We start from the raw sequence: 457,767 nt of genomic DNA, 5'->3' as shown, positions 1-457,767 counted from the left end.
GTCGAGCAGCAGCAGGTCCGGCTCGCGGACCAGGGCCCGGGCCAGCGACGCCCGCTGGGCCTCGCCGCCGGACAGGGTCAGCGGCCAGGCGTCGGCCCGTGCGGTCAGCCCGACCTCGGCGAGCGCGGCGTCGGCGACCCCGGCGGGGGTGTCGCCGCCCAGGTCGCGGTGCAGGCCGAGCGCGACGTTGTCGCGGACCGTGCGCCACGGCAGCAGCCGCGGCTCCTGGAAGGCCACCGCGACCGAGCCGGGGACCTCGACGGTGCCCGACACCCCGGCGTCGGAGGTGTCGTCGAGGCCGGCGAGCAGCCGCAGCAGCGTCGACTTGCCCGAGCCGGACCGGCCGAGGAGGGCGACGAACTCGCCGTCGCCGATGGTGAGGTCCAGCCGGTCGAGGACCCGGCGGCCGTCGAACTCGCGGACCAGGTCGTGCACGCGGGCGCTCATCGGTCGGCCCCCGCCGGTCCGGCCGGGCGCCAGGCCAGGACACGGCGTTCCAGCCGGCGCACCAGGGCGTCGGTGGCCAGGCCGAGAAGCGCGTACACCGCCAGGCCCACGACGATCACGTCGGTGCGCAGGAACTCGCGGGCGTTCATGATCATGTAGCCGAGTCCGGCGTCGGCCGACGTCGTCTCCGCGACGATGATCGACAGCCAGGCGATCCCCAGTGCCAGGCGCAGGCCGGTGAGCGTGGAGGGCATCGCGCCGGGCAGCACCACGTGGCGCAGCTGCTCGGCGCGGGTGAACCCGGACACCGACGTCGCCTCGATCAGCTTCGGGTCCACCCCGCGGACCCCGGAGTGCACGTTGAGGTACATCGGGAACAGCACGCCGAGCGCGACGAGCAGCACCTTCGGCAGCTCTCCGATGCCGAACCACAGGATGAACAGCGGCACCAGGCCGAGGTGCGGCAGCGTGCGCAGCATCTGCACCGGCGGGTCCACGAGCAGCCCGCCCCAGCGCGAGAGCCCCGAGACCACGCCGAGCCCGACCCCGACGACCAGGCCGAGGACAAGCCCGGTCGTGACCCGGGCGAGCGAGACCAGCAGCCCCTCGGGCAGCTCCCCGCTGCGGGTGAGGTCGACGGCGGCGGTCACCACCCGCAGGGGCGAGGCGAGCTCGTCCTCGGCGAGCAGTCCGGTCGACGACGCGAGCTGCCACGCGACGATCAGGGCGACCGGGGAGATCCAGCGGCGCAGGTCGGGGTGGCGCCGGGTCCGGCGGGCGACGGGTGCGACGACGGGCGACGACGGCGTGGCGGGTGGTGCACCGGCGTCGGCCGGTGCGGGGGTCCAGGTCGTGGACACGATGGCTCCCGGGATTCACGGTGATGACAGGGGTGGGCAGGGGTGGGCGCACGACGGGGCGGCCCGCGGCACGGGCGGCACGGCGCGGCGGGATCGCCGCGGTCAGCGACAGGTGCAGCCGGCGAGGCGGAGCAGGTCCACGTGGCGGCGGCGGGTGAGGTCCCGGCCCGGACCGACGGCGACCGTGCGTGACGGGGTGCGCCGGCCGGTGTTCATGCCACCAGGTGACCACGGCGTCCGGACCTTCACAAAACGGTGTCCGGACCGCGGGACGGGTGACAGGAGGTGTGCGGACCGCCGGCTCCCGTGCGTCCCGCTGGGTGGGATCTCAGGCCCGGGTCGCCCATTCCCGCGCCAGCAGCTCCTGCGAGGCGACCCGGTCGGCGCGCCGGTGGGTGATGGTGGTCAGGAGCAGCTCGTCGGCGCCGGTGACGGCGCGCAGCCGCTCCAGACCGTCGGCGACGGTGGCCGGCCCGCCGACGAGGCGGGTCGCGACCCGGTCGGTCACCAGCGCCGGGTCGGCCGGGAGCGCCTCGGCGTCCTCGGGGCGGGGGTAGGGGATGGCGCCCACCCCGGTGCGGATGCTGTGCACCCACGGGGCGAATCCCGCCGCGATCCGGGCGGCGTGCGCGTCGTCGGTGCCCACGACGACGTCCGCGGACACCATCACGTGCGGTCGGTCCAGCCGGTCCGACGGCCGGAACGCCTCCCGGTAGGCGGCCACGGCGTCGAGCACCGTCACCGGGCTGACGTGGTAGTTCGCCGCGAACGGCAGCCCACGGCGCCCGGCGAGCACGGCGCTCTCACCGCCGCTGGAGCCGAGCACCCAGGTCTGCAGGCCGGCCCCCTCGCCGGGGACGGCCCGGACCTGCACCCCGCCCGGGGCCCAGGTGCCGGCGATCAGCCCCTCGACGGCGTCGAGGAACTCCTCGTACGGCGGCGCCTGCGCCCCGGGCTGGCGCAGCGCGACCGTCGTGGCGCGGAACCGGGGCGAGGTCGCGAGCGCGGCGAGCGACACCGGGGCGGGGATCAGCACGCCGTCGACGACGCGGTCGCCGCGTCCGTCCGGTTCGCGGGCCGGCGGGCGCGGCCCGCCGGAGCGGCCGAGTCCGAGGTCGATCCGGCCGGGGTGCAGCCCGTCGAGGGTCCCGAAGTCCTCCACCACCGACAGCGGGGTCCGGTGGCCGGTCTGCACCGCCCCCGATCCGACCCGGATCGTGGTGGTCGCGGCGGCGACGGCGCCCATCAGGACGGCGGGCGAGGCCCCCGCGACGCCCGGGTTGAGGTGGTGCTCGGCGAGCCAGAACCGGGCGTAGCCGGCCCGTTCGGCGGAGCGGGCCAGGTCGAGGGTGTCGCGCAGGGCGTCGGCGACGGTCGAACCGGCCGGCACCGGGGAGAGGTCGAGTACGGACAGCGGTACGGGCACGGGGGCAGACCTCCGGACGTGCCCGGGGCGGTCGCGACGACCGGGCCGGGGCGAGGGGTGTGCGCCCCCGGCGAGCCCGACGCGGGACGTGGGCGGGCCGGGGCGCGGGCTCGGGCGGTGAGCTCCGGGCGGGTCCGGCCCGGAGCGACGCCGTCGCCCGCCGATCCTCACCCCGCGCGCGACGGGGGCGCAACCCCGGTGCTGCTTGCTACCGTCGACGTCGTGCCGGCCGCCCCGCCGCGCCGCCCGTCCGCGGGACAGCGCGACGGCCCGGTCCGGCCGCGACGCCCCCGGCGCACCTGCGCTCCGCCGGCGCCCGGTCCCACCCGGCACGTCCGGTGACGACGCGTGCGGCACGGCCGCGCGTGAGGCGGTGCTTCCCATGAGGTTCCAGGTTCTCGACATCGTTCCGCACGCCCCGCACCCGGTGACCGGCGAGATCGTCGACACCCACGAGCGGCTGCGCCGGGTGGTGGACACCGCGGTGCTCGCCGAGCGGCTGGGGTTCGACTCCTACGCCGTCGGCGAGCGGCACGCCGGCGAGTTCGTCTCGTCCTCGCCCACCGTGCTGCTGGGCGCGATCGCCCAGGCGACGTCCCGGATCCTGCTCTCGACCGGGGTGACGGTGCTGTCGCTGCTCGACCCGGTCCGCGTCGCGGAGGACTACGCGACGGTCGACCAGCTCTCCGGTGGCCGGCTGGAGATCGTGATCGGCAAGGGCAACGAGGACCGGCACTTCCCGATGTTCGGGCTCGAGCTGGGCCGCCAGTACGAGTACCTGACCGAGAACTACGAGCTGCTGCGCCGCCTGCTGCGCGAGGACGGGGTGGACTGGTCCGGCACCCACCACGCCGACCAGGCCGGGATCACGACGTTCCCACGGCCTTTCGCGGGCCCGTTCCGGATCTGGCACGGCTCGGCGACCTCGACCGCCGCCGTCGACCTCGCCGCCCGCTGGGGCGACCCGATCTTCTCGGCGAACGCGCTGCAGCCGCGGGAGAACTACAAGGTCCTCATCGACCGCTACCGCGACAAGCTCGCCGAGCACGGTCACGACCCGGCGCGGGGCTACGTCGGCTCCGGCTCGGGCGGGCTGTTCCTCGCCGACACCGACGCCGAGGCGATCGCCGAGTACCGCCCCGTCTACGAGGGGTTCGCCGCGAAGCTGCGGGCCGCGCACGCCGGGGACGACCGTCCCGGGAAGGCCACCTCGTTCGCGACCGTCGAGGAGGCGGTGGCGCACGGCCCCGCGCTGGTCGGGAGCCCGGAGCGGGTCGCGGCGAAGATCCTCGACTACCACGGGGCCTACGGCCACGACGTCCAGTCGGTGTCGGTCAACCCGGTCCTGCCCTATGAGCGGCAGCACGAGGTGCTGACCCGGTTCGCCACCGAGGTGGTGCCGCTGGTGCGGCGCGAGGTGTCGACGACCCTGTGGGGCCCCGCCGACGCCGGCCGCGCGGCCGGGTTCACCGCCGCGGCCTGACCCCCGCCCCTTCCACCGGCCGGTGCCCGGCGCGACGGGCGGGGGAGCGGGACGGCGGTGCCGGGTCAGCCGGCGTCGGGCAGCGCCACCGGGGTCCAGTCGTTGGTGAACTCCAGGCCGCTGCGCTCGAACAGCTGGGTGACCGGGCACCGCCGCGCGGTCTCCGACACCAGCCGCTCGAACTGCTCGGGCGTCGCGTCGGTCTCGACGGTGGCCCGGACCTGCACCCGGTCGAAGTTGGCGGTGCCCTCGGCGCCACCGACGAGCACCGCGGTGTCGAGGTCACCGCGCACCTCGAAGGTCCAGTGGCCCAGGCGGATCCCCAGGTCCTTCGCGACCAGGCTCGCCGTCACCTGGTTGCACGAGGTCAGGGAGCCGAGTGCGTAGAACAGCGGGCTCGGCGCGGAGTCGGCGCCGCCGAAGGCCGGGTAGGCGTCGGCGGTGAAGACGTGCCCGGCGTCGCCCTCGGGGCGCAGGGTCTGGAAGACCCCGGTCCCCTCGGAGTGCACGACGAACGGAACGACGGTCTGCTTCGGACGGACTGCGGTCATGGGTGTCCTCCCGGACGAGGTCGGTGCGGCGGGAACGGGTGCGCGCAGCCGGCCGGCGCCACCGCCGGGGCGGGCCGGGATCGGGTCGACCGGTGCGTCGTGACCGGCCCGCGGGGCGACACCGCGCGGGCCGAGGGGACCGGGTCAGCGACAGAGCGCGGAGCGGGTACGACCCATGTCCACGTGCAGGCGCGCGACGAGGCGCGCGGTTCCGGTCACGGGAGCGATCGTGTCCGATCCGCTCCACGGGCGGCAAGCCACGCCCGCCCCCCCCGTCCTGTCGGTGGACGAAGGGCGGCCGCGGTCCGGACAACGTGGGTCTCCGTCCCGTCGGTCGGGAGACCGGGACGGTCCGGCCGGTGTTACGGGGCCGGTGCGTGGTGTTCCTGACAGTGAGCGTTTGCCAACCTGATCAGACGTTGGTGATCATGAGCGTCTGAACAGCGGCGACGAGGTCGGTGGCGTGGCTGGGGCTGGAGCAGATCTTCCGCAGGATCCGCCAGTTCTTGAGCTCGGCGTTGACCCGTTCACCGGGCCCGCGTTGGCGGGCGTGAGTGGTGTTGACTTCCTTCTGTGCTGCAGACAGGGGCCGGTAGCGGCCGGTGTCGCGGTCCAGGCGTCGCCTGCGCTGCGGGACGACGACGTGTTTGCCGGCGCCTTGGTAGGCGGTGTCGGCGATCGCCTGAACGCCGGCGTCGGCGAGGGCGTCGATGATCCCGTGCTGGCGGGCCGCGGCGATGTCGTGACGGGCACCGGGCAGCGCCGGTGAGATCCACACCAGCCGGCCGGCCGGGTCGGCGATGACCTGCACGTTCACGCCGTGGCACTTGTGCTTGCCGGAGTAGAAGCCGGCGTTGTAGTCCGATCCCATCCCGACCCGGTCGATACGCAGCAGGCTCCCGTCGAGGATCACGAACGCCTTCCCGCGGGCGACCTCGATCGCCTGCTCGAGGCTCGGGGCCAGGTCGGCGAGCAGCGCGATCGCCTCGCGGATGTAGCGGAACGCGGTCGAGGTACCGACGCAGAACCCGCCCGCGAGGTCGGCGTAGGTCTCGTTCTTGCGCAGATGCGCCACCACGAGCAGGGCCTGGCGGCCGGCGGAGAGCTTGCGCCAGCGGGTGCCGAGCTGGTTGCGGTGGCCGCGCAGGGCGTCGGCGAGCTGTTGGATGACGCGGCTGGACACGTTCATCGCGGACGGGTAGGACTGCACGTGAAGCTCCTGGTCAGGCGTGTTGATCTAGTCAATCGCCCGTCTACCAGGAGCTTCACCAATTCACGGACACGCCACGCCGCAGAGCCGCTGACCAGCACAGATCAAGTTGGCAAAGGCTCAGTGGGTCCGTCCTTGTCCGCGGCACAGCCGTCCGGTATCTGTTCTACGGTGCCGCGGGGGACGACGGCAGGACGGGCGACGTCCGGCCACCGTCCCCGGTGCACGGTCGGCTGCCGCTGACCGTGCACGCCCCGTCCGGCCCGCCGGCCCCTGCTCCCGCGGGCCCCGGTGGAGGGCGAGCTGCACCCGAACCGTGACCGGCGAGCCCTCAGACGACGGAGCCCTCGTCCGCACCCGTGCCGACGGCCGCGCCTGCGGCCGACCCCGGCACGTCGTCCGCGCGCGGACGACCCGGCCCACCCCGGCGCCGGTCCGCGCCCCGTGCCCGCCGAGAGGTCCACCGTGTCCGCGTCCACCGACACCCCGTCCGGGGCGGCTCGTGCCGCACCCCCGTCCCCGCGCCGCCTGGCGCTCGACCCCCGTACCGCGCTGTCCTGGCCGGTGTCGTCCTCGGTGTGGTCGTCGGTGTGCTGGTCGGTCTGCTCATGGGCACCGTCGGCTGGGTCCGCCGGGTCCTGGAGCCGTGGCTGACGTTCCTGCGGGCACTGCCGCCGCTGGCATACTTCTTCCTGCTGGTACGACCGGGGTGTTGTTGTAGTTGCTGGCGTCCTTGACCATCCCGCCGATGCCGGGGATGCCGTTGAACAGCTCGGCCGCGACGACCGAGGAGTAGGCGATGCCGACGGCCAGCCGGATGCCGGTGAAGGTCTCCGGCAGCGCCGACGGGACGATGACGTCCCGCACCACCCGGCCGCGGGTCGCGCCGAGCGCGCGGGCCGCCTCGACCAGCCCGACCGGGGCGGCGGCGACGGCCGCCGTGGTGGCGACGGCCGCCGGTGGGAAGGCGGCGAGCGCGAGCAGGGTGATCTTCGGCGCCTCGTCGATGCCCAGCCAGATGAAGCTCGTCGGCATCTTCGCGATCGGCATCTCCGGCCTGGTGATCGACGCGCTGCTGCGCGCCGTCGAGCGCCGCACCGTTCCGTGGAGGGGACGAGCATGACCATCCGCACCCGGCTGACCGCACTGCTCGTGGGCCTGCTGGCCGTCGGCGTCCTCGCCGGCTGCGCCGTCGGCCCTGCCGGGCAGGACTCCGGCAAGCCGACCATCCGCATCGCCTACCAGAGCTTCCCCAGCGGCGACCTGGTCGCCAAGCACAACCGCTGGCTGGAGGACGCCCTGCCCGACTGGAACGTGCAGTGGACCAAGTTCGACTCCGGCGCGGACATCAACACCGCGTTCGTCGCCGGTGAGCTGGACTTCGGTGCGATCGGGTCCAGCCCGGTCGCCCGCGGGCTCTCCGCGCCGCTGAACATCCCGTACCAGGTCGCGTTCGTGCTCGACGTCGCCGGCGACAACGAGGCGCTCGTCGCGCGCGACGCCACCGGGATCACCGACGTGGCGGGGCTGCGCGGCAAGCGGGTCGCCACCGCGTTCGCGTCCACCTCGCACTTCAGCCTGCTCGCCGCCCTGGACCGGGCCGGCCTGAAGCCCACCGACGTGCAGCTGATCGACCTGCAGCCGCAGGCCGCGCTGGCTGCCTGGGAGCGCGGCGACGTCGACGCCGTCTACACCTGGCTGCCGACCCTCGACGAGCTCCGCAAGACCGGGAAGACCCTGGTCACCAGCCGCGAGCTGGCCACGGCCGGCAAGCCGACCCTCGACCTGGGGGTGGTCTCCACCTCGTTCGCCGAGCAGCATCCCGGAGCTGCGCTCCCGGGTGGGCGAGCTGCTGGAGTCGGTCCGCCTGCCACGGGAGTTCGCGACCCGCCGGCCTGGTGAGCTGTCGGGCGGGCAGCGCCAGCGGGTCGCGCTGGCCCGGGCCCTGTCGTTGTCGCCGCGGCTGCTGATCGCCGACGAGCCGTCCAGCGCGCTGGACGTGTCGGTCCAGGCCGAGGTGCTGGAGGTGTTCGCGTCGCTGCAGCGTGAGCTGGGGTTCGCCTGCCTGTTCGTCAGTCACGACCTCGCGGTCGTCGACCGGGTCTCCGACCGCGTCGCAGTCCTGCGGGCGGGGGAGGTGGTCGAGCTCGGCACGCCGGCCCAGGTGTTCGGGACCCCGCGGCACGACTACACCCGCCGCCTCGTCGACACCGTGCCCCGCGTCCCCGCCCGGATCTGACACCCCGCCCCGCACGAGCGGACCGGTCGTCCGGCAGGGTCCGTACGACCGGTCCGCTCGTGCAGTGGGGAGCAGGACCGTGGGTCCGGGTCCGGGTCCGGGTCCGGGCCGGGAACCGGGGTCAGGCGGGAGCGGCGCCCCGGCGCCGGGCGTGGACGGCCGCGGGATGGTCGGCACGGACCCGTGCCTGGCCCGCACCCTGCAGGTGCTCGCGCAGGGTCGCGCCCTCCGGGGCATCGGCGAGGACCCCACGCCTACGCAGCTCGGGCACCACGTGCTCCACGACGTCGGCGAAGGTGCCGGGGGTGACCGCGTAGGCGAGGTTGAAGCCGTCGACGTCGGCGACCTCGGCCCAGCGTTCCAGCTCGTCGGCGACCGTCTGGGGCCCGCCCACGACGACGGCGCCCATCCCGCCGATCCCGATGTGCTCGGCGATCGCCCGCGGCGTCCACTCCCGTGTCGGATCGGCCGTGGTGAACAGCTCGACCGCGCTGCGGATGGCCTCGGTCTCGGCGAACCGCAGTGGCTCGTCGGGGTCCATCGTGGACAGGTCCAGGCCGGACCAGCCGCCGTAGAGGGTGAGGGCACCTTCCAGGCTCACGTACTGCGCGAGGTCGGCGTAGCGCTCGCGGGCCTGCTCGTCGGTGGCGCCGGTGACCACGGTGACCATCGTGAAGACCTTCACCGCACGGGGGTCGCGGCCCTGCTCGGCGGTCTGCCTGCGCAGCTCGGCGACCCGCGGGGCCAGTGTCTCCGGGGTCGGGGAGATGACGAAGACGCCCTCGGCGTGCCGGGCGGCGAACGTCGTGCCGCGCGCGGAGGCGCCTGCCTGGAAGATCGTCGGTGTGCGCTGCGGGGAGGGCTCGGTCAGGCCGATGCCCGGCACGTCGAAGAACTCGCCGTGGTGGGCGATCGGACGGACCTTCGCCGGGTCGGTGTAGACGCCCTTGTCCCGGTCGAGCAGCACCGCGTCGTCGTCCCAGGACGCCTCCCACAGCTGGTAGCAGACCTCCATGAACTCGTCGGCGACGTCGTAGCGCCGGTCGTGCGGCACCTGCTTCTCCAGGCCCAGGTTGCGGGCCGCGGACTCCAGGTAGGAGGTGACGACGTTCCACGCGACCCGGCCCCGGGTGTAGTGGTCCAGGGTGGAGAAGCGCCGGGCGAGCGCGTAGGGTTTCTCGTAGGTCAGCGACACGGTGATCCCGAAGCCGAGCCGCTCGGTGACCGCGGCCATCGCCGACACGGCCAGGGTCGGGTCGCCGACGGGGACCTGCACGCCGTCGCGGATCGCCGGTTCGGGGCCGTCGCGGTAGACGTCGTAGAGGCCGACGACGTCGGCGATGAACAGGCTGGTGAACCCGCCGCGCTCCAGCAGCTGCGCCAGGTCGGTCCAGTAGCTCAGGTCGTGGAAGGTGTGCGAGCGGTCCTGCGGGTGGCGCCACAGGCCGGGTGACTGGTGCCCGGCGCACGTCATGTCGAAGGCGTTCTGCGGTTCCCCCATGATCGGGGAGGCATCAGCTATAAGGGGTAGCGATGCCAGAGGTACGGAAGCGCTACGACCGGGAGTTCCGTGACGGAGCGGTCCGGGTCGTGGAGGAGACGGGCAAGCCGATCGCCCAGGTCGCCCGTGACCTGGGGGTCAACGAGGGCACGCTGGGCAACTGGGTGGCCCGTGCACGAGAGGCCCGCGAGGACACCGAGGGCCTGTCTCGCGGCGGCGTCGAGGAGCTCAAGCGGCTGCGCGCGGAGAACGCCGAGCTGCGGATGGAGCGTGATGTCCTCAAGCGATCCGTGGTCCTGTGGGTCAAGGAGGCGACGAAGTGAGCGTGGCCCGTTTCATCGCCGACCAGAGGACCTTCCACCGGGTGCCGCACACGCTGGCCTGCGCCCTGTTGGGGGTGTCGATCTCCTGGCTGTACAAGTGGCTCGACCGCGCCGCGCGTTCCGACGGTGGTGCCACCGCGACCGAGAAGCGCCGCTGCGCGTTGGACGCCGCCGTGGCCGTGGCGTTCGACGACGCCCAGCGGCTACACGGCTCACCCCGTCTGCACGCCGACCTGTGTGAGGCCGGATGGTGGGTGTCGGAGAAGACCGTGGCGGACTCGATGCGCCGCCAGGGCCTGGTCGCCCGCCGGATCAAGCGGCACAACGGGCTGACCCGCCAGGACCGCACGGCGCCGAAGTTCCCGGACCTGCTTCGTCGGGGTTTCACTGCGGCCGAGCCGAACCGCAGATGGGTCGGGGACATGACCGAGATCCCCACCGCGGCCGGGAAGTTGTATCTGGCCACGGTGATCGACCTGTACTCGCGGCGGCTGCTCGGCGCGGCCACGGGGCTGCACCCGAACGCCGAGCTGGCGTGTGCGGCGATCCGGATGGCGGTGGCGGCCCGCGGCGGGGCGGACCGAATCGCCGGGGTGATCTTCCACACCGACCGCGGGTCGACCTACACCGCGGGCGCGTTCACCGCTCTGTGTCGGCGGCTCGACATCCGTCAGTCGATGGGCCGGGTCGGGTCGTGTTTCGACAATGCCGCGGCGGAGGCGTTCTTCTCCAGCCTGGAGTGGGAAGTGCTGTCCCGCAACGACTTCGACACCATCAGTAGGGCGCGGGCGGCGGTCATCGACTGGTGTTACGGCTTCTACAACCACCGGCGGCGACACAGTGCCGCCGCCGGGCTCTCACCGATCAACTACGAGAACGCCGCCCTCACCCGAGACGCGGCATAAGAACCCTCCACGATCTCGGGGGAACCGCATTCAGATGGATGCGGCGTGGTGCCGGGTCGATCGCGCGGCTCATCGCTTGCCGGCGCTCCAGGCGTAGGTGTGATGTCCAGGCAGGTTGGTCAGGCGACTGATCGGCGGTAGGCCGTTGGTTGCGCTGTGGGGCCGGTGGTGATTGTAGAAGTGCAGCCAGCCGGGGAGCGCGTCTCGCCGAGCCGTTTCGCAGGGGTGGAAGCGGGCGTATGCCCACCCGTCGGCGAGGGTGCGGTGGAAACGTTCGATCTTGCCGTTGGTCTGAGGCCGGTAGGGCCGGGTTCGCTTGTGGGTGATGCCCAGTTCGCTGCAGGTGTCACGCCAGGCGTGTGAGCGGTAGCAGCTGCCGTTGTCGGACAGGACCCGTTCGACGGTCACGCCGCGGGCGTTCAACCAGTCCACGGCCCGGCGTAGCACACCGGTGGCGGTGTCGGCTTTCTCGTCGCTGTGGATCTCGGCGTAGGCGACGCGGGAGTGGTCGTCGATGACGGTGTGGACGAACGCTCTGCCGGTGCGCGGCTTGTAGTCGGTTCCCCTGGGCAGTCCGGGAGTGGACCGTGCGGTTCCCCCGAGATCGTGGAGGGTTCTTATGCCGCGTCTCGGGTGAGGGCGGCGTTCTCGTAGTTGATCGGTGAGAGCCCGGCGGCGGCACTGTGTCGCCGCCGGTGGTTGTAGAAGCCGTAACACCAGTCGATGACCGCCGCCCGCGCCCTACTGATGGTGTCGAAGTCGTTGCGGGACAGCACTTCCCACTCCAGGCTGGAGAAGAACGCCTCCGCCGCGGCATTGTCGAAACACGACCCGACCCGGCCCATCGACTGACGGATGTCGAGCCGCCGACACAGAGCGGTGAACGCGCCCGCGGTGTAGGTCGACCCGCGGTCGGTGTGGAAGATCACCCCGGCGATTCGGTCCGCCCCGCCGCGGGCCGCCACCGCCATCCGGATCGCCGCACACGCCAGCTCGGCGTTCGGGTGCAGCCCCGTGGCCGCGCCGAGCAGCCGCCGCGAGTACAGGTCGATCACCGTGGCCAGATACAACTTCCCGGCCGCGGTGGGGATCTCGGTCATGTCCCCGACCCATCTGCGGTTCGGCTCGGCCGCAGTGAAACCCCGACGAAGCAGGTCCGGGAACTTCGGCGCCGTGCGGTCCTGGCGGGTCAGCCCGTTGTGCCGCTTGATCCGGCGGGCGACCAGGCCCTGGCGGCGCATCGAGTCCGCCACGGTCTTCTCCGACACCCACCATCCGGCCTCACACAGGTCGGCGTGCAGACGGGGTGAGCCGTGTAGCCGCTGGGCGTCGTCGAACGCCACGGCCACGGCGGCGTCCAACGCGCAGCGGCGCTTCTCGGTCGCGGTGGCACCACCGTCGGAACGCGCGGCGCGGTCGAGCCACTTGTACAGCCAGGAGATCGACACCCCCAACAGGGCGCAGGCCAGCGTGTGCGGCACCCGGTGGAAGGTCCTCTGGTCGGCGATGAAACGGGCCACGCTCACTTCGTCGCCTCCTTGACCCACAGGACCACGGATCGCTTGAGGACATCACGCTCCATCCGCAGCTCGGCGTTCTCCGCGCGCAGCCGCTTGAGCTCCTCGACGCCGCCGCGAGACAGGCCCTCGGTGTCCTCGCGGGCCTCTCGTGCACGGGCCACCCAGTTGCCCAGCGTGCCCTCGTTGACCCCCAGGTCACGGGCGACCTGGGCGATCGGCTTGCCCGTCTCCTCCACGACCCGGACCGCTCCGTCACGGAACTCCCGGTCGTAGCGCTTCCGTACCTCTGGCATCGCTACCCCTTATAGCTGATGCCTCCCCGATCATGGGGGAACCGCACCGCTTGTTCAGGGCGCCTTGTCGGCGTCCGACGAAGCGGTGTCCGCCTCCGTCGGGGATGTTGCCGAACTTGGTGACGTCGACGTGGATCAACGAGCCGGGGTGTGGGTGTTCGTAGCGGCGTAGGGGCTCGCCGGTGACCCGGTCGATGTGGGAGAGCCGGTTGATCCGGCAGCGGCGCAGGACCGCGTGCACGGTCGAGGCGGCGAGAGCGAGTCGGCCGCCGATCTGTACTGGTCCGAGTCGGTGGTGCCACCGCAGTCGCACGATCTGCTTCACCAGCCTCGGCGGGGTCTTGGCCGGCATCGACCGTGGTCGGGAGCTGCGGTCGACCATCCCGGGCGGGCCCTCGGCGCGGTAGCGGTCAGCCCACTTTCGGGCGGTGCGAGGGGCGACCATGAACATTCTGGCCGCGGTGGAGCAGGTCCAGTCCTGGTCGACGATCAGACGGGCCAGCCGTAGCCGGGCACGCGGAGTCAGCGCAGCGTTAGCGTGGGTCACAAGGGCCTCCGGTTGGTGAAGCGGTTCCTAGACAGCTCCACTTCACAACCGGGGGTCCTCGCCTGTCTCAGCGACAGGCCGTCATCAGCTCAACCTGGAACAACGTCCATGGACATCACACGTAGGGCAGGTCGGTCCCGTTGAGCACGTGGTCCCCGACCGACTGCAGCTTGTAGATCAGCGGGTTGTGCACCGAGATGACCCGCGCATTGCGCCAGTGCCGGTCCAGCCGCAGCTTCTCCGAGGTAACGGAGGCACCGCCGACCTCGAACAGCTGGGTGGTCGCGTCGAGCACCGCGGGGATGATCGTGGCCTGGGCCTGGGCCTGGGCCTGGGCCTGGGCCTGGGCGTGGGCGACGTCGAGCTCGACCCGGTCGAGCAGCTCCGGGTCCTCCCCACCCGCGGCGAGCAGCGTGTCGAGCTGCTCGGCGATGGCCAGCACCAGGGCACGCGAGGACCAGGCGGCCGCGGACAGCCGCCCGATGACCTGCTGGACGAGCGGGTCGTGGCGGGGCAGGTCGGCCGGGGCGTGGGTGAAGGTGCGGGTGCGCTCGCGGACCCAGGCGCTGACGTCGTCGGTGGCGCGCCGGGCGATCCCGGCGAGCACGGCGAGCTGGACGAGCTGCAGGTAGGAGGTGCCCCAGCCGCGGCCCTCGGTGCCGTACCCGGGGCCGAGGACCCGCTCGCGGGGGACGACGACGCCGTGGAACTCGGTGGTGCCGCTGGCGGTGAGGCGCTGCCCGAAGCCGTCCCAGTCGTCGTGCTGCACGACGCCCTGGGCGTCGCCGTCGACGAGCACGGACACGCGCTGCCCGTCGAGGTCGGCGGCGACCAGGATCTGGTCGGCGTAGAGGCTGCCGGTCGAGTAGTACTTGGTGCCGTCGAGGCGGTAGCCGTCGCCGTCGGGGTTCAGGGCGGTGCGGTACCGGTCGATCGCGCCGACGCCGGGCTCGGTGATGGCGTTGCCGACGAGCCGCCCCTCGGCGACGGCCGCCAGCCGGGCGTCGCGGTCCGGGCCCGGGGCGGCCAGCAGCAGGTCGTCGACGTACCACCAGTGCACGCGCAGCGCCTGCGGCAGGTTCGACTCGGCGGCGGCGAGGTCGACGAGCAGCCGGAACTGCTGCCGCACGGTGGCGCCGTAGCCGCCGAGCTCCACGGGCAGCCGCAGGGCACCGAAGCGCTCCGCGCGCAGCGCGGCCACCTCGTCGTGGGCCAGGGTGCGGTGCTGTTCACGGGCGACCGCGCCCTCGGCGATGCGGGCGAACACCGGCGCGAAGACGGCGTCGAGCTGCTCGTCGGTCCAGGCGGCCCGGCCGTCGGTGCCGGTGGGGGCGGGGGAGGTCGTGGTCATGGGGGTCCTTCCGGTGGGGCCGGTGGCGCGCCGCGCACGGTGGCGCGGTGGTGGCGGGGTCGGGGCACGGACGATCGCCGCCGTGCGGGGCCGGTCGCACGGGCGGGTCCGCTCCGCCCTGCGGCAGGCGGCCGGTGGTGGCCGTCGGAGGCTGTCCCGGTGCGACGGGTGCGTGGGGCGGGCGCGGAGCGGATCCGGGTCGGTGGGTGCGCGGCCTCAGCGGCGGCGGAGCGGGCGACGACACAGCGCCGACGCCACGCGCGCGAGGTCGACATGGCCCCGCGTGGTCAACAGCACCGATCCGGTCACGGGGTTCACGGTAGCCGCGACCGGCTCCGCTTCCCAAGGCGTCGGCGACCCGGATCACCGGCGTCCTGCCTGGTGGGAGGCCCGGCCCCGGGCGTCCGGACAGGTGTCCCGTGGGTTGGATAGTCCACTGTGGAGCATGGTGTGACCGTCGTCCCCACCGACTTGCGCCGGCCTGTTCCGCCCTGTTGCGTCTGCCGGATGGGAGTCACGCTGCACTGGTTCCTGCCCACGATGGGCGACGGCCGCCATCTCGTCGGGGGAGGCCACGGGAACGCGACCGGGTCCGCCGGCGCCCTCCGCCCCGCCTCGATCGGCTACCTCACCCAGGTCGCCCGTGCCGCGGAGCAGGCCGGGTTCGACGGTGCCCTCACCCCGACCGGCGCCTGGTGCGAGGACGCGTGGCTCACCACCGCGATGCTCGTGGCCCACACCGAGCGCCTGAGGTTCCTCGTCGCGTTCCGGCCCGGGTCGATCTCCCCGACGCTCGCCGCCCAGCAGGCAGCCACCTTCCAGCGGCACTCCGGCGGCCGGCTGCTGCTCAACGTCGTCACCGGCGGTGAGTCGCGCGAGCAGCGCGCCTACGGCGACTTCCTCGACAAGGACTCCCGCTACGCCCGCACCGGGGAGTTCCTCTCGGTCGTCACCCGGCTGTGGCGCGGCGAGACCGTCGACCTGGACGGCGAGCACGTGCGGGTCGAGCAGGCGTCGCTGTCGCGGCTGCCCGACCCGGTCCCGCCGGTCTACTTCGGCGGCTCCTCACCGGCCGCGGCCCAGGTCGCCGCCGAGCACGCCGACGTCTACCTGACCTGGGGCGAACCGGTCGAGGCGGTCCACGAGAAGATCGAGCGGATCCGCAAGCTCGCCGCAGACCGCGTGCGCACCGTGCGCTTCGGGATCCGGTTGCACGTGATCACCCGCGACACCGCCGACGAGGCGTGGGCGCAGGCGCACCGGCTCCTCGACGCGCTCGACCCCGAGACCATCGCGGGTGTGCAGGCGGGTCTGGCCGCGAGCGAGTCGGAGGGCCAGCGCCGGATGCGCGCGCTGCACGGCGGGGTCAAGACCTCGGTCGAGGAGCTGACGATCGCCCCGAACCTGTGGGCCGGTGTCGGCCTGGTCCGGGGTGGTGCGGGGACCGCGCTCGTCGGCAGCCACACCGAGGTCGCGGATCGGATCGCCGAGTACCACGAGGCCGGCATCGACGAGTTCGTCCTCTCCGGCTACCCCCACCTGGAGGAGGCGTGGTGGATGGGCGAAGGGGTCATGCCGGTGCTGCGCGAGCGCGGCCTGTGGACCCCGCCCGACGGCGTCGCCGAGGTCGACGACGCCGCCCGCTCCGTGCCGTTCGCCGCCGACTACCGCACGTGAACCACGCCGCGCTCGCCGTGGCGCGGCAGGACGACCGGACCCGCCCCACCGATCGGTGGGGCGGGTCCGGCCGGGTCAGGATCCGGAGGGGGCGCGCAGGTCCTCGACCGCGGAGGCCACGTCCACCCGGTTGCGCAGCACGCCGTAGTCGGAGTAGCGGTCGGCCACCCCCTGCAGCTCGGCGACGAGCTCCGGGGACAGCGGCTGGGTGTCGCGCAGCGCCCGCTGCGCCATCAGATCGGAGACGGCGGCGGGCCGTTTGGTCAGCTCCGCGTAGATCGCGGCGTTCTCCCGGGCGTTCTCCCGGGCCCACTGCAGCGCACGGCCGTAGCGCTCGGTGAAGTCGGTCAGGGCCGCGCGGGTGCCCGCGTCCTCCAGCGCCGCGGTGTTGGCGTCGAGGAAGGTCAGCCCGGTACCGAGGCCCTTCGCGTCGCGCAGGACCCGGGCGCCGGACTCCTGCTGGGCGACGGCGGTGTAGGGGTCCCAGGTCGACCAGGCGTCGATCGCCCCGGAGTTCATCGCGGCGGCGGCGTCGACCGGCTGCAGGAACGAGATGGTGACCTCGTCCGGTCGCACCCCGGCCTCCTCCAGCGCGCGCAGCAGCAGGTAGTGCCCGATGCTGCCCTGGGTGGTCGGCGAGACCGTCTTCCCGCGCAGGTCGGCGACCGACCGGATCGGCGAGTCCTTCGGCACGAGCAGCGCCAGCCCGCCCTGGCTGGGGGATCGGGTCGCCTCGACGATCTTGATGCGGTCGGTGGAGGACAGCGCGGTCAGGGTGGGTGCGTCGCCGGCGACGCCGACGTCGATCGCCTCGCTGCGCAGCGCCTCCAGCAGCGGCGCGGCCGCCGGGAACTGTGCCCACTCGACCCGGTACGGCGCGCCGTCGAGCGCGCCGGAGGCGTTGAGCAGGGCCTGCTGGATGCCGGCCTGGTCACCGACCCGCAGGGTGACCTGCGACAGGTCGACCGGGCCGTCGTCGGCGGCGCCGGAGCAGCCGGTCAGCAGCAGCGCCAGCGCTGCGAGCAGGGCGGGCAGGGCGAGCAGCGGACGGCGGGTCACGGGGTGGTCTCCGGGTCGGTGAGCGGGGTGAGCGAGGGCAGGTTCACGACGATCCCCTCCTGCGTGCTGCGGGAGATGACCACGACGGCCGGCACCTCGGGATCGGGGTTCTCCTCGCGGTGCGGGACCCACGGCGGTACGAAAACGTAGTCGCCGGGCTCGGTCTGCAGGACGACCTCACCGGTGCCGTCGTGGAAGACGAACCGGGGCCGGCCGGAGACGACGTAGATGGAGGTCTCGGCCTCACCGTGGTGGTGGTCGCCGGAGTTCGTGGCGGGGGCGACGTGGGTCTCGCCGGTCCAGAGCTTCGAGGAGCCGACGGTCCGCCCGCTCACCGCCTCGCGGCGGGACATCCCACTGGTATGGGCGGTGTCGGCGGACAGCTCCGAGCCGCGGACCAGGTGCACCCTGGCGTGGTCGGGCGGGGTGGGGGCGAGGTCGGGGTGGAACGGGTCGGTCCCCTGCGGGTGCGTGGTCACCGGGTATCGCCCTCCAGGGCGGTCAGGGTGCGGGTGGTCAGGAAGTCCGCGACGGTGCGCTCCAGGTCCGCCCACAGCGGGGCGGCCGGACCGGTGTCGCGGACCGAGGCGATCGAGCCCTCGGTGGCGCGCACGACGTCGGCGACGGTGATCTCCGCGGCCGGGCGGGCCAGCCGGTAGCCGCCCTCGCAGCCGCGACGACTGGTCACCAGACCGGCCCGGCGCAGCGCGAGCATCACGTTGACCAGGGAGTTCAGCGGGACACCTCGGGCGCGGGCCATCGCGTCGCAGGTGACGGTCGCACCGTCGGCGGCGACGAGCTCGGCGAGTGCGCGCATCGCGTGGTCGAGCCGCGCGGAGACGTTCAGTGGCGCGGCGCGGCGCGACCGGGCGGGCCCCGCCGCGGCGGTCGGCGCCTCCTCGGCGAAGCGGGCACCCTTGGCGAGGCGTTCGAGGAACTGCACGAGCCGCGCGGCGACGATCCGGTGGAACTGGTCGTTCAGCACGTCGTGCACCCCGTCGACGACGACGGCCACGTCGTCGCCCGGACGGGTCAGCGACCGGATCCCGGCGACCGGGGCGACCGGGTCGGCGTCGCCGTGCAGCCACAGCACCGCCGCGTCGGGCAGCGGGTCGGAGGGCGGCGGGGGCGGGACCTGCGCGAGCGCGCCCCAAGCGAAGTCGGGGTCGGACTCGAGGAGCCCGCGGTGCACCGGGCAGGCGGTCCGGGCGTCGAGCTCCCGGGCCCGGTCCGCGGGCGGCTCGCCCGGGGCGCCCGTGGGCAGCCCGGCCAGCACGAGCCCGTCCGGGCGGACGGCCCCGGCCAGCTCCCAGGCGCGCAGCGCGCCGGTGTCGGACCCGAGCAGCACCCGGGCCCCGGTCGCGCCGGCCAGTGCGGCGGTGACCTCGTCGGCCCCGGCACCGGGAGCGGGCACGGCGAGGGTCCACCCGTCGACGGCGAGCCGCCGCCCGAGGCGGGCGTAGAGGCCGGGGTGCTCGCCCCGGCCGGTCAGGACGGCGACGGTGCCGCGCGAGGTCCCCTCAGGGGTCCACACCGTGCCGGTGGTGGCGGGTGCGCTCACGCGGGGACCCCCACCCCGGCGGCCGCGCCGCGTCGGGCGAGCTCGGCGCGCACGGCGGGCAGCAGCTCGCGGCCGTAGCGGCGGGCGTCGTCGATCGGGTCGTAGCCGCGGATGAGCAGCGTGCTGACGCCGATGTCGACGTAGTCGGCGAGCGCCGCGGCGACGGTGTCCGGGGTGCCGACCAGGGCGGTGGAGTTCCCGGCCGCGCCGGAGGCCGCCGCGGTGGCCGTCCACAGGCAGCGGTCGTGCAGCTCCCCGGCCTCGGCGGCGGCGAGCAGGCGCTGCGACCCGACGTTGGCCGGGGCCCCCGGCTCGCGCATCCGGGTGCCGGTGAACGAGCCGTGCCCGCCGCGGGCGGCGACGATCCGGTCGCGGACGTCGTGGGCGCGGGCCCAGGCCTGCTCCTCGGTGTCGCCGAGGATCGGGCGGAACGACACGCTGATCCGGGGCGCCTCGGAGCGGCCCGCGGCGCGGGCGGCCTCGTGCACCCGGGCGATCTGCTCGGCGGTCCCGGCCAGCGGCTCGCCCCACAGCGCGAAGACGTCGGCGTGCCGCCCGCCCACCCGGTACGCGGCCTCGGAGGACCCGCCGAAGTACACCGGGATCGGGCCGTGCGGGCGGATCTCCTGGGCGACTCCGGCGACCCGGTAGTGCTCGCCGGCGTGGTCGAAGGGCTCGCGCTCGGTCCAGGCCCGGCGCACGACCGCGAGGTACTCGTCGGTGCGGGCGTAGCGCTCGTCCTTGCCGAGCCAGTCGCCGTCGCGACGCTGGTCGGTGTCGCTGCCCCCGGAGATGACGTGCATCGCGACCCGGCCACCGCCGCTGAAGTGGTCGAGCGTCGCGTACTGCCGCGCGGCCAGGGTGGGGGCGGTGAAGCCGGGCCGGTGCGCCACGAGGAAGCCGAGCCGGTCGGTGTGCGCGGCCGCGTACGCGGCGACCTGCAGCCCGTCCGGGGTGGACGACGAGTGGCCGATGAGGACCTTGTCGAAGCCGGCCTCCTCGTGGACGGCGGCGAACCGGCGCACGAGCGCCGGGTCGAGGACCGGGCCGGTGGCCGGCAGGATCTCCGAGACCTCCTGGGTCCCGATCATGCCGATGAACTCGATGCTCATGTGCGCTCCTGGGGTCGGTGCACGCCGAGGCGTCCGAGCAGGTCGGCACGCAGGCGCTGGAAGTCGGGGTCGGTGACGTCGCGGGGGCGGGGGAGGTCCACCGGTGCGTCGTGCGCGATCCGGCCGCCGTCCATCACCAGGACGCGGTCGGCGAGCACGAGCGCCTCCTCGACGTCGTGGGTCACGAGCAGCACCGCGCACCGGTGGCGCTGCCACAGCTCGTCGACGAGCCCGCGGGCGGTGATCCGGGTGAGCGCGTCGAGCGCGGAGAACGGCTCGTCGAGCAGCAGCAGGTCCGGGTCACGGACGAGGGCGCGGGCCAGCGCCGCGCGCTGGGCCTCGCCGCCGGAGAGGACCTTGGGCCACACGTCGGTGCGGTGGGCGAGGCCGACCTCGGTCAGAGCGGCCTCGGCGCGGGCGCGGTCGGGGCGCCCGGGCAGGCCGAGCACGACGTTGCGCCACACCTTCTTCCACGGCAGCAGGCGCGGCGCCTGGAATCCGACGGCCCGTCGGCGGGCGACGGTGACCTCGCCGCTGACGTCGTTGTCGAGGTCGGCCAGGATCCGCAGCAGGGTGGACTTGCCGCAGCCCGAGGCCCCGAGCAGCGCCACGAACTGTCCGGGCTCGATGTCCAGGTCGAGGTCGGTCAGGACGGCCCGGTCACCGAAGTGCCGGCTCAGGCCACGGACCGACACGGGTCGTGCGGTGGTGCTCACCGTCCGCTGAACGCCGGTCGCCACGACAGCAGCCCCCTCTCCAGGGTGCGCACGACGAGGTCGCCGACCAGGCCGAGCACCGCGTAGAGCGCGAGGCAGACGACGATCACGTCGGTCTGGAAGAACTCCCGGGCGGTGTTCATCTCGTAGCCGATCCCGGAGGTGGCGTTGATCGTCTCGCCGAAGACTAGGGCGAGCCACGCGGTGCCCAGCGCGTAGCGCAGACCCACCAGGAACTGGGGCATCGCCGAGGGCAGGATCACGTGGCGGACCTGACCGAACCAGCCGAGCCCCAGGGTGCGGGCGGCCTCGACGAGGGTCGCGTCGACGTTGCGGATCCCGCCGAACAGGTTCATGTAGAGCGGGAAGGTCACGGCGAGCGCGATGAGCGCGATCTTGGGTTCCTCGCCGATGCCGAACCAGATGATCAGCAGCGGGATGAGCCCGATGACGGGCACCGTGCGCAGCATCTGCACGGGCGCGTCGATCACGTCCTCGCCGCGGCGGAACAGCCCGGACAGGGTGGCGAGCAGCACGGCGGCGACGAGGCCGATCGCGATGCCGGACAGCACTCGCACGCTCGACACGGCCACCGCGCTCTGCAGCGCGCCGTCGGCCCACATCTCGGCGGCGGTGACCGCGACGGTCACGGGCGAGGCGAGGACGTCGCGGGGAAGGACCCCGGTGCTCGACAGCACCTGCCACAGCACGATGAGCACGACCGGGGAGGCGGTCTTGACCACCCAGCGGGGCACCCGGTCCGGGCCTCGGGTGTGGCGGGTGCGGAGGGTCTCGACCTCGGGTGGGGAGCTGGTGCGTTCCCGTTCGGAGGTGGTCGTCATGGGGGCTCCTGGGACTCGGAGGGCATGCCCGACCGGCCCGGTGGCCGGTGCGGCTCGGGCGGTGCGGATGCCGGATGCGGATGCCGGACGTGGAGGTCCGGTGCGGAGGTCGGTGCCGGACGGACGTGGCGGTGTGGTGCGGGTGGGCCGTCGCCGGGCGGGTCGGGTGCACGTGGTGCGCCGGCGGTGCCGGCACGCCGTGGCTCGACGCGTCGGGCGGCACGGCGGGCCGGTGCCCTCGCGTCGACCGGTGGGATCAGTGCTGCCGGGCGGTCCGGTGCGTCGGTGGGTCCGGTGCGGCGGCGCTGTGGGGAACCGGCCCCACCGCCCCGGAACGAGGTGGACTCCGGCGGGATCCGTCCCGGTGGGCCGGGCGCCGGGACGGCACCGCGGTCGTGGTTCGCCGGTGGTGCGGTCGCGGTCACCGTCGGGTGCCGCGGTCGGCCGGGCGGTGCGGTCGGCGGTGCGGCGCGGCGGGACCGGTGTCAGGACCGACAGAGCGCCGACGCGACGCGCGCGAGGTCGATGTGCGCGCGCGTGGTCAGCGGAACCGGAACGGACATACGGTGACGGTAACCGCCCCGCGTCTGAAACCCAACCTCTGGAGTTGGGATTGGGGTCACGGCGTTTCGGCTGGTGGGAACGGTTCTGATCGCCCGTCCGGACACCCGGGCAGCACACGTCACGAGCGGGGCCGTCCGTACGGGGTGCGTACGGACGGCCCGCTCGGGTACCGGCGGGTCAGACGGTGAGGGCGAGCCCCCGGGCCCGCAGCACCCGTCGCTCCAGGGGGCGGAAGACCAGCAGCTCCACCCCGATGCCGACGATGAGGATCAGCAGGATCGCGGCGAACACCTGGACGATGTCGTTCACGTCGGCGCCGTTCTTCAGGTAGGCGCCGAGCCCGACCCCCAGCGCCGGGCCGGCGGCGATGATCTCCGCGGCCATCAGCGAGCGCCAGGAGAACGCCCAGCCCTGCTTGCAGCCCGCGAGGTAGCCGGGCAGCGCCGCGGGGAGCAGCACGTAGCGGGCCATCTGGTAGCCCGTCGCGCCCAGCACCTGGCCGGCCCGCGGCAGGATCGGCGGCACCTGGTCGATCCCCGCCACCAGGCCGTTCGCGATCGAGGGGACCGAGCCGAGCAGCACGACGAAGAAGATCGTGGTGTTGGTCAGCCCGAACCACAGCACCGCGGCCGGCACCCAGGCCACCGACGGCAGCGACTGCAGGCCGGTGAGCAGCGGGCCGATCGCGGACCGGATCACCGGCACCTTGGCGACCAGGACGCCGAGCGGGGTGGCGATCACCAGGGCGAGCAGGAAGCCGAGCGCGGCCCGGCTGATCGAGGTCCACAGGATCGACCAGATCTCGCCGCTGGCGACCGTCGCGCCGAACGCCTCGGCCACCGCGCCCGGTGCGGGCAGCTTGTACTCCGGTGTGACCGCCGACGCCCAGACGATCTGCCAGACCAGGACGATCAGGGCGAGCGCGACGAGCGGTGGCAGCCAGGTCCGCAGGAACCGCTGCCACCACGGGGTGGTGCGCTCGACCGGGGTGTCGAGGGCGTCGAGCCCGGCGACCGCGGCGGCGGAGTCCCGGTCGTTGTCGACCACCGTCATCGAGGAGTCCTCACGCGGCATGGCTGGTGATCACCTGCCGCAGTCGTCCGGTGATGTCGTCGTGCAGCTCGGCCTGGGCCTCGGCGTCGTGTCCGTCGGTGGGCACCGACCATTCGCGGACCACGGTGCCGGGGCGCGAGGACAGCAGCACGACCCGCTCGGCCAGCCGGACCGCCTCGCGCACGTCGTGGGTGACGAACACGATCGTCGTGCCGGTGGCCCGCCAGACCCGCAGGAGCTCGCCCTGCAGCACGTCACGCGTGATCGCGTCGAGCGCGGCGAACGGCTCGTCCATCAGCAGCAGCCCGCCGGTGCCGGGCTCGTCGCCGAGTCCGGTCGCGGCGGCGAGCGCCCGGGCCAGCGACACGCGCTGGCGCATGCCACCGGACAGCTCGTGCGGCCGCTTCCCGCCCACGCCCTCCAGGCGGACCAGGGTGAGCAGCTCCTCGGCCCGCTCACGCCGGGCCACCCGGCCGTGCCCGGCGAGCTTGAGCGGCAGCTCGACGTTGCGCAGCGCGGTCAGCCACGGCATGAGCGCGGCCTCCTGGAACATGAACGACGGTCGGGCGGACCCCACCGCGACCTCGCCCGCGGTCGGCTCGTCGAGCCCGGCGAGCAGGTTGAGCAGCGTCGACTTGCCGCAGCCGGAGGCGCCGAGCACGCAGACGAACTCGCCGTCGCCGACCCGCAGGTCGATCCCGTTGAGCGCGGTCACCGCCCCGGGGCCGGTGCCGAAGGTCTTGGCGACCCCCGACAGCTCCACGGCCGTGTCGCGGGCCGGGGGGCGCCGGGTGGTGAGATCGACGGTCATCGGTGGTTCCCCTCGTCGGTCGGGATGGTCAGTTCGCGGCGGCGAGACCGGCCGGGTCCACGGCGGCCTCCCCGGAGCCGGTGCGGACCGCGTCGATCGCGGTCGGGGCGAGGAAACCGGTCAGGTTCGCCTCGCTCTGCGCGATGCCGGCGGTGACGGAGTCCTTCGCCAGCTGCGGGAAGGTCGAGGCGAGCGGGTCGGTGTCGAAGGACAGCTCGGTGAAGGCGCGGTCGAGGATGTTCGCGGCCAGGGGCTTGCCGGTGATCTCGCCGATCGCGGCGTTGGAGACGGTCTTGGCCTGCGCCGGGTCGCTGCGGATGAAGGAGATGGCGGCCTGCTCGCCGCGCAGGATCGCCTCGACGGTCTGCGGGTGCTGCTGCAGGAACTCGGTCCGGGCGATGACGACGGTGGTCGGGAAATTGCCGTCCGGCCACAGGGACTTCTCGTCGACCAGCACCTTCGCGCCGGCGTCGACCAGGCGCGAGCTCCACGGCTCGGGCAGCCACCCGCCGGCGAGCTTGCCCTGCTTGAACAGGTCGAGGGTCTGCGGGTTGTCGATGTTCTGGACGGTCACCGCGTCCGGGCCGTCCCCGATCGGGAGGTTGTTCTCCTTGAGCCAGGTCTTGAAGGCGATGTCCTGGGTGTTGCCCAGCTGCGGCGTCGCGATGATCTTGCCCTTGAGCTGCTCGGGCGAGGTGATGTCCGGGCTGGTCACCAGCTGGGCCCCGGCCGAGGTGGAGCCGGCGACCAGGCGCACGGCCTCGCCGTTCGACTTGGTGAAGGCGTTGATCGCCGGGCCGGAGCCGATGAACGCGACGTCGATCGAGCCGCCGAGCAGGGCGTTGACCTGGTCCGGGCCGGCGTTGAAGGTCTGGGTGGTGAGCTTCGTGCTGCCCAGCTCCTTGGCGAACAGGCCCTGCTTCACCCCGACCAGCGCGGGGGCGTGGGTGATGTTCGGGAAGTAGCCGACGCGGACCTCGGCGGCGGGGGAGGTGGCACCTGCGGCGGTGGTGCTCTCGGCGGCGCGGGAGCAGCCGGCCATGAGTCCGAGCGCGGTCAGCAGCGCGAGCAGGACGGCGGCGGTGCGCACCCGGGAGCCGGGGCGCAGGACGTGCGGGGACATCGCGGGACGGGGTCCTTCCGTGGTGGGCGGTGGGCGGTCGGGACGACCGCGGCGCGCCGGGTCCGGCCGGCCGGGACGGCGTGCCGGGATGCAGGACGGGTGGCGGGCCGGACTGGTGCCGGCGGGCGGTCCCGATTCCGGCGGATGCGTCGGACGCCGGACGTGTGGCGTTACCGTCCGTGGGAGAGCGGGGACCGGTACGGCTCGGTCAGCGACAGAGCTCGCTGTAGGCGGGGGCGCGCCGGCTCGGCCAGAACGGCTCGAGGCCGGTCGGACGCACCGGCACCGCACGCCGTGCGGCTCGGGCCGGCTGGTGGGGGGAGGGCTCGGTCGCACCCTCTGCGAACCGGTGGGGGCGCGAGGGCGTCCGTCGGCTCGTCGTCACCCGACCAGGGTGCGTCGTGGTCACCTCCCCGGACAACCTGGTGTCCACCCCCCAGGAAAGCGACCGGCTTGTCCGGACAGGTCGGGCCGGTTCGGCGTCCCGATTCCGCCGGTCGGGAGCTTCGGTGCGGCGGGCATCACTGGGCCGGCTCCGCGGGTTGACACCATCGGGCACGGGCTCCCTACAGTCGGGGTGCACACCATCCGGAGCGGCCGAGAGACCCGGCTCGACGACGCCGCAGCAACCCCCCGCAGCAGCGGGTGCGGGTGCTCCAGCCGGGTTCGATGGAGGAGATCATGCGGTCGATCGCGGAGCAGGTTCGCGGCGCGCACCACCCTCGGTACCGGCGCCACGTCGACCTGATGCGGGTGGCCGGCGCGACCTGTCGGGCCTGACACCGCCCCGTCCCGCGCTGCGCGTCGCCCGTCGGCGCCCCGCCGGCGGTGGCGTCCGCCCCCATGACGTCCCACCCGTTCCGTCGCACCCCCGTGCGACGAGGAAGCGATGCCCTCATGTCCACAACGGACACCTCAGGCCGGCCGCTGCACCTGGCCGTCGCGCTCGACGGCGCCGGCTGGCACCCCGCCGCCTGGCGCGAGCCCGGCGCCCGGCCCGGCGAGCTGTTCACCGCGCGCTACTGGGCCGGCCTCGCCCGCACCGCCGAGCGCGGGCTGCTCGACCTGCTCACGATCGAGGACGGGTTCGGCCTGCAGTCCGGGGACCACCTCCACGGGGAACCGCGACGTACCGACCGGGTCCAGGGACGCCTCGACGCCTCGCTGGTCGCCGCCTTCCTCGCCCCGCTGACGTCGCGGATTGGGCTTGTCCCGACCGTCACCACCACCCACACCGAGCCGTTCCACGTCGCGTCGGCGCTGGCCACCCTCGACCACGACAGCCACGGCCGTGCCGGCTGGCGGGTGCAGACCTCGGTCCGCGCCGACGAGGCCGCCCACTTCGGCCGCCGCACCGTCCCCGGGCTGCGTCGCGCCGATCTCGACACCGCGGCCGGCCGCGCGCTGGTCGCCGAGCTGTTCGGGGAGGCCGCCGACGTCGTCGAGGTCGTGCGCCGGCTGTGGGACTCCTGGGAGGACGACGCCGAGATCCGCGACGCGCTCACCGGGCGCTTCGTCGACCGCGACAAGCTGCACCGGGTCGACTTCGCCGGGGAGCACTTCGGCGTCGCCGGCCCCTCGATCGTGCCGCGCCCGCCGCAGGGCCAGCCGCTGGTCCTGTCACTGGCCCACGGCTACGAGCCGGCGTTGCTCGCCGCCCGGGTCGGCGACGTCGTGGCCACCACCCCGCACGACGCCGACGACGCCGCCCGCATCGTCGTCCAGGTCCGCTCCGCCGAGGCCGCGGCGGGCCGCACCGCACCGCCGCTGCGCATCCTCGGCGACGTGGTCGTGGTGCTCGCCGACACCCAGCGCGCCGCCCGCGAGCGGCTCGCCCGGCTCGACGCACTCGACCCGCTCTCCTCCGACGCCGCGATCCTCGCCACCACCCCCGCCGGGCTCGCCGACACCCTGCTGTCCTGGCGCCGCGCCGGGCTCGACGGCTACCGGCTGCGCCCGGCCGTCCTGCCGACCGACCTCGACGCCGTCGTCGACGGCCTGGTCCCCGAGCTGCAGTCCCGCGGCGCGTTCCGCACCGCCTACGGCGAGACCATCCTGCGCGAGCGCTTCGGGGTGCCCAGACCCGCCAGCCGCTACGCCGCCGGGGCCGGGTCCGCCGTCGTCCCGACCTTCTCCGGAGCGACCGCATGAGCAACAGGAAGCAGATCGTGCTCGGCGCCTACTTCCCGGGCGTCAACCACGACACCGTCTGGAGCGACCCGGCCTCGGGCAGCCACATCGCCTGGGAGTCGTTCGAGCACTGGGCGCGCACCGCCGAGCGTGGGCGCCTCGACCTGCTCTTCCTCGCCGAGGGCCTGCGGCTGCGCACCCGCGGCGGGGAGATCTTCGACCAGGACGTCGTCGGACGCCCGGACACCTTCACCGTGCTCGCCGCGCTGGCCGCGGTCACCGAGCACATCGGTCTGGCCGGGACGATCAACTCCACCTTCAACGAGCCCTACGAGCTGGCCCGCAAGTTCGCGACGCTGGACATCCTCTCCGGCGGGCGCGCGGCGTGGAACGTCGTCACCAGCTCCGACGCCCCCACCGGCGAGAACTTCCGCCGCGGCGCCTACCTCGGCCACCACCAGCGCTACGAGCGCGCCGGGGAGACCCTCGCCGCGGTCCGGGCGCTCTGGGACTCCTGGGGTTCCGACGCCGTCGTCGCCGACCCCGCGTCGGGCACCTTCCTGCGCGACGGCCACGTCGGCGACTTCGCGGTCTCGGGCAACCAGTTCGACATCGCCGGGCGCTTCACCACCCCGCGCAGCCCGCAGGGCCACCCCGTCGTGCTGCAGGCCGGGGAGTCCCCGGCCGGTCGCGACTTCGCCGCCGCGTCCGCCGACGCGATCTTCTCCCGGTACCAGAAGTTCGACGAGGCCCGCGCCTTCTACGACGACGTCAAGGCCCGGGTCCGCAAGGCCGGCCGCGACCCCGACGAGGTGCGGATCCTGCCCAGCGCCGGCGTCGTGCTCGGCGACACAGACACCGAGGCCCGCGAGCGTCACGAGCACATCCACGACCAGCAGGTCGACCCGTGGACCTCGATCGTGCTGGCCGAGATGGTCTGGAACCGCGACCTGTCCGGCCACGACCCGGACGGACCGCTGCCCGACGTCGAGCCCACCCCCGAGGCCCCGAAGTGGATCGAGGGCCGGGCCCCGCTGACCCAGGACGCGCACGCCACGGTCGCCGCCTGGCGCGAGCTCGCCGACGCCCACGGGTACTCGCTGCGCGAGACGGTCAAGCACGTGTTCGACCGCGCCGTGTTCGTCGGGACCCCCGAGCACGTGGCCGACGAGATCGACCGCTACGTCCAGAACGACGCCTCCGACGGGTTCATCCTCGGCTCCCACGTCAGCCCGTCCGGCCTCGACGAGATCGTCGACCGGGTGGTGCCGATCCTGCAGGAGCGCGGGGTGTTCCGGACCGACTACACCCCGGGTGCGACGCTGCGGGAGAACCTCGGTCTCGCGCACCCGTCGCGGTTCGGCGAGCGCCACACCCCGGCCGTGACGGCGTGAGCCGCCGGTTCGGGTCCCGGCGGGGCGTGACCGCCGGCCGCTGCGCGGTGCTGCTCGTCACCACCACGCTGGTCCTCACGGCCTGCGGCTCGGGCGCCGGCGACGCCGGCGACGATGCCGGGCCGCCCCGTCCCGGCGGCACCCTGGTGTTCGCGGTGTCCTCGGACCAGGGTTGCGCCGACCCGCAGCAGGTGCAGAGCAACGACTCGATCTACTCGCTGCGCCAGATCGTCGACTCGCTCACCGACCAGGACCCGTCCACCGGGGGGATCGTGCCGTGGCTGGCGACCCGCTGGTCGTCGAACGCCGACGCCACCGCCTGGACCTTCACCCTGCGCCAGGGCGCCACCTTCTCCGACGGCGCCCCGGTCGACGCGGCCGCGGTCAGGGCCAACTTCGACCGGGTCGGCTCGCTCGGCGCCCGCGGCAGCCTGCCCAAGGGCTACCTGGCCGGGTACGTCGGCACCGACGTCGCGAGCCCGACCGAGTTCACCGTCCGGTTCTCCCGGCCCAACGTGCAGTTCCTGCAGGGCACCTCCACCCACAGCCTCGGCCTGCTCTCCCCGGCCAGCGCCGCCCGCTCCGACGACGAGCGCTGCGCGGGCGTCGCCGGCTCCGGGCCGTTCACCCTCGAGCGCTACGCCACGAACGACGTCACCGTGCTCGCCAAGCGGGCCGGCTACGACTGGGGCTCGCAGCTGTTCACCCACCCCGGCGAGGCCTGGCTCGACCGGGCCGAGTTCCGCGTCGTCCCCGAGTCCGGGGTGCGGGCGGGCAGCGTGCAGTCCGGCGAGGTCGACGCGATCGCCAGCGTCGGCCAGCAGGACGAGGGCCCGCTCACCGCCGCGGGCGTGCAGCTCCCGGCCCGGCCGAACCCCGGCCTGCCGTTCGGGATCACCTTCAACCAGGGCACGCCGCTCGGTGCCGACGCCGCCGTCCGGGAGGCGGTGAGCCGGGGCATCGACCGCAACGAGGTCGTCGCCGCGGTGTACCCGAGCCAGACCCGCGCGGCGACGAGCCCGCTGTCGTCGACGACGCCGTCCTACGCCGACCAGTCCGCGCTCGTCGGCTACGACCCGGCCGCCGCGACCGCTGCACTCGACCGCGCCGGCTGGGTGCCCGGTCCGGACGGCATCCGTGCCAAGGGCGGGCAGCGGCTGACCGTGCCGCTGACCTTCGCGCAGAACATCGGCACGACCAAGCCCGCGCTGGAGCTGATCCAGCAGCAGCTGCGCCGGATCGGGATCGACCTGCAGCTGCGCGAGGTCCAGATCGCCGAGACCCAGGCCGTCCTCGACGGCGGTGACTTCGTCGCCGCGTGGGGCAACCTGACCCGGGCCGACCCGGACATCCTGCGGTCGACCTACGGCACCGACGGAGTCAACCGGTACCGGCTGCCCGACGGGCCGCTGCAGGCGCCGTTGCTGGCCCAGGCCGCGACGGTGGACCCCGCGCGGCGCGCGGCACTCGTCGGGCAGGCGCAGGCGCTGCTCGCGCAGCGGTTCGACACCGCGCCCGTCGTCGAGCTCACCACCGTGCTCGGCGTCGGCCCGGACGCGCACGGGGTCGCGTTCGACGCGTCCTCGCGCATCCAGCTCCACGGCGCCTGGAAGTCCGACGCGCGATGACCCTTCCCTACCTGCTGCGCCGCCTCGGGCTCGCCGCCGTCGTGCTGTGGGCGGCGTGGACGGTCAGCTTCGTCGTGCTGTATCTGCTGCCGGGTGACCCGGTCGCGACCATGGCGTCGGCGTCGGACGGCGAGCCGGTCTCCCCGGCCGAGCTCGCCGCCCTGCGTGCCCGCTACGGCCTGGACCAGCCGCTGCCGGTGCAGTACGTGACCAAGCTGTGGGCCGCGCTGCACGGTGACCTCGGGACCTCCTTCGTCAGCGGGCAGGACGTGCGGACCGCCGTCGCCGAGGCGCTCCCGCCGACCCTGCAGATCGCCGCGGCCGGGCTGGTCGTGGCGGTCGTCGCGGGCACCGCGGTCGCCGTCGCAGCGACCTGGGTCCGGTCGCCGTGGCTGCGGCAGGTGCTGGCGTCGCTGCCGTCGCTGGCGGTGTCGCTGCCGGTGTTCTGGGTCGGGCTGATGCTGGTGCAGCTGTTCTCGTTCTCCCTCGGCTGGCTGCCGTCGGTCGGCGACCGCGGTCCGGAGTCGCTGGTGCTGCCCGCGGTCACCCTCGGGCTCCCGACCGGCGCGCTCGTCGCCCAGGTGCTGGCCAAGAGCCTCACCCAGGCACTGGACTCGCCCTACGTCACCACCGCCCGCGCCAAGGGCGTCGGCGAGGCCGCGGTGCACCTGCGCCACGCGCTGGGCAACGCCGCGATCCCCGCCCTCACCGTCCTCGGCTACGTCGTCGGCAACGTGCTCGCCGGGTCCGTCGTCGTCGAGACAGTGTTCACCCGACCCGGCCTGGGCCGGCTCACCGTCGCCTCGGTCGGGGCGCAGGACATCCCCGTGGTGCAGGGCATCGTGTTGTTCGCGGCACTCGCGTTCGTCGTGGTCAACCTGCTCGTCGACCTGGCCTACCCGCTGCTCGACCCGCGGGTCGCCGTCGCCTCCGGGAACTCCCGATGACCCTGCTCGACCGCGACCTGGCCACCCCGGCCCCCGCGCCCGGCACGGAGCCGGTTCCGGCCCCGCGCCGCCCGGCGGCCCGGCTCGGCCGCCTCCTGCGGGCCCGGCCCGGGCTCGTGCTCGCCGCGGCGATCGTGCTGCTGGTGCTGACCGCGGCCTTCGTGCCGTCGCTGCTCGCCCCCGGCGACCCCGCCGTCGGCGACACCGCACGCCGGCTGTCCCCGCCCGGACCGGGCCACTGGTTCGGCACCGACCACCTCGGCCGCGACGTGTGGACCCGCGTCGTGCACGGCGCCTCGCTGTCGCTGCAGGCCACGGTGATCGCGGTCGCCGTCGCGCTCGTCGCGGGCGGGCTGATCGGGCTGGTCGCCGGGTTCGCCGGTGGCTGGGTCGACGAGGTCCTCATGCGCGGCGTCGACGTGCTGCTCGCCATCCCGGCGATCCTGCTGTCGCTCGCGCTCATCACCGCGCTCGGCTTCGGCACGGTGAAGGTGGCGATCGCGGTCGGCGTGGCGAGCGTCGGGAGCTTCGCCCGGGTGATGCGTGCCGAGACCCTGCGGGTGCGCCGCGCCCTCTACGTCGAGGCCGCCCGCGCCGTCGGCACCCGCTGGTACGTCTCGCTGTGGCGTCACGTCCTGCCCAACGCGGCCGGACCGGTCGCCGTGCTCGCGGTGCTGGAGTTCGGGCTGGCGATCCTCGCGGTGTCCGCGCTGAGCTTCCTCGGCTACGGCGCCCCGCCACCGGCCTCGGAGTGGGGCTCGCTGGTCGCCGACGGCCGGAACTACCTGGCCGTCGCCTGGTGGGTGTGCGCGATGCCGGGCCTCGTCATCGCCGCGACCGTGCTGTCGGTCAACCGGATCGCCCGGGCCCTGGACGGCGAGTGGAGGCGGGCGGCATGAGCGCCCTGCTGGAGGTGACGGGCCTGGAGGTCGCCTACGCCGCCGGTGGCGGGACGGTGCACGCCGTGCGCGGCGTCGACCTGACCGTCGCGCCCGGGGAGGTCGTCGCCGTCGTCGGGGAGTCCGGGTCGGGCAAGACCACCCTGGCGTCCGCGGTGCTCGGGCTGCTGCCCGCCGCAGGGTCGGTCACCGCGGGCACGGTCGCACTCGACGGCGCCGTCCTCACCGGGCTGTCCGAGCGCGCCTACCGGTCGGTGCGCGGAGCCCGGATCGGGTTCATCCCGCAGGACCCGGGTGTCGCGCTGAACCCCGTGCAGAAGGTCGGTGTGCAGGTCGCCGAGGGCCTGCGCGCCCACGGGCTCGCCGACCGCCGCACGGCCGCGGCCCGCGCCGTCGAGCTGCTGGCCGCGGCCGGTCTCGACGATCCGGGGACCCGCGCCCGGCAGTTCCCCCACCAGCTGTCCGGCGGGATGCGCCAGCGGGTGCTCATCGCGATCGCCCTCGCCGCCGGACCCTCGCTGGTCGTCGCCGACGAGCCGACCAGCGCGTTGGACGCGACCGTCGCCCGCCGGATCCTCGACCACCTCGACGCGCTGCGCCGCGAGCGGGGCACCGCGCTGCTGCTGATCACCCACGACCTCGCCGTCGCCACCGACCGGGCCGACCGGATCGTCGTGATGCGGCATGGTCGGGTCGTCGAGCAGGGCACCCCGGCCGAGCTGCTCGCCGGGGCGCAGGACCCCTACACCCGGGAGCTGCTCGCCGCGGCCCCCGGTCTCGCGATCACCGCCCCGCCGGTGCTGCCGCCCGTCGACACGGCGGGGACCCCGGTCGCGGAGGTCCGCGACCTGGTCAAGGAGTTCCCGCTGCCGCGGGCGCGCGGGTCCTGGACGCGGCGCACCCACCGCGCCGTGGACGGGGTGTCGTTCACGATCGCCCGCGGCGAGACCGTCGCGCTGGTCGGGGAGTCCGGCTCGGGCAAGTCGACGACGGCGCGGTTGCTGCTACGCCTGGAGGACCCCACCTCCGGGCAGGTGCTCCTCGACGGCGAGGACGTCACCCGTGTCCGCGGCGAGGCGTGGCGTCAGCTGCGCCGCCGCGCCCAGCTGATCTACCAGAACCCCTACGCCTCGCTGGACCCCCGGTTCGCCGTCCGCGAGATCGTCACCGAGCCGCTGCGGGCGTTCTCCGTCGGGTCGGCCGCCGAGCAGGCCGACCGGGCCGCGGAGCTCGTCGACCGGGTCGCGCTGCCGGCCGGGGTGCTCGATCGGCGGCCCGAGGAGCTGTCCGGGGGACAGCGCCAGCGGGTCGCGATCGCCCGCGCGCTCGCGCTCTCGCCGGACCTCGTCGTCGCCGACGAGCCGGTGTCCGCGCTGGACGTCTCGGTGCAGGCCCAGGTGCTCGAGCTGCTCGCCGAGCTGCAGCAGCGCGACGGCCTGTCCTACCTGTTCATCTCGCACGACCTCGCCGTGGTGCGGCGGGTCGCGCACCGTACCGGCGTCCTGCGCGACGGACGGCTCCGCGAGCTGCGGCCCACCGCGGAGCTGTTCGACGACCCGCAGGACGAGTACACCGCAGAGCTGCTCGCCGCGATCGCCGGTAGGAAAGCCGCGGCGTCGTGAGCTGGTACATCGAAACCGTCCTGTCCCGGCGGCGTCACATCGACTACGTGCGGATCTCCTCGACGCTGTGTCGTCGCGGCCGATCGACCCGACCGATCGACCCCGACAGCCACGTCACCAGGAGACATCCCATGAGCGTTCCGACCCTGCCCACCACCGATCCGGGTACCCAGCTGCTCGACGGGCTCGACGCCCTCGTGCGGCGCCACCGCGCGCTGCGTGGCGGCGGCGACCCCGTCAACGACGCCCTGCACGCCGAGCTGATCACCGCCGAGGTGGCCCAGCAGCTCGCGGCGGCCCGCACGGCGCTGCGTCGCCGACCGCGCGTCGCCTGATCCCCGCCCGCCGGGACGCGGCACGCCCGTCGCGTCCCGGCGGACCCGGGGACGACGCCGAGATGCAGCTCAAGGGGCGCGGAGTGACCCCGTGCGCCCGCTGGGCTGCATCTCGGCGGGCGGGGGAGCGCGCCACGGCGCCACCGGGCGGCCGGCGTACGGCCACCGCCCGGGCGCGGTACTGCTCAGGACCTCGCGATCCGGCCGAGGACGGCCACGGTGCGGGCCCGCTCGGCGGCGTCGCCCAGCGGGCTGACCAGCAGGTCGGTGGCGCCGGCGTCGGCGTAGCGGGCGATCCCGGCCGCGATCGTGTCCTCGTCCCCGGCGACGACGAGCCCGCCCGGGGAGCTCAGCCCCTCCCGTTCCAGCACCCCGGCGTAGGACGGCAGCCGGGCGTAGTCCGCGTAGTCGACCGCGGCCGCTGCCCGCACCCGGTCCGGCGCGGCCGTCGCCGACACCGGCACCCCGACGACCACCCGCGGCGACGGCCGTCCGGCGGCCGCCGCGTCGAGCAGCGGCCGGACGTGCTCGGAGATCGTCCGCGGCCCGGTGAGGAAGGTCATGGTGCCCGTGGTCCGCTCACCCGCCAGCCGCAGCATCCGCGGGCCCAGCGCACCGAGCAGCAGCGGGACCTCGGGCGTGGCGCCGGGCACCGCCGTGTCCGCCGGGTCCGACCCGGGACCGGACGAGCCGGGGACCCGTTCGCCGCGCAGCAGCGGGGCGAGCACGTCGAGGTGGTCGGTCAGCGCGGCCACCGGCCGCGTGAACGGCATGCCGTACACCTCCAGCAGCCCCGGGTGGCTCACCCCGAGACCGAGGGTGAGCCGCCCACCGGACGCCGCCTGCACGGTCAGCGCCTGCGCGGCCAGCACCCTCGGGTGCCGCGGCTGCACCACGACGACCGACGCGCCCAGCTCGACGTCGGGGACCTCGCGGGCGACGCCGGCGTACAGGGTGAGCGTGTCGGCCCCGTACCCCTGGGGCAGCCACACCGTGCGCAGCCCGGCGGAGGCCACCGCCCGCGCCCGCGCCACGATCTCCTCGACCAGGTTCGCGGGTGGGGGATCGTCGAGCCCGGCCGCGAGGTTGACACCGATACCGATCATGGGCACCACCGTCCGCCGGCGGCCGGGCCCGGACCAGGAGCGAACCGATGGGGGTACCCGTGGTGACAGGATCGGCGCCGGCGCGTGTGCGGCCCACGACGACGACCGACCGCCGCCGGGAGCTCGGCGCCTGCCTGCGCTCCTACCGTGAGCGCGTCGCGCCGGCCGCGGTCGGTCTGCCCGACCGCGGCCGGCGTCGCACGCCGGGGCTGCGCCGCGAGGAGGTCGCGGCACTCGCGGGGGTCGGCCTCACCTGGTACACGTGGCTCGAACAGGGCCGGGTGACCGCCTCGGACGAGGTGCTCGCCGCCGTCGGCGGGGTGCTCGGCATCGACGCCCCCGGGGTCGCACACCTGGTCCGGCTGTCCCGCGACGGCGCGGCCCCGGCGGCGACGGCGCCCGAGGAGCTGCTGCCGGTGCTCGCGAGCTGGCCCGGTGACCCGGCGGCGCTGCTGGACGCCCAGCTGGGCGTCGTCGCGGTGAACGACGCCTGGGAGGCCGCGATCGGCCGCCCGGCCGACGGGGACCCGGGACGCCGGCACGTGCTGTGGCAGCTGTCCGCCGACCCCGCGGCCCGTGCCCGGATCGGCCCCGACCCCGACGAGCTGCTCACCGCACTGCACCGCAGGTTCCGGATGGCCTCCGACCTCGACCCGGCCGCCCCGGGCACCCGAGGGGTCCGCGACGTCCTGCACGCCGAGGCCCCGGAGCGGGCCCCGCTGTGGGAGTGCCGCGGGGTCGGCGCGTTCGGGCGGCCCCGGGTACGCCTGGGCGGTGTCGAGCGCACGGCCTACCTGCTGGGCGAGGCCGGCGCACCGGGGGCGGCGGTGCTGGTGCTGCTGCCGTCCTGACCCCCGCGGCCCCGGTGGCGGTCCGCCGACGACCGCACGGGCGGTGCGGCGGGCCTACTTCACCTCGTTCAGCCGCCCGGTCGCGACGTCGAACACGAAGCCGCGGACGGCGTCGGTGTGCGGGATGAACGGGTTGGTCCGGATCCGGGCGAGCGACTGGCGGACGTCCTCGTCGAGGTCGTCGAACGCTTCGGCGGCCCACTGCGGCTTGATGCCGGTCTCGTCGCGGATCGAGGCCTTGAACGCGTCGTCGGTGAAGGTCAGCATCCCGCAGTCGGTGTGGTGGATGAGGATGATCTCCTCGGTCCCCAGCAGCCGCTGGCTGATCGTCAGGGAGCGGATCTCGTCGTCGGTGACGACGCCGCCCGCATTGCGGATGACGTGGGCGTCGCCATCGGCCAGGCCGAGGATGCGGTAGACGTCGAGCCGGGCGTCCATGCAGGCGACGACGGCGATCTTGCGTGCCGGCGGCAGCGGGAGCGGGCCGGAGAAGCTCTCGGCGTAGCGGGCGTTGTTCTCGAGCAGTTCGTCGGTGACGGACACGGGGTCCTCCGGAGTGGTGGTCGGTGACGCGGGCGTCGTACCCGCGCGCGATGCACGGGGCGGCCACGCGGCGACCCGGGGGTCGCTACGCGGCCCACCGACACAGCTCGTCGAACGCGACGATGCGCCGACCGGGCCAGAACGGCTCGAGCAGGGTGCGCATCACCGCATGATTCGATCGCGATACCCGGTCCGGAGCAAGGAGCCGTCCACCGGATGGACCCACGGCGCGATGTGTCCGGACACATCCCCGACCCACGGGGCGTCAGGGCGCCGGGAGGGCGGGGTACCCGATCGGACTCCGGTCGCCCTCCCAGCCCCAACGGCGCACCGGGACCGAGCTGACGTCGTAGGCGTCGACGGCGAGGTCGGTGTCGACCCGGACGACCGCACCCCAGTCGACCTGGCCCGGGACGTCGGCGGAGTCGATCCGGGTCGCGACGACCTGCTCGGTGGTGGTGCGGCGCATCGCCGCGAAGCTGCCCCCGGCGACGTCGGCGAAGGACACGTCCACGGCGAACCCCAGCGACGACGGACCCAGGACCAGGTAGCGCGGGGTCTGCACCAGACCGGCCCGGACGGCGGGCAGGTCGCGCAGACAGGGCGCCGCCCAGAGGATCGACCAGTCCACGTAGACCGGCCCGTCGGCTTCGCGCAGCATCGGCACCACCGGCGCCGAGGTGACCACCCGTGGGGCGGCGGCGGCCACCCAGCCGCCCGGCCCGACGGTGGTGTCGACGGCGTGCACCCGCACCCGGTCGACGTCCGCCGGGAACGCGGAGACGGGCACCCGCACGGTGCGCCAGCCCGACCGGTCCAGCGGCAGGGCCTCCTGCACCCGCTCGGTGGGGTAGGTGCCGCGGGCGCCGGTCGCGGTGTCGTCCAACGACACCCGGCCGTCCGGGCCCGGCGAACCGGCGCGGGCGTACTCCAGCTCCAGGGTGTTGCCCTGCCCGGTCCGCCCGGCGACGTCGACCGACAGCACCCGGTCCGGTGGCCCCGGTGTGACGGCGAACCAGCGGCTCCGGAGCTCACCGGTGGCGCCCGGGCCGCCGTCGATGCTGCCCCAGGCGAGCCCGCCGCGCGGCAGGGCGTCCAGCCAGCCACGGCCCTCGGTGAACCCGGTGAGTGTGTCGGCGCCGCCCGCGGCGGGTAGCGCGCCCCCGTCGACCCCGACCGTGACGTGGTCGAGGATCCCGCAGGTGTCGCGGCCGGTCAGCTCGCTCCACAGCTGTCCGCCGACGCTGTAGCCCCCGCCCTGGCGCACCGGGGCGACGACGAACGACGCCACCACCACCGACACCCCGGTGAGCAGGGCCACCACGACCACCCCGGCGGGCAGCGCCGCCGCGGCCCGGGCCACGCAGTCCCGCCCGGTCCGGTGCCGTCCGTGATCCGCCCGTCGACCTGCCAGCAGACCTGCTCGCCGGCCCGCCCGGTGGACCGCGGCGGCCGACACGACCAGCACCGCCAGTGCCACCAGCGCCCACACCAGCGGCGAGTCCAGCGGCGTGAACGGGCCGTCGGCGCGCGGCACACCCCAGCCGGACCACAGGAACCACTCGTTGCGCCCGCTGAAGGCCAGCGCGGCGAGTACGGCCGCCGCCACGGTCCCGGCGGCGGCCGCGCCGCGCACGGTCGGGTCGCCGGGCCGCCGGGCCGCGGTCACCACCAGCACCACCCCGGCCGCGGCGGCGAGCGCCCCGACCCCGGCGAGCGTCCCGAAGTAGTGGGTCCACTTCGACGGCGCCGGGGTGAGCAGCACGAACCCGAGTGCGAGCCCGACCAGGGGCACCGGTGTCCACCGCAGACCGGGACCCCACCGGTGCGCGCCGCGGGCGACCAGCGGCATCGCCGCGAACAGCAGGGCGAGGGCGAGCAGCACCGGCACCCGGCGGCCGAGGCCGCCCTGCTCGGTGCCGAATCCGAGCAGGTAGTCCCATCGGCGCAGCTCCTGGAACCACGGTGTGGCCGGACCGTAGAACTGGTGCATCTGTGTGGCCCGCGCGATTGTGTACAGACTCTGCCCGGTGAACACCGGCGTGAGCCCCGCCGCGGCGATCCCGGCCGCGGCGACGGTCGCCGCGACCCCGACGGCGAGCCCCCCGCCGCCGTGGCGGGTGACCCGCCGCCACAGCGCGGGCAGCAGCAGCACCAGCGGACCGGCGACGGTCACCGCCGACGGCGTCACCGCCAGCGCCAGCCCCGCGGTCAGCGCCGCGACCGCGGTCCACGTCCCGCCGCGGAGCCCTGGCCGGGCGGCGGCGCGCAGCGCACAGCAGAGCGCCGCGGTCGTCGCGAGCGCCGCGAACGGCTCCGGGCGGACCCCGAGGTTCAGCGGCAGCCACCATGCCAGCAGCGCGACGCCGAGCGTGCCCCGCACCCAGGCCCGTCGGTGGTGGCGGGCCAGCACCGCGGGCAGCGCGACCCGCGACAGCAGCAGCCACACCGCGATCCCGGCGAGCACCGACGGCACACGCAGCACCAACGGCCCCACACCGGTCTCGGCGAGCGCCCGGACCAGCCGGATCACCAGCGTGTACGGCGCCTCCGAGGCGTTGCCCCAGCGGTAGACGTTGCCGAAGTCGCCGTTCGCCGTGCTGGTCGCGTTGCGCGCGATGGCCTCGGTGAAGCCGTCGTCGGTCGACAGCGGCCCGAGCACCGTCCACCCCGCCAGCGTGGCGACGACGAGCACGTCCGTGGCGGCCCGCCCGATCCCGGCCGGGGTGCCCACCGCGGCCAGCCGGGCCCGTCGGACCCGGGCCGTCCCGCGGCGGCGCCGGAACCGGTCACCGGCCAGACGTGCCAGCAGCACGGCGGCGACGGCGGCGGCGAGCCACTGCAGCCCGAGCAGCGCCGTCTTGGCCGGCGACGACGCGGCGGCGAACCAGTCCGCGGTCCGCGCGGTGACCCGCAGCCCGTCGGCGTCGGCGGGGGAGAGCTGGGTGCCGAACGCGGCCACGGCGCGCACGACGTCGCCGGGGAAGGCGCGCGGGGCGCCGTCGCCGAGGGTGACCCGGGACCCGGCCTCGTCGGTGTCGAGGACCAGCCCGCAGGCGTCGCCGGACGGGACGGGCGCGCGCAGCAGCTCGCGGCCGCCGACCTGGACCCGCAGCTCCCCGCCCGCCGCGGTGAGCACGGCGAACCCGATCCCCGGGGCACCGGGCCGCTCCGAGCCCACGACGGTCGTCGATACCCCGGTGCCGGCGGAGCGGGCCTGCGCGGCGCGCAGCACCCGGCAGGGCACCTCGACGCGCACCGCCTCCGGCGCGGCGGGCTGGAACGCCGCCGTCGTGGACGTGGGCCGCTCGCCCGCCCGCGGCCAGGACACGGTCGTCGTGCGGGTGTCGACGGGGGCGAACGGCACCAGCACCGCGAACAACCCCGCCAGCAGTCCGGCGACCAGGGTCGCGACGACCAGGCGGCGGGAGACGGGCGACGGGGCGGAGCGGTCTGAGGGGTGCATCGACTTCCGGATCGACTCGGCGGGGGGGGGGGGGGAGCGCGGCGCGGGACCGGGCCGTCCGTCCGACGGCGGCGACCGGCACCGCGTGCAGGCGGTCACGCCGTCGGGGATCGAGCCCTGTTCCCGTTCCGTCTGCACCGTGCCGGTCCGCTCGGCCGCGCGCACGCGCAGGGTGCGCTCACCGGGTCCCGGTTCGATCTCGATGCGCCACATCCGTCGTCACAGCGGGGTGTTCGTACGACGGCGGGCCCGGGGTTCGCACCCCGGGCCCGCCGTGTCGTGCGGCGGTCGTCAGCTCTTGGGCATGAGGACCTTGTCGATCACGAAGACGGTGGCGTTCGCGGTCGGGATGTTGCCGCAGAGGATGTTCGCGGTGTTGCCCTGGCCGTCGGTGACGGTGGGGGCCTCGGCGGTGCCGCCGATGGTGAGGTCACCGCCGGCCAGCTCGGTCAGGGTCTTCTTCCCCACGATGCCCGCGGCGTCCAGACGCTCGGGGGTCACGTGATAGGAGAGCAGCCCCTGCAGGGCGGTGGTGTCGGCCAGCAGGGCGTTGAACTGCTGCTCACCGAGCTGCTTCTGCACCGCTGCGAAGGCGTCGTTCGCCGGGGCGAAGACGGTGATGCCCTCCTGCTGGTTCAGGGTGTCGGCCAGGCCGGGGACCTTGCCGACGGCGGTGACCAGGGTGGTCAGCAGCGGGTTGGTGCTCGCGGCGGTGGCGACGGGCTGCGGGCCCATCGAGTCGAGCGAGCCGGGCTCGTCGCCCTGCGGCAGCTGGCTGCAGGCCGGGCCGAAGACGTCGGCGTTGGTGGTGACGCCGTCGGCGGCGGCGGTGGTCGCCGGTGCAGAGGAGGTGGCCGGGGCCGCGGCGGGAGGGGCGGCGGTGTCGCTGCCGCCGCCACAGGCGGTGAGGCCGAGCGACAGGGTGGCGAGCAGACCGACGGTGGCGAGTGTGCGAGAAGCGCGCATGGCTGGATTCCCTTTCGAGGAAACTGTCTGTCCTTCATGGACTGTCGATTGATTGTTCGGGTCGCGGGTCCGGGCGGTTCGGGTGTTCCGGAAGATTTCCGGCTTGGACTCAACCGGTCAGCGCAACACCCGGGTAGTTGATCATGATAGGGGTGTGGGATGGCGCGACTGGGACGACCTGGGATGTCCGATGCCGACCGCGCGGATCTGTGGGTCCGGTGGGGGCGTGGGGAGTCGATCAGTGACATCGCTCGGGCGATCGGACGCCCGCCGGGGTCGGTGTTCACGGTGCTCAAGTCCACCGGTGGCTACGTGCCGCCATCACGTCGTCGCCGACCGGGGACGCTGACCGCGGCCGAGCGGGAGGAGATCTCTCGTGGTCTGGCCCAGTATCGTTCGATCCGGGCCATCGCGGCTGGGCTCGGTCGTCCGGCCTCGACGGTGAGCCGGGAGGTCGCCCGCAACAAGGGTCGGCGTGCCTACCGTGCTGTGGACGCCGAGGACCGCGCCTGGCGCCGGGCCCAGCGCCCCAAGACGTGTCTGCTCGCCCGTCGTCCGCTGCTGTGTGGGTTCGTCGCTGCCAGACTTGGTGAGGACTGGTCGCCCGAGCAGATCGCCGGGCACCTGGCCAAGCACTACGCTCCGGGATCGGGGATGCGGGTGTCACACGAGACGATCTACAAGTCGCTGTTCGTGCAGACCCGCGGTGTGCTGGCCAAAGACCTGCAGAAACACCTGCGGTCGGGCCGTCCGATCCGGCGTAACGTGCACAACACCACCGGTGGGCAGTGGCGCTCGCAGATCCCCGGCGCGGTCTCCATCCACGACCGGCCCGCCGAGGTGACTGATCGGGCGGTGCCCGGGCACTGGGAAGGTGATCTGCTGCTCGGGCGTGGCACCACCCAGATCGCGACCGTGGTCGAGCGCGCGACCCGGTTCACCGTGCTGGTCGCGCTCGGAGGGCGCGACATGCACACCGTCGCCCACCAACTGTCCCGGCAGATGGCCCGACTGCCCGAACACGTCCGCAAGTCGCTGACCTGGGACCGCGGGATGGAACTGGCCCGCCACACCATCGTCACCGCCCGGACCGGGTTGGACGTCTACTTCGCCGACCCGGCCAGCCCCTGGCAGCGTGGCACGAACGAGAACACCAACCGGCTACTACGCCAGTACTTCCCGAAGGGCACCCGGCTCGACCACATCACCCAGGCCCAACTCGACCGCGTCGCGGAACGCCTCAACACCCGACCGCGCAAAACGCTTGATTTCGACACCCCGGCTGATAGATTCGGAGCACTGTTGCGCTGACCGGTTGAGTCCAAGAGCGCCTTCTTCTCCGCGGCGGGGGCCTGTCTCGTGATCGGTGTTTCGGCGTCGTTGCTCAGTAGGTCTCGGCTCCCGGCCAGCGGTCACCGAACGTGATGGCGAACGCGTTGATCACGGGCTTCCAACGCATCGTCCACCTCGTGCGGCCCGTCCCGGTCGGGTCCAGGCTGCGAGTCACAAGATACAAGCATTTCATCGTAGCCTGCTCAGTGGGGAAATGACCACGCGCCCGCACCGCGCGCCGGTAGCGGGCGTTAAGCGATTCGATCGCATTCGTAGAGCAGATCACCCTTCGAATCTCGACGTCGTAGTCCAAGAACGGCACGAACTCTTCCCACGCGTTGCGCCATAGCCGGATCATCGCCGCGTACTTACGGCCCCATTTCTCGTCGAGCTCATCCATAGCGATAAGTGCTGCATTCGGGTTGGGCGCGGCATAGATTGGTTTGATGTCGCGCTTCACCGCGTCCCAGTCCTGTCGACCCACCAGCCGGAAAGTGTTTCGGATCAGGTGCACGACGCAGGTTTGTCGACGACGGGCTCAGACTGACCCCCTAGCGTCGGCTTGGGATTGACCCCCTCTGCACGACGCTGAGGGGGTGTTGTCGGTGGAGGACTGGGCCGAGATCCGTCGTCTGCATCGGGCCGAGGGTGTCCCGATCAAGGAGATCGCCCGCCGGCTGGGGGTGGCCCGCAACACGGTGCGCTCCGCGTTGCGGGCGCCGGGCCCGCCGAAGCGGGAACGGGGCCCGCGGGGATCGCTGGCGGATGCGGTCGAGCCGCAGGTGCGGGCATTGCTGGCGCAGTTCCCACGCATGCCGGCCACGGTGATCGCAGAGCGGATCGGGTGGGAGCACTCGCTGACCGTGCTCAAGGACCGGATCCGCCAGATCCGCCCCGAGTATGTCGGGATCGACCCGGTCGACCGGGTCGCCTACGCACCGGGCGAGATCACCCAGTGCGACCTGTGGTTCCCCGAGACCACGATCCCCGTCGGCCCAGGCCAGGAACGGGTCCTACCGGTGCTGGTGATGACGCTGGGCTACTCGCGGTTCTTGTCCGCGACGATGATCCCCTCGCGCCAGGCCGGGGACATCCTGTCCGGGATGTGGCAGCTGATCAGCGACGTCGGGCGGGTGACCCGCACGCTGGTCTGGGACCGGGAGTCTGCGATCGGCGGGACCGGGCGGGTCTCGGCACCGGCCGCTGCGTTCGCCGGCACTCTGGCCACCCGGATCCGGCTTGCCCCACCGCGGGATCCGGAGTTCAAGGGGCTGGTCGAACGCAACAACGGCTACTTCGAGACCTCGTTCCTGCCCGGACGTCGCTTCGCCTCCCCAGCCGACTTCAACCACCAGATCGACGACTGGCTGGCCCGGGCCAACACCCGCACCGTCCGAGCGATCGGCGGCCGCCCGGTGGACGTGCTCGCCCACGACTACGCGGCGATGACTCCGCTGCCGCCGCTGGACCCGCCGATCGGGCTGGCCCAGCGGATCCGGCTGGCACGGGACTACTACGTCCGCGTCGATGCCAACGACTACTCCGTGGATCCGCAGATGATCGGCCGGTTCGTCGATGTCGCCGCCTCACCGCGCGAGGTCGTCGTCTACTGCGCCGGCCAGGTCGTCGCCCGTCACGACCGCAGCTGGGCCCGCCACGCGGTGATCACCGACCCGGCGCACCAGCACACCGCCGCGGCGATGCGCCGCGCCCTGGCCCACGACCGCAACACCCGACAGGCCGCAGCACGCCGTCACCTCGACGGCCACCCGGTGACCCTGCGCGCACTGCCCGACTACGACGCCCTGTTCGGTGTCGACTTCGTCTCCACTGCCGAGGAAGCGAGCAGCTCATGACAACCACACCACCGAAGATCACCACCGACCCCGCTGGGAGCTCGGGGCCGGCCGGTCCGGTGCTGGCCGCGGTCCCCGACGGACTGCCGGCGATGATCGCCTACCTGACCCGGGTCCTGAAGACCCCGACCATCGCGGCCAGCTGGGAACAGCTTGCCGCCCAGGCCCGTGAGGAGAACTGGTCGCACGAGGAGTATCTGGGCGCGCTGCTGCAGCGCCAGGTCGCCGACCGCGAGTCCAAGGGCACGGTCATGCGGATCCGCACCGCGCACTTCCCCCAGGTCAAGACCTTGGAGGACTTCAACCTCGACCATCTGCCCTCGCTGCGCCGCGACATCCTGGCCCACCTGGCCACGAGCACGTTCGTCGCCAAGTGCGAGAACGTGATCCTGCTCGGCCCGCCCGGGATCGGGAAGACCCACCTCGCGATCGGGCTCGGCGTCAAAGCCGCCCACGCCGGCTACTCGGTCCTGTTCGACACCGCCAGCAACTGGATCACCAGACTCGCCGCCGCGCACCAGAGCGGCCGGCTCGAGGCCGAGCTGAAGAAGATCCGCCGCTACAAACTGATCATCATCGACGAGGTCGGCTACATCCCGTTCGACCAGGACGCAGCGAACCTGTTCTTCCAGCTCATCGCTTCCCGCTATGAACAAGGCAGCGTCATGGTCACCAGCAATCTGCCCTTCGGCCGCTGGGGCGAGACCTTCTCCGACGACGTCGTCGCCGCAGCCATGATCGACCGCCTCGTCCACCACGCCGAAGTCCTGACCCTGTCCGGGGACTCCTACCGCACCCGCGCCCGACGCGAGCTCCTGGCCAAACACAACCGCGCCAGCAACGACTGACCATCACCACACCACGCCGGGGGTCAGTTCCAATCTGAACCGTCCCGGGCCTGTCTCGTGATCGGTGTTTCGGCGTCGTTGCTCAGTAGGTCTCGGCTCCCGGCCAGCGGTCACCGAACGTGATGGCGAACGCGTTGATCACGGGCTTCCAACGCATCGTCCACCTCGTGCGGCCCGTCCCGGTCGGGTCCAGGCTGCGAGTCACAAGATACAAGCATTTCATCGCAGCCTGCTCAGTGGGGAAATGACCACGCGCCCGCACCGCGCGCCGGTAGCGGGCGTTAAGCGATTCGATCGCATTCGTAGAGCAGATCACCCTTCGAATCTCGACGTCGTAGTCCAAGAACGGCACGAACTCTTCCCACGCGTTGCGCCATAGCCGGATCATCGCCGCGTACTTACGGCCCCATTTCTCGTCGAGCTCATCCATAGCGATAAGTGCTGCATTCGGGTTGGGCGCGGCATAGATTGGTTTGATGTCGCGCTTCACCGCGTCCCAGTCCTGTCGACCCACCAGCCGGAAAGTGTTTCGGATCAGGTGCACGACGCAGGTTTGGACAATGGTTTGCGGCCACACGTTGGCCACGACCTCCGGGAGTCCTTTGAGGCCGTCGCAGACCAGGAACAGCACGTCACGCACGCCGCGGTTCTTCAGGTCGACCAGCACGCTCATCCAGAACTTCGCGCCCTCACTGCCGACGCCCATCCACAGCCCCAGCACGTCCTTGCAGCCGTCCACGGTGACGCCGATGGCTGCGTAGACCGGCCGGTTGGCGACCTGCCCGTCCCGGACCTTGACGTGGACAGCGTCGATGAACACCGCGGCGTACACCGAATCCAACGGCCGACCAACCCAGTCATTCATCTCGGCGACGACCTTGTCGGTGATCCGCGAGACCGTCTCCTTCGATACTGACGCCCCATAGATGTCAGCGAAATGTGCGGAAACCTCCCCGGTCGTCATCCCTTTCGCATACAGCGACAGTACGACCTCGTCGACATCTGTGAGGCGCCGCTGACGCTTCTTCACGATCTGCGGCTCGAAAGTGCTGGCCCTGTCTCTCGGAACGTCGATCTCCACGTCACCCGCGGCATCCGAGAGAACCGTCTTCGAGCGGGACCCGTTCCGCACGTTGGTGGATTCCCGGCCGGGGTCGGCCCGGTTCTTGTCGTGCCCGAGGTGCTCGGTCATCTCCTCGTTCAGCGCCGTTTCCAGAACATTCTTGGTAAAGAGCTTCAACAGGCCGTCCGGGCCGGTCAACGCCAGCCCGCGCGCCTTCGCCTCGGCCACCATCGCCGCCGCAGCGGCCCGCTCCGCCGACGCCTGCCGAGCAGGCTTCGGGTCACCCTCGCTTGGATCCACAAGGTCCGATGTCATCACTGTCCGTGCCCATCTCGCCGGACCTCAGCCCGGCGTGTCGGGCCGAAAACACCGATCTTGAAACAGTCCCGCATACAGCGACAGTGAGCCTTTCCCAGTAGGTGCTGGTTGATCATGTGGTTCGGTCGTGCTCGACGTGGAGGAGAACGAGCGCGGCGGCGGTGATCGCGCCGATCCGCCAGGGGCAGAAGCTGACCCGGCGTAGCGCCTTGAAGGTGGTCTTGAGCAGGGAGTTCCCGCGTTCGGCCAGGGCTCGGGTGGCGGAGTGCAGCGTGTTGACGGTGCGTTTGTCCACCGACAGTCCGCCGCCGGTGGGGGTCTTGAACGGGCAGGTCAGGCGGGTGTTCTCACCGTCGTAGCCGAGGTCGGCGAGCACGACGTGGGTGTCGTCGGTCCAGTCCTCGATCGCGTCGAGCAGGCCGGGGTGGCCGCGGGCGCAGGTGGTGTCGTGCTCGCGGCCCGGGCGCACCGGGGATGTCCACAACGGCCACCCGTCAGGCGCGGTGAGGACCTGAACGTTCCCGCCGTGGACGTGGTGCTTACCCGACCACCACAGATCCACTCCCGGGGTCGGTCCGGGAGTGCGGGAGCGGTCAGTGTGGATCACGGTGCCGTCGAGGTGAACGTGGGTGTGCCCGGCGGTGCGGGCCGCGAGCAGCGCGCCGGGCAGTCCAGGCGCGGCGGCGGCCAGAACGTCGATGCCTTCGTGCAGGTAGCGGTAGGTACTCGACAGGCTCAGCTGGTTGTCGGCGGCGAGCTGGGCGACCCGGGTCGCGTCGAGGAACCAGCGCAGCACCAGCACCGCGTGGCGGTCACAGTCCAGCGCCCGACGCCCGCGCCGGGTCCCGCGCCGGAGGCGTTCCTCGGCCAACAGCCGCGACAACATGGACGCGGTGGGCTCCCCGATCGGGAGCACGGCGGTGTAGGTGACAGGATCGGGCACGCGGGACCTCGGTGGTGAGTCGATCTTTGAGCGGACCGACCTCTTCTACCGGGGTCCCGCACCCTCGTTGAGCACCTCCACGCCCCCGGCGTGTCGCCGCCAGCCGCTCCCCACTACTGGGAAAGGCTCAATGTGATGACCAGCGGGTTGTAGAAGCCCCAGGCGAGCCGGGTGTCGGTCGTCATGTCGCCCTGGAAGACGTTGAACTGCGGGTTCAGGTCCGAGCGGAACGGCAGGGTGACCTGGCCGCCGTCCTTGACGTTCTCGTAGGGCTGGGCGTTGTACGACGGCGTCGTCGACAGCGACTCGGCCGTCTGCGCGGGCCCGCCGGAGCCACCTCCGCCACAGCCCGCCAGCACCAGGGCCAGCGCCGCGACGGCGGCGGTCATCGCCCCGCGTCGGATGGGTCTGCGCATGTCTCTCCTTCGTTCGGTTCCCCGGTCGGGGCAGAGGTGGGTCAGCGGAAGTGGCAGGCGTTGCGGTGGTCGGAGTCGGCGTCGCTCGCGCCGTCCTTGACCAGGAGCTCGGGGGTCTCACCGGCACAGCGCGAGCGCTCCTGCTCGGACAACGTCCGGGCCAGCGGGCAGCGGCCCAGGAACGCGCAGCCCGGCGCGTCGTCGGTCGGGCTGGGCAGGTCCCCGGAGAGCACAACCCGCTGCCGGGTCCGTTCGACCTGCGGGTCCGGCACCGGGATCGCCGACAGCAGCGCCTGGGTGTAGGGATGCTGCGGGTTGCCGAACACGTCGGCGACCGCGCCGGACTCCACGATCCGGCCCAGGTACATGACCGCGACCCGGTCCGCGACGTGCCGCACCACCGACAGGTCGTGCGCGACGAACAGGTAGCTCAGCCCCAGCTCACGCTGCAACGCGGTGAGCAGGTTCAGCACCCCGGCCTGCACCGAGACGTCGAGGGCGGACACCGGCTCGTCGAGCACCAGCAGCGACGGCCTCGTCGCCAGCGCGCGGGCGATCCCGATGCGTTGGCGCTGCCCGCCGGAGAACGCCGCCGGGAACCGGTCCACGTGCTCCGGATCCAGCCCGACCAGCGCCATCAGCTCGTCGACCCGGGTGGCGACCCGGTCCCGGTCGGTCCAGCCGGCAGCCCGCAGCGGCTCGGTGAGGATGTCGCCGACCGTCATGCGCGGGTCGAGCGCGCCCATCGGGTCCTGGAACACGATCTGGATCTCGCGACGCAGCGCGGCGATGTCGCTGCGGCCGCGCAGCGTCGCGACGTCGGTTCCGGCGATCTCGATCGTCCCGCTCTCCGGCGGGAGCAGGTTCATGATCTCCAGCAGCGTCGTGGTCTTGCCGCAGCCGGACTCGCCGACCAGGCCCAGGGTCTCACCGCGGCGGATGTCGAGGTTCACGTCGGCGACGGCGTGCACCGTGCCGACCCGGCGTCGCATGAGGGACCCCTTCATCAGGGGGAACGTCCTGCGCAGGTGGCTCACCGACAGCACCGCGGGGCGGTCCTCGCGGTCGCCGGCGCGGTCGTCGTCGAGGAGGAGGTCCGGAACGGCGAACACGAGCTCGCCGTCGATCGCACCGTCGACGATCTCGCCGGTCCGCACGCAGGCGGCGGCGTGGCCGTCGCGACCAGGGACGGGCCGAAGCGGCGGCTCGGCGGTGCGGCAGGCGTCGACGGCGACCGGGCAGCGCGGCGCGAACGGGCAGCCCGTCGGCAGGTCGGTCGGTGCGGGTGGGCTGCCCGGCACCGGGACCAGCGGGCGTCGCTCGACGCTGTCGACGCGGGGGACCGCACCGAGCAGGCCGATCGTGTACGGCATCCGCGGCGCGGCGAACAGCTCGTCCACCGGGGCGGTCTCGACCGGGCGCCCCGCGTACATGACGAGCACGTCGTCGGCGACCCCGGCGACCACGCCCAGGTCGTGGGTGATCATGACGACGGCGGCGCCGGTCTCGTCGCGCGCCACCTTCAGCACGTCGAGGATCTGCGCCTGCACGGTGACGTCCAGGGCGGTCGTCGGCTCGTCGGCGATGATCACGTCCGGGTCGTTCGCGATCGCCATCGCGATCATGACGCGCTGGCGCATGCCGCCGGAGAACTCGTGCGGGAAGGCGCGGACGCGTCGCCGGGGGTCGGGGATGCCGACCAGGTCGAGCAGCTCGACCGCGCGCTCGCGGGCCTTCGCCCGGCCGATGTCGCGGTGGATCTGCATCGCCTCGACGAGCTGGTCACCGACGGTGAAGATCGGGGTCAGCGAGGACAGCGTGTCCTGGAAGATCATCCCGATGTCGTCGCCGCGGATCCCGGACATCGCCTCGTCGGACAACCCGACCAGCTCGCGGCCGGACAGAGTGATCGAGCCCGTCACCGACGCCGTCTCGGGCAGCAGCCCCATCACCGCCAGCGAGGTCACCGACTTGCCGGATCCGGACTCGCCGACGATGCCGAGCGTGCGCCCGGGCAGCAGGTCGAAGTCGACCCCGCGGACGGCCGCCACCCGGCCCGCCTCGGAGGGGAACGCGACGATCAGGTCGCGTACGGACAGCACGGGGGCGTTCATGCGCTGCCTCCGGCCCGGGACGTCGGGTCGAGGGCGTCGCGCAGGCCGTCGCCGACGAACGCGAGCGACGCGGTCAGCAGCACCAGCAGCACCGACGGCACGATGAAGATCCACGGTGCGGTCGCCATCGAGGAGCCGCCGTCGGCGAGCATCGTGCCCAGCGAGACGTCGGGGATCTGCACGCCGAACCCGATGAATGACAGCGCGGTCTCGCTCTGCACGGTGCTCGCCACGTTCAGGGTGAAGGTGACGATGAGCAGCGAGCCGATGTTCGGGATGAGGTGGCGGAAGACGATCCCCGGCCCGGACACCCCCATGAAGCGGGCGGCCGAGACGTACTCGCGCTCGCGCAGCGTCGTCGCGACGGTCCAGACCACGCGGGCGGTGGTCATCCAGCCCAGCAGGGTCAGGGCGACGATCAGGATCCGGTAGTCGCCCGACCCCCACTGCGAGGCCAGCGCCAGGATCAGGAACGACGGCACCACCATCAGGAAGTGGACGACCGTGAGCAGGACGCGCTCGCCGCGCCGGGCCCAGGTCCGGCCGCCGCCCAGGTAGGCCGCGCCCGCCCCGACCACCGCGGCGATCAGGGTGGTCAGCAGCGAGACCGTGACGGCGATGGTCAGCGAGCGCTGCAGGCCGTGCACGGCCTGGGCGTAGACGTCGTTGCCGCCGGCCGTGGTGCCCAGCGGGTGGTCCAGCGACGGCGCCGCGGTCAGCGCCGCGAAGTCGACGTCGGTGTGGTCGTAGGGGGAGAGGAACCCGCCTACCAGGGAGAACAGCACCAGCAGACCGAAGACGACCAGGCCTGCCATCGCGGGCCGGTTGCGCCGGTAGCGACGCCAGACCAGCGCGGCGCGCGCACCCCGGCGACGACGGGGTGCGCCCGGCCCCGGAGCGCCGTCGGCACCGTCGGAGACGGTGGGGGCGAGCTCGGGCATGTTCAGACTCATGTCAGCCCACCCGCACCCTCGGGTCGAGGGCGACGACCGCGATGTCGGCGAGCATGGCGCCGACCGCCGTCGTCACCGCGCCGAACGCCGCCGTGGCGACGACGCCGTGGATGTCGTTGGTCGAGATGGTGCGGATGAAGTAGTCGCCCATGCCCTGCCAGGCGAAGGTCTTCTCGGTGATCACCGCACCGGTGAACAGCGCCGGGATCGCGAACGCCACCTGGGTGGCGACCGGGATCATCGAGCTGCGCAGCCCGTGGCGGCGGATGGCCTGTCTGCGGGTCAGCCCCTTGGCCCGTGCGGTCCGGACGTAGTCGGAGTTGACCACGTCGAGCAGCATCGAGCGCTGCAGCAGGTGGTAGCCCGCGTAGGAGATGATCAGCAGCGAGATCGTCGGCAGTACGAGGTGCTGGGCCCGGTCGAGGAGCAGCGGCCAGAACCCGGTGACCCCGGGCGACTCGGACCCCGCGACGTAGAACAGTGTCCCGCCGACACCCTGGTTGATCGCGATGGCGACGAACACGACCGCCAGCGCCGCGACGGCCGAAGGGATGTTCAGGGTGAACACCGAGGTCAGCTGGGCGGCGCGGTCACCGAGCCGGTACTGGCGCTGGGCCGAGTAGACCCCGAGCGCCACCCCGATCACGATCGACAGCAACAGCGAGAAGAACACCAGCTGCCCGGACACCACGACGCGGAACGCCACCTGCGCGTTCACCGGGTCGCCGATCGGGCTGGTGCCCCAGTCCCAGCGGGTCACGATCCCGGTGACCCATATCCACCAGCGCTCCAGGACCGGGACGTTCGAGTCCAGGTTGTACTGGCCCAGCGAACGGGCGATCTCCGCGTCCGTGCGCGGCGGCCGCAGCTGCAGGTAGTTGACCCGGGGGTCGAGGAAGGAGTTCGCGAGGAAGTAGACCAGGTTGGTCGCGACGACGATCATCGCGAGCCACCCGGCGCCCCTGCGCAGGAGGTACCGGAGCACGCTGCTCTTCTCTGTTCGTCCGCGGTGTGGTGGTGGTGACCGGCACGCACGGGTGGTGGGACGACCGCCGGTGAGCGGGTGTCACTGTTTCGGATGGCAACGAGGCTGGCACGCGAGTACCAGAAATCGATAGGCCAGCATCACAGCGTTTACCCATTCGTGACGATGACAGCCGGCCGTCACCGCGATGTCGCCCACTCGACGCGTGTGACCTGCTGGCAGGCTGGGCGCCATGACCGCCCTCGCCGTCGTCGCCGGCCTGATGATGCTCGTCGGCCTGGCCGGGATCGTGCTGCCCGTGCTGCCCGGGCCGTTGCTGATCGTCGGCGGGGTGGCGGTCTGGGCCGTCCCGCGCGGTGACGCGGTCGGCTGGTGGGTGCTCGGCATCGCGGTGCTCGTCACGGTCGCCGGTCAGGTCGCGAAGTACCTGCTCCCCGGCCGCCGGCTCAAGGCCGCCGGGGTCCCGACCCGCACCCTGTTCGCGGGGCTCGTGCTGGGGGTCGTCGGCTTCTTCGTCGTGCCCGTCGTCGGGCTGTTCCTCGGGTTCGTGCTCGGGGTGTGGCTGGCCGAGCTGGCGCGCCTGCCCGACGCCGCCACTGCCTGGCGATCGGCACGCGAGGCGCTCACCGCCGTCGGCTGGAGCATCCTGATCGAGCTCGCCGCGGGCCTGGTCACGGTCGCGGTGTGGATCGGCGGCCTCGTCGTAGGGTGACGCCCGTGAGTACGGACACGGTGACGATCAAGGTGGCGGTCCTCGGCGCGAAGGGCCGGATGGGCAGCGAGGTGTGCCGGGCGGTCGAGGCCGCCGAGGACACCGAGCTGGTCGCCGCGCTGGACGCGGGCGACGACCTGTCCGCCCTCGACGGCGCCGACGTCGCCGTCGACTTCACACACCCCGGCGCCGCAATCGCCAACATCCGCGAGTGCCTGGCACGCGGGGTCGCCCCGGTCGTCGGGACCAGCGGCTTCGACGCCGCCAAGTTCGACGAGGTCCGCGCGATCCTCGACGAGCACGGCTCGGGCAGCGTGCTCGTCGCCCCGAACTTCGGGGTCGGCGCAGTGCTGATGATGCACTTCGCGGCGCAGGCCGCCCGCTTCTTCGACTCCGCCGAGGTCATCGAGCTGCACCACGCCGGCAAGGTCGACGCCCCGTCCGGCACCGCCGCGCGGACCGCGTCGGTGATCGGCGCGGCACGGCGCGAGGCCGGTCTCGGCGAGGTTCCCGACGCCACCACCGACGACCCGCACGGCGCCCGTGGCGCGGTCGTCGAGGGCATCCACGTGCACGCGGTCCGGATGCCCGGGCTGATCGCGCACCAGGAGGTCGTCCTCGGCACCGACGGTGAGGTGTTCACCCTCCGCCACGACTCGATGAACCGGACCAGCTTCATGCCGGGCGTGCTGCTCGCGGTGCGTGCCGTGCGCGAGCGCCCGGGGCTGACGATCGGGCTGGAGCCGCTGCTCGGGCTCGGCTGAGTCCTCAGTCGACCAGGTGCAGGTCCAGCGTCCCGGCGTGGCGGACCTCGCGCAGCGTCGAGGAGCCGGTGTCCAGCGTGCGTACCGCGCCGTCGGGCGCCCAGCCGGCGCGGCCGTAGAAGTTCCGTGAGGCGGTGTCGGCCTCGGGCACCCAGGTGCGCCCGGTGTCCGAGCCGGACTCCCGCAGCGCTGCCGCCACGGCGGCGAGCAGCCGCCCGCCGTGCCCGCGCCTGCCCCAGCGCGGCTCCACCAGGAGCGTGCTGACCTCGGCGATCGCCAGGCCGTCGGCCCCGGCGTAGCGGGCGGCGGCGGCGAACCCGACGGTCTCGTCCCCCTCGACGGCGACGAACAGGTGGTAGCCGTCGCCGGCGTGCACGGCGTCGCTCCAGTGCGAGCGCGCGGCGTCCGAGGTGAGCCCGGCGAACGCCTCTTCGGGCAGCAGCCCGGCGTAGGCGGTGCGCCAGGTGCGGTCCTGGATCGCCATGATCGCGCCCACGTCGTCGTCGGTGGCGGGGCGGACGGTCGCGGTGGCCATGGGGCATGCCTACCGTGCGACCCCGCGGGCCACGTCACCGCCCGGGTCCACAGCGGGTCCACAGGCGGTGCGATCCGGGGCCCATGTCCGGTTCCTACCGTCGTTCTCGTTCCGCACGACAGTCCCGAACGACGACGCACCGGAGGACCCGCCATGCCGCGCTACCAGGGCCGTGCCCTGCCCCGCCCCGACGACGAGGTCGTCGACCAGGGTCTCGGGTTCGACCTCGGCACCCTGCTCAGCAGGCGCCGCATGCTGGCAGTGCTCGGCGTCGGCGCCGTCACCGCCGGGCTCGCGGCCTGCGGCACCGCGGCCCCGTCGGCGACGACCGCGACGACCGCGACCTCGACCGGCGAGATCCCGGACGAGACGGCGGGCCCGTACCCCGGCGACGGCTCCAACGGCGCGAACGTGCTCACCGAGTCCGGGGTGGTGCGCAGCGACATCCGGTCGAGCTTCGGCAGCGGCTCGGCGACCGCGGCCGGGGTGCCGATGACCCTGGAGCTCACGATCACCGACATGGCCGCCGCCGGCATGGCCGGTGCCGCGGTCTACGTCTGGCACTGCGACCGGGAAGGCCGGTACTCCCTGTACTCCGAGGGGCTGGGGGCCGAGAACTACCTGCGGGGGGTCCAGGTCGCCGGCAGCGACGGGACGGTGCGCTTCACCAGCATCGTCCCGGCCTGCTACGACGGCCGCTGGCCGCACGTCCACTTCGAGGTGTACCCCGCGCAGGCCGACATCAACGACGCCGGCAACGCGGTCGCCACCTCCCAGGTGGCCCTCCCGCAGGACGTGTGCGCCGCCGTCTACGCCACCGCCGGTCACGAGCAGTCGGTCACGAACCTGGCGAAGGTCTCGCTCGCCTCCGACAACGTCTTCGGCGACGACGGCGGCGCCCTGCAGCTCGCCACGGTCACCGGCGACCCGACCACGGGCTACACGGTCGCGCTGACCGCAGCCGTCGACGTCACCACCCAGCCGGACGCGGGAGCCGCCCCCGGCGGTGGCGGGCCGGGTGCCGGTGGCCCCCCGCCCGGCAGCTGACCGGCCGGAGGTCACCGGACGTGTTGCCGGATCCTGTCGGTGCCCCGTGGCAGCATCCCGGCCGTGCGCACGATCTCCGCCGACGTCGCCCGTCGGACCTTCCTTGCGGCCCAGGGCTTCACCGATCCACGGCCGTCCGGGCCGGTCACCCGCCGCCACCTCGGCCGGGTGCTGGACCGGGTGAAGCTGCTCCAGCTCGACTCGGTCAACATCGCGGTGCGCGCGCACTACATGCCGCTGTTCAGCAGGCTCGGTGCCTACCCCATCGCCCTCCTCGACGACGCGGCCTGGTCACCGAGCGCGCGGCGACCGCGCCTGCTGGCGGAGACCTGGGCGCACGAGGCGAGTCTGGTCCCGGTCCAGGACATGCCGCTGCTCTCCCACGAGGCGCTGCCGCGGCGCTGGTGGAAGCACTACGGCCCGCTGCTGGAGAAGCACCCGTCCCTGGCGGGGGACATCCTCGACGTGGTGGCGGAGTCCGGGCCGCTGGGCGCCGGTGCGATCGAGAAGGCGCTCGCCCCGCACGGGCGGGCCGGTGAGGTGCGCCCGCGCCCGCCGGGGGCAACCTGGTGGGAGCGGTCGGAGGTCAAGCGGGTCTGCGAGTACCTGTTCGCCGTCGGCGAGCTGGCGGTCGGCACGCGTGTGCACTTCGAGCGCCGCTACGACCTCCCCTCGCGGGTGCTGCCGCCGGAGATCCTCGCGCTGCCCGCCCCCGACCCGGCCGACGCGGCGCGCGAGCTCGTCGCGCGGTCCGCCTCCGCGCTGGGGGTCGGTACCGAGACCGACCTGCGCGACTACTACCGGCTCGGCCCGGAACGCACCCGCACCGCGATCGCCGAGCTGGTCGACGCGGGTGCCCTGGAGCCGGTGAGCGTGCGCGGCTGGGACCGGCCCGCCTACCGCGACCCGGCCGCCCGGGTGCCGCGCACGGTGACCGGGCGGGCGCTGCTGTGTCCGTTCGACCCGCTGGTCTGGGAGCGGGGCCGGACCGAGCGGATCTTCGGGTTCCGCTACCGCATCGAGATCTACGTGCCGGAGCCGAAGCGGGAGTACGGCTACTACGTCTTCCCGTTCCTGCTGGACGGCGAGCTCGTCGGCCGGGTCGACCTCAAGGCCGACCGGGCGGCCGGCGTGCTGCGGGTGCCCGGGGCGTTCGCCGAGCCCGGGGCGACCGCCCCGCGCCCGCGGATCGCCGCCGAGCTGGCCGGCGAGCTCGCGACGATGGCGGGCTGGCTCGCGCTCGACGGCGTCGCCGTGGGGGAGCGGGGCAACCTGGCCGCGGAGCTGCGTGCCGAGGTCGCCGCCCGCTGACGGCTCAGGCGGGGTCGAGACGGAACACGGCGATCGCATCCAGGTGCTCGGCGACCTGCTCCTCGGTGGCGTCGGCCGACACCGGGAACGCCGCCAGGGCCCACGGCACGTCGAGCGCCCGCAGGTAGCCGACGACGGCCGCCGCGGCCTCGGGGCGGTCGGGCTCCACCCCCCGGTGCGGCTCGTCGCCCGCGGCGGAGCGGATCGCGCACTCCGGCGTCGCCCGCAGGTTGCGCACCCAGTCCCGCCCACCGGTGGGGGAGACCAGGTAGGTGGCACCGTCGTGCCCGACGACGCCGATCGGGGTGTCGCGCGGCTCCCCGCTGCGCCGCCCGCGGGTGCGCAGCACACGCAGTGCGTAGCCGCCGTCCGGGACGGGGGCCGGAGGCATCTGCAGTACCCGGGCGGTCATGGAGGCGTTCGTCGCGGCGATCTCGGTGCGGTCCACGGCGCCGATCCTACGCCGGTATCTCGCTCGCCGATCATCTCGACGAGCGAGATACCGAGTGTGGGTCAGACCGCCACGGAGACGCGGGTCACCAGGACGTCACCGCTGCCGGTGCGCCCGGACAGCCGCACCGCCGGCGCTGTCGGCGGGGTGTCGTGACGGACGTCGAGCTCGGAGCGGGCACGGCCCGACCCGGTCGACAGGTCCAGCTCGGCGGCGACACCGGAGTGCACCCCGACCCGGACCGACCCCGACCCGGTGCCGAGGCGGACGTCACCGGACACCGCATCGGCGACGACCACGTCCCCCGACCCCGAGCGCACCTCCAGGTCCGCCGTGAGCTCGCCGACGCGGATGTCGCCGCTGCCGGTCCGGATGCGCGACGCGCCGCCGAGCGATCCGGCCTCGACCCCGCCGGAGCCGGCACGCAGGTGGGCCCGGCCCGAGCACGTGCCCAGGTCGATCGACCCCGCACCGGTGGTGACGTCGGCGTCGCCGTGCACCTCGGCGAGCCGGGCCGCACCGGACCCGGTCCGCACCGCGGCCCAGGACGCGCGGCCGGTCAGCTCGACCGAGGCCGCGCCGGTCCGTACCGCGGGCCGCGACCCGGCGGGCGCGGAGATGGTCACCACCAGCGGCACCGCGCCGAGGGCGGCGCCGTCCGGACCGCGCACCACCAGGCGTCGCGTCGCCGCCGACCACTCGACGGTGACGGCGTCGACGGCGTCGGCCGAGGGATCGCCGGTGGCCTCCCAGGGGGCACCGACGATCGGGTCGAACCCGCGCCCGGACCAGCCCGCCCCGGCCTGGGGGACGCCGGCGCGGCCGGTCATCGAGCTGCCGATCCAGTCCAGCAGCCCGCCGAGGCCGCCGGACCAGGGCGCGGCGCTGCGGTCGGCGGTGATCTCCGCGCGCACCTCGTCGGCGCCCTCGACCAGGTCGATCCGGATCCGGCCTGCGCCGGTCGTCACCTCGATCTCGGCGGCACCGGCGCAGTCGAACCGCTCGCTGCGGGAGGGCGTGTCGGTGCCGGCGTCCCCGGTGCCCGCACCGCCGGGGTCCGCACCGGCGGTCGGCGGGTGGCCGGCGTCGCCGCTGCGTGCTCCGCCGGCGCCGGTGCCTTCGGTGTGGGCGCCGCCGTCGTGCGTGGCGTCAGCGCCGGCGTCGTCCGGCTCGACGGGGCCGGTCTGCTCGTCGCTCATCCCTGCACCCATCCCCGCAGGCTGCGCCCGTTGCGGTGCGGTCTGCCGGTGCGCCCCTCCGCGCCGGCCAGCGCCCCCTGCACGGCCTGGGACACCCAGGTGTTGAGCGAGACGCCCTGCGACTGGGCGGCCCGCTCGGCCTGGGCCTTGATCTGCTCGACGATGCGCAGGGTGACCCGACTGATGTCACCGGCGTCGCCGGAGAACGGCGAGCCGCCGGCCGCCGGGCCTGCGGAGGAGGTCTGACGACCGGAGGCGGCGGTGCCGTCGAACGGGAAGCCGTCGAACGGGGACGTCCCCTCGCCCGCCGGGGTGGGGTCCGGGGTGGGTGCGTGTCCGGGCTCCGGGTCGCCGCCGGACACCGACACGCGCACCTCCCGGCCGTGCAGGCGGACCTCGACAGAACGGTCGCCGAGCGCGGCGGTCGCCTCCGAGGCCAGGTCCGACAGTGCGTTCATGATCGCGAGCCGGGCTGCGGGCTCGAGCGCGGAGCCGAGCAGTGCCGCGGTGCGGCGGGTCTGCTCGTCGCCCGCGGCCGCTGCGGCGGCGAGGTCGTCGCGCAGCTGCGCGACGTACGGCGTGAGGTCCATGACACCACTATGGCGTCACTGATGACATCACGCCACCGGTTCGTGGCGTCGGCCGCGACGTCGCAGCGTACCGGGGGTGCCGTGGCCGCCACCGTGGGTGCGGGCGCGGGGCCCGGCGGGTGCCGGGCACGCCGGTCGTTACCCTCGCGGCATGCCGGAGACCGCGCCGAAGACCGTCCCGCTGACCGTGCAGCTCGTCGCGAAGACCGAGTTCACCCCGCCCGCGGACGTCCCGTGGTCCACCGACGCCGACGGCGGCCAGGCGCTGGCCGAGTTCGCCGGCCGCGCCTGCTACCAGTCGTGGGGCAAGCCGAACCCGCGCACCGCGACCAACGCCGGCTACATCGCCCACATCCTCGAGGTCGGGCACCTCTCGGTCCTCGAGCACGGCTCGGTCAGCTTCTACCTGACCGGCATCTCGCGCTCGCTGACCCACGAGCTGATCCGGCACCGGCACTTCTCCTACTCCCAGCTCTCTCAGCGCTACGTCCCCGAGCGGGACGCCGCGATGGTCGAGCCGGACGTCATCGCCCAGGACCCGGAGCTGCACGAGCTGTTCCTGCAGGCCTCGGCCGACGCGCTCGCCTCCTACGAGAAGCTCCTCGAGGGGCTCGAGGCGCGCTTCGCCGACGTGCCGAACGGGACGCTCCGGCGCAAGCAGGCCCGTCAGGCCGCGCGGTCGGTGCTGCCGAACGCGACCGAGACCAAGATCGTCGTGACCGGGAACTACCGGGCGTGGCGGCACTTCATCGCGATGCGCGCCTCCGAGGCCGCCGACGTCGAGATCCGCAAGCTCGCCGTCGAGTGCCTGCGCCAGCTGCAGGCCGAGGTGCCGAACGTGTTCGCGGACTTCCAGATCCAGACCCTCGCCGACGGGACCGAGATCGCCTCCAGCCCGCTGGTCGCGGAAGGCTGAGCGAGGCTTGCCGAGCGAGCATCGGTGCCGAGCGATAGCTCAGGCGAGGACGGCGTGCACCCGTCGTCGCAGGTCCGGCAGGTCCCGCACGACGAACCCGCGTCCCTCCTTCTCCAGCAGCCCCTCGGCGACCAGCCGGGACAGCTCCCGGCTGGTCGTGACCCGGGTGAGTCCCACGAGCAGCCCCAGCTCGTCGACGGCGGGGCGGATCGACAGCCGGGCCACCTCGTCGAGCGCGATCTCGCCGTAGGCCTCCACGAGGTGGCCGAGCAGCAGGATGATCCGCTCGCGGGCGGGCAGTCCCTCGATGAGCACGTGCAGCTGCATGACCCGTTGCTTGTAGGCGATCCGACGGGTGATCTCGAGCAGGAGCTCCGGCTCGTCACGGGCGGCGGTCAGCAGCGCGTCGCGGGTCACCGAGACGATCTCAGACGGCAGGGTGCAGACCGAGGCGAGGTGGCGGGGCCGTCCGTCGACGCAGGCCGCCTCGCCGAGGGTGGCGCCGGGCTCGGCGTAGGCCAGCGAGCGTTCCGAGCCGTCGGGACGGTGCAGGTAGATCCGCACCCGCCCGGAGACGACGAGGTGGAACCGCGACGACAGCTGACCCTGGGTGTAGACGTGCTCCCCACGGGCGTAGTGGCGGGGGCTGCCCAGCTCCGCGATCCGGGCGGTCACCGAGGTCCACGGTGCGGTCAGGAACGGTGAGACCGGGTGGTCGTCGGGATCGGGTGCGGGCAGCGCCCGCACGGTGCCGTCCGGCCTCCGCGCCGCGCTGCTCATGGTCCCGCCTCCCGGCCGTCGCCGATGGTTCGTCCGGACGGTAGCGGGCCGGGGCGCCCGCGGGTAGGCGGACGGCCCGGACGCCGAGGGGTGCGTCCGGGCCTTCGGGTCCGGGGGTGCCGACCGGCGGCCGCCGGCACCGGGTGGGTGCGGGGCGGCCCGCCCGGACGGGCCGCCCCGGTGGCCGGTCAGGCGGCCGCGAGCTGTGCGTCCTGCTCGGCGAGGGAGTCCGCGTCGGTCTGCGGCAGGGCCAGCGTGCAGAGCAGGCTGAGCAGCGAGACCGCCGAGAGCAGCAGGCCGATGCCGAGGCTGCCCAGCGTCGACGCGGCGAGTGCCGCGGCGAACAGCGGGACCACGCCGCCGCCGAACACGCCGGCGAGGTTGTAGGCGATCCCGGCGCCGGTGTAGCGGAATCGGGTCGGGAACAGCTCCGGCAGCTGGGCGCCGATCGGCCCGTAGGCGATGCCGACGACGCCGAGCACCAGCGACAGGCCCAGCCCGAACGACCACACCGTCCCGATGTCGATGATCGGGAACGCGACCAGCCCGGCGGCGACCGAGGCGATGTTGCCGCCGAGGACCATCTTCCGTCGCCCGACCCGGTCGGACAGGATCGCCGAGGCGATCGTCGTCAGGGCGAAGACGATGCCGCCGACGATGCCCATGGCCAGCACCGACGGGCGCGGCAGCTGCAGCTGCTGGGTGCCGTAGCTGGTCAGGTAGGTGACGCCGATGTAGAAGAAGGCGAACACCGCGGTGGTCGAGCCCGCCCCGAGGAGCACCGCGGCCGGCCGGGTGGTGAACACCTCGGTGATCGGGAGCTTCGTCGACACCGGGCCGCTGTTGCGGAAGCCCGCCGTCTCCTCCAGCGCGAGCCGCACGTAGAGCCCGACCGCGACGAGCAGCACCGATCCGATGAACGGGATGCGCCAGCCCCAGGTCAGGAACGCCTCGTTGCTCATGGTCAGTGCGGTGACCAGGAAGGTCGCCGACGCCAGCGCGAAGGCCACCGACGGGCCGAGCTGCGGGAACAGCGCGTACTTCCCGCGGGCCTTGGTCGGCGCGTTCTCCGCGGTGAGCAGGGTCGCCCCGGCCCACTCGCCGCCGACGGCGAGGCCCTGCAGGATGCGCAGCACCACGAGCAGGATCGGCGCCAGGACGCCGATCGTGCCGGTGGTGGGCAGCAGGCCGATCGCGAGCGTCGAGAAGCCCATCAGCAGCAGCGTGGTGACCAGCGTGCCCTTGCGGCCGAGGCGGTCCCCGAAGTGACCGAACAGCACCGACCCGAACGGCCGCGCGACGAAGGCGACACCGAACGTGGCCAGCGCGAGTGCGGTACCGGCCGCCGCCCCGAGCTCGGGGAAGAAGACCTTGTTGAACACCAGGGCCGCGGCGGTCCCGTAGATGAAGAAGTCGTAGAACTCGATGACCGTGCCGGTCATGCTCGCGAGCGCGATCCGGCGCATCGACCGCGGTGGCTGCGTGGTGGCAGCGTTCGTCACGTGTGTTCTCCCCGTCGAGAAGCGATGAGTGGGACGGATCGGAGTATCGACACACGGACGGGTGAGATCTGTATCACCGGCTACACGAGGCGTGCGTTCCGTCAGGTTTCTGTCGACCGTTGGTCGCGGTGCGGTCGCGCACGTCCGGTACTACGTTGGGGACGGTGAGCCTCGCCACCGCCGAACGTGCCGCCCTCTGCGCCGAGTTCGAACGCTCCGGACCCGACCGACCGACGCTCTGCGAGGGCTGGAACGCCCGCGACCTGCTCACCCACCTGCTGGTCCGGGAGCGGCAGCCGTGGAGCGCCGGGGGGATCGTGCTGCCCGCCCTGTCGGCGATGACCGACAAGGCGATGGACGGCTACGCGTCCGCGGCCTGGCCGAACATGATCGACGACCTGCGCAAGGGCCCGCCCGCGTGGTCGCCGTTCAAGGTCGGCAAGATCGACGAGATCGCCAACGGTGCCGAGTTCTTCGTCCACCACGAGGACCTGCGCCGCGGGGAGCCCGGCTGGGAGCCCCGCCCGTCCGACCCGGGGCGCGACGGGCAGCTGTGGAACCTGCTGCACACCCAGGCCAGGCTGCTGTTCCGGCGCAGCCCGGTGGGCGTGGTCCTGGCCCGCCCGGAGGGCGCGACCCAGGTCGTCGCGACCGGGTTCGGCGTGGTCACGGTGACCGGCGAGCCCGCGGAGCTGGTGCTGCACGCCTTCGGCCGGGACGCGGCGCGGGTCGAGGTGACCGGTCTGCCTGCCGACGTGGAGGCCTACCGCGGCGCACCGACCGGGATCTGACCGGGATCCGTCGGTACCGGGCGGTACCGTCACCAGTCATGAGCACCGGTCCCGATCCCGCCCCCGGCGGGCAGCAGCACCCGCCGCGCCGACCGTTCGGCGAGGTGCTGACCGCGATGGTCACGCCGTTCGACGCCGACGGCGAGCTGGACCTGGCCAAGGCCGAGGAGCTGGCGACCCACCTGGTGGACCTCGGCAACGACGGGCTCGTCGTCAACGGCACCACCGGCGAGGGCCCGACCACGTCGGACACCGAGAAGTCCGAGCTGATCCGCGCGGTCGTGTCCGCGGTGGGGGACCGGGCGACGATCGTCGCCGGGGCCGGCACGTACGACACCGCGCACTCGATCCAGCTGGCCCGCAGCGCGGAGCGCGCCGGTGCGCACGGGCTGCTCGTGGTCACGCCGTACTACTCCCGGCCGCCGCAGGAGGGCCTGCTCGCGCACTTCACCGCGGTCGCCGACGCGGGCGACCTGCCGGTGATGCTCTACGACATCCCGCCGCGCAGCGTCATCGGCATCGACGTCGACACCTTCCAGCGCCTGGCGCAGAACCCCCGCATCGTCGCGGTGAAGGACGCCCGCAACGACCTGCGCGTCGGCACCGAGGTGCTGGCCACCACCACGCTCGCCTACTACTCCGGCGACGACCCGGTGAACCTGCCGTGGCTCTCGGTCGGGGCGGTCGGCTTCGTCAGCGTGATCGGCCACGTCGTCGCCGACCGGCTGCGCGCCATGATCGACGCCTACCACGCCGGTGAGCACCAGCGGGCCCGCGCGCTGCACTACGCGATGCTCCCGGTGATCCGCGGGATGGGCCGGGTCGGTGGCGCGGTGTTCGCCAAGACCGCGTTGCGCCTGCGGGGCATCGACGTCGGCGACACCCGGCTGCCGCTGCCGCCCGCCACCGAGGACCAGATCGCCGCGATCGCGGGGGACCTCGCCGTCGCCGGGGTGGCGCTGGATCCGCAGGCCCGTCCGAACGTCCCGGTCTACCAGCCCGGCCACGGCGCCCTGGGTGGGCGTACCGCCGCAGACGTCGGCGCCGAGGTCGCGTACCACCGCACCTGAGCGGGTGCCCGCCGGGAAGCGGACCCCAGAACACGAACCAGAGAACACGAACCCATGTGAGGCACGAACCCCTGTGAGTCCCCAGCGCAACGACCGACGCAACCGGCCCGGCCGGTCGCTCTCCGCGCCGCCGGAGCACATCGAGCGTCCGGAGCTCCCGGACGGCCCGCCACCCGCCCTCGCGCAGGGTGGCCTGCGCGTCTACGCGCTCGGCGGCATCGGTGAGGTCGGTCGCAACATGACCGTCTTCGAGTACGAGGGCCGGCTGCTCATCGTCGACTGCGGCGTGCTGTTCCCCTCCGACTCCGAGCCGGGCATCGACCTGATCCTGCCCGACTTCCGCACCATCGAGGACCGCCTCGACGACATCGACGCGCTCGTGCTCACCCACGGCCACGAGGACCACATCGGTGCCGTGCCGTGGCTGCTGCGGATGCGCCCGGACATCCCCGTCGTCGGGTCCCGGTTCACGCTCGCCCTGGTCGCGGCGAAGTGCAAGGAGCACCGCCTGACCCCGCACCTGCAGGAGATCCGCGAGGGCGACCGCGTCTCCCACGGCGGGTGGGACTGCGAGTACTTCGCGGTCAACCACTCGATCCCCGACGCCGTCGCCGTCGCCGTCCGCACGCCCGCCGGGCTGCTGCTGCACACCGGTGACATCAAGCTCGACCAGCTCCCGCTCGACGGGCGGCTCACCGACCTGGGCGGGTTCTCCCGGCTGGGCGAGGAGGGCGTCGACCTGTTCCTGGTCGACTCCACCAACGCCGAGGTGCCGGGCTTCGTCACCCCCGAGGCCGACATCGGGCCGGTCATCTCCGACCTGGTCCGCCGGGCGCCGTCGCGCATCATCCTGGCCTGCTTCGCCAGCCACGTGCACCGTGTCCAGCAGGTGCTCGACGCCGCGCAGGCCCACGGCCGCAAGGTGTGCCTGACCGGGCGGTCCATGGTCCGCAACATGGGCCTGGCCGACGACCACTCGCTGCTGAACATCCCGCCGGGGCTGCTCGTCGACATCGACGAGGCGATGCGCCTGCCCGACGAGAAGCTGGTGCTCGTCTCCACCGGATCGCAGGGTGAGCCGCTCGCCGCGCTGTCCCGGATGGCGCGCGGGGACCACCGCAGCATCACGATCCGCCCGGACGACACGATCATCCTGGCCAGCTCGCTGATCCCCGGCAACGAGACCGCCGTCTTCGGCGTGATCAACGGGCTGACCCGGCTCGGCGCCACCGTCGTGCACCAGGGCAACGCCAAGGTGCACGTCTCCGGGCACGCCCCGGCCGGCGAGCTGTTGTTCCTCTACAACGCGGTGCGCCCGTCGAACGTCATGCCGGTGCACGGGGAGTGGCGCCACCTGCGGGCCAACGCCGCGCTCGCGCGTCGCACGGGGGTGCCGGAGGAGTCGGTGGTCATCGCGGAGAACGGCGTGGTCGTCGACCTCGTCGACGGCCGCGCGGCGATCACCGGCCGGGTCGAGGTCGGGCAGGTCTACGTCGACGGGCTGTCGGTCGGCGATGTGGGAGAGACCACGCTCGGTGACCGCATCGCGCTCGGCGAGGGCGGTTTCATCGCGATCAACGTGGCGATCGACCACAAGACCGGCCGCGCGCTGTCGCGCCCGACGCTGTCCGGGCGCGGGTTCTCCGACGACCCGAAGGCGCTCGACGCCGCCCAGGCGCTGGTCGAGGACGAGCTGTCCCGGCTGGAGAACGAGGGCGTCACCGACCCGCACCGGATCGCCCAGGGCGTGCGGCGCGTGGTCGGCCGCTGGGTGTCCGACACCTACCGTCGCCGCCCCATGATCGTCCCCACGGTCATCGCGGTGTGAGCGTGTGGAGGGGTCGTCGACCCCTCCACTGCCGCGTCGGTCCCCGGTTCGATCACCGAACCGGGCTACCGTGTGTGACATGGCAGGACGCACGGGCACGGGCAGGACCACCACGACTGCGGCCGCGGGCCGCGGCTCGGGGCGGTCGGGCTCGCGTGCGTCCGCCGCCCGCAGGCGTCCGTCGGCAGGCCGGAGGCCGCCGGCCCGGCGCCAGGGCCCCGACCTGGTCGACCGCGGGATCGACGCGGTCGGCCGGGGGGTGGCCAAGACCGTCCGCGCCTCCGGGCGCGCGGTCGGGCGCACCCGCGAGATCGACCCCGCGCACCGCCGCGACGGCATCGGGTTCGGCATGCTCGTGCTCGCCGTCATCGCCGCCGCCGGGCTGTGGTGGCAGGCCGGTGGCTCGGTCGGCTACTGGTTCACCTTCCTCGTGCAGGCGGTGATGGGACAGGCCGGTGTCGCGCTGCCGGCGATCCTGCTGGGCATCGGCATCGTGCTGGTCACCACCGAGGGGCACCCGGAGGCCCGGCCGCGGATCGTGACCGGCAGCCTGCTGCTCGCCCTCGGCGTGCTCGGGCTGGTGCACCTGGCGGCCGGAGCGCCCGCCGAGCCCGATGCCTGGCGCGGTGCGGGCGGCGCGCTCGGCTACGTCGCGGGGACCCCGCTGAAGGCCGGGCTCAGCCTGTGGACGGCCGTCCCCGTCCTCGTCCTGCTGACCCTGTACTCGGTGCTGCTGGTCACCGGGATCCCGGTGCGGGAGCTGCCGGACCGTGTCCGCAGGCTCACCGGGCAGCTGCCGCCCGAGCAGGCCGGCGAGGGCGAGTCCGGCGCGGACCGCCCGCGCACGGTGGCCGACGCCGTCGCCGAGCGGGAGGGCCGTGCCGAGGACGCCGACCAGACCCCGAAGCGGCGTCGCCCGGCGCGGCGCAGGCAGGGCGCCGCGGAGGCCGACGCGTTCCGGGTGGAGGAGGGCGAGCACGCCCCGGCCCCGGTGGACCCGTCGCTGCCCGGTGCCCCGGAGGAGGACGTCCCCGCGGCCGCCGCGCCGCCGGCGAAGAAGCCGCGCAAGCCCGTCGTCGAGACGCCGCAGGTGGCCGACGAGCCGATCGAGGGCGAGCAGCTCTCGATGGCGATCCGCCAGCCGCAGTCCGACACCGAGTACATCCTGCCGCCGGCTGACACCCTGGAGTCCGGTCCGCCGCCGAAGTCCCGCAGCTCCGCCAACGACGCGATGATCGAGGCAATCACCGGGGTCCTCGACCAGTTCAACGTCGACGCCCAGGTCACCGGCTTCACCCGCGGCCCGACGGTCACCCGCTACGAGATCGAGCTCGGCCCGGCGGTGAAGGTCGAGAAGATCACCCAGCTGCAGCGCAACCTCGCCTACGCCGTCGCCAACGACAACGTGCGGCTCCTCGCGCCGATCCCGGGCAAGTCCGCCGTCGGCATCGAGGTGCCCAACACCGACCGCGAGATGGTCCGCCTCGGCGACGTCCTGCGCTCGGGCAACGCCCGCGCCGAGCAGCACCCGATGGGCATCGGCCTGGGCAAGGACATCGAGGGCCACTACCTCGTCGCGAACCTGGCGAAGATGCCGCACCTGCTGGTCGCGGGCTCCACCGGCTCCGGCAAGTCCAGCTTCGTCAACTCGATGCTGGTGTCGCTGCTGACCCGGGCCACGCCGGACGAGGTCCGGATGATCCTCATCGACCCGAAGATGGTCGAGCTGACGCCCTACGAGGGCATCCCGCACCTGATCACTCCCATCATCACCCAGCCGAAGAAGGCCGCCGCGGCGCTGGCCTGGCTGGTGGAGGAGATGGAGCAGCGCTACCAGGACATGCAGGCCAACCGGGTCCGGCACGTCGACGACTTCAACCGCAAGGTCCGCACCGGGGAGATCACCGCCCCGCCCGGATCGGAGCGGGTGTACCGGCCCTACCCGTACATCATGTGCATCGTCGACGAGCTCGCCGACCTCATGATGACCGCCCCGCGCGACGTCGAGGACGCGATCGTCCGGATCACCCAGAAGGCGCGTGCCGCCGGGATCCACCTGATCCTGGCGACCCAGCGGCCGTCGGTGGACGTCGTCACCGGTCTGATCAAGACCAACGTCCCGTCCCGGCTGGCGTTCGCGACGTCGTCGCTGACCGACAGCCGGGTCATCCTCGACCAGCCGGGTGCGGAGAAGCTGATCGGCATGGGCGACGCGCTCTACCTGCCGATGGGTGCCGGCAAGCCGGTCCGCATGCAGGGCGCCTTCGTCGACGACGACGAGATCTCCAAGGTCGTCGCGTTCACCAAGGAGCAGGCAGAGCCCAGCTACACCGAGGGCGTCACCGCGCAGAAGGCCGGCGAGAAGAAGGAGATCGACGCCGACATCGGCGACGACCTCGACCTGCTGCTGCAGGCCACTGAGCTGATCGTCACCTCGCAGTTCGGGTCGACGTCGATGCTGCAGCGCAAGCTGCGGGTCGGGTTCGCGAAGGCGGGCCGGCTGATGGACCTGCTGGAGACCCGCAACATCGTCGGGCCCTCGGAGGGCTCGAAGGCCCGCGACGTGCTGGTCAAGCCGGACGAGCTGGAGGGCGCACTCCTCCTGATCCGGGGCGGCGGGACCGCCGACGGCGGCGAGATCGCCGACGACGACGAGTGACCCCCCCGCCGGGTGACGGTCTCGGGCGGTGATGATCCCGACACCGCCGGTGATCGACATTTCGGGCTCACGGCTTAACGGGACGGTCACGTTCGTGCCACAGTGGCCTCGGGTCGCCGACCGGTGATCGCACGTCGTGCTGCCCGTCGACGCCGGGCAGGGGAGGTACTGGCTGGTGTTCTGGAGGAAGAAGGACCGTCGTCGCCCGGCGCGGGGCACCACCGACCGGCACGCCCTCGTCCCGATTCCGCTGACCGGCGGGGTGCTGTCCGGCCAGGTCCGCGACCAGCAGGGCGGTGCGCTGGCCGGCACCGAGGTGTCCGTGCTGGACCCCGCGGACCGGCGTGCCGTGTACGTCGAGACCGACCCGTTCGGCCGGTTCGCCGCGTCGCTGATGCCCGGCCGGTACCGGGTGCGGGTCGAGGCGGGCGGCTACCAGCAGGTCACCGACGTCGTCGAGGTGTCGTGGGGCGAGCACGCCGACATGGGCCACATCGTCCTCGGTGAGGACCCGGCGCTGCGCCCGCCGCGACCCGGTGTCTTCGTCATCGACGGCGACCACAGCTCGGTCCGCTTCGTCGCCCGGCACATCGGGATGTCCAAGGTGTACGGCCGGTTCAACCGGTTCCAGGGGCAGATCCGGATCGCCGAGCCGTTCGAGGAGTCCTCGGTGGACGTCGTGATCGACGCGGCCAGCGTCGACACCAACGTCGCCGCCCGCGACACCCACCTGCGCTCCGCCGACTTCCTCGACGTCGAGCGCTTCCCCGAGCTGCGCTTCTCCAGCGTGCGCTTCGCCGCGCACGGCGGGAACCGGTGGACGGTGGACGGTGACCTGACCCTGCACGGCCTGACCAGCGACGTCTCGCTGGACACCACCTTCCTGGGCTCGGCGGAGTGGAACGGCGACCGGGTCGGCGCGATCGCCACCACCCAGCTGCACCGGGAGCACTACACGCTCAACTGGCAGCAGACCATCGCCAAGGGCCTGCCGGTGGTCGGGTCGACGATCCGGATCCAGCTCGACGTGCAGGCGGTCCGGCAGTCCTGACCCCCGCACGGCGCGCTCAGTACTCGGGGAGCGTGAGGCCGTCGCCGCGGTCGCGGCCCAGTGCTCGACGAGCCCGGGAGCGGCGGCGTCCGGGGCGGTGAGGTCCCGGACCCGCGCGGCGTTGGTCAGCGCCAGCTCCTGGTTGGCCTCCACCCAGCCGCGCATCCGCCGCTCGTGGGCGGCGGCCGCCGGTCCGGGATCGCCGCTGGAGCGCGCGAGCTCCCCGGCCAGCACGTAGGCGCCGACCACGGCGAGCGTGGTGCCCTGACCGGACAGCAGTGTGGGGGACCAGGCGGCGTCGCCGAGGAGCGCGACCGGACCGCGCGACCAGGTCGGCAGCCGGACCTGGGTGATCGGGGTGAGGTACAGGTCCTCGGCGCGGTCCATCCCCGCGAGCAGCTCCGGCAGCCACCAGCCCCCGCCGGCGAAGTGCCGCGTCACCAGCGCGCGCTGCGCCCCGAGGTCGCGGTGGTGGTAGGTGGCGTCCGGGTCGGAGAAGCCGAGCATCACCCGGACCTCGGTGTCGTCGTGCGCGGTGTAGAGCCCGGCCATCGCGTCCGGACGCTGGAGGAACACCTGCCAGCGGCGCAGCCCGAAGGTGTTGGGCAGGGTGAACACGGCGACGTGCTGGCCGAGGGGGACCAGCCGGCCGTCGTCGTCGGGGCCGAGAGCCAGGCGCCGGACGCCGGAGTGCTGGCCGTCGGCGCCCACCACGAGGTCGTAGTGCTCCTCGGTGCCGGAGGCGAAGCGCACCCGGGCGCCGGCCGGGTCCGGTTCGAGCGCGACGACCCGGTCGCCCCACCGGTGCTCGACGCCGTCGAGCGCACCGGTGAGCAGCGCGGCGAGGTCGTCGCGGAGGATCTCGACGTCGTCGCTCGCGACCGGCCCCCCGGTGAGAGTCACCGCGGTGCTGCGGAAGACCTCGGTGCCGTCCTCGTCGACCAGGGACATGCCGTCCATCGCGGTGCGGGCGGCCCGCAGCGCGGCTCCGAGCCCCATCCGGTCCACGACGGTCAGCGCGGGCCCCCGGACGTCGACGGCCTGCCCGCCGGGCCGCGGCCCCGGCGCCGACTCGACGACGACCGGGCGGAAACCGCGCCGGCGCAGCCACCACGCGAGCGTCGTCCCGGCGATACCGGCCCCGCTGATCAGGATGTCGGTCATACGTCCTCCTCGGTACGGTGTACGCGTCGAGGCTGCCGCCGCTAGCTGCGATGACGTGTGTCGTGTAGTGGCACAGGTGGTACAGGGAGGTCGCCGGTGGACGGTTCGCCCACGGACCGGGTCGCGGCCGCGGTGCGTGCCCGTGTCGAGTCGGGGGATCTGCGGCCCGGGGACCGCGCGCCGTCGGTGCGCGCGCTGGTGGCCGAGCACGGTGTCGCGATGTCCACCGCGGCCCGGGCGCTGACCCGGCTGCGCGAGGAGGGGCTGCTGCGGACGACGGCGCGGGTCGGGTCGGTGGTGGCGGAGCCGACTGGGCCTGCGGGCACCGCTGCGGCGCCGGACACGGCCCGGCTGGTGCGGACCGCGATCGGCATCGCCGACGACGAGGGCCTCGCCGCGCTGTCCATGCGGCGTCTCGCCGGGTCGTTCGGCGTGCCGACGATGTCGCTGTACCGGCTGGTGCGCAGCCGGGACGAGCTGCTGCTGGCGATGCTCGAGACGGTCTTCGCCGAGCTGGTGCTGCCCCGGCCGACGGGCCGTGGCGGGCCCGGCTGGAGGGCGCGGCGCACGCCCAGTGGCGGGTGCACCGGCGGCACCCGTGGCTGGCGCGGGTGCTGTCGCTGTCCCGGCCGCAGGCGCTGCCGTCGCTGCTGCGCTTCGCCGAGTTCGAGCTGGCCGCGTTGGAGGAGGTCGTCGCGGACCCGGTGGAGCGGTTCGACCTGCACCTGGCGCTGACCGGATTCGTGCGGGGGATGGCGCTGACCCTGGCCGCGGAGCAGGAGGCGCAGGCCGACACCGGCGTCGACGCCGACACCTGGTCCGAGCACGACCCGGGGCTGCGGGCCGCGCTGCGCCGTCACGGCGGGCCCGCGCTGCGCCGGGTCGGCGACTACCCGTACGACCTGCAGCGGGTGTTCGACACCGGGATCGCCCGGTTCCTCGACGGGATCAGCTGAACCCCTGCTGCCGCCACGCCTCGTAGACGGCGACGGCGGCGGCGTTGGCCAGGTTCAGCGATCGGTTCGACGGCCGCATCGGCAGCGCCACCGTGCCCGTCACCCAGTCCGCCGCCGCGACCTCGGGCGGCAGCCCGGTCGACTCGCGGCCGAACAGCAGCACGTCCCCGCCGGAGTAGGCGACGTCGGTGTAGCGGACCGGCGCGCCGGGCACGAACGCGAACACCCGTGCCCCGGCGGCCCGCACCCAGCCGGCGAACGCGGCCGTGTCGTCGTGCACGACGACCTCGGCGAGATCGGCGTAGTCGAGCCCGGCCCGGCGCACCGAGCGTTCGTCGAGGGAGAAGCCGAGCGGCCGGACCAGGTGCAGCTCGGCGCCGGTGTTCGCGGCGAGCCGGATCGCGTTGCCGGTGTTCGGCGGGATCTCCGGGGTGTGCAGGGCGAGGCGGACCACGCGCTACTCGTACCAGGTGCCCGCGCTCCAGTGGTTCCCGTCCGGGTCGGCGATCTCGAACAGACGGCTGCCGTACTCGGCGTCGAAGGGCGCGTGCACGACGGTGGCGCCGGCCGCCACGGCACGGGCGAACAGGGCGTCCGGGTCGTCGCACACGAGATGGACGGCGGCGCCGCCGGGCGGGCGGCACCCGTCGTGGGTGGGGCCGAGCATCACGCCGCCGGGGGCGCCGGTCGACCCGGGGCGTACCAGCTCGGCGTGGACGATCGCGCCGTCGTCGCCGGTGTGGACGGCGCGCTCGGTGAAGTCCAGTGCCGAGGTCAGGAAGGTGACCAGGGCGCGCGGGTCGGGGCTGGACAGGCTGGGCCAGAGGCCGGGCAGATCGCTCATGGGTGCGAGGGTGCCGGGGCGGGGTGCCGCGGTCGTGGACGAATCGGAGCCGCCGGTCGGACCCGTTCGGCGCGCCAGGTCAGCGCGGTCGTCCCCGCGAGATCGCGGAAGTCGCGGGCCAGGTGCTGCTGGTCGGCCTACCCGCAGGTCGCAGCCAGCTCGGCGAGCGGAGGGGCGAGCGGGCGGCGCAGGAGCGTGCACGCCCGCTCGAACCGGACGACCCGGGCGGCGGTCTTCGTCCCGAGCCCGGTCTCCCGTCGTACCCGCTCGCCGAGGTGCCGCTCGGACCAGCCGACCTCGCCGGCGACGTCGGCGACCCGCGCGGTCCCGCCGGTGCGGACCAGCACCTCCCAGGCACGGACGACCTCCGGTGGCGGGTCGACCGGGCGGCCCCGGGCGTCGGCGAGACGGCAGAGCGCGGCGTCGAGCAGGGCGCAGCGCGCGGCCCAGTCCGGCGCCGCGCGCAGCCGGTCCAGCAGGCCGTCGAGCCCGGGCAGCAGCAGCGCGAGGTCCACGACGTCGCCGGCCAGCTCGCCGGCGGGTAGCCCGAGCAGCGCGCGGGCGCCCCGCCAGGTCATCTCCAGCTGCATCCCGGCCTGCGCGGCCCCGCCGCTGCCGAGGACCGCGGGCGCGGCGTGCAGGCCGGCGGCCGAGGCGGTGAAGCGCCCGGGGCCGCGTCGCGGATCCGGGGCGGCGATCAGGTCCAGAGCGCCGTCCAGCAGGAGCACGACCGTCAGGTGCGCGCTCGACACACCCTGGTGGGTCCCCACCGGGGCCGCCGGGGAGGACCAGCACCAGATCCCCGACACCAGCGGGCGCAGCCGTGCGGAGGGACGCCAGCGCCGGGCCCCGTCGGACATGGCGGCCAGGGTAGCCCCGCCCGGGCGCTCGGGTGGGTGGTGGTCGTGGCGGGCCGCCGCGGGCCGAGGTCAGAGGGTGAGCAGCATCCGCACGTTGCCCAGGGTGTTCGGCTTGACGTGGGCGAGGTCGAGGAACTCGGCGACGCCGGCGTCGTAGCTGCGCAGCATGGCCGCGAACACCTCGGCCGACACCGGGGTCCCGTCGATCTCGGCGAAACCGTGCCGGGCGAAGAACTGCTTCTCGAAGGTGAGCACGAACAGCCGCTCCAGGCCCAGCTCGCGCGCGCCGTCGATCAGCGCGGAGACGATCCGGTGCCCCACCCCGCGGCCCACCACCGACGGCGACACCGCCACCGTGCGGATCTCGCCCAGGTCCTCCCACAGCACGTGCAGCGCGCCGCAGCCGACGACCACGCCGTCGACCTCGGCGACCAGGAACTCCGGGACCGCCTCGTAGAGGGTGACGGTCTCCTTGGCCAGCAGGACGGTACCCGCGTACTCGTCGACGAGCTCACGGATCCGGCGGACGTCGCGGGTGCGGGCGCGGCGGACGATCACGTCGGGGACCGGGGCGGACACGGGGTCGGGCACGGCAGGAGAGCCTAGACCGGGGTCGCCGACGGCGCCGTCTACCCTGGTGTTCGTGGCTTCCCCCGAGACTGCGCCCCGGCGCGCCGCCCTGCTGACCCTGGGCTGCGCGCGCAACGAGGTCGACTCCGAGGAGCTCGCCGGCCGTCTGGCCGGGTCCGGCTGGGAACTGGTCGACGCCGAGGACGGCAGCCCCGACGTCATCGTCGTCAACACCTGCGGGTTCGTGGAGCAGGCGAAGAAGGACTCGATCGACACGGTGCTGGCCGCCGCGGACGTGGCGCGTCCCGCCGGGGCGAAGGTCGTCGCGGTCGGGTGCCTGGCCGAGCGCTACGGCGCCGAGCTCGCCGCCGACCTCCCCGAGGCCGACGCGGTGCTCGGCTTCGACGCCTACCCCGAGCTCGCTGAGCGGCTCGGCGACGTCCTGGGCGGGCACGCCCCGGCCCCGCACGTCCCCACCGACCGTCGCAAGCTCCTCCCCATCTCGCCGGCGGAGCGCCCGGCCGCGACCGCGGACGTCTCGGTCCCCGGCCACGACTGGGTGCCCGACATCGCGCGCACCCGCCTGTCCGGCGGGCCGGTGGCCTCGCTCAAGCTGGCCTCGGGCTGCGACCGCCGCTGCGCGTTCTGCGCGATCCCGAGCTTCCGCGGCAGCTTCGTGTCCCGCCCGCCGGCCGACGTGCTCGGCGAGGCCGCCTGGCTCGCCCGGCAGGACGTGCGCGAGCTCGTGCTGGTCAGCGAGAACTCCACCAGCTACGGCAAGGACCTCCCCGGCGGCACCCGCGCGCTGGTCGACCTGCTCCCGCAGCTCGCCGCGATCGAGGGCGTCGAGCGGATCCGGGTCGCCTACCTGCAGCCCGCCGAGCTCCGGCCCGACCTGCTGCGTGTCATCGCGACCACGCCGGGCGTCGCGCCGTACTTCGACCTGTCGTTCCAGCACGCGTCGGCGCGGGTGCTGCGCCGGATGCGCCGGTTCGGGTCGCGCACCGACTTCCTCGACCTCTGCGAGCGCATCCGCGCGCTGGCGCCGGAGGCCGGGATCCGCTCCAACGTCATCGTCGGGTTCCCCGGCGAGACCGAGGAGGACCTCGCCGAGCTGGAGGCGTTCCTGACCGGTGCCCGGCTCGACGCCGTCGGGGTGTTCGGCTACTCCGACGAGGACGGCACCGAGGCCGAGGGCTACGACGGCCACGTCGATCCGGCCGAGGTCAGGGCCCGCGTCGCGCGGATCTCGGCGCTGGTCGACGAGCTGATGGAGCAGCGCGCCGAGGAGCGCATCGGCACCGAGGTCGTCGTGCTGGTCGAGTCCGCCGAGGGCGACGAGGACGACTGCACCGGCCGTGCCGCCCACCAGGGCCCCGACGCCGACGGCGAGTGCACCGTCGTCGCGGCGGCGCAGGACGGCCCCGGGCCGGACTCGCTGCGTCCCGGTGACCTCGTCCGCTGCCGCGTCGTGGACACCGAGGGCGTCGACCTGCTGGTGGAGGCCCTGGAGCTGATCGACCCGAACGCACCGGCCGCCGCCGTCCCGGCGGCCTCCGCGGCCGGATGAGCTCGCACCCGGCCGGGGGCGCCGCCGGAGTCGGCGACCCGCCCCTGCTGAACATCGCGAACGCGCTGACGGTCCTGCGGCTGCTGCTCGTCCCGGTGTTCGTCGTCGCGCTGTTCGTCGGCGGCGGCGAGGACGTGGTGTGGCGCCTGGTCGCGTTCGCGGTGTTCGTCGTCGCGGCGGCCACCGACCGGCTCGACGGCCAGCTGGCCCGCAGCCGGGGGCTCGTCACCTGGTTCGGCGCGCTGGTCGACCCGATCGCCGACAAGGCCTTGATGGGCGCGGCCCTGATCGGGCTGTCGATCCTCGATGTGCTGCCCTGGTGGGTGACGATCGTGATCGTCGTCCGCGAGCTGGGCATCACCGTGCTGCGCTTCGTCGTGATCCGCCGGCACGGCGTCATTCCGGCCAGCCGTGGCGGCAAGGCCAAGACCGTCGCCCAGACGGTCGCGATCGGGCTGTTCCTGCTGCCGCTGCCGGAGCTGCTGGGCCCCGGCACCGCGGCCGCGGCCGCGACCGCCGTGCTCGTGCTCCAGTGGGCGGTGATGGCCGTCGCGCTGGTGCTCACCGTGGTGACCGGGGCCGACTACGTCCGCAAGGCCGTCCGGCCCCGGGCCGCCTGACCTGCGGGGACGATCCGGGGCCCGTACGGCGTTGAGGTGTTCGCCGTGGGCGTACAGCGTCACGGCGCGGAGGAACCGGAGAAGTCGGTACGGTGAGACATCACCGGATGTCCGGGGAGCAGTCGAGGAGGGCACATGCTGCTGCGGGAAGCGATCGGCAGTGGGCTGCGTGAGGTGCGCACGGCGCGCCGGCGCACGCTGCGCGACATCTCGCGGGCCGCGCGGGTGAGCCTCGGGTACCTCTCCGAGGTCGAGCGCGGGCGCAAGGAGCCCTCCAGCGAGCTGCTCGCGGCGATCTGCGAGGCACTCGGGGTCTCCGTGCCGGACCTGCTGACCACCGTCGCCGCCGAGATGGCGACGGCGACCTCCGCCGCGGCCGCGAGCCGCCGCGACGACGTGCTCGTCCCGATCGGGCAGCGTCACGCCGAGCTGCGCCTGGCCGGCCGGCCGGGTTCCGTGGTCGCCGCACCGGCGTCCTCGGGCGGCCCGGTGGCCTCGGCGGCCTGATCGCACCGCCGACCCCGGCCGACCGCTCCTGCGCGGTAGGGTGCGGGCAGACCGGCAGCAATGCCAGGATGGACAGGGCCGGAGGCCCGGTTCCGACCACGGTGGGAACGCGGGGTCGGTCCGGGGTCCGCACGCCCGCCGTGGTGGCGGGCACGGTCGCGAGCGAACGCAGGCGGAGGACGCGCAGAGATGGCCAACGGATTCACCAAGTTCTTCAGCTATCTGTCGGCCCTGTTCTCGTCGAAGGTCGACGAGCACGCCGACCCGAAGGTGCAGATCCAGCAGGCCATCGAGGACGCCCAGCGCCAGCACCAGCAGCTGTCGCAGCAGGCCGCCGCGGTGATCGGCAACCAGCGTCAGCTGGAGATGAAGCTGAACCGGCAGCTGGGTGAGATCGAGAAACTGCAGTCGTCGGCGCGGCAGGCACTCGTGCTGGCCGACCAGGCCCGCTCCCAGGGCGACGAGCAGAAGGCCCAGCAGTACGAGCAGTCGGCGCAGACCTTCGCGACCCAGCTGGTGACCGCGGAGCAGGGCGTCGAGGACCTCAAGACGCTGCACGACCAGTCGATCGGTGCCGCCGCCCAGGCCAAGCAGGCCGTCGAGCGGAACTCGATGATGCTGCAGCAGAAGATCGCCGAGCGCACCAAGCTGCTCAGCCAGCTCGAGCAGGCCAAGATGCAGGAGCAGGCCGCGAAGTCGCTGCAGCAGATGAGCGAGCTGTCCGCGCCGCGCAACGCGCCCTCGCTCGACGAGGTCCGCGACAAGATCGAGAAGCGGTACGCCACCGCGCTCGGGTCCGCGGAGCTGGCCCAGAACTCGGTGCAGGGCCGGATGCTGGAGGTCCAGCAGTCGACCACCGACATGGCCGGCATGTCGCGGCTGGAGCAGATCCGGGCGTCGATGTCCGGGGCGCCGATCGCCGGTGGCCAGCAGGCTCAGCAGGTCGGCCAGGGCGAGGCGACCCAGCAGCTGCCGTCCTCGCCGGCACCGGCCCAGCAGCAGAACACCCAGAACCAGCAGCAGCCCGGCACCGCTTGAGCGGCTCAGCCGTTCCACACCGTCCGCCGCGGTCCCGATCCCGGGGCCGCGGCGGACGTGTGTCCGGGCCCGTCCGGGCCGGCGACCCGGCTCCGGGCGCCTCGCCGGCTCCGGCCGTCGGTCGCGACGTGGCCGACGCGGTCAGGGCGTGCGGGCCGCGCCGGGCGGCGGCCGCCCGGGGGCGCCGCGACGCGGGCCGGTGCCGCGGCGCACCGGGCGCGGTGACGGCCCGGCCTGGCAGCGCTGGCACCAGTAGGTGACCCGGGCCCGGTGGTCGTCGCCCTGGTCGGCGGTCCGGATGCGGGTGCCGCAGCGGCGGCACGGCCGCCCGGCCCGCTCGAACACCCAGTGCGCCTCGCCCGCGGCCAGCGAGCCGGTCGTGGTCTGCTCCGGGCGGTCCTTGTTCGACGACAGCAGCCGCCGCGACAGGTCGATCACCCCGGGGAGGTCGGGCACGTCGCGGACCGGTACCCAGGGGGTGAGCCCGAGCAGGAAGCAGATGTCGTTGCGGTAGAGGTTGCCGAGGCCGGCCATGACCCGCTGTTCGAGCAGTACCAGCCCGAGCGGGTGGTCGGCGCGGGCGGTCATCCGGCGCAGCGCCTCGGCGTCGTGGGCGGGGCCCCAGGCCGGGTCGAGCAGGTCGGGCCCGAGGTGCCCGACGAGGGTGTGCTCGTCGTCGGTGGGGAGCAGCTCCAGGTCGTGCAGGGCGAACCCGACGGCGACCCGGTCGGCGGTCGCCAGCACCGCGCGCGCCTCGTGGGCGCCCCGGCGCCAGCGCATCCCGGGCCGGTACAGGTGCCAGGAGCCGTCCATCCGGAAGTGGCTGTGCAGGCTGCGGCCGTCGTCGAAACGGGTGAACAGGTGCTTTCCGACGGAGACGACGCCAGTGACGGTCAGCCCGGCCAGGTCGTGCTCGACCAGCCGCGGGTGGCGCAGCTCGCCGCGCAGCAGCTCGTGCCCGGCCAGCGCGGCGTGCAGCCGCTTGCCGGCCAGGTACACGGTGTCTCCCTCGGGCACGACCGCGACGCTACCCGGGCGGGCCGGACCGTCCCGGGCCCTGTCGACGGCCCTGCCGACGGGTCGGTCGACGGCTCAGTCGACGACGAGCGTCCGCAGCTGCGGCCACACCTGCGACCACGGACGCGTCATGCCCTCGCCCAGCCAGATGCGGTTGCCGTCGCCGAGGTCGGTGACCGGTCGCAGCGCCATCCCGGTGGGGGCGAGCAGGCCGGGGTCCCTGCCGAGGAGGATCACGACGTCGTGGTCGTCCGGGGGCGGGTCGAAGTAGCCGTAGCTGCGGTTGCCGCTGTACCCCGGCGGCAGACCGAGCGCGGGGTCGGCGGTGTCGACGTAGGCCGCGTAGATGTACGAGCCGCCCATCACGACCACGCGGTCCTGCTGGTCGAGGGACAGCCCGTCGCGCACGCGGGCGACCTCCCCGACGATCCGCTCCGGCACGGCCGGGTCGGCCACCCCGGCGCTCGCGGACAGCATCGCCGCGGCGATGGCGACCGACAGCACACCCGCCGGCCATACCCCCCAGGACCACCGTCGTCGCCCGGTCTCGCGCCGCTGCTGGAACCACACCGCCCCGAGCGCGGCGACGGCGCCGTGCAGACCGCACAGGTAGTAGGCGCGTCCCACGGTCACGGCGAACACGATCCACAGCACGAGGAAGGTGACCGCGACGAAGCGGTACGGCCGCAGTCGCGGCGTCGTGAACGCCGCGACCGCCCCGACCACGACGAGCACGGTGCCGAGCAGCCCGGCCAGCAGCAGCATCGCCACCGCGCTGGGGCCCGGCCCGCCGAACAGGACCGACTCCTGCGCGACGACCGACGTCATCCGCAGCTGCGGCCAGCCGTGCACGGCCTGCCACACCAGCGTCGGCGACGCGATCAGCGCCCCGGCCAGCGCGGCCCACCAGAACGCCGGCCGGCGCAGCATCGCCCGCGGCCCGGCCACTCCGATCGCGACCACCAGCACCGCGCCGAGCAGGATCACCTGGAACTTCGTCAGCGCGGCCAGCCCGAGCAGCGGCCCGACGGCGAGGAGCAGCCGGTCGTCGCGGATCCGGGTCCAGCGGACCAGCAGCCACAGCAGTAGCGCCCACTGCAGCGGTTCGAGCGAGTACGGCGTCAGGAAGTGCCCGAACAGCGTCACCCACAGCCCGGTGGCCTGCGCGAGCGCGGTGAGCACCTGGGCACGGCGGTCCCCGCCCAGCTCCCGGGCGATCAGCGCCGCGACGACGACCGCGCCGGCCGTCGCCAGCGACGGCACGATCCGCAGTACCCCGTTCACCCCGGGGGCGAGGGCGTCGGCGAGCCCGGCCAGCGCCGGCGCGACCGGGGGCTGGTCGGCCGAGCCCCAGTCGAGGTGGTGCCGTCCGATCGCCAGCATCAGCGCCTCGTCGAACCAGTACCCGCGCCCCAGCGTCCCCATGACGAGGTGGACGACGGCCACCACCCCGGCGACGATCCCGACGGGCAGCCGCGCGAGCGGTGGAGCGGCCGTGGGCGCGGTGCCGGAGCCCCGGACCGTGGTCGACGACGTCATCTGTCCCTCCGAGCGACGGCGAGGGCGCCGGTGGTGCCCGGGCCCGGCCTCAGCACACCCCGCAGGGTCCTCCCGGCGCAGCGGGCATCGGGCGGTCGGCGATCGACTTCGGTCTACCGCCGGATCACCCCGGGTCAGCCGCGCGGGGCACCGCGGGCGATCCGCAGGGCCCACAGCACCAGCGGGACCTGCAGCGGCAACCGTCCCCAGCCGATCACCCGGTACAGCGGCGCCCTGCGGTTCCACCGCAGGGCCATCGACACGTTCGCCGGGAACACCGCCGCGAACAGTGCGGCCGCGGCGTAACCACCCGTGCGCCGGGTCCGGGGATGCGCGATGGCCGCGGCGACGGCGCCCTCCGCCGCTCCGGAGGCGTAGGTCCAGAACCGGGGTTCCCCGGGCAGGCTGCGCGGGACGATCGAGTCGAACGGCTCGGGCCGCACCACGTGCAGGAGGGCGGCGGTGCCGAGCAGCCCCGCGAGCCCGACGGCGAGGCGTCGGTCGCGGGACGGGATGGTGGGGGAGCGACGGATCATGACCGGGATGGTGCCACCCGGCCGGGCGGTCAGCCGATCGGCGCCGGGAGCCGGTCGACCTCGTAGGTCAGGCCGATCGTGTCGCCGGTGGCCGGGTCGTGCAGCTCCACCCGCCAGGCGTCGGCGAACTGGTCGACCCCCGCCTTCATCGCGACGGTCCCCGACAGCAGGACGGTGCCGGGCACCAGCCAGCCGCGCTCGCGCAGCACGTCGACCCAGTAGGCGGGCGGCAGCAGGGCCGCCAGCGTCGCGTCCTGCACGAGAGCCTCGGTGCCGTCGTGGTCGCCGCCGTGACGGACCCACGCGCGCAGGGTGATGTCGTCGAGCCGGTCGGCGACCTCCGACAGCCGCCAGGCCTTGCGCCCCAGGACGTCGAGACCGGCGTTCTTGCTCCAGGCCACACCGTGCGCCTCCAGCGCGCGGTCGGTGTGGTCGCACGCGACGGTCAGCAGCGGGTCGGTGACGTCGTCGCCGACGACCAGCGCCCACTCCGCCTCGCCGGAGGTCCGGTCGTGCTGGGCGGGGACCCGGTCGGTCTGCGCCGCCAGGTACGGCGCGACCGGGTAGAGCGCGGGCACCGTGTCCGGGGCGGGCACGCCCAGCTCGGCCAGCTCGGCGACGTGCGCGGCGACCTCCTCCTGGGCGCGGCCGGCGTAGCCGGCGTTGAAGACCCGGTGGACCTCCACCGAGCGGGTGTCGCCGTCGGGCAGGGTCAGCTCGAGCGTCACGGGGGACCTCCGTCAGATGTGTACGTCGCGTAACCGATGCGCACGAGGGTTGCGCACACACTTTGTATACAGCAAGTATGAGGCCCGTCCACCCACCGCCCGACCCCGGGAGCCCGCGATGACCTCGCCCTCCGCCTCCTCGTCACCACCGGTCGACCGCCGTGACCTGCGCAAGGCCTTCGTCGCGAGCCTCACCGGCACCTCGCTCGAGTGGTACGACTTCGCCGTCTACTCCGCGGCGGCCGCGCTGGTGTTCCCCGTGCTGTTCTTCCCGGCTGCGGACCCGGTGACCGGTCTGCTGCTCGCGTTCTCCACCTACGCCGTCGGCTACGTCTCGCGCCCGCTCGGCGGTGTCGTGTTCGGCAGGCTCGGCGACGTCATCGGCCGCAAGCAGGTCCTGGTCATCACGCTCGTGTTGATCGGCGTCGCGACGTTTCTCATCGGGCTGCTGCCGACCTACGGCACGATCGGCGTCGCGGCACCGATCCTGCTGGTGCTGCTGCGCTTCGCCCAGGGCGTCGGCGTCGGCGGGGAGTGGGGCGGCGCGGTCCTGCTCTCCAGCGAGTTCGGCGAGCCGCGCCGGCGCGGGTTCTGGGCCTCGGCCGCCCAGGTCGGGCCGCCCGCGGGGAACCTGCTGTCCAACGGCGTCCTGGCCCTGCTCACCCTGCTGCTGACCGACCAGCAGTTCCTGGACTGGGGCTGGCGGCTGGCGTTCCTGCTGTCGGCCGTGCTGGTGGCGTTCGGGCTGTGGATCCGGCTCAAGCTGGAGGACACCCCGGTCTTCCGCGCGATCGCCGAGTCCGGTGACCGGCCGTCGGCGCCGGTGCGCGAGGTGTTCACCGCCGAACGCCGCCCGCTGCTCGCCGGGATCCTCAGCCGGATCGGTCCGGACGTCAGCTACGCCTTGTTCACCGTCTTCGTGCTGACCTTCGCCACCACCCACCTCGGGTTCTCCCGGTCGGAGGTGCTCGGCGCGATCCTGATCGGCTCGGCGCTGCAGCTGCCCGCGATCCCGTTGGCCGGGGCGCTCACCGACCGGTTCAACCGGCGCCTGGTCTATGGCGTCGCCGCGGTCGGGGGAGCGGTGTGGCCGTTCGTCTTCTTCCCGATGATCGCGGGCGGCTCGTTCGCGCTGCTCGTCGTCGGCATCGTCGTCGGGCTCGGCCTGCACTCGTTCATGTACGGGCCGCAGGCCGCGTTCGTCACCGAGCAGTTCTCACCGCGGCTGCGCTACACCGGCAGCTCGCTGGCCTACACCATCGCCGGCGTGGTCGGGGGCGCCGTCGCGCCGCTGGCGTTCACCGCGCTGTCCGGCGGGTCGGGGAACTGGGTGCCGGTCGCGTCCTACCTGGCCATCGCCTGCGCGCTGACCGTCGTCGGGCTGGTCATCGGTCGCGACCCGGACCACGACGAGGACGAGGCCTACCTCGCCCTCACGCCCTGAGCAGCACGCGCAGGGTGAGCTGCAGGTGCTCGTCGATCGCCTCCGCCGCCGCGTCCGGGTCGTCGCCGGCCAGCGTCGCGACGATCCGGTCGTGCTCGGCGCAGACCGCCTGTCGCCGGTCCTCGGTCCGGAACAGCGCGGTCACGCCCACCCGGCGCTGGCGCACCCGCAGCCCGGCGTAGGTCCGCGAGAGCAGCGCGTTCCCGGTGGCGTCGACGAGCGCCTGGTGGAAGACCATGTCGAGCTCGATGAACTCGGCCGGGTCCCCGCCGGCGCCGGCGAGCTCGCGCTGCCGGTCCAGGGCAGCGTTCATCGCCTCGAACGGGACACCGTCGGCGCCCATCGCCGTGCGCGCCGCGTGCTTCTCCAGGACCCCGCGCAGCTCCATCAGCTCGGAGATCTGCCGGCCGGTCAGCGGCGGCACGTAGGCGCCGCGGCCGGGCAGCATCTCGACCAGGCCGTCGGCCACGAGCAGGAGCAACGCCTCACGGACCGGGGTGCGCGACACCCCGATCCGGCCGGCGAGCTCGTTCTCGTTGAGGAACGTGCCCTGCACCCGCGGGTCCACCAGGACGGTCTCGCGCAGGTAGTGCAACGCGCGGTCGCGACCGGACTCCCGTGACGTCGGCATACGACACGTATACACCGAACCACCCCAGGAGACGCCATGCGGATCGCCCTCGTCCAGATCGCCGCCACCACCGACCCGGCGGAGAACCTCACCCTGGTCGCCGACGGCGTCGCCGGCGCGGCCGCCCGGGGCGCGCGGCTGGTCGTGTTCCCCGAGGCCACCCAGTGCCGCTTCGGCGTGCCGCTCGGCCCGGTCGCCGAGCCCCTCGACGGCCCCTGGGCGTCCCGGGTCCGCGGGATCGCCGCCGGTGCGGGGGTCACCGTGGTCGCCGGGATGTTCACCCCCGCCGACGACGGCCGCGTCCGCAACACCCTGCTCGTCACGGGCCCGGGCGTCGAGGAGCACTACGACAAGATCCACCTGTTCGACGCGTTCGGGTTCGCCGAGTCCGACACGGTCGCCCCGGGGGACCGGCCGGTCACGGTCACCGTCGACGGCGTCACCGTCGGCCTCGCGACCTGCTACGACCTGCGGTTCGCCGGCCTGTTCCAGACCCTCGGCGACGCCGGGGCGCAGCTCGTCGTCGTGCCCGCGTCCTGGGGCGCGGGGCCGGGCAAGCGGGAGCAGTGGGAGCTGCTGGTACGTGCCAGGGCCCTCGACTCGACGGCCTGCGTTGCGGCCTGCGACCAGGCGGACCCGGAGGCGGCGGGGCGCCCGGTCCCCGGTGGTGGCGCCCCGACCGGGATCGGGGCGAGCACGGTCGCCGGCCCGACCGGCTCGGTCGTCGCGGCGCTGGACGCCGCACCGGGGACCCTGGTCGTGGACCTGGACCTCGACGCGGTCACCGCGGCCCGCCGGGCGATCCCGGTCCTGGCCAACCGGCGGTACTGACCCGGGGTGCGCGGTGTCGCCGGTCAGGCCCGCAGCCGCAGCCCCTTCGGCGTCACCCGGAACCCGGCCTCGGTGAGCACCTCCGACAGCGCCGAGGCCAGCGAGTCCTGTCCGTCGGCGCGCTCGACGGCGAGCGACCCCAGCCAGCCCTCGTGCACCGCCCCGGCGAGCGACTCGGCCCCGGCGCGCAGCTCGTCACGGTCCTCGGTGAACGACAGCAGGGACTTCCCGCCGCGTTCGACGTAGAGCGCTGGCGCCCCGTCGACGAGGGTGACCAGGGCGCCTGCCTTGCGACCGGGGCGGTGCCGGGTCTCGCCGGTCGTGTCCGGCCACGGCAGGGCGGCGCCGTAGGGCTGCGCGGGGTCGGTGGCGGCGAGCACCACCCGGGACAGCTCGCGCCACGCCTCCCGCGGCGCCTGCGGGCGGCGACCGGCGCCCCCGTCGAACTCGGCGTGGCGACCCGCGCCGCCGAGCCCGCCGCGCAGGTCGTCGGGCACCCCGGCGTACGGGTCGTCGGACATCGGGAGTCCGGCCGCGTCGCCGGAGAGGGCGTCGGGCAGGGGCTCGCCGTCCCCGGCCCGGTCCACGGACCCGGCCCTGCCGGCGGACCCGGTGCGGTCGGTGGGGTCGGTGACGACCGCGCCCGGCCCGGCGCCGAGGCGGCGCGGACCGGTCGGCGGGGCGGGGGACGGGCCGCTCTCGATCCCGGCGAGTGCCCGGACCCGGTCGATCGCACCCGGCACCGCGAACTGCGCCGCGCCCAGCCCCTCGACGATGTAGCCGCGTCGGCACCGGCCGGACTCCTCCATCGCCCGGAGCACCTTGTAGACCGCGGCGAACCCACCCGTGACCCGCTCGGTGCCCAGCGCGCCCCGGGTCAGCACGCCGTGACGCTCCAGGAACGCCTCCGCGGCGGCGTGCGCACGGCGGGTCGGGTCGGGCTCGCGCGGCACCGCCACCGACCAGCGCCCGCCGACCGACGGCGGCCCGGTCCGGCTGGGCATCGACGGCCGCCCCGCACGCAGCTGTGCGTAGCGTCCGCGGGCCGGTCGCCGCGCCGTGCGATGCGCCCCGCCCTGCCGCCCGGAGGCGCCCCGTCGCGAGCCGCCCCCGGACAGCCGGGCCCGCAGCGGGCCGAGCGTGTCGTTGGTGAGCGCACCCGCCCAGACCAGGTCCCAGACGGCGGCGACGACGTCGTCGTCGGAGGGAGCCGGCTCGCCCTGCTCGGTCAGCAGGACCCCGGCCCGGGTCGCGAGCTCGCGGAAGAACAGCGCACCGCCCCCGGAATCGGGCGCCGCCCCCGGGTCGGTCAGCGCGGCCGGGTCGGTCAGCCCGAGCGCGGCCAGCACCGCGGTGTGCAGCGGGGTGCCCGCGGTGTCGAGGTCCGGGGCGGGCAGCAGCAGGTCCGCCACGTCGGCCGGGGCCAGCGCGAGCCAGCCGTCCTGCCCGGACAGCGCGCCGCACCCGACCCAGGTCACCTCACCGGCGGCGGTCAGCTCGTCGAGCAGCGCGGGGGTGTAGCCCGGCAGCCGGGCGGGCAGCACCAGCGACTCGACCGCGCTCGCCGGCAGCGGCGCCCCGGCGAGCTGCTCGACCACACCGAGCACGTCCTCCGCCCCCGGTGCACGGCGCACCCGGCCGCGCCGCTCGGAACCCGACCGCACCTGCACGCCCTGCCACTGCGGCAGGAACCGCCCCAGCGCCCGCTGCTCGACGGGCTCGACCTCGTGCCGCAGCTTCGCCAGCGACGCGCGCCGCAGCCGGCGCAGCACCTCGGCGTCGCAGTACTCCAGCTCACCGCCGGATCCGGCGGGCACCGAGGCCTGCGGGCGCAGCTCGCCCTTCATCAGCCGCCCGGTGCCGGTGAGCCGTTCCAGCACCCCGGCGACCACGGCCACTCCCAGCCCGAAGCGACGGGCGAGCTCGGCGGCGGTGAACGGTCCGTGTGTGCGTGCCCAGCGCAGCACGAGGTCCCCGAGCGGGTCGGGCACCGGCTCGGTGAAGGCCTCCGGCACCCCGACCGGCAGCGCCGTGCCCAGCGCGTCCCGGATGCGCCCGGCGTCCTCGATCGCGATGAAGCGTTCCTCACCGGCGATCCGCACCCGCAGCGCCCGGCGGTCGCGCTCCAGCTGCGCCAGCCACGCCGGGTCGACGCCTCGGGCCCGCGCGTCGGCCTCGGACAGGTCACCGACGAAGCGGAGCAGGTCCGCGGCACCCTCCATGTCACGGGCGTGCCGCTCCGGGGCGGTGCGCTGCAGCTGCCCCTCGATCTCGGCCAGCATCTCCGGGTCGAGCAGCTCCCGGATCGCCTCGGAGCCGAGCAGCTCCGCCAGCAGCGTCGAGTCCAGCGACAGGGCGGCCGCGCGGCGCTCGGCCAGCGGTGCGTCGGCCTCGTAGAGGAACATCCCGACGTAGCCGAACAGCAGGCTGCGCGCGAACGGCGACGGCTGCGCGGACTCGACCTCGACGACCTTGACCCGGCGCGCGGCGACGTCGCCCATCAGCTCGCGGAGCCCCGGCAGGTCGTAGACGTCCTGCACACACTCCCGCATCGCCTCCAGGGTGATCGGGAACTGCTCGAACTTGCCCGCCACGCCCAGCAGCTGTGCCGAGCGCTGGCGCTGCTGCCACAGCGGGCTGCGGCGGCGCGGGTCGCGACGGGGCAGCAGCAGCGCCCGCGCGGCGCACTCCCGGAACCGGGAGGCGTAGAGCGCCGAGTTCCCCAGCTCCGCGACGACGATCTGCTCGATCTCGCCCGGTTCCAGCAGCACGTCCTCCGCACTCGGGACGACCTCGGTGCCGTTGTCGTCGACCGCGTCCGGCAGGCGCAGCACGATCCCGTCGTCCGCGCCCGACGCGCTCACCTCGACCCCGCGTCGCTCCCGCATCCGGGCCGCGATCGCCAGTGCCCACGGCCCGTTGACCTGAGCACCGAACGGCGAGTGCACGACGAGGCGCCAGTCGCCCAGCTCGTCGCGGAACCGCTCCACCAGGATCGTGCGGTCGCTCGGCACGTGCCGGGTCGCCTCACGCTGCTCGCGCAGGTAGGACAGCAGGTTGTCGCAGGCCCACGCGTCGAGCCCGGCCGCGGTGGCGCGCTCGCGGGCCTCGGTGTCGGCCAGCCCGGACATCTCGCGCACGAACGCGCCGACCGCCCGGCCCAGCTCCAGCGGCCGACCGATCGACTCGCCCTTCCAGAACGGCATCCGGGCGGGCACCCCCGGCGCCGGAGTGACGATCACGCGGTCGTGGGTGATGTCCTCGACCCGCCACGACGAGGTCCCCAGCAGGAACGTGTCCCCGACTCGGGACTCGTAGACCATCTCCTCGTCGAGCTCACCGACCCGCGACCCGGCGCCGTCCGCGCCGCCCGGGGTCATCACGGTGAACAGGCCGCGGTCGGGGATGGTGCCGCCGGAGGTGACGGCCAGGCGTTGCGCACCCGGGCGCCCGCGCAGCTCGTCGGTGACCCGGTCCCAGGTGATGCGGGCGCGCAGCTCGCCGAACTCCTCGGACGGGTAGCGCCCGGCCAGCATGTCGAGCACCGAGTGCAGCGCGGAGTCCGGCAGCGCCGCGAACGGGGCCGCCCGGCGGACCGTCGCGGCCAGGTCGGACAGCCGCCACGACTCCATCGCGACCATCGCGACGATCTGCTGGGCCAGGACGTCGAGCGGGTTCCGGGGATAGCGGGTGGACTCGATCGACCCGGTCGTCATCCGTTCGGCGACGACGGCGCAGGACACGAGGTCCCCGCGGTACTTCGGGAACACGACACCCTCGGACACCGCGCCCACCTGGTGCCCGGCGCGCCCGACCCGCTGCAGCCCGGACGCGACCGACGGCGGTGCCTCGACCTGCACGACCAGGTCGACCGCGCCCATGTCGATGCCCAGCTCCAGGCTGGACGTCGCGACGACGCACGGCAGCACGCCGGACTTCAGCTCCTCCTCGACCAGGGTCCGCTGGTCACGCGACATCGAGCCGTGGTGGGCCTTGGCGACCGTCGGTGCGACCCCGCCGCCCACCCCGGACTGCCCGACCGCCTCGGCCGGGAACGCGCCCGGCGCGGTGTCGAGGTGGGCGGCTTCCTCCAGTGCGGCGGCCTCCTGCTCGGCGGCGAGCTCGTTGAGCCGGGAGGTCAGCCGCTCGGCGAGCCGGCGGGAGTTGGAGAACACGATCGTCGACCGGTGCTCGCGCACCAGGCCGAGCAGCCGCTCCTCGACGGCGGGCCAGATCGAGGGCCTGCGTGCGGTGCCCGCGGCGGACCCGACGACCTCCTCGTCGGTGCTGCCCGGCGCGGGCCGCTCGTCGAGCGCGGCCAGGTCGGGCACCGGGACCTGGACCTCGACCCGGATCGTCTTGGGGATCGCGGGCTGCACGACCTCGACCGGGCGCGTACCGGACAGGAACGTCGAGACCTCGTCGACCGGGCGCACGGTCGCCGAGAGCCCGATCCTCTGTGGGGTGGCCTCGGTGATCTCCTCGAGCCGTTCCAGCGACACCGCCAGGTGCGCCCCCCGCTTCGTGCCGGCGACGGCGTGCACCTCGTCGAGGATCACGGTCGTCACCCCGCGCAGCGACTCCCGCGCGGCCGAGGTGAGCAGGAGGAACAGCGACTCCGGAGTGGTCACCAGCACGTCCGGCGGGGTGCGCTGGAACTGGCGCCGCTCGTCGGCCGGGGTGTCGCCGGTGCGCATCCCGACGGTGATGTCCGGAACCGGCTCGTCGAGCCGCTGCGCGGCCTGGCGGATGCCGGTCAGCGGCGAGCGGAGGTTGCGCTGCACGTCGACGGCGAGGGCCTTGAGCGGGGAGACGTAGAGGACCCGGCAGCGGTGCTTGCGTTCGGCGGGCGGTGGCGTCACCGCGAGCCGGTCGAGCGCCCAGAGGAACGCGGCCAGGGTCTTGCCGGACCCGGTCGGCGCGACGACGAGGGCGTTGCGCCCGGCCTGTGCCGCGGACCAGGCGCCCTCCTGGGCCGCGGTGGGCGCGGCGAAGGCCCCCTCGAACCACTGGCGGGTGGCGGGGGAGAAGCCCTCGAGTGCGGTCACGCCGACCATCATGCGGGTGGGGTCCGACAGTCACCCGCCGAGCACCCGCCGAGCACCCGCCGAGTTCCCGTCGAACCGGGCGTGACCTGCGAGGTCAGCGGGCGGCGTCGGCCCTGGTACGGGGCCAGACCTCCGCGGCGTCCTCGGCCGGGAACTCCGCGACGACCGCCGCGACCGTCCAGACCATCGACGCCAGGAAGTCCACGCCCAGCGCGTCGACGTAGTGCGAGGTCTCGCGGGCGTCGGCCGGCTCGACGAGCGGGGCGATGGTGTAGCGCGCCCGGGCCGCGTAGCGCGGACCCAGGTTCTGCCCGATCCAGGCCAGCGCCCGCTCGGCGCGGTCGTCGTGGTCGACCAGCGCGGCGCGGGCGGCGTCGTACCAGTCGGCCAGCACCAGGAAGGCCAGCGACCAGCCGGGCGGCGTGGCGTCCGGCGGCACGTCCCGGTCGACCGCGGTCAGCCGGCGCACGGCGAACCGGGCCGGATCGGGCCCCGGCGCGGCGAGCGTCTCGCGGACCGCCCCGGCCAGCACGTCGGACACCATGCGGTAGGCGTTCCGCAGCTCCGCGTCGTTCGCGCCCGCCGACCGGCGTGCGTTCGGGGTCGTCCCCGCCATGTCCACCGTCCTCCGCTCGTGTGGCCGGGCCGGAGCGTAACGCCCTGGCGCACGGCGGCCGTCGCACGGCAGCATCCGTCCGTGACCGCCGCACCCGACGCTGTCTCCCCGGCCCAGGACCCCGCGCAGCCCCGGCTGCTGACGGTTCTCGCGATGGTGCAGGTGCTCGGCGGGACGGCCGTCGCGACCTCGATCGCCGCGAGCTCGCTGGTCGCCTCCCGGCTGTCCGGCTCACCCGCGGTCGGCGGCGGTGGTGGGCGGCTCGGCCCAGCTCACGGAGTCGCTGGCGGTGGCCGACCGGCCGCGGGTGCAGGGCTCGGTGGACGTGGCGATGAACCTGGCCGGTGCCGCCGCCGGAATCGTGGCCGGGGTGCTCGTGACGGTGTCGTCCGACGCGCTGCTCGGCGCGGTGGCAGTCGTGGTGACGGTGCCGTTCCTGCTGGTGGCGGTGCGTTCGGCCGGTGCGGGACGCCCGGCGGCCGGCTGAGCGGGACCCTCAGCGACGGCGCTGGTGGAGCCACCAGCGCACCAGCACGACCAGCGCGGACAGCAGCGCGAGCAGGGACACGATCTGCCACGCCAGTGGCGAGCCGATGCCGGTCGTCGCGAGGACCTCGTCGGCGACGTCGACCGGGACGGTGGCGAGCAGTTCGGACATATCACCCAGGCTACCTGCTCCGGGGCGTCATCGGGCGGACACCGCACGGAACGGGTGACCCGTCTACCCTCGCGGACGTGCGACTGAGCCACTTCCGGGAACTGATGGAGGGCGAGTTCGGGCCGGTGCGGGCGGCGTCGCTGTCCCGCGACCACGTCTTCTCCGAGCTCGGCGGCCGGACCGTCGAGCAGGCGATCGAGGCCGGCGTCGACCTGCGCCGGATCTGGCGCGCGGTGTGCGCGGCCTACGAGGTCCCACCCGCACGGCGGTAGCGGTGTGCCGGGCGGTCGTGCCGACCGCTCGGCTCCCGTGGGCGCCCGGTCGGCGTGTCGCGGTGTCGGATCGAACGCGTGTTCGTCTACGGTTCGGGCAGGGCTTGCGTTACCGGTCCTGCGGCGTGGTGTCGGACGAGTTGTCCACAGGCGCCGATCCGGGCCCGAAACTGTCAGGGGTACCCCATACCGTTGTGGTGTGCCTCCCCGAAAGACACCAGCAGGACCCGACCGTCGACCACCAGCGAGGAGTCAAGAGATGTCTGCTCCGGACCGCGGCAAGACGCTCGAACTCGCCCTCGCCCAGATCGAGAAGAACCACGGCAAGGGATCGGTGATGCGCCTGGGCGACCAGGCCCGCGTCCCGATCAGTGCCATCTCCACGGGCTCCATCGCGCTCGACGTCGCGCTCGGCGTCGGGGGCATCCCGCGCGGCCGGGTCGTCGAGATCTACGGCCCGGAGTCCAGCGGTAAGACCACGGTCGCGCTGCACTGCGTGGCGAGCGCGCAGGCCGCGGGCGGTGTCGCCGCGTTCATCGACGCCGAGCACGCGCTCGACCCGGAGTACGCCAAGGCGCTCGGTGTCGACACGGACGACCTGCTGGTCTCCCAGCCGGACACCGGTGAGCAGGCGCTGGAGATCGCGGACATGCTGATCCGCTCCGGCGCGCTCGACATCATCGTCATCGACTCGGTGGCCGCGCTCGTGCCGCGTGCCGAGATCGAGGGCGAGATGGGTGACAGCCACGTCGGTCTGCAGGCCAGGCTGATGAGCCAGGCGCTGCGAAAGATCACCGGCGCCCTCAGCAACTCCGGCACCACGGCGATCTTCATCAACCAGCTGCGCGAGAAGATCGGCGTGATGTTCGGGTCCCCGGAGACCACGACCGGTGGTAAGGCGCTGAAGTTCTACGCGTCGGTCCGCATGGACATCCGCCGCATCGAGACGCTGAAGGACGGCACCGACATGGTCGGCAGCCGGACCCGGGTCAAGGTCGTGAAGAACAAGGTGGCCCCGCCGTTCAAGCAGGCGGAGTTCGACGTGCTCTACGGCGTCGGCATCTCCAAGGAGGGTTCGCTGATCGACGTGGGCGTCGAGCAGGGGATCATCCGCAAGTCCGGCGCCTGGTACACCTACGAGGGCGACCAGATGGGGCAGGGCAAGGAGAACGCCCGCAAGTTCCTCAAGGAGAACCCGGACGTCGCCGCCGAGGTCGAGAAGCGCATCAAGGAGAAGCTGGGGATCGGCGCGGTCGTCGACGCCGAGGAGAACAGCCCGGTCGAGCCCCTCCCGGCCCCGGTCGACTTCTGAGCGTGACCGGCGACCACGACGGGTCCGGAGGCACGTCCGGACAGGACGGTGCGGAGCCGACCGGGCCCCGCACCGTCCCGCTCGACGACCTGTTCGGCGTGACCCCGTCGGGCGCCGACGCACCGGATCCGCCCGCGATCCGGACCGCCGACCCGACCGGCGCCGAACCGGGGGAGCCCGCTGCAGAGCCCCCGGCCGTCCCCGGGTGGGACGCGAGTCCGCACCAGGTCTCGTTCGCGACGCTCAGCGGCGCCGACGGGGCCACCGCGGCGATCACCGACCCGCCGGCGACGGCCCGGCCGACGGATCCGGCGGCCGACGCTGCGACGGACGGGGTGGCGGAGCCCGCCCCGGTCCGCAGGCTGACCTTCGACGACCCCGCCCCCTGCCCCGCTGCGGGCAGCGGCACGGACGGTGGTGGCGACGGATCCGGCGCGCCCCGCGTGGTCTCGTTCGAGGAGCTGTCGGGGCGGGGCACACAGCGCGGCGGAGCCCGCCGCGACCGTGGGACCCCCCGCCGGCGCCCGGCCACCGCAGCGGCCCTGACCGGTGCGGGTACCGCGGCGGCCACGACCACTCCGGGCGCCGGGGCCGATCTGTCCCGGAGCACCGGACCTGCCGGGCCGGGCACCGAAGCGACGGGCACCGGGGAGACGGGCGCCACCTCCCGTGGCCGTCGTCGTGGCGAGCGTCGCGGCCGGGGGAGCCGCCGGAGCGAGGAGCGCACCCCGCGCGTCGAGACACCGCAGGAGCAGGAGAGCCGCGCTCGCGACATCTGCCTGCGCCTGCTCACCGACCGCGCCCGCACGGTCAAGGAGCTCGGCGACGCGCTGCGCCGCAAGGAGATCCCCGACGAGGTCGCGCACCGCGTCCTCGAGCGGTTCGACGAGGTCGGCCTCGTCGACGACCAGGCCTTCGCCGAACAGTGGGTCCGGTCCCGGCACCGTCACCGCGGCCTCGGTAGGCGGGCGATCGCGATGGAGCTCCACCGCAAGGGCGTCGACCGCGAGATCGCCGACGAGGCACTCACCGGCATCGACGACGCCTCCGAACGCGACCGGGCCCGTGAGCTCGTCGTGCGGCGGTTGCGGAGCCTGCCCATCGGGAGCCGCGAGGAGCGGCAGTCCAGTGCCCGCAAGCTGGTCGGCATGCTCGCGCGCAAGGGCTACGGCCCCGGGGTCGCCTACGGGGTGGTCAAGGAGGAGATCACCGCCGCCGGTGCGGACGCCGACGAGCTGGGCGAGGCCCCGCCCGAGGACTGACCGTCCCGGCGGGATCCGCCGACCGGTCACGACCGCAGGTACCGGGCGAACCAGTCGCGCATCGTCGGCGTGACGTAGTGGGTCGGCGGCACCTGCTCGGCAGGAACAGCGGGAATCCCTGCGGGACGTGCCCGTGCCGGTCGTGGAAGTAGGTCCCGCTGACCCAGGCCGGGTTGATGTCCAGCTCCCTGCCGCGGACCACTCCCGCGTCGGCGAGCAGCCTGCCCAGCGTGCACACCGACAGTGCCGGCCCGGCGACGTAGACCTCGGTGCCGTCGGCGGTCACGCCGAACCCGGAACGATGGACGAACGCGTTCTGCCCGATCGTGCTGCCCCACTCCGCGGTGCCGCCCGTGGCGCACGTCGGGTTCACCGCGCCGTCGTCGACGAGCGGGAGCAGGTTCTGCCGCCGCACCGCCGGATCCGGGGCGGTGGCGTCCCGCCCGCCGGTCGCCCCCTCCACTGTCGTACCCGGGGCCACGGCCCTCGGCGGGACCAGCGTCTCCAGCACCATGCGCCGTCGTCCTCCTGCGTCGTGGCAGCATGATCCGCCGCCGCGGTGGAGCCTTCCGGTCGTTGCGCGGAGCAACCACAGAGAACGCTGAGCGATCACTGAGAGTCGACGACCGAGCCACGGCGCGAAGAACCGGCCCTGCGTGCCGATCGGTGGTGTGCAGCGGGTGATTGCGTGCATAAGATGCCCGCCGAGCCGCAGTTCGTGATCTACGAACGGCGCGAGGTGTCGATCCCGGGAGGGTGTTCGTGAGGATCCGAGGACGAGTGGCCGGGGCCGCGCTGGCGGTGACGGCGCTGTTCGCAGTGGCGGGCTGCGGCGGGGGAGACGGGGGCGGCGGGACCGCCGCCCAGCCGAGCGGGCAGGCGCAGGGCGGCACGCTGACGGTGTTCGCCGCGGCGTCGCTGACCGGCACCTTCGGTGACCTGGAGAAGAAGTTCGAGGCCGCCAACCCCGGCACCGACGTGGTGTTCAACTTCGCCGGGTCCTCGGCCCTGGCCCAGCAGATCAACCAGGGCGCCCCGGCCGACGTGTTTGCCTCGGCCGACCAGAACAACATGACCAAGGTGACCGACGCGGGCAACGCCCAGGGGCAGCCCGAGGTCTTCGCCACCAACACCCTGCAGATCGCGGTCGCGCCGCAGAACCCGAAGCGGATCGCGTCGCTGCAGGACCTGACGAAGCCGGACCTGCGGACGGTGGTCTGCGCCCCGCAGGTGCCGTGCGGCTCGGCGACGGAGAAGGTCGAGCAGGCCGCCGGCGTGGACATCAGGCCGGTCTCGGAGGAGCAGGACGTCAAGTCGGTGCTGCAGAAGGTCACCACCGGCAACGCCGACGCCGGGCTCGTCTACCGGACCGACGTCACCGCGTCCGGCGGGCAGGCGCAGGGCGTCGACATCCCGCAGGCGTCGCAGGCGGTCAACCAGTACCCGAGCGTCGTCCTGAAGAACACGAGGAATGCCGAGCTGGCGCAGAAGTGGGTGCAGTTCGTGAACGGCGACGAGGGTCGTCAGGTCCTCGGGGCGGCCGGCTTCGGCGCCCCGTGACCCCGGGTCAGGGCGCGGGGACCGACACCCGTCCCACGAGCCCGGGGTAGGAGTCCGCCAGCGCCTGGGAGAACAGGTCGACGTCGTGCCCGCCTCCGGGCACGATCACCAGCCGGTTCTCCACACCGGCCCGGGTCGCCACCGCCGACAGGGTGCGTGCGGCGGCGGCCGGGTCGGTGTCGATGTCACCCGCCTCGAACCAGCCGGCGATCCCGGGGGCGCGGTTCGCGGCCAGCAGCGTCGCCGGGTCGTGCGAGGCGAACGCGGCCTGCGACCCGCCGAACAGCTCGGCGACGGTGTCCGGGACCCCGCCGTTGGAGTCCCCGACCCGCGGGCCGAGCAGCCCGGCGTAGTCGCCGAACGTGGCGAAGACCGTGGGGTGGCGCAGCGCCAGCATCACCGCGCAGCTGCCGCCCTCGGACAACCCCGCCACCGCCCACGCCGGTCCCGGTGGCCGGGTCCCGAACAGCCAGCTCACCACCCGTGGCACGTCGCGGGTCAGGTAGGTCTCGACCTTCGCGGTCGGGGTGTCGACGCACTCGGAGTCCGCGGTGTAGGTGCCGTTGACGTCGGGCATCACCAGGATCGGCGCGACCCCGTGGTGCTGGGCGGCCCAGGCATCGGCGACGTCGGCGGCGCCCCCGGAGTCCACCCAGTCCACCGGACGTCCGGGGGTCCCGTGCAGCAGCACGATCACCGGCAGCTGTGGCCGGGGTCGCCGGTACCAGGCGGGCGGCACCCACACGACCGCGGGCCGGGCCGCGAAGTGCGACGCCGTCCCCGGGATCGGGACCTCCACGACCTGACCGGTCGCCGGGACCTTCCGGCTCAGCAGCAGCTGCGCGACCCCGATCCCCTCGGCCGGTCCGGTCCCGGCCACGTCACCGACGGTCCGGAGGTAGGGGCCGGGCGGTAACCGACCGCCCTCAGCGCGGCGCGCCGTGCCAGCGCCACCGGACGGGGGCGGGCACACTGCGCCACGACGCCCGGCCGGTGTGGTGGAGCAGCGCCCCGGCCGGGTCGTCGCCCGCGTCGACGCCGGGCCACAGCCGGGCGAGCACGTCCCGGCACGGCTCCGGGGGCAGCGTCCACCCCGGGGCGGTCGTGCGGGTGATGTCGTGGGTGTGCACCAGGACCTCGACGACGCCCATCGCCGCGAACCCGGCCGCGTCCGCGTCGCCGAACGGGTGCCAGCCGCGCACCCCCGGCGGTGCGGTCCGGACGGCCGCGGCGAGCATCGCCCCGCCCGTCGCGACGACCTGCAGCAGCCCGGCGGTGCCGACGCCCTCGGGCACCACGACCTCGAACGGCGGGTAGTCGTCGGGGAGGGCGAGCGCCACCTGTGCCGCGTAGCCGAACAGGTCGTCCGCGACGTGCACCGCGGTGTCCCGGCACGACCACCCCAGCGGCCCGGCCGGGGCGGACCAGCCGTCGTCGGGAACCGGCTCCAGGGCCCGGACCAGGACCGCCACCGCGTCCTCGACGTCCTCCGCGCGCATCGGTGCAGCGTGCCCTGCGGGCGGCCGCACGGGCCAGCGCATTAGGATCCCGCGGTGGCCCACGAGGACGAACGTATCGCACTGCTGCTCGACTATGAGAACCTCGCGATCGGCGCCCGCGACGGGCTCGGGGTCGTGCCGTTCGACTTCGGCCCGGTGGCCGACGCGCTCGCCGAGCGCGGGCGGGTCGTGGTCCGCCGTGCCTACGCCGACTGGTCCTCCTTCGACGAGGACCGCCGCCTGATGGCCCGCGCCCAGGTCGAGCTCATCGAGATCCCGCAGCGGATCGGCGGCTCCCGCAAGAACGCGGCGGACATCAAGCTCGCCGTCGACGCGATAGAGCTCGCCTACGAGCGGGGGTTCATCACCACCTTCGCCATCGGCACCGGCGACTCCGACTTCACCCCGCTCATGCACAAGCTGCGTGAGCTGGACAAGCGCGTCATCGGGATCGGCGTGCAGTCCTCGACCTCGGCGCTGCTGCCGCCCGCCTGCGACGAGTTCCTGTTCTACGACCGGCTCCCCGGTGTCGAGCCGACCCAGGCGCCCGCGCCGCCGCGTCGTCGCCGGGGAGCCCCCGCCCCGTACCGGCTCCGGCCGCGGGACCGGTCCCGACGCCCGCCCCGGTCGCGACCCCGGAACCGGAACCGGTCCCGGTCGTCCCGCCGGACCCGTTCGACGTCACCTTCTCCGACGGCAGCGACGACACCGCCACCACCGGGGCCGAGGAGCGCGACCTCGCGGGCCTCGTCGTCAGCACCCTCGGCGGGCTGACCCGCCAGGCCGACGGTCCGGTCCTGGCGTCCCGGCTCAAGCGCGCGATCCTGCGCAAGGACCCGACCTTCGACGAGTCCGACCACGGGTTCCGCGGCTTCGGCGAGCTGCTGCGCCACCTGCAGGACCGCGGCGCGGTCACGCTGACCACCGGTGCGGCGCAGGGCGACCCCGAGGTGGCGCTGCCCGACGACCCGGACGCCGACCACGACGCGTTCGCGCTGCTCGTCGACGTGGTGCGGGAGATCGCCGCGGCCGGGGACCCGCCGCAGCTGTCCGGGCTGAAGAACCAGCTCCGGAGGCGGGTGCCGGACTTCTCCGAGAAGCGCTACGGCTTCGGCAGCTTCCTGTCCTTCGCCAAGGCGGCCCGCGCCCGGGACCTCATCGAGATGGAGTGGAGCGACGACACCGGCGACTACGTGCTGCGCCCGACGTCCTGACCACACACGACGGTGCCCCCGCCGACGAGGTCGGCGGGGGCACCGTCGTGGTACGGCGGGGACTCAGCGGCCGGTGGCCTTGCGGGTCCCGCGCTGGAACAGCTTGCCCGCGCGCGCGGTGACCGCACCGGTCACGCCGAACGCGGTGGCGACCGCCCCGGCGGCGACGCGGCTGGTGAACCGGATCGGGTTCAGCGGCTTGTAGACGCGCAGGGCGAAGTCGTCGAGCTTCGCGGCGGCACGCTCGCCGTTCTCGTACAGCATGCGGGCCAGGCGGGCCCCCGAGTCGTCGAGGTCCTCCTCGACGCGGGCGCTCACCCGAGCGGCCCGGTCCGCGGTGCGCACCGCGGACCGGGCGCCCTGGTCGGCGACGGCCTTGACGGTCCCGGCGGACCGCTCCGCGGACGCCCGGGCCTCGCCGGCGACCTGCTTGCCGGTCCGCTCGGCGGTGCCGGCGAGCTTCCCACCGGTGGCCTTGGCCGCCCGGGCCGCGGCCTTGCCGGCGTTCTTCGGGGTCTTGCCGTTCGTGGTGACCTTGCGCGCCTCGGCGGCCACCGTGTCGGCGCCCTCCTTGACGGCGTCGGCGGCCTTCGAGACGCCGTCACCGGTCTCGCCGGCGACCTTCTTGGCGGTCGTCCGGGTGTCGGAGCCGATCGAGTCGGCGGCCTTCCCGATCGAGTCGGCGGCCTTCGACGTGGTGTCCTTGACCGCGGTGGCGGTGGCGCCCGCGGCGGCCTTCGTGGCGGTGCCGGCGTCGGCGTCGGGCTCGATGGAGCGGCGCTCGCGCACCGAGCCGTCGGTACCGTGGACGACGAGGTTGCCGCCGCCGTCGTTGGCGATGATCTCCACCGCCCGGGTGATGGCCTCGGCCTGGGTGCTCGTACGGGCACTCGGGCGTCGGGCGTCTTCCTTCTCGACGGTCCAGCCGTCGTCGACCGGCTTGACGTGGCGGTCGGCCATGGCGGGTTCCTCCCCTGTACGGGACTGACTGGGCGAACCGGGGTATCCGGAACGGTCTTCTCCCGTTGGGCATGCCCGACGATCGCTGAGCGTAAACGCAGGTCAGCGATGCGTGGCGAGCGTCTCGTTCCGTCGCGTGACCGCGATCACGGCAGCCAGGGCGCCGAGGACGAGGGGCGTGACGACGAGTACCCCGCCGTGCAGGACGAAGGCCTGGGTGAGCGCCGCACCGATCATCAGCAGGACGAGCCCGGCGGCGGCCGGGGCGGCGAGGCGCGGGATGCACAGCCCGATCCCGCCGGCCAGCTCGAGGAAGGCGACGACGTAGCGCAGCCACTGGCCGAGGCCGATCCCGTCGAAGATCGCGACGGCGAACGGGTCGCCCCAGAACTTCGGCAGGGCAGAGGCCAGGACGAAGAACAGTCCGAGCAGGATCTGGAGCACCCACAGTGCGCGGTGCGCGGCGACCGGTATGCGGCGTGTGGGGGAGGGGGTGGTCATGGTGCCTCCGCGAGCACGGCCCCGGTGATTCCGGGGCGCTCACCGCTTATGACCGGCGGGCCCCGGCGATCTCATCGGTCGCGCGGGCGGGGACTACACCACCGGGCATCGGGCCCGCGGCGCGTGGCCGCGGTACCCGATGACCCGATGGTGCCCGGCATCGACAGGGGCTCCCGGTTCTGCAGATGCCGGTCACGGGGTTCAACGCCCGACCTGCCGTCGGGTTGTGGGTGCAGTGGCTCTTGTCTTGCCCGCCACCGTGAGCGGCGCCGCGCCCGCGACGGGCGGGAGCAGCTCACGGTGGGCGTCCGATGAGGAGCAGTGCGTCACGACCGCCGGTAGAAGACCGGCGACGGACGGAGTGACGCAGGCCATACTGGTCGCATGCGTGATGAGCGGTGGCGGGTCGAGGTCGGTACGGAGAACGCGGCGTGGCTGGCGACGGAGTGCCGCACCGCGTTGCTGGCCCGGGAGTACCGGCCGGTCGACGTCGGCGACGGCGTCGTCGAGTTCGACCGGCTCGCGCTCGGCGCGATCCGCGAGCTCGGCGAGGAGGAGGACGGCTACATCTCCGACGACGCCGAGGGCGTGCGGATCTGGATCGGCGACGACGCCTTCGAGCTGATCCGCATGGACTGACCGGACGGACACCCGGGCACACACCCGGACACATGCGAGGGGCCCGGCCGGTGCGGCCGGGCCCCTCGGGCCGCGTACGACGTCAGGCGATCTGCCGGTCACCCGGGTCGATCGGGCGGGGCAGGACGGAGCGGCCGGTGAGCCACTCGTCCACACCCGCCGCCGCGGAGCGGCCCTCGGCGATGGCCCACACGATCAGCGACTGGCCGCGGCCGATGTCACCGGCGACGAACACGCCGTCGACCGAGGACATGTAGCGCTCGTCGCGGGCGACGTTGCCGCGCTCGTCGAGGTCGACCTGGAGGTCGTTCAGCAGGGCGCCCTTCTCCGGGCCGACGAAGCCCATCGCGAGCAGCACCAGCTGCGCCGGGAGCTCCCGCTCGGTGCCCTCGATGGGCTCGAAGCCGGACTCCCCGCGCTTCACCTCGACGATCCGGATGCCGGCGAGCGTGCCGTCGGCGTCCTTCACGAACTCGGTCGTGTTGACCGAGAACAGCCGCTCGCCGCCCTCCTCGTGGGCCGAGGAGACGCGGTAGACCATGGGGTAGGTCGGCCACGGCATGTTCTCGGTGCGGTGCTCCGGCGGGGTCGGCATGATCTCCAGCTGGGTCACCGAGCGCGCACCCTGACGGTGCGAGGTACCCAGGCAGTCGGCGCCGGTGTCACCGCCGCCGATGATCACGACGTCCTTGCCCTCGGCGGAGATGGGCGGTGCGTCGAGGTCGCCCTGTTGCACGTGGTTGGCCCACGGCAGGAACTCCATCGCCTGGTAGACGCCCTCGGCGTCGCGGCCCTCGGCGGGCAGGTCGCGCCACGCCGTCGCGCCGCCGGCGAGGACGACCGCGTCGAAGTCGGCGCGCAGCTGCTCGACGGTGATGTCGGTGCCGACGTCGACCGAGGCCCGGAAGTGGGTGCCCTCGGCGACCATCTGCTCCAGGCGCCGGTCCAGGCGCGCCTTCTCCATCTTGAACTCGGGGATGCCGTAGCGCAGCAGCCCGCCGATGCGGTCGGCCCGCTCGAACACGACGACGTCGTGCCCGACCCGGGTCAGCTGCTGGGCGGCGGCCAGCCCGGCCGGCCCGGACCCGACGACGGCGACCTTCTTCCCGGTGTTCACCTCCGGGACCATCGGGGGCACCCAGCCCTCGTCCCACGCCTTGTCGATGATCTCGATCTCGACCTGCTTGATCGTGACCGCGTCGTCGTTGATGGCGAGCACGCACGCCGCCTCGCACGGGGCGGGGCACAGCGTCCCGGTGAACTCCGGGAAGTTGTTCGTGGCGTGCAGCCGCTCGATCGCCTCGCGCCAGTCCCGGCGGTAGACCAGGTCGTTCCACTCGGGGATGAGGTTCCCCAGCGGACAGCCCTGGTGACAGAACGGGATGCCGCAGTTCATGCAGCGCCCGGCCTGCTTCTCGAGGGTCTGCTTCGGGAAGTCCTCGTAGACCTCGCGCCAGTCCATCAGCCGCAGGTCCACCGGCCGCCGGGTCGGCGTCTGCCGGGGAGTGGTCATGAAGCCCTTGGGGTCACCCATGAGCAGCCTCCATGATCGCCTGGTTGACATCGCGGCCCTCGCGCTCGGCGTTCTCCGTCGCGAGCAGCACGCGCTTGTAGTCCTTGGGCATGACCTTGCCGAACTGCTCGACCGCGTTGTCCCAGTCGGTGAGCAGCGCGTGCGCCACCGCGGAGCCGGTCTCGGCGTGGTGCCGCTCGACGAGGTCGTGCACGATCGACCGGTCCTCGTCCGCGAGCGGGTCGAGGTCGACCATCTCCGGGTTGACCCGGTTGCGGTCGACGTCGAGCAGGTAGGCGACGCCACCGGACATGCCGGCGGCGAAGTTCCGCCCGGTCCGCCCGAGGACGACGACCCGGCCACCGGTCATGTACTCGCAGCCGTGGTCACCGACGCCCTCGACGACGGCCACCGCACCCGAGTTCCGGACGCAGAACCGCTCGCCGACGACACCGCGGATGAACATCTCGCCCGAGGTCGCGCCGTAGCCGATCACGTTGCCGGCGGTGACGTTCTCCTCGGCGGGGAACGGCGACGACGGGTCCGGCCGCAGGGTCAGCCGGCCACCGGACAGCCCCTTGCCGAAGTAGTCGTTCGTGTCGCCGACCAGCCGCAGCGTGATGCCCTTGGGCACGAATGCACCGAAGCTCTGGCCGGCCGAGCCGGTCAGCGTGATGTCGATCGTGTCGTCGGGCAGGCCCTTGCCGCCGTGTGCCCGGGTCAGCTCGGACCCGAGCATCGTGCCGACGGTGCGGTTGACGTTGCGCACCGGCAGGTCCAGCCGGACCCGGTCGCCGTTGCGCAGCGCGCCCTCGGCCAGCTGGATCATGGTGTTGTCCAGCGCCTTGTCCAGGCCGTGGTCCTGCTCGCGGGTCCGCTTGCGCGGCGCGTCGTCCGGCACGTCGGCGATCCGGAAGATCGGCGAGAGGTCCAGGTGCTTGGACTTCCAGTGCTGGGCCGCGGTGTCGACGTCGAGCACGTCGGCCCGGCCGATCGCCTCGTCGAGCGAGCGGAAGCCCAGCTCGGCGAGGATCTCGCGGACCTCCTGCGCCACGAACCGCATGAAGTTCACGACGTACTCGGCCTTGCCGTTGAACTTCTTGCGCAGCTCCGGGTTCTGCGTCGCGACGCCCACCGGACAGGTGTCGAGGTGACAGACGCGCATCATGATGCAGCCCGACACGACCAGCGGGGCGGTCGCGAAGCCGTACTCCTCGGCGCCGAGCAGCGCCGCGATGACGACGTCACGGCCGGTCTTGAGCTGGCCGTCGGCCTGCACCGTGATCCGGTCGCGCAGCCCGTTGGCCATCAGCGTCTGCTGGGTCTCGGCCAGGCCGAGCTCCCAGGGGCCGCCGGCGTGCTTGATCGAGGACAGCGGCGAGGCGCCGGTGCCGCCGTCGTGGCCCGAGATGAGCACGACGTCGGAGTGCGCCTTGGACACACCGGCCGCCACGGTCCCGACGCCGACCTGGGACACCAGCTTCACGTGGATGCGGGCGCGCGGGTTGGCGTTCTTCAGGTCGTGGATGAGCTGCTTGATGTCCTCGATCGAGTAGATGTCGTGGTGCGGCGGCGGCGAGATGAGGCCGACGCCCGGCGTCGAGTACCGGGTGGTCGCGATCCACGGGTAGACCTTGCTGCCGGGCAGCTGACCGCCCTCACCGGGCTTGGCGCCCTGGGCGATCTTGATCTGGATGTCGTCGGCGTTGACCAGGTACTCGGAGGTGACGCCGAACCGGCCGGACGCCGCCTGCTTGACCGCACTGCGCCGCGAGTCGCCGTTGGGGTCCGGGGTGAAGCGGTCCGGGTCCTCGCCGCCCTCACCGGTGTTGGACCGGCTGCCGATGCGGTTCATCGCGATCGCCAGGGTCTCGTGCATCTCCTGGGAGATCGAGCCGTAGGAGATCGCGCCGGTCGCGAACCGGGTCATGATCGACTCGATCGACTCGACCTCGTCGATCGACACGGGCTCGCGCCCGTCCGTGAAGCGGAACAGCCCGCGCAGCGTCATCAGCCGCTTCGCCTGGTCGTCGACGGCCTTCGTGTACTCCTTGAAGACCTCGTACTTCCCGGCCCGGGTGGAGTGCTGCAGCTTGAAGACGGTCTGCGGGTTGAACAGGTGCAGCTCGCCCTCGCGGCGCCACTGGTACTCGCCGCCGACCGGCAGCGCCCGGTGCGAGGCACGGACGTCGTCGGCGGGGTAGGCACGCCGGTGGTGGGCCAGGACCTCCTCGGCGAGGACGTCGAAGCCGACGCCGCCGATCCGCGACGCGGTGCCGCGGAAGGCCGCGTCGACGACCTCGGAGCCCAGGCCGACGGCCTCGAAGATCTGCGCACCGGTGTAGGACGCGACCGTCGAGACGCCCATCTTCGACATTGTCTTGCGGACACCCTTGCCGAGCGCCTTGACCAGGTTCTTCGCCGCGGTCGGGCCGTCGACGCCGGGGATGTCGCCGCGCTCGGCGAGGTCCCCGACCGTGGCCATCGCCAGGTACGGGTTCACCGCGGAGGCGCCGTAGCCCAGCAGCAGCGCGATGTGGTGGACCTCGCGGGCGTCCGCGGACTCCACGACCAGCCCGACCCGGGTGCGCGAGCGCTCCCGGACCAGGTGGTGGTGCACGGTGCCGGTGAGCAGCAGCGACGGGATCGGCGCGTGCTCGGCGTCCACCCCGCGCTGGGACAGCACGATCAGGCGGGCCCCGTTCTCGATCGCGCGGGACACCTCCTGCTTGATCTCGGCCAGCCGCGAGAGCATGCCCTTGCCGCCGTCGCGGGCGGTGAAGGTGCCGCGGACGACGTGCGAGGCGAAGCCGGGGAACTCCCCGTCGTCGTTGATGTGGACGATCTTCGCCAGGTCGTCGTTGGTCAGCACCGGGAACGGCACGACGATGGTCCGGCAGTGCGCCGGCGTCGCGTCGAGCAGGTTCTGCTCCGGCCCGAGCTGGCTGAACAGCGAGGTGACGAGCTCCTCGCGGATCGCGTCCAGCGGCGGGTTGGTGACCTGGGCGAACAGCTGGATGAAGTAGTCGTAGAGCTGGCGCGGGCGCTCGGCGATCGCGGCGAGCGGCGCGTCGTTGCCCATCGAGCCGATCGGCTCGGCCCCGGACACCGCCATCGGGCGGAGCAGGACGTTGAGTTCCTCCTCGGTGTAGCCGAGGGCCTGCTGGCGCAGGTTGAGCGTCTCGTGGGTCGGGGTCTCGCGGGTACGGGCGGGCAGCTCGTCGAGCCGGATCAGGCCGGCGTGCAGCCAGTCGGCGTACGGGTGCTCGGCCGCCAGCGCGCCCTTCACCTCGTCGTCGTCGACGATCTTGCCGAGCTCGGTGTCGATGAGGAACATGCGGCCCGGCTCGAGGCGGCCCTTGCGGACGACCTTGTCGGGCGCGACGTCCAGCACGCCGACCTCGGAGGCGAGCACGACCAGGCCGTCCTCGGTGACCCAGTAGCGGGCCGGGCGCAGGCCGTTGCGGTCGAGGACCGCGCCGATCCGCGTGCCGTCGGTGAACGCCACCAGGGCCGGTCCGTCCCACGGCTCCATCAGCGTGGAGTGGTACTCGTAGAACGCCCGCCGGGCGGGGTCCAGCTCGGTGTTGTGCTCCCAGGCCTCCGGGATCATCATCAGCACCGCGTGCGGCAGGCTGCGCCCGGACAGGTGCAGCAGCTCCAGGACCTCGTCGAAGGTGGCCGAGTCCGACGCGTCCGGGGTGACGATCGGGGTCAGCCGCGACAGGTCGCCGGGCAGGTTCGCGGACTCCAGCAGCGACTCGCGGGCCGCCATCCAGTTCCGGTTGCCGCGCAGCGTGTTGATCTCGCCGTTGTGCGCCACGTAGCGGAACGGGTGCGCCAGCGGCCACGCCGGGAACGTGTTCGTCGAGAAGCGCGAGTGCACGATCGCCAGCGCGGAGGTCACGCGCTCGTCGTTCAGGTCGGGGTAGAACGCCGCGACCTGCGGCTCGGCGAGCATGCCCTTGTAGATGACGGTGCGCGGCGACAGCGACGGGAAGTAGGTCTCGGTGTCGTGCTCGACCCGCTTCCGGAAGCAGAACGCGCGGCGCTCCAGGTCGATGCCGGCGGGCGCGCTCTCCGGGGCGTCCCCGGTCAGCTCCACGCCACCGACGAACAGCTGCCGGAAGCCCGGCATGGCGTTCCGGGCGATGGAGCCCAGGTCCGCGGCGTCGGGGTCGGTCGGGAGCTCGCGCCACCCGAGGACCGTGAGGTCCTCCTCGGCGGCGAGCGCGTCGATCCGCTCGATCGCCGCGGCGGCCTCGGCCTCGTCACGCGGCAGCATCGCGATGCCGGTGGCGTAGGCGCCCTCCGCGGGCAGGTCGAAGTCGGTGACCTCGCGGTAGAACGCGTCCGGGACCTGGATCAGGATCCCGGCACCGTCACCGGTGTTGTACTCGGCGCCACGTGCACCGCGGTGCTCCAGTCGCAGCAGGGCCTCGATGGCCTTCTGCACGATGGCGTGGCTGCGCTTGCCGGTGACGTCGGCCAACATGGCCACACCGCAGGCGTCGTGCTCGTGATCGGCGGCGTAGAGCCCACCGGGCGAGGGGCGACGCGTCTGGTCACTGATCGCGGCCAACTGCTCCTCCTGTCGTCTCGGTGCACCTGGAGCCACCCGCATCGGACGACCAGGACAGGCAAGCTCGCTGCGGTCCGAAAAGGGTTCTCAGAGTACAGCGCGCAGCCCGAGTGGGACGTGCGACGAGGGCCGTTCAGGTGCACCGTGCCGCCGGGTGGGTGACCGGCGGACGGAATCTTCCTCCGGGCACGCCGAGCGGCCGGGCGCTGACTTCCAGTACCCGGCCGTTCCTGCGGCACGGTTCGACCGCACACCCCGGCGAGTCCGGTCTGGCGAGTGCACAGAGTCGCACGTCGCAACCGTGGTGCGCTACTGAGAGCGGCCCACCTGTCCCGTGATGTGGATCGCTGACCATGCGAGCAGGTCAACGTTGCCGTCCCGTGTCCGGACGGTGAGCCGAGCGTGACCATCCGTCGGGAAGTGCCGTCTACTGCATGGGATCGCCGTGCGGGAGCGGGTCGTTACGCACCGCTTCCCGGGAGCCGGGGAGACTGAGCGCGATGAACGCGTCGCCGCACACTCCCGCCGCCGGGCCGCCGCCGTCCTCACCCGACCGGGTGTCCGACGAACGGGTCGCCGCGGTGCTCGCCGATGTCGCCACGATCGGTCCCTGGTTCGCGGTGGCGACGCCCGCCGCGTCCGGCACCGTCCGGTGGGACGCGCTCTACGCCGCGCCCGTGGCCGGCGGCCCGGACCCGCTCGGCCGGCGGATCGACGAGGTCACCACCGCACTCGGCGGGGACCGGCGGGTCGGGGCGTCGGTCGCGGTGATGGGGCTCGCGGCGCGGATCGTGTCCATGCCCTTCGCGGCCGTGGCCCTGCACGGTGTCCTCCCGTCGCTCGGGGAGCTGCGCCGGGACGCGGGCGCAGCCGACCCGTGGGCGGCCGCCCTGCCCGCCGGGACCACCGGCGTCGCCACCCCGGACGTCGCCGTCGACCCGGTGGGTGCCGCGGACCTGCTCGCCCGGGAGCTCGCCGCCGCCCATCTGGAGCCGCTCTACGCCGCCGTCGCCGTCCGCGCCGCGGTGTCGCCGCGGGTGCTGCGCGGCAACGTGGTGTCCGCGATCGGCGGGGCGGCGCGGGTCATGGAGGCCGTGCGGCGCCCGGACCGGCGTCGGTACCTGGCCCTGCTCGACGCGCTCGTCGACCACCCGGTGCTGCGCGGACCGTTGCCCTCGGGGGCGACCGGGCGCCTGCTCCGTCTCGACGACACCGACCCGGACACCGAGTGGGCGTTCCGGCGCCGCTCCTGCTGCCTCTACGTCCGCGCCCCCGGCGGCGGGACCTGCGGCGACTGCGTGCTCGCCGGCCGCGCCTGACCGGGCCGGGCGCCCCGGACCTCTGCGGGTCAGGCCGGCAGCGCGATGTCGGCGACGGTGACCCGCACCCGGGCGTCGAGGCCGCACACCGTCGCGACCTCCTCGGCCACCTCCCGGCGCACCCGTTCGGCCAGCTCGGCGCAGTTCGTGCCGAACCGCACGCCCACCGCCACCCGGATCTCGGCCTCGTGCCCGTGCACCGACGCGACCAGGCCCTGCACCCGCAGCTCCTCGGGCACCGGGTCGCGGGGCAGCCAGTCCGCGGCCAGTCCCAGCAGGGTGTGCGCGACGTCGCCCATCAGCGCCACGACCCCCGGGACCCGCCGGACCCGTCGTGCCGCCACCCGCGCGACGGCCAGATCGGAGACGGACACAGTCGTCGGCCCACTCATGCCGGCTCCTCCCACAGGTCCTCGACGAGGATGTCCACCCCGGCGATCGGCACGCCGAGCGTGCGGTCCCCGGCCGAGATCATCATCTGCCGGACGCGGGCGGTGACCGACGAGAGGTCGACGCCGAACCGCGCGACGACCGTCACCCGCACCCACACCGCGGGCGGGCCGTCCGCGGAACCGTCCGGGTCGCGGAGCTGCTCGATCCGGCAGCGGCGGGCCCGCAGCCCGTCCATCGTGTCCACGACGTGGCGCAGCGCCGCCTCGGCGGTCGGCCTGCCGAGCCACGCGTCCGGGCCGAGGGTGAGCAGCTCGTGCGGGCGCAGGTCCGCGACGACCGCGCCCATCAACTGTTCCAGCACCGACGGCGGCGGCCGGAGCGGCTCGGCCGCCATCCTCGCCACGAGCCTGCCGAGCCGGTCGTGGTCGGCGCGTGCGCGCACGCAGTGCGGACAGGTCAGCTCGTGCTCGTCGAGCACGCCCTCCTCCGCGTGGTCCCAGACGTCGGCGGCGTCCCGGCCGCAGGCCAGCGGCTCGCCCCGGTCCGCCCCGGTCCTCCCTACCGCCATGCCCGCATCCTCTCCGCCAGTCCTCCGCGTGCCCGGTGGATCCGGCCGCGGACGGCGGTCTCGCCCGCCCCCGTGATCTGGGAGATCTCGCTGTAGCCCAGCCCCTCCAGCTCCCTCAGCACCCACGCCGTGCGCTGATCCTCCGGCAGCGACGCGATCGCCCGCGACAGTGCCGCCATCTCCGCGTCGACCTCGGCGGCCCGCTCCGGAGTGGGGGAGCGGTCGTCGGCCGGCGCGCCCGGACCGTCGTCGGTCGGGAGCGGGTCGCTCCGTCGCCGCCGCCGGACCAGTGCGGTGCAGCGGTGTGTGACGATCCGGTACATCCAGGTGGAGAAGGCCGCCTCGCCGCGGAAGGTGCCGATCCGCCGCCAGGCGTCGATGAGCGCGTCCTGCAGGGCGTCCTCGGCGTCGGTGGCGTCGCCGAGGACCCGGACCGCGACCCGGAACAGGGCGTTCTGGTGGCGGCGGGCCAGCTCCTCGAACGCGCCGACGTCGCCGTCCTGGGCCCGGACGACCAGCGTGGTCTCGTCCAGCTCGGCCCGCGACGGCACCCGTGCCGGCTGTGCCGACGGCACGTCCGGGCTCGTGGGCCGGGCGGCCGGTGGGCCGCTGACCTGCGCGTTCGCCATGGACGGCCCCGTCGGGTTTGAGCGGTGGAAGGTGGGGGTAGCCCCACTCGTCGAGGACGGTAGCGACCGGTGGGCACCCCCGCCCGCCGGACACGCGACCGGGAAGCAGGTGAGTTCCGTGGGTCTCGGAGACAAGATCAGCAACAAGGCCGAGGAGCTGGGTGGCAAGGCCAAGGAGGCCACCGGCGAGGCGACCGACGACAAGGACCTGCAGGCCGAGGGCAAGGCCGACCAGGCCACCGGCAACCTGAAGCAGGCCGGCGAGAAGCTCAAGGACACCTTCAAGAGCTGACCCGCGCACCACGACGGCGGCGGCACCCCACAGCGGGGTGCCGCCGCCGTCGTCTGTCGCTAAGGTCCGGCCCCGTGACCGACCCCGCCGCAGGACCCGGCCCGCAGGCCGTCGCGGACGCCGTGCTGGCCCACCCCTCGGTGCTGCGCCTCGACGGCGGCCCGTTCGGCGCGATCGCGTCGTACCTGCCCGGGCACCGGATCCAGGGCGTGCGGCTGGCCGACCCGGTCGAGATCGCCGTCCTCCTCCGGCTGGGCAGGCCCTTCGCGGAGGTCGCCGACGAGGTCGCCGACCGGGTCCGCGCCGTCCTCGGTGACGACACCCTGGCCGTGGACGTGACCGTCGCCGACGTCGGTGCGGCCGGCGGTGTCGAGGGCCCCGCCGCACCGTGACCCGCGCCCGGGCCGTCGCACGGTGACCGGGCTCGCCTAGACTCGCGCGAGCCCCGCCGTCACCGGGCGCGTCCCACGCACCCGGCGGCCGGTGGCACGGGACGCCCGGCGCGAGAGCCGGGATCGTCCGGCGCCGGCGGGCGGGGCCACCGACCGGGGGCCGCGCGAGCCGCGGCCCGATGCATCACTCGTACCGCCCCAAGGAGTTCCACCGTGAAGAGCACCGTCGAGCACCTCAGCCCGACGCGCGTCCGGATCAACGTCGAGGTGCCGTTCGACGAGCTCAAGCCCGATTTCGACCGCGCGTACAAGAAGATCGCCCAGCAGGTCCGCATCCCCGGCTTCCGCCCGGGCAAGGCGCCGGCCCGCATCCTGGAGGCCCGGATCGGCCGTGGCCCGGTCCTGGACGAGGTCGTGAACGCCGCGATCCCGGTGAAGTACCAGGAGGCCGTGGTGACGTCCGACGACGTCAAGCCGATCGGCCGGCCCGACATCGAGGTCACCGAGATCGCCGACGGCGAGCGCATCGCGTTCACCGCCGAGGTCGACGTCCGCCCCGAGATCACCCTCCCCGACCTGGACGGCCTGACCGTCGAGGTCGACGAGACCGAGGTGACCGAGGACGAGGTCACCGAGCAGCTCGACCAGCTGCGCGCCCGGTTCGGCACCCTGGCCGGTGTCGACCGCCCGGCGCAGAAGGGCGACTACGTCCAGATCGACCTCTCCGCCGCCGTCGACGGCACGCCGATCGAGGAGGCCACCACCACCGGCTTCTCCTACGAGGTCGGCCAGGGCGGTCTCATCGAGGGCATCGACGAGGCCCTCGAGGGCATGTCGGCCGGCGAGGAGAAGACCTTCACCTCGAAGCTGGTCGCCGGCGAGCACGCCGACAAGGACGCGGACATCACCGTCAAGGTGACCACCGTCAAGGAGCGCAACCTCCCCGACGCCGACGACGAGTTCGCCCAGCTGGCGTCGGAGTTCGACACCCTCGACGAGCTGACCGAGAACCTGCGCGAGCGCCTGGGCCGGTCCAAGCGGATGGAGCAGGCCGCGCAGGCCCGCGACCGTCTCCTGGACAAGCTCGTCGAGGACACCGAGGTGCCGCTGCCGGAGTCGGTCGTCGCGGCCGAGGTCGAGACCCGCACCCACGACGCGGTGCACGCCTTCGACCACGACGAGGACAAGTTCGGCGAGTTCCTCTCCTCGCAGGACAAGACCCGCGAGCAGTTCGACACCGAGACGCGCGAGGAGGCCGAGAAGGCCGTCCGCTACCGCCTCGTGCTCGACACCCTGGCCGACCGCGAGGAGATCTCTGTCGGGGACCAGGAGCTCACCGAGCGGATCATGTACCAGGCCCAGCAGTACGGCATGGCCCCCGAGCAGTTCGTCCAGCAGTTCGTCCAGCAGATCCAGCAGGCCGGCCAGCTCGGCGTGATCTACCAGGACGTGCGCCGCTCCAAGGCGCTGATCACCGCCGTGCGCGCGGCGACCGTCACCCTCCCGGGTGGCGAGGTCGTCGACCTGTCCGACCTGCTCGGGCCGGACGAGGACGAGACCACCGTCGAGGAGATCCCCGCGGCCGATGTGGACGGTGCTGCCGACACCGCCGACGAGGCCGCCGACACCGCCGACACCACCGCGGAGACCACCAGCGACGAGGCCTCCGACAAGGCCTCCGACAAGGCCGACGCGAAGGCCTGACCGGCCGTCGTCACCCGGCCTCGCACGACGTGCCGTGCGCTGTCGGCGAACATCGGGCGTCGTTCCCTACGCGGGGCCCCCGCTCCGCGTAGGGTCGGCCCCGAACCGGTCCCCACCGGACCGTGAACGGGTTCGCAAGACCCGACACCGGAGAACCGAGAGCGATCCAGAGGAAGACTCCGGGACCCCTCCCGCGGCGTCCGCGCCGCGGGAGCGGGCCCGACTTCGGAAAGCAGGGTGAAGTGAGCCAGCAGGACACCGGCCCGTCCGCGGGCCGCGGCACCGGGCCGCAGATGCGGTCCGGCATCAGCGCTATGTCGCTGTCCGACTCCGTGTACGACCGCCTGCTCCAGCAGCGCATCATCGTGCTCGGTCAGCAGGTGGACGCGGAGATCTCGAACCGCATCGCGGCGCAGATGCTGCTGCTCGCGGCCGAGGACCCGGACAAGGACATCGAGCTCTACATCAACTCGCCCGGTGGCTCGGTCACCGACGGCATGGCCATCTTCGACACGATGAACCTGGTCCCGTGCGACGTGGCGACCACGGCGATGGGCATGGCCGCGTCGATGGGGCAGTTCCTGCTGTCGGCGGGCACCCCGGGCAAGCGCTCGGCGCTGCCGCACGCGCGGATCATGATGCACCAGCCGTCCGCCGGCGTCGGCGGCACGGAAGCCGACATCACCATCCAGGCGGAGCAGTTCCGCCGCACCAAGCGGGAGATGGCGGAGCTGATCGCCCAGCACACCGGTCAGTCGGTCGAGACCATCGAGCGTGACTCCGACCGCGACCGCTGGTTCTCCGCGCAGGAGGCCAAGGACTACGGCTTCGTCGACCACGTCGTCACGCACGCGGGCCGGATCGGCGAGCAGAACGGGAGCGCCCAGTGAGCACCTTCGACCCGCGCCACCCGGAGTCGATGACCGACCTGCGCGGCCCCGGCGGCTGGGCGCCGGACCCGGCCCGTTCCCGGTACGTGCTCCCGTCGTACGTGGAGCGCACCAGCTACGGGGTCAAGGAGTCGAACCCGTACAACAAGCTCTTCGAGGAGCGCATCATCTTCCTCGGTGAGCAGATCAACGACACCTCGGCGAACGACACCATGGCCCAGCTGCTGGTGCTCGAGTCGCTCGACCCGGACCGCGAGATCTCGCTGTACATCAACTCGCCGGGCGGGTCGTTCACGTCGCTGATGGCGATCTACGACACGATGCAGTTCATCCGGCCCGACATCCAGACCGTCTGCCTCGGGCAGGCGGCATCGGCCGCGGCCGTGCTGCTGTGCGCCGGCACCCCGGGCCGCCGCATGGCGGTCGAGAACGCCCGCATCCTGATCCACCAGCCGGCCACCCAGGGCGTGTACGGCCAGGTGTCGGACCTGGAGATCCAGGCGGCGGAGATCTCCCGCATCCGCAAGCGGATGGAGGAGGTCATCGCGCGGCACTCCAACCGGACCGCGGAGCAGGTGCGCGAGGACATCGACCGGGACAAGATCCTCACGGCCGAGGAGGCCAAGGACTACGGCCTGGTCGACGAGATCGTGCAGAGCCGCAAGCTGTCCGGTACCGCCGGCGGCAAGTGACACCCGGGTCACCGGCGGCCGGATCCGGCCGCCGGTGACCGCCCGGCGACCCGCCGGGGAACCGGACACCGCTTCCGGTCCCCGTGCGGGCCGCGGGCAGGTACCGTCAACCCGGCACGGGGCGACGGGCGCGACGCGAGAACGCCGGACCAGGACTGGGGATCGACACCTATGGCACGCATCGGCGACGGCGGGGACCTGCTCAAGTGCTCGTTCTGCGGGAAGAGCCAGAAGCAGGTCAAGAAGCTCATCGCCGGCCCCGGCGTCTACATCTGCGACGAGTGCATCGATCTCTGCAACGAGATCATCGAGGAGGAGCTGGCCGAGGCCGGTGAGGTCAAGCTCGACGAGCTGCCCAAGCCCACCGAGATCCACGAGTTCCTCGACCAGTACGTCGTCGGTCAGGCCACCACCAAGCGCACGCTGTCGGTGGCGGTCTACAACCACTACAAGCGCATCCAGGCCGGCGAGCGCAGCCGTGCCGCGGGCGGCGACGCCTCCGACGGCATCGAGATCGCCAAGTCGAACATCCTGATGCTCGGCCCCACCGGCTGCGGCAAGACCTACCTGGCGCAGACGCTGGCCAAGATGCTCAACGTCCCGTTCGCCATCGCCGACGCGACCGCCCTCACCGAGGCCGGCTACGTGGGCGAGGACGTCGAGAACATCCTGCTCAAGCTCATCCAGGCCGCCGACTACGACGTGAAGCGCGCCGAGACCGGCATCATCTACATCGACGAGGTCGACAAGATCGCTCGGAAGTCGGAGAACCCGTCGATCACCCGTGACGTGTCCGGCGAGGGCGTGCAGCAGGCGCTGCTGAAGATCCTCGAGGGCACCACCGCGAGCGTCCCGCCGCAGGGCGGCCGCAAGCACCCGCACCAGGAGTTCATCCAGATCGACACGACGAACGTCCTGTTCATCGTGGCCGGCGCCTTCGCCGGGCTGGAGCGGATCATCGGCGAGCGGGTCGGGCAGTCCGGCATCGGCTTCGGCGCCGACATCCGCTCGAAGAAGGATCTGGACTCCGCGGAGCGCTTCGCCGAGACCCTCCCCGAGGACCTGATCAAGTTCGGCCTGATCCCCGAGTTCATCGGCCGGCTCCCGATCGTCGCCTCGGTGACCTCGCTCGACAAGGACGCCCTGGTCAAGATTCTGACCGAGCCGCGGAACGCTCTGGTGAAGCAGTACCGCAAGCTGTTCGAGATGGACGGCGTGGAGCTGGAGTTCGCCGAGGACGCCCTCGACGCCGTGGCCGACCAGGCGATCCTGCGTGGCACCGGCGCCCGTGGCCTGCGGGCGATCATGGAGGAGGTCCTCCTCCCGGTGATGTACGACATCCCCAGCCGCGACGACGTGGCGAAGGTCGTCGTGACCGCCCAGACGGTGAAGGACAACGTCAACCCGACGATCGTCCCGCGCCAGCCGCAGCGCCGGGAGCGCCGCGACCGCTCGGCCTGAGCCGCCGCACGCACCGACCCGACGCCGGTCCCACCTGCTGGTGGGACCGGCGTTGTCGTAGCGAGACCGGCTCGGGTTGCCGCACCCTTCCGCACTACTTAGCGTTGCTCCGTCAACAGTCGACGGAGGGGCGAGATGTCCGGATTTCTCACGCGTGAGCGCATCGTCGCTCCACCCGGATGGAGCCGTTGGCTCGTCCCACCGGCGGCGCTTTCCATCCACCTGGCGATCGGCCAGGTCTACGCCTGGAGTGTCTTCAAGACCCCGCTGGCGACCGCGCTCGACCTGTCGGGCGTCGCCACGGCGCTGCCCTTCACCCTTGGCATCATCATGCTGGGGCTGTCCTCGGCGCTGTTCGGCACGAAGGTCGACAGCAACGGCCCGCGCTGGGCGATGGTCGTCGCGTCGAGCTGCTTCGTCGCCGGGTTCCTCATCTCGGGTCTCGGCCTCTACGCCGAGCAGTACTGGCTGGTCGTGCTGGGCTACGGCTTCGTCGGCGGCATCGGCCTGGGCATCGGCTACATCTCGCCGGTCTCCACGCTGATCAAGTGGTTCCCGGACCGCCCTGGCCTGTCCACCGGTCTGGCGATCATGGGCTTCGGCGGTGGCGCGCTCATCGCGACCCCGCTCACCAACTCGCTGCTGTCGGCGTTCGGCGGCTCCGGTGACGACGCCACGTCCTCGGGCATCGGGTCCACGTTCCTCACGATGGGCCTGATCTACCTGGTCTTCATGTCGGTCGGCTGGATCCTCATCCGGGTGCCCGCCGAGGGCTGGACGCCGCCGGGCTGGGACCCGTCGACGGCCAGGAAGAGCGGGATGATCTCGACCGGGAACGTCTCGGCGAACAACGCGATCCGTACGCCGCAGTTCTGGCTGCTGTGGGTGGTGCTGTGCTTCAACGTCACCGCGGGCATCGGCATCCTGGAACGGGCCTCACCGATCTTCCAGGACTTCTTCGCCGAGAACGGCGCCACGGCCACCCTCGCCGCGGCGGCCGGCGGGTTCGTCGCGATCCTGTCGCTGGCGAACTCGGCCGGGCGCATCGCCTGGTCGTCGCTGTCGGACGTGCTGGGCCGCAAGAACATGTACCGCATCTACCTGGGCGTCGGCGCGCTGCTGTACCTGCTGATCACGCTGATCCCGAACCAGTCGCGGGCGATGTTCATCGTCGCCGCGGTGCTGATCCTGTCGTTCTACGGCGCCGGTTTCGCCACCGTCCCGGCGTACCTGCGGGACCTGTTCGGCACCTACCAGGTCGGCGCGATCCACGGCCGGCTGCTGACGGCGTGGTCCACCGCGGGCGTCCTCGGCCCGCTGATCGTCAACGCGATCGCCGACGCGCGGATCGATGCCGGCGTCGAGGGCCCCGCCCGGTACACGACCGCGTTCGTCATCATGATCGTCCTGCTGGTCATCGCGTTCGTCTGCAACGAGCTGATCAAGCCGGTCGACGGGAAGTTCCACGAGCCCACGGCGGCGGCCGCCCAGGGCCCCACACAGCAGAAGGAGACCGCGTGAGCAGCGTTGCCGAGACCGGCGGGTCGTCGACCTGGGGGCCGGTGCAGTGGGTCGGCGCCGTCCTGGCCTGGTTGTGGGTCGGCGTGCCGTTCGCCTACGGGCTCTACGAGCTCGTGCTCAAGATCCCCGCGCTGTTCGGCTGAGACTTCGCCCGCCGTTCACCCGGACGGTCCGGATCGTCCTCACCCGTCCGGGTTAGAACGGCGGGCGTGGCTCTTTCCCGACGCTCCCTGTTCCGCGCCGCGGCCGCCGGTGGTCTCGCCGGCGCCGCGGCCCTCGTCCTGCCGGGGACGGGTGCCGCCGCCCCCGCGCTGGTCCGCTCCGGCCGGCCGCTGCTGACCCACGGTGTCGCGGCCGGTGACGTCCGGCCCGGCTCCGGGCTCGTCTGGACGCGGGCCGACCGGCCGTCGCGGATGGTCGTCGAGGTCGCGGGCTCGCCGGACTTCCGGCGGGCGCTGCGCATCCCCGGCCCGGTGCTGACCCCGGCCACCGACCTCACCGGGAAGCTGCGGGTCCCGGCGACGCGGGGGCGGGTGCACTATCGCGTCGTCGCCGAGCCGCTCGACGGCGGCCCCGCGAGCGCCCCGCTGACCGGCTCCTTCCGGGCGGTCCCCGGCCGCGGCGAGCCGGTGCGTATCCAGTGGTCCGGCGACGTCGTCGGGCAGGGCTGGGGCATCGACCGCGCCACCGGCGGCATGCGGATCTTCTCCGCCATGGCCGACCGCGACCCCGACCTGTTCCTGCACTCCGGCGACACCGTCTACGCCGACGGCCCGCTCACCGAGACCGTCACGCTCCCCGACGGCCGGGTGTGGCGCAACGAGATGACCGAGGCGAAGGCCAAGGTCGCCGAGACCCTCGCCGAGTTCCGCGGCCAGTTCGCCTACAACCTGCGCGACGACAACCTGCGCCGCTTCGCGGCCTCGGTCGGCCAGATCGTGCAGTGAGACGACCACGAGGTCACCAACAACTGGTACCCCGGCGAGGTCCTCACCGGTGAGGTGGGGGAGCGCTACACCGAGAAGCGGGTGGACGTGCTCGCGGCCCGCGGGTTCCGCGCGTTCCACGAGTGGCAGCCGGTCGACCCGCGCACCGCCGTCGACGGACGGGTGTACCGGCGGGTGCCGTTCGGCCCGCACGTCGAGGTGTTCGTGCTGGACATGCGCACCTACCGCAGCGCGAACTCCGCCAACACCGGCCGTGGCGAGCGGATCCTGGGACAGGCCCAGGCCCGCTGGCTCGTCGACGCGCTCGCGTCGTCCCGGGCGACCTGGAAGATCGTCGCCTCGGACATGCCGATCGGGGTGCTGGTGCCCGACGGCGACACCGCCTGGGAGGCCGTCGCCAACGGCGTGCCCGGACCGCCGAGCGGGCGCGAGTCGGAGATCGCCGGGGTGCTCGCCGGGATCCGCCGGCGGAGGGTCCGCAACGTCGTGTGGGTGACCGCGGACGTCCACTACACCGCCGCCCATCACTACGCCCCCGAGCGCGCCGCGTTCACCGACTTCGACCCGTTCTGGGAGTTCGTGTCGGGCCCGCTGCACGCCGGGGCCTTCGGTCCGAACGAGCTCGACCCGACGTTCGGCCCGCGGGCGGAGTTCGTGCGCGGACCGTCCCGGCAGGGCGCGAGCCCGCTGGAGGGGTTCCAGCACTTCGGGGAGCTCGACGTCGCCCCGGACGGCGCGACCCTGGAGGTCCACCTGCGGGACCAGACCGGCGCCTCCCTCTGGACGACCACGCTCCGCCGGACCTGACCCAGCCGCCGGGTGACCGGTGACCGGTGGTCGGCCGGTGCCGGAGGGCGGGAGGCTGGAGGGGCGAGGACGGGCCGGGGCGGTCGCCGTCGTGGCCCGGTCGCGGCAGTGCCCCGGGTCCCCGCTGCCCCCGGGGCCTGCCGCGGCCCGATGACCGGCCGCTCGTCGGTGGACGGCGCCGTACCCTGAGAGCACCGCACCCCACCCGAGGTCGCCGCACCCGTCGCGGAGGGTGCGACAGCCACGAGCGGGGTGCGCGAGGCCCCTCCGGCCGCCTCGGCGGCGCCCGGCCCCGGCGCGCCCCGACGATGCTCGCCACCCCGCAGCGCCCTCGCGGTCCGGTACTCCGCCGTGCCCCTCGGTGTCCGGTACTCCTCCGCGCCCGGCGGCCTCCGGTGCGGTTGCGGGACGGAAGCGGGTCATGCCGGAGGGGCGGCGTCCGGGTCCGTGGGCCGCCGGTCCGCGACGGCGGGTGCGGGGGCGGTGGTCGTCGCGGCCAGGACGGCCGGGGCCGTCGGGACCGCGACGGGGGTGGCCGGGGACCCGGCCGTGCGCGCACCGGTGTCGGAGGTGGTGTCCGGGTCCGTGCCGGGCGCGGCGGAGTAGGCGGCGGAGAGCCGCCGGTAGGGGCGGCTCGCCAGGGCGGCGAGGGTCAGGACCACGCCGAGGGCGCCGCAGACGACGAACACCAGGGCGATCGCACGCGCGGTGCCGGTGCCGAACCACGACCCGATCGCGGCCGCACCGGCGCCGCCGTCGCTCATGAACGGCACGACCACCAGCTCGGTGAACGGCGCCAGCAGGAACGCGGTCAGCGGCGAGGCGGCCTGCTCCACGCTCTGCGCGAACCCGAAGACCCGGCCCTGCCGCCCGTAGGGCACGACCCGCTGCAGCACGGTCTGCTCGGCGGCCTCGGCGAACGGCATGAGCAGCATGAACACCGCCATGCCCAGGGCCAGCAGAACGATCGAGGCGTGCAGCGGGAACAGCATCGTCGCGGCCCACAGCACGGTGTTGACCAGCAGCAGGGTTCGGACCGGGCGGCTGCCCAGCCCGATCCGGGCGACGAGCAGCCCGCCGACGATCACCCCGGCGGACAGCACGCCCCACAGCAGCCCCCAGGCCGCGACCGACATCATGGACAAGCCGTAGGGGTCCATCAGCGCCATGAACGCCCGCCGAGCAGGTTGTTCACGCAGGAGAACGCGATCAATGCGGGCAGCCCCGGCACGCTCGCGACGAGCCGGACGGTGCCGCGCAGGTCGAGCCCGCCCCGCTCGTCGACGGTCACGGCGACGGCCGGACCGGCCGGTGCGGGCACGGCCGGGATTCGGACCCGGGCCAGGTGCAGCAGCGACACGACGAGCACGACGAGCGCGGCGACGAGCACCGTGCGCATCCCGTCGACCGCGACCAGCAGCCCGGACGCGACCGAGGTGACCAGGAAGGACACCCCGGTCGCGGTGCCGACCAGCCCGTTGGCACGGTCCCGGACCGGGGCCGGGACGAGCAGGGTGACCAGCGTCGGCAGCGCGATGGTGCGCAGGTTCCCGGCGATCACCCCCAGCATCAGCGCGACGACCAGCGTCCACAGCAGCGGGCTCGTGGGATCGCGGAAGGCGTCGGCGGGCGCGAGCAGGAGCAGCGCCAGGCACAGCGCGTAGACCACGGCCGACACCGCCGCCGAGACCTGCATGACCGCGCGCGTGCCGAACCGGTCGACGACCCCGCCGAACGGGATGCCGGTCAGCGCCGTCGCCACCAGGAAGATCCCGGCGATGATGCCGGTCGCCGCGACCGATCCCGTCTCCAGGAACACCCAGAACGTCACGGCGAACCACACCGTGAAGTTCACGACCGACACCACCAGGGTGCTCACCAGCAGGTGTGCGAAGACCCGTTGGGTACCGTGCCGGAGGTCGAGCTGCGTCATGGTCCACCGTCCTCTCGCGGGACGGACCGGTGCGGTTCCCGGAAGTCATCGCCCGGAGGTGGACACTGCGGGCTGAACCTGGCTTCAGGTCAAGCTCAGGCGGTCATGTCGAGGTGCGCGATCACCTTCGTCGGGCGGATCCGGACGAGGAGCTCGCCCGGCACGCCGTTGCGCCGGCCGAACTCCTCGGCCCGGTCCGCGCCCATGTAGCGCCCGCCCAGCGCGGTGGCGGTGCGCAGGAGCTCGTCGGGGTCCCCGCTCGTCTCGGCCACACCCTGCACCTGCACGAAGGCGTACGGCGGCTCGGGCAGGTCAGCGGTGAGCACGACGCGCGGGTCGCGGACGATCGCCCTGCCCTTCGCGGAGTCGGCGCCGGTGTTGAACACGATCGTGTCGTCCTCGACGAGGAACCAGACCGGCACGACGAGCGGACGCCCGTCCTTCGCCGTCCAGCCGAGCATGCCGGTGCGGGTGCCGTGGGTGAGGAACTCGACGACCTCGGGGGTCAGAACGGTCATGCGGCCGAGCCTAGGTGTGATGTCCATGGACGTTGTTCCAGGTTGAGCTGATGACGGCCTGTCGCTGAGACAGGCGAGGACCCCCGGTTGTGAAGTGGAGCTGTCTAGGAACCGCTTCACCAACCGGAGGCCCTTGTGACCCACGCTAACGCTGCGCTGACTCCGCGTGCCCGGCTACGGCTGGCCCGTCTGATCGTCGACCAGGACTGGACCTGCTCCACCGCGGCCAGAATGTTCATGGTCGCCCCTCGCACCGCCCGAAAGTGGGCTGACCGCTACCGCGCCGAGGGCCCGCCCGGGATGGTCGACCGCAGCTCCCGACCACGGTCGATGCCGGCCAAGACCCCGCCGAGGCTGGTGAAGCAGATCGTGCGACTGCGGTGGCACCACCGACTCGGACCAGTACAGATCGGCGGCCGACTCGCTCTCGCCGCCTCGACCGTGCACGCGGTCCTGCGCCGCTGCCGGATCAACCGGCTCTCCCACATCGACCGGGTCACCGGCGAGCCCCTACGCCGCTACGAACACCCACACCCCGGCTCGTTGATCCACGTCGACGTCACCAAGTTCGGCAACATCCCCGACGGAGGCGGACACCGCTTCGTCGGACGCCGACAAGGCGCCCTGAACAAGCGGTCCACTCCCGGACTGCCCAGGGGAACCGACTACAAGCCGCGCACCGGCAGAGCGTTCGTCCACACCGTCATCGACGACCACTCCCGCGTCGCCTACGCCGAGATCCACAGCGACGAGAAAGCCGACACCGCCACCGGTGTGCTACGCCGGGCCGTGGACTGGTTGAACGCCCGCGGCGTGACCGTCGAACGGGTCCTGTCCGACAACGGCAGCTGCTACCGCTCACACGCCTGGCGTGACACCTGCAGCGAACTGGGCATCACCCACAAGCGAACCCGGCCCTACCGGCCTCAGACCAACGGCAAGATCGAACGTTTCCACCGCACCCTCGCCGACGGGTGGGCATACGCCCGCTTCCACCCCTGCGAAACGGCTCGGCGAGACGCGCTCCCCGGCTGGCTGCACTTCTACAATCACCACCGGCCCCACAGCGCAACCAACGGCCTACCGCCGATCAGTCGCCTGACCAACCTGCGGTTCCCCCGAGATCGTGGAGGGTTCTTATGCCGCGTCTCGGGTGAGGGCGGCGTTCTCGTAGTTGATCGGTGAGAGCCCGGCGGCGGCACTGTGTCGCCGCCGGTGGTTGTAGAAGCCGTAACACCAGTCGATGACCGCCGCCCGCGCCCTACTGATGGTGTCGAAGTCGTTGCGGGACAGCACTTCCCACTCCAGGCTGGAGAAGAACGCCTCCGCCGCGGCATTGTCGAAACACGACCCGACCCGGCCCATCGACTGACGGATGTCGAGCCGCCGACACAGAGCGGTGAACGCGCCCGCGGTGTAGGTCGACCCGCGGTCGGTGTGGAAGATCACCCCGGCGATTCGGTCCGCCCCGCCGCGGGCCGCCACCGCCATCCGGATCGCCGCACACGCCAGCTCGGCGTTCGGGTGCAGCCCCGTGGCCGCGCCGAGCAGCCGCCGCGAGTACAGGTCGATCACCGTGGCCAGATACAACTTCCCGGCCGCGGTGGGGATCTCGGTCATGTCCCCGACCCATCTGCGGTTCGGCTCGGCCGCAGTGAAACCCCGACGAAGCAGGTCCGGGAACTTCGGCGCCGTGCGGTCCTGGCGGGTCAGCCCGTTGTGCCGCTTGATCCGGCGGGCGACCAGGCCCTGGCGGCGCATCGAGTCCGCCACGGTCTTCTCCGACACCCGCCATCCGGCCTCACACAGGTCGGCGTGCAGACGGGGTGAGCCGTGTAGCCGCTGGGCGTCGTCGAACGCCACGGCCACGGCGGCGTCCAACGCGCAGCGGCGCTTCTCGGTCGCGGTGGCACCACCGTCGGAACGCGCGGCGCGGTCGAGCCACTTGTACAGCCAGGAGATCGACACCCCCAACAGGGCGCAGGCCAGCGTGTGCGGCACCCGGTGGAAGGTCCTCTGGTCGGCGATGAAACGGGCCACGCTCACTTCGTCGCCTCCTTGACCCACAGGACCACGGATCGCTTGAGGACATCACGCTCCATCCGCAGCTCGGCGTTCTCCGCGCGCAGCCGCTTGAGCTCCTCGACGCCGCCGCGAGACAGGCCCTCGGTGTCCTCGCGGGCCTCTCGTGCACGGGCCACCCAGTTGCCCAGCGTGCCCTCGTTGACCCCCAGGTCACGGGCGACCTGGGCGATCGGCTTGCCCGTCTCCTCCACGACCCGGACCGCTCCGTCACGGAACTCCCGGTCGTAGCGCTTCCGTACCTCTGGCATCGCTACCCCTTATAGCTGATGCCTCCCCGATCATGGGGGAACCGCAAACTGTCGTGGGGACCGCACGCTATGCGCGACCATAAGCACCGCCCGTCGATCCTGTCGTGAACGGGGAGACTGTTTCAAGATCGGTGTTTTCGGCCCGACACGCCGGGCTGAGGTCCGGCGAGATGGGCACGGACAGTGATGACATCGGACCTTGTGGATCCAAGCGAGTGTCTCGTCCCGGGTTTGATGGAGACCATCAAGCCTGGAGGATGATCGACCGATGGCCGCCCCGAGGAAGTACCCCGACGAGCTGCGGGAGCGAGCGATCCGGCTCGTGTTGGACGCCAAGGCCGACCCGGCGTCCGCGGGCGGGAACATCTTCAAGCGCATCGGCGAGCAGCTGGGGATCAACCCGGAGACGCTGCGGGGCTGGGTCAAGCAGGTCGAGATCGACAACGGCACCAGGCCGGGCACGACCACCGACGACGCGACCCGGCTCGCAGAGCTCGAACGTGAGGTTCGGGAGTTGCGCCGGGCGAACGCCATTCTCAAGTCGGCTTTCTTCGCGGCGGAGCTCGACCGCCCCAGCAGGTAGTCCTCGACTATATCGAGGAGAACAAGACACAGTTCGGGGTCGAGCCGATCTGCGCGGTGTTGAAGGACGCCGGTGTTCCGATCGCCCCGTCCACTTTCCATGCGTCGAAGAAGCGACCGCCCTCGGCGCGGGCACTCACCGACGCCGAGACTTTGAAAGAGATCGAACGGGTGCATCGCGACAACTTCAGCGTCTACGGCAGCCGGAAGGTGTGGGCGGCGTTATGTCGGGAAGGCGGAGTAGGCGGCCGCCGGGTCGCTCGCTGCACCGTGGAACGACTGATGCGCCGCAACGGGCTCCGTGGAGTGTCCCGGCTGCGTGTGCCGCGCACCACGGTCCGAGCCAAGGGCGCGGACAGGCGCCCGGACCTGGTCGAACGGGACTTCACCGCACCCGCCCAGGACCGCCTGTGGGTCGCTGACATCACCTACATCCGCACGTTCTCTGGATGGGTGTACGCGGCTTTCGTGATGGACGTGTTCTCCCGACGGATCGTGGGCTGGCAGCTCTCTCGTAACCTGTACACCGATCTCGCGCTGGACGCGCTCAACATGGGGATCTGGACCCGGCAACGGGCGGGCGCGGACCTCTCCGAGTTGATACACCATTCGGATCGCGGAGTCCAATATGTCGCCGTGCGGTACGGCGAGCGACTCGCCGAAGTCGACGCTGTGGCTTCAGTCGGGTCGGTCGGCGATTCCTACGATAATGCGATGGCGGAGGCGTTCAACTCGCTGTTCAAGGCTGAACTCGTCCGCAACCGGGGCCCGTGGCGAGGCACCGACGACCTCGAGCTGGCCGTCGCCGAGTACATCGACTGGTACAACCACCGCCGCCTACACGGCGAGCTCGGCCTGATCCCGCCCGTTGAGCACGAGGCCCTGCACGCCGTCACAGAACCCGCCCGGCAACCCGCCGGAGCGTGAGAACCGAGCCTCTATCGAACCCGGGACTTGACAGAGGGTGACCCGAAGCCTGCTCGGCAGGCGTCGGCGGAGCGGGCCGCTGCGGCGGCGATGGTGGCCGAGGCGAAGGCGCGCGGGCTGGCGTTGACCGGCCCGGACGGCCTGTTGAAGCTCTTTACCAAGAATGTTCTGGAAACGGCGCTGAACGAGGAGATGACCGAGCACCTCGGGCACGACAAGAACCGGGCCGACCCCGGCCGGGAATCCACCAACGTGCGGAACGGGTCCCGCTCGAAGACGGTTCTCTCGGATGCCGCGGGTGACGTGGAGATCGACGTTCCGAGAGACAGGGCCAGCACTTTCGAGCCGCAGATCGTGAAGAAGCGTCAGCGGCGCCTCACAGATGTCGACGAGGTCGTACTGTCGCTGTATGCGAAAGGGATGACGACCGGGGAGGTTTCCGCACATTTCGCTGACATCTATGGGGCGTCAGTATCGAAGGAGACGGTCTCGCGGATCACCGACAAGGTCGTCGCCGAGATGAATGACTGGGTTGGTCGGCCGTTGGATTCGGTGTACGCCGCGGTGTTCATCGACGCTGTCCACGTCAAGGTCCGGGACGGGCAGGTCGCCAACCGGCCGGTCTACGCAGCCATCGGCGTCACCGTGGACGGCTGCAAGGACGTGCTGGGGCTGTGGATGGGCGTCGGCAGTGAGGGCGCGAAGTTCTGGATGAGCGTGCTGGTCGACCTGAAGAACCGCGGCGTGCGTGACGTGCTGTTCCTGGTCTGCGACGGCCTCAAAGGACTCCCGGAGGTCGTGGCCAACGTGTGGCCGCAAACCATTGTCCAAACCTGCGTCGTGCACCTGATCCGAAACACTTTCCGGCTGGTGGGTCGACAGGACTGGGACGCGGTGAAGCGCGACATCAAACCAATCTATGCCGCGCCCAACCCGAATGCAGCACTTATCGCTATGGATGAGCTCGACGAGAAATGGGGCCGTAAGTACGCGGCGATGATCCGGCTATGGCGCAACGCGTGGGAAGAGTTCGTGCCGTTCTTGGACTACGACGTCGAGATTCGAAGGGTGATCTGCTCTACGAATGCGATCGAATCGCTTAACGCCCGCTACCGGCGCGCGGTGCGGGCGCGTGGTCATTTCCCCACTGAGCAGGCTGCGATGAAATGCTTGTATCTTGTGACTCGCAGCCTGGACCCGACCGGGACGGGCCGCACGAGGTGGACGATGCGTTGGAAGCCCGTGATCAACGCGTTCGCCATCACGTTCGGTGACCGCTGGCCGGGAGCCGAGACCTACTGAGCAACGACGCCGAAACACCGATCACGAGACAGGCCCCTTAGGAGACACGCCCTAGGCCCGGAAACCGGATGACGGTGGCGTCGTCACCGTGCTGGGGTGCGGGCATGGCGAGCACGACGACGGCCGGTGTCCACCGCCGCCCCGTACCGCGGGTGGTCACGGTCCTCGCCCTCTGCGTGTTCGTCCTCGGGACCAGCGAGTTCGTCCTCACCGGCCTGCTGCCCGAGGTGGCCGCGGACCTCGGCGTCGACATCCCCGCGGCCGGGTACCTGATCTCCGGGTTCGCGGTCGGGATGGTCGTCGGGGCCCCGGCCGCGGCGGTGGCGACGCTGCGGCTGCCCCGTCGCACGACGCTCGTCGCGATGCTGCTCGCCGTGGCCGTGCTGCACGTCGTGGGGGCGCTGTGCACCGACTACCCCCTGCTCATGGCGGTCCGGGTGCTGACGGCGGTGTCCACCGGCGGGTTCTGGGCGATCGCGGCGGTGGTGACCGTGTCCTCGGTCGGGCCGGGTGACCGCGCGCGGGCGCTGTCCCGGCTGCTGGCGGGGCTGACGGTGTCGAACGTCGTCGGCATCCCGCTGGGCACCGTGCTCGGTCAGCAGTTCGGCTGGCGCGCGACGTTCTGGGCGATCGCCGCGCTGGCCCTGCTCGGGGTGGCCGGGGTGGGGGCCCTGGCCTGGGGCTTTCATCGCGGTTCGCCGAGTAGGGCGTGTCAGTGGGCTGGAGGGTGCCACTGACCAGCGAAGATGGGGATTGCTGAAGTCCTTATCGTCGCGCAGGCAGGAGCACCCTCCAGGTGAAGAAGGCTATCGGGTTCTACCCGTGCCCGGACATCGACACGGCTGCGACGACGGTGGTGTCTCACGCCGGGACGCGGCTGCTGACCGAGACCATCGCCAAGGTCGGCCTGGACCGAGCCCTGTCGGTTGGGCTGGAGCCGTGGCGGCCGCGGCTGGCGGTGCACGACCCGGCGAAGGTTCTGCTCGACCTCGCGCTCACCCTCGCCGCGGGCGGGGACTGCCTGTCCGACATCGCCCTGCTGCGTGCCGAGCCCACCCTGTTCGGTCTGGTGGCGTCGGACCCGACGGTCTCACGCACGGTCGACCGCCTCGCCGCCGACGGTGCCGCGGCGTTGGCCGCGATCGACACCGCCCGCGCCGCAGCACGGGCGAAGGCGTGGGCACTGGCCGGGCCCGCAGCCCCCGACCACCAGACGAACGCAGCGAAACCGCTGGTCATCGACGTGGACGCCACCCTGGTCACCGCCCACTCCGACAAGCAGGGCGCCGCACCGACGTTCAAGAAGGGCTTCGGCCACCATCCGTTGTGGGCGTTCTGCGACCACGGCGCGGCCGGAACCGGAGAGCCTCTCGCGGCGCTGCTGCGGCCGGGCAATGCGGGGTCGAACACCGCCGCCGATCACGTCACCGTCATCCGCGCCGCCCTGCGCCAGCTCCCCGACCACAAACCCGGCAACCGTCCCGGGCGGAAGGTACTGATCCGCATCGACGGTGCCGGCGCCTCCCACGAGCTCCTCGACTGGCTGACCGGGCAGCGCCTGTCCTACTCGGTCGGGTTCAGCCTCACCCAGGAACTGGTCGACCAGCTCGCCGCTCTCCCGGCTGCGGACTGGCAGACCGCGCTCGACGCCGACCGTGAGCCCCGCCCGGGCGCGTGGGTCATCGAGGCCACCGGCTTGATGAACCTGGGGACCTGGCCGGACGGGATGCGGGTGATCGTGCGCCGCGAACGCCCACACCCGGGCGCGCAGCTGCGGTTCATCGACCGGGACGGGTTGCGCTACACCGCGTTCGCCACCAACACCCGCCCCGGCGGCCCCGGCCGCCAACTCGCCGACCTCGAGCTGCGACACCGCCGCCGCGCCCGCGCCGAGGACCGCATCCGCGCGGCGAAGGACACCGGGCTCACGAACCTGCCACTGCACGAGCTCGACCAGAACCGGATCTGGCAGGCCGTGGTCGCGCTCGCCTGCGAGGTCACCGCCTGGGCGCAGATGCTCGCCTACACCGGGCACCCGGCACGCCGTTGGGAGCCGAAACGACTCCGGCTGCGGCTGTTCTCGATGCCCGCCCAGCGAGCCCGTCACGCCCGCCGAACCGTGCTGCACCTGCCTGCGCACGCACCCTGGGCCGAACTGCTCTGCGACGGCCTCGCCCGGCTGCGCACGCTCGCTGTTCCCGGCTGAGCACGAACCCTCCGTCGCGACGACCCAGGAAACCGACCGGACCCGTGGACCCGGCGCCCCGAGCGACCTCGGCCGAACTGTCACACCCAACGGGCACAATCAGGCCCCGCCACACCGGCCAGCACCGGTGTCGATCAAGCCAGGACTGCCCGACGAAAGATCCGGGCTGGTGTCGCGCAGCGGGGGCGGGGAGCCGCCGCGACGACTGTCCGCCGAGCTCGTCGCCTTCCGCAGGCTCCGGCTGTGGGTCGCGCTGGGCACGACCGCGCTCTACCAGGCGGGCATGATCGCGATGCTCGCCTACCTCGCGGCGCTGCTCGTGTTCGTGGCCGGGCTCGCCCCGGGGTGGGTGCCCGTCGTGCAGTTCGGCGCCGGGCTGGGCTCGATCGGGGGGATCCTGCTCGGGGGTCGCCTGGCCGACCGTCATCCGTGGCCGACGCTGTTCGGGGCGCTGTGCGGTGCCGCGACCCTGCTCGTACTGCTGGGGACCACGGCGACGCTGCCCGGAGCAGCACCGGCGATCGCGGTCGGGCTGGGGTTCGTCGCCTTCGTCGCGTCGGCCCCGCTGAACGCCCGGGTCTTCGCGCTGGCCGGGGCGGCGCCGACACTGGCGAGCGCGACCAACACCTCGGCGTTCAACGTCGGCAACGCGCTCGGCCCGGCGCTGGGCGGGCTCGCGATCGCCGGGGGCCTCGGACTGACCGCCCCGCCGCTGGTCGGCGCGGTGCTAGTGGTCGGTGCGGTCGTCCTGGCCCGGGTCTCGGTGCGGCTGGACCGCCGCCACGGTGCGCCGTGATGCCGTCCGCGCCCGGGGAGGGCAGGCTCCGGGGTGTGGACGACGAGGCGTCGCGGTACCCGGCCGTCGGAACCCCTGCTCGGCGGCCAGGTTGACGGCGTCACCTGCGGTCCGTCGGTGCTGGTCGTGACCGCGGTGCTGACCGGCTCGGGGTGGCCCGGCGCGGTGGCGGGCCGGTTCGGCGCCGCGCAGCGGACCGCGCACCGCCAGGCCAACCGGCTCTGGCCGCGAGCGCTGGGGACGACGCCGTGGGGGATGCGGGCGTGGCTGCGCCGGCACGCGCCCGCCGCCGGACCGTTCCGGATCCGCCCGGCGACCCGCGACGCGCTCGCCGCGGTGCCCGCCGCCGTCGGCCCGGTCCCGCTGCTGGTCGGGTCGCGGTGGCTGCCGCGGCACTGGGTGCTGGTCCTGGGCATCGGCGACGACGGCCGGTGGCGCGGCTACGAGCCCGGCTCCGGCCGGGTGCGGGCCCTCGATCCGGGCCTGCTCCGGCGGGGGGATGCGACGGCCGTCGCGGCGGTGCTGGGATGGCCGCGGCCCTGGTGCCTGCTGCTGCCCACGGGTCGGGCGTAAACGCGCGGTGATCCGGACGTAACGGACGCAGGTGAGGGTGTGGACATGGCTCCCCCCGATCCCCGCCCGCTGCTCGCCGCACTCGGCCGGCGCGACTTCCTCCGTGCGGCCGCGGCCGTGACCGCCGCCGGGGGACTGGTCGGCTGCAGTGCCTCCGTGGCCCCCGCCCCGGTGGCCGCGACCCTGCCGGACGGGCCGCTGCAGCCCGGCGTGGGCGACATCCCCGGCGACCACTACCTCGGGTCCGACCCGGCGGACGTGCGATGGGGCTACGTCCCGGCGATCGGGGCCGCCCCGGTGCTCACGATGCGGTCGGGGCAGACGGTCACCATCGACACCGTCTCCCACGAGGGCATCCTGGAGGACCAGGGCCGGGACCCGGTCGCCTGGTTCGGGCGCCACGGGGTCGCGGCCGACGGCGTGCTGTCCGACGCCGTCGCGGTCGCCAGGGACTACCGCCGCACCCCGCGCGACTTCGACGCCGACGGCCCGCACGTCATCACCGGCCCGGTGTTCGTCGAGGGCGCGCGGCCCGGCGACGTCCTGAAGGTCGAGACCCTGTCCGCGGTGCCCCGGGTGCCCTACGGCGTGGTCTCCAGCAGGCACGGGAAGGGGGCGCTCGGCCGCACCGCGTCCGGCGCGCCGCCCGCCGGGATCACCCTCGACGAGGTGATGCCGCCACCGGCCGCCGACGGGCGGGCCACCGGCGATCCCGCCCGCTACGGCAACGTCTCGGTCTTCACCGCCGTCCGCGACGGCGCGGACGGCCCGGAGGCCTACCTGCCCTTCGGCGAGGGCCAGGAGGTGTCGTTCGGGCTGCGCCCGTTCATGGGCACCATGGGGGTGGCCCACGCCGCGGCGGACGCCGAGAACGCCCCCCGAGCTGAACTCGATCCCGCCGACCCTGGGCGGCGGCAACATCGACATCCGGCTGCTCGGCCCGGACTCGGCGTTCTACCTGCCGGTCCGCGCGGAGGGGGCGCTGTTCCACGTCGGCGACCCGCACCTCGCGATGGGCGACGGGGAGGTCACGCTGACCGCGCTGGAGGGCTCGCTGCGTGCCACGTTCCGGCTCACCGTCTGCCGGCCGGGGGAGGGCACGGCCCCCTCGGTGGCCTTCGGCTACCCCTTCGGCGAGACCCCGGACGCCTGGGTGCCCATCGGACTCTCCGACCCGGACGGGAGCACCGGCGGCCAGGGGACCGACCTCGACGTCGCGATGCGCCGGGCCGTGGTCAACGCACTCGACTTCCTGCAGGACGACCGGGGCATGGACCGGGCGACGGCGTACGCCTACCTCTCCGCGGCCGCCGACTTCGCGGTCTCGCAGGTGGTGGACCGGACGGTCGGGGTGCACGGGGTCATCCCCAAGGCACACTTCCGGTCCTGAGCGCGGCGGTCCGGGGGCCGGGAACCGGGTCGCCGTCGACTCGTAGACTTGACATGTGACCGAGACCCTGCCAGCGCGTACCGCCGACCTGCCCGCCAAGTGGACCCCGGGCGAGGTAGAGGGCGACATGTACCGCCGCTGGGTCGACGCCGGGTACTTCCGGGCCGACCCGTCGTCGGACGCCGACCCGTTCTGCATCGTCATCCCGCCGCCGAACGTCACCGGCAGCCTGCACCTGGGCCACGCGATGGACCACACGCTCATCGACGTCCTGACCCGGCGCGCCCGGATGCAGGGGCGCGACGCGCTGTGGCTGCCCGGCGTGGACCACGCCGGGATCGCGACCCAGTCGGTCGTCGAGCGCCGGATGGCCGCCGCGGGGGAGCCGGACCGGCACGCGATCGGCCGTGCGGCGTTCGTCGAGAAGGTCTGGCAGTGGAAGGCCGAGTCCGGCGGCTCGATCCTCGGGCAGATGGAGCGCCTGGGCGACGGCGTCGACTGGTCCCGCGAGCGCTTCACCCTCGACGAGGGACTGTCCCGCGCGGTCGCCACCGTCTTCAAGAAGATGTTCGACGACGGGCTGATCTACCGGGCCGAGCGCCTGGTCAACTGGTCCCCGGCGCTGCGCTCGGCGATCTCCGACATCGAGGTCGACCACATCGAGACCGAGGGCGAACTCGTCTCGATGCGCTACGGCGACGGGGACGCCTCGGTCGTCGTCGCGACCACCCGGATCGAGACGATGCTGGGTGACACCGCGGTCGCCGTCCACCCCGACGACGAGCGCTACCGGCACCTGGTCGGCACCGAGATCGAGATGCCGATCACCGGGCGGATGATCCCGGTCGTCGCCGACGACTACGTCGACCCGGAGTTCGGCTCCGGCGCCGTCAAGATCACCCCGGCGCACGACCCGAACGACTTCGAGGTCGGCCGCCGCCACGACCTGCCGATGCCGACGATCATGGACGAGACCGGCACCATCGCCGGGACCGGCACCCGCTTCGACGGCATGGACCGGTTCGAGGCGCGCACCGCGATCCGCGAGGAGTTGCGCGCGCAGGGGCGCATCGTCGCCGAGAAGCGGCCGTACCTGCACTCGGTCGGGCACTGCTCGCGCACCGGCGTCCCGATCGAGCCGCGGCTGAGCCTGCAGTGGTTCGTCAAGGTCGAGCCGCTCGCCCGCTCGGCGGGGGACGCCGTCCGCTCCGGCGAGACCGTCCTGCACCCGAAGGAGCAGGCCAAGCGGTACTTCGACTGGGTCGACAACATGCACGACTGGACGATCAGCCGGCAGCTGTGGTGGGGACACCGCATCCCGGTCTGGTATGGCCCGGCCGGCGAGGTCGTCTGCGTCGGGCTGGACGAGCAGCCGCCGTCCGGCGAGGGCTGGCGCCAGGACCCCGACGTCCTCGACACCTGGTTCTCCTCCGGGCTGTGGCCGTTCTCCACGCTCGGCTGGCCGGAGGAGACCCCGGACCTGGCGAAGTACTACCCGAACTCGGTCCTGGTCACCGGCTACGACATCCTGTTCTTCTGGGTCGTCCGGATGATGATGTTCGGCACCTACGTGATGGGGAAGGCCCCGTTCCGCGACGTCTACCTGCACGGGCTCATCCGCGACGAGCACGGCAAGAAGATGTCGAAGTCCAAGGGCAACGTCATCGACCCGCTCGCGCTGATCGACACCTACGGCGCGGACGCGCTGCGCTTCACCATCGCCCGCGGCTCCAACCCGGGCACCGACATGTCGCTGTCGGAGGAGTGGGTCGCCGGGTCCCGGAACTTCACGACCAAGCTCTGGAACATCACCCGGTTCGCCCTGTCCAAGGGGGCCGACCCGGCCCTGCCGCTGCCCGCCGAGGCCGACCGTACCGACGCCGACCGCTGGATCCTGGGCCGCCTGGCCGAGGTCCGCGCGCAGACCGACGAGCTGCTCGACGGCTACCAGTTCGCGAAGGCGACCGAGGGGCTCTACCACTTCGCGTGGGACGAGCTGGCCGACTGGTACGTCGAGCTGTGCAAGACCCAGCTCGACGACCCGGCCACCGAGCCGGGCACCCGGGCGATCCTCGGGCACGTCCTCGACGCGCTGCTGCGGATGCTGCACCCGATCGCGCCGTTCGTCACCGAGGCGCTGTGGACCGCGCTGACCGGCGGCGAGACCGTCGTGACCGCGGCCTGGCCGACGGCAGGGGACACCGGTGCGCCGGTCGACGCGGCCGCCACGGCGCGGGTCACCGACGCGCAGAAGGTCATCACCGAGGTCCGCCGGTTCCGCACCGAGCAGGGGCTGCCCGACCGCAAGGCCGTCGCCGCCCGCCTGACCGGTCTCGGCGACTCCGGGCTGGCCGCGCACGAGCGCGCGCTGCGATTCCTCACCCGCCTCGACCCGGCCGGTGACGGCTTCTCCACCACCGCGAGCCTGGAGGTCGCCACCTCGGGCGGCCCGGTCACCGTCGAGCTGGACACCTCGGGGGCGATCGACGTCGCCGCCGAGCGGGCCCGGCTCCGCCGCGACCTCGCCGCCGCGGAGAAGGAGCGCGACCAGGCGGAGAAGAAGCTGGGCAACCCGAAGTTCACCGAGAAGGCGCCGGCCGAGGTCGTCGACGGGATCCGTGCCCGGCACGCGACCGCCGTCGCCGACATCGACCGCATCACCGCGCGGCTCGCCGCGCTCCCGGAGGCCTGATCCCGCCGTGGCGAGGGAGAACGACGACTACGGCCACGACCTCGGGAACGACTTCACCGAGGAGGACTCGCCGACCTACGGCGGGGACCGGTGGGCCGAGGGCGGCTTCGGCCGCGACACCGAGGACGACGGCGGCCCGGACGGCGACACCGATGGGGCCGCCGACACGGACGACGCGAACGACGGGGCCGAGGCCGACGACGGCGAGGACCGGTCGGACGCCGCCGCACGGGGCGCGGACGACGACCGCGACGCCCCGGTGGACGCCCAGGAGGCGGTGATCGCGGCCGTCCTCGACGAGATCCGCGGCAGCGGGGACCCCGACGTCGTCCCGGCCCAGTCCACCGTCGCCGGCTACGCCGAGTTCCTCGCCGTCGACGCGGCGCTCGACCGGCGCTGGCCCGAGTCGGTGATGGAGCCGTCGCTGGACCGGATGCAGGCCCTGTGCGACGCCCTCGGTGACCCGCAGCGCGGCTACCCGATCGTGCATCTGACCGGCACCAACGGCAAGACCTCCACCTCCCGGATGGTCGACGCGCTGCTCACCGAGATCGGGCTGCGGACCGGGCGCTACACCAGCCCGCACCTGCAGCGCGCCACCGAGCGGATCAACCTCGACAACCGGCCGGTCACTCCCGAGCGCTACGTCGCCGCCTACCGCGAGGTGGAGCCGCTGGTCGAGCTCGTCGACGCCAAGCGCGGCGACGGGCCCGCGCTCAGCAAGTTCGAGGTGCTCACCGGGATGGCCTTCGCCGCCTTCTCCGACGCCCCGGTCGAGGCCGCGGTGATCGAGGTCGGGCTCGGCGGGCGATGGGACGCCACCAACGTCGCCGACGCGGACGTCGCCGTCGTCCTGCCGGTGGGGCTCGACCACGCCGAGTACCTCGGCGACGACATCACCGACATCGCCCGCGAGAAGGCCGGGATCATCAAGGAGGGCTCGGTCGCCGTCCTCGCGGCCCAGGACCGGAAGGTCGCCGAGATCCTGCTGGAGCGCTGCGCCGAGGTCGGCGCGCAGGTCGCGCGGGAGGGCGCCGAGTTCGGCGTGGTCGAGCGGGAGATCGCCGTCGGCGGGCAGCGCCTTGAGCTGCAGGGCCTGTCCGGCCGCTACGACGAGATCTTCCTGCCGCTGCACGGTGAGCACCAGGCGTCGAACGCGGCGGTCGCGCTGGCCGCGGCCGAGGCGCTCGTCGGCGCCGGCACCGCGCAGCCCCTCGACCCCGACGCGGTCCGCGCCGCGTTCGCCTCGGTCCGCTCGCCCGGGCGGCTCGAACCCGTCGAGGGCGGGCCGGACCGGCCGACCGTGCTGCTCGACGCCGCGCACAACCCGGCCGGGGCGCAGGCGCTGGCCGGCGCGCTCGGCACCGAGTTCCGCTTCACCCGGCTGGTCGGCGTGATCGGGGTGCTGGAGGGCAAGGACGCCCGCGGCATCCTGGAGGGCCTGCAGCCCGCGCTGCACGAGGTCGTCGTCACCACCAGCTCCTCGCCGCGCGCGATGGACCCCGACGCGCTCGGCGCGCTCGCGGCCGAGGTGTTCGGCTCCGAGCGGGTCAGCGTCGAGCCGTCGCTGGCCGAGGCGCTCGAGCAGGCCCGGGAGATCGCCGAGGAGGCGGGCGGGTCCGGGGTCGGCGTCGTCGTCACCGGGTCGGTCGTCACCGTCGGCGAGGCGCGGGCACTGTTCGGGAAGGAGCCGGAGTGAGCGACGTCCCGGGCGTGCCCGAGGGTGTGCGGCCGCCGCCCACCGACCCGATGAAGGGCGCCCGCGGGGTGTTCGCCGCGACGCTGATCCTGGAGGCGATCGTCGTCCTCCTGGCGCTGCTGGTGCTCCCGCGCTTCGGCACCGGATCGACGGCGCTCGGCTTCGGCGTGGTGGCGGGCATCGCCGTCGCGATGATCCTGGCGTCGGGAGTGCAGCGACGGCCGTGGGGTCTCACCGCCGCGCTGGTGCTGCAGGCGGCGTTGCTCGTCGCGGCGCTGGTGTTCCTGCCGTCGCTGGTGGTGATCGCGGCGGTGTTCATCGTCGTCTGGGCGGTGCTGGTGTGGATGCGGCGCGAGGTGGCCCGGCGGATGGCGGCGGGGACGTTGCCGTCGCAGCAGGCGAGTGACGGTGGGTGACGGGCACCGGTCGGGTCGTCGCTACCCTGTCGAGCGTGACTGAACGCACTCTCGTCCTGGTCAAGCCCGACGGCGTCGCGCGCAAGCTCGTCGGCGAGGTCGTCTCGCGCATCGAGCGCAAGGGCCTCGATCTGGTCGCCCTCGACCTGCGCACGGTGGACCGTGAGCTGGCCGCCCAGCACTACGCCGAGCACGACGGCAAGCCCTTCTTCGAGGAGCTGCTGTCGTTCATCACCTCCGGCCCGGTCCTGGCCGCGGTCGTCGAGGGCCCCCGCGCCATCGCCGCCTGGCGGCAGATCGCCGGCGGCACCGACCCGGTGGAGAAGGCCACCCCCGGCAGCATCCGCGGCGACCTCGCCCTGGAGACCGGTTCCAATCTCGTGCACGGCTCGGACTCCCCGGAGTCGGCCGACCGGGAGATCAAGCTCTGGTTCCCGAACCTGTGACCGCAGGCGTCCCGGCCGTCCGCCGGGTCGTCGAGCCCCACCCCGGCGCCGCCGCCGCGCTCGGTGATCTCTGGATCGCCGTGACCGAGGCCGGCGGCGCCGTGGACTTCGTGCCCGGCGCCGACCCGGACGAGATCCGCGCACTGGCGGTGCAGACCGTCGACGCCGTCCGCTCCGGTCCCTCCCGGATGTTCGTGCTGGGGGAGGAGACGGCCCCGATGGGCACGGTCCTCCTGGTCCCGGGCACCGGCATCGCCGCGCACCGCGCCGACGTGCAACGCCTCATGGTCCGCCCGGACCTGCAGGGACGTGGTCTCGGCACGGTCCTGCTCGGAGCGGCCGTCGCCCACGCCCGTGAGACGGGCCTGGCGATGCTGACCCTCGGCGCCCGCGGCGGCACCCCGCTGCCCGCGTTCTACGCCGCACGCGGCTTCGTCGAGTACGGCAGGCTGCCGAACGGGGTGCGGCTCTCCCCGGAGGACGCGCGCGACGTGCACCTGTTCTTCCTCCCGCTCGCCTGACCCCGGCCCGCGGGAGTGATCGATTCCCCCCGAGAGCCGGATGGCAGAGGCCCGCGCCGCGGTCCACCATGTGGGGCATGACCGTGCTGACCCCCCGCCCGACGACTGCGGATCTGGTCCGTGGGGTGGTCGTGGCGGTCCTGGCGATCCTGCAGGTGCTCGTGTCGGCGTTCGGGGGGTCGGCGATCGGCGCCGTCGCGCGCGACTACGACACCCCGCTGCTGGCCGCGGGCTGGGCGTTCGCCATCTGGGGCCCGATCTACCTGGGCGTGCTGGTCTACGCCGGCTACGCCCTGCTGCCCGGCCAGCGCGGTCGCGAGGTGCACCGCCGCATCGGCTGGTGGGTCGCGGCGACCGCGGTGCTCAACCCGCTGTGGATCGCGGCCTTCTCGAACAGGTGGGTGGTCACCGCCGAGGTGCTGCTGGTCCTGCTCGTCGTCGCGCTCGCCGTCGTGTACGGGCGACTGTCCCGCAGCGTCGCCGACGGGTGGCCGGAACGGTTGGCGACGCGGCTGCCGCTGGCGATCTACCTCGGCTGGTCCTCGGCCGCGCTGGTGCTGGGCCTGATGGCGGCCGGCGTCGCGGTCGGGCTGCCGTCCGACGGGGTGCTCCCGCAGGTCGCGGCGATCCTGCTGCTGGTGATCCTCACCGCGGTCGCGCTGTCGGTCGTCGGCTCCACCACCGGGTTCGCCGGCTTCGCCGGGGCGCTGTGCTGGGCGCTGCTCGGCATCGTGGCAGGCGACCGGCCGATCGCCGTGACCGTCGTGGCGGCGGTCGCCGCGGGGGTGATCGCGGTGCAGGCGGTGCGCCGGATCACGCGATCGGTCCAGCCCGCCCGGCTCGCCCTGGGCTGAGAGGAAAGCCGCACCGGGTCACCGGTCCCGCTTGCTACGGTCGCACCGGCAGGAGCAGCGGTACCAGGGAGGCCCGTCTTGATCACCGGAAGCATCGTCGCGATCGTGACCCCGATGCACGACAGCGGCGAGGTCGACCACACGGCCCTCGGCGAGCTCGTCGAGCGGCAGATCGACGCGGGCACCGCCGCGATCGTCTCGGTCGGCACGACCGGTGAGTCGTCGACGCTGTCGGTGCTCGAGCACACCGAGGTCATGCGGCGCACCATCGAGGTCGCGAACGGCCGCGTCCCGGTCATCGCCGGAACCGGCGCGAACTCCACCGACGAGGCCATCCACCTGACCCGCGCCGCGCGGGCGGCGGGTGCCGACGGGGCGCTGCTCGTGACGCCGTACTACAACAAGCCTCCGCAGGAGGGTCTCTACCAGCACTTCAAGCGGATCGCCGAGACCGTCGACATCCCGCAGTACCTCTACAACGTCCCGGGCCGTACGGCCTGCGACATGCTGCCGTCGACGGTGGCCCGGCTCGCGGAGATCTCGAACATCGTCGGGCTCAAGGAGGCCAAGGGCGACCTCGACCGGGTCCGCGAGCTCGTCGCGCTCGGTCTGGATGACTTCGCGCTCTACTCCGGCGACGACGGCACCGCCCGCGCCTCGATGCTCGCCGGGTTCCACGGCGACATCTCGGTCACCGCGAACGTGGCCCCGGAGACCATGGCCCGCATGTGCAAGGCGGCCGTGGCCGGGGACGCCGAGACCGCGTCCGCGCTCGATGCCGACCTCGTCGGCCTGCACGCGGCGCTGTTCTCCGAGCCGAGCCCGATCCCGGTGAAGTGGGCGCTGACCGAGCTCGGCCTCATGCCCGGCGGAATCCGGCTGCCGCTGGTGCCGCTGGACGAGTGGCACCACGAGGACGTCCGCGCCGCGCTGCGCTCCGCCGGCCTGCTGCCCTGAGCGCCGCGCTCCCCGGAGTGCTGCTCGTCGCGCACCGCGCCGGGATCGCCGTCCGGATCAGGGGGACGGCCTCGGCCGGGCATGCGCACCCGTCGTCGCCGCCCGCCTCGACGTCGACGCGCCGGTGCGGGCCGCCCTCGACAGGGGGAGGGGCGTCGACGGCCCGCGGCCCCGCGGCGGCCACGTCGCGGACACCGTGCGGCCGGGCCGCGGTCATCGACGGTTCGTAGGGTCCGGACCGTGCGACTCCGCCTGCTGCTCCCGCTGCTCCTCACCGCCGCGCTCGTCACGACGACGACGGCGGCCGCCGCGCCGCCTGGTGCCGCCCGCCCGGTCGACCTGCAGGCGCACCGCGGCGGCGCCGCGCTGGCGGTCGAGAGCTCCCTCCTGTCCTTCGGTACCGCGCTCGACCTGGGCGTCACCACCCTGGAGCTCGACGTCCAGATCACCGCCGACGGCCACGCCGTCGTCACCCACGACCGGCAGACCACTCCCGAGGTGTGCCGCGACACCGCGCCGGTCACGCCCGGGGACCCGCAGTACCCCTACGTCGGGAAGTACGTCCGGGACCTGACGCTGGACCAGGTCCGCACGCTGGACTGCGGCTCGGTGCGCCGCCCCGCGTTCCCCGCGCAGACCCTCTCGCCCGGGGCCCGCATGCTGGAGCTGCGCGAGGTGTTCACCCTGGCGCGCGAGCGCGGCGCGGACGACGTCCGGTTCAACGTCGAAACCAAGGTCGAGGCCGCCGCCCCGGAGGAGACCGCCCCGCGCGAGCAGTTCGTGCAGGTGGTCGCGGCAGAGGTGCGGCGGGCGGGCGTCGCGGACCGCACGACGGTGCAGAGCTTCGACCTCGCCGCCCTGGCCCGGATGCGCGAGGTCGCCCCGGAGCTGGACCGGATCCTGCTGATGAACGAGACGTTCCTGGAGCTGGGCGAGCCCGGCGCCTCGCCGTGGCTGAACGGCCTCGACGCCGACGACCTGGGCGACGACCCGGCCACCGCCCTGGTCGCCGCGGCCCGCTCGGTCGGTGCCTCGGCGATCTCACCGGTGCACGGCACCCCGCAGTCCGCGGCCGCCACCGCTCCGGGCTACGAGCCCTTCACCACCGCGGAGATGGTGCGGGCCGCCCACGACGCGGGGTTGGCGGTGATCCCGTGGACCGTGAACGACGTGCCGACCGCCGACGCGCTCATCGACCTGGGCGTCGACGGGATCATCACCGACACACCGGACCGGCTGCGGTGGCTGTTCGACCAGCGCGGGCTCCCGCTGCCGGAGGCGGCCGGCTGAACCGCGCCGGCCGGCCCGCCGGGTCGGTCAGCCCGCCGGGTCGGCCGGCTCCGCGTCGTCCGCGGGCCGGGCCGGTGCGTCGGCGGCGACGGTGGGTCCCGCGCTGGTGGCCCTCACGTTGCGCACGATGTCGCGGCCGAAGGTGACGTCGACCCGCTCGGCCACGGCCAGCTCCAGCACGGCGATCATCACCTCGCCAGAGATGCGGCGCATCCGCTCGATCGTCTCGTAGACGCGCGGCCACTGGTCGTCCGGGCGGCCCTCGGCGTCGAAGGGCTGCCAGATCTCGCCGAGGAACAGGTCGACGTAGAGCTTCGCGACGGCGTCGGCGTGCTTGCGCAGCTGCTCCACGACGTCGAGCGAGCGGGTGATCGGGATGCCGAGCCCGGTCAGCTCGGCCGCGGCGTTCATCAGCCGCGGGCTGATCTCCTCGTAGGTGTCGTCGCCCAGCTCGCGCAGCAGGCCCATCTTGACCCCGCGCTTGGCGACGGCGATGTCGGTGCTCTGGTACCGCTCGGCGAGCTCGGCGAGCTGCACGATCTGCCGGTCCTCGGGCGCGAACAGCGCACGCACGGTCCGGATGAACTGCACCACCTGCTCGGTGGAGCCGCCGGTGGTGTCGAGCAGCTTCTTGATCGTGTCGAGCTTGACGCCCTCGTCCTGCAGGTCCTGGATCAGCTCCAGACGTGCCGCGTGCCCGGGGCCGTAGTAGCCCGTCCGGGCCTTGACCTGCGGCGGAGGCAGCAGCCCCCGGGACTGGTAGGCACGGATGTTGCGCACCGTGACACCGCTGGACCGCGCCAGCTCGTCGATGGTGCGCCAGTCCGCCGTGTCCGGGTCCTCGACCATGACATGGAGATTAGCAGGCGATCATGTGACACGGGAATCAGAGGAGGAGGGTTGCCATGTGACATCGGATGGTGCAGAGTTCATGTCATGTTCCGATCCGCTCCTGGCACGACCTCGCGGGGCCGGGGCCTGCTGGCCGCCGCGAGCGCTCTCACGACTCCGCTGCTGCCGGAGGACTTCCTGACCCTGGTCGACCCGCTCTGGTCGACCACGTCGCTGCGCGGCCGGGTCGTCGCCCGTCGTCGCGAGACCGGGCGGGCCGTCTCGGTGACCATCGAACCCGGGTGGGCCTGGGCCGGGCACCGCGCCGGTCAGTACCTCGGCGTCGACGTCGACGGCGTCCGGTTCACCCGGAGCTACTCGCTCACCTCCCCGGAGGGCGCCGAGCACCTCACGGTGACCGTGCAGGAGGTCGACGGCGGCGCCGTGTCGCCCACCCTGGTCCGCGACCTGCCGATCGGCACGATCGTCGAGCTGGAGCAGGCCGCCGGCGAGTTCACCCTGCCCGACCCGCTCCCGGAGAAGCTGCTGTTCGTCACCGCGGGCAGCGGCATCACGCCGGTGATGGGCATGCTCCGCACGCTCGACCGCGCCGGGACGATGCCCGACGTGGTGCTGGTGCACGGTGCCCGCATGCCGGAGGACACGATCTTCCGCGCCGAGCTGGCCGGACTGGCCGCGCGGCACCCGTCACTGCGGGTCGTGCTGCGCCACAGCGCCGTCTCCGGGCGGCTCGACCCCGCGGTCATCGACACCGTCGTCGCCGACCGGGCGGACCGCACCGTCTACGCCTGCGGCCCCGACGGGCTGCTCGACGCCCTGGAGGGCGCCTGGGACGGCGTCGTGGCCGAGCGCTTCACCCCGCCCGCCCGCGCCACCGAGGGCACCGGCGGCACCGTCGACCTCGGCGGCGGGGACGTCGTCGTCGAGCCGGGGCAGAGCATCCTCGAGGCCGGGGAGGCGGCCGGGAAGCTCATGCCCAGCGGCTGCCGGATGGGCATCTGCTTCGGGTGCGTGCTGCCGCTGCGCGAGGGCAAGGTGCGCGACCTGCGCACCGGCGAGGCGCACGGCGAGCCCGGCGACCTCGTCCAGACCTGCATCAACTCCTCGTGCGGGCCCGCCCGCATCGACCTTCCCTGATCCTTCCGCCCTTGATCTTCCGCTCCGACCGAAGGAGGTCCTCATGACCGCCGTCCTGGAGAACCCCGCGCACCTCGAGCCCGGCCCGGAGGAGACCGGCCGCGAGCAGCACCCGCAGCGCCCGGTGCTGGAGCTCGTGCCCTCCTCGCGTCGCGAGGACGTGCAGGCCACGACCGAGCTGACCGCCGAGCAGATCGAGGAGCTCGGCCGCCGGCTCGACGCCATCCGCGACCGTGTCCTCGCCGAGCGCGGCGCGTCCGACGCCGAGTACATCCGCGGCGTCATCCGCAAGCAGCGGGCGCTGGAGATCGGCGGTCGTGCGCTGCTGTTCGCCGGGGTCCTGCCGCCGGCCTGGATCGCCGGCACCGCCATGCTCTCGATCGCCAAGATCCTGGAGAACATGGAGATCGGGCACAACGTCATGCACGGCCAGTGGGACTGGATGCGTGACCCGAAGATCCACTCGTCGACCTGGGAGTGGGACAACGTCTCGTCCTCGGCGGAGTGGAAGCACTCGCACAACTACATGCACCACACCTACACCAACGTCGTCGGCAAGGACCGCGACGTGGGCTACGGGATCCTGCGCCTGTCCGAGGAGCAGCGGTGGACGCCGTACTACCTCGGGAATCCGCTCTACAACTTCCTGCTCAGCCTGTTCTTCGAGTACGGCGTCGCGCTGCACGACCTCGAGGTCGAGAAGGTCGTGGCGGGGCAGAAGCCGCTGAGCCGGGTGTGGGAGCAGGTCAAGTCGATCGGCCGCAAGACCGGGCGTCAGATCCTGAAGGACTACGTCGCGTTCCCCGCGCTGGCCGGGCCGTTCTTCCTGCCGGTGCTCGCGGGCAACGTGACCGCGAACCTGGTGCGCAACGTGTGGTCGCACGCGGTGATCTTCTGCGGGCACTTCCCGACCGGCGCGGTGCAGTTCACCGAGGAGCAGCTCGAGGACGAGAGCCGCGGCGAGTGGTACGTCCGCCAGCTGCTGGGCTCGGCCAACCTCGACGGCGGCCGGTTCTTCCACCTGATGACCGGGCAGCTGAGCTTCCAGATCGAGCACCACCTGTTCCCCGACCTGCCCAGCAACCGCTACGCCGAGATCGCCCCCGAGGTGCGGGAGCTGTGCCGGGAGTACGGGCTGGAGTACACGACCGGGCCGCTGTGGAAGCAGTACATGCAGGTGCTCGGCACGATCAACCGCCTGGCCCTGCCGAACGGGAAGCGCTGACCGCGGCCGCGCTGCTCGTCCCGCGGCGGCGGGCCGGATCCCGGCCCGCCGCCGTCGTGGGTGCAGGGCGGGCCCTACAGGTCCGGGACGACGTCGAGGAAGTCGTGCACCTGCGCGATCCGGCCGTCGCCGTCGGTCACGACGACGTCGAACCCGACCACCGGGGGCTCGGCACCCGAGGCGAAGACCTCCGGCGGCGCCGCCTGCCAGCGGAACCGCGCGTGGTCGTGGTGCGCGTCGACCTCGCCGTCCAGCCGGAACTCGAACCCGGCCAGCTTCTCCCGGGCCGCGCCCAGGAACCCGGCGACGCCGTCGTGCCCGGTGACGTCGGCGAGCGGGTCGGTGTAGCGGACGTCGGTGGTGAACAGCTCGGCGACGCGGGCCTTCCGCGCCGCCGGGCCGGCCTCGTTGAACGTCGCGACGTAGCGCTCGGCGAGGGTGGTGAAGTCGGTCATCCCTACCTCCTGGGTGGTGTGGTCCGGTCGGCACCGAGCCTGCTGCCGCCGGCGCCGCGGCGCGATGACCTGCGGGGTAATCGGATCCACCTACCCCGCAGGTAGTCGTCGCGGCGTCCGGGCCGGGCTAGCGTCGGGCCGGTGAGCGACACCGACGCGCGCCCCGCCCGCACCGCCGGACCGGGGGAGATGCTGCGGTTCTGGCGGGGCCGCCGCCGGTGCAGCCAGCTCGACCTGGCACTGGCGGCGGGGGTCTCGGCGCGCCACCTCAGCTTCGTCGAGACCGGGCGTTCGGGCGCGAGCCGGGAGCTGCTGGGCGCACTCGCCGAGGCGTTGGAGATCCCGCTGCGGGAGCGGAACGCGCTGCTGCTGGCCGCCGGCTACGCGCCCGCCTACGCCGAGCGGTCGCTCGACGACCCGGATCTCGCGCCCGTACGGGACGCGCTGGCGCGGCTCGTCGCCGGGCACGATCCGTACCCGGCCCTCGTCGTGGACCGCTGGGGCGACGTCCGGCTCGCCAACACCGCGGCCTCGGCGCTGCTCACCGGGCTCGACCCGGGGGTGCTCGGGTCGCCGCCGAACGTGCACCGGGTCTGCCTGCACCCCGCCGGGCTCGCGCCGCGCATCCGCAACCTGGCCCAGTGGCGGGAGCACCTGCTGCACCGGTTCGAACGGCAGGTGCGGATGACCGCGGACCGGCGGCTCGTCGCGCTGCTCGCCGAGTGCCGGGGCTACCCCGGACCGGGAGAGACCGCGCTGCCGTCGCCGGGCTCGGACGTGCTGCTGCCGCTGGTCCTCGACACCGACGACGGCACGTTGACGTTCCACTCGGTGATCTCGACCTTCGGCGCACCGCACGACGTCACCCTCGCCGAGCTGGCGCTGGAGACCTTCCTGCCCGCGGACGACGCGACGCGCGCCGCCCTCACCCGCCGCACCGGCCGCTGAGCCCCGCTCAGCCCGCGACACCCGAGGACAGCGACAGCACCGGCACCGTCCCGTTCAGCACCGAGCCCCCGATCACCTGCTGCTTGTAGACGATCGGGTTGTGCACCGCGAGGGTGCGGGCGTTGCGCCAGTGCCGGTCCAGCGCCCGGTCGACGTCGACCGTGGAGGCGCCGCCCACCTCGAACAGCTCCGAGGTCGCGTCCAGGACCAGCTGGGGCACGGTCGACTGGGCCCGGTACACGTCGAGCTCGGCCGTCGGGCCGTGTCCGGGATCGGTGAGTGCCCGCTCCAGCGAGGCCGCCGCGGCGCCGACCACGGCGGCGACGGTGAACGCGGCCGCGTCGACCCTGCCGACGACCTGCTGCACCAGCGGGTCGTCCTTGGGCAGGTCGGCGTTGCCGTAGGGCCAGTTGCGGCGCCGGTCGCGCACGTAGTCGGCGGCGTCGTCGGCAGCGCGCCGCGCGATCCCGGCCAGTGCCGCGAGCTGGACGAGCTGCAGGAACGCCTGCCGGACCGGCTGGTGCACGTCGGTCGGCGCGGACCGCACCTGGGCCGGGTCGACCTCCACCGTGGTGAACCGGGTGGTGCCGCTGGCCGTGAGCTTCTGCCCGAAGCCGCGCCAGTCGTCGACCCGCTCGACACCCGGGGCGGTCGTCTCGACCAGCACGGTCACCCGCTCGCCGTTCTCGTCGAGGGCGACCACGTCGACCAGGTCGGCGTAGAGGGTCCCGGTGCAGTAGAACTTCTCGCCGTCGAGCAGGAGCCTGTCCCCGTCGCGGCGGAGCACCGTGGTGGCGGAGTTGCGCACCACCCCGCCGCGCTCGGAGATGGCGTTGCCGACCAGCCGTCCGGCCGCGATCTGCTCCACCCGCCCGCGCAGCACCGGGTCGTCCGCGGCGCCTGCCGACCACAGCTCGGTGAACAGGAGGTGGGTCCGCAGAGCCTGCGGGATGTTCGAGTCCGCCGCACCCAGCTCGACGAGCAGCCCGAACAGCTGGCGCAGCGAGGCGCCCGCGCCGCCGGCCTCCACCGGCAGCCGGACGGCGCCGAACCCGGCGTCGCGCAGGGCGGCGATCTCCGCCACGGGCAGGCGCCGGTTCAGCTCGCGTTCGACCGCACCGGCGGCGATCCGGTCGAACAGCGGGCGGAACCGGGCGTGCAGCTCGGCGTCGGTCACGGACACGGGGGTCTCCTGGGAGCTCGGGGACGACACACGTGGGGAACAGGGTCGGGAGGCGAGCGTAAGTCTCCCGCCCCGCGTCCGGTCGGACACGACCCGCCGGTTCGTCCCGAACGGAGGTGGCTACCCTGGTGCAGCGTGGCACCCACCTCCGTCTTCCCCGCCCTGGAGCCGATCCTGCCCCGCGTCGCCAAGCCGGTGCAGTACGTCGGCGGTGAGGGGAACTCGCAGGTCAAGCCGTGGGACTCCGCGGCCGTCCGCTGGGCACTGCTCTATCCGGACGCCTACGAGGTCGGCCTGCCCAACCAGGGCGTCCAGATCCTGTACGAGGTCCTCAACGAGCGCGCCGACGCGCTGGCCGAGCGCTGCTACGCGGTCTGGCCCGATCTCGAGGCCCTGATGCGCGAGTCGGGGGTGCCGTCGTTCACCGTCGACGCCCACCACGCGGTCGGCGACTTCGACGTCCTCGGCGTCTCCTTCTCCACCGAGCTCGGCTACACCAACCTGCTCACCACGCTCGACCTGGCGGTGATTCCGCTCCACGCCCGCGACCGCGACGAGACCCACCCGGTCGTCGTCGCCGGCGGGCACGCGGCGTTCAACCCGGAGCCGGTCGCGGACTTCGTCGACGTCGCCGCGCTCGGTGACGGCGAGGAGGTCGTCGGCGACATCACCGACGTCGTGCGCGACTGGAAGGAGCAGGGACGCCCGGGCGGGCGCCGGGAGCTGCTGCTGCGGCTGTCGTCGACGCCGGGCTGCTACGTGCCCTCGCTCTACGACGTGACCTACGCCGAGGACGGCCACATCGCCGCGGTCACCCCGGTCGACGAGCGGGTCCCCGCCACCGTCCAGAAGCGCACCACGATCGAGCTCGACGAGTGGCCGTACCCGAAGAAGCCGCTGGTCCCGCTGGCCGAGACCGTCCACGAGCGGGCCAGTGTCGAGATCTTCCGCGGCTGCCGGTTCTGCCAGGCTGGGATGATCACCCGCCCGGTGCGGGAGCGGTCGCTGCAGGGTGTCGGGGAGATGGTCGACGCCGCCGTGCGGGCCTCGGGCTTCGACGAGGTCGGTCTGCTGTCGCTGTCGAGCGCCGACCACTCCGAGATCGCCGAGATCACCAAGGGCCTCGCCGACCGCTACGAGGGCACCAACACCTCGCTGTCGCTGCCGAGCACCCGGGTCGACGCGTTCAACATCGACCTGGCGAACGAGATCTCCCGCAACGGCCGCCGCTCCGGGCTGACCTTCGCCCCCGAGGGCGGCTCCGAGCGGATCCGCCGCGTGATCAACAAGATGGTCTCCGAGGACGACCTGATCCGCACCTGCGCCGAGGCGTTCTCCCAGGGCTGGAGGCAGGTGAAGCTGTACTTCATGTGCGGGCTGCCCACCGAGACCGACGAGGACGTCCTGGAGATCGCGGGCATGGCGCACCGCGTGATCAAGGCGGGTCGTGAGGCGTCCGGGCGCAACGACGTCCGCTGCACCATCTCCATCGGCGGGTTCGTGCCCAAGCCGCACACCCCGTTCCAGTGGGCCGCCCAGTGCGCCCCGGAGGTCGTCGACGCCCGGCTGCGCAAGCTGCGCGAGGCCGTCAACTCCGATCGGCGGATCGGGCGCAACATCGGCATGCGCTACCACGACGGCGAGCCCTCGCTGATCGAGGGACTGCTCGCCCGCGGCGACCGCCGGGTCGGCGCCGTCATCGAGAAGGTCTGGCGCGACGGCGGCCGGTTCGACGGCTGGTCCGAGCACTTCTCCTACCGCCGCTGGGTCGACTCCGCCGCCGAGGCGCTGGAGCCGCAGGGCGTGTCGCTGGACTGGTACACCGTCCGCGAGCGCGGGGCCGACGAGATCCTGCCCTGGGACCACCTCGACTCCGGCCTGGAGCGGGACTGGCTGTGGGAGGACTGGCAGGACGCGCTGGCCGGCCGCGAGCAGGACGACTGCCGTTGGACGCCGTGCTTCGACTGCGGCGTGTGCCCGTCCACCGGCACCGACATCGAGGTCGGCCCCAGCGGGACCACCCTGCTGCCGCTGACCGTGGTCAACCCGACGGCCTCGGCCGCGGGGTCGCTCGGGGACGCACGCCCGGGTGACTGAGAACGGCTTGTCCTCGATCCCGGACCCGGCCCTCGCCGGCGCCGACGGGTCGTCCTGGGAGTACGGCGGCAGACGCCTGCGGGTCCGGGTCGCCGACGAGCGCGACGTCGCCGCGCTCGGCCGGCTGCGTCGGCTCTGGCTGGAGGAGCGCGCCGGGCGGCCCGTCGAGGACCCCTCGTTCGCCGAGTCCTTCGCCGCCTGGTGGCGGGTCGAGCAGCCGCGGCGCGCGTTCTGGGTGGCCGAGGCGGGCAGCGACCGTGCCGGCTGGACACCGGTCGGGTCGATCAACGTGCTGGAGACCGTCCAGATGCCCCGCCCCGGTGGCCGCGGCACGCGCAGCGGGCAGGTCGGCAACGCCTTCGTCCTGGCCGCGTTCACCGAGGCCGGCGTGCCGCGGGCGCTGCTCGCCGCGGTCGTCGCCCACGCCAGGGCCCGTGGGTACCGGCGGCTGATGCTGGCCCCGACCGCGGGCAGCGCCGCGTTCTACCGACGTGCCGGGTTCCGGCCGGCCGGCGACACCCTGCTGGTCCTGGGCGACTGAGGGGGCCACCCCCGCGTTCGCGTCCGTCCGGTCGGCTCCGTCCCGCGGTGTCCGGATCGGATACTCGACGGTCACAGGGGAACGTGATCTCACGGGAAACGTCGAACTAGGGTCTGGCCGCACCGGGCGCGACGGCGTCCGGATCCGGCGTGGGGGGACCACATGGCGACGACGCACGACCCGGCGGGCAGCAACCGCCCGGACTTCTCCCACGAGGAGGAGGGCTACCACAAAGGTCTGGGGAAACGGCAGCTCCAGATGATCGCCATCGGAGGTGCGATCGGAACCGGGCTGTTCCTCGGTGCGGGCGGTCGGCTCGCCTCGGCGGGCCCCGCGCTGGCGCTGGTCTACGCGGTCTGCGGCGTGTTCGTGTTCCTGATCCTGCGGGCGCTCGGTGAGCTCGTGCTGCACCGGCCGTCGTCGGGGTCGTTCGTCTCCTACGCCCGCGAGTTCTACGGCGAGAAGGCGGCCTACGTGGCCGGCTGGCTGTACTTCCTCAACTGGGCCTTCACCTCCATCGTCGACGTGACGGCGATCGCGCTCTACATGAAGTTCTGGGGCGCCTTCTCCGACGCCCCGCAGTGGCTGATCGCCCTGATCGCCCTGGTCGTGGTGCTGGCGGCGAACCTGGTCTCGGTGAAGCTGTTCGGCGAGCTGGAGTTCTGGTTCGCGCTGGTCAAGGTGATCGCACTGGTGGCCTTCCTGGTGGTGGGCACGGTGTTCCTCGCGGGACGGTTCCCGATCCGCGGCGCCGAGACCGGCATCTCGGTGATCACCGACAACGGCGGTCTGCTGCCCAACGGCCTGCTCGCCGCGGTGGTCATCACCCAGGGCGTGGTGTTCGCCTACGCCGCGACCGAGCTGGTCGGCACCGCGGCGGGGGAGACCCAGAACCCGGAGAAGGTGATGCCCCGCGCGATCAACTCCGTGATCGCGCGCATCGCGCTCTTCTACGTCGGCTCGCTGGTGCTGCTCGGCCTGCTCCTGCCCTACACCGCCTATCGCGAGGGCGTCAGCCCGTTCGTCACGTTCTTCGACTCGATCGGCGTGCCCGGTGCCGGCACCGTGATGAACCTGGTGGTCCTGACCGCCGCGCTGTCCAGCCTCAACGCGGGGCTGTACTCGACCGGCCGCATCCTGCGCTCGATGGCGATGAACGGGTCGGCGCCGGGCTTCACCGGCCGGATGAACAAGTCGGGAGTGCCCTACGGCGGCATCGGCCTGACCGCGGTGATCACCTTGCTCGGCGTCGGGCTGAACGCGGTGGTCCCCGAGCAGGCCTTCGAGATCGTGCTGAACATCGCCTCGCTGGGCATCCTCGCCAGCTGGGCCACGATCGTGCTCTGCCAGATCCGGTTCGTGCGGATGACCGAGTCCGGGATCCTCACCCGGCCCTCGTTCCGGCTGCCCGGCTCGCCGTGGACCGGCTACGCGGTCCTGGTCTTCCTGCTCGGGGTGCTGGTGCTGATGGGCTTCGACTACCCGGTCGGGACCTTCACCGTCGCCTCCATCCCGGTGCTGGCGGTGCTGCTGACGATCGGCTGGTTCCGGGTGCGGACCCGGGTCCGCGAGGCCGCCCAGGAGCGGATGGGCTACACCGGAGCCTTCCCGGTCCGCGCCGACCGGCCGCACCCGCCGCACCGCGGCTGACCGGACCGTGCCCGGTCTCTAGACTCCGAGCCGTGGCACGCGTGAAGGCAGGAGCGGCGGCGAACCCGGCACCCCCGACGGTGCAGCGGGTCCGCCTGCGCTTCGCCAAGCGCGGCCGGCTGCGGTTCCTGTCGCACCGCGACGTCGCCCGCAGCTTCGAGCGCGCCGTCCGCCGGGCCGGCGTCCCGGTCGCGCACTCGCACGGCTTCAGCCCGCATCCGCGGCTGTCCTGGGTCGGGGCCGCCCCGACCGGTGCGGCCAGCGAGGCCGAGTACGTCGAGATGGGCCTGACCCGCGAGGTCGACCCGGAGCTGGTCCGCGCGGCGATGGACCAGGCGCTGCCCGACGGGCTCGACGTCGTCGCGGCCGCGACCGCGGTCCCGCCGGCGCTGGCCGACCGGATCGACGCCGCCCGCTGGCGGCTGGAGGTCCGCGGCATCGCCGTCGAGGAGGTGCGGGCCGCGGTCGAGGCGTTCACCGCGCAGGAGTCGGTCGTGGTGACCCGGCTGACCCCGTCCGGCCGCAAGGAGATCGACGTGCGTGCGGCCGTCGTCACTCTGCTCGTCGAACCGCAGGTGAACGACCCGGAGGGCGATCGTGACCCGTCCGGGTCGGCGGGTTCGCCGTCCCCGGTCACCGACTGTGCGATACTGACGGCGGTCGTACGGCTGACGACACCGACCGTTCGACCCGATGACGTACTGGGCGCGCTCACCGTCGTCGCAGACCTGGCGCCGCCGGTACCGGTGACGGCCACCCGGTTGGTGCAGGGCCTGCTCGACGACGCGGGCGACCTGGTGGATCCGCTCGGTGCGGTCCCGGTGACCCGGGCCCGGCCGGACGCTTCCTGACCCGGACGGCGCACCGCCTCCGGTCCGGCGTCGAGCACCATCCCCGGAGATCGGGGAGCGACACCAGATGTGCCGCACCGCGCAACCCGCGCGTGCTGCGGAACGTACGCGCAAGGTCCCTGCGTGGCCGCCTCCGACGCGAGGCGCCCGGGGGCGAAGGAGCTGAATGTCCGTGAACGACACGCCCGCCGGTGACACCGGCGGGCTCTCCGAGCTGCCGGAGAAGATGCGGGTCCACGCCCTGGCCAAGCTGCTGGGGACCGCGAGCCGAGACGTCCTCGCCGCCCTGTCCGGGCTCGGCCAGGAGGTCCGCAGTGTCCAGTCCAGCATCACCCGGGCGACGGCCGAGCAGGTCGTCGCCGCCCTGCGTCCGGGCACCGAGCCCGCCGCGGCGTCGGCCGACCGGGCCCCGGAGCCGGCCGTCACCGACGCGCCCGACCCGGTGGTGACCGAGGTGCTCGCCGCACTCGACCTCGGCGCCGGCAGCGCCACCGACAGAGACAGCGCCACCGACAGCGGCACCGACGCCGACGCCGACGCCGGCCCGGAGGTCGCCGCGGACCCCGCCGACCCGTTCACGACCGGCTCCGCCCGGGCTCGTGGCGCGGCCGCACCGGCGCTCGCCCCGGTCTTCGCTGTCCCGATGTTCCAGGCCCCGGCCGCCCCGGGTGCCGCTCCCGCCGCGACCCCGGAGCCCGCGTGGGGCCGCGACACCGCGGCCGAGCAGGCCGAGGACGGCCCCGGCGACGGCGCCCCTCGCAAGGGACGGAAGGGCCGTCGCCGCAAGGACCGCGACGCCGCCGCGACCGACGCCGCCGTGACCGACGGCACTGCCGGCACCGGCAGTGCCGACAGCACCGGCGACGCCGGTGACCCGGTCCGTGTGGACGTCCCGGCCGGGGACTCCGCCGACGACCGGGCCGAGGACCGGCCCGACTCCGACGACGACGGTGACGACGAGAACGGCAACCGCCGTCGTCGCCGCCGGGGCCGCCGTGGCCGTGGCCGCGGCAAGGGCGGCGAGGACTTCGGCGAGGACGGCGGCGACGACTCCGACGACTCCGAGGACCCCGGCTCCGAGGACTCCGGGGCGGACTCCGGGTCCACCGGGGCCGGCTCCGAGGACTCCGACTCCTCGGACGACTCCGACGACTCCGAGGACCAGTCCTCGGGCGGCTCGCGCCGGCGGCGGCGCCGTCGTCGACGCGGGGGGTCCGAGGTCGAGGACCGTTCCGAGGACGACCCGCCCAACACCGTCACCCGGGTCCGCGAGGCCCGCAGCGAGTCCCGCCAGGACTCCGGATCGTCCTCCGACGACCAGGTCCAGGGCGTGCGCGGCTCCACCCGGCTCGAGGCCAAGCGCCAGCGCCGCCGGGAGGGCCGCGACGCGGGTCGTCGCCGGCCGCCGATCCTGTCCGAGTCGGAGTTCCTGGCCCGGCGCGAGTCGGTCGACCGCCAGATGGTGATCCGCCAGCGCGCCGACCGCACCGAGATCGGTGTGCTCGAGGACGGCATCCTGGTCGAGCACTTCATCACCGGTGGCAACTCCGGCAGCTCGATGGTCGGCAACGTCTACCTCGGCCGTGTGCAGAACGTGCTGCCGTCGATGGAGGCGGCGTTCGTCGACATCGGGCGTGGTCGCAACGCCGTGCTCTACGCCGGCGAGGTCGACTGGGACGCCGCCGGACTCAACGGCAAGGCGCGCAAGATCGAGCAGGCGCTCTCCTCGGGCGACCAGGTCCTTGTACAGGTCACCAAGGACCCGGTCGGTCACAAGGGTGCCCGGCTGACCACGCAGCTCTCCCTCGCCGGTCGCTTCCTGGTCTACGTGCCCTCCGGTGGCGCCGCGGGGATCTCCCGCAAGCTGCCCGACACCGAGCGCAAGCGCCTCAAGGAGATGCTGAAGGAGATCGTCCCGGCCGACGCCGGTGTGATCATCCGGACCGCCTCCGAGGGCGTCTCGCACGAGGCACTGGAACGTGACGTCCGCCGGCTGCAGGCGCAGTGGGAGGTCGTCAAGGAGAAGGCGAACAAGACCGGCCCCGGCGCGCCCAAGGCGCCGACGCTCCTCTACGAGGAGCCGGACATGCTGGTCAAGGTCGTGCGCGACCAGTTCAACGAGGACTTCTCGAAGCTGATCGTGTCCGGCGCCGACGCCTGGGACACCGTGTCCGGCTACGTCGAGCACGTCGCGCCCGAGCTCGCCGACCGGATGCACCGCCACACCGGCCCGTCCGACGTCTTCACCGAGTACCGGATCGACGAGCAGCTGCTCAAGGCGCTGGACCGCAAGGTCTGGCTGCCCTCGGGCGGCACGCTGGTGATCGACCGGACCGAGGCGATGACCGTCGTCGACGTCAACACCGGCAAGTTCACCGGCTCCGGCGGCAACCTCGAGGAGACCGTCACCCGCAACAACTTGGAGGCGGCCGAGGAGGTCGTCCGCCAGCTGCGGCTGCGCGACATCGGCGGGATCATCGTCGTCGACTTCATCGACATGGTGCTCGAGGCGAACCGGGACCTGGTCCTGCGCCGCCTCACCGAGTGCCTCGCCCGGGACCGCACCCGTCACCAGGTCGCCGAGGTGACCTCGCTCGGCCTGGTCCAGATGACCCGCAAGCGGGTCGGCGGCGGGCTGCTGGAGCACTTCTCCACCACCTGCGAGCACTGCCGCGGGCGGGGCGTCATCGTCTCGACCGACACCGGGCCGGACCACCAGCACGGCCGCTCCGGCAACGGCGCCCAGCACGGCAACGGCTCCGGGAACGGCAACGGGAACGGGAACGGCTCGGGCAACGGGCACGGCGGCTCCGGGAACGGTGGCCACGCCGACTCCGAGGGCGGCGGACGCCGCAAGCGGCGTCGGGGCGGCAACGGCAACGGGGACTCCGGCCAGAACGAACCGGGTGACGGTGACTCCGGCCGCCAGGAGGCCGACCGCAACGGCTCCGGCCACCGCAACGGCTCCGACCGTCCGGACGGTCGGAGCGAGGGCCGGGACCGTGCCCGGGACGACTCCGGCGACACCGGGCGCGTCGACGCCGCCGCGGCGGTCGCGGCCGTCGCCGCGGGCAGCACCCCGAAGGGCGACGACGGCGCGACCGCCGGAGCCACCGGGGTCTCCGTGCCGGCCACGGCCGACACCGCCACCACCGTCGACGCCGCGCCCGCACCCGCACCGGCCGACGACGAGACCGTCGTCGCCGAGCCGCGCGGTGAGCTGACCGGTTCCCCGGCCCCCGTGGTCGCCGAGCCCACCGGTGCCCCGCAGGCCGCGGCCCCGGCCCGGGACGTGGCCCCGGAGCCGACGGCGACGAGCCCCGCCCCGGAGCCCGACGCACCCGCACCGCGCCGCCGCCGGGCCAGCCGGTCCGCCGGCCCGGTCCGCGGTGGTGAGCCGGTGGTCATCACGACCGCCTCGACACCGGAGGAGTCCACTCCGCCGGCCGCCACGGCGACACCGGCCGACGCGGGAACGGCGGCCGTCCCGGCCGTCGCCGCGCAGCCGGAGCCCGCCGCGGTCGTCACCCGTACCCGCCGTTCGCGCCGGGCGGCATCCCGCCCGGCGGGTCCGCCCCAGGACGGAGGGTGACAGTGACCCCGCCGGAGAGCACTCCGACGGGGTCGCGTAACCTCGACCGACAGAAGCCACGCCTCTGCACACGACAGTGTTCGGCACGGGGGCCGTGGTGTGCGCGCCGGGACCGGCGCGAGCTGTCACAGCCCGAGCGCACCAGATGCGCCCCCGATGTTCAGGAGTCGTGCGTCAGCGATGTACGCGATCGTCAAGACCGGCGGCAAGCAGTACAAGGTGGCCGTCGACGACGTGGTCACCGTCGAGAAGCTCGACGGTGAGCCCGGCGCCGAGATCATTCTGCCCGCCGTGCTGCTCGTCGACGGCGACCAGGTGACCACCGACGCCAGCGGCCTCACCTCCGCGGTGACGGCCACCGTCGTCGAGCACACCAAGGGTCCGAAGATCCGGATCCACAAGTTCAAGAACAAGACCGGGTACCACAAGCGTCAGGGTCACCGTCAGCCCCTGACGAAGGTCCAGGTCACCGCGATCGGCAAGTAAGGAGCCCGCGTCATGGCACACAAGAAGGGTGCGTCCAGCTCCCGTAACGGTCGCGACTCCAACGCCCAGTACCTGGGTGTGAAGCGTTTCGGCGGCCAGTCGGTCAAGGCCGGCGAGATCCTCATCCGTCAGCGCGGCACCGCCACCCACCCGGGTGTCAACGTCGGGCGCGGCAAGGACGACACGCTGTTCGCCCTCGCCGCCGGGACCGTCGAGTTCGGTTCCAAGCGCGGCCGCAAGACCGTGAACATCGTGCCGGCCGAGGTCTGAGCGACCCGCCAGCACAGCGACGCCGACGGCGGGTCACCCCGGTAACGGGGGGCCCGCCGTTCGTCGTGTCACCACCCACCGCGGCCCGCCGCGGTACGACACCGACAGGAGCACCGTCATGTCCCGGTTCGTGGACCGCGTCGTGCTGCACGCGACCGCGGGTGCCGGGGGCAACGGCTGCGCCTCGGTACACCGCGAGAAGTTCAAGCCGCTCGGCGGCCCCGACGGCGGCAACGGCGGCCGGGGCGGCTCGGTCGTGCTCGTCGTCGACGCGGGCGTGCACACGCTGCTCGACTACCACCACCGCCCCCGCGCGGAGGCGAAGAACGGCACCCAGGGGCAGGGGGCGTTCAAGCAGGGCGCCAACGCCCCGGACCTGGAGCTGCGGGTGCCCGACGGCACCGTCGTGCTCGACGCGAATGGCGAGGTCGTCGCCGACCTGGTCGGGGTCGGCACCCGGTTCGTCGCCGCCGAGGGCGGACGGGGCGGGCTCGGCAACGTCGCGCTGGCCTCCGCCGCCCGCAAGGCACCGGGCTTCGCGCTGCTCGGCGAGCCCGGCGACGAGGTCGAACTGACCCTGGAGCTGCGCAGCCTCGCCGACGTCGGCCTCGTCGGGTTCCCCAGCGCGGGCAAGTCCTCGCTGGTCGCGGCGCTGTCCGCGGCCCGTCCGAAGATCGCCGACTACCCGTTCACCACCCTCGTGCCGCAGCTCGGCGTGGTCAGCGCCGGCGACGACACCTTCACCGTCGCCGACGTCCCCGGCCTCATCCCCGGCGCCGCCGAGGGCCGTGGCCTCGGCCTGGAGTTCCTGCGCCACATCGAGCGCTGCTCGGTGCTGGTGCACGTCGTGGACTGCGCGACCTTCGAGACCGAGCGCGACCCGGTGTCCGACATCGAGGCGCTGGAGACCGAGCTGGCGCACTACGCCGAGGCGCTCGGCACCAGCGCGCTGGGCGAGCGGATCGACCAGCGGCCGCGCCTGGTCGCGCTCAACAAGATCGACGTCCCGGACGCCGCCGACCTGGTCGACATGGTCCGCGACGACCTGACCGAGCGCTTCGGCTGGCCGGTGTACGCGATCTCCACCGCGTCCCGCGCCGGGCTGCGCGAGCTGAGCTTCGCGATGGCCGAGCGGGTCGCCGCGGCCCGCGCCGCGCGCCCGGAGGCCGAGCCGAGCCGGATCGTGCTGCGCCCGCGCGCCGTCGACGACACCGGCTTCACCATCACACCCGACCCGGAGCTCGACGGCGGGTTCATCGTGCGCGGGGAACGCCCCGAGCGGTGGATCCGCCAGACCGCGTTCGAGAACGACGAGGCCGTCGGCTACCTCGCCGACCGGCTCGCCCGGCTCGGCGTGGAGGAGGCGCTGGCCAAGGCCGGAGCCGTCCCCGGCTGCCCGGTCACCATCGGCCAGGTCACCTTCGACTGGGAGCCGTCCACCCCGGCCGGCGTCGCCGCCCTGCTCACCGGGCGCGGCACCGACATCCGGCTGGAGGGCAACGAGCGGGTCGGCGCCGCCGAGCGCAAGCGCGCCCGGGTGGCGCGCCGGGCGCACCTGTCCGACGCCGAGCTCGCCGCGGGCGCCCGCTACTCCTCGGATCACGAGATCGAGGAGTGAGACCGGCGTGAGCACGCGCGCCACGCTGGGTGCCGCGAAGCGGATCGTGGTGAAGGTCGGGTCGTCGTCGCTGACGAGTCTGACCGGCGGGCTCGATCCGGCCCGGCTCGACGCGCTGGTCGACGCCCTGATGGGGCGCCGCGCCGCCGGCACACAGGTGGTGCTCGTCTCCTCGGGGGCGATCGCGGCCGGGCTCGCGCCACTGCAGCTGCGCAGGCGGCCGCGGGACCTCGCGACCCAGCAGGCCGCCGCGGCGGTCGGGCAGCTGCTGCTCGCCCACGCCTACTCGGCGTCCTTCGCCCGGCACGGGCAGGGCATCGGGCAGGTCCTGCTCACCGCCGACGACATGATCCGCCGCTCGAACTACCGCAACGCCCAGCGCACGCTGGAGCGGCTGCTGCAGCTCGGGTCGCTGCCGGTGGTCAACGAGAACGACACCGTCGCCACCGCCGAGATCCGGGTGGGCGACAACGACCGGCTCGCCGCACTCGTCGCGCACATCGTCGGCGCCGACGCGCTCGTGCTGCTCTCCGACGTCGACGGCCTCTACGACGGCCACCCGCGCGACCCCGGCACGTCGCTGATCTCCGAGGTCGACGACCCGGCCGAGCTCGCCGGGGTCAGCGTCACCCGTCCCGGGTCCGGGCTGGGCACCGGCGGCATGGCCACCAAGGTCGAGGCGGCCGCGATGGCGTCGGCCGCCGGGATCCCGGTGCTGCTGACCGCCGCCGACCGGATCGCCGACGCCCTGGCCTGCACCGACGACGGGCCGAAGGTCGGCACCGTGTTCCGCGCCGCCGGGACCCGGATGAGCGCCCGCCGATTCTGGCTGCGGCACGCCGCCGACGTCCGCGGGGCCCTCGACCTCGACGACGGCGCGGTCGAGGCCGTCCGGAAGCGGCGTCGCTCGCTGCTCGCGGCGGGTGTCCACGGGGTCTCCGGCGACTTCGTCGCGGGGGACGTGGTCGAGCTCCGCGCCCCGTACGGCCGCCCGATCGCCCGCGGCGTGGTGTCCTACGACGCGACCGAGCTGCCGCACATGATCGGCCGCCGGAGCCGCGAGCTGCCCCCCGAACAGCGGCGCGAACTCGTCCACGCGGACGACCTCGTTCTGCTCTAGGCGGCGGCAGGGGCACAATGCCCGCATGTCGGCCGACCGCGCCCGTTCCGCGCTGGTCGCGTCCCTGGTCAGCGCCGGCCGGGTGCGCACCCCCGCGGTCCGCGCGGCACTGGAGACGGTGCCGCGCCACCTGTTCCTGCCCGCCCTCGATCCCGGCGAGGCCTACGCCGACGTCGCCGTCCCGATCAAGGTCGACGACGGCGTGACGGTCAGCTCGGTCTCCCAGCCGTCGATGGTCGCGATCATGCTGGAACAGCTGGGCGCCGGGCCGGGGCACCGGGTGCTGGAGGTCGGCGCGGGGGCCGGCTGGAACGCGGCTCTGCTGGCTGAGCTGGTCGGCCCGGACGGAGCCGTGACCACCCTCGACATCGACGACGACCTGGTCGCCGGGGCCCGGGCGAACCTGGACACCGCCGGGTTCGACGACGTCGACGTCGTCGCCGGGGACGGGGCGCTCGGGTACCCGCCCGGGGCGCCCTACGACCGCATCGAGCTGACGGTCGGCTCCACCGGCGTCCGGCCGGAGTGGGTCGCCCAGCTCGCGCCCGGCGGCCGGCTGCTGCTGCCGCTCACGGTCCGCGGCAGCCAGCTGTCGGTGGCGTTCGTCCACACCGCCCCGGGGCGGCTGCGGTCGAGCTCGGTGCGCAGCTGCGCGTTCGTCCGGCTGCGCGGGGAGGGTGCGGACCAGGGGGCCGAGGTCTCGCTGCCCGACGGACGGTGGCGGGTGCAGCCCGCCTGTGGCTCCGACGACGCCGACGACCCGGACCCGCGGGCACTGGCCCGCGCGACCACCGGCGAGGGCACCGCCCGGCCCGTCGCCGCGGCGGGCACGGTGGCGGACCTGTGGGACGGGCTCGGGCTGTGGGCCGCGGTCGCCGACCCGGGGGTGGTGCGGCTGTTCGGCCCGGCCGAGGGCGGGGCCGCGCCGACGTTGTTCGACCTCGGTGGCGTCCGCGCGACGCTGGGCCTGGTCGCCGGCGACGGGTGCGCGGTGCTGCTGGCGGCCCCGGAGGCGACGGTGCGGGCCTGCGGGCCGGACGGTGACCTCGCCGCCGAGCGGCTGGCCGGGCTGATCGCGGGGTGGGTCGACGCGGGCCGGCCGCACGCGGCGGACCTGCGCATCGAGGCGGTCGTCCCGTCGCTCGCCGATCCCCGGGACGGCGCCGACAGCGCCACCAGTGCCACCGGAGCGCCCGGGGCCGGGCCGGGCGAGGTGCTGGTGGACGGTGCGGGTACCCGGCTGACCCTGCGCTGGGGTCCGGCCCACGCCGGGGGCTGAGCGGGCCCCGGCGTGGGCCGACCGGGTGAGCGCACGGCTCAGACCTGCTCGACGTCGAAGTTGACCAGGCCACCCTGGATCTCGGTCACGGTGGCGCGGACGTCGATCGAGTCCTGGCCGGAGGTGACCCGGCAGCCCACGGCCTGGCCGGTGGCGGGGGCGAGGTCGCCGTCGCAGGTGGTGGCGTCGATCGGGACGCCGGCGTTCTGCGCGACGAGCGAGCCGACGGTGTCCTGCAGACCGTGGTGCCGAACAGGACGGTGGTCGTCGCGGCGGCGGCGAGGCCGAGCCGGGCGAGGGCGCGCAGGGCGGCGTTCACGGTGTCTCCTCGGGTGATGGCCCCGGCGGACCGGGTGGCGGGTGGGGCGAACACCGCCGAATTCTGCGGTGGACCACTGGCAGCTCACTCGCAGCGGCCTTGCAGGGGTGTGCCGGCGGCCCCCGCGGCGGGCTCCGGGGGAGACCGGGCGGCCTCGTCCTCGGGGGCCGGCTCAGGCGCTGCGGCCCACGGCCCGGGCGGCGCCGTCGCCGTCGCCGAGCTCGTCGAGGACCGCGGCGACCGTCGCCCGCCCACCCGCGACACCCTCGGTGAACGCGGTCGCGTACCGCTCGGCGGACCCGCCGAGGGCGGCCCGGACCAGGGCGACGTCGCGCTCGGAGTCCTGCGGGTCCATCTCCTCGGGCCGGTAGCCGACCTCGCCGCCGATCGCGGACACCGCCCCGAGCAGCCGGGCACCCCGTACGCCGTCCCCGGACTGCCCCAGCGCGCCCGCGAGGGTGTGCGTCGCGACCAGCCAGGACGTCACGTCGGGCTCGCCGCCGAGGAACCGCACCAGCGACTCCGCCTCGTCCAGGGCGGCGGCCGCGTCACCGCGGTCGAGCAGGGTCTTCACCAGGTGCCAGCGCGAGGACCCGTCGGCGAACCCGTGCCCGGCCCGCCGCGCGACGGCCACCGCCGACCGGAGCACGTCCAGCGCCGTCGCGGTGTCCCCGCCGAGCCGCGCGAGGTGCCCGGCGGCCATCAGCGTCTCGGACTCACCGGGGCCGTCCCCGGCGGCGCGCGACACCGCGAGCGCCTCGCCCAGCAGGGCCTGCGCGGCCGCCGGGTCGGTCGCCGCCGCCAGGTAGGCGCGGAACGCGAGCCCGCGGGCGACCTTGGTCGGGTGCCGGGCCGGGGCCACCCGCTCCAGCCCGGCCGCGACGTCGGCGGCCGCGCCCGCCGGGTCCCCGGCCAGGTAGCGCAGGGGTCCGGAGGCGACGTGCGCCAGCCCGACGGCCTCCGGGTCGGCGTCCGGCCCGGCCGCCGCCAGCGCCCCGGCCAGGCGCAGCGCGTCGTCGACGGCGGCGGTGCGGCCGTCGGCCAAGGCGGCCCGGACGTTCGGCTGCTCGGCGCGGACCCGCCCGAACCAGCGGGCCGCGTCGTGGCCGAGCCACGCGGCGTCGGCCACGGTCACGACGTCGAGGACCCAGCGTCGGTGCGCGGTGCGGGCAGCGGCCCGCCCGGCGTCGTCGAGCAGGGTGTCGCCGAAGGCCCGCAGGGTCTCCAGCAGCGCGAACCGGCGTGGTCCCGGCGCACCGGCGGCGACGCCGACCAGGGACTTCGCGACGAGGGTGGCCAGCCCGTCGCGGACCGGCGCCCCGACGACGGCGGCGGCCGCGGCCGCGTCGAACCCGCCGGTGAACACCGACAGCGCGGCGAACAGTCGACGGTCGGCCGGGTCGAGGTCGTCGACCGACAGCGCGATCGTGCGCTCCAGGCTGCGGTGCCGGGCGGGGTTGCCCCGGCCGGCCACCACGAGCAGGGAGAACCGGTCGTCGAGGGCGTCCGCGATCTCCCCGACCGAACAGGGTGCGGCTGCGGGCGGCGGCCAGCTCGACGGCCAGCGGGAGCCGGTCGAGCCGGGCGCAGACCTCGGCGACGAGCGCCCGGTCGTCGCCGGTCGGTGTGGCGCCGGGTGCCGCGGCCGACGCGCGGTCCAGGAACAGCTGCTCGGCCGCGGCGGGGGACAGCGGCGCGAGTTCCCGCAGCTGTTCCCCGGCAGGTCGACGGGCTCGCGGCTGGTCGTGACCACCCGCACCCCGGGGCAGGCGGGCAGCAGCGTCGTGAGCAGCTCGGCGACCGCGTCGAGGACGTGCTCGCAGTTGTCGAGCACCAGCAGGCCTGAGCTGTCGGCGAGGGCCGCGGGGAGCTGGCCGGCGCCCTGCGCGGTGAGCTCCTCGGCGAGCAGGTCCCGCGCGGTCCGCAGGACGGCCAGCGCGTCGGCCCGGCGCCCGGTGCGGTAGAGCGCGCGGGCCCGCAGCGCCCACGCGCGCTCGCGCAGCGGGAACTCGGTGGTGAGCGCGGCCAGCTCGTCGAGCAGCGTCAGGTCCTCGCCGGTGGCGAGTGCGGCGGCGGCCCGGTCCTCGCGGATCCCGGCGCGCAGCTCGGTCAGCGCGGCCACCTCGGCCGCGAGGAAGGCACGGTCGGCGAGGTCGCCGAAGGGGGGTGCCGTCGCCGGTGGCGAGCGCGAGGTCCAGCACCGACACCGCCTCGTGCGGACGTCGCTGTGCCAGCGCGGTGGCACCGCGGGCGGCGAGCTCCCGCATCGCCCACACGTCGACCTGCTCGGGTCGCACGGCCAGGGAGTAGCCGCCGCTGCCGCGGACCAGCACCGTCGCGGCCCCGCGGGCCGTACGTCCGGGCTCCAGGACGGCCCGCAGCCGGGCGACGTAGGTGTGCAGCGCCTGCTTCGCGGCCGGGGCGGGCTCCCCGTCCCAGACGGCGTCGATCAGCAGGTCCTCGGTGGCCGGACGCCCAGCGGCGACGACGAGTGCGGCGAGCAGGGCCCGCGGGCGCGGCCCACCGAGAGCCAGGTCCTCGCCGTCACGACGCGCCCGCACACCGCCGAGGACCGAGAGCTGCGGTGGGGCCGCCTGCGGGGGGACGGCCTCCACAGGCACGGCAGGACCGGGCATGTGCCGACCCTACGAAGGTGATCCGGGTCCCCGGAATCATCTGCCCTGATGATGCGCGGCCGGTCAGCCGTGCGGCTCCAGGTGGACCAGCGGGATCTCCCGGCTGGTGCTGCGCTGGTAGCCGGCGTAGTTGCGGTACCGCTCCGTGACCTGCGGCCACAGCGTCGCCCGCTCGGCCGGGTCGGCGATCCGGGCGCGCATCGGCACCCGTGGGCCGCCCTGGACGGCGACCTCGACGTCCGGGTCGGCACGCAGGTTGAGGAACCAGGCGGGGTGGCGGTCGTCGCCGCCCCGGGAGGCGACGACGACGTACTTCCCGTCGCCGTGGAGCGGGGCCGTGAGCAGCACCGTGCGCGGCTCACCGGAGCGTCGGCCACGGGTGGTCAGCTCGACGACGGGCATCCCCATCGCCGAGTGGCCGATCTTCCCGCCGGTCAGCCGGATCAGCAGCCGATGGCCCGCGTTCATGGCCTTGAGTGCGAAGTCGGGCGGGTTCATGCCCCGAGCCTACCGACGGGTAGGGCTCGGTCGGCGGGCGTCGTCCTCCACGGGAGACCTCACCCGGCGACGGCCAGCACGAGCGGCAGCACCTCCGGCGCCCCGGCCCGCCGCAGCGCCCGCGCGGCGACGGTCATCGTCCAGCCCGAGTCGACGACGTCGTCGACCAGCAGCACCGGCCCGTCGATCCCGGACAGGTCCGGCACGGTGGCGGCGTCGAGCCCCTCCCACACCGCGGCCAGCCGCCGGGCCGAGTTCTCCGCCGCCGCGGGACGCTCGCCGACGGGGGAGAGGGTGCCGAGCAGCGGCAGCCTGCCGATCTCGGCGATCCGCCGGGCGAGGTGGTCGAGCTGGTGCGGGCGGGTCCGCGAGCCGATCCCGACCACACCCACCGGTCGCTGCTCCCAGTCCCACCCGGCGAGCACCCGGACCAGCGCGTCGAGCACGTCGGCCGGTACCGGGTCGTCGCCGCCGGAGACGAGCTCGCGCAGCCGGGTGCCCCACCCGATGTCGGACAGCCGTCCGATCGCCCGGCCGGTGGCGGCCTGCTCGCCCGCGGCGATCTTCCCCGAGAGCGGGACCCCGATGTCCCTCATCCCGGACGGCCACATCTTCCGTGGTGCCACCTCGATCCCGGGCCGGGCCAGGCGCTCGGCGGCGGCCTGCTCGCCGTCGGCGGACACCTCGTCGGACCAGACGGTGCCGGTGCAGGTGTCGCAGCGCCCGCACGGCGTCGGGTCCGGGTCGTCGAGCTGGCGGCGCAGGAACACCAGCCGGCACTCGGTCGTCGCGATGTAGTCGAGCATCGCCTGCTGCTCGGCACGGCGGGCGGCGTTCACGCGCTCGTGGCGCTCGGTGTCGTAGACCCACTCCCGGCCGGTGGCGATCCAGCCGCCCTTGACCCGCTTCGCGGCGCCGTCGGCGTCGAGGACCTTGAGCAGCATCTCCAGCCGGGTGCGGGACAGGTCGACGCGGGTCTCGATCGACGCGGTGGACTGGGGCCGGTCCGACAGCACGGCGAGGGTCTGGCGGACCAGGGGCTCGGGCGGGAACGCCAGCGACGCGAAGTAGGCCCAGATGTCGCGGTCCTCGCGGCCGGGCAGGAGCACCACCTCGGCCCGGTCCAGCGCGCGACCGGCGCGGCCGATCTGCTGGTAGTAGGCGACCGGCGAGGCGGGCGCCCCGAGGTGCACGACGAACCCGAGGTCGGGCTTGTCGAAGCCCATGCCCAGGGCCGAGGTCGCGACCAGGGCCTTCACCCGGTTCTCCATCAGGTCGGACTCGGCAGCCAGGCGGTCCTCGGGATCGGTGCGCCCGGAGTAGGAGCGCACCGCGACCCCGCGCTCGCGCAGGAACTCGGCCACGTCGTCCGCGGCCTGGACGGTGAGGGTGTAGATGATGCCGGCGCCCGGCATCTCGTCGAGCTTCGCCGCGAGCCACGCCAGTCGCCGGGCCGGGGACGGCAGCCGGACCACCGCCAGCCGCAGCGACTCGCGGTCCAGCGACCCGCGCAGCACCAGCGTGTCCTGCTGGTCGTGCCCCATCCCCAGCTGCTCGGACACGTCGGTGACGACCCGGTCGTTCGCCGTCGCCGTCGTCGCCAGCACCGGGATCCCCGACGGCAGCTCGGCGATCAGCGTGCGCAGCCGCCGGTAGTCCGGCCGGAAGTCGTGGCCCCAGTCGGACACGCAGTGCGCCTCGTCGACCACCAGCATCCCGGCGCTCGCCGCCAGCTTCGGCAGCACCCGGTCGCGGAAGTCGGGGTTGTTGAGCCGCTCGGGGGACACGAGCAGCACGTCGACGTCCCCGTTCGCGATGTCGGCGTAGACCGCGTCCCACTCGTCGGCGTTCGCCGAGTTCACCGTGACCGCCACGATCCCGGAGCGGATCGCGGCGTCGATCTGGTTGCGCATGAGCGCCAGCAGCGGTGACACGATCACCGTCGGGCCGGCGCCGTGGGCACGCAGCAGCGCGGTGGCCACGAAGTAGACCGCGGACTTGCCCCAGCCGGTGCGCTGCACGACCAGGGCCCGGCGGTGCTGGGCGACCAGCGCCTCGATAGCGGTCCACTGGTCCTCGCGCAGCCGGGCCCGCGGCCCGGCCAGCTGCTGCAGGACGGTCTCCGCGCGCTCGCGCAGGTCGGTGCTCGATGCGGTGGTCACGGCACCCATGGTGGACCCGACCCCCGACAACGATCCGACGCGGGCCGCCGGGATGTGAACCGGGCCACCCGTCCGACGCGTGGCGGTCCGGGCGTGCAGGATGATCGCGTGTCGTCCGACAGCCCTGCCCACCGCCCGGTCTTCGGCTCCGTGGCGGACGTGACCGCCCGGCTCGCCGACGCGGGCTACCTGGCCTCGACCGCCGTCGCGACGACGGTGTTCCTCGCCGATCGGCTCGGCAAGCCGCTGTTGGTCGAGGGCCCCGCCGGGGTCGGGAAGACCGAGCTGGCCAAGGCCGTCGCCGCGGCGACGGGGTCCGGGCTCGTGCGCCTGCAGTGCTACGAGGGCATCGACGAGGCCCGGGCGCTCTACGAGTGGAACCACGCCAAGCAGCTGCTGCGGATCACCGCCGGGCAGCGCGGCGAGGCCAGCGCGGACTGGGACGCCACCCGCGACGACGTGTTCTCCGAGGAGTTCCTGCTCCCGCGGCCGCTGCTCACCGCGATCCGGCGCACCGACCCGACCGTGCTGCTGATCGACGAGATCGACAAGGCCGACGTCGAGGTCGAGGGCCTCCTGCTGGAGGTCCTGTCCGACTTCCAGGTCTCCATACCCGAGCTGGGCACCGTCACCGCGAACCGGCGCCCGTTCGTGCTGCTGACCTCGAACTCCACCCGTGAGCTGTCCGAGGCGCTCAAGCGCCGCTGCCTGTTCCTGCACCTGGACTTCCCCGACGCCGACCTGGAGCGCCGGATCGTGCTCACCCGCGTCCCGGAGCTGACCGAGCAGCTCACCGACGCCCTGGTGCGCACCGTGCGGGTGCTGCGGGCGATGGAGCTGCGCAAGGCCCCGAGCGTCGCCGAGACGATCGACTGGGGCCGGACCCTGCTCGCGCTCGGCCTCGACACCCTCGACGACGACGCCGTCCGCGCCACCCTCGGTGTCGTCCTGAAGCACCGCTCCGACGCCGACAAGGCCGCCGCCGAGCTCCGGCTGAACTGAACGGCGCACCTGTGCTGAACGGTCCAATGCCGTACCGCTGATCGGCCGTCAAGGTCCTCGCCCCTATGGAGTGAAGATCGGATCGATCGGCCTGCCGGGCGTAACCGGGACGGGTGGCGCGAGTTGTGCCGGGTACACGCTCCCCAGCGACCGGAGGCCCACCGATGACCGCCCTCCCGGAACCGTCCCGTACCGCCCGCCGTCTCCTGCGCGCCGCACTGGCCGCCGGCGCCGTGCTCGCGGTCGGGCTCGCCACCGCCGGCACCGCGTCGGCGCAGGACGGGGCACCGGACATCGACGTGCACCCGGGTGTCATGACCCGCACCGGGTCCGAGGGGGCCCAGTGCACCGCGAACTTCGTGTTCACCGACGGGTCCGCGACCTACCTCGGGCAGGCCGCACACTGTGCGGGCACCGGCAGTTCCACCGACGTGGACGGGTGCGAGGCGGACTCGTTGCCGCTCGGCACCCCGGTCGAGGTCGAGGGCGCCACCGCACCGGGCCGGCTCGCCTACTCCTCCTGGCTGAGCATGCAGGAGCGGGGCGAGACCGACCCGGACACCTGCCTGTTCAACGACTTCGCGCTGGTCGAGCTCGCCCCGGACGACGCCGCGCGCACGAGCCCCGCGGTGCCGTTCTACGGCGGCCCGACCGGGGTGGCCGACGGCGTCGCCACCGGCGGGGTCGTCTACGGCTACGGCAACTCCTCGCTGCGCCAGGGCGTGCGTGCACTGCGGCCCAAGACCGGCACCTCCACCGGCACCGCGGGTGGCGGCTGGACACACACCGTGATCACCGTCCCGCCGGGCGTGCCCGGTGACTCCGGCTCGGGCTACCTGACCGCCGACGGCCGCGCCCTCGGTGTGCTCTCGACCCTGAACCTGGCCCCGGCGCCCGGCACGAACGGCATCAGCGACCTGCGGAAGATGCTCGACTACGCCAACGGCCCCGGCGGTCTCGGTGGCGCACTGCGCCTGGTCGAGGGCGACCGCCCCTTCACCCCGCAGCCGGTGCCGATCGACCCCGCCTTCTAGGCGGAAGCTCCCGCGGTGTGGGACCGCGGTGCACCCCGGCGCTCCGGTCGTGGCTCGGCGGCTCGACCGGAGCGTCGGCGCATGTACGGACAGTGGCGGGCGGGCCGACCACTCTCGCTGATCACGCGCGCGTCGCGCATGATGGACGGGTGACGATCCCGCCCGCCGCCGCGCTCGCCCCGGAGCACGGCCTGCCCGGGCACCTCGTCGACTTCGTCTCCGCACTGCGCCGCCACCACGTCGCGGTCGGCCCGGGGGAGACCGTCGACGCGGCCCGTGTGCTCGGCGCCCTCGACCTGCTGCACCGCGACCAGCTGCGGGAAGGGCTCGCCGCGGCGCTGCTGCGCCGCTCCGGGCAGCGCGACACCTTCGACGCGCTGTTCGACCTGTGGTTCCCGCCCGCGCTGGGCGCCGGGTCCTCCGACGTCGACGTCCCGCGGATCGACGACGAGTCCGGCGAGGGCACGGGCCCGGTCGACGTCGACGCGCTGCGCGAGATCCTCGCCGACCTGTTGCGCGACGGCGACGAGGAGACCCTGCGCGAGCTCGCCCGCGCCGCCGTCGACGCGATCGGGAACTCCGGCGCCGCGGGCCAGGGCGTCCGCGGGCAGACGGCCAAGCCCAACTGGTCGGTCTACCAGGCGCTCAACGCGCTGTCCCCGGACACCCTGCTCGCCCGGATCCTCGACGGGCTGCGCGAGGAGGGGGACACCGACTTCGTCTCCGAGGTCCGCCGCCGCGAGATTCGCGACCGCATCGCCCGATTCCGCGACATCGTCCGCGAGGAGGTCCGCCGCCGTACCGCCGAGCAGCGCGGCCGCGAGCAGATCGCCCGCACCACCACCCCCACCCAGACCGACCAGGTCGACTTCCTCACCGCGAACGCCGCCCAGCTCGCCGACCTGCGCCGCACCGTGCAGCCGCTGGCCCGCCGCCTCGCGTCGCGGCTGTCGGCGCGGCGTCGCCGGTCGAACCGCGGACAGCTCGACCTGCGCCGCACGCTGCGCCGGTCGATGTCCACCGGCGGCGTGCCGATGGACCCGGCGCACAAGGTCCGGCGCCCCGGCCGCCCCGAGCTGGTGCTGCTGTGCGACGTGTCCGGGTCCGTCGCCGGGTTCAGCCACTTCACGTTGCTGCTGGTCCAGGCGCTGCGCGAACAGTTCTCGAAGGTGCGGGTGTTCGCGTTCATCGAGCGCACCGACGAGGTCACGCACCTGTTCGAGCCCGGTGCGGAGCTGTCCGGGGTGATGCAGCGGGTGCTGCGCGAGGCCACGCTCACCGCGTTCGACGGGCACTCGGACTACGGCAGCGCGTTCGGAGACTTCCTGGAGCACCACGGCGACGCACTCACCCCGAAGGCGTCGCTGCTGGTGCTCGGCGACGGCCGCACCAACTACCGGGACCCCAACCTGCGGGCCTTGGCGATGATCGCCGGGCGGGTCCGGCACGCGCACTGGCTCAACCCCGAGCCCGAGCGCAGCTGGGGCTCCGGGGACTCGGCCGCCACCCGCTACGGCGAGGTGCTCCCGATGCACGAGTGCCGTACCGCCGCCCAGCTCACCGACGTCGTCCAGGCGCTGCTGCCGGTCTGACCGCCTGGCCACGGGGGCCGCCTCGGCGAACTCGCCCCCGAGCTGGACGCGGTCGCACCGCGCCTGCCGCCGGCCTTCGGGGACTTCCTCGCGCTCGCCCACCTGCACGCGGGTGACCCGGTCCGGGCCCGGGAGGTATGGGCTCCGGACGGTGAGCTCGCCCGCAGCTACTACTGGCTGCTGTGGACGTGCATGCGCGCCGAGGTGGCCGTCGGGCCGGGCGACCGCGCCGTCGCCGACCAGTGCCGCGCCCGGCTCCGCCCGTGGACGGGATCGGTGGCGGGGCTGTCGTCGGGCACGATCGCGACCGGCCCCACCGACCTGGTGCTCGCCGCGCTGGAGGAGATGCTCGACCCGGCTGGCGGCGCCCGGGTCCACCACCTGCACGAGGCCGAACGGGTCGCGACGGAGCTCGGGGCCCCGGTGTGGCGCGACCGCGGCGATCCGCGGCAGCATGAACCGCAGGCCCGGCCCGGACTTCTGCACCTGCGCGACGACGGCGTCCCAGTCGGCGGCGGGCAGGTGGCGTTCGATCACCGGGAACAGGTCGCGTTCCTCGGCGTCGAGGTGCTCGTCGATCTCGTCGCGGACCACGGCCAGCCGGTCCGCGAGCAGCCCCGCCGCCCCCGCCCGGCCGGGTCCCTCCGCCGCGGCGACGACTCCCGCCGCCGCCTCGCGCACGGCGGCCAGCAGCGGGTCGAGGCGGCCGTGGTCGTCGCTGAGCTCGGCCAGGTCGACGGCGTGTCCCGCGTGCCGGGCGATCACCGGCCAGGCGATCTCGTCCTCGGCGATGTGGTGGCCGTGGATCTCGTGCTCCAGATGTGCCAGCCAGGTCTGCAGCGCGCGGGCGCGCCGGTCCGGGCAGGACGCGCCGTCGGCGATCGCGCGGGCGGTGTCGGTGAGGCGGTGCAGGTCGGCGCGCATGACGCGGTGGGCGAGGGTGATGCCGACCAGGTCGGCGGTACGGGTGTCGCGGGCGGTGGTCACCGGGGGTCTCCTACGGGTTCGGGACGGTCGGTCTCTCGACACCGCAGACCGTGCGCCCACCCGCTGGCCGGGGACTTGCACGTCACTTGCGCCACCGACCCGGGTCTTGACCGGCCGGCCAATCAAGAGTAGACCGGAGGCATCCCCACAGGGACCTCACAAGGAGAAGGTGACTGACGATGGCTGGGACCACTGGTCGTACCTGGCAGCGCTGGCAGGACTGGGCAGCTCTCGTGATCGGTGTACTGACGGCCCTCTCGCCTCTCGTGACGACGACGAACGCCGCCGCTGCGTGGACGATGGTCGTACTGGGCGTGGTGCTCGCCGCCACGTCGCTCTGGTCGCTCGCGGTGCCCGGTTCGGTGGCGAGCGAGTGGGTGCACGGTGTACTCGGCGTGCTGCTGTTCCTCGCCCCCTGGGTGATGGGCTACAGCGCGCTGGCCGGGGCGTCGTGGACGTCCTGGGTCGCGGGTGTCCTCGCGGTCGTCGTGGCGGCCTCGGCGCTGCCCGCGGCGAACGCCGAGCACCGCACGCTCGCCGCGCACTGACCGCACGGACAGGGCCGACAGGGCCGATCGATCCGACAGAACCGACCGTCCGACAGCCGGACGACCAGGTGAGGGGCCGCGACCCGCAGGGGTCGCGGCCCCCGCCGCGTCCGGGGGAGGATCGCACCGTGGACCACGAGCTCGACCCGGACGCACCCGCCCGGGACCGCATCCTCGACGCGGCCGAGGGGCTGTTCGCCCGGCACGGGTTCGACGCGACGCCCACCTCGCGGATCGCCGAGCGCGCCGGAGTGCCGAAGGGCCTGGTGCACTACTACTTCCGCCGCAAGCCCGACCTTCTCGAGGCGCTCGTCGAGCGGCTCCCGCACCCGGTGCGCGGGGCGGACGTCGCCGTCGCCGGGGACGCACTCGCCGGGCTGCGGGCGCTGGCCGCCGCGCTGGACCGGGCGCTCGACGCGTCCTCGGTCCTGTCCCACCTGCTGTGGCGCGAGGCCGACACCCATCCCGTCGTCCGCGACGCGCTGCTGCGCCGCACCGGTGAGCTGGAGGACGCGGTGCACGAGGTCCTCGCCGCCGGCGGCGGGGCGCCGGACCGGATCCGCGCCGCCGCGCGGCTGCTGGCCGCGGCGATCGGACACCGCTGCGCCCTCGACCGGCACGGCGACGACGACCGCACCGACATGGAGGCCGAGCTGTCCTTCGTCGCCGCTTGCCTGTAGCGGCGCTCCCCGGGCGGGTCAGGGCCAGGGGCGCCAGGGGGCGCCGGACTCCTCGTAGCGCGGGACGGTGTGCCTGCGGTCGGCGAGCCGGTGCAGCGCGTGCGCCGTCCACGTCCGCCACCCCAGCAGGGCCAGCACCACCACGATCAGCCCGGCGGTCAGCGGCCCCGCCCAGCCGAGCGGCCCCGAGGCGTTGACCGCGGCCATCACCAGCGGGCCGAGCAGCGCGAACACCGCGCCCGTGACCTGCGGGAGCCGGGCGTCGGCGAGCACGTCGACGGCGATCAGCCTGTGCTGCTCGCCGTCCGGCGTGCCCCCGGACCGCAGCACCTTCCGTGCCGCGGCACGGTCGCGCACCAGCCCCATGTCCGGCCCGCGGGCCGGGGCGACCCGCGCCGGGATCCGCGGCGCCGACAGCCACAGCAGCACCACACCGAGCAGGCTGAGCAGCCCGCCGACGACGATCGCGGCCAGCAGGTGGTCGGCCCGCGCGTGCACGTCGGTGGTGATCGAGTAGACGACGCCGAACCACACCGCCGCGACCCCCGCTGCGACCCGGCCGAGGATGACGGCCCGCAGCGACGGCGGCCGCACGGTCGGCCACGGCCCGGCCGGTACGACGGCGGTGGCTGCGGCCGCCTGCCCGTCACCCAGTCCGCCAGCCCGGTCGTCGTCCCGGTCGTTGTCGGCCCGGCCGTCCGGGCCGTCGGTGCTGACCTCGGGTGCCGGCGGGGCGGGCGGGGCCGCCACCGGGCCGGGTGTCCCCGGTGGCCGCACGGGCGGCGGGGACGCGGGCTCGTACGGCCGCCCCTGTCCGCCGGATACGGGCGGAGGGACCGGGGGACCGGGCGCGGGAGAGCGGGGGCCGGCGTCGCGGTCGGCCCGGTCGCCGGTGTCCGGAGCACGCATGGCCGCGACGTTACCCGCGGGTCCAGACCCTCCGGCCGGTGCGCCGGTCCCCCGCGACGGATGCGTCCCCCGGCGCGCCGAGCGACCAGAACGACCGCCGACCCGAGCCCGTCCCACACGGGATCCGGCTTGCGACACGGGGTCCGACCCCGTGTCGCAAGCCGGATCCCGTGTCGCACGTTCGGGACTCGGCGTAGGAGTCGGCATCGTACTGGGTCAGGTTAGGCTTACCTTTTGATCTGAGGAGGTTCGCCGTGCCGCTCGCTGCAGCACCCCTGTCCGCCCGTTCCGTGAGCCGTCGTGGCGTCCTCGCCGGCGCCGCCGGCCTGCTCGTCCTCGCCGGGTGCGGCGCCCGGCCGCAGGACGGGCAGGGGGCGGGGGGCGCGGTCGCGGAGGGCTACCCGGTGACGGTGCGGCACGCGCTGGGGGAGACGGTCGTCCCGGACCGGCCGCAGCGCGTGGTCACGTTGAGCGCAGCCAACACCGACGTCGCGCTGGCGATGGGCGTCCTGCCGGTGGCGATCCCGCGCACCGTCTACGGGGGCGATGCCGAGGGTGTGCTGCCCTGGGTGCGCGACGCGATCACCGCGCACGGCGGCCCGTTCCCGCAGGTCATCGGTTCCGACGACCTGTCGGCGACGCCGATCGAGCAGGTCGCCGCGGCCCGCCCGGACCTGGTGCTGGCCACGTACTCCGGGCTGAGCCGGGCGGAGTACGACCAGCTGTCGGCGATCGCCCCGACCGTCGCCTATCCCGACGCCCCGTACTCCACCGGCTGGCGGGACCAGACCCGCATCGCCGGTCAGGTGTTCGGGGACCCGGCACGGGCCCAGCAGCTGATCGACTCCACCGGGCAGCGGCTGCGCACCGCGGCGCAGCGGTACCCGCAGCTGGCGGGAGCCACGTTCGTCTACACCGGAGGGATGGACGCCGGTGCGCTCGGGGTGTTCCGGGCGGGCGACGTCCGCGTCCAGCTGGTCACCGACCTGGGGCTCACCCTGGCGCCCTACGTCGAGCAGAACGCCCCGGGCGGCGGGGAGGTCTACTACACCGTGAGCGGCGAGCTGCTCTCGCGCGTCGAGTCCGACCTGGTCATCGGCTTCTTCGCGACGCAGGCCGAGGAGCAGGCGTTCCGCACCGCGCCCGGCGTCGAGCTGCTGCCGGCGATGGCCCGCGGCGGGTTCGCCCCGGTCGTCGGCGCCGACCGGGTGGTGGCGAGCTCGGCGCCGTCGGTCCTGTCGATCCCCTGGGTGCTCGACGCCTACCTGCCGATCCTGGCCGAGGCGGCCGCCCGCTCGCGCAGCTGAGCCGGATCCCCCGGCTGCCGCAGTCGACACCTGACTATCGGTTATTCGTGCTGGTGACGCTAACGGGTGAACGGCCGTTGCGGGCCCCGTCCGTCTTCGTTGAGTAGGCGAGACCGTGTGCGACGGTCCAACGATCAACCATGGAGGTTGTGAGATGCGGAAGTCCGTTCGCGGTGCGCTCGTCGGTGCAGCGCTGCTCCCCCTGGCCGTCGCGGCGCCCGCCGCGGCCTTCGCCGGCGACACCGGCTACGACGAGGGTGGCAAGGACAAGGGTCACTCGAAGCACGAGGGTGACAAGGACAAGGGTCACCACAAGAAGTGGGACCACAAGAAGCACGAGGACAAGAAGCACGACCTCGCGCTGCCGGCCCCGCTGGACAGCGTCGTCGACCTGGTCACCGGTGCCACCGGTGGCGAGCTCCCGTCGCTGCCGGTCGGCTGACCGAACCCGGTCCCGTGACGGGCCGGTCCGGACCCTCGAGGGGTGTCCGGCCCGGCCCGTCCGTCGTCTGCTGGGGCGGTCAGATCACCGGCGCCGGGTCCTCCGTCGGCCGGTCCCTGAGGATCGTGTCGCCCTTGACGGACCATGCGACACCGAACGCCAGGATCGCGACGGCCTCCAGCCAGAACAGGGTGTGGAACCGCTCGGCGACGGTGTCGGGCACCAGCGCCGCGTCCAGCGCGGCCAGCACGAGGCAGGCCACGATCGTCGCGCCGCACACGCGGTAGACGACGTTGCGTGCGGCCTTGCCCGGGGTTCCGGACTCTCCGCGGGTGAACAGGGCCAGGCAGAACCAGGCCAGGCCCGCGAAGAACACCGTCGCCGCTGCCAGGTGCAGGTACCCGACGACGGTCGCCGCCGTCGTCGCCGCGCCGTCGGGCCGGGTGGGCAGCAGGGCGACGGCGATCGCCGCCGTCCCGGTGACGTTGGCGAGCCGGTTGTCCGGCCGGTCGTAGCGGTAGCAGTAGAGGAAGACGCCGACCGCGCACAGCGAGCCGACGAACACGTCGCGCATCGGCGAGTAGTAGTAGCGGCTGATCGAGTCCCGCAGTCCGTCGCCGCCGAGGGCCAGGTCGCCCCCCACCAGCACGAACGGGAGCAGGATCCCGATCACGCCGACGGCGCGCCGCAGACCCAGGTAGGACAGCACGGCACCGTCGGCACGCGAGGACATGACGAAGATCGTCGCAGAGCCGCCACTCGAACTCTCGTTCGATCCGGCGTAGCGTTGCGGAGGTGGACGTCGGCGGGCAGGCTTCGCTCTTCACCGCCGGGGGTGCGGCCCCGGCGTACCGGCACGAGCTCGCCGACGGAGCGTGGGTCGACGTCGCTGTCGGCTGGGTCCCCGACCCGGACGAGCTGTTCGCGCTGCTGCGCGCGACCGTGCCGTTCCGCGGTCACCGCCGCCGCATGTACGACCGCGTGGTCGACGAACCGCGCCTCACTCACCGCTGGGTGCTGCCCGACGACACGGTGCCCCGCCGGCTGCACGACATGGGCCGCACGCTGGGGCAGCGCTACGGCCACGCCTTCACCCAGATCGGCGTGAACCTCTACCGCGACGGTGCCGACGGCGTGGCCTGGCACGGCGACCGGGTCGCCCGTGAGCGGCCCGACGCCGTCGTCGCACTGGTCGCCCTCGGCGCGACGCGGCCGCTGCGGCTGCGTCCGACCGGTGGCGGCGCCTCGGTGTCGTTCCCGCTCGCCTCGGGGGATCTGTTGGTCATGGGCGGGACGTGCCAGCGGACCTGGCAGCACAGCGTGCCGAAGGTGGCGCGCAGCGGGCCGCGCATCAGCGTCCAGTTCCGGCACCTGTATCCGGGGATGCCGGCGGGCGGGGGGCCGACATAGTCTGCGTCGATGCAGCGCAAGATCGGCGTGATGGGCGGGACGTTCGACCCCGTCCACCACGGCCACCTCGTCGCCGCCAGTGAGGTGGCGGACCGCTTCGCCCTCGACGAGGTGATCTTCGTACCGACCGGGAGGCCGTGGCAGAAGAGCGCCCGCGATGTGTCGCCCGCCGAGGACCGCTACCTGATGACGGTCATCGCGACGGCGTCGAACCCGCGATTCTCGGTCAGCCGCGTCGACGTCGACCGCGACGGTCCCACCTACACCGCGGACACCCTCGCCGACCTGCACGACGCCATGCCCGACGCGCAGCTGTTCTTCATCACCGGCGCCGACGCGCTCCAGCAGATCCTGTCCTGGCACAAGGTCGACGAGCTGTTCCGCTACGCGCACTTCGTCGGCGTGACCCGGCCCGGGTACGAGCTGGCCGACGGGCACCTGCCCGAGGGGTCGGTGACGACGGTGGAGGTGCCGGCGATGGCGATCTCGTCCAGCGAGTGCCGGGACCGGGTGGCCTCGGGGCGGCCGGTCTGGTACCTCGTTCCGGACGGGGTGGTGCAGTACATCTCCAAGCGCAGCCTCTACCTGGAACCAGGCCGCTGACCTGGGGGTTCGCCGGCCGGATCCCGCCCGGCACAGATCCGGTATGATATGGACCGATCCGTCAACAACAGGGGGAGGTCGACTCTCCGGAGCCGAGCAGGGTGGGGGCAGCAGTCCCTGGAGCAGACTCCCGGCCATGGTCGACAGGATGGCCGGGTCCTGGCCGACCCGGCCGAGGACCAGGAGGCCGAGTTGCCCGGCGAGCACCGCGTGGGCGGTCTCGTCGGGGTCGACCTGGGGGGTGACGTCGCCCTCGCGCTGGGCCCGCCGTACGGCCTCGGCCAGCAGGGTCGTCGTCGCGGCGTAGCTGCGCCGGGCCTCGGCAGCCACCTCGGGGTCGCCGGCGGACAGCTCCATCGCCGTATTGGCGAGCAGACAGCCCCGCCGTGCCTCCGCCCCGTCGGGATCGCGCAGTGGGCCGGTCACGAAGTCACGAACGACGTCGACGGCACGGTCGCTCTGCTCCAGACGGGTGCGCAGCATCGCGTTGTTGGCGTCGTCGTACTCGCGCAGCACGCGCAGGAACAGGCTCCGCTTGTCCCCGAACGCCCCGTACAGACTTCCCTTGCCGAGGCCGCTGGCGGCCAGGAGGCCGTCGAGCGAGGTACCTGCGTACCCCTTGTCCCAGAACGCCGCCTGCACGGACGACAGGACCCGCTTCTCGTCGAACTGGCGTGGACGCGGCATGACGCGATGCTACCAATTCTGGACCGATCGGTTCACCATCGAAACGGTGTACCGGCCGGTGGGCCGGGGGCCGTCGTCGGTCAGAGCGTACGGACGAGGCGGGTCGGGGCCCGGGGTTGCACGGGAACCGGGCGTCGCATGGCTCCCGTTACGGAGCATGGGCTCCCGGTATCCCCGTGCAGCGTCCGAGCTCAGACCCGCTGCAGCTCCAGTACCGGGATGATCCGCTCCGTCGAGCGCTGGTACTCGCCGAACTGCGGCTCCAGCGCGACCTGGCGGGCGTAGACCTCGTCCCGCTCGGGACCGGTGACCTCCCGCACCTGCACGGGCAGGGTCTCGGTGCCCAGCTCGACGCGGGTGTCGGGGTTCGCCAGGAGGTTGTGGTACCAGTCCGGGTTGGAGTCGGCGCCGCCCTTGCTGGCGAAGATGAAGATCCGCTCGCCGTCGAGGAGCGGGACCAGGGGCGCGATCCGCTCGGTGCCGGACCGGGCTCCCGTGTGGTGGACCAGCACGAGCGGCTTGCCCTCGAACATACCGCCCGCTCGTCCTCCGGTCGCCCGGAACTCCTCGATCACGGCGCGGTTCATCGCCGCGAGGTCGAACGGGGCCGACGCGTCACTCATCTCGTGCTCCTCCAGGGGGTGTTCCGGTGCCGTCCGGCACCGCTGGGGTCAACCTCGCCCCGTCGTCGGTCATTCCGGCGGGTCTCGACCCGATCGACGGGCCCGGCCGCGTCGGGTACCCAGGACCTGTGGAGACCTTCGAGTTCGTGCGCCCTGTCCGACGGGCTCGTGTACCGGTTCCACCGCGAGGCGGCCGACAGGAACGGGCGGCCGGTCTACCGGCGGTCGGACGGGGTCGTGTGGTGCCGGTGGCTCGACGGAGCCGGCTGGTGCGTCGTCGACGGCGAGGACCGGCCGAACGGGTGGCCGGTCGACGGTTCGCCGGACGGCACCACGACCCCGCCGGCGACACGCTGGTGCAGCGAGAAGGCGGGGCGGGGACACCTCTACGAGCTGCGTCCCGGTCAATAGCCGGGTAGCGGTGCCGGAGGTGCGGGCACCGCTACCCGGCGGCCTCCATCGCCACGTCCGCCACGTCGCTGCCGCGCCAGGTGTCGGCCAGCTCCTGCACCGGCATCCCGAGCGCCTCGGCGAGGCAGACGATCGTCCCGAACCCCGGGCTCGGCAGGCGTCCTGTCTCGATCTTGCGCAGGGTCTCGGGGGAGACCCCGGCGGCCCGGGCGAGCTCGACGGGGTCGCGGTCGCCCCGGGCCCGGCGCAGCAGCGCACCCAGACGGCGACCGGCGTCGATCTGCTCGGGCGTGAGGGGGTGGCGGACCATGGGACGAGACTAAGGTCGGTATTACTGTACCGGCAAGCGTTGACGCTCCGGTATAGTAATACCGTGATCGAACTGAAGACACCGGCCGAGATCGACCGGATGCACACGACCGGCCGGTTCGTCGCCGAGGTGCTCACCGAGGTCGGCCGGATCGCCGACGTCGGCGTGAACCTCCTCGACATCGAGCGGCACGTGCGCGGCATGCTCGCCGAGCGCGGCGCCGAGTCCTGCTACTGGGACTACGCCCCGTCCTTCGGGCGCGGCCCGTTCCGCAACGTCATCTGCCTCTCGGTCAACGACGCCGTGCTGCACGGGCTGCCGCACGACGACGTCCTGCGCGACGGCGACGTCCTCAGCGCCGACATCGCCGTCAGCATCGACGGCTGGGTCGCCGACTCCGCCCGGACGATCATCGTCGGCACCACGGCCGACGAGGGCGACCGACGTGTCATCCGTGCCACCGAGGACGCCCTGGAGGCCGCGATCGTCGCGGCCCGGCCGGGCAACCGGCTCGGCGACATCTCCGCCGCCATCGGTGGGGTCGCCCGCGACTACGGCTACCCCGTCAACACCGAGTTCGGTGGGCACGACCTCGGCCGCACCATGCACGGCGACATCCACATCCCGAACACCGGGCGGGCCGGTCGCGGCCTCACGCTGCGACCGGGGCTGACGCTCGCGCTCGAACCCTGGTTCGCGCGGACCACCGACCGGATCGTGTTCGACCCCGACGGCTGGACCATCCGCTCCGCCGACGGCTCGCGCGCCGCGCACTCCGAGCACACCGTCGCGATCACCGAGGACGGATCCCGGGTGCTGACCCGGCGCGGGCAGGGATGACCGACCGGACCGTCCCGGCCGGCCGGTGTTGATGACCGTGCGTGACGGACCGTCGGGCTCAGGTCGACGCACCGTGATATCGGTGGAAGTACGCGCGGCACCGTCCGCGACATCGATCTTGTTGCGGCACACGAGAGTAGGGAGCTCAGTGCCCACGACCCGACTTCGCGCGTTACCACCATGTGAACTCCGATGACCTGACCATGCCGATCCTCGACCGCGCCCAGCTCGCCGAGCTGCGCCGCAGCACCGGTCCGGCGCCCGCCGAGCCGCCACCGAACGCCGGGGCCTGGCTGCTGATGATGATGCTGGGGCTCGGCATCGTCGTGACGATGCTGGTGCTTGTCGTCGCCTGGAGCTGATCCCCGCCCGGACGGGATCTTGTGCCGCGCGTCACAAAGGTGAAGAGTCGCTCCGGTCCGCGTCTTCGACGGAGCAGGAGCGTGACAGAGCAGTGACGACCGTGACGACAGCGCAGCCGGCCGCGATCGAGAATCCCTTCTACACCCACGAGTTCCATGGCGACTACGAGCTGATCAGCATCGGCGAGTTCGCGCTGGAGGAGGGCGGGGTGATCCCCGACCTGCAGCTCGCGGTCGCCACCTTCGGCACGCTGAACGCGGCGAAGGACAACGCGATCCTGGTGACGACCTGGTACTCGGGGACGCACCAGATCTTCCGCGACGTCTACATCGGCCCGGACCACGCGTTGAACCCGGAGCGGTACTTCATCGTCGTGGTCAACCAGATCGGCAACGGTCTGTCGACCAGCCCGCACAACGCCTCGGGCGCGAACGCCGGCATCGCGATGTCGAACTTCCCGCACGTCCGGATCGGCGACGACGTCCGCGCCCAGGAGCAGCTGCTGCGCGAGCACTACGGGATCGAGCGGCTCGCGCTCGTCGTCGGCGGATCGATGGGTGCGCAGCAGACCTACGAGTGGATGGTCCGGTTCCCGGACAAGGTGCGCCGTGCCGCGCCGATCGCCGGGACTGCGCAGAACACCCCGCACGACTTCCTCTACACGAAGGCCCTGGTCGAGGCGATCACCTCCGACCCGGGCTGGAACAGCGGGAACTACGCGAGCAACGCCGACGTCGAGGCCGGGCTGCGGCGCCACGCCGGCATCTGGGCGGTCATGGGCTTCTCCACCGAGTTCTGGAAGCAGGAGGTCTGGCGCGCCCTGGAGTTCGACTCCAAGGAGGCCTTCATGGCGGGCTTCCTGGAGCCGTACTTCACCGCGATGGACCCCAACGACCTGCTCTGCATGGCGTGGAAGTGGCAGCGCGGCGACGTCGCCCGCCACACCGGCGGGAACCTCGCCGAGGCGCTCGGCCGCAACGAGGCCGTCACCCGGGTCATCCCGATCAACGAGGACATGTTCTTCCCGGTCCGCGACCACGAGGCCGAGCTGGAGCTGACCCCGCACGCGACGATCCGCGTCGTCGACGACCTGCTCGGGCACCTCGCCCTGTTCGGTGTCGCGCCCACCTACATGCCGCAGATCGACCAGTACCTGCAGGAGCTGCTCGACGGCCCGGCGTGACCGCGGGCCCGGGCCGCCCCCGACCCGCCCGTTCGGGGACGGTCCGGTGCACTCCGGGCACATTCGTGGCAGATGCTGCCAGTAAATCGTAGGCTGGGGTCACCACCACGACCCCAGGAGTGTCGATGACCCTCGCCGCCGAGCGTCCCCGTCTGCCGTTCACCCGACCGAACCTGCTCGACCTCGCGCCGTTCTACGAGGTCCTGCGCCGTGAGGCGCCGATCGCGCCGGTGACCACCCCGGCCGGCGACCCGGCGTGGCTGGTGACCCGGTTCGCCGAGGTCCGCGAGCTGCTGGGCGACAAGCGGTTCGGCCGGTCGCACCCGGAACCGGAGAAGGCGTCGAGGATCAGCACCGCGGCCGTCCAGGACGGCCCGACCGGCACCTACGAGACCGAGGAGCAGGAGCACGGCCGGATGCGCCGGCTGCTCACCCCGGCGTTCTCCGCCAAGCGCATGCGCCGGCTGTCCGGGCACGTGCAGGAGCTCGTCGACGGCTACGTCGACGCGATGGTCGCCGACCACGACGCGTCCGCCGACGGCGTGGTCGACCTGCACGCCCACCTCGCCTTCCCGCTGCCGGTCGCGGTGATCTGCTCGCTGCTCGGCGTCCCCGAGTCCGACGGCGAGTACTTCCGCGGGCTGTCCGACCGGATGGCGACCTACTCCGGCGACGACGCCCACGCCGCCCGCGAGGAGTTCGGCCGCTACATGGCCGGGCTCGCCGAGGGCAAGCGCGCCGAGCCCGGTGAGGACGTCATCAGCGACCTCGTCGCGGCCCAGGCCGCCGACCCGACCTTCGGCTACGACCAGATGATCCGGCTCTGCGTCGGGCTGCTGTTCGCCGGGCACGAGACCACCGTGAACCGGATCGGGCTGGGCATGCTGTTCCTCATGGGCAACCGGCACGAGTGGGACAAGCTCGCCGCCGACCCCGAGGGCCGGGTCGACGCCGTCATCGAGGAGGTCATGCGCCTCGGCGCGCCCGGTGACCTGGGGCTGCTGCGCTACGCCCACGAGGACGTGGAGATCGCCGGGGTCACCATCGCGCGTGGCGACGCGGTGATCCTCTCGGTCAACGCCGCCAACCGCGACGTCGACGTCTTCGACCACGCCGAGACCTTCGACCCCGACCGCGCCGAGCGCGGGCACGTCGGCTTCGGACACGGGCCGCACTTCTGCATCGGCGCGAGCCTTGCCCGCACCGAGCTGCGCGCGGTGTTCGCCACGCTCGCCCGCCGGCTGCCGGATCTGCAGCTCGCCGTCGGCATGGACGAGCTGGACGTGCGCACCGACCACATCACCGGCGGCGTCCGCAGCCTGCCGGTCCGCTGGTGAGGGAGGAGCCCGCGATGAAGGTCGAGGTCGACCAGCACGCCTGCGTCGGGTCGGGGCAGTGCCTGCTCACCGCCCCGGACGTGTTCGACCAGCGCGACTCCGACGCAGTCGTCGAGCTGCTCACCGACACCCCGCCGGACGGTCAGGAGCAGGCCGTGCGCAACGCCGCGCACGGCTGCCCGGCGGCGGCGATCACCGTCGTCGAGGGCTGAGCCGGCGGCGACCGACGAGTTCGGGACGCCTCCGCGGTCGACCCTGGTGTCTATGCACCGACGACCGTGGAGGCACCTCCCGTGCGCACCCTCGCGATCACCCAGAACATCACCCTCGACGGCGCCGTCGAGTTCCTCGGCGACTGGTTCGACCCCACCGCCGACGGCCAGGACGAGGTTCTCGCCGAGCTGCACCGCCAGGACGCCGCCTCCGACGCGACGCTGCTCGGGCGCCGCACGTTCTGCGACTTCCGCGGCTTCTGGCCCGCCCGGGCCGACGACACCACCGGCATCACCGACTACCTGAACCAGGTCGACAAGTACGTGGTGTCGTCGACGCTGACCGACCCGGAGTGGGAGAACTCGACCGTCCTGTCCGGGGACCCGGTCACCGAGGTCGCGGCACTGAAGGAGCGGCCGGGCGCCGACATCGTCTGCACCGGCAGCATCACGCTGTGCCACACGCTGATCGCGGCCGGGCTCGTCGACGAGATCCGGCTGTTCCACCACCCCGTCGTCCAAGGTGCGGGCAGGCGGCTGTTCCCGGACGGCTGGTCCACCGAGCACCTGCCGCTGCTCGACTCGCGGACCTTCGGCGCGGTCACCTACACCGCTCACGCGCTGCGCTGAGCGATCCGCCCCGTCAGCAGGTCGCGGCCCGGACCGGTCAGCTCGCCGACGGCGTCCGCTCGCCCGCCCGGCCCGACGGCGGGGCTCACGACGCCGTCTCCTCCTGCGCGGCGGCCCGCTCGACGCGGTGCCGCACGTACCGCGAGACCAGCAGCCCGCCGACCACGGCGACGATCAGCCCGATCCAGGAGAACCGCTTCAGCCACGTCTCGGCGACGATCCCGAGCAGGTAGATCAGGACGACCGTGCCGCCCGCCCACAGCACCGCGCCCGTCGCGTTCGCGGCGAGGAACTTCGGGTAGTGCATCTTCATCGTCCCGGCCAGCGGGCCCGCGAGGATGCGCAGGATCGCCACGAAGCGGCCGAACAGCACCGCCCAGACCCCGTGCCGGTCGAAGATCCGCCGGGCCACGGTCATGTGCGCCGGACCCAGGTGCTTGGGGAACCGGCGGCCGAGCCGGTCGAGCAGACCGGTGCCGTAGCGACGGCCCACCGTGTAGCCGATCGAGTCGCCGACGATCGCCCCCGCCGTCGCCGACGCCGCGACGGCCACCGGATCGATGGGCGAACCGGGGCGGGCGGCCAGCAAAGCCGCGCCGACGAGCACGATCTCACCGGGCAGTGGCACCCCGATGCTCTCGACACCGACCACACCCGCGCACAGGAAGTAGATCGCGAGCGGGGGGATCGCCAGGAGGAACGTGTCGACGTGCACCACCCCATCATGCACACGTATCGGTGGTGCGGTGGCGGCCCGGTGCGGGCATCATGCGCGGACGTGAGCACACCGCTGGAGCAGGTCTTCCTGGCCGCCCACGACGACCTGCCCCGCGAGGCGCCGGGATCGGAGGAGACGACGGCGCTGCTGCTGCGCCTGGCCGGGGACCTGCCGGAGCGTCCGCGGATCGTCGACATCGGCTGCGGGACCGGTCCGGCGACGCTGCCGCTGGCGGCGGCGACCGGCGGCGAGGTCGTGGCCGTCGACCTGCACGAACCCTTCCTCCAGCGGCTGCGCAGCCGCGCCGCGACCTCCGGGCTGGGGGAGCGGGTGCGCCCCCTCGTCGCCGCGATGGACGACCTGCCGCTGCCCGACGGCGGGACCGACCTCGTCTGGTCCGAGGGTGCCGCCTACGTCATGGGGTTCGACGCGGCGCTCGCCGGCTGGCGGCGGCTGCTCGCCCCGGGCGGGGTGTTGGTCCTCACCGAGGCCGAGTGGACGACCACCGAGCCGTCTCCCGGCGCTCGGGAGTTCTGGGACGCGGGCCACCCGGGGATGCGGACGACCGCGGAGAACGTCGCCGCCGCGCAGCGCGCCGGGTACACGGTCCAGGCGGTCTACCTGCTCCCCGACTCCGACTGGGACGCCTACTACCGCCCGCTGGCCCGCCGGATCGCCACCCTGCGGGAGGACGGCGTCGACCCGGCGGCGCTGGACGTGGTGGGCGGCGAGATCGCCGTACGGGAGCGGTTCGGCACCGAGTACGGCTACACCGGCTACGTCCTGCGGCCGCGCTGACCCGGTGCCCGCGCGCCCGTGAGCCCGCCGATCCGGTCGGCCCCCGCGCGCAGCAGCGCGGTCAGGTCCGGGTCGGTGACCGGCAGCCGCCCGGTCGGGCCGAGCGCGGCGAGACAGGCGACGACCCCGCCCGCCGCGTCGCGTACCGCGACCGCGACCGACGAGCGGCCGGACCGCAGTTCGTCGACCTCGGTGGCGACCCCCGTGCGTGCCACCGTCCGCAGCTCCGCGGCCAGCGCGGCCCCGGCGGTCACGGTGTGCCGGGTCAGCGCCCGCGGCCGGTCGGGGACGAGCTCCGGCTGCGCGGCCAGCATGATCTTCCCCATGGCCGAGGCGTGCGGGTGGGCGAGCAGCGTCCGCTCCCCGGGCAGCTCGTGGTCCGGGTCGCGGTCGACCAGCCGCAGCGTGCCCGCGGGCCAGTCGGCGACGAACAACCCGAACCGGACCCGGCCGCGGATCCCGGCGACGACCTCGGCCAGCTGCGGAGGTCCCTCGGCCGCGCCGGCCAGCTCCCGGGTGCGGCGCCCCAGCGCGAACCCGGACAGGTCGCCGATCCGCACCAGGTAGCCGTCGGCGACGAGCACGTTGAGCAGCCGGTACGCCGTCGCGGACGGGATGCCCGTCGTGCGCGACAGCTCCCGCGCCGTCGCGCCCGGCCCGATCCTCGCCACCGCCTCCAGCAGCTCCAGGGCCCGGCTCGCGGCGCCCGGCTCGCTCACGGCGGGTCCCCGGCGCGGGGGCTCCGCCGGACCAGCCGCGGCGTCCCCGAGGCGTCCGGGACGAAGTCGCCGGCCCCGGGGAGGACGTCGTCGCTGCCGGGCTGGTCGAATACCCCGATCCTCGCGAGCCGGTCCGGGTGACGGCGCAGGAACCTCCACCACACCGGTCCCACCGCGCAGCAGACCGCGAGGGCCACCGCAACGCCGGTCCCCTCGGGGGTGTCGAGCAGACCGGGCAGCCGCAGCACCAGCAGGGCCCCACCGAGCACCGCGACCGTGCAACCCAGCACGAGCACCGGGCGGGTGTGCTCCCGGATGCGCAGCAGGAACGCGACGGCCGCGACCGCAACCAGCACGTACATGAGGGTGACGAGCGCCCGCACCAGGTGGCGCACCGCGTCCGTCCCGGCCGGTGCCAGGTCGGCGTGCAGCCCGCCGAGCAGGACCACGGCCACGATCCCGACGACGGCACGGTGCGGTGTGCGCCACCGCCGGTGCACCGTCGCGAGGGAACGCGGCAGCAGCCGCTCCACCCCGAGGGAGAACGCGACCCGTGACGCCGCGTGCGCCGAGGCCGCGGCCGAGGCCAGGTAGGAGCAGGCCAGACCGGCGTGCAACGCCACCACCAGCGCGGTCGGGGCGCCCGACGCCCCGGGGTCGGACAGGATCGCGACCAGGGTCGTGGCGCGGCCGGTCCAGCTCGCCCAGGCCGCGAACGACAGCAGCGCCCCGCACAGCAGCGGGGTCCAGAGGACCACCCGGGTCACCGTGACCAGCGGACGTCGCGTCTCCGGGCCGAAGAAGGTCGCCGACTCGAAGCCGGCCAGCATGAACATCGCCATCAGCGCGACGGCGAGCAGGTCCGGCACCGGCCCGGCCGGGACCGGGGCGGTGAGGTGCGGAGCGGGGACCAGCAGCACCGCGACGACGAGCAGCAGCGAGCCGATCTCCACGCCGAGCAGGGTGAGGGCGGCGACCCGCGGCCCCCGCACGAGCACCGTCGCGATCCCCACCGCGACCACGAGGTGCAGCAGCACCTGCGCGCCTGCCCCGCTCACGTCGACCCCGGCCGCCGCGGCGAGCGCGGTCAGGGCCCGGCCGCCGGCGTAGAGCGTGATCGCGGCGCTGCCCAGGTACTTCGCCCCGATCACGACGGCGGTCGCGAGCGCGGCCCGGGCACCGAGCCCCTGGTAGACGAAGCTGTAGACACCGCCCGCGGCGGCCTGGCGTCGGTGAACTGCCCGAGGCAGAGCGCCACCATCGTCACCGCGACCGTGGCGCCGACGATGACGAGCAGCCCGGACAGCGGGTCGGCGAGCCGGCCCACGACCAGGGGCAGCATCGCCATCGACGCGGCGGGTGCGGTCGTCGCCACCGACTGCGCGACCAGCTCGGTCGCGCCCATCCGGCGCCGCCCGAGCGGTGCCATCGGCGACTCCGCCCGCAGCCGGGTGTGGCCGGGGGAGAAGGACCGCGCGATGGCCCTGTCGAGGTCGGACACGGACGGCGACGCTAGGACCGCGCTGTTGCCCGGGTGTTGCGCCCGCGCGTCGGACGTCGAACCCGCGATGGGAACCCGCCGCCGGTCTTCCCGGTCCGGTTGCCGTGAACGCAGCGCCGGCGACCCGCGACCGTCGCCGCCGGTTCCGAGTATCACCGCTGTGACCGTGACCCGCAGAACGTTCATCAGGGCGCTGGGGCTGGCCGGTGGGGCCGGCGCCGCGTACGAGGCCATGGCGACCATCGGGCTCGCCCCGCGCGCCGGCGACGATCCGGCCTGGACGCCACCGTCGCGCGACGCCGCCGCTGCCGGCCGCCGCGTCCTCGTCCTCGGCGCGGGGACCGCCGGGCTCGCCGCGGCCCACGAGCTCGGCAAGGTCGGCTACGACGTGTCCGTCGTCGAGGCCCGCACCCGGCCCGGTGGGCGGGTCTGGTCGGTGCGCGCGGGCACCGAGGAGACCGACCTGAACGGCGAGACGCAACGCTGCACGTTCGCCCCCGGGCACTTCTTCAACCTGGGCGCGACCCGGATCCCGCAGAGCCACGTCACGCTGGACTACTGCCGCGAGCTCGGGGTGGAGATCCAGCCGTTCGGCAACCAGAACGCCAACACCGTCGTCAACTACACCGACGCGGGGGCGCTGGCCGGAACCTCGGTCACCTACCGCGCGGCGAAGGCCGACACCTTCGGCTACGTCTCCGAGCTGCTCCACAAGGCCACCGCGCGCGGCGCGCTCGACGACGTCCTGAGCGCCGCGGACAAGGAGGCGCTCTCGGAGTTCCTCGTCTCGCTGGGCGACCTGTCCTCCGACGGCCGCTACCTCGGCTCCCCGCGGCGCGGCTACGCCCGTGAGCCCGGCGCGGGGACCGACGCGGGCACCCCCACGGTTCCGTACCCGATGTCCTCGGTGATCCGCAGCGGACTCGGCCGGAACTTCGCCTTCGACTACGAGTACGACCAGGCCACGATGATGTTCACCCCGGTCGGCGGGATGGACCGGATCCATTACGCGCTCGCCGAACGGATCGGCGCGGACCGGATCCGCTACGGCACGGCCGTCACCGGGCTGCACAACACCCCGGACGGGGTGACCGTCGACGTCGTCCCGGTCGCGGGCGGCCCGGTCGAACGGCTGGTGGCCGACGAGGTCGTCTGCACCCTGCCGGCGAACCTGGTGACCCGGCTCGACACCAACCTGCCCGCCGCCGTGCTGGCCGCGCAGCGCGCGGCGAAGCCCAGCTCCTCGGGCAAGCTCGGCATCGAGTACACCCGCCGCTGGTGGGAGACCGACGAGCGGATCTACGGCGGCGCCAGCAACACCGACCGCGACATCGCCCAGATCATGTTCCCCTACGACCACTTCCACGCCGACCGGGGCGTCGTCGTCGGCTACTACAGCTCCGGCAAGCGGCAGCGGGCCTTCGAGTCCCTGACCCACCGCCAGCGGCTCGCGAAGGCCATGGACGAGGGCGCCGCGATCCACGGCGAGAAGTACCGCTCCGACATCGCGTCGTCGTTCTCCGGGTCGTGGGCGGTGACCCGCTGGTCGGAGTCGGCCTGGGCGAGCTGGGAGGCCACGAGCCCGGAGTACCGGCTGCTCACCCAGCCCGCCGGCCGCATCTGGTTCGCCGGTGACCACCTCTCGCACGCGATCGCCTGGCAGCACGGCGCGTTCACCTCCGCCCGCTCGACGGTCTCGGCGCTGCACGCCCGGGTCGCCGGCGGCGCCTGACCCCACCCCCGTTCCCCCCCGAGGAGACACGATGCGACGTCCCGTTCCCGCCCTGATCGCCCTGGCCGTCACCGCCGCGCTGGCCACCGGCTGCGCGGGCGCCGCGCCCGACCCCGCCGAGCCCGGCCCGCCCGCCCTGCCCGTGCTGGAGGCAGGCGAGGCCAACCCGATGATCGCCGAGGGGGTGAGCCTGGTGAGCGGGGCGTCGCTGTACAAGTCCAGCGGCCTCGGCCCGGCCGCGGCGAACCCCGCAGCTGCGGACAGCACCCCGCAGGCCTACGTCGACGCCGGCCAGTTCCCCGGCGGCACCCTCCCCACCGGGGTCACGATCACCGAGGCCCAGGGCATGAACGTGCTGGCCAGGATCAAGGAGAACCTCGAGGCCCGGGGCCTGCGCCTCGACGACGTCACCTCGATGCGGGTGTTCCTCGACAACGCGCCCGGCACGACCCGCGCCGACTACGCCGGCTGGAACCGCGCCTACCGCCAGTACTTCGCCAACACCGATCTGACCACCGGGGAGACGGTGCTGGTCCCGACCGGGACGGCCGCGCCCGCCGCGCCGCTGGTGCGCAACCCCGCCCGGCCCAGCCGGTTCGCGCTGGAGGTGGCGAGCCTGCCGGTCCCCGGCTGGCTGGTGGAGGTCGAGGTCGAGGTCGACGCCGTCTACCCGGCCGGGGTGACCCCGCGCTGACCCGGCAGGGCCCGGCCGCGGCGGTACGGTCGCCGGTCGTGCCACCTGCCCCGCGCCTCCGCACCGACGACGACCTGCCCGCCTGCGTCGCCGTGCTGCGCGCCGTGCACGACACCGACCGGTACCCGTCGACCTGGCCGGCCGACCCGGTGGCGTTCCTGTCCCCGCCGGGGCTGGTCACCGCGCTGGTCGTCACGGCGGGCGGGCGGGTCGCGGGGCACGCCGCCCTGCTGACCGACGACCACGAACCCCGAGCGCTGCGGCTGACCCGGGTGTTCGTCGACCCGGCCGTCCGCCGGGCCGGCCACGCCCGTGCCCTGCTGGACGGGATCACCGCCGAACTCGCGGCCCGCGGCCGCGACGGGGTGCTCGACGTCGTCGAGTCCGTCCCGGCCCAACGCCTCTACCGGTCCGTGGGCTGGCTCCGCACCGGTACGGCACCCGCCGGGTGGCGGTTCCCGGACGGCCGCGAACCGGTGGCCGCGCTCTACCGGTTGCCGGTCACGCAGCGCCGAAAGGGTGACAACGCAGCGCGATAATCGGCCGTCGGTGACGCCGAGCTGCACCGATCGGGCTACGGTGCCCCTCGTGATCGCTGTCCCCACCCCGTCGGTGGCCGGGCTGCTGCTCCGCGCGGTGCCCCAGCCCGTGCGCCGGGACGCGCACGCAGCGATGCACGTCCTCGCCCCGTGGGGTGCGGTGTCCGCCCAGCTCGTCCAGGACTCCGGCGGCGGCGTCGCCGACCACGACGTGCACGTCGACGGCGATCCGGTCCACATCCCGTTCCGGGTGTCGTTCCCCTGGCCGCCGGCCGCGGTCCTCAGCCGGCTGAGCCCGCGCCGCCGCGCCGTCGTCGCCGCGTGGATGTCGCGCAGCGAGAACGCCGGGCACCGCCAGCGTGCCGTGCGCGAGCTGTTCGGCGTGCCCGAGGCGTGGGTGGTGCCGTTCGTAGTGGCGCCGTGCGGGGAGTACGTCCACGAGATCGGCACCGACGTCGACCGGTTCGTCCGCACCGAGCTGGACCGCGATCCAGGCCTCCGGGACGCCTACGCCCGGTTCGTGCGCGACAACCCCCGTTTCTTCGGCATCACCCTGCACCGCGCGGTGACCTTCCGCCAGCTGGACCACCGGTGGCCGCACCGGGACGACCCGGAGCGCAGCTACCCGCAGCTGGCGGCGCTCGACGCGCTGTCCGCCCTGGCTCGTCGGGGCGGGCGGGACCACCCGGGGTACGCGGCGCCGCGGAGTGTGACCGCGGCGCCGTCCTGAGCGCTCAGGCGGCCGGCGACGACGCGGTGATCTCCGCGCTGACCTCCGCGCTGCCGCGGTCCAGCACCACCTCGCCGTCGACGGCGGTCCGGAACGCGACCGTGCCGTCGCCGGTGTCCCACACCGAGACGGTGAGCGACTGCCCGGGCACGACCGGCCGGGTGAACCGGGCGTCCATCGCGACGAGGCGGCGGGGGTCGCCGCCGCAGACGGTCGCGACCAGCGCGCGCGTGGTGAACCCATAGGTGCACATGCCGTGCAGGATCGGCTGGTCGAACCCGCCCTTCGCGGCGAACGCCGGGTCGCTGTGCAGCGGGTTGTGGTCCCCGGTGAGCCGGTACAGCAGCGCCTGGCCCGGCGTGGTCCGGTAGGTGACCTCGTGGTCGGGCGCGCGGTCGGGCACCGGGCTCGGCACGCTGTCCCCGCGGGTGCCGCCGAAGCCGCCCTCCCCGCCGAGGAACAACGTCTTCGTGCTGGTCAGCACCAGTTCCCCGGTGCTCGCGTCGACGGCATCGGCCTCGGTGCGCACCAGCGCCCCGGACCCCTTGTCCAGCACCTCGGTGACCGTCGCGGTCACCCGGACCCGCCCTTCCACCGGAAGCGGCGCGACCACCCGGAACGCCTGCTCGGCGTGCACGACACGGGCGGCGTCCACCTCGCCCAGGTCGACCTTCGCGCCCGCGGTGACGATCTCCGCGAACGACGGCAGCACCGCCGTCCGCACGCCTGCGGTGTTCTCCGTGGTCAGCGACAGCTCGGCGGTGGGGTCCTCACTCCCCGCTCCGACGGCGATCGCGTACAGGAGCACGTCGTCCCGTGCCCACGCGAAGCCGACCGGCTCGCACTGCGTGCCCTCGAGATCGGGCGCCAGGGGCATGGGGAGTCTCCTTCGACGTTCCACCGTGAGGCGGAAACCTATCCCGCCCGGTGCCCGCCGCCCAAGTCCCCGGTGCCCGGCTGACACACTGTCGAGGTCAATCGTGGTCGTGAAGGGAACAGTGTGGTGACGGCATCACCGGAGGCGGTCGAGCTGGCGAAGGTGGCCGCGGCCGCCGCGGCCGACAAGAAGGCCGTCGACATCGTCGCGCTCGACGTGTCCGACCAGCTCGCGCTGACCGACTGCTTCGTGCTGGCGTCGGCGGCCAACGAGCGTCAGGTCCAGGCCATCGTCGACGAGGTCGAGGAGAAGCTGCGCGAGCGCGGCAGCAAGCCGACCCGGCGCGAGGGCGACAACGACAACGGCTGGGTGCTGCTGGACTTCAGCGACATCGTCGTGCACGTCATGCACACCGAGCAGCGCGGCTTCTACGGCCTGGACCGGCTCTGGAAGGACTGCCCGGCGATCGAGGTGCCCGACCCCCAGGGCGACCCGGAGGGCACTGCATGACGCTGCGCCGGGTCACCCTGCTGCGGCACGGGCAGACCGAGTACAACTCCGTCGGCCGGATGCAGGGACATCTCGACACCCGGCTGACCGACGTCGGCCGCGCGCAGGCCGCGGCCGTCGCACCGCGGCTCGCGCAGGAGCGGTTCGACCGGATCATCACCTCGGACCTGACCCGCGCCCACGACACCGCGACCGCGGTGGCCGAGGCCGTCGGGCTGCCGCTGTCGGTGGACAAGCGGCTGCGGGAGACCCACCTCGGGGACTGGCAGGGGCGCACGATCGACGAGATCGGCGTCGACGACCCGGGCGCGATCGCCGAGTGGCGGTCCGACCCGCGGTTCACCCCGCCCGGCGGCGAGTCCCGGGTCGACGTCGTCGTCCGGTCGCTGCCGGTCGTCGAGGAGCTGGACCTGGAGTACGCCGCCGACCCGGAGGACCGCTCGGTGCTGCTCGTCGCGCACGGCGGCATGATCGCCGGGATGGTGTGCGGGCTGCTCGACCTCCCGCAGTCGTCCTGGCCGGTGATCGGCGGGCTGGGCAACACGCGCTGGGCCGTCGTCGCCCGTCGTGACGACCACCCCCGCTGGCGCCTGTCGGGGTACAACATCGGTGCCTGACCTGCTGGTCGTCGGCGACTCGCTGGCCTTCCACGGACCCGAGCGACCCTGCCCGGCAGACGAGCCGCGGCTGTGGCCCAACGTCGCCGCCGCCCGGCTCGGGGGCCGCGCCGAGATCGTCGCCCGGGCCGGGTGGACCGCCCGGCACGCCTGGTCGGCGATCAGCGGGGACCCACGGGTGTGGGCGGCACTGCCACGGGTCGGCGCGGTCGTGCTCGGGGTGTCCGGGATGGACTCCCTGCCGTCCCCGCTGCCGACGGCGCTGCGCGAGCTCATCCCGGTGCTGCGCCCCGCCCCGCTGCGGCACACCGTCCGCACCGCCTACCGGCGTGCCCAGCCGCGGATCGCGCCGGTGCTGGCGCGGCTCCCCGGCGGAGGACCGGCGACGCTGCCGCCCCGTCTCACGGCCGCCTACCTGGAACGCTGCCGGGCCGGGGTGCACGCGCTGCGGCCCGGGCTGCCGGTGGTGGCGCTGGCCCCGTCGGTGCACCGCGCCGCCGACTACGGCCTGGCCCACCCGCACCGCGCCGCCACCGACGCCGCGGTCCGCCGCTGGGCGGCCGGCGCCCCGGCCGTGACCGTGCTCGACGTGCCCGCGCTGGTCGGCGAACACGTCCTCGGCGGACACGGCAACCCCGACGGCCTGCACTGGGGCTGGGCGGGACACTCCGCCGTCGGGGAGGCGCTGGCCGGGCTCCTGGAAGCCACGGTGGCCCGGCCGTGCCCCTGCTCGGCATCGACCTCGGCACCACCTCGGTCAAGGCGGCGGTCTTCGACGACGACGGCGTCCGCGTCGCCGCGGCCCGCGCCACGCACCTGACCGCGCGTCCCGCGCCCGGGCACGCCGAGCAGCACCCGGACGACTGGTGGTCCGGGCTGACCGAGGTGGTCGGTGCGCTCGGCCCGGCACTGGCCGGGGTGACCGCCGTCGGGCTGTGCGCCCAGGTCGACACCCACCTGTTCGTCGACGGGGCCGGCGCGCCGGTGCACCCGGCGATCACCTGGCAGGACGGTCGGTGCGGCGCGGTCGCGGCGACGCTCACCGAGCGGCTGTCGTCCGCGGACCGGGCCCGGCGCCGTGGCGGGATCGGCACCGTCGACGCCTCGCACGCGGCCGCCCGCGCCGCCTGGCTCGCCGAACACCGGCCCGACGCGTGGGACCGCGCGCGCAGGGTGCTCGCGCCCAAGGACTGGCTGCTCGAACGCCTCACCGGCACCGCCGTGGCCGATCCGCTCTCCTCGACCGGACTCCTCGACCCCGACGGCCGGTACCCGGACTGGCTCGACCTGCTCGTCCCCGGGTTGCGCTCGATGCCGGCGCCCCTGGCCGACCCGGCGTCGGTCGCGGGGGAGACCACCGGCGCGGGCGGGCTCCCGGCGGGGCTGCCCGTCGCCGTCGGGACGATGGACGCCTGGGCGGCGCTGCTCGGCGGCGGGATCGCCGCCCCCGGCGACGCGATCGACATCGCGGGCACCTCGGAGGTCCTGGCCCTCGCCGCGACGCCCGGCGGCGGCGCCCCGGGGATCGTCACGTTTCCGCCGTGGCGCGGGCTGCACGTGCACGCAGGGCCCACCCAGGCCGGCGGCGACGCGCTGACCTGGGCGTCCGCGGTGCTGGGCGTCGCACCGGCCGAGCTGCTGGCCCGGGCCGCCGGCGCCGAACCGGGGCGGGTGCTGTTCCTGCCCCAGCTCGCCGGGGAGCGGGCCCCGCTGTGGGACCCCGACCTGCGCGCGCACTGGCTCGGCGCGAGCTTCGCCACCGGGTCCGCCGAGCTGTGCCGCGCCGTGCTGGAGGGGGTCGCGCACGCCGCCCGGCACGTCCTGGGCCCGCTGGAGTCGGCCGCCGGCCGCCGCCCCGAGACCATCGCCGCCTGTGGCGGTGGCGCGGCGAGCGACCTCTGGTGCCAGATCAAGGCCGACGTGCTGGACCGGCCGCTGCGCCGCACCGCCGAACGCGACGCCGGGGTCCTCGGCGCGGCGATGCTCGCCGCGCTCGCGACCGGCCGGGCCGCCTCGGTCGGTGAGCTCGCCGGACGGATGGTGCGGGTCGACCGCGAGTTCACCCCCGACCCGCGTACCCGCGGCCGCCTGGACGACGCGCACGGCCGCTACCTCGCCGCGCAGCGGGCACTGGCACCGCTGTTCCGCCCGCCGGGTGGATAGGGTCCGGCCGTGCCCCCCTCGCCGGTCGCCGTGGTCACCGACTCCACCGCACACCTGCCGCCCGGCGTCGCGGAACGACGCGGCATCCACGTCGTCCCGCTGGAGGTCCGGCTCGGCGAGCGCACCGCCCGCGACGGTGTCGACGTCTCCGCCGCCGAGCTGATCGTCGCGCTAGCCGACCGCACCCTGCTCGTGCAGACCTCGCGCCCGACCCCGGCCGCGTTCGCCGAGCGCTTCACCGCCCTGCTCGACGACGGCGTCCCCGCCGTCGTGGCCGTGCACCTGTCGCGCGCGCTGTCCGGCACCTGGGACGCGGCCCGGCTCGCCGCGCAGGAGGTCGCCCCGGACCGGATCCGGGTCGTCGACTCCGGTGCCATCGCGATGGGCCTCGGCTTCGCCGTGCTCGCCGCCGCCGACGCCGCCGGAGCCGGCGCCACCGCCGACGACGTCGAGGCCGTGGCCGGCGCCGTCGCCGCACGGGCACGGGTCCTGTTCGCGGTGCAGGACCTGGAGCGGCTGCGCCGCGGCGGCCGGATCGGCGCCGCGTCCGCGCTGATGGGCACGGCCCTGTCGGTCAAGCCGATCCTGCACCTGCGCGACGGCCGGATCGCGCCGCTGGAGAAGGTGCGGACGACCTCGCGCGCGACCGAACGGCTCGTCGCGCTCGCCGTCGCCGAGGCGGGTCCGGGCGCACACCTCGCCGTGCACCACCTCGGCGCCGAGGACCGGGCCGAGGACATCGCCGACCGGCTGCGCGAACAGCTGCCCGACGCCGCCGAGGTGCACGTCTCCGAGGTCGGCGCGGTGATCGGGGCGCACGCGGGAGCGGGTTTGGTGGGGATCGTGGTGGTGCCGGCGGGCCCCGCCGGTGTGTAGCACGGACCGCCGACGATCCGGCCGCGTCGTGGCCGACGGCAGCGCATCGGTCCCCAATCGATCGATCCGTCCACAGGCCCGGCATCGGCCGGTCGGAACGGGGGTGGCGCACCTAGCGTCGGGTGCGTGACCAGGACCGACGCCTCCCTCGACCCGGCCCGGCGGCTCGCCGGGATCGGGACGCGCGGGCGGGTGGACGCGGTCGCGGACCGGCTCGATCCCCCGACCGTCCCGCTGCCCGCGCTGCCGGTGGCCACCGGCCCCTCCGGGCCACGTCCCGGACCACCGCCGGCCCACGGGCTGGGCGCCGTCGTGCCGCTCCCGCTCCACACCCCCTGCGCTTCCGGGCCCGGGATGACGCCGTCCGCGTCCCGGCCCGGCACCTGGCCCGGTGTGACGCCCGGCCGGCCCGACCCAGCCATCCTGCACGGCGCGACACCGGGCCGGCCCGATTCCGCCGCCCCGCACGGGGAGCCACCGGTGTGGTCCGCCGATCCCTCCGCCGCGCACCGCGGCGCGACCGGTCCCGTCGCGCCGGAGGGGCCGACACCGGTGTGGACCGCCGACCCCGATGCGAGCCACCCTCTGGCCCTGCTGGCCCGGGACGACCCCGCACCGTCCGAGGAGCTCGGCGACGACGTCCCGCACGGCGGGCGGCCGTCGTGGTTTCGCCGCCGAGCCCAGCGGTGGCTGCCGCCGTCGCTGGCCGGGGCGCGGGTGGACCCGGGCCGCCCCGGTGCGCTCGCGCTGGTGGCGGTGGTGCTCGCCGGGGCGCTCGTCGCCGGGGTGGGTGTGTGGCTCGACCGTCCCACCGTGCAGCCCGTCGGCGGCCTGCCCGAGGTGACGGCGGTGCCCGGCGGGGCGGCGACGGGGGAGACGGACCGGTCCGCGGGTCCCGGTGGGCCGGCGCCCGTCGCGGCGGCACCGGTCGCCGCGGGGCCGCTCGTCGTGAGCGTCGTCGGGCGGGTCGCCCGGCCCGGTCTCGTCCGGGTCCCCGACGGCTCACGCGTCGCCGACGCCCTCGACGCTGCGGGCGGCGCGCTGCCCGAGGTCGACCTCGGCGCGCTGAACCTGGCCCGCCGCCTCGGCGACGGGGAACAGATCGCGGTCGGGGTCCCACCGGCCGCCGACGCCGCCCCGGTCCTGCCCGCCCCGGGCTCCGAGCCGGCGTCGGGCGCCGAACCGGGCGCGGCCGCCGCACCCGCCGCCCCCGGCGGGAAGATCGACCTGAACACCGCCACCCTCTCGGACCTCGACGCCCTGCCCGGCGTCGGCCCGGTCACCGCGAAGAAGATCATCGACTGGCGCAGCGCCAACGGGCGCTTCAGCCGGGTCGAGCAGCTGCGCGAGATCGACGGCATCGGCGAGCGCCGTTTCGCCCAGCTCCAGGAACTGGTGCGGGTGTGACCCGCGCCGGAGCCCGCCGGCCCGAACCGGTGTCCGGGGAGCGCGACGACGAGCGTGCGGAGCAGCAGGAACGTCCGGCCCCACCCGACCTGCGCCTCGTCCCGGCCGCGCTCGCCACCTGGGCCGCCGTCCTCGCCGGGCTGCTCGGCGGCACCGCGGGCGGGATCACCGCCGCCGTCCTCGCGGCGCTCGCCCTGACGGTCACGCTGCTCCGTGCCCGGACCAGCGCTCGCGCCGCGGCGCCGTCCTCGATCGTGCTCGCCGCGGCCGGGTGTGCGCTCGTCGCGGCCGTCCTGGGCACCGTCCACGCGGCCGCGCTGGCGTCGCACCCGCTGCGCGGGCCCGCCGACCGTGGCGCCGCCGCCGAGGTCCGCGTCCGGCTCACCGACGACCCCCGGATCCTGCGCAGCACCACCGGCGGTGGAGACGAGTCCGGCGCCGCCCGGGCGATGGCGCTGGTCCCCACCGAGCTCGTCACGGCCACCGTCGGCGGCGGTCGGGCGACCACCGGCGGGAAGCTCCTGCTCCTGGCCCCGGCAGCGGAGTGGACCGGGCTGCTCCCCGGTCAGGAGGTCTCCGCCGCCGGGCTGCTCATGCCCGCACAGCGTCCCGACCTCACGGTCGCCGTGCTGAAGGTCCGCGGCGCACCGCAGGACGTGACCGCGCCGCCGTGGTGGCAGACCGGGGCCGGGGCCCTGCGCGACGGCCTGCGCGACGCGGCGGTCGCTGCACTGCCCGAGGCACCGGCCGGGCTGCTGCCCGGGCTCGCGATCGGGGACACCCGCGCCCAGCTCGCCGAGACCGAGCAGGACTTCCGGACCGCGGGGCTCGCGCACCTCACGGCCGTCTCCGGCGCCAACGTCGCGATCGTGACCGGGGCGGTGCTGCTCCTGCTGCGCCTGTTCCGGATCGACCCGCGGATCGCGGCCGCGATGGCGATGGTCGCCCTGGTCGGGTTCGTCGTGCTGGCCCGGCCGTCGCCGTCGGTGCTGCGTGCGGCGGTGATGGGCGGGGTCGTGCTCATCGCGTTCGCCGCCGGCCGGGCGCGGTCCGCGGTGCCGGCGCTGGCGGTGGCCGTGCTCGGCCTGCTGCTGGCCGTCCCCGCCCTGGCCGTCGACGCGGGTTTCGTGCTGTCCGTCGTCGCCACCGGTGCGCTGGTGCTGCTCGGACCGGGGTGGACGGCGGCGCTGCGTCGGCGCGGGCTGCCGTCCGGGCCGGCCGAGGCACTGGTCGTCCCGGTCGCCGCGGCGCTGGCCACCGCGCCGGTGATCGCCGGGCTCAACGGGGGAGTCGGGCTGGTCACCGTGGTGGCGAACCTGCTCGCGGCGCCCGCGGTCGCCCCCGCGACGGTGCTGGGCGTGCTCGGTGCGGTGCTGTCCGCGGTGAGCCCGGCCGCAGCGTGGTGCTGCGCCTGGCTGGCGGGTCCGTTCGTGTGGTGGCTGGTCGTGGTCGGGGACCGGGCCGCCGCGGTGCCCGGTGCCACCGTGCCGTGGCCCGCGGGCACAGGCGGCGCGCTGCTGCTCACCGGGGTGCTCGTCGTGCTGCTGGCGATGGGCCGGGTGCCGCGCCTGCGGGCCCTGTTGCTGGCGCTGCTGGTCGGGCTCCTCGTCGTCCTCGTCCCGACCCGGTTCGCCCCGCCCGGCTGGCCGCCCACCGGGTGGCGGATGGTGGCCTGCGACGTGGGTCAGGGCGACGCGCTCGTCCTCGCCACCGGCACCCCGGGGCACGCCGTCCTGGTCGACACCGGGCCGACGGACGACGCCGTCGACACCTGCCTGGACCGGCTCGGGGTCCGGGTCCTGGAGCTCGTGGTGATCACCCACTTCCATGCCGACCACGACGGCGGCCTCGCCGGCGCACTGCGCGGTCGGGCCGCAGGCGGGATCGCCGTCGGGCCGGTGCGGGAACCGGCGTCGGGGCTGCGCGAGATCACCCGGCACACCGAGCGGGCCGGGGCTCCGGTGGTGGGGCTCGTGCGCGGGATGGAGCTGGGGTGGCCGGAGCTGCGCCTGCAGGTCCTCGGCCCGGTCCACCCGCCCCTGACGGTTGACGGCGGCGACGGGACCGCGGTGAACGACATCTCGCTGCTGCTGCGCGCCACCACCCCGGCCGCGACGATCCTGCTGACCGGCGACGCCGAACTGGTCGCCCAGGACGACCTGCTCCACTCCGGGGTCGACCTGCGGGCCGACGTCCTGAAGATGCCCCACCACGGGTCCCGCAAGGTGGTCCCGGACCTGATCACCGCCGTCGCGCCGCGTGCGGCGGTGATCAGCGTCGGCAACGGCAACAGCTACCGGCACCCCAACCCGGAGCTGGTGGACCGACTGGCCGGGCGGGCATCGTGGTCGCACGCACCGACCGGTCCGGTGACCTGGCCCTGACCGGCGACGACCCGGCCGGGCTGACGGTGGTCGCGCGTGGCGACCCCCGTCCGGCTCCCGGCCGGCGGGGCCGGTCAGCCCCGGTTCGCCAGCGCCTCGCGGACCGCGGAGGACGTCGACGGCACGGTCGCCGTCGGGCCGACCTCGCCGGAGACGGCGTCGAGGGTCTTGAGCCCGTCACCGGTGATCATCAGGACGGTCTCGGCGTCGGGGTCGAGCGCCCCGGCCTCGAGCAGCTTCTTGATGGTCGCGATGGTGACCCCGCCCGCGGTCTCGGCGAACACGCCCTCGGTGCGGGCCAGGAGCCGGATGCCGGCGACGACCTCCTCGTCGGACACGTGCCCGACCGAGCCGCCGGTGCGGCGCACCGAGTCGAGGACGTACGGACCGTCGGCCGGGTTGCCGATCGCCAGCGAGCGCGCGATGGTGTCCGGCTTCTGCGGCTGGATCACGTCGTGACCGGCCTCGAAGGCCCGCGCGACCGGCGAGCAGCCGGTGGCCTGGGCACCGAACACGGTGTACGGGGTGGGCTCGACCAGACCCAGGGTGCCGAACTCGGTGAACCCCTTGTCGATCTTGGTGAGCTGGGAGCCGGATGCGACCGGGACGACCACCTGCTGCGGGAGCCGCCAGCCGAGCTGCTCGGCGACCTCGTAGCCCAGGGTCTTCGAGCCCTCGGCGTAGTACGGGCGGACGTTGACGTTCACGAACGCCCAGTCCTCGTGCTCGGCGGCCAGCTCGGTGGCGAGCCGGTTGACGTCGTCGTAGTTGCCGTCGACGGCGAGCAGGGTGCCGCCGTAGACCGCGGTGGTGACGATCTTCGCCTGCTCCAGGGAGGACGGGACCAGCACGACCGAGTCCCAGCCGGCGCGGGCGGCCGCGGCGGCCACGGCGTTGGCGAGGTTGCCCGTGGAGGGGCAGCACAGCACCGAGAAGCCGAGCTCACGGGCAGCGGCGAGCGCGACGGCGACGACGCGGTCCTTGAACGAGTGCGTCGGGTTACCCGTGTCGTCCTTGATCCAGATCTTGCGGACGCCGAGCGCGCGGGCCAGGTTGTCGGCCTCGATCAGCCGGGTCAGGCCGGGCTCGGTGTTCGCGTGCTGCTCGACGGTCGAGGGGACCGGCAGCAGGTCCTTGTAGCGCCAGATCGACTTCGGGCCGGCCTCGATGGAGGCGCGGGTGACCGTCGGGAAGTCGTAGGCCACCTCGAGGGGGCCGAAACAGCGCGGACACGCGAACTCCGCGGCGAGCGGGGTCTCGTGGCGGCACTCGCGGCACGCGAGAGCGCGCGCGGAGCCCAGGTCGTAGGCAGAGGTGGTTTCGGGCGCAGCAGTGAGAGTCACGAGATCTCCTCATCTGTCCCGCCGGAGGTGGCGGGCCGGAATTGGCACCGTGTTCGTCGACGTCCTCGCCGCGCGGAAGGCGCAGGTCTGGGCGGATCGTCGTGCGACGCCGGTTGCCGGGGCTTCAACGGGCCGTTCCCTCTGCCCCTCTGGATGAGCCATATGCGGTTGTGGTGCTCCGGACGCCGAGCGCCGGAACCGACGACGACGGTACGCGAACGGGGCACCGCACCGCCAGGCGAGGTCGTCGTGCCGGGACGCGGCTCACCCGTTGTCAGGGGTGTGGGCCACCATGGGGGTGTGAGCAGCACGAGCGAACCGGGCCCGCTGCAGCTGGTCGTCGGGGACGAGGAGTTCCTGGCCGAGCGGGCGGTGTCCGACCTGGTCCGGCGCGCCCGGCAGCGCGATCCGGAGACCGAGCTGCGCCGCTTCCGCACCTCCGAGGTTGCCCCCGGCGAGCTCGCCGGGCACCTCAGCCCCTCGCTCTTCGCGGAGGGCAGGGTGATCGTGCTCACTCATGGCCAGGATGCGAACAAGGACATGACCGCAGCCCTCGCCGACTACGTGAAGGACCCGGCCGACGGGATCGTGCTGGTGGTCCAGCACGCCGGGGGGGCGAAGGGCAAGGCGGTCCTGGACCTGATGCGCAAGGCCGGGGCGCACACCGTCACCTGCAACCGCATCACCCGCGCCGACGAGCGGTCGGACTTCGTGCGCGACGAGGTGCGCCGCCACGGGGGCACGATCACCCCCGGTGCGCTCGCGGTACTGGTCGAGGCGGTCGGGTCGGACCTGCGGGAGCTGGCGGCCGCGGCCGGACAGCTCGTCGCGGACACCGGCGGCGCCGTGGACGAGGCCGGGGTGCGGCGCTATCACCGCGGCCGGGCCGAGTCCTCCGGCTTTGCGGTGGCCGACGCGGCGGTCGCGGGGGACCGGCGGGCGGCGATGGAGGCGCTGCGGTGGGCGCTGGTGCTCGGTGTCCCGCACGTCCTGATCGCCGACGCGCTCGCGGACTCGGTGCGCACCCTGGCCAAGGTCGGCTCGGCCGGGCGGGGCGACCCGAACCGGCTGGCCGGTGAGCTGGGCATGCCTCCGTGGAAGATCCGCAAGGCACAGCAGACGGTCAGGCAGTGGCGTCCGGAGCAGCTCGCCGACGCCATCGCGGCGACCGCCCGGGTGAACGCCGACGTCAAGGGCGTCGCCGCGGACGCGGGGTACGCGTTGGAGCGGGCGGTGCTGGCGGTCGTGTCCGCCCGCACCCCGCGCTGAGCCCCGCACCTCGCACCCTGCGCCCGCAGCGCATGGACGGGCCCCGGCCCGCGGCCGTGACCGGTCCGGGAAAGCGATCGGTCGAGGGACGTGTCCGGTGCGGGTACACGAGCGGTCCTGGAACACGAGAGGTCCGGGGACACGAGCGGTCGGGGGTCACGAAAGGTCCGGGAAACACGACGACGGCGCCGCCCCGATGGGGCGGCGCCGTCGTGGGGGAACCGGGGCGGCTCAGGCCTGGACGTCGTTGAGACGCTTGGCCAGGGCCGACTTGCGGTTCGCCGCCTGGTTCTTGTGGATGACGCCCTTGCCGGCCGCCTTGTCGAGGGCCTTGGCCGCCTTGCGCTGCAGCTCCACGACGTTGTCGGCGCCGGAGTCGGCGGCCTCGCGGAAGTGGCGGATCGCGGTCTTGACCGACGACTTCACCGACTTGTTGCGCTGCCGGCGCTTTTCGTTGGTCTTGACACGCTTGATCTGCGACTTGATGTTGGCCACGTCTGCCTCTGGTCTTCCTGCCTGCTGGTCGGCTGGTCTTGTGTACGTCCGGGTCCGCTCCGGCGGCACCGAACAGCATCACTGGAGAGAGGGTCCAGGCCGTTTCGGGCGAGCACGCCGAGCGCTCGACGCACAAGGTTACCAGTGGCGTCCTCGCCCCCTGTTCCGGGTCACCAGACGCGGTAGGGCAGGAACTTCCCGTTCAGCGTGATCACGGCCCGGTCGCCCTTCGGGTCGGCGACGCGCTGCAGGTCCAGCTCGAAGTCGATCGCGGACACGATGCCGTCGCCGAACTCCTCGCGGACCAGCTCGGAGATCGTCGTGCCGTACACCTGCACCATCTCCGAGAGGCGGTAGACCAGCGGGTCGGTGAGGTCCACCGCGGCCGCGCCGCGCTCCGGCGGGAGGGTGAGGGCGTCGACGACGTCGTCGTCCAGGTCCAGCAGGGAGCCTGCGGCCTCGGCCTGCTCGCGGGTCAGCGTCTGCTGCCCGAGCAGGGCCGAGGTGGACCACTCCAGCGAGCGGCCCAGTGCCTCGGCGATCTTGTCCCAGGTCAGGCCCAGCTTCTTCTTCCTGGCGAGCACGACACGCGCCGCGCTCAGCCGGTCGAGCGGGGGGACGGGGGTGACCGACACGGTGACTCCTCCGGGTTGGGGACTCGACTCCTGGCCGTTCGATCGTGCGCGATCGGCCGCGTCGGGGCAACGCGGGGACGCCCGGCGTGAACAGCGTGTGACGACCTGCGGTGCCACCACGGCGGCCGCCCGGCCCGACATGGGACGATGGGCCCCAGTGCCCCGAGCCCCGAGTGCCCTGAGCACCCGAAGTGCCCGAAGCCCCACGCATGAGCGAAAGCCGAGTACAGCCGAGTGACGACGTACGCCGACCGCACGTTCACCCCGCCGGAGCGCATCCGGAACTTCTGCATCATCGCCCACATCGACCACGGGAAGTCGACCCTGGCCGACCGGATGCTGCAGGTCACGGGGGTACTGAGCGATCGTGACGCCCGGGCCCAGTACCTGGACCGGATGGACATCGAGCGCGAGCGTGGCATCACGATCAAGGCGCAGAACGTCCGGCTGCCGTGGACCGCGAAGAACGCCGACGGCGTCGAGACCGAGCACGTGCTGCACCTGATCGACACCCCGGGCCACGTCGACTTCACCTACGAGGTGTCCCGGGCACTCGAGGCGTGCGAGGGCGCGATCCTGCTGGTCGACGCCGCGCAGGGGATCGAGGCGCAGACCCTGGCCAACCTGTACCTGGCCATGGAGAAGGACCTGCACATCATCCCGGTCCTCAACAAGATCGACCTGCCTGCCGCGGACCCGGAGCGCTACGCCGCGGAGATCGCGCACATCACCGGCTGCGAGCCGGAGGACGTGCTGCGGTGCAGCGCGAAGACCGGTGAGGGTGTGGAGGCGGTGCTCGACGCCGTCATCGCCCAGATCCCCGCCCCGGTCGGCGACGCCGACGCGCCCGCCCGGGCGATGATCTTCGACTCGGTCTACGACACCTACCGCGGCGTCATCACCTACATCCGCGTCGTGGACGGAAAGCTCTCGCCGCGCGAGAAGATCAAGATGATGTCCACCGGCGCCGAGCACGAGCTGCTCGAGATCGGCATCGTCTCCCCGGAGCCCAAGCCGTCCGACGGCCTCGGCGTCGGCGAGGTCGGCTACCTCATCACCGGGGTGAAGGACGTCCGCCAGTCCAAGGTCGGCGACACCGTCACCTCCAAGCGCAACGGGGCCACCGACCCGTTGACCGGCTACCGCGAGCCGCAGCCGATGGTCTACTCCGGGCTCTACCCGATCGACGGGTCGCAGTACCCCGACCTGCGCGAGGCGCTGGACAAGCTGCAGCTCAACGACGCCGCCCTCACCTACGAGCCGGAGACCTCGGCCGCGCTCGGCTTCGGCTTCCGCTGCGGCTTCCTCGGCCTGCTGCACCTGGAGATCACCCGCGAGCGCCTCGAGCGCGAGTTCGACCTCGACCTGATCTCCACCGCGCCCAACGTCGTCTACCAGGTCACCACCGACGACGGCGAGGAGATCGAGGTGACCAACCCCAGCGACTGGCCGGTGGGCAAGGTCGCCGAGGTCCGCGAGCCGATCACCAAGATCACCATCCTGGCGCCGTCGGAGTTCGTCGGCACCATCATGGAGCTGTGCCAGAGCCGGCGCGGCCAGCTCGGCGGGATGGACTACCTGTCCGAGACCCGCGTCGAGCTGCGCTACACGATGCCGCTCGGCGAGATCATCTTCGACTTCTTCGACAACCTGAAGTCGCGCACCCGCGGCTACGCCAGCCTCGACTACGAGGAGGCCGGCGAGCAGGTCGCCGACCTGGTCAAGGTCGACATCCTGCTGCAGGGCGAGGCCGTCGACGCGTTCTCCGCGATCGTGCACAAGGACTCGGCGTACTCCTACGGCACCTCGATGGCGACCAAGCTCCGCGAGCTCATCCCGCGCCAGCAGTTCGAGGTGCCGATCCAGGCCGCCGTCGGCGCCCGGATCATCGCCCGCGAGACGATCCGCGCGATCCGCAAGGACGTCCTCGCCAAGTGCTACGGCGGCGACATCTCCCGCAAGCGCAAGCTGCTGGAGAAGCAGAAGGAGGGCAAGAAGCGGATGAAGACGATCGGCCGCGTCGACGTCCCGCAGGAGGCCTTCGTCGCCGCGCTGTCCACCGGGGGCGGTACGGCCACCGAGAAGCCCAAGAAGTAGCCCCGGACGCGAAGCGGGCCCGACTCTCAGCGGGGAGTCGGGCCCGACGTGTACGTGGTGGGGGCGGGGAGCGCGGGGGCCGGTTACATGGCCAGGCCTGCCCGGGGGCCGGGGATCGGCCCGTCGCACGGCGCGGGCCGGGCGGCGGGGGCGCGGCGCGGCGACAGGATGCGCTGCACCCGCTGGCAGACGGACTCGACGACCGTCCGTCCCTCGGCAGACAGGTGCACCAGCACACGGCGCCGGTCGAGCGGGTCGGCCGACCGGTAGGCCAGCTTCTTCTCGACGAGGCGGTCCACGATCCGGGTGGCCGTGGGGGCGGGCAGCGACGTGTGTCCCGCGACCTCGCCCATGCTGCGGCCGGTGCCGCGGGCGAGCATCAACAGGACGCGCCAGCCGTCACGGCTGACGTCCGTCGAGGACGGGTTGGTGGACAGGGCTGTGGCCACGGCGTGGTCGACCCGGTCCAGGAACTCGACGACACCCGCGGCTCCAGGCGTCGGGGCAGCCATGGTGGCAGTCCCCGACGCCCGTCGACTGAAAGGCTCGGTCACGATGACGCACTGTACTTGCCGAACGGGCGAAATCCGACCCTGTCCTGGGCAAACGTCCCCCGAGCGCCGGGCGGTCGTCACGCAGCGATGACCGACAGGGCGACGACCAGGCATTTCGTAGACCGCTTGACGTGACCCAACGACATCACGAATGCATCACACCCGGATCTCGTAACGGATCAGCGGGTCAGGACGATCTTCCCCGCCGTCCGCCCCGCGGACATCGCCTCGAACGCCTCCTTCGCGGAGTCCATCGGCAGTTCGGTCCCGATCTCCGGCGCGATCCCGGCCGTCGCGACGAAGTTCATGAGATCCACGAGCTCCTGCCGCGTCCCCATGGTCGACCCGACCACCTCGAGCTGGAGGAAGAACAGCCGCTGGAGGTCCGCGGGCGGGTTCGGGCCCGAGGTGGAGCCGCAGATGACGATGCGGCCACCGGGGCGCAGTGCCCGCATGGAGTGCTTCCAGGTGGCCTCGCCGACCGACTCCATGACGGCGTCGACCTTGCCCGGCAGCTTCGCGCCGGACTCGAAGGCGGCGTGCGCGCCGAGCCGCTCGGCCAGCGCGCGCTTCTCCTCGTCGCGGCCGGTGACCCACACCTGGAGGCCCGCGGCGCGGCCCAGCTGGATCAGCGCCGTCGAGACGCCGCCGGAGGCACCCTGGACGAGCACGGTCTGGCCCGGCTGCAGGCCCGACTTGGTGAACAGCATCCGGTACGCGGTCAGCCAGGCGGTGCCGAGCACGGCGCCCTGGCCGGGGGTGAGGCTCTTCGGGGCGGGGACCGCGTTGCGCGCCGGGACGATCACCTTCTCGGCCATCGTGCCCTGGTGGCGCTCGGTCAGCAGGGTGCGCTGCGGGTCGAGGGTCTCGTCGCCGCGCCAGTCCGGGTCCCCGATGATCGGGTAGAGGACGACCTCGGTGCCGTCGTCGAGGGTACCGGCGCCGTCGCAGCCGAGGATCATCGGGAACTGGTCGGGCTTGATGCCGACCCCGCGCAGCGTCCACAGGTCGTGCATGTTGAGGCTGGCGGCGGAGACGGTGACGGAGACCCAGCCGTCGGGGACCTCCGGGTCGGGCCGCTCGCCCACGACGAGGGAGTCGAGGGGAGCGTCGGCGTTGGGCTCCTGCGCGTAGACAGCGAACATGGCCCCGAACCTAATGCCTGGGCGCGGGGACTACCGTGTGGAGTGTGCGCACGATCGTCGACGGCTGGGACGCGTTCGAGCTGTGGCTCACCGGCCTGCCGTTCGTGGTGCAGGTCGTGTTCGTGACGGTGGTGGTCCTGCCCGCGTGCGCGCTGGTCGCGATCGGGGCCGACCGTGCCACCCGGCGCTTCGACACGCCCCGCGGGCGCCGCGACGGCGGGGCCTGAGCACTCAGACCGGCTGGGCCGCCAGCGCGGTCAGGGCCTCCGAGCAGCCGGCGTCGACGCGCAGGTCGGCGAGCTCGTCGCCCCGGGTCGCCCCGCGGTTGACGATCACGACCGGTACCTCCGCCCGGTGGGCGGCCCGGACGAACCGCAGCCCCGACATGACGGTCAGCGAGGACCCGGCGACGAGCAGCGCACCGTCCTCGGGGGTCACCGTGGCCACCATCGCGTAGCACCGCGCCACCCGGTCCTTCGGCACGTTCTCCCCGAAGAACACGACGTGCGGCTTGAGGACCCCGCCGCAGGACGCGCACGGCGCGATCCGGAACCCGTCGGTGATCTCCACCGCGGCGTCGCCGTCCGGGGCGGTCTCGACCTGCGCGCTGTGCGCCTCGGTGAAACCGGGGTTCAGCGCGGTGAGCCGGGCCGCCAGCGCGTCGCGGGCGGTGATCTGCCGGCAGTCCAGGCAGACGACCTCGTCGATGCGCCCGTGCAGGTCGACGACGTCGCGGCTGCCGGCCACCGTGTGCAGGCCGTCGACGTTCTGCGTGACCAGCCCGTCGACGACGCCCGCGGCCCCCATCGCGGCCAGCGCGCGGTGCCCGGGGTTGGGGTCGGCGCGGCGCATCCGGGCCCAGCCGACGTGGCTGCGCGCCCAGTACCGCTGCTGCGCGGCCTCCCCGGAGACGAACTCGGAGTAGGTCATCGGGTTGCGCGGGCGCGAGCCCGGGCCGCGGTAGTCCGGGATGCCGGAGTCGGTGGACAGCCCGGCCCCGGTGAGGACGACCAGGCGTCGCCCGGCGAGCAGATCCAGCGCCGCACCCGGGTCGGTGGTGACGACGGGGGAGGGCATGCCCCCAGGGTAGGCGCGCCCGGCGGTTCCGCGCGCTCCGATGGCCCGCGTCACCGCTCCGCCCCGCCGCGCGTTCTCGGCCCCGCCGGGGCGCTGAACGTGCCCGCCGAGTGGTACGCGGTGAACCCGTCGGGGCCGCTCCCGGGTCCGTGGTGTGCCACTCGGCGTACCCCGGCGACCGGACTGGTTCGCGATCGCACACCGGGGACGCCGAACGGCCCCGCCCGGCGCGGTGTCCCGGATCCTGCGCCGGTGGACGTGCCGGGGTGGCCCCTGATCTTCCGCGGCTCGGCCGCCGTCGGCGCCGGTCTCGTGACGGCACGACGGCTGCAGGGGCCGGCGTTCGTCCGGGTGCTGCCCGACACCTGGGCCGCCGGGCACCTCGTCCCGCTCGGGCACGCCGACCGGTGCCGGGCGGTGTTCCGCTGGTCCGGCGGTCGCGGGGTGATCGCGGGATGGGCCGCGGCGGAGCTGTCCGGTGCTCCGTGCGCGCCGGCCGGGGCGGCGGTCGAGGTTGTGCTCCCGGTCCGGGCCCGGGCCCCGGCCGGGGTGCGCGTGCGCCGCGACCGGCTGCACCCCGGTGAGATCGGGTGGTGCGACGGGGTCCGGGTCACCACGCCCTTGCGCACCGCGTTCGACCTCGCCCGCGGGGAGGACGAGACCGACGCCGTCGTCGCGGTGGACGCGCTGGCGTTCCGGCACGGGTTCTCCCCGGACCGGCTGCTGCACTTCGTGGTCCGCTACCGGGGCCTGCGCGGGGTGTCCAGGGTCCCCGGCGTCCTGGGGCTCGCCGACCGGCGCGCCGCGTCCCCACCCGAGACCCGGTTGCGGTTGCTCCTGGTCCGGGCCGGGCTCCCGAGACCGCAGACCCAGCGCCCGGTGCTCGACGACGTCCGGCGCCGCGCGGTGTGGCTCGACCTCGCCTATCCCGCGGTCCGCGTCGGCATCGAGTACGAGTGTGCCGACCACACCGGCCCCGACCGGGTCCTGCGCGACGCCACGAGGGTGACCCGCCTCGTCGACGCCGGGTGGCGGATCTACCGCTACGCCCGGTTCGACCTGCGCGACGAGCCCGGGCGCATCGTCGCGGAGATCGGCCGGGCTCTGGACCACGCGCCGAGTGGCACGCCGTGAACTCGCCCCAGGGGGTCCGAGGTGCCTGATGTGCTACTCGCCGGACCGGACCGGACCGGACCGGCTAGCTAGGGCCAGGGCGTGGCGAGCGGGGCCGGGCGGGGCGAGCGAGGCCGGGCCAGGGCCGGGCCGCGCGAGCCGGGCCGGGGGGCAACGGGCTCAGCCCTGCGGCACCCAGGACGGCGTCCGCTTCTCACCGAAGGCCCGGATGCCCGCCTGTCCCTCCTCGGAGGCGAAGTAGGACGCCGACAACGTGTTCATCGCGGCGAAGTCGTCGCTCATCGCCGCCGGGCGCTCGCGCCGCAGCATCGCCTTCGTTCCGGCCAGGGCGCCGGGCGCACCGAGGCGCAGCATCCCGGTGTAGCGGACCACCTCGTCGTCGAGGGCCTCGGCCGGGACGGCGCTGTTGATCAGCCCGACGGCCACCGCGCGCCGCGCGTCGAAGGTCTCCCCGGTGAGGAAGAGCTCGTGCGCGGCGCGGGCGGACAGCCGGGGCAGGACGGTCACCGAGATGACCGCGGGCACCACCCCGATCCGGACCTCGGAGAACGCGAAGGTGACCGACTCGGCGGCGACGGCGATGTCGCACGCCGCCACGATCCCGACCCCGCCGGCGCGGGCCGGCCCCGACAGGCGGGCGACGACCGGCTTCGGTGAGTCCCACAGCGTGGTCAGGATCCGCGGCACCTCGGTGACACCCTGCTGCTCGGCGCCCGCGCCCCGCGACTCCCGCAGATCCATGCCCGCGCAGAACACCGTGCCGGTGTGGGTCAGCACGATCACCCGCACCGCGTCGTCGGCGATCGCCGCGTCGAGGTGCGCGATCAGCTCCCGGCGCAGCTGCGTCGAGAGCGCGTTGCGGTTGCGCGGGGAGTCCAGGGTGATGGTCGCGACCCCGGCCTCGACGGCCAGGTGGACGAGCTCGGGGGAGTCGACGGTGTCTGCCACCCCCGCAGACTAGGACCTCAGGCCTTCGTCCAGGTGCTGGTGATCGACACCCCGGCCAGGGCGAACAGCTGCGACACCGGGCAGCGGCGCTCGGTCTCGCGGGCGAGCTGCGCGACCTGCTCCTCGGTGCCGTCGGTGGTGATGACGGCGTCGATCCGCAGGTTCTGGAAGGTGGTCTCGCCGTCACGGTGGGTGCCGGTGGTCATCGTCGTTGGGTTGAAGTCGGCGGCGAGGTCGAAGCGCACGTGCTCGATCGTGATGCCGAGCTCCTTCGCGACGATCGAGCTGGTGACCTGGTTGCACGACGACAGCGACGCGAGCGTGTAGGCGAGCGGGCTGGGGTGCTCGTCCTTGCCGCCGAAGGCGGGGTAGGCGTCGGTCTCGATGACGTAGTCGGCGCCGTCGACCGCGACGGTCTGCGCGACACCGGTGCCCTGACCGCTGACGGCGAAGGTGACGAGGGGCATGGGTGAGACTCCCAGGGGTGCGATACGTGTGCGGGGCGGCTGATCAGAGGCGCGGACAGAGCGCCCCGGCCGTCCGGGCGAGGTCGATGTGCAGCCTCCGCACGAGCGCGATCACGACGCCAGTGAACCGCACCGAACGGTTCTGCGCGACGTGATGGAGTCGACCGAACCGGCGACGCCCGTGGTCCGATGCGTGCGGTGGCGCCCGTCGCCGGGAGAGGGTTACGCTCGTAAACGGAGATTGCTCCGTTTCTGGGAGGACAGCTGTGAGGATCGGACTGCACATCGCGGACTTCACCTACCCGGCCGGCCCGGCCGGGCTGGCCGACGACCTGTCCCGGATCGCCGCGGCGGCCGAGGAACAGGGCTTCGCACGGGTGAGCGTCATGGACCACCTCTGGCAGATCCGGCCGGTCGGACCGGTCGAGACCGACATGCTCGAGGCCTACACCGTGCTCGGCTACCTGGCGACCCGCACCGAGAAGGTCGACCTGCTGGCCTGGGTGACCGCGGTGACCTACCGCGACCCTGGTCTGCTGGTGAAGGCCGTGACCACTCTGGACGTGCTGTCGAAGGGCCGCGCGATGCTGGGCATCGGCGCCGCCTGGAACGACGAGGAGGCCACCGGGCTCGGACTGTTCTTCCCGCCGACGGCCGAGCGGTTCGAGCGGCTGGAGGAGACGCTGCGCATCGCCCGGCAGATGTGGAGCGACGACGACGGCCCCTTCGAGGGCACCCACTACCGGCTCGGCGCCACGCTGAACACGCCGCAGCCGCTGCGCAGGCCGCACCCGCCGATCCTGATCGGCGGTGGTGGGGAGAGGAAGACGCTGCGCCTGGTCGCGCAGTACGCCGACGCGTGCAACCTGTTCGGCGGCCCCGAGCTGGAGCGCAAGCTGGACGTGCTGCGCACCCGCTGCGAGGAGGTGGGGCGCGACTACGACGAGATCGAGAAGACGGTCATGACGCGGCTCGACCCGGCCGATCCGAAGGCGGCGGTCGAGGAGCTGCGCGGCTATGCGGCACTCGGCGTGCAGCACGTGCACACCATGGTGCCGGACGTGGCGGCGATCGAGCCGTTGCGGGTGTTCGGGTCGGAGATCATCCCGGCGGCCGCCGAGCTCTGACCCGTTCGGTCAGCCGCCGGGTTGGCGGGGCATCGTCCGGAGGATCGCGACCTGCTGGTCCAGCTCGGCCGCGATCAGCTCGGCGTGCAGGGCGGCGGAGGCGCCGTCGTGTGCGGCGAGCGCACGGTGGCGGCGCACCAGGTCGTCGATCGAGTCCAGCAGCCGGTCCACGGTCGAGCGGCCGGCCTGGGGTGCCGGGGTCTCCACGGGTGGGGGAGCCTCGGGCAGGGGGTGAATCAACTCTGCGGTCATGCGACGTTCTCCGTTGAACGTGTCGGGGTCGGGGCGTGTCATGCGCAGTCGTTCCTGGTCTCTCGTACTCCGTTGTACCCGCTCCAACGCTCTTTTACTGTGCGTAGAACACTGGTGCGACGCAGGACACGGTGACCGGGTGCACCGGCGCGGTGATCGGTCGTGATCATCGCCTGTCAGGGGGCCGGTCGGCGCGGTCGGCGGGCGAACGGAGGGTGGTCGTCGCGCCGGTCATGGAAACGGCGGGTGACGAGCCCGTGACGGTTCGTTGCGACACCTGTACCCGAAAGGGTGACACAACCTAGCGTCCGGACCATGATCATTCGACCGGATGCGCGGTCCGGGCTGTGTGCCCTGATCGTCGGGGCGCTCGTCGCCGTACTGGCCGTCCTCGGCCTCGCCCTGCCCGCCGCGGCCGTCGCCGCACCCGCCCCGGCCGCGGCGGCCGCCGTCGCCGCTCCCGCCGCCCCGGCCGCCGTCGCCGCTCCCGCCGCCCCGGCCGCCGTGCCGGGGGAGGAGGAGTCCGGGCTGCCGGTGCGGGCGCTGTCGTCGCTGCCGTCGCAGGCCACCGACACCTACCGGCTGATCCGCTCCGGCGGGCCGTACCCGTACAGCCAGGACGGGACGACCTTCCAGAACCGGGAGGGGATCCTGCCCGCGAAGTCCTCGGGCTACTACAAGGAGTTCACCGTGACGACCCCCGGGTCGAGCACCCGCGGTGCCCGGCGGATCGTCACCGGATCGGGCGGGGAGTACTACTACACGGCCGACCACTACGCCTCGTTCGTCGTGGTAGACGTCTCGAGGTGAGCACCCTTCCCCGTGAGAGCGCCGGAACCGCGCCCGCCGTCGACGCGGCCCGGGGGCGGGCCGGTGGCACCGGTCTCGTCGCCGTCGTCGAGGGGGTCGCGGACCGCACCGCGGTCCTGTCCGCCCTCGGCCGGGCGCTGAGCTTCCCCGAGTACTACGGCCACAACCTCGACGCGCTGGCGGACTGCCTGGGCGACCTGTCCTGGCTGCCCCCCGGGCCGGTCGAGCTCGTCGTCGCCGACGGGCCGCTCGCCGCGGCCGACCCCGGCACCCACGCGGCCGTCCTGGAGATCCTCGCCGAGGCCGTCGAGACGACGGCGGGCACCGACCGGCCGTTGCGGGTCACCCTGGCGGGTCCGGCGACCTGAACGGCCACGCCCCGGAATCTCAGAGGTGCGGCACGACGTTGACCCCGGGGAACGGTCCGTGACGGGTGGCCGTGGACGGGGAGGAGACCTACCGTGGACGCCATGGGTCTCCGGCTGGTGAGGCGCAGGCACGTCGACCTGTGCCGCCTGCGGTGGGCGCCGTGAGGGGTCGTCCCCCTCCGCCCGCCGACCCAGGAGCGCCCCATGTCCCGTAGTCCGCACGCCCCGTCCGTCGTGATCGTCGGCGCCGGCCCCCGCGGGGCCGGCGTGCTCGAGCGGATGGTCGCGAGTGCCCCCGAGCTGCTGCCCGACGCCCTCGCGGGACCCGGCGTCAACGTCCACCTCGTCGACCCGTTCCCGGCCGGGGCGGGCCGCATCTGGCGGCACGCGCAGTTTCCGCTGCTCGCGATGAACTCGATGGCCGCTGACGTCACGATGTGGACCGACGACTCGGTCGTCTGCGACGGCCCGGTGGCGCCCGGCCCGTCGTTCTGGGACTGGGCACGGGACCTGCGCGAGCACGGTGACCCGGTTGCCGGGCTTGGTCCGGAGCTCACCGACGAGCTGGCGCAGGTCACGGCGTCGACGTTCCCGTCGCGGCGGCTGCAGAGCCACTACCTCGCCGCGGTGCTGCGCGAGGTCGTCGAGCGGGCGCCGGCCGGGATGCGGGTGCACGTGCACCGCAGCACCGCCGAGGCCCTCGACGAGGCCGACGGCCGGCAGGTCGTGACCCTCGCCGACGGCACCGTCCTGCGCGGCGACGCCGTCGTCCTGGCCTCCGGGCACCTCGACGCCACCCCCACCGACGACGAGATCGCGCTCGCCGCCCGCGCCGCCGAGCTCGGCCTGCGCTACCTGCCACCCGAGCAGACCTCGGACTCCGACCTCTCGGTCATCGCCCCGGGCGAGACCGTGCTGGCCCGCGGGCTGGGGCTGGCGTTCGTCGACCTCGTGGTGCTGTTGTTCGAGGGCCGCGGCGGGCGCTTCGTGGCGGACCCGGACGACACCGACCCGGACCGGCTGCGCTACGAGCCGTGCGGGCGGGAGCCGGTGCTGGTCGGCGGGTCCCCGCGCGGCGCGACCTACCACTCCAAGACCCACTACCAGCTGCGGGGCGGGCGTCCGCCGCTGCCGCGGTTCCTCACGCCCGAGGTGGTCGACGCCCTGATCGCCTCCGGTGGCCCGGTCGACGTCGGCACCCAGGTGTGGCCGCTGATGGCGAAGGAGATCGGCTGGGGCTGGTACCACGAGCTGTTCGTCGGCCACCCCGACCGTGTCCGCGCCGGGTGGGACGAGTTCGCCGAGCGCTTCGCGGCCGTCGCGCACGGCTCGCCCGAGGAGACGGCGCTGATTGCCGAGCTGGTGCCGGACCCGCTCGACCGCCTCGACCTCACCGCGCTGGACCGGCCGCTCGACGGCGTGCACGCCCCGGACCTGGAGACGCTGCAACCGCTGGTGCGCGAGCGCATCTCCGAGGACCTGCGCCAGCACGTGGACGAGCGGCACACCCCGCACCTGGGCGCGTTCGTCGCGATGCTGTCGGTCTACACCGAGACCACCCGCCTCGCCGGGGCCGGGGTGCTCTCACCGCGCTCGCGGGCGCGGGAGCTGCCGTGGTGGCAGTCGTTCTTCAACTCCGTCGCCTCCGGCCCGCCGGGGTTCCGGGTCCGCCAGATGCTCGCGCTCTCCCGTGCCGGGTACCTGCGGTTCCTCGGGGCGGGGATGACCGTCGACGTCGACGCCGACGGGTTCCACGCCACGAGCACCACCCTCGCCGGTGCGGAGCCGGTCACCTCCCGGGTGCTGGTCGACGCCCGGCTGCCCGACCCGAGCGTCTCGCGCACCGTGGACGGGCTGCTGGGCGGGCTGCTCGCCCGTGGTGAGGCCGTCGAAGAGGTGCTGTACGACGACGACGGCGCCCCGCTGCGCAACACCGGACTGCTGTCGGTCCGCCCGGCCGACGGCGCACTGCACACCGCGGACGGCGGGGTGCACGAGCGACGGTTCGCGGTCGGGCCGCACACCACGGTCAAGGTCGCGGGGGCGTTCACCCGGCCCGGGATGAACGCGCAGAGCCTGCGCTACAACGACGCCGTCGCCCGGGCCGTGCTGGGGGCCCTGCCCGGCGCCGCGGCCCGCGCCGTCCCGGCGGCCTGAGCCGTCCCGCCCGGGGTGTGCCCCCGGGCGGGACCCGGACTCAGACCGTCAGACCGGAGAACAGCAGGACCGCCAGTCCGAGGCCGACGGCCAGGTTGACCCCGGTCGCCGCGGCGAACACCCCGATCGGGCGCCACCCGGCCTCCCGCAGCGGTGCCACCCGGAACTCCAGGCCGATCGAGACGAAGGCCAGGATCAGGAACGTCGTCCGGAAGGCGTTGACGTCGCTGATCAGCGGCTTCGCGACGTCGGAGCCGGCGGTCGCGACGAACACGGTCGCGATCACCGAGGCGGCGAGGAACCCGAGCACGAACTTGGGGAAGCGCTCCCAGAACTCGCGCAGGCCCGGCCGGCCCGCCGAGCCGCTGCGCTCGACCTTCAGCGTGAAGTAGGCCGTCAGCGCCACCGCGACGACGCCCAGCAGCGCGTTCTGGGTGGTCTTCACGATGGTCGCGATCTGCAGCGCCTCCTCGCCGACGATCGCCCCGGCCGCGCTGACCGCGGCGGTGGTGTCGATGTTGCCGCCGATCCACGCACCGGCGGCGGCGGGCGACAGACCCAGCGCCCCGACGGCGGCGGGCAGCAGGAAGATCGACGGCAGCGCGAAGAGGATCACCAGGCTGGCCGTGTAGGCGAGCTGCTCCTTGCGGGCCTGCACCGCGCCGGCGGCCGCGATCGCCGCGCTGACGCCGCAGATGGACACCGCGGACGCCAGCAGGGCGCGGAGCTTGTCGTCGACCCCGGCCCGCCCGGCGAGCCACCAGGTGAAGCCGAAGACCACGGTGATCAGGACGACCGCCTGCACCACGGCCGGTCCGGCGGCGCGGACGATGATCGAGAAGTCGATCGAGGCGCCGAGCAGGACCAGACCGGTCTTGATGAAGAACTCGGTGCGGAAGCCGCCCGAGAGCCGTTCGCGCAGCCCGGTCAGGGTGAGCACGACGTTGCCGAGCAGCCCGAGCGCGATCGCGTAGACCGGGTACTCGATCGCGTCGGCGATCCCGGACAGCGCGGTGCCCTCGGCGGCGTCCGGGACGGTCTGTTCGAGGAAGCGGACGAGTCCGCCGAGGACGAGGACGACCGCGACTCCGCCGAGCCCCCACAGGAGGGTGGAGCGGGTCGACGCCTGCGTCCCGGAGTCGGGCCCGGTCTCCGGCTGGGTCTGCGGCGTGGTCGGCGGTGTGGTCCCTGGTTCGGCCGGTCGGCCGGCGTGCTGGTCGGTCACGGGACCAGCCACCCCGGCCAGAGCCCGGACAGGATCAGGACGAGCAGGAGGAGGCCGACGACCGTCGCGGCCCAGTCCTCGTTCAGGGCGAGGCGCCGCTGTGCGGGGACGTCCCCGGGCTCGTGTTCGGTGCCGGCGCGAGTGCCGGGCGGGGTGTCGGACGGGGTGCTCACGGGTGGCCCCCGGAGGTGGTGCGGGACATGGAGTTCCTCCACGACGAGTGGCTGCGGGTACACGGCGGCGCGTGGCCCGGCGGGCCACGCGCCTCAGAACCGCGGACAGAACTCGTCGTAGGCGTGCGGCCGCCGGGACGGCCAGAACTCCTCCCGGTCTCGCGCGAGGTGCGTGAGGACCGCGGGGTGCGTCGCGCAGCGACGGGACACCGGGGCGGTCATGGCCCGATCGTGCGCCGTCGGGACGAAGCGGACAAGGTGTCGCCCACGGGACGGACGGGGTGTCCGGACACCGCATCCGCCCGGCCCGTGGGGAGGTCAGCCGGTGGAGACCGGCTGCTCCTGGTCGACCGGCGTCGCCGCGTCCTCGGTCCGGCTGCGGCGCAGCCGGGTGACCGCCGCACCGATCGCCAGCGCCCACAGCACGAGGATGACGGCGTAGACGGCCGCGGTCACCGCACCGCTCGCGTCGGCGGCCCGCAGCAGCGTCCGGGCGTTGGTGAGGATGATGACGCCGCCGACCGCCGAGCCCAGGACCGGCGTCGGGATTCGGGTGACGAGCCAGGCCGCCAGCGGCGCGGCCAGCACCCCACCGATCAGCAGCCCGCCGATGGTGGAGGGGGCGAGCACCTCGTGGCCGAGCCCGACGAGGAACCCGGCGCTCGCGGCGAGCGCCACCAGGAACTCCGAGGCGCTGACCGAACCGACGACGGTGCGCGGTGCGGTCCGTCCGGCGCCGAGCAGGGCCGGGGTGGAGACCGGGCCCCACCCGCCGCCGCCGGACGCGTCGACGAATCCGGCGACCAGGCCGAGCGGGGACAGGAACCGGGCGCCGTGCGGGGAGGTGCGGGCGGTGGCGACCTTCGGCGGCCGCACACTGAAGCGCAGCAGGACGTAGACGCCGAGGGCGAGCAGGATCCCCGACATGAACGGGGCGGCGTTCTCGGTGGACAGGGCCGACAGCAGCGTCGCTCCCAGGAACGCGCCGATCGCACCCGGCACGCCCAGCTTGAGCACGAGCTTCCAGTCGACGTTGCCGAAGCGCCAGTGCGAGGCGCCGGAGGCGAGCGTGGTGCCGACCTCGGCCAGGTGCACCGAGGCGCTCGCGGTGGCTGGGTTGATCCCGGCGAAGACCAGCAGCGAGGTCGAGGTGATGCCGTAGGCCATGCCGAGCGCGCCGTCGACCAGCTGGGCCGCGAGGCCGACGAGGGCGAAGACGATGAGTGTGGGCACGGACGATCCTTCCCGGACTGCCGGTGGACGCGGTCCCGGGCCCCGGCCCGTCCCGGTGGGGGACGCGGGTGGCGGGGCGGCCGCGGTCACGGTGACCGGTGGTGTGGTGGGGTGGCGCTCGGCGCCGTGGGACGGGTCAGCGAGCGCGACAGAACTCGTCGAACGCGTCGAGCCGGCGCGACGGCCAGAACCGCTCGAGGTGCGCGACGAGGTGCCAGGACACCGCCGGATCCGCCTGCGAGCGGCCGGGTGACAGGACCCGGTCGGCGGGCGTGGCGGTGGTGGTCACCGATCCATGGTGGAACGCGAGCGGGGTGTCGACAAGCCGACGTCCGCAGACCGGGACCGCGGTGAAGGTGCCCGGACAACTGCTGTGACCAGCTGATGTCCGGGCGGAGGCGTGGACGAATCGCTGTCGTGGGCCACGGCTGTGACCCGACACACCGGGGCCGGTCCGGACACCGTGCCCCGTCGCGCCCACCCGGTGATCGCCGGCAGCGAGGGGATCGGTGCCGGTTCGGGCACCGATCCCCTCCCCCGTCGCGATCACCGCCGGGTCGCGACGCCACTGCCACCCTCGGCCGCGGTCGTCGTCGCGGAGCCGGGTACGACGCGGCCCCCGCACCCGGAGCGGATGCGGGGGCCGTGGACGGCGCGGAGTGTTCAGCCGGCGGCCGGCACCGCCGCGAGCGGGTCGCCCACCAGCCCGGCGGCGAGCGTGTTGCCCGTCGGCGGGTCGATCAGCAGGAACCCGCCGGTGGTGCGGACGCGGGCGTAGGCGTCGACCGGCAGCGGGTCGGCGACGCGCAGCGACACCCGTCCGATGTCGTTGATCTCCAGCTTCTCCGGGGCGGGGGCGTAGGACACCGTCTCGGTGTCCAGCCGCGACCCCAGCGTCCCCACGATCACCTGGGTGGTGCGGGTGCCGTGCTTGAGCAGCAGCCGCGCGCCGGGCAGCAGCGGCTTCTCGGCCAGCCAGCACAGCGTCGCGTCGATCTCGGAGGTGACCTCCGGGACGTCGGACGCGGCCGCGATCAGGGCGCCGCGGGGGGCGTCGATGTCGTCGGCGAGCAGCACCGTCACGCTGAGCCCGGCCCCGGCGGCCGCCAGCGGGCCGTCGGAGGTCCGGACCTCGGAGACGGTGGTGCGGTGCCCCTCGGGCAGGACGACGACCTCGTCGCCCGGACGGACGGTGCCCGAGGCGACCTGGCCCGCGTAGCCGCGGTAGTCGTGGAGCTCGTCCGTGCGGGGCCGGATCACGTACTGGACCGGCATCCGGAACGGGGCCGTGGTGTCCGGGCCCTCGACCGGGACCGACTCCAGGTGCTCCAGCAGCGTCGGCCCGGTGTACCAGGGGGTGTGCCCGCTGCGGGACGCCACGTTGTCCCCGACCAGCGCGGACAGCGGGATGACCTGCACCGTGGCGTCGTCGAAGCCGAGCGAGCGGGTGAGCTCGGTGAACTCGCGCTCGATGTCGGCGATCTTGGCCTCGTCGTACTCGATGAGGTCGATCTTGTTGATCGCCAGGACCAGACGCGGGACGCGCAGCAGCGACAGCACCGCGGCGTGCCGGCGGGTCTGGGAGACCACGCCGTTGCGGGCGTCGACCAGCAGCACCGCCAGCTCCGCGGTGGAGGCTCCGGTGACGGTGTTGCGGGTGTACTGCACGTGGCCCGGGGTGTCGGCGAGCACGAACTCCCGCGTCGGCGTGCCGAAGTAGCGGTAGGCGACGTCGATGGTGATGCCCTGCTCGCGCTCGGCGCGCAGGCCGTCGACGAGCAGCGACAGGTCCGGGGTGGACATCCCCTTGTCGACCGAGGCGCGCTCGACGGCCTCGATCTGGTCGGCCAGCACCGACTTCGTGTCGTAGAGCAGGCGCCCGACCAGAGTGGACTTGCCGTCGTCGACGGAGCCCGCCGTGGCGAAGCGCAGCAGGTCGCGCGGGGTGGCGGTGTCCACCATCAGAAGTAGCCCTCCTTCTTCCGGTCCTCCATCGCGGCCTCGGACAGCCGGTCGTCGGCCCGGGTCGCGCCACGCTCGGTGAGCCGCGACGCGGTGACCTCGGCGATGACCTCGTCGAGGGTGATGGCGGTGGACTCGACGGCTCCGGTGCACGAGCCGTCGCCCACCGTGCGGTAGCGGATCGACCTGCGCTCCAGCTTCTCGCCGTCGCGCGCTCCGCCCCAGGGACCCTCGGCGAGCCACATGCCGTCGCGCCGGAACACCTCGCGCTCGTGCGCGTAGTAGATCGACGGCAGCTCGATGCCCTCGCGCCGGATGTAGCGCCAGACGTCGAGCTCGGTCCAGTTCGAGATCGGGAACACGCGGACGTGCTCACCGGGGGCGTGCCGTCCGTTGTAGAGGTTCCACAGCTCCGGGCGCTGCTTGCGCGGGTCCCAGCGGCCGAACGCGTCGCGCAGGCTCATGATCCGCTCCTTGGCCCTGGCGCGCTCCTCGTCGCGCCGGCCACCGCCGAACACGGCGTCGAAGCGGTGCTCGGCGATCGCGTCGAGCAGCGGCTGGGTCTGCAGCGGGTTGCGGGTGCCGTCGGCGCGCTCGACGAGCCGGCCGTCGGCGAGGTAGTCCTCGACACGGGCGACGTCCAGGCGCAGCCCGTACTGCGCGGCGACCCGGTCCCGGAACTCGATGACCTCGGGGTAGTTGTGCCCGGTGTCGACGTGCAGCAGACCGAACGGCACCTTGGCCGGCGCGAACGCCTTGATCGCCAGGTGCACCAGCAGCGTCGAGTCCTTGCCACCGGAGAACAGGATCACCGGGCGGTCGAACTCGCCGGCGACCTCGCGGAACACGTGGATCGCCTCGGACTCCAGGGCGTCGAGCGCGTCGAGGGCCGGGGTCGTGACGGCGGGGGTCACGGCGGTCTCCTCCAGGGCGGTCATGCGTGCAGCCCGCACTCGGTCTTGGCGCGACCGGCCCAGCGACCGGAGCGTGGGTCCTCGCCGGGCTGCGGCTTCGCCGTGCAGGGGGCGCAGCCGATGCTCGGGTAGCCGGCGTCGACCAGCGGGTTCACCAGGATCCCGTGCTCGGCGATGTAGGCGTCCATGTCCTCGTCGGACCAGGCGGCGATCGGGTTGACCTTCACCAGGCCGAACTTCTCGTCGTAGGTGACCAGCGGGGTGTTCGCCCGGGTCGGGGCCTCCACACGGCGGACGCCGGTGACCCAGGCGTCGTAGCCGGACAGGGTCCGCTCCAGCGGGACGACCTTGCGCAGCGCACAGCAGCGGTCCGGCTCGCGGGCGAACAGGTCCTTGCCGTACTCGGCGTCCTGCTCGGCGACCGACTGGTCCGCCTGCGCGTTCACGATGCGCAGCTGCGGGTAGACGGCGTCGACCGCGTCGCGGGTGCCGATGGTCTCCGCGAAGTGGTAACCGGTCTCCAGGAACAGCACGTCGACGTCCGGCTTCGCCCGCTGGGCGAGGTCGACCAGGACGGCGTCCTGCATGTTGGAGGCGACGATCAGCCGGTCGCCGAAGGTCTCCGCGGCCCAGGCGAGCACCTGCTCGGCGGTCGCGTCGGAACCGAGGTCGGCGGCACCGCGCTCGGCGGTGACCCGCAGGTCGGTCTCCATGGCAACACTCATGATTCCGCTCCCGAGGTCTCGGGGACGCCGATCCCCACGAAGGTCACGACGAAGGTGCGCAGGCAACCGGCGCACCACCAGGCGGCACCGGGGACCTTGTCCGACCGTTCGGCCGGACGCAGGTCCTCCTCGCCGCAGTACGGGCAGTAGAACGTCGCGGCGCGCTCGCTCATTTCAGGTCCGCCTCGTCGGCCCGCAGGACCCACTGGGCGAAGCGCTCGTCGCCGTCGCGCTGCTCGGCGAAGCGGCGCACGATCCGCTCGACGTAGTCACCCAGCTCGGCGCTGGTGACCTTGAGCCCGCGCAGCTTGCGGCCGAACCCGGAGTCCAGCCCGAGCCCGCCGCCCAGGTGCACCTGGAAGCCCTCGACCTGGTTGCCGTCGGCGTCGGTGACGATCTGGCCCTTGAGCCCGATGTCGGCGACCTGGGTGCGGGCGCAGGCGTTCGGGCAGCCGTTGAGGTGCAGCGTGATCGGCACGTCGGGGACGACGTCGGCGAGACGCTTCTCCAGGTCCTCGACCAGCCGGATCGCCCGCTCCTTGGTCTCGACGATCGCGAGCTTGCAGAACTCGATGCCGGTGCAGGCCATCGTCGAACGACGCCAGGTCGACGGCCGGGCCGGCAGCCCGAGCTTGTTCAGGTCCTCGACCAGCCCGTCGAGCTTGTCGTCGGCCACGTCCAGCACGACGATCTTCTGGTACGGGGTGAACCGGATGCGGTCCGACCCGGCGCGCTCGGCGGCGTCGGCGACGGCGAGCAGCGTCGTGCCCGACACCCGGCCCGAGGGCGGGGCGGCGCCGACGTAGTTGCGGCCGTCCTTCTGCTTGTGGACGCCGACGTGGTCGATCGGGCGCTCGGGGACCGCCGGGGCGGGACCGTCGACCAGCTTCCGGCCCAGGTACTCGTCCTCCAGGACCTGGCGGAACTTCTCCGGGCCCCAGTCGGCGATGAGGAACTTGATGCGAGCGCGGTGGCGCAGGCGACGGTAGCCGTAGTCGCGGAAGACCTGGATGACGCCGTGCCACACGTCGGGCACCTCGTCCAGCGGGACCCAGGCGCCGAGGCGCTCCGCGATCCGCGGGTTGGTCGACAGGCCACCGCCGACCCACAGGTCGAAGCCGGGGCCGTGCTCGGGGTGCTCCACGCCGACGAAGGAGATGTCGTTGATCTCGTGCGCGACGTCCTGCTGCCAGGAGATCGCGGACTTGAACTTGCGCGGCAGGTTCGACAGCTCGCGGTCGCCGATGAAGCGGCGCACGATCTCGTCGATGGCCGGGGTCGGGTCCACCACCTCGTCGGCGGAGACGCCGGCGACGGGGGAGCCCATGACCACGCGCGGGCAGTCGCCGCAGGCCTCGGTGGTCTGCATGCCCAGCGGCTCGATCAGGTTCCAGATCGCCGGGACGTCCTCGACGCGGATCCAGTGGTACTGGATGTTCTCCCGGTCGGTGACGTCGGCGGTGTCGCGGCCGTAGCGCTGCGAGACCTCACCGAGCGCGCGCAGCTGCTCGACCGAGACCGAGCCGCCGTCGAGGCGCACGCGCATCATGAAGTAGGAGTCGTCGAGCTCCTCGGGCTCCAGCGCCGCGGTGCGGCCGCCGTCGATCCCGGGCCTGCGCTGGGTGTAGAGCCCCATCCAGCGGAACCGGCCGCGCAGGTCGGCGGGGTCGATCGAGTCGAAGCCGCGCTTGGCGTAGACGTTCTCGATCCGCGCGCGCACGTTGAGCGGGTTGTCGTCGCGCTTGTTGCGCTCGTTGGGGTTCAGCGGTTCGCGGTGGCCGAGCTTCCACTGCCCCTGGCCCTTCGGGCGGCGGGGTGCGGTCTTCGAGGGCGCCATGTGGTGGGTGCTCCGATGTGGGTTCGGGCGCACTCCGGCCCGGGACGGGGCGCGGAGCGGCCCGGGCGGTTCAGAAGGGGCCGTCGGGTCAGTGCCGACGACAGAGCGCGCTACGGGTCCGGTTCAGGTCCACGTGGCGACGCGCCACGAGGCGGAGACGGAGTGCGGGCACGGATACAGGGTGCCACGGTGTCCGGACTCGCCACAAAGTGATGTTCGCATCCTGGGAGAGGTGGGTGGATAGGTCCGGACGTTCGTCGCCGGGACGGCCGTTCCGGCCGGAAACGCCACGCTGCGGGTGCCGGTTCGGCCATTCTCCGCCCATGACGACGCCCGACGCCACCCCCTGCCAGCACGACCCGACCCCGTCGACGGACGTGGTGCGTCTTCGGCCGCAACCGGTGCGCGGCGCGGTCGGGGTCGTGGTCTCGGCAGTGGCGATGCTCGCCGCGATCGCCTTCCTGCGGGCGGCGGCCACCGGCTGGTCGGCGATGGACGACGGCCGCCCCGGCAACATCGTCGTGACCCGGCTGATCGGCCTGGTGCTCGGCCCGATCGCGCTGGTGACGGCGGTCGTCTTCTTCGGCACGGCCGCGCGGATCCGGCTCGCCCGCCGCGTCGTCGTCGGCCCGGACGTCGTCGAGCTGGTCGCCCCCGTCGAGCCGGACCGTCCGGTGCGGCTGCCCCGCGGCGTCCTCCGCCGGGTCACCGTGCACACCGCGATGCGGTCCACGCCCCGGCTGCTCCCGGTCCCGGCGTTCCTGCGCCTGGAGCTGTCGGTGCCGTCGGTCGGCGACGCCGTGTACGAGCCGCTGGAGACCGATCCGGGGATCGTGGAGTACCCGCTCGACGGGTTCGACGTCCCGGCGGTGGCCCGCGCCCTCGGCGTCCCGGTCGAGGTCCGGGTGCCGACCCGTCCGACCCGGTAGTGGCACACTCGCCGGACGTGACCTCCGTGCCGCCGGCCTTCGGGCTCTACGTCCACGTGCCGTTCTGCGCGACCCGCTGCGGCTACTGCGACTTCAACACCTACACCGCCTCCGAGCTGGCCGGTGACGCCGCGTCCCCGGACGGCTGGCTCGCCGCCGCCCGCACCGAGATCGCGCTCGCCGCCCGGACGGTGGGGGACCGCACCGTGGAGACGGTGTTCGTCGGCGGCGGCACCCCGTCGCTGATCGGCGCCGACCGGCTCGTCGCGATGCTCGACTGCGTCCGCGAGCACCTCCCGCTCGCCGAGGACGCCGAGGTCACCACCGAGTCCAACCCCGAGTCGGTCTCTCCGGAGTTCTTCGACCGGCTGCGGGCCGGCGGGTTCACCCGCATCTCGCTGGGCATGCAGTCCGCCGCCCCGCACGTGCTCGCCGTGCTCGACCGCACGCACACCCCCGGGCGCGCCGTCGCCGCCGCCCGGGAGGCCCGTGCCGCCGGGTTCGCCCACGTCAACCTGGACCTGATCTACGCCACCCCCGGCGAGACCGACGACGACCTGCGCGCCTCCGCCGACGCCGTCCTCGACGCCGGTGTCGACCACGTCTCGGCCTACGCGCTCATCGTCGAGGACGGGACCGCGCTGGCCCGCCGGGTCCGCCGCGGCGAGCTGCCCGCCCCCGACGACGACGTCGCCGCCACCCGCTACGAGCTGCTCGACGCCCGGCTGCGCGACGCCGGACTCGCCTGGTACGAGGTCTCGAACTGGTCGCTGCCCGGGGCCGAGTGCCGGCACAACCTGGGCTACTGGCGCGACGGCGACTGGTGGGGGATCGGCCCCGGTGCCCACTCCCACCTGGCCGGGACGCGCTGGTGGAACGTCAAGCACCCGGCGCGCTGGGCCGGCGCGCTCGCCGCGGGGGAGACGCCCGAGGGCGGACGCGAGGAGCTCACCGCCGACGAGCGGCACACCGAGCGGGTCATGCTGCGGCTGCGCCTGGCCGAGGGCATGGCCCTGACCCTGCTGCACGACGGCGGTCGCGCGCCCGCCGCCCGCGCCGTCGCCGAGGGGCTGCTGGACCCGGTGGCGCACGCGGCGGGCCGCGCCGTGCTGACCGACCGCGGACGGCTGCTGGCCGACCGGGTCGTCACCGACCTGCTGATCGCCGACGAGGAACCCGCCGCGACCGATCCCGCCACCGCGGGGGTGCTCGGCACCGCAGGCCCGGCGGGGGTCCGGTGAGCCCGCGCCGCCGGGCGCTGCTGGTCGTCGTCGCGCTGCTGGTCGCGGTGGGTGTGGTGGCCGCGGTCGTCGTCGCCCTGCCCGACACGTCCCGCGGCGCGCGCGGGCCCGTCGCCCAGGACCGGCCGGGGCCGGTCCTGCTCGTCCCCGGCTACGGCGGCGACCGCACCGGGCTGGAGGTCCTCGCCGGGGCCCTGCGCGCCCAGGGCCGCGACGCCCGCGTCCTGGCCCTCGACGGCGACGGCACCGGCGACCTCGACCGGCAGGTGGACGTGCTGGACCGCGCGGTCACCGTCGCCACCGATTCCGGGGCGCCGTCGGTCGACGTCGTCGGCTACTCCGCGGGCGGCGTCGTCGCCGGGCTGTGGGCGGTCCGCGACGACGGCCCGGCCCGGGCTCGGCGGATCGTGTCGATCGGCTCCCCGCTGGCCGGGACGACCGTCGCCGGGTCCGCCGCCGCGCTCGCCCCGGAGGCGTGCCCGCAGGCCTGCCGCCAGCTCGTCCCGGGCTCGGCGCTGCTGGGGGAGCTCGCCGGTGCCGGGACGGCGGTGCCGTGGCTGTCGGTGTGGACCGACCGCGACCGGGTCGTCACCCCGCCCACCTCGGCCCGCCTCGACGGCGCGGTCAACGTGGAGCTGCAGCAGCTGTGCCCGGGCTCGACCGTCGGCCACGGCGCCCTGCCCGCCGACGACGCCGTGATCGGTCTGGTCGTCCGGGCGCTGTCCACCGCACCGATCGGGGCGGCCCCGGCCGACTGCGGCACCCTGCGCTCCGCGGGCTGAAGCGGGCGGGCTGAGACGGGCGGGCTGCTGCGGGCGGGCGCTCAGCTCGCGATGTCCTTGGTCGCCAGGTTCGCCCACGCCGCCCCGACGGCGACGGCCACCCAGCCGGCCTGCACCCACGCCCCGGTGCGGGCGGCGTCGTAGAGGACCGGGTCGCGGTAGAGGTCGATCCAGGCCAGCCAGTGTGCCGTCGGCAGGAAGTCGACGAACGCGGCCGAGGCGTCGAGGGCCTGCAGCGACGCGCTGGTCACGACGACCGCGAGCACCGCCAGCGCCGCCGCCAGCGGCGAGTCGGTCAGGGTGGAGAAGAAGATCCCCAGCGCGCCCAGGGTGAGCATGCACAGCGCCAGGTAGGCCACGGTCAGCCCGGTCCGGGTCGCCAGGTCCGCCGGCTCGATCACCGTCCCGGACAGCGACGCGACCGAGCCGGGCCCGGCGTCGACCGGGGGCAGGGTCAGGCCCCCGGTGGCGGTGGTGGTGCCGGTGCCGAACACCGCGATCCCCACGACGTACGACGTCAGCACCACCAGGGTCACCGCGGTGACCACGAAGAACGCCACCGACACCAGTTTCGCCACGAGCAGCCGCAGCCGTCCGACCGGCCGGATCAGCAGGTAGCGCAGCGTCCCCGCGGCGGCCTCCCCGGCGATGGTGTCCCCGGCGACCACCGCCACGGTGATCGGCAGCAGGATCGGCAGCACCAGCGCCAGCGCGAACGCCGGGAAGATCTGCCCGTTCGTCGCGACCGCGGACAGGAACGCCGGTCCCTGCCCCGGCGGCGGGAGGATCCCGGTGGCCGAGACGACCACCGCGACCAGCGCCGGCAGCGCGCACAGCAGCAGCCAGCACAGCCACACCCGGGTGCGGCGCAGCAGCAGCGCGAGCTCGACGAGGATCACCGCGCCACCTCCCGCCCGGCCGTCGCCACCCGGTCCGAGCCGTCACCGGTGCGTTCCAGCACCACCTGTTCCAGGGTGCGGCGCTCGGGTTCCAGCGACGCCACCGGCACCCCCGCCCGCACCAGGTGCGCGTTGAGGTCGGCGGGGTCGACGGCCCGCACCACGAGCCGGTCGCCGTCGGCGGACTCCAGCGCCCGGCCGAGCACCCGCGCCGCGGCCGCCGGGGCCGGGGTGCGGACCACGACCCGGCCGGTCGGTGCGCGCAGCTCGTCGAGGTCCTGGACGAGCACCAGCTGCCCGGCGTCCATCACCCCGACCCGGGTGCACAGCGTCTCCACCTCGGCGAGCAGGTGGCTGGACAGCACCACGGTCGTGCCCCGGTCGTTCAGCGCGGTCAGCAGGGCACGCATCTCCCCGATGCCGCGCGGGTCCAGGCCGTTGGTCGGCTCGTCGAGCAGCAGCAGCTCCGGGGCACGCAGCAGCGCCGAGGCGATGCCCAGGCGCTGGCGCATCCCCAGCGAGTACGCCCGCACCGGGCGGCGGTCGACCCCGCCCAGGCCGACCTGGTCCAACGCGTCCTGCACCCGCCGTCGCCGGTCGGCGGGCCGGTGCAGCGGGCCGCCCACCGAGCCCGCCGCGTCGAGCAGGGTCAGGTTCGCCCGCCCGGACAGCCCCGGCCAGGCGGCGGGGGACTCGACCAGCGCCCCGACCCGCGGCAGCACCGTGGCCGCGGCCCGCGGCATCGGCGAGCCCAGCACCTCGATCGACCCCGAGGTGGCGTGCACCAGTCCGAGCAGCATCCGCACCAGCGTCGTCTTGCCCGAGCCGTTCGGGCCCAGCAGCCCGAACCGCGACCCGGCGGTCACCGCCAGGTCGACGCCGTCGACGGCGGTGACCCGGCCGAACCGCTTGGTCAGGGCGTGCGTCGCCACCACCGGGTCGTTCACCGGCCCGCACCCATCAGCTCGACGGCGGCGGACTCCAGCACACCGGGCCGCACCGTCCCGGCCAGCAGCACCCCGCGCCGTCGCCGACGGGCGACGACCAGGCTGAGCAGCGGCGTCGCCACCCGGGCGGCCGAGCCGCCGGGCAGGCCCGGCACGTCCACCCCGCCCGCGGCGGCCGAGCCGCGCACGATCCCGTCGACGACCTCCGGCCCGGCCGGGACCAGCACGAACCGGCCGACCCCCGTCCCGTAGACACCGACCCCGGGCAGCAGCTCGGCGGCCGGGACGTCCCCGGACACCGGCAGCTCCACCCGGTCCCGGCCGGCGAGCCGGTCCGGCGGCGGGACCGCGCCGACCCCGCGCAGCGACCCGGTGAGGTCGTCCGGGCGGGCCCGCACCCGCTCCGCCGACGACGGCGGCGCCGGGACGAGGCCGGAGCCGGCCGGCGGGACGGTCTCCACCGCCTCGAACGCCGTCTCCAGGAGCGGGCCCGCGCCGTCCCGCGCGGCGATCTCGACCGCGACCGGGAGGGCGCCGTCGCCGACGGGGACCGACCACACGTCGATCCGGCCGGCCAGGCTGTCCGGGTCGGCCGGGGTCACCCGCAGCCCGGCCGCGGCCAGCCCGGCCACCCGGCGCGGCGGCAGCGCCGTCACCGGGTCGTCCGGGGTGGCGCCGAGCAGCCGGCGGGCCAGGTCGGCCGGGGCGAGGTCCGAGGCCCGCGGGAACCGCACCGGGGCGAGTGGCTCGACCGTGGTGAGCCGGTTCGCGCCGTAGTCCCAGACCTGCTCGACCTGCCCGTCGCGGTAGGTGTCGATCTCGCCGACCGGGGTCAGCTCGTCGACCCGCCAGCGGCCGGCGTCGGCGACCTGGACGCGGATCCGGGTGGTCGTGGACAGCAGCCGGGCCGCGGACCCGATCGGCGCGACGGTGGGCAGCCCGAGCCGGCCGGTCGCCGTCGCCAGCCCGGAGTGGGGGACGACACCCGCCAGGATCCGGGCCCGCAGCGCGACCGGGTCCGGCGTCCCGGCGATGCCGTCGACGGGGAGCCAGCGGTCGGTCGTACCGGCCGCGACCAGGGCGAGGGCGCCGGCGCCGACGATCAGGGAACGCCGGCCGAAGCGGCGTGCGGACATCACCCCACCCACCGTGCCACGCCGTGTGCCCCGGCCGCGCGACCGCGGCGGAGCTTAGGATGGACGGGGCACACCGGGGGAGGTGCGATGAGATGAACGCCGACGAACGGCGCTTCGCCGTACTGCGGGCCATCGTGGCCGACTACGTGTCGACGCAGGAGCCCGTGGGCTCCAAAGCCATCGTCGACCGGCACAACCTCGGGGTGTCGAGCGCGACGGTCCGCAACGACATGGCCGTCCTCGAGGAGGACGGGCTGATCGCCCAGCCGCACACCAGCGCCGGCCGGATCCCGACCGACAAGGGCTACCGTCAGTTCGTCGACCGGATCTCGCAGTTCAAGCCGCTGTCGTCGGCGGAGAAGCGGGCCGTGCAGACGTTCCTGGACGGTGCGGTCGACCTGGACGACGTGCTGCGCCGCTCGGTGCGGCTGCTCGCGCAGCTGACCCGGCAGGTCGCCGTCGTCCAGTACCCGACGCTGACCCGATCCACGGTCCGCCACCTGGAGGTCGTGCAGCTGACCCCGGCCCGGCTGATGCTGGTGCTGATCACCGACTCCGGGCGCGTCGACCAGCGCGTCGTGGACCTGGGGGACGTGCTCGCCGACGACGACGTCGCCCGGCTGCGCGAGATGCTGGGCAACGCCCTCAACGGTCGCAAGCTCGCCGAGGCCTCCGCGGCCGTCGCCGAGCTGCCCGACACCGCGCCGGAGGACCTGCGCACCCCGCTGCTGCACCTCGCGACGGTGCTCATCGAGACCCTCGTCGAGCACCCCGAGGAGCGGATGGTGCTGGGCGGCACGGCGAACCTGACCCGCAGCCACGCCGACTTCCCCGGCTCGCTGCGCCAGGTCCTGGAGGCGCTGGAGGAGCAGGTCGTGGTCATGCGGCTGCTCGCGGCGTCGCAGGAGTCCGGGCTGGTCACCGTCCGGATCGGCGAGGAGAACGAGGCCGAGGACCTGCGCACCGCGTCCGTGGTCACCGTGGGGTACGGCTCGGGGACCCCATTGGGCGGGATGGGCGTCGTCGGGCCCACCCGGATGGACTACCCGGGCACGATCTCGGCGGTGCATGCGGTCGCCCGGTACGTGGGTGAGATCCTGACCGGTCGGTAGGCCCTTTCATCGTCGTTGTAGGTACTTCTCAGAGGAAAAGAGCCAGGTGGCACGCGACTACTACGGGATCCTGGGCGTCGAGCGCGGCGCCGACGCCTCGGAGATCAAGCGGGCGTACCGCAAGCTCGCCCGTGAGCTGCACCCGGACGTCAACCCCGATCCCGGCGCCCAGGAGCGGTTCCGGGAGGTGAGCGCCGCCTACGAGGTGCTGACCGACCCGGAGAAGCGCCGGGTCGTCGACCTCGGTGGCGACCCCCTCGACGCACGCGGCGGGGGTGGCGGCGGCGGTGACCCGTTCGCCGGGTTCGGCGGCTTCAGCGACATCATGGACGCGTTCTTCGGCGGCACCGCGGCCGGTGGACGCGGGCGTGGCCCGCGCAGCCGGGTCCAGCCCGGGGCCGACGCGCTGATCCGGATGGAGCTGACGCTGGAGGAGTGCGCCGCCGGTGTGCAGCGCGACCTCGCGGTCGACACCGCGGTCCTGTGCACCCGGTGCCAGGGCTCGGGCTGCGCCGAGGGCACCCACCCCACCGCCTGCGACACCTGTGGCGGGTCCGGCGAGATCCAGAGCGTGCAGCGCTCGTTCCTCGGTCAGGTCGTCACCGCACGGCCCTGCCCGACCTGCCGCGGGTTCGGCGAGGTCATCCCCGACCCGTGCCGCCAGTGCGCGGGAGACGGCCGGGTCCGGTCCCGGCGCACCGTCTCGGTCAAGATCCCGGCCGGTGTCGCCGAGGGCATGCGGGTGCGCCTGTCCGGGCAGGGTGAGGTCGGCTCCGGTGGCGGTCCCGCCGGTGACCTCTACGTCGAGGTGGAGGAGGCGCCGCACGAGCTGTTCACCCGCGACGGCGCCGACCTGCACTGCACGCTCCCGCTGCCGATGACCGCGGCCGCGCTCGGCACCACGCTGCCGCTGCCGCTGCTCGACGGCACGATCGCCGAGATCGACGTCGAGCCGGGCACCCAGCACGGCACGGTCCGCACGCTGCGCGGCAAGGGCATGCCCCGACTGCGCTCCACCGGGCGCATCGACGGCCACGGCGACCTCCTCGTGCACGTGGAAGTGGTGGTGCCGACCCGGCTGGACAAGGAGCAGACCGACCTGCTGCGCAAGCTCGCCGAGCTGCGCGGCGAGGCACAGCCGGACCTGATCGGTGGCTCGCGCAACGGTCACGGCCTGTTCTCCAAGCTGCGCGACAGCTGGACCGGACGCTGACCCGGTGACGACGGCGCCGCTGTTCCTGGTCGACGACGTCGCGTCCCTCCCGGGCCCGGGCTCCGACACGGTTCTCGACGGCCCGGAGGGGCGGCACGCCGCGACCGTGCGACGGCTGCGCCCCGGCGAGGCGCTGGTGCTCTCCGACGGCCGGGGCGGGCTCGCCCGCGCCGAGGTCGTCGACGTCGCCGGGCGGGACGCGCTGACCGTGCGGCTGCACGAGGTGACCCGGGTGCCCCCACCCGCGGTCCGCGTCGTCGTCGCGCAGGCGCTGGTCAAGGGCGACCGCGGCGAGCTCGCCGTGGAGACCGCGACCGAGGCCGGTGCCGACGGTTTCGTCCCCTGGAAGGCGGCGCGCTGCGTCACCCGCTGGGACGACGGCCCGCGCGGGGCGAAGGCCCTCGAACGCTGGCGGTCCACCGTGCGGGAGGCGGCCAAGCAGGCCCGGCGGCCGTGGCAGCCCGGGGTCGCCGACCCGGTGACCACCGCGCAGCTCGCCGCCCGGGTCGGTGCCGCCGACACCGCGCTGGTGCTGCACGAGTCCGCGGGCGACGACCTCGCCTCGGTCGCGCTGCCCCCCGCGGGGGAGGTGCTGCTCGCCGTCGGACCGGAGGGCGGCGTCGACGACGCCGAGCTCGACCACCTCGCCGACGCCGGCGCAGTCCCGGTCCGGATGGGGCCTGAGGTGCTGCGGGCCTCCACCGCGGCCTGCGTCGCGCTCGGCGCGCTCGCCGTGCGCACCGGCCGCTGGGCCCGCTGACCCCGCCGGGGCCGTCTCTTTCCGGCGATTCCGTCGTCGTGGGCCGGGTTCGGATGCCATCATCCGCCGCGTGAGTGACCATGCTCCCCGGATCGGACGTCGCGCGCTGCTGGCCGGCCTCGCCGCCTCCCCGCTGCTCGGCGCCTGCGGCAACGACGCCCCCGCGGCCCCGCGCCGACCCCCGCGTGACGAGGCCGTACCGCGGACCGAGCGGATGGCCTACGGCGGCCAGCCCCAGCAGTTCGGCGAGCTGACCTTCCCGGCCACCCGGGACCTGCCCCGTGGCACCGTGCTCGTCGTGCACGGCGGGTTCTGGCGGGCCGGTACCGACCTCACGGTCATGCGGCCGGTGGTCGACGCGCTGGTCGCGGCGAACTTCGCGGTCTGGAACATCGAGTACCGCACGGTGAACGCCGGCGGCGGCTGGCCCTCCACCTTCGACGACGTCGCGATGGCCGCCGACCACCTCGCCACCCTGCGCTCCACCCGGCTCGACCTGCGCCGGCTCGTCGTGCTCGGGCACTCGGCGGGCGGGCACCTCGCGGGCTGGCTCGCGATGCGCGCGAAGCTCGCCCCCGGTGACCCGGGCGCCGCGCCCGCGGTGCGCCCGGCCGGGGTGGTCTCGCTGGCCGGGGTGCTCGACCTGGCCGGCGGGATGCTGCTCGGCGACGGCGCCGTCGCCGACCTCGTCGCGGCGACCCCGGCCGACGACCCGGCCCGGTTCCGCGCGACCAGCCCGCTGGAGGCCGTTCCGCTCGGGGTGCCGTCGGTGTGCGTGCACGGCACCGCCGACGAGGTCGTCCCGCTCTCCCAGAGCGAGGACTTCGTCGCCGCCGCGACGGCCGCCGGGGACCGCTCGGAGATCGTGCGGGTCGAGGGTGCGAACCACCTGCAGCTCATCGACGTGCGCCATCCGGGCTGGGCGGCGGCGCTGGCGGCGGTGGAACGCCTGAGCGCGCCCGCCTGACCCGCTGCCGAATCCGCGGGTGCCGTCCGCGGTCCGACCGGTACGATCGGCCCAGTCCGGCGATCCGACGTACGAGGCAGGCGAACACACTCTTGACCGGCACCGAACCCGGCCCCACCCCTCGGACCGACGAGCGGTCCGACGCAGCACCGGGCGGGACCGTCCGGTCGAGGATGGCCGTGCCGGACACCGCCCTCCTCGCCCTGCTCGGCTCGCGCGACGAGAGCCTGCGCGCCGCCGAGGAGGAGCTGACCGCCGACGTCCACGTCCGCGGCAACGAGCTGACCCTGTCCGGGGACCCCGGCGACGTCGCCTTCGCCGAGCGGGTCTTCACCGAGCTGATCACCCTGGCCGAGCGCGGCCAGCTGGTCGGCGCGGACACCGTGCGCCGCACGGTGCAGATGCTCTCGGCGGAGAACACCGCCGACGAGCGGCTGGGCGAGTCCCCGGCCGAGGTGCTGAGCCTGGACATCCTGTCCCGGCGCGGGAAGACCATCCGGCCCAAGACGCTGAACCAGAAGCGCTATGTCGACGCCATCGACGCGTTCACGATCGTCTTCGGCATCGGCCCGGCCGGGACCGGCAAGACCTACCTGGCGATGGCCAAGGCCGTGCAGGCGTTGCAGGCGAAGCAGGTCAACCGGATCATCCTGACCCGGCCCGCGGTCGAGGCGGGGGAGCGGCTGGGCTACCTGCCCGGCACGCTGTTCGAGAAGATCGACCCGTACCTGCGCCCGCTCTACGACGCGCTGCACGACATGATCGACCCGGAGTCGATCCCGAAGCTGATGGCCGCCGGGACGATCGAGGTCGCGCCGCTGGCGTACATGCGGGGAAGGACGCTCAACGACGCGTTCATCATCCTCGACGAGGCGCAGAACACCACGCCCGAGCAGATGAAGATGTTCCTCACCCGGCTCGGCTTCGGCTCGCGGATCGTGGTGACCGGTGACATCACCCAGGTCGACCTGCCGGGCAATGCCCGGTCCGGGCTGGCGGTCGTGCAGGACATCCTCGACGGCGTCGACGACGTGCACTTCTCCCGGCTCGAGAGCGCCGACGTGGTCCGGCACCGCCTGGTGTCCGACATCGTCGACGCCTACGCCCGGTTCGACGCCGTCGAGCACCGCGCGGCCGCCGTCGGCAACGGCGCACCCCGCAACGGCCCCGCGCGGCGTCCCGACCGGCGGCGGTGACCGGGGACGGTGGCCAGGGGCGGGTGGCGCCCGGGACCGTCGGTGCGGCCGTCTAGGCTGCCCCGTACATCCGTATCGGCGAGCAGGGGCAGGGCAGCGGCGACGTGAGCATCGAGGTCGTCAACGAGTCCGGGGTCGCGGTCGACGAGGCGCAGATCGTGTCGGTCGCCCGGTACGCGCTGGACGCGATGAAGGTGAGCCCGTCCGCCGAGCTGGCGATCACCGCCGTGGGGCTGGACGCGATGGAGGAGCTGCACGTCCGCTGGATGGACGAGCCCGGCCCCACCGACGTCATGGCCTTCCCGATGGACGCCCTCGCCGAGGACACCCGGCGGCCCGACGCACCGGACATGGGCCCCGCCCTGCTCGGTGACGTCGTGCTGTGCCCGGCCTTCGCCCGGGACCAGGCGCGCAAGGCCGGGCACACCCTGGCCGACGAGCTGCACCTGTTGACCGTGCACGGCATCCTGCACCTGCTCGGCTACGACCACCTCGAGCCCGAGGACGAGCGCGAGATGTTCGCGCTGCAGAACCGGCTGCTCGTCCGCTGGCGGGAGGACCGGGCCCGCGAGCGCGCCCGGGACGCCCAGAAGCGCAGCGACGACCGGCTGCTCGGCGCCGCCGGGTTCGAGGACGACCCCGGCCGGTGACCGGCCACCCCCGACCGTTTTCTCCTGAGGAGCAGAAGTGACCACCGTCTGGCTGATCGTCGCGACGGCCCTGCTGGTGTTGCTCGCGGGGGTGTTCGCCGCCGCCGACTCGGCTCTGATGTCGATCTCGCGGGCCCGGGTCGACGCCGTCGTGCGGGCCGGCCGGGCCGGCGCGCGGGCACTGTCCGCCGTCGTCGCGGACCGACCGCGGCACGTCAACCTGCTGATGCTGCTGCGGGTCACCTGCGAGACGGTCGCGACCATCCTGCTGGCCGTCGCGCTCGCACCGCTGTTCTCCGCCACCTGGATCGGCCTGGTGCTCACCGGCGTGATCATGGTGCTGGCGAGCTACGTGCTGATCGGCGTCGGCCCGCGCACCCTGGGCCGCCAGCACCCGTACCGGATCGGGCTGCTGCTCGCGGCCCCGATCCGCGCCCTCGGGGTGGTGCTCTCGCCGCTGGCGAAGCTGCTCATCCTGCTCGGCAACGCGATCACCCCGGGCCCCGGCTTCCGCGACGGCCCGTTCTCCACCGAGGTCGAGCTGCGCGAGCTCGTCGACATGGCCAGCAACCGCGGCGTCGTCGACGAGGGCGAGCGCAAGATGATCCACTCGGTGTTCGAGCTGGGGGAGACCCCGGTCCGCGACATCATGGTGCCGCGGCCGGACCTGATCTGGACCGAGCGCGACACCCCGGTGGAGAAGGTGCTGCGGCTGGCGCTCAAGAGCGGCTACTCGCGCATCCCGGTGCTCGGCGAGGGCATCGACGACGTCATCGGCATCGCCTACCTCAAGGACCTGGTGCGGGCCCGCGAGGAGGCCCGGCGCGGCGAGCGCGAGGTCGCCCTGCTCGACATCCTGCGCCCCGCGGCCTTCGTGCCGGACTCCAAGCGCAGCGACGACCTCATGCGCGAGATGCAGCGCACCCGCAACCACATGGCCGTCGTCGTCGACGAGTACGGCGGCACCGCCGGGGTGGTGACGATCGAGGACATCCTGGAGGAGATCGTCGGCGAGATCACCGACGAGTACGACTCCGAGGAGGTGCCCGAGGTCGCCGAGGTCTCCGACGGCGCCTTCCGGGTCGCGGCCCGGCTGCCCGTCGAGGACCTCGAGGAGCTGTTCGCCGGGCGGTTCCGCGGTACCCCGCGCGAGGACGAGCTGCACGAGGCGCTGGAGAACGCCGACGTCGACACCGTCGGCGGGCTGCTCGCCCAGCGCCTCGGCAAGGTGCCGCTGCCCGGGGCCACCGCGGAGCTGGACGGCCTGCTGCGACTGCAGGGCGAGGGCGGCAAGGACGCCCGCGGTCGGGTCCGCATCACCTCGGTGCTGGTCAGCCCGCTGGAGCCGGCCGAGACCGAGGACACCGGCCACGACGGGCCGCGCCAGGGCGCCTCGGAGTCCGACGTGCCGGACCACGTCGCGGGGGACCCCACCGAGCACGCCGGCGCCGACCGGCACTGATCGGCACTGAACGGCACTGACCTGGCCGTCCCCGGGCACGGGGAACGACCGACGGACGTGACCGTCCTGCCGCGGGCGGGACGCGAGGAGGACCTGATGGCTGCCCGCACGACCATCCCCGCGGAGCGTGCCCGGTGACCGGGCTGCCCGCGACACCGCGCTACGACCTCGTCGTCGTCGGGGGCGGGATCGTCGGCCTGGCCACCGCGTACGCCGCCACCCGCAACGGGCTGAGCGTCGCCGTCGTCGAGCGCGAGCAGCGCCTGGCGAACCACCAGACCGGCAACAACTCCAACGTCGTGCACTCCGGGCTCTACTACGCGCCCGGCGGCTACAAGGCCCGCCTGGCCGTCGCCGGCTGCGCCGAGACCATCGCGTTCTGCCGCGAGCACGACCTGCCGTACCAGGTGTGCGGCAAGCTCGTCGTCGCGACCGAGCCCGAGGAGCTGCCCCGGCTCGACGAGCTGGCCCGCCGCGGCGACGCCAACGGCGTGGAGAACCACCGCCTCGACGAGCACGGCATCCGCACCTACGAGCCCGACGTCCGCGGCCTCGCCGCGCTCTGGGTGCCCTCGACCGGCATCACCGACTACCGGCTGGTCGCGGAGAAGCTGGGCGAGCTGGTGGAGAAGAACGGCGGTGAGGTCCACCTCGGCCGCACCGTCACCGGGTTCGCCCGCCGCCCGTCCGACGTCGTCGTGCGCACCACCCGCGGTGACCTGCTCGGCACCCGCGCCGTGGTCTGCGGCGGACTGCGCTGCGACGAGCTCGCCCGCCTCGCCGGTGCCGACCCCGGTGTGCGGATCATCCCGTTCCGCGGCGAGTACTCCGGCTTCTCCGAGCGGGCCGCCTCGCTGGTCCGCGGCCTGATCTACCCGGTGCCCGACCCGGCGTTCCCGTTCCTCGGGGTGCACGCCACCCGCGGGATCGACGGCACGGTCCACGCCGGCCCGAACGCCGTGCTCGCGCTGGCCCGCGAGGGCTACGACTGGCGCACGGTCAAGCCGAAGGAACTGCTGGGGACGCTGACCTACCCGGGCATGGTGACGGTGGCGCGCACGCACTGGCGCTACGGCATCGGCGAGGTCCGCCGCTCGCTGTCGACGCGCGCGATGGTCCGCCAGATCCAGCGGATGCTGCCCGAGGTCACCGCCTCCGACCTGCACCCGGCCGGCGCCGGGGTGCGGGCCCAGGCCGTGAAGGCCGACGGCACCCTGGTCGACGACTTCCTGTTCCTCGACCAGGCCGGTCCGGACGGCGCGGGCCGTCCCGGCTCGATCCTGCACGTGCTGAACGCACCGTCCCCGGCGGCGACGGCGGCGCTGCCGATCGGCCGCGAGATCCTCGACCGGCTCGGTGCGGCATGACCGGCGCACAGCCCGAGGGCTTCCGGTCCGGGTTCGCCTGCTTCGTCGGCAGGCCCAACGCCGGCAAGTCGACCCTGACCAACGCGCTGGTCGGGGAGAAGATCGCGATCACCTCCTCGCGCCCGCAGACCACCCGGCACGCGATCCGCGGGATCGTGCACCGACCGGACGCCCAGATCGTCCTGGTCGACACCCCTGGGCTGCACCGCCCCCGGACCCTGCTCGGGTCGCGGCTCAACGACCTGGTGCGCGAGACGTGGTCCGAGGTCGACGTCGTCGGGTTCTGCGTGCCCGCGAACGAGAAGGTCGGCAAGGGCGACCGGTTCATCGCCGAGGAGCTGAGCCGGATCGCCGCGCACACCCCGGTGGTCGCCGTCGTCACCAAGACCGACACCGCCCGCCCCGAGCAGGTCGCCGAGCGGCTCACCGAGGTGGCGGCGCTGATGGACTTCGCCGAGGTCGTGCCGACCTCGGCGCGGTCGGGCTTCCAGGTCTCGCTGCTGTCGGACCTGCTGGTCGGGCTGCTGCCGGAGGGCCCGCAGCTCTACCCGGACGGCGACCTCACCGACGAGCCGACCGACGTGCTCGTGGCCGAACTCGTGCGGGAGGCGGCACTGGAGGGCGTGCGCGACGAGCTGCCGCACTCGATCGCCGTCGTCGTCGAGGAGACGATCGAGAAGAAGGACCTGCTGGAGATCTACGCGATCATCTACGTCGAGCGGTCCAGCCAGAAGGGAATCGTGATCGGCAAGGGCGGTGCCCGGCTCAAGCAGGTCGGCAGCGACGCCCGTCGCCAGATCGAGAAGCTGCTGGGCACCCGGGTGCACCTGGACCTGCACGTGAAGATCGCCGAGGACTGGCAGCGGGACCCGAAGCAGCTGCGCAAGCTGGGGTTCTGAGGAGAACCTAGACTGGGTGGATGGCCCAGCTCTACCGCGACACCGGGATCGTGCTCCGGGTGCAGAAGCTGGGCGAGGCGGACCGGATCATCACGATGCTGACCCGTCAGCACGGCAAGATCCGGGTGGTCGCCAAGGGCGTGCGCCGCACCCGGTCGCGGTGGGGCGCCCGGCTGGAGCCGTTCAACCACGTCGACGTCCAGTGCTACACCGGGCGCACGCTCGACGTGGTCACCCAGGCCCAGACCGTCGACGCGTTCGCGCCGGCGATCGTCGCGGACTGGTCGGCCTACTCCTGCGGCTGCGCGATCCTGGAGACCGCGGACCGGCTGGTGTCCGAGGAGGGCGAGCCGAGCCTGCGGGTCTACCTGCTGCTGCTCGGTGCCACCCGGGCGCTGGCCGACGGCGCCCGCGAACCGGCCCTGGTGCTCGACGCGTTCCTGCTGCGGGCCATGAGCCATGCGGGGTGGGCACCGTCGCTGTCGGACTGTGCGCGCTGTGCGACGCCCGGCCCGCACCGGTCGTTCACCGTCGCCGGGGGCGGCATGGTGTGCTCGCGCTGCCGCCCGCCGGGCTCGGTCACCCCGGCCCCCGAGACGGTGGCCCTGCTCATGGCGCTGCTGCACGGCGACTGGGACACCGCCGACGCCTCGGGCACCCCGCCCCGGCGGGAGGCCAGCGGCCTGGTCGCGGCGCACCTGCAGTGGCACCTGGAGCGCCAGCTGCGCTCGCTGCCCCTGGTCGACCGCCGCGCCCGGGTCCGGCCCGCCGCCGTCGTCGCGCCGGGTGCGCCGGGGACCGCCCCGGAACCGCCGGACGGCGGTGCGGCGACACCTCCGGAGTCGCTGTCCGACTAGTGCGATCGGCCCGGTGTCCCGATCGGGCTGCCGTGAGCGGCCCGTATGCTTCGTCGAGCGGTTGACGTTCCCGGTGCGCCGCCCGCCGCGGTGCCGCCGGTCGCGGCGCACGGCGCTTCCGCCGACTCCACCGGGTGAACGTCGCTCAGGACAGGCAACCGGTTGCGCGGTCTCGTTATCCTCCTGTGATCGAGGGGACCCCAGCCCCGTCGGAGAGGCAGTCGTGAACCGACCCCACACACCGCCGCCGGACGACGACCACACCGCTCGCACCCATCGTCTCCCGGCCGCCACGCAGCGGATCCCGGTGCCGCCCACCCAGCAGCTCCCGGCCAGCACCGAGGTCATGCCGGAGTCCCCGCAGGACGGGCCGACCCGCGCGATGCGTCAGATCCGGGCCCGCACCGAGGACGGCGCCTGGCCGGCCATTCCGATGCTGCCGGTGATCCGGCCCGACGAGTCCGAACCGCTGTCGGAGGTCGACCGGGTCCACGGGCACCGCGGGATGCGCCGGCTGCGCGAGACCATCGAGCGGCTGGAGGACCCGGCCGTGCCGGCCTGGCCCCAGCCCGACCAGCGCGACTGAGCCCGACCACCGCGGCCGAGCTCGGCCATCGGCCCCGACGTAGGGTCGGTGACGTGCCGTTCCAGCCTCCCGCACCGCATCCGTCCGGTGCCCGGCCCCCGGCGATCCCGCCGGAGCTGGTGCCGGGCCACGTCGCCCTCGTCATGGACGGCAACGGCCGCTGGGCCAACGCCCGTGGTCTGCCCCGCACGGAGGGGCACAAGCGGGGCGAGGCGTCGCTGATGGACGTCGCCCGCGGCTGCATCGACCTCGGTGTGCGCTGGCTGTCGGCGTACGCGTTCTCCACCGAGAACTGGCGGCGCAGCCCCGACGAGGTCCGGTTCCTGATGGGCTTCAACCGCGACGTCATCCGCCGCCGCGTCGACGAGATGGACGCGATGGGGGTCCGGGTCCGCTGGGCGGGCCGCCGTCCGCGGCTGTGGCGCTCGGTGATCAAGGAGCTGGAGATCGCCGAGGAGCGCACCCGCGGCAACGACGTGCTGAACCTGACCATGTGCGTCAACTACGGCGGCCGCGCCGAGATCGTCGACTCGGTGCGCCAGATCGCCCGGCTCGCCGCCGAGGGCCGGATCAACCCCGACAAGATCGACGAGCGGATGCTGGCCCGCCACCTCGACGAGCCGGACATGCCCGACGTCGACCTGTTCGTGCGCTCCTCGGGGGAGCAGCGGACCTCGAACTTCCTGCTCTGGCAGAGCGCCTACGCCGAGATGGTCTTCCTGGACACGCTGTTCCCGGACTTCGACCGGCGTCACATCTGGCAGGCGATCGAGATCTACGCACGCCGGGACCGGCGTTTCGGCGGGGCCGTGGACGCCGCGACGGGGGACGCCGCGACGGGGGTGACACCGTGACCACCGATGTGATCACGGGGATGCTCGCCATCGCGAAGGGTGCGCTGGAGCGGTTCCACGACGTCACCGCCGCCGACGACGGCGCGCTGACCTTCGCCCACGGCGGCGTGCTGTGCGTGGTGCAGGGGACGGAGCTGGAGGAGGGGCTGCCCGTCCTCAACCTGACCTGCGTCGTGGCGTGGGACCTGCCGGACTCCGCCGACCCGGAGCACGACGTGCCTCGACGGGTCGGGCTCGGGGTGGGGGAGGGCCTGTTCGGCACGCCCCGGGTGGTGCGCGGCGAGCGCGGCTGGGACGTGACGCTGCGCTACGCCTTCCCCGCGGCCGGGCTGGGCGAGGGTCCGATGGGGACGCTGCTCATGCTCGTCGTGTCCTCCGCGTCGAGCATGCGGGCCGAGCTCGTCGGCGGCTGACCGGCCGGTCGGGGCGGTGCCCGCCCCGGCCGCGCGGGTCACTTCTTGCGGTTGGTGCCGAACTCCTCGGCGATCGGTTGACCGGGTCCACGTCCTTCGTGGACTCCGACAGCCCGGGACGGGTGTGCTCGGTGCGCAGCTGCTCGGTCTCCTCGGCCGACTCGTCCGCGGTGTCGCCCGCGGTCTGGCGCGCCGGGTCGTCGTCGGCCAGGTCCACGGCGGCCACCACGTCGGCGATCGAGGCGTAGTGCTCCTCGGCGGGCACCGCCCGCGGGGCCTCGACCGTCGCGGCGTCGGCCTCGTTGCGCTCGGCGGTCCACGCCAGGTCGTCCTTGCCGGCGGGGAACTCGGGGCCGTGCAGGGCGGTGCGGACGGCGTCGGACGTCGCCGTGCGGGTGGTCATCAGGTCACCTCTCGTCGGGATGTGTCCCGACCGGGTAGCCGCTGTGCGCCGGATGATGCATCCGGCGGGGATCAGTTCCCAGGGCCGTCCGCGGTGCCGTCCCGGGTCACCGCGTCCTCCGGGACCGCCTCGCCGCTGCCGTCGAGGTGCACCAGCGGCAGCCCCTCCAGCTGGCCCGCGGTCATCCCGTGCGCGACGCCGAGCACGTCGTTCTGGGACTTCTTCATCCGGGCGTCCACCAGGCCGGACAGGCTGTAGGCGACCCGGCCGAGCAGCCGGACCGTCGTCTCGTCGACGAGCGGGCGCGGGGTGGAGACGACGGCGACGCCCCGGGGTGTCCCGTCGTTGGACTGGGCCACGCCGATCGAGTACGACTCGCGCGGGTTCACGTGCCGGGAGGCGTAGTGGTCGCGGAGCTTGAACACCATGTCGTGGAACCCGCTGACGTCCCCGTCGAGCTCCAGCGACGTCAGGTCGTCGGTGGTCATCGTCTTCGTCCGGCCGGAGAAGCACCGCACGTAGCCGATCAGGGCGCCGGTCCAGAGTGCCTCGACCAGCGCCGGGTCGGCGTCCACCCGCACCGGCCCGGACTCGGGCCCGCCCAGGGCGGTGACCAGGTGCTCGCAGCAGCGCAGCACGTACTGCAGGTCCTCGAAGACGGCGGCGAGCTGGGCCAGCTCGCCGGACTCCGGGACGTCGATCCGCCGGACCGTGGTGGGCGCGGGGTGCGTGTCCGTCATCGGTCAGACGCTATCCGGGGTGGCGATGCTCACGTGTCTCCATCTGAGACGGTCTGCTAGCTTCGTCGTCGAAGGTCACGAGTGCCAGCGCGAAGCCCCGGCTCGCTGGACGGCAACCCTCCTCCGCGGCGGGGTGCCCCGGGTGATGACCGGGCCGCCGCGACACCCGCAGTCGGCAAGCGCGGATCCGTGCGCCACGCCGGGTCCCCGAGATCGGCCGGAGGCCCGGTCATGACCCTCGCCCTGCCACGTCCCGTCCAGGACGCCCTGCCCCGCGTCGTCGGTTCGGACCTCACGGTCCCGCTCGTCGACGGCCGGTGGGCCCGCTACAGCGACCTCGACTGCGCCGCGTCGGCGCCTGCGCTGGAGCCGGTCGCCGCGCACGTCGCCGAGGTGCTGCCGTACCACGGCAGCGTGCACCGCGGCGCCGGCTGGACCTCGAAGGTCTGCACCGCGCTCGTGGAGAACGCCCGCGCCGACGTCGCCCGGTTCGTCCGGGCCCGCGCCGACGACGTCGTGGTGTTCACCCGCAACACCACCGACGCGCTCAGCCTGCTCGCCCGCGCCGTCCCCGGCCCGGTGGTGACCCTGGACCTGGAGCACCACGCGACGCTGCTGGCCTGGCGTGACCGCGAGCACCGCGTCGTGCCCGCCGCCGCCACCCTGGCCGCGACGCTCGATGCGTTGCGGGCCGAGCTCGCCGCCCGTCCCGACGCCGCGCTGGTCGCGGTCACCGGGGCGTCCAACGTGACCGGCGAGCTCCTCCCGGTCGCCGAGATCGCGCGGATCGCGCACGCCGCGGGTGCCCGGCTGTGCGTCGACGCCGCCCAGCTCGCACCGCACCGGCGCGTCGACCTGGCCGGGTGGGACGCGGACTACGTCGCGCTGTCCGGGCACAAGCTCTACGCGCCCTACGGCGCCGGGGTCCTCGTCGGCCGCCGGGACTGGCTCGACGCCGCCGAACCGCACGTCGCGGGCGGGGGAGCGGTCCGCTCCGTGTCCGTCGCCGACGGCCCGGGCGGCGGCACGGTCACGGAGTGGCTGCCGTCGCCGCAGCGGCACGAGGGCGGCACCCCGAACGTGCTCGGTGCCGCCGCGCTCGGAGCGGCCTGCCGGAGCCTGGACCCGCTGATCGACGTCATCGTGCCCGCTCACGAGCGCGAGCTGGCCGACCGCCTGCACGCCGGCCTGGCGACGGTCCCCGGCCTGCGGACCCTGTCCTGCTTCGACGACGCGGGCGACCGCACCGCGACCGTCTCGTTCACCCTGCGCGAGCTGCCCGCCGGGCTGGTCGCGGCGGCGCTGTCGGCCGAGTACGGCATCGGGGTCCGCGACGGCCGGTTCTGCGCCCACCCGCTGCTGGCGCGGCTCACCGGCGGCCGCGACGCCGTGCGCGCGTCGCTGGGCCTGCGCACCGGCTCCTCCGACGTCGACCGGCTGGTCGACGCGCTGACCGATCTGGCACGGCGCGGCCCGGCCTGGACCTACGCGCTCGTCGACGGCCGGTGGGCGCCGACCCCGGACCCGCGCCCGGCGGACCCGTTCACCCGCGACCGGGAGCGGCCCGCCGTCCCCGGCTGCGGGGACTGAGCCCGGTCTCAGCCCGCTGAGCAGCGGCCGCAGAGGCCGAAGACCTCGAGGGTGTGCGACACCTCGGTGAAGCCGTGCTTCTGGGCGACCGACTCGGTCCAGGACTCCACCGCCGGACCCTCGATCTCGACGGCGGCGCCGCACCGGCGGCACACGAGGTGATGGTGGTGGTGCTCGGTCTCGCAGCGCCGGTAGACGGCCTCGCCGGACGCGACCCGCAGCACGTCGACCTCGCCGCCGTCGGCAAGGGTCTGCAGGGTCCGGTAGACCGTGGTCAGGCCGATGCCCTCGCCGGCGCGCCGCAGCTCCTCGTGGATCTCCTGGGCGGACCGGAAGTCGTCCAGCCGGTCCAGCAGCGCGGTGACGGCGGCCCGCTGCCGGGTGGCGCGGATGCCGCGCGGCCCGGCGGTGGACCGCTCCGTGACCGCCGCCGCGGTCGTCCGGCCGGTCGTCTCCGTCACGTGTCCTCCTCGACGTGGGCGACGGCGTCCACCACGATGTGCGCCAGGTGGTCGTCCACCAGCGAATACAGCACCTCGCGGCCCTTCCGCTCGCTCTCGACCACCCCGGCGGCCTTGAGGACCCGCAGGTGCTGGCTGATCAGAGGCTGGGTGACCCCGAGCGCGTCCACCAGGTCGTGGACGCACCGCGAGTGTTCCAGCAGCTGCAGGACGATGGCGATCCGGACCGGTGCGGCGAGTGCCCGCAGCAGGTCGCCCGCGGCGGCCAGCGTGCGCGGGTCGCGGGTCGGGCCCGGCTCGGGCGCGGGGTGGTGGTCGTCGTCCGCGCCCGGGCCGGCTCCCGGTGCGTGCGTGGTCTGGGCTGCGGCAGACATGTGGTGGACCCGTCCGTTCCCCCGGAGGCGGCGGCCACACCCTCCGGCGCTGCTGTGCCGTACAGGCCGCACCGACATGGTAGGCGTGTTCGTTATCGTCGCGTCGTGCTGCTGGTCTGCCGCTTCCGCGTGTCTCCCTCCGAGGAGGCCGCGTTCACCGCGCGTGTGGCCCGCGCCCTGGAACTCCTCGCCGCCCGGCCGGGCTGCCGCGGGGGTGAGGCGGGCCGAGCGATCGAGGACGCCGGGCAGTGGGTCCTGACCGTCCGCTTCGACTCCGTCGACGCCTACCGGCGTGCCCTGGGGCCGTTCGAGGTCCGCGAGCACGTGCACCCGCTGCTGGCCGAGGCCGACACGACCACCGAGGCGACCTACGAGTCCCTGGTGACGGTGACCCCCGGCGCCGCGCCCGTCCACCACCCCAGCCTGTTGAGCTGACCCTCGGACCTCGCACACCGTCCTGCGACCTCGCAGCCGTTGCACACGGTGCGAGGTCGCAGGAACCTGTGCGAGGTGCAGCGGGGCCGCGTTGTCCACAGCGCGCGCTCGACGCCCGCCGTGAGCCGGGACCGTCCACAGCCGGCCGGGTGACGGGCTTCCTCCGCTCCCGGTGCACGGCGACGGTGGGGACATGGACCGCGACCCGCGACCGGCGCCCGGAACGCCCGCCCCGGTGCTGCGCCGGGACCTGGTCGCGGCGGGAGTGGGCGACGACGAGCTCCGCAGGCTCAGGGTCTCGGGCCGGCTCGTCCGGCTGCGCCGGGGCGCCTACGTCGGAGCCGGGGACCTCGGACCGGTGGAACGACACCGGCATACGGTGCGTGCGGCGGTCCGCACCCTGTCCCCGGACGCGGTGTTCAGCCACGTCTCGACGGCCGCGATGCACGGGATCGGGCTGTGGCGGGTCCCGCTCGACCGGGTGGAGGTGACCAGGAACCGGCGCAGCGGTGCGCGGACGGCGCCGTCGGCGCGATTCCACGCGGCGACGCTCGCCGCGGACGAGATCACCGTCGTCGACGGCGTCCCGGTGACGACGGTCGCGCGTACGGTCGTCGACCTGGCCCGCTCCCTGCCCTTCGTCGTGGCGGTCGCGGTCACCGACGCCGCGCTCCACGCCGGAGCCGTCACCGCCGACGAGCTCGCCGTCGCCGTGGCCCGGTCCGCGCGGCGTCCCGGCACCCCGGCCGCCCGCCGGGTGCTCGCCGCGGCACGACAGTGCTGCCTGCGGGCCGACGGCGGCGCGGACGGCCCGGGGGAGACTCGCAGCAGGCTCCTCCTCCACTCCTGCGGCCTGCCCGCACCGGCTATCCAGCAGGAGCTGCGGGATCCGGCGGGAGGGTTCCTCGGTCGGGTCGACTTCTGGTGGGAGCAGGCCCGGGTGGCGGGGGAGTTCGACGGGCGCATCACAAGTACGGTCGGCGGCTCGCCCCCGGCGGCGACGTCGAGGAGGTCCTGTGGCGGGAGAAGCTGCGGGAGGACGCGAGCCGGGCAGAGGGCGTCGCGGTGGTGCGCTGGGTGTGGGCCGACCTGCGCAGCGCGGCGTCGTTCGCCCCGACCGTCGCCCGCCTGCACCGCGCCCTCGACCGTGCCGGGTGAGCGCCCGACCTCGCAGACCGTTCCGCGACCTCGCAGCCCCTGCAGGGTCTGCGCGGTCGCAGGAACCTGTGCGAGGTCGGTCGGGCGGAGCCACCGCGGCGGGGTCGCGGACAGGGGCAGGGAGTGGGGATACATGGCGGGTCGGTAATCTGGGATGCCCCGTATCCGGGGACCTCCGAACCACCTTCTCTGGAGCGCCGCCAGTGGCCAGCAAGCCCACCTCAGCCAAGATCGAGACCATCGTCGCGCTGACCAAGCGGCGCGGATTCGTCTTCGCCTCCGGTGAGATCTACGGCGGTACCCGGTCGGCGTGGGACTACGGACCCCTCGGCGTCGAGCTGAAGGACAACATCAAGCGCCAGTGGTGGAAGAGCATGGTGACCGGCCGCGACGACGTCGTCGGCCTGGACTCCTCGGTCATCCTCCCGCGCCAGACCTGGGTCGCCTCGGGCCACGTCGGCACCTTCTCCGACCCGCTGGTCGAGTGCGAGTCCTGCCACAAGCGCTACCGCGCCGATCAGCTCGCCGAGGAGTTCGCCGAGCGCAAGGGCCGCGACCCGGAGCAGGCCGACCAGAACGACCTCTCCGAGGTCCCCTGCCCGAACTGCGGCACCCGCGGCCGGTTCACCGCGCCCCGCGAGTTCAACATGATGCTCAAGACCTTCCTCGGCCCGGTGGAGTCCGAGGAGGGGCTGCACTACCTGCGCCCGGAGACCGCGCAGGGCATCTTCGTGAACTTCCTGAACGTGCAGACGACCTCGCGCAAGAAGCCGCCGTTCGGCATCGGCCAGATCGGCAAGAGCTTCCGCAACGAGATCACCCCGGGCAACTTCATCTTCCGCACGCGCGAGTTCGAGCAGATGGAGATGGAGTACTTCGTCGAGCCCGGCAGCGACGAGGAGATCCACCAGTACTGGATCGACGAGCGCACCCGCTGGTACACCGACCTGGGCATCTCCTCGGAGAACCTGCGGCACTACGAGCACGCCAAGGAGAAGCTCTCCCACTACTCGAAGCGCACCGTCGACATCGAGTACCGGTTCAACTTCACCGGCCAGGAGTGGGGCGAGCTCGAGGGCATCGCGAACCGCACCGACTTCGACCTGACGGCGCACTCGAACCACTCGGGCGTCGACCTGTCGTTCTACGACCAGGCCTCCGACACCCGCTACAAGCCGTACGTGATCGAGCCCGCCGCCGGTGTCGGCCGGTCGATGATGGCGTTCCTGATCGAGGCCTACACCGAGGACGAGGCGCCCAACGCCAAGGGCGGTGTGGACAAGCGCGTCGTGCTGAAGCTCGACCGGCGGCTCGCACCGGTCAAGGCCGCGGTGCTGCCGCTGTCGCGCAACGCGGACCTGTCGCCGAAGGCGAAGGACCTGGCCGCGCAGCTGCGGAAGAACTGGAACGTCGACTTCGACGACGCCGGCGCCATCGGCCGCCGGTACCGCCGCCAGGACGAGATCGGCACCCCGTTCTGCATCACGGTCGACTTCGACACCCTCACCGACCAGGCGGTGACGATCCGCGAGCGCGACTCGATGGCGCAGGAGCGGGTCGCCCTCGACCAGGTCGAGACCTACCTGGCGACGCGCCTGCTCGGCTGCTGAGACGACGCTGGGACCAACCCGCGCCACGAACGCCCCCGCCCGGATCCCGGGTGGGGGCGTTCGTCGTCGAAGGCGTCAGCGCCGGTAGGCCAGCAGCTGCACGCCCAGCTCGGCCTCGGTGCGGCGCACCTCCTCCAGCTGCTCGGCGGACAGCGTGGCGTAGGGCGACTCGGGTCGGTAGGCCACGAGCGGGCCGCCGATGCGGTCCTCGAGCTGCCTCAGCCTGGCCAGTGCCGCCTCGTCGAGATCGGCGGGGCGCAGCGTCGGAGCGGTCATCACAACCTCCGTGGGTGATCGGGAGGCGACCCAGGGTAGGGCCGTCTCGGACCGGGCGCAGCTCGGGCACCCCGGTCCGGGACGTGCTCCTACACCGGCTCCGGCAGCAGGCGTTCCACCAGGTCGGACAGGGTGACGATGCCGACCGGGCGGCCGTCGGACTCCACCAGCGCCAGGTGCGCACGCTGCTCGCGCATCGTGTTCACCGCGGTGTGGTACTGCGTGTCCGCCGGCAGGGTGAGGACCGGGCGCATCAGGTCGCGGGCCCGGGTCCCCGGTGCGCGCGTCAGCGTGTCGCGGACGTGCACGTAGCCCACCGGGGCGTCGCCGTCGCGCACGATGAGGCGCAGGTGGCCGGTGCGCCGGCAGGTCTCCTGCACAGTGGCGACGTCGTCGTCGGCCGAGACCCCGGACGGCTCGCGTGCGAGGTCGCCCAGCGGGGTGCGTTCCAGCTCCAGCGCGGTGACCAGCTGGTTGCGACGCCCCTCGTCGAGGGTCCCGGTCTTCGCCGAGTGGTCGACCAGCTGACGCAGGTCGTCGGCGTTGCGGCCGGAGGCCATCTCGTCCACCGGCTCGACCCCGCACATCCGCAGGCAGCGGTTGGCGACGCCGTTGAGCAGGAGCAGCAGCGGCCGGGCCACCACCATGAACGCGCGCATCGGGATCGCCAGCATGATCGCCGACTTCTCCGGGTGCGAGATCGCCCAGGACTTCGGGGCCATCTCGCCGACGACCAGGTGCAGGAACGTCACCACGGTCAGCGAGATGACGAACGAGGCCACCCCCGCGATCCCACCGGGGAGGCCCCAGCCCTCCAGGACCGGGCGCAGCGCGTAGTCCACGGCCGGCTTGGTGATCGCACCGAGTCCCAGTACGCACAGCGTGATCCCGAGCTGGGACCCCGCCAGGAGCAGTGAGATGTCCTTGGCGCTGCGCAGCGCCGCGCGCGCCGAGGCCGAGGTCTGCGCGGCCTCCTCCAGGCGGTAGTTCCGGGCGGCGACGAGCGCGAACTCGACGGCCACGAAGAACGCGCTCGCCGCGACGAGCAGGATCGACGCCACGATCTCGAAGGCACTCATGCCCGGACCTCCCGCTCGTCGCCGTCCTGCCCGGAACCGGCGGTCACCGGCTCGGTCCACTCCAGGCGGACCGAGGCCGGCACCCGGCGGTCGACCACCTGCACGACCAGGCGCAGGGCGCGGTCCTCGTCGTCGGGGCCCTCGGCGGGGATGGTCACGACGACCGCGTCCCCGACGTCCGGGAGCCGTTGCAGCTCGGCCATCACCAGGCCGCCGACGGTCTGGTAGTCGCCCTCCGGCAGCTCGGCGTCGATGAGCCGGCCGACCTCGTCGACGTGCCGGTCGCCCGGCACGACCCAGCCGTCGTCGGACTGCAGTGCCTGGTCCGTCCCGGCCTGGTCGTGTTCGTCGGTGATCTCACCGACGAGCTCCTCGGCGACGTCCTCGACGGTGATGACACCGGCGAGGCCGCCGTACTCGTCGAGTACGCAGGCCAGCTCCTCGCCGTCGGCCCGCAGCTGGGCCAGCACCTGGGGCAGCGGCAGCGACGACGGCACGAGTACCGGCGCCCGCATCAGGTCCGACACCGGAACCTGGTCGAACGGCCGGTCGTCGCGTTCGGCGAGGGCGAGCACGTCCTTCAGGCAGACCACGCCGACCAGCTCCAGCGCGTTGTCCGTGTCGGTCGCGTCGGCGGGCGGCCCGAGCACCGGATAGCGGGAGTGCGACGCGGCCATCTGCCCGATCAGGCTCTCGACGGTGGCGTCGGACCGCACCCAGGACACCCGCGGCCGCGGGATCATCGCGGCCCGCGCGGTGCGGTCGCCGAAGTCGACCGCGCGGTCCAGCAGGGTCGCGAGCTCCGGGTTGAGGTCACCCGAGTCCTTCGAATCGTCGATGATCGCCTCGAGGTCGCGGGGGGTCGCGGAGTGCTCGACGTCGTGCACCGGTTCGATCCGCAGCGCCCGCAGCAGGGCGTTGGACGCGGCGTCGAAGATCCGGATGAGCCAGCCGAACAGGGCGAGGTAGGTCTTGGTGGACAGCGCCAGCCAGCGTGCGACCGGCTCCGGCCGGGCGATGGCGAGGTTCTTCGGGAACAGCTCGCCGAAGACCATCTGGACGACGGTCGCGAACAGCAGCGCGAAGGTGATGCCGATCGCCAGGCCGACCCCCTGCGGCACGTCGGCCAGACCGAGCAGCTCGGCGATGCCGTTGCCGATCAGCGGCTCGGAGACGTAACCGACGAGCAGACCGGTGACGGTGATGCCGAGCTGGGCGCCCGACAGCATGAACGAGGTGCGTCGGGTGATGTCGAGGGCGCGGGTCGCGCCGGTGTCGCCCTCGGCCGCGCGGGCCTTGAGGCGGGACCGGTCGACGGCCATGTAGCCGAACTCCTGGGCCACGAAGTAGCCGGTCAGCGCGGTGATCGCGACGACGACCAGGATACCCAGGAGGATGCCGAGGATCGTGGTGATCACCGGGAGGTCACCGCCCGGGTCTCGGGCCCGGCGGCGACGAGCGCGGCGCGGGCGGGGACGGGAACGGTGCGGGGTCGCCGGCCGTCACGGGGACGGTCGGCGTGCGGACTGCAGGTGGGGTCCATGACTCCTGACTCGCGGTCTGATGGGTGTACGTGGCGTTCAACGTGTGCCGGAATCGTACGGTTCCGGAACGCTGCCGTCGCGCTGATCACTCTCTCATGGCCCGAACGGCGGTACCGGTGTCCGACGCGCCGGCGTGGCGGACCGTCCCGTCGGGGCCACGTCCCGCCCGTTCTCAGCTCACCGTCAGGCCCCGTCGCTACCCTGGCGACCGTGAGCACCTCGGCGACCTCCTCCGCGGCACGGCCACCGGCCGACCCCCGTCGTGAGCTGGGCGCGGCCCTGCGCCGCTGGGCGGTGACCGGCGGGACGGGGATCGGTGTCGTCCGGGTGCTCGACCGGCACGGGTTCGGCCCCGTCGAGTCCGGCCAGCTGGTCGCGGGCACCACCGACGGCGAGGTCGGCGGCCTGCTCTACCTCGGCGCCCTCGACGACTCCGCGCATCCGCTCGCCGTCGAGGCGGCGTCCGGGGCGGCGACGGTGCGCGAGGCACACGTGGGGGAGTCCTCCGCGGTCGCGGCCGGGCTCGCCTGCGCGGGCGGGGCGACGTTGCTCGCCCACCCGCTGGCCGCTGGTCCCGCCGCCGCGCTCGGGGAGGCGCTGGAGACCGGGCGGCCCGCCGCGCTGCTGTCGGTCGTGGACACCGGCGCGGCCCTGGTCCTGACCGGGCCCGGCCTGGAGGAGGCCACCGGTGACCTCGGCGGGGTCACCGCCGCGGCGGCCGAGCAGACCCGCGCGCTGCTGCGCCGGGGCGCCACGGCCACCGAGCGGCTCGACGTCGACGGCACCGCGGTGCTGGTCGACCTGCTGGTGCCGGTCCCGTCGGTGCTGGTCGTCGGCGAGGGGGCGCTCGGCGCGGCGCTGCAGGCCCAGGCCGGTCTGCTCGGCTGGAGCGCCCGCACCGTCACCACCGTCGAGGACGCGCGTGCCGCCGTCGCCGCCTTCACCGAGGCCGACGTGCTGGTGCTGCTCGACCACGCCCCGGCCTTCGACGCGGTCCTGCTCGACGGCCTGGCCCACGGCCGTGGGTTCCTCGGGGCGCTCGGCTCGCGGCGCACCCAGGCCGCGCGCCGCGAGCGGCTGCTCGCCGCCGGGGTCACCGAGGACACCCTGGCCGCGGTGCACGGGCCGGTCGGTCTCGACCTCGGTGCCCGCACCCCGGCCGAGACCGCGGTGTCGATCGTCGCCCAGGTCGTCGCGCTGCGCGCCGGGCGCTCGGCGTCGGCGCTCGCCTCCTCGGCCGGTCGGATCGGCGGATGACCGGCACCTCGTCGCGGCGCGGGCTCGGCGGCGCCCCGCCGGAGCCAGGTCCGGACCGGCGCACCGTGCGCCGTCCGGTGCGGACCGGCATGACCTGGGGCGCGCGGCTGCTCGTCGGCGGTCTGGTCATGCTCGTCGCGGTGGTCGGGGTGACCGCACTGCGGGTGTGGCAGGTCGCCCGGGACGACGACCAGCGTCCCAGCGACGCCGTCGTCGTGCTCGGCGCGGCCCAGTACAACGGCGAGCCCAGCGCGGTTCTGGCCAACCGGCTCAAGCACGCCGAGCAGCTGTGGCGCGACGGCGTGGCCCCGCGGATCGTCACCGTCGGCGGCGGTCGCACGGGGGACCGGTACACCGAGGCCGAGGCCAGCCGGGACTGGCTGGTCGAGCAGGGCGTGCCGTCCTCGGCGGTCGAGGCCGTCCCCGAGGGTGCGGACACGCTCGGCAGCCTGCAGGCGGTCGCGGCGACCGCGCGGCAGCAGGGCTGGTCCTCGGCCCTGCTGGTGTCCGACCCGTGGCACAGCCTGCGTGCCCGCACCATGGCGCGCGACGCCGGGCTGGAGGCCTACACCTCCCCGACACGCAGCGGCCCGATCGTGCAGACCCGGGAGACCCAGCTGCGCTACATCTACCGCGAGACCGGCGCGCTGTTGTTCTACGAGCTGACCCACGCCTCGGTCGACACTGCGAGCAGCGGGCTGGGATGACCCTCCAGCACGCCCCGGTCGACCCGGGATACACCGCCGCCGACGCGGAGCGCCGCCATCCGGAGGCACCGAAGGGCTCCGGGCTGGGGGAGCGCGGCCGCGTCGAGCGGCGCAGCCCCTACTCCCGCGACCGGGCCCGGGTGCTGCACTCCGCGGCGCTGCGCCGGCTGGCGGGCAAGACCCAGGTGGTCGGGCCGGGGGAGGGTGCCGAGGTCAGCGGCATCCCGCGGACCCGGCTGACGCACTCGCTCGAGGTCGCCCAGATCGGCCGCGGCATCGCCGAGGAGCTGGGGCTCGACCCCGACGTCGTCGACGCCGCCGGGCTGGCCCACGACATCGGCCACCCGCCGTTCGGGCACAACGGTGAGCGTGCGCTCGACGTCGCGGGAGCCGACTGCGGCGGGTTCGAGGGCAACGCCCAGACCCTGCGCATCCTGACCCGCCTGGAGCCCAAGGCCCGCTCCGGCGACGGCCGCGTCCCCGGCGGGCTCAACCTGACCCGGGCGACCCTGGACGCCGCCACCAAGTACCCGTGGCCGCGCCGCGGCGCGGAGCGCAAGTTCGGTGCCTACGCCGACGACCTGCCGGCCCTGGAGTGGGTGCGCGCCGGGGCACGGCCGGGGGTGCGGAGCATGGAGGCCCAGGTGATGGACTGGGCCGACGACGTCGCCTACTCGGTGCACGACGTCGAGGACGCGGTGCACGCCGGCCGGATGGACCTGACGGTGCTGTCCTCGCCGGCCGAGCGCGCGGCGCTCGCGGTGGAGGCGTCGCTGCGCTTCGGCGAGGACGAGGGCGCCTGTGCCGAGGCCGCCGCCCGGCTCGACGCGCTGCCGGTGGTCCGCGCGGTCCGCGGCTTCGACGCCGCCACCGCCGCGGGCGACGACCTGGTCGCGATGAAGCGGATGACCTCCGAGCTGGTCGGCCGGTTCGCCCTCGCCGCGACCGACGCGACCCTGGACACCTACGGCGACGCGCCGCTGGCCCGGCACCGCGCGGACCTGGTGGTGCCGGTCGTCGCCGTGGCGGAGGTCGTGGTGCTCAAGGCGCTGGCCACCCGCTACGTGATGAGCGACCCGCGGCGGCTGGCGATGCAGTCCCGCCAGCGCGACCTGCTGCACGACCTCGTCGCGGCGCTGTACGACCGGGGGCCCGACGCCCTCGACCCGGCCCGCGCGGAGAACTGGAGCGTCGCCCCCGACGACCGGTCGCGGCTGCGCGTCGTGATCGACCAGGTCGCGACGCTGACCGACCCGCAGGCGCACGCCTGGCACCTCACCCTCTGCCGGCCCTGACACCTGCCGGCCCCGAGACGCCGACGGCCCCGCCGTCCGGGTGGGACGGCGGGGCCGGGTGGCCGGGGTCGGTGCGGGGCTCAGCGCAGGGTGATCGCGGGCTTCGCCGCGTCGGCATCGCTGGTCACGGCCCGGGTCGGGCAGGTCCCGAGGACCCGGTCGATCGCGTCGCGCTCGGCGCTGGTCACCCACAGCTTGTACTTCTTCTTCACCGCGACCTGACGCGCGACGTAGGCGCAGCGGTAGCGGCTGTCCGGCGGGAGCCAGGTCGCGGCGTCGCCGTCGCTCTTGCGGCCGTTGGTCGGCCCGTCGACGGCGATCAGGTTCAGCGGGTCGTTCCCGATCTTCTCCCGGGTGGCCGCGTCGAGCTGCTGGGCGCCCTTCTGCCAGGCGTCGGACAGCGCGACGACGTGGTCGATCTGCACCTTCTCGCTGGTGCCCTGGCCGCGGGTGAACGCGATGGTGGTGCCGGTGTAGGAGTCACGCAGCGTCCCGGTCAGCACGACGCAGTCGTGCGTGCCCGCCTTGAACGTCTCGCGGTCCATGTCCCGGGCCAGGACCTGGTTGCGCTGGTCGCAGCCGTCCCGGTCGATGTCGGCCCAGCTGCGCCCGAACTGCTGGCGCGTGTAGCCGGTCTTCGGTGCCCGGCCCTTCACCGCCAGCGTCCTCAGCGTCGCCGACGCGCTGCCCGCGGCCGCATCCTCCACGGTCCCGGAGGTCACCGGGGCGATCGCGCCGACGTCGACGACGCCGGTGTCGAGCGCCGCGTCCAGCACGTCCACGAACGATCCGGGGGATCCGCACCCGGCCAGCACCATCATCGTCGCCAGCAGTCCGGCGACCCGCACACCTCGAACACGCACACCGGAGATGTTCGCGAATGCGAACGCCGGAACCACGCCAACACGCCGCGTGTTCGTCACTCAGGGTGAAGTGACTTGCCAGGTCGGGGTCGGTCCGTTCACAGGGTCGGGGTGGTCGGTGGCCTCGTGATCACGCTCACAGGCCTTCGGGTCACCACGGCCGGGGTGGGGCGGGAGCACGCTCGGGCTACGCGTGCTCGTCGTGACGGCGCCGTCGACCGGCCGTTCCGCCGGTCCGACGCCGGTTCCGGGCCGGCACGCGGCCGGGCCCGGAACCGAGATCAGGCGTTGATCGCCGCCCGGTCGGAGTCGTGCCCGGACTCGACGGCGATCGTCCGCGGCTTGGCCGCCTCGGCGACCGGGATGCGGATGCGCAGCACCCCGGCGTCGTACGACGCGTGGATGGAGGACGTGTCGAGGTTGTCGCCCAGGGACAGCTGGCGGGCGAACACGCCGTAGGCCCGCTCGGAGGCGACCCACTCGACCTGGTCGGTCCCGGCGTTGGCGGGCCGCCGCTCCGCCGTGACCGTCAGGGTGTTGCGCTCGAGGAGAGATCGACGGCGTCCGGGTCGATGCCGGGGAGGTCGAACTCCACGAACTCGTCACCGTGACGCCAGGCGTCCATCGGCATCGCCGCCGGGCGCGACCAGGTGCCGCCGGACTCGAACGCCTGCGAAGCGATGCGGTCCAGGGCTCGGAACGGGTCGGTACGCAGCGGCATCTCGAACCACTCCCTTCCAGCCGTGCCGGTTCACGACCGACCGGCTGACTCCTCGTTGTCCTTCGTCATGTCGGTCCTCCGGAGTCCCGCTCCGTATAACTACAGCTATAGCTGGAGATTTTCTGTTGTCAAGGGCTGCTCTGGATTCGTGTCGCCGAGCTCGGTGCGCAGGCGCGCGAGCTCCGTGCGCAGGCGCTCGATCTCGCGGTGTGCCGCGCCGAGGCGGTTCTCGCTGTCGGCGAGCTCGCCGCGCAGTCGGTCGATCCAGGACGCCGAGCCCAGCGGATGCCCGTCGTCCAGCAGGGTGCGCAGGCGCGCGGCCTGCTCCAGCTGGTTGCGCGGGTAACGGCGGTGCCCGCCCGGGGAGCGGTGCGGGTTCACCACGCCCGCGCTGTCGAGGCTGCGCAGGAACGCGGGCTCGACCTCCAGTAGGTACGCGGCCTGGCCCATCGCGACGGTCGGGTAGTCGGGGTCGTCGAGCCGGTCCAGTGCCATGTCGGTTCCTCCCTCGCGGTCCGCGGCGCACGCTCGGGTACCGGAGCAGGTCGTCCTCGAACCTGAGTGTGGCCACGTGATGGCGAAAATCTTAACTACACGATAGAGATATGGGGGAGACGACGATCCGGAAGGAGAACGCGACGAACAGGAGCAGGGTCCGCACCGACCGCCCCCGCGAGGACGTCCTCCGCGTCCGCGTCGACGGCGAGCTGGACGCGGCGGCAGGTGCGTCACTGCTGCGCCAGGCCGACGCGCACCTCGCCGTCGCCGGTGCCGGGTGGTCGCGGGTCCGGCACGTCCTGGTCGATCTCGGTACCGGGTTCACCGCGCGCGGCGCGTGGGCGCTGCACGATCTGCGGCACGTGGCCCGCAACCGCGGCCTGGACGTCCGGCTGATCGGCGCCGCCCGCGTCGCGCCGCGGACGGTGCCGGGCGTCCGGGCGGTACTGCACGGGATGCGCAACCACCCGGACCTGGACTCCGCGCTCGCCGAGCTGCCGCCGTCGGTCGTCGTCGCGGCCTGATCGGACCGGGGTGGGGTGAGGCTCCCCCCACCCCGGCTTGCCCCGGTCGTTAGCACTGCGATGAAGTGAAGGCGTGACCTCCTCGCGTTGGCTCGTCCCGGTGCTGGCCGTGCTCTTCGTGCCGCTCTGGGCGTCCGGCTTCATCGCCGGCAAGATCGCGACCGGCTCCACCGACGTCCCCGCGGTCCTGTTCTGGCGGTTCGTGATCGCGCTGGTCGTGATGCTCGTCGCCGTCGCCGTGCAGCGGCCGGGCCTGCCGCGCGGCCGGGCCTGGCTGCACCTCGCGGTCACGGCGTTGCTGCTGCAGGTCGGGCAGTTCAGCTTCGTCTACAGCGGGCTCGCCTCGGGCGTCCCTGCCGGGCTGTCGAGCCTCATCCTCGGGATGGCGCCGTTGCTGGTCGGGCTGCTGACCCCGTTGCTGCTGGCGACCCGCCTGGGCGTCGGACCGGTGCTGGGCCTGCTGATCGGCGCCACCGGCGTCTACGTCGTACTGGCCGACGACCTCGGTGCCGGTCTCGGCGGCAACCTCGTCTTCCCGGTGCTGGGCATGCTGTCGCTGACGGCCGGCACGCTCTACCAGAAGCGGTTCAACGACGGCACGCCCGTGGTGACCAGCGTCGTGGTCCAGATGGCCACCTCGCTGGTCGCGACCCTGGTCGCCTGGCCGTTCCTCGGTGCGGACTGGCTGCCCCGGGCACCGTCGGGGTGGGCGGCCGTGGCCTTCCTGGGGGTCGTGAACTCGGCGGGCGCCTTCGTGCTGATGTTCGTGCTGCTACGCCTGCGGTCCACGGTCTTCGTGTCGTCGCTGCTGAACCTGGTTCCTGCGACGACGGCGCTGGTCGCCGTGCCCGTGCTCGGGGAGCCGCTCACCGTGCAGGCGGTGCTGGGCCTCGGCATCGCGCTGGTCGGCATGTTCGTCGGCCTGGGTCGGGTGCCCGGCCTGCGCGGTCACCCGGTGACGGCCGACGCCGCCGCCCCGGTGGAGCAGCCGGACACCGGCGCCGCCGCCCCGGTGGAGCAGCCGGACACCGACACCGCCGCACCGCCGGCGGGCGGACCGGGACGCTGGGCCGGAGGCGCCTAGACTGGCCGTCGTGGCAGGACGGATCCGGGACGCCGACATCACCGAGGTCCGCAACCGCACGCGGGTCGAGGAGATCGTCGAGGAGTACGTGGCTCTCCGCCGCGCCGGGGCGGGCTCGCTGAAGGGCCTGTGCCCGTTCCACGACGAGAAGTCCCCGTCGTTCACCGTCCGTCCCTCGCACGGCACGTTCCACTGCTTCGGCTGCGGTGAGCACGGCAGCGTCATCGACTTCGTCATGAAGATGGAGGTCATCGGGTTCCCCGAGGCCGTCGAGCGGCTCGCCGAGCGGTGCGGGGTCCGGCTCACCTACGAGGGCGGCGGCTCCTCGGTGCAGCGCGACCGCGGTACCCGCAGCCGTCTGCTGGAGATCAACAAGAAGGCCCAGGCGTTCTACGCCGAGCAGCTGCGCACCCCCGCCGGGCGGGCTGGGATGCAGTTCCTCGCCGACCGCGGGTTCGACGAGGCCGCCGCGGAGAAGTTCGGCTGCGGCTACGCCCCGGCCGGCTGGGACGTCGTCACCAAGCACCTGCTGTCCCAGGGCTTCCAGCTCGACGAGCTGATCAAGGCGGGCATCTCCAAGGAGGGCCGCCGCGGCGCCATCGACCGCTTCCACCGGCGCCTGCTGTGGCCGATCCGCGACCTGGGCGGCGACGTGGTCGGCTTCGGCGCGCGCCGGCTGTTCGACGACGACGGCATCGAGGCCAAGTACCTCAACACCTCCGAGACACCGGTCTACCGCAAGACCCACGTGCTGTTCGGCCTGGACCAGGCCAAGCGGGAGATCGCGAAGACCCGGCAGGTGGTCGTCGTCGAGGGCTACACCGACGTGATGGCGATGCACCTGGCCGGGGTGACCACGGCGGTCGCTTCCTGTGGCACGGCGTTCGGCACCGAGCACGTCTCGGTCATCCGCAGGCTGATCGGCGACGACTCTTTCGACCGCGGGGAGGTCATCTACACCTTCGACGGCGACGCGGCGGGCCAGAGCGCCGCGATGAAGGCGTTCGAGGGCGACCAGAACTTCGCCGCGCAGACCTTCGTCGCCGTCGCACCGGACGGTCAGGACCCCTGCGACCTGCGCAACAACCACGGCGACGCGGCCGTGAGGGACCTCGTCGCCCGTCGTGAGCCGCTGTTCGAGTTCGCCATCCGCACCGAGCTGCGCAGCCACGACCTCGCCAGCGCCGAGGGCCGGGTCGCGGCGCTGCAGCGGACCGTCCCGCTGGTCGCGCAGATCAAGCGGGAGGACCTGCGGGACGAGTACGCGCGCCGGCTCGCCGGCTGGGTCGGCTGGGACGACATCGCCGTCGTCGTGCGCCGGGTGCGCGAGAGCGCCGGGGTGTCGCCGGAGGGCGGCCGTTTCCGGCGTCGGGCCCCGCTGCCCGCCCCGAAGCGCGACGACACCCAGCTGCACCTGCAGCGCGAGGCGCTCAAGGCGGCCCTGCAGATCCCCGGCGTCGTGGGCCCCGCGTTCGACGAGCTGCCCGAGGCCGGGTTCACCCACCCGCAGCTGGCCGCGGTGCACCGGGCGATCATGGCCGCGGGCGGGGTGTGCGCCGGGCTGGACGGGTCGGACTGGCTCGACGCCGTCGTCGCCGAGAGTGCGGGCGACGACGTGAAACGCCTGGTCAGCGAGCTGGCCGTGGAGGACCTGGAGCTCCCCAAGCGCAACACCGACGAGGTCCGCTACGTCAATGGCGTGCTCGCCGGGGTCCGGCTCGGCCTGGTCGAGCGCGAGATCGCCGACCTCAAGTCGCAGCTGCAGCGCACCAACGCCGAGACCGACCACGACGAGTACATGGACCTGTTCGGGGTGCTCGTCCCGCTGGAGCAGTACAAGATCCAGCTGCGCGAGCAGGCCTCCGGGGTCGCGTCGTGACCGGCTTCTGGTCGCGGTTGCTCGGGCGCGAGCCGGTGCCCGACACGGTCGCCGACGCCCTCGCCGACTCCGAGGCCGTCGTCGCCACCGCGCAGGCCCCGGACGGGATGCTCGTGGTCACCTCGTGGGGGATCTGGCCTCCCGGCGGTGAGCGGCTGGGCTGGCACGAGATCGCGAAGGCGACCTGGGACAAGGTCAGCCTGGTCGTGACGCCGACCTCGGCCGAGCAGATCGCTCCCGGCACCGAGCTGCTGGCCGACGGGCGCCCGCTGCGGTTCCGGCTCGCCGACCCGGGGAAGGTGCCGCAGGCGGTGCAGGAACGGGTCACCCAGTCCATCCGCACCCGCAACCGCCGCGAGTTGCCCGGGGGAGGGGCCTGGGTGCTGCAGCGCCGGGTCCCCGGCCGCGACGGGCTGGTCCTCCAGGTGCGGCCCGACCCGGGCACCGACCCCGTCGCCGCGCGCCGCCTCGCCGAGGGCATCGCCGCCCGCCTGCCGGAGGACCCGTGAGCACCAGCTGGGACCCCGCCCTCTACCGCGCCTTCGACGACCACCGCTCCCGCCCGTTCCTCGACCTGCTGGCCCGGGTGGGGGAGCCCGACCCGGCCCTGAACCGGGTCGTCGACGCCGGCTGCGGTCCCGGCCACCTGACCGGGCTGCTGGCCGACCGCTGGCCGACGGCGACGGTGGAGGCGTTCGACTCTTCCCCGGACATGGTCGCCGCGGCCCGGGCCGCGGGCGTCGACGCCGCACAGGTCGACGTGCGCGACTGGACCCCGCCCCGCGACACCGGGGTGCTCGTGTCCAACGCGGTGCTGCAGTGGGTGCCCGAGCACCCCGAGGTGCTGCGCCGCTGGACGGCCGCGCTGGCGCCCGGTGCGTGGATCGCGGTGCAGGTCCCCGGCAACTTCGACGCGCCCTCGCACGTGCTGACCCGCGAGGTCGCCTCGCTGCCGCACTGGCACGACCGGATCGTGCTGCGCGGCGACGGGACCGTGCTCGACCCGCTCGGCTACGCCGACCTCCTGGCCGCCACGGGCGCCCACGTCGACGTGTGGGAGACGACCTACCTGCAGCGGCTCGACGGCGAGGACCCGGTCCTGCGCTGGATCTCCGGCACCGCCCTGCGCCCGGTCCGCGACGCCCTCGACGACGACGCCTACGACGCGTTCGTCCGCGAGCTCGCTCCTCGGCTGCGCGCGGCCTACCCGCCGAGAGCCGACGGCAGCACCTGGTTCCCGTTCCGCCGCGTCTTCGCGCTCGCCCGCACACGCTGAGCCGCCCCGTCCCGAGCTTCCGGGACGGGGGTCATGGGACGGGGCGGGCCTCAGCGCCCGGTGTTCTGGCCCCCGCGCACCTTGTCGATCGCGCCCTCGACGCCCGCCCGAGCGATGCCCGCGGCGCCCTGCACCGCGGGGTGGTCGGCCGCCCGGTGATAGGCGCGGACGAGCTGTTCATAGCGCTCGTGACCGGCTCTGGTGCCGAGGACGTACCCGACGGCGACACCCACGAGGAATCTGACCATTCCCCTCACCTCCGACCGCGACCGTACCCGGACCGCGGCCGCTGCCCGACCGCCACCCGGATGGGGCTCCGACCTGCGGGAACAGCGGCCGAACGGGGGGTTGCGAGACGACTGTGCGGGGTGTTGTAGAGTTCTTCTCGTCGCCGGGAACACCACCTGGAGCGGCATGAACGGTCCTCCGTAGCTCAATGGCAGAGCACCCGACTGTTAATCGGGCGGTTATTGGTTCGAATCCAATCGGAGGAGCATCTTCCCCAGGTCATCGACCTGATCGGGATCTCCCTCTCAACATCACCCGGCGCTTACCCGGCGGAAACGTCCACCGGAGCGCCACCACCGTCGTCATCCGGGTCGTCCTCGCGGGCGGCCCGGTGCACGTCGTCCAGGGCGTCGGCGGCGCTCTCGCCGAGGATGCGGCGGCCGAAGTAGACATCCTGGGTCATCGACCCGGGCGTGCCCGAGCTGGTCGGCGACGTCGCGCGCGGACAGGCCGGCCTGTTCCATCCAGGTCGCGGCGCTCTTGCGGAACACATGACTTGTGACCCAGGCGAATTCGTCCGGTCGCTGACTGAACCGTCCCGGCTTTACTGCCGGTGGTTTGGTGGCCAGTGATCATCTGGCCGATGGTTCTGTGTCAGCGTAGTGGGCTGCCTCGAACTCGGTGGGGCTGATCATGCCCAGACTTGAGTGCAGTCGGCGGTTGTTGTACCACTCGACCCAGCTGGCGGTGGCGTACTCGACGTCGGCGATCGTGCGGTAGGGGCCGTCGTGGAAGACTCGGGTGCGGATGCATTCGGCCTTGTAGAGGCCGTTGATGGTCTCCATCAGGGCGTTGTCGTAGGCGTCGCCGACGCTGCCGACCGAGGGCTGTATGCCCTCGAGGTGCAGGTGCTCGGTGAACCGCAGACTCGTATATTGCGACCCGGCATCGGAATGGCAGATCAGCTGGTCCCGGGCCACGGCTTTGCCCTCGTGGGCACGTCGCCACAGCGCCATCCGTAACGGCACGTCCACCAGCTCGACGTCACGAGTGAGCGCGGCGTGCCAGCCCACGATCTTCTGCGAGAAGCAGTCCACGATGAACGCCACGTAGGTGAACGACTGATACGTGCGCACGTAGGTGAAGTCGGTGACCCACTTGCTGTCGGGTGCTGAGGCGGTGAAGTTGCGGTCGAGCAGATCAGCGGCCCGCTGGGCGGTCGAGTCCGGGATGGTCGTGCGCGGCCGTTTCCCGCGGACCACTCCGGCCAGCCCCACCGAGCGCATCGCCCGGTCGACCGCTCCGAACCCAGCCTCGGGCAGCACCGTTCGACGGATCAGGGCCAGCATCTTGCGACGCCCATAAAGTCCCTCTGGGGCCAGCACCGGTTCGCCGGCGCGGTTGGTGGTGAACGCCGCCGCACGGACGGCGTCTTCGACCAGGGCGTCGGTGACGGTCCGGGCCGCGACCCGGCCGGCGGCGCCGTTCCTGGTGCCGGTCCGAGCGCACCAGGCCCGCAAGGTTCGTGCCGCGATCGTGAGCCCCAGGGTGTTGAGGGCAGCAAGGATCGACTCGACGGCATGACCAGCAGCCCGCATCTGATCGACGAACGCGACGATCAGCGGTTTCGGGGGTCGAGCTCCCCCACGAAGAAAATCGTCGCCGACTTGAGGACCTCGTTGACCTCGCGCAGGCGCTTGTTCTCCGCCCGCAACCGCCGCAGCTCCTCGCGGTCATCGCTGGTCACGCCCGCTACGACGCCGGTGTCGACGTCGTGCTGGGACACCCAGCGACGCACGGACTCACGCGACACCCCGAGTGACTCAGCGACCTGGACATGCACGGCACGCTCGGTCGAGTACGCCGAACGATGCTCGGTCACCAGACGCACAGCCTGGCTCCGAACCGCTGGGTCGATCTTCTTGGGCACGACACCCATCCTCTCAGCCTGCTCACAACGGAGCGGCAGAGAAGCCGGGACGGTTCAGGTCGCCTCGCACAGGTTGAACACCTCGCCAGTGAACTCTTTCCACTTGGCGTCAGCCAGCGAGGATGAGGGTCTGGATCGCGTTGACCAGCGCGGTGGTCCGCTGCGGGCAGCACCGGATCTTCCAGCTCTTGAGCATCGCGTTCGCGCGTTCACCGGGGCCGCGTTGCGCTGCGTGGGCGGCGTTGATCTCCCGCTGACTCGGTGAGGGCCGTCGGCGCTCGCCGGTGTCGCGATCGGCGGGTCGGCGTCGCTGTGGGAGGCGGAACATCGCACCGGCACCGCGGTATCCGCTGTCGGCGACCACCTGCACCCCGGCGACGGTGAGGGCGTCGATGATCCCGTGTTCGCGGGCGGCACCCATGTCATGCCGCGCACCGGGCAACGCCGGCGCCGCCCAGACCAGACGACCGGCCGGGTCGCTGATGACCTGCACGTTCATGCCGTGGCACTTCCACTTCCCCGAGTAGTACGGGCGGTCGCACCCCGAGGCCATGGCGACCCGGTCGATCCGCAGCAAGGTGCCGTCGAGGATCACGAACGCCTTCCGCCGCGCGACCGCGATCGCCTCGGTCAGGTTCGGTGCCGCGGCGGCGAGGACGTCGATCGCTTCGCGGATGTAGCGGAACGCCGTGGTGGTGCCGACCCCGAAACCAGCGGCGAGGTCGGGGTAGGTCTCGCCCTTGCGCAGGTGCGCCAGGGCGAGCAGGGCGTGACGACCGATCGGGAGGCGCCGCCAGCGAGTACCGCGCTGGTTGCGGCTGCGCTGAAGGGCGTTGGTCAAGGTGATCAGCGCGCGAGTGGACACCGACAGCGCGGACGGGTAGGAAAGCACCGGAGCTCCTGGTGGGCAACGAGTTGATCTAGACAATCACTCGTCTACCAGGAGCTCTTCTAGTTTCCGGGCCGCCACGCCGGACACGACCAACCTGCCTGACCGCCAGGTTGGAAAGGGTTCACTGCCCAGGTGACAGTCTCGGTAGTGGCTGCGGTCATTCTGCTGGTCACTGCTGCAGCGGTGCTTCGGCTTCTGCGCGCCCTCCCCGCGGGCGACACCGTGGCATTGGACGGGTCACAAGAGGCGCCCGGGCCTCAGGACAGTGGATCAGCCGCCACCGGCACGTACGTCGCACAGAGTAGTGACCCAAATCACGGTCGAAGTGGGATGACCTCAACCGGACTTGAGGATCAATCATGATGCCGTGGACATCGCGATCGCTCTGCCCGGCCACGTCCCTTCGTTCGACCCGGCCCACATTCCGCAGTGGGCGCGAGCGGTCGAGGACTGTGAGTTCCCCACGCTCGCGGTCGGCGACCGCCCGTCGTGGTCGACCCCCGAGCCGCTGACCGCCTTGGCCGCGGCCGCCGCGGCAACCACGCGGATCGGACTGCTCTCGAGCGTGCTGCTGGCCCCCGTGCACACTCATGCCGGACTGTTCGCCACCGCGGCTGCGACTGTCGACCGGATCGCCGGCCAAGGGCGGCTACGACTGGGCCTGGCCCCCGGCGCGCGGGAGGCCGACTACGCTGGCAGTCCGACACGGTTCACCCGGCGAGGTAAGGCTCTGGACGCCTGGCTGAACGAGGTCAGGGCAACTTGGGCCAGGGCGTCGGAGGGGGTGTCGGGGGCTCTTGGGCCTGCGCCGGTCACCCCGGGTGGCCCGCCGCTGCTGTTCGGGGGCGAGGTCGAGGCGACGGTGCGCCGGGTGACGCGCCACGGTGTCGGCTGGATCGGCAGCGCCGGGGACCCGGCCGGCTTCGCGGCCTTCACCGGGCGGTTGCGCGCGGCGTTCACCGACGCGGGCCGCAGCGATTCTCCGCAATGCCTGGTCTCGGCCACTGTCGCTCTCACGTCCTCCGGACCGGGAACCGGCGTCGACGCCGTCGGCGACTACTACGCCGACTTCGGACCGGAGTTCCGCGACATGGCCATGGCCATGACCGTCACCACCCCGTCGGCCCTACGGGACCTGGTGACCGAGTCGGCCGAATCTGGGGCCGACGGCGTCGTGCTGACCCTCAACGACCCTGATCCCGCATCGGTGGCAGTGGTGCGCGACGCCTTGACTCCGCACATGGCCAACTGATTGAACCGCCCCGGGTTCTAGTGGAGGCTGGGTTCTGCCCGTTCAGCATGCTGCTGCGGGGCGTGATCGCGGTAGTAGGTGGCGAGTTCAGGCGGTTGAAGCATCCATCTCGACGAGTTCGGCGAATATCTCGGAGAGCCCTCTTCCAGTTGTGGATCTTAGAGTGTGTTTGAGAAGGGTCGGCGTGTCTGCGTGGTGCGGACCTCGACGTGGTCCATCGTGGAGGAGTGGCTCGGCGTAAGCGGCGGTATCCCTCGGACACCAGCGACGCCCAGTGGGTGCTGATCGAACCGCTGCTTCCCGCCGTGGGGGCCGGCGGCAGACCGGAGAAGCACCCGCGCCGCGACGTGGTCGACGCGATCCTCTACGTCGTACGCGCGGGCTGCTCCTGGAGGGCCCTGCCAGCGGACTTCCCGCCGTGGCAGACGGTCTACTGGTACTTCAACCGGTGGGAACAGCAGAAGGCCACCGAGCAGATCCTCCCGGTCGTACGTGGCCAGCTGGGTGCCGAGGAAGGCGGGGACCCCGAGCCCAGCGCGGGGATCATCGACTCCCAGTCCGTCAAAGGCGCCGACACCGTCGGACAGGACACCCGCGGCTATGACGCCGGGAAGAAGGTCAACGGTCGGAAGCGGTTCATCGTGACCGACACCCTCGGCCTGCTGCTCACCACCATGGTGTGCTCGGCGTCGGTGCAGGACCGCGACGGCGCCAAACCGATCCTGCTCGACCTCTACCTGCGCACCCGGGTGCGGTTCGTCTACGCCGACGCCGGGTTCGCCGGACGCCTGCTCGACTGGGCGACTGGGCGACTACGATCCTGCAGACGACGGTCGAGGTCGTCGGCAAGCCGCCTGAGCAGCGCGGATTCGCCGTCCTCCCGCGGCGCTGGGTGGTCGAACGGACCCTGGCCTGGCTCACCGCACACCGACGCCTGGCCCGCGACTACGAACGCCACCCCACCACCGCAGAGGCCATGATCCGCTGGGCCGCGATCAACACCATCACCCGACGCATCGCCCGCGGCGAACCCGCCCGACGCCAGCAGAGGTATGTACTCACCCCTGCGACATGATCTTCTCAAACACGCTCTGAGCGGGGGAGTCCTCGACCAACTCGAATCCCAGCGCGTGGGTGAAGAAGTCGATCGCCTCGTCGTAGTCGTCCACGATGATCGTGGTGAGTTGAAGGATCCGAGAGAACTGACCCGAAGTCCTGTCAGCGGGATCCGGGGCCGATCCGTCTGCGCGCTCGGGGCCGGTGCGGCGTCGTCTGGCCGCAGCCTTTCTGCGGCGTGCGGTCCGCAGGGGGCCCGCGGCCGGCCGTCGCGGTCTGTCCGGGCCGGCTGGTCCGGGCCGCCGAGCGTGACCCCGGGCAGTGCGGGAGTCGTCGAGGGCTCGCGGCGCGCGCCCGGGAGTCGCGGTGTGCCGAGCCACCATCCGCCGAAAGACATCGCTTCCTTGACAAGCTCGCCTTTCGGTTGGAGGATCGTCGCCGTGCCGTACAGGACGACCGTGATCGAGGATCCCGCTGCCGCCGCGATCGCCCTCGATCCGGTGCGTGCCCGGCTGCTCGGGCTGCTGCGGGAACCCGGGTCGGCCACGTCGCTGGCCCCGGTGATGGAGATGAGCCGGCAGAAGGTGAACTACCACCTGCGCGCACTGGAGGCCCACGGCCTCGTCGAGCTGGTCGAGGAGTGGCGCAGGGGCACATGACCGAGCGCGTCCTGCGTGCCTCGGCGGACGCGTTCGTGATCTCACCCCGGGCGTGGGTGCTCCTCGCGCCGGACCCGGACCGGTCACCGGACACCCTGTCGGTCCAGTGGCTCCTCGCGCTGGCCGACCGGCTGCTGCGCGAGGTCGGCCAGCTCGTCACCGGGGCACGCGGACGGCGGGTCGCGACATTCGCGATCGACGGGGAGCTCGCCTTCGCCACCGCGGCGGACCGGGCGGCGTTCACGCGCGAGCTGGGCGAGGTCACCCGCGCTCTCGCTGCGCGTTACCACTCCGACCGGGGCAGGCCCCACCGCCTGGTCGTAGCCCTGCACCCGAGCCTTTCCCCCAAGGAGGAGGAGACGTGACGTTCGAGATCCGCCGCGAGGTCGCCCTGCCCGTCGGTCCCGAGGAGGTCTGGCGGGCGATTGCCACCCCCGAGGGGCAGGCCGGCTGGTTCATGACCGTCGAGGACGCCCCTGACGACGGGGTAGATGTCGTCGAGGACCCCCCGCGCCGTCTGGAGCAGCGCTTCGGTACCCAGGCCATCGAGTACCTCATCGAGGCGACGAGCGGTGGCAGCACGGTCCTGCGCTTCGTCCACAGCGGGATCCGGGAGGAGGACTGGGGCGACGAGTGGGAGACCACGACCGGCCTCGGGTGGGACCTCTACCTGTTCACCCTGGCCGAGTATCTCCGCCACTTCCCCGGCCGACCCGCGGTCTACGCCGAGGCGGAGGCGCCACTGAGCCCGGACGTCTGGCCCGGCGTGCTCGCGGCGCTGCGCGACCCGCACGAGGGCGACCGGGTCGAGACACCCGTCGGTCCCGGGGTCGTCGACATCCGTACGGGCAACTACCTCGGGATCCGTACCGACACGGCCCTGGTGCGCTTCCATGAGCGCTCCTCGATCGGGATGGGGATCGCGGTCGGACACCACGAGACCGGGCAGGCCGACCGGCAGTCCCTCGCCGCCACCTGGAGTCGCTGGCTCGAGAGGGTGGCGCAGCGGTGAGGTGCCGCGCCGTCGACGACGCGTTACCCGGCCACGTCCCTCGCGTTCCACCGCGGCGACATCGAGGCGATGCCGTGGCCGGTCTCACCCCACGTCGCGCGCCCGGATCCCCGCCTCGTGCGGATCCACCTGCTGCTCCTCGGGTGACAGCGCGAGGGTGAGGATCCGCGCCGGGTGGATCCGGATGATCGCACTCGACCCCATCGACTGCCCCGCGGAGTCCGCCGGCTCGGTCAGCGCCTCGCCCCGTCCCCGGATCTCGACGAACCGCACCCGCCACGGGTCGGTCGACAGAACGTCGTCGACGACGAAGGCGACCTGCCCGTTCGCGGCGACGTTGCGGAACTTGCGGCTGTGCTCCATCCCATGGCCGCCGATGTCGATGGTGCCCAGCGTCGTGTTAACACCGAAACCCACCGGGCTGGCCTGCAGCGTCCCGTCCGGCTGGGCGGTGGCGAGCCGCCCGATCCACTGACTGCGCAGGTAGGCGATCTCCTCGTCGGTGAACATGACGGCGACGCTAGGACCTGAACGGTGCTTCAGGTCAAGACGTGGCTCGCGCGACCGCGGCCCGCGCGTCGGCCTCCGGCATCCCGAGGGTCAGCAGGTGCCCGAGGGCGACGTCGGTCTCGTCGCCGTCCCACCGCCCCTCCTGTGCGCCGCGCATGTAGGCCAGGGAGCCGGCCTGTAGCACCTCGGCCAGCACCGGGGCCGCGGCGTGCCGGGAGAACACGCCGGATCGCTGCCCGTTCTCCAGCAGCCGGACCATGATCGTGTGGAACGGGCCCATCGCGGCGCGGACCTCGTCGTCGGCGGTCCGGCGGGCCAGCGCGATGACCGGGCCGTAGCGCCGCGACGTGCTCCAGGTGCGCAGGAGGGTGGCCGCGAGCTCGACGGCCGGGTCGGCCGCGTCGGGGTCGACCTCGCCGACCTTCTCGACGAAGTCTGCCGACGCCGCCCGGACGAGTGCGACCACGAGGTCGTGACGGCTGGTGAAGTGGCCGTAGAGGGTGCGCCGCACGACCCCGGCGCGGGCCGCGACCTCGTCGAGCGAGGCGTCCGGGTTCTCGTGCAGCACGGCCTGCGCGGCGTCCAGGATGGACTGCCGGTTCCGCTCGCGGGCCGACGGCCGCTCCGTCCGTTTCATCACGCGTGCAGTTTTGCACGATGAGTGCAATCCTGGCGAGTGTCGAGGACACCCAGTGCGAGGAGCGGACGATGACGATCGACCACGACACCCGGCCGGTACGGCTGGACCAGGACTTCTTCGACGATCCCGACGAGCTCTACCGCCGGTTGCGCGACGAGAACCCGGTCGTCCGCGCGACCGGCCCGAACGGGCTGACCTTCTGGATGATCACCCGCTACGCCGACGCCCGTGCCGCGCTCAACGACCCGCGGCTGCAGAAGGACTCCCGCCGGCTGCCGGAGGTGCTGCAGCGCCAGGGCGCGACCTCGATCCGCCAGTTCGCCGACTCCCTCGTCGCGCACATGCTCAACGCCGACCCGCCGGACCACACCCGGCTGCGCAAGCTCGTCGGACGGGCGTTCACCGTCCGGGCGATCGCCCGGCTGCGGCCGCGGATCGAGCAGATCGCCACCGAGCTCGCCGACGCCGCCGAGCAGGCGGGCCCCGAGCTCGACCTGCTGGACCACTTCGCCTTCCCGCTGCCCATGACCGTCATCTCGGAGATCCTCGGTGTCCCGGGGGACCGCCGCGACGACTTCCGACACTGGTCGAACGTACTGCTCTCCAGCGGGCCCGACGAGGAGCGTGGCGCAGCCGCCGCGTCGATGGCGCAGTTCCTGTCCGCGCTCGTCGCCGAGAAGTCCGCCCACCCCGGCGACGACATGCTGTCCGAGATCGTCCGCGCCTCGGAGGACGGCGACTCGCTCAGCCCCACCGAGGTCACCGCGATGGCGTTCCTGCTGCTGGTCGCCGGGCACGAGACCACGGTCAACCTCATCGGCAACGGTGTGCTGGCACTGCTGCGCGACCCCGACCAGCACGCCCGGCTGCGTGCCGACCCCGACCGGGTGCCGCAGGCGGTCGAGGAGTTCCTCCGGTACGACGGCCCGGTCAACCTCGCCACGATCCGCTTCACCGACGAGCCCGTCGAGTACTCCGGGGTGACGATCCCGGCCGGCGAGGTCGTGCTCGTCTCGCTGATCGGGGCCAACCGCGACCCCGAGCGCTACCCGGACCCGCAGCGGTTCGACCCCGACCGCGACACCTCCGGGCACCTCGCGTTCGGCTACGGCATCCACCACTGCCTCGGCGCACCGCTGGCCCGTCTGGAGGCCGACGTCGCGTTCCGGACGTTGCTCGCGCGGTTCCCGGACATGACGCTCGCCGGAGCCCCCGGGCAGCACCGGCAGAGCACGCTGATCCACTCGCTCACGGCGCTCCCAGTACGCCTGCACCCGTGACGGGCGCCGGGTGATCAGCCCGCGCTGAACTGCTCGCTGCCGATCACCCGGAGCAGCTCCAGGCGCCGTTCGGTCTCGCTGCGCGGCGCCGCGGTGAGTACCAGCAGCGCCTGGTACCGGTCCTCGGTGAACAGCGCCTGGCAGTCCACCTCCAGCTCGCCGAGCTCCGGGTGCAGCAGCGTCTTGTGGTCGGAGAACCGGCGTCCGACCTCGTGCAGCTCCCACAGGGCGGCGAACTCGGGGCTGCGCTCCGACAGCACCCCCACCAGCTCGCCGGCCCGCGACCGGGGCCCGAGCATCGCCAGTGCCGCTCGCAGCGTGGCGACCTGCGCGCGGCTCTGGCGGGGCCGGTCGTCGGGCGGGTACATGCGCCGGGCGTCCGGGTCGGTGAACCAGCGGAAGACCTCGCTGCGGGCGAGCCCGGCGTGGTGGGTGTGGTCGCCGAACAGCGCCCGGGCCATCTCGTTCTGCACGAGCGTCTCGCCGAGCACGGTCAGGATCAGCGCCGGGCTGTCGTGCAGCCGGTCCAGCACCCGCAGCAGCGCGGGGGCCACGTGCTCGGACACCGGGCCCGACGCCGGCGCGTTCCGGCCCGCGCACCGGAACAGGTAGTCGCGCTCCTCGGTGCCCAGCCGCAGCGCCCGGGCCAGCGAGGCCAGCATCTGGTCGCTGGGCTGCGGCCCGCGCTGCTGCTCCAGCCGCGTGTAGTAGTCGGTCGACATGACCGCGAGCGTCGCGACCTCCTCACGGCGCAGCCCCGCCGTGCGCCGGCGGGCACCGTCGGGGAGCCCGACGTCACCGGGACGGAGACGGGCGCGGTGCCGGCGCAGGAAGTCGGCCAGGGCTGCACGGTCCACGTCACCGAGTATCCGCGGGCACCCGCCGGGCAACCAGGGACCGGCGATCCCCCGATGACCGGTCTCTGCCGCCCCCGTCCGCCGCGCGGCGACGGTGGGGACATGCAGATCACCGGACGTACCGTCTTCATCCCCGGCTCGACGAGCGGCATCGGACTCGCACTGGCCCTGGCGCTGCACGAGCGCGGCAACACCGTGGTCCTCGGCGGCCGGCGCCGCGACCTGCTCGACGAGCTCGTCGCGGCCCACCCCGGCCTCGACGCCGTCGAGATCGACACCGCCGACCCGGCGAGCATCACGAAGGCCGTCGGAGAGGTCCTCGACCGGCACCCCGACCTCGACGTGCTCGTCGCGATGGCCGGGATCATGCGGGTCGAGGACTGGCACACCCCGGAGGGGTTCCTGGCCTCGGCCGAGCAGGTCGTCACCACCAACCTGCTCGGCCCGATCCGGCTGATCGGCGCGCTCGTGGAGCACCTGCGGGGACGGCCGGTCGCGTCGGTGGTCACCGTGTCGTCGGGGCTGGCGTTCGTCCCGCTCGCCGCGACGCCCAGCTACAACGCCACCAAGGCCGCGGTGCACATGCTCACCGAGTCGCTGCGCCTGCAGCTCGCCGACACGACCGTCGAGCTCCTCGAGATCGTGCCGCCCTCGGTGGCGACCGAACTGCTGCCCGGCCAGCAGGACAGCCCGATCGCGATGCCGCTCGACGACTTCGTCGCCGAGGTCCTCACGCTGCTCGAGGCCCCGACCCCGGGCGGGGAGGTCCTCGTCGAGCGGGTGCTGCCGTTGCGCCGTGCTGAGGCCCGCGGCGAGTACGCCGACGTCGTCGCCCGGCTGAACGCGGCCGACCCGCACTGACCGTCGCACCGCACCCTACCCCCGGACGCGGCCCGGTCCGGCGTCCGTCCGGGCGGTCGGCGTGGCCCGTAGGCTGACCCGCGCGACGACGGGGGAGGGCGCCATGACGGCACCGGGCCGGGCTCGGCAGGACCGCATCTACCGCGACGGCGTCTCCGGCGCCCGTCCCCGGGTCCCGACCGGTCCCGACGAGCTGGAGCGCCGCGCGCGGCGGGCCATGAGCCGGCGCGCCGACGCCTACGTCACCGGCGGCGCGGGCGCCGAGACCACGATGCGCGCGAACCGGGCGGCGTTCGCCCGTCGGGAGATCGTGCCGCGGGTGCTGCGCGACGTCGGCGAGCGCGACCTGACCGTCGAGCTGTTCGGCCGTACGCTGCCCGCGCCGCTGCTGCTCGCCCCGATCGGGGCACTGGACCTGGTCCGGCGCGGGGCCGACCTCGCCGTCGCCCGCGGAGCCGCGGCTGCCGGGGTCCCGATGGTGATCTCCAACCAGGCCGGGGCGCCGATGGAGGAGATCGCCGCGGTCGGCGGCCCCACCTGGTTCCAGCTGTACTGGTCCACCTCCGACGAGCTCGTCGACAGTTTCCTGAGCCGTGCCGAGTCCGCCGGCTGCGACGCCGTCGTCGTCACCCTCGACACCACGATGCTGGGCTGGCGCCCCCGCGACCTCGACCTGGGGCACCTGCCCTTCGCCCGGGGCATCGGGATCGCCCAGTACACCTCCGACCCGGTGTTCCGCCGCCTGGTGGAGGAGACCCTCGCCGCGCCGTCGGCCGGGGCGCCGCCGAAGGTCACCCCGCAGGCCGTGCGGACCCTGCTCGAGATCACCCGCAACGCCCCCGGACGGTTCCGGGACAACCTGCGCTCGCCCGTCCCGCGGGCGGCCGTGGAGACCTTCCTGCGGGTCTACTCGCGACCGCGGCTGTCCTGGGAGGACCTGGCGACCCTGCGCTCGCGGACCCGGCTGCCGATCCTGCTCAAGGGGGTCCTGCACCCCGACGACGCCCGCCGGGCCGCCGACGCCGGTGTGGACGGGGTCGTCGTGTCCAACCACGGCGGCCGCCAGATCGACCACGCGGTCGCCTCGCTGGACGCGCTGCCCGGTGTCGTCGACGCGGTCGGTGACGCGCTGCCGGTGCTGCTCGACTCCGGGGTACGGACCGGGGCCGACGTCGCGACCGCGGTCCGGCTCGGCGCCCGCGCCGTGCTGCTGGGGCGCCCGTTCGTGCACGGACTCGCCCTGGACGACGCCCGCGGCGTCGCGCAGGTGCTGCAGAACGTCGTCGCCGAGCTCGACCTGGTCTGCGGGCTGGCGGGGGCCACCACCCCGGCCGGGATCGAGCTGCGCGGGCGTCCCTGACGGGTCACCCGGCGGTGCGGTCCGGCGCGCCCGGCCGACCGCGCCGTGGCACGGTCGGACCATGACGCGTACGACGGCGACCCGTACCCGGCAGGACCTCGCCCGCCTCGCGCTCGGCGCGATGCTGGTGTTCGCCGGGACCTCGCACCTCACCTTCGCCCGCCGCGAGTTCCGTGCCCAGGTCCCGCCGTGGGTCCCGATGGACACCGACGACGTCGTGCTGCTCTCGGGCGCCGCCGAGATCGCGCGCGGCGCCGCGCTGGCCGGCCTCCCGAAGGAGCGCCGCCGGGTCGGCGGTCTGGCCGCGGCGTTCTTCACCGCCATCTTCCCGGGCAACGTCTCCCAGTACCGCAACCGCGTCGACGGGTTCGGCCTCGACACCGACGCCAAGCGGGCCGCGCGGCTGGCCGGGCAGCCGTTGCTGGTGGCCTGGGCGCTCTACGCGGGCGGGCTGATCCCGCGCCGGTGAGCCGGCGCCGGCCCGGAGAACCGGGCGAGCGGGACGTCCGACACGACGCGCCGGTACCCGATAGCACGTCGCCTGTAGCACAGCGGGGTCCGGTACGGCTAATGTCCACCCCGTAGGAACCGGCAAGACGCGAGGAGACATCCGGATGCCACAGGGAACCGTCAAGTGGTTCAACGCGGAGAAGGGGTACGGGTTCATCACGCCGGACGGAGGCGGGCAGGACCTGTTCGTCCACTTCAGCGCGATCCAGTCCTCCGGATACCGCAGCCTCGACGAGGGGCAGACCGTGACCTTCGAGGTCACCCAGGGTCAGAAGGGTCCGCAGGCGGACCAGGTCGTTCCCACCTGACCGCCTGATCCGACGCCGACGCCCGGGGTGCTCACGCGAAGCACCCCGGGCGTCGTCGTGTCGGGGGTCAGGACGCCAGGCGGGTCTCCAGCCCGGCGATGACCAGCTCCACGCGGCTCAGGGTCCAGCTGCGCGGCGGGTCGTCGATCCGGTCCCGGAAGACCGAGCGGACCTGGGCGTCGAACGGCTCGGCCGACTCCAGCACCTGGTCGCGACGGCGCGCGTCCCCGATGCCGAGGGCGTTGGCCGCCAACCACGGCTGCATGCCCATCTGGAAGGCGGTCGAGGCGCCCAGCACCGCGTCCTCCGCGGTGAAGCCCGACTCCAGCAGCCGGTCGGTCAGCCGCCGGAACGCCGACAGCAACGCCTCGGGGGACTCCGGCAGCCGCACCATCGCGGGCGCGAGGCCCGGGTGCTCGGCCATCACGTCGAACGTCGCCGCCGCGAACGCCAGCATCTGCTCCTGCCAACGGCCCTCGTCGGTCGCGGGGAACACGCCGTCGGTCACCACGTCGTCCACCAGCGCGGCGACGAGCGCCTCCAGGCTGGGGAAGTGGCGGTAGAACGTGGAGTACTTCACCCCGACCCGCGCGGTCACCGCGCCGACCGTCAGGTCGGAGAAGCCGAGCTCGCGCGCAGCGGCCAGCAGTGTCGCGCGGTCGGTCAGTGGCGGGCGGCCGGTGCGCCGTGCCGGTCTGCTCTCAGTCTCGGTCACGGCCCGAATGCTACTGCCCGTGGCCGCGTCCGGGACAGGCTAGTCGCGGTCGGTCTGACGACTACGTGTGACCTGCCCCATCACTGGTTCATTGAGCGGCTGGTCGTTCGGCCGGCCGGACGTGCGGTCGTCTCGCAACGCAGGTCGAAGGTGACGGAGCGTCACAAAGGAACGGGCGCTCCGGCGACGATCCGGCCGAGCGTGCGCAGGCTCGGCGAGCCGGGATCCCAATAGCCGCCGTGCGCGGCGGCGAACGCGGACTCGTCGTTCGGGGTGGCCGGGTCGTCGGTGCGGGGGAGCGCCGAACCGGGGGCCGAGTCGAACACCCGGGCGCCGAACCCCGGTGCCGCCGGGTTCGGGCCGTGCAGGAGCCCGGTGGGGGCGAACCCGCGCGAGGTCGCGAAACCCTCGACCCCGGGCACCCGGTCGATCGGGTCGTGCCGTGCGGTCGTCGCCCAGACGTGCCCGGGTGCGGTGCCGAGCTCGGAGGCGTGTCCCGCGCCGGTCCCGGGGCTGCCGACGAACACCACGTCGTCGGCGGCCAGGCCGCCGCCCCGGGCGGAGTTCCCGACCACCGTCGAGCCGTAGGAGTGCCCGACGACGGTCAGGTGCACCGGGCCCGCGTGCCCGGCCCGCAGACCGTCCTGGAAGGAGCGCAGGTCTCCCGCTGCGGCGCGGGCGGCCCCCGGGTCCGCCGCCGCGACCAGGTCGGGTGGCGCGTCGTAGCCGGTCCACAGCACCGCGGCGACGGTGCCGTCCGTCGCGGCCGCCCGTGCGGCGGCGCGGGTCGCCTCGACCCGGGCCAGGTCACCGGGCACCCCGTCCCAGCCCGCGGTCGTCCCCGGGACGTGGGTGAGCACGTGCGCGGCGTGTTCCGGGTCGCCGACGGCGAGAACGAGCCGCCCGCCGGTGCTCCCGCGCTCCAGTCGGAGCAGGTACGCGTCACCGGCGTCGAGGCGTCGGCGGGTCGCCTCCAGACCGGCCGACGCCCGTCGGGCGCGGTCCGCGCCCGCGGTGTCCCCGGCCCGGTCGAGCAGTGCCGCCCGGGCCAGGAGCCGGGACAGCTCGGCGTCGAGCAGGACCCGGTTCGCCCGGTCCCGGTCGGCGACCGGCACGCCGTCCAGCCCACCGACGAGGTCGGGCCGGGTGTGCAGCAGCTGTTCCCGTCGCACCTCGGGCAGCCCCGTCCACCAGGACCGCACGGCGCCGGCGCCCGCACCGGGGGGGCGCGGCGGGCGCGACCGGGCGGGGGGCCGCCGCGGGGGCCGGGCGGAGCGCATCGAGCGCGGCGGCCGTGGTGTGGTCGGACCGGGTCGCGGCACCGACGGCGTCGGCCACCGCGGTGGACAGGTGGGCCAGGTCCGCCCCGAAGCGCGCGACCATCGCGGGCAGCTGCCACACCCCGAGCCAGTGCGCGCCGACGCCGGCGGACAGCGTGCCGCGTTCGAGGTCGACGACGAACTGCGGGTGCACCGCCAGCGCGGCGAGCACGAGCCGGCGCTGGGCGTCGAGGACCTCGCCGGCGTGGGTGCCCAGCACCTGCGCGGCCCGGGTCGCGGTGCCCGCGTCGTCGCGCAGCCGGCGGACCTGCTCGGCGCGGTCCAGCGCGGCCGCGTCGGCGTCGGCCCCCGTCCACGACCGCGGTGCGGAGCGTTCCAGCTCGGCGGCGCGCTCGGACAGGGCCCGGGACAAGCCGTCCCAGGTACCGGCGCGACGCAGCCACGCGCCGGGGTCGGCGGTCACGAGGTCGCGCAGGGCGGGCCCGGTGCTCACGAGGCGCGCCCGGCGAACGCCGTCGCGGCGTCGTCGTCGGCGGCGCGCCAGGAGGTGGCGGCCGCGCGCAGGGCCGACGCCGTCGACGCGGTGTGCTCCGCGTGCTCCCGGGTCGCCCGCGCCATCGCGTCCTCCCAGGCCGTGGCCGCCGTCCCGGCCGCGAAACCCGGCACCGGCGCGGCCGGGCTCACGAGCATCGTGTCGTCGGCGAGATCGTCGGCGATGTGGTCGAGCGCCGCGGCGGCGGCGTCGAGGCCGTCCGGGTCGGAACGTGCCACCCCGCCCGACGACGGGTGCGGACCGGGCACGGGCCGCCCGCTCGTCCACCGGGTCCCCGGTCGGTCTCGGTCGTGCACCGCGGCACCTCCGTCGTCGGTGGCGGGCCCGCCCGGCCCGCCCGCGTCGGACAGGAGTGTGCGTGCCGCGCGGCCCCGGCACGGGCGTTCGGGGGAATCCGGTGTGGGTGCTCTCGATCATGACCGGTCGCCGTGAGACCATCTGCGCCGGTCGGAGCAGCGGGCCGGGGCCCGGTCGGCCCCGGCCGGGGAGAGGAGCGTCGTGGTCGGCGTCCAGCGGGTGATGACGGTGCGCAGCCCTGCCGAGACGGTGTTCCGTTACCTGTCCGACCACGGGAACAGCGAGATCTGGGACCCGACCGTGCGTTCCAGCACCCGTTCCGACGGTGGCGGCCCGATCGTGGTCGGCGCCGCCTGGCGCACGGTGGCGGTGTGGGGCGGGCGGGAGAGCGAGCTCGACCACACGCTGCGGGAGCTGACGGCGGGCCGGGTCGTGTTCGTCGCGGAGAACCCGGCGGTCAGCGCGACGGAGGAGATCGTCGTCGAGCCCGTTGAGGGTGGGGGCAGCGTCGTCAGCTTCCACGCCCGGGTGCGGCTCAAGGGGCTGCTGAAGCTGGCGGCGCCGTTCCTGCGGCGCGAGTTCGAGCGGCACGGCGACGAGCTGGAACGCACTCTGCCCCCGGTGCTGGAACGCCTGCAGGGGTCCGCGCCGGCCCCACCGCCGTAGGCCCGCGGCTCAGCCGTAGGCCCGCGGCTCAGCGGTCGCGCCAGAAACCCATGCGACGGCTGATCTCCCGCCCCGCGGCGACGACCTCCGGGGTGATCCGCTCGATCCGCTCGGCCGGGAGCCGGTAGGCGGGCCCGGACACCGACAGGGCGGCCACCACCGCGCCGCCGTGGTCCAGCACCGGTGCAGCCACGGCGTTGAGCCCGGTCTCCAGCTCCTCCAGCGACCACGCGTACCCGTGCCGGCGGACCCGGCGCAGCTCCTCGACGAGCGCCTCGCGGTCCTCGTCCGGCACCGTGTCCGGCATCGTCGTCGGGTCGTCGAGGACGACCGAGGCCAGCAGCACCTTGCCGCTGGAGGTGTTGTGCATCGGGGTGATCCGGCCGAGCCAGTTGAACGTGGTGACCATCGACGGGCCCCGGGCCTGGTCGACGTTCACCGCCCACCCGCGGTCGGGGATGGCGATGTTGACGGTCTCGCCGAGTCGATCCGCGAGCGTCTCGCAGACCGGGTGGCCCTGGGTGGTGACCTCCAGGCGCTCCGCGACGCGCCCGGCGAGCGGGATCAGCCCGAACCCGAGGCGGTACTTGCCGCGGTCGGCGATCTGCTCGACCAACCCGCGCTCCTCCAGCGCGCCGAGCAGCCGGAAGGCGGTGGACTTGTGGACGTCGAGCGAGGCGGCGAGCTCGCTGACCCCCGCCTCGCTCCGGTCGGCCAGCAGGGTGAGCAGGGTGATGGCCCGGTCGACCGACTGCACCCCGGGCTCCCGTCCGCGCACCGTGTTGCCCATGGCGCAACCCTAACCCGGCATTCGGCACGTCGCCACGCGGGGCGACCGGAAAGCGTGACCATCTCCCGCGCGAGGACGACGGGCCCGGGTTTGCACACCGACCCGTTTCCGGTGAAAGCTCGCGCCGTGCCGAGCCTCTACATCGACGGAAGTTGGACCACCGGATCCGCCGGGACCGCCCCGGTGGTCAACCCCTACGACGCCTCGACGGTCACCGAGGTCGACCAGGCCGGGCCCGACGACGTCGACCGTGCGGTCGCCGCCGCCCGCCGGGCCTTCGACGACGGGCCGTGGCGGCGGACCACCACCGGCGAGCGCGGGGTGCTCCTCGGTCGGATCGCCGACCTGCTGGTCCGGGACCGGGAGAAGATCGCCCGGTCGGAGACCCTCGACACCGGCAAGACGATCGCCGAGGGCCGCCAGGACGTCGACGACGTCACCGCCGTCTTCCGCTACTACGCCGGGCTCGCCGACAAGGACGCCGGCCGGATCGTCGACACCGGCAACCCGGCCGTCGTGTCGCGGATCGTGCACGAGCCGGTCGGCGTGTGCGCGCTGATCACGCCGTGGAACTACCCGCTGCTGCAGCTGTCCTGGAAGGTCGCCCCGGCGATCGCCGCCGGCAACACGATGGTGATCAAGCCCAGCGAGGTCACCCCGCTCACCTCGATCGTGCTGGTCGAGCTGTGCGAGGAGGTCGGGATCCCGGCCGGGGTGGTCAACATCGTGCTCGGCGACGGCCCCTCGGTGGGCGCCCCGCTCACCGAGCACGCCGACGTCGACATGGTCAGCTTCACCGGCGGGCTGTCCACCGGTCAGAAGATCATCCGGGCGTCGGCCGAGACCGTGAAGCGCACCGCCGTCGAGCTGGGCGGGAAGAACCCGAACATCGTGTTCGTCGACACCGACTTCGAGCTCGCCGTCGACTACGTGATGCTCGCGGTGTTCCTGCACTCCGGACAGGTCTGCTCGGCGGGCGCCCGGTTGATCATCGAGGACTCGATCGCCGACGCCGTCGTCGACGAGGTGGTGCGCCGCGCGCAGCTGATCCGGCTCGGCAACGGCCTCACCGACGGTGTCGAGGTCGGTCCGCTGGTCTCCGCCGCGCACCTGGCCAAGATCGAGGACTTCGTCGCCGCGGCACGCGCCGAGGGGGCCACCATCCGGTGCGGCGGTGCCCGTCCGGACGACCCGGAACTGGCGAAGGGCTACTTCTACCTGCCTACCGTCATCACCGACCTGGCGCCGGGATCGCGGCTGATCCGCGAGGAGACGTTCGGCCCGCTGCTGACCGTGGAGCGGTTCAGCACCGAGGAGGAGGCCGTCCGGCTCGGCAACGACACCGAGTACGGCCTGGCCGGCGCGGTGTTCACCGCCGACATGGGCCGGGCCCACCGGGTGGCGTCCGCCCTGCGCCACGGGACCGTCTGGATCAACGACTTCCACCCGTACTTCCCGGGCGCGGAGTGGGGCGGCATGGGCCGCTCGGGCAACGGCCGCGAGCTGGGGCCGACCGGGCTGGCCGAGTACCAGGAGATCAAGCACGTCTGGACCAACACGGCTCCGCAGCCCCAGGGATGGTTCTCGGGCCGCTGATACCGCCATGATGGCGCGACGAAACGGCCCAGGAGGTCCAGGATGACCGTTCCCGAACCCGCCCGGCGGGATCCCGCACCGGACGCGGACGGCGACGGGGGAGGTCTCGCCGAGTTCGGCTACAGCCAGACCCTCGACCGCAGCATCGGCAAGTTCGCCAGCTTCGCGGCCGGGATCAGCTACATCTCGATCCTGACCGGTACGTTCCAGCTGTTCTACTTCGGCTTCGGCACCGGTGGTGCGGCCTACTGGTGGTCCTGGCCGATGGTGTTCGCCGGCCAGTTCATGGTGGCGCTGTCGTTCGCCGAGCTGGCCGGGCGCTACCCGGTCGCGGGGTCGGTCTACAACTGGTCCAAGCAGCTGGCCGGGCCGACCGTGTCCTGGCTCGCCGGCTGGATGATGTTCACCGCCTCGGTGGTGTCCCTGGCGGCGGTCGCGCTGGCCGCGCAGCTCACGTTCCCGCAGATCTGGTCGGGCTTCCAGCTCGTCGGCGACGCCTCCGACGCGGGCGACGCCGCCGTCAACGGCGTGCTGCTCGGCGCGATCCTGATCGTGCTCACCACGGTGATCAACGCCGTCGGGGTGAAGCTGATGGCACGGATCAACTCCACCGGGGTGTTCATCGAGCTGATCGCCGCCGTCGTCATCGTCGTGGCGCTGCTGCTGAGCATCCGCAACCCCGTCTCGGTGCTGTTCGAGACCCCGGCCCCGGCCGCGGGCGGCGGCGGGTACTTCGGCACGTTCCTCGTCGCGGCGCTCGCCTCGGCCTACGTCATGTACGGCTTCGACACCGCCAGCTCGCTCGGCGAGGAGACGGTCGACCCGCGGCGCACCGCCCCGGCGGCGATCCTGCGCGCGGTGATCGCCTCGTTCGTGCTCGGCGGGCTGATCCTGCTCGGCATCATCCTGGCCGCACCGGACCTGGCCGACCCGCGGCTGGGCAGCAAGGACGGCGGCGGGCAGCTCGTGCTCCTGGAGGTCGCCGGCGGCACGATCGGCCGGATCTTCCTGATCATCATCAGCATCGCGGTGATCGTCTGCCTGCTCGCGGTGCACACCGCGGCGATCCGGCTGATGTTCGCGATGGCCCGGGACAACGCGCTGCCCGCGGGCTCGGTGCTGGCCCGGATCGACCCGAAGCACAAGACGCCGGTGGTGCCGGCGATCGTCGTCGGCGTGGTCGCGATCCTCATCCTGGTCGCGAACGTCGGCGTGCCCGAGGTCTTCACCGCGGTCACCAGTGTGGCGATCATCATGATCTACATCGCGTACCTGCTGGTCACGGTGCCGATGCTGGTGCGGCGGCTGCGCGGGCGGTGGCCGGACGAGGGCCAGAAGGGGTACTTCTCCCTGGGGCGCCTCGGCCTGCCGGTCAACGTGCTGGCGGTGCTGTGGGGCGCGGCGATGGCGATCAACCTGGCCTGGCCCCGCGAGGAGGTCTACGGCACCGGGTGGCTGCGGTTCGTCGCGTTCCTGTTCATCGGGGTCGTCGCGCTGGCCGGGCTGGCCTGGTTCCGGCTGCGCGGCCGTCACGGGCTGGGCTGCCTGCCCGAGCACCGGGCGAAGGAGATCGAGCAGGGCATGGGGGAGACGGCATGACCGACCGGTACGACTACGTCGTGGTGGGTGGCGGCTCGGCGGGCTGCGCGCTCGCCGCCCGGCTCTCCGAGGACCCCTCGGTGCGGGTGCTGCTGCTGGAGGCCGGGCCGTCCGACGTCGGTGACCCGAACATCCTGCGGCTCACCGACTGGATGGCGCTGCTCGACTCCGGCTACGACTGGGACTACCCGGTCGAGCCGCAGGAGCGCGGCAACTCCCACATGCGCCACGCCCGCGCGAAGGTGCTCGGCGGCTGCGGCTCGCACAACTCCTGCATCGCCTTCTGGACCCCGCGGGAGGACCTCGACGAGTGGGCCGCGTCCGGCCTGACCGGCTGGTCCGCCGAGGAGTGCTGGCCGCTGATCCGGCGCCTGGAGACCAACGACGGCGACTGGGACGGCCACGGCCGCTCCGGCCCGGTCAACCTCATGCAGATCCCCGCGGAGGACCCCTGCGGCGACGCCGTGCTGGCCGCCGCCGCGCAGGTCGGGATGCCGACGGTGCGGTTCAACGAGGGCCACACCGTGACCGACGGCGCCGGGTACTTCCAGATCAACTCCTTCCCCGACGGCACCCGCGCCTCGGCGTCGGTGTCCTACCTGCACCCGATCCTGGACTCGCGTCCGAACCTGGAGGTGCGCACCGACTGCTGGGCGTCGCAGGTGCTGTTCGACGGCACCCGCGCCACCGGCGTGGAGTACCAGCGCGGCATCGGCCCCGGCCGCGAGACGGCGCACGCCGACCGCGAGGTGATCCTCTCCGCGGGGGCGATCGACACCCCGAAGCTGCTGATGCTCTCCGGCATCGGTCCGGGCGAGCACCTGCGCGAGTTCGGCATCGAGGTCCGCTCGGACCTGCCCGGCGTCGGGTCGAACCTCGACGACCACGTGGAGGGCCTGGTCTTCTGGGACGCCGCGAAGCCGATGGTCACCGAGTCCACCCAGTGGTGGGAGATCGGGCTGTTCCACCGCACCGACCCGGCCCTGGACCGGCCGGACCTGATGATGCACTACGGCTCGGTCCCGTTCGACATGAACACGCTGCGCTGGGGCTACCCGACCACCGACAACGGGTTCTGTCTCACCCCGAACGTCACCCGCGGCCGGTCCCGGGGCACCGTGCGGCTGCGGACCCGCGACTTCCGCGACCGGGCCCGGGTCGACCCGCGCTACTTCACCGACCCCGAGGGTCACGACATGCGGGTGATGACCGAGGGCGTCCGGCTGGCCCGACGCATCGCCGAGCAGCCGCAGCTGAAGGAGTGGATCGCCGCCGAGTTGGCGCCGGGACCGGACGCCGTCACCGACGACGAGCTCGCCGACTACATCACCAAGACCCACAACACCGTGTACCACCCGGCGTGCACCGCGCGGATGGGCGCCGACGGCGACCCGGACGCCGCCCTGGACCCGCAGCTGCGGGTCCGCGGCGTGCAGGGGCTGCGGGTCGCCGACGCGTCGGCGATGCCGTTCCTGCCGGTGGTCAACCCGAACATCACCACGATGATGATCGGCGAGAAGTGCTCGGACCTGCTCCGGGCGACGCACGGCTGACCCGCCCGCGCGGTGGCGGAACGCGCGCCGCGACACCGTCACGGTGGCCGTCGTCGTGCCGGGGGCGGCGTCGACGACGGCCCAGCCGGCCAGCCAGCGGGCGGGGCGTTCGACGTCGGAGCCGGTCCGGGACAGATAGGCCTGCACGACCTGGCGGCCCGCCCGGTCGCCGGTGTTGGTCAGGGTGACCGTCACCGCGACGCCGTCGGCCGACCAGGGCCCGGCGACGGCGTCGTCGAGGGTCCAGGTGGTGTAGCCCAGCCCGTGCCCGAACGGGTACGCTGGCGTCTCGCCGTGGCGCAGCCAGTTGCGATGCCCGAGGTGGACGCCCTCGTCGTAGCGCAGGACGCCGTCGGTCGGGCGCCCGGACAGCACCGAGCGCTCCTCGCCGGTGGCGGGCCACGTGGTCGGCAGCCGCCCGCCCGGCTCGGCGTGCCCGAGCAGCACGTCGGCGACGGCGTCGCCGAACCGCTCGCCGCCGAACCAGCCGAGCAGCACCGCGGCCACCTCGTCGCGCCAGGGCAGCAGCACCGGAGCCCCGGAGTTGACTACCACCACGGTGCGCGGGTTGGCCGCGGTGACCGCCCGGACCAGGTCGTCCTGGTGGCCGGGCAGCGCGAGCGAGGTGCGGTCGAAGCCCTCGCTCTCGATCCGGTCGTTCGTCCCGACGACCACGACGGCGACGTCGCAGTCCGCCGCCGCCACCTCGGCCCGAGGGTCGGCGACGACGGTCTCGGTCCCGACGGTCAGCGCGAACAGCGCCATCCCGGCCTCACCGCCGGAGGGACGGAACCGGAACACCAGGTCGACGGGCGCGTCGGTGGTGATCTCCGCGGTCACCGAAAGCGCCTCGAAGATCACCGCGCCCGGCCCCTCGTCGCCGGTCAGGACGGCCTCGGTGTCGAGCACGGTCGCGCCGTCGGCGCTCACCGTCACGTGCCCGACGGCGGCGGCGCCGATCCGGTGCGTCCCGGGCGCGGGTGACCACCGCGTCGACACCTCGACGGTCTCGGCGCCGCCGGGGATCTCTCCGCCCATCCAGATCAGCGAGGCCCCGAGCCGGTGCTCGCTGCGCAGCGCGGTGCCGTCCGCGGCGCGGAACACCGCGCGGAGGCCGGGCTCCCCGGTCACCGGGTCGGTGACCGTCGCCGGGTCGAACGGCTGCACCCCCTCGGCGACCTGCGCGCCCAGCCGGTACCGCACGCGGTCCCCGCCGAGTGCCGCGCACAGCCCGTCGAGCGGCGTGACGACCGCGGCGGGCCGGACCGTGGCGCTCCCGCCGCCCTGGGTGCGGGCCAGCGCGGCGTTGTGCCCGAGGACCGCGACCGTCCCGAGCGCCGAGGCGTCCCACGGCAGCTCGCCGGTGTTGCGGACCAGGACACTGCCCGCGGCCGCGAGCTCGCGGGCCACGGCGGCGCCGTCCCCGGGGGCGGGACGGGGGGCGGGGCCGGTGCCCCGGCGAGCGCACCGACCCGGGCGGCCAGGCGCAGCAGCCGGCGCAGCTTGCCGTCCACGACGGACTCGTCGACCTCGCCGCCGCGCACCGCCGCCACCAGCCGCTCGCCCCAGGTGCTCACCGGGCCGGGCATCACCAGGTGCTGCTCGGCGCGCGCCGACGCGACGGTGGTGCGCACTGCGCCCCAGTCCGACATGACGAGCCCGTCGAAGCCCCACTCGCCGGTGAGCGGCTCGGCGAGCAGCGGGTTCTCGCTCATCGTCGCCCCGTTGACCGCGTTGTAGGCCGACATGACCGCCCAGGCCCCGCCCCGGGTGACGGCCGGTTCGAACGCGGCCAGGTACAGCTCGTGCAGCGCCCGCTCGCCGACGGCGTTGTACACGGTGAAGCGCTCGGACTCGGCATCGTTGGCGACGTAGTGCTTCGGCGTCGCGGCGACCCCGTGCGCCTGCAGCCCCTCCACGTACGCGGCGGCGAGCTCGCCGGTCAGCAGCGGGTCCTCCGACAGCGCCTCGAAGTGGCGGCAGCCGAACGGGGTGCGGTGCAGGTTGATCGTCGGCCCGAGGACGACGTCGGCGTGCTGCCGGCGGGCCTCGGCGCCCAGGGTCGAGCCGTAGCGGCGGGCGAGCTCCGGGTCCCAGGTCGCCCCCAGCGCCGTCGACGACGGCAGCGACAGCGACGGGGACCGCTCGTCGAAACTGTCCCCACGCACGCCCGACGGACCGTCGGACAGCACCATCCGGCGCAGCCCGATCGCGGGCTCCGCCGGGGTGGACCAGAAGTCGGCCCCGGTCAGCAGCCGGACCTTCGCGTCCAGGTCGAGCCGCGCGATGAGCGTGGTCAACAGTTCCTCGTCGACGGTCGCCATGGGGTCGACCGTACCGACGCCGGGTTGGGTCAGCGGGCCGGTCGGCCCGCGCCCGCCAACGCGCCGGGCAGCTCCCGGGCCGCCTCCAGCAGACTCGGGCCGTACCAGGTCAGCAGCCGCCCGCTGACCAGCACCGACGGCGCGTCGAACGCCTCGGGGCCGTCCTCGGCGGTGAACAGGTACGGCTCGTCGGGCAGTACCACGAGATCGTGGTCGGGCAGCTCGGCGGGGTCGAACCGGGGATAGCGCTCCGGGGAGTCGTCCAGGACGTTGTCGACGCCGAGCCGGTCCAGCACGGCACCGGTGAAGGTGTCCGAGCCGACCGCCATCCAGGGCCTGCGCCAGATCGGGACCACGGCCCGGCGACGGTCGCGGGCGGGCTCGACCGCCGCCCACAGTGCACGGGCCTCGCGCAGCCAGCCCGGCTCGTCCAGCCCGCACGCGGCGAGCATCCGCCCCAGCGAGTCGAGCCCGCCGTCGACGTCGCGGATGTCGGTCACGTACACCGGGAGCCCCGCGGCGCGCAGCGCGTCCAGGTCCGGGAGCCGGTTCTCCTCCTGGTTGGCGACGACCAGATCCGGCGCCAGCGCGACGATCCGCTCGACGTCGGGGTTCTTGGTCCCGCGGACCCGTTCCGCACGGAGGTCGGCGGGGTGGGTGCACCAGTCCGTCGCGCCGACCAGGATGCCGGGCGCGGTCGCCTCCAGCGCCTCGGTCAGCGACGGCACGATCGACACGACCCGCCGCACGGTGCCCGGGACACCGACCTCGCGGCCCTCGTCGTCGACCGGTGCCCCCACTCCCGCAGTCATGGTCCCGACCGTAACCCGGTGGGCGCCGACCGGCCGGGGACGGCGGTCGACCCGGGGTCCCGGTCGGGCCGACCAGGCCGGCGGCGCCGGCTCAGCCGGTCGGCACCAACCAGCGCGGCCCGTGCCGGACGACGAAGGCCCGCAGGTCCCGCACCGGTGCGGTCGGCCGCGGGTCGGCCGCGTGCACCATCCCCAGCGTCCGGACCGTGTGCGGGCTGCGCACCGGCACCTGCACCACGCCCGGCACGTCCGGTCCGGCCGGGAGCAGCGCGACGCCCAGTCCGGCTCCGACCAGGCCACGCAGCGTCGCCGTCTCCCCGCCCTCGAACGCCCGCCGTGGGCGGAACCCGGCCTGCGCGCACCACGACTCCACCACCCCCTGGAGCCCGTAGCCGCGGGCGAACAGCAGGAACGGGTCGTCGGCGACCTCGGTGAGATCCGCGGAGTCCGCGCCCGCCAGCCGGTGCCCGGACGGCACCGCCAGCAGCGGCTCCTCCTCGGCCAGCGGGGTCGCGACGAGCCCCGGTTCGTCGGGTATCGGGGAGGTCAGCGCCAGGTCGACCCGGCCGTCGCGGACCCGTTCCAGCAGCGCGGCGTGCGGCACCTGCACCAGCTCGATCCGCACCCGCGGGTGGTGCTCCCGGAACTCCCGCAGGATGCCCGGCACCGCGGTGGTGCCCATCGTCCCGAGGAAGCCGAGTGCGACCCGGCCGGTCGCCGGGTCGGCGTCGCCCGCGACCTCCGCCACGCCCGCGGCCAGCTCGGCCAGCGCGGCCTCGGCCCGCGGCAGCAGCGTGCGCCCCGCCACGGTCAGCGCCAGCCCGCGCCCGGCCCGCCGGAACAGCGCGACGCCCAGCTCGTCCTCCAGCCGGGCGATCGCCCGGGACAGCGTGGGCTGCGGGACCCCGATCCGCTCCGCGGCGCGGGTGAGGTGACCGTCGCGCGCGACCGCGACGAACCGGTGCAGCGCCGGCGCCAACGACTCATGCATGAGCGAATGATACGGCGTCGATACATGCATTGGACGCATGCATCGACGGCGCCTACGGTCGTATGCGATGACAACGACCGCGCACCTCCCAGCCTCGACCACCACTCGGCCCGCCCCGCCGCACGAGCGCGGCACGCCCGGCTACCGCCGGCTCGGCATCGCCCTGTGGCTGTCCGGTCTGGCGACGTTCGTGCTGGTCTACAGCGTGCAGGGGCTGCTGCCGACGCTCGCGGCGGAGTTCGGCGTCTCCTCGTCCACGGCCAGCCTCGTGCTGTCGGCGACCACCGGCACCCTCGCCCTCGCCGTGCTGCCGCTGTCCGCGCTCACCGAGTCCTGGGGGCGCGCGCGGGTCATGACCTGGGCACTCGCGGCGTCGGCGGTGCTCGCGCTGCTCGCCCCGCTGGCGCCCACGTTCGAGACCCTCGTCGTGGTGCGCGGACTGCAGGGGATCGCCCTCGCGGCACTGCCCGCGCTGTCGATGGCCCACGTCACCCACGAGGTCGCCCCGCGGCACCTCGGCGGTGCGGTCGGGCTGCTCATCGCCGGCAACACCCTCGGCGGGCTGTCCGGGCGGCTCGTCGCCTCGTGGGTCGCCGAGCTCGGCGGCTGGCGGGCGGGCCTCGCCGCGGTCGGTGTGGTCTCGGTGCTCGCGACCGTCGCCTTCCGGCTGCTCCTGCCGCCCGCGACGGCGCCCACCCCGGCCCGCACCCGGCTGCGCGACCTCGGCGGGCCGCTGCGTCGCCACCTCACCGACCGGGGTCTGCTCTGCCTGTTCGGGATGGCGTTCCTGCTGATGGGTGCGTTCGTGACCGTCTACAACTATCTCGGCTTCCGGCTGCTGGCCCCGCCGTTCTCGCTGCCCGGCACCCTCGTCGGGCTCGGCTACCTCGCCGGCAGCTGGGCCTCCACCGCTGCCGGGCGCCTGGGGGACCGGTTCGGGCGCCGCCCCGTGCTGTGGGTGGCGACGCTGCTCGCCCTCGCCGGGATCTGGGTGACCCTGCCCGATCTGCTGCCCACCACCCTCGCGGGGCTGCTGCTGGTCACCGTCGGCTTCTTCGGGGCCCACTCGGTCGCCAGCTCGTGGGTGGGGCGCCGCTCGGCGACGCTGCCGGGGGCGGTGCCGGCCCAGGCCTCGTCGCTGTACCTGGTCGGCTACTACGCCGGGTCCAGCCTCGGCGGCGCCCTCGGTGGGGTCGCCTACGACCACGCAGGCTGGGCCGGGGTGACCGGCTACGTCAGCGTGCTGCTGCTGGGCGCGCTGGCGCTGGCGCTCGTGCTGCGCCGGACCCCGGCGCCCGCGGTGTGACACGCGCTTCTCCCCACCTGGACCAGTGACCCGTCGCAGCGGCCGCAGCCCTGCTCCATCGGTGCCGTCGCCACCCGACACGCCGAGTCGTGGTCGTCCGAGCGGGTGGTGGGCACCCGGAGCGGGGGAGTCGTGCCGTCCGGTCCGCCACCCCTGCGGAGCAGTGCCCCCGTGCTCGCGGTCCGTCGCGGTCTGTCACGGTGGGGTCTCGCCCCCAGCACCACGGAACTTTCGGAGGAACCCGATGCGGAAGGCCGGACGCAAGCTCTCCAAGGCCGCCGAGTCGTTCGTCGAGGCGATCGGCATCCTCGGCGGCTGGAACCGCGGCCGTCGCCGCAACCGCTCCCGCCGCTGACGCCGGACGGGCCAGGGTGATCGCGAGCCGGCCGCCCCGCTCGAGGTGATTAGCTTGTGGTAAGCACATCATGTCCGTGTCCTCCGGGAAGACAGGGGTGCCCACCACGTGACCGACGCCGCCCACGACACCCACCGCCCGCCCGGGGACGGCTCCGCCGGCCTGCCCGGCGACGACCCGCTGCCCCGCCGGGTGCCGGTGTTCGCCGTCGTCGGCCTGGCGCTGCTGATGTTCTCCCTCGACGGCACGTCGGTCGCCACCGCGCTGACCACGATCAGCGGCGACCTCGGCGCCGACCTGGCCTGGACCGGCTGGGTGGTGACCGTCGCCGCCGTCGGGCAGATCCTCGCGCTGCCGCTGGGCGGGTGGCTCTCCGACCGTTTCGGCGGCCGCCGGATGTTCCTGGCCGGGGTCACCGCGTTCACGGTGATGTCCGCGCTGAGCGCGCTCAGCCCCTCGATCGGCGTGCTCATCGCCTGCCGGCTGGTGCAGGGCCTCGCGGGCGGCGTGATGCTGCCGGCCGCCAACGGGATCGTCGCCCACCAGTTCGGCCGGGACCGGGACCGGGCGCTCGCCCTGTTCACCAGCGTCTTCCCGATCGGCGCGATCCTCGGACCACTGGTCGGCGGGCTGGTGCTCACCACCTGGACCTGGCACGGCATCTTCCTGGTGAACGTGCCGATCGGGATCCTGCTCGTCGCGGTCGGGCTGGCGCTGGTCGACGACCCGCCGCACCGGCGCACCGCCCGGATCGACGCCGCCGGCATCGCACTGCTCGTCCTGACCCTGCTGGCCACGATGCTCACCATCACCCGGCTCGGCTCGCCCGCGTCCGGGCCGGGCTGGACCGTCCTGGCCGGTGTGGTCGCACTGGTGGCGGGTGCGGTGTTCGTCCGGCACACCCGGCGGCGGCCCGACGCGGTCGTCCCCGTGCACCTGCTCGCCGGACGCGGTCTGGGGATCATGAACGTCACCAACGTCGTCTTCGGCGCCGTGGTGATCGGGTTCTCGGCGACCCTGCCGCTCTACGCCCAGGTCCGCTACGACCTGCCCGCGTTCGTCGCCGGGGCACTGCTCACCGGCCGCGCGATCGGCACCATCGTCACCTCGGCGGTCGCGGTGGCGCTGCTGCGCCGGCTCGGGTTCCGGCCGCTGCTGCTCGGCGGGCTGGTCGCCGTCGTCGCCGGGCTGGTGGTCACCGCGGTGACGCCCCTGTTCGGTGGGCCCACGGTGTGGCTGCTGGCCGGGTCGACCCTGCTCGGGCTGGGCACGGGCCTGTCCGGCCCGGCCGCCAACAACGCCGGCATGCACCTGGTGCCCGACGAGGTGGCCGCGGTGTCCGGGCTGCGCATCATGTTCCGGCAGATGGGCGGGATCGCGGCGGTGTCGGTGCTGACCGCCGCCGTCACCGCCGCCGACGACCCGGGCCTCGCCGCCGGGGTCGCCTACGGGGTGCTGGCGGCGGCGCTCGCCGCGGTCGGCCTGGCCGCCGCGCGGATCCCGAACCGGCGCGGCCGCTGGTGAGAGGCCAGCCCCGCGGCAGCGGGGGCTGACCCCGGTAGGGCGGGCCGGGCTAACCCGGCCCGCCCCGACCTCACATGTTCCGCCGGTACTGCCCGCCGACCTCGAAGAACGCCGTCGTCAGCTGACCCAGCGAGCACACCCGTGCGGCCTTCATCAGCTCGTCGAACACGTTGCCGTCGCCGGTCGCGACGTCCTGGAGCCGCCGCAGCGCCTGCTCGGCCTCCGTGCGGTGCCGGGACTGGAAGTCCGCGAGCCGGTCGAGCTGGGACTGCTTCTCGGCCTCGGTGGCGCGGGCCAGCTCGATCTCCTGGGGCCGCTCGTCCGGGTCGGCCGGCTTCAGGAAGGTGTTGACGCCGACGATCGGCAGCTCACCGGTGTGCTTGCGGTGCTCGTAGAGCATCGACTCGTCCTGGATCCGGCCACGCTGGTAGCCGGTCTCCATCGCGCCCAGCACACCGCCGCGCTCGGCGATCGACTCGAACTCGCGCAGCACCGCCTCCTCCACGAGGTCGGTGAGCTCGTCGACGACGAACGAGCCCTGCAGCGGGTTCTCGTTCAGCGACAGGCCCCACTCCTTGTTGATGATCATCTGGATGGCCATCGCGCGGCGCACCGACTCCTGCGACGGCGTGGTGACCGCCTCGTCGTAGGCGTTGGTGTGCAGGGAGTTCGCGTTGTCGTAGAGCGCGCAGAGCGCCTGCAGCGTGGTGCGGATGTCGTTGAAGTTCATCTCCTGCGCGTGCAGGGACCGCCCCGACGTCTGGACGTGGTACTTCAGCTTCTGCGAGCGCTCGTTCGCCCCGTAGCGCTCCTTCATCGCGATCGCCCAGATGCGGCGGGCGACCCGGCCGATCACCGTGTACTCGGCGTCCATCCCGTTGGAGAAGAAGAACGACAGGTTGGGCGCGAAGTCGTCGACGTCCATGCCGCGCGCCAGGTAGCTCTCGACGAAGGTGAACCCGTTCGCGAGGGTGAAGGCGAGCTGGCTGATGGGGTTCGCCCCGGCCTCGGCGATGTGGTAGCCGGAGATCGAGACGGAGTAGAAGTTGCGCACCTTGTGCGCGATGAACCACTCCTGGATGTCGGCCATCATCCGCAGCGAGAACTCGGTGGAGAAGATGCAGGTGTTCTGGCCCTGGTCCTCCTTGAGGATGTCGGCCTGAACCGTGCCCCGGACGTTCGCCAGCGCGTAGGCGACGAGCTCCTCGCGTTCCCCCGCGTCGGGCTCGCGGCCCTGCTCGTCGCGGAACCGCTCGACCTGCTGGTCGATCGCGGTGTTGAGGAAGTAGGCGAGGATCGTCGGCGCCGGGCCGTTGATCGTCATCGACACCGAGGTGGTCGGTGAGCACAGGTCGAAGCCGTCGTAGAGGGCCTTGAGGTCGTCCAGCGTCGCGATCGAGACGCCCGAGGTGCCGACCTTGCCGTAGATGTCGGGTCGGGTGTCCGGGTCGTGGCCGTAGAGGGTGACCGAGTCGAAGGCCGTCGACAGGCGCTTGGCGTCGGAGTCCTGGGAGAGGTACTTGAATCGCCGGTTGGTGCGGAACGGGTCGCCCTCGCCGGCGAACATGCGCGCCGGGTCCTCGCCCTCGCGCTTGAACGGGAACACCCCGGCGGTGAACGGGTAGAAGCCCGGGAGGTTCTCCTTGCGCAGGAAGCGCAGCAGGGCCGCGTCGTCGTCGAATCGGGGCAGCGCGACCCGGCGGACCTTGCTGCCGGACAGCGTCTCCTTGGTCAGCTTCGTGCGGAACTCCTTGTCGCGCACGGTGTAGACGTACTCGTCGCCGGAGTAGTCCGCGACCCGCGACGGCCAGGCCGCCAGCAGCTCGGCGGACTCGGCCGGGACCTTCTTCTCGGCGGTGCGGAGCGCCTGCGCCAGGTCGTCGCCGCCGACCAGCTCGGCGGCGGTGCGCAGGTGCTGGGCGGTGCGGGCCGCCTGCGCGTGGGCCTCGGTGTCGGCGTGGTAGCCGCGCACGGCCTGGGAGATCTCGGCGAGGTAACGGACCCGGTCCGGCGGGATGACCGCGGCGTGGTGGCTGGAGGTCTTGGTCGTGACGCGGAGGAGCCTGCCCTCGCCGACGGCCAGCCCGTCCTCGGCGAGCAGGCCGAGCAGGTGCTGGTAGAGCGCGGTGACGCCGTCGTCGTTGAAGGTGGCGGCCGAGGTGCCGAAGACCGGCATGTCCTCCCAGGTCGCGCCGAACTCCTCGCGGTTACGCACCAGCTGGCGGCCGACGTCGCGCCGGGCGTCCTCGGCGCCGCGGCGCTCGAACTTGTTGATCGCGACGACGTCGGCGAAGTCCAGCATGTCGATCTTCTCGAGCTGCGACGCGGCGCCGAACTCCGGCGTCATCACGTACAGCGAGTGGTCGACGAACGGGACGATCCCCGCGTCGCCCTGGCCGATGCCCGGGGTCTCGACGACGACCAGGTCGAACCCGGCCGCGCGGAGCACCGCGACGGTGTCGCCGAGGCGCTCGGGCAGCGAGCCGCCGTCGCCGCCGCGGGTGGCGAGGCTGCGGAAGAACACCGGGCTGTGACCGCCTCCGGCGCCGGCAGACCCGGACGACAGCGCGTTCATCCGGATGCGGTCGCCGAGCAGCGCACCGCCGCCCTTGCGCCGGGTCGGGTCGACGGCGAGCACCGCGATGCGGAGCTTGTCCTCCTGGTCGAGCCGGAAGCGGCGCACCAGCTCGTCGGTCAACGAGGACTTGCCGGAACCGCCGGTGCCGGTGATGCCGAGGACCGGGACGGGCCGCTCGGACGCGGCGACGCGCTCGCGGACCTCCGCGGGCAGCGTTCCGGACTCGGCGAGGGTCAGCGCCCGCGCCAGCGTCGCGGTCTCCCCGGAGAACAGCCCGTCGAACGACGACGGCGGCTGGGCCGCGAGGTCGGTGTCGCACTCGCGGATCATGATGTTGATCATCCCGGGGAGGCCCAGGTGCTGGCCGTCCTCGGGGGAGAAGATCCGGGAGACGCCGCGGGAGTGCAGTAGCTCGATCTCCTCGGGGACGATCACGCCGCCGCCCCCGCCGTAGACCCTGATGTGGCCGGCGCCGCGCTCGCGCAGCAGCTCGACCAGGTAGGAGAAGTACTCGACGTGCCCGCCCTGGTAGGACGAGATCGCGACGCCCTGCACGTCCTCCTGGATCGCGGCGGTCACGACCTCGTCGACCGAGCGGTTGTGGCCGAGGTGGATCACCTCGGCCCCCTGGCGCTGCAGGATCCGGCGCATGATGTTGATGGCGGCGTCGTGCCCGTCGAACAGGCTGGCCGCGGTCACGAAACGGACCGGATGCGTGGGGACGTGCAGCTCGGCCTGGGCGTTCGTGCCCGTGCTCATCTCCGTGCTCATCGGCGACGTTCCTCCCGCCGGGCGGACGGCGGTGGCCCGGCCGGTTTAGTTTGACATCCTAGTATTGGACGTACAAGGAAGTCAGCGAGCGTCACAGCGGGTCGTGCGGTGCGGGTCAGGCCGCGTCGCGTGCCGCGGGCTCCTCGGCGGCCGGAGCTGCCTGCTCACGGGCCCGCCGTGCGTGCCGACCGGTCGGCCAGGCGGCCCCCGGACCGGCCGCGGCGGACCCGTCCTCGTGGGCGACGGAGCCGTCCTCGGCGCTTGAGGTGGTGTCCACGACGTCGGACAGCGCACGACGCGCCCGGGCGAGCTTGCGCGCCCGCCAGCGCTTCCCGGCCAGGCCGGCGACGAGGCCGAGGGTGGGCAGCAGGATCCCGGAGGCGATGACCAGCACCACGGAGTACGCGGGGAACGCGGCCACCAATAGGAAAGCCGTCAACGGCCAGTACAGCAGCGCCCGCCCCGCGCCCCGTCGCGTCCAGTCGCGATGAGGCGGCATGATCCATGCCTACCCGAATCGGGCGACCGTCATGCACGACTCGCCGCAACCCACCCACATGTTCCGCGACCGGGGGTACGAATTCATGACCACGACACCGGAGCGCACCGCTGTCGACCCGTATGCCGCCGTCCTGCTCGCCGAGAACGACCGGCTCGCCGCGCTGCTGGCGACGGCCGACCCGGCCACCCCCGTCCCGACCTGTCCCGGCTGGTCGCTGCTGCAGCTGCTCCGCCACGTCGGGCGCGGGCACCGGTGGGCGGCCCGGATGGTCGCCACGGGTGCGACCGAGGGCCTCGACCCGCGCGAGGTGCCCGGGGGCAAGCCGCCCGAGGGCGGCCCGGAGGTCGCGGCGCAGTGGCTGCGCGACGGCGCGACCGAGCTGCTCGACGCCGTCGTCGCGGCGGGGCCGACCGCGCCGGTGTGGACCTTCACCGGGCCACGGCCCTCGGCGTGGTGGGTGCGGCGGCGGCTGCACGAGGCGACGGTGCACCGCGCCGATGCCGCCGTCGCGCTCGGGGCGCCGTTCCCCATCGACCCGCAGGTGGCCGCCGACGGGGTCGCGGAGTGGCTGGGTCTGCTCGCGGCCCGCCCCGCCGCCGACGAGCCGCCGCTGGCCGACGGCGCCACGCTGCACCTGCACGCCACCGACGACGTCCCGGACGGGGCGGGGGAGTGGATGGTCCGCGGCGCGGGCGGACGGGTCGTCTGGGAGCACGGGCACGGCAAGGGCGACGCCGCCGTCCGCGGCACCGCCGCCGACCTGCTCCAGGGCGTCACCCGCCGGATCCCCGCCGACGACGACCGCCTCCAGGTCCTCGGCGACGCCGGCGTCTGGACGGGGTGGCTGGCCCGCACCGGATTCTGAGCGGGACCGGTCGCGCGCGTGCGCGGGCGCGGCGGGGGACAGCGGTGTCGGCGCCGCGCTCAGCCCCCCGGGACCGTCCCCGCGCGCTGCTGCGCCGCGGCGGGCGGCGACTGCGGGGTCAGCACGACCTCGGCCGCGGTGTCGAGCACCGCGGCCGAGCGGGGCCGCTCGAACCGGCACGACGCCCGTCGCCCGTCGGTCTCCAGGGTCGCGACGAGGTTGCCGAACAGCGGGCCCGCCGTCCGCTCCCAGGCCACACCCGCGCTGCCGGCCCCGGTGCGGCGGGTCCAGCGGGTCGTCAGCCTGCCCAGCAGCCGCGACCAGGTGATCCGGAACATCACCCGCATCACCGCGGGGACCACGTTGTGCACCGGGGAGCAGGTCAGCTGATGGACCCGGGTGCCCTCCGGGCCGCGGCCCGGCCGGTCCCCGGGTGAGTGGGTGTGCACGTCGGCGACGGCGGCGTAGGAGTGGTGGACGTCGCCCGACAGCACCGACACCGTGGCGGGCGGTGCGTCCCCGCCGCGCGGGCGGCACGCCTCGCGGATCAGCTCGGCGAGCCGGGCGAAGGAGTGCCCGAACGCGGGCCAGTGCTCCAGGTCGGCCTCCTGGCGGGCCCACTCGGCGACCGCCGCGACCCGGCCGGAGCCGTCCGCGCCCTTCTCGGTCGCGGCCTCCAGATCGGAGATGACCTGCGGCATCAGCCAGGGCACCGAGGTGCCCAGCACGAGGTGGTCCACGTCGCCGGGGGCCAGCGCCTTCGCCCGGATCCAGTCGAACTCGGCGTCGGAGACCATCCGCCGCGGCGTGGACTCGACGATCCGCCCGTTGCGGGAGTCCAGGACGACCAGCCGGGTACGGCCCAGCTCCCAGCAGAAGGAGAAGCGTTCGTCCTTGCCGCGGGCGTCGCCGGTGCCGGTCTCGACGTCCCAGCGGGCGGCCTGCTGCGACAGCAGCGGCCAGACGTCGCCGTCGGCGGCCTGCACCTCCTGCCAGGTCCGGTCGGCGGCCAGCTCGGCGGGGGAGAGGTTGCCCAGGTGCTGGTGGACCCAGTACGAGGCCAGGCCGGAGCGGATGCGCTCGGACCACCAGGGCTTGCGGGCGATCTGCTCGCGCCACGCGCCGGAGGTGTTCCAGTCGTCGCGGACGTCGTGGTCGTCGAAGATCATCGCGGTGGGGACGGTCGAGAGCATCCACCGCACCTCGGGGTCCGACCAGGTGTCGCGGTAGAGGCCCGAGTACTCGTCGAAGCCGACGATCTCGTCGTCGGGCCAGTCCGGGTGCTGCTCCCGGCGCCCGGCGATCCGCCGCCGGGTCTGCGGGGTGAGCTCGTCGGCGTAGACCTGGTCGCCCAGCAGTAGCAGCGTGGTCGGCCAGGTCTCCGGGGGCAGCCCGGCCATCCGCCCGGCGTAGACGTCGAGTGCGTCGAGGCCGTACCGGCGGGCCTGCTTCGGGTCGGCGAGCTTCACGTAGCGGCAGGAGCCGAACACGATCCGCTGGTGGGCCTCGGAGCCCGCGCCGCGCGTCGTGATCAGGCTCGGCGGGAACGGCGAGTGCGGCAGCGGCCAGACCCGCTCGCCGTCGAGGTGGACCTCGTAGGCGGTGCGGGTGTCCGGCGTCAGCCCGGTCACCTGCACCAGGGCGAAGTGGTGGCCCGCCACCTCGAAGGTCTCGGCGTCGCAGCCGAGCACCGCGACGTGGCACGGGCCGGAGGTCTGCACCCAGACCAGAGCGCTGGTCTCGTCGACGTGCCGCAGCACCGGTCCGAGCAGGAGTGTCACCCGTCCGAGGGTAGTCGCGCCCCGGTCCGGTCGCGGAGCGAGATCAGGTCTCCTCGAGTGCCAGCAGTCCCGCACCGATCTTCCCGGCGTCACCCTTGTAGGTGGCGGGCAGCACCGGCGGGATCGGGCGGACCTCGGGCGGTCCGTAGTGGAACTCGCGAGCGGCCCGGCGGGCCGGTTCGAGCAGGAGCTCGCCCGCGTCGACGAGTCCGCCGCCGATCAGCACGACCTCGAACTCGAAGATCGCGTTGATGCTGGCGATGCCGATCCCCAGCGACCGTCCGAGCCGCTGGAACAGCGACGCCGCCGTGCTGTCGCCCGCCATCGCGGCCATGGTCACGTGCTGGCCGGTGACCTCGCCGCCGGCCTCCTCGGCCAGGGTCGCGATCATGCCCCGCGGGTCGTGCAGGGCGGCGCTGCGCCCCATCCGGGTCAACGCGGTCCCGGACGCGACGGCCTCCAGGCAGCCGTGGTTGCCGCAGCCGCACTTCGGGCCGTCCGGGTTGACGTTCATGTGCCCGACCTCGGCGCCGAGCCCGTGCGGGCCGCGGTAGATCTTCCCGTCGAGCACGATCCCCGCGCCGATGCCGGTGCCGACGGTCAGCAGCACCATGTCGTCGTTGCGGGTTCCGCCGAGCCGGGCCTCGGCCAGGCCGGCGACGTTGCCGTCGTTGTCGACGACCACCGGCAGCCCGCACGAGGCCTCCAGCAGGCCGCGCACGTCCCAGTTCTCGTAGTTGTTGTTGGGTGCCCAGCGGATCCGGCCGACCGGCCACTCCACGGTCCCCGCGGCACCGACGCCGATCGCGCAGACGTCCGCGCCCTCGGTGCCGCCGCGCAGCTCCTCGACCATCTCCCGCAAGAGGGTGGTCATCGTGTCCGCATCGGACGTGTCCGGGGTGTTGCGCCGCAGCTCGGCGTGGACCGTGCCATCCTCGTCCACGATCGCTCCGGCGACCTTCGTTCCTCCGATGTCGAGCCCGATGGCCCGCCGTCCGTTCGTCACCCGGGCATGATTGCCACCCCGTGGCGGTGACGCCACACCCACCCCGGGTTTGCGGACGGGCGGGCCGGGGAAAGGTGCCCCATGCCAGTCTTGCGACGTGTAGCCCGACCCGCCCTCGCCGCCGTGTTCGTCTTCGGCGGAATCAACGAGCTGCGGAACGCCGACGCGTTGTCGTCCGCCGTCAAGCCCGTCCTCGACCAGGCCGCCCCGGCCATCGACAAGGTCGTGGAGAACGCCCCGCTGGAGCGGCGCCCGGACAACGAGACCCTGGTCAAGGTCGACGCCGGTGTGAAGATCGTGGCGGGCTCCCTGCTCGCCCTGGGCAAGTTCCCCCGCCTGTCGGCCACCGCGCTGGCCGCCTCGCTCGTCCCGACCACGCTGGCCGGGCACCGCTTCTGGGAGGAGACCGACCAGCAGAAACGTGCCAACGAGCAGATCCACTTCCTGAAGAACGTCGGCCTCCTCGGCGGGCTGCTCATCGCGGCCGCCGACACGCACGGCAAACCGTCGCACGCCTACCGGACGCGCAAGGCCGCCGAGCGGGCCCAGGCCCGGCTCTCCGGCTCCGGCTCGGACACCGGTGCCCAGCTCGCCGCAGGACTGGCCGGCGCGGGCACCTCGATCGCCGCGGCCGCCGCGGGCAGCCGGGAGAAGCTGGCCGGGGCCGTCGAGGAGTACGGCCCGGTCGTGCGCGAGCGCGCCACCGAGTGGGGCGGCAAGGCCTCCGAGCAGGCCGCGCACCTGTCCGAGGTCGCCTCGGACAAGGCCTCCACCTGGTCCGAGCAGCTCTCGGCCGCCGCCGAGCGCACCTCCAAGGCGGCCCAGAAGAAGGCGAAGGTCGCCGAGAAGCGTGGCGCCAAGCTGGCGAAGGCGGCCGAGAAGCGGGGCGCCCAGCTCGAGAAGCTCGTGGACAAGAAGGGTGCCCAGTACCGCAAGGCCGCCGGGCGCACCGGTGGCAAGTGGGTGCGCGAGGCCGAGAAGCGCCGCGCCCGCTGGGAGAAGCAGGCCCGCAAGGCCGCCGCCCGCGCGGAGAAGCGTGCCCCCGAGTACGTCGACCGCTTCTCCACCCTGGTCACCCAGGCACAGTCCCAGGCCGCGAAGCTCGGCTCGGACCTGGCCGACCGCGCGTCGGTGGCCGGTGCCGAGGCCGCCAAGCAGGCCAAGGCGTCGGCGAAGGACGCGCGCAAGCGCGCCAAGGCCGTCGCCCGCTGACCCACCGCGACACCCCCGTCCACGGCCCTCCCGACCGGCACCGCGCCGGACGGGAGGGCCGTGGCGTGTCCCGGGTCAGATCGGGCGCAGCACCTGCAGCTCGCCCGAGTCGAGCGACCGCACCTCGACGACGACGCGGCCGTCCCACACCGGGGAGCGCAGCGCGTTCGCCATCCGCGTGAACAGCGCCTGGCTGCGGGCGTTGGCCGCCGCCTGGTCGGCGATCAGGTTCGGCATCATCCCGCCGGAGCGCTTGCGCACGGTCTGCGGCAGCGTCGACAGCGTGGTCAGCAGCCGGTGCAGCCGCGCGACGTCCGCGGCCCGGCCCGCGAGGTCGCTCTCGACCAGGGGGCGCAGCGCGGTCAGCGGCCGGTTCGGGGCGCGCAGCAGGTGGTCCGCCGCGGTGAGCAGAATGCGCCGGGCGTCCAGGACGAGCGCCTGGTAGGCGCCGTGCACCGCCGCCGGGAACCCGGTCCAGCCGAGCTTGCCGACCTCGCCGAGCGCGTCGCGCAGCGCCAGGCCGGGCATGCCCGACGGGTCGGCCCCGGCGACGGCCCGCTCCCAGCCCGCGATCCAGGCGTGCGTCTGGTGGCGCAGCACCGACAGGTTCGCGACCGCCGTCTCGAGCCCGCGCGACGGGGAGCCGCTGTCGGTCCCGGCGCCGTCGACGACGAGCGAGCCGCGCTCGAGCAGCTCGGTCTGGGCCTCGCGCAGCGACTCCTCGGCCGCCCGCAGCCGCGAGTCCAGCCGCATCACGCACGACGGCGCCAGCTGGTCGACCGCGGCGGTCAGCTCGTCGAGCACCCGGGTCTGGGTGCCGGTCGCGGCGATCTCGGCCGCGGTGGTCAGGGTGAGCAGGCCCAGCCCGGCGCCGTGCCGGTCACCGGGCGCGGTGGGCGCGACCGGCACCAGTGCCGACGACCCGGGGGCCGCCGCCGCCGTCTCACCGCCGGCCAGGCGCAGCAGCGGCTCGGCGCCGAACGCCTCGGGCAGCGCGAGCCGGAAGGTGAGCCCGGCGGCGGGACCGCGGCCCGCGTCGGGCGCGAGCCGCCGCGCCAGCTCGCTCGACGCCGACAACGTCGCCCAGGTGCGGTCGTCGTCGACGGCCGGGGTGGGGGCCCAGCTCAGCAGCAGGGCCGGGCCGGGAGGCGGGCTCCCGTTGCGGAGGGGACGCGGGCCACCGTTGCGTTCGGGGGCGCCGGTCTCCGTTCCGCCGGGCCGCCCGTCGAGCGGGACCACGATGCCGCGCGGGTCGTCCGGTTGACCGAGCATGTCTCTCCAACGACGTCACGGGCCCCGAGGTCACGAGCCCGGCGGAAGGGGGGCGTGTCCATGGTGCCTTGCGCCGTCCGGGCTCCGACCCTCGCCCCGGGTACCCGGGGACCGGTAGAACTCCGGTGTGCGGACCGCGTACGTGATCGGCACCCTGACGCCGAACTCGCCGAGGTCCTGCGCGCCGCGCGGACGGGCGAGAGCCCGGAGCCCGCCGGGCAGGGCAGCGAGGTCGCCCGCACCGTGTTCCACGACGCCGCCGAGTACGTGGCACAGGCCCCCACCTGCGCCGGCAGTCCTGACACTCCCGAGGAGGAGTTCCCGATGCCCCGTCCCTACTCCAGCGCCGTGATCACGGCACCGCTGGCCGAGGTGTGGCCGCACGTCCGTGACTTCGGTGGCCTCCACCGCTGGCACGCGGCGATCGCGACCTGCGAGCTGATCCGTGGCGCGTCCGGCAGCGAGATCGGTGCGCAGCGGCGCCTGACACTGGCCGACGGCGGCGGTACCGTCGTCGAGGAGCTGACCGCACTCGACGAGCGCGGGCACGCCCTCACCTACGAGATCCTCGAGTCGCCGTTCCCGGTGCGCCGCTACGTCTCCACCATCCGGCTGGCCCCGGTCACCGCGGTCGGGCACACCTTCGGCGAGTGGTGGACCGAGTTCGACGCGGACGGGGCCGACGAGGGCGAGCTCGCCGGGATGTTCGCGAACGGCGTGTTCGCGGCCGGGCTGGCCGCGCTGGCGCAACGTTGGGTGTGAGCAGCCGGACCCTGCTCCGAGGTCAGACGCGGGGCAGGGGCACCCGGTCGCCGACGGTGCCGTCCGGTCCGCGCAGCGACGCCGTGGCCAGCCCCTCGCGCAGCAGCCAACGGCCCAGCTCGAGGGTCTCGGCGACCTCGTCGGGCGAGAGCCGCTGCCCGTCGGGCTGCAGGCTCAGCCCGATCACGCCGTTCCACGCGCCCCACAGGTAGCGGGTGAGCCGGCCGGCGTCGACCGGTCGAGCCTCCCCGGCGGCGACGGCCGCGTCGATCCGGGCGGCGAAGTCGTCGAGCAGGCCGCCGACCCGTTCCCGGATCCGCGTCTCGATGTCGCCCCCGCCCGAGTGCACCGCGCCGGCGGGTCGGGGGTGGGCCAGGAACTGGAAGGCGCCCGGGTGCTCCAGATGGAAGCGCAGGTAGGCGTCGCCTCCCGCGAGGACCCGGCCGAGCGGGGTCAGCTCGGGTGCGTCGACCCGCGCCATGTATGCGGCGAACAGGTCCAGCGACTGCTCGACCAGGGTCAGGTAGAGGCCGAGCTTGCCGTCGAAGTGGGTGTAGATCGAGCCCACCGACACGTCGGCGAGGTCGGCGATCTCCTCGATCCGCGCCGTCTCGTGCCCCTCGCGGCGGAAGACCTCCTCGGCGGGGTCGAGGATCGCGGCCCGGGTCCTGGCACGCCGGCGTTCGCCCCGCGCCGCTGCCGTCGTGCCTGCGCCCGTCGTCACCGGGACAGGACAACCGCAGTGTTCTAGAAGTGCGTCCACTGGATGAACACTCTCGTAAAACACTCGTCGAACTGCCATCGTCGCTGCTCATGGAGACCCACGCCGACGTGCTCGTCGTCGGGGCCCGCTGTGCGGGTTCCGCCGCCGCCATCGCTCTGGCCCGCCGCGGCCGTGCGGTCGTCGCCCTCGACGGCGCGACCTTCCCCTCGGACACGCTGTCCACCCACCTGTTCTTCCCGCACCACTGGGCGGAGCTGGAACGGCTCGGGGCCAGGGACCGGGTGCTGGCGCTGGACCCGCCGCTGCATCCGCGGGCCGCGCTCGGCACGCCGGAGGTCGAGATCACCGGTCGCTACGGTGCCTACGAGGGCATCGCCACCGGCTCCTGCGTGCGCCGCCCCGGGCTCGACCTCGCGCTGGTGGAGACCGCTCGCGCGGCCGGGGCCGAGGTCCGCGAGGCGACCCGGGTGACCGACCTGCTCCACGACGACGACGGACGCGTCGTCGGGGTCCGCTGGAAGGACCGCGAGGACCGCACCGGGGAGATCCGGGCGAAGCTGGTGGTCGGCGCCGACGGGCGTCGCTCCACCGTCGCCCGCCTGTTCGGCACCCGCGAGCACCACCGCTGGGAGAACCAGCGGATGATGGCCTTCGCCTACTACGACGACCCCCGCGAGGAGCTGCGCGGCGTCGCCGCCCAGTGGCGCGAGGGGCGCGAGCTCGCCACCGTCTTCCCGTGCGACGGCGGGAAGTCCGTCGTGCTGCTCATGCCGCCGGTGGCGCGCGCGGAGGAGTTCCGGCGCGACGCGACCGCCGCGTTCTCCTCGACCGTGGCCGCGATCGCGCCGTTGGCCGAGCGGCTGCGCGGCTGCACGATGGCGTCGAAGGTCCGCACCTCGCGCAGTCACCCGTCGTACTTCCGGCACTCGCAGGGGCCGGGTTGGGCGCTCGCCGGCGACGCCGGTCACTTCAAGGACCCGGTCACCGCCCAGGGCATCCGCGACGCGCTGCGCTTCGGCCGCCTGCTCGGCGAGGCCGTCGCTCCGTACCTGGACGACCCGGCCGACCTCGACGCCGCGCTCGCGCGCTGGGAGTCCGACCGCGACGAGCAGTGCCTGCCGATGTACCAGTGGGCCAACGGCCTGGGGCGCGACGACGACGTCTCACCGCTGGAGCGCGCGTCCTACCGCTGGTTCGCCGTGAGCGAGGACCGCGCCACCGAGCTGTGGGACGTGTTCTCCCGCCGGCGGCCACCGACCCAGGTCTTCCGCCCGGCCCGGCTCCTGGGCTGGGTCCGCGACTGCCTGCGCGACCCTGCGGTGGACCGCGCCGAGCTGTGGCGGGTGCTGCGGCGCGACGTCGGCCGGGAGATCGCCAGGGTCCGAGAGGCACGCGGGTTCGTGCAGAATCGCGAGGAGTCCGCACGACGCGGTCTCACCCCGGCGACCGAGTCCCCTGAACGGGCGCCGGCCCTGATCGCCCCGGAGGCCGGAGCATGACCGAGACGTTGCTGAACGCCCTGCACGACACCGTCGCCGCACGCCCCGACGAGGTCGCGCTGCGCACCCGGGACGGCGCGGTCCGGTGGACCTGGTCGGAGTACGATGTGCTGGCCCGCCGCGCCGCGTCCGGCCTGGCCGGGCTCGGAGTCGGCCACGGCTCGGTCGTCGCGCTGATGCTGGAGAACCGGCCCGAGTTCCACGTCGCCGACCTGGGCGCCGTGCTGCTCGGGGCGGCCACGTTGTCGATCTACAACACCTCCTCGCCCGAGCAGATCGCGTACGTGCTGCGCGACTCCGGCGCCACGGTCCTGATCGTGCAGGAGAGCTTCGCCGCCGTCGCGGCGGCACCGGCTGCGGCTGCCGGCTGCCGGGTCGTCGCCCTCGACGGGCCCGGCCCGGAGGGCGCCATCGGGTGGGACGTGCTGCTGGCGGCCGAGCCGCTCGCCGCGCCGGCCGCGGTGACCCCGGACGACCTGCTGACGATCATCTACACCTCGGGGACGACCGGCCCGCCCAAGGGCGTCGAGCTGACCCATCGCAACCTGGTGAGCGCGAACCGCACCGTCGGCACGGTGTTCGGGCTGCGGCCCGGGGACCGCGTGGTGTGCTGGCTGCCGCTGGCCCACATCGCCGAGCGGGACGCGTCGTACTACATGGCCATCCTGTTCGGCCTCGACGTCACGACGTGCGCGAACCCGCGGGAGATCGGCGCGGCGCTGCGCGAGGTGCGCCCGCACTCGTTCTTCGCGGTGCCCCGGATCTGGGAGAAGCTCAAGGCGGGGGTGGAGGCCGCGGTCGCGGCCAGGGAGCCGCGGGAGCGCGCGCTCGTGGAGGCGGCGATCGCCGACGGGACCGAGGCCGCCCGGCTCACCCAGGCCGGGGAGCCGGTGCCCGCCGAGCTCGCGGCCCGGGTGGAGGCCGCCGCGCCGGTCCTGGCGTCGCTGCGGGCCGCACTGGGCCTGGACGAGGCGCGGTCGGCCAACATCGGTGCCGCCCCGAGCGCGCCGGAGCTGACGCTGTTCTTCCACGCGATCGGCGTCCCGCTCGGCGAGATCTACGGCATGTCGGAGAACTGCGCCGCGTGCACCTGCAACCCGTCCGACGCGATCCGGGTCGGCACCGCGGGCCCCGCGCTGCCCGGGACCGAGCTGCGCCTGGACTCCGACGGCGAGGTCCTGATGCGCTCCGAGGCCGTGATGCGGGGCTACCGCGGCAAGCCGGAGGAGACCGCGGCGGTGTTCACCGAGGACGGCTTCCTGCGCACCGGCGACATCGGCGTCATCGAGGACGGCTACCTGCGGATCGTCGACCGGAAGAAGGAGCTGATCATCAACGCGGCGGGGAAGAACATCTCCCCGTCGGCGGTGGAGTCGGCGATCAAGTCCCGGTCCCCGCTCATCGGCCAGCTGTGCGTGATCGGCGACGCCCGGCCCTACAACGTCGCGCTGGTCGCGCTGGACCCGGACGTCGCGGCCGGCCGGGCCCACGACGACCCGACGGTGCGCGAGGAGGTCGCTCGCGCGGTGAAGGAGGGCAACGCGCGCCTGGCCCGGGTCGAGACCGTCCGCCGGTACGCGATCGTGCCCGACCCGTGGATCCCCGGCGGCGACGAGCTCACCCCGACCATGAAGCTCAAGCGCCGCCCGATCACCGAGAAGTTCGCCGACACGGTCGAGTCGCTGTACGACGGCGGCGGCATCGACGCCGGCTGACCTCACCAGCCGCGCAGGTCGACCGCCCAGGTGTCGACGACCCGGTCGCCCTCCACGACGTGCATCCGCTCGTGGAGGGCGACGGTGGGGTCGACGTGGGCGGGCACGATCCGCACCCGGTCGCCGGTGGCCGGTGGGGTGTCGGCGGCGAACACGAGGTGCTCGTCGGCGCAGAACCACACGTTCCCGCCGGGGACGGTGGGGTTGCCGTGGTCCATGCCGAACGCCTTGAGTCCGGCGTCGGCGACCGCCCAGCCGGGCATGTCGCCGTCCGGCGCGGTCGTCGAGACCACCGTGGACAGCACGGTGAGCGCCTGGCGGAACGGCAGCCCGGCGGCGGTGTAGGCGGTGTCCATCAGCGCGTAGGACCCGGCCTGGATCTCGGTGCACGCGGTGTTCAACGCGTGCGTCCCGGTGCCGCCGCCGGAGACGATCCCGCCGCCGACGTCGGCGTGCGCCGCGCGGAGCCGGTCGGTGCACTCGGTGGTGAGCCGGGCCCGTTCGGCCTGGTCGGGGAGCATCTGCAGGTGGCCCTCGTAGCCCATCACCCCGCGCACCGTCAGCCCGGCGGCGCGGGCGGCGTCGGCGAGCGCCCCGGCGCGGGCCGGCGTGATCCCGCAGCGCGGCAGTCCGATGTTGACGTCGATCAGCACCTCGCGCACGCCGCCGTCGACGGCCGCGCGCAGCGTCTGCTCGGAGTCGATCGCGAGTGTCACCCGGGCCCCGGACCGCACGACGGCACCGAGGCGGCGCGCGTCGAGCACCTCGTTGGCCAGCAGCAGGTCCGCGCCCAGACCGGCCGCGGCCATGCCCTCCACCTCACGCACCGTCGCACAGGTGAACCCGGTGTGGCCGTGCGCGGCCTGTCGTCGGGCCAGCTCGGTCGTCTTGTGCGCCTTCACGTGCGGACGCAGCCGCGGGCCGGGCAGCAGCGCCGCCATGTCCGCGAGGTTGGCCTCCAGCGCGGCCGCGTCGACCAGCAGCGCGGGCGTGGTCAGGGCGTCGACGTGCACGGAACCCCCAGGACCCGGTCGAGGTAGGGGTTGCGGAACCGGCCCTCCGGGTCGAGCCGGTCCCGCGCGGCGACGAACGCGTCGAACCGCGGGTAGCGGGGCCGCAGCTGCGCCGCGGTGCGGGTGTGCAGCTTGCCCCAGTGCGGACGTCCGTCCAGTGCGGACAGCACCGACTCGACGGCGCCGAAGTAGGCCTCGTGCGGGCGTCGCGCGTGGACGTGCACCGCGAGGTAGGCGGTGTCGCGTCCGTACGCGGTGGACAGCCCGATGTCGTCGCCGCCGAGCACCCGGACCTCGACGGGGAACGCGACGTCCGCGGCGTGCCGGGCGGCGGCGGCCCGCAGCCCGGCGAACGCGTCACCGAGCGCGGCCCGCGGCACGGCGTACTCCATCTCCAGGAACCGCACGCGGCGCGGGCTGCAGAACACCGCGTAGGACGGGGCCACGTACTCCCCGGCGGCCATCTGCCCGGCCATGACCCGGTTGAGCCGCGGCACCAACGGCGGTGCCGCCGCGGCGACCCGCTGGACCAGCCCTAACCCGGACTCTTCACGGGCTGTGCCGGTGATCTCCGACCCCAACTGAAGAAAGTGCCTCGTGACCAGGTAAGACAGCGGGTGTCGAAGCCCTGTCCGCCATGGTCGAGGAGGCACTTTCCGAGTGCAGACTACAAGCACGCGCCCACCGGTCATCGTGACCGCCGACGGCGCTGGGGTGGTGTCGCACGTCGGGTCGCGTCTGCTGGCCGATGTCGCCGACCGGACCACGTTGACCAGTGAACTCTCGACCGCGCTCGCACCGCTGCGACGAGCTCGGGCGCGTCATGATCCGGGGCGGGTGCTGGTCGATCTGGCCGTCGCGGTCGCCGACGGGGCCACGAGGATCTGCGAGATCGCGGTCCTGGCCGATCAGGGCGCGGTGTTCGGGTCGGTGGCATCGGACTCGACCTGCTGGCGACTGCTCGACAAGCTCGACGAGCGCCGGTTGTCCTCGATCGCGGCGGGGCGGGCGCGGGCCCGGGAGGTGGTCTGGGCCCAGCACGCCGACGTCGATGGTCGCGCGTTTCCCGCGGCTCGGGTCGCCGGCCGCGACCTGCGCCGGCACGGCCGGGACGTGCTGGTGATCGATCTCGACGCCACGATCGTCATCGCCCACAGCGAGAAGGAACAGGCCACGCCCACGTTCAAGAAGACGTTCGGGTATCACCCGATGCTGGCGTTCTGCGACAACACCGGCGAGTTCCTCGCCGCCCGCTTGCGCCGCGGGAACGCCGGTGCGAACACCGCCGCGGATCACATCAACGTGCTCGACGACGCGCTCGCCCAGATCCCTGACGCGTTCCGTCACGGGCACCCGATCCTGGTCCGCACCGACACCGCGGGCGCCACGAAAGCCTTCCTCGCCCACATCCGAGCGCAACAAGACACAGCGGTGAGCTGTGAGTTCTCCGTCGGCTGGGCCGTCACCGACCGCGAACGCACCGTGATCAGCCTGGTCCCGAAGACGGTGTGGGCCGAGGCGGTCGACGCTGACGGCGGGCACCGTGACGGCGCCGGGCTGGCCGAGATCACCGGCTTGCTCCCCGCCTCCGCGTTGGTCGACTACCCGGCCGGGACCCGCGTTGTCGTCCGTCGCGAACGGCCGCATCCCGGCGCGCAGCTCGATGCGTTCGAGGAGCGTGACGGCTGGCGCTACACCGCGTTCGCCACCGACACCCGCGTCGGGCAGCTCGCCTTCCTCGACGCCCGCCACCGCGCCCACGCCCGGGTCGAGGACCGGATCCGCTGCGGCAAGGACACCGGCCTCAACCACTTCCCGTCCCGGTCCTTCGCCGTCAACGCGGCGTGGTTGACCGTGGTCATGCTCGCGGTCGACCTGATCACCTGGACCCAGCGCCTGCTTCTCGACGGCGACCTGGCGAAGGTCGAGCCGAAGGCGTTGCGCTACCGGTTGTTGCACACCGCCGCGCGGATCACCCGCGGGCAACGCCGAGTCTGGGTCCGTATCCAACGGTCCTGGCCCTGGGCGGTCGATCTCGCCCGCGCGTTCGCGCGGCTGTGCGCGTTGCCTGTTCCTGCTGGTTGATCTCCGAAGCCCGACACGACGAGCGGCGGGAGCTCCCGGCAGAACGCGCAGGCCGGCCCCTTCGCCATGCCCACCCATCGAACGAACCGGACCGGATCCGCCGCCAGCCGATCACGCGGTCAATCCGCAGCTCCGTGAATCACCAGGGCTAACGCGCCGTTGCCGAGCAGCTCGTCGCCGACGAGGGCGGCGGCCCGGCTGCGGCGGGGGCCGGTCGCGCCGGTCCGGTGGTTGGTCTTCAGCACCGCGGTGATGGTGTGCGGGAACCAATAGAACTCGACGTGGTCGTGTGCCGCGGCGAGCGCGTCGAGGCCGTCGAGGACCTCGGCGAGCGGGCGGGCGGTCTCGCAGGCGTGCAGGTGGAAAGCGGGGACGGTCTCCAGGGTCACCTCGACGATCACCCCGAGCGCCCCGAGCCCCACCCTGGCCAGGTCGAACAGGTCGGGCTCGCGGGTCGTGTCGAGTGTGTGCACCGTGCCGGTGCCGTCGACGAGGAGCAGCCCGCGCACCGCGTCGGCGATGCCGCGGTACCCGGCGCCGGCTCCGTGGGTGCCGGTGGAGATCGCGCCGGCGACGGTCTGGGCATCGATGTCGCCGAGGTTCGGCAGCGCCCGTCCGCGCGCCCACAGCCACCGGTTGAGCGTGTGCAGGGTGACCCCGGCCGGGACGGTCACGAGCGCGCCGTCGCAGCGCAGCCCGGCCGGGTCGGCGGGCACCGCGAGCGCGACGCCGTCGGGCACGCCGATCCCGGTGAAGGAGTGGCCGCTGCCGAGCGGACGCACCCGCAGTCCCTGTTCGGCGGCCCGGCGGACGGCGTCGACGACGTCGCCGGTGTCGCGCGCCCGGACCGTCCTGATCGGACGGGTGCGCTGGTTGCCCGCCCAGTTGCGCCACCGCTGCGTCACGGTGCGAGCCTGCGCGGCCCACCGGGTGTGGTCAAGACCGTCCTGCGCGTGTCGGGGACCGGTCGGGACGGTGGCGCGTGATTACGTTCCGTGTCCTTCTGGGGAAGGTGGGGTCACGATGATGGGGCGTACGCACGCGTTGTCGGGTGCGGTGCTGGGGCTCGCGGTGTGCTCGGCGGTGCCGCCGCCACCGGTGCTGGTGCCGGTGGTCGTGATGGTGTGCGCGCTGGCCGCGTTCGCGCCGGACCTGGATCATCCGTCGAGCGTCGCGGCGCGGGCGCTGCCGCCGGTGACCTGGCTGCTGTGCCGGGTGATCCGGTGGCTGTCGCGGGTGACGACCGGGGTGTCGCACCGCGGGCTGTCGCACTCGCCGGTCTTCGCGGCCGCGGTCGGGCTGCTGGCGTGGTGGGGGACCGGTTACCTGCTGCCCGGTCAGACGGCGGTCTGGACCGGCGTCGCGGCCGGTGCGGGCTGCTGGATCGGTGCGATCGGCGACGAGCTGACCTCGAACGGGAACCGGTTCGCGTTCTGGCCGTTGGCGGGGATCCGCTGGCCGCGGATGCTGCGGTTCCGGACCGGCGGGACCGGGGAACACGTCGTCGTCGGATTGCTGGCGGTCACGGGGGTCGCGCTGATGACCGGCACCTGGGCGTTCTGAGCGGGCCCGGTCGACATCGCTCTGTATAGCTGATACACAGGGATATGCCAGCGATACATTCGATCTGGGAGAGCGCATGACCACACAGTCGTTGCAGGGCCGGAACGTGCTCGTCGCTGCGGGCGGCAAGAACCTCGGGGGCCTGATCAGCAGTCAGGCCGCCGAGGCGGGGGCGAACGTCGCGATCCACTACAATTCCGAGTCCTCGCGCGCCGAGGCCGAGGAGACCCTGAAGGCGGTCGAGGCCGCGGGCCGCGAGGGTGTGCTGCTGCAGGGGGACCTGACCGTCCCGGCGGAGGTCGAGAAGCTCTTCGCGGACGCGACGGGCTCGCTGGGCTCGATCGACGTCGCCGTCAACGCCGTCGGCAAGGTGCTCCGCAAGCCGATCGTGGAGACCACCGAGGCCGAGTACGACTCGATGTTCGACATCAACTCCAAGGCCGCGTACTTCTTCATCAAGGAGGCGGGCCGCAGCGTCTCCGACAACGGCTCGATCATCACGATCGTCACGGCGCTGCTGGCCGCCTTCACCGACGGCTACTCCACCTACGCCGGTGGGAAGTCCCCGGTCGAGCACTTCACCCGCGCCGCGTCCAAGGAGTTCGCCGACCGCGGCATCTCGGTGAACAGCATCGCGCCCGGTCCGATGGACACCCCGTTCTTCTACCCGCAGGAGACCCCGGAGCGGGTCGAGTTCCACAAGTCGCAGGCGATGGGCGGGCGGCTCACCAGGATCGAGGACATCGCCCCGATCGTCCGGTTCCTCGCCACCGAGGGGCACTGGATCACCGGTCAGACGATCTTCGCCAACGGCGGCTACACCACGCGGTGAGGACGTCGTCGTGAGCGCTGGGGCGCGGCGGCGGCCGGGACGCCGCCGTCGCCGTCCCGGCGCCGCGCGGCCGCCCTACAGTGGTCCGGTGGAAGATCGACCGGCGGAGACCGGGACCCGGGACCGGCTCCTGCGGGCGGCCGCCGACCTCATCGCGGCGTCGCCGGGGGAGAGCGTGCCGCTGCGGGCGATCTGCGACGCCGCCGGTGTGCGCCTCCCGACGCTGTACCACTTCTTCGGCAGCAAGGAAGGCCTGCTCGACGCCGTCGTCGAGCACGGGTTCGAGCAGTACCTGTCCGCGAAGCGGGCCCAGGAGTCCAGCGGGGACCCGATCCAGGACATCCGCGACGGATGGGACGCCCACGTCGCGTTCGGCATCGCGAACCCCGGCTTCTACGCCCTCATGTACGGCCAGGTCACACCCGGGCGACGGCCCGCGGCCCAGGACGGGCCGTCCGCGGCCCTGCTCGGTCTGACCCGCGAGGCCGACCGCCGGGGACGGCTGACCGTGACCCCGGAACGCGCCGCGGCGCACATCCTGGCCGCCAACGTCGGCGTCACCCTGCGCCAGATCATCACCGCACGCCCGGACCCCGGGCTGTCGTCCGACATGCGGGAGGCCACCCTCGCCGCGATCACCGGCGGACCGGGCGAGCGCGCGCCCGGGGATCCAGGCGTCGGTGCGGCAGCGGCGGCCCTGCTCGCGCTGCCGGACGACAACGACGTCCTCGGGGTGCCCGAGACGGTGTTGCTCAAGAAGTGGCTGGCCGAGCTCGCGCGCCGGGGGTGAGCGTTCCGCGGAACGCGGTGCGCGGGTGTCGAGATGGCGTCGGGAGGCCCCGGTGCCGGCGGTCCGCGTCGACGCCCCAGCCGGGAGTCACACCTCACGGTGGGGTCGCAACACCGGCCGCGGCCGCATCGCGGGCGGGTGGTCGTCGTCGGTGTCGACCGCCTCGACGACCGCGGCCCCGTGCGCCGGCCCGGCCACCCCGAGGAACGGCCGCACGAAGCGCGCGGTCCGCTCCATCACCTCGTCGTGGACGTCGGCCCGCACCGTCGACGGCTGGGCCTGGACGATGATCTCGCCCGCCCACGGCAGCGCGGGGTCGGCCAGCAGCTCGTCGATGACCCGGCCGGTCGAGTGGCCCGCCGGGAGCGGCCGGGACAGCGCGACCCGGGGGACCCCGCGGGCGTAGGTCCAGTACCGGGCCAGGTCGGAGACGACGCCGCCGTGCGACGACGGCGGCCTGCCCGACAGCACTCCCACCCCGCGGACCGCGGCGGCGTCCACCGATGACGCCGACCCCGTCGCCCACCACACCCGCTGCGCGGCGAGCGCCGTCGGCAGCGTCTCCAGCAGGACGTCGAGCGCGGCGACGGTGTCGCGGTGCCGGTCGTCGTGGTGACGCCCGAAGCGTCGCGCCGCGTCGGGATCGGCTCCCGCCCCTATGCCCAGCTCCAGTCGCCCGCCGGACAGGGCATCGAGCACCCCGGCGTCCTCCGCGAGCCGGCGCGGGTCCTCCAGCGGCAGCGCGACGACCGCGGTCCCGAGCCGGATCAGCCGGGTACGCTCGGCCACCGCGGCCAGCAGGACCAGTGGCGACGGCAACCGCCCGCCGAGGTGCCCGTCGTGGTGCTGGGCCACCCAGAACGAGTCGTACCCGAGTTCCTCGGCCCGCTCCGCCAGCCGGATCGTCTCGCGGTAGGTGCGTGACGGATCGTCACCGGTGACGTGCGTGAGGTAACCGAGCCGCATGCCGAGGCACCCTATGCCGGGGGTCCTCCGGCCCTGCCGGAGGACCGGGGTGACGGCGGTTCGGAGTGTGCCGGTTCCGGTATCCTCCGGCTCGCCGCGGCGGTAGCTCAATTGGTCAGAGCAGCGGACTCATAACCCGTCAGGTTGCCGGTTCGAGCCCGGCCCGCCGCACAGAAGTGCAGATCAGCGGATTACATCTCGCCGTCTTCGCTCGTCGGTGCGAGCGGGGCGGGCCAGTCGACCCTGGCCGTCCTGCTGGCCGGTCTGTCCCCGCCGAGCCGGTGCCGGGTCACCTGGGCGGGATCGCCGCCCGGTCCTGCGGCACCCCTGGTGCTGGTCACGCGGGAGGCGCATGTGTTCGCGCGCCCGCTCGTCGAGGACGTGCGGCTCGGCTGCCCGACGGCGACCGGGCGACGTCGAGCGGGCCCTGCACGCCGTGGGCGCGGCGTGGGGGCGACGACCTGCCCGACGGCGGTCCGGACCGTGGTGGGGGGTGGGGGGGAGCCGGGACACGACCTGGACCCGGCACGGACCGCAGAGGTGGCGCTGGTTCGCGCCCTGCTCGCCGACCCCGCGGTCGTCGTGCTCGCCGAGGCGACGGTCGAGGCCCGACAGCCGCGACGCGACCCGGCTGGAGGAGGCCGCCGCGGTCGTCCTGCGCGGGCGGACCGGTCTGGTCGTCGCCCACCGGCTGCGTCAGGCGGCCGCCGCGGTCCGCGTTCCGGTGCTGCGACCGCTACTACCCGTGCTTCCGGTGCCACGCCGCGCACTCCGACCATCCGATACGACGGTGGCCGTCCGACGAACGGGGGTGCCGGGCGATCCTGTGCGGGGTGTGTCGTTCCGAGCTCCGAATCGACGACTACGCCCGTCTCGGATCCCGTCCGGGCTGCGGCGCTCCCTTCAACCCACGGTGCCGTCCCCACACCCGCCCGGCCACGGCGACGCCGGCGGCCCCCGGCCCCCGGCGGTCGCCTCGCCGTCCGACGTGGTCGCGTCGGTCCTCGACCTCCCACCGGCGATGAAGATCCCCCTGAGGACGGATCGGCGGCGGTGCCGACCCTCAGCTGAGGGTAGTGATCCCGAGCTCTGCTCCCTTTACTCCACCTGAACCCGTGCCTCCGACTCCAGCTCCCCGAGGTCGGCCGACTCCCCAGTCGCGGGTGATGAGAGGAGTGCTCATGAGACGACCGAGATCGGCGGGACGGAGACTGATCGCGTTCGCGACAGTTGCCGCGCTCGCGACCGCGGGTGGAGTGGCCACCGCCCCGGGTGTGCTCGCCGCGCCCGGTGGAGACCCTTCTTCAGAGGGGTCCTGGTCCGTCCCGTTCGAGGAGGGCGGCGCGGAGACCCCGCGGTGTGAGGTCGTCCCGAGCGACAACCCGGGCGACACCCGTGACCGCCTCCGGTGTAAGCTCGCGGCCGTCACGACGGCGGCCCTGCCTGACGGCCGGATCCTGTACGGCAACGGCATCGAGAGCGAGGAGAACGCCGAGGAATCGGTGGTCCCCGCGCTCTCGGCGGAGGCCCGGGACGGCCGGACGCGGGTTCTGGACCTGCGGGACGGCACGCCGTCGTGGAGCACTCCGGAGAACGAGACCACCGACGGGGACAACCCGACGATCGAGTCCGGCCGGACCAGCGACGACTGCCTCACGGACGCGCCGTTCGGCGTCGCCGGTGTGCCCGGTCGCGGCGGTGATGGGCTCGTCGGCTCGGTCAACGAGCAGCTCGGCGGGCCGGCAGCAGAGCCCACCTGTGCCCCCGACGACGTCCCGCTCAATGACGGCGACATCTTCTGCGCCGACATCGCTCAGCTCCCGGACGGCCGTAACCTCCTGGTCGGAGGCACGGACTGGTACAACGAGCCGTCGATCCTGGAGAAGGCCGACGGCGATCCGCTCAACGTGGGGGTCATCGAGCTGGAGGGGCTGCGCAGCGCGCGGACCTTCGATTCCAAGACCGATCGCTGGGACGCCACGGCGCCGATGAAGTTCGGTCGTTGGTACCCCTCGGTCACGACCATGCCCGACGGTCGGATGACCGTCGTCAGCGGCACGGTCAAGCTGATCAAGTCGACGCAGGGCTCCCAGGTCCGACGCACCGAGACCTATGACCCGGCATCCGAGCAGTGGACCGAGGACTACACCGGTCCGGCGTCGGAGAAGACCCTGCCGCAGAACGCACGGATGTACCTGACTCCCAACGGCAAGATCTTCTACAGCGGCGACGGCCAGATGTTCGGGCCGTTCGGCCAGGCGGTGGACGAGGCGCTGTTCGCACAGCAGGGCTTCTTCAACCCCGAGACCAAGGAGTGGGAGAACACCGGCATCACGCTGCCGCGCAGCTCGCCGGCATCGGTCGCGTTGCCGATGAAGGCCCCGTACGACTCGATGACGATCCTGCGGGCAGGTGGCACTTTCGGACCGCCCCCGGGCACCTATGTCGGGACCCCGACCACCACGCTGACGACGGTGGACAAGGCCGGGAACGTGACCAACACGCCCGGGCCGACCCTGGCAGAGGGACGTTGGTTCACCCAGCCCACTCCGCTGCCCGACGGCAAGGTCCTGCTGACCAGCGGAGCCCGCAACGACGAAGTCGTGTTCCCGGGTGGTGAGCTCCCGGTCAAGCAACCCGAACTCTACGACCCGGCGAGTAACTCGTTCACCGCGATGGCGTTGCCGGAGCGGGCGCGGACCTACCACAACAACGCGCTGCTGCTGCCGAACGGCCAGGTGCTGGTCGGCGGCAACTCCCCGATCTCGCTGGGCTACAGCGTTCAGCGCGACGCGGTCCCCGGAGTCACCGGGAACAACGACAAGGACCCGTCGTTCGAGATCTTCTCCCCGCCCTACCTGCACAAGGGCGACCGGCCAGGCATCGACGGTGTCCAGAAGGGCATCGCGTGGGGCGAGGACTTCGCCGTCCGCACCGACGACGCGTCGTCGATCGACAAGGTCGTGCTGATGCGCATGCCGTCCCCGCAGCGCGTGATGGACAACGACACCCGGACCCGCGAGCTGCCGTTCACGAAGGAGAACGAGGGAGGTCTGCGGGCGTCCGCGCCGCAGGACGGGGTTGCCGCCCCGCCCGGCTACTACTACTACCTCTTCGTCAATCGCTCGGACGGTGACGGCGGCTCGGTGCCCTCGGTGGCCCGCATCGTCAAGGTGTCCGACCGCTCCGACAGGGCCGAGGCGATCCAGCCGATGGGACCGGAGACGGTCGAGGGGTTCGAGCCGAACGGTGCCACCCGGACCGAAGCCAACACGCTGCTCGGCAACCCGCCGAACCCGTTGGAGACCCCGACCGTTCCCGGGCAGCGGGACCCGCTCGGCGTACCGCCGGGCGTCCCGGGCGTCACCGAGCCCGTTCCGGACACCACCGGGAGCGGGATCGGTGAGGGGGAGCCGAACCTGAACGGTGACGGAACGGAGCCCGAGCAGGGCCCGCCGGGCGGGGTCACGCAGGAACCGGAACCGGGTCTGTTGCCGAAGCTCCCGCTCGGGGGCAGCGAGACCCGGCGCCGTCCGCGAGCCGGCCATCATCGACGCACTCCGAGGACCCGCTCATGACCGACCGCTCCTCGCGGAGCACCTCCGAAGCGCCCGTCCGGTACGGACGGGCGCTTCGGCGCATCCGCTCTTCCGTCACACCCGCACCATCGGTCACAGTAGGCCTACGACCTGCGGTCCGGTGGGTCGTGGTGGCTCTCCTCGCTTCTCTCATCGGAGTCACGGTGGCTCCCTCCGCGTCGGCCCACGGCGCTGCGGACCCGTCGATCGCTGCTGTGCTCGACCGGGTCGGCATCGACATGCCCGGTGTCGATCTGACCGTCCGGACGACCTCTCTCGGCTCGCAGTTCGTGCTCGAGAACCCGACGCCGACCGAGGTCACCGTGACCTCGGCGGCCGGTGACCCGCTGTTCCGGATCGGCCCGGACGGCGTCCTGGCCAACTTCCGCTCGCCGGACTGGTACACCTCCAAACTGGTGGGCGGGGACGTGACGGTGCCGCCACGGGCCGTCGACCGTGGCGTGCCGGTCTGGGTCCGAGTCAGTAAGGACCCGTCGTGGGGATGGTTCGACCACCGTCTGCACGACGCTGTTCTCAGCGCCGAGCAGAAGTCGTCGATGGACACGTTGGAGGCCTTCGGCGCCTGGTCGGTCCCGATCGGCTACGGCGACCGCCGGGGCACCGTCGACGGCCACTTCGAGTACCGCCCGCCGCTCGGCTCGTTCGTCCCCCACCTGCAGGAGAGCGAACCCGCCCCGGGGATCAGGCTGATCGCGTTACCGGGCAACCCGGTTCCTGGGGTCTCCGTCGAGAACGGTCTCGACCAGGAGGTCGTCGTCCTGGGCGAGGTGGGCGAGCCCTTCCTGCGGCTCACCACGGCCGGCGCGGAACACAACGAGCTCAGTCCCACGTGGCTCGCCGAGCAGAGCGGGCAGATGGGTGCCGGCGGGGATCCCGCGGCGCAGCCCCGATGGGTCGGGATGGGCAGGACACCGCAGGTGTCGTTCACCGTCCGGGCGGCGGAGCCGGACCTGGGGCAGGCCGATCTCTACGCGATGACCGACTCGGCGGACGTACGGGAATGGACGGTCGCGCTGCTCGTCGACGGCCGACGGATCGACGTCTCCGGCGTGACCACGTTCAACCCTCTCGACCGCGGCGGCGACGCCACATGGTGGTGGATCGGCGGCATCGCCGTACTGCTCCTGACCGTCGGGACCGTGCTGTGGTGGTGGTCGCGGCGCGGTCGGTCCGGAGCGGGCACGGCACCCGACGGGGGTCCGGCGTCGGATGCCCGCGACCGACGCGTGGGGCGCGACCGCTGATCCGACGGGTCGGGCGGCGGCTTGACCGGGTCGCCGCCCGACGACCGGTGATCTCAGATCAGCGCGAGCCTGCGAGCCTCGGCGAGCGCCTCGACCCGGCTGTGCACGCCGAGCTTGGTGAACAACGACTTCAGGTAGCTGCGAACGGTGCTCTCGGTGAGGAAGAGGTCCCGTGCCATCTCCCTGGTCGACCGGCCGTCGGCGATGGCGCACAGCAGCTCGTACTCCCGGGGCGACAGGACCTGGAGTGCCGACCGCCCGTCCCCGCGAACCGGGTCACGGAGACCCAGCCTCGGGTCGACGAACGGCACGTCCTCGGCCAGGACGGCCCGCAGGGCTTCGACCAGCAGGCGGCTGTCCTTGTACACGACACCGTCGGCACCTGCGGTGAGGGCGGCCTGAACCGGTTCCGGTTCCTCGGTCGCGGTGTGCAGCAGGACGCGGGTGTCGGGCGCCACTCCCTTGATCGCGGCGGGCATGCCCGGTGCATAGTTCCCGTGCATGCGGAGGTCGAGCAGGACCACGGCCGGACGTATCCGCTCCACCTGTGTGATCGCCATCGGTCGCTCGGTCGACGACCCGATCACCGTGAGGTCCGTGGTGGCCGCGAGCAGTGCCGTGACCCCGTCGGCGACCACGGGGTGGTCGTCGACCACGAACACCCCGGCCCTGCCGTCGGTCCTCGTCACCGGGTGTCAGACCGGGAGCCGGAGGCGGAGCGCGGTGCCGTCCTCGACGTCCCGGAGCGAGATCTCGCCGCCGTTCTGCTCGGCCTCGCGCCGCATGGATGCCGACCCCCATCGGTTCCCGCCGTCGGGCACCGCGGACAGGCCGGGTCCGGTGCCGACACCGCGACCGTCGTCGAGGACGACCAGGGTGACGGTCTCCGGTGAGTAGGTCAGTGTCACCACCACCCGGGTCGCGCCCGCGTGGCGCTCGATGTTGTACAGCCCCTGCCGGGCACAGGTGAGGACAGCAGCCTCCTGCCGGGCAGTCAGCCGACGGGCGAAGCCGCGGACGACGAGCCGGACGTCGAGGGAGCTGCGGGACCGCAGGTCCACCAGGTCACGCTCGATGGCGGCCGGGACCGCTTCGGCGGGGTCGGCAGGTGCCGCCGCAGCCAGAATCTCCCGCATGCGGTCCGAGGCGGCCAGGACCTGGTCGGAGATCGTGTCGAGGGTCCTGCGGAGCTCGGCGGCGTCGTCGCCGTGCAGTGCCCGCGCCCGTTGGGTTCCGGCGGCGATCGCGAACAGCAGGGGCCCGATCTCGTCGTGCAGCGCCCCGGCGAGGTGCTGGCGTGCCGCCCCGGCACGCCGGGTCTCCGATTCCGGATCGGGTGCGTGGGCTCCCTTCCGGCGGACGTCGCCGAGTCCGGCCGAGGTGGCTCGTGCGCCGCATCGCCGGGCGTGCCGTCCGTACTGTCCGGTGACGATCGATGTGTTCGGCGTGGCGGCGACACTGCCGTTGACTGCGCACATATCCGGTTAACGAGCTGGGTCGCCCGAAGTCCGCAGAATCACCCGAACGCGAGAAAAACACCCGCACCTGCGGAGTCGTAGGGCCGCTATCAGGCTGCGAACAGAAGCCCGACCGCGCCGACGGTCAGCGCCACCATCGCTGTGAGCATCGGGAACTGGGTCCGTACGGCGGCGCCGGACGGATACATCCGCACGGCGCGATCGTGGGCGGCGAGCGATGCGACGAGGTGGCCGCCCACGATCGCCACCAGCTGGACGACCATGATCCCGACCGGCTCCGCCCATCGGTAGTCGATCGTCCATCCGGCGGTGCCGAACAGGTCGAGTCCGGTCTGGAAGGGGTCGGAGGCCAGAATCAGGGTCTGCTGGCCGTCGAACAGCAGCAGGCTGGCGTAGTGGGCGACCGCGTAGCCGGCCGCGATCGGGACGAGAGTGCTGGCGAACGCGGTGGGCCCCGGCCGGTGGCCCTCGTGTGCCCGCTCCTGGGTGAGCGCCGAGCAGCCGAGCAGGTACAGCACGCCTGCAGCCAGCGTCGTCGCCAGGAGGCCGAGCGTCCCTGCAGCCACGCCGTCGTCGACGGCGGAGACCCACCAGAGCGTTCGGGACAACCCGTCGTAGCCGGTCGAACCGATGAGCACCACGACGACTCCGACCAGCCCGGGTGTCGGCTCGACCCGGTCGAGCCCGTCGAGCGGGCTCCGGAGGCCGAGCCGGCCGTCGGCCAGGCGGCCGAGAGGAGACAGCGCGCCGAGTAGGACGGAGTAGACCTCGAACCCGTCGCACCGGTCGAACCAGGTCCGCCCGTACACGAGCGCGCCCGCCAGCTGGATCACGGCGTACCCGCTCACGAAGGTCGCCACCCACACTGGGTCCGTCCGGCCTGGTGCGACGAGCTCGAGCCAGGCGAACGCGAACAGCCCGGCTGCGGCGGGCCACCGTCCCAGCCGGGGGGAGAGCGTCCTGATCCCGTCGGGCGCGATCCTGAGCAGCCGGGCGAGCACGGCGTGGACCAGTCGCAGTGGGTTCACATAGCGGACGACAGGACCTGCGAGTAGCGACGCCGGCACCAGCCCGGCCCAGAACGTCACATAGAACGCCCACGGCGCGAGATTGTCGGCGGAGTCCGCCGGGCCGAGGAACCCGACGGCCGTCACGGCGGCGACGGCCGTCAACGCCACGATCCGGGCGGCGGTTCTGGTCGCGGGATGGTCGACGACCGCGGTGGCACGGTCGGGCAGCGGGCGTCCGGGCCACGGCGTCCGTGGCCGTCGCCGGAACAGCGACAGAATGACGAAGGACGCGATCAGAGCCGTCCCCGCGGCGGCGGCCGCGGGGCCGAGGGGTACCGGCAGGTCGCTGCGCGTCCCGATCCCGTGAGCGAGGACCATCAGCGGACCTCGATCCGCGCGAGCAGCGCTCCGCTTCCGTGCAGCTCGAACTCGAACGAACCCGGGACGTCGGCGGTGAACCGGACCTCGGCCCGCCGGCCCGGTTGGAGGGCGACGGCCCGGTCGTAGCCGTGCAGGTGGGCCTCGTCCGCCCGGTCAGCGGTCACGACGAGATTGACGGGGGTGCCACGTTCAACGGTGATCCGGGTTGCCCCGCCCTCGACCTCGCCGTCGACGACCCGGAACTCGACACGTTCCTGTGCCCCGGAATCCGATGCGACACCTGCGGCAGTCGGCGCAGGCACCGATCCGCCCGCGTCGGCGGGAGCGGGCAGCCGGCTCGCGCAGCCGCCGACGGCGACGAGCAGTACGACCGCTGTGGCGGTCGCCAGGGACTTCCAGGACGTGATCACCGGGCATTCGCTCCTGAGGGAGGGGAGGGTCGGGGTCTGCGGTGCCGGAGGGCGAGTGCCCCACCGGCGATGCCGAGCAGCGCGACCGCCGCGATGAGCGCTCCGGTGGGGACAGAGCCCGCCGGTGTTCCGTCGGTCCCGGGGCGGGGCACGGCCCGGACCGCGCCGGTCAGCTCGGTGGTGCGGTCGCCGAGCACGACCGGGAGGCTCCATCGTGCAGGCGCATCGGGGGTGACTCCGGGTGGGGCGACGAGCCGCTCGTCGGTCCAGCCGACCGGGCCCGGGCCCGCATAAGTTCGCCATCCGCTGCCGGCTGGAACCGGGTGACCCGCGAGCAGGAGGTTCAGCCGATAGGTCCGGCTGGACAGTTCGGCCTGCCAAGACCCGTCGGCGGTCCGCCGAAGGAACGGTTCGCCGTCCAGGCCCGCGACGGCAACTGGGCCGGTCCCGTGCACAGCCAGGATCGCGCTCGGGCGGGGCCCGGGTGCAACGGTCAGGGAGACGCCGGCCGGCGTCGGGTCGGTCTCGACGCGGAACCCCCCGGTCGGCTGGCGGAGCTCGATCCGACCGCGGACGTCGATTGCGGTTCCGCCGTGGCGCACGGGTACCGACCAGGTGGACAGCACCTGGATGTCTCCCGTCCGCCCGCCCGAAGGCGCCCGCACTCCCGACACCGCGATGCGTGGGTCGTACCAGCGCCACGACACGTCCTGGGACACCGGTGTCCAGCGTGGTGCGGCGTCAGGGGTGACGCCCTTCGGGAGCCGGGTCGGGATGCCCGGCGGGTTGCGCGTCTCGTAGGTGAACGGATGCGCGGCGTCGACCTCGACGCCGGCTGCCGAGACTCGTACGACGTCTCGCCCGTCGGGCGCCGGGACGGTCAGCGGTACCGGCCCCGGGTTCACCACCGCGAGCGCACCGTCCGGGGTGACGGTGACAAGGCCGCCGTCCGTGACGGCGGGTGTGACCGTGTCGAGGACGGCGACGACCGATGGCTCCGCGGCGTCGGCCGGCGGCGCCAGCATCGTCGCAACGGTCGCGCCGAGTACCGCCAGCCCGGCGACGACCCGGGTATGGGACAGGTTCATCCGTGGTGCGCCCCGGAGCCTGGTGCCGGTGCGTTCTCGCCGACCGGGCCCTGCTGGGGCTGGTTGGCGAAGAAGAGCCACGGGTTGGTCGAAATGTCGTGTCCGGCCACCGCGTCGCCGCGCCCCTGTGCAGTTCGCAGGACGTCGATCGAGGTCAGGCACTGGTTCCGTCCGGCGGCACGGTCTCCCTCCCGGTCGGGCCAGATCGACGGGTCGCGGATCAGAACCACGGTCATCTGCCACCAGACCTGCGCGCCGTGGGTGGTCCCGGCGATATGACCGTGGCTCGGGAGCGGTACGACGACGCCCGGCCCCACCGTCGGCACCGCGACCGGCGGACTCACCGGGAGCGCCCCGGGGACGCCGGGAGTACCCGGTAGGTCCGGCACCGGGACCCCGAGGATGGTCCGGCCGGCCTCGCTGACGATCGGGTCGATCAGCACCGCGCTCGGGTGCATCGTGTACGACCCCGGACAGCGTGAGCCCGGTGGTGACGAGAGCGCAGCACACGGTGATGAGCACCCTGATCGGGGTGACGCGCATCGTCGCTCCTTCGCTCGACGGGCGAGGTGGCAGGGGAGCGCCCGCGACCCGCCGACGTTCCCGCGACCGTAGGAAAGAGCCGGCCTTGTCTCCACCCTCATCTGAGGGTGGAGACGTGCTTTCGGTGACTACGGATGTCTCGTCGCGGCCCCGAGATCGCTGAGATTCCTTGCGTCTCCCTGGCTTCCCACTGGTCACGTCCGGGTCCGCCGATACCGCAGGAACGGCGACGCGCTGAGCGCCGCGGACTCTCGTCCTCGTCTCCGAGTAGGCCGGGCCGGGTCGGTACTCGGCCGTCAGTCGGAGGCATCCGCATACCCGGGCGACATCGACTGAGGCTTAGAGAAGGCACGATCGGAGATCGAGAGTGACCAGGTGTCGACGACGGGCTCAGACTGACCCCCTAGCGTCGGCTTGGGATTGACCCCCTCTGCACGACGCTGAGGGGGTGTTGTCGGTGGAGGACTGGGCCGAGATCCGTCGTCTGCATCGGGCCGAGGGTGTCCCGATCAAGGAGATCGCCCGCCGGCTGGGGGTGGCCCGCAACACGGTGCGCTCCGCGTTGCGGGCGCCGGGCCCGCCGAAGCGGGAACGGGGCCCGCGGGGATCGCTGGCGGATGCGGTCGAGCCGCAGGTGCGGGCATTGCTGGCGCAGTTCCCACGCATGCCGGCCACGGTGATCGCAGAGCGGATCGGGTGGGAGCACTCGCTGACCGTGCTCAAGGACCGGATCCGCCAGATCCGCCCCGAGTATGTCGGGATCGACCCGGTCGACCGGGTCGCCTACGCACCGGGCGAGATCACCCAGTGCGACCTGTGGTTCCCCGAGACCACGATCCCCGTCGGCCCAGGCTAGGAACGGGTCCTACCGGTGCTGGTGATGACGCTGGGCTACTCGCGGTTCTTGTCCGCGACGATGATCCCCTCGCGCCAGGCCGGGGACATCCTGTCCGGGATGTGGCAGCTGATCAGCGACGTCGGGCGGGTGACCCGCACGCTGGTCTGGGACCGGGAGTCTGCGATCGGCGGGACCGGGCGGGTCTCGGCACCGGCCGCTGCGTTCGCCGGCACTCTGGCCACCCGGATCCGGCTTGCCCCACCGCGGGATCCGGAGTTCAAGGGGCTGGTCGAACGCAACAACGGCTACTTCGAGACCTCGTTCCTGCCCGGACGTCGCTTCGCCTCCCCAGCCGACTTCAACCACCAGATCGACGACTGGCTGGCCCGGGCCAACACCCGCACCGTCCGAGCGATCGGCGGCCGCCCGGTGGACGTGCTCGCCCACGACTACGCGGCGATGACTCCGCTGCCGCCGCTGGACCCGCCGATCGGGCTGGCCCAGCGGATCCGGCTGGCACGGGACTACTACGTCCGCGTCGATGCCAACGACTACTCCGTGGATCCGCAGATGATCGGCCGGTTCGTCGATGTCGCCGCCTCACCGCGCGAGGTCGTCGTCTACTGCGCCGGCCAGGTCGTCGCCCGTCACGACCGCAGCTGGGCCCGCCACGCGGTGATCACCGACCCGGCGCACCAGCACACCGCCGCGGCGATGCGCCGCGCCCTGGCCCACGACCGCAACACCCGACAGGCCGCAGCACGCCGTCACCTCGACGGCCACCCGGTGACCCTGCGCGCACTGCCCGACTACGACGCCCTGTTCGGTGTCGACTTCGTCTCCACTGCCGAGGAAGCGAGCAGCTCATGACAACCACACCACCGAAGATCACCACCGACCCCGCTGGGAGCTCGGGGCCGGCCGGTCCGGTGCTGGCCGCGGTCCCCGACGGACTGCCGGCGATGATCGCCTACCTGACCCGGGTCCTGAAGACCCCGACCATCGCGGCCAGCTGGGAACAGCTTGCCGCCCAGGCCCGTGAGGAGAACTGGTCGCACGAGGAGTATCTGGGCGCGCTGCTGCAGCGCCAGGTCGCCGACCGCGAGTCCAAGGGCACGGTCATGCGGATCCGCACCGCGCACTTCCCCCAGGTCAAGACCTTGGAGGACTTCAACCTCGACCATCTGCCCTCGCTGCGCCGCGACATCCTGGCCCACCTGGCCACGAGCACGTTCGTCGCCAAGTGCGAGAACGTGATCCTGCTCGGCCCGCCCGGGATCGGGAAGACCCACCTCGCGATCGGGCTCGGCGTCAAAGCCGCCCACGCCGGCTACTCGGTCCTGTTCGACACCGCCAGCAACTGGATCACCAGACTCGCCGCCGCGCACCAGAGCGGCCGGCTCGAGGCCGAGCTGAAGAAGATCCGCCGCTACAAACTGATCATCATCGACGAGGTCGGCTACATCCCGTTCGACCAGGACGCAGCGAACCTGTTCTTCCAGCTCATCGCTTCCCGCTATGAACAAGGCAGCGTCATGGTCACCAGCAATCTGCCCTTCGGCCGCTGGGGCGAGACCTTCTCCGACGACGTCGTCGCCGCAGCCATGATCGACCGCCTCGTCCACCACGCCGAAGTCCTGACCCTGTCCGGGGACTCCTACCGCACCCGCGCCCGACGCGAGCTCCTGGCCAAACACAACCGCGCCAGCAACGACTGACCATCACCACACCACGCCGGGGGTCAGTTCCAATCCGTCGCTACGGGGTCACTCCCAACCCGCCGTTGACAGCAGCGGCATGCGGTTCCCCCATGATCGGGGGGACTGTTTCAAGATCGGTGTTTTCGGCCCGACACGCCGGGCTGAGGTCCGGCGAGATGGGCACGGACAGTGATGACATCGGACCTTGTGGATCCAAGCGAGGGTGACCCGAAGCCTGCTCGGCAGGCGTCGGCGGAGCGGGCCGCTGCGGCGGCGATGGTGGCCGAGGCGAAGGCGCGCGGGCTGGCGTTGACCGGCCCGGACGGCCTGTTGAAGCTCTTTACCAAGAATGTTCTGGAAACGGCGCTGAACGAGGAGATGACCGAGCACCTCGGGCACGACAAGAACCGGGCCGACCCCGGCCGGGAATCCACCAACGTGCGGAACGGGTCCCGCTCGAAGACGGTTCTCTCGGATGCCGCGGGTGACGTGGAGATCGACGTTCCGAGAGACAGGGCCAGCACTTTCGAGCCGCAGATCGTGAAGAAGCGTCAGCGGCGCCTCACAGATGTCGACGAGGTCGTACTGTCGCTGTATGCGAAAGGGATGACGACCGGGGAGGTTTCCGCACATTTCGCTGACATCTATGGGGCGTCAGTATCGAAGGAGACGGTCTCGCGGATCACCGACAAGGTCGTCGCCGAGATGAATGACTGGGTTGGTCGGCCGTTGGATTCGGTGTACGCCGCGGTGTTCATCGACGCTGTCCACGTCAAGGTCCGGGACGGGCAGGTCGCCAACCGGCCGGTCTACGCAGCCATCGGCGTCACCGTGGACGGCTGCAAGGACGTGCTGGGGCTGTGGATGGGCGTCGGCAGTGAGGGCGCGAAGTTCTGGATGAGCGTGCTGGTCGACCTGAAGAACCGCGGCGTGCGTGACGTGCTGTTCCTGGTCTGCGACGGCCTCAAAGGACTCCCGGAGGTCGTGGCCAACGTGTGGCCGCAAACCATTGTCCAAACCTGCGTCGTGCACCTGATCCGAAACACTTTCCGGCTGGTGGGTCGACAGGACTGGGACGCGGTGAAGCGCGACATCAAACCAATCTATGCCGCGCCCAACCCGAATGCAGCACTTATCGCTATGGATGAGCTCGACGAGAAATGGGGCCGTAAGTACGCGGCGATGATCCGGCTATGGCGCAACGCGTGGGAAGAGTTCGTGCCGTTCTTGGACTACGACGTCGAGATTCGAAGGGTGATCTGCTCTACGAATGCGATCGAATCGCTTAACGCCCGCTACCGGCGCGCGGTGCGGGCGCGTGGTCATTTCCCCACTGAGCAGGCTGCGATGAAATGCTTGTATCTTGTGACTCGCAGCCTGGACCCGACCGGGACGGGCCGCACGAGGTGGACGATGCGTTGGAAGCCCGTGATCAACGCGTTCGCCATCACGTTCGGTGACCGCTGGCCGGGAGCCGAGACCTACTGAGCAACGACGCCGAAACACCGATCACGAGACAGGCCCCAGGTCGCTGCTGCGGAGCTGTTCGGTCCGGCCCTCGACGGCGCGCAGCGAACAGCAGGGAACCCGTTAGCCATGCTCGCCGCCGTCAGGTGGACGGGCAGGCGTCGGCTCGGACCTGTCGTACGGGTGCGCCCGCCGCAGCAGGTCAACGCGGTACGCAGCAGACTATGACCGCATTCGCGGAACTACAGTCGATACGAAGCCGAAGTAGCGGCAGTGTGCCGTAGTGAATCGCAGTCCGACGAAGGAGTCGCAGTGAGCACCGTGTACGAGTCCCTGTACATCGGCGGGGAGTGGGTCGCCCCGTCCTCGTCGCGCACCATCGAGGTCGTCTCCGCCAGTACGGAGGAGGTCATCGGTCGGGTTCCCGAAGCCGTCGAACGGGACGTCGACGCCGCTGTCGCAGCCGCTCGTGCCGCGTTCGACGACCCGTCGGGCTGGGCGACGTGGGCGCCCGCGGACCGGGCCGCGGTGATGGAGCGGCTCGCCGATGAGCTCGACGCCCGCGCGCCCGAGATGGCTCGTCGGGTGGCGTCGCAGAACGGCATGCCGATCTCGATCGCCACCCAGCTGGAGGGCGTCTTCCCGCAGGTGCTGTTGCGCTACTACGCCGGCCTGATCCGCAGCACCGAGCTCGACGAGGTCCGCGACGGAGTCATGGGCGGGCGGATCCGGGTGACCCGCAAGCCGATCGGGGTCGTCGCCGGGATCGTGCCGTGGAACTACCCGCAGACCCTCGCCGCGTTCAAGCTCGGGCCGGCGCTCGCGATGGGCTGCACGATCGTGCTCAAGCCCAGCCCGGAGACCGTCCTCGACGCGCAGCTGTTCGCCGAGGCGGCGGCCGCCGCCGGCCTCCCGGCGGGCGTGGTGAACATCGTGCAGGGCGGTCGGGACACCGGCCAGTACCTGATCGAGCACCCGCAGGTCGACAAGGTCGCCTTCACCGGGTCGACGGCGGCGGGTCGGACCGTCGCCGAGACCTGTGCGCGGCTGCTGCGTCCGGTCACCCTCGAGCTGGGTGGTAAGTCGGCGGCGATCGTCCTCGACGACGCCGATCTCGCGTCGAACCTGGAGAGCCTGTTCGGTGCGACGCTGCTGAACAACGGTCAGACCTGCTACCTGGGTACGCGCATCCTCGCGCCGTCGTCGCGCTACGCCGAGGTCGTCGACACCCTGACTGGGTTCGCGCAGAGCCTCCAGGTCGGTGACGCGCTCGACGAACGGACGCAGATCGGGCCGGTCGCCTCGGCTCGGCAGCGGGACCGGATCGAGGGCTACATCGCCAAGGGCACCGGCGAGGGGGCTCGCATCACGGCCGGTGGCGGGCGTCCGGCGGGGCTCGACCGGGGCTGGTTCGTGGAGCCGACCGTGTTCGCCGACGTCGACAACCGGCACACGATCGCCCAGGAGGAGATCTTCGGACCGGTGTTGTCGGTGATCTCCTACTCCGACGTCGACGATGCGGTCCGGATCGCGAACGAGTCCGACTTCGGTCTCGGTGGCAGTGTGTGGACCTCGGACCCGGAACGGGGGGAGGCGGTCGCGGCCAGGGTCCAGACCGGGACGATCGGCATCAACGCCTACCTGCCGGATCCGGCCGCACCCTTCGGTGGTGTCAAGCAGTCCGGTCTGGGTCGCGAGCTCGGCCCTGAGGGGCTCGCCGCCTACCAGGCGCTGAAGTCCATCTACCTCGCGCCGTGAGACCGACGGCCGCCGCCCGGCCGGTCCGGCGGCCGGGCACGGGGGTCGGCCGCCCGTTCGTGGGTCCTGCGGCAGGAATGCGGACCTGATCGTCCGACCGGTCCGCAGACGCCATGGTCGGCGATGATGGGCGTGACGCCGACGCACGGAGGTAGGCCCATGCCCCTCGACTCCGCGATCCCGCCCCACCTGCGTGAGCCCCGTAACCGTGAGTCGTGCACCCCGGACGGATACCACCCGCCTTACCCGTCGTTCTCGGGGTGGACCGCACCGGACGTCGGGCAGGTGGTGATCGCGTTCCTCGGCGCGCAGGGTGCGGGGCGCGCCGACGATCTCGGCCCCGCCCTGAGAGGCGCGGACGGGCCCCGGCACCACGACCGGGCGGTCACCGCCGAGCGGGACGACCGCCCGGCGGAGACCGTCGTCGCCGCGTACTGGACCGACCCGCTCGCCTTCGAGCGCTGGTTCGACGCCCACCGGGAGGCGTGGCCGTCCCCGGCCGACGGTGGTCGATGGATCGAGGCGGTCCGGCCGTCGGTCCGTCGGCTGGAGACGATCGCGGGAGCGCGCAGCCGGCCCGAGGGTGTGGCCGTCGTCGCCGAGCGGTTCTCGGATCCGATCGTCGAGCACGGCTACTGGGGCAGCATGCGCGACCGGATGCCGGCATCGGCGACGGAGGCCCTGGACAACCCGTTCACCCCCTGGGCGACCGTCATGGACGACCGCGTCCGGGTGCGGGGACGGGGGAGCGTGTGCCTGATCCGGTCCGGCCAGGACTGGTCCGACACCGGCGACGACGAACGCAGGACCTACCTCCACGCGATCGCGCCGCGCCTGCACGAGGGCATGGACCATCTCGCAGGTCCCGGCGGTCCGGCCGCGGGCTGCCTGAGCAACCGCTTCCTCACCGTCGTCGACGACGACGGCGCCCCCGTCGAGCGCACCTACGGGCTGGGCTGGTGGCGCACGATGGCCGACCTGGAGCGATGGTCGTCGTCGCACCGCACCCACCTGGCGATCTTCGGTGCGTTCGGCCGTGCGGTCCGGGAGCAGGGCGGTCGGAGCGCTCTGCGGCTCTATCACGAGGTCGCCGTCGCGGCGCCGCACGAGCAGTGGTTCGAGTACGCCGACTGCGTCCCGGGGACCGGGTTGCTCGCCGGAGCCCCGGTCAGCTCTCGGTGACTGCGGCCAGCTCCCGGGCTGTCCGCTCCCGTACCCGGTGGGACAGCTCGGCGGCGAGGGCGTCGGCGTCGAGGCACTCCGGGCAGGGGTGCCACCGTCGCTCGCCCGAGGCGATCCGTTCGGCCACCGGGGCCAGTGGGAGCAGCTCTCCGGGGGCAGGGGTCCATGACCGTAGGCATCCGTCGTTGCTGCAGCGGAGGGTGGCGTCGGCGCTGTCCATCAGTCGTCCTCGATCACGGTGGGTCGGCTCGGTCGGACACCCGGGCCTGCACGTCGTCGTAGCCAGGTCGGGGGTCGCCCGCACTCGTCGGAGATCCGCTGCCAGCTCCAGCCCGCTGCCCGGCGGTCGGCGAGGTACGCGTCGAGATCGGCGAATCCGTGCGCATCGCAGATGCGGCGGGCCTGTTCGGCGGCCGCGGTCCGCACGGTGACGTGCGGGGTGAGTGCGACGCCGTGCCGTTCCATCGCGGCCGTGACGGCGTACCGGCTCATGCCGACCTCCTCGGCGATCGCCCGGACCGAGCGGTGCTCGACGAGGTGGCGTCGGCGGAGGAAGGCCCCGACGTCGTCGAACCCGTGAATGCGGCGGGCGAGCCCCGCGTCGTACCGCGGCGGACGCGGCCCGGAGACCATCTCGGCCACCTCGTGCGCGGTGTCCGGGTCGACCGTCGGCAGGTGCCGGCTGAACCAGTCCTTGTGCAGCCCGGCGGCCCGGCTCAGCCCGGCCAGGCTCCCGCCGTCGGCGAGATGGCCTCGCACGAGATCCCCGACGTCGGCGAACCCGGCGTCCTGGGCTGCGCGCTTCGCCACCGCACGCAGTCGGGCGACCGACGCCCGGCTTGCAGCCTCCTCACGTACCCCGGGCGGGATCGAGGCGAGGGTCAGCAGGGTCTTGCGTCGGCGCTGCTCGGGCTGGCGGCGTCCGCGAGCAGCGGAGGCCGCGAGCCGGGAGAGCTCCCCGGTTGCAGCCGATCGCTGCCCGATCTCGCACCCGGCCCGCACGGCGGCGTCGTCCCGGCGGCGTCGTTCCATGGCACGGGCCCGTCGCTCCCGGGTGGCCCGGCCTTCGAGCGGCTGACTCCGTTCCAGCCCGAAGGCGGCCCGGTAGCCGGCCCGGTCCCAGCCGTGTGCCCGCAGGTGGGCGCCCACCGAGCGGAACCAGTCGCCACACAGATGGCACCGGGCGTGCTCGCCGTCGATCCGCATGACGCCGATCGGGACGTGGAACACCGTCCCGTCGGCGAGCCGCCCGAGCGGGCGGGAGCTACGGACATCGCTGTCGAATGCGGCCTCCGACATCACACCCCCTGACTAGTCGCAGTGAGACTAGTCAGGGGTGGTGTGCCTGTCACGAGGTCGGGACGCCGCGTCTCACCAGACGCGGTAGGGGAGGAACTTCCCGTTCAGGGTGATCACGACGCGGTCGCCCTTCGGGTCGGCGACCCGTGCCATGGCGAGCTCGAAGTCGATGGCCGAGACGATCCCGTCGCCGAACTCCTCCCGGACCAGCTCGGACACGGTCGAGCCGTAGACCTGGACGACCTCGCCCAGCCGGTAGACCAGCGGGTCGCTCGGGTCGACGGCGGCCGTGCCCCGCTCGGGCGGCAGGGTCAGTGCCTCGAGCTCCAGCAGGTCTCCGGCCGCGGCGGCCTGCTCCGTGGTCAGTGTCTGCTGGCCCGGCAACGCCGAGGTCGACCACTCGGTGGAGCGGCCCAGCGCCGTCGCGATCGTGCCCCGGCGCAGCCCGAGGCGCTTCTTCGCCGCGAGTACGGATCGCCGGGCGTCGAGTCGGGTGGACACCGGATCAGCCCTTCGCGCTGTAGGAGTGGGCACCGGTACCGGCCAGTCGCCCGCCGTCGACGATGAGGTACTCGTCGCGGATGGGGGTGCCGGCGAAGAACGACTCCAGGATCTCCCGGGTGCCGTCGGCGTAGCGGGTCTGCGCGGACAGCGTCGAACCGGAGATGTGCGGGGTCATGCCGTGGTGCGGCATGGACCGCCAGGGGTGGTCGGCGGGGGCGGGCTGCGGGTACCAGACGTCCCCGGCGTACCCGGCGAGCTGCCCGCTTTCCAGTGCGCGGACGACCGCGTCCCGGTCGACGATGAGGCCCCGGGCGGTGTTGACCAGATAGGCGCCGCGCCGCATCGAGGCGAGCAGGTCGTCGTCGAACAGGTTGCGGGTCTCGTGGTGCAGCGGGGCGTTGATGGTGACGACGTCGCAGTGCGGCACCATCGACCGGGCGTCGGGGTGGTAGGTCAGGTTCAGCTCCTGCTCGACCTCGGCGGGGAGCCGGTGCCGGTCGGTGTAGTGCAGGCGCATGTCGAACGGCGCGAGCCGACGTAGCACGGCCAGGCCGATCCGGCCGGCGGCCACGGTGCCGACGTCCATCCCCTCGACGTCATAGGCGCGGGACACACAGTCGGCGATGTTCCAGCCGCCGTCGCGGACCCACTGGTGGGACGGAAGGTAGTTGCGCACCAGCGACAGGATCATCATCACCACGTGCTCGGCGACGCTGATGCTGTTGCAGTAGGTCACCTCGGCGACCGTCACGCCGTGCGCGATCGCCGCGTCCAGGTCGACGTGGTCCGAGCCGATCCCAGCGGTCAGAGCCAGCTTGAGGTTCGGGGCCTTCGCGATCCGCTCCGCGGTCAGGTAGGCGGGCCAGAACGGCTGGGAGATCACCACATCGGCCTCGGGGAGGAGCCGCTCGAACTCCGAGTCGGGGCCGTCCTTGTCCGAGGTGACGATCAGTGTGTGGCCGAGGCTCTCCAGGTATCCGCGAAGGCCCAGCTCGCCCGAGACGCTGCCGAGCAGAGCTCCCGGGGTGAAGTCCCTCGCCGACGGGGTCGGCACGGTCTGACCGTCGGGGTACTGGTCGAGATGAGGCAGCCCGTCGCGCGCGTAGTCGGTCGGGTAACCGTCGACCGGGTCGTCGTAGAGCACGCAGAGAACGGTGGCCATGACTCCTCCTCGAGTCCGAGTATGTTCTGTGTTCACGGTGGTACAGCGAGGAAGTAGCCGCAACAGCGTCGAAATGAGGCCTGGCGATGGGATGATCGACGATCTCGATCGCCGGTCGGGCGGCTAGGCTCGTGGAATGGCCGGCGATGTCCAGCTGCGGCAGCTCGAGTACCTCGTCGCGCTCGCCCGGGAGCGGCACTTCGGGCGGGCCGCGGAGTCGTGTCACGCCGGACAGTCGACGCTCTCGGCGGCGTTGCGGGCCCTGGAGCGTCAGCTCGGCGTGACGATCGTGCACCGCAGCCACCGCTTCCAGGGCTGCACGGCCGAGGGGGAGCGGGTCGTCGGGTGGGCGCACCGCATCCTCGCCGAACGCGACGCCCTGCGCGACGACCTGGCCCGCATGCGGGAAGGGCTGTCGGCAGTCGTCCGGATCGGCGCGATCCCGACCGCGGTACCGGCGACCGCCGCGCTCACCGCCGCCTGGACCGAAGCCCATCCGCGGGCCGGGGTCCGGGTCGAGGTCCTCTCCGCACGGGAGATCGATCGCAGGCTCGCCGAGTTCGAGCTCGACGCCGGGCTCACCTACCTCGCGCCGGGCGAGGACGGGGTCTCGGTGCTCCCGCTGTACCGCGAGCGCTACCTGTTGCTTGGGCCCGCGGACAGTTCGTTCGCCGACCGCGACAGCCTGGGGTGGGGCGATGTCTCCGGTGTCGAGCTGTGTGCGCTGACCACGGGGATGCAGAACCGCCGGCTCGTCGACGAGGCCGTTCGCGCTGCCGGGGGTGAGCCCCGGATCGTGGTGGAGACCGACACCGTGGCCGCCGTCTACGCCCACCTCGCGACGACCCGGTGGTCGGCGGTGATCGCCCACACCTGGCTGCGGGCCTTCGGGGATCCGGACGGGATGCGGGCGTTGCCCATCGAGGCCGCGGACCCGCGGCCGACCGTGGGTCTGCGGCTCGGTGACCATGGGCCGGCCTCGTACGTGGCGCGTGCGCTCCTCGACGCGGTAGCGGCCGCGGGTGTTGCCACCGAGCTCGACGGAGCCTGGGATGTCGCGCCCTCGGTGGATCGGCCGACGGTGCCGAGATGGGCAGGCCTCCGGGCCTCCGTGCGTGGCTTCCGTCCGCTGAGGCGTTGTTATCGTCGGCATCGAGCCGCACACGCGGAGAAGATTGTCCGTTACGCGGGCCCCGGCCGGGCGCGGAGGGGAAGTCGGCGATGGCTACGGAGGAGCACGCTCGGGTGGCGGCCCTGCAAGGTGCCGAGGCCAAGGCGTCCACGTTGTTCGACGAGGTGGTCGGGTGAGCAGCTGTATCACCACGTCCTGGGGCTGATCGCCGAAGCGGGGTGGGAACACCCGGAGACGCACGCCGGGCACCTCGTGGGCGAGTTCCCGCACGAGCGGATCGACGGTGAGGAGCGAGGTAGCTACATCACCGCAGGGAACAGCGCGCCGCTGCGTCGCGTGTCGCCGTCGGGGAAGATGTGTCACTGGATTCTGGAGATCCACATCGTCGACTCCGGGCGGGGGTTCGGGGGGTTCCACGACCAGCTCCTCGACATCTGACCTGCTCGATCGGGTCGACGAGCGGCATGGGCCTAGGATCGCGCGGCATGGTGCAGTACCGGGTCAACGCTGCTGCTCTAATGGTGGGTGTCGGTGAGGACGCTTTCCGCCGGTGGATCTCGAGGGGCGGCCTTCCGTCCGATCTCGACACGGGCGGCCGCATGGTGGTCGACGGGGCGGACCTCGCCATGTTCCTGCGCGACCACCCGGGTATCAGCCTCGACGACTCGAGGCCGGGGGACAGGTCGGCGCGCAACCACATGGTCGGGCTCGTGACATCGGTCGTCAGCGACCTGGTCATGGCCCAGGTGGAAATCCAGGCCGGCCCGCACCGTGTCGTGTCGGTGATGAGCAGCGAGGCCGCCCGCGAGCTCCACCTCGAACCGGGGTCGTTGGCCGTCGCTGTCATCAAGTCGACGGACGTCATCATCGAGACGCCCACCGGCGGATAGGGTCCCAGGGCAGCTCTGCTCGCAGGGGACGCCGAGCATGCACTGCCCGGGTACCGAACACCTGACCCGCTCCACACCAGGCGCCGACGTGGCTGAGGGGATCCGATCTCCCTACGGTCGGCCGACGCCGCGGCGGAGTCCGGGCGCACGAGCCCGGCCGGGTGACGGACGCCGATGTGTGGTGCGCCGTCGGCTGACGACGCACCACACCTCGTGGTCAGCCCGGGAAGTTCCCCGGCTTCTCCTCGAAGATAATCGTCTTGTTCTCCAGGTACGGCAGCAGGCCGTCGACGCCGCCCTCCCGGCCCGTCCCGGACTGCTTGAACCCGCCGAAGCCGATACCGAAGTCCGTCCGGAAGTTGTTGTGCCCGACCGTCCCCGCCCGCAGGCGGCCGGCCACCTCCCGCGCGCGGTCGGCGTCGTGGGTGAACACCGCGGCGTTCAGCCCGTAGATCGTGTCGTTGGCGATCCGGATCGCGTCCTCCTCGTCCTCGGCCGGGATCACCGACAGGACCGGACCGAAGATCTCCTCCTGGGCGATGGACCAGGAGTTGTCGACCCCGGCGAACACCGTCGGCTCGATGAACCAGCCCCGGTCGAGGCCCTGCGGGCGGCCCCCGCCGGTCACCAGGCGCGCACCCTCGGCCTTGCCCTGGGCGATGAAGCCCTCGACCCGGTCGCGCTGGCGCTCCATGGCCAGCGGGCCCATCTGGGTGTTCGCGTCGAACGGGTCGCCGACGCGGACCTGGGAGAACGTCCCGGCCAGGGCGTCGGCCATCTCGTCGTGCCGTCGTCGCGGTACGACGATGCGGGTCAGCGACGAGCAGACCTGGCCCGACAGGAAGCACTCGGCGCCGGACAGGCTCGCCGCGGCCTCGGCGAGGTCCATGTCGTCGAGGATGACCGCCGCGGACTTGCCACCGAGCTCGAGGGTGTAGCGGCCGATGCGCTCGCCCAGGATCGAGGCGATCCGGCGTCCCGCCGCGGTGGAGCCGGTGAAGGCGATCTTGTCGACCCGCGGGTCGCGGACCAGCGACTCGGAGACCTCGCGGTCGGCGGTGAGGACGTTGAGGACGCCGGCGGGCAGGCCGACCTTCTCCGCGATCTCGGCCATGATGTACGGCGCGCCCGGCGCCTCGGGCGAGGCCTTGAGCACCACCGTGCAGCCGGCGAGCAGTGCCGGTGCCAGCTTGTAGGCGATCAGCGTCATGGGCGCGTTCCACGGGATGATCGCGCCGACGACCCCGACCGGCTCGCGGGAGATCATCCCGTACCGGCCGCCCGCGGTCGGCGTCGCCGGCTCCTCGAACGCGAAGGTGTCGGCCAGGTCGGCGTAGAACGCGTACGCGTCCGGGACGCCGCCGATCATGGCCTGGGCCGCGCCCAGGACGATGCCGGACTCGCGCGGCCAGACCTCGACGACGTCGGCGGTGCGCTCCCGCACGGCCTCGCCGATGGCGCGCAGGAACTCCGCGCGCCGGGCATGACCCATCGTCGGCCAGGGGCCGTTGTCGAACGCGTCGCGGGCTGCCGTGACGGCCCGGTCGACGTCGGCGTCCTGGGCCTCCGGGACCTGGTAGTAGACCTGTTCGGTGGCGGGCTCGATCACCGAGATCGTGCTGGACGAGGACGGGGTGACCCACTCGCCGCCGATGAAGAACCTGTCGAGCGCCTTGAGCGGTGCCCGGGTGTCACTGGTGATGCTCATCGAGTGTCGGACCTCCATTGGTCGACGTCGCTCGTGGCAGGCGGCGGGGTCGCCCACGTGCCGCCCGGTGGCAGCTCCGAGAGTGACAGCCCGGTGACAACTTCGCTAGTGCGGCTCCGATGCACGATCTTCTCCGAGCATGCGGAATCGACTGGAGATCTCCTCAGCCCGCGGTGATGCTCTGCAAGGCTCCTGGGACCAGACCGACGGCTGGTGCAGCCGGTTTACCGAGTCGCCTCGACCCGGGCGGTGGAGCTGATGGGGAGGGTCCGGGAGCACTCGAACAGCCCCGAGTGATCAGCGGTGACCCATCATCCCGCCGGACGCATCTGATCGCGGGACCACGGCAGTCCAACGTCTGTCGATCTCGGTCAGGCGGACCTTGCGATCCAGACACTCTCCCAGCGCATCCTCGGTGAAGGCCTCGGCGAGAGGTCCCGAGCGAGTCACTCTGCCGTCACGCAGAAGAAGCGCGTGGGATGTCGTGCGGGGGATCTCTTCGACGTGATGAGTCACGAGCACCGTGGTCAAGGCCGGATTGATCCTGGGAAGCTCCTCCAGAGCTGCGACAAGATCCTCGCGGGCCGGCATGTCCAGGCCGGCGAATGGCTCGTCAAGGATGAGCAGCGCCGGATCGGCCATGAGGGCCCGCGCCAGTCGGACGCGAGCGCGCTCTCCCTGTGAACAGGCTCGGATGGATCGCTCACGCAGGTAGCCGCAACCCACGAACTCCAGCCAGCGGCGCGCGCCCCTGGACGTCATCGTCGTAGTAGCTCCACAGAGGAAGAACCGTCCCGGTGTGCCCCGTCAGCACGACGGTCTCGGCCGTGCACCTCTCTTCGTCCGGCAGTCGTTGTTTGGTCGTCACGAGGCCCACGTGCTTGCGGAGTGATCGGAGGTCGACCCGTCCCATCCGGTGTCCCAGTACGGTCGCGTGACCGCTGCTGGAGAAAGTGGTCCCGCTCGCTACCCGCATGATCGTTGTCTTCCCGGCCCCGTTTCGGCCGAAGACCACCCAGTGCTGCCCGTACTCGGCTCGCCAGTCGATGTCCTGCACGAGTGGCACCAGTCGGCGGCGGACCGTGACGCCGGCCAGCTCGATCGCCGGCCCGTCATACCGGGGGCCGATGTCGCCGGGCTTTCCCATCCGTCACTCCCTCGCGCCGTGGGCTGCCGTCGCCATGGACTCGGGGCGTCGCACGCCGAACTGGATGACTGCAATCGAGCCGACCCCGAGGAGCGCCGCGATGAGGAAGGCGGCGGGGAAGCCGAGCAGCACTGCGACCAACCCCGCGATCGGGCCGGCGACCATGATACCGAGGTCCCAGAACGAGATCATCACACCGACGCTCGTCCCTAGATTCATCGATTTCGCCCGGCGCACAGTCATCGACACTGTCGCCGGATACGTGAGTGCGACGCCCGCGCCGACGACGGCCACGCCCAGGACGGAGAGGTTCGAAGGTGGTAGCAACGCAAGAGCTACCAGACCGATGACCTCGCCGGCCACTGCGATCTGTCCGATCCGCGCTCCACCGAAACGGTCGACCATCGGGCTGCCGACGGCTCGAACGATCAAGAAAACAATTGCGAAGACGGCAAGTGCGTAACCGGCGGCCGCGACTTCGGCATCGCTCAGGAACAGCACGACCATTGCGGCGATGGTGCCGTACCCGAAGCTCGACAATCCGAACGCGATACCGGGGGCGACAGCTGCGTGAGGAACGAGCGTCCGGATGCCGAGGAGCTGACGGAGCGGACGAGTCTGCGTCACGGGCTCTCTGTCCTGCGCGAGGGTTGTCGACACCAGGACCGCGGACAGGAGGCCGAGTCCCGATACGAGTAGCCAGACTGTCGTGTAGCCGCCCGTCGGGACCGTCAATGAGGCCACGAGGGGGCCTATCGCCAGGCCACCCCACATCGAAAGGCCGAACCAGCCTGCGACGCGTCCACTTCGCTCCGGTGGGGTCCGTCGCAGCACCCAGGGTAGGGCGAGTTCAGGCGGTTGAAGCATCCATCTCGACGAGCTCGGCGAATATCTCGGAGGGCTTCCTCCAGTTGTGGATCTTAGAGAGTGTTTGAGAAGGTCATGTTGAGGGTGTGACTACGTACTTCTGCTGGCGTCGCGGGTTCGCCGCGGGCGATGCGGCGGGTGATGGTGTTGATCGCCGCCCAGCGGATCATGGCCTCGGACACTGCGGGGTGGCGTTCGTAGTCCCGGGCCAGGCGGCGGTGCGCGGTGAGCCAGGCCAGGGTCCGTTCGACCACCCAGCGCCGCGGGAGGACGGCGAATCCGCGCTGCTCAGGCGGCTTGCGGACGACCTCGACCGTCGTCTGCAGGATCGTAGTCGCCCAGTCGAGCAGGCGTCCGGCGAACCCGGCGTCGGCGTAGACGAACCGCACCCGGGTGCGCAGGTCCAGCTCGGACAGTACGGTCGCCGCGGCGGAGAGCTGCGTGTGCTTGGCCGGGACCGGGGTCTGGGCCAGCACGGCGCCGCTGGTCTGGTCGATCATCGAGACCAGGTGTGGCTGCCCGTCAGGGGTACGGGCGCCACGTACGGTCTTGCCGTCCGGCGCCCACACCCGCCGTTGCTCTCGACGCGGCCGACCGGTGTCGGTCGGGCGCTCGGCAAGCTGTGCGCTGGTCCAGGCGTGCAGAGCGGACTCCAGCGCGACGGGGTCGAGTTGCTGGAGCAGCCTGCGGATCGTGGACTCGTGGGGCACCACCAGTACGGCGTGCTGCGGGTCGATGCCGAGCCGGTCGGCGAGTTCGACCAGCAGGCCGACACCGACGTCCCGGGTGTGTTCGGCGATCGCGGTGGATGAGCGGGCACCGGCCAACACCGCGCACGGTCCCGGTGGCCGTGGGCACGGCTCCGCGACGCGGGCACGCGTCCCGGAGCGGATCACGCTATTATCCCTGACGTGTCATCAGATCATGACGCTTCGGGCGGCGGCGGCAAGGAAGCGGGCCTCGCCTTCGACGCGCTCGCCGATCCCGTCCGCCGGGAGATCTTGACGGTGCTCGCCGAGCAGGAGGAGTGCAGCGCCGGAGACCTCGCCGAGCGCATCACCTCCGTCGGGCGCACCGCGGTGTCCACCCACCTGCGGGTGCTGCGCGTCGCGGGGCTGGTCACCGAGCGACGCTCGGGCCGGTTCCGCTACTACGCGATCGATCCGCACGGCGCGGCGGCCGATGTGATCGCCCTGCTGCGGGCGTTGTTCCAGTCGACCCTCGACGAGGTGGGGGCGGCGGTGGAGGATCAGGGCATGACGTATCGGGCCGACGCGACCGGATGACCGGCGTGTCGTCACATCGGCGCTGACCGTGGGGTCGATCGCGCTCGCGGTCGAGAGGTTCGCCGCCGCGGCCCCGACGGTGGTCTTCGACCGGTTCGGCACCGAGGGCGCCGGCTGGCTGTTCGACGCGGTCTGCGACCGGGTCGCCGTCGGTGCCCCGGTCGCGCTGCGCGCACCGATCGCCGGCGGGCCCCCGGTAGACGTGCTGGGCCGGATCAGCGACCTGCGTGTCTCCCGGGCCATCACCATCACCCACGACCAGCCCTGGCGGGGCCGCATCCGGCTGCGGTTCGACGACGCGCCCGGTGGGACCCGTGTCCGGCTCGACGCCGAGATCGACCGCCGTGGGCTGGAGTGGCTGATGCGTCGCCGCGGCCATCCGCTGCCCGAGGGCCCCGCCGACGGACCGCGGATCGGGGTGATCACCAGCCGCTCCGGGTCGGGCAGCCTGTTCGCCTCGGCCGTGGGGAACGTGGCCGCGCTCGCCGTCGAGGAGATCGACGCCTCGGGCGGGATCGGGGGGCGGCCGCTGGAGCTGCTGGAGGCCGACGACGCCACCGACCCCGGCACCGGGGCCCTGGAGGCGATGCGGCTGGTCCGGGCCGGCTGCCGCACGATCTTCCTGATGACGACCTCGGCGACCTACCACGCCGTCTCGGCCGCCCTGTCCGGGCAGGACGTGCTGGTCGTGCACACCAACATGAACGAGGGCGGCGGGGAGTCCCGTCTGCGGATCCGGCTGGGGGAGCGGCCGGCCACCCAGCTCGCGACGGCGGCCCGTCCGGTCATGCGTGCGGCCGGCGGCCGGCGCTGGTTCCTCGCGGGCAACGACTACGTGTGGCCCCGGTCGGTCAACGCCGTCGCCCGCGAGATCCTCCCCGGCCAGGGGGCGGTGCTGGTCGGGGAGGGGTACGCCCCCCTCGGTGGCGGGGACGTCACCCCGCTCGTCGAGCGGATCGCCGCATCCGGTGCCGACGTCGTGCTGAGCACCTTCGTCGGCGCCGACGCCGCGGCCTTCGAGCGCCGGTGCCACGCGTTGGGGCTGCGGGACCGCACGGTGAGCCTGGGCCCCGCCATGGACGAGGCGACCCTCGAACGGATCGGGCCGGCCGCGGCCGAGGGGATCCACGGGGTGTCCGGCTACTTCCAGCACCTGCAGACCGAGCGCAACGGGACGCTCCTGGAGCGGTACCGGCTGCGGTTCGGTCGGTGGGCACCGCCGTTGTCGTCGCTGTCGGAGTCGATGTTCGAGGCGATCCACGTGTGGGCCGCGGCGGCCCGGCAGGTCCGCTCGACCGACCCGGTGGCCGTCGCCGACGAGATCCGGCGCGGCCGCTACGACCTGCCCCGCGGGACCCTGGACCTGCACGGCGAGCACCACGTCGACCAGCCGCTGTACCTGGCGGAGGCCCGCGGCACGACCTTCGGCTCGATGGACGACGGCCCCGCGCACCCCTGACCACGCCGTGTTGCCGGCGTGGGTCGCCGTGTTTCCGGATCTTGTCAATGTGTCTGCAAGCGTTGACACGATGAGGGGTCGGTCCTAGGTTTCTCGCATCCCCCGACGTGAGGAGCACCACCCCGATGGCGATTCCCCCTCCCGATGCCGCCCGGCTGGCGGCGCTGAACGAGCACTACGCGTTCGGTCTGTCCGAGGCCGAGCTGGCGGAGTTCGGTCCGGCGGTCACGGCGACGCTGGCTGCTTCCGACCGGGTCGAGGAGCTCTACCGGGCCTCGGCGCCGCAGACGCCCCAGCGGGCCTGGTCGGAGCCTGCGGACAACCCGCTCGGTGGTTGGTATGTGACGACGTCGGTGCCGGGTGCCGCCGAGGGGCCGCTGGCCGGGCGCACGGTGGCGTTGAAGGACAACATCTGCCTCGCCGGGGTGCCGATGACCAACGGGTCGGCGACGGTCGAGGGTTTCGTCCCGTCCCGGGACGCCACGGTGGTGCCCCGGCTGCTGGCGGCGGGGGCGACGATCACCGGGAAGTCGGTGTGTGAGGACCTGTGTTTCTCGGGTGCGAGTTTCACCTCGCGTCCGTGGCCGGTGCGCAACCCGTGGGACACCGGCCGTAATGCCGGTGGCTCGTCGAGTGGGAGCGCGGCGCTGGTGGCCTCGGGTGGGGTGGATCTGGCCGTGGGTGGTGATCAGGGTGGTTCGATCCGGATTCCGAGTGCGTTCTGCGGGACGGTGGGGCACAAGCCCACTCACGGGCTGGTCCCCTACACCGGGGCGTTCCCGATCGAGGCCACGATCGACCACCTGGGTCCGATCACCCGGACGGTGTCCGACGCCGCACGGATGCTCACGGTCCTCGCGGGTGTCGACGGGTTCGACGCCCGTCAGCCCACCGTCCTGGACCCGGTCGACTACCTCGCCGCGTTGGAGCAGTCGGCGGCGGGGTTGCGGGTCGGGATCGTGGTCGAGGGTTTCGGCCGCCCGGAGAGCGACCCGGCCGTCGACGAGGCCGTGCGTGCCGCGGTCGGCGCTCTGGCTGGGGCCGGGTTGGTGGCGGAGGAGGTGTCGATCCCGTGGCACCTGGACGGGATGGCGGTGTGGAACGTCATCGCGACCGAGGGTGCGGCCTACCAGATGGTCGACGGCAACGCCTACGGCATGAACTATCCGGGTCTCTACGACCCGGAGCTGATCGCGCACTACCACCGTCAGCGGCATGCCCGCGGGTCGGAGTTGTCCAAGACGGTCAAGCTGGTCGGGCTCTCGGGTGGCTACACCTTCGGCCACGGGGGCGGTGCCTACTACGGCATGGCCCGCAACCTCGCGTTGGAGCTGCGTGCGGCCTACGACCGGGCGCTGAGTGGCTATGACGTGCTGGTCATGCCGACCCTGCCCTACACCGCGCCGGAGCTGATCGGGCTCGACGCCGGGCTGGACACCTACCTGCCTACCGCGTTGGGGATGGTCGGCAACTGTGCCCCGTTCGACGTGTCCGGTCACCCCGCGGTCTCGGTGCCGGCCGGGCTGGTCGACGGGCTCCCGGTCGGTCTGATGATCGTCGGCCGGCGTTTCGACGACGCGACCGTCCTTCGGGTCGCGCACACCTTCGAGCAGGCCGTCGGCGGCTTCCCCGCCCCACCGGCCCTCGCCACAGTAGGAGGACAGCAGTGAACGGAGTCTTCGACCTCGGCGGGACCGACGGTCTCGGACCTGTCGAGAACGACCACATGAGCGAGGCCGTGTTCCGCGCCGAGTGGGAGAAGCGGGTCTTTCCCATGTTCGCCCAGAGCGCGCGTGCCGGACTGTTCAACGTGGACCAGTTCCGCCACGGCATCGAGAAGATGGACCCGGCGGAGTACCTGCTCTCGAACTACTACGAGCACTGGATGCACACGATCGAGCACTACGCCGAGGTCGCGGGCATCCTCGACCCGGCCGACCTCGAGAAGCGCACCCAGTACTACCTGGAGAACCCGGACGCGCCGCTGCCCGAGCGCGAGACCGACACCGAGATCGTCGAGTTCGTCGACTGGGCGGTCAGCAACGGGTTCCCCGCCAACCGTGAGTCCGACAAGGAGGCCCGGTTCTCCGTCGGCGACGAGGTCGTCATCGGGAACGAGAGCCCGTACGGACACACCCGCCGCGCGCGCTACATCCGCGGGCACCGAGGCGTGATCACCGCGGCGCACGGCACCTTCCTCTACCCCGACACCGCCGGCAACGGCCTCGGTGACTGCCCCGAGCACCTCTACACCATCAAGTTCACGGCCGCCGAGCTGTGGGGTCCCGAGGCCGCGGACCCCAACGGCGTCAACTACTTCGACGTGTGGGAGCCCTACCTCACCCCCGTCCCCGCCACCCAGGGAGCCTGACCCATGACCGCGAACCCCACCGACACCCCGCTCCGCACCCAGGAGGAGATCGCCGCACGGGTCAAGGCCCTGGAGTCGGTCCTCATCGAGAAGGGTGTCGTGACCACGAAGGCGGTCGACCGCCTCGTCGAGGTCTACGAGAACGAGGTCGGTCCGCAGCTCGGCGCGAAGGTCGTCGCGAAGGCCTGGACCGACCCGGAGTTCAAGGCGCGTCTGCTCGCCGACGCCTCCGCGGCCTGTCGCGAGCTGGGCATCGGCGGCCTGCAGGGCGAGGAGATGGTCGTCGTCGAGAACACCGACACCGTCCAGCACGTCATCGTCTGCACCCTGTGCTCTTGCTACCCGTGGCCGGTCCTGCCGCCGAACTGGTACAAAGCGCCGCCGTTCCGGGCGCGCATCGTCCGCGAGCCCCGCAAGGTCCTCGCCGAGGACTTCGGCTACCCCCTGCCGGACTCGGTCGAGATCCGCGTCTGGGACTCCAGCTCCGAGCTGCGCTACTGGGTGCTCCCGCAGCGCCCGGCCGGCAGCGAGCACCTGTCGGAGGAGCAGCTCGCCGAGCTCGTCACCCGGGACTCGATGATCGGGGTCGGAGCGCCGAAGCCGGTGGTCACCGAGGCGGCCGGGGCATGAGCGAGGGGGTGCGCACCGACGCCACCGAGCTGGGCGACGCCCGCCGGCGGATCGAGAAGCTGGTGTGCGACATGCCCGGCGCCGACAAGCCGTTCTCCGAGCCGTGGGAGGTGCGGGCCTTCGCGATGGCCGTCGCCGCCTACCACGAGGGCCACTACGAGTGGAGCGAGTTCCAGCTCTCGCTGATCGACTCCATCCGCTCGTGGGAGAAGGGCGACGGCGGCGAGCCGTGGAGCTACTACCTGCACTGGCTGGAGGCGCTGGAGACCACCCTGGCCTCCAGCGGTGCCCTGTCGGACTCCCTCGCCCTCGACGAGCGGACCCGCCAGGTCCTGTCCACCCCGCGCAACGCCAACCACCACGAGGCGCGGCGCGAGCCGGTCGCGATCTCGCCGGCGACGCGCTGAACCCGGTCGCCGGCCCGGTCCGTCTCCCCACGGACCGGGCCGGTGCCGTCGTCATGACGCCGCTCCCCGCATCCGCGCCCGCCGACGGCGGACCCGGCACGGTGCCGGTCTCCCGCGTGCCGCTCGGGCCCCGCTTCGTCGCCCGGTCCGGTCGTCCGCAGGGCTGGTCCCCGGCCCACCGGGTCCTCGGGCCGGAGCTGGACGACACCCTCGACCGCGTCGCCGACGAGCGCGGGACCGACCGCCGTGCCGTCGCGGCGGTCCTGCTGCTCGACCGCTACGCCCTGCGCCTCACCGCCCCGGTCCTGGCCGCGTTCCACGAGCTCGACGTCCTGCTCGACGCCCGGCCGGAGGTGGTCTACCTCGGCCCGGACCCCCACACCCCGGGCTGGCTCGCCCTCGCCGCTCCCGGGCGCCCCGCCCGAGGGGACCGGGCAGCGCTGCGGGCGTCGCTGCTCGACGGGGCGCTGCTGCCGCTCGCCGACGACCTCGCGGTACGGACCCGGGCCGGGCATCGCACGCTGCGGGCCGCGGTCGCGCACGCAGTGGCGCTGAGCATGCTGCACCTGTCCTGGCGGCGCCCGCGTCCCGACGCCCTCGTCGGGCCGACCCGGGCGCTGCTGCACGACGCCGGGCTGGCCGGTCTGGTCGTCGTCGGTGCGGTGCGCGTCGACGGCACCGACTGGATGTCGGTGCGTCGCCGGGCGTGCTGCCTCGCCTTCCGGACCACCTCCGCCACCGGGCGGTACTGCGGCGCCTGTCCGGTACGACCTGCCGCCGCCGTCGAGGCCGACCTGGCCGACGCCGCCCGCTCGTTCCGCGCCCGCGCGGCGCCGGACCCGCGGCCGAACTCGCTGCCGAACCCGCTGCCGAACCCACCGGGGAGCACGCCGTGATGCTGATGGTCGATCTGGTCGGACGCGCGGCGCTGCGCCGTGGGCTCACCACCATCGAGGCCGTCGACCGCTGGTACGACCACCACGCCGACGAGGTGGGGCCCCGGACCGGGGCCCGGGCGGTGGCCCGGGCCTGGTCGGGCGCCGCGCGCGACGGTGGCGCCGGCGCGCTGGGCGACGACCTGGGCCGGTGCGCCTGCGGTCGGATCTGGCGGGCCCACCACGACACCGACACCGTGCGCAACGTCGTGCTGCCCGGCGCCCCCGGCTGCAGCGGCTGGCCGGTGCTCGGGGTGCCGCCGAGCTGGTACCGGCCGCGTTCGGAGTACCTGTTCGAGACCGTGACGCCGGACGACCCCGCGGCGCGCACGGCGATCTGGACCGACTCGCCCCGCTCCCACCACCTCGTGGTCCCCCGGGTGCCGGCGGGGGAGACCCGTGGCCCGGCCGACCTCGAGTCGCAGGTCGGACGAGCTGCCCTGCGCGGCGTGCCCGTCGCGTCCACCGGCCCGGCGCCCCCCGGGGACCCGGAGTGGGCGAGGGCGCTGCCGGGTTACGTGCTCGACGAACGGCTCCTCGACCACCCCTGGGAGCTCTGTGCCCTCGCCCTGGTCCTGGCGATCGGCACCGACCGACCTGGCCTGCGGCCCGTCCTCGTCGGGGCCGCGGTGACCGCCCCGGTCGACGACGTCGGTGCGGGCTGGGTGCGCGCCGCCGCCGAGGCCGTCCGGCTCACCGCCTGAGCGGGGCAGCGCCGACCGCCGCCCGACCGCCGCCCGACCAGGACGACGGCCCGCGACGACGCACGACCGGCCCCGCACGGCCGTGTGCCGGTACCCGCTGCGAGCAGGTACCGGCACACGGTGCGGGTCGGCCCGGACCCAGGTCGCGTGGCGGGACCCGGACCGACGTCGAGGGGACCTCAGAACGCCCCGGGCAGGACCAGGACCGCCCACGCGGCGAGCGGCCCGAGGGCCACGATGCCGCAGGTGTAGGTGATGACCTGGCGGTAGAAGCGGGTCCGGTCGACGCCCCGGGCGTTGGCCAGCACCAGCGCGCCGTTGGTGGAGAACGGCGAGACGTCGACGATCGTGGTCGAGATGGCCATGGCCGCGATGACCCCCGCGGCGGGCAGCGAGCCGGTGAGCAGCAGCGGGATCGCCATCGGGATCACCGCGGTCAGGATCGCGGTCGAGGAGGCGAACGCCGAGGTGATGCCGACGACCAGGCAGAGAACCAGCGCGACCAGCAGCGGCGCGCCCAGGTGGACCGCGCCCTCGGAGACCCACTCGATCGTCCCGGCGTGCTCCAGCACCCCGACGTAGGTCACCATGCCGGCGACCAGCAGGATCGTCGGCCAGCTGATGCCGTCGATCGCCTTGCCCAGGTTCTCGCGGTCGAGCAGGGCCAGGACGGCGCCGGCGGCCAGGGCGAGGAAGCCGATCTGCAGGTGGAAGGCCAGCGCGCCGATGACGAGGCCGACCAGCGCGACCAGGGTGGCACGCTGCTGCCAGGTGATCACCTGCGGCCGGGTACGGACCAGTGTCGCGACGCCGCCGCCCCCGGTGGGCAGGTCGTCGTCGGTGTCGGTGGTCTCGGGCCGCTCGACGAAGCTCTCCTCGCCCCGGTTGCGCAGCAGCAGGTAGGTGATGCCGCCCAGCAGGGCGTTGAACGCGAGGCTGGCGAAGAAGAGCACGGCTTGGGAGACCGCGAGTCCGGAGTCGGCGACGATCCCGAAGACCAGGGCACCGGAGACGGCCATCGGGGAGAACGCGCCGGCGTGCGCACCACAGATGACCATCATGCCGATCATCAGCGGGCTGATCCGGTACTTGAAGGCGAAGTTCATGCCGATCGGCACCAGCAGCGCGACGGCGGCCGGGGTGAACGTGCCCAGCGCGGTGAGCACCGCGGCGACGGCGAACAGGACCCAGGGCACCAGGATCGCGCGGCCCCGGACCAGGCGAATCCCCTGGTCGACCAGCAGGTCGATCGTGCCGTTCAGCTTCGCCACCGAGAACAGGTAGGTGACGCCGACGACGGTGATGAACAACGAGACCGGGAAGCCTTCGAAGATCTCCTTCTCGTCGAGACCGAGGGCGAAGGTCCCGACCACGAACGAGGCGACGAAGGCCAGGATCCCGATGTTGATCGGCAGCATCGTCGCGACGACGAACATGCCGGCCAGGACCAGGATGGAGAGGAGTTGGGGCGACATCGTTGTCCTTCGGGTGAACGGAGCGGTCCGGTGATGGGTGGGAGCCGGTCGGCGTGCCGCTCCCGGAGGGGTCTCAGGCGGCGTGCGCCGCCGCGGCGGCCGCGGTCGCGGCCTCCGGAAGGGCCAGGAGGGCGTCCGCGATCCGGCGCGCGGTGCGCCGCACCGCGACCGCGGGCAGACCGTCCCGGCTGCCGTGCACGGTGGCGATGACGCCGGCCGGGGTGTCGATCAGCAGGTCCTCCCGCTCCGTCGCGACGAGGTCGTGCAGCACGGTACCGGGAGTGCAGGCCGCCAGGGTGAGCGCGATCGAGCCGGTCACGGCCAGCGCCGGGTGCGTACGCCCCATCGACAGCATGCGGACGGCCACGTCGGACCGGCCGGGCGAACCCTCGGCGACCAGCGCCAGCTTCGGCACGGCCCGGGCGGCCTCGCGCGGGGTGCGGGCCAGGCCCATGCGGACCGCGGCCTCCCGGCGGATCACGTCGAGCCGGTCCAGCAGCCCCGGCACCGCGTCGATCTCGGCGGGCGACTCGTGCCCGGTGATCCCCACGGTCGCCGCGGGGACGACGACGACCGGTGCCCCGGCGTCGACGAGGGTGACCGCCACCCCGTGCACGACGTCGGTCGCGTTCCCGGTGGGCAGCAGCGCACCGGTGGTCCGGCCCGCGGGGTCGACGAACCACATCCGGATGCCCAGACCGGGCTGGGGGACGCCGGGGATGTACTCGTCGCCCTCCTCGACGACCCGGCCGCCGGGGGTCGGGACGTCCAGCACGATCAGCTGGCCGGTGTTGGTGTTGCGGACCCGGACGGCGGTGACGTCGCCGGTCGGGCTCACCCAGCCGCGGCGCAGCGCGTAGGGCCCGACGACGGCGGAGCAGTTGCCGCAGTTGCTGGTCCAGTCGACCGCGCCGTCGGTGATGCCGACCTGGGCGAAGGTGTAGTCGACGTCGGCGTCCTCGCCGCGGGCGGGGGAGAGCACGACGGCCTTGCTGGTGGTCGAGGTGGCACCGCCGACGCCGTCGATCTGGCGCGGGTCGGGGCTGCCGTACAGGCGCAGCAGGACCTCGTCGACCGTGTGACCGTCGACGTCCAGGTCGTCGCGGTCGAAGACCCAGCACTTGCTGGTGCCGCCGCGCATCCAGGTGGCGGAGATGTCGCGCACGAGTCGCTCCCTCGTCGGCGGTGGCGGGCACCGCGGGCCGGTGTGATGGGGCGACAGTGCGCCCGACTCGGCTGCAGCACCAGCGCGTCCTCGTCGATGCCTGTGAAGCTGTGCTTCACGCTCGTACGGGCCCGGAGAGCGGATTCGGGCCACGATCCAACGTCTCCGCAGCTCCCCGGCTCGGCTAGGGTGAAGCAGACATGCAGGCCCTGGATGAGCTCTGCGATCCACCGGGCCCGAGTTCCTCGCCCGGGAGGCCCCGTGCTCGACGTCCGACGGCTCGCGCTGCTGGCCGCCGTCCTCGACGCCGGTTCGATGACGGCCGCGGCGGAGCAGCTCGGCTACTCACCGTCGGCGGTGTCGCAGCAGCTGCGCCGGCTCGAGGCCGAGGCCGGCCAGCCGCTCGTGCAACGCCTCGCCCGCGGGGTGCTGCCGACCGAGGCCGGCGCCGTGCTCGCCGGGCACGCCCGGCACGTGCTGCGCCGGCTGGAGGCCGCCGAGGCCGACCTGGCGGAGCTCGCGGGCCTGCGCCGCGGCACGCTGGCGATCGGCACCTTCCCGACGATCGCGAGCGCCCTGATGCCGCAGGTCGTCAGCCGGTTCCGGCGCCAGTACCCCGACATCCGGCTCGACGTGCGCAGCGCGCGTTACGACGAGCTGATCGCGATGCTGGAGAGCGGGCGGGTCGGGATCTCGCTGCTGTGGGACTACGCCTGGCAGCGGGTGGACGCCGCCCAGTTCTCGCTGACCCCGTTGCTGGACGACCCGACCGTGCTCGTCGTGTCCGAGGACCACCGGCTCGCCCGCCGTCGCACCACGTCGATGACCGAGCTCGCCGACGAGGACTGGGTGGTGCGGGCGCACGACCACCCGGTCGCTGAGGTGCTGGAGCGCAGCTGCCGGGCGGCCGGGTTCTCGCCGCGGATCGCGTTCCAGGCGAACGACTACCAGGAGGCCCAGGCGATGGTCAGCGTCGGGCTGGGCGTGGCGCTGGCCCCGCGCACCGCCGTCACCACGCCGCGACCCGACGTCCGGGTGCTCGGGCTCGGCCGGGAGGCGCCGTCGCGACGGGTGCTGCTGGCCCACCGGCCGGACCGCTTGCGGGCGCCGGCCGAGCTGGCCATGCACCAGATGCTCGTCGACGTGGCCCGGGAGTACCAGACCCGGGCCTGAGCGCCGCCCGTCCTACCGGTAGCCGAGCAGCCGGGCCGCCAGGTCGGTCAGCACCTCGGTGGCCCCGCCGCCGATGCCGAGGATGCGGGCGTCGCGGTAGTGGCGTTCGATCTCCGACTCGCGCATGTAGCCCATCCCGCCGTGCAGCTGCACCGCGGAGTCCACCACCCACTCGACGGCCTCGACCGCGGTGTTCTTGGCCATCAGCGCGGCGAGCACCATCGCGGGGTCGGTCGGCGACGTCGTCGCCGAGCGCTCCAGGGCGGCGCGCGTCACGGTGCGTGCGGCGTCGGTGCGCCGGTGCATCTCCACCAGCGTGTGCTGCACGACCTGCCGCTTCACCAGCGGTTCGCCGAACGTGACGCGGTCGCGGGCGTGGCGCACCGCGAGGTCCAGGGCGCGCTGGGCGGTCGCGTGGGCCTGCACGGCCAGGCCGAGGCGCTCACCGACGAACTGCTGCATGACCAGGGCGAAGCCGCCGTTCTCGGGGCCGACCAGGTTCGCCGCGGGCACCCGGACGCCGTCCAAGCTCAGCTCGGCGGTGTCCGAGCAGTGCCAGCCCATCTTGCGCAGCGGGGCGCTCACGGTGAACCCGGGCGTGCCCGTCTCGACCACGAGCAGGCTGAGCCCGCCGTGCCCCTCGCCGCCGGTGCGCACGAGCGTCGTCACGAAGTCGGCGCGGGTGCCCGAGGTGATGAAGGTCTTGGCGCCGTCGACGACCCAGTGGTCCCCGTCGCGCACCGCGCGGGTGGTCAGCCCGGCCACGTCGCTGCCGCCGCCGGGCTCGGTGACGGCGAGCGAGCCGATCGTCTCCCCGGCCAGCGTCGGACGGACGAAGCGGTCGACCAGGTCGGGCGTCCCGGCCGCGACGATGTGCGGCAGCGCGATGCCGTGGGTGAACAGCGACGCGACGACCCCGGAGCTGCCGCCCGCCCCGATCAGCGCCTCGGTCGTCACGGCGACGTCGAGCCGGTCGCCGCCCTCGCCGCCGAGCGCCTCGTCGAACCCGATGCCGAGGATGCCGGCCTTCGCCGCGGCCGCGTGCAGCTCGCGGGGCAGACGGCCCTCGTCCTCCCAGCGGGGCAGGTGCGGCACGATCTCCCGCTCGGTGAAGCGGGTGACGGTGTCGCGCAGGGCGCGGCGCTCGGGCGTGTGCCAGACGGTCATGCCGGTGATCCTCTCCTGCCGACCTGGTCCGTGGCGACCGCGTCCGGCCGGATCGCGACGCCGCGCGTCGCGGTCGAGACGCGGTGCGTCAGGGACCGCGGAACCGGTCCGGACCCCTGGGTCAGGACTGGGAATCCACCCAGTGTGCCTCCGCCCGCGCCGTGCGAACTTCCTGGGGACGCTGCCCTCTCCGCGCACACCGGAGTGACCACCACGGAGGACGTCATGAGTGTGGACATCGACCGTCTCGGGGCGGTGCTCGACACCGCCGTCGTCGAGGACCGCGACGCCGGGGTCGACCGCGCGAACCGTCGGATCTTCACCGACGAGGAGATCTTCGACCTCGAGATGAAGCACATCTTCGAGGGCAACTGAATCTACCTCGCCCACGAGAGCCAGCTGCCGGAGAACGGGGACTACCTCACCGGCCACATCGGCCGGCAGCCGATCCTCATCACCCGGGACCGGCACGGTGAGCTGCACTGTCTCATCAACGCCTGCGCGCACCGCGGGGCCATGCTGTGCCGCCGCAAGACCGACAACCGGCTGACGCTCACCTGCCGGCTCCACGGCTGGACCTTCCGCAACGACGGGACGCTGCTCAAGGTCAAGGAGCCCGACGGCGCCGGCTACCCGGAGAGCTTCGCGACCGACGGCTCGCACGACCTCACGAAGGTCGCCCGCTTCGAGTCCTACCGGGGGTTCCTGTTCGGGTCGCTCAACCCGGACGTGCTGCCGCTGTCCGAGCACCTGGGTGACACCACCACGGTCATCGGCATGCTCGTCGACCAGTCCCCGGACGCCCTGCAGGTGGTGCGCGGCAGCTCCACCTACACCTTCGACGGCAACTGGAAGGTGCAGGCCGAGAACGGGGCCGACGGCTACCACGTCTCGTCGGTGCACTGGAACTACGCCGCCACCACCTCCCGGCGCAGCTCGGGCGAGTCGGCGAACGACACGAAGGCCCTCGACGCCGGTGGCTGGGGCAAGTCCGGCGGTGGCTACTGGTCCTACCCGAACGGCCACCTGTGCCTGTGGACCTGGGCCGCGAACCCACAGGACCGTCCGCTGTGGAGTGAGCTGGACGCACTCAAGGAGCGGTTCGGCGAGGCCAAGGGCGAGTTCATGGTGAAGGGCAGCCGCAACCTGTGCCTCTACCCCAACGTCTTCATCATGGACCAGTTCTCCACCCAGATCCGGATGTTCCGCCCCCTCGCTCCGGATCGGACCGAGGTGACGATCTACTGCATCGCGCCGAAGGGGGAGAGCGACGCCGCCCGCGCGCACCGGATCCGCCAATACGAGGACTTCTTCAACGCCTCGGGCATGGCCACCCCCGACGACCTGGAGGAGTTCCGCTCCTGCCAGCTCACCTTCCACGCGACCACCGCCCCGTGGAACGACATGTCCCGCGGTGCCGAGCACTGGCTGAGCGGCCCCGACGAGGTCGCGAGCGCCCTGGGCATGCCCGGCGTCATCTCCGCCGGGATGAAGAACGAGGACGAGGGACTGTTCCCGGTCCAGCACGGCTACTGGCAGCGGATCATGCGGGCCGCTGCGGCGAAGGAGGCTTCCGGTGACGGGCACGGCGCGCACGGACACGGCTCCCTGACCGCCGAGGACCGGCGCGCCGCCAACGCGCAGGCCGGCGCGGGAAGGGCCGACGCACGATGACCACCACCGAGAAGGGCACCGGTCCCGCGGCCCCGTCGTCGAGGCCGCGATCGGCAGGTTCGGCCGCGTCGACGTCGCGATCCACACCGTCGGCGGGACCATCTGGGCCAAGCCGTTCGAGCACTACCCGCCCGAGCAGATCCGGGCCGAGATCGACCGGTCGCTGTGGCCGACCCTGTGGTCCTGTCGTGCGGTCGCCCCGCACATGGTCGAGCGGGGGAGCGGGACGATCGTGAACGTCTCCTCGGTCGCCACCCGCGGGCTCAACCGGGTGCCGTACGCGGCCGCGAAGGGCGGGGTCAACGCGATCACCTCGGCTCTCGCGCTCGAGCTGGCACCGCACGGGATCCGGGTCGTCGCCACCGCACCGGGGGGCACCGACGCGCCGCCGCGACGGACCCTCCGCGGTCCGGCGCCGCAGGGCGAGCAGGAATGCGGCTGGTACGCCACGATCGTCGAGCAGACGACGGAGTCGTCGTTGATGAAGCGCTACGGCACGCTCGACGAGCAGGCCGCCGCGCTGACGTTCCTGGCCTCGGACGAGGCCTCCTATATCACCGGGACGGTCCTGCCGGTGGCAGGAGGCGACCTCGGGTGACCTCGTCGTTCGCCAGGATGGGGTCATGACGTCCCCCTCCGGCCGCGACGCCGTCGTCGACCGGCTGTCGGCTTACCGACCGACCGCCACCGGCCCGGCGTGCACGGTCGTCCTCACCGGGCCCTCGGGCTACGGGAAGACCACCGTCCTCGACGCGCTGGTCCGCGCGACCGACGGTGTGGTCCTGCGGGCACGCGCGGCGCCCTGGGAAAGGTCCCGTGCGGGCGGGGTCGTCTGCCAGCTGGCGGAGGGGATCGACGCGCGGGCCACACCGTTCGAGATCGCCGGGCAGCTCGCGGACCGGATCGGCCGCGACGGCGGCCTGGTCGTCGTCGACGACGCCCACGCGGCCGACGTGGCGTCCCTCCAGGCCCTGAGCACGCTGGTCGCCCACCATGCGCGCACGGCGATCCTGGTGGTGCTGGCCGTGGACCCCCTACGGGCGGGAGCCGAGCAGCACGACCTCCTGGCCCGCGTCGAGCACACCGTGCGCCTGGACCCGCTCGACGCGCGCAGCATCGGCGCCATCGCGTCCGAGCTCGGCCGCCCGCTCACGGCGCCGGCCGCCGAACGGCTGCGGCGCCACACCCGGGCACACCCCGGCACGTCGTCGCCCTGCTCACCGAGGTGGACGCCGAGGACTGGGCCGACCCGTTCCTCCGGCTCCCGCCCCGGCGGCGACATCGATCTCCGTGCGTGTGAGGTTGGCCGGGATCGGCGCGGGCGCCCGCGCGCTCGTCGAGGCCGACGCGGTCCTCGGCGAGCGGGTGGAACTGCCGACCTGGTGAGGTGGTCCTCGCGGTGCGCAGGCGCTGATCCCGGCCGTCGAGGGCCAGCGGGACACACCGTTGCGCAACGCCGTGCTCGGCTATCTCGCCATCGTGCAGGGCAAGGCCGCCGAGGCGGGGGTCCGGCTCGGGCGGGCGTGGGAGCTGGTCGATCCGCGCTCCGACCCGGCGACCGCGGCCCTGGTGGCTCAGCGCCACGTCCTCCACGCCCTCGCGCACTGCCGCGGAGCCGAGATCGTCGAGTGGGCCGACCGCGTCGGAGAGCACGCCGAGCCGGGGTCCCCGGCCGCGGTGGAGGCGGCGGCCATCCGGGGGCTCGGGCAGGCGGCGTCGGGTGATCCCGTGGGGGCCGCACGGTCCTACGACCGGGCCGCCGAGCAGATCCGGCACGGCGCGCAGCACCAACGGGTCACGATGGGCCGTCGCTGGCTGGCGGTCGTGACCGACGACCTGGACGAGGCGCGGCTGGAGCTCGAGGGAGCGACGCCCACCACCCTGCTGGGCGGATCGTCGCGCATCTCGCTGTGGGCATGGGGCTGGCTGGCCCGTGCCCGGTTCCTGGGCGGGGACTGGGACGGGGGCGCTCGCGGCGCCCGACCGCGGCCGGGCCCTCGGCGAGCGCACCGGGATCCTGCTCACGATGCCGCTGATCGAGTGGACGGCGGCCCAGGTCCACTCGCTGCGGGGCGACACCGCGGCGGCCGACCGCGCCGCGCGGCGCAGTGAGGCGGGCGGGGCCGCCTACGAGATCATGCGGGTGCCCGCGGTCCTCGCCCGGGCCCACATCGCGGAGTCCGCCGCCGACTACGAGCGGGTCGTCCGGGTGCTCGCGCCGTTGGACAGGTCCGGCTCCGACGGGTGTCTGCGGGAGCCCGGCTGGTGGCCGTGGGCCGACGTCTACGCGAACGCCCTCGTGCTGACCGGTCGGCTCGAGGAGGCGGACACCGTCCTCCACCGGCACGAGGCCCTCGCGGCGCAGCGCGGGCACCGGTCGACCCTGGCCCGGCTCGGCGCCGCCCGGGGGCGGTGGCACGGCGCGCACGGGGACGTCGACGCGGCCACGGAGGCCTTCGAGACAGCGGTGCGGGCGGTCGACGGCATGGCGCTGCGCTACGACCTGGCCCGGATCCACCTCGCCTACGGCCAGACCCTGCGGCGGGCGGGCAAGCGGCGCGACGCCGACACGTCCCTGCTGATCGCGCGCGAGCACTTCGACGCGCTCGGAGCGACCGTCCACGTCCACCGCTGCGACCGCGAGCTCCGGGCGGGCGGGGTCGGCGCCGGTCGCGACGAGCGGGCACCGGTCGACCTGACGCCCCAGGAGACGGCCGTCGAGGCCCTGGTCGCACGGGGGATGTCGACCCGCGACGTCGCCGCGGAGCTGCACGTGTCGCCGAAGACCGTGCAGTACCACCTGACGCGGATCTACGCGAAGTTCGGCGTGCGCTCGCGCACCGAGCTCATCGCCCGGCGGAACGACGACCGGCTCGCCCGGCCCGACCCCGGGCACAGGTCGGCCTAATCAATAACGACATCCGGTACTGTCAAGGCGTGGCTGCTCCCTCGTTCGGCGTCATGCTGTTCACCCACCGCTTCCCCGGGCAGAGTCCGACCGAGGTGTTCACGCTGGCCTCGGACCTCGCGCAGGCGGCCGAGGCGCACGGGTTCGCGTCGGTGTGGACCACCGAGCACCACTTCCTGACCGGCTACGGGATCAACCCCTCGGCGACGACGCTGGCCGCGTTCCTGCTCGGCCGCACCCGGCGGGTGCGGGTCGGGACGGCCGTGACGATCCTGCCGACGCACGCGCCGGTGCACGTCGCCGAACAGGCGGCTCTGCTCGACCAGCTCTCCGGCGGCCGGTTCGACCTCGGCATCGGCCGGGCCGGGCCGGTGGTGGACCACGAGGTGCTCGGCACCGGGATCGAGCGGTGGCGCAGCGGGCTGCCCGAGGCGCTCGGGCTGGTCCTCGACTCCTTCGCCGGGCGGGTGTCCGCGGACTCCGAGCACTACCGGTTCCGCGAGGTCGCGCCCGGACCGGAGCCGTACACGCGTCCGCACCCGCCGGTGCACGTGGCCGCGACCTCGGCCACCGGGGTGGAGCTCGCCGCCCGGCACGGCCTGCCGATGCTGTTCTTCTTCTCCCAGGCCGCAGAGGAGCAGGCCCGGCTGATCGCCGACTACGAGCAGCGGACCACGGCGCGGCCGGTGCACGGCACCGCCGCCCTGGCCCACGTCACCGACTCGGCCGCCGAGGCCGAGCGGATCGTCCACGAGCGGCTGGCGCCGGTGTTCGCCTCCGGCTTCGCCGAGTACGTGATGGTGGAGGAGTACCGCGGCCCGCGGCCCACCCCCGACGAGCTGGCCGCGACCATCCTCGAGCGCCAGCCGATCGGGCCGCCGGAGCTGTGCGTCCGCCGGCTCGTCGACCTGGTCCGGGGGAGCGGGGCCGGGCGGGTGCTGCTGCACGTGGAGTCCTCCGGCGAGCGCGACGCGGTGCTCGCCAACATCGAACGCCTCGCGACCGAGATCCTGCCCGCCGTCCGGAAGGAACTGGAGAACCCGTGAACGACACCTACGACGTGGTGGTCGTCGGCGGTGGGCCCGCGGGCCTGTCGGCGACCCTGGTACTCGGCCGTCAGCGGCGTCGTGTCCTGCTCGTTGACGCCGGCGAGCCGCGCAACGCCCCGGCCGCCGAGATGCACATGTATCTCGGTCGCGACGGCGCGGACCCCGCGCAGCTGCTCGCCGACGGCCGCGCCGAGGTCGACGCCTACCCGACGGTGACCCGCCGGGCGGGCCGGGCCACCGGCGTGCGCGGCGCCCTCGACGACTTCACCCTCGACCTCGACGACGGCACCGAGGTGCGGGCGCGGCGGCTGCTGCTGGCCGGCGGCCAGGTCGACGAGCCGCTCGACGTGCCAGGGCTGGCGCAGCGGTGGGGCGGCTCGGTGTTCCACTGCCCGTTCTGCCACGGCTACGAGACCACCGGCATGGCGCTCGTGGTGATCGGCAACGGCCTGGCCGGGATGCTCGCCGCGTACGTGCGGGACCGGTTCAGCGACGACGTCGTACTCGCCACCCACGGACCCGCCGAGCTGCCAGGCTGGGTCGCGGGCAACCTGGAGGCGCGCGGGGTGCGGGTCGTGGAGTCCCCGATCACGGCCATCGACGGAGACCTGGGCGCACTCCAGCTGCGCTTCGCCGACGGCGCCACCCTCGCCCGCGACGGCATCTACCACCGCGCCCCGACCCGCCCCGGCAACGCGCTGGCCGCGAGCCTCGGGGCCAGAGTGCTCGACGACGGTGCGATCGCCGTCGACGAGTGCGGCCGGACCTCCGTCCCGGGGGTCTCCGCCGCCGGCGACGCGGCCCGGCAGGCCGGGCTGCCCGACGGCGTGACGCTGGTGAGCGTGGGTGCCGGGAACGGCGTCGCCGCGGCGGTGTGGTTGGAGCAGGAGCTGTTCCGGACCGGCCTGCCGGTCGCCCCCGGTCAGGGGTGAGCCCGCCGGGTGCCCCGGGCGCGTGCCCGGGGCACCCGGGTCAGTACCGCAGCTCGTCCACCGAGGGGTCGGCGGACAGCCGGGCGGCCGTCGTCGCCGGGTCGAGCACCTCGGCGGCCCGGCCGACCCCGGGCGCGACCCGGCCCGCCAGCACGTCGGTGACGGCGAGCGCGGTGAACGCGCCGGTCAGGGCGAGCGAGTCGGTGGACCGCAGCAGCGTCCGACGGGCGCCGTCGGCGTAGCGTGCCGAGGCGAGCAGCGTGATGGCCACGCCGTGCGTGGCGACGTCGGCGTCGGCGGCGGCGATGACGGCGTCGACGTGCGCCAGCGGGTCCCCCGACGCCCAGGCCAGGGCGAGGGTGTCCGGCAGCCCCGGCCCCGGGAACACCGAGTAGGACCGCAGCTGCGCCGCACCGGTGTCCGCGGCCAGCCGCTGCGCCTCGGCCGTGAGCAGCGGCACGGCGTGCACCGGACCGTCGAAGCCCGGCAGCGTCACGGCGGGCTGGACCGTCAGCGCGGCCTCGACGGGGCCGCCGTCGCGCCACAGCGCCCGGGGCAGGCCGTAGCGGGGCGGGACCGACAACAGCACGTCCGCAGCCGCGGCCGGGGTCAGCCGGTCGGCGCCACCGGCGTACAGGTCCAGCCGCCGGGCCCCCGGCGGGAGCAGGCGCGGGAGCAGGCCCGACAGCCCGGGCACCACGCCCGTGCCCAGCACGACCGAGCGGTCACCGGTCGGGAACGGGTCCAGGTCACCGGCCGGGTCGACGACGTGGGCGCCCGCGGCGAGCGCGGCCCGGACCACGGCCGGGGTGAGCCGCAGCGACGGTCCCGCGCACTGCACGACGACGTCCGCGCCGGCGCAGAACCCGGCCAGGGCCTCGGCGTCGCCCGCGTCGACGCCGACCGCCTCGGCCCCGAGCACGGCCGCCGGTGCGGCGAGCGCGCCGGCGTCGCGGGCCCCGAGCCGCAGCCGCACCCGGCCCGTCGCGGCCAGTCGCTGCGCCGCGGTCCGCCCGGTCGCACCGGAGGCGCCCAGCACGGCGACCAGCGGACGGGGGTCCTCGGCCATCAGGCCCCCCGCCCGGCCGCCGCGACCCCGGCGACCGTCGGGTCGGCGAGGAAGGCTCGCACCGGCACCGGGTGGTCGAGCTCGGCGGCGAGCCGGGCCAGCACCCGGATCGCGAGCAGCGAGTCGCCGCCCGCGGTGAAGAAGTGCACGGTGCGATCCAGGACCGGGATCTCCAGGAAGTCCTCGAACACGTCGGCCACCACCTGCTCCGCGCCGTCCGCGGGCGGTCCGGGGGCGTGCGTGCGACCGGTTCCGGGCAGTGCGCCGATGCGCAGCCCCTCCCCGGGGACCGGGTCGAGCGCCTCGGGCAGCTCCGGCACGGCGTCCCAGCCGGGCCCGTCGGCCAGCGCCGTCGCGAGCTCGACCAGCTCGGCGAACGCGGCCGTCACCTCGTCGTCGGCGAACAGCTCCGCGACCAGGGAGAACACCAGGACGAGCTGCTCGTCGATCTCGAAGCAGCGGGTCTCCAGCGCCACCTGCGGGGTGCGCAGGTGGTGGGTGTAGTCCCCGGCGCGCACCCGGCCCAGTGGTCCGGCCTCGGTCGGCAGGGGGCTGCCCATCGCGGCGTCCATCCCGATCGTGGACTGGAACACCACCGGTGCCACTGGGCGGTGGGTGCCGCGTCGGCGCCCGACCTCCCGGGCCACCTCGACGCCCGGGACGAGCATGTGCGCGGCGTGCTCGGCGAAGGTCCGCTGCACGGTCCGGGCCAGCTCGGCGAACGACGTCCCCGTCTCCGGGACCACCGGCAGCAGCATGGTGGTGGCGAAGCCGCCGATCATGCGGTGCACGTCGGGGTGCAGCGGCAGGCGTCCGGTCTGCAGCGAGTTGAGCAGCATCCGCCGGTGTCCCGCCCAGCGGGCCAGCACGACGGAGAACGCCGTGAGCAGCGCCGTCGCCGGGGTGACGTGCTGGTCGCGGCAGGCCGCGCGCAGCGCCGCCCAGCGGGCCGGGTCGAGCCGGAACTCGCGGTGCTGCATCACCGTGGGGGTGATCTCCTGCGGGTCGACGACCAGCGGCAGCGCGGGCGGGGCCGGGAGCGCGTCGATCCGCTCCCACCACCAGTCGCGGTCGGCGTTGCGGCCGCGGGTTCCGCGTAGCGCCCCGACCGCCTCGACGTAGTCGCCGGGGTCGATCTCCAGGGGGTCGAGCACCGCGTTCCAGTCCTGGGCCAGCGCCAGCAGCTCGCGGGTGAGGACCCCGGCCGACCAGCCGTCGAACAGCAGCAGGCTGAACGCGCCGTGCAGCAGACCGGCGTCGCCGGGCAGCAGCGTCAGCCGGACGTCCAGGCCGGGGCCGGAGGTCGGGTCGGGCCCGCTGACGTTCATCAGGTCCCGCAGTGCGGCGAGCCGGGTCTCGATCTCCTCCGGTGCGGCGTCGCGCAGGTCCAGCACGGTCGGGGTCGGCACCGCCCCGGGTGCCTCGACGGGCAGCACGTACTGGCGGCCGTCGGCGTCGACCCGGGCGCGCAGGCCGGGCTGGCGCCGGGCCAGCCGCTCCAGGGCGTCGGCGAGTGCCTCCGCCGCCTCGTCGCCGTCGATGCCGTCGAGGGGGTAGTCGACGTAGTAGTGCGCCGAGGCGTAGGACAGCTCCCAGCCGTCCTGCTGGCCGACGAAGTAGCCCTGCTGCAGCGGCAGCAGCGGGAACGGGGCGTGCGGATCGGCGCGACGGTGGGTGATCGACGGCAGTGACCCGGACGACGGATCACTCACCCGATCGGCGACGAGTGCGGCGATCTCGCCGACGGTGGTGTCGACCCGGACCTCGGCCAGGCCGAGCGCGACACCGAGGCGCGCCCGGATCAGCGCCGACATGCGCACCGCCAGCACCGAGTCACCGCCCAGCACGAGGAACCCGACGTCGTGGGGGATCTCGGCGGGCGGGAGGTCGAGCAGCTCGGACCAGACGGTCGTGATCTCGGTCGTGATGTCGGCGATGGGGTCGGCGGTCGGTGGGGCAGTCATGCGGATGACGGTAGACGATATTGACAATCAGACTCAATAAAGCGAGAGTCGCTGCGGCGCCGAGGAGCCCTTCGCCCTCAACACCACGCTGTTCGACCGTGACGACGTCGCCGCCGGTGACGACACCCCGGGACTGGACCGGGTGGTCGGAGACTTCACCAGCACCGTCCTGGTCGCCGTCGAGCCGCCCGACCTGCGTGGCCGGGACGACTTCGCCGCCTTCGCGGGGCGCGTCAACCGGCGGTTCTGGGCCGACCTGGAGCACCGCTCGGTGCCCGGCGTCGAGGTCACCGCGGGCACCGCCGGGCCGCGCGACCCGCGCACCGGGCTGCCCGCCCCCGCACACCCGGTGGTGTTCACCAGCGGTCTGGGGCTCACCGGGGACGGCCCGGCGGCCACGGACTGGTTGGGGGAGGAGGTCTTCGGGATCTCGCAGACCCCGCAGGTGCTGCTCGACCACATCGTCCACGACGCGGGCGGCGTGCTCCGGGTGCACTGGGACCTGCGCGCGGACACCCTGCCCACCGGGTTCGTGCCCGGGCTGCGCGACGCCCACCACAGGCTGCTGCGCCGGCTGGCCGACGAGCCGGGGGCCTGGACCGACCCCACCCTGGGGCACGACCCGTCGACGGCTCCGGCCGAGCCGGTCGGGCCGAACCCGTTCACCGAGTGCGGCCCGCTCCTCGACGACCCCTCGCGCGCCGCCGTACGGCCGGGCCGCCCCGCGCTGCTCGACGCCCGTGGCTGCGTGGCCGCCGACGTGCTCGCCGCCCGCGCGGACCGCACCGGTGCCGCGCTCGCGGGTCTGGGGGCCGGGCCGGGCGACCTGGTCGCGGTCTGCGTGGACAAGGGGATCGCGCAGGTCACCGCCCTGCTCGGGGTTCTCGCGAGCGGTGCGGGCTACGTCCCGGTCGAACCGTCGTGGCCCGCCGCACGGATCGCCTCGGTCTGTGCCCGGTCCGGCCTGCGGCACGCACTCGTCGCCCCCGGGGACGACACCACCTGGCCCGACGGGGTGCGGACCCACGTCCTCGACGCCGACGGCGTCCTCGTCGGGGGCGCCGCGACCTCGCGCCGCGCCGACCCCGGGGACCTCGCCTATGCGATCTTCACCTCAGGGTCGACCGGCACCCCGAAGGGGGTCGGGATCGCCCACCGCGCCGCCCGCACCACCCTCGACGACCTCGAGTCCCGCTACCCGCTGCGCGCGGACGACCGGGTGCTCGCCCTGTCGGCGTTCAGCTTCGACCTGTCGGTCTACGACGTCTTCTCGGTACTCGGTGTCGGCGGCGGGGTGGTGCTGCCCGACGCCGACCGGCAGCGCGACCCCGGTCACTGGCTGGAGCTGATGGCGGTCCACCGCGTGACCGTGTGGAACACCGCGCCCGCACTGCTGGAGATGCTCGTCGAGTACGCCGAGATCGAACCGGAGGCGACGCGGCGCGCGCTGGCGTCGCTGCGCCAGGTGTTCCTGTCCGCCGACTGGATCCCGGTGACCCTGCCCGACCGGCTGCGCGCGCTCGCCCCGCAGGCACGGGTGGTCGGTCTCGGCGGCGCCACCGAGGCGTCGATCTGGTCGATCTCCTACCCGGTCGACGAGGTCGACCCGGCCTGGCCGAGCATCCCCTACGGCCGTGCGCTGGGTGGCCAGAGCTTCCACGTCCTCGACCCCGACGACGGCCGGCCCTGCCCCGTGGGACGGCCCGGGGAGCTGTTCATCGGCGGCGACGGGCTCGCCGAGGGCTACGTCGGCGACCCCGACCAGACCGCCGCCCGCTTCGCCGTGCACCCGACCACCGGCACCCGCCTCTACCGGACCGGTGACCTCGGGCGGTGGCGCCCGGACGGCACCATCGAATTCCTGGGCCGCACCGACCGGCAGGTGAAGATCCGTGGTCACCGGATCGAGCTGGGGGAGCTGGAGGCGACCCTGGACCGGCTGCCCGCGGTCCGCCACGCCGTCGCCCAGGCGGTCCGCGGCCCGGACGACCGGCCCCGGCTCGTCGCGTTCGTGGTGCCCGCCGACCCGGCGACCCCGCCCGGCGACGGCGAGCTGGCGGCCGCGCTGCGCGCGGCGCTGCCGCCCTACATGGTGCCGAACCGCTTCGTCGTGCTGGCGGAGCTGCCGATCACAACCAACGGCAAGGTCGACCACGGCGCCCTGCCGAACCCGTTCGCGAACCGGTCCAGGACGTCCGGTCCGGTGTCCACGGCAGCCCCGGCCGCCTCGGCCGCGGCTCCCGTCGGGCCGTCGGCCGCGGCCTCCACGGCTCCGGTGCCCGCCCTCGCCTCCATCCCCTTGTCGCCCGCGGCTACGTCGCCCGCGCTGTCGTCGGGCGCAGCGTCGTCGACCGGAGTGGAGTCGGCCGGGACAGGGGCGGACGTGACCGCCGCGGCGGGTGGGCAGGAGCCCGCCGCCTCCGGATGGCCCGCGGTACCGCCGCAGGGCATCGAGCTGCGGCTCACCGTGGGCTGCGACGGCATCGGCCCCGTCGACGCGCTCGCCGTCGCCGCCCCGTGGGTGCAGCGGCTGCGCGCCGAGCTGCGCACCCGGGGCGCGACCGTCGCCGAGCGGACATCCGCCGAGGGGCTCGTCGAGCTCGTGGTGACGACGTCGGCCACATCGAGCGCCCCGTCGCCCGCCGTCCCCGCCGAGGCGTCCCCGGCCCCGGCCCCGGTGCCGGCGGCCCGGGCAGCGGTCCTCGCGCCCCCGCCGGCCGGACCCCCGGACCCGCTCGTCGAGCGGACCGTCGCGCGGGTGTTCAGCGACCTGCTCGGCGGACCGGTCGAGGTGACCACCCCGTTCTTCCAGCTCGGTGCGTCCTCGCTGACCCTGGTCCTGGCCCACCGGCGGCTCGTCGAGCTGGACCCGCAGCTCACCGTCGTCGACCTGTTCGCCCACCCCACCGTCCGCGACCTCGCCCGGCATCTCACCGCGACGGCGCCGACAGCGCCCGCTCCGGCCGAGGTCGCCGGGCCCCCACCGGTGGCGGACCCACCGGCCCCGCCGCCCGGTGACGGCCGCGCCGCCGCACGCCGCGCCGCCCGCGCCCGGGCCGTGGCGGTGGCCGGATGAGCGGCACGCACGAGCCCGTCGCCGTGGTCGGCATGGCGTGCCGCTTCCCCGGCGCCGACGACCTCGACGCCTTCTGGCAGCTGCTCGCCGACGGCCGTGAGGGCCTCACCCGGATCGACCCGGCCGGCGTGCCGCGCGCCCTGCGCGAGCGGCCTGGCTACGTCCCCGTCGCGGGGCTCCTCACCGACCAGGACCGCTTCGACCCGGCGCCGTTCGGGCTGACCGGGGCCGAGGCGGACCTGCTCGACCCCCAGCAGCGCCTGTTCCTCCAGACCGCATGGCACGCCCTGGACCACGCCGGTCACGGCGGCATCCGGGACGCCGGTGCGGTCGGGGTGTTCGCCGGGTCGATGCAGTCGAGCTACCTGGCCTCCAACCTCGCCGACCGGTGGGACCCCACCGGCGCGGGCCCGGACCCGCTCGGGAGTCTCGCCACCGCCATGGCGACCCAGCCGGACTACCTGCCGTTGCAGACGGCCTTCCGGCTGGGGCTGTCGGGGCCGGCCGTGGCGGTGTCCACGAGCTGCTCGACCTCGCTGGTCGCGGTGCACCTGGCCGTGCAGTCGCTGCTGAGCGGGGAGACCGACACCGCGCTCGCCGGTGGGGTGTCGCTGATCGTGCCGCAGGGTCGCGGCTATGTGCACGTGCCCGGCGGGATCTTCTCGGCCGACGGGCACGTGCGTCCCTTCGGCGCCGCGGGCAGCGGGATCGTCTACACCCAGGGCGTCGGAGTCGTGGTGCTGCGCAGGCTGTCCGACGCGCTCGCCTCCGGCGACGTGGTCCACGCCGTCGTGCACGGCACCGCGGTCAACAACGACGGCGCCGACAAGGCCGGGTTCACCGCGCCGTCGGTACGCAGCCAGGCCCGGGTCGTCGCCGAGGCGCTCGACGTCGCCGGACTCGAACCCGCGGACATCGGCCTGGCCGAGGCGCACGGCACCGCTACACCGCTCGGGGACCCGGTCGAGGTCACCGCGCTGCGCCGGGTACTCGGCGACGCCGGTGAGCCGTGCCTGCTCGGCTCGGTGAAGGGCAACATCGGCCACACCAACTCCGCGGCGGGCGTCGCGTCGCTGATCAAGGCCGTGCTGGCGGTGGCCCACCGGACGGTCCCCGCCACGCTGCACGCGGAACCGGCGAACCCGGCGCTGCGCCTGGACAGGTCCCGGTTCCGGCTCCCCGCGGTCTCCGCACCGTGGACCGGCCCCGGGCACGCCGGGGTCAGCTCGTTCGGCATCGGCGGCACCAACGCCCATGTCGTCCTCGGCCCGGCCCCGCACCGGGCGCAGGTCACCGACGACCCCCGGCCGCAGCTGCTGTGCGTGTCCGCCGCGACCGCCGAGGCCGCCCGGGCGACCGCCGCGCGGGTCGCCGCCGCCCTGACCAGCGGATCGCCCGGGACGGGTGCCGCCGACGCCGCGCACACCCTCGCCCGGGGGCGGGTCGCGCTGCCCCACCGGGTCACCGGCGTCGGGCCCGCCGCACTGGCCGCGGCCGCACCGGTCCACGCCGGCACCCCCCGCCTCGTGTTCGCCTTCCCCGGTGCCGGCAGCCCACGGCCGGGGATGGCGGCCGGGCTGCACCGCGACGAGCCGGCCTTCGCCGCCGCCTTCGACGAGGTCGCCGCGGTGCTCACCCCGCACCTGGGCACCGACGTCACCGAGGCGCTGGACCCCGACGGGCCCGCCGACCGGGTCGCCGACCCCGCGTTCGGGCTGCCCGCGCTCTTCGCGGTCGCGGTCGGCGCCGCCCGCCTGCTGCAGAGCTGGGGCGCCCACCCGGACGCGCTGGTCGGGCACAGTCTCGGCGAGTGCGTCGCCGCCACGGTGGGCGGTGCGCTCGCACTGCCCGACGCCGCACGGCTCGTCGCGGCCCGCTGCCTCGCCGCGTCCCGCGCCGCGGGCGGCGGGGCGATGCTCGCCGTCGGCCTGTCCGAGGACGAGCTCACGGCCCGGTTGCCCCGCGCGCTGGACCTCGCCGTGGTCAACGGGCCCTCGGCGTGCGTGGTGTCCGGTCCCGCGGCCGAGGTGGCCGCGTTCGCCGCTGCCCTCGCCGCCGACGGCGTCGCCCACGCCCCGCTCGCGGTGTCGGCCGCCATGCACTCCCGGGCGATGGACGCCGAGCAGGCCGGACTGGAGGCGGCACTCGTCGGACTGACCGGCGGTGCCCCGCAGATCCCGGTCGCCAGCACCGTCACCGGCCGGCTCGCCGGCGCCGAGCTGGGCACCGCGGCGCACTGGGCCGGGCAGCTGCGCCGCCCGGTGCGGTTCGCCGACGCTCTGGCGGCCGCCGTCGGGGAGGGGCCCGCCGTCGTCGTCGAGGTGGGGCCGGGGACCGCGCTGTCCCGGCTCGCCGCCGGGGCGGCCGGGGTCGTCGCGACCGTGCCGCTGCTCGACGCCGTGCCGCGTGACACCGGGACCGGCGCCTCCGGGACGGACGACACGGTGACCGGCGGCCCCGGGGGCGACGACACCGCTGCGGCCCGCGCCGCGCTGGGACGGCTGTGGGCGCACGGAGTCCCGGTCGACCCGGGAGCCCCGGCCGGGTCGGGACGACGGCGCGTCGTCCTGCCCCGGCTACGCCTTCACCCGGGCCCGGCACTGGATCGACCCGCCCGAGCCGGCCACCGGCACCGCCCCCGACGAGCCGGTGCAGATCCTCACCTGGGAGCCGGTCGCCCCGGTGACCGGACGCCCGGACGGCGGATGGACCGTGCTCGGCGACGGCCCGCTCGCCGACGCACTGCGGGAGCGGGTCGATCCCGGACCGGACGTCATCGTCGTCGGCCCGGCCCCGGGCGCGGAGCCCGCGACGGCCGTCCTCGACTTCGGGGCCCGCGCCGCCGACCGGGCCGACGACGACGCACTGCGGCTGCTGCTGGTGACCCGCGGTGGCGCCCGGATCGCCGCCGACGGTCCGGCCGACCCCGCCTCGGCCGCGCTGCGCGCGCTGCCCCGGGTCCTCGGGCGGGAACGCCCCGGCCTGGCCTGGGCCACCACCGACCTCGGGGCCGCCCCCGGCGCCGAACCCGGCAGCGACCCCGCGGCGGGCCCGGGGACCGGCCGCGAGGCCGAGCTGGTCCTGGCCGAGGCCGCCGCCCTCGCCGCCGGGGGCACCGGTGCGGTGACCGCCTGGCGCGGTGGCACCCGCTGGCGGCAGACGCTGCGCGGCTGGGACGCCGAACCGGACACCGCGGCCGCCCCCGCGCCGGGGACGGCGGTCGTCATCGGCGGCGCGGGCGCGGTCGGGCAGGTCCTCGCCCGGCACCTCGCCGCGGCCGGACACCGGGTGGTCGTCACCTCCCGCACCGGACGGGACGGCACCCGCGCCGTTGACGCCACCGACCCGGCCGCGACGACGGCCCTGCTCACCGAGCTCGCCGCCGACGGGCCGCTGTCGGTCGTCGTCCACGCGGCCGGGGTGCTCGCCGGTGCCGAGCTGGACCCGCTCCGCGAGCTCGACGCGAACCGGGTCCGTGCCCACCTCGACGCCAAGCTCGGCGGGGCCCTGGCCCTGCGCCGGGCCGTCGCGGAGCTCCCCGCCGACCGGCGCCCGGCCCGGGTGCTGCTGATGTCCTCGGTCGCGACGCTGCTCGGCGGTGTCGGCACCGGCGCCTACGCCGCGGCCAACGCCGCGCTCGCGGCCGTCACCGGGCCGGGGTGGCAGACCGTGCACTGGGACGGCTGGAGCGTCGGGACGGGCGCGACCGCGTCGGCCGCGCTCGACGCGGCCACCGGAGGCGACGCGTTCGACCGGCTGCTCGCCCTGCCCGTCGTCGACGAGCTCGCGGTGACCGCCTCGGCCCTGGCCCCACGGATCGCCGCGGCCGGGCGTCCGCGCACCGCCACCGCGGCCGCGGGCACCGCCCTGGACGGTGTCGAGGGCGAGGTCGCGGCGCTGTGGGGCGAGCTGTTCGGCACCCCGGTCACCGACCCGCAGGCCGACTTCTTCGCGCTCGGCGGGCACTCGCTGCTCGCGACGCGGATGCTCGCGGTCCTGCGCGAGCGCCACGGCGTCGCGCTCGCCCTGCGGGACCTGCTCGCCGCACCGACCGTCGCCGGGCTGGCCGCCCTGCTGACCGGGGGAACGGCCGGCCCGACGGTGCCCGACCCGGTCGCGACGGGACACGACGGCGTCGCCGCCGACGGGACGTTCCCGATGACCCGGGTCCAGCACGCCTACCTGGTCGGCCGCGACGGCGGTTACGACGACGGCGGGGTGCCCTGCTACTTCTACCTGGAGTACGACGCCGACGACCTCGACCTGCCTCGGCTGGAGGCGGCCTGGAACGTCGTCGTCGCCCGGCACCCGATGCTGCGCGCCGTCGCCACCGCCGACGGCCGCTTCCGCGTCCTCGACGACGTCCCGCACTACCGGATCCGGGTGCACGACCTCACCGGCGCCGCCCCGGAGCGGCGCGACTCGCGGCTCGCGTCGCTGCGCGAGCGGATCTCCACCCGGCCCGGGCCGCCGGACCGCTGGCCGCTGGTGACGATCCAGGCGGCCCAGCTCCCCGCGGGCCGGGTGCGGGTCCTGATCGGCGTCGACGTGCTGGTGTGCGACGCCGCGTCCTGGTGGATCGTCTCCGACGAGTGGCGGGCCGCCTACGCCGACGCCGCCGACCCCCAGGCGCCGCCGTCGCTGCCCCCACCGCCGCGCACCCACCCGGCGGCGTGCACCGCGGCGCTGGCCGCACGCGCCGCCGGGCCGGAGGGCCGCGCCGCCGCCGAGTGGTGGCGCGAACGCCCCGTCCCCGGCCCGCCCGCGCTCCCGGTCCGCGCGCCGGCGTCGGCGCAGGGACGGCCGCCGCGGTTCCGCCGCCGCGTCCACCGGATCACCCCGGACGACCACGCGGCCCTGTGCGCCCACGCCGCCCGCCACCGCGTCACCCCGACCGCGGTGCTGCTCACCGCGTTCACCGACGTGCTGGCCGAGTGGGCGGGGGCGGACGGGTTCGGTGTGCTGCTCACGCTGTTCGACCGACCGCCGGGCACCGAGGGCGTCGTCGGGGACTTCACCTCGCTGGTCCTGCACAGCACGCCGAAGACCCCACGGCCGGAGTTCGCCGAACGTGCCGCGGCCACCCAGGCCCGGCTGTTCGACGAACTCGACCACCGTGCGACCTCCGCACTCGACGTGCTGGCCGAACGGTCCGCCCGCACCGGTGCGGTGCACCGGGTGCCCGTGGTGTTCACCAGCGCCCTCGGCTTCGACGACGGCCGGTCCCTGGAGTGGCTCGGCGAGCAGGTCGCGGCGCTGTCCTCCACCCCGCAGGTGTGGCTGGACCACCAGGTCGTCGAGGTCGCGGGTGAGCTGCGGCTGCAGTGGGACGGCCCCGAGGGCGTGCTGCCCGACGACGAGCTGGACGCCGTCACCGCCCGGCACGCCGAGCGGGTCCGCCGGTTGGCCACCGACCCGGCGGCCTGGGGACCTGCCCCGACCCCGGACCCGGCCCCGGAGCCGTCCGGCCCTGCCCAGGACCCCCTCACGACCCCGACCCCGGCCCCGGGCCCGCGGGCGGCGGTGCCCGCGGTCGCGGCCGACGCGGTGATCCCGCTGCGCGGCGGGGACGACCCGGACTGGCCCGCGCTCGTGCTGGTCCACCCCTCGGGCGGGGACGTGCTCTGCTACGTCGAGCTCTCCCGGATGATCGACCGCCGGTTCGACGTGCTCGCCGTCGCCGACCCCCACCTGTCGCTCCCGGCGCCGCACCACGGCGCCCCGGAGACGGTGCCCGCCCTCGCGGCCGCCCACCTGGCGGCGCTGCGTGCGGCCGGGCGGCGCGGGCCGTGGCTGCTGGGCGGCTGGTCCATGGGCGGCACGCTCGCCCAGGAGATGGCCGTCCAGCTGACGGCGGCGGGGGAGTCCGTCCCACTCCTGGTCATGGTCGACTCCAACGACCCGGCGCACATCCGGCCGGTCCCCGGCACCGGGGCGGAGCTCGACCGGGCCGTCGCCGTCCGGCACCTGCGGGCGCTGGAGGCCTACCTCGGGGCCGACCTCGACGCCGACGGCCTCGCCGGCCCCGGGGCGCCGCCCGACCTCGTCGCGGCGGTCGCGGCCCGGCTGCGTGACCACGGCCTGCTGGGCCGGGCCGAACCGGACACGGCGGTGCTCGGACGGCTCGCGGTGATGGCCCGGCACCTGCGGGCGCTGGCCGCCCACGAGGCGCGCCGGCTCGACGCCACCGGCACCACGACCCTCCTGGTCCGGGCCGACCGGAGGGCTCCCCGCAACTCCGGCATCGGAATGGGCGTCGACGACACCCCACCCGGCGTCGGCCCCGACCTCGGCTGGTCGGCGCACCTCGCCGGCCCGCTCGCCACCGTCGGCGTCGGCGCCCACCACTACGGCGTGCTGCACCGGCCCGCCCTCCCCGACGTCGGTGCCGCGATCGACGCGGCGCTGCTCGCACTCCTGGAACGGATCGCATGAGACGACTGCTCACCGCGGGCCTGCTGGCCTGCGCCGTCCTGGCCGGCTGCGCGGGCCCGGCTCCCACCGCCGCCGGTCCGGCCGACACGGTCCGCTACGTCGCACCCGGTTCCGGCGGGACGGCCGTGGACGACCCGCACGGGATGCTGCCCGCCGAGAGCGACATCGTGCGGATGGCGCTGACCTACGACGTGCTCACCGTCCCGGGCGACGACGGCTCCCCGCAGCCCCGGCTGGCGACGTCGTGGACCCCCGACCCCACGCTGACCCGCTGGACCGTCCGGCTGCGTGACGACGCCGTGTTCAGCACCGGTGCGAAGGTCCGCGCCGCGGACGCGTTGTTCTCGCTGCGCCGGATGGCGTCGAAGTCGGCGGAGAACTTCGGCCGGATGGCGATGTTCGACCTCGCCGCCTCGCGCGCCACCGACGACACCACCCTGACCCTGGTCACCCGCGCGCCCTACGCCGAGGTCGGGACCGCCCTGATGGGCGCGACCTTCGTGGTGCCCGAGGGCAGCGGTGACTTCACCGCGGGCCTCGTCCCGGGCTCCGGGCCGTTCCGGCCGGTGCGCTCCGACGCCCAGACCACCGTGTTCGAACGCAACGACTCCTGGTGGGGACCTCGCCCGCCGAGCCGGGTGATCGAGGTCCGCGCACTGGCGGACCCGCAGGCCCGGGCCCAGGCCGTGCTCTCCGGCGAGGCCGACCTCGCCGGCAGCGTCCCGCCCACGGCCGCCGACCAGGGCGCCGCCGCCGGACTCACCGTCGTCCGCAAACCGGGGGCGACGATGTACCCGCTGGTCATGCGCACCGACACCGCGCCCTTCTCCGACCCCCGAGTCCGCGAGGCGGTCCGGCTCGGCGTCGACCGGCCCCAGCTGCTCGACGCCGTGTTCGGCGGCAAGGGCGTGCTCGGCAACGACCTGATCACCCCCACCGACCCGAGCAGCCCGCGCGACCTCCCGCAGACCGAGCGCGACGTGCCCCGCGCCCGCGCGCTGATGGCACAGGCCGGCCTGGCCGGCGGTGTCGACGTCACGCTGCACACCACGACCGCCTACCCGGGCATGGACACCGCGGCGACGCTGCTGTCCCAGCAGCTCGCCGAGATCGGTGTGCGGGCGCGCATCGAGGTCGGCCCGCCGGACACCTACTTCAGCTCGGTCTACGGCACCGAGCCGTTCTACGTCAGCTTCCTCGGCGGCATTCCCTTCCTCGACGTCGTGCGGGTGGCGCTGACCCCCGGCTCACCGACCAACGAGACCGCCTGGGCCGACCCGTCGTGGAACGCCCAGCTCGCGGCGGCGCTGGCCGAGCCGGACACCGCGAAGCGCCGCGCCGGGCTCGGCGCCCTGCAGACCCGCCTGCGCGACGAGGGCGGCTACGTCGTGTGGGGCGTCGGCGACCGCCTCGACCTCGCCGCGCCCGGGGTGACCGGGGTGTCCCCGGCGATCGGGTTCGGCGCCGGCTTCCTCGACCGGGTGCACCGCGACCGATGACCGACGTCCGACCCGGCGATGTCCGGCCCGGCGGCGTCCGCCCCGGCAGGGCGCCGGGCCGCCGGCGGGCCGTGGCCCGTGCGGCGGTCCGTGCCGTCCTGCGGGCCGCCGGGTTGCTCGCCGGGTCCGCGGTGGTGGTCTCTGCCGCCACCGCGCTCCTGCCCGCCGACGCCGTCGCGGTCCGGGCGGGCGGCCGGGCCGACCCGGCCGCGCTCGCCCAGATGCGGGCCGCGGCCGGACTGGACCGGCTGTGGCCCGCCCGGTTCCTGAGCTGGGCCGGCGGCCTGCTCACCGGGGACCCCGGACGGTCGCTGGTCAGCGGCCGTCCGGTCGCCGATCTCGTCGCCGCACGGGCCGGGACCACCGCCGTGCTGGTGGTCGCGGCCCTGGTCGTGGCCGTGCCGCTCGCCGCGCTGCTCGCCCGCCGGCGCGGCGCCGTCGTCACCGCCATCGGCTCCGCGGTGCCGCCGGTCGTGGTCGCCGTCGGACTCGCGACGCTGCTGTCCGGAATCCTGCGCTGGGTCCCGCCGGTGTCGTTGCTGCCGCCCGGCGAGCCCGCGTGGACCCGGCCCGACCTGCTCGTCCTGCCCGTCCTCGCGCTCGCACTGCCCTCGGCCGCGTTCGCCGCGGGCCAGCTGCGCGGGGTCGTCGAGGACGTCGTGGCCCGGCCGTTCGTGCGCGACGCCGTGCTGCGCGGGGTCCCCGGTCCCGTCGTGGCACTGCGCTACGCCGGTCCGTTCGTCGCCGCCCCCGCGCTGCGCGTGCTCGCGGTGACCGCGGGCTCGCTGGTCGCGGGCAGCACCGTCGTCGAGACGCTGTTCGGGGTCGCCGGGCTCGGCGAGCTGCTCGTGGGCGCCGTCGCCACCCGCGACCTGCCGGTCGTCTCGGCGGTGGCGCTGCTCGCCGCGGCCGTGGTGGTCGCGGGGATGCTGGTCGCCGATCTCGTCGCCGCCGCGGTGGACCGCCGGTGAGGCGCGCCGTGCTCCTGCCCGGCGGGCTGCTGCTCGGCCTGCTGGTCGCACTGCCGCTCGCGGGTCCGTGGGCCGGGCGCGACCCGCTGCGCGTCGTCGCCGCTCCGTGGTCCCCACCGCGCCCCGGCCTGCCGTGGGGCGCCGACGTCCTGGGCCGCGACGTGCTCGCCCGGGTGCTCGCCGGCGGTACCGGACCGGTCACGACGGCGCTCGTCGCCGCGCTGCTCGCCACGGCGATCGGCACCGCAGGGGGGCTGTGGGTGGGGTGGACCGGCGGGCGCCGCGCGTGGGTCGCCACCGCGCTGAGCGACGTGCTGGTCGCGGTGCCGTTGCTGCTGCTCGTCCTGGTCGCCGCGGTGACGGTGCCCGGGCCGGCCGCGGTGGTCCTCGGGACCGTCGTCGGCGGCGCGCCGCTCACCGTCCGGATCGTCGCCGACGCCACCGCCCGGGCCCGCACCGCGGGCCACGTCGAGGCGGCACTGGTCCACGGCGAACGCCCGGTCGCGGTGCTGCTGCGCGAGGTGCTGCCCGCGCACGCGCCCCTGGTCGCCGCCGACCTCGCCGGTCGCGCCGTGCTCGCGCTGCAGCTCGCCGCGGCCACCTCCGTGCTCGGGTTCGGCCCGCCGCCCCCGGCGCCGGACTGGGCGGTGATGCTGCGGGAGAATCTGCCAGGGCTGACGGTGAACCCGGCCGCGGTGCTCGCCCCGGCCGTCGCGCTCGGTGCGGCCGCGATCGTGCCGGCCGTCGTGTCGCTGTGGCTCGTGCCCGCCGGGACCGGCACGACCCGGGTTCCCGGCGGACCGGTGCCGCCCGGCCCCGGACTCACGGTGCGCGGGCTGCGCGTCCTCGACGCCGACGGGCGCGTGGTGCTCGACGGCCCGGACCTCGACGCGCGCCCCGGCGAGGTCGTCGCCGTCGTCGGCTCCTCGGGGAGCGGCAAGACCACGCTGCTGCACGCGGTCCTGGGCACCCTGCCGGCGGGCCTGCGCGCCGTCTCCGGCGGGGTCGACTGGGACGGCGCCCCGCTGCCCCGGGGACGCCGCTGGCGACGACGCACACTCGGGCTGCTCGGGCAGGACCCGGCGCTGCACCCGCTGCGCGACGCCCGGGCGCAGGTGCCCGTCGCCGACCCGGACGCGGCGCTGCGCGCGGTCGGCCTCGACCCGGCGGCCGTCGGGGGGCTGCGGCCCGACCGGCTCTCCGGGGGCCAGGCTCGCCGGGTCGCGCTCGCCAGGGCGCTGACCGGCGACCCCGCCCTGCTCGTGCTCGACGAGCCCACCGCGGGGCTCGACCCGGCGGCGACCGCCGTCGTCACCGCCGTGCTGCGGGCCCGCGGCGGCGTCACCCTCGTCGTCACCCACGACCCGGCCGTCGTCGCGGTCGCCGACCGGGTCGTGCGAGTGGGGGCGCCCGTGCCGCGGCCGGACCCGGCCGGGCCGTCGCCGTCGCCGACCGCGGCACCGGTCCTGCAGGCGCGACGGGTCAGCACGGCCGCCCCCGGCGCCGCCGCGGACGTGGACGTGAACGTGCGGACCGGCGGGCTGACCGTGGTCACCGGGCCGTCGGGCTGCGGCAAGACCACCCTGCTCCGGGCACTGGCGGGTCTGCGGCCGGTCACCGCGGGCACCTTGGTGCTGGCCGGCGCCGCCACGCCGTGGCCGGTACGCGGCCGCACCCCGGGCATCGTCGCGCTGGTCGGCCAGCACCCCGCCCACGAGCTCAACCCGGCCCGTACGGCCGGGGCCGCCGTCGCCCGCCCGCTGCGCCGGCTGCACGGGCTGTCCGCCGCCGACGCCCGCGCCGAGGCGGTCCGACTGCTGGGCACGGTCGGCCTGCCGCCCGAGGTCGCCCGACGGCGGCCGTCGGCACTGTCGGGCGGGCAGCGGCAACGGGTCGCACTGGCCAGGGCGCTGGCCGTGCGCCCCACGGTGCTGCTCGCCGACGAGCCCACCTCCGCGCTGGACGCGGCGACCGCCGGCGCCGTCCTCGACCTGCTCGACGCCGCCCGCGCCGACGGCACCGCCGTGCTCGCCACCACCCACGACCGCGCGCTCGCCGAGCGCGCCGACCACGTCGTCGACCTCACGCCCACCAACCCCGACCCCGTCACAGGACCGAGAGGAACCGCCCGGTGCGCACCGAACCCACCGCCGACCCGACCCACCCCTGGATCGCGCGCATCACCCGGGGCGAGGACCTGACCCGGGTCGTCGTCGACCCGGCCGCGCTCGTCCCGCCGGACGGCGCCCTCGTCGTCGAGCACCGCGAGCACTGGACCGAGGTCTACGACTGGACCTACTCCGACCCGTCCCCGCTGGCCGGGTGGCGGGCCTCGGGGACCGGCGTGCCGCTGCCCGCCGCGCACATGGGGGAGTGGGCCGACCGCACGGCCGAGCTCGTGCTCGCCGCACGTCCGCGCCGGGTGCTGGAGCTGGGCTGCGGCACCGGGATGCTGCTGGAACGGATCGCCCCGCACGTCGACGCCTACGTGGGCACCGACATCGCGGGCGACGTCGTCGACCGGCACCGTGCCGCCGCCCGGCCCGGGGTGACGGTCGCGCGGGCCGCCGCACACGAGGCCCGGTCCGCCGCCGTGGCGGACGCCCTCGGCGGGCGGGCACCGGACTGCGTGGTGATCAACTCCGTGACGCAGTGCTTCCCCGACGTGTCCTACCTGACCGAGGTGCTCCGCACCGCGACCGCGGTCGTCGCGGCCGGGGGAACGGTCGTCGTCGGCGACGTGCGGCACGCGGGTCTGCACCTGCGGCACTGGCGGGAGACCGTCGCCGCCACCGAACCCGCCCTCGACGACGATGCCCTGGCACGCACCGTCGCCGAACGCGCCGCCGCGGACCGCGAGCTGCTGGTCGACCCCGCCGCCCTCGTCACCGCCGCGCTGGCGGGCGGGTGCCGGATCGCCGCCGCCGTGCACGCCAAGACCCTCACCGACGACACCGAGCTGTCGCGCCACCGGTTCGACGTCGTCCTGCACGTCGACGCGGCCCCCGGCCCGGTCCCGCGGGTCCTGGACTGGACCGGCGACCCGCTGGCCGGACCGGAGCCGGTCCTGCTGCGCGGCATCCCCAACGCGCTGCTGAGGCCCGGCCCGCACGCGGTCACCGCGGCCCGGCTGCGCGCCGACCTCGCCGGTCACGACGCCGCCGTGCTGCTCGACCCGGACGACCCCGAGCTGCTGGCGGTCGCCCGGCCCGCCGCCGCCGGCGTCCGCCCCGGCGAGGCGCTCGCCGGCCCCGGCCGGGCCCACGAGCCGCTCCCCGCGTTCGTGCGGAGCCGGGTCGGCCCGCTCGCGCGGCGTCTCGCCGGCACCGACGCCACGGTCGTGCTGCCCCTCGTCGGGCCCGACGACGTCGCGGCGGCCGACGCCGCGGGCGGGGCCGCGCTGCCCGACGGTGCCCCGGCGGGGACCGCGGGGCCCGCTGACGCGGTCGCCCGGCTCGACGCCGTCGCGCTGCACGCCATGGCCCGGGTGCTCGACGCGGGGGACCCGGAGGTCGCCCCGCGGCACGCGTGGCTGGTGCGGCGGTGGCGGGCCGAGCTCGCCACGCACGGCGACCCCGGGCCGCAGCCGGACGCCGCGCTGCACGCGGCCTGCACCGACCTGGGCTACCCGCCCGCGATGGTCGAGTTCTTCGCCGCGGCCATGGCCCACCTGCCCGAGCTGCTGCGCGACGAGGTGCCGCTGCAGGCGCTGCTGTTCCCCGACGGCGAGATCGCGACCGCCCTGGCGAGCTACCAGGACAACACGATCAACACCTACCTCAACGGGGCGCTGGCCCACCTCGCCGCGACCGTCGCACGGACCCGGGCGGAGCCGTTGCGTGTGCTGGAGCTGGGCGGCGGCGTCGGCGGCAGCACCCGCGCCGTCCTCGACGGGCTGGGGGAGGCGCCGGTCGACTACCTGTTCACCGACGTCTCGCGGTTCTTCCTCGACCTGGCCGCGACCCGGTTCCCCGGGGTGCGGACCGCGCTGCTCGACGTCACCACCGACCTTGCCGCCCACGACGGCCGCCACGACCTCGTCGTCGCGGCGAACGTCCTGCACAACGCCGTCGACGTCCGCGCGACGCTCGCCGCCGTCCGCGGGGTGCTGGCTCCCGGCGGGGTGCTGGCCCTGGTCGAGTCGACCCGGGAGCACCGGCCGGCGCTGGTGTCGATGCAGTTCCTCATGTCCGCACGCCCGGGGACGGCCGCCGCCGGCAGCGCGGACCTGCGCGCCGGCACCGACCGGATCTTCCTCACCGAGCGGCAGTGGTGGACCGAGCTCGCCGCCGCCGGCCTGCGGCCGGTCGCCGCGCTGCCCGGCCCCACCGACCCGCTCCGGGCGCTGGGGCAGCAGCTGCTGGTGGCGACATAACCGCCCCCACGTGGGTGGCCGGAGGGCCCGTCCCGACCGCCGACGGGCCCTCCGGTGCCGGACCGGTCCCGGTCAGACCAGGCCGAGCAGCCGCACGTCGGCGGCGTACTTCTCGATCAGCGCCCGGTCCAGGTGCGGGATGTCGGTCCAGCCGCCCGGCCGGGCGGCCTGCACCGCGGCCCGGAACGCCGCCGTCGGCGCCGCGCTGCCGGGCACCGCGTCGGCCGGCTTGTCGTAGGAGCGCAGCACCGGCAGCAGGGAGTGCTTGCGCTGCTGCTCGGGCCGCCCGCGCAGTGCGGTCTCGACCCGGTCGCGCCACTCCACGTAGTCGTCGAGACGGGTGATGGTGTGGCCCGACTCCACCAGCCAGTCGACGAAGGTGTCGAGCGAGATGCCGTCGTCGTGCGGGTTGAACAGGTGGAAGGTGCGGAACCCAGCCGAGCCGGCGGTGCCGATCCCGTCGACGGCGGCGGCGCTGAAGTCGACCGGCAGCCCGTCGTAGTGCGCGCGGGCCCGGCCGCCGTCGGGGCCCGGCTCGTAGAACGACGCCGGGGCCAGCCCGGTCGCGAGCAGGGTGACGATCAGCCGAGTGAAGACGTCCGGCACGTTGAGCTGCCCGGCCCAGCGGGTGTGGGCCAGGATCATGTCCGACCGGAACACCGTGACCGGCAGCCCGCACAGGTCGTGCGCCTCGCGCAGCAGCACCTCGCCGGCCCACTTGCTCATGGCGTAGCCGTTGGCGTACCCGTCGTGGACGTGGCGGACCGCGCTCATCTCGCGGATGTCGGTCTCCTCGGCGAACGAGCCCGCCGGGATCTGGTCGGCGACGCCGATCGTCGACAGGTACACCACCGGCTTGAGCCGGGTGGTGAGCGCGAGGCGCACGACCTCCGCGGTGCCGACGACGTTCGGGCCGAACAGCTGGCCGTAGGGCAGCACGTGGTTGACCAGTGCACCGGAGTGCAGCACGACGTCGACCTCGGACGTGAGCCGCTCCCAGGTCGCCTCGTCGAGTCCGAGCCGCGGCGAGCCGAGGTCGCCCGCGAGGACCTCCAGGTGCTCCTCGGCGAGCGCGCGGTAGTGACGCAGCAGCTCCGGGTCGCCGGAGTCGAAGGTCTCGTCGAGCCGGCGGCGGGCGGCGGCGTCGTCGGAACCGCGGACCACGCAGACCACGGTGCCGCCGGTGCGCGCGGCCTGTTCGAGCCGGTCCAGGCACATGAAGCGGCCGAGGAAGCCGGTGGCCCCGGTGAGCAGCACGGTCCGCGTCTCGCCCGCTGCCGGCGCGGGCAGCCCGGGGGCGGCGGCGAGGGTGGCGGGGTCGAGGAAGGCGTCGAGGCGCAGGTGCTCCGCCCGGATCTCGACGGCGTCGGGTCCGTGCACGCTCGCCGGGGTCGGGACGGCGTCGCCGTCGCGCAGCCGCTCGATGTGCGCGGCGACCGACCGCAGGTCACCGGCCGGGTTGATGACGACGCCGACCGGGACCTCGACGCCGAACACGTCGTGCAGCAGGTTCGAGAAGCTCAGCGCCGACAGCGAGTCGCCGCCCAGGTCGAGGAACGTCGCGTCCGGCGTGACCTCGGTGCTGGAGGCGCCGAGCATCGCCCGGGCGGCGCGGATCACCGTCTCCTGCACCGGCTGGTCGGCACCACTCGCCCGCAGCGCGGCCAGCTCGTCGTTCTCGGCGCGCGCCAGCTCGGCGTAGAGCTGGTCGAGCCGCTCGCCGTAGCGCTCGCGCAGCCGCGGGCGCAGCAGCTTGCGGATGTCGGAGAGCAGGCCGTTGGCCATGCTGAACGGTTCCGGCTCGACGATCAGGTCGCGCGGGATCTCGTACGGTTCGAGGCCGGCACGGCGCGCGGTGAGCTGCACCGCCGCGGTCAGCTCGCCGTGCAGCTCCTGCGGGTCGGAGACGCGGTCGAGCAGGTCCTGCGACGGGACGACGACGGCGAGCAGGTAGGGCCGGTCGCTGTTGCCGTGTACGAAGACCTGCCGGATCGCCGGGTCGTGGGTGAGGGCTGCCTCCACCTTGGACAGGGCGACGAACTCGCCCTGGGAGAGCTTCTGCACGTTGTTGCGACGGTCGACGTAGACGAGCCGGTCCGGCCCGACCTGGGCCATGATGTCGCCGGTGCGGTAGTAGCCGTCGTCGTCGAAGACCGAGGAGGTGACCTCGGGGCGGTGGTAGTAGCCGGGGAAGATGTCGTCGGTCCGCACAAGGAGCTCACCGCGCGGGTGCGGGTGGTCGTCGGTGTGGTAGCCGAGCTCGGGGACGTCGACCAGCTTCCAGGCGGTCACCGGCGGGGACTGGACGACGCCGTCGATGAGCACGACCCCGCACTCGGTGGAGCCGTAGCCCTCGTGCAGCGGCACGCCGAGCACGGCCTGGGCGAACTCCTTCATCTCCGGGGAGATGGGGGCGCTGCCGACGAGTGCGCGCAGGATCCGGCCGCCGAGCACCCGCTCGCGCAGGTCGTCGAGGACGGCCCGTTCGGCGGCGGCCGGGTCCCCGCCGTCACCGGAACGCGCGTGGAGCTCGGACTGGAAGAGTTGGAACAGCATGTCGAAGATCCGCGGCACCACGTGGAACTCGGTCGGCCGGGCGAGCGCGAGATCCTCGAACAGGGTCGACAGGTCCGACCGGGCGACGAAGTACGCGATGCCACCGGAGCCGAGCGTGCTCAGCAGCACCGTCCGACCCATCATGTGGCTGAGCGGCATGAAGTTCAGGCTGATCGTCGGTCGGGTGGCGGGCAGGCTCATCGCGTGGCCGCTCCAGGCGCGCCACTGGGCCCGCTGCGGGTACATCGCCCCCTTCGGGGCGCCGGTGCTGCCGGAGGTGTAGATCAGGACCGCGAGGGGGTCGTCGTCGCCGTCGGGGGAGTGCAGCGGGGCGAGCGGGAGCTGCGCCGCGCCGTCCAGGACCTCGTCGAGGGTCTGCACCGTGGGCAGCGCGACGGCGGCCTCGGCGAGGGTCTCGCGCTCGTCGTCGATCTCGGGGTGGTGGTCGAACACGACCAGGCGCGGGGTCCGCTCGGCGGCACGGGCCAGCTCGACGGCCTTGCCCAGGTACTCCTGGCTCGTGGCGAGCACGACCGGTGCGGTCTCGTCGACGATCGCCTGCAGCTGCGGCAGCGCCGAGCTGGGCTGCAGGGGCACCGCGACGGCGCCGAGGGCGACGACGGCGAGGTCCACCGTCGCGTACTCGGTGCTGGTGAACCCGATCGTCGCGACGAACTCGCCCGGCCGGACACCGGCGGCCGCCCAGGCGGTGGCGAGCCGGCGGGCCCGCTCCCAGGCCTGCGCGTAGCTGAGGGTGGAGAAGCTGGGCAGCAGCCGCAGGGCCGTCCGGCCGGTCGCGGGATCGGTGTAGGGCTCGGTGTCGCGCTGGGCGAGGGCGGGCCGGTCGCCGTAGCCGGTCATGATGCGGTCGACCGCGGCGGCGAGACCGGGTCCCGCCTCGAGTGCGGCCGCGCGGACGGTTTCGTCGCGCCTCGCGGCCCGGTACTGCGGATCGTTCTCGTCGAGGTCCGCCGCCAGGCGCTCGGCCCGGGCCTCCGGATCGGTGACGTTCACTCAGGCACCCACTTCCTCGTCCGTTCGCGTCCTCCGGCCCGTCCGGGAGGGACGGCCACCGGGGGGGTAGCGTTCCTAAGTGTTACTCCGCGAAACGGCCTTGGGCCATGTGATCGTCGTCGCGATGTACTTGCGCGACAAAAGCATTCGTGGTTTCAGCACGCGTCGTGCGCTTTTCGTAGAGCGCTTGTCGACGGCCGTGATCAGGGCTGGAGCGGACCCAGACCGACGAGCTCCAAGGCCCGCCGGGCGGGTCCGGGTGACACCGTGACCCGCAGGCGGTGCCCACCGGCGGCCGCGCGGTCGCCCGCCTCGGCGAGCAGCGCGGCGCCGTTGCTCGCGACGTAGGAGGCGCCGTCCACGACCAGGTCGACCGACCCGGACTCGGCGAGCTCCAGCAGCCGGTCCCGCACGTCCCCGGCACCGGCGAGGTCGAGGTCACCGTCGAGCAGCACCCGCACGACCCCGTCGCGGCGTCCGTGGTCGCGCAGCACGGTGGTCCGCCGGTCCTCCGACGCCCGCGGCCGGTGGACCGCCGCGGAGTGCGGCGCGGTGGGACGGGCCGTCGGGGCGATCCGCATACGCACCGCCGTCCCGCCGTCGGTGTGCTCGATCTCGCTGCTGGTCGCGATCGCCCGGATCATCGCCAGACCGAGCCCGCGGTGACCGGGGTCGCTCGGCGGCGGCCGCCATCGGCCGTCGTCGGAGACGCACGCGCTCACCCCGCCCGACGGCGTGTAGCCCAGGTGGAGCCGGACGTCACCGGGCGGGTCGAACCCGGCGTAGCCGTGCTCCACGCTGTTGGCGGCGGCCTCGTCGATCGCGCGGACCAGGTCGTCGCCGAGGTCCTCGCCCAGACCCACCTGGTCGGCCCAGCGCCGGACCCGGCGGCGCATGCCCCTCAGCTCCCGGGCGGACCCGGGGACGGTGAGGTCGATGTCGGGCGGCAGGACGCGGACGCAGACCAGCGCCGCGTCGTCGGTGTGCGCGGCGCCGGCCAGGGCCCGGTCGATGATCTGCCCGGCGAACTGCTCCGGCGGCAGTCCGGCCACCTCGGTGGCGATCCCGGCCAACCGGTCCAGCCCGTCGTCGACGACCTCGCCGCGACGCTCGACGAGCCCGTCGGTGTAGAGCACCAGCGTCTGCCCGGCGGCGATGGGGGCGATCCCCTCGCGGAAGGCCGGACGGCCGCGGATCCCCAGGACGGGGTTGTGCCCGCCCGCGAGGTAGCCGCCGCCGTCCTCGTCGACGACCAGCACGGGCAGGTGTCCGGCCCGTGCCCAGCGCAGCTCCCCGCGGCCGGGGTCGACGACCACGCAGGCCGCCGTCGAGTAGCGGGCGCCGGGGATCCAGGTCGCGAACTCGTCGAGCAGCTCCAGCGCGGACGCGGGGTCGCGACCCTGGCGGACGGCGCCGGAGAGGACGGTGCGCAGCTGGGCCATCACTGCGGCCGCGGCGACGCCCTGCCCGACGACGTCGCCGACCGACAGCCCGACCCGCCCGTCGCCGAGGTCGACGACGTCGTACCAGTCGCCGCCGGCCTCGGTGCCCGCGGCGCCCGCCTGGTAGCGCACCGCGATCTCCACGGTGTCGAGGTCGGGCAGCCGGATGGGCAGCAGCGTGCGCTGCAGGGTGTGCGCGACCTCCCGCTCGGCGCGGTAGAGCCGGGCGCGTTCGAGGGCCTGCGCGGCCGGGTCGGTCAGGGCGAGCAGGGTGGCGCGCTCGCTGGGCGGCAGCGGCCGCGGTGTCATGAACGCGGTCGCGATGACGCCGACGGTGCGGGCGGCGGTGACCAGCGGGAGGGTGAAGACGGTCAGGTGGCCGAGGCGGTCGAGCAGCTCGGCCGTCTGCGGGTGGCGCTCGCGCCAGTCGGTGCCCGGTTCCAGCCACAGCGCGCGGGCCTCGCGGGCGGTCACCGCGGCCGGGATCGGCGAGCTCAGCGGCACCTCCTGCCACGCCTGCGGGTCGGCGACGTCGTGCAGGGCCAGCGCCCGCAGGTGCTGGGCGGTCGGGTCGAGCTCGTAAACCGCGATGCGGCAGGGGCCGAGCAGTGCCCGCAGGTGGGTGACGACGGTCCGGGCCACCTCGGTCGGGTCGGCGGCCGCCGACAGCTCGGCGGTGGCCTGCTGCAGCAGCGCCAGCCGGTCGGCGTTGGCCCGCTCGTCCGCGAGCAGCAGCGCGTTGTCGAGTGCGAGCGCGGCGCGGTCGGCGAGGTCGGTGACGAGCTCGATGTCGTCGGGGGCGTACGGCGTGGTCTGCGGGCCCCGCACCAGGACCAGGACGGCCAGCGTCCGGCCGCGCGCGGTCAGCGGGACCCCGACCGCGGAGCGTGCCGGGATCGCCGAGCCCGGGACCGTCGCGCCGGGGGCGGTGTCGTCCCACAGGACCGCGGCACCGGCGTCGAGCACCTGCCGGCCGAACGAGGTCTCGCCGGGGCGCTCGTCGAGCAGCGCCTCGGTCGTGGTGTCCGGAGCGGCCCCGGCGGCGCGGACGAGCTGCCCGGCCTCGTCGACGCGGCGGACCGTGCACACGTCGGCCAGCCGGGTCTCGACGAGCAGGGCGGTCAGGCGCCGCAGCCGGTGGTCGACGTCCTCGGCGGTGTCCAGCTCCCGGCTGAGCCGGGCGAGCAGTGCCTGGCGTTCGGACTCGCGGTAGCGCACGGTGATGTCGGTGCCGCTGCCCACCCAGCCGGTCACGGCCCCGTCGGCGTCGGTGTGCAGCGGGACGGCGTGCTCGAGGATCCAGCGGAAGGCGCCGTCGGCGCGGCGGAGCCGGTACTCGATCTGCCAGCCCGTCCCGGACGCGACCGCGCGGGAGAACCGGTTGCGGTAGCGCTGCCGGTCGTGCGGGTGCAGCCCGTCGGTCCAGCCGTCGTCGAGGTCGGCGAAGGCCTCCCGGCCGGTGAACTCCTGCCAGCCGGAGTTGACGTAGGTCCGCGCGCCGTCCGGGTCGGCGACCCAGATCAGGGCCGGTGCCAGGTCGGCCATCGCGGTGAACCGGGCCTCCGCCTCGCGGCGGACCCGCCCCAGCTTCAGGTGGGCGTTGACCCGGGCCACGAGTTCGGCCGCGGAGAACGGCTTGACCAGGTAGTCGTCCGCACCGGCGCCCAGGCCCTCGATCGCGGCCTCCTCACCGGCGCGGGCGGAGAGCAGCAGGACCGGCACCCCGGCCGTCCGACGGTCCCCGCGCAGCGCTGCGAGCAGCTCCATGCCGTCGAGGACGGGCATCATGATGTCGGTGACGACGAGGTCCGGCGGGCGTTCCCGGGCCGCGGTCAGCGCGGACTTCCCGTCTTCGACGAGCTGGACCTCGTACCGGTCGGCCAGCAGCCGCTGCAGGTACTCCCGCATGTCGGCGTTGTCGTCGGCGACGAGGATCCGGCCCGCGGAGGCCGGCGCGTCCGTACCCGCGACGTCCGCCGGGACGGGTGCCGGGGCCGGTGCCGGGCCGGGCAGCCAGCGCAGCGCCTCGCCGACGAACGCCTCCGACGTCGCGGTGGGTGCGCTCCCGGACGCGGTGTCGGCGACGCGGTCCGGATCGAGGTGCGCGGTGCCGGTCGGGATCCGGACGGTGAAGGTGGTGCCGGTGCCAGGTGTGCTCGCCGCGGTGATCGTCCCGCCGTGCAGGGTGACCAGCTCGCGGGTCATGGCGAGCCCGATGCCCGACCCCTCGGTCGAGCGGGCGCGGGTGCCGGCGATGCGGTGGAACCGCTCGAACAGCCGGGGCAGCTCTTCGGCGGGGATCCCGGCCCCGGTGTCGGCGACGGTCAGCTCGACCGCGCTGTCGCCGTCGGCGCGCAGGGCGACCGCGACGTGGCCGTCCAGGGTGAACTTCAGCGCGTTGGACAGCAGGTTGAGGACGACCTTCTCCCAGGACTCGCGGTCGACGTGGACCGGCCAGGGCAGCGGCGGACAGTCCACCGTGTAGTCCAGCCCGGCGCGCTCCATCGCCGACCGGAACAGGCTGCTCAGCTCGGTGGTGAAGGCGGCGAGGTCGGTGGGCTCGAACGTCGCGCGCAGCCGTCCGGCCTGCAGCCGGGAGAAGTCGAGCAGCGTGGTGACGAGCCGTCCGAGGCGCAACGCGTTGCGGTGCACGACGTCGAGCTCCGCGGCGAGCCGGTCCGGCTCCGGCGGGGCGTCGCGCAGCTGCTCGACCGGTCCCATGATCAGTGTCAGGGGCGTGCGGAACTCGTGGCTGACGTTCGAGAAGAAGTCGGTCTTGGCACGGTCGAGCTCGGCGAGCGCCTCCGCACGCTCACGCTCGGCCTCGTAGGCGCCCGCGGCGACCAGCGCGGCCTCGACCTGACCCGCCAGGAGGTCGACGAAGGCCCGGTAGCGCTCGTCGAACAGCCGGAACGGGTTCAGTCCGACGACCAGTGCGCCCCGGATCAGGGTCTCGCCCTGCGCCCCGGCGAGCGGGTCCAGCACGGCGTGCGACGGCGGCCGGTCCCACGCGCCGCGGGGCAGCTCCGGCAGGTGGGCGGCGAGGTCGTCGACCACGGCCGTGCCGCCCTCGCGCACCGCGGCGAGCGGCCAGCCCGCCGGGTCGACCACGGGCGCGTCCGGCGCGACGCTCGTGGAGCCGACCAGCCCGGTCCCGCCGTCCTCGGTGAACTCGTAGACCAGCGCGAACGGCAGGTCCTGCGGGTTGCGGGCCAGCGCTCGCCCGGCCGCGGAGTACACTTGCGCCCGGGTCCGGGTCGGCCCCAGGTCGGCGGCGAGGTCGCGCAGCGTCTGCATGCGGCGTTCGCTGAGCACGCGGTCGGTGTTCTCGGTGACCACGCAGAGCATCCCCGCGACGGCGCCGTCCTCGTGCAGCGGGCTGTAGGAGAAGGTGTGGTAGGTCTCCTCGAGGTAGCCGCTGCGTTCGAGGAACAGCAGGAGTTCCTCGCTCCAGGTGGCCTCTCCGCCGGCGAGCACCGACGCGATCATCGGGCCGACGTCGTCCCAGACCTCGGCCCACACCTCGCGGGCGGAGCGGCCGAGCGCCCACGGGTGCTTGTCGCGCAGCGTGTCGCGCCGGTAGGCGTCGTTGTAGAACATCGTGAGGTCAGGGCCCCACGCCATCCACATCGAGAACCGGGAGTCGAGCAGCATCCGGACGACGCTGCGCAGCTCGGGCGACCACTGCTCGGGCGGGCCGAGCGGGTGGGCGGACCAGTCGTGTGCTGCCATGGCGGCGTTGACCAGGTCCGGCGGCGGACCCGGGCGTGCGGGAGCGCGGTTCGGGCCGGGTGGGCCGTCGGTCCCCGCCGGACGCGGGCCCGGATCGTCCGCGTCGTCGTCGCCTCGCATGTGCCTCTTCCCCGCCCCGTCGGAGCTCGACGAAATCTAGCCGACGACGGGCGGGAGCGCCCGGACCGTGCGCCCGCCCGAACGCGTCGTCGGCCCACCGCCGGATTCCGGCGCGGAGCCGGTCCCAGGTGCGGACGCGACGAGGGCACGGTCGGACGCGGAGAGCGGGGCCTCGGTGAGGAAGGCGCGGGCGTCGAAGTCGTGGGGTCCGTTGAACGGGTAGTCGGTCGCGTGCATGATCCGGGCGATGCCGACGACCTCGGCGCTCCACCGCAGGTAGCGGTGGCTGGCGATGCCGCCCGGAGTCACGAACACGTTGTCCCGGACGTAGTCGGCCAGCGGGCGGTCGAGCCCGGAGGCCCGGTCCAGCAGGGCACTGCGGTCGAGGGAGAACAGGACGGTCTCCCCCCAGTGGCCCAGGACGACCTGCAGTGGTGCAGCCGCCTTCCGACTCAGCGCTCCACTCGCGCCCCACCCTCGGGTCGGGGCCCGATTCCGAGCTGACCTGGCTCCTCCACCGAGCGGCGCAACGACTGCACACCGTCCCCGACCAGCACGGCCGGGTCGCCGTGGTCACCGGCGCCAACGTGGGTCTCGGCTTCGAGACGGCACGCATGCTCGCCGAACACGGAGCACGGGTCGTCCTCGCCGTACGCGACATCGAGAAGGGCCGGCAGGCCGCGGCACGCACGGGCGGGGACGTCGGCGTGCAGGCCCTCGATCTGACATCGCTGGAGTCCGTCTCCACCGCCGCCGCCGAGCTGCGCGCGACCTACCCTCGGATCGACCTTCTGATCAACAACGCCGGCGTCATGTACACACCGAAGCAGACCACCGCCGACGGCTTCGAGCTGCAGTTCGGAACGAACCATCTCGGACACTTCGCCCTCACCAACCTCCTCCTGGAGCGGCTCCTGCCCGTGCCCGGCTCCCGCGTGGTCACCGTCAGCAGCACCGGCCACCGCATCCGCGCAGCGATCCACTTCGATGATCTGCAGTGGGAACGCTCGTACAGCCGCTCCGCCGCGTACGACCAGGCCAAGCTCGCGAACCTGATGTTCACCTACGAGCTGCAACGACGACTCGCCCCCCACGGCGCGACGCTCGCCGTCGCCGCCCACCCCGGCGCGTCCAACACCGAACTCGCCCGGAACACACCCGCGGCACTGCTCGTGCCCATGGGATGGCTGGCACCACTGCTCACGCAGACACCCGAGATGGGTGCGCTCCCCACCGTCCGCGCCGCAACGGATCCCGGCGTACTCGGCGGGCAGTACTACGGCCCCGGCGGCCGAGGCGAGATCCGCGGATACCCGACGCTCGTCTCCTCCAGCGATGCCTCGCACGACCATGCGGTACAGCAGCGGATGTGGACCGTGTCGGAGGAGCTCACCGGGGTGAGCTTCCCCGTGGCGGCGGCAGGACGCTGAACCCGACCACACCGGCGTCACCGGGCCGCCCTCGGTAGGCTCGCGGTCATGTCCGGAGCGACCGTGAACGACCCCATTGCCGAGCTCGTCGCGTGCCGGGACTGCGGCCGGGACTGCCTGCTGCAGGTCGCGGACCTCTGCGCCGACTGCATCGCCAGGATCGGCACCGCCGCCGACGACGCCGACTACCGCGCCTGGCGGACCGAAAACGAGCGCCGCGTGGTCACCGGGGAGCTGACCGGCGCGATCTGACCGGCGTGATCCGACCGAGGCGATCCGACCGCCCCGGTACGTCCCGCTCCGGTCAGCGGATCGCGGTCGCGTTCGGTGGCGAGCCGACGCCCCCGACGAGGTGCAGCGGCTTGACCACCGTCAACGACGTCCAGCCGCCCGCGGCGCGGCTGTCGGCGACCAGTGCGTCGAGGTTCCACGGCTCGCCCAGGACCACGCCGAGCTTGGCGATGAGCTCCTGGTGCATCATCCGGCGTCCTCGGGGGCGGTCCCGGTGAACGGGCTGCCCGGGTCCACCGGCAGCACCTCGACGGCGAAGGTGTCGGTCGCGAACACCGCGACCCGGTGGTCCCAGATCCAGCGCGGCAGCTCGTGCGACTGGCGGAACCCCGTGGCGCGGCGCGCGGACCGGACCTCGGCGCGCAGCTCGTCGTCGGCGTCGAGGAACCAGCGGGCCCAGCCGGTGTGGACCATGACGAGATCGCCCGGCCGGACCTGCTCGCCCTGGCGCGCGAGCGCGCGGTCCAGGACGTCGGCGTCGAGCGCGGGCCCGGCCCGGTGGTCCAGCGGGGCGCCCTCCTCGGCGAGCAGTCCCGCCACGTCTATCAGCAGCCCGCGCCCGACGATCGGCTTCTCCGCCCAGCGCTGCACGCCCAGGGCGGGGCCGCCCGCGACGATCGCCGCGTCGGGGACGCCGTCGTAGAAGCCGTATCCGGACGCCCGCCGGTGCCGCAGACCGTCGACCTGCGACGTGGCCTGCAGGTGCCTTTCTCGTTCGACGACGCACGGCGCTTCACACATTCTTCGCCCGTTGTCCACCGGGCGAGAAGTCCGGTTGCTTTACGTGGTGGTCATCTGCTCTTGGAGGAGTTCCAGCCGGCCGACGCCGTTGTCCGGCAACAGTTCGGAGGGCCTTCCTGCGGTTCGCCGGCCGTCGTCCGGTGAACGCGTCGTCCGGTGCGGCGGGCGTCGGACGACCGTTCGGCGCGACCGTGAAAAGCGTCTCCCGGTTCCGGTAAGGAATGGTCAGGAATCGACCGGGAATGCGCGGGGGCGCCCGTCACCGGGCCCGGGAGCCCCCGCGGGGTCTCAGGCGTGGACGTCCGACGGGTGCGTGGCCAGCGGGGTCACCTGCATGGTCATGTAGGGGAACAGCGGCAGCCCCCAGAGGATCTCGTGGAGCTGCTCGTTGTCGCGCACCTCGAAGATCGACAGGTTGGCGTACTCGCCGACGCAGCGCCAGATGCTCACCCACTCACCCGAGCGCTGCCACTGCTGCGACCAGGCCTTCTCCCGCGCGAGCAGGTCGGCCTTCGCCTCGGCGTCCATGTCGGCGGGGAGGTCGACCTCCATCCGCACGGCGAAGCGGGCCATCAGGCGGGGTCCAGCGCGAAGTCGTAGGTGACCTCGTTGCCGGTGCCGTCGTCGGCCGGGCCGGGGCGCAGGATCAGCTCCGGCTTCACGGCCTGGGCGACGTAGTCGCCGCCGTCGAAGTACAGCTGGGTGGTGACGAGTTGCTTGCCGGGCGCGGACACCTTGAGGTGCAGGTGCGCGGGGCGCCACGGGTGCCAGCCGGCCGCGGAGATGAACGCGCCGGTCGAGCCGTCGGTCGGGATCTGGTACGGCGCGGGCTGCATGGTGCGGAACGCGAAGTGCCCGTCGTCGCCGGTGTGGATGACCGCACGCAGGTTCCACTCGGGGATGCCAGGGGCGAACTGGGAGTAGTAGCCCTCGTCGTCGGCGTGCCACAGGTCGACCGTCGCGCCGGCGATCGGGGTGCCGTCGAGGTCGGTGACGGTGCCCTGGAACAGCAGCGGGGTGCCCTTCTCGTCGGGCCGCATCGGCATCGCGGTCCCGGACTCGATCACCGGGGCACCCGGGACGTAGTAGGGGCCCTCGATGGTGCCGACGGCGCCGCGGCGGTCGGCGTTGGCGACCTCCTCCACGACGTGCTCGACGAACACGTCGAGGAACAGCGGCCACTCGCCGTCGGCGCCGACCTGGATCAGCCAGGCCTTGAGCGCGTCGTACTCGGCGTAGGTCACCTGGTGCTTGCGGATGACCTCGTGCAGGGCCTGCAGCGTGTCGGTGGCGATGGCGGACACCCGGGCCGGGTCGGCGGCGGCGCCGGCGCGTTCCTTCTTCGCGAAGGTGGCGGTGGCGTTCGCGCCGGAGCCGGCGGCGGTAGCGGTCTCGGTCATGTCCTACTCCTGTGGTGGGGCGGGGTCGTTCGGTCTCGACGTGCGGGTGTTCAGGTGTCGGTGCGGTAGTGGGCGAGCTTGTCGGGGTCGACATCCACGCCGATCCCGGGCCCGTCGGGGACGCGCAGCTCGCCGCCGCTGATCCGCAGCGGCTCGGTGAGCAGGTCGTCGGTCATGTCGAGGAAGTTCGACAGCTCCCCGGCGCGGGCGCTGGTCTGCCGGTGCGCCGCGCCGAAGACGACCGTGCAGGCCGTGCCGAGCTGCCCGTCGATCTGGTTGCCCATGACCACCTCGGTGCCGAGCCCCTCGCACAGGTGCAGCACCCGTTGGGAGCCGGTGAACCCGGTCCGCGCGGTCTTGATGCTGATCATGGTGGCGGCGCCGTCGAGCAGCTCGCGGGTCACCTCGCCGGGCCGGGTCGCGGACTCGTCGGCGACGGTCGGGACCGTGGTGCGGGCGGTGAGCCAGCGGCGTCCGAGCACCTGGTCGGCGGGCATGAGCTCCTCGGACAGGGTCAGGCCGAGGTCGGCCATCTCGTCCAGGGCCTGTGCGGCCTCGGACGCGGTCCAGCCGCGGTTGCCGTCCACGTAGAGCTCGACGTCGGGCCCCAGTGCCTCGCGCAGCGCACGGCAGGCGCCGGTGTCGAGGGTGACGGGGCGGCGGCCGACCTTGACCTTGAAGGTGGTGACGCCGTGCTCGTCGCGCATCCGCAGGGCCTCGGCGACCATCACGTCGTCGGGGGCGAAGCCGACCATGTGCGAGACCCGCATCCGGTCGGTGTACCCCCGAGCAGCTCGGAGACGCCGACACCGAGCCGGCGGCCGATGACGTCCCAGACGGCCATGTCGATCGCGGCCTTCGCGGTCGGGTTGCCGATCGTGCGATCGAGGACGGCGTGGATCCGCTCCCGCTCGAAGACGCTCAGACCCACGATCTCCGGGGCGAACACGGTGTCGACCACCGCGCGGATGGAGGTCTGGGTCTCTCCGTAGGTGTAGGGGCGGGGTGGGGCCTCGGCGACGCCGACGACGCCGTCCTCGGCGTGCACCCGGACCAGCACGTGGTCGGCGGTGTGTACCTCACCGGAGGCGAACCGCAGCGGTTTGCGGTAGGGCACGGCGAACGGGATCGCCTCGACGGCCACGATCTTCACTGCGGTCCTCCGGGGACGGTGGCGGGGCGGGGGTCCAGCTCGTGCGCGCGCTCGGCGAGCACGTCGAGCAGCCGGACGAGGGCGGGGGAGTCGTCGTCGGTGCGCCAGGCCAGGGCCAGGTCGACGCGCAGCTCGCGGTTCAGGTCGGCGTAGACGACGCCTTCGGTGCCCAGGGCGCGCACCGACTCGGGCAGCAACGCGACCCCGGCACCGGCGGCGACGTGGGTGAGCAGGATCGGAGTGTCGCGGGCCTCGGTGCGGCGCCGCGGGAGGAAGCCGGAGTCCAGGCATCCCTGGGTGGCGACCGAGTCGACCACCGAGCCGGGGGCGCCGTAGGCGACGAAGTCGTCGCCCCGGAGCTCGGCCAGGGTGACCGTCCCCGCCCCGGCGAGCCGGTGGGTGGCGGGCAGCGCCGCGATCAGCCGCTCCTGGGCGATCGGGCGGACCGACATCTCTGGGCGCACCACCGGCGGACGCAGTACGGCGAGGTCGATGCGACGCTCGTCGAGCGCATCCTCCTGGGCCGCGGTGAGCAGCCCGGGCAGGAACCGCAGCGAGACGCCCGGCATCCGGCGAGCGGCGACCCGGGCCAGCCGGGGCAGGAGCCGGTAGGCGGCGAGGTCGGTGGCACCGACCGTCACCATGCCCTCGGTGCCGGCGGCGACCTGCTCGACGCGGCGCCGCGCCTCCTCGACGCCGGCCAGGATCCGCCGCGCGTCCTCCAGCAGCGACGCCCCCGCCGGCGTCAGGTCGACCCGGCGGGTGGTGCGCTCGAACAGGGTGGCGCCGACCTGGCTCTCGAGCTGGCGGATGGCCTGGGAGAGCGGGGACTGGGCCATGTGCAGCCGCTCGGCGGCGCGGCCGAAGTGCCGCGTCTCCGCGACCGCCACGAAGTAGCGGAGCTGCCGCAGATCCATGCCCGTCACCTCCCTCGGCCCGGCGCGTCGCCTCACGGTAGGCGTGCGACTCTGTAGACACAAAGACCGGACAGCGCCCGATTGAGAGCTTCGACAGCTGAATGATGGTCAGGCCGGGACGGGTCGGGTGTCGGCCCGCGCGTCGACGCCGTGGATCCAGGTGAGCCACGGGTCCAGCCCGGCCAGTCCCGCGTTGCGGGCCTCGGTCTCGGGGCCGTCGGGCAGGTACAGCAGCCCGCTGGTGACCAGGGAGCTGCGCTGGATCGACCGGGTCCGTGCCCGGCGCAGCCGCTGGTACCGGTCGAACGCCTCGGCGTGGTCGCCGTCGAGTGCGCCGGGGGCGGCGAGCAGGTCGGCGAGCACCGCGGCGTCCTCGATGGACTGGTTCGCGCCCTGGCCGTGGTGCGGCAGCATCGTGTGCACGGCGTCGCCGAGGAGGACGACGCGGCCGCGGGACCAGTGCGTCATCGGGGGCAGCGTGTAGAGCGGCCAGTGCGGGGACTGCGGCACCGCGGTCAGCATCTGCACCACGCCCGGCGCCCAGCCGGCGAAGGCCCGTTCCAGGGTCCCCGGGTCGGTCTCGGTCGGGCCGGCACCGCCGGTCCACGGCTCCGGCCCCTCCAGCACGGCGAAGAAGTTGATCTGCTCGGCGTGCGCGCCGATCGCGTAGTGCAGCACGTGCGCGTCCGGGTCCATCCAGAACTGGATCGCGCCGGGATCGGGCAGCAGCGGCGCGTCGGCGACGTCGACGATCCCGCGGAAGGCCGAGGTCCCGGTGTAGCGCGGCCGGGCATCGGGGTCGACGACCGATCGGACACGGGAGTGCACGCCGTCGGCGCCGACCACGACCGCGGCGCGCAGCTGCTCACCGGAGGCGAGGGTGACGGTGCCGTCCGGGTCGACCGCGGTGACCTCGCAGTCGAGGCGGACCATGCCCTCCGGGCAGGCGCCGGCCAGGACACGCTGGAACTCCGCGCGGTGGATGCCCAGGTAGGGGGCGCCGAAGCGGCGTCGGTAGCTGCCGTCGATCCCGACCGGGAAGGCGGACACCCGCTCGTCGTCGCGCCAGCCGCGGTGGATGAGCTCGGTCGGCTGCGCCGCGACCTTCTCCAGCTCGCCCAGCAGACCCAGCTCGTCCAGCGGGCGCAGCCCGTTCGCCGACAGCGCCACGGCCGCACCGACCTCGCGCAGCTCGGCCGCGCGTTCGAGCACGGTGACCCGGACGCCGCGGGCGTGCAGCGAGAGAGCCAGCGACAGGCCCCCGATCCCGGCACCGACGATCACCACTGATTCGTCCATGACTGTGATCCTGACACGGATACCGGGCCCTGAGTCCTCTACGGATCGTCTCAGTCGGGACCGCTTTCGGCACGACCCCCTCGGCCCCTTCACCGGGGGTCCGAGGTCGGCCACCATCACTCGCCGAGGGGATCCGACCCCGTTCCGAACTCGACGAGGAGTGATCGATGTCCGAGACGTTCGTGCTGGTGACCGGCGCGTGGCACGGCGGCTGGGCCTGGCGCCCGGTCGCCGAGCGACTGCGTGCGGCGGGACACCGCGTGCTGACCCCCACCCTCCCCGGGCTCGCCGACGGCGACGACCCCACCGCCCTGCACCTGTCCGACACCGTCGACGCCGTGGTGGACCTGATCGAGTCCGCCGACCTGTCCGACGTGACGCTGGTCGGGCACAGCTGGGGCGGCTACGTGATCACCGGTGCGGCGCACCGGGTCGCGTCGCGACTGCGGAAGCTCGTCTACTGGAGCGCGTTCGTCCCGGCCGCGGGCCGCTCGCTCTACGACGAGGTCCCGCCGGCCTACCGGGAGCTGTTCGACGCCCAGGCCGCCGCGTCGGGCAACAACACGGTCGCGCTCCCGCTGCCGGTGTGGCAGGAGGCCTTCATGAACGACGCGGGTGAGGAGGCGCAGAAGCTGGTGCACGAGCTGCTCGTGCCGCACCCGATGCAGTACTTCACCGAGACCGTGGAACCGCTCGACCCGGCGGCCCTGGGGGTGCCGGTGTCCTACGTGCTGTCCACCGACGACGTCGCGCTCCCGCCCGGCGAGTACGGCTGGGACCGCTTCGCGGCCCGGCTCGGCGTCACGCCGGTGAGCGCGCCCGGCAGCCACGAGGGCTGCTTCACCGCCGCCGAGGGGCTCGCCGAGGCCCTGCTGAAGGCCTGACCCCCGCGGCACCTCGCGCACGCGCCCCACGCGGGCGGCCCCACGCGTCCGTGCGCACGAACGGGCACCTCGTACGAGACCTTCGTACGAGGTGCCCGTTCGCGCGCGGCCGGGGTCAGCCGGTCGGGGACTCCTGCGCGCCGTCACCGGGCGCGGGGTCCTGGCCGAGCTGGTTCGGCGGGAACCGCAGCGGCGGGAGCCCCTGCAGCGGGGCCTGCGGGACGTTGCCCACCTCCGGCGGGAGCGGGGTGCCCTGCAGCGGGTTGCCCACCGGCTCGAGCGGGTCGATCGGCGCGAACGTCGCGGGCTTCGCGAGCCCGCCGGAGTCGTTGCCGTCGAAGGACTCGGTCCTGCCGCAGCCGTCGAGCATGACGGTCAACGGGCCGTCGGTGTGCACGTCGAGGCGGGCGTCGCAGCCCACCCCGGCGCGCTCCGGGTCGACGGTCACGGTGCCGACCCCGGCCGAGCGGATCTCCAGCACGTTCTCGGCGTCGGCGTCCACCGGCGCGTCGAGGTGGCGGAACTCCCGCAGGTACGGGTTGACCGGCGAGAACGTCCCCTCGACCTGCCCGACCTCCTGACCGGCCGCCGGGACCGGCGCCTCGGCGCGGCCCTGCCCCCGGGTGACCACGTCGATCGCACCCAGCTCGTGCGGGTCGCGGCTCTGGATGCCCGACAGCCAGTAGGCGTGGTCCCCGACGAGGCCGGCCTCCGGGTCGTCCATGAGGGGGTTGCGCACGTAGGTGACGTGCGGCGGGTCGACCGCGCGGGGCTCGTCGCCCATCCAACGGGCGGCCAGGTCCCACATGCCGTTCTTGCACATCACGAGGTGCTCGGCGGCGAGGCCGACGTGGCTGATGAACTCGTAGTCGTAGTCTCCGGCCTTGTAGAGGTCGGCCCGCTCGCGGGTGATGGGGTAGGGGATGAAGTCGTCGTTGACCCCGGCCCACTCCATCACCGGCTGGTTGTGCCGGCTGGGCAGCAGCTCGGAGATCTTCGACCCGGGCTCGTGCTTGGTGACGGTGTCGACGCCGGCCTCAGCCAGCTCGTCGGCCACCCCGTTGACGCCCGGCAGCGACGGGGCCACGTTCAGCCCGTCGCAGATGAAGGCCTTGTTGAACACGTCGGGGAAGGTCAGCGACAGCTTGTTCGCGGTGTAGGCGCCGGAGGAGAAGCCGCCCATCGCGGTGCGCTCGCGGTCGAGGTCGTAGTGGCGACGGGCGTCGGCCAGCGCCTCGAAGACGATCGCGCCGCCCTCGCCGTAGCCCCAGTTGTCGGCGCCGCGGAAGTCGACGTCGATCACCATCGTGGGGTCGCCCGGCCGGTCGGCGAACTGCCGGTAGAGGTCACGGTCCCCGGCGACGTCGTCGCCGGGGCGCAGCGCGTAGCCCTGGGTCCAGAGCAGCGAGGCGTAGCCGTGCGACGGCGCGGGGGCCTCGGGGGCGTAGACCGTGTAGCGCTGCATGCGGCCCGGCAGGTCGGGGACGCAGTCGTCGCGGCAGGGGTAGCCGAACGACGCGCTCGGCCGCTGGTCGCCGGAGCCCTCGCCGGAGCCGGTGGCGATGCCGCCCTGCTGCAGGCCGGTGCCCGGTGCGGGCCCGCCAGGGTCCGAGGGCAGCCGTCGGCCCTGCTCCTTCTCCGAGTGCGAGGCGAACACGCGGGTCACGTAGCCGGAGGTGGGGACGCCGGACTCGTCGTCGGTACCGGCGCGGAGCTTCCCGAAGTCGACGTCGGCGAAGAACTCCGACAGGTCGCCGTTCGCGATCGCGCGCTTCTGGTCGTTGTTGCGGTAGGGCGCCTCGAAGGGCTCGTGGAAGCGGAACGCCGCGTCGAAGAACGCCGACGGCGTCGGGTCGCCGAGGACCGCGCCGCCGGGGTGGGACTCGTCCGCGGTGACCTGCGGGACGAGGTAGGCGTCGGCGTCGCGGTCCCACAGCCCGGCCGCGGCGGCGAGGCGCTGCGTCCCGTCGGCGGGGTCCCACGCGGAGTGCGGCACCCGGATCTCGACCTGGCGTCGCTCGAGGTCGACGTGCACCTCGGGCGCGTCCGACAGGGTCCGCCCGGTGGCCGCGTCGACGATGTCGCCCTCGTTGCCGTGCACCGTCACGAACAGCTGGGCCGGCATGACGGTGTTCGCGCCGTGCGGGGCCTCGCGCGGGGTGTCCGAGCCGCCGAGGGCGAGGGTCAGGCCGAGCAGCCCCGGGTCGGTCATCGTGTTCATCGTGACCCGGAACGCGGTCGCGTCGTCCTGCGGCTTCGCGCGGACCTCGAGGATGTCCGCGGCGTTGCGCCGGTAGGCGGCGTTCTCGGGGTAGGTGTAGTTGCGCAGCAGGGTGTCGTTGGGCCAGCGGTACTGGTTGCCGCCGCCCTCGTCGTCGTAGACGCAGCCCTGGTGCACGTACTCGCCGTGGCGGTAGGCGCTGGTCATGCAGATGCCGATCGGGTCGGCGGACCAGATGCCGGTGTTCTGCAGCTGGGGCGCGTCGACGGCGGGGGCGCGCAGCAGGTCGGGACCTGCCGTGTCCGCCCGCGCGTCCGGCGCCGCGAGCGCCGACCCGGCACCGACCGCCGCACCGGCGATCAGGCCGGCGACGACGAGCGCGACGGCGGCTCGCTTCGTCTTCTTCATCGGGGAGCCTTCCACCGGTGCCGCCCGGTCGCGCCTCGCTGCGCAACGGGGTTCGAGCCGCCCCGTTGCCCACCTCAACTGATCCACTACGACCCCGGTGACGTGCGACGACCACTTATCGTTAGTCCGAATGGACTAGGACCGTCGGGATCTGGATGTGCCCCTGTGTTTCTCCTTGTGTAGAAAAAAGGTGAGCTACCACGAGGAGCGGCCGTGCCGAAGCGGGTGGACCACGAGCAGCGCCGGGGCGAGATCGCCGACGCCGCCTGGCGGCTGATCGCCGAGCACGGCCCGGACGGGGTCACGCTGCGGGACGTCAGCGCGGCGCTGGGGGTCGCGCACGGCGCCACCGGGCACTACTTCGCGGGCCGCGCCGCGATCGTGGAGTACGCCTTCCGGCAGGCGCTCGACGGCCTCGACGCCCGGGTGGCGCAGCGCGCGGCCGGGGTGACCGGGCTCCCGGCGCTGCGGGTGTTCTGCGACGAGGTCACGGCACACACCGGGACGCCGTTCGCCCGGGTCGCGGCGTCCGGGGCAGGGCCGGCCGCGGTCCTCGTCGAGGTGACCGCGCGGTGGCGGGTCCGGCTGGCGGCCCGGATCGACGAGGCGCGGCGGGCGGGCGAGATCGTCGCCCCGGCGCCGGACGGGGTGCTCGTGGAGCAGCTGCTGGCGCTGCTCCACGGGGTGCAGGCGCTGGCCGCGCCGGGGCCCGGCGGACCGGGGTCGGCGTTCGGGCCGGACGGGGCGGCGGCGACGCCGGGGACCGGCGGAGTGGGGTCGGCGCCGGCGTCGGGTGGAGCGGGGTCGGCGCCGGGCGAGGTGGTCGCGGCGTTCCTCGCGGGGCTCGGCGACGGTCCGGCCCGGATCGGGACCGCCCCGCCGGGCGGGGGGCACGACAGTGCTGCCTTCGATCCGCCGGGAGCCGGGGGGCGGTCGGCGGATCGGTCGACGGTCGCGCAGGACCGAGCCGACGGCAGCGGGAACGGCGGCGGGAACGGCGCTGGGGACGGGTTCCTCGCCTTCACCGACGTCGCCCTCGCCCGCACCGGCGAGCGCCTCCCCGGCACCGACCGCGCGGCCATGGCGCTCGTGCTGAACCTGCACCGGCTCACGGGCTCCCTTGTCTACGACCTCGAGTCGACCGTCCACCGCCCCGCGGGATGGAGCTGGTCGGCGTTCCGGCTGCTGTTCACGCTCTGGGTCGCGGGCGGGCAGGAGGCGGGCCGGGCGGCGGAGCTGTGCGGGATGAGCCGGGCCGCGGTGTCCAGCCTGGCCAACACCCTCGCCGCCGGGGAGCTCGTCCGGCGCACGCCCGCCGCGGGGGACCGGCGGACCGTGCACCTGTCCCTGACCGACGCCGGTGCCGAGCGGCTGGTCGCCGCGTTCGGCACCCACAACCGTCGCGAGTCGGAGTGGGCGGCGCTGCTCGGCGCCGCCGACCTCGCGACGCTCAACATCCTGCTGGTCCGCCTCTCCCGGGCCGCGCACCGGGCGGACTGGATCAACCGGCGGACCTGAACCGCTCGGCGCGTGCCGCCGGATCGGCCCTGGCGCCGGGCGCCGCGGCCCTCTACGGTTCCGGACAAGTGATTCAACCTTTGATCGTCGGGCAGGTCCGGCCGGTCACAGGTCCCGATGAGGGGACGCCACGGTCGCCGCCGGTGTCTCCCGGCTGCTGAGAGGACACCCGCCGTGGCCAAGCCCTTCGCCTCCTCCGCCGACACCGCCGCCAAGGAGCAGACCCTCGAGGTGCTCGCGGACGGCGTCTACGCCCTCACCGCCGAGGGCGACCCGAACATCGGCGCGATCGAGGGGGAGGACTTCCTCGTCTGCTTCGAGGCCCTCGCCACCCCGGTCGCCGCGCGGAGGTGGCTCGCGATGCTGCGCGAGCACACCGACAAGCCGGTCCGCCACCTCGTGCTGTCGCACTACCACGCGGTCCGGGTGCTGGGCGCGAGCGCGTTCGACGCGCAGACCGTCGTCGCGCACGAGGCGACCGCGGCCCTGGTCGCCGAGCGTGGCATGGAGGACTGGGCCTCGGAGTTCGCGCGGATGCCGCGGCTCGCCGAGGCCGCCGACTCCGTGCCCGGACTGACCTGGCCGACGCTGACCTTCGCCGACCGGCTCACCATCGACCTGGGCGGGGACCGCGGCGAGCTGGTGCTGCAGTTCCACGGCCGCGGCCACACCGAGGGCGACATCACCGCCTGGCTGCCGCGGCACCGCATCCTGTTCGCCGGCGACCTCGTCGAGGCCCGGGCCGCGCCCTACACCGGGGACGCGTTCCACCGTGACTGGGCGGGCGAGACCCTCGACCGGCTCGCCGCCCTCGGCGCCGAGCAGCTCGTTGGCGGGCGCGGCGCGGTCAGCCGCGGGCGCGCCGAGGTCGACGCCGCGATCGCCCAGACCCGCGGGTTCCTGCAGGTCATGATCCGCGAGGTCGGCGCGGTGCAGGGGCGCGGCGGCACGCTGAAGGAGGCGTTCGAGGCCACCCACGCCGCACTCGTCGACGACTACGGGCACTGGCCGATCTTCGAGCACTGCCTCCCGTTCGACGTCTCCCGGCTGTGGGACGAGCTGTCCGGTGTGGAGCGTCCGGTGATCTGGACCGCGGAGCGCGACCAGGAGGTCTGGGCGAGGTTGCAGGGCTGAGGAGCCGGAGAGGGGAGGGGAGCCGTGTCGAGGTCCGTCGTGTCGAGGTCCGCCGCGCCGACCTGGCCGTCGTCGCCGGTCCTGGTGCTCGGTGCCGGGCCGGTCGGGCAGACCACCGCGCTGCTGCTGGCCCGCCACGGCGTCCCGACGGTCGTGCTGGACCGCCGCCCGGAGCGGGACCGGGTCGGGTCGAAGGCGATCTGCCAGCAGCGCGACGTCCTCGACGTGTGGGAGACCGTCGGCGCCGGCCGCCGGATCGCCGACGAGGGCGTCACCTGGACCACCGCGCGCACCTTCCACCGCGACACCGAGCTGTTCGCCTACACCGTCGCCGAGCCGGGGCGGCCCGCCTTCCCGCCCTTCGTGAACCTCTCCCAGGCCCGCACCGAGGAGATCCTCGACGAGCGGATCGCCGACGAGGCACTGGTGGACCTGCGCTGGGGACACGACGTCGTCGGTGTCGAGCAGACCGCCGACGGCGTCACGGTCACCGTCGACGATGGTGGCCGGGTCGCGGGGAGCTTTCTGGTCGTCTGTGCCGGCGCCCGCGGAGATGCGCTGCGGGATCTGCTCGGGGTCACCTTCGAGGGCACCAGCTTCGACGACCGCTTCCTGATCTGCGACGTCCGCGCCGACCTCCCGGGGTGGGCGGCCGAGCGCCGCTTCCACTTCGACCCGGTCGCGAACCCTGGCCGCCAGGTGCTGGTCCACCCGTGCCCGGACTCGACGTACCGGATCGACTGGCAGGTCCCGGCCGGGTACGACCTCGAGGCCGAGACCGCGTCCGGAGCGCTGGCCGCCCGGATCCGGGCGGTCATCGGGGACGTCGACCACGAGGTGGTCTGGTCCTCGGTCTACCGGTTCCACTCGCGGGTGGTGGACCGGATGCGGTGCGGCCGGGTCCTGCTGGCGGGCGACGCCGCGCACCTGGTTTCCCCGTTCGGTGCCCGCGGCCTGAACTCCGGCGTCGCCGACGCGGAGAACGCCGCCTGGAAGATCGCCTGGGTCGGTCACGGCTGGGCGCCGGAGGAGCTCCTGGAGAGCTACCACGCCGAGCGGCACGCGGCGGCACGGGAGAACGTCGCCGTGACCACCGCGACGATGGACTTCCTGGTCCCGCGCAGCGCCGAGCAGGTGCGGGCCCGCTCCGAGGTCCTCGCCGCGGCGGCGACCGACCCCGGGGCCAGGGCGCGGGTCGACTCCGGCCGGCTGTCCGAGCCGTTCTGGTACGTCGAATCCCCGCTGACCACCGCCGACGCCCGTCGTCCCTTCGCCGGGCGCCCCGCCCGCGGCGAGGTCCCGCCCGCGGGGCCCGGCGTGCTCGTCCCCGATGCCCCGGTCCGCACCCCGGCCGGCCCGGGACGGCTGCGCGCGCTCGCCCGCGACGGGTTCCTGCTGCTCACCGGCCCGCTGACCGACGCGGACGCGGTCACCGCGGCGGCGTCCGCGGCGCCCGGCCCGGTCCGCGTGCTCGCCCTCGCGGAGCTGGACGGCCACCCCGACCCCGACCCCGCCGGCACCGGTGGAGCCGCCGGTGCCGGAGCGGGAGCCGGCCCTGGATCCGCTGCCGACCCGGCCGGAGCGGGAGCCGGTGCCCCCGCGGGGGACGGAGCCGGCCCGACGGTGACCGCGGCCCTGGCCGCCCGGCCCGACGAGGTGTGGCTGCTCCGCCCGGACGCCCACGTCGCCGCCGTGCTCCCCGCCCCGACCCGCGACGACGTCGCGGCCGCCCTCGCCCGCGCGACCGCCCGCGGCACGACCGCGCGACCGACCCCGCCAGCGATGCCGCCCTCGCCCGCGCCATCGACCGGGCCGGCGACGGGGCCGCCGTCCCCGCCGCCGGCGCCGGGGCGGGCGCCGGGGCGGAGACCGACATCGACCGGACCGGAGGAGGGCCACGATGGCGTACTACAGGCGAGCCGGTGACGTCCCGCCGAAGCGGCACACCCAGCACCGACGCCCCGACGGCGGGCTCTACCGCGAGGAGCTGATGGGGGAGGAGGGCTTCTCCTCGGACTCCTCGCTGCTCTACCACGTGGGCGTCCCGTCGGCGATCGTCGACGCCACCCCCTGGGACCTGGGCGACCAGTCGCTGACCGAGAACCGGCCCCTCGTGCCGCGGCACCTGATGCTGCACGACCTCGAATCGCCGGACTGGAAGTCGGTCGACGTCGTGACCGGGCGCCGGCTGGTGCTGGGCAACGCCGACGTGCGGATCTCCTACGTCGTCGCGGGGGAGGTCAGCCCGCTCTACCGCAACGCCGTCGGCGACGAGGTCGTCTACCTGGAGTCGGGCTCGGCGACCGTCGAGACGGTGTTCGGTGCCCTGGAGGCAGGCCAGGGCGACTACGTGGTGCTCCCGCGGGCGACGACCCACCGGTGGGTCCCGACGGGGTCCGAGCCGCTGCGCGCCTACGCGATCCAGGCGTCGTCGCACATCACCCCGCCGGCGCGGTACCTGTCGCGCTACGGCCAGCTGCTCGAGCACGCCCCGTACTGCGAACGCGACCTGCACGGCCCCACCGAGCCGCTGCTCGTCGAGGACACCGACGTCGAGGTGCTGGTGAAGCACCGCGGGGGGCCGCACGGGATCACCGGCACCCGCTACGTGGTGCCCACGCACCCGTTCGACGTCGTCGGCTGGGACGGCTGCCCGTACCCGTACACGTTCGACGTCGCGGACTTCGAGCCGATCACCGGTCGGGTGCACCAGCCGCCGCCGGTGCACCAGGTCTTCGAGGGCTCCGGCTTCGTGGTCTGCAACTTCGTGCCGCGCAAGGTCGACTACCACCCGCTGGCCGTGCCGGTGCCTTACTACCACGCCAATGTGGACTCCGACGAGGTCATGTTCTACTGCGGCGGCGACTACGAGGCCCGCAAGGGCTCCGGGATCGGGCAGGGCTCGATCTCGTTGCATCCGGGCGGGCACAGCCACGGCCCGCAGCCCGGCGCGGTCGAGCGGGCACTCGGGGTGGAGTCCTTCGACGAGCTCGCGGTCATGGTCGACACGTTCCGGCCGCTGGCCCTCGGCGAGGGCGGGCGGGCCTGTGAGGACCCGTCGTACGCGTGGAGCTGGGCGGGTCGCGGGCCCGGCGGCTGACGGGGCCGCCGGCTCACCGGGCGGGGACGAGCACCGGCACCAGCCGCACCAGCACCACCAGGGCGACGAGCTCGACCAGGGTCTGGGTGACGACGGCCAGCGGGGCGAGGGCGAACGGGCCGGGCACGGCGAGGGCGAGCGGCAGTAGGACCAGGGAGTTGCGGGTCGTCGCCGAGAACACCGTCGCCCGGGTGGCGGGGACGTCCAGGCGCGCCACCCGGGCGGCGAGCAGGCCGACGACGACCGCCGCGACGGCGAACACGATGTAGAGCGGGACCAGCCGCAGCAGGGTGAGGGCCTGCGCGCCGACGTCGGCGATCTGCGACGCGACGACCAGGGCCAGGGTCGCCACCATGAGCGGCACCATCGCCCCGGCGGCGGTGCCCTCGACCCGGGCGACCCGCCCGTCCGGCCGTCGCCGGTGCAGCACCTGCACCAGCGCCGCCGCGGCCAGCGGCAGCAGGACCAGCACCACGAACGCCTCGGCGAACGGCCCGACCTCGACCACGGCGAGCGCCTCCGGCCCGGCGGCCAGCCACAGGTAGCCGGGCAGCAGGAGGAGCTGGGTCACCATGAGCAGCGGTGTCGCCGCGAGCAGCTGCGCCCGAGCACCACCGGCGAGCCCGGTGAACACGACGACGTAGTCGACGCACGGGGTGAGCAGGACGAGCAGGACCCCCAGGAGCAGGCCGCGGTCGTCGGCGACGAACGAGGACAGCCCGAACGCGACCGGCGGGAGCAGCACGAAGTTCGCCACGAGCACGGTGACCAGGAAACGGGCACCGGTGAACGCCCGCGCCAGGTCGACCAGCGGGACCGCGAGGAACGTCGCGAACAGCAGCAGCGCGAGCACCGGGGTGACCGAGGCCCCGAGCGCGGGCGCGGCACACGGGACGGCGAGACCCAGGAGCGCCCCGGCGAGGATCGCGGCCAGGTACAGCGGGACCTGGTGACGGTCCCACCACGCGACGAGCCGGCTCAGTCGGTCCCCCCGGCCGAGCGGTACGCCGCCTGCGCGGCGGGGCCGAGGTCGGCGCCGTAGGAGACGTCGGGGGAGTCCCCGCCCTGCTGGTAGCCACCGGTGACGGCGAGGATCTCCGAGTCGTCCGGGCCGGTCAGCCACGGGCCGCTCATGCCCGTCCTGGCGGGCGTGCCGTCGCCGTCGGCGACGCAGTGCGCGGCGGTCACGACCAGGTCGCCCGTGGCGGATTCGACCACCGAGCCGGAGCAGAAGTGGTCGCCGGGGTCGTCGGCCGGGCCGTCGAACAGGGCGTCGGTCGCGGGCCGCGCCACCGGCGTGCCGTCGGCACCGGTGACGACCGGGAGGGACGGTCCGGGCACGGCGGGCCCGGCGGGCGCGACCGTCGCCGGGCCCGCGGGGACCGGGGCACCGGCCGGGGCCGGCGCGGAGGTCGTCGGAGCCGGGGTGGCGGCGGAACCGGCTGCCGTGGCCGACGCCGCGGTCGCGACCTGTGGCGGCGGCGCGGGCGTCCACGACGGAACCGTGAGCACGACGGCGGTGGACGCCGCGAGCACGGCGGCCAGGAGTCCCGGCAGGCGCCACCGCGGGCGGGACCGGCCGTCACGGGGCCGGGTGTCGGTCCGCACGTCCACCTCCCTCGACTCACCTCCGCTGACCCGATCAACGGTAGAGGCACCCCTGTGCTCCGTCGGGCGGACCGCTGTGGACGTGCTGTGAATCCGGTCCGGTCGGCGGCACGCCCGTCTCCCGTCGTCCTGCGCCGATCTGATACGTCTGTGTCCACCGGCCGCCCCGTCGGGGTGCGGTGGGCCGGCGACGAACGGAGTGGCATGGACGCGGACGTGATCGTCGTCGGGGCCGGGCTGGCCGGACTGGTCGCCACCCACGAGCTGACCCGGCGGGGCCGCCGGGTCGCCGTCGTCGACCAGGAGGGACCCGTCGACCTCGGCGGGCAGGCGTGGTGGTCCTTCGGCGGCATCTTCCTCGTCGACAGCCCCGAGCAGCGCCGCATGCGGGTGCACGACTCGGTCGAGCTGGCCTGGAGCGACTGGCAGGGCAGCGCCGGGTTCGACCGCCTCGACGACGAGGACACCCATGCCGCGCGCTGGGCCCGCGCCTACGTCGAGTTCGCCGCCGGGGAGAAGCGCTCCTACCTCACAGAGCTGGGCATCTCCTTCCTCCCCACGGTCGGCTGGGCCGAGCGCGGCGACCTCACCGCGACCGGCCACGGGAACTCCGTGCCCCGCTTCCACGTGAGCTGGGGGACCGGCACCGGCGTCGTCGGACCGTTCGTCGACTCCGCACTGCGGGCCGCCGAGGCCGGCCTCGTGACCTTCCACCACCGGCACCGCGTCGACGAGCTGGTCCGCGCCGACGGCGTCGTCACCGGCGTCCGCGGTGCCCTCCTCGCCCCGGACGACTCGCCGCGCGGAGCTCCCAGCAACCGCGACGTGACGGGGGGGGGTGTCTCTATGTGGTTGTCAAGCCGCGGCGAGGGCCGGATCGGGTTCGGTAACCGTCGGTGGGGTGTAGGGCGTGTGGTCGCGGAGCATCGCGAACAGGACGTCCGTGCGGCGGCGGGCCAGGCAGATCAGGGCGGCGTTGTGGCGCTTGCCCTGGGCTCGTTTGCGGTCGTAGTAGGCGCGGCTGGTCGGGTCGGCGAGACTGGCGAACGCCGAGAGGAACAGCGCGGACTTGAGGGCATGGTTGCCGCGTTGGGAGCGGGTCTCGCCCTTGATCGAGGTCCCGGATCGACGCGTGACGGGTGCGAGCCCTGCGTAGGCGGCCAGGTGCCCGGCGGTGGGGAACGCGGATCCGTCGCCGACGATGGTGAGAATCTTGATGGCGGTCCTGACTCCGAGTCCGGGCATCGAGGTCAGGACCGGCCCAAGAGGGTGGGCCTCCAGGCGGGCCTCGAGCTCAGCCGCCAGATTGCCTCGTTCGACGTGGACGTCACGTAGCTGCGCGGCGACTCCGCTGATGACGCGGGCGAAGGCGGCCGTGCCGGCGACCACGAGTGTCTGGGCGTCGAGGGCGGCCAGGATCTGGGTGGGCAGGGTCCGCGCCAGGCGCGGCGAGCGCGGTCGCATGAGCTCGGCGATGCCGCTCTCGCCGAGCTGGCGCAGAGCCGCGGGGGTGGGTGCGGCGGCGAGCAGGTCCTGGACCCCGCCGCGATCCAGACGGGGTCCGAGCAGCCGTTCCAGAGCCGGATGAATGTGCAGCAGGGCGTCACGCAGCCGGTTGGTCAGCCGCGTGGATTGCCCGGCGAGGTCGTCGTCGTAGCCGGCCAGCACCGACAGCTCGGCGAGGGTCTCGTCGTCGCTGCCGACCCGGCGCAGCGTGTGCGGCATGCTGCGTGCGGCCTCGGCGATGACGTGAGCATCGCGGGCGTCGGTCTTGCCCTGTCCGGGGTGCAGGTCGGCGATCCGGCGCATCGCCAGCCCAGGCAGGTAGGCCATGTCGATACCCAGGCTGCGGGCGACCGCGACGGCCAGCGCGCCGATCGAGGCCGGTTGATCGACTACCACCAGCACCCGACCGTGCTCCGCGAGCGCGGTGAATACGGTGCGCAGCGCGGTCTCGTCGTTGGGCAGGGCCTTGTCGTGCACCCGCTTGCCCGCAGTGTCGAGCGCGCAGGCGTGGTGTTCGGGCTTGCCCACGTCCAGCCCGCAGAACACTGCGAACGGCACCGCTTCGATCTCCTCGGACAACCGGCGCCCTTCCGTCGTCGTGGCAGACCAGCCTGGACACCCGCGCCGGCAGCCACGTTACGAGCAGACCACGCAAGCGGGTCAGGTCTCTATCAGCGGTCGTTGGCGCCCTCCGACCACGGTGACAACACCCCCCAGATCATCAACGACAGGGGCAACGAGTCATGCCGTGGCCGGTGGCCTGCAAGCCCTCACCGGGCTTGATCAAGAAGGTAACGGGGGCACGCTCTCCGCGCCCGCAGTGGTGCTGGCCACCGGCGGGATCGGCGCGAACCACGAGATGGTCCGCCGGTACTGGCCGGAGCGGATGGGCACGCCGCCGTCGTCGATGATCACCGGGGTGCCGGCCTACGTGGACGGGCGGATGCTCGACATCGCCGCCGACGCGGGCGTGCGGCTGGTCAACCGCGACCGCATGTGGCACTACACCGAGGGCGTCGTGAACTGGGACCCGGTCTGGCCCGGTCACGCCATCCGGATCCTGCCCGGGCCGTCGTCGATGTGGTTCGACGCGCTGGGCAGGCGGCTGCCCGCGCCGTACCTGCCCGGCTACGACACCCTCGGCACCCTGCGCCACCTGCGCACCACCCCGGACATCGCGCCCTACGACCACTCCTGGTTCGTGCTCACCCGCAAGATCATCGAGAAGGAGTTCGCGTTGTCGGGCTCCGAACAGAACCCCGACATCACCTCCGGGCGCCGCGCGGCCTTCCTCCGCGAACGGCTGCTCAGCAAGGGCGCGCCCGGCCCGGTCCAGGCGTTCACGACCCACGGGGAGGACTTCGTCGTCGCCGACACCCTCGACGAGCTCGTCGCGGGGATGAACGCCCGCACCGACGCCCCGCCGCTCGACCCGGCCCTGATCCGCGGCCAGATCGAGGCCCGTGACCGGCAGCTGGCGAACCCGTACAGCAAGGACGCCCAGGTCCAGGGCATCCACAACGCCCGCCGCTCGCTCGGCGACCGGATCGGGCGGGTCGCCGCGCCGCACCGGATCCTCGACCCCGCCGCCGGGCCGCTGATCGGGGTGAAGCTGCACGTGCTGACCCGCAAGACCCTCGGCGGGATCCAGACCGACCTGCACTCCCGAGCCCTCGACGCCCGCGGCGAGCCGATCCCCGGGCTCTACGCGGCGGGGGAGGCCGCCGGGTTCGGCGGGGGCGGGGTGCACGGGTACAACGCGCTGGAGGGCACGTTCCTCGGCGGCTGCATCTTCTCCGGCCGCGCCGCCGGACGCAGCCTCGCCGGGGCCCTCTGAACCCGTGTCTCACTGAGCGAGACCCGCCTTCACGGGCGGCGGTCGCGCGACGGATGCTCGGCTCCTCGATGACGAGGGGAGCAACGGTGACCGGTGCCGAGAACCGCACGGTCCGGGTGGCGGGCCGCCGGCGCGAGTCCGACGGCGTGGTGTCGCTGGAGCTGGTCGCCGCCGACGGCGGGCGGCTGCCGGACTGGACCCCCGGCGCGCACGTCGACCTCGTCCTCCCCGGCGGGCACACCCGCCAGTACTCGCTGTGCGGGGACCGGTGGGACGCCCACCGCTACCGCGTCGCCGTGCTGCGCGAGGCCGCCGGGCGCGGCGGCTCGGCCTGGGTCCACGACCGGCTCGCCGTCGGCGACGAGATCGGACTCGGCGGGCCGCGCAACAACTTCCCGCTGGTCCCGGCCCCGCGCTATCGGTTCGTCGCGGGCGGCATCGGGATCACCCCGATGCTCCCGATGATCGCCACGGCGGACCTGCTCGGCGCCGACTGGGCGCTGCTCTACGGCGGCCGCACCCGCGGGTCGATGGCGTTCACCGCGGAGCTCGCGGCGCACGGGGACCGGGTTCGGACCGTCCCCCAGGAAGAACAGGGGCTGCTCGACCTGCCTGGCTTCCTGGGCGCGCCCGCGCCGGACACCCGGGTCTACGGCTGCGGACCCGCCCCACTGCTCACGGCGCTGGCACGGGCCACGGCCGGATGGCCGTCGCACGCCGTGCGGACCGAGCGCTTCGTCCCGCGGGCGACCGGCGCCGTCCGCGACACGGCGTTCGAGGTCCACCTCGCCCGCCGCGGGACCGACGTGACCGTGCCCCCCGGGCGCAGCGTCCTCGACGCGGTCGCCGACGCCGGCGTCGACGTGTTGTCCTCCTGCCGGCAGGGCACCTGCGGGACCTGCGAGACGACCGTCCTGGCCGGTGTCCCGGACCACCGCGACTCCGTCCTCGACGACGACGACGAGCGCGCCGCCGCCGACTGCATGCTCGTCTGCGTCTCGCGCTCGGTCGGCCCGCGCCTGGTCCTCGACCTCTGAGCCGTACCCGCCCCGAACGGAAGGCAGCGCCCATGACGGCCGCGCTCGACCACCTGCCCACCACCGACGTCGACCCGTTCGCCCCCGAGGTCCTCACCGACCCGCTCCCGTTCCACGAACAGCTGCGCGCGGCCGGCCCGCTGGTCCGGCTCACCCGCTACGACGTGCTCGCCCTCGGCCGCCACGCCGACGTCCGGGCCGCGCTCGTCGACTGGCAGTCCTTCCGGTCCGGGGCCGGGGTGGGGCTGGCGAACTTCCACACCGAGGCGCCGTGGCGGCCGCCGTCGCTGCTGCTGGAGGCCGACCCGCCGCGCCACGACGCGCCGCGCCGGGTGCTGGGGAAGGTCCTCGGCCCCCGGGCGCTGCGCGTGCTGCGGGACCGCTGGGCCGCCGACGCCGCGGCGCTCGTCGACGAGGTGCTGGCCGGGGGGAACGAGTTCGACGCCGCCCCCGCGATCGCCGAGGCGTTCCCGCTGCGGGTGTTCCCCGACGCTGTCGGGCTGCCCGAGGCGGGCCGGGAGAACCTGTTGCCCTACGGCGACCTGCTGTTCAACGCGTTCGGGCCGCGCAACACGCTGCTGGAGGAGAAGCTGCCGCGGCTCGGGGAGCTCTCGGCGTGGGTGAACACGCAGTGCGCCAGGGAGGCGCTGGCCGCCGACGGCTTCGGCGCCGACATCTGGGCCGCCGCCGACCGCGGTGACCTGACCCCGGAGCAGGCCCCGCTCGTCGTGCGGTCGCTGCTGTCGGCCGGGGTCGACACCACCGTCACCGGGCTCGCGGCGGTGCTGCACGCCGTCGCCACGCACCCGGAGCAGTGGGCGCGGCTGCGCGCCGACCCCGGGCTCGCCCGCGTCGCGTTCGACGAGGCCGTGCGCTGGGAGTCGCCGGTGCAGACCTTCTTCCGGACGACGGCGACCGACACCGAGATCGCCGGCGTGGGTGTCCCGGCCGGGCGCAAGGTGCTGATGTTCCTGGGGTCGGCGAACCGGGACCCGCGGTTCTGGGGACCCGACGCGGGCACCTTCGACCTGGGCCGCGACCCGTCCGGGCACGTCGGGTTCGGGATGGGCCTGCACCAGTGCGTCGGCCAGCACGTCGCCCGGCTGGAGGCCGAGTCGGTGCTGCGGGCGCTCGCCGCGCGGGTCGCGACCATCGAGCCCGCCGGTCCGCCGCGCCGACGGCCCAACAACACCATGCGGGCCTGGGCGTCGATGCCGCTGCGGGTCACCCCCGCCTAGGTGCACACTCCACCCGTGGTCGCGGGCGAACCGGTACTGGCCCGGGCGGTGCGGATCCTGTCGCTGTTCGAGCCGGGGCGGCCCGAGCTGGGCGTCGCCGAGATCGCCCGGGCATCGGGGCTGCACGTCGCCACCGCGTCGCGGCTGGTCGGGCAGCTGGTGGAGCAGGGCCTGCTCACGCGGACCGGCTCCGGTCGGCTGCGGATCGGGATGCGGCTGTGGGAGCTGGGGCAGCGGGCGTCGCCGACGCTGACCCTGCGGGCCGCCGTGCTGCCGTTCCTCGGGGACCTGCACGCCGTCGTCGGGCACCACGTGCAGCTGGGCGTCCTCGACGGCGACGAGGTCATCTTCCTCGAACGCCTCTCCGCCCCCGGGGCCGTCGTCAACCTGACCCGGATCGCCGGGCGGCTGCCGCTGCACGTCTCGTCCTCCGGTCTGGTCCTGCTCGCCCACGCGTCGCCCGACCAGCAGGAACGCGTTCTCGCGGCACCCCTGGAACGACGGACGTCCGCCACGGTGACCGATCCGGCCCGGTTGCGGGTCCTGCTCGCCCGCGTCCGGCGTGACGGCCACGTCGTCACCGAGGGCCACGTGCACCCCGACGCGACCGGCGTCGCGGTCCCGGTGCGGGGCCGGGACGGGGCCGGGACGGGGCCGGGACGGGGCCGTCGTCGCGGCGCTGTCGACGGTGCAGCCGCGCGACGACCGTACCCGCACCCTCGTCCCGGCCCTGCGCGCCGCGGCCCACGGCATCGCCCGGGCGCACGCCGGGGGAGACCCCGCGCGGTGAGGGCGTTCAGCCCAGGAAGTCCTCGACCACCGCGTCGAACGCGGCGGGGTTCTCCAGGAACACGAGGTGCGAGTTCGCCTCGTCGGTCCCGAACACGTGCAGCCGCGCACCCGGGACGCGCTCGGCGATCCAGCGCTGCGACTCCGGGCTCACGTGGCTGCCCTCGCAGCCGACGACCAGCGTCGGGACGTCGATCCGGGGCAGTACGTCGTGCCAGTCCTGGGCGCAGTGGTCGAACAGCAGCGGCACTCCGGCGTGGGCTGGTGTGTGGGTGATCTCCTGGGCGACCAGGGACCACACGTCCTCGGCGGGGGGTGCCGGAGAACATCGAGCGGACGAACGCCTCCCGCACCTTCGGGCCCTCCGGCCCGGCGAGGTTCGCGGCCAGCTCGAGCAGGCCGCCGACGTCGAAGATCGCCCCCGACCCGGCCTGCTCGTCCACCGACATCCACGGCACCGCCGCGACGGCCGCCGGCTGGTCGACCAGCACCAGCCTGCGGATCCGGCCGGTGCCGCGGGTGCCGATGTGGCTCCACAGCACCGAGGCGCCCACCGACCAGCCCAGCAGGTCGGCGCGGTCGAGCCCGAGGTGGTCGAGCAGCTCGACGAGGTCCTGCGCGAGCCGGGCGATGCGGTAGCCGTGGTGGGGCTTGTCGGAGACGCCGTGCCCGCGCTGGTCGTAGGTGACCACGCGGCGGCCGGCGCCGAGTCCGGTGAGCTGGTGGGCGAACATCGCCTGGGTCTGTCCCCAGCCGTGCAGCATCACCAGCGGGACGCCGCCGCCGGAGTCGCGGAAGTCGAGCGTCACGCCGTCGGCGGTGGTGGAGGTGGCCATCGGTCCTCCTCGGGTCCGCGGAGAGTCTGGGGCGCTGTGGCTCCGGTCACCACCTCCGCCGGACGAGTGATCAGGCCGTTCTGTGCTCCGACTGTCGAAGGTGAGCCCGGGCCTCGATGACGTCGAGCGCGGTGTGCCCCGGGTGCAGCGCCAGCCGGGTCGCGCCGTCGGAGACGTCCAGGCCGGTGAGCCGGGCGACCCGGTCGAGCCGGTAGTAGAGCGAGGTCCGGTGGATGTGCAGCCGGGCGGCCGCGGCCGGGCCGTTGCCCGCCTCGTCGAGGTAGGCGCGGACGGTCGCGACCAGCCGTCCGTCGGGGTCGGCGGCGCGGAGCCGGTGCACCTCGGCCGGGAGGGTCTCCTCGGTCAGGTGGTCCGGCGGGACCGCGAGCAGCGGGCCGAGCGCCCCGAGCTCCGACCACCGGGCCACCGGGGGCCGCAGGCCCAGCTCCGCGGCCGTGCACGCGGTCCGGGCCTGCGCGACCGACCCGGCGAGCAGCTCCGGCGCGGCGACCGGCCCGCCGATCCCGGCGACGCAGCGGAACCGGCTGTGGGCCAGCTCCGCGACCCGGTCGACGACCCGGTGCACCCGCCGGGAAGGTCCCCGGCGCCCGCCGCCGGGGAGTCGGCGAGCAGCACCGCGGTGCTGCCGGTGACCGCGGTGAGCCACCCGCACGGGTCGTCGGGGTGACGCCCCGACAGGGCCGTCCGCAGGGCGATCCGGGCGTGCTCCTCGTCCTCGCCCGCGCCGCGTACGTCAACGGCGTCTGCCTGCCCGTGGACGGCGGGCTGTCCGCGCGGTCCCGGTGAGGCCCGGGATCAGGCCCCGGCGCCCGCGCCGACCGGCACCGGGCGCAGGGTCAGCGGCAGCAGGTCCCGGACCTCGGTGCGCAGGGTGTCCAGCGCGTGCGGGTCGTCGCCGGTGAGGAACCCCAGCAGGGCCTGCTGGAACACGCCGTCGACCATCCCGTAGGCGGCGTGCGGGCTGAGCGCGACCGTGGTGCCGGCGAGCTCGGCGTACCGGGTGACGACCCGCCACACCATGTCCTCCAGGGTGCGGTCGATCTGCCCGACGGCCTCGCGCAGGTTCGGCTCGAACATGCTCTGGGCGCGCAGGTCGTACCAGAGGCGGTGCATCGGGGCCTCGTCGACGATCGTCTGGCACAGGGTGTCCGCGAACGCGGTGACCAGGCCTTCGGCGGTCGTCGCGTCGGCGACGGCGCCGTCGTAGCGGGTCACGCACACCGCCTTGTACTGCCGCACGCAGTAGACGATCAGCTCCAGCTTGTCGGCGAAGTAGTAGTGCACGACGCCGTGGCTGTACGGGGAGTTCTGGGCGATCTCGCGCAGCGACGCCCGCGCGTAGCCGAGCTCGCCGAGGGTCTGCAGGGCCGAGTCCGCCAGTGCGCGACGGCGCGCGTCGTGCTTGTCGACCGGGTTCGCCCGTGCCACGCGGCCCCCTCCCGTCGTCCGCCAGGGGCCACTGTAACCGACCGGCGCGCCTCCGACGCCGGTGTTCTGGACGCCTGCCCGACGATGTCTTGACAACTGGTCAGAGATCGCGGCAGCCTATGGCCCACATCACCGATCGACACTGGAGTCGCCGTGACGCAGATCGACCTGACCGGACGCACCGTGCTCGTGACCGGGGGAGCACAGGGACTGGGCGAGGGGATGGCCCGCGCGCTGGCCGACTCCGGTGGCCGGGTCGTCGTCGCCGACCTGCAGGACGAGGCGGGCGGCACGCTCGCGAAGTCCCTCGGCGAGCAGCACGGGTTCGTGCACCTGGACGTCACCGACGACGCCTCCTGGACCAACGCCGTCGCCGAGACGGTGGAGCGGTTCGGTGGACTCGACGTCGTCGTCAACAACGCGGGCGTCGAGGTCACCCAGCTGCTCGCCGACACCGAGCCCGACGACGTCCGCCGGATGCTCGAGGTCAACGTGCTCGGCACGATGCTCGGCATCAAGCACGCCTTCCGCGCCATGCGCCCGGGTGGCGCGGCCGGCCGCGGCGGGGCCGTGATCAACGTGGCCTCGGTGGCCGCGACCATCGCGTTCCCCGCCATCGGCGGCTACTCCGCGACCAAGTCCGGCGTCGACCGGCTCACCCGGGTCGCGGCGATGGAGTCGGGCAAGCTCGGCTACGGGGTGCGGGTCAACTGCGTGTACCCCGGGCTCGTCCCGACCGCGATGGGGCAGAAGCTCGCGGTCGAGACCGCCGGGCTCGGGCTGTTCGAGAGCCCGGAGGCCGCGGTCGGCGCGGTGGTCGAGCTGACCCCGTCGGGTCGGCTCGGCGAGGTCGCCGACATCGCCGACGTGGTCGCGTTCCTGGCCTCCGACGCCGCCCGGTTCGTCAACGGTGCCGGTCTGCCGGTCGACGGCGGCATGGGCATGTGACCCGCCGGGGTCCTCGCCGCCGGGGAGCGCCGGTCCCGGGCGGCGAGGCCCCCGCGGAATGCACCTGGGCGCCGGTCCGGCGGAGGAGCGGACCGCACGCTGGACACCCGGTGTTGACGACGGCTACGGTGACGGTCCGGGCTCGTCGATCCGACGACCGGATCTGCTCGATGTCTCTCACGGGCGACACCCTCTCGGGTGCCGTCGCCGTTCGGCCGTCCGGTACAGCTCCGTGCTCCGACGGCACCACGGGTCGACCGTCCTCGTAGTGGGGACCCGCCCTACCTCCCCCTGGCGGACACATGACCGCGCCCACGCCATCCCGTCGTCTCCTCACCGTCCCGGCGCCCGACACCGTCACCACCGACCCGCAGGTCCACGTCGTTCGCGGCGTTGCCGCGACCGTCGTCATCGGCGTGTCCGGCGAGATCGACCTCGCGACCGGCCCCTCGGTCGAGGCGCGGGTGCTCGCCACGGTCGACTCCGTGCCCGGTGGCCGGGTCGTCCTGGACCTGAACGCAGTGGGGTTCCTCGGGCTGCGTGGTGTGGCGATGCTGCGTGCGGCCGCGGACCGCGCCCGGGCCACGGGCGCCTCCCTGGTGGTGGTGCTGGACCCGGCCGCGCCGGCGGCACGCGCGCTGCGGCTGGTCCCGGGCCGCGGTCTCACCGTGGTCGCGGTCGACGTGCCGGTCGCCGACGCGTCCTGACCCCGGCGCCTGGGCGGCAGCGTCGCCGTCCCGCGGGCCGCGCGGTCAGCGGGGCAGCGGTGGCGCGGCGGCCGCGTCGAACCAGGGTTCGTCCGGGATCGACGGGTCCGGGGTCTCGCGCACCGCCGGGTCCGGGACGCCGTCGGTGGCCTGCGCCGGGCGGGTCGCGCCGAGGTAGTCGTCGCCGCGCCACCGGTACCAGGAGGTCTGCACCGGCATCCCGAACGTCGGCGCGCTCACCATCCGGTCCTGCCCGACGAACGGACCGACGTGGTGGACCTTGTCGGCGGTGCCGTAGAAGACCAGGTCACCCGGGTGCAGCGCGGCCCCGGCGGGCACCTGCGGGCCGCGACGGTACTGGGCGTGCGCGGTCCGCGGCAGGACGACGCCGGCCTCGCCGTAGGCGAAGGCGGTCAGCCCGGAGCAGTCGAATCCGCGGTCGCCGTTCTCCGGCCCGTTGCCACCCCAGACGAACGGCAGCCCCATCTGGCGCAGGGCGACCTCGACCGCGGTGGCCGCCCGCTGCTCGGGCGTCCCCGGCGGCCCGGCCGCGGCGACATCGCCGGTGACGAGCAGCAGGACCACGGTGACGAGCGTCGTCGCGAACGGGGACCGGAGCGGCACGGCGTTCATCCCGGTCGGTTCCTCCCCGTCGCCCGCGGTCGGCGGGTGCGACGCGGTCACCGGGCGGTGACCTGCGCCGAACTGCGCCGAACCTAGGGACGGGATCGGGGCGACCGGTAGCGGAAGCGATCGAGCGGGTGAACGGGGCGACCCGGTCGGTGCCGCCACGGGATGAGCCGTCTCGGGATGCGCGCTCGGGTCTGGCCGAAGGGGCGGGTCAGCCGCCGAGGCCGGGGATGCCCGGCATCTGCGGGAGCACCGGAGTCGAGGCGAACAGGTCGAGGTACATCCCGCCGGAGACCAGCAGGCCCAGGACGCCGAGCACGAGGCCGCCGAGTGCGACCGGCCGGACCCAGGCGCCCGCGGCGGGCCGGGCGGCCGGGCCGAGGACCAGGACGAGCCCGACGAGCACCGCGACCAGCGCGACGACGCCGTTGACCAGGGCGGCGACGTCCCAGGGTGCGCCGTAGAAGGACTCGATGGTGTCGCCGGGGCTGCCGGTCGCAGCCTGGATCTGCCCGACGAGCGACTCGCGCTCGCGCAGCATGTCGCCGACCGAGGTGCCGGTGAGCGAGGCGAGGCCGAGCCCCGCGGCGACGACGGCGCCGGCTCCGGCGAGTCCACCACCGGAGGTCGTCGCCGAGGTCGTCCCGGACGTCACCTCGGAGGTCGGGGTGGTCGTCGCGGTGTCGGCCGGGGTGCCGGACCCGGCCGGCGCGGGCGTCGCCGCGGTGGACGAGTCGCCCGTGGCCGCGCCGGTGTAGGTCGTGTCGGTCGCCTCCGTGCTCCCGGCGGCGGTCGGCGCGCTCTCGGCCGGGGTCGCGGGGGTGTCGGTGGCGGGGGAGTCGGCTCCGGTGCCGCCGGTCGTGTCGGTCGTGGTCGCCCGGTCCGTCGCGACGGAGCCGGACGCGTCGTCGGTCCCCGGGGTACCGGTCGCCGTGCCGCTGTCCGTGGACCTGCTCGTGTCGGAAGCCATGGGCCGCACCGTACGCGAGGTCATGATCGTCGTGGCGGCCCCCCACCTGGGCGGATGCGTCGCCGGTCCGTTCCGTCGGGACCATCACCGGATGGGGGCGATGACCGGTCGCTCCCCGTGCGGTCTAGGAACCGCCGTAGGGCGGCTCACCGGTCTCCGGGACGAGCACCGGGGTGTTCTCGTCGAGGGTCTCGCCGCGGAAGAACGGCCGCAGCCGCACCGCGCAGGCCAGCATCAGCGGCACACCGAGCGCGATCATGCCGACGCCGATCACGAACACCCCGCCGACCGGGCCGAAGGAGGTCTCGCCGTAGCCGGGGTCGAGCATGTCGATCGAGCTCTGCACGAACGCCCACACCATGACCACCCCGCCGAGCAGCGGCAGCAGGCCGCGCATCAGCAGGTCGCGCGGTGAGCGCAGCAGGGTGCGCCGGAAGTACCAGACGCAGGCGAAGGCGGTGATGCCGTAGTAGAACGCCACGGCCAGGCCGAGCGAGGCGACGGTGTCGAGCAGCGCGTCCGAGCTGACCAGGCCCAGCACGAAGTAGAAGACCACCGCGGACAGACCCATGACGACGGTGGCGAACCCGGGCGTCGCGTAGCGGGGGTGGACGCTGCCGAAGCGGGGCGGGACCGCCCCGTAGACGGCCATCGCCAGCGCGCCGCGCGCGGTGGGCAGGATCGTGGTCTGGGTCGACGACGCCGCCGACACCGCGACGGTCAGCAGCAGCACCGCGGTGAGCGCCGTGCCGCCCATCGGCGCGCCGAGCAGGGTGAGCACGTCCTCGGAGTGCTCGGGGTTCGCCAGGCCGATCCCGGTCGCGCCGAACCCGGCGTAGGACTGCAGTGCGACGGCGACGACGACGTAGATCGCCAGCAGGATCACCGTGGCCAGGAGCGCGGCCCGGCCCGGGGTGCTCGTCGAGCCGCGGGTCTCCTCGCCGACGGCCAGGCAGGCGTCCCAGCCCCAGTAGACGAAGATGCACAGGATCAGTGCCTGCGCCGCGGCCGAGCCGGAGATCCCGGTCGGGTCGAACCAGCTCCAGCTGGGCAGCACGGCCTGCGGGCCGGCGTCGCCGGAGTACACCAGCCACAGCGCACCGGCGGCCAGTACGGCGAGCACCACGATCTGGAAGACGATCAGCGCGTTCTGGAACCGCTCGGACAGCACGATCCCGCGGTGGCTGATCCAGGTCATGACCAGGATGAACAGCACCCCGACACCGACCTTGACCAGGGTGTTCTCCGCGGCGGCGTCGAACCCGAGCGCACGCAGGGTGTAGACGGCGGCGATCTCGGCGACGTTGGCCAGCACGATGATCGCCGACACCGCGACGCCCCAGCCGCCCATCCAGCCGACCCACGGCCCGAAGGCCTTGGTGCCCCAGGTGAACGTGGTCCCGCAGTCGGGGACCGCGCGGTTCAGCTCGCGGTAGGCGACGGCGACGAACAGCATCGGCACGAACGCGACGAGGAACATCGCGGGCGCCTTCTCGCCGACGGCGAGGACGACGTAGCCGAGCGTCGCGGCCAGGCTGTAGGCGGGCGCGGTGGCGCCGAGCCCGATGACGGTGTTGCCCCACAGGCCCAGCGCTCCGGTCCGGAGCCCCTTCGGGCCGGCCTCCACGAGGGGAGGCGGTGCGGCGGCGGTCAACCGCCGATCTCGGCGGTGAGGATGGTGGGCACGGTCGTTCCCCGTCTCGTCTGCGCCCGCCCGGGTCGGCGGCGGCACACAGGATGCGGCACGGGCGCACCCGAACGGAAACGCCGGTGTCGTGTCTCACGCCCCGGACCGGCCACCGGACCGGCCACCGGGTGGGCCGGCGGATCGGCCGGCCGATCCGCCGGGGGTTCAGCACTGCCGGTGCGGCGTGCCCCGGACGCTGAACCAGTAGGCGCCCGCCTCGGCGCCGGAGATCTCGGTGCGGACCTCGGCGGTGGCCGGGCGGCCGAAGCGGCGCCGGATCGCCTTGCGGGCCGTCTTCTCGATGCGGGCGGCGAGCCGCTCCGGCTCGGAGTGCCCGGCCATGGTCAGCACGGCGACGAAGGCGTACCGGGCCGGTCCGCGACGTGGCCAGGGCCCGGTGCCGTCGGCCAGGGACAGCTCGACGGTCATCGGACGCTTGCGGTGCGTGTGCAGGGCACGGGTCAGCTCGGCCTCCACGACGTCCGCCTCGACGCCCGCGGGCGCCTCGATGCGGACGATCGCCATGACGGCGCTCGCCGCGGACCCACCTGTCACCACGGTCACGGTCATGTGCTCCTTCCGGGTGCGCACCGCCCCCACGAAGGCGCGCATCACGGACACTCATGCCCTGTCCACCCGGTCATGAAACAAGGACTTGACCGAAGAAGGTGCGTCAGGATCACGAGAACTGCTCATGGCGCCACCCGAACGGATCAGTGCGGTGTCGTCCCCGTCACTGCTGGACGTGCGGCGCGGGTCAGGCGTTCGAGGACCTCCAGGACGTGTTCGTAGTCGCGGCCGGTGGCCCGGCTCATGCCGAGCTCGCAGGTGCGGTTGCAGGAGGCGTGGGCGTCGGCGTCGACCCCGGAGAGCTCCCACGCCTGCCCGGCGGTGGCCGCCGCGGTCAGCTCCGGGTGCAGCATCCCGCGGTCCCCGGCGAAGCCGCAGCAGCTCCACGAGTCGGGGACGACGACGTCGTCGGCGACGGCCGCGGCCAGGCGCCGCAGCGGGTCGAGCAGGCCGAGCCGGGTGGCCGAGCAGGTCGGGTGCAGGACGAGCCGGGCCAGCCGGGCGGGCACGGTGAGCGCGGGCAGGATCCGTTCGGCGGTGAGTGCGACCGCGTCGAGGACCTGCAGGCCGCGGTAGCGTTCCGGCCCGGACGCGACCATCACCCGCAGGCCCTCGGTGCACGACGACGCGTCGGACACCACCGGGATCGCCCCGCCGCGGCTCGTCGTCCACAGCGCGGGCAGGACCCGCTCGGCCATCACGGCGAACCCGTCGTACAGCCCCTTGGACTTCCACGGCGTGCCGCAGCACAGCGACCCCAGGCCGGCGGGTGCGCTCGCCCGCAGCCCCGCCCGTCCGCAGAGGCGGGAGAACGCCTCGCCCGCGCCGGGGCCCGCCGAGCCGAACATGGCACCGGTGCAGGAGGAGAACAGGACGAGGTCGGCGTCGGTGGACACCAGACCGCCGGGGACCCGGCGCCCGCCGCCGCGGGGCAGGTCGGGGCTCCACTGCGGCACCTGCTCGGGGTCGGCGACCCGGCGCAGCGCCGCGGAGGCGGGCCCGGCGCCGGGAACGGTCTTGGCGACCGTGAGGGCCAACCCGGCGGCCCGGGTGGTGGCGCCCCAGTGCTTCGCGGCGAGGGTCCAGCCCGCGCCGGCGGGGCCGTGGTCGCGTTCGCCGCGCAGCCGTCGCACCAGGTCACCGGTGTCGATCAGGACGGGGCAGGCCGTGCCGCACATGCCGTCGACGGCGCAGGTGTCGACGCCGTCGTAGGCGTAGTCGGCCTCCAGCTCGGCGAGCAGGGCGTCGTCGCCCGCGGCCCGGGCGGCGGCCATCTCGCGGCGCAGCACGATCCGCTGCCGCGGGGTGGTGGTCAGGTCGCGGCTGGGACAGACCGGCTCGCAGAACCCGCACTCCACGCAGCGGTCCACCTCGGACTCGACGGCCGGGGCGGTCTTGAGGCCTGCCAGGTGCGCGGTGGGGTCGTCGTCGAGGACGACGCCGGGGGAGAGGATCCGCTGCGGGTCGCACAGCCGCTTGATCTCCTGCATGACCTCGTAGAGCTCGTCGCCGTACTGGCGGCGGACGAACGGCGACATCATGCGGCCGGTGCCGTGCTCGGCCTTGAGCGTCCCGCCGTGGGCGAGCACGAGGTCGACCATGTCGTCGGTGAACCGACCGAAGCGGTCCCGGCCGCCCGCCGTGCCCGAGTCGTCGAGGGTCTCGGTCAACATGAAGTGGACGTTGCCGTCCTTGGCGTGCCCGAAGATCACGGCGTGGTCGTAGTCGTGCTTCGCGAACAGCGCGATCAGGCCCTCGCAGGTCGCGAGCAGGTCCGGGACGGGTACGGCGACGTCCTCCAGCAGCGCCGCGGTGCCCGGCGGGCGGGCGCCCGCGACCTTGGCGTAGAGCGCCTTGCGCAGCGTCCACAGCCCGGCCCTCGCGACCGGGTCCGCGGACAGCTCCCGCGGGCCCCGCAGCGGCAGCCCGGAGATCAGGCCGGAGGCGTCCCCGGCGAGCTGGGTGACCTCGTCGGCGGTGTGCCCGCGGTACTCCACGAGGAACGCGGCGTGCTCGTCGACGGTCAGCGCCCGCAGCCGCGGGTCGGCGTCGGTGTCGCCCTGTCCGACCCGCAGCGACGTCGCGTCCAGCAGCTCGATCGTCGCGGCGCCGGAGTCCACCAGGCCGGGCAGGGCCCGGTTGGCCGCGGCGAGGTCGTCGAACACCAGCAGCCCGGTACGGGTGTGGGAGAGCACCGGCACGGTGCGCATGGTGATCGAGGCGAGGAACGCCAGCGTCCCCTCGGAGCCGACGAGCAGCCGGGCCAGGATCTGCGCCGGGTCGTGGTGGTCGAGGAAGGAGTTCAGGCCGTAGCCCATGGTGTTCTTCAGCGCGAACTGGCGCTCGATCTCGGTGCGCAGCGCCGTGTTGCCGCGGAGCCGGTCGCGCAGCCGGGCCAGGCCCGCCCACAGCCGCGGCTCGCGGGCGCGCAGCTCGTCGTCGGCGCCGGGTGCGCCGGTGTCCAGCGTGGTGCCCGACGGCAGGACGAGCTCGACCGAGTCGAGCAGCGCGTAGCTGTTCGCGGCGGTGCCGCAGGCCATGCCGGAGGAGTTGTTCGCGACGACCCCGCCCAGGGTGCAGGCGACCTCGCTGGCCGGGTCCGGGCCGAGCATCCGGCCGTGCCGGGCGAGCCGGGTGTTGACCGAGCGCACCGTCGCGCCGGGCCCGACGCGCACCCGCTCGCCGCCGTCCAGGATCTCGACGTCGCGGAAGTGCCGTCGGACATCGACCAGGATCCCGTCGGTGACGCCCTGCCCGGACAGGCTCGTCCCGCCCGAGCGGAACGTCACCGGCACCCCGCCCACCGCGCGGAACAGCGCGGCGACCTCGGCGGCGCTCGACACCGTCACCACCGCGGCCGGGGTACGGGCGAAGTGCGACGCGTCGTGCGCCATCCGGAGCCGGTCGATCGCCCGGGTGGCGACGGCGGCCGGCCGGATCGCGGCGGCGAGCCGGTCGTGCAGGGCGAGCAGCGCCGGGCGGCCTGCCGGGTCGGTGGGCGATGTCTCCGCGGGCGATCCGGTGAGGGTCACGGTGGTGCTCCTGGCGTGTGGTGGGACGCGCGTGCACCCACCCTGCACCAGGCTCAGCCCCGTGCCGAGGGAAAGTCGGGGGGACGCTTCTCGCGCAGCGCGGCGGCGCCCTCCACCACGTCGGGGCCCATGAAGGTCAGCATCTCGTAGGCGGCGGACTGCTCGAAGGCCGGTCCCGCGCTGCGCAGCCACGAGTTCAACGCCCGCTTGGTGAGCCGGATGGCCTGCTGGGAGCCGGTGCCCAGGGCGTGCGCGACCCGCAGTGCCTCGTCGAGGACCTGGTCGCGCGGCACCGCCTTCGCGACCATCCCGAGCCGCTCGGCCTCGGCGCCGGTGACCATCTCGCCGGTCAGCAGGTAGTAGCGGGCCTTCGCCATCCCGGCCAGCAGCGGCCAGATGATCGCGGCGTGGTCCCCGGCGGCGACGCCGAGCTTCACGTGGCCGTCGCCCAGCTTCGCGTCCTCGGCGGCGATCGCGATGTCGGCGAGCAGCGCGACGACCACCCCGGCGCCGACGGCGACGCCGTTGATCGCCGACACGACCGGCTTCTCGCAGTCGATGATGTTCCAGACCAGGTCGGACATCTCCCGGAGCATGTGGGAGACGCGTTCGTGGTCGCCGGCCATCCGCTCGACCATGCCGAGGTCGCCGCCCGCGGAGAACGCCTTCCCGGCCCCGGTGATCACCGCGACCCGGGTGGCGGCGTCGGCGGACACGTCCCGCCAGACCCGCGCGAGCTCGCCGTGCAGGACCTCGTCGGCGGCGTTGTACTTCGCCGGGTTGTCGATGGTGATGAGCAGGACGCCGTCGTCGCGGCGCTCGAACCGCAGCTGGGTGTAGGTGCTCGGATCGAGGGTCATGGGGGTCCTCCGGGGGGCTGCGGGCAGAGCGTGTCGAGGAGTCGAGGGCGTCCGCGACCCCGGCCACGACGACGTCGCCCGCCCCGTGGTCACTCTGCACCGGCGGGCCCGAGCCCGTCGGGCCGCTCAGCGCACGACGCGCAGCGGGCCGGAGGGCCGGTCGAAGACGATCGGGAGAGTGTCCTCGCGCGGGTCCGGGGTCCGGGGGAGGACCTCGGTCGGGGGCTCGGCGTCCTCGGGTGGACGGCGCATCCGGGGGAGGACGCCGGTCGGCGGGTCGGGCTCCCCGGTCGGCGGGCGCATCCGGGGCAGGACGCCCGTGGGCGGCTCGGTGCGGTCGGCGGGCTGCCCGGCAGAGTCCGCGGCGGGCCGCACGGTGGGCTCTGCGGCGGGCTCTGCGGTCGGCTCCGCAGCGCCCTCCGCGGCGTTGGCGGCGCGGCAGTCGGCGAGCAGCTCCCGCACGTCGTCGGTCACCGTGTGCCCGTCGCCGAGCGCCCGCTCGGCGACCTCGAGCGTCGCGGCGAGCAGCCCGGCCGCGCCGCGCAGGTCGCCGGTGTCGGCACGCGCGATCGCCACCGCGGCGCGGGAGGCGATCGTGCAGGGATGGGTCTCGCCGAGCACCCGTGTCCGCCGGGTGACCACGTCCTCGTGCCGGCGGACCGCCTCCTCGGCGTCGCCGGTCTCCCGGTGGGCCGCGGCCACGGCGTCGGCGGCCGCGAGTGAGGCCGGATGGTCCGGGCCGAGCAGTGCCTCCCGGGCGGCGAGGTTGCGGGTGGCGAGCTCCAGCCCGCCGGTGCGGTCGTAGCCGAGCAGCAGCGCGACGGCGAGGGTCCCCTCGGCGACGAGCGTGTCGGGGTCGTCCGGACCCAGGTCGCGACGGGCGGTGGTGAGGACCTGCTGGGCGCGACGGGTGGCGTCCAGCAGCGCGGGCATGTCGCCCCGACGTCCCGCGGTGCGCACGTCGGTCGCGGCGCGGTCGTGACGGACGCGCAGGTCCTCGCGCAGGGGGGCGGTCGTCGTCGACCGTCCGGCACCTCGGTGCCGGGCGAGAACCCTCCGCTCGGTCATGGACAACCCGACCCCCTCCATACTCCGAGAACGAGCCGCGATCACTCGAACGGCCCACCCGCTAGTAACGGAGCGTACTTGTTAGGGGGAACAACGCGCACCTCGGAGGGGTGTTCGATGAAGAGACTCGTTCTTTCGTCACTTTGTGTGACAGCGAGCGCGCGGACCGTCCGTGGGCCACCCGGCCGTGCGGTCGGCGACCCCGAACGGGTGCACGGCCGTCGCGGCACCTGGAGCGCGGTGCCCGTGTGCTCGACAATCGCGTGAACGCAGTGCGGAGAGGGGACGTCGTGTCGAGGCAGGGGGACGCCGACCACACCGATGGTGAGGTCGCGGACGACGCAGGGGCGGTGCGGCGTCCAGACACCGGCGCCGACCCCGTCGCCGGTGACCGAGTGGACCGGCCGGTGCGCCGGCCCTTCCGCCCGCCGCCTCCACGGCCCCCGCTGCGGCCGACGTCGCCCTTCCTGGGGGTGGCGCCGCTCGTCGCCCCGCCCGCGGACCAGCCCGGTCCTCCGGGCATCGAGGCGTTCGGGGCCGGCGTGACGCCGCTCCGTGTGGTGCCGGATGCCGCTGCACCGTCCTCCGACGACCCCGCAACCGCGGATCCGGTGCTCACCGCCGAGGTGCCCGCCGCGACGGGTGCTGCGCCGGATTCCGGCACGTCCGACCGTGATCGGGAGAGCACCGTAGAGCCGGGCCCGGCCTCCGCCGCGCCCGCCTCCGTCGAAGCGACCGCTGCTGCGTCGACCCCGGCCACGTCGACCCCTGCTGGGGCGACGGCCGCTGCGTCGACGGCCGCTGCGTCGACGGCCGCTGCGTCGACGGCTGCCGCGGGACCGGGATCCACGGCGCCCGCTGCCGCTGCGCCGGGCATCGCCGGGCCGAGCGTGCCCGGAGCGCCGCCCGTCCCACCGCCCGACGGCGCCCGCTCGCTGCCACCGCCGACCGGCCCTCACCCGGCCCTGCCCGGTGTCCCCGCGGTCGGGTCGCGCGCGACGCCCCGGCTCACGGCAGCGGTGCTGGTCGGATCCCTGCTGGCGGCCGCCGGTGCGGCCGCGGGCGCGGTCGCGCTGGTGTCGGAGCAGAGCGACGGCGGAGGCTGGCCCGGCGCGACCGACCCGACGGCGGTGACCCGCCCGGACGGGGTGACCGCGGGTCTCCCCGGGGGGCCGGGACCCATGGTCCCGATGCCCGGGGTCTCCTCCGGTGACGGGGCGCCTGATCGGTTCGCCTCGCCGGGTCGGTACCGGGCCGACCCGGGTCCCGACCGCGCGTCCCGCCCGGACCCGGCCGCGGGCCCGGACGAGCGGCGGGGCGGTCCCGCGACACAGCTCCCGGCATCGAGCGCGGCACAGCGCCCGGCACCGAGCCCGGCACCGGGCGGCGGCCGCGCACCGGCGGCGCCCTCCGCTCCGCCGGCTCCGGGCGGACCGGCGGCGGGTGGCCGGGTGGCACCGGCTGCCCCGGCTCCGGGCGGAGCGGCCGCTCCGGCTCCGGGCGGGACCGGTCCGGCGGCTCCGGGCGCGCCCGCCGGGGGGACGACCCCGTCGGGCTCCGTCGGCGCTGGCACGGGACAGCCCTCCGGTACCGGAGCCGCACCGGTCCCGGCGCCCCCGGCGGGAGCCGGGCCCGCGTCGGGCCCGGGACCGGGAGCAGGGACGGGATCCGGCACGGGGACCGGGAACGGGGTCCCGGACGCGACCGGCCCCGGATCCGGCGGTGGCACCGGCGGCCCGTCGACCGGACACCCGCCGGCGGCCGGCACCGCAGGCGGCGGCCCTGCAGGAGGCGGCCCTGCAGGAGGCGGCGCTGCGGGTGGCGGCGCTGCGGGTGGCGGCGCTGCGGGTGGCGGCGCTGCGGGTGGCGGCACCGCACCGACGGCCCCGGCCGGCCCCGGGGCCTGACCCGCCCGGGACCGACGGACGTGGCGGCGGGCGACTCAGCCCGCCGCCAGGATCTGCTCCCGCAGGATGTCGGCGTGCCCGCAGTGGTGGGCCAGCTCCCGCAGGACCTGCAGCAGCAGCCAGCGGACCGTGATCGGGTACCCGCGTCCGGTCACGGTGTCGTCGAGCGCCAGCCCGGCCACGGCGTCCCGGGAACGCTCGCACACCCGCAGGTAGTGGTCCCGGACCGAGTCGATGGTCTCGTCGTCACGGGGCAGGAACGACTCCTCCACGGTCTCGGGAATGCCGAGCTCCGCGCGCGTCGCGCCGTGGACCCCGATGCCGAACCACACCGTCTCCATGAACGCGGCGTGCCGGACCAGCCCCAGCAGCGTCGTCGCCGATGGGACCAGCCGCCGTCGCGCCTGCTCCTCGGTCAGCCCGTCGAGAAGGCCGGCGATCAGCGTCCGGTACTCCTCGACGAACGCCGTCAGCTGGGTCCGCTCGTCGCCGACCATCACCGCGAAGGGATCGCTCATGGGAGCGACCGTACGACCGTGGTCGGACGGCGCATATCGTTCCCCGCTCCGACGCGTCCGGCCGGCCCGGGCCCGCATCGTTGCAGCATGAGTACGACAGACCGGATCCCCGGCCCACCGCAGGTGCCACCCGCACGACCGGACAGCGGGTCGTGGCCGCGCGGCCGGCACCGTCCCGGACGGACCCGGGTGGCCGGCCTCGACGCCGCCCGCGGTCTCGCGGTCCTCGGCATGATCGTCGCGCACGTCGCCGTCGCCGCGGGGCCGAGCTGGCTGGTGCAGGCGGTCACCGGGCGCGCCGCGGTGCTGTTCGCGGTGCTCGGCGGGGTGTCGCTGACCATGATGGCCGCGCCCGTCCTCGCCGCGCCGACCGCGCGGAACCGAGCGTGGCTGCGCCGCCGGATCGCGGTGCGGGGACTGCTGCTGGTGGCCCTCGGGCTGCTCCTGGCCGAGATCAGCAGTGGACCGATGGTCATCCTCGTCGTCTACGGGGTGCTGTTCTGGCTGCTCCTGCCGGTGCTGTTCGCGCCGGCCCTGGTGCTCGCGGTCGCCGCCGCGGTCTGGGCCGTCGCCGGGCCGCTGCTGTCCTGGTTGCTGCGTGCCCGGTTCGGGTCCACCCCCGACGCCGACGGCCGGACGGTGCTCGGCGCGACCGTGCAGCTGTCCGACCTCACCTCGCCCGCCGGCCTGCTCCACGCGCTCGACACGGTGCTGCTCAGCGGCGCCTACCCCGTCCTGACCTGGATGCCGTTCCTGCTGCTCGGGATGGCGCTCGGCCGGCTCGACCTGCGCACCGCGGGCCCCCGGCTGGTCGCCGGCGGGGCCGCCGGCGCGGTGCTCGGCTACGGCGGGTCCTGGCTGGCGCTGGACGTCCTGGGTGGGCGCGACGCGCTCCTGGCGTCGGTCGCGCCCGTCGCCGACCGGCTCGGCGTCCCGGCCGAGCTCGCGTTGCAGCTGCTCGGCGGCACCGCCCTGGGCACGGTCGCCACCACCACACCCGCCTGGCTGCTCGCCGCGACCCCGCACAGCGGCAGCCCGTTCGACGTCGTCGGGGCGGCCGGGGTCGCCGTCGCGGTGCTCGGCCTGTGCCTGCTCGCCGCGCGGTACGGGGGACGGCTGCTCGACCCGCTCACCGCGACCGGCGCGCTCGCGCTGACCCTGTACGCCGGGCACATCGCGCTGCTCGCCGCACTCGGCGGGTGGCCGCAGGACGCGCCGTGGGCGGCAACGGCGCTGGTCGCGGGCCTGGCGGTGGTCACGGCGTGGACCTGGCGCCGGCTCGTCGGGCGCGGTCCGCTGGAGGCACTGGTACACGGCGTCTCCGTCCGCGCCGCCGGGTCTCCGCCCACGGTCGGAGACCGGGGATCGGACCCCGCTCCGATGCCTCGCGCGGCCGCCCCGCGCGAGGCTGGGGACATGGACAGGACGACGGCGGGCCGGGGGGCCGACACGATCGGGTATCGGCGATCATCGACCACGGGGTCGGCACGGCCGGCGCGACAGGTGCCACAGGCCCGTCCCGGCCGGGAGGAGACGCGATGAGCACCGCGACACGGCTGCGGGACGCCGTGCGCCGGCTGCCCGCGCTGCGCTCGTCGCCCTCGGAGGCCCCGACCCTCGTCGAACGTGCGGTGGCACTCGGCCGGCGCAACCCCGTCGTCGTCGACGCCGTGCTGGCCGCCCTGCTCATCTGGGTCGCGGTCAGCTGGACACTGGAGGGCAAGGGCGTCCGCTCGGACATGCGGATCGAGGCGCTGGTCGTCTCCGTGCTGGCGTCGCTGCCCGTCCCGCTGCGCCGGGTGTACCCGATGCCGGCCGCGATCGCGACCGCGGTCGTCGCGCTGGTCTGTACCTTCGGGCTGCCCGGCACGATGGCCGCGTACCTGCTGCCGTCGCTGGTCATGGGGTACTCGGCCGTGGCCTACGGGCCCCGCTGGGCGGGCTGGCTGGCGCTGGTCGTGCTCATGGTGGGGGTGTTCGGACCGTTCGTGGCCCGCGGCCCGGCGTCCCTGTTCGCCTCCCCGGACATGACACCGCTGGTGGCGCTGGCCCTGATCGGGGCGATGGCGACGGTCCCGCTGCTGGTGTGGCTGCTCGGGTCGCTCCGCCGCGCCGCCCACCGCCGCACCCTCGACCTGCGCGAACGCAACCGGCTGCTGGAGGAGAGCCGCCGCCAGGAGGTCCGCCTCGAGCTGCTGGCCGAGCGGTCGCGGATCTCCCGCGAGGTGCACGACGTCGTCGCCCACTCGCTGTCCGGGATCATTGCCCAGGCCGACGGCGGCCAGTTCGCCGCGCAGCGCGACCCGGCGAAGGCCGTCGAGGTGCTCGCCGGCATCGCGACGACCGGCCGTTCCGCGCTGTCCGACGTCCGCGGTCTGCTGTCGATGCTGCGCGACACCGGCCCGGACGACGGCACCGACACCGACCCCGCGCGTCCTCAGCCCGGCGTCGGCGACGTCCCCGCACTCGTCGAGCAGGTCCGCACCGGCGGGCTGCCGGTGGACCTGCGGACCGTCGGCACCCCGCGGGAGCTCCCGACCGGCCCCGGTCTGAGCGTCTACCGGATCGTGCAGGAGTCGCTGACCAACGTCATCAAGCACGCGGGGACCGGCGTGCCCACCCACGTCGAGCTGCGGTGGACCCCCGACGAGCTGACCGTGCGCGTCCACGACGAGGGCGCCCGCGGCCCCGTCCCCACCCCGCCGCGCGGCGGGCACGGCCTGACCGGCATGCGGGAGCGCGCCGCCCTGCAGCTCGGTCGAGGCCGGACCGCGCGCCGACGGCGGCTGGACGGTCCGGCTGCGCCTGCCCCTGACACCCCCGGCCCGAGGAGAACGGTGAACCCCGTACGACTGATGCTCGTCGACGACCAGGAGCTGGTCCGTACCGGCTTCGCGATGGTGCTCGACTCCTGCGACGACCTCGCCGTCGTCGCCCAGGCCGGCGACGGCGAGGCCGCACTCGCCGAGCTGGACCGCACCGAGGTCGACGTCGTGCTGATGGACGTGCGGATGCCCCGCCTCGACGGCATCGCCGCCACCCACCGGGTCGTCGCCGAGCACCCCGGGGTGCGGGTCCTGGTGCTGACCACCTTCGACCTCGACGAGTCCGTCACCGAGGCCATCGCCGCCGGTGCCAGCGGCTTCCTGCTCAAGGACGTGTCCCCGCAGGATCTCATCGAGGCCGTCCGCACCGTGCACCGCGGCGACTCGGTCGTCGACCCCGTCTCCACCCGGCGGCTGCTGCGCGCCACCCGGCCGCTGCTCACCGCGCCCGAGCCGGCCGCCGCGGAGCCGTCGGTGGACGCCGTCGCCGCGCTCGCCGAGCTGACCCCGCGGGAGCGGGAGGTGCTCGTCCTCGTCGGCAACGGCCGGTCGAACGCCGAGATCCGGGCCGACCTCGTCGTCTCCGAGGCGACGGTGAAGACCCACATCGGGCACCTGCTCGCCAAGACGCAGTCGCGTGACCGCGTCCAGCTCGTCGCGCTGGCGTTCCGGGCAGGTCTGGTCAGCTGAAGTACCGGCCGCCCCGCTCAGAAGCCCGGGTAGTCGCGCAGGTTGACCTGGTCGCAGGTCAGCGCGAACGCGTCGACCTCCTCCGGCGACGGCGGTGTCGCCCGTGCGGCGAACTCCGCCAGCCCCCGGAAGTAGCGTTCCCGCGGCGCGCCGGGCACGAACAGGATGAGGAACCGCGCGTCGCTGTCCGGGCCGGTGCGGAACGCGTGCACGCCCCGGTGCGGGACGTGCACCAGGTCACCCGGCACGGCCTCGGTCCGGGTCTCGCCGGTCATGATCCGCAGCGCGCCGTCGAGGACGTAGAAGCTCTCGGTGAACCCGGTGTGCAGGTGCGGCAGCGCGCCGGGGGAGTCCGCCGGGATCCACGACTCGAACAGACCGAACCCGCCACCGACCTCCGTGCCGGGGGCGGCGAACCGGGTCCACGAGCCGGTCGGGGAGGTCACGGCGCGCTCGGTGGTCGCGGCGGGGCGCCACACCGCGCCGGGCTCGGGAAAGCTCACGCACCGAACGTAGCGGACCGGTGACCGGGCGTCCCGGCGCTGCGGCCGGTCACCGCCCGCGCGGGGGCCGTGGGGGAGCGCCGGGGCGGCGAGCGCCCCTCGGTATCGTCACCGGCGCTGCCGGAGGCGTCCGGCCGTGGCCGGAGCGGAGAGGTGGGTGAGGCACGTGCGCGTTCTCGCCCCGCTGACGTTGCTGGTCCTGGCCCTGGTGCTCTGCGCGGGACCCGCCGTCGCCACCGCCTCGGGCGGCCACGGCGCCGCGCCGGCGGTCGTCGTCGGCTCGGACTGCTCGCAGCACCCGCTCACGCTGCTGCACCCGGGGGACTGCGAGCAGGCCCCCCGCCGCGACGACGACGTGCCGGTCCCCACGCTGGTCCCGGTCGCCGTCGTCTCCGTCCTGCCCTCCGGGCACGCGGGCGTCGCGCCACCCACCGCACCGGAACGGACCCTGTGCGCGCCGTCGCCGGTGGAGCACCTCTGCGTGGACCGCAACTGAGGCGTGCGGTCACCCCGCCACCGTGTCCCCGCACCCGTTCCGACCCGGCCACCGTGCCGGGCCCGTGGAGGAAGACTCCCGATGACCCGCAACGTGAAGATCTCCCTGGCCGCCCTCGGCGCGTTCGCGCTGATCGTGGCCGCCCTGCTGTTCGCGACGCGTCCCGACGCCCCGGAGACCGGCGCCGCCGCCGGCACGCCCGACAGCCTCGTCACCGCCGACGCCGCCCGCCTCAACGACGCCCCGAACGCCTCGGCCACCCTGGTCGAGTTCGCCGACTTCCAGTGCCCCGCCTGCGGCCAGGTCCAGCCGATCATGGACCAGCTGGTGGCGCAGTACGGCGACCGCGTGCAGTTCGTGTTCCGCAACTTCCCGCTGCCGATGCACCAGAACGCCGAGGCGGCCGCACTCGCCGGTGAGGCCGCCCGCGCCCAGGGCGCGTTCCACCCGATGTACGAGCGGCTGTTCCAGACCCAGCGCGACTGGTCCGAGTCCACGGACGCGGCGACGGTGTTCCGCGGCTACGCCCAGGACCTCGGCCTCGACCTGAACGCCTACGACGCCGCGATCGCCGACCCGGCGACCGCCGCGAAGATCCAGGCCGACAAGGACGCCGGGACCGCCGCGGGCGTCGAGGGCACCCCGACGATCTTCGTCAACGGCGAGAAGGTGCAGCTCCGCTCGGTACAGGACATCACCGACGCCCTCGACGCCGCGGTGAACCGATGAGCGTCCCGTCGGCGCCCTCCGCGGCACGGACCGAGGAGTTCTCCCGCGTCACCCCCGACGCCCCGGCCGTGCCGGGGCCGGTGCCGCGGTTCCTGCCGTGGCTGCTCGTCGTCGGCGGCGTGCTGGGGTCGGTCTCGGCGTTCACACTGACCGTCGAGCGCATCGAACTGCTGATGGACCCGAGCTACACGCCGTCGTGCAGCATCAACCCGGTGCTGTCCTGCGGGTCGGTCATGACGACCCCGCAGGCGGCGTTCTTCGGGTTCCCGAACCCGCTGCTCGGGATCGGGGCGTTCGCGGTCGTGGTGACGACGGGTGTTGCCCTGCTGGCCGGGGCCCGCTTCCCGCGCTGGTGGTGGGTGGGGCTGACCGTCGGGTCCGCGCTCGGCGTCGTGTTCGTGCACTACCTGATCGTCCAGAGCCTGTACCGGATCGGCGCGCTCTGCCCGTACTGCATGGTCGTATGGGTCGTGACGATCCCGATCTTCTGGTACTCGCTGCTCGCGACCCTGGACGCCCTCGGCGGCGGCGCGCGTGCGCTGCACGCCCGGATCGCCGGCTACCACGCGGTGCCGGTCGTGCTGTGGTTCCTGGTGATCGCGGCGCTGATCCTGCAGCGATTCTGGACCTACTGGTCCTCGCTGCTCTGAGCTGCTCTGAGCCGTTCTGCGTTGCTCCGAGCTGCTCTGGGTCGCTCTGAACCGGTCCGCGGGGCCGGGGACACACGTCCCCGGCCCCGCGACGGTCAGCGCTCCCGGCGGAGGTCCGCGGCGTCGATCCCCAGCACATGACGCAGGTACAGCGGCCGGATCGCGGCCACGCAGGCCAGGAACGGCAGCACGACGGCCGCCAGCAGCGGCCACACCGCGGGCGGCGCCGCCATCCCGAACAGGGGGGCGAGCGGGGTGTAGGGCACCGCGAGCCCGGCGAGCACGACGGCGCACACCGTCGCCACCACCGGCCGCGACGCGCGTCCCGCCCTGGTCCGCAGCAGGAGCAGCACCAGGACCTGGGACAGCATGCCCTCGGAGAACCAGACGGCCTGGAACACCGCCTGCTCCTGCGGGGTGTCCAGGCCCAGGAAGCGCCACACCGCCCAGAACGTGACCAGGTCGAACGCCGAGGCCAGCGGCCCCAGGACCGCCATGAACCAGAGCATCCCGCGGGTGTCCCAGCGCCGGGGCCGCGCCGTCCACCCCGGCTCCACTCGGTCGAACGACAGCGAGAGCGCGGCCACGCCGAACAGCACGCCCTGCAGCAGCAGCTGCGCGGGCAACAGCGGCAGGAACGGCAGCACCGCGGAGGCGACCAGCACCGACAGCGTGTTGCCGACGTTCAGCGCGGCGGTCACGGTCAGGTAGCGGGTGGCGCGGCCCAGGGTCCGCCTGCCCTCCTCGACCGCGGAGACGACGACGTCGGGGCTGCGGTCGGTCAGCACGATGTCCGCGGCCGCCCGCGCGGCGGGCACCGCCCCGTCGACGCCGATCCCGACGTCGGCGATCCGCAGCGCGCCGACGTCGTTGAGGCCGTCGCCGAGGAACCCGACGGTGTGCCCGCGGGCCTGCAGCGCGGCGACGACCCGCTCCTTCTGCAGCGGTCCGAGCCGGGTGAACAAGGTGGTGCGCTCCACCGCGCGGGCCAGCGCGACCTCGCCCAGCGCGTCGAGCGCGGCCCCGTCGAGGACCCCGGTGACGGCGATCCCGGCCCGCGCGCACACCTGCTCGGCGACCGCGGTGTCGTCGCCGGTCAGGACCTTCACCGCGACGCCCTGCTCGGCGAAGCGCTCCACCGCACGGGCCGCGGACTCCCGCACCGGGTCGACCATCCCGACGAAGCCCAGCAGCAGCAGGTCGCGCTCGGGATCGTCGTCGTCACCGGCGCCGAGCGGGCGCAGCAGGGGTGTCCGGCGGGTGGCGACGGCGACGACCCGCAGCCCGGTCGCGCGGTGTCCGGCCACCGCGTCGGCGGCCGCGACCCGCAGCGACGCGGTCAGCTCGACGGGCCCGCCCGCGCGCGCGACCCGGGTGCAGCGGGGGAGCACGGTGTCCGGGTCACCGCGCACGATCACCAGCTCACCGGGGTCGTGCGCGTCGCGCAGCACCACCGCGGAGCGGCGACGGGCGTGGTCGAACGGCAGTTCCTCGACCCGGGTGAGCAGGCCGTGGGCCAGCAGCGCCGACCCGTCCCGGTCGGCGGCGGCCATGGCGTCGTCGAGGCCGTCGCGCGGGGTGGTCTGGAAACGCACCGCGACCGCCGCCGCGTCCGCCGGGGCGGGGTCGGGACGGCCGTCGACGTCGACGGAGTGGGTGAACACCACCCGGTCCTCGGTGAGCGTGCCGGTCTTGTCCAGACAGGCGACGTCGATCGACCCGAGGTCGTGGATGGCCTCCGGACGGGTCACCAGCACCCCGGACTCGCGCAGCCGGGTGGTGCCGCGCAGCAGCGTGGTCCCGACGATCAGCGGCAGCAGCTCGGGGGCCAGCCCCACCGTGACGACGACGGCGAACAGCAGCGCCTGCCGCACGTCGCCGGACACCTCGACGTTCACCAGCAGCACCAGCGGCGCCGCGAGCAGCATGCAGCGCACCAGTGCCCGGCGCACCGACCGCAGGCCCCGGTCCACCTCCGACTCCGGCCGGGGACGGCGGCCGCGCCCGGCGAGCTCCTCGGTGTGGGTGTGCGCGCCGGTGGCCAGCACGACCGCCGTCGCGGTGCCGCGCACCACGGTGCTCCCGGCGAACAGCAGCGCCGGGTGCGCGGTGACCGGCCCGTCGTCGGACCCGGCCCGCGACGGCCGTCGCCGCGGCGCCGGGCGCGGCCCCCGTGACGACGGCGCCCGTGACGACGGCGGAGCCTTCGCCACCGGCAGCAGCTCCCCGGACAGCGACGACTGGTCGACCAGCAGGTCCCGGGCGCGCAGCAGCCGCGCGTCGGCCGGGACGGGGTCGCCTGCGCCGAGCAGCACGACGTCGCCGGGCACCAGGTCCTCCGGCGGCACCTCGCTGCCCCGCGGTGTCGTCCCGGGGGCAGGGCGGCGGCGGACCGTCACCGTGGTCGCGGCGTGCGCCCGCAGCTCCCGCGAGAGCCGGTCGCTGCGGACGGCGTGCCACAGGCACAGCCCGACGCCGAGCGCGGCGACCACGAGCACCAGCGTCGCGCTGCCGGGGCTGCCGGCGACGGCGAGCAGCACCCCGAGCACCGTCATCAGGCCGGAGAACGGGCCGGCGAGCGCGCGGCGGGCGCGGGCGGCCGCGCCCGTACGCCGGACGGCGTCGGTGGCGTTGTCGCCGTGGACGTGCAGCCGCAGCGCGGCGGTGTCCTCACAGAGTCCGCGGCGCGAGGACTCCAGGCCCCGGAACAGCGCGAACGCGTCGGCGTCCGCCCAGCGCCGCAGCGCGGGCTCGCCGGGCGTGGCGGGCGGACCGGCGGGTGCGGGTGGTGGCCGCGCCGCGGCACCGTCGCGTCCGATCGCCCGGTCCAACGGTGCTCCTCCGGTCCCCGGCACCGCGTCCGGCACCGCCCGGTACGGTAACAGTTGCGTAAGTGATCCAACTGTCTGGAGGTCCGGTGGAGACCGCCCCCGAGGGCCCGCAGCCCCTCGACCCCGAGCTGCTGGCCGACGCGGCCGCGGCGTTCGGGATGCTCGCCGCGACCTCGCGGCTGCAGATCGTCTGGCTGCTCGCCGACGGCCCGCGCGACGTCGGCCGCTCGCCGCGGTCCTCGGCCAGCCGGTGGCGGCGGTGAGCCAGCACCTGGCGAAGCTCAAGCTCGCCGGGCTGGTGCGGGCCCGTCGCGAGGGCCGCCACCAGATCTACGTCATCGCCGACGCCGGCATGGTCGAGGTGGTCCGCACCGTGGTGGCCGTGCAGGACCGCCGGCGTGGGCCGGACGCCGTCCGCGACCGGGGGAGCGCGTGACGCCGCCGCCCCCGGGCCGTCCGCGACCGGACCGTGCCGGCACGCCCCGTCCGCCCGGCGCCCCGACGCCCCGGCGCGACACCCGGGCGCTGCGGGGGTGGCCCCGCTCCGGCGGACCCGCCGGACCCCGGTCGTCACCGGCGGTCCCCGGCGGTGCGTCGGCCGGTCCGCGGTCCCGGCCCGCCGACCCCGGTGCCCGTCCCACCACGCCGATGCGCCCGGTCGCCCCCTGGCCCCGCGCCGAGGAGCGCACACCGGCCCCGCGGTGGCACCGCGTCCGCGGCCTCGTCGCGGCGCTGTCGGTCGCGGTCTTCCTCGCCACCGGCGCCGGCTGGGCGATGGTCGGCGGCACCGGCGGCCTGACCACCGCCGACGTCACCGGCCCGCATGTCGCCGACGGCGCGACCGACATCCTGCTGGTCGGCAGCGACTCCCGGGTCGACGCCCGCGGCAACCCGCTCCCGCGCGAGGTCCTGGACGCCCTGGACGCCGGCGACGCCGACGGCCAGGACAACACCGACACCCTGATGCTGGTCCGCATCCCGGACGACCCCGACCTCGGCGCGTCCGCGGTGTCGATCCCGCGCGACTCCTGGGTCGACGTCCCCGGTCTCGGCATGCACAAGATCAACTCTGCGCTGGCGCGCGGCGCGGCGATGGCCCGGCCGGACCTGGTCCGCCAGGGCCTGAGCGGGCCGGACCTGGAGCGGGCGGCCAACGCCGCGGGCAGCAGGCTGCTCGTGCGCACCGTCGAGGAGTTCACCGGCGTCTCGATCGACCACTACGCCCAGGTCAACCTGGCCGGGTTCGCCGACATCACCCGCGCGCTCGGCAGCGTCCCGGTGTGCCTCAAGGCGCCGGTGCACGACAGCTACTCGGGCGCCGACTTCGCCGCGGGCCCGCAGACCGTGCAGGGCGCCCGGGCGCTCCAGTTCGTCCGCCAACGCCACGGCCTGCCCGAGGGTGACCTCGACCGGGTCCGCCGCCAGCAGGCGTTCCTCGCGGGGCTGACCCATCGGCTGCTGTCGGCGGGCACCCTCACCGACCCGACGGCCGTCGCCGACCTGATGCAGGCGATCAACGGGGCGGTCGTGCTCGACCAGGGCTGGGACCTCACCTCGATGCTGGCCCACGCCTCGCAGCTGCGCGGGGACCGGGTCACCTTCCGCACCATCCCCACCGGCCGGACCGACTACCGGACCGGCAGCGAGGGTGTCGCGGTGAAGGTCGACCCGGCGCAGGTCACCGCGTTCTTCGCCGGGCTGACCGCGCCCGGGGCGCCGGCCGACCCCGGGGCCGGCGACGACGCGGACACCGCCGCGCCGACACCGGCCACGGCCCCGGTCACCACGGAGAACAGGGCCGGACGGGCCGCGGCGCCCCGGGGTGACCCGACCCCGGCCGTCGACACCCAGCCCGAGTTGACCGCCGACGGGGTGCCCTGCGTCGACTGACGCGGCCCCGCCTCCCCGGCCGAGGAGCCTCCCATCATCACCGAGATCATCGACTTCCTGACCTCCGTCCCGTTGTGGGTGGTGGTGCTCGTCGCGGGGCTGGTCACCCTCGGCGAGACCACGATCGGCGTCGGGCTCGTCCTGCCCGGCGAGACCGTGCTCATCGGCGCCGCGATGGCCGTCCCGGACGTCCCGGCCGCGGTGCTGGTCACCGCGGTGGTCGCGGTCGCCGCGGCCTGCGGCGACTCGATCGGCTACGCGATCGGCCGCCGTTTCGGCCCGCGGCTGCGCGAGTCCCGGATCATCGGCCGGATGGGCCGCGACGCCTGGGACGACGCCGCCCGCACCCTGCGCCGCTGGGGTCCGTGGGCGGTGCTCGGCGCCCGGTTCCTGCCGGTGGTGCGGACGATGACCCCGGCCGCGGCGGGCGCGTCCGGACTGCCGCTGCGGCGGTTCCTGCCCGCCGTCGTCGTCGGGGCGACGATCTGGTCGGCCGTGCACGTGACCGCAGGGTTCCTGCTGCGCGAGGCCGCCGAGCAGTTCGAGAAGGCCTTCGGGATCGCCGGCTGGGTGGTCCTCGCGGTGGTGGTCGTCGCCGGCGTCGTCGGATGGCGGGTGCGGCGTCGTCGTGCGCAGGCCCGCCGGGCCGCCGCCCGCGGGACCGTCGCCGTGCTCGCCGACGAGCGCCGCGACGCCGCCTGAGACCGGACGGGCGCGCCCTCAGCGCCGGATCGGCGGGTTCCGGTCGCGCCGGGCCAGCAGCACAGCGGCCCCCGCCGCGACGACGACGAGTCCGGCCAGCAGCAGCGACCAGCCCAGGATCGACGGCGCGTTCGGATCGGTCGAGATCACCGAGGCGTTGATCTGTGAGACCTCACCGGGGACGAACTCCCAGATGACGGTGCCGCCGTCGGTCTCGCCGTCGGACTCGACGACCTCGCCCGGGAAGCTCATCGCGAGCCGCACGTCGGCCCGGTCCACCGGCATCGTGGTCAGGTCGGCCCGGCCCTGCACGGCGATCCGCTCCCCGACCCGGCGCAGCTCCAGGTTCGCCCGGCCCGACGCGTTCCCGCCGAGCAGGTTCAGCTGCGAGACCTGCGCGAACGTGAGGTTGTCGAAGGCCGCGCGGGTGCCGACGAAGCCGTCCTGGTCGTACGGCGACAGCTCGACCTCGTCGGTGAGGTCGGCCGGGACCGCCAGCTGCGGGCCGCGACCGTCCGGCGCGCCCGCGGGCGTCGCGACGACGATCGTGCCGTCGACGGTGTCGTCCGGCTGGACGGCGAGGGCCACCTGGACCCGGGCACAGCCGGTCAGTGCGAGCAGGGCCAGCACCGCGAGCAGCACGAGCGCACGCGTCCGGGATCGACGGCGTGCGGGTGGCGCGGTGTGGTGCGACGGCATGGCGTCATCGTGCCACCCGGGTACGACGGTCCCGGTGTCACTCGGGGGCGTGTGTCGGGTGATCCGTGGGGAGCAGGGGAAGCTCGCGCCCGAGGACGGCGAAGGGGCGCGGGTCGCCGGTGAACAGGTGCTCGCGCAGCACGTCGACGAACCCGGCGCGACGGTAGAGCCGCCAGGCCCGGCCGGGCCTGGCGCGGCCGTACTCGGGGGTGGACAGCAGCATCCGGCTCCGGGCGGCGTCGCGGGCCAGCGCCCGCAGCAGCGCCTCACCGATGCCCGAGCCCTGGGCCTGCGGATGGACGTGCAGCTCGGTCAGCTCGAAGTAGTCGGTCAGCCAGTCGGCGCTCACGGCGTCCGGCTCCCCGCGCCGGGCTCGCAGTCCGCGGCGGACCTCCTCGAACCACCACTGCCCGGGGCCGCCCCAGTAGCCGTAGCCGATGCCGGTGAGCCGGTCCTGCTCGTCGAGCCAGCCGACCGAGCGCCAGCCCGGCCGGTAGGAGTGCTCGAGCCACAGCGAGCGGCGCTGCCGTGTGGTCGGCCGCGGGTAGCCCATCGCGGTCACGTAGACGTCGATCGCCTCGCCCAGCCGGTCGGCGAACTCGCTGCGGCCGAGACCGACCAGACGCGCCCGCGACGGCGCTGCGGTCACCGCGACCACCGGCCCCGGTGGGGACCGCACGCCCGCGCGGGGGCGGGGTCGGTGTCGGGGTGCATGTCCCCATCACACCACGCCCGGCCGGTTGCGGCGGGTCCGGACCGGGCGCCCCGCCACGGAGCCGGTGGGTGAGTGGTGCCACCCGGGCACCCGACTTGACGCGACGATCGAACACGCGTTCTACTGTCATACGTCGAACATGCGTTCGATGCCGGGGCGTCCGGTGTGCGGAGTGGGGGAAGCACCCCGTCGCCGGGCGTCCCGGAGACCGATTCCGGTGGTGGGAACCGAGGCCCTGCCACCGGGTGGAGGGCGTGGTGATGCCAGTGGGCGGCTTCTCGCGTTTGTTCCGGTCCCGCCAGCCGGCGGCGATCGACGTGCGCTGGCAGAACGGTGAGCCGGTCGAGTTCTCCCGGCGTCCGTCGCGCCGCGGGGAACATTTTCTGGTCACCGGGGTTCGAGACCAGTGGATCGAGGAGTCCCCGTGGCCGTTCCCATCGCCCATGCCGGTGGGCGGGGACCGGTTGAGTTGTTGGCGGGTGCTCGCCCGGTCGGTGCAGGACCCGCAGGAGCCGCCGCGTGAGGTGGTGCTGCGGATGCGGTCCGGTCCGGGCGTGTGGGACCTGGTGAAGGTCGACTGAGTGGTGCGGGAGGTGCGGGAGGTGCACGTGCGGAGCAGGACGATGGAACTGGACCTGGCGCTGCCGGCGCCGCGGTCCGCCGGGACGCGACGGCCGGGCGACGCCCCGGTGGCCGCCGCCCCACCGGCGCGGCGGTCCGCCCGGGTGCGGCCGGTCGCCGACGGGCTGTGGCCGCTGGACTGCAGCGCGGCACGGGGCTCGGGGCGGGGCTCGGCACGGGCCGCTGCCGACCGTACGGAGTCCGCGTCCGGGGCGGCGCCGTCCCGGCGGGGGAGCGGCCGGACCGGTACGGACCCGGCGGGGGCCGGGTGCACCGGCCGGCCGGGTCGGCCCGGGTCGACCGGAGCCGCCGGCCGGTCCGGGCAGATGATCCCCCTGCCGGGCACATCCGCGCCGGCGGAGGGCGGCGCCGCCCGACCGACCGGAGGTCCGGCACGACCGACGGTGGGCAGCACCGTCGTGCCCGGAGGCCCCGCACGACCGGACGGGGGCCCTGCACGACCGGGCGGGGGCGCCGTACGACCGGCCGGCGAGACCGCGCGGCCGGCCGTGCCGCTCCGGTCGCCCGCGCCCGCTCCGCCGTCGCGGGACGCGCTCGGGCTGCTGCGCCAGGCTGCCGAGCAGCTCGCCGAGGCGCACCGGGAGACCGAGCCGCTGCGTCGCTACCCGGCGGCCTACCTCGCCGCGCTCCGTGCCGGGGCGGCGGTGCTGGCCATGCGGGCCCGCCCCAGGACCCGCCGGGGAGCCCCGCGCGACGTCTGGCGGCTCCTCGCCGAGGTCGCCCCGGAGCTGGAGGAGTGGGCGGCGTTCTTCGCCGGCTGCTCGCGGCTGCGGATCGAGGCCGAGGCCGGGATCGGGCGGCACGTCGACCGGCGCGCCGCCGACGACCTGCTGCGCCAGGCCGAGCAGTTCGTGACCCGGGTGCAGCTGCTGCTGCCCCGGTGAGGACCCCGGCCGGAGCGGCGGACGGCGCCGGGGCAGGTCGGGCCGCTGGGATCGGGCGCGGCGAGCAGATCCGGGAGCAGGTCGGTCAGGCCGAGGCGGTCGGGCGCGAGGCACTGCGCAGCACCCGGCCCAGCAGCGCGGTGAACACCGCGGAGATCTCCCGGGCGCCCGGGGTGTCCCAGGCCTGGATCGGCAGGCAGGCGCCCTGGGCCTGCTGGACCGCCGAGCGGTCGGGCAGGACGCTGTTGAACACCAGTGGGCCGAACAGCTCGCGCAGCTCGGAGATCCGGAACTCGTGCTCGGTGTTGCGCGGCCGCACCCGGTTGACCAGCACGCCCAACGGCTGCAGGCGGTCGTTGGACCGCTCGCGCTCGGTCTGGACCGCGTCGAACGCGCGCTGCACGCCGGACACCGAGAACATCGTCGGGTCGGTCACCAGGATCGCCCGGTCCGCGGCCGACAGCGCGCTGCGGGTCAGCTGCCCCAGCGACGGCGGGCAGTCCACGATCACCAGCCGGTAGCGCTCCTCGGCGGGCTCGGAGCCGCCGGAGTCGTCGGTGATCAGCTCACCCGCCAGCCGCTGCAGGGCGCGGTCGAGCCGGTACAGCTGCGCCGCCCCCGGGTCGGGGTGGTTGTGCCGCTCGGTCTGCTCCGCACCGACCAGCACGTCGAGGCCCTCGCCCCACGCCGACGGCGCGATGGCCCGCTCGACGACCGCGCGGCGCGGCTCGTCCAGCACGTCGGCGACGGTGGCCGTGGTCGGCTCCGGGTCGAGTGCGGTGGTGGCATTGGCCTGCGGGTCGAGATCCACCACGAGAGTGGAGACGCCGTGACGCTGCGCCGCGCCGGCCAGACCCAGTGCGACCGTGGTCTTGCCGACGCCACCCTTGAGACTGAGCGTGGCGACGACCTGCACCCACCCAACCTACCGTGCGGTCCGGCACGGTCGCCGGGCGGAGTCCACATGATCGTCGGCGCCCCGCCGTGGGCGACGCGGCGGGCGGGCGGGCCGGGCACCGGCAGGGGCCACTAGTCTCGGTGCCGTGGGATCGCCGACACGCGAGCAGGCCGGAGCAGCGCGCGGGGCTGCCGTGTTCCGGGTGCTGGACAGGGAGATCGACCGTGTCCGCCGGGACACCGGGGCCGCGCCCCAGGTGCTCGACGTCGGCGGGGGCAGCGGCACCTGGGCGGTGCCGCTGGCGATCGCCGGCTGCGCGGTGACCGTCGTCGACACCAGCCCCAACGCGCTGGCGACGCTGGCCCGACGCGCCGGTGAGGCCGGGGTCACCGACCGGGTCACCCCGGTGAACGGCGACGTCGACACCCTCGCCGAGGTCGCCCCGGCCGACGGCGCCGACCTCGTGCTGGGTCACGGGCTGCTCGAGGTCGTCGACGGCCCGGACCGGGTGCTCGCCGCGCTCGCCGCGGCCGCCGCCCCGGGCGGAGCGGTGTCGGTGCTGACGGTGGGGCGCTACGGCGCGTTCATCGGGCGCCTGGCCAGCGGCCGGCTGGCCGAGGCCCGTGCCCTGCTCACCGATCCCGAGGGGCGCACCGGTTCCGACGACCGGCTGCTGCGCCGGTTCGACGCGCACCGGCTGCAGGAGCTCGCCGCCGGGACCGGACGCCTGCAGACCGAGATCCTCCAGGGCGACGGCACCCTCGAGGCGTGGCTGCCCGGTCCCGGTCAGGAGGGCGAGGCGGCGGGCCGCGAGGAACGTGACGAACTGGACGCGCTCGCGTCGCAGGTCGGCGCTCTCGCCGAGGTCGCCCCGCGGTTGCATCTGCTCGCCCGGCGGTACTGACGCCCGTCCCGCCGCCGGTGTCCGACGGTCGTCGTCCGGCTGCCGTCGGTGATCGGACGACCGGCGTTCACTCGTCCGCCCACCCTCGTCCGGGTGGGTCCGCGACGGTCCGGGTGACCGACGACACGCCGCGCAAGACCGTCCGCTCGACGATCAGCCGAGCGGGTTGGACGGTCCGGGTGGTCGCGGCACGATTCGCCTCGTACTCTTGTCCTCAGACGCCCAGGTTGGGGCGCCCGTCGTACCGGTCGGGGCAGGAAGCCCGGGCCGAATGCGGCCTACCGTCCGATTACGTGTGCCGGAGGTGAAGGCATGCCGCTCTCCGAGCACGAGCAGCGCCTGCTCGAACAGATCGAACGCGCCCTCTACCAGGAGGACCCCAAGTTCGCGTCCTCGGTCAGCGGTAGCCGGCGGAGCAAGCCCGCCCGGCGCCGCCGGATCCAGGGCGCCGTCCTGTTCGTGGTGGGCCTCGTGCTGCTCGTCGCCGGGATCCCCTTCCGGGCGCTCTGGCTCGGCGACCTGCCGATCCTCAGCATCGTCGGCTTCCTCGCCATGCTCGGTGGCGCGCTGCTGGCGGTCACCTCGATCGGAGCCCGTCGTGGCGGCGAGGAGACGACCGGCCAGGGCGGATCCGCCCCCAAGGACAAGCAGTCCGGCGAGAGCGGCGGTGGCTTCACCGGCCGGATGGAGGAGCGCTTCCGGCGTCGCTTCGAACAGGAGTGACACCGGGCGCCCCAGGCGACTGCCCGCGTGACGCCCGGCGGGGCGGGACACCGACTCGGTGACCCGCCCCGCCGTCGTGTGTCCGGCACCGTCGCTGGGTGCCTGACGGTCGGGTAGGGGGCGCGCCGCCCGCGGCTGCCCCCGGGTCACCGGCTCGGCGACCGCGGTCCGGCTGTCGCGTCGCCAGGAGGCCCGCTGAGCTGCGCCGGTGTCGCCGGCGAGTGGGATCCGGACTTGACTTCACAGATCTGTTTACCTAGCGTCGACTCCAGGGGTTCACTGATCTGTGAAGGGGTCTCGGATGCGTCAGGTTCTGCACGTGGTCATGGAGTTCCTGCGGGACGTCGCGTGGGGGGTCAACGCCGGCAGCGCGATCCGACACGGCGCCCCACCGCCTGCCCCACGGCGTGCCCGGCCCGTCCGGGAGTACGGCGGCGACGCGATCGGAGGTCGGGAGGTCGACCGGGGCCAGGCGCACCCTCTGCGCTGGACGGTCGATGCCCGTGGGGGACTTCGCCCGGCCGGCGGCACGCTCCCCGGGGCGGGCCCGGACCCCGTCACGCGCTGACGCGGAGGCCGGCCCACGCGCCGTCGGAGCCGCGAGGCGATGCGGTCGCCCCCGGGTCCTCTGGGTCGGGTGCGAGCGGGTACGGCGCGTGGCCAGAGTGCGACCCGCCTGCTCAGTGCAGTGCCGCTCGTTCGTCCCGCAGCAGGCGCTCGGCCGCCTCTCGGGCTCTGCGCAGGAGGTCGGGGTCGTCGCTGATGCCGTGGTGGGTGATCGCGCCTTCGAGGAGCAGGAACACCAGGTTCGCCGCCGCTTCGGGACCGGCGATCCCGGGGTGGTCGGCCCGGACGAGCGCTTCGAGGTGCCGGCGCACCGCACGCTTGTGGGCGCGGACGACGCTATGGGCGGGATGGTCCGCGGGAAGCTCTCCCGCGGCGTTGATGAAGGCGCAGCCACGCTCGGAGAAGTCGACGTTCTCGGTGTAGGAGTCCCAGAGCGCCAGCACTCCCGAGCCCGGACTCGCGGCCACCCTCTGCTCCATCAGCTCCCACCACGCGTGGTGCCGAGCCTGCAGGTAGGCCTCGACCAGGCGGTCCTTCGAGCCGAACCGGTTGTAGAGCGTGCGCTTGGTGATGCCGGACTCGGCCGCGATGGTGTCGACCCCGACGGCGTGGATCCCGCACCGGTAGAAGAGCTCCGACGCCACGTCCAGGATTCGGCGCGCGCCCGCGGTCAGCGTCGGCGCACGCAGCGCCTCGTGATCCTCCGCGCTCGACATTGCGGACCCTCCTCCCCGTGTCGCCGTGCTCCTGACTTCACCGATCAGTGTACGTCGCCGTCGGGCCGAGACGTGCGGACCTCGTCCAGGTCGTCGGCCGGCGCGTCGTCGTCGGCCGGCGCGTCGTCGTCGGCCGGACGACGCCCGCGCCGGACCGCCTCCGGCACGACCGAGGCCGGCAGCACCCGGGCCCGCAACGGCGTCCCGCCGGCCGCGATCGCCGTCCGCACCTCGTCCACCAGGCCGTCGAGCGTGCCGGGCCCGGGCAGCATCCCGCCGTACCAGCTCGCCTCGACCCGGCCCGCCAGCTCGCGCAGCGCCTCCGCGGGCCGCCCGGACAGACCGTGCCGCTCGATGATGCGGTCGGCGGCCGCGCGGACGGTGTCCCCGGGCGGCACCGGGACCCCGTGGTCGCGGGAGGCGGCCAGGACCTCGTCCCACGCCGCGGTCGCCGCACCGTCGCCGCCGGCCCGGGCGAGCCCGGCCCGTCGGGAGTACTGGTGCCGGCGCCACAGGCCCGGGGTCAGCACGACGGCGAGCACCGCGGCCGCAAGCAGCAGCACCACGACCAGCGGCCACCACGACCCGGTCGCGGCCGTCGGCCGGTCCGCCGCCTGCTCCTCGGTGGGCGGGGGCTCCGGGGTGGGACCGGCGGCCTCCGGGGGCAGGGGTGTCGCGGACGGCTCGGGCTGCGGGGTCTGCTCGGCGGCGGGCGTGCCGCTCTCCTGCTCCCGGGCCTGCTGGACGTAGGCCGGGTCGATGGTGCGGCCGTCGGCGAGCGGGGTCGGGTCGAAGGTCAGCCAGCCGTACCCGGGGAACCACGCCTCGACCCAGGCGTGCGCGTCCTCGGTCGTGATCGTCCGGGCCCCGGAGCCGTCGGCGTCGCCCGCGGTGAAACCGACCGCCACCCGGGCCGGGACGTCGACGGCGCGCAGCATGACCGCCATGGCCGAGGCGTACTGCTCGCAGTAGCCGGTGCGGCCGCGGGTCAGGAAATCGACCAGGGCGTCGCCGTTGCTGCCCGGCGCGGTCGCCAGGCTGTAGGTGAAGGGAGAGCCGGGCCCGGTGAAGTGGTTCTCCAGCGCCATCGCCCGGTCGAACGGCGTCGCGGCACCGGCGGTCACCTCGCGGGCGATCGCAGTGACCCGCGGGTCGACCCCGTCGGTGTCGAGGTAGGCCCGGTCGACCGTGGTCGGGCCGGACGCCGCACGCAGCTGGTCGGCCGAGGGCTCCGGCAGCCGCATCGACTGGGTCCAGCCGTCCTCGGACTGCGCGCGTTCGCTGTAGACGATGCCGCCGGCGGCGTCGTAGGCCCAGCTCGGCGAGGCGACCGCGATCCGGGTGGGGTCGCCGAACACCGGCAGCCAGTAGTCGCGGAAGCCGAGGTTCTCGACCTGCACGTCCTGCGCGGCGGCCGGCCCGGACGTCGACGGCGGCAGCGGCCCGGTCAGCGGCACCCCCGGCAGTGGACGCCCCGCCTTCCAGCCCTCCTGCGGCACGTAGGTCTGCAGGGTGAGCGCACGCAGGTAGGTCGGGGTCTCCAGACCCCGGACGCTGAACAGCGGTCGCGGCTCGCTGCGGGTCAGCTGTCCGCGCAGCGAGGTGAACGGGTTCAGCCCGATCGAGCCGTCGGCGTTGCCCCCGGTCCCGCCGGTGGCGTCGAAGCGACCCGAGGTCCCCACCGACGACGCCAGCAGCCCCACCAGCAGCGAGCCCACGACGGCGACCGCGACGACCGCGGCCCCGGCCGGGATCTGTCGCAGCCGGTCCGGGCGCAGGAGCAGCAGCACGCCGTAGCCGAGCGTCGCGGCGACGACGGTCCACCAGGGCAGCAGGTCCGGCTGCAGCGCGGTCGGCACCGCGAACACCACGAGCAGCGGCACCCCGGCCGCGGCGGGGGCGGCGACGGTCACCGCGAGACCGAACACCGCGATCGCGATCGTGCCGAACCCGAGGGTGACCAGCAGCAGGATCTCCGGGCTCGCCGACACCGGCGGCAGGCCGCTGTCGATCTGCTGCCCGGCACCGCCGAGCAGGCCCGACAGCTCGCCGAACGCCGTGGGGCCCGGGAGCACCCCGAGCACACCGCTGCCGGTGAACCACGCCGTCACCAGCAGGATCAGGGTCAGCAGCTGCCCGGGCGCGACCAGCCAGGCCCGCAGCGGCAGCAGCAGGCCGCCGACCAGGGCGACCAGCACGACGGCGACGGCGGCGTGGGCGAACCAGGCCGCGCCCTGCACGACCGAGCCCATGGCCGTCCCGGCGAGCAGCACCGCGACGACGGTCGCGACCGGTCCCAGCACCACCGTCCAGGCCGGTGCGCCCGGCGTCCGGCCCGCCGGCCCCGTCTCGGCGACGGGCGCGGCGGGTGGCGGCGCGGGCCGCACGGGGGGCCGGGTCGGCGCGCTCATCCGGTCGCTCCCGCGGTGCCGGGCGAGCCGCAGGCGTCGGCCCAGGCCCGCTGGACGGTCATGTCGGAGGTGACGACGGTGGCGTGCCATCCGGCACGGCGCAGCGCGGCCGCCGCGACCGACGCCGGGCGGGCCCGCGTCGCCGCCGACCAGGTGTCGACGTCGAGGAGGACGGCGTGCCCGCCGCGCGGCCAGGCCGAGACCAGCGCGGTGACGTCCTGCGGCGCGGTCCCGCCGAGCACCGCGAGCACCCCCTCCGGATGCCCGGGCCCGGGGCCGGGTGCGGTGATCCCGGTGCTCGCCGAGGGCCGCAGCACCGCGAGCGACTCCAGCCGCGGGGGCACGGCGTCCGCGCCGGTCACACCGGGCGGCACGTCGCCGACGGTCTCGCCGGACTCGTCGACGAGCGCGACGGCCTCGCCGCGCTGGAGCAGGTGCACCGCGGCGCTGGCGGTGAACGCCACCGCCCACTCCAGGCTGGACGCGGGTCCGTGGCCGCGGTGGACGCTGTCGCGTCGGTCGATCAGCAGGGTCACGCCGGACGGGTCGGGCCGGTCGTCGAGGCGGACCATCAGCTCGTCACGCCGGGCGCTGGAGCGCCAGTGCACGCGGCGCAGCTCGTCGCCGTGGCGGTAGGGGCGGATCAGCACGTCCGGGGTGCCGGGGCCGGGGCGGCTGCCGCCCTCGGCACCACGCCCGGCGGCGGTGGAGGTCAGGGCGGGCCGCCCGGTGAGCGGGGTGACCCGGGGGAGGACCAGCAGCCGGTCCGCGGGCAGCAGGTCGTGGCGGAACTCGGCGAGGCCGAGCGCGTCGGTCCCACGGCCGCGCAGCGGGCCGATCCGGTACGCGCCGCGGACCGCGGGCCGCACCGGGTAACCGACCCGGGCGCCGCGGCGGCCGAGCCGGTGCACGGTGAACCGTGGCGGGTAGCGGTCGGCGGGACCGGCGGCGTCGGGCACGTGGTCGGCGATCCGCAACGCGCCCAGCAGGGCGCCGCCGGCGATCCGCAGCAGCACCGTGCCGCCGTCGCCCGCCTCCAGCCGGGCCGGCTCCAGGGTGCGCGCGACCTGCAGCGAGCGGCGCGACCGCAGCGCGACGACGAGCGCGAGCAGCGGCAGGAGCAGCACGAACGCCCCGATCCGGACGAGGTCGCGCTCGTCGAGCGCGATCGCCGAGAGGACCATCGCGGCGCCGCCGCCGAGCAGGCAGCGCCCGCGCACGGTCAGCCCCGCCGGCCGTTCCCGGCGCGGTGCGCCGCCGGCCGCGAGCGGCGCCGACGACCCGGACGCGGCCGGGGCGCCGGGCTCGGCGGGAGCCGGTGTCCGCGGCGGCGGCGCGGTCGGCGCCATCTCAGCCCCGCGGCGGGGACGGCACCGCGACCCGCGCGACGGCGGCCCGCACCAGGTCCGCCGGCGTGCGGCGGGCCGCGACCCCCTCGGGCCCCAGCATCAGCCGGTGCGCGAGGACGGGTACGGCGACGGCCTGGACGTCGTCGGGCACGACGTACCCGCGCCCGGCCGTCGCCGCCCAGGCCCGGGCGGCGCGCAGCAGGTGCAGGGTCGCGCGCGGCGACGCCCCGAGGCGGACCTCGGGCAGCCGCCGCGTCGCACCGACGACCTCGACGCAGTAGCGGCGCACCTCCGCCGCGGTGTGCAGACCACGGACCCCGGCGATCATCGACCGCAGCGTGCGCAGGTCGGTCACCGGCCGCAGCCGCTCCAGCGGGTCGGTCGAGCCGTGCTCCTCGAGCATCGCCAGCTCGGCCGCCGGGTCCGGGTAGCCGACCGAGACGCGGATCGTGAACCGGTCCTGCTGGGCCTCGGGCAGCGGGTAGGTGCCGTCCATCTCCACCGGGTTCTGGGTGGCGACGACCATGAACGGGTCACCCAGCGGGTAGGTGCCGCCGTCCACGGTGACCTGGTGCTCGGCCATGCACTCCAGCAGCGCCGACTGGGTCTTGGGCGACGCGCGGTTGATCTCGTCGGCGATCACGACGTTCGCGAACACCGGGCCGGGCCGGAACTCGAACTCCGCGGTCTGGCGGTTGTAGACCGACGAGCCGGTGATGTCGCCGGGCAGCAGGTCCGGGGTGAACTGCACCCGGCTCACCGCCCCGTCGACGGCGCGGGCGAGCGCCTTGGCCAGCGTGGTCTTGCCGACGCCCGGCACGTCCTCGACGAGCAGGTGCCCCTCGGCGAGCATCGCGACCAGGGCGAGCCGGATGGTGTCGGGCTTGCCGACGATGATCCGGGCCATCGCGGCGGCGATCCGGCCCGCCGCGTCGGCGACGGCGACGGCGTCCATCGGCTCGGGCGCGTAACCGGGGTGCGCACCGCTGGCCTCGGCCCGGCGGACGGGACCACCGGACGGCGACGGGACGGGCGGTACGGAGGGCGCGGACGGCGCGCTCGACGACAACGGGCCTCCTCAGGAGACGGCTCGGATGACCCCAGTCTGTCAAACGTCCCCCGATCGGGACCGGGCGCCGCCACCCGCCCCGCAACGCTGCTCCGTACGGCCGAACGCGGCGGGCCCCGCAGCGCCCCCGCCGGCGCCGTCGGGCACCTCCGCCGCGGCGCCCCACGGCACTCCACGGTGGTTCCCCCACCCCGCCCCACCGTGGTTCCCCACACCGCCCCACCACGCGTCCGTCGGGCTCCCCACCGCCCCCACCCGGCCTCCCCACGGTCGCCCCACCATCTCCCCACCCGTCCCCACCCCGGACGGCCCGATCGGCCCTCGAACCGCCTCCGACCAGCCACGACGTCGGTGGGGGAGCGATGGCGCCCCGGACGGGCGCGACGGGTCCGACACGGCCTCCGGACGTCGCGCGACCGGGTGGCGCGGCGCGCGCCCCCACCGTCCCCCACCGCTTCTGACCTGCGGAAACATTCGATGAACGGCGGAAGATCCCTCCGTCTCGGGTTGACGGTGGGTGAGTGTGGGGTAGTGTGGTGATCGCTGGGGCGAACAGGGGTCCCAGGTGGAGGTGGGTCGGTGTTCCTCGGCACCTACACCCCGAAGTTGGACGACAAAGGGCGGCTCACGCTGCCCGCAAAGTTCCGCGACGAGTTGCGAGGCGGCTGCATGATCACGAAAGGGCAGGACCACTGCCTCTACGTGTTCACCCGTGACGCCTTCACCGAGATGGCGCGCAAGATCGCCGCGGGCCCGCTGACGAACGAGTCGGCGCGGGTGTTCCAGCGGAACCTCTTCTCGGGCACCGACGAGCAGAACCCCGACGGCCAGGGCCGGATCGCGATCCAGTCCGAGCTGCGCCGGTACGCCGGACTGTCCAAGGACTGCGTGGTGATCGGCGCGTTCACGCGTGCCGAGATCTGGGACGCGCAGGCCTGGCAGGAGTACCAGGAGCGGCACGAGGACGAGTTCGCCAAGGCCCAGGAGGAGGTTCTGCCCGGGCTGTTCTGAGTCCCGCTGGCGGGCGGGACGACGGACGGCGGCAGTACCGAGCAGGACAGCACGACCGACAGCGGACGACACCACCGTCGCCGCCCCGACCCGGGCGCCGTGATCGAGATGGCCCTGGCACACCTTCCCCGGTGCCAGGTCCGTCTCGGCACGGCCCCCGGGTGGGGACGGCGCCGGCGCCCACCCCGACTGGGGAGTTCGGGTGGCACGGTGGAGCCCGCGCGTCTTCGGGCGTGGAGCGGACCGGTTGTGGGAGCCGGCACGCCACACCCACGGACATCGACCGTCCCCGGTCCCGGCCCCGTGGCCGGGACCGGGGACGGACGCCGGCCGGCACGACACACACGCACACACCACGGGGACGGACGGCGCACCGGGGGGTGGCACGTGGACGGAACTTCCGGCGACGGCGCCACCCCGCGCGACGAGCGCGCGCCCGGTGACCGGCACACCCCGGTCCTGCTGGAGCGGGTGACCGAGCTGCTCGACCCCGCCCTGCGCGACCGGCACGCGGTCTACGTGGACGCCACCCTCGGCATGGGCGGCCACGCGGCCGCGCTGCTGGCCGCGCACCCCGGGCTGACCGTCGTCGGCATGGACCGGGACCCGCAGGCCCTGGAGCTCGCCGGCCGCAGGCTCACCGCCTACGCCGACCGGCTGCACCGGGTGCACACCGTCTACGACGACGTCGCCGGCGCACTGGAGCAGGCGGGGGTACCCGCCGCCGACGGCATCCTGTTCGACCTGGGCGTGTCCTCGCTCCAGCTCGACGAGGACGCCCGTGGCTTCTCCTACTCCCGCGACGCCGACCTCGACATGCGGATGGACCCGACCACCGGGCCGACCGCCGCCGACGTCCTGAACTCCTACACCGCCGGTGAGCTGCGCCGGATCCTGCGGGAGTACGGCGAGGAGCGGTTCGCGGGCCCGATCGCGAACGCGATCGTCCGGACCCGGGAGAAGCGCCCCTTCACCCGCAGCACCGAGCTCGTCGAGCTGCTCTACGGCGTGGTCCCGGCCGCGTCCCGGCGCACCGGCGGGCACCCGGCGAAGCGGACCTTCCAGGCCCTGCGCATCGAGGTGAACCGCGAGCTCGAGGTCCTGCGCGACGCGCTGCCCTCGGCGCTGGACGCGCTCGCCCCGGGCGGGCGGATCGTCGTCCTGTCCTACCACTCGCTGGAGGACCGGATCACCAAACGCGTGTTCGCCGAGCGCGTCCGCTCGCGTACCCCGGTGGACCTGCCGGTGGAGCTCCCCGGACACGGACCGGAGTTCCGGCTGCTGACCCGGGGCTCCGAACAGGCGTCCGACTCCGAGGTCGCCCGCAACCCGCGGGCCGCCCCGGTACGGCTGCGCGCGGCCCAGCGCGTGGAGGACGGGCCGTGAGCACCCGTGGCACGGCCCCGAGCACGCAGGCAGTACCGGCACGGCGGAGAGGCAGGAACCCCCGATGAGCACACCCGTCATCGAGCGCCCGGGCACCCCGGGCGGTGGCCGGGCACGGCCCGACACCCGCCAGAGCCGTCGCACCGCGGCGCCCCCGCGGATCCCGGCCCAGCGCGGCCCCGGCGACGCCCGCCGGGTGGCCGACCAGCGCCGCCGCACCGCGGCCAGGGAGAACACCGGCCGCGCGAAGTTCGTGCTGGTCGTGATGGTGCTGCTGGTCTCGGGTCTGATCGCGACGCTGTGGCTGTCGACCGCCGCGGCGGCCGACTCCTACTCGCTGCAGGCGGCCCGGGAGCGGACCGCGGCGCTCACCGAGCAGTCCGAGGCGCTCCGCAAGGAGGTCACGGTGCTGCAGAGCCCCGGCTCGCTCGCCGACCGCGCCGCGGCCCAGGGCATGGTCCGGGTGACCGACCCGGCGCGCCTGGTCGTCGCCCCGGACGGACGAGTGGACGTCGTCGGGGAGCCGATGGCCGCCGTCGCCGCGGCGCCGCCCGCCGCCGACGCACCGGCACCGCAGACCCCGCACGCGCCGACGGCGGGCCAGCCGGGCGCCGCCACCTCCGACCCGGCCGCCGAGGGCGGCGACGCCGCCCCGGGCGGGGCCGCGGGCGCCGGTCAGGGCGCCGGTGAGGGCACCGAGCGCGAGGTCCCGGCCGACACCCGGGCGGCGGGCGGGAACTGATGGTCTACGCGCCGCCGCGCCCCCGGCCGCGGGGGCAGGGTCCACGGGGCGGACGGCGCCGGTCCCCGGCCGACGACCCGCGGTTCCGGCTGCGCCTGGCCTGGGTGGCGCTGGCCGCTCTGCTGCTGGTGTCCGGGGCGAAGCTCGTCGTCGTCCAGACGGTGCAGGCGGGCACGTTGACCGCGGACGCGGAGAAGCAGCGCGCCAGCCGGATCGTCGTTCCGGCCGAGCGCGGATCCATCACCGACCGCAACGGCGCCGTCCTGGCCTTCTCCACCGAGTCCAAGGCGCTCGTCACCAACCCGCGTCTGATCAACTCGACCAAGGGCGCGGACGCGGTCGCCTACAAGAACCGGATGGCCGAGGCCGTCGCCGCGGTGACCCACGGCGACCCCGAGGAGCTGAAGCGGGCGCTGAACAGCGACCGCGGCTACGTCGTGATGGCCACCGCGGTCGACCCCGGGCCCGCCCGTGACCTGCGCAGGCAGTTCCCGGAGATCGCCGAGGAGAGCCGCGAGGCGCGCCAGTACCCGAACGGGACGCTCGCCTCGAACATCATCGGCGCCGCGACGTGGGGCGCCGACGCGCAGAAGCTCATCGGCCGGATCGGCCTGGAGTCCTCCGACGACGCCCTGCTCGCCGGGCGCGACGGCTTCCAGATCGCCGACACCGCCGAGGGCAGCGGCACCGTCATCCCCGGCAGCGTGCGCTCCGAACAGGCCGCGGTGTCCGGCTCCGACGTGCAGCTCACCATCGACTCCGACCTGCAGTTCCAGGTGCAGCGGATGCTGGCCGACTACGCGGGCCGCGCCGAGGCGCGCAGCGGGTCGGCCGTCGTCCTCGACCGGGCGACCGGGCAGGTGCTCGCGCTCGCCGACAACACCTCGTTCGACCCGGCGCAGCTGCTGTCCGCGGACCCGAACACGCTGGGCAACAAGGGCGTCACCACGCCGTTCGAGCCCGGCTCGGTCAACAAGGTGGTCACCATGGCCGCCGCGCTGGAGGCCGGCGTCGCCAAGCCCGACGACGTGCTGGCCGTGCCCGGCAGCATCGAGGTCGCCGACCGGACGATCAAGGACGCCTGGGAGCACGGCCTCGACCACTACACGATGACCGGTGTGCTGGCGAAGTCCTCCAACGTCGGCACGCTGATGACCGCGCAGAAGGTCGGCGAGGACCGCTTCTCGGACATGCTCGCGAAGATGGGCATCGGGCAGAAGACCGGTGTCGGGCTGCCCGGCGAGAGCGGTGGGCGCGTCCCGGCCCGCGCGACCTGGTCCGGCTCCACCTTCGGCAACCTGCCGATCGGGCAGGGGCTGTCGATGACCGTGCTGCAGATGGCCGGGATGTACCAGGCCATCGCCAACGACGGCGTCCGGATCCCGCCGCGGATCGTCGCCGCGACGACGGGCCCGGACGGCGTCCGGGTGCCGACCGAGGCACCCGAGCCGGTGCAGGTGATGTCGCCACAGACCGCGCAGACGCTGCGGACGATGCTCACCGCCGTCACCCAGAAGGCGCACGGCCAGTCCGGCACCGGGCCCGCCGCCGCGGTGCCCGGCTACGAGGTGGCGGGCAAGACCGGCACCGCCCAGCAGGTGGACCCGGCGACCGGGGCGTACTCGCGCTCCCAGTACTGGATCACCTTCGCCGGGATGCTCCCGGCCCAGGATCCGCGGTTCGTGATCGGGATCATGCTCGACGCCCCGAAGGGCGGGACGAGCGCGGCCCCGCTGTTCCACGACATCGCCTCCTACCTGGCCCAGCGCAACGCGGTGCCGGTGCAGACGACGCCCGCCCCGGTGCAGACCCTGCAGATCAGGTGACGGCGCGGCCGGGTGCGGTCCGGCTGCGTCGGGCGGTCCCGGCCGCTGCCCACCCCTACGGGTGCCGGCCGGGCCGCCGTGCGCCCTGCCCGGCGGCCCGCCCACCGGACCGGAACCTGCGCCGGATGGCCGTATCCGGCTGGTCGGACGGCCGGGTGCCGGTCGTCTGTCCGCCGCCCGCCGTGACCGCCTCCGCGAGCGGTCGGGGGCGTCCGACCGGGGGGAGGGGCGGCCCGTGCCGGTCGGTAACCTCCGGCCCTGTGCCCGACCTCCACACCGCAGCCACCGCCCGCTCACGGAGCACCGGCGGAACCGCGCACGACGGCGGGCCGGATGGCGTGGTCGGCGACCGGACGGGGACGGGTGACGTGGCGGGACCGCTCGAGTCGCTGCCGGAGCGCCCCTCGCAGGTGCGCCCGGTCGACGTCGCGCTGCTCGGGCGGCTCGCCGGTGCCGAGCTGAACCCGCGCACCGCGGGCAGCGGGCCCGGCCCCCTGCTCGACCCCGCGGCCGGGCCGCACACCGTCACCGGCGCGACCCTGCGGGCGGGCTCGGTGCGCCCCGGCGACCTGTTCGCGGCGCTGCCCGGTGCTCGGGCGCACGGCGCCGACTTCGCCGCGCAGGCCATTGCCGCCGGCGCCGGCGCGATCCTCACCGACGCCGCCGGCGCGGACCGCGCCGAGATCCGGCACTCCCGGCTCCCGGTGCTGGTGCACCCGAACCCGCGCGAGGTCCTCGGGCCGGTATCGGCCGCCGTCTACGGCGAGCCCACCGCCCGGCTTCGGGTGCTCGGGGTGACCGGCACCTCGGGCAAGACGACCGTCGCGCACCTGCTGGAGACGGGCCTGACCGCCGCCGGGCGGGCCACCGGCCTGCTCGGCACCGTGCGGACCCGGGTGCAGGTGCCCGGCAGCCCGGCCAGGGCGCTCCCCAGCGCGTTCACCACCCCCGAGGCGCCGGACCTGCAGGCACTGTTCGCGGTCATGGTCGAGGCCGGTGTGACCGACGTGGCCATGGAGGTCTCCAGCCACGCGCTCGAGCTCGGCCGGGTCGGCGGCTCCCGGTTCACCGCAGGGGCCTTCACCAACCTGTCGCAGGACCACCTGGACTTCCACCCCACGATGACCGACTACTTCGAGGCCAAGGCCCGGCTGTTCGGCGGTGGCGGGGCGGGTGTGGAGGCCGCGCGGCACGCGGTCGTCTGCGTCGACGACGAGTGGGGCCGTCGGCTGGCGGCCCGCCACCGGGACGCGGTCACCGTCTCCTCCGAACCGCGCGGCCCGCACGCCACCTGGACGGTCCGCGACCTCACCGCCCACCCCGACGGCACCCAGACCTTCACCGCGGTCGGCCCCGGCGGGCTCGCCGTGCCGGTCACCCTGAGCCTGCCCGGCCGCTACAACGTCGCGAACGCGCTCGTCGCGCTGGCCGTGCTCGACGCCGACGGGATCGCCCCGGAGACGGCCGCGGCCGGGTTCGCCCGGGCGTCGGTGCCGGGTCGGATGCAGCGCGTCGACGCCGGTCAGCCCTGGCTGGGCGTGGTCGACTACGCGCACAAGCCCGCCGCCGTCGCCGCCCTGCTCGACGCGCTGCGCCGCCAGGTCCGCCCGCACGCGCGGGTGATCACCGTGCTCGGCTGCGGCGGGGACCGCGACACCGGCAAGCGCCCGCTGATGGGCGCCGCCGCCGCGATCCGGTCCGACGTGCTCGTCGTGACCGACGACAACCCCCGCAGCGAGGACCCCGGCGCGATCCGCCGCGCGATGCTCGACGGCGCGTTCGCCGAGCCCGCCCGCGGCGACGTCATCGAGATCGGCGACCGGCGCAGCGCGATCGTCTACGCGGTCCGCTCCGCCCGCCCCGGCGACGCCGTGGTGGTCGCCGGGAAGGGCCACGAGGCGGGCCAGGAGATCAACGGCGTCAAGTACCCGTTCGACGACACCGACGAGCTGGTGGCGGCGATCCGGGCGGCGACGTGACGCGCCGCGGGGCATCACGGCAGGCCGTGCCGGCACCCGGCACGGCCCGCGCACGGGCAGGAGGGCGGATCGGACCGGTGGAGGCGAGCGGGCGATGATCGAGATGACGCCGGCGGAGATCGCGGCCGTGACCGGCGGGCGCTTGCACCGCATCGACGACGAGGCTGCCGCCGCACCGGTCACCGCCGTCGAGTTCGACTCCCGGAGGATCGGGCCGGGCGGGCTGTTCCTGGCGCTGCCGGGGGAGCGGGCCGACGGCCACGACTTCGCCGCGCAGGCCGTCACCCGCGGGGCGACCGCGGTGCTGGCGGGCCGCGAGGTCGACGCCCCGGCGATCGTCGTGCCGCCGGTCGAGGGGCGCGACAGCCAGACCTACCTCGGTGAGATCGACCCCGACGGGACCGGCGCCGCCGTCCTGGCCGGGCTCGGCCGCCTCTCCCGGCACGTGCTGGGCGCCCTGCCGGGGCTCGCCGTCGTCGGCGTGACCGGATCGGCGGGCAAGACCTCCACCAAGGACCTGCTGGCCGCGGTGCTGTCCCCGCTGGGGCCGACGGTCGCGCCGCCGGAGTCGTTCAACAACGAGCTCGGCACGCCCTACACCGCGCTGCGCGCCGACGCGGGCACCCGCAACCTCGTGCTGGAGTTCTCCGCCCGCGGGATCGGCCACATCGCCGCGCTGTGCGCGATCGCGCCACCGCGGATCGGGGTCGTGCTCAACGTCGGCTCCGCCCACCTCGGCGAGTTCGGGTCCCGCGCCGCGATCGCCACGGCCAAGGGCGAGCTCGTCGAGGCGCTGCCCCCGGGTGACCTGCCCGGCGGCCGGGGCGGCGTCGCCGTCCTCAACGCCGACGACGAGCTGGTCTCCGCCATGGCGTCCCGCACCTCCGCCCGGGTCGTCACCTTCGGACGCGCCGCGGACGCGCACGTGCGGGCCACCGACATCGCCCTGACCTCGGGTCGGGCGTCGTTCCGGCTGGTCACCCCGGCCGGGTCGGCCGACGTCGCGCTGCGGCTGGTGGGGGAGCACCAGGTCTCCAACGCCCTCGCCGCCGCCGCGGTCGCCCTGGAGCTGGGCGGCACCCCGGACGGGATCGCGGCGGCGCTGTCCGCGGCGTCGCCGGCGTCGCGCTGGCGGATGGAGGTCACCGACCGCGCCGACGGGGTGACCGTCGTCAACGACGCCTACAACGCCAACCCCGAGTCCGTCCGCGCCGCGATCGACGCGCTCGGGCAGATCGCCGGTCCGGACCGCCGGTCCTGGGCGGCGCTCGGCCCGATGGCCGAGATCGGGGACGACGCGGCCGCCGAGCACGCCGGGGTCGCGGAGTACGCACGCGCCGCCGGGGCCATGGTGGTCGCCGTCGGGGCGCCCGACTACGGGCCCGGCGCCGAGCATGTCGCCGACCTGCCCGCCGCCCTGACCCTGCTGCGGGAGCGGACCCGGCCCGGCGACGTCGTGCTGGTCAAGGCCTCCCGCAGCGCCGGGCTGGAGCGGCTCGCCGCCGGCCTGCTGACGACCGAAGGACCGGTGTACCGGTGAGAGGCCTGTTCCTGGCCGCGGGTCTCGCGCTCGCGGTGTCGATCCTGCTCACCCCGTACCTGATCCGCTTCTTCGCGCGACAGGGCTTCGGGCAGGAGATCCGCGAGGAGGGCCCGCAGAGCCACCAGTCCAAGCGCGGTACGCCGACGATGGGCGGCGTGGCGATCCTGCTCGCCATCTGGGTCGGCTACCTGGGCTCGCACGCGTTCACCCGGGAGCCGATCACCGCCTCGGCGCTGCTGGTGCTGTTCCTGACCACCGCGCTGGGCGTCGTCGGGTTCCTCGACGACTACCTGAAGCTGCGCCGGAAGCGGAACCTCGGCCTCAACAAGACTTCGAAGATCGTCGGCCAGGTGCTGACCGCCTCGATCTTCGGCATCCTCGCCGTGCGTTTCGTCAACGAGCGCAACCTGGCCCCGGCCTCGGAGAGCCTGTCGTTCGTCCGCGACATCACGGTGCTGAGCTTCGGCGTCGTCGGGTTCGTGCTGCTGTGCAACCTGATCGTCGCCGCCTGGTCGAACGCGGTGAACCTCACCGACGGTCTCGACGGCCTCGCCGCGGGCACCGCCGCGATGGTGCTGGGCACCTACGTGATCATCGCGTTCTGGCAGTTCCGCAACAACTGCGCGGTCGCCGCGACGGCCGGCTGCTACGAGGTCCGCGACCCGCTCGACGTCGGCCTGGTCGCCGCCGCCGCGATGGGCGGCTGCATCGGGTTCCTCTGGTGGAACGCCGCGCCGGCCCGCATCTTCATGGGCGACACCGGCTCGCTGGCGCTCGGCGGCCTGCTCGCCGGCCTGTCCATGGTGACCCGCACCGAGCTGCTGCTCGTCGTCATCGGCGGTGTGTTCGTCGTCGAGGCGCTGTCGGTGTCGCTGCAGATCATCGTGTTCCGCACCTCGCGGCGGCGACTGTTCCGGATGGCGCCCTTCCACCACCACTTCGAGCTGGCCGGATGGGCCGAGACGACGGTCATCATCCGGTTCTGGCTGCTCGCCGCGATCTGCGCGGCGATGGGGCTGGGCATCTTCTACTCCGAGTGGCTGTCCATGTCGGGTTCCGGATGAGCGGCCCGTTCGGCGGGGGACCCGTCCTGGTCGCGGGGGCCGGTGTCTCCGGTCTCGCGGCCGCGTCGGCCCTGGTGGAGGCGGGCACCCGGGTGCTGCTGTCCGACGACCGGGAGGAGGCGCTGGCCTCGTTGCCCGACGGCATCGAGCCGTGGCGCGGCGGCGGGATCCCCGAGGGGGTCCGTACGGTCGTCACCTCGCCGGGGAGACGCCCCGACCACCCGCTGGTCGCCGAGGCCGCCGGGCTCGGTGTCGAGGTGATCGGGGAGCCGGAGCTGGCCTGGCGGCTCGGCGCGCTGCGCGACACGCCGCCGTCCTGGCTGGTGGTGACCGGCACCAACGGCAAGACCACCACCACCGAGATGCTCGCGGCGATCCTCGCGCGCGCCGGGGTGGACGCCGTCGCCTGCGGCAACATCGGCCACCCGGTGGTCACCGCGGTCGCCGCGGGCCACGCGGTGCTCGCCGTCGAGCTGTCGAGCTTCCAGCTGCACTGGTCGCCGTCGGTGCGCCCGGCCGCGGGCGTGGTGCTCAACGTGGCCGAGGACCACCTGGACTGGCACGGCGGAATGGACGCCTACGCCGCGGCGAAGGCCCGCGCGCTGGTCGGGGAGGTCGCCGTCGGCGGGGTCGACGACGCCGTCGCGGCCCGGCTGCTGGCACGGGCCCCGGCTCCGTGCCGGGTCGGGGTCACGCTGTCCGCCCCCGGGCCGGACCAGCTCGGCGTCGCCGACGGGGTGCTGACCGACCGCGCGTTCGGCGGCGGGGAGCTGCTCGCGGCCGACGCCGTCGTCCCTCCGGGGCCGCCCGGGATCACCGACGCGCTCGCCGCGGCCGCGCTGGCCCGCGCGCACGGCGTCGACCCGACCCACATCGGCGCGGCCCTGGCGGCGTTCACCCCCGGCCCGCACCGCAGCGCCCCGGTGGGCGAGCACGCCGGTGTCACCTACCTCGACGACTCGAAGGCGACCAACCCGCACGCCGCCGGGGCCGCGCTGGCCGCCGTCGCCGCCCGCCGGCCCGGCGCCCGCGCGGTCTGGGTGGTCGGCGGGCTGCTCAAGGGTGTGGACCAGGCCGAGCTCGGCCTGCTCGCCGCCGCGCACGCCGAGCGGCTGGCCGGGATCGTCGTGATCGGGACGGATCGGACACCGATCGTCGAGGCGCTGACGCGACACGCGCCCGGCCTCCCGGTGCACGAGGTCGCGCCGGGACACGATGGCCCGATGGCGCCCTCCGACCTGCAGGACCCGATGCCGGCCGCGGTCCGCCGCGCGTCCGGCCTGGCCCGCCCCGGCGACGTCGTGCTGCTCGCCCCGGCCGCCGCCTCGATGGACCAGTTCCGCGACTACGCCCACCGCGGCGACGCGTTCGCCGCCGCCGTCGCCGGTCTGGCCGCCGCCGGGGTGTCCCGGTGAGCCCGGCGGCGCCGGACCGCACGCTCGGCCAGGTCGCCGTCACCGGCGCCAGCGGGGCCGTGCGGCGGCTGCGGCGCTGGCTGCGCCGGCCGCTGACCTCGCTGCACCTGATCCTCGGCGTCTTCGGGCTGCTGACCCTGTTCGGGCTGGTGATGGTGCTGTCGGCGTCGTCGGTCGGCGACGGCTCGTCGTACTCGGTGTTCACCCGCCAGCTGATGTTCTGCGGGGTCGGGCTCGTGCTGTTCTACGTGGGCCTGCGTGTGCCGCCGCGACGCCTGCGGGCCGCGGCACCGGTGCTGCTGATCATTGGGCTGGTCGCGCTGGTCCTGGTGCTGATCCCGGGGATCGGCGTGCTGCGCGGCGGCGCCCGGTCGTGGTTCGCGTTCGGCCCGGTGTCGCTGCAGCCGTCGGAGGGCACGAAGATCGCGCTGACGCTGTGGGGCGCGCACGTGCTGGCCGCCCGCCGCGCGGTGATGCACCGCTGGAAGCACGCGCTGAACCCGGTCGTGCCGGTGACGCTGGTGATCTTCACGCTGCTCGTGCTGGAGCCCGACCTGGGCATGACGATCTCGGTCGGGATCATCATGCTCGCGCTGCTGTACTTCGGCGGTGCCCCGGTGAAGCTGCTCGCGCTGATCGCGGGCGGC

General features: G+C 74.0%; 421 protein-coding genes, 2 tRNA genes, 27 pseudogenes, 3 riboswitches and 1 other annotated feature (2 of these 454 only partly in view). Of the genes and pseudogenes, 245 read left to right on the top strand and 205 right to left on the bottom strand.

Annotated features, from left to right (window positions below; genetic code table 11):
- The 4 genes from XF36_RS17875 to XF36_RS17865 all read right to left on the bottom strand — a co-directional run.
- A protein-coding gene (locus XF36_RS17875; protein WP_060712857.1) for an ABC transporter ATP-binding protein crosses the window boundary here: on the bottom strand, positions 1–447 show its 5' portion. It extends 267 nt beyond the left edge of the window; the window shows 447 of its 714 coding nt (coding positions 1–447); its start codon is at positions 445–447; its stop codon lies beyond the left edge, outside the window.
- Positions 444–1,199 carry an ABC transporter permease subunit gene (locus tag XF36_RS17870; RefSeq protein ID WP_145981642.1) on the bottom strand — a complete coding sequence of 252 codons (756 nt, stop codon included), beginning with the start codon at positions 1,197–1,199 and terminating at the stop codon, positions 444–446. The genes XF36_RS17875 and XF36_RS17870 overlap by 4 nt, the downstream gene beginning before the upstream one ends.
- 210 nt (positions 1,200–1,409) lie before the next feature.
- Positions 1,410–1,523 (bottom strand): putative leader peptide, encoded by a 114-nt coding sequence (locus XF36_RS35720; RefSeq protein WP_020621591.1) that lies wholly within the window; start codon positions 1,521–1,523, stop codon positions 1,410–1,412.
- A 112-nt stretch (positions 1,524–1,635) separates the two neighbouring features.
- Positions 1,636–2,733 carry an LLM class flavin-dependent oxidoreductase gene (locus XF36_RS17865; protein WP_060712855.1) on the bottom strand — a complete coding sequence of 366 codons (1,098 nt, stop codon included), beginning with the start codon at positions 2,731–2,733 and terminating at the stop codon, positions 1,636–1,638.
- Between the two features lie 382 nt (positions 2,734–3,115).
- Here XF36_RS17865 and XF36_RS17860 point away from each other — a divergent pair, with 382 nt between their 5' ends.
- A complete protein-coding gene (locus XF36_RS17860) occupies positions 3,116–4,216 on the top strand; it encodes an LLM class flavin-dependent oxidoreductase (protein WP_060712854.1) in 1,101 nt (366 codons plus the stop codon).
- A 65-nt stretch (positions 4,217–4,281) separates the two neighbouring features.
- Here the strand turns inward: XF36_RS17860 and XF36_RS17855 are convergent, their stop codons facing one another.
- The 3 genes from XF36_RS17855 to XF36_RS17845 all read right to left on the bottom strand — a co-directional run bounded on the left by XF36_RS17855 (position 4,282) and on the right by XF36_RS17845 (position 7,012).
- Positions 4,282–4,767: an OsmC family protein gene (locus XF36_RS17855; RefSeq protein WP_060712853.1), complete on the bottom strand. Its 486-nt coding sequence runs from the start codon at positions 4,765–4,767 to the stop codon at positions 4,282–4,284.
- A gap of 412 nt (positions 4,768–5,179) precedes the next feature.
- On the bottom strand, positions 5,180–5,977 hold the full coding sequence (locus XF36_RS17850) for a transposase family protein (RefSeq protein ID WP_145981407.1): 798 nt from the start codon (positions 5,975–5,977) through the stop codon (positions 5,180–5,182).
- Between the two features lie 606 nt (positions 5,978–6,583).
- Positions 6,584–7,012, bottom strand: coding sequence for an ABC transporter permease (locus XF36_RS17845; protein ID WP_238588944.1), 429 nt, complete (start codon positions 7,010–7,012; stop codon positions 6,584–6,586).
- Between the two features lie 84 nt (positions 7,013–7,096).
- Here XF36_RS17845 and XF36_RS17840 point away from each other — a divergent pair, with 84 nt between their 5' ends.
- Both XF36_RS17840 and XF36_RS17835 read left to right on the top strand, forming a co-directional pair.
- Entirely contained in the window at positions 7,097–7,879 is a 783-nt protein-coding gene (locus tag XF36_RS17840) for an ABC transporter substrate-binding protein (protein ID WP_202968413.1), read from the top strand.
- Positions 7,806–8,216: pseudogene (locus tag XF36_RS17835) on the top strand (ATP-binding cassette domain-containing protein); the annotation flags it as partial. The gene XF36_RS17840 and the pseudogene XF36_RS17835, both read left to right, overlap by 74 nt.
- Positions 8,217–8,337: 121 nt before the next feature.
- Here XF36_RS17835 and XF36_RS17830 read toward each other — a convergent pair.
- Positions 8,338–9,717, bottom strand: a complete 1,380-nt coding sequence (locus XF36_RS17830) for an LLM class flavin-dependent oxidoreductase (protein WP_060712851.1) — start codon at positions 9,715–9,717, stop codon at positions 8,338–8,340.
- A gap of 32 nt (positions 9,718–9,749) precedes the next feature.
- On the opposite strand from XF36_RS17830, the gene XF36_RS17825 reads away from it, so the two are divergent.
- Both XF36_RS17825 and XF36_RS17820 read left to right on the top strand, forming a co-directional pair.
- Positions 9,750–10,040 carry a transposase gene (locus XF36_RS17825; RefSeq protein WP_060710840.1) on the top strand — a complete coding sequence of 97 codons (291 nt, stop codon included), beginning with the start codon at positions 9,750–9,752 and terminating at the stop codon, positions 10,038–10,040.
- Positions 10,037–10,945, top strand: a complete 909-nt coding sequence (locus XF36_RS17820; RefSeq protein WP_060712849.1) for an IS3 family transposase — start codon at positions 10,037–10,039, stop codon at positions 10,943–10,945. The genes XF36_RS17825 and XF36_RS17820 overlap by 4 nt, the downstream gene beginning before the upstream one ends.
- 69 nt (positions 10,946–11,014) lie before the next feature.
- Here the strand turns inward: XF36_RS17820 and XF36_RS29570 are convergent.
- The 6 genes and pseudogenes from XF36_RS29570 to XF36_RS35715 form a co-directional block, all read right to left on the bottom strand.
- A pseudogene (locus tag XF36_RS29570) lies at positions 11,015–11,530 on the bottom strand (DDE-type integrase/transposase/recombinase); the annotation flags it as partial.
- A 32-nt stretch (positions 11,531–11,562) separates the two neighbouring features.
- Positions 11,563–12,471, bottom strand: a complete 909-nt coding sequence (locus tag XF36_RS17810; protein WP_060712849.1) for an IS3 family transposase — start codon at positions 12,469–12,471, stop codon at positions 11,563–11,565.
- On the bottom strand, positions 12,468–12,758 hold the full coding sequence (locus XF36_RS17805) for a transposase (protein WP_060710840.1): 291 nt from the start codon (positions 12,756–12,758) through the stop codon (positions 12,468–12,470). Before XF36_RS17805 ends, XF36_RS17810 begins: the two co-directional genes overlap by 4 nt.
- Positions 12,759–12,807: 49 nt before the next feature.
- Positions 12,808–13,305, bottom strand: a pseudogene (locus XF36_RS30580) (leucine zipper domain-containing protein); the annotation flags it as partial.
- Positions 13,306–13,420: 115 nt separating this feature from the next.
- Complete coding sequence (locus XF36_RS17800; protein WP_060712848.1) at positions 13,421–14,656, bottom strand: acyl-CoA dehydrogenase family protein; 1,236 nt, start codon at positions 14,654–14,656, stop codon at positions 13,421–13,423.
- A gap of 216 nt (positions 14,657–14,872) precedes the next feature.
- Positions 14,873–14,953, bottom strand: a complete 81-nt coding sequence (locus XF36_RS35715) for a putative leader peptide (protein WP_369804877.1) — start codon at positions 14,951–14,953, stop codon at positions 14,873–14,875.
- A gap of 210 nt (positions 14,954–15,163) precedes the next feature.
- Here XF36_RS35715 and XF36_RS17795 point away from each other — a divergent pair, with 210 nt between their 5' ends.
- Positions 15,164–16,333, top strand: a complete 1,170-nt coding sequence (locus XF36_RS17795) for an LLM class flavin-dependent oxidoreductase (protein ID WP_060712847.1) — start codon at positions 15,164–15,166, stop codon at positions 16,331–16,333.
- Positions 16,334–16,408: 75 nt separating this feature from the next.
- Here XF36_RS17795 and XF36_RS17790 read toward each other — a convergent pair whose 3' ends face one another.
- The 10 genes from XF36_RS17790 to XF36_RS17750 form a co-directional block, all read right to left on the bottom strand.
- Positions 16,409–17,392: an ABC transporter substrate-binding protein gene (locus XF36_RS17790; protein WP_060712846.1), complete on the bottom strand. Its 984-nt coding sequence runs from the start codon at positions 17,390–17,392 to the stop codon at positions 16,409–16,411.
- A complete protein-coding gene (locus tag XF36_RS17785) occupies positions 17,389–17,799 on the bottom strand; it encodes a cupin domain-containing protein (RefSeq protein ID WP_060714790.1) in 411 nt (136 codons plus the stop codon). The genes XF36_RS17790 and XF36_RS17785 overlap by 4 nt, the downstream gene beginning before the upstream one ends.
- Before the next feature lie 68 nt (positions 17,800–17,867).
- Positions 17,868–18,953, bottom strand: coding sequence for an Rrf2 family transcriptional regulator (locus tag XF36_RS34285; protein WP_060712845.1), 1,086 nt, complete (start codon positions 18,951–18,953; stop codon positions 17,868–17,870).
- Positions 18,950–20,065 carry an LLM class flavin-dependent oxidoreductase gene (locus XF36_RS17775; protein WP_060712844.1) on the bottom strand — a complete coding sequence of 372 codons (1,116 nt, stop codon included), beginning with the start codon at positions 20,063–20,065 and terminating at the stop codon, positions 18,950–18,952. The genes XF36_RS34285 and XF36_RS17775 overlap by 4 nt, the downstream gene beginning before the upstream one ends.
- Positions 20,062–20,760, bottom strand: a complete 699-nt coding sequence (locus tag XF36_RS17770) for an ABC transporter ATP-binding protein (RefSeq protein ID WP_238588943.1) — start codon at positions 20,758–20,760, stop codon at positions 20,062–20,064. The genes XF36_RS17775 and XF36_RS17770 overlap by 4 nt, the downstream gene beginning before the upstream one ends.
- A gap of 17 nt (positions 20,761–20,777) precedes the next feature.
- On the bottom strand, positions 20,778–21,623 hold the full coding sequence (locus tag XF36_RS17765; RefSeq protein WP_082375491.1) for an ABC transporter permease: 846 nt from the start codon (positions 21,621–21,623) through the stop codon (positions 20,778–20,780).
- 485 nt (positions 21,624–22,108) lie between these two features.
- Complete coding sequence (locus XF36_RS35710) at positions 22,109–22,186, bottom strand: putative leader peptide (RefSeq protein WP_369804876.1); 78 nt, start codon at positions 22,184–22,186, stop codon at positions 22,109–22,111.
- Between the two features lie 178 nt (positions 22,187–22,364).
- The gene (locus tag XF36_RS17760; RefSeq protein ID WP_238588942.1) at positions 22,365–23,240 is read right to left on the bottom strand and encodes an ABC transporter permease; all 876 of its coding nucleotides are present in this window, start codon (positions 23,238–23,240) and stop codon (positions 22,365–22,367) included.
- 10 nt (positions 23,241–23,250) lie between these two features.
- Entirely contained in the window at positions 23,251–24,051 is an 801-nt protein-coding gene (locus tag XF36_RS17755) for an ABC transporter ATP-binding protein (RefSeq protein ID WP_060712841.1), read from the bottom strand.
- A gap of 28 nt (positions 24,052–24,079) precedes the next feature.
- Positions 24,080–25,174, bottom strand: coding sequence for an ABC transporter substrate-binding protein (locus tag XF36_RS17750; protein ID WP_060712840.1), 1,095 nt, complete (start codon positions 25,172–25,174; stop codon positions 24,080–24,082).
- Between the two features lie 581 nt (positions 25,175–25,755).
- Positions 25,756–25,850, top strand: a riboswitch (SAM riboswitch).
- On the opposite strand from XF36_RS17750, the gene XF36_RS35705 reads away from it, so the two are divergent.
- The 8 genes from XF36_RS35705 to XF36_RS17715 all read left to right on the top strand — a co-directional run bounded on the left by XF36_RS35705 (position 25,844) and on the right by XF36_RS17715 (position 34,129).
- Positions 25,844–25,954, top strand: coding sequence for a putative leader peptide (locus XF36_RS35705; protein WP_414706250.1), 111 nt, complete (start codon positions 25,844–25,846; stop codon positions 25,952–25,954). Its footprint overlaps the riboswitch before it by 7 nt.
- Before the next feature lie 117 nt (positions 25,955–26,071).
- The gene (locus XF36_RS17745) at positions 26,072–27,325 is read left to right on the top strand and encodes an LLM class flavin-dependent oxidoreductase (RefSeq protein WP_060712839.1); all 1,254 of its coding nucleotides are present in this window, start codon (positions 26,072–26,074) and stop codon (positions 27,323–27,325) included.
- Positions 27,322–28,698, top strand: a complete 1,377-nt coding sequence (locus XF36_RS17740; RefSeq protein WP_060712838.1) for an NtaA/DmoA family FMN-dependent monooxygenase — start codon at positions 27,322–27,324, stop codon at positions 28,696–28,698. Before XF36_RS17745 ends, XF36_RS17740 begins: the two co-directional genes overlap by 4 nt.
- On the top strand, positions 28,695–30,326 hold the full coding sequence (locus XF36_RS17735) for an ABC transporter substrate-binding protein (RefSeq protein ID WP_238588941.1): 1,632 nt from the start codon (positions 28,695–28,697) through the stop codon (positions 30,324–30,326). The genes XF36_RS17740 and XF36_RS17735 overlap by 4 nt, the downstream gene beginning before the upstream one ends.
- The gene (locus XF36_RS17730; RefSeq protein ID WP_060712837.1) at positions 30,323–31,273 is read left to right on the top strand and encodes an ABC transporter permease; all 951 of its coding nucleotides are present in this window, start codon (positions 30,323–30,325) and stop codon (positions 31,271–31,273) included. Before XF36_RS17735 ends, XF36_RS17730 begins: the two co-directional genes overlap by 4 nt.
- Positions 31,270–32,172 (top strand): ABC transporter permease, encoded by a 903-nt coding sequence (locus XF36_RS17725; protein WP_060712836.1) that lies wholly within the window; start codon positions 31,270–31,272, stop codon positions 32,170–32,172. The genes XF36_RS17730 and XF36_RS17725 overlap by 4 nt, the downstream gene beginning before the upstream one ends.
- On the top strand, positions 32,169–33,794 hold the full coding sequence (locus XF36_RS17720) for a dipeptide ABC transporter ATP-binding protein (RefSeq protein ID WP_060714787.1): 1,626 nt from the start codon (positions 32,169–32,171) through the stop codon (positions 33,792–33,794). Before XF36_RS17725 ends, XF36_RS17720 begins: the two co-directional genes overlap by 4 nt.
- A 131-nt stretch (positions 33,795–33,925) precedes the next feature.
- Positions 33,926–34,129, top strand: a complete 204-nt coding sequence (locus XF36_RS17715; protein WP_020622181.1) for a hypothetical protein — start codon at positions 33,926–33,928, stop codon at positions 34,127–34,129.
- A gap of 185 nt (positions 34,130–34,314) precedes the next feature.
- Here XF36_RS17715 and XF36_RS17710 read toward each other — a convergent pair whose 3' ends face one another.
- Positions 34,315–35,235 carry a TIGR03564 family F420-dependent LLM class oxidoreductase gene (locus XF36_RS17710; RefSeq protein ID WP_060712835.1) on the bottom strand — a complete coding sequence of 307 codons (921 nt, stop codon included), beginning with the start codon at positions 35,233–35,235 and terminating at the stop codon, positions 34,315–34,317.
- 86 nt (positions 35,236–35,321) lie between these two features.
- Here XF36_RS17710 and XF36_RS32540 point away from each other — a divergent pair, with 86 nt between their 5' ends.
- Entirely contained in the window at positions 35,322–36,086 is a 765-nt protein-coding gene (locus tag XF36_RS32540) for a helix-turn-helix domain-containing protein (RefSeq protein WP_060712834.1), read from the top strand.
- 54 nt (positions 36,087–36,140) lie between these two features.
- Here XF36_RS32540 and XF36_RS17700 read toward each other — a convergent pair whose 3' ends face one another.
- The 3 genes from XF36_RS17700 to XF36_RS17690 form a co-directional block, all read right to left on the bottom strand.
- Positions 36,141–36,629: a beta-class carbonic anhydrase gene (locus XF36_RS17700; RefSeq protein ID WP_060712833.1), complete on the bottom strand. Its 489-nt coding sequence runs from the start codon at positions 36,627–36,629 to the stop codon at positions 36,141–36,143.
- 265 nt (positions 36,630–36,894) lie between these two features.
- Complete coding sequence (locus XF36_RS17695) at positions 36,895–40,095, bottom strand: arabinosyltransferase domain-containing protein (protein ID WP_064485636.1); 3,201 nt, start codon at positions 40,093–40,095, stop codon at positions 36,895–36,897.
- Positions 40,096–40,386: 291 nt separating this feature from the next.
- Complete coding sequence (locus tag XF36_RS17690; protein ID WP_060712831.1) at positions 40,387–41,061, bottom strand: fasciclin domain-containing protein; 675 nt, start codon at positions 41,059–41,061, stop codon at positions 40,387–40,389.
- Positions 41,062–41,220: 159 nt separating this feature from the next.
- On the opposite strand from XF36_RS17690, the gene XF36_RS17685 reads away from it, so the two are divergent.
- The gene (locus XF36_RS17685; RefSeq protein WP_060710806.1) at positions 41,221–42,372 is read left to right on the top strand and encodes an IS30 family transposase; all 1,152 of its coding nucleotides are present in this window, start codon (positions 41,221–41,223) and stop codon (positions 42,370–42,372) included.
- Between the two features lie 73 nt (positions 42,373–42,445).
- Here XF36_RS17685 and XF36_RS17680 read toward each other — a convergent pair.
- Positions 42,446–42,919: pseudogene (locus XF36_RS17680) on the bottom strand (transposase); the annotation flags it as partial.
- Between the two features lie 70 nt (positions 42,920–42,989).
- On the opposite strand from XF36_RS17680, the gene istA (XF36_RS17675) reads away from it, so the two are divergent.
- Positions 42,990–44,249, top strand: a complete 1,260-nt coding sequence (gene istA / locus XF36_RS17675; protein WP_145981219.1) for an IS21 family transposase — start codon at positions 42,990–42,992, stop codon at positions 44,247–44,249.
- Positions 44,246–45,097, top strand: a complete 852-nt coding sequence (gene istB / locus XF36_RS17670) for an IS21-like element helper ATPase IstB (protein ID WP_060713594.1) — start codon at positions 44,246–44,248, stop codon at positions 45,095–45,097. Before istA (XF36_RS17675) ends, istB (XF36_RS17670) begins: the two co-directional genes overlap by 4 nt.
- An 82-nt stretch (positions 45,098–45,179) precedes the next feature.
- Here istB (XF36_RS17670) and XF36_RS17665 read toward each other — a convergent pair whose 3' ends face one another.
- The 6 genes from XF36_RS17665 to XF36_RS17640 form a co-directional block, all read right to left on the bottom strand.
- Positions 45,180–46,391, bottom strand: a complete 1,212-nt coding sequence (locus tag XF36_RS17665; RefSeq protein ID WP_238589343.1) for an IS256 family transposase — start codon at positions 46,389–46,391, stop codon at positions 45,180–45,182.
- A 199-nt stretch (positions 46,392–46,590) separates the two neighbouring features.
- The gene (locus XF36_RS17660; RefSeq protein ID WP_060714786.1) at positions 46,591–47,364 is read right to left on the bottom strand and encodes an HARBI1 family protein; all 774 of its coding nucleotides are present in this window, start codon (positions 47,362–47,364) and stop codon (positions 46,591–46,593) included.
- A 170-nt stretch (positions 47,365–47,534) separates the two neighbouring features.
- Positions 47,535–47,837 carry a hypothetical protein gene (locus tag XF36_RS17655; RefSeq protein WP_145981406.1) on the bottom strand — a complete coding sequence of 101 codons (303 nt, stop codon included), beginning with the start codon at positions 47,835–47,837 and terminating at the stop codon, positions 47,535–47,537.
- A 41-nt stretch (positions 47,838–47,878) separates the two neighbouring features.
- Positions 47,879–49,951, bottom strand: coding sequence for an ABC transporter ATP-binding protein (locus XF36_RS17650; RefSeq protein ID WP_060712829.1), 2,073 nt, complete (start codon positions 49,949–49,951; stop codon positions 47,879–47,881).
- Positions 49,948–50,904, bottom strand: a complete 957-nt coding sequence (locus XF36_RS17645; protein WP_060712828.1) for an ABC transporter permease — start codon at positions 50,902–50,904, stop codon at positions 49,948–49,950. Before XF36_RS17645 ends, XF36_RS17650 begins: the two co-directional genes overlap by 4 nt.
- A gap of 1 nt (position 50,905) precedes the next feature.
- A complete protein-coding gene (locus XF36_RS17640; protein WP_060712827.1) occupies positions 50,906–51,889 on the bottom strand; it encodes an ABC transporter permease in 984 nt (327 codons plus the stop codon).
- A gap of 232 nt (positions 51,890–52,121) precedes the next feature.
- On the opposite strand from XF36_RS17640, the gene XF36_RS17635 reads away from it, so the two are divergent.
- Positions 52,122–52,601: a DUF456 domain-containing protein gene (locus XF36_RS17635; RefSeq protein WP_020627871.1), complete on the top strand. Its 480-nt coding sequence runs from the start codon at positions 52,122–52,124 to the stop codon at positions 52,599–52,601.
- Positions 52,602–52,660: 59 nt separating this feature from the next.
- The gene (gene dapB, locus XF36_RS17630; RefSeq protein ID WP_051050485.1) at positions 52,661–53,365 is read left to right on the top strand and encodes a 4-hydroxy-tetrahydrodipicolinate reductase; all 705 of its coding nucleotides are present in this window, start codon (positions 52,661–52,663) and stop codon (positions 53,363–53,365) included.
- Positions 53,366–53,369: 4 nt separating this feature from the next.
- Here dapB and XF36_RS17625 read toward each other — a convergent pair whose 3' ends face one another.
- On the bottom strand, positions 53,370–53,900 hold the full coding sequence (locus tag XF36_RS17625; protein ID WP_060712826.1) for a GNAT family N-acetyltransferase: 531 nt from the start codon (positions 53,898–53,900) through the stop codon (positions 53,370–53,372).
- A 153-nt stretch (positions 53,901–54,053) separates the two neighbouring features.
- On the opposite strand from XF36_RS17625, the gene XF36_RS17620 reads away from it, so the two are divergent.
- Together XF36_RS17620 and XF36_RS17615 are read left to right on the top strand one after the other, a co-directional pair.
- Complete coding sequence (locus XF36_RS17620) at positions 54,054–54,947, top strand: 3,4-dioxygenase subunit beta (protein ID WP_060712825.1); 894 nt, start codon at positions 54,054–54,056, stop codon at positions 54,945–54,947.
- A 63-nt stretch (positions 54,948–55,010) separates the two neighbouring features.
- Complete coding sequence (locus tag XF36_RS17615) at positions 55,011–56,258, top strand: winged helix-turn-helix domain-containing protein (RefSeq protein ID WP_060714785.1); 1,248 nt, start codon at positions 55,011–55,013, stop codon at positions 56,256–56,258.
- Positions 56,259–56,262: 4 nt separating this feature from the next.
- On the opposite strand, the gene XF36_RS17610 is transcribed toward XF36_RS17615, so the two are convergent.
- The 3 genes from XF36_RS17610 to XF36_RS17600 form a co-directional block, all read right to left on the bottom strand.
- A complete protein-coding gene (locus XF36_RS17610; protein WP_145981405.1) occupies positions 56,263–56,706 on the bottom strand; it encodes a nitroreductase family deazaflavin-dependent oxidoreductase in 444 nt (147 codons plus the stop codon).
- Between the two features lie 65 nt (positions 56,707–56,771).
- A complete protein-coding gene (locus tag XF36_RS17605) occupies positions 56,772–57,908 on the bottom strand; it encodes a DUF4097 family beta strand repeat-containing protein (protein ID WP_060712824.1) in 1,137 nt (378 codons plus the stop codon).
- Positions 57,905–58,498: a toxin-antitoxin system HicB family antitoxin gene (locus XF36_RS17600; RefSeq protein ID WP_060712823.1), complete on the bottom strand. Its 594-nt coding sequence runs from the start codon at positions 58,496–58,498 to the stop codon at positions 57,905–57,907. The genes XF36_RS17605 and XF36_RS17600 overlap by 4 nt, the downstream gene beginning before the upstream one ends.
- 151 nt (positions 58,499–58,649) lie before the next feature.
- Between XF36_RS17600 and thyX the strand changes: the two genes are divergently transcribed.
- Positions 58,650–59,414, top strand: coding sequence for an FAD-dependent thymidylate synthase (gene thyX / locus XF36_RS17595; protein ID WP_020627863.1), 765 nt, complete (start codon positions 58,650–58,652; stop codon positions 59,412–59,414).
- Between the two features lie 39 nt (positions 59,415–59,453).
- Here thyX and XF36_RS17590 read toward each other — a convergent pair whose 3' ends face one another.
- Positions 59,454–60,194, bottom strand: coding sequence for a Crp/Fnr family transcriptional regulator (locus tag XF36_RS17590; protein ID WP_060712822.1), 741 nt, complete (start codon positions 60,192–60,194; stop codon positions 59,454–59,456).
- A gap of 188 nt (positions 60,195–60,382) precedes the next feature.
- Positions 60,383–61,696 (bottom strand): MFS transporter, encoded by a 1,314-nt coding sequence (locus XF36_RS17585; RefSeq protein WP_082375488.1) that lies wholly within the window; start codon positions 61,694–61,696, stop codon positions 60,383–60,385.
- A gap of 164 nt (positions 61,697–61,860) precedes the next feature.
- Here XF36_RS17585 and XF36_RS17580 point away from each other — a divergent pair, with 164 nt between their 5' ends.
- The 5 genes from XF36_RS17580 to XF36_RS17560 all read left to right on the top strand — a co-directional run bounded on the left by XF36_RS17580 (position 61,861) and on the right by XF36_RS17560 (position 69,095).
- Complete coding sequence (locus tag XF36_RS17580) at positions 61,861–62,487, top strand: TIGR03085 family metal-binding protein (RefSeq protein WP_060712821.1); 627 nt, start codon at positions 61,861–61,863, stop codon at positions 62,485–62,487.
- 38 nt (positions 62,488–62,525) lie between these two features.
- On the top strand, positions 62,526–63,557 hold the full coding sequence (dapA, locus tag XF36_RS17575; protein ID WP_060712820.1) for a 4-hydroxy-tetrahydrodipicolinate synthase: 1,032 nt from the start codon (positions 62,526–62,528) through the stop codon (positions 63,555–63,557).
- Between the two features lie 139 nt (positions 63,558–63,696).
- Positions 63,697–65,385, top strand: coding sequence for a ribonuclease J (locus XF36_RS17570; protein ID WP_043277545.1), 1,689 nt, complete (start codon positions 63,697–63,699; stop codon positions 65,383–65,385).
- Positions 65,386–65,464: 79 nt separating this feature from the next.
- Positions 65,465–68,044 (top strand): FtsK/SpoIIIE family DNA translocase, encoded by a 2,580-nt coding sequence (locus tag XF36_RS17565; RefSeq protein WP_082375487.1) that lies wholly within the window; start codon positions 65,465–65,467, stop codon positions 68,042–68,044.
- A 136-nt stretch (positions 68,045–68,180) separates the two neighbouring features.
- Positions 68,181–69,095, top strand: coding sequence for a YceI family protein (locus XF36_RS17560; RefSeq protein WP_060712818.1), 915 nt, complete (start codon positions 68,181–68,183; stop codon positions 69,093–69,095).
- Between the two features lie 735 nt (positions 69,096–69,830).
- Here the strand turns inward: XF36_RS17560 and XF36_RS34280 are convergent.
- A pseudogene (locus XF36_RS34280) lies at positions 69,831–70,259 on the bottom strand (FAD-dependent oxidoreductase); the annotation flags it as partial.
- A 57-nt stretch (positions 70,260–70,316) separates the two neighbouring features.
- Here XF36_RS34280 and XF36_RS35250 point away from each other — a divergent pair.
- Together XF36_RS35250 and XF36_RS32535 are read left to right on the top strand one after the other, a co-directional pair.
- Positions 70,317–70,499, top strand: a pseudogene (locus XF36_RS35250) (GntR family transcriptional regulator); the annotation flags it as partial.
- Positions 70,500–70,840: 341 nt separating this feature from the next.
- A complete protein-coding gene (locus XF36_RS32535) occupies positions 70,841–71,215 on the top strand; it encodes a hypothetical protein (RefSeq protein ID WP_060712814.1) in 375 nt (124 codons plus the stop codon).
- Here the strand turns inward: XF36_RS32535 and XF36_RS17535 are convergent.
- From XF36_RS17535 to XF36_RS17520, 4 genes are all read right to left on the bottom strand, one after another.
- Complete coding sequence (locus XF36_RS17535; RefSeq protein ID WP_060712813.1) at positions 71,208–71,669, bottom strand: tRNA (cytidine(34)-2'-O)-methyltransferase; 462 nt, start codon at positions 71,667–71,669, stop codon at positions 71,208–71,210. The two genes, XF36_RS32535 and XF36_RS17535, sit on opposite strands and share 8 nt — an antisense overlap.
- A gap of 3 nt (positions 71,670–71,672) precedes the next feature.
- The gene (locus tag XF36_RS17530; protein WP_060712812.1) at positions 71,673–72,059 is read right to left on the bottom strand and encodes a VOC family protein; all 387 of its coding nucleotides are present in this window, start codon (positions 72,057–72,059) and stop codon (positions 71,673–71,675) included.
- A gap of 137 nt (positions 72,060–72,196) precedes the next feature.
- A complete protein-coding gene (locus XF36_RS17525) occupies positions 72,197–72,919 on the bottom strand; it encodes a helix-turn-helix domain-containing protein (protein ID WP_064485451.1) in 723 nt (240 codons plus the stop codon).
- 69 nt (positions 72,920–72,988) lie between these two features.
- A complete protein-coding gene (locus tag XF36_RS17520; protein ID WP_020623218.1) occupies positions 72,989–73,510 on the bottom strand; it encodes an amino-acid N-acetyltransferase in 522 nt (173 codons plus the stop codon).
- A gap of 52 nt (positions 73,511–73,562) precedes the next feature.
- On the opposite strand from XF36_RS17520, the gene rimO reads away from it, so the two are divergent.
- From rimO to XF36_RS17500, 4 genes are all read left to right on the top strand, one after another.
- Positions 73,563–75,059 carry a 30S ribosomal protein S12 methylthiotransferase RimO gene (gene rimO / locus XF36_RS17515; RefSeq protein ID WP_060714782.1) on the top strand — a complete coding sequence of 499 codons (1,497 nt, stop codon included), beginning with the start codon at positions 73,563–73,565 and terminating at the stop codon, positions 75,057–75,059.
- Positions 75,056–75,679 carry a CDP-diacylglycerol--glycerol-3-phosphate 3-phosphatidyltransferase gene (pgsA, locus tag XF36_RS17510; protein ID WP_060712811.1) on the top strand — a complete coding sequence of 208 codons (624 nt, stop codon included), beginning with the start codon at positions 75,056–75,058 and terminating at the stop codon, positions 75,677–75,679. Before rimO ends, pgsA begins: the two co-directional genes overlap by 4 nt.
- Positions 75,680–75,814: 135 nt before the next feature.
- Positions 75,815–76,186, top strand: a complete 372-nt coding sequence (locus XF36_RS17505) for a helix-turn-helix domain-containing protein (protein ID WP_020623215.1) — start codon at positions 75,815–75,817, stop codon at positions 76,184–76,186.
- 189 nt (positions 76,187–76,375) lie between these two features.
- Entirely contained in the window at positions 76,376–77,224 is an 849-nt protein-coding gene (locus XF36_RS17500) for a PspA/IM30 family protein (RefSeq protein ID WP_060712810.1), read from the top strand.
- A gap of 141 nt (positions 77,225–77,365) precedes the next feature.
- Here the strand turns inward: XF36_RS17500 and XF36_RS17495 are convergent, their stop codons facing one another.
- The 4 genes from XF36_RS17495 to XF36_RS17480 all read right to left on the bottom strand — a co-directional run bounded on the left by XF36_RS17495 (position 77,366) and on the right by XF36_RS17480 (position 81,044).
- The gene (locus XF36_RS17495; protein ID WP_060712809.1) at positions 77,366–78,241 is read right to left on the bottom strand and encodes a DNA-formamidopyrimidine glycosylase family protein; all 876 of its coding nucleotides are present in this window, start codon (positions 78,239–78,241) and stop codon (positions 77,366–77,368) included.
- A 75-nt stretch (positions 78,242–78,316) separates the two neighbouring features.
- Complete coding sequence (locus tag XF36_RS17490; protein WP_060712808.1) at positions 78,317–79,780, bottom strand: glycosyltransferase family 39 protein; 1,464 nt, start codon at positions 79,778–79,780, stop codon at positions 78,317–78,319.
- A gap of 134 nt (positions 79,781–79,914) precedes the next feature.
- Positions 79,915–80,316, bottom strand: coding sequence for a DoxX family protein (locus XF36_RS17485; RefSeq protein WP_060712807.1), 402 nt, complete (start codon positions 80,314–80,316; stop codon positions 79,915–79,917).
- Between the two features lie 29 nt (positions 80,317–80,345).
- Positions 80,346–81,044, bottom strand: coding sequence for a DUF2848 domain-containing protein (locus tag XF36_RS17480; protein ID WP_060712806.1), 699 nt, complete (start codon positions 81,042–81,044; stop codon positions 80,346–80,348).
- A gap of 118 nt (positions 81,045–81,162) precedes the next feature.
- On the opposite strand from XF36_RS17480, the gene XF36_RS17475 reads away from it, so the two are divergent.
- Entirely contained in the window at positions 81,163–82,488 is a 1,326-nt protein-coding gene (locus tag XF36_RS17475) for an MFS transporter (protein ID WP_060712805.1), read from the top strand.
- On the opposite strand, the gene XF36_RS17470 is transcribed toward XF36_RS17475, so the two are convergent.
- Positions 82,478–83,119: a GntR family transcriptional regulator gene (locus tag XF36_RS17470; RefSeq protein ID WP_060712804.1), complete on the bottom strand. Its 642-nt coding sequence runs from the start codon at positions 83,117–83,119 to the stop codon at positions 82,478–82,480. The genes XF36_RS17475 and XF36_RS17470 overlap by 11 nt on opposite strands.
- Positions 83,120–83,155: 36 nt before the next feature.
- On the opposite strand from XF36_RS17470, the gene XF36_RS17465 reads away from it, so the two are divergent.
- Positions 83,156–83,950 (top strand): carbon-nitrogen hydrolase family protein, encoded by a 795-nt coding sequence (locus tag XF36_RS17465; RefSeq protein ID WP_060712803.1) that lies wholly within the window; start codon positions 83,156–83,158, stop codon positions 83,948–83,950.
- 23 nt (positions 83,951–83,973) lie between these two features.
- Here XF36_RS17465 and XF36_RS17460 read toward each other — a convergent pair whose 3' ends face one another.
- Both XF36_RS17460 and XF36_RS17455 read right to left on the bottom strand, forming a co-directional pair.
- Complete coding sequence (locus XF36_RS17460; protein ID WP_060712802.1) at positions 83,974–89,010, bottom strand: ATP-dependent helicase; 5,037 nt, start codon at positions 89,008–89,010, stop codon at positions 83,974–83,976.
- An 82-nt stretch (positions 89,011–89,092) separates the two neighbouring features.
- Positions 89,093–89,614: a hypothetical protein gene (locus XF36_RS17455; RefSeq protein ID WP_060712801.1), complete on the bottom strand. Its 522-nt coding sequence runs from the start codon at positions 89,612–89,614 to the stop codon at positions 89,093–89,095.
- Between the two features lie 250 nt (positions 89,615–89,864).
- On the opposite strand from XF36_RS17455, the gene XF36_RS17450 reads away from it, so the two are divergent.
- On the top strand, positions 89,865–90,101 hold the full coding sequence (locus XF36_RS17450; protein ID WP_060712800.1) for a hypothetical protein: 237 nt from the start codon (positions 89,865–89,867) through the stop codon (positions 90,099–90,101).
- A gap of 9 nt (positions 90,102–90,110) precedes the next feature.
- Here XF36_RS17450 and XF36_RS32530 read toward each other — a convergent pair whose 3' ends face one another.
- Positions 90,111–90,272: a hypothetical protein gene (locus XF36_RS32530; RefSeq protein WP_020624151.1), complete on the bottom strand. Its 162-nt coding sequence runs from the start codon at positions 90,270–90,272 to the stop codon at positions 90,111–90,113.
- 77 nt (positions 90,273–90,349) lie between these two features.
- Here XF36_RS32530 and XF36_RS17445 point away from each other — a divergent pair, with 77 nt between their 5' ends.
- The 3 genes from XF36_RS17445 (at position 90,350) to XF36_RS35245 (ending at position 93,118) form a co-directional block, all read left to right on the top strand.
- Positions 90,350–90,544, top strand: coding sequence for a DUF3046 domain-containing protein (locus XF36_RS17445; RefSeq protein WP_043278601.1), 195 nt, complete (start codon positions 90,350–90,352; stop codon positions 90,542–90,544).
- A gap of 259 nt (positions 90,545–90,803) precedes the next feature.
- Positions 90,804–91,856: a recombinase RecA gene (recA, locus tag XF36_RS17440; protein ID WP_060712799.1), complete on the top strand. Its 1,053-nt coding sequence runs from the start codon at positions 90,804–90,806 to the stop codon at positions 91,854–91,856.
- Between the two features lie 2 nt (positions 91,857–91,858).
- Entirely contained in the window at positions 91,859–93,118 is a 1,260-nt protein-coding gene (locus tag XF36_RS35245) for a RecX family transcriptional regulator (protein WP_168169535.1), read from the top strand.
- Here the strand turns inward: XF36_RS35245 and XF36_RS17430 are convergent.
- On the bottom strand, positions 93,063–93,632 hold the full coding sequence (locus XF36_RS17430) for a hypothetical protein (protein ID WP_060712798.1): 570 nt from the start codon (positions 93,630–93,632) through the stop codon (positions 93,063–93,065). The two genes, XF36_RS35245 and XF36_RS17430, sit on opposite strands and share 56 nt — an antisense overlap.
- Before the next feature lie 266 nt (positions 93,633–93,898).
- Between XF36_RS17430 and modA the strand changes: the two genes are divergently transcribed.
- A complete protein-coding gene (gene modA / locus XF36_RS17425; protein WP_238588940.1) occupies positions 93,899–94,678 on the top strand; it encodes a molybdate ABC transporter substrate-binding protein in 780 nt (259 codons plus the stop codon).
- A 7-nt stretch (positions 94,679–94,685) separates the two neighbouring features.
- On the opposite strand, the gene XF36_RS17420 is transcribed toward modA, so the two are convergent.
- Together XF36_RS17420 and XF36_RS17415 are read right to left on the bottom strand one after the other, a co-directional pair.
- Positions 94,686–95,558, bottom strand: coding sequence for an alpha/beta hydrolase (locus XF36_RS17420; RefSeq protein ID WP_060712796.1), 873 nt, complete (start codon positions 95,556–95,558; stop codon positions 94,686–94,688).
- 46 nt (positions 95,559–95,604) lie between these two features.
- A complete protein-coding gene (locus XF36_RS17415) occupies positions 95,605–96,177 on the bottom strand; it encodes a maleylpyruvate isomerase N-terminal domain-containing protein (protein WP_060712795.1) in 573 nt (190 codons plus the stop codon).
- 54 nt (positions 96,178–96,231) lie between these two features.
- On the opposite strand from XF36_RS17415, the gene XF36_RS33380 reads away from it, so the two are divergent.
- The 3 genes and pseudogenes from XF36_RS33380 (at position 96,232) to XF36_RS34265 (ending at position 97,391) form a co-directional block, all read left to right on the top strand.
- Positions 96,232–96,951, top strand: a complete 720-nt coding sequence (locus tag XF36_RS33380) for an NYN domain-containing protein (protein ID WP_238588939.1) — start codon at positions 96,232–96,234, stop codon at positions 96,949–96,951.
- A pseudogene (locus XF36_RS35240) lies at positions 96,948–97,019 on the top strand (hypothetical protein); the annotation flags it as partial. The gene XF36_RS33380 and the pseudogene XF36_RS35240, both read left to right, overlap by 4 nt.
- 108 nt (positions 97,020–97,127) lie before the next feature.
- Positions 97,128–97,391 (top strand): OST-HTH/LOTUS domain-containing protein, encoded by a 264-nt coding sequence (locus XF36_RS34265; RefSeq protein ID WP_238588938.1) that lies wholly within the window; start codon positions 97,128–97,130, stop codon positions 97,389–97,391.
- 63 nt (positions 97,392–97,454) lie between these two features.
- Here the strand turns inward: XF36_RS34265 and XF36_RS33370 are convergent, their stop codons facing one another.
- The gene (locus XF36_RS33370; protein ID WP_064485450.1) at positions 97,455–98,351 is read right to left on the bottom strand and encodes a DUF2188 domain-containing protein; all 897 of its coding nucleotides are present in this window, start codon (positions 98,349–98,351) and stop codon (positions 97,455–97,457) included.
- A gap of 102 nt (positions 98,352–98,453) precedes the next feature.
- A complete protein-coding gene (locus XF36_RS17400; protein WP_060712794.1) occupies positions 98,454–98,852 on the bottom strand; it encodes a DoxX family protein in 399 nt (132 codons plus the stop codon).
- A gap of 384 nt (positions 98,853–99,236) precedes the next feature.
- On the opposite strand from XF36_RS17400, the gene XF36_RS17395 reads away from it, so the two are divergent.
- Positions 99,237–99,491, top strand: a complete 255-nt coding sequence (locus XF36_RS17395) for a hypothetical protein (RefSeq protein ID WP_020624140.1) — start codon at positions 99,237–99,239, stop codon at positions 99,489–99,491.
- 82 nt (positions 99,492–99,573) lie between these two features.
- Here XF36_RS17395 and XF36_RS17390 read toward each other — a convergent pair whose 3' ends face one another.
- Both XF36_RS17390 and gltB read right to left on the bottom strand, forming a co-directional pair.
- The gene (locus XF36_RS17390) at positions 99,574–101,025 is read right to left on the bottom strand and encodes a glutamate synthase subunit beta (RefSeq protein WP_060712793.1); all 1,452 of its coding nucleotides are present in this window, start codon (positions 101,023–101,025) and stop codon (positions 99,574–99,576) included.
- Complete coding sequence (gltB, locus tag XF36_RS17385; protein ID WP_414706249.1) at positions 101,018–105,499, bottom strand: glutamate synthase large subunit; 4,482 nt, start codon at positions 105,497–105,499, stop codon at positions 101,018–101,020. The genes XF36_RS17390 and gltB overlap by 8 nt, the downstream gene beginning before the upstream one ends.
- Before the next feature lie 587 nt (positions 105,500–106,086).
- Here gltB and XF36_RS17380 point away from each other — a divergent pair.
- Positions 106,087–106,905: a (2Fe-2S)-binding protein gene (locus tag XF36_RS17380; protein WP_060712792.1), complete on the top strand. Its 819-nt coding sequence runs from the start codon at positions 106,087–106,089 to the stop codon at positions 106,903–106,905.
- 29 nt (positions 106,906–106,934) lie between these two features.
- On the opposite strand, the gene XF36_RS17375 is transcribed toward XF36_RS17380, so the two are convergent.
- Genes XF36_RS17375 through XF36_RS17365 form a run of 3 tightly spaced genes read right to left on the bottom strand, consistent with a single transcriptional unit; the run spans position 106,935 to position 108,495 of the window.
- Positions 106,935–107,297: an Asp23/Gls24 family envelope stress response protein gene (locus tag XF36_RS17375; protein WP_082375483.1), complete on the bottom strand. Its 363-nt coding sequence runs from the start codon at positions 107,295–107,297 to the stop codon at positions 106,935–106,937.
- The gene (locus XF36_RS17370; RefSeq protein WP_060712790.1) at positions 107,294–107,866 is read right to left on the bottom strand and encodes a hypothetical protein; all 573 of its coding nucleotides are present in this window, start codon (positions 107,864–107,866) and stop codon (positions 107,294–107,296) included. Before XF36_RS17370 ends, XF36_RS17375 begins: the two co-directional genes overlap by 4 nt.
- Positions 107,857–108,495 (bottom strand): RNA polymerase sigma factor, encoded by a 639-nt coding sequence (locus XF36_RS17365; protein ID WP_082375482.1) that lies wholly within the window; start codon positions 108,493–108,495, stop codon positions 107,857–107,859. The genes XF36_RS17370 and XF36_RS17365 overlap by 10 nt, the downstream gene beginning before the upstream one ends.
- A gap of 118 nt (positions 108,496–108,613) precedes the next feature.
- Between XF36_RS17365 and XF36_RS17360 the strand changes: the two genes are divergently transcribed.
- From XF36_RS17360 to XF36_RS17325, 9 genes and pseudogenes are all read left to right on the top strand, one after another.
- Positions 108,614–108,787: a CsbD family protein gene (locus XF36_RS17360; RefSeq protein ID WP_020625706.1), complete on the top strand. Its 174-nt coding sequence runs from the start codon at positions 108,614–108,616 to the stop codon at positions 108,785–108,787.
- Positions 108,788–108,861: 74 nt separating this feature from the next.
- The gene (locus XF36_RS17355) at positions 108,862–109,179 is read left to right on the top strand and encodes a hypothetical protein (protein WP_060712788.1); all 318 of its coding nucleotides are present in this window, start codon (positions 108,862–108,864) and stop codon (positions 109,177–109,179) included.
- 213 nt (positions 109,180–109,392) lie between these two features.
- Positions 109,393–110,883, top strand: coding sequence for a trigger factor (tig, locus tag XF36_RS17350; RefSeq protein WP_060712787.1), 1,491 nt, complete (start codon positions 109,393–109,395; stop codon positions 110,881–110,883).
- 293 nt (positions 110,884–111,176) lie between these two features.
- Positions 111,177–111,773, top strand: a complete 597-nt coding sequence (locus XF36_RS17345; protein ID WP_060714780.1) for an ATP-dependent Clp protease proteolytic subunit — start codon at positions 111,177–111,179, stop codon at positions 111,771–111,773.
- 29 nt (positions 111,774–111,802) lie between these two features.
- The gene (locus XF36_RS17340) at positions 111,803–112,465 is read left to right on the top strand and encodes an ATP-dependent Clp protease proteolytic subunit (RefSeq protein WP_051050275.1); all 663 of its coding nucleotides are present in this window, start codon (positions 111,803–111,805) and stop codon (positions 112,463–112,465) included.
- A gap of 171 nt (positions 112,466–112,636) precedes the next feature.
- Entirely contained in the window at positions 112,637–113,926 is a 1,290-nt protein-coding gene (gene clpX, locus XF36_RS17335) for an ATP-dependent Clp protease ATP-binding subunit ClpX (RefSeq protein ID WP_020625701.1), read from the top strand.
- Positions 113,927–114,061: 135 nt separating this feature from the next.
- Entirely contained in the window at positions 114,062–115,447 is a 1,386-nt protein-coding gene (locus XF36_RS17330) for an L-lactate MFS transporter (RefSeq protein WP_060712786.1), read from the top strand.
- Complete coding sequence (locus XF36_RS32525) at positions 115,444–115,590, top strand: MFS transporter small subunit (protein WP_020625699.1); 147 nt, start codon at positions 115,444–115,446, stop codon at positions 115,588–115,590. The genes XF36_RS17330 and XF36_RS32525 overlap by 4 nt, the downstream gene beginning before the upstream one ends.
- Before the next feature lie 66 nt (positions 115,591–115,656).
- Positions 115,657–117,201 (top strand): annotated as a pseudogene (locus tag XF36_RS17325) (alkaline phosphatase D family protein).
- Between the two features lie 419 nt (positions 117,202–117,620).
- Here XF36_RS17325 and XF36_RS33365 read toward each other — a convergent pair.
- The 3 genes from XF36_RS33365 to XF36_RS17315 form a co-directional block, all read right to left on the bottom strand.
- The gene (locus tag XF36_RS33365; RefSeq protein WP_064485449.1) at positions 117,621–118,370 is read right to left on the bottom strand and encodes a hypothetical protein; all 750 of its coding nucleotides are present in this window, start codon (positions 118,368–118,370) and stop codon (positions 117,621–117,623) included.
- Positions 118,361–119,134: an MFS transporter gene (locus XF36_RS33360; protein ID WP_064485448.1), complete on the bottom strand. Its 774-nt coding sequence runs from the start codon at positions 119,132–119,134 to the stop codon at positions 118,361–118,363. The genes XF36_RS33365 and XF36_RS33360 overlap by 10 nt, the downstream gene beginning before the upstream one ends.
- Positions 119,135–119,229: 95 nt before the next feature.
- Positions 119,230–119,652: a PPOX class F420-dependent oxidoreductase gene (locus tag XF36_RS17315; RefSeq protein WP_060712785.1), complete on the bottom strand. Its 423-nt coding sequence runs from the start codon at positions 119,650–119,652 to the stop codon at positions 119,230–119,232.
- A gap of 135 nt (positions 119,653–119,787) precedes the next feature.
- Between XF36_RS17315 and XF36_RS17310 the strand changes: the two genes are divergently transcribed.
- Positions 119,788–120,837, top strand: a complete 1,050-nt coding sequence (locus XF36_RS17310) for an IS481 family transposase (protein ID WP_238588937.1) — start codon at positions 119,788–119,790, stop codon at positions 120,835–120,837.
- Here XF36_RS17310 and XF36_RS17305 read toward each other — a convergent pair.
- A complete protein-coding gene (locus tag XF36_RS17305) occupies positions 120,790–121,698 on the bottom strand; it encodes an IS3 family transposase (RefSeq protein ID WP_060710839.1) in 909 nt (302 codons plus the stop codon). The genes XF36_RS17310 and XF36_RS17305 overlap by 48 nt on opposite strands.
- Entirely contained in the window at positions 121,695–121,985 is a 291-nt protein-coding gene (locus tag XF36_RS17300) for a transposase (RefSeq protein WP_060710840.1), read from the bottom strand. Before XF36_RS17300 ends, XF36_RS17305 begins: the two co-directional genes overlap by 4 nt.
- A 268-nt stretch (positions 121,986–122,253) precedes the next feature.
- Between XF36_RS17300 and XF36_RS17290 the strand changes: the two are divergent.
- The 15 genes and pseudogenes from XF36_RS17290 (at position 122,254) to XF36_RS17220 (ending at position 138,636) form a co-directional block, all read left to right on the top strand.
- A pseudogene (locus XF36_RS17290) lies at positions 122,254–123,494 on the top strand (IS3 family transposase).
- Positions 122,529–122,657 (top strand) — a sequence feature (AL1L pseudoknot). It overlaps the preceding pseudogene by 129 nt.
- A 90-nt stretch (positions 123,495–123,584) precedes the next feature.
- A complete protein-coding gene (locus XF36_RS17285) occupies positions 123,585–124,796 on the top strand; it encodes an IS256 family transposase (RefSeq protein WP_238589343.1) in 1,212 nt (403 codons plus the stop codon).
- 104 nt (positions 124,797–124,900) lie between these two features.
- On the top strand, positions 124,901–125,533 hold the full coding sequence (locus tag XF36_RS17280; protein ID WP_238588936.1) for an MFS transporter: 633 nt from the start codon (positions 124,901–124,903) through the stop codon (positions 125,531–125,533).
- 59 nt (positions 125,534–125,592) lie between these two features.
- Positions 125,593–127,002 carry an IS1380 family transposase gene (locus tag XF36_RS17275; protein ID WP_060711311.1) on the top strand — a complete coding sequence of 470 codons (1,410 nt, stop codon included), beginning with the start codon at positions 125,593–125,595 and terminating at the stop codon, positions 127,000–127,002.
- Between the two features lie 127 nt (positions 127,003–127,129).
- Positions 127,130–127,798, top strand: a complete 669-nt coding sequence (locus tag XF36_RS17270) for a hypothetical protein (RefSeq protein ID WP_193393975.1) — start codon at positions 127,130–127,132, stop codon at positions 127,796–127,798.
- Between the two features lie 117 nt (positions 127,799–127,915).
- Complete coding sequence (locus XF36_RS17265; RefSeq protein ID WP_060712783.1) at positions 127,916–128,371, top strand: hypothetical protein; 456 nt, start codon at positions 127,916–127,918, stop codon at positions 128,369–128,371.
- 709 nt (positions 128,372–129,080) lie between these two features.
- Positions 129,081–129,761, top strand: coding sequence for an acetamidase/formamidase family protein (locus tag XF36_RS34260; RefSeq protein ID WP_349675570.1), 681 nt, complete (start codon positions 129,081–129,083; stop codon positions 129,759–129,761).
- A 55-nt stretch (positions 129,762–129,816) separates the two neighbouring features.
- Positions 129,817–132,453, top strand: a complete 2,637-nt coding sequence (locus XF36_RS17255) for a valine--tRNA ligase (RefSeq protein ID WP_060712782.1) — start codon at positions 129,817–129,819, stop codon at positions 132,451–132,453.
- Positions 132,454–132,460: 7 nt separating this feature from the next.
- On the top strand, positions 132,461–134,152 hold the full coding sequence (locus tag XF36_RS17250; RefSeq protein ID WP_060712781.1) for a bifunctional folylpolyglutamate synthase/dihydrofolate synthase: 1,692 nt from the start codon (positions 132,461–132,463) through the stop codon (positions 134,150–134,152).
- On the top strand, positions 134,149–134,568 hold the full coding sequence (locus tag XF36_RS17245) for a DUF4233 domain-containing protein (RefSeq protein ID WP_308188004.1): 420 nt from the start codon (positions 134,149–134,151) through the stop codon (positions 134,566–134,568). Before XF36_RS17250 ends, XF36_RS17245 begins: the two co-directional genes overlap by 4 nt.
- Before the next feature lie 35 nt (positions 134,569–134,603).
- Positions 134,604–135,014 (top strand): nucleoside-diphosphate kinase, encoded by a 411-nt coding sequence (gene ndk, locus XF36_RS17240; protein ID WP_043281923.1) that lies wholly within the window; start codon positions 134,604–134,606, stop codon positions 135,012–135,014.
- Positions 135,011–135,535: a GNAT family N-acetyltransferase gene (locus tag XF36_RS17235; RefSeq protein ID WP_060712780.1), complete on the top strand. Its 525-nt coding sequence runs from the start codon at positions 135,011–135,013 to the stop codon at positions 135,533–135,535. The genes ndk and XF36_RS17235 overlap by 4 nt, the downstream gene beginning before the upstream one ends.
- A gap of 77 nt (positions 135,536–135,612) precedes the next feature.
- Positions 135,613–136,389, top strand: a complete 777-nt coding sequence (locus tag XF36_RS17230; RefSeq protein WP_060712779.1) for a hypothetical protein — start codon at positions 135,613–135,615, stop codon at positions 136,387–136,389.
- 78 nt (positions 136,390–136,467) lie between these two features.
- Positions 136,468–137,346 carry a 4-hydroxy-tetrahydrodipicolinate synthase gene (dapA, locus tag XF36_RS17225; RefSeq protein ID WP_082375480.1) on the top strand — a complete coding sequence of 293 codons (879 nt, stop codon included), beginning with the start codon at positions 136,468–136,470 and terminating at the stop codon, positions 137,344–137,346.
- Positions 137,347–137,586: 240 nt separating this feature from the next.
- Positions 137,587–138,636 (top strand): glycerophosphodiester phosphodiesterase family protein, encoded by a 1,050-nt coding sequence (locus XF36_RS17220; RefSeq protein ID WP_238588935.1) that lies wholly within the window; start codon positions 137,587–137,589, stop codon positions 138,634–138,636.
- Between the two features lie 27 nt (positions 138,637–138,663).
- On the opposite strand, the gene XF36_RS17215 is transcribed toward XF36_RS17220, so the two are convergent.
- Positions 138,664–139,485: a MerR family transcriptional regulator gene (locus XF36_RS17215; protein ID WP_060712778.1), complete on the bottom strand. Its 822-nt coding sequence runs from the start codon at positions 139,483–139,485 to the stop codon at positions 138,664–138,666.
- A gap of 87 nt (positions 139,486–139,572) precedes the next feature.
- Between XF36_RS17215 and XF36_RS17210 the strand changes: the two genes are divergently transcribed.
- Both XF36_RS17210 and XF36_RS17205 read left to right on the top strand, forming a co-directional pair.
- Positions 139,573–140,625 carry a ferredoxin reductase gene (locus XF36_RS17210; protein WP_060712777.1) on the top strand — a complete coding sequence of 351 codons (1,053 nt, stop codon included), beginning with the start codon at positions 139,573–139,575 and terminating at the stop codon, positions 140,623–140,625.
- A 43-nt stretch (positions 140,626–140,668) separates the two neighbouring features.
- Complete coding sequence (locus XF36_RS17205; protein WP_020627657.1) at positions 140,669–141,850, top strand: fatty acid desaturase family protein; 1,182 nt, start codon at positions 140,669–140,671, stop codon at positions 141,848–141,850.
- A gap of 74 nt (positions 141,851–141,924) precedes the next feature.
- Here XF36_RS17205 and XF36_RS17200 read toward each other — a convergent pair whose 3' ends face one another.
- Positions 141,925–142,305, bottom strand: a complete 381-nt coding sequence (locus XF36_RS17200) for a nuclear transport factor 2 family protein (RefSeq protein ID WP_060712776.1) — start codon at positions 142,303–142,305, stop codon at positions 141,925–141,927.
- Positions 142,306–142,446: 141 nt separating this feature from the next.
- On the opposite strand from XF36_RS17200, the gene XF36_RS17195 reads away from it, so the two are divergent.
- Entirely contained in the window at positions 142,447–143,253 is an 807-nt protein-coding gene (locus tag XF36_RS17195; protein WP_414706197.1) for a helix-turn-helix domain-containing protein, read from the top strand.
- Positions 143,254–143,260: 7 nt separating this feature from the next.
- On the opposite strand, the gene XF36_RS17190 is transcribed toward XF36_RS17195, so the two are convergent.
- A complete protein-coding gene (locus XF36_RS17190) occupies positions 143,261–144,436 on the bottom strand; it encodes an acyl-CoA dehydrogenase (protein ID WP_238588934.1) in 1,176 nt (391 codons plus the stop codon).
- 135 nt (positions 144,437–144,571) lie between these two features.
- On the opposite strand from XF36_RS17190, the gene XF36_RS17185 reads away from it, so the two are divergent.
- The 10 genes from XF36_RS17185 (at position 144,572) to XF36_RS17140 (ending at position 157,940) form a co-directional block, all read left to right on the top strand.
- Positions 144,572–146,533, top strand: coding sequence for a TIGR03960 family B12-binding radical SAM protein (locus XF36_RS17185; RefSeq protein ID WP_060712774.1), 1,962 nt, complete (start codon positions 144,572–144,574; stop codon positions 146,531–146,533).
- Positions 146,526–147,074, top strand: coding sequence for a GNAT family N-acetyltransferase (locus XF36_RS17180; RefSeq protein WP_060712773.1), 549 nt, complete (start codon positions 146,526–146,528; stop codon positions 147,072–147,074). The genes XF36_RS17185 and XF36_RS17180 overlap by 8 nt, the downstream gene beginning before the upstream one ends.
- A 162-nt stretch (positions 147,075–147,236) precedes the next feature.
- Positions 147,237–148,724, top strand: coding sequence for an amino acid permease (locus XF36_RS17175; protein ID WP_060712772.1), 1,488 nt, complete (start codon positions 147,237–147,239; stop codon positions 148,722–148,724).
- Positions 148,725–148,765: 41 nt separating this feature from the next.
- The gene (locus XF36_RS17170) at positions 148,766–149,575 is read left to right on the top strand and encodes a TIGR03936 family radical SAM-associated protein (RefSeq protein ID WP_193394041.1); all 810 of its coding nucleotides are present in this window, start codon (positions 148,766–148,768) and stop codon (positions 149,573–149,575) included.
- Between the two features lie 172 nt (positions 149,576–149,747).
- Complete coding sequence (locus XF36_RS17165; protein WP_238588933.1) at positions 149,748–153,167, top strand: translation initiation factor IF-2 N-terminal domain-containing protein; 3,420 nt, start codon at positions 149,748–149,750, stop codon at positions 153,165–153,167.
- 180 nt (positions 153,168–153,347) lie between these two features.
- Complete coding sequence (gene rplU, locus XF36_RS17160; RefSeq protein ID WP_020624746.1) at positions 153,348–153,653, top strand: 50S ribosomal protein L21; 306 nt, start codon at positions 153,348–153,350, stop codon at positions 153,651–153,653.
- 12 nt (positions 153,654–153,665) lie between these two features.
- On the top strand, positions 153,666–153,923 hold the full coding sequence (gene rpmA / locus XF36_RS17155; RefSeq protein WP_020624745.1) for a 50S ribosomal protein L27: 258 nt from the start codon (positions 153,666–153,668) through the stop codon (positions 153,921–153,923).
- Positions 153,924–154,041: 118 nt separating this feature from the next.
- Positions 154,042–155,541, top strand: coding sequence for a GTPase ObgE (gene obgE / locus XF36_RS17150; RefSeq protein ID WP_060712770.1), 1,500 nt, complete (start codon positions 154,042–154,044; stop codon positions 155,539–155,541).
- A gap of 7 nt (positions 155,542–155,548) precedes the next feature.
- Positions 155,549–156,661: a glutamate 5-kinase gene (gene proB, locus XF36_RS17145; RefSeq protein WP_060712769.1), complete on the top strand. Its 1,113-nt coding sequence runs from the start codon at positions 155,549–155,551 to the stop codon at positions 156,659–156,661.
- Between the two features lie 25 nt (positions 156,662–156,686).
- Positions 156,687–157,940, top strand: coding sequence for a methyltransferase domain-containing protein (locus XF36_RS17140; protein WP_060712768.1), 1,254 nt, complete (start codon positions 156,687–156,689; stop codon positions 157,938–157,940).
- Between the two features lie 38 nt (positions 157,941–157,978).
- Here XF36_RS17140 and XF36_RS32520 read toward each other — a convergent pair whose 3' ends face one another.
- The 5 genes and pseudogenes from XF36_RS32520 to XF36_RS17120 all read right to left on the bottom strand — a co-directional run bounded on the left by XF36_RS32520 (position 157,979) and on the right by XF36_RS17120 (position 163,564).
- On the bottom strand, positions 157,979–158,347 hold the full coding sequence (locus XF36_RS32520; protein ID WP_168169534.1) for a hypothetical protein: 369 nt from the start codon (positions 158,345–158,347) through the stop codon (positions 157,979–157,981).
- 84 nt (positions 158,348–158,431) lie between these two features.
- Positions 158,432–160,381: a BTAD domain-containing putative transcriptional regulator gene (locus XF36_RS17135; protein ID WP_060712767.1), complete on the bottom strand. Its 1,950-nt coding sequence runs from the start codon at positions 160,379–160,381 to the stop codon at positions 158,432–158,434.
- Between the two features lie 253 nt (positions 160,382–160,634).
- Positions 160,635–160,895: pseudogene (locus XF36_RS35700) on the bottom strand (AfsR/SARP family transcriptional regulator); the annotation flags it as partial.
- A gap of 63 nt (positions 160,896–160,958) precedes the next feature.
- Positions 160,959–161,393, bottom strand: coding sequence for a nitroreductase/quinone reductase family protein (locus XF36_RS17125; protein WP_060712765.1), 435 nt, complete (start codon positions 161,391–161,393; stop codon positions 160,959–160,961).
- 59 nt (positions 161,394–161,452) lie between these two features.
- Positions 161,453–163,564 carry a RecQ family ATP-dependent DNA helicase gene (locus XF36_RS17120; protein ID WP_060714775.1) on the bottom strand — a complete coding sequence of 704 codons (2,112 nt, stop codon included), beginning with the start codon at positions 163,562–163,564 and terminating at the stop codon, positions 161,453–161,455.
- A 99-nt stretch (positions 163,565–163,663) separates the two neighbouring features.
- On the opposite strand from XF36_RS17120, the gene XF36_RS17115 reads away from it, so the two are divergent.
- The 3 genes from XF36_RS17115 to XF36_RS17105 all read left to right on the top strand — a co-directional run bounded on the left by XF36_RS17115 (position 163,664) and on the right by XF36_RS17105 (position 167,183).
- On the top strand, positions 163,664–164,557 hold the full coding sequence (locus tag XF36_RS17115; RefSeq protein WP_060712764.1) for an AAA family ATPase: 894 nt from the start codon (positions 163,664–163,666) through the stop codon (positions 164,555–164,557).
- A gap of 164 nt (positions 164,558–164,721) precedes the next feature.
- Positions 164,722–165,591 carry a serine protease gene (locus tag XF36_RS17110; protein ID WP_238588932.1) on the top strand — a complete coding sequence of 290 codons (870 nt, stop codon included), beginning with the start codon at positions 164,722–164,724 and terminating at the stop codon, positions 165,589–165,591.
- A 149-nt stretch (positions 165,592–165,740) separates the two neighbouring features.
- On the top strand, positions 165,741–167,183 hold the full coding sequence (locus XF36_RS17105) for a vWA domain-containing protein (RefSeq protein ID WP_060712763.1): 1,443 nt from the start codon (positions 165,741–165,743) through the stop codon (positions 167,181–167,183).
- Between the two features lie 594 nt (positions 167,184–167,777).
- Here XF36_RS17105 and XF36_RS35695 read toward each other — a convergent pair.
- Positions 167,778–168,107: pseudogene (locus tag XF36_RS35695) on the bottom strand (hemerythrin domain-containing protein); the annotation flags it as partial.
- A 329-nt stretch (positions 168,108–168,436) separates the two neighbouring features.
- Here XF36_RS35695 and XF36_RS17095 point away from each other — a divergent pair.
- Entirely contained in the window at positions 168,437–168,718 is a 282-nt protein-coding gene (locus XF36_RS17095; RefSeq protein WP_349675507.1) for an SPW repeat domain-containing protein, read from the top strand.
- 128 nt (positions 168,719–168,846) lie between these two features.
- Complete coding sequence (locus XF36_RS17090; protein ID WP_060712760.1) at positions 168,847–169,398, top strand: TetR/AcrR family transcriptional regulator; 552 nt, start codon at positions 168,847–168,849, stop codon at positions 169,396–169,398.
- 18 nt (positions 169,399–169,416) lie between these two features.
- On the opposite strand, the gene XF36_RS17085 is transcribed toward XF36_RS17090, so the two are convergent.
- Entirely contained in the window at positions 169,417–170,148 is a 732-nt protein-coding gene (locus XF36_RS17085; RefSeq protein ID WP_060712759.1) for a hypothetical protein, read from the bottom strand.
- 413 nt (positions 170,149–170,561) lie between these two features.
- On the opposite strand from XF36_RS17085, the gene XF36_RS17080 reads away from it, so the two are divergent.
- Positions 170,562–171,614 (top strand): ABC transporter substrate-binding protein, encoded by a 1,053-nt coding sequence (locus tag XF36_RS17080; protein ID WP_145981402.1) that lies wholly within the window; start codon positions 170,562–170,564, stop codon positions 171,612–171,614.
- Between the two features lie 154 nt (positions 171,615–171,768).
- On the top strand, positions 171,769–172,056 hold the full coding sequence (locus tag XF36_RS17075) for a hypothetical protein (RefSeq protein WP_060712757.1): 288 nt from the start codon (positions 171,769–171,771) through the stop codon (positions 172,054–172,056).
- Between the two features lie 79 nt (positions 172,057–172,135).
- On the opposite strand, the gene XF36_RS17070 is transcribed toward XF36_RS17075, so the two are convergent.
- Positions 172,136–172,789, bottom strand: coding sequence for a hypothetical protein (locus XF36_RS17070; RefSeq protein WP_060712756.1), 654 nt, complete (start codon positions 172,787–172,789; stop codon positions 172,136–172,138).
- Between the two features lie 62 nt (positions 172,790–172,851).
- On the opposite strand from XF36_RS17070, the gene XF36_RS17065 reads away from it, so the two are divergent.
- A complete protein-coding gene (locus XF36_RS17065; RefSeq protein WP_060712755.1) occupies positions 172,852–173,466 on the top strand; it encodes an alpha-ketoglutarate-dependent dioxygenase AlkB in 615 nt (204 codons plus the stop codon).
- Positions 173,467–173,475: 9 nt separating this feature from the next.
- Positions 173,476–174,069: a nicotinate-nucleotide adenylyltransferase gene (gene nadD / locus XF36_RS17060; RefSeq protein ID WP_060712754.1), complete on the top strand. Its 594-nt coding sequence runs from the start codon at positions 173,476–173,478 to the stop codon at positions 174,067–174,069.
- A gap of 204 nt (positions 174,070–174,273) precedes the next feature.
- Here the strand turns inward: nadD and XF36_RS35690 are convergent.
- The 3 genes and pseudogenes from XF36_RS35690 to XF36_RS17045 form a co-directional block, all read right to left on the bottom strand.
- Positions 174,274–174,756 (bottom strand): annotated as a pseudogene (locus XF36_RS35690) (TetR/AcrR family transcriptional regulator); the annotation flags it as partial.
- A gap of 191 nt (positions 174,757–174,947) precedes the next feature.
- Positions 174,948–175,379 (bottom strand): nitroreductase family deazaflavin-dependent oxidoreductase, encoded by a 432-nt coding sequence (locus tag XF36_RS17055; RefSeq protein WP_060712753.1) that lies wholly within the window; start codon positions 175,377–175,379, stop codon positions 174,948–174,950.
- A 442-nt stretch (positions 175,380–175,821) separates the two neighbouring features.
- Complete coding sequence (locus XF36_RS17045; protein ID WP_060712751.1) at positions 175,822–176,100, bottom strand: helix-turn-helix domain-containing protein; 279 nt, start codon at positions 176,098–176,100, stop codon at positions 175,822–175,824.
- A gap of 63 nt (positions 176,101–176,163) precedes the next feature.
- Here XF36_RS17045 and map point away from each other — a divergent pair, with 63 nt between their 5' ends.
- The 6 genes from map (at position 176,164) to XF36_RS17015 (ending at position 180,665) form a co-directional block, all read left to right on the top strand.
- Complete coding sequence (map, locus tag XF36_RS17040; RefSeq protein ID WP_060712750.1) at positions 176,164–176,940, top strand: type I methionyl aminopeptidase; 777 nt, start codon at positions 176,164–176,166, stop codon at positions 176,938–176,940.
- A 203-nt stretch (positions 176,941–177,143) separates the two neighbouring features.
- Positions 177,144–177,302 carry a hypothetical protein gene (locus XF36_RS32515; RefSeq protein WP_158071467.1) on the top strand — a complete coding sequence of 53 codons (159 nt, stop codon included), beginning with the start codon at positions 177,144–177,146 and terminating at the stop codon, positions 177,300–177,302.
- A gap of 101 nt (positions 177,303–177,403) precedes the next feature.
- Positions 177,404–178,486, top strand: coding sequence for an alpha/beta fold hydrolase (locus tag XF36_RS17030; RefSeq protein ID WP_238588925.1), 1,083 nt, complete (start codon positions 177,404–177,406; stop codon positions 178,484–178,486).
- 125 nt (positions 178,487–178,611) lie between these two features.
- A complete protein-coding gene (locus tag XF36_RS17025) occupies positions 178,612–179,823 on the top strand; it encodes a cytochrome P450 (RefSeq protein ID WP_060714772.1) in 1,212 nt (403 codons plus the stop codon).
- A gap of 14 nt (positions 179,824–179,837) precedes the next feature.
- Positions 179,838–180,035: a ferredoxin gene (locus XF36_RS17020; RefSeq protein WP_020627093.1), complete on the top strand. Its 198-nt coding sequence runs from the start codon at positions 179,838–179,840 to the stop codon at positions 180,033–180,035.
- Between the two features lie 81 nt (positions 180,036–180,116).
- Positions 180,117–180,665 carry a dihydrofolate reductase family protein gene (locus tag XF36_RS17015; protein ID WP_060712748.1) on the top strand — a complete coding sequence of 183 codons (549 nt, stop codon included), beginning with the start codon at positions 180,117–180,119 and terminating at the stop codon, positions 180,663–180,665.
- Between the two features lie 85 nt (positions 180,666–180,750).
- Here XF36_RS17015 and XF36_RS17010 read toward each other — a convergent pair whose 3' ends face one another.
- Positions 180,751–181,380, bottom strand: a complete 630-nt coding sequence (locus XF36_RS17010) for a DedA family protein (RefSeq protein WP_060714771.1) — start codon at positions 181,378–181,380, stop codon at positions 180,751–180,753.
- 63 nt (positions 181,381–181,443) lie between these two features.
- Here XF36_RS17010 and XF36_RS17005 point away from each other — a divergent pair, with 63 nt between their 5' ends.
- Positions 181,444–182,181 (top strand): class I SAM-dependent methyltransferase, encoded by a 738-nt coding sequence (locus tag XF36_RS17005; protein WP_060712747.1) that lies wholly within the window; start codon positions 181,444–181,446, stop codon positions 182,179–182,181.
- Here XF36_RS17005 and XF36_RS17000 read toward each other — a convergent pair.
- Genes XF36_RS17000 through XF36_RS33355 form a run of 3 tightly spaced genes read right to left on the bottom strand, consistent with a single transcriptional unit; the run spans position 182,160 to position 184,401 of the window.
- The gene (locus XF36_RS17000; RefSeq protein ID WP_060712746.1) at positions 182,160–182,900 is read right to left on the bottom strand and encodes an IclR family transcriptional regulator; all 741 of its coding nucleotides are present in this window, start codon (positions 182,898–182,900) and stop codon (positions 182,160–182,162) included. The two genes, XF36_RS17005 and XF36_RS17000, sit on opposite strands and share 22 nt — an antisense overlap.
- Positions 182,897–184,051, bottom strand: coding sequence for a hypothetical protein (locus tag XF36_RS16995; RefSeq protein WP_060712745.1), 1,155 nt, complete (start codon positions 184,049–184,051; stop codon positions 182,897–182,899). Before XF36_RS16995 ends, XF36_RS17000 begins: the two co-directional genes overlap by 4 nt.
- Entirely contained in the window at positions 184,048–184,401 is a 354-nt protein-coding gene (locus XF36_RS33355) for a hypothetical protein (RefSeq protein ID WP_060712744.1), read from the bottom strand. The genes XF36_RS16995 and XF36_RS33355 overlap by 4 nt, the downstream gene beginning before the upstream one ends.
- Before the next feature lie 166 nt (positions 184,402–184,567).
- On the opposite strand from XF36_RS33355, the gene XF36_RS16985 reads away from it, so the two are divergent.
- The 4 genes from XF36_RS16985 to XF36_RS16970 are packed head-to-tail and all read left to right on the top strand — an operon-like array spanning position 184,568 to position 188,096.
- Complete coding sequence (locus XF36_RS16985) at positions 184,568–186,133, top strand: flavin monoamine oxidase family protein (protein WP_202968411.1); 1,566 nt, start codon at positions 184,568–184,570, stop codon at positions 186,131–186,133.
- Between the two features lie 31 nt (positions 186,134–186,164).
- Positions 186,165–186,827 carry a Rid family hydrolase gene (locus tag XF36_RS16980; protein ID WP_060712743.1) on the top strand — a complete coding sequence of 221 codons (663 nt, stop codon included), beginning with the start codon at positions 186,165–186,167 and terminating at the stop codon, positions 186,825–186,827.
- 38 nt (positions 186,828–186,865) lie between these two features.
- The gene (locus XF36_RS16975; RefSeq protein WP_082375477.1) at positions 186,866–187,366 is read left to right on the top strand and encodes a GNAT family N-acetyltransferase; all 501 of its coding nucleotides are present in this window, start codon (positions 186,866–186,868) and stop codon (positions 187,364–187,366) included.
- Positions 187,367–187,415: 49 nt separating this feature from the next.
- Positions 187,416–188,096, top strand: a complete 681-nt coding sequence (locus XF36_RS16970) for a hypothetical protein (protein ID WP_145981400.1) — start codon at positions 187,416–187,418, stop codon at positions 188,094–188,096.
- Positions 188,097–188,100: 4 nt separating this feature from the next.
- On the opposite strand, the gene XF36_RS16965 is transcribed toward XF36_RS16970, so the two are convergent.
- Entirely contained in the window at positions 188,101–188,973 is an 873-nt protein-coding gene (locus tag XF36_RS16965) for a MaoC family dehydratase (RefSeq protein WP_060712740.1), read from the bottom strand.
- Positions 188,974–189,099: 126 nt separating this feature from the next.
- On the opposite strand from XF36_RS16965, the gene rsfS reads away from it, so the two are divergent.
- From rsfS to XF36_RS16930, 7 genes are all read left to right on the top strand, one after another.
- Positions 189,100–189,483: a ribosome silencing factor gene (rsfS, locus tag XF36_RS16960; RefSeq protein WP_060714769.1), complete on the top strand. Its 384-nt coding sequence runs from the start codon at positions 189,100–189,102 to the stop codon at positions 189,481–189,483.
- The gene (locus tag XF36_RS16955) at positions 189,480–190,100 is read left to right on the top strand and encodes a histidine phosphatase family protein (protein ID WP_060712739.1); all 621 of its coding nucleotides are present in this window, start codon (positions 189,480–189,482) and stop codon (positions 190,098–190,100) included. Before rsfS ends, XF36_RS16955 begins: the two co-directional genes overlap by 4 nt.
- On the top strand, positions 190,093–190,920 hold the full coding sequence (gene octT / locus XF36_RS31680; protein ID WP_145981399.1) for a diglucosylglycerate octanoyltransferase: 828 nt from the start codon (positions 190,093–190,095) through the stop codon (positions 190,918–190,920). Before XF36_RS16955 ends, octT begins: the two co-directional genes overlap by 8 nt.
- The gene (locus tag XF36_RS16945; RefSeq protein ID WP_060712738.1) at positions 190,821–192,263 is read left to right on the top strand and encodes a xylulokinase; all 1,443 of its coding nucleotides are present in this window, start codon (positions 190,821–190,823) and stop codon (positions 192,261–192,263) included. The genes octT and XF36_RS16945 overlap by 100 nt, the downstream gene beginning before the upstream one ends.
- A 9-nt stretch (positions 192,264–192,272) precedes the next feature.
- A complete protein-coding gene (locus tag XF36_RS16940) occupies positions 192,273–193,139 on the top strand; it encodes a DegV family protein (RefSeq protein ID WP_060712737.1) in 867 nt (288 codons plus the stop codon).
- Positions 193,140–193,265: 126 nt separating this feature from the next.
- On the top strand, positions 193,266–194,546 hold the full coding sequence (locus tag XF36_RS16935; RefSeq protein WP_238588924.1) for a helix-hairpin-helix domain-containing protein: 1,281 nt from the start codon (positions 193,266–193,268) through the stop codon (positions 194,544–194,546).
- Positions 194,543–196,930 carry a ComEC/Rec2 family competence protein gene (locus XF36_RS16930; RefSeq protein WP_064485445.1) on the top strand — a complete coding sequence of 796 codons (2,388 nt, stop codon included), beginning with the start codon at positions 194,543–194,545 and terminating at the stop codon, positions 196,928–196,930. Before XF36_RS16935 ends, XF36_RS16930 begins: the two co-directional genes overlap by 4 nt.
- Before the next feature lie 74 nt (positions 196,931–197,004).
- Here the strand turns inward: XF36_RS16930 and thrC are convergent, their stop codons facing one another.
- Positions 197,005–198,273 (bottom strand): threonine synthase, encoded by a 1,269-nt coding sequence (gene thrC / locus XF36_RS16925; protein WP_060712736.1) that lies wholly within the window; start codon positions 198,271–198,273, stop codon positions 197,005–197,007.
- 6 nt (positions 198,274–198,279) lie between these two features.
- A riboswitch (SAM riboswitch) is annotated at positions 198,280–198,433 on the bottom strand.
- Between the two features lie 140 nt (positions 198,434–198,573).
- On the opposite strand from thrC, the gene holA reads away from it, so the two are divergent.
- Complete coding sequence (holA, locus tag XF36_RS16920; RefSeq protein WP_060712735.1) at positions 198,574–199,542, top strand: DNA polymerase III subunit delta; 969 nt, start codon at positions 198,574–198,576, stop codon at positions 199,540–199,542.
- A 231-nt stretch (positions 199,543–199,773) separates the two neighbouring features.
- On the opposite strand, the gene rpsT is transcribed toward holA, so the two are convergent.
- Both rpsT and cynS (XF36_RS16910) read right to left on the bottom strand, forming a co-directional pair.
- Entirely contained in the window at positions 199,774–200,037 is a 264-nt protein-coding gene (gene rpsT, locus XF36_RS16915) for a 30S ribosomal protein S20 (protein WP_020626283.1), read from the bottom strand.
- A gap of 170 nt (positions 200,038–200,207) precedes the next feature.
- Positions 200,208–200,672, bottom strand: coding sequence for a cyanase (gene cynS / locus XF36_RS16910; RefSeq protein ID WP_020626282.1), 465 nt, complete (start codon positions 200,670–200,672; stop codon positions 200,208–200,210).
- Between the two features lie 234 nt (positions 200,673–200,906).
- On the opposite strand from cynS (XF36_RS16910), the gene lepA reads away from it, so the two are divergent.
- Complete coding sequence (gene lepA / locus XF36_RS16905; protein WP_060712734.1) at positions 200,907–202,769, top strand: translation elongation factor 4; 1,863 nt, start codon at positions 200,907–200,909, stop codon at positions 202,767–202,769.
- A gap of 83 nt (positions 202,770–202,852) precedes the next feature.
- On the opposite strand, the gene XF36_RS16900 is transcribed toward lepA, so the two are convergent.
- Together XF36_RS16900 and XF36_RS16895 are read right to left on the bottom strand one after the other, a co-directional pair.
- Positions 202,853–203,281 (bottom strand): MarR family winged helix-turn-helix transcriptional regulator, encoded by a 429-nt coding sequence (locus XF36_RS16900; RefSeq protein WP_020626280.1) that lies wholly within the window; start codon positions 203,279–203,281, stop codon positions 202,853–202,855.
- A 221-nt stretch (positions 203,282–203,502) separates the two neighbouring features.
- Positions 203,503–204,468, bottom strand: a complete 966-nt coding sequence (locus XF36_RS16895) for a zinc-binding dehydrogenase (protein ID WP_060712733.1) — start codon at positions 204,466–204,468, stop codon at positions 203,503–203,505.
- A gap of 44 nt (positions 204,469–204,512) precedes the next feature.
- On the opposite strand from XF36_RS16895, the gene XF36_RS16890 reads away from it, so the two are divergent.
- Positions 204,513–204,695, top strand: coding sequence for a hypothetical protein (locus XF36_RS16890; RefSeq protein ID WP_060712732.1), 183 nt, complete (start codon positions 204,513–204,515; stop codon positions 204,693–204,695).
- A 4-nt stretch (positions 204,696–204,699) separates the two neighbouring features.
- On the opposite strand, the gene XF36_RS16885 is transcribed toward XF36_RS16890, so the two are convergent.
- Complete coding sequence (locus XF36_RS16885; RefSeq protein WP_060712731.1) at positions 204,700–205,545, bottom strand: NAD-dependent protein deacetylase; 846 nt, start codon at positions 205,543–205,545, stop codon at positions 204,700–204,702.
- A 252-nt stretch (positions 205,546–205,797) separates the two neighbouring features.
- On the opposite strand from XF36_RS16885, the gene XF36_RS16880 reads away from it, so the two are divergent.
- Positions 205,798–206,679: a hypothetical protein gene (locus XF36_RS16880; protein ID WP_060712730.1), complete on the top strand. Its 882-nt coding sequence runs from the start codon at positions 205,798–205,800 to the stop codon at positions 206,677–206,679.
- 159 nt (positions 206,680–206,838) lie between these two features.
- Here XF36_RS16880 and XF36_RS16875 read toward each other — a convergent pair whose 3' ends face one another.
- From XF36_RS16875 to XF36_RS35685, 3 genes are read right to left on the bottom strand one after another with little or no spacing between them, the layout of a single operon-like run.
- Positions 206,839–207,627, bottom strand: a complete 789-nt coding sequence (locus XF36_RS16875; protein ID WP_060712729.1) for an enoyl-CoA hydratase-related protein — start codon at positions 207,625–207,627, stop codon at positions 206,839–206,841.
- A 17-nt stretch (positions 207,628–207,644) separates the two neighbouring features.
- Positions 207,645–208,094, bottom strand: a complete 450-nt coding sequence (locus XF36_RS16870) for an OsmC family protein (protein WP_060712728.1) — start codon at positions 208,092–208,094, stop codon at positions 207,645–207,647.
- 43 nt (positions 208,095–208,137) lie between these two features.
- On the bottom strand, positions 208,138–208,380 hold the full coding sequence (locus XF36_RS35685) for a putative leader peptide (protein ID WP_414706196.1): 243 nt from the start codon (positions 208,378–208,380) through the stop codon (positions 208,138–208,140).
- Between XF36_RS35685 and XF36_RS16865 the strand changes: the two genes are divergently transcribed.
- On the top strand, positions 208,361–209,221 hold the full coding sequence (locus XF36_RS16865; RefSeq protein ID WP_060712727.1) for an LLM class F420-dependent oxidoreductase: 861 nt from the start codon (positions 208,361–208,363) through the stop codon (positions 209,219–209,221). The two genes, XF36_RS35685 and XF36_RS16865, sit on opposite strands and share 20 nt — an antisense overlap.
- A 9-nt stretch (positions 209,222–209,230) precedes the next feature.
- Here the strand turns inward: XF36_RS16865 and XF36_RS31675 are convergent, their stop codons facing one another.
- Entirely contained in the window at positions 209,231–209,473 is a 243-nt protein-coding gene (locus XF36_RS31675) for a hypothetical protein (protein WP_143510327.1), read from the bottom strand.
- Between the two features lie 315 nt (positions 209,474–209,788).
- On the opposite strand from XF36_RS31675, the gene XF36_RS16855 reads away from it, so the two are divergent.
- The 3 genes from XF36_RS16855 (at position 209,789) to XF36_RS16845 (ending at position 212,808) form a co-directional block, all read left to right on the top strand.
- A complete protein-coding gene (locus XF36_RS16855; protein WP_060712726.1) occupies positions 209,789–210,283 on the top strand; it encodes a ribonuclease domain-containing protein in 495 nt (164 codons plus the stop codon).
- Complete coding sequence (locus tag XF36_RS16850; RefSeq protein WP_060712725.1) at positions 210,280–210,651, top strand: barstar family protein; 372 nt, start codon at positions 210,280–210,282, stop codon at positions 210,649–210,651. Before XF36_RS16855 ends, XF36_RS16850 begins: the two co-directional genes overlap by 4 nt.
- Positions 210,652–210,855: 204 nt before the next feature.
- Positions 210,856–212,808: an FAD/NAD(P)-binding protein gene (locus tag XF36_RS16845; RefSeq protein ID WP_060712724.1), complete on the top strand. Its 1,953-nt coding sequence runs from the start codon at positions 210,856–210,858 to the stop codon at positions 212,806–212,808.
- 40 nt (positions 212,809–212,848) lie between these two features.
- Here XF36_RS16845 and XF36_RS30540 read toward each other — a convergent pair whose 3' ends face one another.
- The 10 genes from XF36_RS30540 to XF36_RS16810 form a co-directional block, all read right to left on the bottom strand.
- The gene (locus XF36_RS30540) at positions 212,849–214,033 is read right to left on the bottom strand and encodes a YeiH family protein (protein WP_238588923.1); all 1,185 of its coding nucleotides are present in this window, start codon (positions 214,031–214,033) and stop codon (positions 212,849–212,851) included.
- Complete coding sequence (locus XF36_RS34245; protein ID WP_238588922.1) at positions 214,030–214,206, bottom strand: hypothetical protein; 177 nt, start codon at positions 214,204–214,206, stop codon at positions 214,030–214,032. The genes XF36_RS30540 and XF36_RS34245 overlap by 4 nt, the downstream gene beginning before the upstream one ends.
- 93 nt (positions 214,207–214,299) lie before the next feature.
- On the bottom strand, positions 214,300–214,428 hold the full coding sequence (locus XF36_RS34890; RefSeq protein ID WP_255357056.1) for a hypothetical protein: 129 nt from the start codon (positions 214,426–214,428) through the stop codon (positions 214,300–214,302).
- Between the two features lie 96 nt (positions 214,429–214,524).
- Positions 214,525–215,439 (bottom strand): sulfite exporter TauE/SafE family protein, encoded by a 915-nt coding sequence (locus tag XF36_RS16835; RefSeq protein ID WP_060712723.1) that lies wholly within the window; start codon positions 215,437–215,439, stop codon positions 214,525–214,527.
- A gap of 136 nt (positions 215,440–215,575) precedes the next feature.
- Positions 215,576–215,728, bottom strand: a complete 153-nt coding sequence (locus XF36_RS32510) for a hypothetical protein (RefSeq protein ID WP_020624367.1) — start codon at positions 215,726–215,728, stop codon at positions 215,576–215,578.
- A 374-nt stretch (positions 215,729–216,102) separates the two neighbouring features.
- Positions 216,103–217,401, bottom strand: a complete 1,299-nt coding sequence (locus XF36_RS16830; protein WP_060712722.1) for a sulfate adenylyltransferase subunit 1 — start codon at positions 217,399–217,401, stop codon at positions 216,103–216,105.
- Positions 217,401–218,339 carry a sulfate adenylyltransferase subunit CysD gene (gene cysD, locus XF36_RS16825; RefSeq protein WP_060712721.1) on the bottom strand — a complete coding sequence of 313 codons (939 nt, stop codon included), beginning with the start codon at positions 218,337–218,339 and terminating at the stop codon, positions 217,401–217,403. The genes XF36_RS16830 and cysD overlap by 1 nt, the downstream gene beginning before the upstream one ends.
- Positions 218,336–219,028 (bottom strand): phosphoadenylyl-sulfate reductase, encoded by a 693-nt coding sequence (locus XF36_RS16820; protein WP_414706248.1) that lies wholly within the window; start codon positions 219,026–219,028, stop codon positions 218,336–218,338. Before XF36_RS16820 ends, cysD begins: the two co-directional genes overlap by 4 nt.
- 8 nt (positions 219,029–219,036) lie before the next feature.
- Positions 219,037–219,213, bottom strand: coding sequence for a hypothetical protein (locus XF36_RS16815; RefSeq protein WP_020624363.1), 177 nt, complete (start codon positions 219,211–219,213; stop codon positions 219,037–219,039).
- Positions 219,210–220,877, bottom strand: a complete 1,668-nt coding sequence (locus XF36_RS16810; RefSeq protein ID WP_060712719.1) for a nitrite/sulfite reductase — start codon at positions 220,875–220,877, stop codon at positions 219,210–219,212. The genes XF36_RS16815 and XF36_RS16810 overlap by 4 nt, the downstream gene beginning before the upstream one ends.
- 323 nt (positions 220,878–221,200) lie before the next feature.
- Here XF36_RS16810 and XF36_RS16805 point away from each other — a divergent pair, with 323 nt between their 5' ends.
- Genes XF36_RS16805 through XF36_RS16795 form a run of 3 tightly spaced genes read left to right on the top strand, consistent with a single transcriptional unit; the run spans position 221,201 to position 223,829 of the window.
- Positions 221,201–221,806 (top strand): hypothetical protein, encoded by a 606-nt coding sequence (locus XF36_RS16805; RefSeq protein ID WP_145981397.1) that lies wholly within the window; start codon positions 221,201–221,203, stop codon positions 221,804–221,806.
- Complete coding sequence (hemW, locus tag XF36_RS16800; RefSeq protein WP_082375472.1) at positions 221,806–223,047, top strand: radical SAM family heme chaperone HemW; 1,242 nt, start codon at positions 221,806–221,808, stop codon at positions 223,045–223,047. The genes XF36_RS16805 and hemW overlap by 1 nt, the downstream gene beginning before the upstream one ends.
- Complete coding sequence (locus tag XF36_RS16795; RefSeq protein WP_145981396.1) at positions 223,044–223,829, top strand: lipase; 786 nt, start codon at positions 223,044–223,046, stop codon at positions 223,827–223,829. Before hemW ends, XF36_RS16795 begins: the two co-directional genes overlap by 4 nt.
- 41 nt (positions 223,830–223,870) lie before the next feature.
- Here XF36_RS16795 and XF36_RS16790 read toward each other — a convergent pair whose 3' ends face one another.
- Genes XF36_RS16790 through XF36_RS16780 form a run of 3 tightly spaced genes read right to left on the bottom strand, consistent with a single transcriptional unit; the run spans position 223,871 to position 226,811 of the window.
- On the bottom strand, positions 223,871–224,728 hold the full coding sequence (locus tag XF36_RS16790) for an ABC transporter permease (protein WP_020624317.1): 858 nt from the start codon (positions 224,726–224,728) through the stop codon (positions 223,871–223,873).
- On the bottom strand, positions 224,725–225,675 hold the full coding sequence (locus XF36_RS16785; RefSeq protein ID WP_238588919.1) for an ABC transporter ATP-binding protein: 951 nt from the start codon (positions 225,673–225,675) through the stop codon (positions 224,725–224,727). Before XF36_RS16785 ends, XF36_RS16790 begins: the two co-directional genes overlap by 4 nt.
- A complete protein-coding gene (locus tag XF36_RS16780) occupies positions 225,672–226,811 on the bottom strand; it encodes a hypothetical protein (RefSeq protein WP_145981395.1) in 1,140 nt (379 codons plus the stop codon). The genes XF36_RS16785 and XF36_RS16780 overlap by 4 nt, the downstream gene beginning before the upstream one ends.
- Before the next feature lie 92 nt (positions 226,812–226,903).
- Here XF36_RS16780 and hrcA point away from each other — a divergent pair, with 92 nt between their 5' ends.
- The 13 genes from hrcA to XF36_RS16715 all read left to right on the top strand — a co-directional run bounded on the left by hrcA (position 226,904) and on the right by XF36_RS16715 (position 239,147).
- Positions 226,904–227,923, top strand: coding sequence for a heat-inducible transcriptional repressor HrcA (hrcA, locus tag XF36_RS16775; RefSeq protein ID WP_060712716.1), 1,020 nt, complete (start codon positions 226,904–226,906; stop codon positions 227,921–227,923).
- Positions 227,924–227,969: 46 nt separating this feature from the next.
- Entirely contained in the window at positions 227,970–229,136 is a 1,167-nt protein-coding gene (gene dnaJ, locus XF36_RS16770) for a molecular chaperone DnaJ (protein WP_060712715.1), read from the top strand.
- 4 nt (positions 229,137–229,140) lie between these two features.
- Complete coding sequence (locus XF36_RS16765) at positions 229,141–229,896, top strand: 16S rRNA (uracil(1498)-N(3))-methyltransferase (protein WP_060712714.1); 756 nt, start codon at positions 229,141–229,143, stop codon at positions 229,894–229,896.
- Between the two features lie 70 nt (positions 229,897–229,966).
- Entirely contained in the window at positions 229,967–230,863 is an 897-nt protein-coding gene (locus XF36_RS16760) for an alpha/beta hydrolase family protein (RefSeq protein WP_238588918.1), read from the top strand.
- A 92-nt stretch (positions 230,864–230,955) separates the two neighbouring features.
- Complete coding sequence (locus tag XF36_RS16755; protein ID WP_043279128.1) at positions 230,956–232,059, top strand: PhoH family protein; 1,104 nt, start codon at positions 230,956–230,958, stop codon at positions 232,057–232,059.
- Between the two features lie 104 nt (positions 232,060–232,163).
- Positions 232,164–232,709 (top strand): rRNA maturation RNase YbeY, encoded by a 546-nt coding sequence (gene ybeY, locus XF36_RS16750; RefSeq protein ID WP_060712713.1) that lies wholly within the window; start codon positions 232,164–232,166, stop codon positions 232,707–232,709.
- 37 nt (positions 232,710–232,746) lie between these two features.
- Entirely contained in the window at positions 232,747–234,171 is a 1,425-nt protein-coding gene (locus XF36_RS16745) for a hemolysin family protein (RefSeq protein ID WP_060712712.1), read from the top strand.
- A 134-nt stretch (positions 234,172–234,305) separates the two neighbouring features.
- Positions 234,306–235,538, top strand: coding sequence for an L-2-hydroxyglutarate oxidase (gene lhgO, locus XF36_RS16740; protein ID WP_060712711.1), 1,233 nt, complete (start codon positions 234,306–234,308; stop codon positions 235,536–235,538).
- On the top strand, positions 235,535–236,437 hold the full coding sequence (gene era, locus XF36_RS16735) for a GTPase Era (protein ID WP_060712710.1): 903 nt from the start codon (positions 235,535–235,537) through the stop codon (positions 236,435–236,437). The genes lhgO and era overlap by 4 nt, the downstream gene beginning before the upstream one ends.
- A gap of 20 nt (positions 236,438–236,457) precedes the next feature.
- Positions 236,458–237,294: a DNA repair protein RecO gene (gene recO / locus XF36_RS16730; protein WP_082375471.1), complete on the top strand. Its 837-nt coding sequence runs from the start codon at positions 236,458–236,460 to the stop codon at positions 237,292–237,294.
- A gap of 223 nt (positions 237,295–237,517) precedes the next feature.
- Positions 237,518–237,880, top strand: a complete 363-nt coding sequence (locus XF36_RS16725) for a hypothetical protein (RefSeq protein WP_060712709.1) — start codon at positions 237,518–237,520, stop codon at positions 237,878–237,880.
- Positions 237,881–237,933: 53 nt separating this feature from the next.
- Positions 237,934–238,734 carry an isoprenyl transferase gene (locus XF36_RS16720; RefSeq protein ID WP_060712708.1) on the top strand — a complete coding sequence of 267 codons (801 nt, stop codon included), beginning with the start codon at positions 237,934–237,936 and terminating at the stop codon, positions 238,732–238,734.
- Positions 238,731–239,147 (top strand): hypothetical protein, encoded by a 417-nt coding sequence (locus tag XF36_RS16715; protein ID WP_060712707.1) that lies wholly within the window; start codon positions 238,731–238,733, stop codon positions 239,145–239,147. Before XF36_RS16720 ends, XF36_RS16715 begins: the two co-directional genes overlap by 4 nt.
- Here the strand turns inward: XF36_RS16715 and XF36_RS16710 are convergent.
- Positions 239,092–239,550, bottom strand: a complete 459-nt coding sequence (locus tag XF36_RS16710) for a DUF2795 domain-containing protein (protein ID WP_060712706.1) — start codon at positions 239,548–239,550, stop codon at positions 239,092–239,094. The two genes, XF36_RS16715 and XF36_RS16710, sit on opposite strands and share 56 nt — an antisense overlap.
- 71 nt (positions 239,551–239,621) lie before the next feature.
- Positions 239,622–240,290, bottom strand: a complete 669-nt coding sequence (locus tag XF36_RS16705) for a hypothetical protein (RefSeq protein WP_064485444.1) — start codon at positions 240,288–240,290, stop codon at positions 239,622–239,624.
- 73 nt (positions 240,291–240,363) lie between these two features.
- Positions 240,364–240,478, top strand: a riboswitch (SAM riboswitch).
- Between the two features lie 43 nt (positions 240,479–240,521).
- Between XF36_RS16705 and XF36_RS16700 the strand changes: the two genes are divergently transcribed.
- On the top strand, positions 240,522–241,880 hold the full coding sequence (locus XF36_RS16700; protein WP_060712705.1) for an aminotransferase class V-fold PLP-dependent enzyme: 1,359 nt from the start codon (positions 240,522–240,524) through the stop codon (positions 241,878–241,880).
- Between the two features lie 8 nt (positions 241,881–241,888).
- On the opposite strand, the gene XF36_RS16695 is transcribed toward XF36_RS16700, so the two are convergent.
- Entirely contained in the window at positions 241,889–242,341 is a 453-nt protein-coding gene (locus tag XF36_RS16695; RefSeq protein ID WP_060712704.1) for a Fur family transcriptional regulator, read from the bottom strand.
- Positions 242,338–242,715, bottom strand: coding sequence for an ArsR/SmtB family transcription factor (locus tag XF36_RS16690; protein WP_060712703.1), 378 nt, complete (start codon positions 242,713–242,715; stop codon positions 242,338–242,340). The genes XF36_RS16695 and XF36_RS16690 overlap by 4 nt, the downstream gene beginning before the upstream one ends.
- A gap of 105 nt (positions 242,716–242,820) precedes the next feature.
- On the opposite strand from XF36_RS16690, the gene XF36_RS16685 reads away from it, so the two are divergent.
- The 4 genes and pseudogenes from XF36_RS16685 (at position 242,821) to XF36_RS16675 (ending at position 245,918) form a co-directional block, all read left to right on the top strand.
- A complete protein-coding gene (locus XF36_RS16685) occupies positions 242,821–243,150 on the top strand; it encodes an antibiotic biosynthesis monooxygenase family protein (protein ID WP_060712702.1) in 330 nt (109 codons plus the stop codon).
- A 193-nt stretch (positions 243,151–243,343) separates the two neighbouring features.
- Positions 243,344–243,442: pseudogene (locus XF36_RS35680) on the top strand (hypothetical protein); the annotation flags it as partial.
- 632 nt (positions 243,443–244,074) lie between these two features.
- Positions 244,075–244,308 carry a hypothetical protein gene (locus XF36_RS31670; RefSeq protein ID WP_145981394.1) on the top strand — a complete coding sequence of 78 codons (234 nt, stop codon included), beginning with the start codon at positions 244,075–244,077 and terminating at the stop codon, positions 244,306–244,308.
- A gap of 203 nt (positions 244,309–244,511) precedes the next feature.
- Positions 244,512–245,918: a glycine--tRNA ligase gene (locus XF36_RS16675; RefSeq protein WP_020624588.1), complete on the top strand. Its 1,407-nt coding sequence runs from the start codon at positions 244,512–244,514 to the stop codon at positions 245,916–245,918.
- Positions 245,919–245,993: 75 nt separating this feature from the next.
- On the opposite strand, the gene XF36_RS16670 is transcribed toward XF36_RS16675, so the two are convergent.
- The 4 genes from XF36_RS16670 to XF36_RS34885 all read right to left on the bottom strand — a co-directional run bounded on the left by XF36_RS16670 (position 245,994) and on the right by XF36_RS34885 (position 248,816).
- Complete coding sequence (locus tag XF36_RS16670; protein WP_020624587.1) at positions 245,994–246,194, bottom strand: hypothetical protein; 201 nt, start codon at positions 246,192–246,194, stop codon at positions 245,994–245,996.
- Between the two features lie 89 nt (positions 246,195–246,283).
- Positions 246,284–247,273: a hemolysin family protein gene (locus XF36_RS16665; protein ID WP_060712700.1), complete on the bottom strand. Its 990-nt coding sequence runs from the start codon at positions 247,271–247,273 to the stop codon at positions 246,284–246,286.
- The gene (locus tag XF36_RS16660; RefSeq protein ID WP_060712699.1) at positions 247,270–248,691 is read right to left on the bottom strand and encodes a hemolysin family protein; all 1,422 of its coding nucleotides are present in this window, start codon (positions 248,689–248,691) and stop codon (positions 247,270–247,272) included. The genes XF36_RS16665 and XF36_RS16660 overlap by 4 nt, the downstream gene beginning before the upstream one ends.
- The gene (locus XF36_RS34885) at positions 248,688–248,816 is read right to left on the bottom strand and encodes a hypothetical protein (protein WP_255357055.1); all 129 of its coding nucleotides are present in this window, start codon (positions 248,814–248,816) and stop codon (positions 248,688–248,690) included. Before XF36_RS34885 ends, XF36_RS16660 begins: the two co-directional genes overlap by 4 nt.
- A 211-nt stretch (positions 248,817–249,027) precedes the next feature.
- Here XF36_RS34885 and XF36_RS16655 point away from each other — a divergent pair, with 211 nt between their 5' ends.
- The 3 genes from XF36_RS16655 (at position 249,028) to XF36_RS16645 (ending at position 252,076) form a co-directional block, all read left to right on the top strand.
- Positions 249,028–250,074, top strand: coding sequence for an XdhC family protein (locus tag XF36_RS16655; RefSeq protein ID WP_238588917.1), 1,047 nt, complete (start codon positions 249,028–249,030; stop codon positions 250,072–250,074).
- Between the two features lie 89 nt (positions 250,075–250,163).
- The gene (locus tag XF36_RS16650) at positions 250,164–250,781 is read left to right on the top strand and encodes a YdcF family protein (protein ID WP_043279722.1); all 618 of its coding nucleotides are present in this window, start codon (positions 250,164–250,166) and stop codon (positions 250,779–250,781) included.
- Complete coding sequence (locus XF36_RS16645; protein ID WP_060712698.1) at positions 250,778–252,076, top strand: deoxyguanosinetriphosphate triphosphohydrolase; 1,299 nt, start codon at positions 250,778–250,780, stop codon at positions 252,074–252,076. Before XF36_RS16650 ends, XF36_RS16645 begins: the two co-directional genes overlap by 4 nt.
- Positions 252,077–252,156: 80 nt before the next feature.
- Here XF36_RS16645 and XF36_RS16640 read toward each other — a convergent pair whose 3' ends face one another.
- The 3 genes and pseudogenes from XF36_RS16640 to XF36_RS16630 all read right to left on the bottom strand — a co-directional run bounded on the left by XF36_RS16640 (position 252,157) and on the right by XF36_RS16630 (position 254,155).
- Positions 252,157–252,939 carry an HNH endonuclease family protein gene (locus XF36_RS16640; RefSeq protein ID WP_238588916.1) on the bottom strand — a complete coding sequence of 261 codons (783 nt, stop codon included), beginning with the start codon at positions 252,937–252,939 and terminating at the stop codon, positions 252,157–252,159.
- A 281-nt stretch (positions 252,940–253,220) separates the two neighbouring features.
- Positions 253,221–253,660, bottom strand: a pseudogene (locus XF36_RS16635) (Hsp20/alpha crystallin family protein).
- A gap of 105 nt (positions 253,661–253,765) precedes the next feature.
- A complete protein-coding gene (locus XF36_RS16630) occupies positions 253,766–254,155 on the bottom strand; it encodes a MerR family transcriptional regulator (protein ID WP_060712697.1) in 390 nt (129 codons plus the stop codon).
- A gap of 110 nt (positions 254,156–254,265) precedes the next feature.
- Between XF36_RS16630 and XF36_RS16625 the strand changes: the two genes are divergently transcribed.
- The 5 genes from XF36_RS16625 (at position 254,266) to XF36_RS16605 (ending at position 258,921) form a co-directional block, all read left to right on the top strand.
- Complete coding sequence (locus XF36_RS16625) at positions 254,266–254,682, top strand: hypothetical protein (RefSeq protein WP_060712696.1); 417 nt, start codon at positions 254,266–254,268, stop codon at positions 254,680–254,682.
- Positions 254,683–254,755: 73 nt separating this feature from the next.
- The gene (locus XF36_RS16620; RefSeq protein ID WP_060712695.1) at positions 254,756–255,766 is read left to right on the top strand and encodes a DMT family transporter; all 1,011 of its coding nucleotides are present in this window, start codon (positions 254,756–254,758) and stop codon (positions 255,764–255,766) included.
- 10 nt (positions 255,767–255,776) lie between these two features.
- Positions 255,777–257,645, top strand: coding sequence for a DNA primase (dnaG, locus tag XF36_RS16615; RefSeq protein ID WP_060712694.1), 1,869 nt, complete (start codon positions 255,777–255,779; stop codon positions 257,643–257,645).
- Entirely contained in the window at positions 257,642–258,154 is a 513-nt protein-coding gene (locus XF36_RS16610; protein WP_060712693.1) for a hypothetical protein, read from the top strand. Before dnaG ends, XF36_RS16610 begins: the two co-directional genes overlap by 4 nt.
- Positions 258,151–258,921 (top strand): trans-aconitate 2-methyltransferase, encoded by a 771-nt coding sequence (locus XF36_RS16605; RefSeq protein ID WP_060712692.1) that lies wholly within the window; start codon positions 258,151–258,153, stop codon positions 258,919–258,921. The genes XF36_RS16610 and XF36_RS16605 overlap by 4 nt, the downstream gene beginning before the upstream one ends.
- A 50-nt stretch (positions 258,922–258,971) precedes the next feature.
- Here the strand turns inward: XF36_RS16605 and XF36_RS16600 are convergent, their stop codons facing one another.
- On the bottom strand, positions 258,972–259,169 hold the full coding sequence (locus XF36_RS16600) for a hypothetical protein (RefSeq protein WP_020625200.1): 198 nt from the start codon (positions 259,167–259,169) through the stop codon (positions 258,972–258,974).
- A 174-nt stretch (positions 259,170–259,343) separates the two neighbouring features.
- On the opposite strand from XF36_RS16600, the gene XF36_RS16595 reads away from it, so the two are divergent.
- Positions 259,344–259,415, top strand: a tRNA-Asn gene (locus XF36_RS16595).
- Between the two features lie 56 nt (positions 259,416–259,471).
- On the opposite strand, the gene XF36_RS34240 is transcribed toward XF36_RS16595, so the two are convergent.
- The 3 genes from XF36_RS34240 to XF36_RS16580 form a co-directional block, all read right to left on the bottom strand.
- Positions 259,472–259,612 (bottom strand): hypothetical protein, encoded by a 141-nt coding sequence (locus XF36_RS34240; protein WP_238589381.1) that lies wholly within the window; start codon positions 259,610–259,612, stop codon positions 259,472–259,474.
- 169 nt (positions 259,613–259,781) lie between these two features.
- A protein-coding gene (locus XF36_RS16590; protein WP_145981319.1) for an IS3 family transposase occupies positions 259,782–261,079 on the bottom strand; the annotation gives its coding sequence in 2 pieces (ribosomal slippage) (positions 259,782–260,806 and positions 260,806–261,079; 1,299 coding nt in all).
- A gap of 109 nt (positions 261,080–261,188) precedes the next feature.
- Entirely contained in the window at positions 261,189–261,971 is a 783-nt protein-coding gene (locus tag XF36_RS16580; RefSeq protein WP_060712691.1) for an IS5/IS1182 family transposase, read from the bottom strand.
- A gap of 367 nt (positions 261,972–262,338) precedes the next feature.
- Here XF36_RS16580 and XF36_RS16575 point away from each other — a divergent pair, with 367 nt between their 5' ends.
- From XF36_RS16575 to XF36_RS35675, 3 genes and pseudogenes are all read left to right on the top strand, one after another.
- The gene (locus XF36_RS16575) at positions 262,339–263,223 is read left to right on the top strand and encodes an LLM class flavin-dependent oxidoreductase (protein ID WP_060712690.1); all 885 of its coding nucleotides are present in this window, start codon (positions 262,339–262,341) and stop codon (positions 263,221–263,223) included.
- Between the two features lie 209 nt (positions 263,224–263,432).
- Positions 263,433–263,990, top strand: a pseudogene (locus XF36_RS16570) (IS5 family transposase); the annotation flags it as partial.
- A complete protein-coding gene (locus tag XF36_RS35675) occupies positions 263,903–264,298 on the top strand; it encodes a transposase (protein ID WP_414706247.1) in 396 nt (131 codons plus the stop codon). The pseudogene XF36_RS16570 and the gene XF36_RS35675, both read left to right, overlap by 88 nt.
- Here XF36_RS35675 and XF36_RS30530 read toward each other — a convergent pair.
- Entirely contained in the window at positions 264,282–264,392 is a 111-nt protein-coding gene (locus tag XF36_RS30530) for a VOC family protein (RefSeq protein ID WP_238588915.1), read from the bottom strand. The genes XF36_RS35675 and XF36_RS30530 overlap by 17 nt on opposite strands.
- A 327-nt stretch (positions 264,393–264,719) precedes the next feature.
- Here XF36_RS30530 and XF36_RS16565 point away from each other — a divergent pair.
- Positions 264,720–265,303, top strand: a pseudogene (locus tag XF36_RS16565) (ArsR/SmtB family transcription factor).
- A complete protein-coding gene (locus tag XF36_RS16560; RefSeq protein WP_060712689.1) occupies positions 265,300–265,950 on the top strand; it encodes an SRPBCC family protein in 651 nt (216 codons plus the stop codon). Before XF36_RS16565 ends, XF36_RS16560 begins: the two are co-directional and overlap by 4 nt.
- Positions 265,951–266,034: 84 nt before the next feature.
- On the opposite strand, the gene XF36_RS16555 is transcribed toward XF36_RS16560, so the two are convergent.
- The gene (locus XF36_RS16555; RefSeq protein ID WP_060712688.1) at positions 266,035–266,460 is read right to left on the bottom strand and encodes a PPOX class F420-dependent oxidoreductase; all 426 of its coding nucleotides are present in this window, start codon (positions 266,458–266,460) and stop codon (positions 266,035–266,037) included.
- Positions 266,461–266,494: 34 nt separating this feature from the next.
- Entirely contained in the window at positions 266,495–267,097 is a 603-nt protein-coding gene (locus tag XF36_RS16550) for a TetR/AcrR family transcriptional regulator (RefSeq protein ID WP_060712687.1), read from the bottom strand.
- Positions 267,098–267,168: 71 nt separating this feature from the next.
- Here XF36_RS16550 and XF36_RS16545 point away from each other — a divergent pair, with 71 nt between their 5' ends.
- A complete protein-coding gene (locus XF36_RS16545; RefSeq protein WP_060712686.1) occupies positions 267,169–268,380 on the top strand; it encodes a cytochrome P450 family protein in 1,212 nt (403 codons plus the stop codon).
- Between the two features lie 14 nt (positions 268,381–268,394).
- Here XF36_RS16545 and XF36_RS16540 read toward each other — a convergent pair whose 3' ends face one another.
- Positions 268,395–269,237, bottom strand: a complete 843-nt coding sequence (locus tag XF36_RS16540) for a helix-turn-helix transcriptional regulator (RefSeq protein WP_060712685.1) — start codon at positions 269,235–269,237, stop codon at positions 268,395–268,397.
- A gap of 102 nt (positions 269,238–269,339) precedes the next feature.
- Between XF36_RS16540 and XF36_RS16535 the strand changes: the two genes are divergently transcribed.
- From XF36_RS16535 to XF36_RS16520, 4 genes are all read left to right on the top strand, one after another.
- A complete protein-coding gene (locus XF36_RS16535; protein ID WP_060714761.1) occupies positions 269,340–270,098 on the top strand; it encodes an SDR family oxidoreductase in 759 nt (252 codons plus the stop codon).
- A gap of 103 nt (positions 270,099–270,201) precedes the next feature.
- A complete protein-coding gene (locus XF36_RS16530) occupies positions 270,202–271,458 on the top strand; it encodes an alpha-hydroxy-acid oxidizing protein (protein ID WP_060712684.1) in 1,257 nt (418 codons plus the stop codon).
- A gap of 61 nt (positions 271,459–271,519) precedes the next feature.
- Positions 271,520–271,927 carry a DoxX family protein gene (locus XF36_RS16525; protein ID WP_060712683.1) on the top strand — a complete coding sequence of 136 codons (408 nt, stop codon included), beginning with the start codon at positions 271,520–271,522 and terminating at the stop codon, positions 271,925–271,927.
- A 145-nt stretch (positions 271,928–272,072) separates the two neighbouring features.
- A complete protein-coding gene (locus XF36_RS16520; RefSeq protein ID WP_020624259.1) occupies positions 272,073–272,276 on the top strand; it encodes a cold-shock protein in 204 nt (67 codons plus the stop codon).
- 67 nt (positions 272,277–272,343) lie between these two features.
- Here the strand turns inward: XF36_RS16520 and XF36_RS16515 are convergent, their stop codons facing one another.
- From XF36_RS16515 to XF36_RS16505, 4 genes are all read right to left on the bottom strand, one after another.
- Positions 272,344–272,991, bottom strand: coding sequence for a TetR/AcrR family transcriptional regulator (locus XF36_RS16515; protein ID WP_060712682.1), 648 nt, complete (start codon positions 272,989–272,991; stop codon positions 272,344–272,346).
- 161 nt (positions 272,992–273,152) lie between these two features.
- Entirely contained in the window at positions 273,153–273,851 is a 699-nt protein-coding gene (locus XF36_RS16510) for an alpha/beta hydrolase (RefSeq protein ID WP_304437856.1), read from the bottom strand.
- Between the two features lie 82 nt (positions 273,852–273,933).
- Positions 273,934–274,764 (bottom strand): hypothetical protein, encoded by an 831-nt coding sequence (locus XF36_RS34985; RefSeq protein ID WP_304437840.1) that lies wholly within the window; start codon positions 274,762–274,764, stop codon positions 273,934–273,936.
- Positions 274,761–275,042: a hypothetical protein gene (locus tag XF36_RS16505; RefSeq protein WP_145981392.1), complete on the bottom strand. Its 282-nt coding sequence runs from the start codon at positions 275,040–275,042 to the stop codon at positions 274,761–274,763. Before XF36_RS16505 ends, XF36_RS34985 begins: the two co-directional genes overlap by 4 nt.
- A 280-nt stretch (positions 275,043–275,322) precedes the next feature.
- On the opposite strand from XF36_RS16505, the gene XF36_RS16500 reads away from it, so the two are divergent.
- Positions 275,323–275,787: an SRPBCC family protein gene (locus XF36_RS16500; protein WP_060712679.1), complete on the top strand. Its 465-nt coding sequence runs from the start codon at positions 275,323–275,325 to the stop codon at positions 275,785–275,787.
- 28 nt (positions 275,788–275,815) lie between these two features.
- Here the strand turns inward: XF36_RS16500 and XF36_RS16495 are convergent, their stop codons facing one another.
- Positions 275,816–276,577, bottom strand: a complete 762-nt coding sequence (locus XF36_RS16495) for an IclR family transcriptional regulator (protein WP_193393974.1) — start codon at positions 276,575–276,577, stop codon at positions 275,816–275,818.
- A 126-nt stretch (positions 276,578–276,703) separates the two neighbouring features.
- Between XF36_RS16495 and XF36_RS16490 the strand changes: the two genes are divergently transcribed.
- From XF36_RS16490 to XF36_RS16480, 3 genes are read left to right on the top strand one after another with little or no spacing between them, the layout of a single operon-like run.
- Positions 276,704–278,173 (top strand): aldehyde dehydrogenase family protein, encoded by a 1,470-nt coding sequence (locus XF36_RS16490; protein WP_060712678.1) that lies wholly within the window; start codon positions 276,704–276,706, stop codon positions 278,171–278,173.
- 42 nt (positions 278,174–278,215) lie between these two features.
- A complete protein-coding gene (locus XF36_RS16485) occupies positions 278,216–279,772 on the top strand; it encodes an APC family permease (protein WP_060712677.1) in 1,557 nt (518 codons plus the stop codon).
- Positions 279,769–281,325: a GMC family oxidoreductase gene (locus tag XF36_RS16480; RefSeq protein ID WP_060712676.1), complete on the top strand. Its 1,557-nt coding sequence runs from the start codon at positions 279,769–279,771 to the stop codon at positions 281,323–281,325. The genes XF36_RS16485 and XF36_RS16480 overlap by 4 nt, the downstream gene beginning before the upstream one ends.
- Before the next feature lie 75 nt (positions 281,326–281,400).
- Here the strand turns inward: XF36_RS16480 and XF36_RS35670 are convergent.
- From XF36_RS35670 to XF36_RS16460, 4 genes and pseudogenes are all read right to left on the bottom strand, one after another.
- Positions 281,401–282,735: pseudogene (locus tag XF36_RS35670) on the bottom strand (glycoside hydrolase family 3 protein); the annotation flags it as partial.
- A gap of 137 nt (positions 282,736–282,872) precedes the next feature.
- Positions 282,873–283,520 (bottom strand): annotated as a pseudogene (locus XF36_RS35665) (glycoside hydrolase family 3 protein); the annotation flags it as partial.
- A gap of 158 nt (positions 283,521–283,678) precedes the next feature.
- On the bottom strand, positions 283,679–284,461 hold the full coding sequence (locus XF36_RS16465; RefSeq protein WP_060712673.1) for a helical backbone metal receptor: 783 nt from the start codon (positions 284,459–284,461) through the stop codon (positions 283,679–283,681).
- Between the two features lie 91 nt (positions 284,462–284,552).
- Positions 284,553–285,452, bottom strand: a complete 900-nt coding sequence (locus tag XF36_RS16460) for a LysR substrate-binding domain-containing protein (RefSeq protein ID WP_060712672.1) — start codon at positions 285,450–285,452, stop codon at positions 284,553–284,555.
- A gap of 67 nt (positions 285,453–285,519) precedes the next feature.
- Between XF36_RS16460 and XF36_RS16455 the strand changes: the two genes are divergently transcribed.
- On the top strand, positions 285,520–286,758 hold the full coding sequence (locus XF36_RS16455; RefSeq protein ID WP_060712671.1) for an MFS transporter: 1,239 nt from the start codon (positions 285,520–285,522) through the stop codon (positions 286,756–286,758).
- A 463-nt stretch (positions 286,759–287,221) separates the two neighbouring features.
- Positions 287,222–288,637 carry an MFS transporter gene (locus XF36_RS16450; protein ID WP_060712670.1) on the top strand — a complete coding sequence of 472 codons (1,416 nt, stop codon included), beginning with the start codon at positions 287,222–287,224 and terminating at the stop codon, positions 288,635–288,637.
- 70 nt (positions 288,638–288,707) lie between these two features.
- On the opposite strand, the gene icmF is transcribed toward XF36_RS16450, so the two are convergent.
- Positions 288,708–291,974 (bottom strand): fused isobutyryl-CoA mutase/GTPase IcmF, encoded by a 3,267-nt coding sequence (icmF, locus tag XF36_RS16445; protein ID WP_060714759.1) that lies wholly within the window; start codon positions 291,972–291,974, stop codon positions 288,708–288,710.
- Positions 291,975–292,101: 127 nt separating this feature from the next.
- Complete coding sequence (locus tag XF36_RS16440; RefSeq protein ID WP_145981390.1) at positions 292,102–292,485, bottom strand: hypothetical protein; 384 nt, start codon at positions 292,483–292,485, stop codon at positions 292,102–292,104.
- Positions 292,486–292,570: 85 nt separating this feature from the next.
- Between XF36_RS16440 and XF36_RS16435 the strand changes: the two genes are divergently transcribed.
- Positions 292,571–293,353 (top strand): maleylpyruvate isomerase family mycothiol-dependent enzyme, encoded by a 783-nt coding sequence (locus XF36_RS16435; RefSeq protein WP_060714758.1) that lies wholly within the window; start codon positions 292,571–292,573, stop codon positions 293,351–293,353.
- 59 nt (positions 293,354–293,412) lie between these two features.
- On the opposite strand, the gene XF36_RS16430 is transcribed toward XF36_RS16435, so the two are convergent.
- Both XF36_RS16430 and XF36_RS16425 read right to left on the bottom strand, forming a co-directional pair.
- Positions 293,413–295,134: an alkaline phosphatase D family protein gene (locus tag XF36_RS16430; protein ID WP_060712668.1), complete on the bottom strand. Its 1,722-nt coding sequence runs from the start codon at positions 295,132–295,134 to the stop codon at positions 293,413–293,415.
- 43 nt (positions 295,135–295,177) lie between these two features.
- Positions 295,178–296,140 carry an ROK family protein gene (locus XF36_RS16425; RefSeq protein ID WP_060712667.1) on the bottom strand — a complete coding sequence of 321 codons (963 nt, stop codon included), beginning with the start codon at positions 296,138–296,140 and terminating at the stop codon, positions 295,178–295,180.
- Positions 296,141–296,263: 123 nt separating this feature from the next.
- Between XF36_RS16425 and XF36_RS16420 the strand changes: the two genes are divergently transcribed.
- Complete coding sequence (locus XF36_RS16420; RefSeq protein ID WP_060712666.1) at positions 296,264–297,352, top strand: DoxX family protein; 1,089 nt, start codon at positions 296,264–296,266, stop codon at positions 297,350–297,352.
- A gap of 75 nt (positions 297,353–297,427) precedes the next feature.
- Here XF36_RS16420 and XF36_RS16415 read toward each other — a convergent pair whose 3' ends face one another.
- A complete protein-coding gene (locus XF36_RS16415; RefSeq protein WP_060712665.1) occupies positions 297,428–298,624 on the bottom strand; it encodes a hypothetical protein in 1,197 nt (398 codons plus the stop codon).
- Between the two features lie 60 nt (positions 298,625–298,684).
- On the opposite strand from XF36_RS16415, the gene XF36_RS34230 reads away from it, so the two are divergent.
- Positions 298,685–299,386 (top strand): SRPBCC family protein, encoded by a 702-nt coding sequence (locus tag XF36_RS34230; RefSeq protein ID WP_238589339.1) that lies wholly within the window; start codon positions 298,685–298,687, stop codon positions 299,384–299,386.
- A gap of 22 nt (positions 299,387–299,408) precedes the next feature.
- On the opposite strand, the gene XF36_RS16405 is transcribed toward XF36_RS34230, so the two are convergent.
- Entirely contained in the window at positions 299,409–300,110 is a 702-nt protein-coding gene (locus XF36_RS16405; protein ID WP_060712664.1) for a TetR/AcrR family transcriptional regulator, read from the bottom strand.
- Positions 300,111–300,199: 89 nt separating this feature from the next.
- On the opposite strand from XF36_RS16405, the gene XF36_RS16400 reads away from it, so the two are divergent.
- Entirely contained in the window at positions 300,200–301,609 is a 1,410-nt protein-coding gene (locus XF36_RS16400) for an NAD(P)/FAD-dependent oxidoreductase (protein ID WP_064485443.1), read from the top strand.
- Positions 301,606–303,324 carry an AMP-dependent synthetase/ligase gene (locus tag XF36_RS16395; protein WP_060712663.1) on the top strand — a complete coding sequence of 573 codons (1,719 nt, stop codon included), beginning with the start codon at positions 301,606–301,608 and terminating at the stop codon, positions 303,322–303,324. The genes XF36_RS16400 and XF36_RS16395 overlap by 4 nt, the downstream gene beginning before the upstream one ends.
- Before the next feature lie 2 nt (positions 303,325–303,326).
- Here the strand turns inward: XF36_RS16395 and XF36_RS16390 are convergent, their stop codons facing one another.
- Both XF36_RS16390 and XF36_RS16385 read right to left on the bottom strand, forming a co-directional pair.
- Positions 303,327–304,337: an alanine racemase gene (locus XF36_RS16390; RefSeq protein WP_060712662.1), complete on the bottom strand. Its 1,011-nt coding sequence runs from the start codon at positions 304,335–304,337 to the stop codon at positions 303,327–303,329.
- Positions 304,319–304,918 (bottom strand): D-arabinono-1,4-lactone oxidase, encoded by a 600-nt coding sequence (locus XF36_RS16385; RefSeq protein WP_238588914.1) that lies wholly within the window; start codon positions 304,916–304,918, stop codon positions 304,319–304,321. Before XF36_RS16385 ends, XF36_RS16390 begins: the two co-directional genes overlap by 19 nt.
- Before the next feature lie 79 nt (positions 304,919–304,997).
- Here XF36_RS16385 and XF36_RS16380 point away from each other — a divergent pair, with 79 nt between their 5' ends.
- Entirely contained in the window at positions 304,998–306,422 is a 1,425-nt protein-coding gene (locus tag XF36_RS16380; RefSeq protein WP_060710764.1) for an IS1380 family transposase, read from the top strand.
- 119 nt (positions 306,423–306,541) lie between these two features.
- Here the strand turns inward: XF36_RS16380 and XF36_RS16375 are convergent, their stop codons facing one another.
- Positions 306,542–307,327 (bottom strand): FAD-binding protein, encoded by a 786-nt coding sequence (locus XF36_RS16375; RefSeq protein ID WP_060712661.1) that lies wholly within the window; start codon positions 307,325–307,327, stop codon positions 306,542–306,544.
- A 121-nt stretch (positions 307,328–307,448) separates the two neighbouring features.
- Between XF36_RS16375 and XF36_RS16370 the strand changes: the two genes are divergently transcribed.
- The 3 genes from XF36_RS16370 (at position 307,449) to XF36_RS16360 (ending at position 309,607) form a co-directional block, all read left to right on the top strand.
- The gene (locus XF36_RS16370; RefSeq protein WP_168169532.1) at positions 307,449–307,985 is read left to right on the top strand and encodes a metal-dependent hydrolase; all 537 of its coding nucleotides are present in this window, start codon (positions 307,449–307,451) and stop codon (positions 307,983–307,985) included.
- Positions 307,986–308,061: 76 nt separating this feature from the next.
- Complete coding sequence (locus XF36_RS16365) at positions 308,062–308,817, top strand: SDR family oxidoreductase (RefSeq protein ID WP_060712659.1); 756 nt, start codon at positions 308,062–308,064, stop codon at positions 308,815–308,817.
- 88 nt (positions 308,818–308,905) lie between these two features.
- On the top strand, positions 308,906–309,607 hold the full coding sequence (locus XF36_RS16360) for a TetR/AcrR family transcriptional regulator (RefSeq protein ID WP_060712658.1): 702 nt from the start codon (positions 308,906–308,908) through the stop codon (positions 309,605–309,607).
- 87 nt (positions 309,608–309,694) lie between these two features.
- On the opposite strand, the gene XF36_RS16355 is transcribed toward XF36_RS16360, so the two are convergent.
- Positions 309,695–310,573 carry an LLM class flavin-dependent oxidoreductase gene (locus XF36_RS16355; protein WP_060712657.1) on the bottom strand — a complete coding sequence of 293 codons (879 nt, stop codon included), beginning with the start codon at positions 310,571–310,573 and terminating at the stop codon, positions 309,695–309,697.
- 96 nt (positions 310,574–310,669) lie between these two features.
- On the opposite strand from XF36_RS16355, the gene XF36_RS16350 reads away from it, so the two are divergent.
- From XF36_RS16350 to XF36_RS16340, 4 genes are all read left to right on the top strand, one after another.
- Positions 310,670–310,744, top strand: a tRNA-Ile gene (locus tag XF36_RS16350).
- A gap of 5 nt (positions 310,745–310,749) precedes the next feature.
- On the top strand, positions 310,750–311,598 hold the full coding sequence (locus XF36_RS35660) for a CHY zinc finger protein (RefSeq protein ID WP_414706195.1): 849 nt from the start codon (positions 310,750–310,752) through the stop codon (positions 311,596–311,598).
- A gap of 156 nt (positions 311,599–311,754) precedes the next feature.
- A complete protein-coding gene (locus tag XF36_RS16345; protein WP_168169531.1) occupies positions 311,755–314,151 on the top strand; it encodes a galactose oxidase early set domain-containing protein in 2,397 nt (798 codons plus the stop codon).
- A gap of 164 nt (positions 314,152–314,315) precedes the next feature.
- Complete coding sequence (locus tag XF36_RS16340) at positions 314,316–315,416, top strand: hypothetical protein (RefSeq protein WP_145981389.1); 1,101 nt, start codon at positions 314,316–314,318, stop codon at positions 315,414–315,416.
- A gap of 53 nt (positions 315,417–315,469) precedes the next feature.
- Here the strand turns inward: XF36_RS16340 and XF36_RS16335 are convergent, their stop codons facing one another.
- The 6 genes from XF36_RS16335 to XF36_RS16310 form a co-directional block, all read right to left on the bottom strand.
- On the bottom strand, positions 315,470–316,105 hold the full coding sequence (locus XF36_RS16335; protein ID WP_064485442.1) for a LuxR C-terminal-related transcriptional regulator: 636 nt from the start codon (positions 316,103–316,105) through the stop codon (positions 315,470–315,472).
- Between the two features lie 6 nt (positions 316,106–316,111).
- Positions 316,112–316,894: a sensor histidine kinase gene (locus XF36_RS16330; protein ID WP_060712653.1), complete on the bottom strand. Its 783-nt coding sequence runs from the start codon at positions 316,892–316,894 to the stop codon at positions 316,112–316,114.
- An 89-nt stretch (positions 316,895–316,983) separates the two neighbouring features.
- Positions 316,984–318,282: a hypothetical protein gene (locus XF36_RS16325; RefSeq protein ID WP_082375462.1), complete on the bottom strand. Its 1,299-nt coding sequence runs from the start codon at positions 318,280–318,282 to the stop codon at positions 316,984–316,986.
- A complete protein-coding gene (locus XF36_RS16320) occupies positions 318,282–318,695 on the bottom strand; it encodes a hypothetical protein (RefSeq protein WP_060712651.1) in 414 nt (137 codons plus the stop codon). Before XF36_RS16320 ends, XF36_RS16325 begins: the two co-directional genes overlap by 1 nt.
- The gene (locus XF36_RS16315; RefSeq protein ID WP_060712650.1) at positions 318,692–319,783 is read right to left on the bottom strand and encodes a hypothetical protein; all 1,092 of its coding nucleotides are present in this window, start codon (positions 319,781–319,783) and stop codon (positions 318,692–318,694) included. Before XF36_RS16315 ends, XF36_RS16320 begins: the two co-directional genes overlap by 4 nt.
- On the bottom strand, positions 319,780–320,241 hold the full coding sequence (locus XF36_RS16310; protein WP_145981388.1) for a hypothetical protein: 462 nt from the start codon (positions 320,239–320,241) through the stop codon (positions 319,780–319,782). Before XF36_RS16310 ends, XF36_RS16315 begins: the two co-directional genes overlap by 4 nt.
- A gap of 533 nt (positions 320,242–320,774) precedes the next feature.
- Between XF36_RS16310 and istA (XF36_RS16305) the strand changes: the two are divergent.
- From istA (XF36_RS16305) to XF36_RS16285, 5 genes and pseudogenes are all read left to right on the top strand, one after another.
- Positions 320,775–322,034 (top strand): annotated as a pseudogene (gene istA, locus XF36_RS16305) (IS21 family transposase).
- Positions 322,031–322,882 (top strand): IS21-like element helper ATPase IstB, encoded by an 852-nt coding sequence (istB, locus tag XF36_RS16300; protein WP_060713594.1) that lies wholly within the window; start codon positions 322,031–322,033, stop codon positions 322,880–322,882. Before istA (XF36_RS16305) ends, istB (XF36_RS16300) begins: the two are co-directional and overlap by 4 nt.
- A 258-nt stretch (positions 322,883–323,140) precedes the next feature.
- Positions 323,141–324,352 (top strand): IS256 family transposase, encoded by a 1,212-nt coding sequence (locus tag XF36_RS16295; protein WP_238589343.1) that lies wholly within the window; start codon positions 323,141–323,143, stop codon positions 324,350–324,352.
- 291 nt (positions 324,353–324,643) lie between these two features.
- Positions 324,644–326,089 (top strand): aldehyde dehydrogenase, encoded by a 1,446-nt coding sequence (locus tag XF36_RS16290; RefSeq protein ID WP_060712648.1) that lies wholly within the window; start codon positions 324,644–324,646, stop codon positions 326,087–326,089.
- Positions 326,090–326,248: 159 nt separating this feature from the next.
- Positions 326,249–327,271: a phenylacetaldoxime dehydratase family protein gene (locus XF36_RS16285; protein ID WP_060712647.1), complete on the top strand. Its 1,023-nt coding sequence runs from the start codon at positions 326,249–326,251 to the stop codon at positions 327,269–327,271.
- On the opposite strand, the gene XF36_RS32505 is transcribed toward XF36_RS16285, so the two are convergent.
- The 4 genes from XF36_RS32505 to XF36_RS16265 all read right to left on the bottom strand — a co-directional run bounded on the left by XF36_RS32505 (position 327,258) and on the right by XF36_RS16265 (position 330,236).
- Entirely contained in the window at positions 327,258–327,398 is a 141-nt protein-coding gene (locus tag XF36_RS32505) for a hypothetical protein (RefSeq protein WP_168169530.1), read from the bottom strand. The genes XF36_RS16285 and XF36_RS32505 overlap by 14 nt on opposite strands.
- Positions 327,399–327,490: 92 nt before the next feature.
- The gene (locus XF36_RS16275) at positions 327,491–328,570 is read right to left on the bottom strand and encodes a MucR family transcriptional regulator (RefSeq protein WP_145981387.1); all 1,080 of its coding nucleotides are present in this window, start codon (positions 328,568–328,570) and stop codon (positions 327,491–327,493) included.
- Between the two features lie 72 nt (positions 328,571–328,642).
- A complete protein-coding gene (cynS, locus tag XF36_RS16270; protein ID WP_060712644.1) occupies positions 328,643–329,071 on the bottom strand; it encodes a cyanase in 429 nt (142 codons plus the stop codon).
- Positions 329,072–329,075: 4 nt separating this feature from the next.
- Positions 329,076–330,236, bottom strand: a complete 1,161-nt coding sequence (locus XF36_RS16265) for an NAD-dependent formate dehydrogenase (protein WP_060712643.1) — start codon at positions 330,234–330,236, stop codon at positions 329,076–329,078.
- Positions 330,237–330,372: 136 nt separating this feature from the next.
- Here XF36_RS16265 and XF36_RS34225 point away from each other — a divergent pair, with 136 nt between their 5' ends.
- A complete protein-coding gene (locus tag XF36_RS34225) occupies positions 330,373–331,806 on the top strand; it encodes a LysR family transcriptional regulator (protein ID WP_238588912.1) in 1,434 nt (477 codons plus the stop codon).
- 47 nt (positions 331,807–331,853) lie between these two features.
- On the top strand, positions 331,854–332,258 hold the full coding sequence (locus XF36_RS16255; RefSeq protein ID WP_060712642.1) for a TOBE domain-containing protein: 405 nt from the start codon (positions 331,854–331,856) through the stop codon (positions 332,256–332,258).
- A gap of 217 nt (positions 332,259–332,475) precedes the next feature.
- On the opposite strand, the gene XF36_RS16250 is transcribed toward XF36_RS16255, so the two are convergent.
- From XF36_RS16250 to XF36_RS30520, 6 genes and pseudogenes are all read right to left on the bottom strand, one after another.
- Positions 332,476–333,966 (bottom strand): aldehyde dehydrogenase, encoded by a 1,491-nt coding sequence (locus XF36_RS16250; protein WP_060714756.1) that lies wholly within the window; start codon positions 333,964–333,966, stop codon positions 332,476–332,478.
- A gap of 297 nt (positions 333,967–334,263) precedes the next feature.
- The gene (locus XF36_RS34220) at positions 334,264–334,608 is read right to left on the bottom strand and encodes a hypothetical protein (RefSeq protein WP_238588911.1); all 345 of its coding nucleotides are present in this window, start codon (positions 334,606–334,608) and stop codon (positions 334,264–334,266) included.
- A gap of 18 nt (positions 334,609–334,626) precedes the next feature.
- Positions 334,627–334,692, bottom strand: a pseudogene (locus tag XF36_RS34880) (hypothetical protein); the annotation flags it as partial.
- Entirely contained in the window at positions 334,670–335,113 is a 444-nt protein-coding gene (locus XF36_RS34215; RefSeq protein WP_238588910.1) for an ATP-binding cassette domain-containing protein, read from the bottom strand. The pseudogene XF36_RS34880 and the gene XF36_RS34215, both read right to left, overlap by 23 nt.
- A 3-nt stretch (positions 335,114–335,116) precedes the next feature.
- Positions 335,117–335,620 (bottom strand): MFS transporter, encoded by a 504-nt coding sequence (locus tag XF36_RS16240; protein WP_238588909.1) that lies wholly within the window; start codon positions 335,618–335,620, stop codon positions 335,117–335,119.
- Positions 335,621–336,033: 413 nt separating this feature from the next.
- A complete protein-coding gene (locus XF36_RS30520; protein ID WP_168169528.1) occupies positions 336,034–336,810 on the bottom strand; it encodes a transposase in 777 nt (258 codons plus the stop codon).
- Between the two features lie 81 nt (positions 336,811–336,891).
- Between XF36_RS30520 and XF36_RS16230 the strand changes: the two genes are divergently transcribed.
- From XF36_RS16230 to XF36_RS16195, 8 genes are all read left to right on the top strand, one after another.
- Positions 336,892–337,266 carry an ArsR/SmtB family transcription factor gene (locus tag XF36_RS16230; protein WP_060712640.1) on the top strand — a complete coding sequence of 125 codons (375 nt, stop codon included), beginning with the start codon at positions 336,892–336,894 and terminating at the stop codon, positions 337,264–337,266.
- Positions 337,267–337,294: 28 nt separating this feature from the next.
- A complete protein-coding gene (locus tag XF36_RS16225; protein ID WP_060712639.1) occupies positions 337,295–338,725 on the top strand; it encodes a substrate-binding protein in 1,431 nt (476 codons plus the stop codon).
- Between the two features lie 125 nt (positions 338,726–338,850).
- A complete protein-coding gene (locus tag XF36_RS16220; RefSeq protein ID WP_060712638.1) occupies positions 338,851–340,395 on the top strand; it encodes an amidase in 1,545 nt (514 codons plus the stop codon).
- Positions 340,392–341,096: a nitrile hydratase subunit beta gene (nthB, locus tag XF36_RS16215; RefSeq protein WP_060712637.1), complete on the top strand. Its 705-nt coding sequence runs from the start codon at positions 340,392–340,394 to the stop codon at positions 341,094–341,096. The genes XF36_RS16220 and nthB overlap by 4 nt, the downstream gene beginning before the upstream one ends.
- A 3-nt stretch (positions 341,097–341,099) precedes the next feature.
- Entirely contained in the window at positions 341,100–341,726 is a 627-nt protein-coding gene (gene nthA, locus XF36_RS16210; RefSeq protein WP_060712636.1) for a nitrile hydratase subunit alpha, read from the top strand.
- Entirely contained in the window at positions 341,723–342,133 is a 411-nt protein-coding gene (locus XF36_RS16205; RefSeq protein ID WP_020625487.1) for a nitrile hydratase accessory protein, read from the top strand. The genes nthA and XF36_RS16205 overlap by 4 nt, the downstream gene beginning before the upstream one ends.
- 53 nt (positions 342,134–342,186) lie before the next feature.
- Positions 342,187–343,029, top strand: a complete 843-nt coding sequence (locus XF36_RS16200; protein WP_060712635.1) for a hypothetical protein — start codon at positions 342,187–342,189, stop codon at positions 343,027–343,029.
- On the top strand, positions 343,029–343,772 hold the full coding sequence (locus XF36_RS16195) for a nitrile hydratase subunit alpha (RefSeq protein ID WP_145981386.1): 744 nt from the start codon (positions 343,029–343,031) through the stop codon (positions 343,770–343,772). The genes XF36_RS16200 and XF36_RS16195 overlap by 1 nt, the downstream gene beginning before the upstream one ends.
- Positions 343,773–343,951: 179 nt before the next feature.
- Here XF36_RS16195 and XF36_RS16190 read toward each other — a convergent pair whose 3' ends face one another.
- Positions 343,952–345,247 carry an SLC13 family permease gene (locus tag XF36_RS16190; RefSeq protein ID WP_060712633.1) on the bottom strand — a complete coding sequence of 432 codons (1,296 nt, stop codon included), beginning with the start codon at positions 345,245–345,247 and terminating at the stop codon, positions 343,952–343,954.
- Positions 345,248–345,320: 73 nt separating this feature from the next.
- The gene (locus XF36_RS16185) at positions 345,321–346,412 is read right to left on the bottom strand and encodes a PrpF domain-containing protein (protein WP_202968408.1); all 1,092 of its coding nucleotides are present in this window, start codon (positions 346,410–346,412) and stop codon (positions 345,321–345,323) included.
- 261 nt (positions 346,413–346,673) lie between these two features.
- Here XF36_RS16185 and XF36_RS16180 point away from each other — a divergent pair, with 261 nt between their 5' ends.
- Positions 346,674–347,585, top strand: a complete 912-nt coding sequence (locus XF36_RS16180; protein WP_020623488.1) for a LysR family transcriptional regulator — start codon at positions 346,674–346,676, stop codon at positions 347,583–347,585.
- Between the two features lie 12 nt (positions 347,586–347,597).
- Here XF36_RS16180 and XF36_RS16175 read toward each other — a convergent pair whose 3' ends face one another.
- Positions 347,598–348,752 (bottom strand): acyl-CoA dehydrogenase family protein, encoded by a 1,155-nt coding sequence (locus tag XF36_RS16175; protein ID WP_060712632.1) that lies wholly within the window; start codon positions 348,750–348,752, stop codon positions 347,598–347,600.
- A 225-nt stretch (positions 348,753–348,977) separates the two neighbouring features.
- Here XF36_RS16175 and XF36_RS16170 point away from each other — a divergent pair.
- From XF36_RS16170 to XF36_RS35235, 3 genes and pseudogenes are all read left to right on the top strand, one after another.
- Positions 348,978–350,426 (top strand): annotated as a pseudogene (locus XF36_RS16170) (Rieske 2Fe-2S domain-containing protein).
- Positions 350,427–350,475: 49 nt separating this feature from the next.
- The gene (locus XF36_RS16165) at positions 350,476–351,024 is read left to right on the top strand and encodes an SDR family oxidoreductase (RefSeq protein WP_349675568.1); all 549 of its coding nucleotides are present in this window, start codon (positions 350,476–350,478) and stop codon (positions 351,022–351,024) included.
- 25 nt (positions 351,025–351,049) lie between these two features.
- Positions 351,050–351,391 (top strand): annotated as a pseudogene (locus tag XF36_RS35235) (helix-turn-helix transcriptional regulator); the annotation flags it as partial.
- Between the two features lie 69 nt (positions 351,392–351,460).
- Here the strand turns inward: XF36_RS35235 and XF36_RS34210 are convergent.
- Complete coding sequence (locus tag XF36_RS34210) at positions 351,461–351,610, bottom strand: hypothetical protein (protein ID WP_238588908.1); 150 nt, start codon at positions 351,608–351,610, stop codon at positions 351,461–351,463.
- 262 nt (positions 351,611–351,872) lie between these two features.
- On the opposite strand from XF36_RS34210, the gene XF36_RS34205 reads away from it, so the two are divergent.
- From XF36_RS34205 to XF36_RS16140, 4 genes are read left to right on the top strand one after another with little or no spacing between them, the layout of a single operon-like run.
- Positions 351,873–352,538 (top strand): hypothetical protein, encoded by a 666-nt coding sequence (locus tag XF36_RS34205; protein ID WP_060712630.1) that lies wholly within the window; start codon positions 351,873–351,875, stop codon positions 352,536–352,538.
- A complete protein-coding gene (locus XF36_RS34200) occupies positions 352,453–353,334 on the top strand; it encodes a helix-turn-helix transcriptional regulator (protein ID WP_060712629.1) in 882 nt (293 codons plus the stop codon). Before XF36_RS34205 ends, XF36_RS34200 begins: the two co-directional genes overlap by 86 nt.
- A 29-nt stretch (positions 353,335–353,363) precedes the next feature.
- Positions 353,364–354,380 (top strand): LLM class flavin-dependent oxidoreductase, encoded by a 1,017-nt coding sequence (locus XF36_RS16145; protein ID WP_082375458.1) that lies wholly within the window; start codon positions 353,364–353,366, stop codon positions 354,378–354,380.
- The gene (locus XF36_RS16140) at positions 354,377–355,315 is read left to right on the top strand and encodes an NAD(P)/FAD-dependent oxidoreductase (RefSeq protein WP_060712628.1); all 939 of its coding nucleotides are present in this window, start codon (positions 354,377–354,379) and stop codon (positions 355,313–355,315) included. The genes XF36_RS16145 and XF36_RS16140 overlap by 4 nt, the downstream gene beginning before the upstream one ends.
- Positions 355,316–355,355: 40 nt before the next feature.
- Here XF36_RS16140 and XF36_RS16135 read toward each other — a convergent pair whose 3' ends face one another.
- Positions 355,356–356,384: a saccharopine dehydrogenase NADP-binding domain-containing protein gene (locus tag XF36_RS16135; protein WP_060712627.1), complete on the bottom strand. Its 1,029-nt coding sequence runs from the start codon at positions 356,382–356,384 to the stop codon at positions 355,356–355,358.
- Entirely contained in the window at positions 356,384–358,348 is a 1,965-nt protein-coding gene (locus XF36_RS16130; RefSeq protein WP_060712626.1) for a phosphopantetheine-binding protein, read from the bottom strand. Before XF36_RS16130 ends, XF36_RS16135 begins: the two co-directional genes overlap by 1 nt.
- Positions 358,349–358,490: 142 nt before the next feature.
- Between XF36_RS16130 and XF36_RS16125 the strand changes: the two genes are divergently transcribed.
- Genes XF36_RS16125 through XF36_RS16100 form a run of 7 tightly spaced genes read left to right on the top strand, consistent with a single transcriptional unit; the run spans position 358,491 to position 374,704 of the window.
- Positions 358,491–361,424 carry an amino acid adenylation domain-containing protein gene (locus tag XF36_RS16125; RefSeq protein WP_060712625.1) on the top strand — a complete coding sequence of 978 codons (2,934 nt, stop codon included), beginning with the start codon at positions 358,491–358,493 and terminating at the stop codon, positions 361,422–361,424.
- Positions 361,421–364,759, top strand: a complete 3,339-nt coding sequence (locus XF36_RS34195) for a type I polyketide synthase (protein WP_145981385.1) — start codon at positions 361,421–361,423, stop codon at positions 364,757–364,759. Before XF36_RS16125 ends, XF36_RS34195 begins: the two co-directional genes overlap by 4 nt.
- Complete coding sequence (locus tag XF36_RS31645) at positions 364,650–367,859, top strand: SDR family NAD(P)-dependent oxidoreductase (RefSeq protein ID WP_238589337.1); 3,210 nt, start codon at positions 364,650–364,652, stop codon at positions 367,857–367,859. Before XF36_RS34195 ends, XF36_RS31645 begins: the two co-directional genes overlap by 110 nt.
- Entirely contained in the window at positions 367,856–369,358 is a 1,503-nt protein-coding gene (locus tag XF36_RS16115; protein ID WP_060712623.1) for an ABC transporter substrate-binding protein, read from the top strand. The genes XF36_RS31645 and XF36_RS16115 overlap by 4 nt, the downstream gene beginning before the upstream one ends.
- Positions 369,355–370,329: an ABC transporter permease subunit gene (locus XF36_RS16110; protein ID WP_082375457.1), complete on the top strand. Its 975-nt coding sequence runs from the start codon at positions 369,355–369,357 to the stop codon at positions 370,327–370,329. The genes XF36_RS16115 and XF36_RS16110 overlap by 4 nt, the downstream gene beginning before the upstream one ends.
- On the top strand, positions 370,326–372,530 hold the full coding sequence (locus XF36_RS29535) for an ATP-binding cassette domain-containing protein (protein ID WP_202968407.1): 2,205 nt from the start codon (positions 370,326–370,328) through the stop codon (positions 372,528–372,530). The genes XF36_RS16110 and XF36_RS29535 overlap by 4 nt, the downstream gene beginning before the upstream one ends.
- Positions 372,461–374,704 carry a class I SAM-dependent methyltransferase gene (locus XF36_RS16100; RefSeq protein ID WP_060712622.1) on the top strand — a complete coding sequence of 748 codons (2,244 nt, stop codon included), beginning with the start codon at positions 372,461–372,463 and terminating at the stop codon, positions 374,702–374,704. Before XF36_RS29535 ends, XF36_RS16100 begins: the two co-directional genes overlap by 70 nt.
- A gap of 72 nt (positions 374,705–374,776) precedes the next feature.
- On the opposite strand, the gene car is transcribed toward XF36_RS16100, so the two are convergent.
- The 3 genes from car to XF36_RS16085 form a co-directional block, all read right to left on the bottom strand.
- Positions 374,777–378,274 carry a carboxylic acid reductase gene (gene car / locus XF36_RS16095; RefSeq protein WP_060712621.1) on the bottom strand — a complete coding sequence of 1,166 codons (3,498 nt, stop codon included), beginning with the start codon at positions 378,272–378,274 and terminating at the stop codon, positions 374,777–374,779.
- A 203-nt stretch (positions 378,275–378,477) separates the two neighbouring features.
- Positions 378,478–383,568, bottom strand: coding sequence for a SpoIIE family protein phosphatase (locus XF36_RS16090; protein ID WP_060712620.1), 5,091 nt, complete (start codon positions 383,566–383,568; stop codon positions 378,478–378,480).
- A gap of 36 nt (positions 383,569–383,604) precedes the next feature.
- Positions 383,605–383,883, bottom strand: coding sequence for a hypothetical protein (locus XF36_RS16085; RefSeq protein ID WP_060712619.1), 279 nt, complete (start codon positions 383,881–383,883; stop codon positions 383,605–383,607).
- 254 nt (positions 383,884–384,137) lie between these two features.
- On the opposite strand from XF36_RS16085, the gene XF36_RS16080 reads away from it, so the two are divergent.
- Together XF36_RS16080 and XF36_RS16075 are read left to right on the top strand one after the other, a co-directional pair.
- A complete protein-coding gene (locus XF36_RS16080; RefSeq protein WP_238588907.1) occupies positions 384,138–384,998 on the top strand; it encodes an SDR family NAD(P)-dependent oxidoreductase in 861 nt (286 codons plus the stop codon).
- A 48-nt stretch (positions 384,999–385,046) separates the two neighbouring features.
- On the top strand, positions 385,047–385,250 hold the full coding sequence (locus tag XF36_RS16075) for a hypothetical protein (RefSeq protein WP_060712618.1): 204 nt from the start codon (positions 385,047–385,049) through the stop codon (positions 385,248–385,250).
- A 52-nt stretch (positions 385,251–385,302) separates the two neighbouring features.
- Here the strand turns inward: XF36_RS16075 and XF36_RS33345 are convergent, their stop codons facing one another.
- From XF36_RS33345 to XF36_RS16045, 7 genes and pseudogenes are all read right to left on the bottom strand, one after another.
- Complete coding sequence (locus XF36_RS33345) at positions 385,303–385,479, bottom strand: hypothetical protein (protein ID WP_202968406.1); 177 nt, start codon at positions 385,477–385,479, stop codon at positions 385,303–385,305.
- Positions 385,476–386,030: a cyclase family protein gene (locus XF36_RS16070; RefSeq protein ID WP_060712617.1), complete on the bottom strand. Its 555-nt coding sequence runs from the start codon at positions 386,028–386,030 to the stop codon at positions 385,476–385,478. Before XF36_RS16070 ends, XF36_RS33345 begins: the two co-directional genes overlap by 4 nt.
- A 288-nt stretch (positions 386,031–386,318) precedes the next feature.
- Positions 386,319–386,603, bottom strand: a complete 285-nt coding sequence (locus tag XF36_RS16065; protein ID WP_060712616.1) for a muconolactone Delta-isomerase family protein — start codon at positions 386,601–386,603, stop codon at positions 386,319–386,321.
- Positions 386,603–387,430: a catechol 1,2-dioxygenase gene (catA, locus tag XF36_RS16060; protein ID WP_060712615.1), complete on the bottom strand. Its 828-nt coding sequence runs from the start codon at positions 387,428–387,430 to the stop codon at positions 386,603–386,605. Before catA ends, XF36_RS16065 begins: the two co-directional genes overlap by 1 nt.
- Positions 387,431–387,480: 50 nt before the next feature.
- A pseudogene (locus XF36_RS16055) lies at positions 387,481–388,583 on the bottom strand (mandelate racemase/muconate lactonizing enzyme family protein).
- Positions 388,580–389,500 carry a LysR family transcriptional regulator gene (locus tag XF36_RS16050; protein ID WP_060712614.1) on the bottom strand — a complete coding sequence of 307 codons (921 nt, stop codon included), beginning with the start codon at positions 389,498–389,500 and terminating at the stop codon, positions 388,580–388,582. Before XF36_RS16050 ends, XF36_RS16055 begins: the two are co-directional and overlap by 4 nt.
- Before the next feature lie 108 nt (positions 389,501–389,608).
- Positions 389,609–390,799, bottom strand: coding sequence for an FAD-dependent monooxygenase (locus XF36_RS16045; protein ID WP_060712613.1), 1,191 nt, complete (start codon positions 390,797–390,799; stop codon positions 389,609–389,611).
- Between the two features lie 167 nt (positions 390,800–390,966).
- On the opposite strand from XF36_RS16045, the gene XF36_RS16040 reads away from it, so the two are divergent.
- Positions 390,967–391,683: an alpha/beta fold hydrolase gene (locus XF36_RS16040; protein WP_020628462.1), complete on the top strand. Its 717-nt coding sequence runs from the start codon at positions 390,967–390,969 to the stop codon at positions 391,681–391,683.
- Between the two features lie 115 nt (positions 391,684–391,798).
- On the opposite strand, the gene XF36_RS16035 is transcribed toward XF36_RS16040, so the two are convergent.
- Positions 391,799–394,312 carry a hypothetical protein gene (locus tag XF36_RS16035; protein ID WP_060712612.1) on the bottom strand — a complete coding sequence of 838 codons (2,514 nt, stop codon included), beginning with the start codon at positions 394,310–394,312 and terminating at the stop codon, positions 391,799–391,801.
- 213 nt (positions 394,313–394,525) lie between these two features.
- On the opposite strand from XF36_RS16035, the gene XF36_RS31640 reads away from it, so the two are divergent.
- The 4 genes from XF36_RS31640 (at position 394,526) to XF36_RS16015 (ending at position 400,064) form a co-directional block, all read left to right on the top strand.
- Complete coding sequence (locus XF36_RS31640) at positions 394,526–395,830, top strand: MarR family transcriptional regulator (protein WP_145981383.1); 1,305 nt, start codon at positions 394,526–394,528, stop codon at positions 395,828–395,830.
- Between the two features lie 174 nt (positions 395,831–396,004).
- Positions 396,005–396,964 (top strand): MBL fold metallo-hydrolase, encoded by a 960-nt coding sequence (locus tag XF36_RS16025; protein WP_202968405.1) that lies wholly within the window; start codon positions 396,005–396,007, stop codon positions 396,962–396,964.
- Between the two features lie 39 nt (positions 396,965–397,003).
- Positions 397,004–398,890, top strand: coding sequence for an FAD-dependent monooxygenase (locus tag XF36_RS16020; RefSeq protein ID WP_082375455.1), 1,887 nt, complete (start codon positions 397,004–397,006; stop codon positions 398,888–398,890).
- Positions 398,865–400,064, top strand: coding sequence for a homogentisate 1,2-dioxygenase (locus tag XF36_RS16015; RefSeq protein WP_060712610.1), 1,200 nt, complete (start codon positions 398,865–398,867; stop codon positions 400,062–400,064). Before XF36_RS16020 ends, XF36_RS16015 begins: the two co-directional genes overlap by 26 nt.
- Before the next feature lie 13 nt (positions 400,065–400,077).
- Here the strand turns inward: XF36_RS16015 and XF36_RS16010 are convergent, their stop codons facing one another.
- A complete protein-coding gene (locus XF36_RS16010; RefSeq protein WP_238588906.1) occupies positions 400,078–400,917 on the bottom strand; it encodes an arsenic resistance protein in 840 nt (279 codons plus the stop codon).
- A 125-nt stretch (positions 400,918–401,042) separates the two neighbouring features.
- Complete coding sequence (locus XF36_RS32985; protein ID WP_060712609.1) at positions 401,043–401,678, bottom strand: lipase chaperone; 636 nt, start codon at positions 401,676–401,678, stop codon at positions 401,043–401,045.
- A gap of 198 nt (positions 401,679–401,876) precedes the next feature.
- Here XF36_RS32985 and XF36_RS30510 point away from each other — a divergent pair.
- Positions 401,877–402,506, top strand: a pseudogene (locus XF36_RS30510) (FAD-dependent oxidoreductase); the annotation flags it as partial.
- Positions 402,507–402,527: 21 nt separating this feature from the next.
- Here the strand turns inward: XF36_RS30510 and XF36_RS16000 are convergent.
- Positions 402,528–403,757 carry an IS110 family transposase gene (locus XF36_RS16000; RefSeq protein ID WP_060711898.1) on the bottom strand — a complete coding sequence of 410 codons (1,230 nt, stop codon included), beginning with the start codon at positions 403,755–403,757 and terminating at the stop codon, positions 402,528–402,530.
- Between the two features lie 241 nt (positions 403,758–403,998).
- On the opposite strand from XF36_RS16000, the gene XF36_RS15995 reads away from it, so the two are divergent.
- The 4 genes and pseudogenes from XF36_RS15995 to XF36_RS30505 all read left to right on the top strand — a co-directional run.
- On the top strand, positions 403,999–405,015 hold the full coding sequence (locus tag XF36_RS15995; protein ID WP_349675505.1) for an FAD-binding dehydrogenase: 1,017 nt from the start codon (positions 403,999–404,001) through the stop codon (positions 405,013–405,015).
- Positions 405,016–405,068: 53 nt separating this feature from the next.
- Positions 405,069–406,052, top strand: a complete 984-nt coding sequence (locus tag XF36_RS15990; RefSeq protein ID WP_064485440.1) for a PDR/VanB family oxidoreductase — start codon at positions 405,069–405,071, stop codon at positions 406,050–406,052.
- Between the two features lie 32 nt (positions 406,053–406,084).
- Positions 406,085–407,290, top strand: a complete 1,206-nt coding sequence (locus XF36_RS15985) for a cytochrome P450 (protein ID WP_060712608.1) — start codon at positions 406,085–406,087, stop codon at positions 407,288–407,290.
- A pseudogene (locus XF36_RS30505) lies at positions 407,291–407,869 on the top strand (IclR family transcriptional regulator); the annotation flags it as partial.
- A 362-nt stretch (positions 407,870–408,231) separates the two neighbouring features.
- Here the strand turns inward: XF36_RS30505 and XF36_RS35655 are convergent.
- Together XF36_RS35655 and XF36_RS32485 are read right to left on the bottom strand one after the other, a co-directional pair.
- Positions 408,232–408,813 (bottom strand): annotated as a pseudogene (locus tag XF36_RS35655) (alpha/beta fold hydrolase); the annotation flags it as partial.
- A gap of 172 nt (positions 408,814–408,985) precedes the next feature.
- Positions 408,986–409,501: a PucR family transcriptional regulator gene (locus XF36_RS32485; protein WP_060712607.1), complete on the bottom strand. Its 516-nt coding sequence runs from the start codon at positions 409,499–409,501 to the stop codon at positions 408,986–408,988.
- A gap of 98 nt (positions 409,502–409,599) precedes the next feature.
- Between XF36_RS32485 and XF36_RS34875 the strand changes: the two genes are divergently transcribed.
- Positions 409,600–409,722: a hypothetical protein gene (locus XF36_RS34875; protein ID WP_255357053.1), complete on the top strand. Its 123-nt coding sequence runs from the start codon at positions 409,600–409,602 to the stop codon at positions 409,720–409,722.
- Between the two features lie 9 nt (positions 409,723–409,731).
- Here the strand turns inward: XF36_RS34875 and XF36_RS15970 are convergent, their stop codons facing one another.
- A complete protein-coding gene (locus XF36_RS15970; protein WP_060712606.1) occupies positions 409,732–410,364 on the bottom strand; it encodes a TetR/AcrR family transcriptional regulator in 633 nt (210 codons plus the stop codon).
- Between the two features lie 153 nt (positions 410,365–410,517).
- Here XF36_RS15970 and XF36_RS15965 point away from each other — a divergent pair, with 153 nt between their 5' ends.
- Together XF36_RS15965 and XF36_RS15960 are read left to right on the top strand one after the other, a co-directional pair.
- Positions 410,518–411,312, top strand: coding sequence for an SDR family NAD(P)-dependent oxidoreductase (locus tag XF36_RS15965; RefSeq protein WP_060712605.1), 795 nt, complete (start codon positions 410,518–410,520; stop codon positions 411,310–411,312).
- A gap of 302 nt (positions 411,313–411,614) precedes the next feature.
- On the top strand, positions 411,615–412,019 hold the full coding sequence (locus XF36_RS15960; RefSeq protein WP_060712604.1) for an STAS domain-containing protein: 405 nt from the start codon (positions 411,615–411,617) through the stop codon (positions 412,017–412,019).
- Positions 412,020–412,175: 156 nt separating this feature from the next.
- Here the strand turns inward: XF36_RS15960 and XF36_RS35650 are convergent.
- The 8 genes and pseudogenes from XF36_RS35650 to XF36_RS15915 all read right to left on the bottom strand — a co-directional run.
- Positions 412,176–412,550, bottom strand: a pseudogene (locus XF36_RS35650) (C40 family peptidase); the annotation flags it as partial.
- Positions 412,551–412,860: 310 nt separating this feature from the next.
- Positions 412,861–413,619 (bottom strand): hypothetical protein, encoded by a 759-nt coding sequence (locus XF36_RS15950; RefSeq protein ID WP_060712602.1) that lies wholly within the window; start codon positions 413,617–413,619, stop codon positions 412,861–412,863.
- 124 nt (positions 413,620–413,743) lie between these two features.
- Positions 413,744–415,246, bottom strand: coding sequence for an APC family permease (locus tag XF36_RS15945; RefSeq protein ID WP_238588904.1), 1,503 nt, complete (start codon positions 415,244–415,246; stop codon positions 413,744–413,746).
- 225 nt (positions 415,247–415,471) lie between these two features.
- Positions 415,472–415,918: a hypothetical protein gene (locus tag XF36_RS15940; protein ID WP_145981382.1), complete on the bottom strand. Its 447-nt coding sequence runs from the start codon at positions 415,916–415,918 to the stop codon at positions 415,472–415,474.
- Between the two features lie 101 nt (positions 415,919–416,019).
- Positions 416,020–418,908, bottom strand: coding sequence for an FAD-binding and (Fe-S)-binding domain-containing protein (locus tag XF36_RS15935; RefSeq protein WP_238588903.1), 2,889 nt, complete (start codon positions 418,906–418,908; stop codon positions 416,020–416,022).
- 53 nt (positions 418,909–418,961) lie between these two features.
- Positions 418,962–419,768: an enoyl-CoA hydratase/isomerase family protein gene (locus XF36_RS15930; RefSeq protein ID WP_060712599.1), complete on the bottom strand. Its 807-nt coding sequence runs from the start codon at positions 419,766–419,768 to the stop codon at positions 418,962–418,964.
- A gap of 126 nt (positions 419,769–419,894) precedes the next feature.
- Positions 419,895–420,836 carry a tetratricopeptide repeat protein gene (locus XF36_RS15925; protein ID WP_168169526.1) on the bottom strand — a complete coding sequence of 314 codons (942 nt, stop codon included), beginning with the start codon at positions 420,834–420,836 and terminating at the stop codon, positions 419,895–419,897.
- A 1,942-nt stretch (positions 420,837–422,778) separates the two neighbouring features.
- A complete protein-coding gene (locus tag XF36_RS15915; RefSeq protein WP_060712596.1) occupies positions 422,779–423,261 on the bottom strand; it encodes a DinB family protein in 483 nt (160 codons plus the stop codon).
- Between the two features lie 87 nt (positions 423,262–423,348).
- Here XF36_RS15915 and XF36_RS15910 point away from each other — a divergent pair, with 87 nt between their 5' ends.
- Positions 423,349–424,803: a heparan-alpha-glucosaminide N-acetyltransferase domain-containing protein gene (locus XF36_RS15910; RefSeq protein WP_202968403.1), complete on the top strand. Its 1,455-nt coding sequence runs from the start codon at positions 423,349–423,351 to the stop codon at positions 424,801–424,803.
- Complete coding sequence (locus XF36_RS35225; protein ID WP_082375454.1) at positions 424,800–426,776, top strand: response regulator; 1,977 nt, start codon at positions 424,800–424,802, stop codon at positions 426,774–426,776. The genes XF36_RS15910 and XF36_RS35225 overlap by 4 nt, the downstream gene beginning before the upstream one ends.
- Positions 426,777–426,793: 17 nt before the next feature.
- On the opposite strand, the gene XF36_RS15900 is transcribed toward XF36_RS35225, so the two are convergent.
- Entirely contained in the window at positions 426,794–427,279 is a 486-nt protein-coding gene (locus tag XF36_RS15900) for a cupin domain-containing protein (protein WP_064485439.1), read from the bottom strand.
- Positions 427,280–427,445: 166 nt separating this feature from the next.
- On the opposite strand from XF36_RS15900, the gene XF36_RS15895 reads away from it, so the two are divergent.
- The 3 genes from XF36_RS15895 to XF36_RS15885 all read left to right on the top strand — a co-directional run bounded on the left by XF36_RS15895 (position 427,446) and on the right by XF36_RS15885 (position 429,154).
- On the top strand, positions 427,446–427,775 hold the full coding sequence (locus tag XF36_RS15895) for a hypothetical protein (RefSeq protein ID WP_020626885.1): 330 nt from the start codon (positions 427,446–427,448) through the stop codon (positions 427,773–427,775).
- 81 nt (positions 427,776–427,856) lie between these two features.
- Positions 427,857–428,504 carry a DsbA family protein gene (locus XF36_RS15890; RefSeq protein WP_060712593.1) on the top strand — a complete coding sequence of 216 codons (648 nt, stop codon included), beginning with the start codon at positions 427,857–427,859 and terminating at the stop codon, positions 428,502–428,504.
- The gene (locus XF36_RS15885; RefSeq protein ID WP_082375453.1) at positions 428,501–429,154 is read left to right on the top strand and encodes a vitamin K epoxide reductase family protein; all 654 of its coding nucleotides are present in this window, start codon (positions 428,501–428,503) and stop codon (positions 429,152–429,154) included. The genes XF36_RS15890 and XF36_RS15885 overlap by 4 nt, the downstream gene beginning before the upstream one ends.
- Before the next feature lie 95 nt (positions 429,155–429,249).
- Here the strand turns inward: XF36_RS15885 and mgtA are convergent, their stop codons facing one another.
- Positions 429,250–431,985, bottom strand: a complete 2,736-nt coding sequence (mgtA, locus tag XF36_RS15880; protein WP_060712592.1) for a magnesium-translocating P-type ATPase — start codon at positions 431,983–431,985, stop codon at positions 429,250–429,252.
- Positions 431,986–432,071: 86 nt separating this feature from the next.
- Here mgtA and XF36_RS34165 point away from each other — a divergent pair, with 86 nt between their 5' ends.
- The 4 genes from XF36_RS34165 to XF36_RS15865 all read left to right on the top strand — a co-directional run bounded on the left by XF36_RS34165 (position 432,072) and on the right by XF36_RS15865 (position 434,577).
- Positions 432,072–432,248, top strand: a complete 177-nt coding sequence (locus XF36_RS34165) for a hypothetical protein (protein WP_238588902.1) — start codon at positions 432,072–432,074, stop codon at positions 432,246–432,248.
- Positions 432,245–432,421: an ArsR/SmtB family transcription factor gene (locus XF36_RS34160; protein ID WP_238588901.1), complete on the top strand. Its 177-nt coding sequence runs from the start codon at positions 432,245–432,247 to the stop codon at positions 432,419–432,421. The genes XF36_RS34165 and XF36_RS34160 overlap by 4 nt, the downstream gene beginning before the upstream one ends.
- Before the next feature lie 212 nt (positions 432,422–432,633).
- Positions 432,634–433,875, top strand: coding sequence for an LCP family protein (locus XF36_RS15870; RefSeq protein ID WP_060712591.1), 1,242 nt, complete (start codon positions 432,634–432,636; stop codon positions 433,873–433,875).
- A gap of 81 nt (positions 433,876–433,956) precedes the next feature.
- Entirely contained in the window at positions 433,957–434,577 is a 621-nt protein-coding gene (locus tag XF36_RS15865) for a DedA family protein (RefSeq protein ID WP_238588900.1), read from the top strand.
- 18 nt (positions 434,578–434,595) lie between these two features.
- Here XF36_RS15865 and XF36_RS15860 read toward each other — a convergent pair whose 3' ends face one another.
- Both XF36_RS15860 and XF36_RS15855 read right to left on the bottom strand, forming a co-directional pair.
- Positions 434,596–435,276, bottom strand: coding sequence for an LppM family (lipo)protein (locus XF36_RS15860; RefSeq protein ID WP_060712589.1), 681 nt, complete (start codon positions 435,274–435,276; stop codon positions 434,596–434,598).
- 37 nt (positions 435,277–435,313) lie between these two features.
- Positions 435,314–435,925, bottom strand: a complete 612-nt coding sequence (locus tag XF36_RS15855) for a GNAT family N-acetyltransferase (RefSeq protein WP_060714746.1) — start codon at positions 435,923–435,925, stop codon at positions 435,314–435,316.
- A 326-nt stretch (positions 435,926–436,251) separates the two neighbouring features.
- Between XF36_RS15855 and XF36_RS15850 the strand changes: the two genes are divergently transcribed.
- The gene (locus tag XF36_RS15850; RefSeq protein WP_051050348.1) at positions 436,252–436,572 is read left to right on the top strand and encodes a hypothetical protein; all 321 of its coding nucleotides are present in this window, start codon (positions 436,252–436,254) and stop codon (positions 436,570–436,572) included.
- 549 nt (positions 436,573–437,121) lie between these two features.
- Positions 437,122–437,517 carry an SAV_6107 family HEPN domain-containing protein gene (locus XF36_RS15845; protein ID WP_060714745.1) on the top strand — a complete coding sequence of 132 codons (396 nt, stop codon included), beginning with the start codon at positions 437,122–437,124 and terminating at the stop codon, positions 437,515–437,517.
- Positions 437,518–437,602: 85 nt separating this feature from the next.
- Here the strand turns inward: XF36_RS15845 and XF36_RS15840 are convergent, their stop codons facing one another.
- On the bottom strand, positions 437,603–438,433 hold the full coding sequence (locus tag XF36_RS15840; RefSeq protein WP_060712588.1) for a ParA family protein: 831 nt from the start codon (positions 438,431–438,433) through the stop codon (positions 437,603–437,605).
- 127 nt (positions 438,434–438,560) lie between these two features.
- Between XF36_RS15840 and XF36_RS15835 the strand changes: the two genes are divergently transcribed.
- Both XF36_RS15835 and XF36_RS15830 read left to right on the top strand, forming a co-directional pair.
- Positions 438,561–439,319 carry a class I SAM-dependent methyltransferase gene (locus tag XF36_RS15835; protein WP_238588899.1) on the top strand — a complete coding sequence of 253 codons (759 nt, stop codon included), beginning with the start codon at positions 438,561–438,563 and terminating at the stop codon, positions 439,317–439,319.
- A gap of 312 nt (positions 439,320–439,631) precedes the next feature.
- A complete protein-coding gene (locus tag XF36_RS15830) occupies positions 439,632–440,042 on the top strand; it encodes a DUF3040 domain-containing protein (RefSeq protein ID WP_020623751.1) in 411 nt (136 codons plus the stop codon).
- A gap of 680 nt (positions 440,043–440,722) precedes the next feature.
- Here XF36_RS15830 and XF36_RS15820 read toward each other — a convergent pair.
- Genes XF36_RS15820 through XF36_RS15805 form a run of 4 tightly spaced genes read right to left on the bottom strand, consistent with a single transcriptional unit; the run spans position 440,723 to position 446,040 of the window.
- Positions 440,723–441,325: a TetR/AcrR family transcriptional regulator gene (locus XF36_RS15820; RefSeq protein WP_060712586.1), complete on the bottom strand. Its 603-nt coding sequence runs from the start codon at positions 441,323–441,325 to the stop codon at positions 440,723–440,725.
- A gap of 44 nt (positions 441,326–441,369) precedes the next feature.
- On the bottom strand, positions 441,370–443,736 hold the full coding sequence (locus XF36_RS15815; RefSeq protein ID WP_145981381.1) for a transglutaminase TgpA family protein: 2,367 nt from the start codon (positions 443,734–443,736) through the stop codon (positions 441,370–441,372).
- A complete protein-coding gene (locus XF36_RS15810; protein WP_060712584.1) occupies positions 443,733–445,085 on the bottom strand; it encodes a DUF58 domain-containing protein in 1,353 nt (450 codons plus the stop codon). Before XF36_RS15810 ends, XF36_RS15815 begins: the two co-directional genes overlap by 4 nt.
- A 1-nt stretch (position 445,086) precedes the next feature.
- Positions 445,087–446,040, bottom strand: a complete 954-nt coding sequence (locus XF36_RS15805; RefSeq protein ID WP_060712583.1) for an AAA family ATPase — start codon at positions 446,038–446,040, stop codon at positions 445,087–445,089.
- Positions 446,041–446,733: 693 nt separating this feature from the next.
- Here XF36_RS15805 and mraZ point away from each other — a divergent pair.
- The 9 genes from mraZ to ftsW form a co-directional block, all read left to right on the top strand.
- Positions 446,734–447,165 (top strand): division/cell wall cluster transcriptional repressor MraZ, encoded by a 432-nt coding sequence (gene mraZ / locus XF36_RS15800; RefSeq protein ID WP_060712582.1) that lies wholly within the window; start codon positions 446,734–446,736, stop codon positions 447,163–447,165.
- 387 nt (positions 447,166–447,552) lie between these two features.
- Positions 447,553–448,551, top strand: coding sequence for a 16S rRNA (cytosine(1402)-N(4))-methyltransferase RsmH (rsmH, locus tag XF36_RS15795; protein WP_060712581.1), 999 nt, complete (start codon positions 447,553–447,555; stop codon positions 448,549–448,551).
- 64 nt (positions 448,552–448,615) lie between these two features.
- Positions 448,616–449,293 carry a hypothetical protein gene (locus tag XF36_RS15790; RefSeq protein WP_060712580.1) on the top strand — a complete coding sequence of 226 codons (678 nt, stop codon included), beginning with the start codon at positions 448,616–448,618 and terminating at the stop codon, positions 449,291–449,293.
- Entirely contained in the window at positions 449,293–451,119 is a 1,827-nt protein-coding gene (locus XF36_RS15785; RefSeq protein ID WP_082375450.1) for a peptidoglycan D,D-transpeptidase FtsI family protein, read from the top strand. Before XF36_RS15790 ends, XF36_RS15785 begins: the two co-directional genes overlap by 1 nt.
- A 368-nt stretch (positions 451,120–451,487) precedes the next feature.
- Positions 451,488–453,098 (top strand): UDP-N-acetylmuramoyl-L-alanyl-D-glutamate--2,6-diaminopimelate ligase, encoded by a 1,611-nt coding sequence (locus XF36_RS15780; protein WP_060714742.1) that lies wholly within the window; start codon positions 451,488–451,490, stop codon positions 453,096–453,098.
- Between the two features lie 94 nt (positions 453,099–453,192).
- Positions 453,193–454,638, top strand: coding sequence for a UDP-N-acetylmuramoyl-tripeptide--D-alanyl-D-alanine ligase (locus tag XF36_RS15775; RefSeq protein ID WP_060712579.1), 1,446 nt, complete (start codon positions 453,193–453,195; stop codon positions 454,636–454,638).
- Entirely contained in the window at positions 454,635–455,705 is a 1,071-nt protein-coding gene (gene mraY, locus XF36_RS15770) for a phospho-N-acetylmuramoyl-pentapeptide-transferase (RefSeq protein WP_060712578.1), read from the top strand. Before XF36_RS15775 ends, mraY begins: the two co-directional genes overlap by 4 nt.
- On the top strand, positions 455,702–457,120 hold the full coding sequence (gene murD / locus XF36_RS15765) for a UDP-N-acetylmuramoyl-L-alanine--D-glutamate ligase (protein WP_060712577.1): 1,419 nt from the start codon (positions 455,702–455,704) through the stop codon (positions 457,118–457,120). The genes mraY and murD overlap by 4 nt, the downstream gene beginning before the upstream one ends.
- Positions 457,117–457,767, top strand: the 5' portion of a protein-coding gene (gene ftsW / locus XF36_RS15760) for a putative lipid II flippase FtsW (RefSeq protein ID WP_060712576.1). It continues 630 nt past the right edge of the window; the window shows 651 of its 1,281 coding nt (coding positions 1–651); it begins with the start codon at positions 457,117–457,119; its stop codon lies off the right edge, out of view. The genes murD and ftsW overlap by 4 nt, the downstream gene beginning before the upstream one ends.

It is taken from the genome of Pseudonocardia sp. HH130629-09 (genome assembly GCF_001294645.1).
Classification (GTDB): domain Bacteria; phylum Actinomycetota; class Actinomycetes; order Mycobacteriales; family Pseudonocardiaceae; genus Pseudonocardia.
Note: the sequence above shows the minus strand (reverse complement) of the source record. Positions and strands in the feature narration are given on the sequence as shown.

Excerpts from the sequence above, each read along its gene's own strand:
- XF36_RS35720 (WP_020621591.1), bottom strand. The coding sequence starts at position 1,523 with ATGAACACCGGCCGGCGCACCCCGTCACGCACGGTCGCCGTCGGTCCG.
- XF36_RS17860 (WP_060712854.1), top strand. The coding sequence starts at position 3,116 with ATGAGGTTCCAGGTTCTCGACATCGTTCCGCACGCCCCGCACCCGGTG.
- XF36_RS17855 (WP_060712853.1), bottom strand. The coding sequence starts at position 4,767 with ATGACCGCAGTCCGTCCGAAGCAGACCGTCGTTCCGTTCGTCGTGCAC.
- XF36_RS17845 (WP_238588944.1), bottom strand. The coding sequence starts at position 7,012 with ATGCCGACGAGCTTCATCTGGCTGGGCATCGACGAGGCGCCGAAGATC.
- XF36_RS17840 (WP_202968413.1), top strand. The coding sequence starts at position 7,097 with ATGACCATCCGCACCCGGCTGACCGCACTGCTCGTGGGCCTGCTGGCC.
- XF36_RS17830 (WP_060712851.1), bottom strand. The coding sequence starts at position 9,717 with ATGGGGGAACCGCAGAACGCCTTCGACATGACGTGCGCCGGGCACCAG.
- XF36_RS17825 (WP_060710840.1), top strand. The coding sequence starts at position 9,750 with ATGCCAGAGGTACGGAAGCGCTACGACCGGGAGTTCCGTGACGGAGCG.
- XF36_RS17805 (WP_060710840.1), bottom strand. The coding sequence starts at position 12,758 with ATGCCAGAGGTACGGAAGCGCTACGACCGGGAGTTCCGTGACGGAGCG.
- XF36_RS17800 (WP_060712848.1), bottom strand. The coding sequence starts at position 14,656 with ATGACCACGACCTCCCCCGCCCCCACCGGCACCGACGGCCGGGCCGCC.
- XF36_RS17795 (WP_060712847.1), top strand. The coding sequence starts at position 15,164 with ATGGGAGTCACGCTGCACTGGTTCCTGCCCACGATGGGCGACGGCCGC.
- XF36_RS17775 (WP_060712844.1), bottom strand. The coding sequence starts at position 20,065 with ATGAGCATCGAGTTCATCGGCATGATCGGGACCCAGGAGGTCTCGGAG.
- XF36_RS17765 (WP_082375491.1), bottom strand. The coding sequence starts at position 21,623 with ATGACGACCACCTCCGAACGGGAACGCACCAGCTCCCCACCCGAGGTC.
- XF36_RS35710 (WP_369804876.1), bottom strand. The coding sequence starts at position 22,186 with ATGTCCGTTCCGGTTCCGCTGACCACGCGCGCGCACATCGACCTCGCG.
- XF36_RS17760 (WP_238588942.1), bottom strand. The coding sequence starts at position 23,240 with ATGACGGTGGTCGACAACGACCGGGACTCCGCCGCCGCGGTCGCCGGG.
- XF36_RS17755 (WP_060712841.1), bottom strand. The coding sequence starts at position 24,051 with ATGACCGTCGATCTCACCACCCGGCGCCCCCCGGCCCGCGACACGGCC.
- XF36_RS17750 (WP_060712840.1), bottom strand. The coding sequence starts at position 25,174 with ATGTCCCCGCACGTCCTGCGCCCCGGCTCCCGGGTGCGCACCGCCGCC.
- XF36_RS35705 (WP_414706250.1), top strand. The coding sequence starts at position 25,844 with ATGGAGGAGATCATGCGGTCGATCGCGGAGCAGGTTCGCGGCGCGCAC.
- XF36_RS17745 (WP_060712839.1), top strand. The coding sequence starts at position 26,072 with ATGTCCACAACGGACACCTCAGGCCGGCCGCTGCACCTGGCCGTCGCG.
- XF36_RS17740 (WP_060712838.1), top strand. The coding sequence starts at position 27,322 with ATGAGCAACAGGAAGCAGATCGTGCTCGGCGCCTACTTCCCGGGCGTC.
- XF36_RS17730 (WP_060712837.1), top strand. The coding sequence starts at position 30,323 with ATGACCCTTCCCTACCTGCTGCGCCGCCTCGGGCTCGCCGCCGTCGTG.
- XF36_RS17725 (WP_060712836.1), top strand. The coding sequence starts at position 31,270 with ATGACCCTGCTCGACCGCGACCTGGCCACCCCGGCCCCCGCGCCCGGC.
- XF36_RS17720 (WP_060714787.1), top strand. The coding sequence starts at position 32,169 with ATGAGCGCCCTGCTGGAGGTGACGGGCCTGGAGGTCGCCTACGCCGCC.
- XF36_RS17715 (WP_020622181.1), top strand. The coding sequence starts at position 33,926 with ATGAGCGTTCCGACCCTGCCCACCACCGATCCGGGTACCCAGCTGCTC.
- XF36_RS17710 (WP_060712835.1), bottom strand. The coding sequence starts at position 35,235 with ATGATCGGTATCGGTGTCAACCTCGCGGCCGGGCTCGACGATCCCCCA.
- XF36_RS17695 (WP_064485636.1), bottom strand. The coding sequence starts at position 40,095 with ATGCACCCCTCAGACCGCTCCGCCCCGTCGCCCGTCTCCCGCCGCCTG.
- XF36_RS17690 (WP_060712831.1), bottom strand. The coding sequence starts at position 41,061 with ATGCGCGCTTCTCGCACACTCGCCACCGTCGGTCTGCTCGCCACCCTG.
- XF36_RS17685 (WP_060710806.1), top strand. The coding sequence starts at position 41,221 with ATGGCGCGACTGGGACGACCTGGGATGTCCGATGCCGACCGCGCGGAT.
- istB (WP_060713594.1), top strand. The coding sequence starts at position 44,246 with ATGACAACCACACCACCGAAGATCACCACCGACCCCGCTGGGAGCTCG.
- XF36_RS17665 (WP_238589343.1), bottom strand. The coding sequence starts at position 46,391 with ATGGTGGCCGAGGCGAAGGCGCGCGGGCTGGCGTTGACCGGCCCGGAC.
- XF36_RS17660 (WP_060714786.1), bottom strand. The coding sequence starts at position 47,364 with ATGTTGTCGCGGCTGTTGGCCGAGGAACGCCTCCGGCGCGGGACCCGG.
- XF36_RS17655 (WP_145981406.1), bottom strand. The coding sequence starts at position 47,837 with ATGCGCAGACCCATCCGACGCGGGGCGATGACCGCCGCCGTCGCGGCG.
- XF36_RS17650 (WP_060712829.1), bottom strand. The coding sequence starts at position 49,951 with ATGAACGCCCCCGTGCTGTCCGTACGCGACCTGATCGTCGCGTTCCCC.
- XF36_RS17645 (WP_060712828.1), bottom strand. The coding sequence starts at position 50,904 with ATGAGTCTGAACATGCCCGAGCTCGCCCCCACCGTCTCCGACGGTGCC.
- XF36_RS17635 (WP_020627871.1), top strand. The coding sequence starts at position 52,122 with ATGACCGCCCTCGCCGTCGTCGCCGGCCTGATGATGCTCGTCGGCCTG.
- dapB (WP_051050485.1), top strand. The coding sequence starts at position 52,661 with ATGGGCAGCGAGGTGTGCCGGGCGGTCGAGGCCGCCGAGGACACCGAG.
- XF36_RS17625 (WP_060712826.1), bottom strand. The coding sequence starts at position 53,900 with ATGGCCACCGCGACCGTCCGCCCCGCCACCGACGACGACGTGGGCGCG.
- XF36_RS17620 (WP_060712825.1), top strand. The coding sequence starts at position 54,054 with ATGCCGCGCTACCAGGGCCGTGCCCTGCCCCGCCCCGACGACGAGGTC.
- XF36_RS17605 (WP_060712824.1), bottom strand. The coding sequence starts at position 57,908 with ATGAGCGACGAGCAGACCGGCCCCGTCGAGCCGGACGACGCCGGCGCT.
- XF36_RS17600 (WP_060712823.1), bottom strand. The coding sequence starts at position 58,498 with ATGGACCTCACGCCGTACGTCGCGCAGCTGCGCGACGACCTCGCCGCC.
- thyX (WP_020627863.1), top strand. The coding sequence starts at position 58,650 with ATGCCGGAGACCGCGCCGAAGACCGTCCCGCTGACCGTGCAGCTCGTC.
- XF36_RS17590 (WP_060712822.1), bottom strand. The coding sequence starts at position 60,194 with ATGAGCAGCGCGGCGCGGAGGCCGGACGGCACCGTGCGGGCGCTGCCC.
- dapA (WP_060712820.1), top strand. The coding sequence starts at position 62,526 with ATGAGCACCGGTCCCGATCCCGCCCCCGGCGGGCAGCAGCACCCGCCG.
- XF36_RS17565 (WP_082375487.1), top strand. The coding sequence starts at position 65,465 with ATGGCAGGACGCACGGGCACGGGCAGGACCACCACGACTGCGGCCGCG.
- XF36_RS17530 (WP_060712812.1), bottom strand. The coding sequence starts at position 72,059 with ATGAGCGATCTGCCCGGCCTCTGGCCCAGCCTGTCCAGCCCCGACCCG.
- XF36_RS17525 (WP_064485451.1), bottom strand. The coding sequence starts at position 72,919 with ATGTCCGACGGGGCCCGGCGCTGGCGTCCCTCCGCACGGCTGCGCCCG.
- pgsA (WP_060712811.1), top strand. The coding sequence starts at position 75,056 with ATGAGCTCGCACCCGGCCGGGGGCGCCGCCGGAGTCGGCGACCCGCCC.
- XF36_RS17505 (WP_020623215.1), top strand. The coding sequence starts at position 75,815 with ATGCTGCTGCGGGAAGCGATCGGCAGTGGGCTGCGTGAGGTGCGCACG.
- XF36_RS17500 (WP_060712810.1), top strand. The coding sequence starts at position 76,376 with ATGGCCAACGGATTCACCAAGTTCTTCAGCTATCTGTCGGCCCTGTTC.
- XF36_RS17490 (WP_060712808.1), bottom strand. The coding sequence starts at position 79,780 with ATGACGTCGTCGACCACGGTCCGGGGCTCCGGCACCGCGCCCACGGCC.
- XF36_RS17485 (WP_060712807.1), bottom strand. The coding sequence starts at position 80,316 with ATGATCCGTCGCTCCCCCACCATCCCGTCCCGCGACCGACGCCTCGCC.
- XF36_RS17475 (WP_060712805.1), top strand. The coding sequence starts at position 81,163 with ATGACCTCGCCCTCCGCCTCCTCGTCACCACCGGTCGACCGCCGTGAC.
- XF36_RS17470 (WP_060712804.1), bottom strand. The coding sequence starts at position 83,119 with ATGCCGACGTCACGGGAGTCCGGTCGCGACCGCGCGTTGCACTACCTG.
- XF36_RS17465 (WP_060712803.1), top strand. The coding sequence starts at position 83,156 with ATGCGGATCGCCCTCGTCCAGATCGCCGCCACCACCGACCCGGCGGAG.
- XF36_RS17460 (WP_060712802.1), bottom strand. The coding sequence starts at position 89,010 with ATGATGGTCGGCGTGACCGCACTCGAGGGCTTCTCCCCCGCCACCCGC.
- XF36_RS17455 (WP_060712801.1), bottom strand. The coding sequence starts at position 89,614 with ATGGCGGGGACGACCCCGAACGCACGCCGGTCGGCGGGCGCGAACGAC.
- XF36_RS32530 (WP_020624151.1), bottom strand. The coding sequence starts at position 90,272 with ATGTCCGAACTGCTCGCCACCGTCCCGGTCGACGTCGCCGACGAGGTC.
- recA (WP_060712799.1), top strand. The coding sequence starts at position 90,804 with ATGTCTGCTCCGGACCGCGGCAAGACGCTCGAACTCGCCCTCGCCCAG.
- XF36_RS17430 (WP_060712798.1), bottom strand. The coding sequence starts at position 93,632 with ATGGTGCTGGAGACGCTGGTCCCGCCGAGGGCCGTGGCCCCGGGTACG.
- XF36_RS17415 (WP_060712795.1), bottom strand. The coding sequence starts at position 96,177 with ATGCGCGCGGAGGACGTCGAGGACGCGGTGGCGGTCCTGGTCCGGGCC.
- XF36_RS33370 (WP_064485450.1), bottom strand. The coding sequence starts at position 98,351 with ATGGCCGACCGCCACGTCAAGCCGGTCGACGACGGCTGGACCGTCGAG.
- XF36_RS17400 (WP_060712794.1), bottom strand. The coding sequence starts at position 98,852 with ATGACCACCCCCTCCCCCACACGCCGCATACCGGTCGCCGCGCACCGC.
- XF36_RS17395 (WP_020624140.1), top strand. The coding sequence starts at position 99,237 with ATGCGTGATGAGCGGTGGCGGGTCGAGGTCGGTACGGAGAACGCGGCG.
- XF36_RS17390 (WP_060712793.1), bottom strand. The coding sequence starts at position 101,025 with ATGGGTGACCCCAAGGGCTTCATGACCACTCCCCGGCAGACGCCGACC.
- gltB (WP_414706249.1), bottom strand. The coding sequence starts at position 105,499 with ATGTTGGCCGACGTCACCGGCAAGCGCAGCCACGCCATCGTGCAGAAG.
- XF36_RS17380 (WP_060712792.1), top strand. The coding sequence starts at position 106,087 with ATGAACGCGTCGCCGCACACTCCCGCCGCCGGGCCGCCGCCGTCCTCA.
- XF36_RS17375 (WP_082375483.1), bottom strand. The coding sequence starts at position 107,297 with ATGAGTGGGCCGACGACTGTGTCCGTCTCCGATCTGGCCGTCGCGCGG.
- XF36_RS17370 (WP_060712790.1), bottom strand. The coding sequence starts at position 107,866 with ATGGCGGTAGGGAGGACCGGGGCGGACCGGGGCGAGCCGCTGGCCTGC.
- XF36_RS17365 (WP_082375482.1), bottom strand. The coding sequence starts at position 108,495 with ATGGCGAACGCGCAGGTCAGCGGCCCACCGGCCGCCCGGCCCACGAGC.
- XF36_RS17345 (WP_060714780.1), top strand. The coding sequence starts at position 111,177 with ATGCGGTCCGGCATCAGCGCTATGTCGCTGTCCGACTCCGTGTACGAC.
- XF36_RS17340 (WP_051050275.1), top strand. The coding sequence starts at position 111,803 with ATGACCGACCTGCGCGGCCCCGGCGGCTGGGCGCCGGACCCGGCCCGT.
- clpX (WP_020625701.1), top strand. The coding sequence starts at position 112,637 with ATGGCACGCATCGGCGACGGCGGGGACCTGCTCAAGTGCTCGTTCTGC.
- XF36_RS17330 (WP_060712786.1), top strand. The coding sequence starts at position 114,062 with ATGTCCGGATTTCTCACGCGTGAGCGCATCGTCGCTCCACCCGGATGG.
- XF36_RS33365 (WP_064485449.1), bottom strand. The coding sequence starts at position 118,370 with ATGGCGCTGATGGACCCCTACGGCTTGTCCATGATGTCGGTCGCGGCC.
- XF36_RS33360 (WP_064485448.1), bottom strand. The coding sequence starts at position 119,134 with ATGACGCAGCTCGACCTCCGGCACGGTACCCAACGGGTCTTCGCACAC.
- XF36_RS17315 (WP_060712785.1), bottom strand. The coding sequence starts at position 119,652 with ATGACCGTTCTGACCCCCGAGGTCGTCGAGTTCCTCACCCACGGCACC.
- XF36_RS17300 (WP_060710840.1), bottom strand. The coding sequence starts at position 121,985 with ATGCCAGAGGTACGGAAGCGCTACGACCGGGAGTTCCGTGACGGAGCG.
- XF36_RS17285 (WP_238589343.1), top strand. The coding sequence starts at position 123,585 with ATGGTGGCCGAGGCGAAGGCGCGCGGGCTGGCGTTGACCGGCCCGGAC.
- XF36_RS17280 (WP_238588936.1), top strand. The coding sequence starts at position 124,901 with ATGGCGAGCACGACGACGGCCGGTGTCCACCGCCGCCCCGTACCGCGG.
- XF36_RS17230 (WP_060712779.1), top strand. The coding sequence starts at position 135,613 with ATGACCGTGCTGACCCCCCGCCCGACGACTGCGGATCTGGTCCGTGGG.
- XF36_RS17215 (WP_060712778.1), bottom strand. The coding sequence starts at position 139,485 with ATGGTCGAGGACCCGGACACGGCGGACTGGCGCACCATCGACGAGCTG.
- XF36_RS17210 (WP_060712777.1), top strand. The coding sequence starts at position 139,573 with ATGTTCCGATCCGCTCCTGGCACGACCTCGCGGGGCCGGGGCCTGCTG.
- XF36_RS17205 (WP_020627657.1), top strand. The coding sequence starts at position 140,669 with ATGACCGCCGTCCTGGAGAACCCCGCGCACCTCGAGCCCGGCCCGGAG.
- XF36_RS17200 (WP_060712776.1), bottom strand. The coding sequence starts at position 142,305 with ATGACCGACTTCACCACCCTCGCCGAGCGCTACGTCGCGACGTTCAAC.
- XF36_RS17175 (WP_060712772.1), top strand. The coding sequence starts at position 147,237 with ATGGCGACGACGCACGACCCGGCGGGCAGCAACCGCCCGGACTTCTCC.
- rplU (WP_020624746.1), top strand. The coding sequence starts at position 153,348 with ATGTACGCGATCGTCAAGACCGGCGGCAAGCAGTACAAGGTGGCCGTC.
- rpmA (WP_020624745.1), top strand. The coding sequence starts at position 153,666 with ATGGCACACAAGAAGGGTGCGTCCAGCTCCCGTAACGGTCGCGACTCC.
- obgE (WP_060712770.1), top strand. The coding sequence starts at position 154,042 with ATGTCCCGGTTCGTGGACCGCGTCGTGCTGCACGCGACCGCGGGTGCC.
- XF36_RS17140 (WP_060712768.1), top strand. The coding sequence starts at position 156,687 with ATGTCGGCCGACCGCGCCCGTTCCGCGCTGGTCGCGTCCCTGGTCAGC.
- XF36_RS17125 (WP_060712765.1), bottom strand. The coding sequence starts at position 161,393 with ATGAACCCGCCCGACTTCGCACTCAAGGCCATGAACGCGGGCCATCGG.
- XF36_RS17120 (WP_060714775.1), bottom strand. The coding sequence starts at position 163,564 with ATGGGTGCCGTGACCACCGCATCGAGCACCGACCTGCGCGAGCGCGCG.
- XF36_RS17110 (WP_238588932.1), top strand. The coding sequence starts at position 164,722 with ATGACCGCCCTCCCGGAACCGTCCCGTACCGCCCGCCGTCTCCTGCGC.
- XF36_RS17075 (WP_060712757.1), top strand. The coding sequence starts at position 171,769 with ATGCGGAAGTCCGTTCGCGGTGCGCTCGTCGGTGCAGCGCTGCTCCCC.
- XF36_RS17070 (WP_060712756.1), bottom strand. The coding sequence starts at position 172,789 with ATGTCCTCGCGTGCCGACGGTGCCGTGCTGTCCTACCTGGGTCTGCGG.
- nadD (WP_060712754.1), top strand. The coding sequence starts at position 173,476 with ATGCAGCGCAAGATCGGCGTGATGGGCGGGACGTTCGACCCCGTCCAC.
- XF36_RS17055 (WP_060712753.1), bottom strand. The coding sequence starts at position 175,379 with ATGAGTGACGCGTCGGCCCCGTTCGACCTCGCGGCGATGAACCGCGCC.
- XF36_RS17045 (WP_060712751.1), bottom strand. The coding sequence starts at position 176,100 with ATGGTCCGCCACCCCCTCACGCCCGAGCAGATCGACGCCGGTCGCCGT.
- XF36_RS32515 (WP_158071467.1), top strand. The coding sequence starts at position 177,144 with ATGCCGATCCTCGACCGCGCCCAGCTCGCCGAGCTGCGCCGCAGCACC.
- XF36_RS17025 (WP_060714772.1), top strand. The coding sequence starts at position 178,612 with ATGACCCTCGCCGCCGAGCGTCCCCGTCTGCCGTTCACCCGACCGAAC.
- XF36_RS17020 (WP_020627093.1), top strand. The coding sequence starts at position 179,838 with ATGAAGGTCGAGGTCGACCAGCACGCCTGCGTCGGGTCGGGGCAGTGC.
- XF36_RS16980 (WP_060712743.1), top strand. The coding sequence starts at position 186,165 with ATGCGACGTCCCGTTCCCGCCCTGATCGCCCTGGCCGTCACCGCCGCG.
- XF36_RS16965 (WP_060712740.1), bottom strand. The coding sequence starts at position 188,973 with ATGCCCCTGGCGCCCGATCTCGAGGGCACGCAGTGCGAGCCGGTCGGC.
- XF36_RS16955 (WP_060712739.1), top strand. The coding sequence starts at position 189,480 with ATGACGCTGCGCCGGGTCACCCTGCTGCGGCACGGGCAGACCGAGTAC.
- XF36_RS16900 (WP_020626280.1), bottom strand. The coding sequence starts at position 203,281 with ATGGCTGCCCCGACGCCTGGAGCCGCGGGTGTCGTCGAGTTCCTGGAC.
- XF36_RS16895 (WP_060712733.1), bottom strand. The coding sequence starts at position 204,468 with ATGTTCGCTGTCTACGCGCAGGAGCCCAACGCCGACGCTCCCCTCGAC.
- XF36_RS16885 (WP_060712731.1), bottom strand. The coding sequence starts at position 205,545 with ATGCCCTCCCCCGTCGTCACCACCGACCCGGGTGCGGCGCTGGATCTG.
- XF36_RS16870 (WP_060712728.1), bottom strand. The coding sequence starts at position 208,094 with ATGCCCCTCGTCACCTTCGCCGTCAGCGGTCAGGGCACCGGTGTCGCG.
- XF36_RS35685 (WP_414706196.1), bottom strand. The coding sequence starts at position 208,380 with ATGTGCAGTCCGATCCTCACAGCTGTCCTCCCAGAAACGGAGCAATCT.
- XF36_RS31675 (WP_143510327.1), bottom strand. The coding sequence starts at position 209,473 with ATGACCGCAGAGTTGATTCACCCCCTGCCCGAGGCTCCCCCACCCGTG.
- XF36_RS16855 (WP_060712726.1), top strand. The coding sequence starts at position 209,789 with ATGATCATTCGACCGGATGCGCGGTCCGGGCTGTGTGCCCTGATCGTC.
- XF36_RS16845 (WP_060712724.1), top strand. The coding sequence starts at position 210,856 with ATGTCCCGTAGTCCGCACGCCCCGTCCGTCGTGATCGTCGGCGCCGGC.
- XF36_RS34890 (WP_255357056.1), bottom strand. The coding sequence starts at position 214,428 with ATGACCGCCCCGGTGTCCCGTCGCTGCGCGACGCACCCCGCGGTCCTC.
- XF36_RS16830 (WP_060712722.1), bottom strand. The coding sequence starts at position 217,401 with ATGGTGGACACCGCCACCCCGCGCGACCTGCTGCGCTTCGCCACGGCG.
- cysD (WP_060712721.1), bottom strand. The coding sequence starts at position 218,339 with ATGACCGCCCTGGAGGAGACCGCCGTGACCCCCGCCGTCACGACCCCG.
- XF36_RS16820 (WP_414706248.1), bottom strand. The coding sequence starts at position 219,028 with ATGGAGACCGACCTGCGGGTCACCGCCGAGCGCGGTGCCGCCGACCTC.
- XF36_RS16815 (WP_020624363.1), bottom strand. The coding sequence starts at position 219,213 with ATGAGCGAGCGCGCCGCGACGTTCTACTGCCCGTACTGCGGCGAGGAG.
- XF36_RS16810 (WP_060712719.1), bottom strand. The coding sequence starts at position 220,877 with ATGGCGCCCTCGAAGACCGCACCCCGCCGCCCGAAGGGCCAGGGGCAG.
- XF36_RS16805 (WP_145981397.1), top strand. The coding sequence starts at position 221,201 with ATGACGACGCCCGACGCCACCCCCTGCCAGCACGACCCGACCCCGTCG.
- XF36_RS16780 (WP_145981395.1), bottom strand. The coding sequence starts at position 226,811 with ATGTCCGCACGCCGCTTCGGCCGGCGTTCCCTGATCGTCGGCGCCGGC.
- hrcA (WP_060712716.1), top strand. The coding sequence starts at position 226,904 with ATGAACGCCGACGAACGGCGCTTCGCCGTACTGCGGGCCATCGTGGCC.
- era (WP_060712710.1), top strand. The coding sequence starts at position 235,535 with ATGACCGGCGCACAGCCCGAGGGCTTCCGGTCCGGGTTCGCCTGCTTC.
- recO (WP_082375471.1), top strand. The coding sequence starts at position 236,458 with ATGGCCCAGCTCTACCGCGACACCGGGATCGTGCTCCGGGTGCAGAAG.
- XF36_RS16710 (WP_060712706.1), bottom strand. The coding sequence starts at position 239,550 with ATGACCACCCGCACGGCGACGTCCGACGCCGTCCGCACCGCCCTGCAC.
- XF36_RS16705 (WP_064485444.1), bottom strand. The coding sequence starts at position 240,290 with ATGACGGACACGCACCCCGCGCCCACCACGGTCCGGCGGATCGACGTC.
- XF36_RS16700 (WP_060712705.1), top strand. The coding sequence starts at position 240,522 with ATGACCCTCGCCCTGCCACGTCCCGTCCAGGACGCCCTGCCCCGCGTC.
- XF36_RS16690 (WP_060712703.1), bottom strand. The coding sequence starts at position 242,715 with ATGTCTGCCGCAGCCCAGACCACGCACGCACCGGGAGCCGGCCCGGGC.
- XF36_RS16670 (WP_020624587.1), bottom strand. The coding sequence starts at position 246,194 with ATGACCGCTCCGACGCTGCGCCCCGCCGATCTCGACGAGGCGGCACTG.
- XF36_RS16665 (WP_060712700.1), bottom strand. The coding sequence starts at position 247,273 with ATGAGTGCCTTCGAGATCGTGGCGTCGATCCTGCTCGTCGCGGCGAGC.
- XF36_RS34885 (WP_255357055.1), bottom strand. The coding sequence starts at position 248,816 with ATGGACCCCACCTGCAGTCCGCACGCCGACCGTCCCCGTGACGGCCGG.
- XF36_RS16650 (WP_043279722.1), top strand. The coding sequence starts at position 250,164 with ATGACCTGGGGCGCGCGGCTGCTCGTCGGCGGTCTGGTCATGCTCGTC.
- XF36_RS16645 (WP_060712698.1), top strand. The coding sequence starts at position 250,778 with ATGACCCTCCAGCACGCCCCGGTCGACCCGGGATACACCGCCGCCGAC.
- XF36_RS16630 (WP_060712697.1), bottom strand. The coding sequence starts at position 254,155 with ATGGCACTGGACCGGCTCGACGACCCCGACTACCCGACCGTCGCGATG.
- XF36_RS16625 (WP_060712696.1), top strand. The coding sequence starts at position 254,266 with ATGGGGGAGACGACGATCCGGAAGGAGAACGCGACGAACAGGAGCAGG.
- XF36_RS16600 (WP_020625200.1), bottom strand. The coding sequence starts at position 259,169 with ATGGTCAGATTCCTCGTGGGTGTCGCCGTCGGGTACGTCCTCGGCACC.
- XF36_RS34240 (WP_238589381.1), bottom strand. The coding sequence starts at position 259,612 with ATGACCCAGGATGTCTACTTCGGCCGCCGCATCCTCGGCGAGAGCGCC.
- XF36_RS16555 (WP_060712688.1), bottom strand. The coding sequence starts at position 266,460 with ATGTTCACCGACGAGGAGATCGCCTACCTGCGCAGTCAGTGGATCGGG.
- XF36_RS16550 (WP_060712687.1), bottom strand. The coding sequence starts at position 267,097 with ATGAAACGGACGGAGCGGCCGTCGGCCCGCGAGCGGAACCGGCAGTCC.
- XF36_RS16545 (WP_060712686.1), top strand. The coding sequence starts at position 267,169 with ATGACGATCGACCACGACACCCGGCCGGTACGGCTGGACCAGGACTTC.
- XF36_RS16535 (WP_060714761.1), top strand. The coding sequence starts at position 269,340 with ATGCAGATCACCGGACGTACCGTCTTCATCCCCGGCTCGACGAGCGGC.
- XF36_RS16530 (WP_060712684.1), top strand. The coding sequence starts at position 270,202 with ATGACGGCACCGGGCCGGGCTCGGCAGGACCGCATCTACCGCGACGGC.
- XF36_RS16525 (WP_060712683.1), top strand. The coding sequence starts at position 271,520 with ATGACGCGTACGACGGCGACCCGTACCCGGCAGGACCTCGCCCGCCTC.
- XF36_RS16520 (WP_020624259.1), top strand. The coding sequence starts at position 272,073 with ATGCCACAGGGAACCGTCAAGTGGTTCAACGCGGAGAAGGGGTACGGG.
- XF36_RS16495 (WP_193393974.1), bottom strand. The coding sequence starts at position 276,577 with ATGGGCAACACGGTGCGCGGACGGGAGCCCGGGGTGCAGTCGGTCGAC.
- XF36_RS16485 (WP_060712677.1), top strand. The coding sequence starts at position 278,216 with ATGACCGTTCCCGAACCCGCCCGGCGGGATCCCGCACCGGACGCGGAC.
- XF36_RS16480 (WP_060712676.1), top strand. The coding sequence starts at position 279,769 with ATGACCGACCGGTACGACTACGTCGTGGTGGGTGGCGGCTCGGCGGGC.
- XF36_RS16465 (WP_060712673.1), bottom strand. The coding sequence starts at position 284,461 with ATGACTGCGGGAGTGGGGGCACCGGTCGACGACGAGGGCCGCGAGGTC.
- XF36_RS16460 (WP_060712672.1), bottom strand. The coding sequence starts at position 285,452 with ATGCATGAGTCGTTGGCGCCGGCGCTGCACCGGTTCGTCGCGGTCGCG.
- XF36_RS16455 (WP_060712671.1), top strand. The coding sequence starts at position 285,520 with ATGACAACGACCGCGCACCTCCCAGCCTCGACCACCACTCGGCCCGCC.
- icmF (WP_060714759.1), bottom strand. The coding sequence starts at position 291,974 with ATGAGCACGGGCACGAACGCCCAGGCCGAGCTGCACGTCCCCACGCAT.
- XF36_RS16440 (WP_145981390.1), bottom strand. The coding sequence starts at position 292,485 with ATGCCGCCTCATCGCGACTGGACGCGACGGGGCGCGGGGCGGGCGCTG.
- XF36_RS16435 (WP_060714758.1), top strand. The coding sequence starts at position 292,571 with ATGACCACGACACCGGAGCGCACCGCTGTCGACCCGTATGCCGCCGTC.
- XF36_RS16415 (WP_060712665.1), bottom strand. The coding sequence starts at position 298,624 with ATGCTCGGTCAACCGGACGACCCGCGCGGCATCGTGGTCCCGCTCGAC.
- XF36_RS34230 (WP_238589339.1), top strand. The coding sequence starts at position 298,685 with ATGGTGCCTTGCGCCGTCCGGGCTCCGACCCTCGCCCCGGGTACCCGG.
- XF36_RS16400 (WP_064485443.1), top strand. The coding sequence starts at position 300,200 with ATGGAGACCCACGCCGACGTGCTCGTCGTCGGGGCCCGCTGTGCGGGT.
- XF36_RS16395 (WP_060712663.1), top strand. The coding sequence starts at position 301,606 with ATGACCGAGACGTTGCTGAACGCCCTGCACGACACCGTCGCCGCACGC.
- XF36_RS16370 (WP_168169532.1), top strand. The coding sequence starts at position 307,449 with ATGGGGCGTACGCACGCGTTGTCGGGTGCGGTGCTGGGGCTCGCGGTG.
- XF36_RS16365 (WP_060712659.1), top strand. The coding sequence starts at position 308,062 with ATGACCACACAGTCGTTGCAGGGCCGGAACGTGCTCGTCGCTGCGGGC.
- XF36_RS16355 (WP_060712657.1), bottom strand. The coding sequence starts at position 310,573 with ATGCGGCTCGGTTACCTCACGCACGTCACCGGTGACGATCCGTCACGC.
- XF36_RS16345 (WP_168169531.1), top strand. The coding sequence starts at position 311,755 with ATGAGACGACCGAGATCGGCGGGACGGAGACTGATCGCGTTCGCGACA.
- XF36_RS16330 (WP_060712653.1), bottom strand. The coding sequence starts at position 316,894 with ATGTGCGCAGTCAACGGCAGTGTCGCCGCCACGCCGAACACATCGATC.
- XF36_RS16325 (WP_082375462.1), bottom strand. The coding sequence starts at position 318,282 with ATGGTCCTCGCTCACGGGATCGGGACGCGCAGCGACCTGCCGGTACCC.
- XF36_RS16315 (WP_060712650.1), bottom strand. The coding sequence starts at position 319,783 with ATGAACCTGTCCCATACCCGGGTCGTCGCCGGGCTGGCGGTACTCGGC.
- XF36_RS16310 (WP_145981388.1), bottom strand. The coding sequence starts at position 320,241 with ATGCACCCGAGCGCGGTGCTGATCGACCCGATCGTCAGCGAGGCCGGC.
- istB (WP_060713594.1), top strand. The coding sequence starts at position 322,031 with ATGACAACCACACCACCGAAGATCACCACCGACCCCGCTGGGAGCTCG.
- XF36_RS16295 (WP_238589343.1), top strand. The coding sequence starts at position 323,141 with ATGGTGGCCGAGGCGAAGGCGCGCGGGCTGGCGTTGACCGGCCCGGAC.
- XF36_RS16285 (WP_060712647.1), top strand. The coding sequence starts at position 326,249 with ATGCCCCTCGACTCCGCGATCCCGCCCCACCTGCGTGAGCCCCGTAAC.
- XF36_RS16275 (WP_145981387.1), bottom strand. The coding sequence starts at position 328,570 with ATGTCGGAGGCCGCATTCGACAGCGATGTCCGTAGCTCCCGCCCGCTC.
- XF36_RS16265 (WP_060712643.1), bottom strand. The coding sequence starts at position 330,236 with ATGGCCACCGTTCTCTGCGTGCTCTACGACGACCCGGTCGACGGTTAC.
- XF36_RS34225 (WP_238588912.1), top strand. The coding sequence starts at position 330,373 with ATGGCCGGCGATGTCCAGCTGCGGCAGCTCGAGTACCTCGTCGCGCTC.
- XF36_RS16255 (WP_060712642.1), top strand. The coding sequence starts at position 331,854 with ATGGTGCAGTACCGGGTCAACGCTGCTGCTCTAATGGTGGGTGTCGGT.
- XF36_RS16250 (WP_060714756.1), bottom strand. The coding sequence starts at position 333,966 with ATGAGCATCACCAGTGACACCCGGGCACCGCTCAAGGCGCTCGACAGG.
- XF36_RS34220 (WP_238588911.1), bottom strand. The coding sequence starts at position 334,608 with ATGGCCGATCCGGCGCTGCTCATCCTTGACGAGCCATTCGCCGGCCTG.
- XF36_RS34215 (WP_238588910.1), bottom strand. The coding sequence starts at position 335,113 with ATGGGAAAGCCCGGCGACATCGGCCCCCGGTATGACGGGCCGGCGATC.
- XF36_RS16240 (WP_238588909.1), bottom strand. The coding sequence starts at position 335,620 with ATGGTCGTGCTGTTCCTGAGCGATGCCGAAGTCGCGGCCGCCGGTTAC.
- XF36_RS16220 (WP_060712638.1), top strand. The coding sequence starts at position 338,851 with ATGGCGATTCCCCCTCCCGATGCCGCCCGGCTGGCGGCGCTGAACGAG.
- nthA (WP_060712636.1), top strand. The coding sequence starts at position 341,100 with ATGACCGCGAACCCCACCGACACCCCGCTCCGCACCCAGGAGGAGATC.
- XF36_RS16205 (WP_020625487.1), top strand. The coding sequence starts at position 341,723 with ATGAGCGAGGGGGTGCGCACCGACGCCACCGAGCTGGGCGACGCCCGC.
- XF36_RS16200 (WP_060712635.1), top strand. The coding sequence starts at position 342,187 with ATGACGCCGCTCCCCGCATCCGCGCCCGCCGACGGCGGACCCGGCACG.
- XF36_RS16195 (WP_145981386.1), top strand. The coding sequence starts at position 343,029 with ATGCTGATGGTCGATCTGGTCGGACGCGCGGCGCTGCGCCGTGGGCTC.
- XF36_RS16190 (WP_060712633.1), bottom strand. The coding sequence starts at position 345,247 with ATGTCGCCCCAACTCCTCTCCATCCTGGTCCTGGCCGGCATGTTCGTC.
- XF36_RS16175 (WP_060712632.1), bottom strand. The coding sequence starts at position 348,752 with ATGACCGTCTGGCACACGCCCGAGCGCCGCGCCCTGCGCGACACCGTC.
- XF36_RS34200 (WP_060712629.1), top strand. The coding sequence starts at position 352,453 with ATGCCGCTGATCGAGTGGACGGCGGCCCAGGTCCACTCGCTGCGGGGC.
- XF36_RS16135 (WP_060712627.1), bottom strand. The coding sequence starts at position 356,384 with ATGGCCGAGGACCCCCGTCCGCTGGTCGCCGTGCTGGGCGCCTCCGGT.
- XF36_RS16130 (WP_060712626.1), bottom strand. The coding sequence starts at position 358,348 with ATGACTGCCCCACCGACCGCCGACCCCATCGCCGACATCACGACCGAG.
- XF36_RS34195 (WP_145981385.1), top strand. The coding sequence starts at position 361,421 with ATGAGCGGCACGCACGAGCCCGTCGCCGTGGTCGGCATGGCGTGCCGC.
- XF36_RS16115 (WP_060712623.1), top strand. The coding sequence starts at position 367,856 with ATGAGACGACTGCTCACCGCGGGCCTGCTGGCCTGCGCCGTCCTGGCC.
- XF36_RS16110 (WP_082375457.1), top strand. The coding sequence starts at position 369,355 with ATGACCGACGTCCGACCCGGCGATGTCCGGCCCGGCGGCGTCCGCCCC.
- XF36_RS16090 (WP_060712620.1), bottom strand. The coding sequence starts at position 383,568 with ATGCGAGGCGACGACGACGCGGACGATCCGGGCCCGCGTCCGGCGGGG.
- XF36_RS16075 (WP_060712618.1), top strand. The coding sequence starts at position 385,047 with ATGTCCGGAGCGACCGTGAACGACCCCATTGCCGAGCTCGTCGCGTGC.
- XF36_RS33345 (WP_202968406.1), bottom strand. The coding sequence starts at position 385,479 with ATGATGCACCAGGAGCTCATCGCCAAGCTCGGCGTGGTCCTGGGCGAG.
- XF36_RS16070 (WP_060712617.1), bottom strand. The coding sequence starts at position 386,030 with ATGTGTGAAGCGCCGTGCGTCGTCGAACGAGAAAGGCACCTGCAGGCC.
- XF36_RS16065 (WP_060712616.1), bottom strand. The coding sequence starts at position 386,603 with ATGGCCCGCTTCGCCGTGCGGATGGAGGTCGACCTCCCCGCCGACATG.
- catA (WP_060712615.1), bottom strand. The coding sequence starts at position 387,430 with ATGACCGAGACCGCTACCGCCGCCGGCTCCGGCGCGAACGCCACCGCC.
- XF36_RS16050 (WP_060712614.1), bottom strand. The coding sequence starts at position 389,500 with ATGGATCTGCGGCAGCTCCGCTACTTCGTGGCGGTCGCGGAGACGCGG.
- XF36_RS16045 (WP_060712613.1), bottom strand. The coding sequence starts at position 390,799 with ATGGACGAATCAGTGGTGATCGTCGGTGCCGGGATCGGGGGCCTGTCG.
- XF36_RS16040 (WP_020628462.1), top strand. The coding sequence starts at position 390,967 with ATGTCCGAGACGTTCGTGCTGGTGACCGGCGCGTGGCACGGCGGCTGG.
- XF36_RS16035 (WP_060712612.1), bottom strand. The coding sequence starts at position 394,312 with ATGAAGAAGACGAAGCGAGCCGCCGTCGCGCTCGTCGTCGCCGGCCTG.
- XF36_RS16015 (WP_060712610.1), top strand. The coding sequence starts at position 398,865 with ATGGCGTACTACAGGCGAGCCGGTGACGTCCCGCCGAAGCGGCACACC.
- XF36_RS15990 (WP_064485440.1), top strand. The coding sequence starts at position 405,069 with ATGCTCGGCTCCTCGATGACGAGGGGAGCAACGGTGACCGGTGCCGAG.
- XF36_RS15985 (WP_060712608.1), top strand. The coding sequence starts at position 406,085 with ATGACGGCCGCGCTCGACCACCTGCCCACCACCGACGTCGACCCGTTC.
- XF36_RS15960 (WP_060712604.1), top strand. The coding sequence starts at position 411,615 with ATGACCGCGCCCACGCCATCCCGTCGTCTCCTCACCGTCCCGGCGCCC.
- XF36_RS15950 (WP_060712602.1), bottom strand. The coding sequence starts at position 413,619 with ATGGCTTCCGACACGAGCAGGTCCACGGACAGCGGCACGGCGACCGGT.
- XF36_RS15940 (WP_145981382.1), bottom strand. The coding sequence starts at position 415,918 with ATGCGCGCCTTCGTGGGGGCGGTGCGCACCCGGAAGGAGCACATGACC.
- XF36_RS15930 (WP_060712599.1), bottom strand. The coding sequence starts at position 419,768 with ATGACCCTCGATCCGAGCACCTACACCCAGCTGCGGTTCGAGCGCCGC.
- XF36_RS15925 (WP_168169526.1), bottom strand. The coding sequence starts at position 420,836 with ATGACCGAGCGGAGGGTTCTCGCCCGGCACCGAGGTGCCGGACGGTCG.
- XF36_RS15915 (WP_060712596.1), bottom strand. The coding sequence starts at position 423,261 with ATGAGCGATCCCTTCGCGGTGATGGTCGGCGACGAGCGGACCCAGCTG.
- XF36_RS15910 (WP_202968403.1), top strand. The coding sequence starts at position 423,349 with ATGAGTACGACAGACCGGATCCCCGGCCCACCGCAGGTGCCACCCGCA.
- XF36_RS35225 (WP_082375454.1), top strand. The coding sequence starts at position 424,800 with ATGAGCACCGCGACACGGCTGCGGGACGCCGTGCGCCGGCTGCCCGCG.
- XF36_RS15890 (WP_060712593.1), top strand. The coding sequence starts at position 427,857 with ATGACCCGCAACGTGAAGATCTCCCTGGCCGCCCTCGGCGCGTTCGCG.
- XF36_RS15885 (WP_082375453.1), top strand. The coding sequence starts at position 428,501 with ATGAGCGTCCCGTCGGCGCCCTCCGCGGCACGGACCGAGGAGTTCTCC.
- XF36_RS15870 (WP_060712591.1), top strand. The coding sequence starts at position 432,634 with ATGCGCCCGGTCGCCCCCTGGCCCCGCGCCGAGGAGCGCACACCGGCC.
- XF36_RS15860 (WP_060712589.1), bottom strand. The coding sequence starts at position 435,276 with ATGCCGTCGCACCACACCGCGCCACCCGCACGCCGTCGATCCCGGACG.
- XF36_RS15850 (WP_051050348.1), top strand. The coding sequence starts at position 436,252 with ATGCCAGTGGGCGGCTTCTCGCGTTTGTTCCGGTCCCGCCAGCCGGCG.
- XF36_RS15830 (WP_020623751.1), top strand. The coding sequence starts at position 439,632 with ATGCCGCTCTCCGAGCACGAGCAGCGCCTGCTCGAACAGATCGAACGC.
- XF36_RS15820 (WP_060712586.1), bottom strand. The coding sequence starts at position 441,325 with ATGTCGAGCGCGGAGGATCACGAGGCGCTGCGTGCGCCGACGCTGACC.
- XF36_RS15815 (WP_145981381.1), bottom strand. The coding sequence starts at position 443,736 with ATGAGCGCGCCGACCCGGCCCCCCGTGCGGCCCGCGCCGCCACCCGCC.
- XF36_RS15810 (WP_060712584.1), bottom strand. The coding sequence starts at position 445,085 with ATGGCGCCGACCGCGCCGCCGCCGCGGACACCGGCTCCCGCCGAGCCC.
- XF36_RS15805 (WP_060712583.1), bottom strand. The coding sequence starts at position 446,040 with ATGGACGCCGTCGCCGTCGCCGACGCGGCGGGCCGGATCGCCGCCGCG.
- XF36_RS15790 (WP_060712580.1), top strand. The coding sequence starts at position 448,616 with ATGAGCACACCCGTCATCGAGCGCCCGGGCACCCCGGGCGGTGGCCGG.
- XF36_RS15785 (WP_082375450.1), top strand. The coding sequence starts at position 449,293 with ATGGTCTACGCGCCGCCGCGCCCCCGGCCGCGGGGGCAGGGTCCACGG.
- XF36_RS15775 (WP_060712579.1), top strand. The coding sequence starts at position 453,193 with ATGATCGAGATGACGCCGGCGGAGATCGCGGCCGTGACCGGCGGGCGC.
- murD (WP_060712577.1), top strand. The coding sequence starts at position 455,702 with ATGAGCGGCCCGTTCGGCGGGGGACCCGTCCTGGTCGCGGGGGCCGGT.